Source organism: Caballeronia sp. BCC1704, from assembly GCF_902833455.1.
Classification (GTDB): Bacteria; Pseudomonadota; Gammaproteobacteria; order Burkholderiales; family Burkholderiaceae; genus Caballeronia.
In genome coordinates this window covers 54,669-516,041 of record NZ_CADFFT010000003.1, presented here as the reverse complement: position 1 = coordinate 516,041, position 461,373 = coordinate 54,669, and the positions used below count along the sequence as shown (strand labels likewise).

Sequence of the window (461,373 nt, the reverse complement as noted above, 5' to 3'; positions counted from 1 at the left end):
ACGCCGAAGCGAAACGCGGCGGGCGCGCCGAACGCACGCGTCGTGTTCCACTGCGGATTCTTGCGGCTATAGGCATCGCGGGCGTCCGCTTGCGCGGTGAGCGCGAGCAGTTCGCTCGCTTCTTCCGACGTGGCCGTGAAGTAGGTCACGCAGTCCAGCGTGCGGCAGGCGGGCACGACGCCGGCCATCGAGAGCAGGCCCTTCGTTGGCTTGAGCCCGACCAGATTGTTCAGCGCGGCCGGCACGCGGCCCGAACCGGCCGTGTCCGTGCCGAGCGCAAAGCTCGCCACGCCGAGCGCGACTGCGAGTGACGATCCCGCGCTCGATCCGCCCGACGGATAATCCGGGCGCACGCTGTTGCGGCACTTGCCGTACGGCGAGCGCGTGCCGTTGAGACCGGTCGCGAACTGATCGAGATTGGTCTTGCCAAGCGGTATCGCGCCGAGTTCGATCAGGCGCGCGACGACGGTCGCCGACTCCGATGGCGTGTAGGCGAACGCAGGGCAGGCGGCTGTCGTCTGTATGCCCGCGAGGTCGATGTTGTCCTTGATCGCGAACGGAATGCCGTAGAGCGGCATCGTTTCGGGGTCCTGCCTTTCTAGCCGTTCGAGGTATGGGGCGAGTTCCGCTTCGCTCAACAGGTAAATGAAAAGATTGAACTCGGGATTCAGCGTCGCGGCTTTGTCGCGCAATTGCGCAATCAACGCGCGCGGCGTGAGTGTCTTCGCGCGATACGCGGACCGAAGCGTGGATAGGCGCAGATCGAATGACGGCATGGTGGTGTGTCCCGTGTTCAGTGACGTTGGATGACGGCGACGCGCTGGCCCGCGCGCACGGGCGAGCCCGGCGCGACATGAATCGGGCCGACCTTGCCCGCGCAAGGTGCGCAAACGGCGATTTCCATCTTCATCGATTCGATGACGAGCAGCACGTCGCCGGCGGATACTGCGTCGCCGGTCGCTACCTTCACTTGCCAGAGGCTGCCCGCGATCTCGCTGTCCACGGCGACTTCGCCGTCTTCGAGCGCGGCGAACTGCGCTTCTTCGACGGCCGGCGCATCGAGCGTGTCCTCGGTCGCGCCCGCTTCGCGCCAGCGTTCGCGCTCCGCGTTGAACGCCGCCTGTTGCCGCGAGCGGAAAGCGTCGATGCTCGCGGATTCCTTCGCGAGAAACGCCTGATAGTCCGGCAACGACAACTCCGTTTGCTCGATGCGCAACGGATAGCGGCCCAGCGGAAAGTCCGCGCGAATGCGAAGCAGCTCGTCCGCCGGGACTTCGTAGAAGCGGATCTGATCGAAGAAGCGCAGCAGGAAGTGCTGCCCCGCGAAGTCCGCGACCTTGCGATAGCGGTTCCACATCTGGAGCGTGCGGCCGACGAACTGATAGCCGCCCGGCCCTTCCATGCCGTACACGCACAGATACGCGCCGCCGATACCGACGGAGTTCTCCGCCGTCCACGTACGCGCCGGGTTGTACTTCGTCGTCACGAGCCGGTGACGCGGATCGAGCGGCGTCGCGACGGGCGCGCCGAGATACACATCGCCCAGGCCCATCACGAGATAGCTCGCGTCGAAGACGACGCGCTTCACCGCATCGATGGAATCGAGATCGTTGATGCGGCGGATGAACTCCAGATTGCTCGGGCACCACGGCGCATCCTTGCGCACGGTGGTCATGTACTTTTCGATGGCGAGCCGGCACGCCGGATCGTCCCACGAAAGCGGCAGATGAACCACGCGCGACGGCACGCGCAAATCCCGTTGCAAGAGCACCTGCTCCCACGCCTCGGCGACGATCGCGAGCAGGCGGGCAAGCGGCAGATCGTCGGGCCGGTAATGAACTTGCAGCGAGCGAATGCCCGGCGTGAGGTCGATGACGCCCGCGAGCGCCTGCGCTTGAAGCGCCTGCATCAGCGCATGACCGCGAAAGCGGGAGACTAGATCGAGTTCCGCCGGCCCGATTTCAAGCAGCAGATGCGTGTCGCCGGAAACGCGCGCAACGAGCCTTTCACGGTCCGAGCCCGTATCCAGAACGATGGGCGAGGTCAGCGGCGCGGTCCGCTCGGGCAGAGCGTTCGGCGCGATCGTCAGCGTGTCGAGCTCGTGGCGGCGCTGGCGCGCGGCTTCGCGTGCTGCGTCGATATCGACCGGCACGAATCGCACCTTGTCGCCCGCCTTCAACTGGCCGATGTGCCACAGGTCCGCTTCAATGATCGTCACCGGACACACGAAACCGCCGAGGCTCGGGCCATCGGGGCCAAGAATCACCGGCATGTCGCCGGTGAAGTCGATCGCGCCGACCGCATACGGGTTGTCGTGAATGTTCGACGGATGCAGTCCTGCTTCGCCGCCGTCCTCGCGCGCCCATTCGGGTTTCGGCCCGATCAGGCGGACGCCGGTGCGGCTGGAGTTGAAGTGAATCTCCCACTCGGTGTCGAAGAACCGCTCGATATACGGCGCGGTGAAGTATTCGGGCGCGCCGTGCGGTCCGTAAATCACGCGAATGGTCCGCACGCTGTCGAGCGGCGGCACGTTGGAAAGCGCCGCGCCCGCGTGCTTATCCGCGAGCGGATAAAGATGCAGCACGTCGCCCGCGCGCAGCGCGCGGCCGCCGTGTCCTCCGAACTGGCCGAGCGTGAACGTGCTGCGGCTGCCGAGATACGACGCGACGTCGAGCCCGCCGCGCACGCACAGATAAGCGCGCGCGCCCGCGCCGCGTATCGTGCCGAGCGCGAGCGTGGCGCCCGCCGGAACGTGGATGCTCGTGTTCAGCGGCTGTTCGACATCGTTCAGATGTACGGGAATCTGCGCGCCCGTGATGGCGACGACCGCGTCCGTGTTGAAGCGCAGCGTCGGGCCGCTCATCGTGATTTCGAGCGCGGCGGCATCCGCCGCATTGCCGAGCAGCCGGTTGCCGAGCCGCATCGCGCGGTCGTCCATCGGTCCCGACGGCGGAATGCCGACCGCCCAATAACCGAGCCGCCCGGGATGGTCCTGCACGGTCGTCTGCGTGCCGCCGTTCACGACTTCCACCGTCGTCGCGCGATAGGCGAGCGCTTCGAGGCAGCGGGTCCACGGTTCGCCCGAAGCGAACGGCGTGTCCTGCACGATCTGGCGAAGATAGTCGCGGTTCGTTTCGACGCCGTAGATGCGCGTCTCGTCGAGCGCCGCGTCGAGCGCGTGGCGGGCTTCGTCGCGCGTCGGCGACCACGCGATGATTTTCGCGAGCATCGGGTCGAAGTAGGGCGGCACCTCGCATCCCGCTTCGATCCAGGTATCGATGCGCAGCGCGCGGCCATCGGCTGGCGGGAACGCTACATCCGTGAGCAGGCCCGGACTCGGCTTGAAATCGCGTCCCGGGTCTTCGGCGTAGAGCCGCGCCTGTATCGCGTGACCGCGCGGCGCGAGGCCAGCGGCGAGTTCCTTCAGCGGCGCGAGCGTTCCGGCCGCGAGCTCGATCATCCAGCGCACGAGATCGACGCCCCAGACCTGCTCGGTGACGCCATGTTCCACCTGAAGCCGCGTATTCACTTCGAGGAAATAGAACTGGCGCGCCGCGCTGTCGTACACGAATTCGACCGTGCCGGCCGAGCGGTAATCGACGGCCTTCGCGAGCTTCACGGCGGCGTCGCAGAGTGCGTCGGATATGCCTTCGGGCAGGCACGGCGCGGGCGTTTCTTCGAGCACTTTCTGATTGCGACGCTGCACCGAGCAGTCGCGCACGCCGAGCGCGATGGCGTCGCCGAGGCCGTCGCCGAACACCTGCACTTCGAGATGCCGCGCCCGCTCGATGTACTTCTCCAGAAACACGCCTGCATCGCTGAAGTTGTTCTCGCCGAGGCGCTTCACCGCATCGAAATGCGTCGCGAGCTCGTCGGCGTTCCAGCACACGCGCATGCCGATTCCGCCGCCGCCCGCGGTGCTCTTCAGCATCACCGGATAGCCGATGGCCTGCGCCGCTTCCAGCGCCGCCGCCACGCCTTCGAGCAGTCCCGTGCCCTCGAGCATCGGCACGCCCTGACTTGCGGCGATTTCGCGCGCCGTGTGCTTGAGGCCGAAGGCGCGTAACTGCGCGGGCGTCGGTCCGATAAACGCGATGCCCGCCGCTTCGCATGCTTCGCCGAACGCCGCGTTCTCCGACAGAAAGCCATAGCCCGGATGAATCGCCTGCACGCCTTCGCGACGCGCGACCTCCAGAATCTTCGCGGTGTCGAGATACGTCACGGCGGCGGGGCCGTCGCCGAGCGCATGAGCGATGGGTGCTTCGCTGACGTGACGGCTCGCGCGGTCGGCTTCGGCATAGACGGCGACGCCGGTGACATTCAGTTCGCGCAACGTTCGAAGAATGCGGCACGCAATGGCGCCACGGTTGGCAATGAGTATCTTCTCGAACATGGAGGCAGTCTTGATTCGGAGGCGGGCCGTCCCGCCGTGAGAATGGCGAGCCGTGGTCGTCCACGGCCGGCGCGCGTTCAGCGATGCGCCTGCGTGAGTTCGTCGCGCGTACGCGTAAGGCATCGTCCGGAGCGAACGAGCATGATGTGATAGATGAAGCTACGGATGCGCTTCAGTTCCATATCAGAAGCTCCGCGGGCGTCGGGTTATAGGCATTGCACGGGTTGTTCAATTGCGGGCAGTTGGAAATGAGCACGATCACGTCCATTTCCGCGCGCAATTCCACGTACTTGCCCGGCGCGGAAATGCCGTCTTCGAACGTCAGGCCGCCTTGCGAAGTCACCGGCACGTTCATGAAGAAGTTGACGTTCGCGCCGATGTCGCGCTTCGAAAGCCGCCCGTCGTGCGCGCAGGCACGCAGGAAGTTATCGCGGCAGCTATGCATGTAGCGCTTTTCGAGCGCGTAGCGCACCGTATTGCTTTCCTGCGCGCACGCGCCGCCGAGCGTGTCGTGACGGCCGCACGTATCGGCGACGATAGTCAACATCGGGTTGCCGAGGTTCGAATACAGCACCGAGCCGGACGTCAGATAAAGGCTCTGCTGGCGACGCAGCGTGCGTTGCGGATCGAACCGTTCGCGCGGATCGGCGAGGCTGTAGAAGAGCGTATCCACGGCCTGATTGCCTTCCAGATCGACGATGCGCAGCGTCTGCCCGGCCTTTACCTCGTGCAGCCAGGGCTCGCCCGCGGCGAGGGTTTCGCGATACACCGCGCTTTCGGGATGTTTGTCGCTGACGGTAAGCGTGCTGGTCATGAGTGGGTCCGTGCTCACAGAAAGAAGCGTTCGGTGTTGATGAAGCCGCGTACGTTCTCGTCGCACGCGGTGCGGCAGAGTTCGGCGACGTCGGGTTGCGCCGTGCTCAGTTCGAGCCTGACGGGCTTCGGCGAGTACTCGGGGTTCGGGTCGAGCGGATGCTGGATGGCCGTGAGCACGACGAGCGTGTTCATCGGCGCGTAAAGCTCCACGTAGTCGCCCGCCTTCGAGTTGCCGGGCACGAAGCGCAGCGTGCCTTCGTCGGTGACATCCACGCGGCTGAAGAGATTGAGCGTCATCATCAGATCGGAGATGCCGAGGCCCCACTTGCCCATCTCGACGAGCAGGTTGTCCGTGCCGTTGCGATAGAACGCGTTGCGCAGTTCCTGATAGCGGCCGACGCCGTATCGCTCGGTCACTTCCTCTGCGTTCGATACGCCGCCGATGCTGTCGTGCCAGCCGCAGGTATCCGCGACGATCGCGGCCAGCACGCGCCCCATGTCGGAGTAGAGGCAATGGCCCGCCGTGAGCTTCGCGGTGTGCTGGCACTTCAGCGAATCCGGCAGGTTCAGCCGTTCGCTTTTCTCGGATGCGTTCACCATCATCACGCTGACGTTCGCGCCGCCGCGCAGGTCCGTCACGCGCAGCGACTGTCCGCGTTTCACGATGAGCGACGTATGCCCGCCTCCGGGGACGGTTTCTTCGAGCAACAATGTCATGAACGAATTCCCTCCAGTGAAACCAGTTCGTTGTCCGAAGCACCTTGCATTGCCGCCTGCGCGATATGAACGGCCGAGGCGGAGTCGCGGGTGCGATCGAGCGGAATGTTGTACGTGATGCGCGCGCCGTACGCGCCGGGCGCTTGCGGGTCCACGCGAACCTTGTCGAACACGAGCACGCGGCTGCCCAGCGTGAAGCCTTCTTTCAGGTCGTGCGTGACCATGAAGATGGTGAGCTTCGATTCGCGCCATAGCTCGGACAAAAGCGCGTGCATGTCCTTGCGTATGCCCGGATCGAGCGCGCCGAACGGCTCGTCGAGCAACAGCACGCGCGGCTTCATCATTAGCGCCTGCGCGATGGCGAGCCGTTGCTGCATGCCGCCCGAAAGCTGCTGCGGATATTTGTTGAGTGCCGCGCCAAGGCCCACGCGTTCGAGCATCGCGGCCGCTTCGTCGCGCGCGGCGCGGCGCTGCGTGCCGAACAGTCGGCCCGTGAGCTTCGCGCGCGGCAGTTCGAGACCGAGCATCACGTTATGCAGCGCGTCAAGATGATCGAACACGGAATAGCGTTGAAACACGACGCCGCGATGCGCGTCCGGCTCGCCCGGAAGCGGCGCGCCATCCAGCAGAATTTCGCCGCGCGTCGGGCGTTCCTGGCCGAGCAGCAGCCGCAGAAACGTCGACTTGCCGCAGCCCGAGGCGCCGACCATCGAGCAGAACTCGCCTTCCTTGATGGTGAGATTCAGGCGTTCCAGCACGACCTGATCGCCGTATTCCTTCCATACGTTGCGGACTTCGATCATCGCGCGCTCCCGCCGTACCACGGGAAGCACCATTGCGTGATGCGTCGAAGCAGCTCGTCGGTGAGCCACGCGAGCAGTGTGATCCACGCGACGTACGGCAGAATCAGATCCATCGACAGATAGCGGCGCACGAGAAAGATGCGGTAGCCGAGGCCGTCGGTGGACGCGATCGCTTCCGCCGCGATCAGAAACAGCCACGCGGCGCCGAGCGAAAGACGCAGCGCCACCAGCAAGCGCGGCAGCAGTTGAGGCAGCACGAGCCGCAGAACCAGCGTCCAGCTGCTCGCGCCGAGCGTCTGCGCCTTGACCCACAACTCGGCGGGAATCTCGCTTGTGCGCGCATGCAGGTCGCGAATGATCATCGGCGTGATGCCGACGACGATCAGCACGACCTTCGACAACTCGTCGAGCCCGAACACGATGAAAAGGATCGGCAACACGGCAAGCGGCGGCACCATCGAAATCACCGTGATGAACGGCGAGAGCGTCGCGCTGACGAGCGGGAACGAGCCCGTCGCGATGGCTACCACGAGCGCGATCGCCGCGCTCACCACGAGGCCGATGCCAAGACGCCGCAAGCTCGACAGCGTGTCGGCCCACAACAGATATTCGCCCGTGCGCTTGTCCTCGGTGAAGGCGACCGACTTCACGGCATCGCTCATTTGCGCCGCGCTCGGCAACAGCTTGTCGTCGGGATTGACCGAAAGCCGCATCGACGATCCGGTGAAATAGACCGCAAAGAGCACGACGAACGGCAACAGCAGCAGCATCAGGCCGCCTGTCCTGCTCGGATGTCGATTGATGAGTCGCATGGTGACCGCCTCCTTGAAGACTCGAAGATGATCAGAGCTTGCCCGCTGCCGCCATCTCGACATAGGTCGGATCGAAGCGCAGCTTGACGTTGCTCTTGTTGCCGATCACGACGCCCTTGTCGAACGCCATGCCCACCGCGTCCGCGCTCTTTGCGTCCTGACCGAGCAGGCCGTGATCGAACGAGAACTTCGCGACGCGCGTCATGATCTTCGGCATGTCCGGGCTCGTGACGAAATCAAGCGCGGCTTTCGGCGTGTAGAAGAGTGCAGTGGTGGACAACTGTCCTTTGAAGTTGGCGAGATCGGTGCCGGAAGACTTCGCCATTGCGGTGAGCGCGTTCGTGGTCTCGGCGGAGTTGCCGTGCATGAGCGCGACCATCTCGAACCATGCGCCGGTCAGCGCCTTGCCGAGCGCCGGGTTTTCCTGCAGCGTCTTCGTGTTGACGACCATCATGTCCATGATCTCGCCGGGAATCTTGCTGGAATCGAAGACTTCGGTGACGTTCGGCTGTGCCTTGAGATCGGCGAGCATCGGGTTCCATGTCACCGCGTTGTGAACGGCCGGCGTCGCGAATGCGCCTGAGATATCGGCATCGGATGTATTGACGACCTTGAGCTCGCGCTCGCTCATGTGGGCGCTGTCGAGCGCGCGTGCGAGCAGATAGTGCGACACGGAGAACTGCACGAGGTTGACTTGCTGGCCCTTCAGATCGGCGATCTGCTTGCCTTTGCCCTTCATGAGCACGCCGTCGTTGCCGTTGGAGTAGTCGCTCACGATGAGCGCGGTTGAATCGACGCCGCCCGCGGCCGGAATGGTGAGCGCATCCATGTTGGTCATGGCGCAGCCATCGAACTTGCCGGCCGTGTATTGATTGATGGACTCGACGTAGTCGTTCAGCTGCACGACATCGACGTTGATGCCGTACTTCTTCGCCCACTTCGACACGATGCCTTGAGTCTTGGCCTGACCCCACGGCATCCAGCCGGCATAGATGGTCCAGCACACCTTGAAGTCGTTGCGGGGCGCGGCGAACGCGGCGCTCGAGGCGAGCGTGACGAGGGAAACGGCGGCGATGCCGAGACAGCGGACGAGCTTGCGCATGAGGTTGACCTCGGAGGAGACGGTTGGCGACGGCAGGGAGCAGCGCAAACATCGCGTTCTCTCCCGGGCTTTTGTCCCGCCGTGTAACCTTGTTCGAGGTCGACAGCTCTCGGACCAGCGTCTGCGAGCAGACCGGAACCCTAGCCGTCCATTTCAGATTGTCTGTGAACCGGATGACGCGCCGGCTCCTTGCACAACGGTTAAAGCGGGAAGCGTGCCAAGGGCGGAGAATCAAGCATGTGCGGCGTATGAAGGGGGAGGAATGCCCGGTTCGGGTGATGCGCTGCACTGGAACGCATCGCGATGCACGGGTTTCGGGCGAGCTTTCGTTCCTTGCACCGCAACGGGGGCCAAGGGAGGGTCACCGGCTTCCGCGGTCTGCGTTGACTACGAGCGCGGCTGTGCGGCGACTCGGCGCGGACCTATTTTCTCGATGCTGCGAATAGGGCTTCGATGGATGCATCGGCGCTGCGGCTAGCGCGTCTTTGCCTTCAACATCGACCGCGTCAGTTAATGCGGTAAGCGATAGATGCCTTCTAAGCTCGGTCCTGGTCGGTCTCCATGAACTGCAATCTCTTGTCGTCAAAGAAACTCGAGCACCGAATGCGCGACAAGCGCGGCTGCGGTTGCCAGCGCCGCGAGCCAGCTAAGCGCGCGTAAAGTCCAGTGCGCAGCGAGATCGCCCACGGCTTCTCGGCTCGAACTGAGCAAGACCAGCAGAACAAGAACCGGAGTCACCGTCATGCCGTTGAGCACCGCGCTCCAATAGAGCGCTCGCGCAGGCTCGACATGCCAGAAGGTCAGCGCGACGGCGACCGCTATGCCGAGCACGATGGTCCCGGCGAGCAGCCACGCGATGCGGGTATCGCGACGCTCGCCGCTTTCCCAGTTGAATGAACTCGCCGCCGCCTGTGCAGCCGAGCCCGCCAGCGGCGCAAGCGCAAGAAGGGCCGACCCGAGCAGCGCGAGCGCGAGCACGTGCCCCGCATGACCATGCGCGAGCGGCTCCAGTACGCGATCGAGTTGCACGAACTCGCCGGGAGGCGTCGACTGCATGAGATGCAGCGTCGCGGCCGCCGCGATCATCACGCAGACCGAGACCGCATTGGACAGCAAGGTTCTGACCAGTACCTCGCGTCGCACGCCGCCCATCTTTCGATCCAGTGCCTGCCGCCGCGACACCTCGCTCTTCTCGATGTCGCGCGCTTCCTGTTCGGCTTGCGCGAACATCAGGTAGGGGCTGACCGTCGTGCCCAACACGGCGATCAACGTCGTCACATAGTGTTCCGACCAAACCACATGCGGAATGAAGAGACGCCTTGCGACTGTAGGCCAGGGCACATCGACGAGTACGAGGACGCCGGCATACGCGAACATCGCGAGTGTCAGCCATTTGAGTATCTTCGCGTAGCGTGCATAAGCGACGGTCCATTGCAGGACGAGCGCCGCGCATCCTGACAGCACGGTCAGCCAGACAAGGGACCCACCGGTCAATGCGCGCAGTGCGGCGCCCATGGCGAGCACATCGACGGCAATGTTCAACGTATTCGCAATCAGGAAGCGCGCGACGGCGAAGTAAAAGAACGGAGGCCAGTCGTGCTTGCGCATGTTCGCAGTCAGGCCGCGCCCCGTGATCGCGGCGACGCGCGCCGAGATAAGCTGCAATGCGACGGTCGACGGGTACGAGAACACGCACACCCAAAGCTGGTCGAAGCCATACCACGCGCCGGCGAGCGTGTATGTGGCTATGCCGCTGGGATCGTTGTCCGACGCAATCGTGACGAGTCCGGGTCCGAGGTGCGCCGACCATGAATGCGCGCGGCGCGCGCTGCCTCGCTTGTCGCTGTTCGTTGCCGGCTTGTTATGAGGAATGAACATGGGACACTCGCGGGCGTTTGCATCGCGCCACCGCATGAACCGTTCCCAGCAAGTATGGAACGAAGATGTGGCTCGCGGAGCGTCCCGTTGACTCAACGCCCGAGTCCGCTCCCGGCGATCTGTTTCTCCACGTATTGCGCAAATAGCGCGTGCATGCGCGTCGTCGGATGCAGGTAGTCAGCGAACATGTAAGTCTGGTCGGCGTTCGCGGCGACGTACGTGGACGGCGAGCACAAGAGCGAAGTGTTGCGCGGCGTCCTGGACGGATCGCATGCCTGCGCGGTGTTGGATACCGTGAACCCGTTCGCCTGATAGTTCTGGATGGTCTGCGTGGTCCATGTATAGGCATCGACGAGAATAACCTTGCTTTGCAGGTTGTTGGCCTGCAAAGCGGTAAGCAGCGTCGAATTGAACAGTTGCGAGAGCCTCGACAGGTTGCCGCCGCCATCGGCCTGCTGAATACCGTCCGGTGCCAGCCCGACATTAGGCACGTTGACCACGACGACATGGGTCGCGCCGGCCCCGACTATCTGCCCGACCAGCCCGGCGAGCGTCGTCGCCGCCGTCTGCACGGTCTGGTCGGCGGCGGGCGGCGAGCCTGCACGAAGCACGTCATTCGAGCCCGCCCAGACCAGCACTAGCTGATTCGAATTGAAGCTCTTATGCGCCGACAGATAGCTCGAGATCTGCTGATTCACCGGCATCTCGATGTCGCCGATCAAATCGGTGAGGAACTGCTCCTGATTGGCGGGCGTCGCGACGGTCGATCCGCCCTGCGCGTAGCCGAGACCGCTTTGCGCCTTCAGTTGATGGCCGGGATCGACGACATAGGCCGCAGTCAGCGTGTCGCCATAGTACTGAGCGACATCTTGCGACCAGACCTGGCCCGGATTCGTCGTGAACCGTCCGCCGCCCACCGCGCTGGCTATCGGGGCATAGGTGCCGACATCCGACAGACTGTCGCCGAATGCCACGACCTGCAATTTGACGCCGCCTGCCGGACTGGTGGTTGTCGCGCTCGTCGAGTTGTCGCCGCCGCCGCCGCCGCATGACGTAAGCAGTGCAAGAAGTAAGGTAGAAATTGTCTTTCGCATCATCGGGTAAATGGTTGGCTGGAGCATTGGCTCGTCCGTGTCCTCGTTATGGGCTGCGGCTTCGCGCGCCAAATGGCGTGCTACGCATGCAGTCAGCAGTATCCGTCCGACGAGATAGAGCAAAGTTGATGCAAGCCGGGCGTGGACAGGCAGCGTCAGTCTTCGGCGTTTGCGGTGCGGGTCAAAGAAACCGGTTGACCGCTCCCGCGCCATCGGGCGCAGTTGTTGCTCGGCGGGCCTTGAGCACAGAGCCGTTGTGATCGCTCGCAGCGTGTGAGCGGTTTTCAATGCATGTATCGACAAGCGTTTGACATTTCTTCCACTCGGCAGGGGACGACGATGCGCGCTATCTCCGCAGGCGTTCGGTGTGCGTCGGCAATCAGCTTGGCTTTCTGCATCGCCGCGTGCGGGGGCGGAGAATCGGCGGTTACGGATTCGGCTGTCGCTAAAGCGTCGGCGCACGTCAGCGCTTCGTCCGCCATCGATAACGCCGCGCTGAACGGCGAATCTCAACAAGCCGCGACCGTCAGGCTCCAACGCTACACGATCGACCCGTCGAAGGTCTTCGTCGCGGGCATCTCATCGGGCGGCTTTGCTGCGGTGCAAATGCACGTGGCCCACTCCGCGACGTTCAAAGGGGCCGCCATCTATGCCGGCGGCGTGTACCGGTGCGCGGGCTTAGGCGGCGCTGCGGCAGCGCTCGCGAACTGCGGTGGCTTGACGCTTCCGACGAATCAGGCTTCGTATAACAGTACGCTCGTCGCTTCGGAAACTTATCTCGACGCGCAATCGGCCCTCGGCACGATCGACGCGTCGACGAATTTGCGCGGACAACCCGTCTACCTCTGGTCCGGCACGCAGACGAGGTGGTCAATCCGCTGGAGATGGCCGACCTGAGATCCGAGTACCAGCATTACGGCGCGAAGATTCACTTCGACAACGCGTTTCCCGCTGCGCACGGCTGGGAATCGCCCGACGGTGAGCTTGCCTGCGGCACGAGCGGGAGCCCGTACATGGTGCGTTGCTCGGCCAACGGAGCGACCTACGACTCGGTGAAAACCTGGCTGACCATGTTCATCGGCCCGCTGAAGCCGCGCAACGGTGGCAAGCTGTCAGGCTCGCTGCTTACCTTCGATCAGACCGAGTTCGGGGCGTCGCCGAACCTCTCGATGAGTTCGACGGGCAGCGTCTTTGTCCCGAAAGCCTGCGCGCAGGGGCAGCAATGCGGATTGGTGCTGGCGCTTCATGGTTGCTTGCAACAGGCGTCGCTCATCGGAAACCGTTGGGTCACCGAAGCAGGCATCAACGAGTGGGCCGACACGAACAAGCTGGTCGTCATCTATCCCGACACAGTGGCGTCGTCCGCGCCGGGGCCGACGAACCCTAACGCATGCTTCGACTGGTGGGGCTACTCCAATCAGTACGATCCCAACTACGCGCTCAAGAGTGGCGCGCAGTTGTCCGTGCTATACGCGATGGTGCAACGCGTGACCGGACGACCGTAGTCGACCAGCGACCAGCGCGTTGTGATCATGCATGCGCTGCTGGCAGTGTCTCCACGGACCGCGGCGACACTGCCCCGCACGCGCGAATGACGAGCCGCACGACTTCTTCCGTCTGTTCGTCGAAGGCTTTCTGCGTGAGCGCGCGCTTGCCTTTGAGCGCGCGAATCTGCGCATCGAAGTCGGCGTAATGCTGCGTGATCGCCCAGATCATGAACATGAACGTATCGGCTTCGACCGGCGCGAGCAGGCCGCGCGCGATCCAGCTTTCGATAACCGTCACACGCGTATCCAGCCACGGCTTCACGCGCTCGCTGAGGATGTCCTGCATGTGGTGCGCGCCGTGAATGATTTCGCTCGCCCACACTTTCGAGCCGAGCGGTCGTCTTCTCGACAACTCCATTTTCGCGCGCACATAACCGCCGATCGCTTCCACCGGGTCGTCGCTGCACTCGAACGTATCCGCCGCGCGATGCCAGTCCTCGAATATGTCTTCCAGCACGCGGCGATAGAGCGCGAGCTTCGTCGGGAAGTAGTAATGCAGATTGGCCTTCGGCAAGCCGGCGCGCTCGGCGATCATCGCCGTGCTCGCGCCTTCTAATCCTTTCTCGGCAAACACCGCTTCCGCACAGGCGAGCAGATGCACTTCGTTGCTTTCGCGAATCTGCGCGCGGCGTCGCCGCAAGGGCGGCGGCGCGTCTTCGTTCGCGGTGATGCTGTTGGTGGCTTCGTCGTGTCTCATCGTCGCGCTCTTTGCCGTCTGTCGTGCATCGTGCCTGATTCGCGCCGTTGGCGCACGCCGCGCTGCATCGCGACGAAAGCATCGGCAAACCCCGCATGCATGGATGGATGCTGCGATGCAATGGCATGGTTATCGCTTTTCCCGCTCCGTGTTTGCCCGCACACGAAATACGTTGATTTGCTTATTTTAATCGGCTAAAACCTGTCCAACCGGACAGGATTTGAAGCGCGCACCGGTCACCGGAAAGCGCGCTCTTTGCAACGCCCATCGCAGAACGAAGAGACGTGCACAGCACGGGTGCCCGAACGCACTGCAAGCGCACCCGCACGCACGAACCGAGGTCACTCACACACGAAATCACATCGTCAGGAGCGAGGCGCATGAACGTCCTAACGGATGCAGTCACAGAGGCCGGTCTCGATACGTCCATCCGCGTCAACGGCGCGCGGTTGTGGGAAAGCCTGATGACGATGGCCAAGATCGGCGCGACGCCGAAGGGCGGCGTATGCCGCCTCGCGCTCACCGATCTCGATCGCGAAGGCCGCGATCTCATCGTTAGTTGGGCGAAGGCCGAGGGCTGCACGGTGCACGTCGATCAGATGGGCAACGTGTTCATGCGACGGGCGGGCCGCAATCTCGATGCATTGCCGGTCGTGACAGGCTCGCATGCCGACTCGCAGCCTACGGGCGGCCGTTTCGACGGCATCTATGGCGTGCTCGGCGGGCTCGAAGTGATTCGCACGCTGAACGATCGCGGTATCGAGACCGAACATCCGATCGAAGTCGTCATCTGGACCAACGAAGAAGGCTCGCGTTTCGCGCCCGCAATGGTCGCATCCGGCGTGTTCGCGGGCGTTTTCTCGCTGGAGTACGGGCTGTCGCGCAAGGACGTCGACGGTAAGACCATCGGCGAGGAACTCGAGCGTATCGGCTATGCGGGCGATGTTCCGTGCGGCGGCCGCAAGCTGCACGCGGCGTTCGAACTGCATATCGAACAAGGGCCGATCCTCGAAGCCGAAGACAAGACGATCGGCGTCGTCACCGATGCGCAGGGCCAGCGCTGGTATGAAATCACGCTGACGGGACAGGAAGCGCATGCCGGCCCCACGCCGATGCCGCGCCGCAAGGACGCGCTGCTCGGCGCGTCGCGCGTGGTCGATCTCGTCAACCGCATCGGCCTCGACCATGCGCCGCTCGCGTGCGCGACGGTCGGCATGATGCAGGTGCATCCGAACTCGCGCAATGTGATTCCCGGCCGCGTGTTCTTCACCGTCGATTTCCGTCATCCTGACGATGCCGTGCTCGCGCGCATGGATGCCGCGCTGCGCGAAGGCGTCGCGCGCATCGCGGGCGAAATCGGCCTGCAAACCGAGCTCGAACAGATCTTCTACTACGAACCCGTCAAGTTCGATGCGGCCTGCGTGGCATCGGTGCGCGCGGCGGCGCAACGCTTCGGCTACTCGCACCGCGATATGGTCTCGGGCGCGGGCCATGATGCGTGCTATCTCGCGCAGGTCGCGCCTACATCGATGGTGTTCGTGCCGTGCGTCGACGGAATCAGCCATAACGAAATAGAAGACGCCACAGAGGAGTGGATCGAAGCAGGCGCGAACGTGTTGCTGCACGCCATGCTCGAACGCGCATCAGAACCGGCTCCCTGAGCCGCGCCTTTTCTCGTTGATTACTTCCGGCCGTCCGCTTTCTTGCGGACGGAAGGCACCGTCACGCCTTCGACAAGGAACGCGCATGACCATGAAGACCATCGGCGATATCGCGAGTCATCGACAGACGCACGAGCGTCTCGCGTGCGAATTCTCGGACGTCGCGCCGCTGCTCGACGCGACCGCTGCGGCCGCTGCTTCAAGCCGCTGCCACTACTGCTATGACGCGCCATGCGTGCAAGCGTGTCCAACGCGCATCGACATACCGGGCTTTATTCGCAAAATCGGCAACGGCAATCTGAAGGGCGCGGCCTCCGACATTCTCTCGGCCAATCCGCTCGGCGGCATGTGTGCGCGCGTGTGTCCGACCGAGATCCTCTGCGAAGGAAGTTGCGTGCGCAATCATCCGGGCGACGAGCCCGTGCAGATCGGCGCATTGCAACGTCACGCGACCGACTGGGCGATGTCGAATGACGTTGCGTTGTTCAGCCGCGCGCCGGAAACCGGAAGGCGCATTGCGATTATCGGCGCGGGACCGGCGGGGCTCGCGTGCGCCTATCGACTGGCGCTGGCGGGCCATCGCGCCGTGATCTTCGATGCGCGCAACAAGCCGGGCGGTCTCAACGAGTTCGGCATCGCGGCCTACAAGACGGTCGACGACTACGCGCAGCGCGAGATCGAGTGGCTTCATTCGATAGGCGGCATCGAGATCCGGACCGGTCAGGCGCTCGGACGCGACTTCACGCTCGACGAGTTGCGCAAGCAATATGACGCGGTGTTTATCGCGTTGGGGCTCGCAGGCGTGCGTGAATTGGCGCTCGAAGGCGAGTCGCTGAACGGCGTGATGAACGCGGTCGATTTCATCGAGCAGGTGCGTCAGGCCGATGACCTCGCGAGCGTGCCGGTCGGCCGTCGGGTGGTCGTGATCGGCGGCGGCAACACGGCCGTCGATGCGTGCGTGCAAAGCCGCAAGCTCGGCGCGACGAGCGTGACGATGGCGTACCGGCGCGGTGTCGAAAACATGAGCGCGACATGGGCCGAGCGCGAGTTCGCGCAGACCCACGGCGTGTACATCGTCACGCATGCGCAGCCGGTGCGTCTGATCGGCGAGAACGGTCAGGTGACAGGCGTCGAATTTCAACGCGACGCCGAGCGCTTCGTGTTCGAAGCCGACATGGTCCTGAAGGCGATCGGTCAGACGCTCGTGCCCGTGGGCATCGGGCGCGAACTGCTGACGCTCGACGGCGGGCGCATCGTGACCGACGATAATCGGCAAACGACGCTCGCCAAAGTATGGGCGGGCGGCGATTGCGCCACTCACGAAGGGCTCGATCTCACCGTGCAGGCCGTGCAGGACGGCAAGCTCGCGGCCGCGTCGATCGACGCGTCGTTCGAGCTGACTGCAATCAAAGCCGCCTGATTCGTAGAGGAGACACGAACATGGCCGATCTTCGCTGCAACATCGCCGGCATCTCGTCGCCGAATCCTTTCTGGCTGGCTTCGGCGCCGCCTACCGACAAAGCGTACAACGTCAACCGTGCGTTCGAGGCGGGCTGGGGCGGCGTCGTGTGGAAGACGCTCGGGCTCGATCCGCATGTGGTCAACGTGAGCTCGCGCTACGGCGCGGTGCAATGGAACGGGCAGCGCATCGCGGGGCTCAACAACATCGAGTTGATCACCGATCGGCCGCTCGACGTGAACCTGCGCGAGATCGAGCAAGTGAAGCGCGACTGGCCTGATCGCGCATTGATCGTTTCATTGATGGTTCCGTGCAACGAGAAAGACTGGAAGTGGATCCTGACGCAAGTGGAGGACATCGGCGCGGACGCAGTCGAACTCAACTTCGGCTGCCCGCACGGCATGAGCGAGCGCGGAATGGGCGCAGCCGTGGGACAGGTTCCCGAGTACGTGGAGATGGTGACGCGCTGGGTCAAGGAAGGCACCAGGCTGCCGTGCCTCGTCAAGCTCACGCCCAACATCAGCGACATTCGCATGGGCTCACGCGCCGCGTTCAAAGGCGGCGCGGACGGCGTGTCGCTCATCAACACGATCAACTCGATCGTCGCCGTCGACCTCGACCAGATGGCGCCCATGCCGACCGTCGACGGCAAGGGCACGCACGGCGGCTATTGCGGACCGGCCGTGAAGCCGATCGCGCTCAACATGGTCGCGGAAATCGCGCGCGATCCCGAGACTCCCGATCTGCCGATCTCGGGCATCGGCGGCATTTCGTCGTGGCGGGACGCGGCCGAGTTCATGGTGCTCGGCGCAGGCAGCGTGCAGGTGTGCACGGCGGCGATGCACTATGGCTTTCGCATCGTCAGTGATCTTGCCGATGGCCTCTCGAACTGGATGGACGAGAAGGGCTACGCGAGCCTCGACGACATTCGCGGCCGCGCCGTGCAGAACGTCACCGACTGGAAGTACCTCAATCTCAAGTACGACATCAAGGCGCGCATCGATCAGGACAAGTGCATCAAGTGCGGACTGTGTCATATCGCGTGCGAGGACACGTCGCATCAGGCGATCCTGAAGGAGAAGGACGGCAAGCGTCATTTCGAAGTGGTGGATGCGCAATGCGTCGGCTGCAATCTGTGCATGCACGTCTGTCCCGTCGAGCAGTGCATCACGATGGAACGCGTCGATGCAGGCGAATACGCGAACTGGACCACGCATCCGAACAATCCGGCTCGCGAGAACGTCGAGGAGCCCGCGAAAGCGGCCTGAATCACACGCAGCGCTCGTCATTGACCCCCGCCGCGCACATCGCGCGCAGATGCGATGGCGCGGCGAACACTTAAGCGGAGTGCATCCAATGAATCAGACAGCGCGTAACGTCGAAGCGAGCAGCCTTTACAACGACGATCTGGCGCCGACCGGCCCGGCGCAACGCACGTGGAAGTGGTATCACTTCGCGGCGTTGTGGGTCGGCATGGTGATGAACATCGCGTCGTACATGCTGGCGGCGGGGCTTACCGATCAGGGCATGTCGCCGTGGCAGGCCGTGATGACCGTGCTGCTCGGCAACGTGATCGTGCTGGTGCCGATGCTTCTGATCGGCCATGCCGGCGCGAAGCACGGCATTCCGTACGCGGTGCTCGTGCGTTCGTCTTTCGGCACGCAGGGCGCGAAGCTGCCGGCGCTCTTGCGCGCGATCGTCGCGTGCGGCTGGTACGGCATTCAGACGTGGCTGGGCGGCAGCGCGATCTATACGCTGCTGAACATCCTCACGGGTAACGCGCTGCACGGCGCGGCGTTGCCGCTGATCGACATTTCCGTCGGGCAACTCGGCTGCTTTCTGCTGTTCTGGGCCTTGCAGCTCTACTTCATCTGGCATGGGACGGATTCGATTCGCTGGCTCGAAAGCTGGTCCGCGCCGATCAAGGTGGTGATGTGCGTGGCGCTCGTGTGGTGGGCGACTTCCAAGGCGGGCGGCATCGGTTCGATGCTCTCCGCGCCGTCGCAGTTCGTCGCCGGCGGCAAGAAGGAGGGCCTGTTCTGGGCGACGTTCTGGCCCGGCCTCACCGCCATGGTCGGCTTCTGGGCGACGCTCGCGCTCAACATTCCCGACTTCACGCGCTTCGCACGCACGCAGCTCGACCAGATGATCGGACAATCGATCGGCCTGCCGCTGCCGATGGCGCTGCTCTCCGTCATCTCCGTTGTCGTGACGTCCGCGACCGTAGTGATCTACGGCAAGGCCATCTGGGACCCGATCGATCTCACGAGCCGCATGACGGGCATCGGCGTGGGCGTCGCGCTCGTCATTCTCACGCTCGATACCATGTGCTGCAATCTCGCGGCCAACCTCGTGGGGCCTGCTTATGACTTTTCGAGCCTGTGGCCGAAGGGCATCTCTTATCGCGCGGGCGGCATGATTACGGCGACCATCGCCATCGTCATGATGCCGTGGAAGATTCTCGCCACCACGCAGGGCTATATCTTCACGTGGCTCGTCGGCTACTCGGCGCTGCTCGGGCCGGTGGCGGGCATCATGATGGTCGATTACTTCTTTATTCGCGGCACGCGGCTCGATCATCGCGAACTCTTCGAGGAAGACGGCGAGTACTCGTACCAGGGCGGCTGGAACATCGCCGCGGTCGTCGCGCTACTCATCGGCGTATTGCCGAATCTGCCCGGATTCCTGCATACCGCATTCCCCGCTTCCTTTCCCAACGTGCCCGCGTTCTTCAACACGGTCTACACGTATGCGTGGTTCGTCGGCCTCGTGCTGGCCGCGCTCGTGTATGGATCGTGGATGAAACTGCGCGGCAGCCCGCGTGCCGACATGCTGAGCGCTTGAACATCAACGGAGGACGACACATGCCTATTCTCATTCGCGGCGGCACGGTTATCGACGCGGACCGCAGCTATCGCGCCGATGTGCTGTGCGCCGATCCGCAGGCGGGCGGCACGATACTCGCCATCGGCCAGGACCTCGATGTTCCCGCCGACACGCAGATCGTCGATGCAGGCGGCCAGTACGTGATGCCCGGCGGCATCGATCCGCATACGCACATGGAACTGCCGTTCATGGGCACGACCGCCAGCGACGACTTCTATAGCGGCACCGCGGCGGGATTGTCGGGCGGCACGACGAGCATCATCGACTTCGTGATCCCGAGCCCCAAACAGCCGCTCATGGACGCGTTCAGGGAATGGCGCGGCTGGGCAGAGAAGGCATCGGCGGATTACGGGTTTCATGTTGCCGTGACGTGGTGGGACGAGTCCGTGCATCGCGACATGGGCCTGCTCGTGCACGAACACGGCGTGTCGAGCTTCAAGCACTTCATGGCCTACAAGAACGCGATCATGGCCGACGACGAAGTGCTCGTGAACAGCTTCACGCGCTCGCTGGAACTGGGTGCGCTGCCGACCGTGCATGCGGAGAACGGCGAACTCGTGTTCCAGTTGCAGAAGCAGTTGCTTGCGAAGGGCTTCAAGGGACCGGAGGCGCATCCGCTCTCGCGTCCGCCTGAAGTGGAGGGCGAGGCGGCCAATCGCGCGATCCGCATTGCACAGGTGCTGGGCGTGCCGCTTTACATCGTGCATGTGTCGGCGAAAGATGCGGTCGATGTCATCGCGAAGGCCCGCAACGACGGCCTGCGCGTGTTCGGCGAAGTGCTGCCGGGCCATCTCGTGATCGATGAATCCGTGTACCGCGATCCCGACTGGACGCGCGCCGCCGCGCACGTGATGAGTCCGCCGTTTCGCACGAGCGAGCATCGCGAGGCGCTGTGGCGCGGGCTGCAATCGGGCCAGTTGCATACGACGGCGACGGATCACTGCGTCTTCTGCGCGTCGCAGAAAGCGATGGGACGCGAAGACTTCACCAAGATTCCGAACGGCTGCGGCGGCGTGGAAGATCGCATGGCCGTGCTGTGGCATCACGGCGTGAACATGGGGCGTCTCACGCCGAACGAGTTCGTGCGCGTCACGTCGACGAACGCGGCGCAGATCTTCAATCTGTATCCGCGCAAGGGCGCGGTGCAGGTCGGCGCCGATGCGGACCTGGTCGTCTGGGATCCGCAGGCGTCGCGCACTATCTCCGTGAAGACGCATCATCAGCAAGTGGACTTCAATGTCTTCGAGGGCATGACGGTGCAGGGCGTGGCGACACACACGCTCACGCGCGGCGCGCTTGCCTGGACCGATGGCGATCTGCGCGCGGTGCGCGGCGCGGGGCAATACCTGAAGCGTCCGCCGAACGCATCGTATTTCGAAGCCGCGCGCGTGGCGAACAGGTTGAAGGAACCGCATCCGGTGGAGCGTGCCGAGACGGCTTGAGTCCAGCGCGATGAAAGAAGCCCTGCGCTGGAATGCGCGGGGCTTCGTTGCGATATCAGGAAGCTTGACGTCGGAGCCGCCGACGATGAACTCGTCGACGGTCGCCAAGCGGAAAGCGCACCACGTCATGCGCGGTCTTGATCCCTTCGATCAACGCAAAGGGCCTCGAGAAGCGCGACTACGCGCTTCATCCATTGCCGTCCCTTGAACGCGAGGAGTCGCCGCGCAATACGGCGGCTCCGCACGCCGGAAGGTCAGAAGAAGCCAAGCGGCGTTTCGCTATAGCTCACGAGCAGGTTCTTCGTCTGCTGGTAATGATCGAGCATCATCTTGTGGTTCTCTCGACCGATGCCCGATTGCTTGTAGCCGCCGAACGCGGCGTGCGCCGGATACGCGTGATAGCAGTTGGTCCATACGCGACCCGCCTGGATGGCGCGCCCGAAGCGATACGCTCGCGTGCCGTCGCGCGTCCAGACGCCTGCGCCAAGGCCATAGAGCGTGTCGTTCGCTATGTCGAGCGCTTCTTCTTCGGTCTTGAAGGTCGTCACCGAAAGCACCGGTCCGAAGATCTCTTCCTGGAAGATGCGCATCTTGTTGTTGCCGCGAAAAACAGTCGGCTTCACATAGAAGCCTTTGGCCAGCTCGCCCGCGAGCGCGTTGCGTTCGCCGCCGATCAGACAGTCCGCGCCCTCTTGCTTGCCGAGGTCGATGTACGACAGGATCTTCTCCAGCTGCTCCTGCGAGGCTTGCGCGCCGATCATGGTCTTCGTGTCCAGCGGATGCCCTTGCGCAATCGCCGCGACACGCTTCAACGCACGTTCCATGAAGCGGTCATAGATGGACTCTTCGATCAGCGCGCGCGACGGGCACGTACACACTTCGCCCTGGTTGAGCGCGAACATGGCGAAGCCTTCGATCGCCTTGTCGAAGTAGCTGTCGTCCGCGTTGAGCACGTCGGCGAAGAAGATGTTCGGGCTCTTGCCGCCGAGTTCCAGTGTCACGGGTATCAGGTTCTGGCTGGCGTATTGCATGATGAGACGACCTGTCGACGTCTCGCCCGTGAACGCGATCTTCGCGATGCGCTTGCTCGATGCGAGCGGCTTGCCGGCTTCGAGCCCGAAGCCGTTCACGACATTCACCACGCCCGGCGGCAACAAGTCTTCGATGACCTCGAGCAGCACGAGTAGCGACGCGGGCGTCTGTTCCGCGGGCTTCAGCACCACGCAGTTTCCCGCCGCAAGCGCGGGCGCGAGCTTCCATACGGCCATCAGAATGGGGAAGTTCCACGGGATGATCTGACCGACGACGCCTAGCGGCTCATGGAAGTGATAAGCGACCGTGTCCTCGTCGATCTGTGAAATCGAGCCTTCCTGCGCGCGCGCGGCACTCGCGAAGTAGCGGAAGTGATCGATAGCGAGCGGGATATCGGCCGCCATCGTCTCGCGCAACGGCTTGCCGTTGTCGATCGATTCGGCTACCGCGAGCCGCGCGAGGTTCGCTTCCATGCGGTCGGCCATCTTCATCAGCAGATTGGCACGATCCGTTGTGGACGTCTTGCCCCACGATGTCTTCGCGGCATGAGCCGCATCGAGAGCGGCTTCGATGTCCGCTTCGCGCGAACGCGGGATCGAGGTGAACGGCTCGCCGGTAATGGGCGAGATGTCGTCGAAGTATTCGCCGCCGACGGGCGGCACCCACTTGCCGCCGATGAAATTTCCATACTGCTTCTTGTACGGATAGTCGGTGCTCAGGAACTGCATCTCCGCATGGTTCATCAGTGTGCTCCTCGCATGTCGATAAGAGCGGTCCGGCGCTGGCGATGCACGCCGCCGCCCCGACTACATTGCGAGTTCCATGCCATTGCGCTCGCGCGCGCGGTACGTCATGGGCAGCGTGCGTTTCGCCAAGACCGTACATTGCGGGCGCAGGCGGATGCTGTTCAGATTCGCAACAGGTGTATCGCCGTGTAGCACTCTTGAAGAGTTGAACTGCGTCGCTTGGGGTCTTGGCGCGAACGCTTGAAGTGGGCGCGTAACGCTGATACCGGCGTTGAGCTAGGTTCTTGTCTGCCGCTTGATGGCGATTCGCGGTAACGACGCATAACGCGAAAGGCACTCCGATAGCCGAGCCAATGGGAACAAAGAACACGCGAGCGTGAAGACGAGCACACCGCGCCAGCGGTGTGTCGAGAATGTGGGGCAGATGTCGAATCCGACGCTGCGCGCGTCGCCATAATGACTGACGTCTCGCCGCGTGCGCAGACTGCATTCCCACAGAATGGGCAAGACTAAGCGCTATACAACCCACCGCGCTCTGTCGGGATCGAAAATGCGCGGTGGACGTCGGCAGAGGCCGACTCAATGGCCGGGCCCGGCATTAAGCGGCAGCTTCGAGGCACGCGCCATGTCGGCGGTCATCTTGATCGGCCCCGGCTTGTATCCGTTCGACATCAGCAGGAACGCCATGATGTCCGCATAGTCCTGATCCTTCATCTTGCCCGGACGATCGGCGGGCATGTTGGTCGCCATATAAGTGAAGATGCCGCCGACCGTCAGATGTGAATTCGCCGCCGGCGCGAACGACGGCCCTTGCAATGCGGGCGCCGTTACGCCCTGAAGTTGCGCGCCGTGGCACTTCGCGCACGAGCTTCCATACAGCGTCTTGCCGTGCGCGGTCTGAGCCTGTCCGAAGGAAAGCGGCTCTGCGCCGACTTCGTTCGACACCTTGATGTTGCCGCCCATGCGCGAGGCGTTCGCGTCTGCGAGCATGATGCCCGAGAACGAGGGCGATGCCTGCGACGGCTTGTCGAGGTAACCGGTCGATATCTTTTGCGCGGGCAGGGTCCACTGCTTCGTCAGTGCCTGAAGCTCGCCGTCCTTGCGCATGGCCGAGAGCGTATCGTCGATGAGCACGCGCGATGCGGCGGCCTTGGCGCCGAATGCGAAGGACAGGTGCCACTCGGCGTACGGCGAGTCGGCAGGCGCGATGTTGAAGCTGCGTTGCGGGTGCGCCAGGCGATAAGCGACGACGGCCGGATACCACACGATGGCTTCTCGCGCGCGTCCGGTCGCCACTGCGTCGACCGTCGAAGCGCAACTGTTTTCCAGATCGAGCGTCACGTCCCTCCGTTGCACAGCGATGAGTTGCGCTGGACTCGCATAGGTGGCCGCGACGGTGCGCTTCGCTGCGCCCTGTAACACGGTGCCGGGTGCCTCGACGCTCACATATCCCGCGCGCAAATAACCGCTAGAGAAGCGCATTTTGCCGCCGGAAGCATCGGCGACCGTGGAGCGCGGAAAGCCCGCGATCACGTCGCAATCGCGCGTGAGCATCTTGTCGAGTTCCCTCAGCGAAACGCCGTCGTCATCGCCTTCGCCGATACCGCGCACGAACTCGAACGGAATATTGGCGCGCGCGAAGACCGCTTGTGCGACGGCGCGATCCAGAGACGCCGACGGGCTACCGGGAAACGTGCAGATTCGTACCGCGGCATGCGACAACGAAGGCGCGAGCGCGATGAATGCCGCGAGCATTCCCGCCGCGCGAAAGGTGTGGAGTGAATGGGTCATGGCAAGGCATCCGGTGGTATGAGAGCGCCGCAAAGCGCGCGAAGAAGGCGCTTTGCAGTCCGATGAGCGCTTCAGGTGCGCTTCAGGTGCGCTTCAAGTAAGATTGAGTGCGAACACATAGAGCGTGCCGCCGCGCGGCACCTTGTCGGCGGCCTTGGCCATCGGACCGCCCCAGATGGGATTGGCGCCGCCGTAGCCCGCGAGAATGGCGACGTATTCCTTGCCGTCGATCTCATAGACCGAAGGCTGCGCGATGATGCCGCTCGCGAGTTTGGGGCTCTTCCACAGGACCTTGCCCGTCTTTTTATCGAACGCGAGCAAGTGGCCGTCGAGCGAGCCGCTGAACGCAAGGCCGCCCGCCGTGGTCGCCACGCCGCCGTTCCATGGCAGTTTGGTCCAGTAGCTCCACACCTTCTTGCCGGTATTGACATCGATCGCCTGCAATTCGCCATAGCCCTTGCTGCCGGGCTCGGGCTTGATCTCGAATCCCTCTCCGAGATAGGGCAGGCCTTCCATGTAGTTCACCGACTTGCCGGACAAGGACATGCACGCATGCAGCGCGGGCACGATGGCAAGATGCGTCTCGGGATCGTACGACACGGACCACCAGTTCTTGCCGCCAAGGAAGCTCGGGCACGTCTCGATGGTCGTGCCTGTCTTCGGGTATCTCGCGGCATCCTGTACCGGCTTGCCATCAGCCGTGTAGCCCGTGACGGAAGTGGCCTTCACGAACGGCCGCGCGTAGATCAGCTTGCCGTTGCTGCGATCGATGGCATGGAAGAAGCCATTGCGGTCTGCATGAATGATCGCGTCATAGTCCTTGCCCTGATACTTGACGTTCGCGAGCACCGGCGTGTTCACGTCGTCGTAGTCCCATGTGTCGTGCGTGGTGTACTGATAGTGCCATTTGAGATCGCCCGTTTTCGGATCGAGCGCGAGCAGCGAATCCGAATACAGGTTATCGCCGGGACGCAGGTCGGCGAGCCACGGCCCGGGGTTGCCCACGCCCCAGTAGAGCGTCTTGCTTACCGCGTCGTAGGTGCCGGTGAGCCATGCGGGCGCGCCGCCATGTTCCTGCATGCCGTCGGGCCACGTGTCGCCGCCCGGCTCTTTCGCGCCGGGCACCGTGAAGCGCTTCCATAGCACCTTGCCATCGTTGGGATCGAGCGCGGCGATGAAACCGCGCGCGCCATACTCGCCACCCGAACTGCCGACGACGAGCGCGCCATCGAGAGCGAGCGGCGCGAGCGAGAATGCGTAGCCTGTGCCCGGATCGAACATGGCCTTTTTCCATACGAGCGCGCCGGTTTGCGCATCGAGTGCGGCGACTTCACCGCTCAGCATCGCGACGTACACATTCTTTCCGTAGAGCGCGACGCCGCGATTCACCACGTCGCAACAGGCGGTCTTGAACGAAGTCGCCTCGAGATGCGGCTCGTACTTCCAAAGCTGCTTGCCCGTCGCGGCATCGAATGCATAGACGTTGTCCTTGGGCGTCGTCACGAACAGGAAGCGCCCATTGACGATGGGCGTCGCTTCGAAGCCTTGCTGCAAGTCAGCCGGAAACTTGTAGCTCCATGCCTGCTTCAGATCCTTGACGTTGCTCGTATCGATTTGCTTGAGCGGAGAGTGAGCGTGACCGTTGTAGGTGCGGTAATACGTGAGCCAGCCCGGATCGTCTTGCGCGCTCGTCAGGCGTTCATAAGTCACGCTGGCGTACTGCGCCGGCGTGCTGTCCGCCGCGATGGCCTGCTGCTGTGCGAAAGCGAATGTCGCTGCGGCGCCTGCTGCAAGGGCCGCAGAGCGCATCGCCGGGACCGGTCGGTTCATCATCGTCGTCTCCTGGGGATTTGAGTGCAACGTCTTTTCTGATTGCGCGTCTCTAGTGGATCGACATGCGCAACGGTTGCCGCATCATCAAGGCAACACATGTGCCATTGATCGAGAAATGGCGTGCAAGCCTTGTCCCATGCGGATGCGGCGGTCGATGCAACTCGAGCCGAAGCCGCTTCGCATAGATGCGCGGGTGTTGCAATCTGGAGTAGTGGAACGTGTGAGTGTTGCCGGATGGGGCAGCGAGGCGATCAGTCGAACAAACGATACACCATGCGTCGCAAAGCACATGGAAACCATTTGGAGTGCGATGTATTCATTCGACGCAGCGAGGAAAGCGGAACGTCGAACGTGCTAACGTCCGCACGCACGGTCAGGCGTTCATGTGGAGGAGACAAGGAGAACGGCACATGTCCGAATCGGTGCCGCTGTGATCCGGACATGTGTTGATCGAGGCTTCAGCGCGTGGCGATATACATCGTGATTTCGAACCCGAAGCGCAGATCGGTGAAGGCAGGCTTAGTCCATTGCATGGCGTCTCCTTTGGATGTTGCGTGACGTCGGTCGAGAACCGTTTCGCAACCGGCCGTCAGGCTTGCAAGGTCCATGCCTTCGAAGAACGTTGTCCCGCTGCGACTGAATTGTTCCAAAGTGGAACACCATGGAACAGGTCACCGCTCCATGATTGAACAGCCGGGCATCTTGCGATAGATGGTGTTCCGCGAAATTCCGAGCGCCCGCGCGGCGGCCGATACATTGCCATGATGACGCGCAAGTGCTGCGGCGATGACGGCCACGGTGACCTCCTGAAGCCGTTCACAATCGAATGCCGATGCAGTGCTTGCTTCGCTGATGGCCGGCGTATGGGCGCCCAGGTCATCGAAGAAATCTTCGGGAAGATGCTCACGGCGAATGCAGCCATCGTCGTCGACCATCGCGGCGGCGGTGCGTAGCACGTTGCACAACTGCCTGAAGTTTCCCGGCCAGGCGTAGCGCTCGAACAGCGCCATGACGTCGTCATCGATGGACAGACGACTGTTGCATCCTTCGTCGGCGCTCAACGTCCGCATCATGTTCGTGATGACCACGGAGAGGTCCGTGCGTTCGCGCAAGGGCGGCAGCTTGACGACAAGCCCGTTGAGCCGGTAGTACAGATCTTCGCGAAAGGTGTTCTGAGCGATCATCTCGCGCAGATTGCGGTGCGTTGCGCAGATGATCGCCACGTCCACCGGTATGGACTTGCTGGATCCGAGCGGATCGATCACGCGCTCCTGCAGCACGCGCAGCAGCCGTACTTGCAAGTGATAAGGCATGTCGCCGATTTCATCGAGGAAAAGCGTCCCGCCGTTCGCCTGAAGCACCTTACCGGCCGCGCCTTTGCGCCGCGCGCCCGTGAATGCCCCTTCCTCGTATCCGAACAGTTCGGATTCGATCAGGTTTTCCGGGATCGATGCGCAGTTCACCGCGACGAACGGCCCGCCGCGACGCGGCGACTCGCTGTGAATGGCTTGCGCGAGCACTTCTTTGCCCGTGCCCGTTTCCCCGGTGATGAGGATGGGAATACCCTTGCCGATGACCTTACGCACCTTGCCGATCACGGCCGAGATTTTGGCATCGCCCGTCTCGAGCGATGCGAGCTTGGATGACGGCTCATGAGTAACGAGCGCGCGCTGGGCAGGCCGCGCGGCGGGAGTCGTCGCGTCGGCGAAGGGCGCGCGGTCGAGACGGACGCGCGCGCACACGACGGTGCCGTTGTTGATGTTGAGCGAGATATGCGGCGCGCGGCTCGATTGCGAACGATCGATCAATTGCGCGCTTGTCAGGCCGAAAAGCGACGAAAGCGTATGCGCGCGCAACGCCGACAGCGGCAGGCCGAACTGAAATTGTGCGCTGCGGTTAGCCGACAGGAAGCGGCCATCGAAGGTGAACGCCATCATGCCTTCCATGAGCGTGCCGAGAAATTCGGGCCGGCCATGAAAGGAGATCTGCATCGTGCCCTGAAAAGTACTGGAAAACAGGTGGTTTTCGATCATCTGCACCGACATGCGCGCGAGCGCCATCGTGTGACGATGATAGCTGCGATGATCGCCCGTTACGTCGAGCACGCCGATCAGATCGCCATACGGATTGAGGATCGGCACGCTCGAACATGTGAGGAAACGATTGGCCGCGAGATAGTGCTGGTCGCCGTGCACGACGGTGGCCGAGCGCTCGGCAATCGCGGTGCCGATCGCATTCGTGCCTTGCCGCTCTTCCGCCCAGTTCGCTCCGGGCCTGAGCGCGACTTTCTCGGCCCGCGCGAGGAAGTCGTCGTCTCCGGTGGAATGGAGAATGAGCCCTTGCGCGTCCGTGAGGACGATCATGCTTTGCGTATTGACGATCTGCTCGCGCAGGCTCTCCATGACCGGGGTCGCGTGCGCGCATAGCACGCGGTTTTGCTCGAGCTTGAGCAGCAGGTCGGCGTGAGGTAGGACGTCGTAGTCGGGGCGCGTCGAAGCGTGGAGGCCGAACGTCTCCGATCGCTGATGCGCGTTGCGGATCGCCGGGATGAGCCAGCCGTTCTCCCTTTCATCGGGGATGCCCGCGATCTCGCGGATCTCGTCTTGCATCGTCTCCTCCTTGGTGCAAGTGCCGGTCGAATCGCCGGATGGTGTGGCGCCGAAATAAGCAAGCACTGGGCCAATGTTGACACGCGTCGACTTCTACTTCCAAGTGGAAGTATAGGGAAGGTAGGGGGCGTGCGCGGACAATGCGACGCTTTCTCAGAGCGATGCTAGAGCGGTCTGCCCCGTCTCGCGCTTGATCGAACACAAAGATACGAGACAGGCCGTCGCTCGTTCAGCGCCTAACCGTTGTTGAGCACTTGAGCACACGTCCTCGAAAGCAACTCGAATCCAATACGCCGCTTGCTGTGCAACGCAGCATCGTTCAGCTCATATTCAGTGCGAATAGACTAGGTTTTCGGCAAGCCTAACGCCCGCGCGTAAACCACTATCGCGCGTGAGTTTGTATGCCAGTACTGTCAAACGCGAACGCGTACGCGCGTGCCCTTATGGCGTCTTGCACGGGCACCTTTGAACAGATTCTTCTGCTAGTCCGATTCAGTGGCGGTATAGCAAGTCCGCAGGAGTCGTGTTTCTCGCACATCGTGCCGCGCATCCGCGACGCGATGCGCGCGAGCATCCGGTGAATTCAATCCAACAAAAGAGGAGACGCCATGCTTGCAGGAATCCAGGTGCTTCGAGTGGCAGTCACGGCGGCGCTCACGCTAGGCGCAAGCGCGGCCTTCGCGCAGGCGTCGATCGTTTCGGGCCCCGCCAGCGACCCCACGTGCATGGTCCCGTGGAAGAGCGACACCAAGTTCATCAAGTATCCGAAGAAGAACGCGCCATACCGCATCGCGCTCGTGAATGGCTATATCGCGAACACGTGGCGCATTCAGATGATCAAGACGGCCAAGGCCTATACCGCGCAACCGGCAGTCGCCGCGAAGCTGAAGGAATTCAAGGTCGTCTCCACAGGCGAGGACGTGCCGGCGCAGATCTCCGCCGTCAACAACTTCATCGATGCGGGTTATGACGCGATCATCGTGGATGCGCAGAACCCGTCCTCGTTCGGCCCGGCGATTCGCCGCGCGAAGAAGGCCGGCGTCGTGCTGATCGCATTCGACAACACGCTCGACAGCGAAGACGCGATCAACGTCGACGTCGATCAGTACGGGCTCGGCGTGCTATGGGCCAAGTGGCTCGCGGATCACGTGCCGAACGGCGGCAAGGTGCTCGAGGTTCGCGGCGTGGCAGGCACGTCGGTCGACACGGACCGGCACAACGGCTTCCAGAAGACGCTGGACCAGACGGGCAAGAAGTGGAACATCGTCCAGGTCTATGGCAAATGGGACGACGGCGTCGCGCAAAAGGCCGCCGCCGACGCCATCGCGGTACAAGGCCATTTCGATGGCATCTCGGCGCAGGGCGGCGACACGGGTGTCGTGCGCGCGATGCTCGACGCGAAGCATCCGTTCGTGCCGTTCGGCGGCGAAACAGAAAACGGCTTTCGCAAGTTCTGCGCGCAATACGGCAGCCAGGGCCTCAAATGCACGTCGGCAGGAAGCGGTCCGGCGCAGGTGGCCGTCGCGATCAAGACAGCGCTCGCCGCGCTCGACGGCCAGACGATACCCGTCGCGATCAAGCTGCCCCTCGACATCACGGACGATTCGAAGCTGAAGGCGGGCGTGAACTACTTCCCGAACGAGTCCGATAACTTCTTCGTCGGCAACTCGTTTCCGACGTGCGGCATCAACTTCTCGGCGCAAGAAATCATGAAGCAGACTCAGGGTAACCAGTAACGCGATCATGGCCGACGAGAAGAGGGGAGACGAAGCATGCGGCGGGATGAGGAGCGGCCGTTCTTTCAGATGTCCGGGATTTCGAAGAGCTATGGCGGCGCCGTCGCGCTGGATAACGCGGAACTCGCGGTGCGCAGGGGACGCATTCACGCGGTCCTCGGCGAGAACGGCGCGGGCAAGTCCACGCTGCTGAAGGTGATGTCCGGCGTCGTGCAGCCGGACAAGGGCACGATGCATCTCGATGGCCGCGAAGTCTCGTTCGCGTCGCCGGCCGCAGCCAACGCGGCGGGCATCGTCTGCGTGTATCAGGAGCTCTCGCTGATCCCCGATCTCAGCGTGGCGGACAACATCTTCGCGTCGAATCCGCCGCGTCGTTTCGGCATGATCGATCGCCGGGCGCAGCGCCGGCAGGCCGAGGCCGCGCTCGCTCGCGCGGGCGCGCACGACATCAATCCGCTCGCGAAAGTCCGCGATCTGCCGCTGTCGCGCCAGCAAATGGTCGAACTCGCGAAGGGGCTCGCGCACGAGCCGCGCATCCTGATTCTCGACGAGGCCACCTCGGCGTTGACCGCAGCCGACGTGGCGCGCGTAATCGAAGTGCTCAAGCGCCTGCGCGAGGAAGGGCTCGCGCTGCTCTTCATCTCGCACCGGATGCACGAGGTGAAAGCGCTCGCGGACGAATGCACCGTCTACCGTAACGGCCGTCATGTGATGAGCTTCGAGGCGGGCACGCGCTCCGACAACGAAGTCGTCGAGATGATGATCGGGCGGAAGTATCAGCACGTTTTCCCCGACAAGCCCGAACGCGAACCCGACGAAGATACGCGAAGCAGCGCCTCGAAACCGGTGCTCGCCTGCCGGGATCTCGCGTGGAACGACACGCTTCGAGGCGTCAGCTTTTCGTTGAGGCGCGGCGAAATTCTCGGGCTGGGCGGCCTCGACGGACAAGGCCAGCGCGAACTGCTGCTCGCGCTGTTCGGCGTGCTGCGCGGTTGCGCGGGCGAGATCGAGATCGATGGCCGTGCGGTGTCCGTTGCGAGCCCCCGCGCGGCCCGCGCCGACCGAATCGGCATGGCGCTGATTCCCGAGGATCGCAAGACCGAAGGGCTGATGCTGCCGATGTCCTTGCGCGAGAACCTGTCGTTTGCCGCGCTCGATCGCATGTCCACGGCGGGCGTGATCGATCGCGGCCGCCAGCAGTCCTTTGTCGACCGGATGATGAGCCTGCTCGCGATCAAGTCGTTCAGCCTCGATGCCGCTGTGGACTCGCTATCGGGCGGCAACCAGCAGAAGGTGGTCATCGCGAAGTGGCTGATCCGGCAGCCGAGAATCCTGCTTCTCTGCGATCCGACGCGCGGCATCGACGTCGGCACGAAACAGGAGATCTATCAGCTGCTCCGGCGCCTCGCCGACGAAGGCGCCGCGATCGTCTTCTACTCGACCGACTACGACGAGTTGATCGGCTGCTGCGACCGCGTGCTCGTGCTCTACGAAGGCAAGATCAAGAAGGAACTCGCCGGTTCTGCCATCACCGAGCAGAGCCTCATTGCGAGCGCGCTGGACTTGCCGGTCGGTCAAACTTCAGCTTCAGAAGGAGTCGCGCCATGAGCGGCTTGCGTTACTGGTATGCGGAGAATCGCGGGTCGGCGTTCGCGTTCGGCCTGTTCGTGCTGATGTTCGCGATCTACCTCATCAACTATCCGTCGAGCCTGTCGGCCAACGTCATTCAGACGGCGGCGAACAAGGCGGTGTTGCTCGCGTTGGTGTCGATGGGCCAGACGCTCGTCGTGCTGACCGCGGGCATCGACCTCTCGATCGGCATGATGCTCGTGCTCACGAACTGCCTGGCATCGTGGATGGTGACGGGCGACGCGTCGCACAGCGCGCTCGGCATTGCCGGCGTGCTCGCGGCGGGCGCGCTGTGCGGCGCGCTCAACGGCGTCATCATCATCTTTGGCCGTCTACAGCCGATCGTCACGACCATCGCCACGGGCGCCGTCTATTACGGATTGGCGCTGCTGCTGCGCCCGGTGCCCGGCGGATCGATCAACGAGGAACTCGCCGACGTACTCACCGGCAAAGTTGCGGGCGTGGTGCCGGCGAGCCTGCTGATCCTGCTCGCGGCCGTGGTGATCGTCTGGGTGCCTTTCAAGCGTTCGGCGGTCGGACGCGCGGCTTACGCGACCGGCTCCTCCGAGCCAGCGGCCTTTCTGTCGGGCATGCCGATCCGCCGCGCGAAGCTGGTCAGCTACACGCTCGCCGGACTGCTCGCCGCCATCGGAGGCCTGTTTCTGACGTTCTTCACGGACACCGGCGAAGCGAGCCTCGGCAGCGCTAATTCGTACACCTTATTTTCGATTGCGGCCGTGGTGATCGGCGGCGTGTCGCTGCTCGGCGGCCGGGGCAGCGCGATCGGCGCGATCTTCGGGGCATTCGCGTTCCGCTCGATCGGTGACCTGCTGTTCGTGTTCAACGTCGATGCACTGTGGCAGCCGCTCTTTCAGGGCATCATCCTGTTGCTCGCCGTTTCGATCGGCGCGTGCGGGCTGTTCAGAGTCCGCAACCGCCTGGAGTGGTTCCAATGAGCGACGTGTCCGCAAACGGCCGGACGACGTTCGTGTCGAGGCTCGCGCGCAGAATCGACAAGCCGATCCTGATCGCGTTCGGGTGCATCGTCGCCCTGCTCCTTGTCGGCGGCATGTTCTCGCGCAATTTCACGTCGCCGGAGTACATCCTGCTGCAACTGAAGGTCGGCGCGTTTCTCGGCATCATCGCGACCGGGCTCATGATGGTGATCCTGCTCGGCCATATCGACTTGTCGCTTCCGTGGACAGTCACCGTCGGCGCAATGATGGCGTGCGCCGTCGCGGGACACGGCGAACTCGGACGCGTGCTCGCGATTCCCGCGGGCATCGGTTGCGGCGTGCTCATCGGCATCGTCAACGGCGTGCTCGTCGCGCTGCTGCGCATTCCGTCGATGATCGCGACGCTCGCGACCAATGCAGTCGCGCAGGGCATCATGATCGTCTACACGGGGGGATCGTCGCCGCAGGATTCCGCGCCGGACGTGATGCGATGGCTCGCGGCCGGATGGCTCGTGCCGGGCGTGCCGAACGCGGTGGCGCTGTGGGTCGTGATCGGCGCCGCCACGATGTTCCTGCTGTCGCGCACGACCTTCGGCCGGACGCTGTACGCCATCGGCAACACGGAACGCGCGGCTTATCTTTCGGGCATCAACACGCGACTGGTCACGGTGGCCGCGTTCGCCGTGTGCAGCGGGTTCGCGGCCTTCGGCGGCGTGCTGCTGGCGGGGTATGCATCGAAGGCCGCGCAGTCGATGGGCGATGCCTATCTGTTGCCGGCCATCGCGGCGGTCGTGCTCGGCGGCACGTCGATTCTGGGCGGCCGGGGATCGTACCTCGGCACCGTGGCCGGCGCGATTCTCATCACGCTTCTACAGTCCATCCTTTCCGTCGCGCAAATGCCGGAGGCGGGGCGCCAGATCATCTACGGCGTGGTGATCGCGGCGATGCTGTTGCTGTATGGGCGCAGCAAGCGGCAGGGGTAGGGAGTGGGGCGGTGATCGTCGATGTGGGTTAGGGCGGTGGGGTCTGAGACATTGCTCGCTTGTCGAATCGTCACGAGGGTTCCGCGTGTGCTTCGTGTGCGCTTTCCACCGCGGCGCATCAAGGGACTCAACAACGCGATACTGAGTTGTTACCACCGCGATGAAAGACGACGCCGGAAGAACTACTCGTCGCGGTAGAGACGCTGCGCTTTCATCGACGTGAGGGCAATCGATACTCCAATGTCAGTCGACTCGACCCTAGGGGTTATCCCTGGTTTTGCAAGAATGACTTGTCGAAACGCTCGTTAATCTTAAGCAGTCGCTTACCTATACTGAAGTCACTGAATCGCAAGCAGGGCTGCTTGCGAAAACAAGACTGGAGGTAAGCATCATGAAAATCGCTACTATCATCATCGCCGCTGCGCTGGCTATTCCGGCCGCTTCGTCGTTCGCTCAAAGTCAACCGGTGACGCGCGCACAAGTGAAGGCCGAACTGGTTCAACTCGAACGCGCTGGCTACAACCCCAGCATGGATCGCGCGACGTATCCCGCGCAAATCCAGGCTGCCGAAGCGAAGGTTGCGGCTCAGAACGGACAGACCAGCTACGGCGGTGTCGCTGACGGCTCATCGGCTTCGGGCAGCCCGGCGCACACCGGCAACAGCGTCGCACCTGTCTATTTCGGCCACTAATCCCGGCCGCGACAGCAAAAACGCGCCACTGACGCGCAAATAAGATCGGCCGCTGTCGGACGCGACAGACGGCCGGTTCGCCTTTCCGACACCTCCGCCACCGGCAAAGCCGATGGCTTGCCCGGCACCGATTGTCCCGGGCTTTTTTGCGTTCACGAAGCACGAGTCGGGTGACGCGGGCGAGCGCCCGGATCGGATCTGCGACGGAGATCTGCTGAGAGCCTCGTTGTCGCCGGCGAGCACTTCAGCCTCGCTGCTATTCCTATCGCCTTGCCGATCAATCGCTGGTTGAGCACGCCGTTCCAGCATGACGACCTTCGCATTGTGTCTGCCTATGTTCATCGCCTCGTCAGACAGCGATGCGCTTTTCCAGTCGGTACGAACTCGCAGTGCTCGCGACGTCAATCCGAAAACATCGCTCGACGAGCGTGCCACCAGAGTGCTTGAGCACGACAGCAACACCCGACGCCGGGCGTGGCGCTTGCTGCCCCGACGGTCGTCCGCCCTTTCCTGGAAACGACTATGGATGCGTTCGCGCAGACCGGGAACACCAACGCGGCGCACGAGCAACCGGCGCGCCGCGAGTTGCCCGAGCTCATCCGCGCGTCGGCGGTGCGGCTGCCCGCGCTGGATGATCCCGATTTCGCGCAAGCCTTCGATCGCTTCGCGGACAAGCGGGTCGTGCTGCTCGGCGAGGCGAGCCACGGCACGGCCGAGTTCTACGAAGCGCGCGCCGCAATCACGCGGAGGCTGATCGAGCGGCATGGATTCGATTTCGTCGCGGTCGAAGCCGACTGGCCGGATGCAGCGCTGATCGACGAACATGTGCGCGGACGTCCCCGCGCCCGTCCCGACGCGCAGCCGTTCCGCCGCTTTCCGAGGTGGATGTGGCGCAACGCGGAGTTTGCCGCCTTCGTCGCGTGGCTGCGCGAGCACAATGCCACGCGCGAGGAGCCCGATCGGGCAGCCTTCTACGGCCTGGACCTCTACAGTCTCTCCGAATCCATCGCCGCCGTGCTTGCGTACCTCGACGTGCATGATCCCGAGGCGGCGCGCGTCGCCCGAGTGCGCTATGGATGCCTCACGCCGTGGCAGAGAGATCCTTCCGTCTACGGCCGCGCTGCGTGGCAGGCGGGCTTCGGCAAGTGCGAGGAGGCTGTCGTTGCGCAGTTGCGCGACTTGCTCGACAAGCGCTTCGCGTCGGCCGCGAGCGATCCGGCGCTGCTCGACGCGACGCACAACGCACGTCTGGTCGCCGCGGCGGAGCAGTACTATCGCGCGATGTACAGCGGCTCGGCCGAAAGCTGGAACCTGCGCGACACGCACATGTTCGACACGCTGCAAAGCCTGCTGGATGCGCGCAAAGCGCAATCGCGCGCGGTCGTGTGGGCGCACAACTCGCATTTGGGCGACGCATCGGCGACGGAAATGGGCCGCACGCGTGGCGAGCTCAACGTCGGGCAGTTGTGCCGCGAACGCTTCGGCGAGCAAGCGGCGCTGATCGGCTTCGGCACGCACACCGGAACGGTCGCCGCGGCCTCCGACTGGGACGAGCCGATGCAGATCATGCAGGTCCGGCCCTCGCGCGAAGACAGCTACGAGTATCAGTTCCATGCGGCGGGCGTAAGCCCGTGTTTCGTCGATCTGCGCGCCGGCGCTGACGATGCGCTACGCGACGCGCTGAGCGAAGCGCGCCTCGAGCGTTTCATCGGCGTGATCTATCGGCCGGACACCGAGCTATACAGTCATTACGCGGAGGCCGAGCTGTCCAGGCAATTCGATGCCTACGTCTGGTTCGACACGACACGCGCGGTGAGCGCCATATCGTCTTCCGATGCGTCGGCGGACAAGTCCGCGAGTGTTGGAACGCCGGAGACGTTTCCATTCGGCGTCTGAGTTCGTATTGGGCTAGTGCATGCGCGAGCGTGGCTACTGCTTTGACGAGCGCTTAAAAGCGGTGGGAGCGTCGGATAGCTTTCGATTTCGCACGCTGCGAAAGACACATGATGTCGGCGATGACAGATCCGCATGGATGGGAACAAGATCGCGGCGTCGGCATGCGGTACCGGATGCGGGGCACCGGCGACGCCTGGAAACTCAACGTACTTACGTCGGAGACAACGTTTCATGCTCAAAGCTGCGATTTTCGATATCGATGGCACCCTGGTCGACTCCGTCGATCTCCATGCGCGCGCCTGGCAGGAGGCTTTCGCACACTTCGGCCATCAGGTGACGTTCGAGCAGGCCCGCAGTCAAATCGGCAAGGGAGGCGACAAGCTCATTCCGGTGTTTCTCTCGGACGCCGAGCAGCAGGATCATGGCGAAGCGCTGAAGGACTGGCGCGCCGACCACTTCCGGTCGCACTATCTGCCGATGGTTCGGCCGTTCTCATGCGTACCTGACCTGATCGCGCGGGTCCGTCGGGCGGGGCTGAAGGTAGCCGTAGCGTCATCGGCCAAGAAGCGGGAACTCGACGTATATCTCGACCTCGCAGGCATCACCGACCTTCTGGATGCGTCTACATCATCCGACGACGCCGAGGCCTCGAAGCCCGCGCCCGATATTTTCGAAGCCGTGCTTGAGAAGCTCGGCGTCGAGGGTTCCGAGGCCGTTGCGATTGGCGACAGTCCATACGATGCGCAGGCGGCGCGCGCGGCGGGCATGAGTTGCATCGGCTTCCTGTCGGGCGGATTCACCGAGTCGAGTCTGCGTGAAGCGGGGTGCAGCGTCATCTATCCCGGCCCGGGCGCGATGCTCGCCTGTTTCGATCTCGCCGGTCCTTCGACATCCGGCGAGTCGGTGCATATCGCCGCTGGCTAGGGTAGAGGCGGGCAGCATTGTGCGGTGCTCGATGCCCGGCGGCTCTTCATTCAATATTCCGCGTCCGTATCGATCGGATAGACAGGCCGCTTCAGGTTACTGAACGCGAACAACCCGTAGTCCGAACTCGTCACGCCGCGGCTATCGCATTCGACGAGTCCGCCCGCAATCGGCACAAATACCGGCCTGCAATACATGCGCGATTTCAGAATCAAAAAGCGGGCGCCGCGTGGATCGATACCGACGCTTTCGAACACGCCCAGGTCCCACGGCTCATGCGTGCGCTCCGTGACCAGGATGCGTGCCGCCCGCGTTTCGATGACGGCCGCGCGCCCCATGTATGCACGCTGTCCCGTGTAGGTCGGGCCGCTGATGATGTACTCGCCGTCGCTTAACGCACGCACGATGCCGGTCACTTCGAGCGGCGGCTTGCCACGCGACGCGACACTCGCGAGCTTGTTGCCGATGCGAACGGTGACCGTCGCGCCAACGCCCGCTTCGAAAAGGTGCGCAACGCTTTCGGGATCACACAACGGTCCGACGACGATGCCTTCGAGTCCCTGCCGCAACGCTTCTTCGAACACATCGGTCGTATCGCAGGTTCCGCCCGACATGCAGTTATCGCCGTGATCGAGCAGAAGCACGGGCCTCTGCGCTTCGCGCGCAAGCGCGGCGCCCTCCGACACCGACTGCGCGAGCGGCGCGCTGCGATAGACAAAGTCCTCGCGCGCGTCCCATATCTGCCTGGCGATACGATTCGCCACCTCTTGCGCCTTCGCTCGCTCGCCGTCCGCGACCACCACGACGCTAATGCATGGCGCAGCGATATCCGCGAGCGAGAAGCCCGATAACACCGACACGGCCAGCACGCCGTCTTCACGTTCGGCCGCGCGCGCGGCATCGACGGCGCGCTTCATCGCGCCATCGGCGGTCGCGCTCTTGAGCGTATGCGTGAGCAACGGCGGCTGCGCCCATGCAATAACCGGCTTCGCCCTGCCATGCACGAGATCGAGCAACAAGCGCGCTGCATGCTCGCCGCTTTCATACATATCGACGTGCGGATAGGTCTTGAAGCTCACGATCACATCCGCGTTGTCGATCATCTTTTGCGTGACGTTCGCGTGCAGATCGAGCGATACCGCAATCGGCGCATGCGGTAACGCGCGTCGCACGCGTTCCAGCAGATCGCCTTCACCGTCCGGCGAATTCTCGGCAACCATCGCGCCATGCAGGTCGAGCATGACGGCATCGCAACCAGAAGCCGCCTCGACGATCGACTGACATATCGCGTCATACGCCTCGGCTGCCACGCGGCCGCTGGGATTCGCTGATGCCGATATCGGCGTGACGATCTCCGCATGCTCACGTTGTGCCGCATCGATGAATGCCGACATCGCTGTCCGCATGCCTGCGTTCTCTTTATAGGCATCCTCGCCATAGCAGGGACCGTCGCGACCGAAGGCCTCGAGCGGCGTCGCGACCGGCGAAAACGTGTTGGTCTCGTGATTCATCCGTGCGATGAGAATCTTCATGCGCGTGCTCCTTCGACAGACGCGTTCGCCGCGCGCAACATCACTTGCAGCAGCACGTTGCACCCGGCTTCGAGATGATCGGCGCGCGCATCCTCGATTTCGTTATGACTGATGCCGTCCTTGCATGGCACGAAGATCATGGCGGCAGGGGCCACGCGCGCGAGATACACGGCGTCATGGCCCGCGCCGCTTACGATGTCCATCGACGTCAGACCGAGGGCATCGGCGCTCTCGCGCACCGATGCTACCAACGATGCATCGAACGGTTGCGGCGCGAAGTAGACAACCTCGTCTATCGTCACCGGCAGGCTCGCCTGTGAGCATGCGTCACGCAGTGCGCGGTCCATCGCGAGAAGGGTCGCGTCGTCGGCGGCGCGCAGATCGACGGTCAGCTTCACGCGGCCCGGAATGACGTTGCGCGAGTTCGGATGCACGTCCACCCAGCCGACGGTGCCGCGCGCATGCGGTGCATGGTCCAGCGCAATGCGATTGACCGCGCGAATCACGTCAGCCGCGACGAGCAGGGCATCACGGCGTAGCTCCATCGGTGTCGGGCCAGCATGCGCTTCCATGCCGTCGATCGTCACGTCGTACCAGCGTTGACCGAGCGCGCCCTGCACGACGCCGATCACCTTGTCGTTCGCTTCGAGCACCGGACCTTGCTCGATATGCGCTTCGAAATACGCGCCTACGTCGTGCGCCGCGACGCGCTCGCCCACATAGCCGATGGCAGCGAGCGCATCGCGCACGGACACGCCTGCGCGGTCGACCTGTTCGAGTGCATGGTCGAGCGTGAACGCGCCCGCAAAGACGCCCGAACCCATCATCACAGGCACGAAGCGCGAGCCTTCCTCGTTGGTCCATACCGCGACTTCGATCGGCGCAGCCGTGCGCACGTTGTTGTCGTTGAGCGTGCGCAGCACTTCCAGCCCTGCCAGCACGCCATAGTTGCCGTCGAACTTTCCGCCGGTCGGCTGCGTATCGATATGGCTGCCCGTCACGACAGGCGGGAGATCGTCGCGTGTGCCCGCACGGCGCGCGAAGATATTGCCGATTGCATCGACGCGCACCGTACAGCCGATTTCCTTCGCCCACGCAACGAAAAGGTCGCGACCCTGCTTGTCGAGCTCGGTCAAGGCGAGCCGGCACACGCCGCCCTTTTGCGTCGCGCCGATGCGGGCGAGCACCATCAGACTGTCCCAGAGACGCGCACCGTCGACGCGCAAAGCGGCGCGTGCCGGCAAATCGTGAGCTTGCATTCGAGGTTCCTTCGCTTGAGTGTTGCGAGTGTGTTCCGAGCGCGACGTTCAGACGACGCCCACGCCGAGGTAACGATCCTTGACCGATTCATCGGCGATGAACGCATCGTTGGTCCCTTCGTACACGATGCGTCCCTGCTCGATGATGTAATGCCGGTCCGCCAGTTGCGTGCACACTTCGAGGTTCTGTTCGACGAGCAGGATCGCCACGCCCGCCTGGCGGATCAGCTTGAGTTGCGCGACGATCTCTTCGACGATCACAGGCGCAAGGCCTTCCACTGGTTCATCGAGCATCAGCAAACGGGGATGATTCATCAGCGCGCGGCCGATCGCGAGCATCTGCTGCTCGCCGCCGGAAAGCTGTCCGCCGCCGTTCGTACGGCGCTCTTTCAGCCGCGGAAAGATACGATAGATGTCCGCTAGTTGCCATGGGGAATCCTTGCGCGCGCCGAGTCGCAGATTCTCTTCGACCGACAACAGTTTGAAGATGCCGCGATGTTCCGGCACGAAGCACACGCCGCGCGCCGCGATCTTGTGAGGCGGCAGTTTCGCGAGATCGGCGCCCTTGAATCTCACGCTGCCTTGCGGGGTCACGATGCCCGCAATGCTCTTAAGCGTCGTCGACTTGCCCGCGCCATTGCGTCCGAGCAGCGTGACGGTTTCCCCTTCGCGGATAGCAAGCGAGACGCCTTGAAGAATATGGCTCTTGCCGTAGTAACCGTGAATGTTGTCGACATCGAGCATCATGCGCGGCCTCCGGTGATCATGTTGCCGAGATAGGCGCTGCGCACGCGATCGTCGCCGCGTATGTCGGCGGGCTTGCCTTCGACGAGCACGCGGCCCTGTTGCATCACCGTGATCGTGTCGGAGATATCCATCACGATATCCATGTTGTGTTCGATCAGCACCACCGTGTAGTCGTCGCGCAGGCTGCGGATCAACTGCTTCATGTCGCCGAGATCGTCGATGCCCATGCCCGAAGTCGGCTCGTCGAGAAAGATCGCCTTGGGACGTGCCGCGAGCGCCATGCCGACTTCGAGCCGACGCTGCTGACCGTGCGACAGCGCGCTGGCCTGCGTCGCTGCGAAGCGTTGCAATGCCAGGCGTTCGAGAATGCCATCGACGGTATCGCGGTGTTCGAGCGCGCCGCGCGGCGGCGTCCACGCATTGAGCGCGCGTTTGGCGTCCACGCCTTGCGCGGCGAGGCGCAAGTTCTCGCGCACCGAAAGATTCGCGAACAGACTCGTCACCTGAAAGGAACGAGCGATGCCGCGTTTCACCCGGCGATGATCAGGCTCATGCGTCACGTCATGCCCATCGAACACGATATTGCCCGCCGTGATCGGCAGCGTGCCCGTCAGCACATGAAAGAGCGTCGTCTTGCCTGCGCCGTTCGGCCCGATCACCGAATGCACCGTGTTCCTGGCGATGCGCAGATTCACATCGGTGAGCGCCGCGAACTTGCCATAGCGTTTCGCGACGCCCTTCGCTTCGAGTATCGACGCACTCATGCCAGCTCTCCTCGATCCCGCTTCATCGCGCGAAAGATGCGTTCACCCAGGCCCCACAAGCCGCGCTGCATGAAGAGGCTCACCGCGATCAGGACGAGCCCGAGCAGCAGCAGCCAGCGCGGCCAGAGCGTCGAAAGCCAGTCGGCGAAAAGCACATAAAACGCAGCGCCGAGCACGGATGAGAAGAGATTGCTCGTGCCGCCGATCACCGTCATCACGAGAATCATCTCGCTCGTGTGGTAGTCGATGTTGGAGAGCGGCGCGATGCCCGTCATCATCGCGTGAAGCGCGCCGGCCAGTCCCGTGACGGCGCCCGACACGACGAACGCTGCGAGCTTGAAGCGCCTGATGTCATAGCCGACTGCCGCGGCACGCGCTTCGTTGTCGCGGATTGCGAGCAGCGTGCGGCCGAAAACCGAATGCGATACGCGCAGCATCAGCCAGAACGCGATGAGGAACAGGACGGCCACGAACGCGTAGTACTTCCACGGCGACGCTATGGAGACGAGCGGCTGCCCGAGAAGCGACAACGCAGGACGCGGGATGTCGAGCAGGCCGTTATCGCCGCCGGTGAGTTCGGGTGTCGTATAAGCGAGAAAGTAGAACATCTGCCCGAATGCGAGCGTGAGCATCACGAAGTACGCGCCGCGCTGACGTATCGAGAACCATCCGACGACGGCGGCGGCGAGCGCGCCCGTGACGATCGCACCGAACAACGCGGCTGGAACCTGAAGTCCCGCCTTCGAAAGGATCAGCCCCGCGCTATAACTTCCCAGCCCGAAGAAAATGCCCTGCCCGAAGGACAGCAAGCCCGTATGTCCGAGCAGAAGATTGCAGCCGAGCGCGGCGAGCGCATAGACCAGCACTTCGGTTGCGAGCGATCCCGAGCGCATCGTCATCGGCAGAATGCAAACGACGATCGCCGCGAGCAACAAGAATCGATACCGATGCAGCGAGTCCCTGAAGGATCGCCGCGGCACGCTCACGTCGAGCGTATTCGAATTCAGCTTGGAATTCATGCGGTCCTCCCGAGCAGGCCATTCGGACGCAGCAACAACACGGCCGCCATCGCGACGTAGATCATGAGACGCGCGCCTTCGGGCCATAGCGTGCTCATCACGCTTTGCACGATGCCAACCAGCAAGCCACCGACGAGCGCGCCGAGAAAGTTCCCCATGCCGCCGACGACAACGACGACGAACGCCACGCCGAGCGCCTCGATGCCCATGAACGGGTCGACCCCGCGTATCGGCGCCGCGAGCACGCCTGCGAGCGCCGCGGTGCCCGCGCCGAGCGCGAACACGAGACTGAAGATGCGTGTCACATTGAGGCCGAGGAGGGACACCATCTCGCTCGACTCGCTTCCCGCACGCACTGCGCTACCGAGCCGCGTGCCTTCCAGCACCCACCACAGAATGCCGGCGAGCACGGCCGTGAAGGCGATCACGAAGAGACGATACTTGGGGTAAATGAAGCCGCCCCACATCACGACGCCATTGAGCATGTCGGGCACGGCGACGTTATCGCCGAGCGGCCCCCACATGATGATCGCGCATTCCTGTATCACGAGTGCGAGCCCGACCGTCGCGAGAATATGAAACTCGTGCTGCTGCGCATACACATGTCGCAGCACCACCTTCTCGACGATCCACGCGAGCGCTCCGACGACCACCGGCACGATGACGAGCGCTGTCCAGAAGTTCATCGACCACTGCATCGCCTGATAACAGAAATACGCGCCCAGCAGATAGAACGCGCCGTGCGCGAAATTCACGAAGCGCAGCAGCCCGAACACGATCGACAAGCCGACCGCGAGCAGAAAGTACAGCATGCCTACGCCGATGCCGTTCACGACCTGCAACAGATAAACGTTCATGGTCTTGCGTCAGAAGAGTGACGGCGCGAATGCGGGCGATGCCTGCATTCGCATGAGCACAACGCGATTCAGGACCTCAGGCGAGCTTGCATTGCGTCTTGTCGAGCGGCAGGAAAGACTGGCCAGAACTCACGATGTCCGCGTAATCGTCCTTGTCCTTCATCTTGCTCTTGGCCTTGCCCTTCAGCAGGTAGTAGTTCTTGAGCACTTGATGGTCGCCCGCGCGAATCTCTTCGGGACCGGTCAGGCCCGCGTACTTCATGCCTTCCAGCGCGGCGACGACTTTCTTCGGATCGGCCGTGCCGGCCTTGACGATGCCGTCGAGCAGAATCTTCGTGCAGATGTACGAGCCCGCGAGGCTGTAGTTGGGATTGGACTTGTAGGTTGCGTTCACGCGCTTGACCAGTTCGTGATTGAGCGGCGTGTCGATCGCATGCCAGTACTGCGCGCCGAAATAGACGCCTTCGCAGATATCGGGGCCGAGTGCTTCGAACTGTTCGAGACCCGATGCCCAGGCCATCAGGATCGTGCAATTGTTCTTCATGCCGAAGCTCACGGCCTGCCGCAACGTATCCGACGATTGCGAACCGAAGTTCAGAATGAGCAGCACATCCGGTTTGGCCGCGACCGCATTCGTCAGATAACCACTGAATTCCTTCTCGTTGAGCGAGTGATAGCTATTGCCCACATGCTCGATGCCCTTCTCCTTAAAGATCGCTTTTGCAGCCGACAACAGGCCGTCGCCGAATACGTATTGCGGCGTGATCGTGTACCAGCGCTTCGCCTTGGGCATGGTTTGGATAAGCGGGCGAACCGTCTGTTCGATCGCGCCGAAAGTCGGCACCGACCAGCGGAACGTCGCGCTGTTGCAGTCCTTGCCGGTGAGTTCGTCCGCGCCCGCGGTGGTGATGAAGATGCCATCGGCTTTCTCCGCTTCCTTGCCCATTGCGAGCGCTTCGGAAGAAAGAATGCCGCCTGCGAAGTAGCGCGCGTTCTTTTGCTGCGCGATTTCCTGCACGCGCCGCACGGCCGTTGCGGGTTTCCCCTCGGTGTCGAGCGTCGTATAGGCCAGCGGCTGACCGAGCACCTTCCCGTATTGATCGATGGCGAGCTTCATGCCGAGATCGGCATATTTGCCGTTGGCCGCGAACGGGCCGGACATCGGCACGGGGCAAGCGAACTGAATGGGCGAGCCTTGCGCGAATGCGCTTCTTGCGACGAGCGCTTCGAACGATCCCGGAATGGCCGACAGCGCGGCCAGCTTCAACATGTTTCGGCGATTCAAGATTGACGCTCCCTGAGAAGATGACCCGCGCAGCCGCCCCGCGTTTTGTCGTGATACGTTGGAACCCTCGGCTCTTCATCCCATTTATCATGATAAATAGAATGAACCCGATGCTAGGAACAATAAATTCGCGTGTCAATACGGCAAAATTCCGGTTTGCGGAGCCACCGTGCGCCCGCGTATGAGTCATCAGAAAGAAAGGGAGCATCGACATGGTGATGGAGCGTGCGAAACGCACCGGCGCGGCAATCGAGATCGCGCAGCAGACGATCAAGCAGCCGAAGCGCGCTGATCTCGTCGCTGAGGAGATCAAGCGGCTGATCACGGAGAAGAACCTGAAGCCCGGCGACAAGCTGCCGCGGGAAGTGGAATTGCAGCAACTCTTTTCCGTGAGCAAGAGCACGATCCGCGAGGCGCTCAAATCGCTGGAGGTGCAAGGTCTCATCAAGGTGACGACCGGACCGTCGGGCGGCGGCACGATCGTCGAAGTGCCGCTGGATCGCACCTTGCAACTATTGCAGAACTATCTGTTCTTCAAGGACGTGACCATCGACGATATCTACACGGTGCGTCAAATGCTCGAACCTGAACTGGCGGCGGGCGCCGTACCGCATCTGACCGACGAGGACTTCGAAGCGCTGGAAGCCAGCATCGCGTGTTGCGATGAACCGGCATCCGCGCATGTGGGTCGCGACATCGTGAGACAACGACAGGAAGACGTGAACTTTCACGATATTCTGGCTGCCGCGAATCCCAATCCGTTCTTGCGCTTCGCGTGCGAACTCATCAACGAGATGATCCGGCAACTCATCGAATTCAGAAACGATACGCCGCAAGCGGAACACGAAAAGTTCGGCCGCGCGAATGTGAAGATCCACAAGGCGATAACTCAGGCGGCGCGCGCCCGCGATGCGGACAAGGTGCGCGAGCTGATGGTGATCCACATGACAGAAGCACCGCGCTATGTGAAGCGTATGAAGGGTAAGTTGCGCGGGCGGCTCATTCTCGATTCGGAGATCCGCAAACGCGTCAATTCGCGCGGCGCATGATTCATGCACGACCGTGCGCATCTTGCTTTGCTTTGACCAGTCGCAATCGACAGGCGACGACGCGGGCTCCTGTCATCGAATGAGAGATCGCAACGCGTTTCGTGGTCCTCCTATTTTTGACCGCCGTTGACAAGCAAAAATTCTACGCATTAGACTTGCCCCATCCCTCGCGGCCTGACAAAGATGTCCGCCCGAGGACCCGGCACAGAAGCCCCCTGACGAACCGACGGTTCGTCAGGGGGCTTTTTTTTGTTCGCATTTTTCCCCTGTATCTGCGCACACTTCTGGAGAATCCGCATGTTGCTGAAGCCGTCGGGCTGGTTGCGTCTCGCCCTTACCGCAGGACTTGCACTGACATCGCTCGCATCGAGTGCCGCCGATCCCGTGAAGATCGGCCTGCTGGAAGATGCCTCGGGAAACTTCGCACTGGCGACGATCCCGAAGATTCACGCCACGCAGCTCGCTGTCGATGAAATCAACGCCAAGGGCGGCATCCTCGGACGTCCGGTTTCACTGATCGCCTACGACACTCAGTCGGACAACACCAAGTTCCAGGAACTCGCACGGCGTCTCGTGCAGACCGACAAGCCGGATGTGATTTTCGGCGCCTTCTCCAGCGCATCGCGCGAGGCCATACGGCCCATCATGGATCGCGCGCATCAGCTTTACTGGTACGACAATCAGTACGAAGGCGGCGTGTGCGATACCAACACGTTCGTCACGGGCGCGGTCCCCGAACAGCAATTCTCCACACTGATTCCGTGGATGATGCAGAAGTACGGCAAGAAGGTGTACACCATCGCAGCCGACTACAACTTCGGGCAGATCTCCGCCGAATGGGTGCGCAACATCGTCAAGGAGAACGGCGGCACGATGGTCGGCGAAGAATTCATTCCGCTGTCCGTATCGCAGTTCGGCCAGACGATCCAGAACATCCAGAAGGCCAAGCCCGACTTCGTCGTGACCTTGCTGGTCGGCGCGAATCAGGCCTCGTACTACGAGCAGCAGGCTTCGGCCCATCTGAATCTGCCGATGGCGAGTTCGGTGAACGTCGGTCAGGCGTATGAACACAAGCGCTTTAAACCGCCCGCGCTCAAGGACATGTACGTGACCGCGAACTACGTGGAAGAAGTCGATTCGCCCGCCAGCAACGACTTCAAGAAGCGCTTCCACGCGAAGTTCCCGAACGAGCCGTACATCAATCAGGAAGCGGCGAACGCGTACGACGCCATCTATCTTTATAAGGCGGCCGCTGAAAAGGCCAAGACGACGAATCAGGATGCGGTGCGCAAGGCGCTCGAAACCGGAATCTGCACGGAAGGCGCGCAAGGCAAGGTCTGTATCGACCCGAAGAGCCATCACGCGAGCCACACCATTTACCTCGTGCATGTGAAGGACGATCACTCGGTCGATATCCCGAAGGTCTGGAACGACGTCCAGCCGTACTGGCTCGGCAAGGTGGGCTGCGATCTGCCTAACAAGCCGGATCATCGCCAGTACACGCCGTCTAACCTGCCCAAGAAGTCCTGATCCGGGCCGGCGCGCGCTCGCGGAACATAGCGAACGCGCGTCCGCCTCCTGAACGTGGAGCATGCATGGCCACCTTTTCGGTTCTCTACTCGCTTATCTATCAGTTCGGCGACAGCTTCGCCTATCTGGTGCTCGCGGCGCTCGGTCTCGCGGTGATCTTCGGCATGATGGGCGTGATCAATCTCGCGCACGGAGAGTTCATCATGTGCGGCGCGTACGTGACGATCATCGCGGCCAAGCGCGGGTTGCCGCTTCCTCTCGCCATGCTGCTGGGCGCGCTCGCGGCGGCGCTCGCGGGCGTCGTGATCGAACGGCTCGTCATTCGTCACCTGTACGACCGCTTATTCGATTCCGTTGTCGCGACGTGGGCCATCAGTCTCATCGTGCAACAGACGATGCTGCTCGTCGCCGGTCCTTCGATAGAAGGCATCGGCACGCCGTTCGGGTCGTTCTCGCTCGGCGACTATTCGTTTTCGACGTATCGCGCGCTGTTGCCGGGCATCGCGCTCGCCATCCTGTTCGGGCTGTATGTGCTGTTCTTCAAGACGAACTACGGCGTCTGCGCCCGCGCCACGATTCAGAACGCGAACATCGCGCAATGTCTCGGCCTGCGCACGGACCGGCTCTACACGCTGACTTTCGCGCTCGGCGCGGGGCTCGCCGGGCTGACCGGCGCGCTCTATGCGCCGACCATGACCGCGGTGCCGACCATGGGCAGCAACTTCATCGTGCAGGCCTTCGTGTCGGTGGTGGTCGGCGGCGCGAACGTGATTGCCGGCACGACGCCCGCTGCCGCCGTGCTCGCCGTGATTCAGACCGCGCTCACGGCCTCGTATGGTCAGTTGTTCGGACAGATCGGCTTGCTGGTGACGGTCATCGTGGTGATCCGACTGATGCCGCAAGGTCTCGGCAATCTCTTTTCCCGCGCGCGCTAGGAGGCAACCGTGAAGCAAACGAAAGAGCCTTCGCGGCTGTCCCCGGCCCGCGCCACGCGCGCGGTCCAATACGTGCCGTGGCTGGTGGGGCTCGCGCTGCCGCTCGTCGTGGACGCCACCACGAGCGGCAATCTCGCATACTGCCTGTTGTGGGCCTTCGGCGCGGTCGGTCTCGCCGCGATGTGGGGTTATGGCGGCATCCTGTCGTTCGGGCAGACGGCCTTCTTCGGATTGGCGGGCTACAGCTACGGCATCTTCACGCTGAACTACGGCGATGCCTGGTTCGATTCGTGGTTGGGTCTCGTCGCTGGACTGGCCGTGAGCGTCGTCGTGGCGGCGCTGATCGGCTACATGATCTTCTACGGCCGTATCAAGGGCGTGTTCATCGGTATCGTCACGTTGTCGGTGACGCTCGTGCTCGAAACATTCATGTCGCAGACGGCAGGTCCGCAATGGGCGATCGGCGAAGCGCGTCTGAACGGCTACAACGGCATGGGCGGCATGCCGCCGCTCACGATCCCCTGGCCTGGCGGTCCGCTGACGCTGGAAAACGCGAGCTTCTACTACCTCGTGCTGATCCTGTTGATCGTGGTCTATGCCGGGATGCGCAGGCTGCTCGACGGCACGTTCGGGCTCACGCTCATCGCCATTCGCGAGAATCCGCAGCGCGCCGAGATGCTGGGCGTCGACATCCGCCGGCATCAGCTTCTGGTCTTCGTTCTCGGGTGCACGCTCGGCGGCTTGTCGGGCGCGCTGTACACGATCTGGGGCTCTTACATCACGCCTTCGACCATGGGCCTCACCTCCGCGGCCATGCCCGTCATCTGGGTGGCGACGTCGGGCAGGAAGAGCATCGGCGGAACCGTTCTCGGCACCGCGTTGCTGGTGTGCCTTTCGCAGAACCTCGCGGTGTACGGCAGCCAGTACGCGCTCATCCTGCTCGGCGCGATTCTTTTGATCGTCGTGCTGGCGGCGCCGGAAGGTCTGCTGCCGTTCGTGACACGGCATTTGCGACGTCTTCGGCGCCGCGCGGATCAGGATGCGCGTCTGGGCGGCGCCTGTCTCAAACGGGAGGAGGGCAAGTCATGACCACGCTCTTGGAAACGCGCGGACTCAAGAAGCATTTTGGCGGCGCGCATGTCATCAACGGCATCGACTTCAGTATCGATGCAGGCGAGATCCGCTGCGTGATCGGCCCCAACGGCGCGGGCAAGAGCACGTTCTTCAAGCTCATCACCGGCGAGCACCGGCCGTCCGAGGGCAGTGTGATGTTTCTCGGCCAGGACATGAGCCATGTGCTGCCGCACGAACGTATTCGGATGGGCATGAGCATCAAGTTCCAGATTCCCGGCGTGTTCCCGGATCTGAGCGTGCGCCAGCATCTGCAGTTGTCGCTGCATCGCGCAAAGGACGACCGGCCCGAAAGCCTCGACGAACTGTTGCAGCGCTTCATGCTGCAAGACGAGGAGCATGTGCTCGCTCGCAATCTGTCGCACGGCAAGAAGCAATGGCTCGAAATCGCCATGGCGGTCTCGCTGCGTCCGAAGCTGCTCTTTCTCGATGAACCGGTTGCGGGCATGTCCGTCGAGGAAACGCATGCGACCGGCGAGCTCATCAAGCGTCTCTCGGCGGCCGGCCTCACGATGATGGTCGTCGAACACGACATGACCTTCGTCAAGCAGATCGCGTCGCGCGTGACGGTGCTCCACGGAGGAAGCCTGCTCGCCGATGGTCCGCTCGACGAGATTCTCGCCCGCGACGATGTCGCGGAAGTCTATCTGGGGAAAAAGAAATGAGTGCGTTGCTCCAGGTGTCGGGTGTGGAAGCGGGATATGGCGGCGGCCGCGTGCTCAATGGCGTGTCGTTCGGCGTCGGACGGGGCGAAGTGCTGGCGCTGATCGGCCGCAACGGTGTCGGCAAGACGACGCTGATGCGCGCGTTGATCGGTCTGATCGGCCTCGATGGGGGAACGATCGAACTGGATGGCGAAGCGATCGGCCACGAGAAGCCCTATGTTCGCGCGCAGAAGGGCATGGGCTACGTGCCGCAAGGCCGCGAGATCTTCGGCGCGTTGACCGTTGCGGAGAACCTGCAGGTCGGCGCGCAGGCCAATCGCGCGCAGGCGGCGCGAATGAAGGACACGGTCGTCGGCTACTTTCCGATTCTGAAAAAGCGGTATCAGCAGAAAGCGGGAACCATGAGCGGCGGCGAACAGCAGCAGCTTGCGATCGCGCGTGCGCTGATCAGTTCGCCCAAAGTGGTATTGCTCGATGAGCCGTCCGAGGGCATCCAGCCATCCATTGTCGATCTGATCGGCGAAACGCTTCAGCAAATCGCGCATGAAACAGGGATCGGCGTGGTGCTGGTCGAGCAGGACATGGGAATGGTCGAACGCATCGCGACGCGCTGCTGCGTGATGGACAAGGGCCGTATCGTCGAGACGCTGAGCCCGGCGCAACTCGCGGACGAACAACTGATTCGCCAGTATCTGGCACTGTGACGGAGACGAAACATGAAATGGCTTGAAGATTCGATCATGATGAAGCGTGGCGTCGGCGCGGATCGCGAACCGGTGGAGCACCATCTGACCGAGGAAATGCAGAAGACCTATCACTACACGATCGGGCCGTACTCGCAACCGGTGTTGCATGTGAAGCCCGGCGATCGCGTGGTGGTGGAGACGCGCGATGCGTTCGAAGGCAAGATCAAAGAGGAGACCGACAAGCCGTCCGAGGTGCTGAAGGTGCCGTTCCTCAATCCGCAAAACGGCCCGATCATGATCGAGGGCGCGGAGAAGGGCGATGTGGTCGCCGTGTACATCGAGAAGATGGCGCCGCGCGGTGACGATCCGCACGGCTTCTGCTGCATGATTCCCAACTTCGGCGGACTGACGGGCACGGACTACACGGCGCTCTTGAATGAGCCGCTGCCGGAAGTGGTGCGCAAGATCAGGATCGACGAAGAAAACGTGTACTGGAGCAAGCGCAATACGCTGCCGTACAAGCCGCATATCGGGACGCTGAGTCTTTCGCCGGAGATCGACTCCATCAATTCGCTCACGCCCGACAACCACGGCGGCAACATGGACGTGCCCGACATGGGACCGGGCAGCATCACGTACTTGCCGGTGCGCTCGCCGGGCGGGCGGCTCTTCATCGGCGATGCGCACGCCTGTCAGGGCGATGGCGAAGTGTGCGGCACGGCGGTCGAATATCAGAGCACGACGACCGTGCGCGTCGATCTCATCAAGAAGTGGCAGATCGACTGGCCGCGGCTCGAGAACGAAGACGCGCTCATGAGCATCGGCAGCGCGCGGCCGCTGGAAGACGCGACGCGCATTGCCTACCGCGAACTGGTGCTGTGGATGGCCGCGGAATACGGCTTCGACAAGTGGGACGCGTACATGATGCTGAGCCAGGTCGGCAAGGTTCGACTGGGCAATTTTGTCGATCCAAAATACACGGTTGGCGCGATGGTCGCCAAGCATTACCTCAAGTAACGCGCCAGTTGGCGCGTCCAAGGCAGTCGGCATCACGCGCGGGGCGTCCTCTCTCCGCGCATTCGAGAGCGTGTCACGAAATGGCTTTGTCCGATCCCATCAGAGTGGGTCTGCTGTGCTCGACGAGCGGCTCGACCGCTCTGCTCGAGCAGTCGCAATGGCGCGGGGCGCGCCTCGCCGTCGAGGAGATCAATGCGCGCGGCGGCATCGGCGGGCGCGAGCTCGTCGCGATTCACTACGACCCCGCGTCCGATCCGGCCATGTTCCGCGAGCTTGCCGAGCGGCTGATCGTGAAGGACGGCGTCAATACGATCTTCGGCGGATACACGTCGACGAGCCGCAAGGCGATGCTGCCCGTCGTCGAGAAGCACAACCGGCTTCTCATCTACGCGCAGATGTACGAGGGCTTCGAGTATTCGGACAACATCATCTACAGCGGCGCGTCGCCTAATCAGAACGGCGTGCAACTGGCGGACTTCATGACGGAGACCTTCGGCGCGCGCGTGTACTTCGTCGGTTCCAGCTACGTCTATCCGTACGAATGCAACCGCACCATGCAGGAGCTGCTGCTTCAGCATCCCGAAGGCGCGATCCTCGGCGAACGCTATTTGTCGCTCGACGCCACGCGCGAGCAGTTCGAACAAGTGGTCGCGGACATCCGGCGCAAGTCTCCGGACTGGATTTTCAGCACGGTCATCGGCGCAACGGTGCCGTATCTCTACGATGCCTACGCGCACGCCGACTTCGATCCGTCGCGCATGCCCATCGGCAGCCTGAATACGTCGGAGACCGAGATCCACGCGATGCAGCGCGGCATCGCGGCAGGGCACATCACGGCAGCGCCTTATTTTCAGAGCGTCGATACCGAAGAGAATCACCGCGCCGTCGCGCATCACCAGTCGCGCTACGGTTCGGACACCCCGACGGACATGAACTGGGAGGCCGCGTACTATCAAATGCACATGTTCGCCGAAGCCTACGCACGTTCCGGTTCCGACGAGATCGGCGTCATCATGCCGCATCTGCTCGGATCGGAATACGCGGCGCCGCAGGGCCGGGTGCGCATCGATCCCGTGAATCATCACATGGCGCTCTATCCGCGCATCGGCCGCGTGAACGCCGATGGCCAGTTCACCATTCTGCGCGAGTCGAAGTTCGCCGTCGGTCCCGACCCGTACATGACGCGCCAGAAGCTCGGGGACTGGGTCACGAAGCTGAGCACGCGAGAGTACTGACGTGAGCGCGCGAACAGACAGAGGTCAGCGAAGCCTCACGGGTTCGATTCTCGAGCGCAATGCACGGGTCGTCGTTTTTCATCCGGACGACGACGACGGACTGACGCTCACGAATCATCTCCGGCGCATGGGCTTTCAGGTCGAGCGATGCTGGCCGCCCACCGACACGCTGCCGGAAAAGACGGATCTCGTGTTCCGGGCGTTGCTGCCCGAAGAGCGCGCGCCGAAGGGCGAGTGGTGCGGCCCGGATGCGCCGCCCGTCATCTGCGTGGTGGCGTACGAGAACCCGACGTTCATCGATCAGGCGATCAAGATGGGATCGGACGGCATCGTCACCACGCCGATTCGCGCCTCTGGGCTGCTGTCCACGGTGGTGATGGCGCTCTATCACGCGAGGCGCGCCCGTCAACACACGCAGCGCATCGCGAGGCTCGAACAGAAGCTGCTCGACAGCCGGCACTTGCAGGAAGCCAAGAGCATCCTGATGACCATGCATCACGTGAGCGAGCGCGAGGCCTACGACATGCTGCGCGCGCAGGCAATGGAGAAGCGCGTGACGATCGACGATATCTGTCATTCCGTCATTCAGGCAGGCGAAGTCTTGCAGATCGCACGCGGGCTGAATTCGGACGACGGGCGCGACACGGAGTGACGCGTCGCGCCGCCCATTCATCGACACTTAAGGAGCGGCGAACATGGACCTGCAACTGAAGGGCTTGAAAGCGATCGTGACCGGCGGGACCAAGGGCATTGGTCTCGCGATCGCGCGGACGCTGGCTACCGAGGGCGCCGATGTGGCGATTTGCGCGCGCGACGAGGCGAGCGTCGCAGCGACGGCGAGCGCGCTATCCGAACTGAGCGGCGCGCGGGCGTCGGGTGCGGCCGTCGATGTCTCCGATGGCGCGGCGCTCAAGGCGTGGGTCGAACGTGTCGGCGCGGAGTGGGGCGGGCTGGATATTGTCGTGGCGAATGTGAGCGCGCTTGCCATCGGCAACGACATCGAGTCATGGCGCAAGGAATTCGAAACCGATCTGCTCGGCACGGTGAATCTCGTCGATGCCGCCATGCCTTATCTCACCGCGAGCACGGCGGCGTCGATCGTTGCCATATCGAGCGTGTCGGCACGCGAGATCGACTTCGCGGCCGGGCCTTATGGCGTCTTCAAGGCCGCGATCGTGCATTACACGCAGGGGCTCGCGAATCAATTGGCCTCGAAGGGCATTCGCGCAAACACGGTTTCGCCGGGCAACGTGTACTTCGAAGGCGGCGTTTGGGACTGGATCGAGCACAACGATCCGGCGTTGTTCGAACGCGCGTTGGCGTTGAATCCGACCGGCCGCATGGCGAGGCCGCAGGAAATCGCCAATGCGGTGGCGTTCGTCGCCAGTCCGGCTGCGAGCTTCGTGAGCGGCGCGAACATCGTCGTCGACGGCGCGCTCACGCGTGGCGTCCAGCTCTGATCAAGGGATCAAATCAACGGATCAAATCAACGGGAGCATCGAATGGAAAAACGCAGCGCAATCGACGTCGATCTCGCGACCCTCACGGTGGATGCCGTGCAGGACGGATTCAGGACCGGCCGGTTCACGGCGGAAGAACTGGCGCGCGCCTGCTTCGACTGGATCGAACGTCATAACGACAGGTATAACGCGCTGATCTTCCTGAATCCCGCCGCGATCGACGACGCGCGCAGGATCGACGAGCGGCGCGCCGCCGGTGAAGCATTGGGGCCGCTCGCTGGCGTGCCGGTCGTCATCAAGGACCCGATGGACATGGTCGGCTTTCCGACCACTGCGGGATGGTCGAAGTTCTACAGCAAGACCGGCGGCATCGACCTGATGCCCGAGCGCGATGCGCCGGTTGTCGCGCGCATGCGCCGCGCGGGCGCGGTTCTGCTCGGCAAGACGAACGTCCCGATTCTGAGTCATACCGGATCGCATGCCAACGACAGTTGGGCAGGCCCGACGATCAACGTCGCGATGCCCGACCGCGTGCCGGGCGGCAGCAGCGCGGGAACGGCGTCGGCGGTGGCGTCGGGCATGGCGGTGCTTGGACTCGCCGAGGAGACCGGTGGATCCATCCAGAACCCTGCATCCGCGCAGGACCTCGTCGGCATCAAGCCGACCATCGGGCTGGTGCCGAACGCGGGCGTGATGCCCTTGTCGGGCAATCGCGACGTGGTCGGGCCGATCGCGCGCAACGTGAAAGATGCGGCGCTGTGTCTCGACGTGATCGCCGGTTACACGAGCGAAGACCCGAAGACGCTCGCCGGCGTCGGCCGGCAGCCGGAAGGCGGCTATGCGTCGGCGTTGAACCGTGACGCGCTGCAGGGCAAGCGCATCGGTCTGTACGGTCCCGGCTGGCGCGATCAGCCGCTTTCCGACGAGGCCGCGGCGCTGTACGAGCGCGTGCAGGGCGAGCTCGTATCGCTCGGCGCGACGCTGATCGACGATCCTTTTCAGGGGTCGGGCTTTGCCGAACTGCGCAGGACGACTCCGCCGCTGCGCAATTTCGATGCGCGCGGTCTCGAATCCATCCCCTACGACGTCGAGAAATATCTGGAGCGCCTGGGCAAGCATGCTTCGATCAAGAGCTTTGCGCAGTTCGCGGAGGCCACGAAGGACGAAGACGCTTTCTCGCCGGACGGCGTGTTGAACTTCATGCACAGCCTGGCGGATTTCAAGGCCGCGCTGGCGAATCCATCGCAACCGCCGGAGATGCCTGAATTCATCGAACTGAAGGCGCGTTATCTGCGCATCTTCGAGCGCGTGTTCGACGAGCAGAGGCTCGATGCCCTCGTCTTTCCGCAGATGAGATGCGAGCTTCCGCCCTTGCACGGAAAGGACACCATTCAGGAGACGACGGTGGGGGAGATCAACATCGCGGGCGTGCCAGGCATCGCGGTTCCCGCCGGTTACTACGAGTCGGGCTCGCCGTTCGGGCTTATCTTTGTGGGTCGCCAGTGGGACGAGGCAGCGCTGCTGGGCCTCGCCTACGCCTATGAGCAAGGCGCGGGCAGGCGGAAGGCGCCAGTGCTCGGCTGAAGCTCCTTGCTCGCACGCGGGCTGCCGGTTCTGATCGCCTATCCACGAGCTTCCATGCGATCGACAACACCGTACGCTGCTGCGCGTGCCTCTCGCTCGTCGATGGAAGCGCTGCGATCAGCCGGCGCTTCCTGCCCGATCGTTTCTGGACTATGCGCGCCTCGTGACGCCGCGATGACCGGCATGCGCGACTCATCAGCAACCTGCGGCTCGGACTGTCCGCGTTCCTCGACAACCACCTGCGATGCGCCGAGCAGTTGCTGGCTCCGCCATGATCCTCGCGTTCGAAACACGGCCCACATCGACAGAAGCGCCCGTATGCGCTGATGACGGACTTTCTGCCACATAAGGGATGCTCGCTCGTGAAAGCAGCAATGAAATCGCGCTAACGCCGCTATTCAGCCGCCATCCGCCATAAGCGCAGTCGTACTTTTTTGGCGGCTTGCAAATTCGCGTATTTGAAACTAGCCTGCACCAGCAATCGGACGATCTCTTCAACGCACCACCTTCCTTTCGGGAACATCGATGACGATGAAGCGTAGCTGGGCGGGCCGTCTTCTTTCGATCTCCACGGCAACGGCGCTCGGGGCGGGCGGCAGCGGCGCCGTATCGGCCGCGCCATCCGAGGCGCTCGTCACCGCCGCGAAGCAGGAAGGGCAATTGACCACGATCGCGTTGCCCCACGACTGGTGCGGATACGGCGCGCTGATCGACGCGTTCCAGAAGAAGTACGGCATTCACGTCAACGAGCTCAACCCGGATGCAGGTTCGGGTGACGAGATCGAAGCAATCAAGGCGAACAAAGGCAACAAGGGTCCGCAAGCGCCCGATGTGATCGATGTCGGGCTGTCGTTCGGCCCGTCCGCGAAAAAAGAAGGCTTGTTGCAGCCTTACAAGGTGTCGACGTGGGACTCGATCCCCGCTGCGTCGAAGGATGCGGAAGGCTACTGGTATGGCGACTACTACGGCGTGCTCGCGTTCGAAGTCAACGCGGACATGATCGACAAGCCGCCCTCCGATTGGGGCGATCTGCTTAAATCCGACTATCGCAACGCCGTCTCGCTCGCAGGCGACCCGCGTTCGGCGAATCAGGCGATTCAGGCCGTCTATGCAGCGGGCGTTTCGCAGACGAAGGGTGACGGCTCCAAGGCCGACCAGGCGGGCCTGAAGTTCTTCGCCGATCTGAACAAGAGCGGCAACTTCGTGCCGGTGATCGGCAAGGCCGCGTCGCTTGCGCAGGGCACGACGCCGATCATCGTGCGCTGGGATTACAACGCGCTTGCCGATCGCGACACGCTCAAGGGCAATCCCAAAGTGCAGGTGATCGTGCCGAAGACGGGCGTCGTCGCAGGCGTGTATGTGCAAGCGATCAGCGCTTATGCACCGCACCCGAACGCGGCGAAACTGTGGATGGAATTCCTTTACTCCGACGAAGGGCAACTCGGCTGGCTCGCCGGATACTGCCATCCCATGCGCTATAACGAACTGGTCGCGCAGAAGAAGGTGCCGCAGGCGCTGCTCGCGAAGCTGCCGCCGGCATCGGCTTACAGCAATGCCGTGTTCCCGACGCTCGACCAGCAAAACGCGACGAAAGACGCCGTCACCAAGGGTTGGGATCACGTCGTCGGCGCGAACGTGAAGTAGTCGCGAGTTCGCTGCAATGAGCGCATCTCCGCAGCCAGGCGCTTCGGGCTCGGATCTGCTGACGCCGGCCGCGCCCGCGCCGCAGTCCGGCCCCGCCCGCGCAAGCCGTGGCGCCGGCTGGCTCAGCTATGCCGGCGTCGCGCCATTCTTTGCGTTCGCGCTGCTGTTTCTACTGCTGCCCACCGCTTTTCTGATGATCGGCGCCTTCCAGGATGCGCAGGGACACTTCACGCTGGCGAATCTTCGCGAACTGTCCCAGCCCGCCGTGCTCGATGCCTACTGGATCAGCGTGAAAGTGAGCGTGGCATCGTCCGCCGGCGGGACGCTCTTCGGCGCGTTGCTCGCCTGGGCCGCGGTGCATGGCCGCCTACCGGCGTGGATCCGTCCGACGCTCATGACGTTTTCGGGAGTCGCCTCGAACTTCGCGGGCGTGCCGCTCGCCTTCGCATTCATTTGCACCTTGGGACGCGTGGGTCTCGTGACGGTGCTCGCGCGCAAATACCTCGGCATCAATCTCTATTCCACGGGCTTCAGCATCCTCAGCTTCTTCGGGCTGACCATCACCTACCTGTACTTCCAGATTCCGTTGATGGTCCTCATCATCACGCCCGCGCTGGACGGTCTCAAACGCGAGTGGCGCGAAGCATGCGACTGTCTCGGCGGCACGGCCGCGCAGTATTGGCGGTACGTCGGTTTGCCGGTCCTGTGGCCGAGCCTGCTCGGCGCGGCGCTGCTGCTCTTTGCCAACGCGTTCGGCGCAGTGGCCACGGCCTACGCGCTGACAGGCAGCTCGCTCAACATCGTGCCGATCCTGCTGTACGCGCAGATTCGCGGCGACGTGCTGCATAACCAGAACCTCGGTTATGCGCTCGCGCTGGGCATGATCGTGGTCACGGGCTTGTCGAACGGCGGCTACATCTGGTTGCGCGCGAGAGCCGAAAGAGGGCGCCGATGAAGACGCAATCGCGCGCGGGCGCCTGGATCGCGATGATCGTCGGCACCCTGTACTTTCTCATTCCGCTCGCCGCCACCTTCGAGTTCAGCCTGCGGATGCGCCGCGATGGCTACAGCTTCGACGCCTATCGAGTCGTGCTCGGCGATCCGCATTTTCAGGCTTCGTTCGGCTATTCGGTGCTGATGGGCTTGCTCACCATCGTGATCGGCGTGCTGCTCGTCGTGCCCACCGCGTATTGGGTGCAACTGCGTCTGCCGAAGTTGCGGCCCGTCGTCGAATTCATCACCTTGCTGCCGCTCGTGATACCGGCCATCGTGATCGTCTTCGGCTATCTGCGCATCTATAACAGCAGTTCGATCCTGCCGCTCACCAGCAACGAGCGCGCGACCGATCTGCTGCTCGTCTTCGGCTACGTCACGCTGTCTTTGCCCTACATGTATCGCGCCGTAGATGCGGGCATGCGCGCCGTGGACGTTCGCTCGCTGACCGAGGCCGCCGAATGTCTCGGCGCGGGCTGGACGACGATCCTCTTCCGCGTGATCTTCCCCAACGTGCGCTCGGGGATTCTGTCCGGCGCGTTTCTGACGTTCGCCGTCGTGATCGGCGAATTCACGATCGCGAGCCTGCTCGACCGTCCTGCGTTCGGACCTTATCTGCAATTGATCGGCGCGAACCGCGCATACGAACCGTCGGCGCTGGCGATTATCGCGTTCATCGTCACATGGGCATCGATGGGCCTGATCCAGGTGTTCGGATCGGCGCGCGCACTGGCCGGCCGTAAAACCTGAGCCGACGAGGCCGCAAGCATGCCATTTCTCGAAATCGACGATCTTCACAAAACCTTCGGGCCGAACGTGGCCCTGCATCGGTTCGACATGACGATCGAGCAGGGCGAATTCATCACGTTTCTCGGTCCCTCGGGCTGCGGCAAGACGACGGTGCTGCGCATGATCGCCGGATTCGAGACGCCCACGCGCGGCACCATCCGTCTGAACGGACGCGACGTCACGCATATGCGCACGCGCGATCGCGCCGTGGGCATGGTGTTTCAGGCGTATGCGCTCTTTCCGAACATGACGGTGGCGCAGAACATCGGCTTCGCGTTGAAGGTTGCGAAGCGTTCGCAAAAGGAGATCGATGCGCGCGTCGCCGAGATGCTCGAACTCATCAAGCTGCCGCAACTCGCCGGGCGGTATCCGTGGCAACTGTCAGGCGGACAGCAACAGCGCGTGGCGCTGGCTCGCGCGCTGGCGAGCAAACCGCAGGTGCTGCTGCTCGACGAACCGCTGTCCGCGCTCGATGCGAAAATCCGCGTGTCGCTGCGCGAAGACATTCGGGCGCTGCAGCGTGAACTCGGCATCACATCGATCTTTGTCACGCATGACCAGGAAGAGGCGTTGTCGATCTCCGACCGTATCGTCGTGATGAACGACGGACGCGTGGAGCAGGTGGGTTCGCCGCTCGACATCTACAACTTCCCGCGCACGCGCTTTGTGGCCTCGTTCGTGGGAACGCTGAATATTCTGGCGGGACGCGTGATCGATCCCGGCACCGGGCGCATCGCGGTCGATGGTCAGGAACTCGTGACGTCGCGCTCCCTGCCGCCGGATGATGCCGGCAAGGAGCGATTGCTGGCGCTGCGTCCCGAAGCGATCGTGCTGGAGCCGCCGTCGAACGGTCGCAATTCGCTCGCGGCCACCGTCGAGCAGATCAGCTTTCTCGGCGCCGTGGTGCGCATTCGCGCGCGCGTGAGCGACGCGGTCGTTTCAATCGATGTGTTCAACGATCCGAACCGGACCCTGCCGGAATACGGGCAGCCGGTTGCGCTCGGCTTTTCGCATGACAACCTTCTCGTGCTGGACGAGAACCCGCGCTAGCTCGGCGCGACAGCAAGCGCTTCATGGATGCGATCGGCGCCTTGCATTGTTATGCTACTCATCATCGATGAGAGCGGGGGCAACTTGGTCGACCGGAAATTGCTCGACACGGAGCCGAAGAAGCCGTGCGCCGTGCCTGCGCAGGCAAGCCCGTGCGACGCGCTTTTCATTCGCTCGCAGCCAACGAGCGTGGACCGTCCGTGCCGTCGCGCGCGTCTCGCGCTCGCCGCGACGATTCTCGGGTCGAGCATGGCGTTCATCGACGGCTCGGTCGTCAATGTCGCGCTGCCCGCCATTCAAAGCGACTTCCGCGCGACGGTCCAGGCGGTGCAGTGGGTGGTGAATGCGTATCTGCTTTTTCTCGGCTCGCTCGTGCTGGTCGGCGGGTCGATGGGCGATCACTTCGGCCGCCGCACGATCTTCATTGCGGGCATCGCGCTGTTCACGCTCGCGTCGGCGGCTTGCGGATTTGCGCCGAGCGTCCATGCGCTGATCGCGGCTCGCGCGTTTCAGGGCATCGGCGCCGCATTGCTCGTGCCGAGCAGTCTCGCGATCATAGGCGCGGTATTCGAAGGCGAAGCCCGCGGGCGTGCAATCGGCACCTGGGCCGGCGTGGGCGCGATTACATCGGCGGTGGGGCCGGTAGCAGGCGGCTGGCTCGTCGATGCATTGTCGTGGCGAGCGATTTTCTTTCTCAACGTGCCGCTTGCAGCGGTGACGATCGCGCTCGCCGTCTCGTCGGTGCCCGATAGCCACAAGCTCGATGAGCCTCGACAAGTCGACTGGCCCGGCGCGCTGTGCGCGGCAGCAGGACTTGCCGCGCTCACATACGGCCTGACCGACGCCGCCGCGCATGGGTTCGCCGATCCGTTCGTACTGTCCGCACTCGGCGCCGGTCTCGTCGTGCTCGCCGCATTCTTGCGGATCGAGGCGAAAAGCCGTCACCCGATGATGCCGCTCGACGTCTTTCGCTCGCGAGATTTCGCAGGCGCCAATCTCGTGACACTGCTGCTTTACTTCGGCCTCGGTGGCGTATTTTTCTTCCTGCCCTTCACGCTGATTCGCGCACATGGCTACACGGCGACGCAAGCCGGTGCGGCGCTGCTTCCGGCGCCCATCATCATCGGTTTGCTATCGCGATTGACCGGCGGCCTGACGAGCCGCTTCGGCTCGCGCTTGCTGTTGACAGTGGGGCCAAGCGTCGCCGGAATCGGTTTCGCACTGCTGGCGCTGCCGTTTGCGGGCGGCAGCTATTGGAGCGGATTCTTCCCTGCGCTGGCCGTTCTCGGCCTCGGGATGACGATCACCGTCGCGCCGTTGACCACGACCGTCATGAATTCGGTGCCGGCCGACCGCGCGGGCATCGCGTCGGGCATCAACAACGCCGTTGCGCGCGTGGCTAGCCTGCTGGCGATTGCCGTGCTCGGCATTGTCTTCGTCTGGTCGCACCATGCGGCGTTGTCGGCGCGGCTCGATGCGTTGCACGTGCCGCAGAATGCACGCGCGACTGCGACGTCGTTGCAGCCGGGTATTGAGTCTTCGACAGCGGCGGGCGATGGACATGCGCTACCGGTCGCACGGGCAGACGCCGACGCTATCGCTGATGCACTGCGCGCTGTCGCGGTGGTCGCGGCCGCGTGCGCGTTCGCCGGAGCGGGAATTGCGGCGGCGACGATTCAGCCGCGCAAGTGATGGACTTCGCGTCGCCATCGACGTCCGCTTTCAGCGGGTTATCAGCATGCTTCGGGTGAGGTTGATGGCCGGGACGGTTTGAGTTCAGCGCGCAAGCAGATCATCGCTAGCCGATGACACACCCCTATCGCTATGCCGAGGCGACCGGCAAGGCGGCGATGAATTCATCGATCGCGGCGAACAGCGACGCGCGGCGCACGCCGTCCTGAGCCTCTATCGACAAGCCTCCCATCAGCGTCATGCATAGCGCGGCGATCGCTTGAACGTTGGCGTTGGCATCGAGTTCGCCTTCCTCGCGCGCCTGTTTGAGCCGCGCGGCAATCGCACGCGCCACGTTGCGGCGTTCCGCGCGCAATTCGTCGCGTAGTTCGGCGTGCTCGATACCAACCGACATGCCACCGAGAAAGATCATGCAGCCACGTGGGGCCTGACCGCTCGTGAACAGTACGACGCTCGCGCGGAACATGGCGCGAAGCGCGTCCCGCACAGATTCATGCGCGCGCAACTGCCGAACCGCTGCGCCGCCTTCCTCGCGCGCGTAGAGGGCAAGCGCCTCGCGATACAGCTCCTGCTTGCTGCCGAAGGCGGCGTAGATGCTTGGCGAATTGATGCCCATGGCATTGACGAGGTCGGACATCGAGCAGGTGTCGAAGCCTTTGGCCCAGAACACCTCCATTGCCAGCCTGAGCGCCGCATCGCGATCGAAAGCGCGCGGCCGGCCACGCGATCTTTGGGGCTCTTCCATGGGGCGCTGCCTGTCTAGCGTCATACTGTCTCCCGGTCCCGTTGCACGCGGCGGCATTGATGACGTGCATGCAATTCACAATTATATGTTGAGCGTCACAAGAATTCTGGACCTTATCGGGCGATCGTCATTTAATATATGTGTCGATCGTTACATAAACCGAATCTTTGGAGCTTTCCATGAGAACGTCTATTGCCGCTTTGTCTGCCGCGCTCGTTATTGCTGCGCCTATCACAGCTTTCGCAAGCAGTGCTGCGCCTGTTGCCTCACCGGCGAGCCCTGTTTATTCAGTGTTCGTGGATCAACCGACGGGTTTCACGTTCGTGAAGATGCCGTCAGGCTGGAAGTTCGTAGGGGCCGTATCGAAGGATGACGCGCAGCATCTGCCGGACAACGTGTTGAGGTCCAGTTCGCTGCCCGAGGAATACGCACAGTCGACGGCTGCGGCATCGCTGAAGTGAGTAACTGGAGAACCCGGCTTCGCTGGACTTTATGCGCCGGCAAGTGCATGCGGGGCCGACCTTGTGACGCGACTCGACGTTGACTCGAGTCGTCGCATTGACTTTCCACGCCGCTTCTTCGCACTGATAACGTCCAAACATCAATGCTTCAGAAAATTGCACTTTTTGTTTCGACCTTCTTGCGCAAGTATCTGATCTCAAGACGTTCATAAAAGAGAACGCGTCGGAGACAGGCACGAAGCGCAGATTAGCGTTTCGCTGCATCCCAGTGCAGCCCGTTCGCGGCTGCCGTCAACAGTCATCGACGCACAACTCGCGCAACCCATCTCGCTACTTCAGTCCTGCCGCCGCTTTCGAGCGCATCCAGCGGCAGCGGTGCATCTCGCGCCTGCCGCAGCGAGTCGATGGACCTTCCGTATCCGCTTCATCCGTCATAGGTCAATTCAGGAGACACGTCACATGCAGATCACCGGAATGTTGCACGGCTCGCGCCTGTTGCAATTCGTCGGCTTTCCGTCGAGCGAAGTGCTCGGCCCGGGCGCCAGCGAAGAAGAGATCAAGTCGCTCATCGACCGTCACGGCCAGATATTCATCAAGCCGGTGTTCAAGGGTGGCGTGGGCAAGAAGGGCAAGGCGGGCCTGCTCGGCCGCGCAACGGATCTGAAGACGGCGCTCGCCGAAAAGGAACGACTGTACTTCGCCGAACACGCCGTCGGTCATGTGAAAGCCAAGGCAAACGGCGTGACGTTCGAAGCGGGCGTGCCGGCCAAGCACGAAGTCTATTTCTCGATCACCGATTCCACGCGTTTTCGCGCGCCGACGATGACGCTTTCGCACATGGGCGGCATGGACATCGAGGAAGTCGACCCGAAGCACGTCGCGATGGTGCCGTTCGATGCGCTGACCGGATTGAAGGCGTTCGTCGTCGCGAATGCGCTGAGCGAGATCGGCGCGCCGCGCGAGATCATCTCGCCGCTCGTGCAGCAGTTGCCGAAGCTCTGGGAGCTGTTCCACGACTTCGGCATGACGACGCTCGAACTCAACCCTATCCGCATGCGCGAGGACAAGAAGGGACGTCTCACGCCCGTCGCATGCGACTTCAAGTGCGGATTCGATCGCGACGATCCACGCTTCTCGCGGCTCGGCCTGCCACCGCATCTGTTCGCCGCCGACTACTCGGATTTCGAACAGGAGATCAATCAGTTGCGCACGCACCAGGGGCAAAGCGATGTCTACGTGATCAACGACAAGGGCACGATCCTCGCGCCCACGTTCGGCGGCGGCGCGAATTCGCTCGTCACGGAAATGCTCGGCGATGCGGCGATCATCTCGTCGGACTTCGGCGGCAATCCTCCGTACGAGAAGATGAAGGAAGTGGCGCGCATCTGCTTCCGACACTGGCTGAAGCAGTCGAATGTGCTGTTCATCATCGGCGGCAAGTCCAACAACACCGACATCTTCGAAACCCTGCGCGCGATGGCCGATGCGCTGCGCGAGCACTTCAGCGAGCACGGACCGACGCCGCTCTATGTCGTGCTCGGACGCGGCGGTCCCAACCTCGTGCGCGGCATGTCCGCGCTGCGCGACACCTGCGATTCGCTCGGCCTGCCGTATCGCCTTTTTGGCTTCGATTCGGACATCAGCGAAGTGATCCAGTACGCGCGCCGTGCCGACACATGGATGCAATCGGGCGGACGCGCGCAAGTGGCGGCGCGCATCGGCGCGCGCGACGCGCAATCGCATACGGCATCGGCTTGAGGAGATCGGACATGCACAAGCAAGGCATTAGTCATTTCAAATACTTCGTCGGCATTCAGTCGCTGGCGGATATCGCGACGCGCGAAGACCGCGTCTGCGTGCTCAATATTCTCGGTGGCGAATCATCGGACGTGACGCCGGTGAGCCACGCTTTCTCGCGCGGAAATGTCGTCTTCGGTACGGCGCCCGGCAAAGGCGGACAAGTGCTCGCGACGCCCGCGGGCGACATTCCGGTCTTCAACAACGTGCGAGAAGGGCTGGAAGCCGGACATCGCTTCAACTGCGGTGTGGTCTATCTGCCGCCTTCGGCCGCGCGCGACGGCGTGGCCGAACTGATTCGCGTGAATCCCGATCTGCGCAAGATCTTCATCATCACGGAGAAGATCGCCGTGCACGATGCCCGTGAGATCCGCGCGATGGGGCAGCAGGCGGGCATCGACATCTTCGGCGCAAATGGGTTGGGCGTGGCGGACTCCTGGCAACGCGTGCGCATCGGCGGCGCGCTCGGTGGCGACGATCCTGGCGCGACCTTGCGCCAGGGATCCATCGCGATCTTCTCGAATTCCGGCGGCTTCAGCACCACGATTGCGCAGTACCTGCGCATGAGCGGCTGGGGCACCTCGACGGTCATCTCCAGCGGCAAGGACGTCTACATCCACTATGCCGCGCCCGAATTCGCCTTCGCGCTTGCAAACGACGCCCGCAGCAAGGCTGCCGTGTTGTACTGCGAGCCCGGCGGTTACTACGAAGCCGACGCGAACTTCACGAAACCCGTGGTCGCGTGCGTGGTGGGCCGCTGGAAAAGCCGTCTGACGCGCGCGGTGGGACATGCTGGCGCGATGGCGGGCGGCGCCGACGATGCGCTCGCGAAGGAACGCTGGTTCAAGGAGAAATTCGGCGTCGAACGGCTTTTCACGCCCGACGATCCATGCTGCTCGGCGAAGGGCGCGGTGGTGACGAACATCGCGCATATTCCCGCCGCGCTCACGGCGGTGATGCGGGCGAACGCCACATTGCCCGACTTCGAGCCCGAAGGCAGTCTCGCGCTCAAGCCGTGGTTCGGCTCCGATCAGGGGCTCGAATTGCCCGACGATCTCGCGCTCGCGGTCGTGAAAGCCGTCGCGCCGTATGACGAACAGGTCGCGCGCGTGAACGACCAGATCGGCGCTATTGCTCCGCGCCAGCCATTGAAGGATGCCTCGGGCGCCTCGCAGATGGATGCGAAGACTCAGGTGAGCAGCCTGCACGGCGTATCGATGCTCGAAGCGGCGAAGCATTCCTTCGAAGCGAACGTCTGCCTCGCGCTGTTGCACGAGTTCGGCGGCGCGAACGACGAAAAACTGATGAACGTCGCGGTCGGCGCAGCGGTGAACCTGTACGGCACGCCTGAACTGTCGGCCGCGCAGGCGGCGCGGGAGGCCGGCAATGCGCCCAACGCGGTGCTCGCCGCCGCCGCCGCGATCGTCGGGCCGAATCGCCAGCGAGCGGCGCGCGAGGCGGCCAGGCTGATGATCGACCGCTTCGCCGCGGCAAAGCTCGTCGACGCGTTCGACGACGACTTCGACATCGACGCGATCGACACCGAAGGCAGCGCGACGCTGTTCTCCGACGAGCCCGATCCGAAGGCCGAAGCCATGCTCGCCGGCCTCGCCGCCCGTGGCGTGAGTTCCGTGTTCGTGCGATGGCTTGCCGGCGGCCCGGGCCATCCGCGCGCGGACGCCGTGCTCGCGGCCATCACGACGACACTCGCCTGGGGCCCGCTCATGCGCAAGCGCATCTCGCGTCTGACGGCGGAGAGCCTGCCATGGTGGACGACGCTTTTCGGCACGCTGATCGGCGCGTCGGCGGACGCGTCGCGCCATCGTCCGGACAGCTTCTGCGACCTCTCCACCGAGACGCTGCTCGGCGAGCGCTCGCTGACGGAAATTGCGTTTGCGGCGTTGCTCGGCCTCGAACCGTCCGCCGACGACCTGTTCGCCTTCAGGACGCTGACCGGATTGCTGCTCACGAACGGACCGGGCGCGATCTCGGCGCAAGGCGCGAAGGGCGCGGTATCCGCCGATGGCCCCGAATCGCCCGAACGCGTGCAATTGAACAAGGCGCTGACCGGTTTTCTGACGCACACCGGCTATACGCACGGCGGCAACGGCTACGAGGGCATCGCCTTTCTCACCGATGCGTTTCGCGACAGCGCCCTGGACGATCCCGCGGACCCGCATCACCGCGTCGATCTCGAAGCGCTCGCGCGCCGCTCCGTCGAGCATTACGCGCGATACAAGGCGAGCCAGAAGCAGGCCGGCAGCCTCGACATCGCCAAGCTGCCGGGCGTCAATCACCCGGTTTTCAAGGACAAGCCGGTGAATCACGATCCGCGCGAGGTGTTCATCGCGGAACTGTACGAGGCGCGAGGCGAGTACAACGCGTTTCATGCGTACTACCGCGCGCTGGTGCAGGCCTTGTTCGACGCGGGCGTCTCGCGCAATGTCTACTGCGTGAATGTCGATGCCGTGATCGCCGCGCTGCTGCTGAAAATGCTGTGGCAGCCGCTCAAGCGCGGCGCGTTCAGCGAGGCGGATCTCGAAACCGCCGCGTTCACGATTTTTCTGTATCCGCGCATGCTCGGTTGCGCCGCGGAAATCGACGATCACCTGAACCGCGGCCGCAACATGGACACGCGCACGCCCGCTTCACAGTGCCGTTTCGTGGCCTGAGCGCTGACATCCGGGAGGTCGGCCGAGCCGACCGTTTCCGGCGATTGATAACCGCAGAACATCAATCGTTGAAAAGATTGCACATATCGTTTTGATGGCGGCAGGCCATCATCCCCGAAATACAAGAGCGGACAGACCGCACATTTCGGGACTTCAGGAGACACATCGATGCATCCCTCACCTTCGACCCTTTCGCCGGGACATTCAAAGGCTGCGGCGGTTTTCCGCGTAACGGCCGGCAATTTCCTCGAGCAGTTCGACTTCTTTCTGTTCGGCTTCTACGCGACGCAAATCGCCGGCGTGTTCTTTCCGGCATCGAGTGAATTCGCTTCGCTGATGATGACGTTCGCCGTCTTCGGCGCCGGCTTTCTGATGCGTCCGCTGGGCGCGATCGTGCTCGGCGCTTACATCGACGATGTCGGCCGCCGCAAGGGCCTGATCGTCACGCTTTCCATCATGGCGAGCGGCACCATCCTGATCGCATTCGTGCCGGGCTATGCGACGATCGGTCTTCTGGCGCCCGCGCTCGTGCTCGTCGGACGTTTGCTGCAGGGGTTCTCCGCAGGCGCCGAACTGGGCGGCGTGTCGGTCTATCTCGCCGAGATGGCCACGCCTGGCCGCAAGGGCTTCTTCACGAGCTGGCAGTCGGCGAGCCAGCAGGTCGCGATCGTCGTTGCCGCGGCGCTTGGCTTCTTGCTCAACCAGTCGCTCGACACCGCAGCTATCGCGAGCTGGGGATGGCGCGTGCCGTTCTTCGTCGGCTGCATGATCGTGCCGTTCATCTTCATGCTGCGTCGCAACCTGGAAGAAACGCAGGAGTTCAAGGCACGCCAGCATCGCCCGAGCATGAAGGAAGTGTTCCGAACGCTGGCGCAGAACTGGGCCGCCGTGATCGCAGGCATGATGCTGGTGGCGATGACGACCTCGAGCTTCTATCTCATCACGGTGTATGCGCCGACGTTCGGCAAGACCGTCCTGCATCTGAGCACCGCGGACAGTCTGCTCGTGACCTTGTGCGTAGCCGTGTCGAACTTCGTGTGGCTGCCGATCGGCGGGGCGCTTTCGGACAAGATCGGCCGCAGGCCGCTGCTCGTCGGCATGACGCTGCTCGCTATCGCGACCGCATACCCCGCATTGTCGATACTCGCCCACGCGCCGAGCTTCATCAACATGCTGCTCGTGCTGCTTTGGCTCTCATTCATGTACGGCATGTATAACGGCGCGATGGTCGTCGCGCTGACCGAGGTGATGCCGGTGGAGGTGCGCGTGGCGGGCTTCTCGCTTGCTTATAGCCTGGCGACGGCGGTGTTCGGCGGCTTCACGCCCGCGATTTCGACGGCGCTCATTCACATGACCGGCGACAAGGCGGCACCCGGATACTGGATGAGCTTCGCCGCCGGCTGCGCGCTTCTGGCGACGTTCGCGCTCTATCGCCGGCGCGCAGCAAGGCTGACTCCGGCGCACTGATGCGACGCTCGTCGCGACGAGCGTCTATCGAACCCTACACGACTTCGATCATGAAGAATTTGCTTTCGAAACTCTACGCGGCGGCGCTCATCGCCGCCTCGGCGGCTGCGTCCAGCGTACAGGCCGCCGACCTGCACGTCATGAGCTCGGGTGGCTTCACCGCGGCATACAAGGTGCTCGGCCCCAGGTTCGCGTCCGAGACGGGCAACACGCTCGACACCGCGCTCGGTCCGTCGATGGGCAAATCGCCCGAAGCCATTCCCAACCGCCTCGAACGTGGCGAGCCGGCCGACGCCGTCATCATGGTCGGTTATGCGCTCGACGAGTTGATCAAGCAGGGCAAGGTCGTGCCCGGTTCGCGCGTGGAACTGGCGGACTCGCGCATCGGCATGGTCGTGCGCGACGGCGCGGCGAAGCCCGACATCAGCTCGGCGGAAGGTCTCCGGCAGACTCTGCTGCATGCGAAGTCGATCGCCTACTCCGACAGCGCGAGCGGTGTGTATATCGAGCGGGAACTGTTCACGAAGCTCGGCATCGAGGATCAGGTCAAGCCCAAGGCGAAGATGATTCCGCGCATACCGGTGGCTTCGGTCGTCGCGAACGGCGACTACGAGATTGGCTTTCAACAGGTGAGCGAGTTGCTGCCGGTCAAGGGCGCGACGTTCGTCGGAAAGATTCCGGAGTCTTTGCAGTCTGTCACGCGTTTTGCCGCCGGCATTCCGGTGAGCGCGCAGCATCCGAAGGAAGCGAAGGCGCTCCTCGACTATCTCGCATCGCCCGGCGTGCAGGCCGATGTGAAATCGACCGGGCTCGACAGCGTCGCCGCGCATTGATCTAGCCTGCGCGGTCAACTACCCGAGGTACTGCTCGCGTGGTCCTCTGCGCCGTCGGCGTCTACCGGTGCCGGCGCGCGCAGCATCTGCGCAAGACGCGCGCGATCGCAGGCGCCATCCCACATCGAAACGAAGATCACCGCGCACGCGTTGCTGACCACGCTCGTGAGCGCGCGCGCTTCGGACATGAAGCGGTCGATGCCCACCAGCAGCGCCACGCCCGCCAACGGGAGATCCGGCACCACGGCCAGCGTCGCGACGAGCGCCACCAGGCCGCTTCCGGCCACGCCCGCCGCTCCTTTGGACGTGAGCAGCATGACCGCGAGCATCATCGCGATCTGCGACGCCGAGAGCGACACGTCGCACGCCTGCGCGATGAAGATCGATGCCAGCGTCAGATAGATCGCGGTGCCGTCGAGATTGAACGAATAGCCCGCGGGCAGCACGAGTCCGACGACGCCCTTGTCGCAGCCGAGCATCTCCAGCTTCGTGAGCAGGCGCGGCAACACCGGTTCCGTCGACGAAGTCGCCAGAACGATGAGCAACTCCTCGCGCAGATAACGCAAGAGCCGCCACAGCGCGAAGCCGTGCAAGCGCGCGAGCGGAGCGAGGACGAGCGCGACGAACAGCACGCACGCCACGTAGAACGACACCATCAACATGCCGAGGGAGCCGACCGAATGAATCCCGAAGCGACCCACCGTGAAAGCCATCGCGCCGAATGCGCCGAGCGGCGCGAGCCGCATGATCATCGCGAGGATGCGAAACAGCGCCTGGGCGAAGCCCTCGATGAGCGCGAGCACGGGCCGGCCGGCAGCCGGATGCAGATTCAGCGCGAAGCCGAATAGCAGCGAAAGCAGCAGCACCGGCAGCACCTCGCCCTTTTCGAAGGCGCCAAGCATCGTATCGGGGATAACGTTCAGTGCGAAGGCGACGAAGCCATCCGGATGCGCCTGCTTCACATACTGCGCGAGAATCGTCGTATCGAGACTTCGCGCGTCGATATGCATGCCCGCGCCGGGCCGCATCAGAAAGGCCGTGAAGAGTCCCAGCGCGAGGGCCACCGCAGTCAGAAAATAGAAGAGTCCCAGCGCCCGGAAGATCACACGACCGATTGCCTTGCCGCTCGCGACAGAGGTGATCCCGGAGACGATCGTGCAGAAGACGATCGGCGTAATCATCATCCTGACGAGGGCCACGAAACCGTCGCTGACAGGCTTGAGATGTGAGCCGGCTTGCGGCCAGAAGTGCCCGAGCGCCATGCCGAGCACCATGCCCAGCACGACCTGCACATAGAGCAGACGGAGCGTTCTCGCCACCCTCACGACGCGGGCTTCCTGCTTGGGCGCGCTTTGCGGGCTACGTCGTCGGTTGATGTGCCGCTACTCCTGGCATCGCCTCTCATATCCAGAATCGTTTGATGAAACTCCTGCGCGGCTGGCGTGAGCGTGCGTCCGCGGCGCCTCACGATCCCTACTCGTCGCTTCACGACAGGGTCCACCAGCGGCACACTCGTGAGGATGTGATGATTGCGTCCCGGCATGGCCATCGACGGTACGGCGGCCACGCCGAGACCCGCTTCCACCAGACCCAGCATGGTCGTGACATGACGCGTTTCGCATACGCTGGGCGCGCGCGGCGACACGGCCGAAAGCGCCTGATCGAGCAACAGACGATTGCCCGACGTCTTGTCCACGGAAACGTAGTCGTGCTCGTAGAGCTCGTTCCAGGTCACGCGTTTCTTGCGCGCGAGCGGGTGGTCACGACGGCAAGCCGCGACGAACTGCTCCTGCAACAGCACTTTGAAGTCGATCTCGGACTCCTGGCTTCCCATGAAGCTGACGCCGAAATCAGCCTCGCCGCTGAGAACGGCGGAGAGCACCTCGTTCGCGCTCGCATCGAACAATTTCACCCTGATGCGCGGAAAACGGCGATGGAAGCTCGCAACCGCGCTTGGCAGGAAGTAGTAGGCCACGGATGGCACGCAGGCAATGGTGACATGACCCAATCGGCTCGACGAGACATCGCGGATGCCGAGCAGGGCGACATCGAGATCGTCCAGCAACTGCTCCGCGCTCGGCGCAAATGCCCGGCCGACAGTCGTGAGCGTCACGCTGCGCGTGGTGCGTTCGAAGAGACGCACGCCGAGCGCTTCCTCCAGCTTGTCGATCCGGCGGCTCAGCGCTGGCTGGGAGATGTTCACCGCCTCGGCTGCCTTTCGAAAGCTGCCCAGTTCCACCACGGCTCTGAATGCCTGCAAGTCGTTGAGGTCGAAGTTGACGCCCACGGGCCATTCTCCGCGTTCTTAGATGCCGATATTGTGCATGACGCAGCGGGCGCGTCTATTCCTGCGGCGGGAGACGTGATGTGGATCGGAAGGGGCGAGGGTGGGGGATACTTCCTGAGGGTTCTCGGGCTCGCGTCGTTAAGCGCACGAGGGCGAGGCGATCGACGGCATTTTGGTGCTTTCGTTCGCCTCTGTAACGGCCGCTTACCGCGACGATGGTTCACTCAAGCTTTAGCCCTGTGCGGTCCAAAGGTCATCGACAGCGCGAATCGCGAGCAAGTATCCGTTCGCGCCCGCCCCGCAGATCACCGCGGTCGCGGCCACCGAGATGGTCGAGTGACGGTATTCCTCGGAGCGCCGGTGAATGTTCGTGATATGCACTTCCACCACCGGCTGGCGGATCAGCTTGACTGCGTCGAGCACCGGAATCCGCCCGAACGAGAAGCCGGCCGGGTTGATGACGAGCGCGGCGTCCTGCAAGAATGCTTCCTGAATCCAGTCGATCAGTTGGCTCTCGCTGTTGGTCTGACGGAACACGCAATCGAACTTGAGATCCTCGGCAAGCGCGAGACAATTCCGTTCGATGTCCTTCAGCGTCGTATGGCCGTAAAGGTGCGGTTCCCGCAGCCCCAGCATGTTCAGGTTGGAGCCGTTCAGGATATAGAGTTTGCGAGTCATGGTTTCAATGGGTGGCGCTGCGTTCGAGGGCCGTGTCTTTGGTTTCCCGCGACGTGGCGATCATGAGGAAAGAGAGCAAGTTCAGCGAGCCACAGACAGCGACGATGGCCCACGGCGAACCGTGAAAGGCATTGAGCAGGGCCACCGCGACGATCGGCATGGGCCCGCCGGTGAGCAGATTGGCGCCCGAGTACGACAGCGCGGACCCCGTGTAACGCGCTTCGGTCGGGAAAGATTCGGCGAACCATACCGGCTGGATGCCGCTCTGGAACTGCGTGAAGCCGAGAAATGCGCCCATCACGGCCATCGTCATGGCGACCGAATGCTGGTTGAGGATCGGAAAGTAAATCAGACAGCAGACGAGCGTGCAGAACGAGCCGATCATCAGCGCGCGCTTACGCCCGATCCGGTCGCTCAGATAGCCGCCCGCGAGCGCACCCACGATGGCGCAGACATTGGCCACCATCAGCAGCATGAAGCCGGTCTGCTTGGGCACGCCGAGGTTCTTCGTGAGATAGCTCAGCGAGAAGACCACGATCAGATAGAACAGCGCCGCCGGGCCGCAGAAGAACAGTGTCAGACGCAGTGCGGTCCGCCAGTGAAACCTGAAGACGATGCCGAGCGGATTGGCGGCGCGCGCGCCTTCGCCTTTCTTCTTCAGCGCCTCGAAGGCCGGCGTCTCGCTGACCTTCATGCGGATATAGATGCCGAGCAGCACGAGCACGAAACTCGCAAGGAACGGGATACGCCATCCGAACGATTCGAAGTCATCGGCCGAAAGCAGGGCGGACAGCGCGAAGAGCGAGAAATTCGCCAGAATCTGGCTGAGCGGCGAGCAGATGCCGAGCAGGCCGGAATACCATCCGCGTTTCGTCGCGGCCGCGTGTTCGACCGCCATCAGTTGCGCGCCGGTCGATTCTCCACCGAGCGCGAACCCCTGAATGATGCGCAGCGAAACCAGCAGGGTCGGCGCAAGAATGCCGACCTGCTGATAAGTGGGCAGCAGGCCCATCATGAACGAGGACGCGCCCATTACCGAAACCGTGACGAGCATGAGGTTGCGCCGTCCCCAGCGGTCGCCGAGCATGCCGCAGATCACCGCGCCCAGCGGACGCGCGGCGAGCCCCGCCCAGAAGCTGGCGAGCGACGCGAGCAGCGACGCAGTCGGGTCGAGCGATGGAAAGAACAGCTTCGGAAAGATCGTGGCTGCGACCACGCCGTAAAGCGCGAAATCGAACCACTCCAGCGCCGTGCCGACGGTCGCGCCCGCCACTGCGCGACGCGCCATCAAATGGGCCTGCGCGGATCGTTCGCCCGCGGCCATGTTCGGGTCAGCGGTAACTGACATGAATGTCTCCTGGATCTCGGATGTTGGCGTTCGTTTCTCGGACGAACAAGTGGTATTGTTGGCTCCGCCAACGCCACATGTTCCGGACCGGAACTGCGTTTCATATCGCGAAAGCTCGACGAACCATGTCGCTGAAGAACGGCCTGAGAATTCTGGATTTCCTGGCGTCGCAAGGCGAAGGCACGGGACTGCTGGAGATCGCCGATGCGTTAGGCATGCCGCGGAGTTCATGTCATCGCGTGCTCGCCGAACTGGTCGAGAGCGGCTATGTGCGTCAGTTCGCCGACAACAGCCGCTATATCCTCACGATGCGCATGACGTCGAACGGCCTCGAGTTTCTGAGCCTGACCGGCATCGCGGACATCGCGCAGCCGATCATCGAACGTGTCGCGGCGCAGACCGGCGAACTGGCGCGGCTGTCGCTGGTAGATGGCGACGCCATCATCTGGGTCGGCAAGGCGGACGGACAGCGCACAGGCTTTCGCTATGATCCCGACATGGGTCAGGCCGCGCGGCTTTCATGCACGTCGACGGGTCACGCGTGGCTCATGACGATGTCGGATGAACAAGCGGCCGCGCTCGTCTTGAAGCAGGGCTTCGGTCAGCCGAAGGAATTCGGCCCTAACGCGCCGACGACGCTGAAGGCATTGTTCGGTTTCCTGCACGCCGCGCGCGTGCGCGGCTACGCAATGATCGACGAGGTGTTTGCGCCCAGAATGTCGGCGGTCGCGGCACCGGTGGTCAGCGGCTCGCGCTGCGTCGGCGTCATTAGCCTGGCGGGTCCGCGCAAGCGGCTGACCGCAGAGAAGATCCACGAGTACTCGGAACTGCTGCGCGAGGCCGCCAACGAGCTCGCTCAGCTCAGCAACATGGCCGGGTTTCCGAGCCGGCCACCTCTGGGCAAGGGATGAGAAAGCGGAGCCGAGGTTCATCGACGGCCGACACCGTGCGCGACATCGTCGCGTGAGCGACAGCGCCACTCCACTAGCGGCCTTTGCATGCCTGACTGCGTGACCGGGGCAATGAGTCGCCCGACGGACGGCATGCGGCGGCGCCCCATAAACCGGCCATTCCATCGCCTGGTTGCCTCTGAAAAGGGCCGCAGCTTAACGAGGCGCGCCTACGCCAGCCCACAACGCGTACCACCGCAACACGACATCGCTCGATGTTCGTGATCGTTGGTCGCTCCAAGCGGCCGCAGCTTCCTTTGAACGGGCGTCGGCTGACGGCCACATTTCGTCGAATACTTCGCTGGCTGCCAGTCGTTGCGCGATCTTCATAACGGCGTTATGATTTTTTCGAAAGCCACGGCGCGGTCGTTAATGCGCGGAGCGGTTCACGAATCAGCATGGATGTCGTGCCTCTGATGGCATGCGTGCATCCGAGAGGCGGGCAATGAAAGCGGAACCAACCAAGCAAGCTCCGGCACAGCCGGCTCCCAAGGCGTTGCGGCGATACTTGTCGCTCGATGACTTCGAGATCGCCGCGCGGCGGCATCTTCCGCGACCCATATTCGGGTACATCTCGGGTGCGGCCGAGCGCAACGCATCGCTGGACGACAACGAACGGGCGTATTCGGAATATCGCTTCGTGACGCGCGTGCTTCGAGACGTATCCCGGCGCACGCAAGCCACGACACTGCTCGGCAAGACGTACCGCGCTCCGTTCGGCATCGCGCCGATGGGCATATCGGCGTTGTCCGCTTACCGTGGCGACCTCGTGCAAGCACGAGCCGCTCGCGAAGCCGGCATCCCGATGATCATGAGCGGCTCGTCGCTCATTCCTCTTGAGACAGTGGCCAAGGAAGCGTCCGGCACATGGTTCCAGGCCTATCTTCCGGGCGAACCCGAGAAGATTCGCGCGCTGATCGAACGTGTCCAACGCGCCGGCTACGACACGCTCGTTCTGACAGTGGACACGGCCGTGCTCGCCAATCGCGAGAACAATATCCGCACGGGCTTTTCGACACCGCTCAAGCCAAGCATGCGGCTCGCGTGGGACGGCGTCACGCGCCCTCGATGGCTCTTGGGCACCGCGCTCAGAACGCTCGTCAACCACGGCATGCCGCACTTCGAGAACTCGTATGCGACGAGAGGCGCGCCCATCTTCTCGGGCCGCGTGGTGCGCGATTTCGGCGCGAAGGACCATCTGAACTGGAGGCATGTGCGTCAGATCCGGGCGCAATGGATGGGAAAACTCGTGATCAAGGGCATCATGGCAACCGACGACGCGATCGCCGCGCGAGATCATGGCGCCGATGGAATCATCATCTCGAACCACGGCGGGCGACAGCTGGACGGCACCGCCGCGCCGCTTCGTGTGCTGCCTGGAATCGCGAATGCAGTCGGTCATGACATCGCGGTGATGATCGATGGAGGCATCCGGCGGGGTACCGATGTTCTGAAGGCGCTCGCGCTCGGCGCGGATTTCGTCTTCGTCGGCCGGCCGTTCAACTATGCCGCCTCGGTGGCCGGCAAGGCGGGCGTCGCGCACGCAATCGCAATCCTGCAAGCAGAGGTGCAACGCAATCTCGGCTTGCTCGGCGTCGTCAGCATCGACGAATTGACGCCGGACGTCCTGATCAGGTTGCCGGAAGGCGTGGCTGCAAGCCAAAGGTACGGGCAATGAAATCGCACAATAAGGATGACGAACAAATAGACCGGTCAGTGGCCGCTGTCGACAGGACGCTTTCCTTGCTCGAAGCGTTTCTGGGCGAGCCTGGCGGCCGGTCGCTGTCGGATCTGGAACAGCAAACGGGGCTCTTCAAGAGCGTCATTCTCCGGTACATGCTTTCGCTCGAAGCACGGGGCTTCGTGCACAAGGAGCAAAACGGCATGTACCGGTTGGGCTACAAGGCCGCTCAGCTCGGCCGTGCATTCGAAAGCGGCGTGGGGCTCGTGACGACATTGCAGCCGGTCGTCGAGCGGCTCAGCGAGAAGACCGGCGCGAGCGCGTCAGTTTATGTGCGGGACGGCGACGCGCGCCTTTGTCTGCTGCGGGCGGAACCCGAGCGCGATGTTCGCGTGGCGATCCGCGCCGGCACGCGGCGTCCAATGGACAAGTCGGCGTCGAGTCTCGCATTCAAACGCTTCGAGCGCAAAACCGTGCAGGCATTCGCGAGCGCGGGCGTGGCGGGCATCGTTTCGTCGGCGGGCGTCGGTGACCCGCTGCTCGCGTCGATGGCCGCGCCGCTTTTCGGTGTGTCGGATGCGTTCGTCGGCGTGCTGACGCTTTCAGGCGTGATCGGCCACTTCGATGTGGACGATGCGCGTATCCGCTCGCAACTCTTCGACGAAGCGCTCGCTGCCAGCGCATTGCTTGGCGCTGCGCCGTGAATCCGCGCCACGAATCTGCCGCGTCGGCCGCTGCGAGATCTCAAGCCTGACGGCGCTCGCCAGTGCCGTACATGCGCTCGCAAAACGCCATGCTTGCCCCGAGTCGTCGTGAAAGATCGGACGCCGCCTGAAGTTGCGGCGCAATCAGCTCGCCGGTTCCGCGCGCCTCGTTCAAGCGCGAGGCCGGGCCGGATAGCGTCAACGCGGCCATGAATTCGGCATCGGGTCCGAAGACCGGCGTGGCGAATGCCGCCGTATGTACGTCCCGCGCCCCCGAGGTGAAAAGCGGAAGCTGCGGTGGCTCCGAAAAGATCGGTTCGCGCAGTCCCCAGTAGCGGATCACCTGGCCGATCGCGGTGTCGTCGAGCGGAAGCGATGTTCCCGCGAGCCGGGTCTCGCGCAGACCCTCGGACGGCTCCGCCCGGAACAGGCATAGACGCTGGTTTTTCTCGAGCACGTAATACGAGGCGCTTTCCTTCGTTTGCGCCGCGAGCGCGAAGAGTATGGGCTCCACCACTGACGACAGGTGAAACGACTGCTCATACAGCTTGCCCAGATACAGCACGCGCGCGCCCAGTCCGTACATGCCGTCGTCGGAACGCACGACGTAACCCATGCGTTCGAGCGAGTTCATTAGCCGATAAACCGTCGTTTTGTGCATGCCCGACGCGCTTGCAAGCGCAGCAAGCGAGAGTTTCTCCTTGCCGAGCCTGAAGCAATCGAGCAGGCCGAGCGCTCGTTCGACCGCGACCACACCGTCGTTTCCCATCTCGTCCCCTTGACGTTCATCCTTTCGATGCATTGTACACAGTAAAACGATGGATTGCACTGTAAAAGGGTTAACGCTACTGGCTCGCACATCGAGCGCGCGTTAAAGTGGTTTCACTTGGTACACCACTGTTGCACACAGTACAACTCTCACCTGAGGTTAGTCCATGAGCACCGACACGAATCAATCGATCATCCGCGACATCGAGCGCGTTTCACCTGAACTCGTACAAGCCGCGGCGAAGTTTCAGGCCGCCATCCTCGCCGACGTCGCAGGTCGGCGCGGCACCGTGCACGGTCGCGTGAAGCCGCTGTCGCCGAAGATGAAAGTCGCGGGACCGGCGATCACCGTCGAGGTGCGACAAGGCGACAATCTGGCGATCCACGCCGCTCTGGCGGTCGCGAAGCCGGGCGATGTGATCGTCGTGGACGGAAAGGGCGACGTGAGCTGCGCGCTGCTCGGCGAGATCATGGCGACGCAGGCGAAGGTCAGCGGCATCGCGGGTATCGTCATCGACGCAGCGGTGCGCGACGCGCACGAACTCGCGAGCGGCGACTATCCGATCTTCTCCGCCGGCCTGAATCCGTGCGGCCCGACCAAGAGCGTGGCCGGTCTCGTCAACCATCCGATTTCCGCTGGCGGCACGGCGGTCAATCCCGGCGATCTCGTGGTCGGCGATGCCGATGGCGTCGTCGTGATTCCGCGCGCCGATGTCGCGCGCATCGTCGAACTCGCGCAGAAGAAGCTGGATATGGAAACGGCGCGTATCGCGGCGATCCACAAGGGCGATGTGCGTCCTGGCTGGCTCGACAAGGAACTGCGCGCGGCGGGCATGCTGGCCGAAGGCGAGGTTCTGTAATGAACACGACTGCTCAGGAGCCCGTCGTCCTCGTCACGGCCGCCGATCTCGCGCCGCAAGCGCTCGACATGCTGCACGCGTTCAAGGTCGTGTTCGCCGGCAAGCAGCCGACTGAAGACGACATCGTCGCGCTGTGCGAGAAGACGAAGCCCGTCGCGATCATCGTCCGTTACGGCAAGATCAACGCGCGCATCATGGATGCAGCGGAAAACCTGCAAGTGATTTCGAAGCACGGCAGCGGTATCGACGTGATCGATCAGGAAGCCGCCGCCGCGCGCGGCATCGCGGTGCGCGCGGCGGTCGGCGCGAACGCGGCGGCGGTCGCCGAGCACGCGTGGGCGCTCATTCTTGCGTGCGCGAAGTCGGTGCCGCAGCTCGACGTTCGCATGCGCGCCGGTCACTGGGACAAGTCCACGCACAAGTCCTTCGAACTCGACGGCGGCACGCTCGGCGTGGTCGGGCTCGGTTCGATCGGCCGTCGCGTCGCGGCCATCGGCGTCGCGTTCGGCATGAAGGTGCTCGCCTTCGATCCGTTCGCGAAGGAAGCCCCGCACGGCGTGACGCTCGCGTCGATGGACGAGATCTACGCCGCGTCCGACGTGCTCTCGCTCAACTGTCCGCTGACGGACGAGAACCGCAACATGATCAATCGCGACACGCTCGCTCGCATGAAGCAGGGCGCGATTCTCGTGAATACGGCGCGCGGCGGGCTGATCGACGAAGCCGCGCTCGTCGAGGCGCTCGCGAGCGGCCGGTTGCGCTCGGCTGGCGTCGATAGCTTCGCGGTCGAGCCGATGACGCATCCGCACCCGTTCCAGTCCGTGCCGAATCTGATTTTGTCGCCGCACATCGGCGGCGTGAGCGAGGCGGCCTACGTGAACATGGGTAAGGGTGCTGCGGCCAACGTGCTCGCGGTCATCGAGGAAAACGCCCGCAAGGTGGCGTGACGTTCACAGGAGTTCTGAGCATGTTCTATCTCACGTCGCCCGAAGTGCGCGAAGCGCAGGTGTTCACGCGCATGCCGGAGAAGTACCGCAAGGCGGATGTGCAGACGGATTGGGCACGCGCCAATCGCGGCGGCATGACCACCGATTCGTTTCTCGAAGGTCCTGTCTGGGACCCGCGCGGCCACCTTTACGTGACCGACATTCCTTACGGCCGCATCTATCGCATATCGCTTTCGGGCGAGTGGGATCTCGTCGCGCAGTACGACGGCGAGCCCAACGGGATAAAGCTGTTCGACGACGCGCACCTTCTCATCACCGACTATCGCAACGGCCTGATGTTGCTCGACATCGAGCGCGGGGAAGTGAAGCCTTACCTCGAGCGCCGCAACTCCGAGCGCTTCAAGGGCGTGAACGACCTCACCTTCGATTCGCACGGCAACCTGTATTTCACGGATCAAGGCCAGTCCGGCTTGCACGATCCGACAGGCCGCGTGTATCGGCTGTCGCCGGACGGCAAGCTCGACATGCTGCTCGGCAATTGCCCGAGCCCGAACGGACTCGTGCTGTCGCCGGACGAGAAGGTTCTGTACGTCGGCATGACGCGCGGCAACTGCGTGTGGCGCGTGCCGTTGCAGGCGGACGGCTCGGTCAGCAAGGTCGGGCAGTTCTTCACGTCCTACGGCCCGAGCGGTCCCGACGGTCTCACGATCGACTCGGATGGCCGGTTGTTCATCGCGAATCCGGGGCTTGGCCGCGTGTGGGTGCTCAACCGCCGCGCCGAGCCGGTCGAGATTCTGACCGCGCAGGAAGGCGTGTCGCTCACGAACCTGTGTTTCGGCGGCGCGGACATGAAGACGCTTTTCATGACGGAGTCGACGAACGGTCTGGTGTTGAAGGCCGACATGAGCGTTTGCGGACCGCTTCCCAAGCAAGCAAAGAAATACTGAGGCTTTCTCGTCGACGGGCCATGCACGCCTGCGCGACGCGAAGTCGAGACATTGCGCCCAAGCCGCGCGATGGAGGAGCCACTCATGCAACTCTCGCAAACCATCGATGAAACCCGCGCCGCGCGTTCGAAGAACGCGGCGAGCGGCACCGTGCTCGCCAGCGAAGACTTCGCGGCCAGCGAACGCACGCTCGCGAAGGCGTTCCGGCGCATTCTTCCGTTCATCTTCCTCTGCTACGTCGTCAGCTATCTCGACCGAACGAATGTCGGCTTCGCCGCGCTGACGATGAACAAAGACCTCGGTCTCACAGGCGAGCAGTTCGGCCTGGCTGCCGGACTGTTCTCGATCGGCTACTTCCTGTTCGAGATTCCGAGCAACCTCATCATGCAGAAGGTCGGGGCGCGGGTCTGGATCGCGCGCATCATGATCACCTGGGGCGTGTGCTCGATGCTGACCGCGTTCGTCGTCGGGCCGAAGAGCTTCGCCGCCGCGCGGTTCCTGCTCGGCATCGCGGAAGCCGGATTCACACCCGGCATCTATCTCTATTTCACGCACTGGTTTCCCGGCAAATGGCGCGCCAAGGTGACGGCCGCGTTCCTCGTCGGCATTCCCGTCGCGAACATGATCGGCTCGCCGATCTCCGGCGCGCTGCTTCAGTTGGGCGGACTGCACGGCCTGAAAAGCTGGCAATGGCTGCTGCTGATCGAGGGTCTGCCCGCCGTGCTGCTCGGCGTTGCGTGTCTCTTCATCCTCGCGGATCGTCCCGACAAGGCTAGCTGGCTCAGCGACGAAGAGAAGGCCACGCTCGCCCGGCGCCTCGCGGCGGAGCAGAAGGATATCGGCAGCAAGCACGGCAGCACGTTGCGCGACGCCATGACCAACTGGCGCGTGTTCGTGCTCGCGTTCATCAACTTCTGCGGGATCGTCGGATCGGTGGGCGTCGGCTTGTGGATGCCGCAGATCATTAAGCAGTTCGGCGTCACGCATTCGGTCGTCGGCTGGCTGACGGCGCTTCCTTACCTGATCGGCGCGTTCGCGATGCTGTGGTGGGCGCGCGTGGCGAACAAGGCGCAAAAGCGCGTGCCGTACGTTGCCGGCGCTTTGCTGGTCGCCGCCGCAGCGCTCGCATGCAGCGCGCTGACCGACGTGCCGTTCTTGAAGCTCATCGCCCTGTGTTTCACCGTCAGCGGAATTCTCGCGTTCCAGGCGACGTACTGGGCGATTCCCTCCAGCTTTCTCACCGGCCGCGCCGCGGCGGGCGGACTCGCGCTCATCGTGTCCGTCGGCAATCTCGGCGGCTTCGCGGGACCGTCGATGATCGGCGCGCTCAAGCAGATGTCCGGCGGCTTCACGCTGCCGCTGCTCGCCGTGTCCGCCGTGCTGCTGATCGGCGCGCTGACGATCGCTTGGCTCGGCGATCCCGGCGCGAATGCCGGCGAAGCCAGCGCCGCGCGCAAGTCGTGAATCCCTGCGTCCACAAAATTCATAACCCTGTTTGGAGACGAAATGTCCGTGAAGAAGGCTCACAAGAAAGCCAACCTTAAAACCAGTCTGGCGCTTGGGACGGTCGCAGTCGCAAGCATCACCTTCGCGTCCGGTGCGGCGCGTGCGCAAAGCAGCGTGACGCTTTACGGCATCGCCGATGTCGGCGTCGAGTATCTCAACAACACCAGCGCCGGCGGATCTCAGGTGCGCGAGGTGTCGGGCAATCTGTCCGGCTCCCGCTGGGGCCTGAAGGGCGTCGAGGACCTGGGCGGCGGAATAAAGGCGATCTTCGACGTGGAGAACGGCTTCAATATCAACGACGGCACGACGGCTCAATCGACGCGCGGCCTCGGCGCGAATGCGGCGACCACCACGCGGCTCTTCGGCCGTCAGGCATGGGTCGGCCTCCTGTATAACGGCCAGCAGCTTACGCTCGGCCGCCAGAACGCGCTGATCTATGAACAGTCGGTGACGTTCGACCCGATGGGCGTCTCGTCCCGCTATTCGGCGCTGTCGCTCGACTATGCGCTCGCCGCTCGCATCGACAATTCGGTGAAGTACACCGGCAAGTTCGGTCCGCTGACGGCGCAGGCGATGTACAGCACGCGCTACGACACGGGCTACGGTTCCGAAGTGCCGGGCGCGCTCATCACCGGCCGGTTCTTCAGCGGCGCGTTGACCTATGCGAGCGGCCCGATCGCGGCGACCGCCGTCTACGAACAGCGCAACAGCAACACGCTGACCACGAACACGAGCACCGAGCGCCGCGCGCTCGCCGCCGCGACGTACAGCTTCGGTCCGGTGACGGCCTATGCCGGCTATCGCTATCTGCGGGCATCGAACACGTTCCTGCCGGCCAATCCGATTGCCATCGCCAACGGTTCGGCCGCCAATGCCGCCAACCTGTACTGGCTCGGCGCGCAATATCTGATCACGCCGTCGTTCCAGTTGACCGCGGTCGGCTACTACCACGACGTTCATTCGACCGGCGCCGATCCGTGGCTGGCCGTCATCAACGCCGACTACTTCCTGTCGAAGCGCACCGACCTCTACGCGACCGTCGGTTACGCGCACAACAAGGACAAGTCGGCGCTTGGCGTGAACGGCTACGGCACGGTCGCGCCCGGCTACAACCAGACTGGAGTCACAGTCGGCCTGCGCCAGAAGTTCTGACGAGGGAACCGCCGTGCAGATCGTCCATGCGCCTCATTTGCCCGTCCGCGAAGAATGGCTCGCGCGCCGTCAGGAGCCGATTCTGGAGCCGGATCTTCCTATCGTCGATGCGCATCATCATCTGTGGGACCGGCAGAGCGGGCGCTATCTAGCGGACGAGTTCGCGCGCGATGTCGGCAGCGGGCATCGCATCGTAGCGAGCGTGTATGTGCAATGCCGCTCGATGCTGCGCGAGCGCGGCCCCGCGGCGATGAAGCCGGTCGGCGAAGCGGAGTTCGCCAACGGCATCGCCGCGATGTTCGCAAGCGGGGCGTATGGACCGACGAGAGCCTGCGACGCGATCGTCGGCGGCGCGGATCTCGCGCTCGGCGATGCGGTCGCGCCCGTGCTCGAAGCGATGCTTCAGGTCACGGGCGGCCGCTTGCGCGGCATCCGCAATCCGCTTGCGTGGCATTCGAGCACGGACGTGGTTTCGAGCCCGGTGACGCCGCCGCGCGATCTGATGGCGAACGCCGACTTCCGGCGAGGCGTGAAGACGCTGGCGCGCTACGGGCTGTCGCTGGACGCGTGGGTCTATCACACGCAACTCGCCCAGCTGTACGAACTGGCGAGCGCCGCGCCGGATGTGACCGTGGTCATCGATCACTTCGGCGGCCCGCTCGGCGTCGGACCGCACGCGAACAGCCGCGAGCAGGTCATGGCCGAATGGCGGCACGGGCTCGCGCGCCTGGCGAGCCTGCCCAACACGCGCCTGAAGCTGGGCGGCGCGGGCATGACCGTGTTCGGCTTCGGCTTGCGGTTCGGCTTCACATCGCGCGAAACGCCGCCTTCGTCGGAGGAACTCGCCGCTGCGTGGCGACCTTACTTCGAGACCTGCATCGAACTCTTCGGCGCGAAGCGCTGCATGTTCGAGAGCAACTTCCCCGTCGACAAGGGCATGTTCAGCTACGGCGTGCTGTGGAACGCCTTCAAGCGGCTGGCGCAGTCATTGTCAGCGGATGAAAAAGCCGCGCTGTTCAGCGGCACCGCCGCGGCGACGTATCGCTTGCGGTTACCAGGAGACGAGTCATGAAAACGAGCGCGAGCCTTCCATCGGGCGCAACCGGAAGCGACATCGGCAGCGAAGCCGAAGGGAAGCGTTACAAGGACATCACGCGCGGGGAGTGGCGCTCGCTGTCGCTCGCCGGTCTCGGCTGGACGTTCGAGAGCTATGACTCGTTCCTCCTCTCGCTTCTCTTGCCGACGCTTGCGCTCCAGTTCGGTCTGTCGAAAGCCCAGCTCGGGCTTTTCACGAGCATCACGGCAGCCGGGCAGATTCTCGGCGGCATCCTGTTCGGCTACGTATCGGACCGGCTGGGGCGTGTGCGCACGGCGCTGCTTTGCATCGGCATCTATTCGCTGTTCTCCGGGCTGCTCGCGTTTGCGCCGAACGAGCACTGGTTCGCGACGATCCGCTTCTTCGGCGCGCTCGGCATGGGCGGGACGTGGACGGCGGGCGCGGCGCTTATCGCCGAAACGTGGCACGCGAGCCGCCGCGGCAAGGGCGGCGCGCTGATGCAGATGGGCCTGCCCATCGGCGCGATCCTCGCGATCACGATCTCGGGCATCGTCAGCGGCCTCAACGACGGTCTCGCGGGCCACGGATGGCGCGTGCTGTTCCTGATCGGCGCGTTGCCGTTCTTCATCCTGTTTTTCGTCGCGCGCAAGACGCCCGAGTCGCCCATCTGGCTCGAACGCAAACGCGCGAGGGCGCAGGCAACGACCGCTCCCGCCGATGCGAAGCTGAACGTCCGCGGTCTGCTCACTGCGTTCATGTTCATCTTCTTTCTGCAATACCTCTACTGGGGCGTGTTCACCTGGACGCCGACGTTCCTCGTCACGGTGAAGCACCTCGACTTCGTGCATAGCCTCAAGTTCGTGCTCGCGCTGCAATTCGGCGCAATCGCCGGCTTCTTGATGTTTTCCACTTTCGTCGATCGCCTCGGCCGCCGGCCGATGTTCATGGCGTATCTGCTCGTCGGCGCGGCGGCGGTGTTCGGCTACATCCTGTCGTCGAATGCGCTCGTGCTGATGGTCGCCATCTTCTTCACGGGTTTCAGCGTGAACGGCATCTTCGCGGGCGCGGGACCGTTCCTCGCGGAAATCATCGGCAATACGGCATCGCGCGGCTTTCTCATGGGGCTCGCGTACAACGGCGGCCGGCTCGGCGGATTCATCGCGCCGCTCGTCATCGGGACGCTCGCAACGACTGCGGGCGGCTTCGTGCTGGGCTTGTCGACGACCATCGTCGCGTTCATCGCCGCCGCGATCGTCGTGTTCTTCGCGCCCGAGACGCGCGGCAAGACGCTCGCATGACGACCGCCCCCAATCAGCCGAATCAGCCGGGATGGATCGGCAGGCTCTTTCCCGCCCTCAATGAGGCGTCGCTGCGGCGCTATCTGAGCGGGCAGGTCGCGTCGGTGCTGGGAAGCTGGACGCAGAACGTGACGCTGAACCTGCTCGTGTATCACCTGTCGGGTTCGGCGGCGATACTCGCGCTGCTCAACTTCCTGTTGTACGGGCCGCAACTGGTCGTCGCGCCCGTCGCCGGATCGCGCATTCGCGCGGAGAACGCGCGTCGCGTGACGCTGTGCGTGCTCACGGCGTCGCTCATCTTGACGGGCAGTCTCATCACCCTGTCCGCATTGCATCTGCTGAATGTGCCGCTGATTCTCGCGCACGCGCTCGCGATCGGCATTTCGAGTGCGATCGAAGTGCCCGCGCGTCAGGTGTTGCTGCTCACGAGCCTGCGCGATACGAGCCTGACATCGAACGCGGTCGCGATGAACACCATGGTCTATAACGTCGGCCGCATGGTCGGCCCGACGATCGCGGGATTCGTTTATCCGACGCTCGGCCCGCGCGCATCGTTTGCAATCTACGCGCTCGCGTTGTGTTTCATGGCGATATGCGTGCGTTCGATTCGACTCTCCACGGAAGCGCGCGCCTCGCGCGCGGACAGCAGCTTGCGCGACGCCGTCGGCTACGTGATGTCGGACGCCTTTTCCGCGCGCTATCTGCCGATCCTCGCATGCATCGGCCTCTTTGCGGCGAGTTACCAGACGCTCGTGCCGCTTCTCGCGGACCGCGCGTTTCACGACGCCGCGCGTTTCACCGGCGTGTTCTTCGCCTGCGCGGGCGCGGGTTCGCTGAGCTCGGCCGTGCTGCTTTCGTCGGCGCTGGGTCCGCGCGCGTCGGCGCGGTTCATCGCGTGGGCGCCGTGGACCGCGATCATCGCGCTGATGGTGCTCGCCACGACGAGCGCGGTAGGCGCATCGATGCCCGCGTTCTACGCGCTGGGCTTCAGCCTCACGTTCGCGGCGACATCGACGAACGCGACCATCCAGCGCCGCTGCCCCGAGCACGTTCGCGGCGGACTCGTCGGCATGTACGGCATGGCCTACAACGGCACGATGCCGTTCGGCTATCTGCTCGTCGGCACCATATCCGAGGCGCTCGGCGTGCGCCACACATTCGCGGCGATGGCGGTGGTGCTCGCGGTGGGCGTCCTGTCCATCGTCGCGTGGCAACGATTCAAACTACAGCGCGAAGGCGCATAAAGTCGGAGACGAACATGTCAATTGCAAGCACCACGACACTCGAGCGGCAGACGATGCGAAAGGTCATCTGGCGGCTGCTGCCGTTCCTGATGATCTGTTATCTGATGGCGTTCATCGATCGCGGCAACGTCGGCATGGCGTCGCTTCAGATGAATCACGACATCGGCATGTCCGCGAAAGTGTTCGGCTTCGGCGCGAGTCTGTTCTTCGTGTCCTACTTCATCTGCGAAGTGCCGAGCAACCTCGCGCTCGAAAAGTACGGCGCGCGCGTCTGGATCGCGCGGATCATGATTACGTGGGGGCTGGTGTCGGCGGCGACGGCGCTCGTGCACAACGCCACGACGTTCTATATCCTGCGCTTTCTGCTCGGCGCGGCCGAAGCCGGCTTTGCACCGGGCGTGCTGCTCTATCTGTCGTACTGGGTGCCGAAGGCGTATCGCGCGCGCGTCGTCGCGACCTTCATGGTGTCGATTCCGGCGGCGAGCTTCATCGGCTCGCCCATTTCGGCGCTCTTGCTGCAGATGGACGGCATTGCGGGTCTGCGCGGCTGGCACTGGCTCTTCATCCTCGAAGGCGTGCCGACGGTGCTGCTCGGCATCGCGTGCCTTTTCATGCTGACGGACAAGCCCGCCAAGGCGACGTGGCTGAACGAAGACGAGCGCGCGTGGCTGCTCGGCGCGCTCGCCGCGGAAAATGCACAGCCGAAGAAGGTCGCGCCGATGCCGCTGACGAAGCTCTTTCGCAACCGCTACGTGCTGTGCCTCGCGCTCGTCGATACGTGCGCGTCCGCTGCGGGGAGCACGTTGTCCGTATGGCAGCCGCAGTTGTTGAAGTCGTACGGGTTGACCGTGCTGCAGACGGGCTTGCTGAACGCGGTGCCGTACGCGCTGGCGTCGATTCTGATGATCTTCTGGGGCCGTCATTCGGACCGCACGAAGGAGCATCGCTGGCATACCGTCGTGCCGATGCTCTTGATCGGCGGCGGTCTCTTCGCCACGTCGCTCAGCGGCTCGCTGGTGCCCACCGTGTGCATGCTGTGCTGCGTGCTCGTCGGCGCCTATGCGTTCAAGGGACCGTTCTGGGCGCTCGCATCGGACATGCTGTCGAACAGCACGATCGCGGCGGGGTTGGCCACCGTCAATGCCATCGCGAACTTGCTGGGTGGCGGCCTCATGGTGAATGTCTACGGCTGGGTCAAGGCGGCGACGGGCAGCTATTCGCTGGCGCTGATGCCGCTCGCGATCCTGACGCTGGTCAGCGTCGCGACGCTGCTCCTTCTCACGCGCAAGGGTCAATCCGGGCGCATGGTCGGCAAGACGGAGGCGGCATGAGCAGCAAGAGTCTGTCGCGACGCGGATTTCTGGAACTGGCTTGCGCGTCCCTCGCGACGGCCGCGCTGCCTCGCACGGCGGCGGCCAACGAAACGTGGTCGAGCGGTTCGGAGCGACCGTCTTTCGCATTGCCGGAGCATGCCGTCGATTGTCACATGCATATTTATGACGATCGTTTTCCGGTGGCGACCGGCACCACGCTCCGGCCGCCCAATGCGACCGTCGAGCAATATCGGCAGTTGCAGACGCGGCTCGGGATACGACGCAATGTCGTGGTGACGCCATCGACATACGGCACCGACAACCGGTGCACCGTCGAAGCGTTGAAGCGATTCGGCAACGACGCGCGCGGCATTGCTGTCGTCGATACATCGGTGACGGATGAGGCGCTTCATACGTTGAACGGCGCCGGCGTGCGCGGCATTCGATTCAACCTGAGCTATCCCGGCGCGACGACGCTGGACATGCTCGCGCCGCTGGCAAAGCGCATCACGCCGATGGGATGGCATATCGAACTCGTCGTGCAAGGCGCGAAGATGCCGCAACTGGAGGGGCACCTCGCGGCGCTGGCTTGTCCGCTCGTCATCGACCATATCGCACATGTGCCGCAGCCCGGCGGCGCCGCGAGCGACGCCCTACGCACGGCGCAGCGCCTCGTCGAGAGGGGCAACACGTGGATCACGTTGTCGGGGCCGTACGTCGACAGCAAGACGGGCGCGCCCGGTTATGAAGACGTGGCGCCGGTCGCCAGGGCACTCATCGCCATGGCCCCCGAGCGCATGCTCTGGGGCACGGACTGGCCGCATCCGACGCAGACATCGAGCAAGCCGGACGACGCCGGCCTTGTCGATGTTATCGCGGGCTGGATCGACAGGCCGGAATGGCAGCGGATGATATTCGTGACGAATCCGACGAGGCTCTATGGCTTCGATGCCGTGTAGGCCGTTGTCGATGGTATTGCCGCCGACGTTTTCCCTCGACGACGACCGCGAGTGAGGCATCCGCAACGGTACGCGGCGATCAATGTAGTGGAAGCCGCAAATCTTCATTGGGCCTTGAGGGCTGGTGCGTGCAGGTCGCAAACTTGGCCGTGTTCCGGTGGAGCCCGTCGTGATTGTGGTGGTCGAGCGTCGACAGTGCCGGGGCTGATTGATCGCGATGTGCCGGAAGCTTGCGGCGCGCAATAGCGGCTCCGGCGCATATTTGTTAAGTGCCCAGCGCGTCCGCCCAATCACCTCTGCAGCACGCTGTTGGAAACGCGTCGCAAACGCGCGCCCGCTCATCTTGAAGGAATGCGCCAGAGATACGCTCGACGTGCCGTTGGCCGTCCGTTCGCCGGCATCCACGAAAAGTTGTCGCGTTGCGCTCAATGGCTCTAGGCCGCGCCCGATGCTGTCGGATGCGACTTCCGCATGAACAGCTGCGCTCGCCGCGGGAACCTAGCGTTACCCCGCATGTGCGCCAGATACGCGCGCGCGTACGCTTTGGATACAGAATCCTCTCCTCCGGAGCCAGAGCCCCGCGGCGACGCCGACCGACTTTCATGAATCTTCCTAGCTTCCCTAGCGTGTCATGCACCGGCGACGTCATGACGCCCGACATAGACGATTCGATGTTCAGCTTCCTCGACTTGCGACGACCGCCACCTTCGCTCGGGCGCTGGGTCTCAGGGTCTAAGCTCCGACTAAACGCACGCGCGGTAATGGAGCGATGTGGGCTCGATGTCGATACCGAGGGGTTGCTGCGTGTCTTGGTTAAGTCGCCGGTGACAGACGACTATGAAGCCGTATGGTTGCTTGCCCGCTCGGGAGGACGACTCGTCTCCATCGTCGTTCGGGACGCTCGCACAGTCGGCAACTCGCATCTATGCTCTGACCAGCACCTCGCGGTAGAACAAGCAAAGCGTTATTGCGCAGCGTTCGCCTTTGTCTTCGTGCAGGCGCCTACACACCGGACCAGCCAGATCGGCGATGTGCCACCGACGGCGCCATCCGAGGTCAGCGCGCGCGAACCCGTCCGGTATTTCTGCGCCGATGAGGGCAATATCCGCGTATGGCGTGCTTCCTTGACGACAGAGGAGTGATGGTTCCGCGTGAAGAGCGCCTGTCGAGTGTCCCGTCACAATGGCTGATATGCTATTGGTATTCTGTATCCATACCGAGCCGCTATGCCAGCTAAACTGCTTAAAATCCAGGCCCGAACGGATTACGTGGACGAGGTTTACCGGGTCTTGCTGGATGCAATCAGCGAGGGGTCGATCGCGCCGGGTACTCGCATAGTCCAGGAAGAAATCGCCGAACAGCTCGCGGTGTCGCGGTCGCCCGTGCTGCAAGCGTTTCGGCTCTTGAAGAAGGACGGTCTGGTTGAAGACGCGCCGGGACGCGGGCTGCAGGTCACGCCGCTGGACAGCGCGCGCGTGAGCCACTTGTACGAGTTCCGCGGTGCCCTCGATGGGCTCGCGGCACAGTTGGCTGCCAAGAAGAAGACTGTGCTGGACAAGGCCCTCATTAGCCACGGCCGCAAAGTGTCCAGGGGAGACGACGTCAAGGCGATGATCGAGGCCGACATGGCTTTTCACAGCGCTATCTATGCTGCTTCAGGCAATCCATTGATTGTCGAAAATGCGCGGCTGCACTGGATGCATCTTCGTCGAGTGATGGGGGCTGTGTTGCAGGTGGTGGGGCAGCGTAAGACGGTTTGGGAGGAGCACGCAGCCATAGCTGCCGCTATCGCCGATGGCGATGAGGAGCTTGCCGCCAAGCTCAGTGTCCGGCACACCGAGGTGGCCCGAGAAAATCTTCTGCGCGGGATGACCCAAGCAGAGATGCGCATCACTTCTTGACCTGCTGAACCGTTGCCTGCAGCAAACCGCTAGTCTGCGCCGCAGCGGCAACGCTGCGGGCAGTATTGGGCCGCTACGAAACGTGCGGCCGCTACTTGGGCAGTCCTTCTGCGTCACCGTTGTCGCGGCGGTGACCTCCTCGCCATAACCCCTTGCTTGCCCTCTAGGGCAGCTATCGTCTCCCGTCCCTCGCCTCCTGCAAACGCTTGCTCGATTGCGAGCCGAGTTCGAAGTCGGCTTCGCGCTCGGGCGCGTCACACGCCGAGCGCACCGTGTTGTCGGTGCATCGCCTCCGTGTTTACCCATAGAGACATACGCAGGAAGTGCGCATAATCTTTGGATACAGAGTTCAGAACACGGAAGACAGCGTACAAGCAGGCGACCAACATCCGTCGCCGCGATCCCCGATCAATTACGGAGGCAAGAGACATGAGCGTCAAGTCGGACAAGATGGACGAGCAGAAACGCACGGGCGGTTCGGTGCCGGTGGCCAAGAAGTTGATCCCCTTCGGCGGCTATTACACGAATAAAGTCCCGGACCACGATCCGGAGCTCACCGAGACCGGCCCGGGGACTCCGATGGGCGAATTCATGCGCCGCTTCTGGCACCCGGTCTGCATGTCCATGGAACTGACCGATACGCCGCGTTTTCTCAAGATCCTCAATGAGGAACTCGTCGCATTCCGTGACAAGAGCGGCCGTGTAGGTGTCCTGCATGCTCACTGCGTTCACCGCGGTGCCTCCCTCGAATACGGTGCTATTCAGGAGAAGGGCATCATGTGCTGCTATCACGGCATGGTGTTCGACGTGGACGGCACCTGCCTTCACGTTCCCTTCCCGAAAGGAGAGGAAAAGGAAGCAGAGCGTTACGCCTGCTCCATCCGTCAGGGCGCCTACAAGGCAGTCGAGCGCAATGGCCTGGTCTTCGCCTATATGGGGCCGCCCGACGAAGAGCCGCCGTTCCCCGAGTGGGAGGGCGACTACACGGTTCTTCCGGGCGATGAACTCGTGCCGTATAGCAACTTCCAGCATTGCAACTGGCTGCAAGTGCAGGACAACGCGGCGGATAACTATCATCCCACTGCGCTGCACGCCGGCAAGAACGTCGTCGGCGGCAACTATCAAGGCACCACGTTCGATGAGGTCGGCGCTGCTTCCATGGAAGTCGCCCCCGATATGAACTTCGTTCCGGTGCAGAACGGCCGTAGCCTTGCGTGCGCGGGCGCGCGTCGGGTGGACAAGGACAAGCTGTTCATTCGTGTTCAGCATCAAGTTCTGCCGAACCTTAGCCTGCATGCGTACACGTCGGAAGACGGCTCGAAGAAGAAGTACTTCAGCCGCTTTCACATCATCCGTTGGACCGTGCCGGTCGACGATGAGAACAGCAAAATGATCGGGTGGCGGGTGATGGGTCCGGGCATCGATACGCGCGGAATCGGAAACAAGGAGATGGTTGGGTATGAGACGATCGACTTTCTCGAAGGTCAGGTCGCGATGCGCCGGCCCGAGCGGTTCGGCAAGTACAAGCTCGAGGACATGCCCCCGATTCCGTCGAACCACCGCGAGCGACACAACTACAAGGAATGCCAGTACGCGCCGGGCGACTACGAGGCCATTATCAGTCAACGTCCTATCGCGGTTCATGCGCTCGAGAACCCCACCCGCTTCGACGCGGGACTGTATCAGTTCCGAAAGATGTTGCGCGACGCGGTTCGCGGCAGCAACCCGGCTGCGTCGGCTCGCGGTTTTGCCGAATGGTTCCGAGAGTTGGGCGGGGCACCCAACAGCTTCTGCTCGGGCAATGTTTTCGAAATTGCAGAAGGCGCGACTGTCCAAGAGGAGGTCGCCCGGCGACGCAAGGTACTGAAGTCCGTCGTCGAAATCCTGAATCAAAGCGAAAGCATGAAAGGCGAGGAGCGCGGCCAGTTCGTTCGCAGCAAGTTTGCAGAGCTTGAACAGTCGCTGAAAGGCTGATCGAGTGCCGGCTGTCTCACCGGCGCGGGAAGCACGCGCGCCGTGAGCCGTCCGGCCTCATCGATCAACACTCGCGAGCAAGGAACTGACGATGGAAACACTATTGGAACGAGAAGAGGCCGTGCAGGACGTCGGGGCTGGAACGCTCGAGGTCAGGGTGCGCCAGATCCGATACGAGGGTCGGGGCATCAACTCGTATGAATTGACGAGTCCGGTGGGGCACGAACTGCCGCCATTCGAGGCAGGCGCTCACATTGACATTCACCTGAGCAACGGCGCAATCCGCCAGTATTCCTTGTGCAATTCTCCGGCCGACCGTACGCGATACGTCATTGCTGTACTCAAGGACGAGAACGGTCGAGGCGGGTCCCGAGCGGTGCATGAAGCGATACGCGCAGGGGACATCGTCAAGATTAGTCAGCCGCGCAATCACTTCGCTCTGGCTTCCGACGCCACGAAGGTCATCCTGATTGCCGGCGGCATCGGTGTGACGCCGTTGAAGGCGATGGCCCACGAGCTGGAGGCGAGGGGCGTCGACTTCGAAATGCACTACTGCGCTCGTAGCCCGTCGGCTGCTGCGTTCAGCGACGAACTCAAGGCGATGCACGCTGCGGGAAGACTGAGCTACCACTTCGACGACGGCCTGGCGAACAACCAACTGGATCTGCGTGCACTACTGAGCCAACCGGAACCGGGCACGCACGTGTACTACTGTGGCCCGGCGGGTTTCATGTCGGCGTGCGCCGAGGCAGCGAGTCATTGGCCGAAGGGCACCGTTCACTTCGAGCACTTCAAGGCGCCCGAGCAGCCCAAGCGCGCGCCGGCGGAAACGGAAAGTACCGAAGGTTGCGAGGTAACCATTGCAAGCACGGGTCAGGTGCTCCACGTAGCGCCCGACCAGAGCCTGTGCGATGCGCTCAGCGAGGCTGGCGTTGACGTCCCGACGTCGTGTTGCGCTGGACTGTGCGCGACATGCAAAGTCCGCTACCTGGAGGGCGAGGTCGAGCACAACGACTTCATCCTGAGCGACGAGGAACGCGAGGAGTTTCTGACCGTCTGTGTCTCGCGGCCAGTGAGCAAAACGTTGGTCCTTGACCTATAGAGCGACGCGTCACAAGACCAGTCACTGCCGCCATGCGAACTTTCTATGAACAGGACATGTCGGGAAGCGCGCACTCAAGCCGACGCGGAGTCGCAGCATCGCACGAGAAAAGGGCGTTGGCGTGACGCTCCGTGCATCGCAAAGGACTCAGTGGCAGACCGTTACAGGGACTAGAAATGGCCCACCGTTATGTCGATTCGATGACTATGAATGGGGATAAGGCATGACACCCAGCCTGCTGAAGATTCGCTCGCGACCGGATTATGTGGAGGAAGTCTATCAAGCGCTGGCGGATGCGATCTGCGATGGCTCGCTCCCTCCCGGCACACGCCTCACGCAAGAGGATATTGCGGAGCAACTCGCGGTATCGCGCTCGCCGGTTCTTCAGGCGCTTCGCCTGTTGAAGAAAGACGGTCTGGTTCAAGACGCCCCGGGCAGAGGAGTGCTCGTCGCACCCTTGAACTCAGATTGGCTGAGTGACCTCTATGAAGTTCGCGCTACCCTCGATGCCTTGGCCGCGCGACTCGCCGCCAATAAAAAGGCCACGCTAGATCCGCAGCTGTTTAGCCGCGGCAGGAAGGCCTGGGCGTCTGGAAATGTGCGAGCCATGATAGATGCCGATATGGAGTTTCACTTCGCAGTGTACGCGGCGTCGGGCAATCGGCTGATCAGTGACACCGCCCGCGTGCATTGGGTTCACCTTCGACGCGTGATGGGCGCGAGCTTGCAGGTGTCCGGGCAACGTGAGTCGATATGGGACGAGCACGCCGCAATCGCAAAGGCTATCGAGCGGGGAGACGCGAGCCTTGCGATGAGCTTGTCCGATGCCCACACCAAAAGGGCTCAAGCCCATTTCATTGACGATTTTGACCTCTTGCTGGGGCCGCGCAATAGCCACCAAGACCTGCGTGTTGTCGACGAAGCTCTCGCCGGCTGAGGCTTGACAAGATGATGTCATAGCACGTCGCGATAAACGCGATGCAGTTAGATGTACTACATGATTCGCTTACGACTAATAGCTTCTCAATAGCTAACGAGCGCTGATTTGGCGCAACGATTCATCCAACCATTGCAATCCAGGAGCCCACATGTCCACAGTTGCCGAGCCACAGGCGGAGTCCAAGCAAGAATCGATTCTCAAGCCGGGAAAGATTTCGATCTATGAGCCCGAACAGGATGGCCTGATCTTCCCGACGATTCCCCAGTTCAAGGACGTTGCGGCACATCGCCAGTATTTGAAGGAGCGATTGGTCGCGGCTTGCCGTGCTTTCGCGCTCCAGGGATTCGATTACGGCTTCGCTGGTCACCTGACAGTGCGGGATCCGGAGAACCCTGGCCTGTACTGGACCAATCCGATGGCGGTTCACTTCTCGCAGGTCAAGGTGTCGAATCTCATATGCGCCGATCATAACGGCACTGTCGTTGAAGGAGAGTACGCAATCAACCGCGCGGGGTTCGTTCTTCATGCCGCGGTTCACGAGCAGCATCCTGACATCGTTGCCATGTGCCACGCTCATACCGTTTATGGGACCGCCTTCGCATCGCTCGGCAAGCCTTTGGCGCCGATCTCTCAGGACGCGGCTGCGTTCTTCGAAGATCACGTCGTCATTGGCGATGAGGCCGGCAAGGTGGCGGTCGAAGTCAAGGGTGGCAATAAGGTTGCGAATGCTTTTGCTGGCGTCAAGGCCGCGATTCATCAGAATCATGGCCTCTTGACCGCTAGCCGTCATAGCATCGATTCCGCCGCTTTCTGGTTCATCGCGCTGGAACGTTGTTGCCAACAACAGTTGATGATCGAAGCGACGGGTATCACGCCCCGCGAAGTCACGCCCGAACGCGCCCGGTATAGCCGCGAGCATGTCGGCAGCGACTACATCGGGTGGTTGCACTTCCAGACGATCTGGACAGACCTGGTCGCGACTCAACCTGACATGTTCGATTGAACACCGCTGTGACGGCAAACCTGCGCGCCGTATGACTGCGGGCGTGCAGGATGCGACCCGGCGGAGAAGAGCACCTAACGCGCCCGCCGATACTGAAGGCTACCCAGGAGACACCAATTGAGTTCCCACAGCCCCGCCGTCTATGTAGAAGGTGCCGACACGTCCGTCTTTGCAAAAGCAACGTGGCGCCTCCTTCCTTTTCTTTTCGTCTGCTACCTGTTCGCGTATCTCGACCGTATCAACGTCGCATTTGCGAAGCTGCAAATGTTGAGCGACCTCGGCTTCAGCGAGGCGGTCTATGGGTTTGGCGCCAGCGTGTTCTTCGTCGGGTATCTCCTTTTCGAAGTTCCAAGCAACCTACTATTACTTCGCGTCGGCCCCCGGCGTTGGATAGCCCGCATCATGGTTACCTGGGGGTTGATCTCTGCCGGCATGATGTTTGTCAGGACCCCCACGACGTTTTACATCATGCGTTTCCTGTTAGGCGTCGCCGAGGCAGGCTTCTTCCCGGCGATTGTGCTCTACCTGACCTATTGGTTTCCGCCGTCACGCAGGTCTAAAGTCACTGCCCTGTTCCTGACGGGCATTCCGATGTCGGGCGTTATTGGTGGTCCGCTGTCCGGCTGGATCATGACTGCGTTCAACGGGTCTCACGGGTTCGCCGGCTGGCAGTGGTTGTTTCTGTTGGAAGGCATTCCTACCGCGCTTCTGGGTGTGGCGGCGTTTTTCTATCTGGACGACAAGGTACGCGATGCAAAGTGGCTGAGCGAAGGGCAGAAGGACTTCCTGGAGCAGTCGCTCACCGATGAAGCCTCATCGACCGCGCTTCACTCCGTGCGCGATGGCTTGCTCAATCCCAAGGTACTGCTGGTAAGCACCATTTACTTCTTCTATACCATGGGGTTGTACGGCGTCAGCTTCTGGCTTCCGACGTTGATCAAGTCCAGCGGCGTGTCTGACCCGTTCAATGTCGGGCTTTTGACATCTGTTCCGTATGCAGCCGGCGCAGTGGCGATGGTCTTCGTCAGTAGCAGATCTGACAGGACAGGTGAACGTCGTTGGCACCTCATCGTTCCTGGGCTCGTCGGCGCGTTTGGGCTCGCATTGAGCGTCTGGTTTGCGAACTCGACCTTGCTGGCTATGGTGGCCCTGACGCTCGGCACGATGGGCGTCATGACGACCATCTCGCAGTTCTGGGTTCTGCCGCCAGCTTTCCTTGGCGGTGCGGCGGCCGCGGCAGGACTCGCGCTTGCAAACTCGGTCGGCAGCATTTCGGGGGTTGTGAGCCCATCGTTGATCGGTGTGATCAAAACCGCCACGGGCTCCGCGGGAGCTGGTGTGCTTGGGCTTTCTGCCAGTCTCGTAGTCGGCGGCGTGCTGGTCTTGCTGGTTCCCGCGACACTGGTAAATGTTCGGCGGAAGTAGCCGATGGTGCCGGCGCGGTCGTCGGCAACAGCATTGCTTCACCGGCAATTGCACGGTCGCAGGTGGTAATGCGTGCGTTCGTCGCTACCAGACGCGGCGAACGCACGCGCCAAGCACGATGGTGCGAGTTGACGACACGCGCATCGTGGGCACACAGGCCATACCACCTCAGACCCGTACCCTATGGTGGGCAATGCCGATGGCCGGATTTCGCCTGCTAGTCGCCGCTATCAGCTCGGTGGCGCGACGGGCGGCAATGAGTCGACTGCCGTCCGAGAGCGACGCTTACTGGCTGGCCGAGGCGGCCGTGGTGTCTCAGACGGTAAAGAGCCAAGAACGGACGCCCGGCGTCGGACCACTAATATTCGACGTCCGGCTAGCGGCGAAGCACATGCGGGGCATTCGTCGCGTTGTCGTCGGTGGGTCTAGCCTGCTCGAACCGAGCTTGACGCGCGTGAGGCGTTCCTTCACGCGGGCGTATAGATCGCAAGTTTCAACGCAGGGTCGTCGTTCGCCTGAAAGCTCGCGTAGTCGTAGCGTTCCGCGCCGCGCTCAGGATGGGTCAGCACCTTCTGCCCGGACGCGCCCCCTCGAACATCGTGCGCGTTCCACCATTTCGCGAACTCGGCGCTGTGCGCGCGCAGTCTTTCGACCAGTTCGACAAAGGCCGGATCGTCAGCATAGAGATCATGCGTCGCGCGAAACAACGCGATCATGCGACGCGCCTCGCTGGTCCAGGTCGCGCCGAATAGCCGTCGCGAATCCGGTTCGATGAACATGAACACCAGAATGTTGCGATCCGCTTCGGCGAGACGGTCGAAGCCGAGCAGATCGGCCGCCGCAACATTCCAGGCCAGCAGATCCCAACGCCTGCCTGTGACATACGCGGGTAGCTGGAGTGTCGCGATCAGATTCGCGATGGGTGCCGGCACGCTCTCGCGAGTGAAGGGTTGCTGATCGCCGCTGCGTGCCAGTGCGCGCAGATGCGCCGCCTCGACTTTGCCGAGCCTTAGCGCGCGAGCCAGCGCTTCGAGCGTGGTATCGGACGGGCTTACCGTGCGGCCCTGCTCGAGCCGCACATACCAGTCCACGCCGATGCCCGCGAGTTCCGCGACTTCCTCGCGACGCAGTCCGGGCGTGCGACGCCGCCGGCCGCCGTTATTGAGTCCCACGGACTCGGGACTCAGCTTCTCGCGCCGTGAGCGCAGAAAATCGCCAAACTCGCTTCGGCTCACTTTTGTCACGACCGTCCTTCCTTTGCAAGCAGGTACGCGGGAATCCCAGGATAGTACTAGGCCTTGTTAGCGATTTTACGCCTGCCAGAATGGACTTTCCTGACCACCATTGAAGGAAACCCAGATGAAAGCAGCGATTTTGAATACGCTTGGCGAGCCGCTTGCGATTGAAGATGTAGCAGATCCTTCGCTGGGCACCGGCGAAGTCATCGTCGACGTCGTTGCCGCACCAGTACTGTCCTATGCGCGAGAAGTATTCAGCGGCGAGCGCCGCTACGCGATCGAATTACCCATCGTGCCAGGCTGCGGGGCTATCGGTCGGGTGCGCGCGTTCGGGCCCGACGCCACGCATCTGAGAACAGGCGACTGGGTATTCTGCGATCCGACAGTTCGTTCACGCGACGACGCGCTCACACCGGACATTACATTGCAGGGCTGGAGTGCCCGCGGCGATGGGGGCCTGCGCCTCGCGCGGCATTTCCATCACGGCCCGTTTGCTGCACAAATGCGCGTGCCGACTGAGAACGCCATTCGCATCGGTGACATCGGTCCCGACGATGCCGCGAAATGGTGCGCGCTCAACACCATGCTGGTTCCATATGGCGGGCTTCTTGCGTCAGACTTGCAGGCTGGCGAGACTTTGCTTGTGAGCGGCGCGACTGGGAACTTCGGCAGTGCGTGCGTCGCCGTTGCCCTCGCAATGGGTGTGCGCTGCGTGGTCGCGCCGGGCCGCAGTAAAGGCGTGCTCGCAGATCTGCAAAGGCGGTTCGGGGAACGCATCCGTACAGTGGAGCTAACCGGCAACGAGGACGACGATCGGGAACGGATGCGTGCGGCTGCCGGAGCCCCTATCGACTGCGTCATGGACCTGCTGCCGCCATCTGCGACCACGAGGACGGTGCGCGCGGCGGTGATGGCCGTGCGGCCCTACGGACGTGTTGTGTTGATGGGCGGCGTCGGCATGCTCGGCGGCGACGGCCTCGACTTGCCTTATCCTTGGATCATGCGCAATGACATCACCGTGCGGGGCAAATGGATGTATCCGCCGGAAGCGGTCACGCTTATGACCGGCCTCATTCGCGGCGGTCTGCTCGATCTCGGTCTCTTCGACGTGACGTCATTCAAGCTCGACGATGTGAACGAAGCCATCGCTCATGCTGCGGCGAATGGCGGCCCGTTCAGGATGACGGTCGTCCTTCCATAGACCCCGCGCTTGCGCTTCGGTCACGCGTTGCGAGCCCGCCGGCTTTTCTTATAACAACGCCACGTCCGATCGCGTCTGGCCGGTAAGGACGAGTGTTCGCGGCAAGTCCAACGGTTCCCCCGAGTCCACATCACCGGCTGCGCAGTGCTAGAACCTCCCCGCGCGGTAGGGATGTGGACTGGTGAAGCCCGCTTCTCCGTCCATCAACTCGCTCAGCAGCCTGCCCGTCACTGGCCCGAGCGTCAGTCCGTGATGCGCATGTCCGAACGCAAACCAGAGACCGGGATGACGGTCCGCCGGTCCGATCACCGGCCGCATATCCGGCGTGCAGGGTCGCATCCCGAGCCACGGCGCGTCGTCGATGCGCGCCCCGAGGCCGAACATCGGACGCGCAACGCGCTCTGCTCGTTCGAGTTGCACTGGACTCGGCGGCCTATTGCGGGACGCGAGTTCGACGCCGGTCGTGAGTCGCAGCCCGCGCCGCATCGGCGCGACCACATAGCCGTTTTCGATATCGACGACGGGCCGGGATAGGGCGGCCCGGCCGTCGCTCGCGTAGTGCATGTGATAGCCGCGCTTCGCCACTAGCGGAATGCGGTAGCCGAACTTGCGCGCGAGATCCCCGGACCAGACGCCCAGCGCGATGACGGCCGCCTGCGCCTCCACGAGCCCGCTCGACGTCATCACGCGCCAGCCGCTGCCCGACCGTTGAAGCGTCGCGGCGTCCCCGCTCAGGATGCGTCCGCCCTGGCGCTCGAACAGGGTCGCATATCCTTTCGTCAGCGCGCCGGGATCGATGACACTGCGCGGGTCGGTCCAGTGGATGGCGCCCGCGTATCCGTCTGCGAGCGATCCCTCCAGCCGATGCAGCGCGGCCGCATCGAGCACCTTCATGCCCAGGCCGTGCTCGCTCGCGATGCGCTGGGCATCGCTCGCCTCGCGCTCGAACTGCTCGCGCGAACGATAGGCTTCGAGCCAGCCCGTGGGCCGCACGAGATCGGAGAGACCTGCGCGCGCGATCAGCTTCTCATGCTCGGCTACGCTGTTGCGGATGAGCGGAAGCATGTCGCGCGCGGCGGCGGCGAGACGCGCCGGCGCCGACTCCCACCAGTAGCGCGCGAGCCACGGCCCATAGGCGGGCAGGGAACGCAGGTCGTAGCGCAGGGCGGTGGAACGGTTCATCGCGAACTTGAACACGGTGCGCAGGTCTCGCGGAAACGCATAAGGCACCACTGACGACGCCTCGATCAGCCCCGCATTGCCGAAGCTCGTCGCTTCGCCGGGCGCGCGCCGGTCGACGAGCGTCACCTCCCATCCGCGCTGCTGCAGATGCAGCGCGACGCTCACTCCCACGATACCCGCGCCGAGCACGATCACGTCATGAGCCATGTTGCAGAACCTGCTGAAGTGGTTATTTCGCGATGATGTCGCGTTTGAAGTACTTTTGCGAGAGCTGGCTGAGCGTTCCGTCCTTCTTCAGCGAATCGAGCGCGGCGACGACCTTCGCTTTCAACGCGGCGTCGTCCTTGCGCAAGCCGATGCCCGTGCCTTCGCCAAGCGTGGACGGATCGGTCAGCGGGCCGCCCGCGAAATCGAAGGCCTTGCCCTCGGGCTTCGCGAGAAAGCCGTCGATCGCGGTCTGCACTTCCTGCACCGCGCCGTCGAGCCGCCCGGCCGAGAGATCCGCGAAAATCTGGTCCTGACTCTGGTATGTCACGACTTGCACGCCTGCGCTCGCCCAGTGCTTGCGCACGTAGTCCTCCTGCGTCGAGCCTTGCAGCACGCCGACCCGCTTGTCCTTCAGGCTTGCGGGCGTCGGCTCCAGATGCGAGCCGCGCTTCGCGACCATCTGGATCGGCATCACGTAGACGAGCGGCGTGAAGTCGATGGCCTGTTTGCGCTTGGCCGTGATGTTCATCGCGGAATTGATCGCGTCGAACTTGCGGGCCTGCAGCGCGGGGATTAGTCCGTCGAAGCTGTTCTCCACCCACACGCACTTCATTTTCACCCGCTCGCACACGGCATTGCCGATGTCGATATCGAAGCCTTCGAGCGTGCCTGCCGGGGTTTTGCTCTCGAACGGGGGATACGACGCCTCGACCCCGAAGCGCAAGGTCTGCGAATCCGCGTGCGCCACGCCGAATGTGAACGCGAAACCCGCCGCGCCCGCGAAGCAAATCATCTTCCAGTTCATTGTCGCCACCCAAGTTCGTGTGTAGTCCGCCGCCCGGGCTTCGCCGAGCGCCCATGGGAAATATAGTCGAAAAACAGAATAAAAGTCTAGAATAGACAAAAATGTCTACTCAACCCACAGCGGCTGTATGGCGAGACCAGGGCCGCGCGAACCGGAGGCTTTCGCATGAATTCGCTGTCCGAAACCACGCGTGATAAGACGCCTTTCATCGTTCACGAAGACGACGTGCGGCGAGCGCTGCCGTCTCTGGACATCAACGGGGCGCTCGAAGACATGTTCGACGCGCTCGGCGGCGGCGGTGCCGTGCAGCCACTGCAGACGCTCACGCCTTTTCCGGGCGGCGCTGGCGATTTCATCACTTATCTCGGCGCGCTCGCGAAACACGGCGTCTTTGGCGCAAAGCTCTCGCCGTATATCGTGCATCCCGGCGCGCCAATCGTCACCGCCTGGACCGCGCTGATGTCGCTGCGCACCGGCGCGCCGCTCATGTGGTGCGATGCCGCGCTCCTCACCACCGAGCGCACGGCGGGCACGACGGCGCTCGCGGTCGCGCGGCTCGCGCGCGAGTCGAGCGAGCGTCTCGCGATCATCGGCTCGGGGAGCGTCGCGCTTGCGCATCTGCGGCACGTTGCACCGTTGCGCGCATGGTCGGAGATCCGCATCCATTCGCCACGCCTGGTGAACGACCACGAACGCGCCGACGAAGCGCGGGCGCTCGACGCACGCGTGCGCATCGCGGCATCGCTCGCCGAGTGCGTGCGCGATGCGGATGTCGTGCTGCTGTGCACGTCGTCGGGTACGCCGGTGCTCTCCCTGGATGCGCTAACCAAGCCCGCGCTCATCACCTCGATCAGCACGAACGTCGCTCGAGCGCACGAGATCGATCCGGCCGCGCTGAATGCGCTCGACGTCTACTGCGACTATCGGCAGACGACGCCGTCGAGCGCGGGCGAAATGGTGATCGCGCAAGAGTGTCACGGCTGGTCGCCCACTATGATTCGCGGCGATCTCGCGGAACTCGTGCGCGGCGCGTGCCCGGCGCCTTCTGTCGAGCGCAGCGTGTTCTTCCGCTCCATTGGCCTCGGCCTCGAAGACATTGCGGTCGCGCACGCGCTCTATGTCCATCTCGCGAAGCCGCGCGCCGCGGATTAAGCAGTATCATCGGCTTTCAACGTTTTGGAACTCATGCCCCAATCCCGGTCAATGTCACGACGCAAGACGCCGAAGCCCGGTGCCATCGCGCGAGAGGCGCTCCTCGCGCGTTATGCGCACATTGCGGACAGCATCACGACGCTGTTCTTTCCTTATGCGGAAGTCGTCATCCACGATCTGTCAGATCAGACTGTCGCGTATCTGTCGAACAATCTGTCGAAGCGCGAGATCGGCGACGACTCCGCGCTCGAGGATGTCGAGGACACCGCGCGCGACCGGCTCGTCGGTCCCTACGAGAAGCTGAACTGGGACGGCCGCCGCATGCGCTGCGTGAGCACGGCGCTGTTCGACGACGCAGGCAACGCCGCCGGCGTGATGTGCATCAACTTCAACATCGCGGCTTTCGAGGAAATGCGTTCGACGCTCGATCTCTTCCTGCGCGGTGCGGGCGTCGTCGCGCAGCCGGTCGAGCTATTCAAAGACGACTGGCAGGAGCGCATCAACACGTTTCTGCACGGCTGGCTGCGCGAGCGGCAGATCGCGCTCAATTCGCTCACGCGCGAACATCGGCGTGAGCTCGTCGAGGCGCTGCACGCGCAGGGCGCGTTCAAGGGCAAGAGTTCGGCGAACTACGTGGCCAAAGTGCTCGGCATGGGACGCGCGACCGTGTACAAGCATCTGCGTGAAATGAAAGACAGCGTGTAGGCGGTAACCCGCGCCGGCAGGGAGCCCGCGCGGCTTGCGGCCAGCGGTTGAGTCCTCTATGGATAAGGATGCAACCGGGAGCATTCTGAGCCGGACGTTTGTGAGCGCTAGCTCGACTCTGTCTGCTTTGCGTCTATCGGAGCGTGTGATAGTCGATCAATCAGGCGGCGCGCCCGCGTCACGTTTCATCCGTCGGCAGAATCGCCGACAGCAGCCGCCTGAGTTCGAGGCATTCGCGCGGCGTGAGCCTTGCTGTGAGAATGCGCTCGACTTCCTCGACGCGCGGACGCAGCGTCGCAAGCTGCTTCTTTCCGGCCGGCGTGAGGAAGAGAACATAGCTGCGCTTGTCCACGGCATCGTCCGAGCGCTCGACAAGGCCATTGCGAACCATGCGCGCGACCAGATCGGCGATGGTCGAACGGTCCACGTCGAGCTCATCGCCGAGTTGCCGCTGATTGATGCCCGGCGTCCTGTGCAGCACTTCGAGCGCCGCGTACTGAACGCTCGTGATCTCAGCGGAAACCTCGGCGAGCCACACAGCGACATGGCGTTGCTGGGCACGGCGCACGAGACTGCCCGTATATTTCGACAGCGTATCGCGGTCGCTAGGTTTAGTCGGCAATTTGGCTACGTCAGGAGCAAGTGAAAGACTAAGCGAAGGCACGCGGAAAGATCGGCCGGAAGAAGCCTGATAGTTCCGCATATGCGTCCAGTGGCAGGACGTGCGCGACGAATTGGTCCGGACGAACCACGACGAGCGCGCCGCGATTGCGGTCGATTCCGCGCTCATCGAAGATATCAGTCGCGGCGTCGCGGGTAAATATCTTCTCGTAGTCGACGAGTCCGTAGCGGCCCTTCTTCGGCAGCAGCAATCGCGGCATGTCTTCGAGTCGCACGTCACGATGGTCGCGCTGCAGCACCGCGCGCAGGTCGAGCACGCTGTCGGGATCGGCGCCTTCCGGCGTCACGAGTCGCAGAACGGATTCCGGCGACGTCGCAAGGTGTTCACACAGCGCATGAAGCCCGGTTTCCTGTGCGTCGGCGAAGGCGTACAGACGCCAGCAGCCGTCGGCGCGCGCGGCGTGCCCGAGTTGAACCGGCTTCGCATCCGCTGCGCGAAGCACGGCCGACGAGTGAAACCGCATGCCGATCGCGAAGCCGCTCGCGAGCGCTTGATGAGTCGGCTCGCCCGTCAGCATGGCCGGCCGGTAGCGGGTCGCGACGCCTGCCGTATAGCGACCGGCCCGCACGAAGTACGCCTGTAGTTCGGCCGGATCGACGCCACCGGCTTCAGGCCGGCTCGGGTCCTTGGGCGGCGCGGCCATCATCGCCGACCACTCCTTGTCGAAGTCGATGAGTTCCTGCGCAACGGGCTGGCGCTCGTCGGAATACGTGCGCAGGAGACTCGCATCGCTGAGTCCGTTCAGCACCGCGCCAAGCTTCCAGCCGAGATTGAACCCGTCCTGCATCGAAACGTTCATGCCCTGACCGGCTTTCGCGCTATGCGTGTGGCACGCGTCCCCCGCGATAAAGACGCGCGGTTCGCGCGGCGTGCCGTCGGCGGCCAGGGCATCGTCGAACCGGTCTGTCAGACGCTGGCCGACCTCGTACACGGAAAACCACGCGACCTCCTTCACGTCCAGCGAATACGGATGCAGGATGCGCTGCGCCGTCGCGATTATCCGATCGACGGTCATCTGCTTGATGGCATCGCGGTTGCCCGGCGTGACCTCACCGAGATCGACGTAGTAGCGAACGAGATAGCCGCCTTCGCGCGGAATGATGAGCAGATTGCCTTCGCTTGCGGACTGGATGGCCGCCTTTAGCCGGATGTCCGGAAAATCCGTGACCGCGAGCGCGTCCATGACTCCCCACGCATGATTGGCCGCGTCGCCGCGCAGCGTCTGGCCGATGGCCGCGCGCACGCGGCTGCGGGCGCCGTCGCAGCCCACGACATAGCGCGCGCGCACGGTGACGAGCTCGTCGAGGCGCGATGCGTCGGTGCGCCGTAACGTGACGCGCACCGGATGCTCGCCTTTGCTGTCAACCTCGATGTGCTCGTCGCGCTCGACGCTCACGAGTTCGAGATCATAGTCGGGCTCCAGCCGCCGCGGAGAGCGGCGCATGACATCCAGAAGATAGTCCTGCACTCGCGCCTGATTGACGATGACGTGCGGGAATTCCGACAGACCTGTTTCGGTGTCCTGAACGCGGCCGGTACGCTTGATCGCGCCGCGCTTGTCGGGATCGGGCCGCCAGAAGACCGTCTCGTTGACCCAATAGGCTTCGCGCAACAAGCGGTCGCTCAGGCCGAACGCATCGAACATCTCGACGGTGCGGCACGCGACGCCGTCGGCCTGACCCATGAGAAGCGGCCCGGAACGTCGTTCGACGATACGCGTATTGATTGCCGGGAACTGCGACAGTTGAGCCGCGAGCACAAGACCTGCCGGGCCGCTGCCGACAATCAGCACATCGACGGCCTCGGGCATGTCAGCGGTGTGCGCGACGGCGGCGGGTTCGATCGTCGGGTCGCCTGTGCGGAAGCCGTCAAGATGAAACTGCATATGTCTTCCCCTTCAGGAGCGTCTCGTTGACCGAAATGTACTCCGTACACCAACCATTTGTCGGCGGATGTTTACCCTAATCATTGGCCGCGAAAGGGCGGCGTTCGTTCGTGAGCCAGGAGTGCCGGACGCTTGGTGACGACTCGCTTACTTGCTCGCCATTGCCGTCGAATCAGGCCTCAAGCATCCTCCAGACTCTCGCCACGTTCGGCGATCAGCTTGCCGATCTCGCGGGTCGACAACACTCGCCGCCGCGGATCCGTCGATTCCGACTCGTCTTCCGCCAGGTTTTCGATGATGGTGAGAAGCACCTTGCGCGCGACCTTGATATCCCGGTCACTCAGTCCGGTCACGCTGATTTCGTTGACTTCCTCGGCGAGCGGTACGAGTTTGTCCTTCAGAGCACGGCCCTCGGCCGTGAGATAGACGTGCGTGTTCTTCTTGTTCTCGGGGCGCTGCTGGCGCTCGACGAGTCCGAGCTTTTCCATCGCCGTCACGGCGGCGAACGTGGTGGGAGCCATGACGCCTGCCTGCTCGCTGAGTTCGCGCTGCGTGAGGCCGTCGCTTTCCCAGAGGATGCGCAGGAACGTCCAGTGTCCGAACGACACCGAGTGCGCCGCGAGCCGCATCTGCAAGGCGCGGACCATCGAGCGTGTCGCGTCCTTCACGAGGTGCGCGAGACGGTCGTTCGGCACCGATTCGTGCCAGTGGCGCAGCATTTCGGCGGTCTCGCGCGGCGCGCCTTCCACAGTTTTCTTTCGTGTCATGACGAAGTTCTTCATCCGTAAGCGGGTTTCTTCTACATGATAGCTGCTGGGTCTCATGCGTGACTGTCTCACCCGTGCGCAGGACATGTCGGTGCAAACCCGAGCTTGTTCGGCGCGGACGCTCTCCTTACCATAATCATTAGATCTCGAATAAAACGAAGGTGCAGGGCAGTCGCGCGAAGCCCGCGCGTGCCGGCGCACCGTCCTCATAAGCAGGGCAACGGAGACGTTTGGTGGCCAAATCCACAGTCACGCAATTCATGCCGGAATCGGACGCCACAACCGCGCGCGTCGAGGCCACGTATCAGAAGGTCACCTGGCGGTTGATGTCGTTCATTTTCGTGTGCTGGGTGCTGAATTATCTCGACCGCGTGAACGTCAGCTTCGCGCAATTGCATCTGAAGCAGGACCTCGGCCTGTCCGATGCCGCGTATGGCCTCGGCGTCAGCCTCTTTTTCATCGGCTATATCCTGCTCGAAGTGCCAAGCACGCTGTGGCTCAAAAAGATCGGCGCACGCCTGACGATCTCGCGCATCATGGTGCTGTGGGGCGGCATCTCCACCGCGATGGCCTTCATGACCACGCCGGCGCAGTTCTACGTCGCGCGGATTTTGCTCGGCGCGGCCGAGGCGGGCTTCTGGCCCGGCATCATCCTGTATCTGACCTACTGGTATCCGGGCGCGCGGCGCGCGCGCATCACGTCGCGCTTTCTGCTGGCCATCGCGGCGGCGGGCATCATCGGCGGCCCGTTGTCGGGCTGGATCCTGCATAACTTCGTGGATGTGCTCGGCTACAAGAACTGGCAGTGGCTCTTCTTCCTCGAAGGCCTGCCCGCGCTCTTGATGGGCGTCGTCGCATACTTTTATCTCGTGGACCGGCCGCAAGATGCACGCTGGCTCGACGACGAGCAGAAGAAGATCATTCTCGATGCGCTCGCCGCCGACCGGGCTGAGAAGAAGCCCGCGAAACACTCGCGGCATCAACTGCTGGCGGCGCTGAAGGACCCGCGCGTGTATATCCTCGCGGCGGGGTGGGGCACGGTGCCTTTGTGCGGCACGATCCTCAATTACTGGACGCCGACCATCATTCGCCAGGCGGGCGTCTCGAACGTGCTGAACGTGGGACTGCTGTCGGCGCTGCCGTACATCATCGGCGCGCTCGGCATGTTCGCGGTGGCGCGCAGTTCGGACGTGACGCTCGAGCGGCGCTGGCACTTCTTTCTGTGCACGGCAATTGGCGCACTCGGCGGCTTTCTGCTGCCGCTCGTGTCGGGCAATACCACGGCGGCCATTGTCTGTCTGGGCATGATCTCGATTTCCTACTTCGGCGCGGCGGCCATCATCTGGTCGATTCCGCCTGCCTATCTGTCCGATGACGCCGCCGCCGCAGGCATCGGCGCAATCAGTTGTCTCGGGCAGGTCGGCGCGTTCTGCGGCCCTATCGCGCTTGGCTGGATCAAGACGGTGACGGGCAGTCTCGCCATCGGGCTGGCGTCGATCGCGGCGATCGTCTTGATCGGCGGGCTCGCGGTGCTGATCGGCGTGCCCGCCAACACGCTGCGGGAGCACGCGGAAAAGCATTCCTGAGCACCGGATCTCGCAGCACGGGCGGCGTCTTCAACATGAAGGCGCCGTTTTTCTTTTGCGCCACTTAACGCCGTTTGAGGGAAAACCCGCTTGTGCCGTAATGATTAGATATCTAACATAATAGACATGGAGATCGGCGCGGACGGACAGCGTCGATGGGCCCGGAACAAGCGGGGGAACGGAGCAATGAAGGACTCGGCGAGCAACGAGTTGTCGTTCAGGACAGTCGTGGTGACGAAGAAGGACCAGGTGGCGGAAGGCATCTTCCGTTTCGAATTGCGCGATGAAGCCGGGCGGGCGTTGCCGGCTTTCGCGGCGGGCGCGCATCTCACGGTGCGCGTGCCGAGCGGCGCGAACCGGAACTATTCGCTCTGCAACGACCCGGCCGAGACGGACCGCTACGTGATCGCCGTGAAGCGCGATGCGGCCGGCCGTGGCGGCTCGGTCAGCATGGCCGACGACGTTGCGGAAGGCGACCGGATCGACGTTTCGGAGCCGCACAACGAGTTCGGATTGAGCGAGCGGGCGCGCAGCTTCGTGTTCGTCGCAGGCGGCATCGGCATTACGCCGATCCTGTCGATGATGCGGCATCTGAAGGCGACGTCTGGTCCGCGTTTCAAGCTCTATTACGTGTCGCGCAGCCCGGAGACGACGGCTTTTCTCGATGAACTCACAAGCGCCGAGTGGAAACCGCACGTGGTGATTCACCACGATCACGGCGACCTCGCCAACGCTTTCGATTTCTGGCCGGTCTTCGAAAAGCCCGGCAGCGGCGCGCACATTTACTGTTGCGGTCCGCGCGCGCTGATGGACAGCGTGCGCGACATGACCGGTCACTGGCCCACCGGCACCGTGCACTTCGAGAGCTTCGGCGTGGACCAGTCGCGCGCGGCGGAGAACACGCCGTTCAACATCAGGCTGGAACGGACGGGCCGCTCTTTCGAGATCCCGAAGGACCGCTCGATCCTCGAAATTCTGCGCGACAACGGCATTCGGGCGCCGAGTTCCTGCGAGAGCGGCACGTGCGGGTCGTGCCGCACGACGCTGTGCGCTGGCGAGGCGGACCACCGCGACATGGTGCTCGGCGACGACGAAAAGCGCGATCACATCATGATCTGCGTGTCGCGTGCGAAGAGCCAAGAACTTGTACTCGATCTTTGAGAATTCCGGAGAAGCGTAAATGCTCACGCACGAAGAAAACGAATTGCTGTGCCGCGTAGAAGGCGATGCGCCGATGGGGCAACTGATGCGCCGTCATTGGACGCCCGTATGCCTCATCGAGGAAGTCAGCGAGCCGGACGGCGCACCGGTCAAGGCTCGCGTGTTCGGCGAAGACCTCGTGGTGTTCCGCGATACCGACGGCAATGTCGGCGTGATGGACGAGTACTGTCCGCATCGGCGGGTCTCGCTCGTGTACGGACGCAATGAGGATTGCGGCCTGCGTTGTCTCTATCACGGCTGGAAGATGGACGTGAAGGGCAACGTGATCGAGATGGTGTCCGAGCCTTCATGCAGCGACATGACGAAAAAGGTCAAGCATAAGGCGTACGAAACGAAGGAATGGGGCGGCTTCGTGTGGGCCTACATGGGGCCGCAGGACGCGATTCCCGAGTTCGTGCCGCCCGCGTGGGCGCCGACCGAAGACACGCGCGTGAGCATCGCAAAAGCGATTCTGCCGTGCAACTGGGCGCAGATTCTGGAAGGCGCAATCGACTCCGCGCACAGCTCCAGCCTGCATTCGTCGGACTTCGTGCCGGCGCGCGTCGGCGGCGCGGAGGCGACCTCGAAGAACTGGCTGCGTCCGTCGACCGACAAGGCGCCGCGCTTGCAGGTGCATCGCACCGAATACGGCTTCCGGTACGCCGCACTGCGACGCCCGATCCAGAACGCCGCCACGCACGATTACGTGCGCTCGACCGTGTTCGTCGCGCCGGCCACCGCGCTGATTCCGCCGAACAATCTGTACAACGTCGCGAACATCAACGTGCCGTGCGACGACACCAGCACCGCGTTCTATTTCATGGCGTGGGGCCATCCGGACAAGACGCCCGAGACCGAGACGTGGCGCAAGTTCCTTGGCCAACAGGTTGGCATCGATCTCGATGCGTACTACCGGCCGCTACGCAACCACGACAACCGCTTCTGGCAGGATCGCGAAGCGATGAAGGCGGGCAACTTCACCGGCATCAAGGGCTTCCCGAATCAGGACATCGCGATGTGGCTCACCATGCGCCCGATCGCGGACCGCACCGAAGAGCGCCTCGGCGCAAGCGATGTCGCGGTGGTCGAATTCCGCCGCCGCATGCTCGATGCGTTGAAGGCGTTTCAGGCGGGCGAAGCGGCCATCGGCACGGGCGACAAGGCGATCCCGCGCAGCGTGTGCTCGTTCCAGGCGATGGTGCCGAAAGACACCGACTGGAAGCAGTACCCCGCGCGACCCGTGTGGGTCGAGACGGCTGAGAAAGCCTCGCCTGAACTCGAATCGAACTATCAGGTTCAGGTCTGATGGAGAAGATTCGCCTCGGCATAGCGGGCCTCGGCCGTGCCTTCTCGCTGATGCTGCCGACCTTTCTCGCGGACGCGCGTGTGCAGCTGGTTGGCGCCTGTGATCCGCGCGAAACGGCGCGTGCGCAGTTCGAGGCCGATTTCGACGCGCCGGCCTTCGACGACATCGAAGCGCTCGCCCGTCGGCCCGACATCGACGCCATCTATATCGCGAGCCCGCATCAGTTTCATGCAGCGCATACGCGGATCGCGGCGGCGCACGGCAAGCACGTGCTCGTCGAAAAGCCGATGGCGCTGTCGCTCGCCGAATGCGACGACATGATCGTTGCATGCCGCACGGCCGGGGTGCATCTGATCGTCGGGCATTGTCACAGCTTCGATACGCCGTATCTGCGCACGCGTGAGCTGATTGCATCGGGCGCGTTCGGCGCGGTGCGCATGATCCACGCGCTCAATTACACCGACTACCTGTACCGGCCGCGTCGTCCAGAGGAATTGAAGACCGAAGAGGGCGGCGGCGCGGTGTTCAGTCAGGCGGCGCATCAGGTCGATATCGTGCGGATGCTTGCGGGAAGCCGTGCGACGCGCATCCGCGCGGCCGTCGGCAACTGGGATGCGGCGCGTCCCACCGAAGGCGCATACACCGCGACGCTGTGGTTCGAGAACGGCGCTTTCGCCACGCTTTCCTATAACGGCTACGCGCATTTCGACTCCGACGAGTGGACCGGATGGATCGGCGAGATGGGACAGCAGCGCAATGCCGATGAATACGGCGTCGCGCGCCGCAAACTCGCGCAGGTGACGTCACCCGATGAAGAAGCGCGTCTGAAGGCAGCGGGGACTTACGGCGGAAACGCCTATACGCGCGTCTCCGGAGCGCCCGATGCGCGCCGGCATCAGCACTTCGGCCCGATCATCGTGTCGTGTGAACGCGGCGATTTCCGGCCCTTGCCGCATGAAATAGTGATGTACGGGGACGAACGGCGCGAGCGCATCGAACTCGAGGCGCCGAGCGTGCCGCGCGCGGAGGTCATCGACGAATTGATCGGCGCCGCGCACGGCGGCATCGCGCCGCTGCACGACGGCGAGTGGGCACGCGGGACGCTCGAGATTTGTCTCGCAATGCTTCGATCGAGCGCCGAATCGCGCGATGTGCTGATCGGCGACTGATTGGTGGCTGATTAGCGGCGAAACAACAATACCGGGAAACGTTGATTATGGCGAAGCTGAACCTCTCTATTGCAGTGGGCAACTACGATCGCATGCGGCCTCTGGTCGACGGCGAAGTGCAGATCGACGGCGTCGAACCTGTCTTCATGCTGCAAGACCCGGAAGAGATTTTCTTCCGCGCCTTCCGCCATGCCGACTACGACATCTGCGAACTGTCGCTCTCCAGCTACAGCGTAAAGACCGCGGCGGGCACGAGTCCGTATATCGGCGTGCCGATATTTCCGTCGCGCGCGTTCCGTCACACGTCGATCTACGTGCGCAACGACCGCGGCATCGAGACGCCGGCCGACCTGAAGGGCAAGCGCATCGGCGTGCCCGAATATCAACTGACCGCCAACGTCTGGGCGCGCTTGTTCCTCGAGGAAGATCACGGACTGAAGCCGTCGGACGTCACCTGGGTTCGTGGCGGGTATGAGGAAGCAGGCCGTCTGGAGAAGATCAGTCTCAAGCTGCCCGACGACGTGCGCCTCGAAAACGCGCCCGAGAACCAGACGATCTCCGGCATGCTCGCGGCCGGCGAAATCGATGCGCTCATCGGGCCTCGCGCGCCGTCGTGCTTCACGAACGGTCATCCGAACGTGAAGTATCTCTTCGACGATCCCCAAAAAGCCGCCGCCGACTGGTACTCGCGCACGAAACTCTTTCCGATCATGCATCTGCTGGGCGTGCGGCGCACGCTGGCCGAGCAGCACCCGTGGCTGCCCGGCGCGGTGGCGAAGGCCTTCGAGAAGAGCAAGGCAATCGCGCTCGCGAAGTTGAGCGATACGTCGGCGACCAAGGTCACGCTGCCTTTCGTCGAGGAGCAATTGCGCAATGCGCGCCGGCTGATGGGACACGACTTCTGGCCGTACGGCTTCGAGCCGAACCGGCACGTGCTGTCGCGGTTTCTGAAGCGCCATCACGATGAAGGCTTGTCGAGCCGGCTGCTGGAGCCGGAAGAATTGTTCCATCCTGCTACGCTCGAAACGTTCAAGATTTGAGGCTTCTCGTTGCCTGTCGTTGCTTTCCGCCTCGCTCGGTGCGCCGTGGGGCTGGATGCATGAGCGAGGAAGCACGATTCGCGAAACGGACAGCGCCCGGGCGTGCGGCATGGGCGAGAGCATCGGGTGCGATGCCCGGTAACGCATCCCCCATCTTGCAGCAGTGCTAACTAAAACGAGCCCAAGCGGGCACGGGAGACATGATGCATGCACCGCACCCAGACGACGACACGCGCCGCGTCGTTCTGCAGGACCTCATCAATCAGCGCGGATTATCGCGGTTCCAGATTGTCACGTTCGTGCTCTGCTTTCTGATTCTCGTGCTCGACGGCTACGACACCGTCGTGGTCGGCTATATCGCGCCGGCGCTGAAGGCGCATTTCGGCGCCACGCCCGCGCAGCTCGCGCCGATGTTCGGTGCTGGGCTCTTCGGGCTGACGCTCGGATCGTTCGTCTTCGGCCCCGTCGCCGACCGCTTCGGACGCAAACCGACGCTCATCGCATCGATCGCGGTGTTCGCGCTCTTCAGCCTCGCCTCGGCGTGGGCGGATTCCATCGGCATGCTGATCGCATTGCGCTTCCTGACCGGTCTTGGACTGGGCGGCGCCATGCCGAACGCTTACACGCTCGCGGCGGAATATTGCCCCGACCGCCTGCGCTCGACACTCGTCGCGCCCATCGGATGCGGGATAGCGGTCGGCGGCGCGCTCGGAGGGCTCGTCGCGTCGCACATGATCGCGGCATTCGGCTGGCAATCCATGCTCGTCCTGGGCGGCGTTCTGCCGCTTCTCGTCATCGCCGTGCTGGCGCGCTGGCTGCCCGAATCGGCGCGCTACCTCGTCGCAAGGGGCGGCAAGCAAGCGCAGGCGCGCGAGATCCTGCGGAGCATCGCGCCCGAAGTCGCTTTCGATCAGTTGACCATCACGCTCGGAGAGAACCGCGTGCAGGGCCAGCCTATCCGCGAGTTGCTGCGGCCGGGCGTGGGCGGCGGCACGCTATGGCTCTGGACGACGGCGTTCATGGCGCTCTTCGTCATCTACTTCCTCGGCAACTGGCTGCCGACGCTCATTCAGCAGAGCGGAGTCTCGTTCCATAACGCGTCGCTGATGACGGCGCTCTATCTCACCGGCAATAGCCTCGGGGCGATCCTGCTAGGCCTGCTGATGGACCGCATGAATCCGCAATATGTGCTGTGCGGCGCCTTTCTCTGCGCCGCGATCAGCCTCGCATCGTTCGGTCATCTGGCCAGCATGCCGGCTCTGGCATTGCTGGCGCTTTTCGTCACCGGCGTGGGCACGGGCGGCACGATGACGGGCACGAACATTCTCTCGGCAGGCTACTACGGCACGGCGGCACGCGCGACCGGCGTGGCCTGGACACTCGGCATGGGCCGCATAGGCTCGATCGTCGGGTCGATGATCGGCGGCGCGATGCTGGCCGCGCACTGGGGACCGAAGGTCATTTTCGGCGCCGTCGCTGCGCCGCTCGTTATCGCGGCCGCGAGCATTCTTGCACTGGCGCGTTATCGCTCGCGACGCGCCGGTGCCAGCATGGCGGAGGAGGGATTGGCGGTCGAATCACCCGGAGGGTGACCCGGGTGAGGCGATTCTGTTCTGAAAGCTCGAAGCGCAGGGGACAGTCACCTGCCCGCGTACGATGAAGCGTCTGCGCGATTTCCCGTGCAGGTCGTCCGCGCTGGAGAGGACGCGACCTCCGGAAGGACCAGCTCAGAAGCAGTCATGAGACGGGCGACGGCGATTCCACTCACATGGACAGGTAGTGTGCTGAAGGATGTGCAGACGACCGTCGACGCCCGATCGCGCCTGTTGCTGTTGGACCTCCCGAGCCTCGCTCTCAACTTACCCGAGCGTCAGGCCGTCCTCACGTCGCTTGCCGACGGCGAGACGACGCGCGCACGCTCTTCACTGTGAGGCGCGATATTGCGTCAAGTAGTGCGCGTCGCTGAGATCACGCGGGCATCGGCGTCGCATCATTGATCGCGGAATGGCCATCGCCACGCAACTTGAACACCGCGACCGCATCCCGCAGCGAACTCGCCTGCTCGGCGAGCGCGTGTGCAGCAGCCGAGGCCTGTTCGACGAGCGCGGCATTCTGCTGCGTGACTTCGTCCATTTGCGTGACCGCCACGTTGACTTGCTCGATGCCGGTGCGCTGCTCTTCCGATGCCGCAGTAATCTCGCTGACGACGCCGGTCACGCGCTGCACCGATTCGACGATGCCCGCGATGATGCTGCCGGTGTCGAACACCAGCTTGGAGCCTGCATCGACGCGTCCGGTCGACTGTTCTATCAGCGCCTTGATCTCCTTCGCCGCCGACGCGCTGCGCTGCGCGAGAGAGCGCACCTCGGACGCCACGACCGCGAAGCCGCGCCCGTGCTCGCCGGCACGCGCCGCTTCGACCGCGGCGTTGAGCGCGAGAATGTTGGTCTGGAACGCGATTGCATCGATGACGGCGATGATCTCGCTCACCTTGCCCGAGCTTTCCGCGATGCCGTCCATGGTCGCGATGACCTGCTTCATCATCTCGCCGCCCCGCGTGGCGGTCTGCCGTGCGTCCTCTGCAAGCGACGACGCCGCGACCGCGTGACTCGCGTTCTGGCCGACGGTCGTGGTGAGTTCCTCCATGCTGGCCGCCGTCTGTTGCAGCGAGGCGGCCTGCTCCTCCGTGCGCGAGGACAAATCGAGATTGCCCGATGCGATTTCGGCGCTAGCGGTAGCTACGCCTTCCGCATTGCGGCGCACCTTGCTGACGACCCTCGCGAGGCTCGTCTGCATGTGCTTGAGCGCGCCGAGCAGTTCGGCGATTTCGTCCTTGCCGTGCGCGTCGAAGTCGAGAGAAAGGTCTCCCTCCGCGACCGCCTGTGCGCATCCGAGCGCGCGGGCGAGCGGGCGCGATACGGTCCGGCTAAAGAGGAAGCCGCCAGCGAGCGCGAGCGTCAACACAGCGAGCATCAAGCCGATGCTCGTCACCGACGCGTCATGCGCCGCGCGGTCGGCCTGCGCGGAGACATCGGCGCTGTCGGCGGCGATCTTCTTCGCGGCCTCTTCGAGCAGCGCGGCCGGTTCGCGATCGACGCCGGCGACGGCGGCATCGCCCGCCGATGCTTCGAAGCCCGCAGCTGTGAAAGCCTTGAGGCCTCGGCGATATCCCTCGCCCATCGCGTGATGAGCCGTGGAGAAACGCTCAACAAGTGTGCGGCTTTCGCCCGGCGGGAGACGCGTTTTCAGCTGGTCCGCGAGTTGGTTGACCGCGCTTTCGCGCGCCTGGAAAGCGCCCCAGTATTTGTCGAGCTTCGCCGGGTCTTTGCCGCGCAGCAGGGTGTCCTTCCACTCCTGAACTTGCAGCTTGAAGGTGACGAGCGTCTCGGACACCATCCGCTCGTTCGCGACGTTGTCGGCTACCGCCGTGCGATATGTATCAATGGAGCGGTTTAAGGCGTAAATGCCGTAGAGCGCACCGGCGAACATCAGCACGAGCGCGAGTGCAAACGCGAGAGGGATCTTCAGGCTAAGTTTCATGGCGGAGTCGATAACAGGTGAGCGGCGATGAGTATGTATTGGTGTTATCGTCAATTGACACCGGAACTGGAGCCTCCATGAGTAAGTTTGGTAGCTGTATCGAAAAACCCCGCAACGGCCGCGCGCTTACGCCCGCCAAGCCGGCAAGCGCGGCGTAAACGCTCGATGTTTGCGATCCAGAAGATGTGGGGACGACATAGAAGGGGCGCCTGCGGCATCCGTTGCGCGGTATTCTGGATTCCTTATCGTCAACCAACTCGTCATCAAGCTGGAACATTGCCGCCGTCTCGGCCACGGTCAAGCTCCTGAAATATCAACTTGAGAAGAATCCAGCAACGACTCGGCGGCGTCGGAGGCCTATGCGCAACTCGTAAGCAAGCGCACGCAGCCGGCCGAGACTGGCACCACGCCCGGTCCCGGCGGCACCGCGAGGGGACCCGCGTCTCTTCACGCCTCCTCGCGCGCCGTGAGCGCCTCCGACCACGCGGGCAACGCGTCGCCCGGCATGGGTTTCGATAACAGAAAGCCCTGCAGTTCATCGCATCCGATACCGCGCAATGTATCCGCCTGGTGCGCGCTCTCGACGCCCTCCGCGACCACGCGCAGCTTCAGTTCGTGCCCGAGATCGATGATCGCCTTCACGATCGCGAGGTCGGCGGGCGCATCCAGCATGTCGTGCACGAACGCGCGATCGATCTTCAGTCGGTCCAGCGCGAAGCGGTTCAGATAGCTCAGGCTGGAATAGCCGGTGCCGAAGTCGTCGAGCGAAAGTTTCACGCCGAGCGAGCGAATCGCATCGATCGCCTCCACGTAGCTTTCCGCGCTATCCATTAGCACGGTCTCGGTGATTTCGAGTTCGAGGCAATGCGGCGGCACGCCGTGCTTCGTGAGGCTGCGCTCGAGCACGCCGACGAGTTCGGGATCCCGCAGTTGAATCGCCGACACATTCACCGATGCGCTGATCGCAAGCCCGGCACTGTCGCGCCACTCAGCGAGCTGCCGGCACGCTTCCTCGATCACCCAGGCGCCGATTGGAATGATGACCTTGGTTTCTTCGGCGACCGAGATGAACTGCGACGGCATCACGTTGCCGAGCAGCGGGCTATCCCATCGCAGGAGTCCTTCGACGCTCGCGAGCGCGCCGGTCCGCGCGTCCAGACACGGCTGCCACACCAGACGCAATTCCCCGCGCTCGGTCGCGGTGCGCAGGCTTGCATCGAGCGAAAGCCGGTAGCGTGCGTTCTCCGCCATATCCGCCGAGAAAAACTTCACGAGATTCCGGCCTTCCGCTTTGGCTTGATACATCGCGGCATCGGCGTTTTGCATGAGCGTGTCGATGTCCACGCCGTCGTCGGGATAAAGCGCCACGCCCACGCTGCACGATACCTGCAGCGTCTTGCCGCTGACCTCATGCGGCTCGCGCAGCAGCGTGACAAGCCTTCGCTCGATGATGTGCATCACGTCACTCGCGTTGCTCACGCCTGTGAGAATGACCGTGAATTCGTCGCCACCGAGACGGCTCACCGTGTCGTTGGCGCCCACGCCCTGCAGGAGCCGCCGCGAGACGGAACGCAGCAGCCCGTCGCCGACATGGTGCCCCAAGGAGTCGTTGATATTCTTGAAGCGGTCGAGATCGATGAACAACACCGCGGCGCGTTGCTGGGCGCGCTGCGCTTGAGCGATGGCCGCCTTCAGCCGCGCGCCGAAGAGTGCCCGGTTAGGCAATTCGGTGAGCACGTCGTGTTCCGCGAGAAACTGGATGCGCGCTTCGCTCTTCTTGCGGTCCGTGATGTCGATGAGCGTGCAGATGTAATGCGACACGCTGCTCTTTTTGTCGCGCACAGTGCTCACCATGAGCCACGCGGGATAGTTGCTGCCCTGACGGCGCCGCACTTGCGCTTCACCGTTCCAGGTCCCGCTGTGTTCGCAGCGATCCACGATCCGCGCGATCATCGCGCGTTCGTCCCCGTCTTCCTGTGGGCCGATGAACGCCGGCGGCTTGCCGACGACATCGTCGTTACGATACCCAGTCGCGCGATAGAAGGACGGATTGGCCGTGACGAGACGCGCGTTAGCGTCGAGAATGACGATCGCTTCCGAGGACGCCTCGAACACGCGGCCCCACAATTCCAGGCGCTGCTCCATGAGCTTGATCTGGTTGATCGGCGTGAAGGCGGTCAAAATGGCATCGCGCCCCTGAAAATCGAGGCGGCGCGCGGACAGCATCGCCCACGTCGGCTGCGCGGTGGCCTTCCAGTGAACCTCGAATTCATTAATGGCCTCACGGTCGGACAGTTGCTGGAAGAATCGCGCGCGTGTCGATGAATCGAGCCCGAAAGCCCAGGGGTCCGTGGCGCAGCCGTTGAGCCAGAAGAGGCCAGGCTTGTTTGCGTGCAGCACTTCATGGCCGGGAATCGCAGTGACGACCATCGGCACGGGCGTCGCTTCTACCAGCGCATATTGCGCGGCAGATGCGCGTGTCGATGCTGCGAGTTCCTTCTGAACATCGCGTTCGTGGTCGAGCTGCGCGAGCATGTCATTGAAGCCGCGCACCAGTTGGCCGATCTCGTCCTGACTGTGCCAGGTAGCGCGCAGCGAGTGGTCGCCCGTGCGCCGCACAGTGTCCATCACACGCGCCAGCTTGCGTAGCGGCGAGGAGATTTGCTGGGCAACAAAGTACACCATTGCGAGAATGCCGCACAGCAGGGAGAGCGCAGTGCCCAGATGCAACCACATCTTCGAGTACAGTCCTTCCACGCGGGCGCGCAGCAGTCGATCGAGGTTCGCTCCTGTTATGCGCCAGCTCGTGCTTGCATTTGCGATGACCGACTGCTGCGCGGTATCGATAAGAGTGAGCGTAACGGCGTCTGGGGCACTGTCGCCGTCCACGACCACGCGCGCCGCATGACGAAAGGCATCGACCGCCGCGCGCATGCGCGAGATCGACGGCCCGAGCGATGCGTCGAGCGCGTGATTGGCCGCGGCCGCTTCCGCGAAGTCGGAACGCAGGCCCTGCATTGCGGCGTCGAGCTGGCCTTCGAGCACGAGGTAACGCGTGCGAACCTCTTCACGCGAGCGCGCGGTGCGTCCTTCATGCAGGTGGCGTCCGATGCCGTTGACTGCATCGATCAGCGGGGGATAGCGCAGGATCGACTGTGACATCGTGTAGTAGCTGTCCAGGTCGGGATCCAGGATCAGATTCGATTGATTGCCGATACGCGTGATCAGTTCGCGGCATGCGTCGAGCGCTGCGTGGCTCGTCGGGGCGTCCGGTCGTGTGTCGAGCGACAGCGCTTGCAACGCATCGCGCAAGGTGCGGTTGAGTGCGGCGCTTTGCAGCGGCTCGCCGTATTGCGCATCTGCGGCGGCGAGTTGATCTATCGTCGCGCGCCATGCGGCGGGGGGCAAGCGCTGACCTGCGCCCGTCAGCGCGACATCGATCAGCGCGCTCGTCACGACCCGCACATACGCGTTGCCGACGATCTCCCTGTTGGAGAAATCAATCGCGAGATACTTTTCGTGGATCAAAATGCCGCTGATATAGATGACGGCGCTCAAGTCCAACAGATAGATCAGCAGCAACTTGTGGCCCACGCGGAGGCGGGCCAGCAGCCGGAAGAAGTGGTTGGTCTTCATCGCCTGCGAGCGGTGCAGTACCGGCTGGAGAAAGAACGATGCATCAACGGGACCTCGTGCGTTCGTGCGATGGGCGCCCCGGCTTCAATGCAAGCCAGCCGGATATATCGACATTTACGGCGCTGCGCTATCGAACTTTAGCGCTAGATTGAATTTCACTATATTAGTGCGCTGATGCGCGTCGACGGTGCGCACGCGTTATCGGAGGGCGTGTGCAGACAGAAAGGAACAACGAAGCCCGTACCGCAGATCGATTCGCTTCTTCGAGATCGTAGTGAGTCCGAATGAAACGATGCGAACCTATACAAGGATGTCTGTGCGGTCAGCGAACGGGTTCCCGGGCAAGAGATGCAGGTCGAAGGTTTCGTCGCTCAGCAGATATTAGACGCGTCCGGGGCGATGGCGGGGCGCCCCTGGGCGTCGTGTTCACGTGGCGTCGGCCTCGCTTTCGTCCTGCGCGAGCAACTGGCTGTCGGGCAGCCGGAAGGGTACGAGATTATCCGCGTTGTTGGCTTCCACCAGCCGGATCATCTGGAGCATGAAGAAATCACGCTCGACGGGCGACAGATGCTCGATGGTGCGCTCGTGCGCGCGCTGCACCGCGGCGGCCATCTTCCTGACCAGGCGTTTGCCAGCGGGCGTGAGCCTGACAAGCCGCAGCCGCTTGTCATGCTCCGCCTGCGTGCGGCTGACGAGCCCGCGCGCGTTGAGGCGAGGAATCACTTCCGCGACGCTGGATCGCTCCAGTCCGACTTCGATAGCGAGCGAGTTCTGATCCATCTCGCCGAGTGACTCGAGCGCCGTGAGCAAGCTGTACTGCACTGGCGTGATATTGAATTCGCTCGTTTCCTGCACGAACAGGAAGGTATGGATCTGATGCAGGCGACGAATGAGAAAGCCCGGCCGTGCAAAGAGCGGCGAGCGAGTCTGTCGTTCGGCAAGCTCGGCTCGGACGCTCTTAATGTCGATTCGATCGGTGGCCATGTTTCGCATGTCAGCGACTTTTTCAGAAAAAGGATTGAGCGTCGGGCGCCCGATGCCGCATTTTAGGCCCAAACCGCATCGCGCCGCAAATCCGTGGTACACCTACGAATCACCATAAGAAGGCATCGCGCATGGGCGTGGTGCGGGCGCGCGTCCGTGACTGTCCGACTTGGTGCGATGGCTTTCGACAAAATCCGTGGTACGGCACGCATCGCCCGTAATCGAATGTCGTAAGCCATTGAAACGACGAGGAAAGAGGCCTGCGAGGCATGGCGAAGCGAAATCGGCATACTACTTGCGGTACACCACGCATCTTTCCACTCGCGATGCGCACAGCACATGTCACAAGTACTGCTCAAAGGGGGGCGCGTCATTGACCCGGCCCAGAAGATCGACGCCACACTCGACATTCTGGTGGACAACGGCGTCATCGCCGCAATCGGCGTCGACGCCGCGACACAGGCGCGGCATGCAGAAGTCGTCGATTGCAGTGGCAAGCTGGTGCTGCCCGGTCTTATCGATACCCACGGTCACGTCTACCAATACGTCACGGGACGCTTCGGCCTGAACGCGGATCAGTGCGGCGTGCAGTCGGGCGTCACGACGCTCGTCGATCAGGGCGGACCGAGTTGCATCACCATTCCGGGCTTTCGGCACTACGTGGCGGAGCGTTCGGCCACGCGCGTCCTGGCGTTCATTTCGGCCTATCTCGTCGGGGGCCTCGAAGGTCACTATTATCCGGACCTGTATCGTCCCGACTGTCTCGATGCCGATGCGACCATCAAGTCGATCAAGGCCAATCCGGATCTCGTGAAGGGCATCAAGGCGCATGCAGAAATCGGCGGGTTTGCGCGCTGGGGTCTCGACGTCATGAAAATCGCCGCGCAGATCGGGCGCGGCGCAAATCTGCCCCTGTACATCCATTTCGGTCAGTTGTGGCCGAAGCCGCAGAGTGGCGGACTGCCGGTGCAGCCCGACTGTATCTTCAATCAGGTGGTCGAGACGCTCAAGCCCGGCGACATCCTCGCGCATCCGTTCAGCCGTCATCCCGGCGGCTTCGTCGAAGAGAACGGGCAACTGCATCCGCTCGTGCACGAAGCGGTGTCGCGCGGCCTGAAGATCGACGTGGGCCACGGCTCGCACTTCAGCTTCAAGACGGCGCGTATCGTGCTCGACGCGGGTGTCGTCCCCGACACGCTCGGCGCAGACATGCACGGCTACAACACGCACGTGCCCGCCCCCGCCGGCACGCCCGACAGTCACCCGGACGAAGAGCATTCGTTTCTCGGCCGCACACAGTTCAGCCTCGTCAGCGCGATGACAAGCATGCTGGCGCTCGGCTTGCCGCTCGGTCACGTTGTTGCGATGGCGACCTGCAACGCCGCGAAGATGGTCGGCATGGAGCACGAGATCGGCACGCTCGAAGTGGGGCGGGGCGCGGACATCAGCGTGCTGGATGACCGTCGCGGGCGCTGGGTGCTGGAGGACAACGAAGGCACACAGGTCATCACCGACCGCATGTTGTCGCCGCTCTTTTGCCTGCGGGACGGCGTGCGCCACAACGCGGTCTCGCCGACGCTGCCGCTCGCGCGCGCCGCGTGAGGTTCAAGCACATGATCAGACGTCCGCAGAAACAAGGCAGTGACCGCCCCCAAGGCATCGGTGCATCGCTCAGGCGCAAGGAAGACGAGCGTTTCATGCACGGGCGCGGCGAATACGTGCCGAATATACGCATGGTCGGCATGGTGGATGTGGCCTTCGTGCGCAGCCCGATTGCGCACGGTCATATCGTCGGCATCGAGAAGCCGAAGGAATTCGAACACGCGATCTACACGCTCGCCGACATGGAAGGCGTGAAGCCTATCGTCGCGAATTCGGGCCTTCCGGGCTTCAAATGCTCTGAACAGCCTGTTCTCGCGAGCGCCAAAGTGCGGCAGGTCGGCGAGACGATCGCGATGTGCGTGGCCGCGACGCGCGCGCAGGCCGAGGACATCGCCGCGCAGGTGTTCGTCGATTTCGAGGAACTGCCCGCCGTCGTCGACATGCTGGACGCGCGCCGCGACGATTCCGCGCTCGTGCACGAACACTGGGGCGACAACGTCTTCCTCGAAACGTTCGTCGATGCGAACCCCGACGTCGATCTCGATGCCATTCGCCGCGACGCGCCCATCCGCGTGCATCGCAAGCTGCGCACGGCGCGCCAGAGCATGGCGCCGATGGAAGGCCGCGGTTGCGTGGCGCACTGGGACCGGCGGCTGTCGCAATTGATCGTGCACACGTCCGCGCAGATGCCGCATATCACGCGTACCGGGCTCGCGGAATGTCTCGGCCTCGACGAAGGACAAGTGCGCGTGATCGCGCCGGACGTGGGCGGGGGCTTCGGATACAAGGGCATTCTGCTTCCTGAGGAAGTGTGCTGCGGATGGCTCGCGATGCAACTCGAAAAGCCGGTGCGCTGGATCGAGGATCGCCGCGAGCAGCTCACGGCAAATGCGAACTGCCGCGAGCACGACTACGACATCACCGGCTACGCGGATCGCGACGGGCGCCTGCTCGCGGTCGAGTGCGAGGCACATGTCGATTCGGGCGCGTACTCGTCCTATCCGTTCTCGGCGTGCCTCGAAGCGGCGCAGATAGGCAGCATTCTGCCCGGGCCGTACAAGATGGAGCGCTTCCGGTGCCGCACGTGGTCGGTGGCGACCAACAAGCCGCCGATCCTGCCGTATCGTGGCGTGGCGCGCACGGGTGTCTGCTATGCAATCGAATCCATCATGGATGGCATCGCGCTCGAAGCGGGCATCGAACCTTTCGAGGTGCGGCTGCGCAATCTCGTGGAGCCGCACGAAATGCCCTACGACAACATCACGAAAAAGCACTTCGACAGCGGCGACTATCCCGAGGCGGTGCGCCGTGCGATGGCCGCCATCGACCTGCCGGCCGTGCGCGCAAGACAGCGCCGGGGCGAACCTGACGGCAGGCGCATCGGTTTCGGCATGTCGGTGTTCTGCGAGCAGGGCGCGCACGGCACGTCGGTGTATCACGGCTGGGGCATTCCGATGGTGCCGGGTTACGAGCCGGCCGTGATCCGCCTCACGCCCGATGGCGTGCTCGAAGTGCGCGCCGGCGTGCACTCGCACGGCCAGAGCATGGAGACGACGCTCGCGCAGATCGCGCACGAAGTGCTCGGCATCGACACCGACCGCGTGCGCATCGTGCTGGGCGACACCGGCGTCACGCCGTATTCCACCGGCACGTGGGGCTCGCGCTCGATCGTGATGGCGGGCGGCGCGGTGGGCCGCGCATCGAAGGAGTTGAAGGAGCGGCTCCTGAAGATCGGCGCGCATCTGCTCGGCGAACCGTTGAGCGAGGTGCGCTGGGAGAACGGCGCGGTGGTCGGCACGCAAGGCTCGCGCAGCCTGCGGGACATCGCGCGGACCTGGTATCTCGCGCCGCAACTTTTGCCGTCCGATGTCGACCCGCGCGGACTCGAAGTCTCGACGTCCTATCAGGCGAAGCGCGACTCGGGCACGTTCAGCTACGCGTGTCACGCGGTGGTGGTCGCGGTCGATCCGGCGCTCGGCCAGACGGAGATTCTCGACTACGTGATCGTGGAAGACGGCGGCGTGCTCATCAATCCGATGGTCGTCGACGGACAGGTCTTCGGCGGCGCGGCGCAGGGCATCGGCACGGCGCTCTACGAGGCGATGCCGTACAGCGAAGACGGCCAGCCGCTTGCCTCGACGCTCGCCGACTACCTCCTGCCCGGCGCGACCGAGGTGCCCGCCATTCGCATCGAACACATGGAAACGCCCGCCCCGTACACGGAGTTCGGGCAGAAGGGCATCGGCGAGAGCGGGGCGATCGGTCCGCCCGCCGCGATCGCCAACGCCGTCAATGATGCGCTGCGCGGACTCGGCGTGCGCATCGACCAGTTGCCGATCACGCCGCGCCTCATCGTCGAAGCGATCGCCCGAGAGCGCCAGCGCCAGGCCCACGCGATGAAAGGAATGCCCGCATGAAAGCCGCGACCTACGATTACGCAAAGCCGCTCGCCTGCGACGAGGCGATTGCACTCATCGGACCGACCGACGGCATGGGCAAGTTCGTGTCCGGCAGCCAGTCGCTCGGACCGATGATGAACCTGCGGCTCGCGCAGCCCGAAATGCTCGTCGATCTTCGCGGAATCGAGGCGCTGCGCGCATGCCGCACCGATGGCGAGACGGTCACGCTCGGCGCGTGCATCACGCACGCGGAGATCGAGGACGGCAGGGTCGAGACCGGCACGCGCGGCCTCATGGAGTACGTGGCCGGCGGCATCGCGTATCGCGCCGTGCGCAACCGTGGCACGCTGGGCGGCAGTGTCGCCCACGCCGATCCCGCCGCCGACTGGATCAATACGATGTGCGCGCTCGACGCGGAGTATCTCGTCGCGGGACGAGGCGGCGCGCGGGTGATCGACTGCGCGGACTGGATGGCCGGCGCATTCACGACCGCGCTGGAAGCCGATGAAATCCTCACCGGCGTGCGCTTCGCGCGTCTTTCGCCGACGGCGCGCTGGAGCTACTACAAGTTCAACCGCAAGCCGGGAGAGTTCGCCGAAGCCATTGCGGTGTTCATCGACGATGCGGCGCGCGGCGTGTGCCGTGCCGTGATCGGCGCGATCGACGCACCGCCTTATCGGATCGACGATGCGCGCGATCTGCTTCGCGACGCCGATCCACGGACCTCGTGCTTCGATGCGCATCTCGAAGCAGCGGGCATCGAAGCCGGAAGCTACGAACACGAAGTGCATCGCGTGGCGCTGGTACGCGCTTCTGCGGGCATTCGCAATCAGGATGGAAAAGCATGAGCGAGCCCATGATCAAGACGATCGAACTCATCGTCAACCGTGCGCCAGTCGCGGACCGCGTCGAGCCGCGCACGAGCCTCGCCGATTTCCTGCGCGAGCAACGCATGCTGTGCGGCACCAACATCGGCTGCGAGCAGGGCGTATGCGGCGCCTGCACGCTCGAGGTGGACGGCATGCCGACCCGTTCGTGCATCACGCCAGCGGTCACGTGCGCGGGAAGCACGGTACGCACCATCGAAGGCTTCGACGACGACGCCACCATGAACGAGTTGCGCGCTGCGTTCAGCGCCGAGCACGCGCTGCAATGCGGCTACTGCACGCCCGGCATGCTGATGACGGCGCGCGACATCGTGACCCGCCTGCCCGACGCCGACGACGCCCGCGTGCGCCTCGAGCTCTCCGGCAACCTCTGCCGGTGCACTGGTTACGTGGGCATCGTCCGCGCGATCCGCCGCGTGCTCGATGCGCGTCGCGCCCACGCAGCGGTGCCGCTTGCGGTCGCGGCCGTGACCGCCTGAAAACCGATACGGAACCCGTACGCAATGGAAATCGAACAAAGCTTCACCGTCCCGTATCCGCGGGATGCCGTCTGGGCGCGCTTTCACGACACGCCGGAGATTGTCGCGTGCCTGCCGGGCGCGTCGCTCACGGCGCCGGTCGACAACGGCATGCTCAAGCTCGCGATGACCGTCAAGCTCGGCCCGATCGTCGCGTCTTTCGCGGGCGACGGCGAGATGAAGCTCGACGATGCGCAGTATCGCGGCAGCATTACCGGAACGGGCGTGGACCGCAAGAGTTCGTCGCGCGTGAAGGGCGTAGCGTCGTTCGCACTCGAGGCCACGGCGGCAAACGAGACGCGTGTCGACGTGAAAGTGGACTACACGATCGGCGGGAGCCTCGCGCAGTTTTCGCGTGGCGGCATCGTGAAGGAATTGGCGACGCGCATGACCGAAGCGTTCGCGGATAATCTCAAGGCGAAGCTCGACGAGGCGGGCGCGGCATCCGACAGCGCGCCGGTGCAGGCCGTGGTGCAGGAAGCCGAGGCGAGCGTCGCGCCGGTGGAGCACGTTGCATCCGCTGCATCCGCCGCACAAGCGCCCGTGGAAGCGCGTCCGGCTGAGCGTCCGGCATCGGCCAACGCGGTGAAACCGGCGAACGCGCCGCTCGACGTCGGCAATCTGTTCTGGAAGATGCTGTGGTCGCGCCTGCGCGGACTGTTCAGCTTCGCGGCCCGCTGATCATGCGCGCCGACGATGCGAACGCACGCGCGTTGAGCCGCATTCACGCCGTGCGTCCGCAATGGCGTGCGGTCGTGGCGGCGCGCGACGCCGTGTGTCTGCCGGACTTCACCCTGCTTCACGCGGGGCCGCCGTTCGGGAATCCGCGCGAGCCGTCGCCGCCCGTGCGCTCGTCGGCCATCCTTTGCTGTCTCTATGAAGGCTGGGCGATGGACGAAGCGCACGCCGAACGGCTGATCGCGCAGGGCGAAGTGCGGCTCGAAAGCGCGCAGTCGTACGGCGTGGTGACGCCGCTCGCGGCGGTGATCTCGCCGCATACGACGCTCGTGGAAGTGAGCGATGAGATCGATCCCGCCGCACGCGCGTGGTCCCTGCTGGGCAGCGGCGCCGGTCCGCAGATCCGCTTCGGAACCCGCGACTTGCGCATTCTCGATCGCATGAAGTGGCGGGACGAGGTGCTCGCGCCCGCGCTCGATGACGCCCTCGCTCGCGGACCGCTCGATTTGCTCGCCCTGGCGCAGACCGGTCTGCATGACGGCGACGACCTGCATGCGCGCACCACGGCCGCAACCGCCGCGCTGCGTGCTGCGCTTGCTAGCCGCCTTACCGATGCATCCGCTGAAATCGACGCCATGCTGGCGCAGACGCCGCTCTTCTTCCTGACGCTATGGATGGCCGCGTGCGCGCTCATGCTTTCGGCGGCGAGTCCGGGCGACGCTTCGTCGACGCTCGTCGTTGCGCTCGCGGGCAACGGCGAGCGCGTCGGCATCCGGCTTGCGGGCGCGCCCTCACGCTGGATCACCGCGGCTGCACACGCGCCGAAAGGACCGCGCATCGATCCGCGACAGGCCGCGCACGCCGCGCCGCTGACCGGCGACAGCGGCGTCATCGACGCGGCAGGTTTCGGTGCTCAGGCGCTCGCGTTCGCCCCGGAGCCGGCGCAGGCCTTCGAGCCATTTCTGCCCGCCGGCTGGCGCGATCGGCAGGCGCGCGTTCATACGGAATCGCACCCCGCGTTCGGGCGGCTGCCCGGCGTGCTCGACGCGGCGCGCGTCGAGCGCGAAGGGATCGCGCCGCTCGCCGCCATCGCGATGATCGGCGGCGACGGGCGAGCGGGACTGCTCGGACGCGGCCTCTATGCAGCGCCGCCCGAGCTCTTCGCGCGTGCTTTGCAGACCCTTTCCGCCGAGACCCCATGAGCGCGCAACCGATCAATCATCCGGCCACCCTCGCGGCGGTCGAAGCCGCCTTCGACGAATACGAGCGCGCGCTCACGACCAACGACGTCGCCGTTCTCGACGCGCTTTTCTGGATGAGTCCGCACACGCTGCGCTACGGCGCGACCGAAAACCTGCAAGGCTACGACGCCATCCGCGAATTTCGGGCGCAGCGCCCGGCCAAGGGGCTGATGCGCAAGATCGTCGACCGGTCGGTGACGACCTTCGGTGCGGACTTTGCCGTGGCGAACATCACGTTCTCGCGCGCGGGCGAACCGCGCATCGGGCGTCAGTCGCAGACGTGGGTGCGCATCGACGGCCGGTGGCGCGTCGTCGCCGCTCATGTCAGCTGGATGGACCCGTCATGACGAAAAACGATCTGCTGCAAGCGGGCCTGCACGGAGCGTTCGTCGCCGATGGCTTCGATTCGCTGCCGTCGGCCGCGCAGCCCTCGCGCACCGGCGACAAACTGGCGACACTGCGCCTCGCGGTGAAGGACGTGTTCGATATTGCCGGCTTGCGAACGGGCAGCGGCAATCCCGTGTGGCGCGAACAGCAGCCGGTCGCCGCACGCACCGCGCTTGCCGTTCGCGTGCTGCTCGAAGAAGGCGCGCAATGGGTCGGCAAGACCGTCACGGATGAACTGACCTACAGCCTCGCCGGCGTCAACGCGCACTATGGCACGCCAGTCAATCCCGCCGATCCGGCGCGGATTCCGGGCGGATCGTCATCGGGTTCTGTCGTGGCGGTGGCGGCGGGTCATGCCGACATCGCGCTCGGCACCGATTGCGGCGGCTCCGTGCGGCTGCCGGCGAGTTATTGCGGCGTATGGGGCATGCGGCCCACGCATGGCCGTATCGCCACGGACGGATGTCTGACGCTCGCCCACAGTTTCGACACGGTCGGCTGGTTCGCGCGAGACCACAGCACGCTCGCGCTCGTGTTCGAGGTGCTGGCGCAAAGCGTCGTCGCGGCGGATGACGATGCCTTCTCCGTGCACGTTCCGCGCAATCTGCTCGCCTGCGCCGATGTACCCGTCGCGGCCCGCTTCGAGGCGGCTATCGAGGCAACGATGAAGTCGCTCGGCGAGCGCGTGAGTTTCGTCGCGCCGGAGGCGTCGCTCGCGGACTGGGCGCAGGCGTTCCGCGTGTTGCAGGCGGCGGAAATCGCCCAGCGATACGGCGCGTGGGCGCGCGATCATGCTGCGAGCTTCGGCGCGGACGTCGGCGCGCGCTTCGCGATGAGCCTGACCATCACGCGCGAGCAGACCGCGCAGGCGCAGCGCGTTCGCGCCGAAGCTATCCGCGCAATGGCCGAAGCCCTGCCGCAAGGCATCTACTGGCTCATTCCGACCGTGCCGGGCGGCGCGCCGCGCGCCGATGCATCTGCGCAAGCGGTCGATCACGCGCGCGCGCGTGCGCAGCGGATGCTGTGCGTCGCGGGTCTCGCGGGCTTGCCGCAAGTGAGCATGCCGTGGACGCGTATCGACGGCGCGCCGGTCGGCCTTTCCGTGATCGGCGCGCGCGGCGCGGACGAAGGCGTGCTGCGCGTCGCGCGCGCGCTGCACGAAGTCATGCAGTAAGCGTCGGCGCGGGCGCGGCCCGCTGCCGGACGAGCAGGCGTCTTTCCGAACAAAGCCCACTCAAAGGAACGTCCATGACGAAGCATCTGACCGAAGCGCAGGTCGCCCACTTCAAGCAGCACGGCTATGTCTATCCGATGCGCGCGATCGACGCGCAAGAGGCGGCGGAGTATCGCCGCATCATCGAACGGTATGAGGCGTCCACCGGGGAGGACGTCAACAAGACGCTGAAGATCAAAGGCCATCTGGCCTTGCCGGCGATCGTCGAGCTGGGGCGTCATCCGGCCATTCTCGATGCGGTCGAGGACCTCATCGGACCGGACATCATGCTGTTCGGCGCGTCCATCTTCGCAAAGAACGGTGGCGATCCGCGCTATGTGTCGTGGCATCAGGATTCAACGTACTTCGGGCTGACGCCGCACGAAGAAGTCACGGTGTGGGTCGCGCTCACACCGGCCAATTCGGTCAACGGCGTGCTGCGTGTGCTGCCCGGCTCGCACAGCGGACCCGACCTGAAGCACGTCGAGACCTACGCGAAAGACAACATGCTCGCAAAAGGCCAGACGCTCGTCGGTATCGACGAAGAGCTGGCCGTCGAGATGCCGCTCCAGCCGGGCGAATTCTCGATGCATCACGAACGCACCGCGCATAGTTCGCTGCCGAATCGCTCGGATGACCGGCGCATCGGCTTCGCGTTTTTCTACGTGCCGGCGCACGTGCGATCCGCGACTGGCCGCCGCCGCGCGACGCTCGTACGCGGTGTCGATCGCTTCGGTCACTGGGATGCCGACACCTTGCCCGAATACGATTGCGATCCGCGCTCGATGAGCGAACTGGCGCAAACGTGGGGCAAGTACAAGGACGGCGAAGTGAAGCAGGCCGCGGACATGGTCGCGCCGCAGTGAGTCGGTTCACGCTCGCGGCGGCGTGTGCACGCCGCCGCGAGCGTAAAGCTCAGGCGCGTTCGGGCGATGCGCTTCAGTCGTCGGCCGCCTGATGCGGCGAGCGAAAGCGCGCCAGAAACTGCCGCGCGCGCGAGGTCTGCGGTGTGCCGAAGAATTGCGCGGGCGGTGCGCTCTCGATCACCTGTCCGGCGTCCATGAAAACGACGCGGCTTGCCACTTGCCGCGCGAATTCCATCTCGTGCGTGACGATCACCATGGTCGCGCCTTCCTGCGCGAGCGAGCGCATCACGTTCAGCACTTCGCCGACGAGCATCGGGTCGAGCGCGCTGGTGGGTTCGTCGAAAAGCAGGATGTCCGGTTTCATTGCCAGTGCCCGCGCGATGCCCACACGCTGCTTCTGACCGCCCGACAGCCGCGAGGGGAAGGCGTCCAGCTTCGCAGCGAGGCCGACACGTTCCAGTAGGCGCTCGGCGTCCGCCCGCACTTCGTCGCGCGGACGTCCGAGCACGTGCAGCGGCGCCTCCATGACGTTCTGCAGCACCGTCAAATGCGGCCATAGTGCGAAGTGCTGAAACACCATGCCGATGCGTGCCCGCGAACGCGCGAGTTCAGCATCGTTCATCTTGATCGACGAGCCCTCGCGCACGCCCATGCGCCGACCCGATACGTGGATGGTGCCGGCATCCGGAATCTCCAGCCAGTTCACGCAGCGTAGGAGAGTGGACTTCCCGCAACCCGATGGTCCCAGCAGGCATACGGTCTCGCCCTTGTGCACGGTGAGCGAGACATCGCGCAGCACGTGGTTGTCGCCGAATGACTTCGAAATGCCGTTAAGTTGCAGGACCGTCTGCGCCGTCTCGCTCGCCGCGCCGTATGCGAGGCCGCTCGAGCTTTTTGCCGCGTCGGGTGCGCGCATGGCCGTGAGCGGGACGTCGTTGGAAATGTTCATGCTCTGCGTTCCTCGGCGAATCTCGACAATAATCCGCTGCCGCCTTCGATCACGAGGCAAATGGCCCAGTACAGCAGCACGGCCGTGATGAACGCGGCAAACGGGATGAAATAGGTAGCCTGAATGCCGTTCATCTGATGCGTCAGTTCGCCGACCGCGATCACCGTGAGGAACGCGCTGTCTTTCACAATCTGCACGAGCTGATTTCCGATCATCGGCAAAGCGACGGTGAAGACCTGCGGGAGAATGATGCGGCGAACGAGACCGAAGCCGTGAAAGCCGTAGGCGCGCGCGGCTTCGATCATCGGCACGGGCAGCCCGGCCCACGCGCCGCGCAACAGTTCGGCCATGTAGGCGGTGTTATAGAGAATCAGCGCGATGGCGCCCGCCCACCAGTTCGACAGACGAATGCCAGCGGTCGGCAGACCGAAATAGATCAGATAAACGAAGAGCAGAAAAGGCGCGCAACGCATGGCATCGACATAGAGCATGGCGAGCCGCGCGATGGCCGGGCGCTTCGACATGAGCGCGGGCGCGAGCAGTGCGCCCAGCAGGAGCGAAGCGATTGCGGCGACGGCCAGCAGTCCGAGCGTGTCGAGCAGGCCCGCAAGCACGTCCGCGCGCTGCTGCCAGACGATCAGAAAATGTTCGGTCATGCGCGCGCCTCCACGGGCTGACGTCTCTCGATCAGACGCTGCGCCCGGATCAGCACGAACACGATCAGCCCGTACAGCACCAGTGCGAACACGAACGGCGGCAGCGGATCATAGGTGCGCGCGCCCACACGCAGGGCGGCGCGCGTGATCTCGACGATGCCGATGACCGCGACCGCGGGCGTCGACTTGATCTGCAAGGTCATTTCGTTGACGAGACCCGGAAGGCTTGCGCGCCAGATCTGCGGCATCACGATGCGCCGGAACCGCAGGCTGCGCGGCATGGCGAAGGCGAGGGCGGCGTCGTACTGATCGCGCGGGAAGTTCATCAGCGCAGCGCGCCAGATTTCGCAATTGAACGCTGCCGTGCTGATGGTGAGTGCGAGGATCGCGGCGGGCGTCGGGTCCAGGGAGATGCCGAACTGCGGCAGCGCGAAGAAAATCAGCAACGTCAGCGTGACGGCAGGACACGAGCGGATGAGGCTCACGTACGCGAGCGCGATGCGGTTGAGATACGGCACGCGCGCCCAGCGAATCAACGCAAGTCCGAGCCCCAGCGGCACGCCGAGCACGATGCTGGCGACCGAAAGAAGCACGGTCGCCAGCGCGCCCTGCGCGATGCTCCAGTAATCGAAGGCGTTCATCGATGGGAGTTGGTAGAGGCGTAAAGGTCAGTTGACCGACTGCGGCATGTCCTTGTAGCTCGCACCGAGCCACTTTTGCTGGAGCTGGTACATCTCGCCGCTTTTGCGCAGTTCGAGCAGCGCGGCATCGACCATCTTCACGACGTCAGTGTTGCCCTTCTTCACGGCCCACGCGATGTACGTAGGCTTGCCGATTGCCTGGCCGACGACGAAGACGTCCGGGCGCGTCTTCACGAGCGAATTGAGGCTGATCTGCGTATTGGCGACGGCATCGACGCGGCCGAGCCCGAGATCCTGATAAGCCTCCGGATACGACTGATATTCGACGATCTGCTTGAGGCCGTTGCCGCCGTGCTTCTTCTTCAGCTCCTCGTTGAACTGCTTGAGGTCTGCGAGCATCGCGCTACCCGTTTCCGCACCCACCACCTTGCCGACGAGATCGTCCGTGGTCTTGATGGACGATCCCTTCTTCGTCGCGTACATGGTGACGGCCTCACAGGTCGGCGACGCGAAGTCGAAGTTCTTCTTGCGCTCTTCGGTGACGAGCACCGCGCTCAATGCCATGTCGTACTTGCCCGTCGTGACGCCGGGCAGAATGCCGGACCACGGCATCACCTGTTGCTTTACATCGACGCCGAGCTTCTTGCGCATCAGCGCGAGCAGGTCGTTGTCGTACCCCGTGTTCTTGCCGTTCTCGACGAACTCGAATGGGTTGTAGTCGTCTTCGGTCGCAACGCTCAGATACCCGCGCGCCTTTATGTCTTCAGCGCCCGCTGCATGAGCCGCCTGACTCAGGCCGACGGTAGCGACGACCATGAGCGCGCACGAGCGAAGGAGCGTGACGGCAAAGCGGTGTTTGGATTGACCAGCATCGCGACGGGTAAGACGAACTAACATAATTGCCCCTTTGGTGATTGATTGACGCGCAGGTTCAACGCATGCGCGGTTGCTGGCTGGCGACCGTCAAAGAGACGATTCGTTCGTGAACTGAGAAAGCCGTCTCGGAATATGCAAGTGGTATGCCAACGATCTAAGGCGGCGCAATACGCATGGAGTGGACGTTCCATCCATAAAGCGCCGAAGCAAATAAATATGTGGTGCACCACGGATGCAGAAACAGCCTCTCCATCGTGCATGAGCGCACCGAGTTGCGACATGGCGCTCACAAGCAGCGGCTAGTTCGGCGATGCATGAATTGGGCTCCGATCCCGGACCTCCAGGGCAGCGGCAATAGACACCGACGGCGATGAACCCGCCGCCATGGCAGATGCGCGCGACGCGGCTGCAGCCACTCCGTGCAGTCACGCCACGCGGGGCAGCGAAAGTTGCGGGGTACATTGGTCGCTACCGCGGGAAGCGGGTGGTGGGGGCGATAATGATCGGCGAACTGCCGCCCGTAACGACAAGGGCTTTGACAGCATCTGCTAAGGCGAAACAGAAGATCGTATGTAGTACTACATAGAATGCGTACGGCCTCTTTCGGCTACAACTCGGCGGGCGCCGAAATTCTCACAAGTCGAATCGACGCGTTCACGATTCCGAGGAGTTTGGGGAACGTACTTTCGAGTGAGCCGTTCGCGCGACAGTCTTGGACGCGGCTGCGTGACGCGATAGATCTATCTTCACGATCGCGGCGCGACAGACTTCGGCGTTCCGATGGCGTTTTGGCGCGTAGACTGCCTGCGCAAGCCCGCTTCCGACGATCTGGAAACGGGAGGCCATGCTGCTCGGCCGGTAGTGGCGCCCGCCTGCGCATAAGGCAGGGCTATATCAAAGAAATCAGGCGGCAGCACCGGTGGAGAGAGGGAAGCTAGCTGCCGGCTGGGAACGACAACTGTTTATTGTCGATGCCTTCGCTTCCGAGAGGCATCGCTAACCGCATCAGCGAGCCCGGCAAATGCACCGGCTTCCTCCCCGATCTGCAACTGCGTAGCGGACTGACTCAGGCGCTGCATAGCCTATGTTTCTGGCTGAGCGCACGTATCCAATAGTAGGTTCGAATTGAGCGTCGGCGGTCCAATTATGGGAGGCGCCGAGGGGTCTCTTGCGCTGCCGGCTTATATGACTGGATGCACCCGTTACCTTGGGGGTATCGGATGGCGGCATCTTAACGCGCTCTGAGAATGCCGCGCTCCAGATTGGCGCCTGCGGATCATCCTCCGAGTCACTTCCAGCGTGTCGCCACACGCGGTGTCTGGCGCACGAGGAAGCACAGCCAACGTGCCGTCTGCCCCGACGCATCAAGCTCTAGGCAAACGACACACCAGTACGTCAGCACATCACGACAAACGAGAACCGACGCGCAAGCTCACGCAACCGCATAGCGTTCGAGCCAATGCGCGTACGGTGCCGGCAGCGTCCACGACGGACGCTCGATACCCAGCTTCTTCGCCGCATAGTACGGCCAGTGCGGATCGGCCAAGTGCGCGCGACCAACCATCACCAGATCCAGCTGCCCGTTCTTCACCGAACGGTCCGCCAGTTCGGGCGTATCGATGCCCCATGCCGACGAAACCGGAATGCCGGCCTCACGGCGCACGCGCTCCGCGATCGGCGCGAGAAACGCCGGAGCCCATGGAATGGCTGCGGTCGGCGTGGAAAAGCCCACGCTGACGCTTAGCATGTCCAGTCCCTCGCGCTTGAAATTCTTCGCCAGTTCGATCGACTCGACGAGCGTTTCTTCGTCGCGGCCGTCGTACTCGATCACGCCGAAGCGCGCCGTCAATGGCAGGTGCTCCGGCCACACCTTGCGTACGGCGGCCAGCGTTTCAAGCAGAAAGCGGCTGCGGTTCTCGAGGCTGCCGCCGTACGCGTCGTCGCGTTGATTGGAGTGCGTGGAAAAGAAGCTTTGGCCAAGGTAGCCGTGCGCGAAGTGCAACTCAAGCCATTCGAAGCCCGCGTCGCGCGCTCGCTTCGCGGCGGCGACGAAATCTTCGCGAACGCGCGCGATGTCGTCGAGCGTCATCGCTTTGGGTACTTTCGACAGACCGCCGCCGAAGGGGATCGCCGAGGGCGCGAGCGTTGCCCAGCCTCGCGGATCGCTGTCGGCGATATGATCGTCGCCTTCCCACGGTCTGTTCGCGCTGGCTTTGCGGCCCGCGTGACCGATCTGAATGCCCGGCACCGCGCCCGCCGCCTTGATCGATGCGACCACGGGCGCGAAAGCCTGCGCCTGCTCGTCGGTCCAGATGCCCGCGCAGCCTGGTGTAATCCGACCCTCGGGCGACACGGCCGTTGCCTCGACGATCACCAACCCTGCACCGCCGCGTGCCAGACCGGCCAGGTGCACACGGTGCCAGTCGTTGATCAAACCGTCCTCGGCCGTGTACTGACACATCGGTGGAATGGCAATGCGGTTGCGTAACGAAACATCTTTGAGCTTGTAGGGCTGAAATAATGCGGACATCAGGCTAAACTCCCGTTCATGAGGCTTGTACGTTATTTCGATGAATATCGAACTAGCGAGTATGGCAGAAGCTACTTCCACCTGCACAATGCGCACCTATACCCATCCTGTCGCCGAGGACTTCACGCTCGGGCGGCTCTTCCACGCTCTTAGCGACCCGGTGCGCCTTGAGATCGTTCGTCGACTATCGACGGTAGACGAGGCGACCTGTGGCGAGCTGGACGGGGGTCGACCGAAGTCAAGTGTCTCGCATCATTTTCGGATCCTCCGCGAAGCGGGCCTGGTGCGCACGCGCGTTGCCGGCACCGTGCATCAAAATTCATTGCGGCGCGCGGAATTGGATGCCCGCTTTCCCGGCTTGATGGAGGCCGTCATCAAGCAGATCGCCAGCAATTCCGTAGTGAGCGAAGCGTCGTGAAAGTCGACTGGAGGTCGTGGAAGATGGCCGCACGCGCAGGTGGCGCCACGCCGGTATGCGTTTCATGGGTCATCCTCCGGCAACTTCTGAACCGCCTCCGGCAACGTGTTACCGTGCGGGCAAATGCTTAGCGATTCATTTCCGCCGATATCGCCCCGACCGGTTTTTCATCTTTGAGTCGCTGCAACGCCGGACACGCACCTTCGAAGGCCGTGTTGAGTCCCTTGCGGTATGCCGTCCCAACAGAACCAGGATCGGGATCTGGGCGATCGGACTCACGCGATCGCCTTGCTCAGGCTATCGAGCATGACTTCTCGTGAATTCATGTCAGTCCGCATAGGACGGGTCCTCCTTGTCCAGAACACGCTTCATCTCTTCGAAGTGCGCGAGGGAAAAGTCAACGATGCCCTCCCAGTCGCGCGCGGTTCTTTCGGCCACTTCCGGCGAAAGCACCCTCAGCGGCCGGCCCGTGCCGTATGCGATGCATAGAATCTGGCAAGCGCGTTCCAGCGTGTACATATCGTCGAACGCCTCGCCGATGCTCGCTGCGGTCACCATGACGCCGTGATTGCCCATCATCAGGCGCGACTTGTCACCGAGCGCTTCGAGAAGGCGCGCGCCCTCGGCGGCGGTGTCCGCCATGCCGCCGAATTCGCTGTCGAGCGCGACGCGGCCGTAGTAACGCGCCGTGTTCTGCTCGATAGGCTTGATCTCGGGGTCCGCGAGGCACGCGATGGCAGTCGCATGAACGGGATGCAGATGCATCGCCACACGAATATGCGGCGCGCGCCGGTGGATTTGCCCATGAATCGCCCACGCGGTGGCATCGACATCGCCTCGACCGGCGAGATCTTCGCTGTCTTCGGCATCGAGGAGCAGCAGATCGCTTGCCCGAATGCGCGAGAAGTGAACCCACTTCGGGTTCATCAGAAACTTGCGTCCGTCCGGCGACACCGCCGCGCTGAAATGGTTGGCGACCGCTTCATGCATGCCGAGCTTTGCGAAGCAACGGAAAGCAGCGGCGAGGTCGATGCGCAACTGACGCTCATTCGTGTTCATGGCTGTGTCTTGTTGAAAGAGAGGAAATGCGGTCACGCCGAAGCCTGACTCTTGCCGTCACGCGACCGCACGATCTGCGACCCGAGGGTCGATTGTGCCCCGCGCGTCGGCGCGACTTGCACCTAAGTGTCGTTTCAGACGTTGCCCTGTTCGAGAGAAAGCATTGCGAATCTATGCAATCGGCATCACGCGTCGTCGCCCGACCAGAACGCGTTGCGGTCCAGGTAGTTTTGCAGGAACTGTGTAAAGCGCGGATTCTTGGACTCGCGAAACACCTGTCGCGGCGTGCCTGATACGGTGATACGACCTGCATCGATGAAGGCGACCGTATCCGCCACTTGCGCGGCGAAGCCCATTTCATGCGTCACGACGGCCATCGTCATGCCGTCGCGGGCAAGCTGTTTCATGACCTGCAGTACTTCGCCGACGAGTTCAGGATCGAGCGCGGATGTGGGTTCGTCGAACAGCATGATGTGCGGTTCCATGGCGAGTGCGCGGGCGATCGCGACGCGCTGCTGCTGTCCGCCCGACAAGCGCGACGGATACGCGTCCGCCTTGCCCGACAGACCGACCAGCTCCAGCATGCGGCCCGCCTGTTCGGCGGCCTTTCCCTTCGGAAACCCGCGTACCCGCACCAACGCTTCCATGACGTTACCAAGCACGGTCATATGCGGCCAGAGGTTGAATTGCTGAAACACCATGCCGACATGGCGCCGAGTATGGTGCAACTCCTTTGCGGTGGCGCGCACGCGTTTGCCACCGCGCATGGTGTAGCCGAGCAATTGGCCTTCGATATGCACCTCGCCATGATCGTAGGTCTCGAGTCCGGCGAGACAACGCAGCAGCGTGCTCTTGCCCGAACCCGACGGCCCGATGATGCACAGGACTTCAGACTTGCGGATGGTCAGATCGATGCCGCGAAGAATGTCGGTGGAAGCGAAGCGCTTGTACAGGCCCTTCGCTTCGACCAGCGGGTCAACGGCTGCGCCGGAGACGAGGGGCGCGGGTTCGGCGATGATGAGCGTCATGAATTCCTCGATACCTTCAGGCGAGAAAGCGCGTCATGCGCTTTTCGGCCCAGTTACCCGCCCCGGTCGCCAGCTCGACCAGCAGCAGATAGCAGGCGCTTAGCACGAGCAGCGTTTGAACATAGGCGAACGTCGCGGAGCCGATACCCGTGAGCACGAAGGTCAGCTCGGGCACGGTCACGACCGACAGCACGGCCGTTTCCTTGCTCAGCACGATGGTCAAGTTCGAAAGCGCGGGAAGAATCAGCGCCAGCATCTGCGGCGACTGAATGCGCCAGACCGCCTGCATGCGAGTGAGGCCGAGACACGCCGCCGCTTCGAGATGCCCCTTCGGCACCGAAGCGAAGCCGCCGCGGAACACTTCGGCGAAGTATGCGCCACCATACAGTGTGAGAGCGAGGACGCCCGCCATCGCAGGCGTGAGCGTCAGTCCGAAAGACGGGCCGCCGTAGTAGAGCAGAAACAGTTGCACGAGAAACGGCGTGCCGCGAAACAGCTCCACATACACGCGCAGCAACGCTCGCACGAAGCGCCCGCCCAGTTGCTGCGCCAGCGCCACGACGAAGCCGAGCATCGCGCCCAGCAGCACGCTGACGAGCCACATCCAGAGCGTGGTCGCGAACCCCGCGCCGATCTGCGACAGGTTATGCGTGATGGCGGAGAGGTCGAAATGAGGCACGGAAGAGATCCTGTCGTCGATGTCGCGGTCAGGCCGCGAGACGCCGTTCGGCGGAATGCGCGACCAGCGCCAGCCCGCCGCAGATGCAGAAATAAATCAGGCCGGCGGCGGCATAGGCTTCCATCGGCTGATAGGTGCTGGCGGCGACGTTCTGTGCCGTGCGCGTGACTTCCGCCACGCCCACCACCGATATGAGCGACGACGCCTTGATGAGCAGCACCATTTCGTTGACGAGCGAGGGCAGCGTCGAGCGCACGACCTGCGGAATCTGGATGCGCACGAGTCGGTCGAGCGGCGATAAGCCGAGCATGACGGCAGCTTCGTTCTGACCCGGCGGCAGACTGGCGAAGCCGCCCCGCAGAATCTCCGCGATATACGCCGCCGCGCATAACGACACCGCGCTGATGGCCGCGATCAGCGGCGGCGCGTTGATGCCGATAAACGGCAGCAGGTAATACACGAGCAGCAGTTGCACGAGGAGGGGCACACCGCGGAACACGCGCACGTACACGACCGCGGCGACATAGAACCCGTGCTTTGCGGAGAGATTCGCCGCACACACGGCCAGCGCAATGACGAAGCCGATGACCAGGCCTGCCGCCGATACACCCAGCGTCGTCAGCGCCGCGTGCTGCAGCAGCGGAAGGGCGTCCGTGAAGGCCTCGATGCTGAACATGTCGCGCGCTTCAGTACGCGGGCGCGGGCATCGTCGCGGGCAGATCCACGGCCACGCCGAACCATTTCTTCTGCAAGCTCGCGAGCTCGCCGTTTTTGCCGAGCGTCGCGAGTGCGTCGTTGAATGCGGCGTTGAGCGACTGACTGTCGGCATCCTTGCGCATGCAATAGGCGAAGTACACCGCCGAGCCGAACGCCGGCTGCACGACCGCGAACACGTTCGGGCGTTGCTTCGCGACGTACGCAATGTTCGTCAGCGAGTTGGCGACCGCGTTCAGACGACCGGCAGCCAGGTCGGCATAGGCCTGATTGTTATCGACGTACTCACGCACGGTGACACCTGGCTTGAGCGTCTCGGCGTAGCTCTTGAGTTGTGCGTTCTGTGCGCTGCTTTTCTGCGCGCCCACGGTCTTGCCCGCAATGTCCGCGCTCTTCGTGATACTGGCGTCCTTCGCGCGCTTCAGAAGCGCATCGGTGGCATCGGCGATAGGCGAAGTGAAAGCGTAGCGCTCCATGCGCGCCTTTGTGACAGTGAGTGGGCCCGCGACCATGTCGAACTTGCCCGCGTCCAGACCGGGCAACACGCTGTCCCACGGCAGATCGATGAACCGCACCTTCACGCCCATGATCTTGCCGACCGCGGCGAACAGGTCCTTGTTGAAGCCGGCCTGTTGACCGTTCTCGATGAAGTCGAACGGCGCGAACTGCATCTCGGTGCCGACTGACAGTTCCCCCTGTTTCTTCACACGCGAAAGCAGGTCGTCCGCATGTGCGGACACGCTGCCCGCGGCGAACATTACCGCGAGGAGATAGCGTTTCCAGTGTCTGATCGTGTTCATCGATGTGCCCTGAGCTAATGGTTCGCGCCGTCGTGCAGCGCCACGAGACATAACTTATCTCGCCGATAAACTCGGAAAAATATTGTTTATCGATGTAATGCAAAGCCGTTGACTATGCGCGTCCGGATATTCGGCTCATCGATGTGCATGACGCCCTGACATGGCGAGTCTATGCACCACGAGGGCGATCAAGGGTACGGCTTACTCGACATGAAGACAAGAAATGCTACGGTAGTTATCCTAAGAAAGTAATGCCAATTGGATCGACGGATGGGCAAGATTTCACCGGATAGCATTCTCTTCGAGAAGAATGGACGGTCAGCACGTCCGAGCTGCACTGGGTAGGGCCGGCGCTTCGTTACGGGCTCGCGAGCTACCGCCCAGGCCGGGGCCAAACAAACGGGAAGTGAGTAAGTCATGCTTTGCTGATACGCAACTAATCGTCTGTCGCGCTAACTTCCACGGAAAACACTTGCCCACCAGGCGTAATCGCTCTCACATGTGAAGAGTCGGCAGCAGGCCGCGACGAGTCACGGTGTCCTCGCAGCATCGGTTCGGGCCTCATCTCCGAGTGCCCCAAGCGCTCACATATACGGAGAGTCTCGCGAATCAGCAGGCGCCTGGCGTTCGTCTTCGTTGTCGCAAGCGCGACGAAGATGTCGGGTCAACGGTCTTGTCGAGTGTCCCCGACACGAAGGATTGCAATGGCCGTCGGTTCGTCCGCGTAGGCAGGCAGCATGCAGGAATGCAGTCGAGATCGACCCGCAAGGCACACCCAGCGATGTACTTCTCGCGCCAGGGGCCATCGTAGCCGTCCAATTTGACGACCTTACGGGCGGCTGCCGCATCGTTATGTTTCTTCACGTGCGCGGCGATGAGGCTCAGATCGGACATCGCTTCACTCGTTGGAGGACTGTGACGGCGGCCGGCGTTTCCGTTTATTCAAGCGTTATGCCATCGAACCGATGGCCGCCCAGCGGACTAATCAAGTATCCGTGCACCCGCTTGGAGATGGGCTGGAACGTGTTGGCGTGGGCGATCGGCGTGTAAGGAACCTGGTCCTTGAAGACGACCTGCGCTTCTTCATACAGCTTCGTGCGCGCGCTCTGATCGGTGATAAGCCTCGCTTTCGAGAGCAGATCGTCGAACTGCTTGTTGCACCATTTCGCCATGTTGCTGCCGTGCACGGCGTCGCAGCCGAGCGTCGTGCCGAGCCAGTTGTCGGGATCGCCGTTGTCACCGAGCCAGCCGTAGAGGATGGCGTCGTGCTCGCCATTGATTTTCGCGCGCTTGTTGTACTCGGCCCATTCGTAAGTCACGATGTTCGCCTTGACGCCGATCTTCGCCCAGTCGGACTGGATGAGCTGCGCCATCAGCCGCGCGTTCGGGTTGTAGCCGCGCTGCACAGGCATGGCCCAGAGCGTGATGGCGAAACCATCCGGAAACCCTGCCTCCTTCAGTAACGCTCGCGCACGCGCCGGATCATAGGGCGCGTCTTTCAACGCCTTGTTATACGACCATTGCGATGGCGGCATCGGGTTGGTCGCGACCGTCGCGGCGCCTTCGTACACGGACTTGATGATCGCCTGTTTGTCGATAGCCATGTCGAGCGCGCGGCGCACCTGCACGTTGTCGAGCGGCTTGTGCGTTGTGTTGTATCCGACGTAAGCGACGTTGAAGCCCACGCCCGACAGCACCGCAAGATTGGGCTTCTTATTGGCGCTCGCAATATCGGCCGGCCGCGCGAACGACGTGAGCTGACATTCGCCGCTCTCCAGCTTCTGTTCGCGCACGGCAGCGTCCGGCGTGATCGAGAAGACCAGCTTGTCGATGTGCACGTCCTTGCGGTTCCAGAAAGTCGGATTCGCGTCGTAGCGAATTGTCGAATCTTTCTGGTAATCGCGGAAGACAAACGCGCCCGTGCCCACGGGCTTCTGATTGAAGTCCTCGACCTTGCCGGCCTTGAGCAACTGCGCAGCATATTCTGCCGATACGACCGATGCGAACTCCATTGCCACATTGCGCACGAACACGACGTCCGGCGTCTTGAGCGTGAAGCGCACGGTGTAATCGTCCAGCTTCTCGACGGACGCGATGTTTTTGTCGTAGCCGAGGTCAGTCAGATACGGGAAGCTGACCGGATGCGCTTTCTGAAAGGGCTCGTTCGGGTCGATCATGCGTTTGAAAGTGAACACGACGTCGTCCGCATTGAAGTCGCGCGTCGGCTTGAAGTAGGACGTCGATTGGAACTTCACACCGTGACGCAGATGAAACGTGAACGTCTTCGCATCCGGTGACGCGTCCCACGTCTCGGCGAGACCCGGCGTGAGATCCAGCGTGCCGCGCTTGAATTCGACCAGCGTGTCGAAGACGGCGTGCGCGCCGGCATCGAAGTCCGTGCTGGTCGTGTATTGTGCTGAATCGAAACCGGCGGGACTGCCTTCGGAGCAGAACACGAGCGTCTTGCTTGCTGCTTGCGCGGATTGCGGCGCGGCGCTGAATGCGGCCAGCGCGATAAGCGCTGAGAGGGCGACGAAGCGCATTGGCGCGGCCCATGCACTGCGTGTTGCGGCGATTGTTGTCATTGTCGCTTTAGCACGAGAAGGGTTGTCATCCCGCGTGAGAGCGGGTTCGATCGCATACTTTACCAACAGGAGCAAGCGCGCACATATTCCGTCGCTGCAAAACAGGTCGATGCCTGGCTGCCCAGCGATCATCAACGCAGGCCTCGATTCACAACCCGATAACGACTCGCCTAGAACCTCACCCGCACGCCGCCAAACGCCGCCACTTGCCGGTTCGTCGACGATGCGGCGCCGGCGTCGGCGATAGCAGCAATCGTTCGATAGCCGGTGCCGACGCGTGTCGATGCATCGCCCGCGGCGAGCTGATAGACGCCCGACAGATACACGTCGGTACGCTTCGACAATGCGTAATCGACGCCCAGCGTGAACTGATGCCAGCGCGGCTTCAGGGTCGCGCCGTTCGTGCCGGGCAGGCTGTAAGCGCGGCCGTCGGTGAACGTGTAGACGCCTACGAGCGTCGTCGCCGGCGTGAGGCTGTAACGTCCGTTGACGTCGTAGTTATTGAACTTGCGCGAGGAGCCGTCGTTGAAATCGAGCTGCGTGTGACTCCACGCGAAGCCGATGGTCGCCAGCGATCCGATCGCATAATTGCCGCCCGCCACGGTGATCTGCTGACGCGCGACCCCACCGTTGAGGCCATAGAAGAGCGCGCCGCTATAGTCATCGCCGGATGTCGTCGATGCACCGCCGATCGCGCCGCTCGTATTCGTCGTCGCGTTCGGATGGTCTAGCCGCACATAACCCGCGCCGAGCGACAACGGCCCGCGCCCGTAACTTGCCGATACGCCCCACGCGCGGTTGTTGCCGAAGCCCGCGCCCGCGCCGTTGTTGGCCTGATTGCTGAAGGCATACAGTGCATCGACGGTTAAGCCCGCGATAGTATCGCTCTTGAACTTCACCGCGTTGTTGATGCGGAACGTCTGGTTCAGATTGTCGTTATCGCCGACGTGCGTGGCGGGCGACCAGAACCCCGGCCCTGCGAAGAGGGCGACGAGATCGGTGTTCGGATCGTATTGACGCCCGAGCGTCAGCGTGCCGATGCCTTTCGTTCCCACGCCCGCATACGCTTGCCGCCCGAACTCGCGTCCGCCTTGCGCGAGGGTGCCGTCGTTGACGCGATAGCCGTTTTCGAGCGTGAACAGCGCCGTATAGCCTCCGCCCAGATCTTCGACGCCCTTGATGCCCCAGCGGCTGCCGTTGAGCTTGCCGCTGGTCGCCTGGACGTTCGAGGCTCCGCGCTGGTTGTTCGTGTAAGCGATGCCGGCATCGATCAACCCGTAGAGCGTCACCGAACTTTGTGCCTGAGCAATCCCGGAGAGGGCGACCATCAAGCCAGCAGCGCTGGCGAGTTCGACTCGTTTCATTCGATTCCTTTTGTAAGTGTTAACCAGGAGTTTTCGGCGGAAGGCGATCTTACGGTCACGCTTACCGATGCCGAACGAACGAATTCTGATTTGTAATGTCGACGCGGGTCGATTTGCAATGCGAAGCATTTGTGAAACCGAACCGATGTGCGCAAGCGCAAGCCATCGTGTCGGCAATTCGCGCGGTGCCAAACCGAACTTCGGCTATGACCAGCTGGCCTCCCCGATCCTTCCACCGTTCAGGCCGCGCGGCGGTCATCACGCGGTGGGTCGCGCGCGAGCGCCCGACGTTGCGCGCCCTGTCGAGGCAACTCGCAGCAGCAAGCGAACAGTACACGCGCAATTCGTGCAAACGAAAAGTTCTATTCCCAGGATCGCAGGCCTGCACAAAGGGCCGCTTCTCTTCTATTCGACTCTGGCGGGTGCGCGGTTCCAAGGTTAGGCGTCAAATATGTTTATGAACTTTGCTTCGTTGCCTCACATGTCATGGCGACCGTAAGCTTTCCAATCTATCGCGATGCCGCCCGCCCGTATGCACGCTGCGCCGGACCACCCTAAAGGCCGGGGGCATCGCGTCTTCTGTCTGCTCGGGGAATTCCATTCGATGAACGTGAAACGACCGGCGCTCACACGCGCTTTGGCCATAGTCGTGACGATCGCATCAAGCGCGGCGATCACCGCCTGCGGCAAATCGGAGTCCGCGACATCCACGCACGCGGCTGCAAGACAACCAGCGACGGGCGGCGATCTCACCTGGGGCGTGACGACCGAACCCGCTTGCTTCGATCCGCATCGTTCGTCGCAGCAGAACTCGTTCTGGGTCATCCGCAATTACATCGATTCCCTCGTCTCCAAGCGCACCGACGGCACCTACGCGCCGTGGCTCGCGAAGTCGTGGAGCATTGCCGACGACGGCAAGAGCTACACATTCACGCTGCGCGACGACGTGAAGTTCACCGACGGCTCGCCGTTCAATGCTGACGCGGTGAAAGCCAACTTCGACTACATCCTGAGGAACGTCAGCACGACATCGGCGTCCGCGTCGCTGCTCGTAGCGTTCGATCACGTCGAAGTGGTGTCGCCTTACGTCGCCAGGCTCGTGATGAAGCAGGCCGATTCCACGACGCTCGAATCGCTCTCGAGCGTCAAGCTCGGCTTCATCTCGCCGAAGGCGCTCGCCGAGAACAAGGACCTGTGCGGCGGGGGACCGGGCATCGTCGGGACCGGGCCTTTCGTGTTCAAGTCGTATCAGCGCGGACAGCAGGCGACCTTCGAACGCAATCCCGATTATCGATGGGCGCCCGACAACGCAGCGCATCGCGGACCGGCCTATCTCGATCGCGTCACTTATCGGTTCTTGCCTGAGGCGGCCGTGCGAACCGGCGCGTTGAGTTCGGGGCAGGTCGATCTGATCGAAGGCGTGCAGCCCACAGACATCGCCGTGTTCGACAAGGTCGATGGCTTCCAGTACGTGCACGGTCCGTCCGCGACCACATCGTTCACGCTGAACATCAACTACACGGTGCCGCCCGCCAACGACGTCCGCGTGCGGCGCGCGCTGCGCGACGGCTTCGACCTCGACGCCATCGTGAAGAGCGTGTATCTCGGCACGGTGCGGCGCGCATGGTCGAACATCGGTCCGGACAATCCGGACTACGCGAAACAACTCGAGGGTTCATGGGGCAACAAGATCGCCGACGCGAACCGTCTGCTCGACCAAGCCGGATGGACCGCGCGCGACAAGGATGGGTTTCGCACGAAGGACGGAAAGCGGCTAACGATCGAAGTCGGTTATCCCCAACCTTACGTCCGCGACAGCCGTGACGTGCTGATCCGTGCGGTGCAGTCGGCGCTGCGGCAGAACATCGGACTCGATCTGAACCTGCGCATCACGACCGCGGGCGACTTCGCCAATCAGAAGGCGACCGGCGTGTGGTTCATCTATCCGAACACGGACAACCCGTCCGATGTCGCGATGGAACTGTGGGACATGCTCGGCGACAAGGGCTTCTTGTATAACGCCATTCCTGCCTCCGACAAGAAGATCACTGGCGACATCGATCGCGCGCGCCTGATGCCGATCGGCGATGAACGGCGCAAGCTACTCGGCGAGATTCAGGCGCGTGCCGTCGATCAGGCGTTCATCGTGCCGCTGTTCGCGCCGGTGTATCACCTCGCGTCGAAGTCGAATGTCCATGGCATCGGTTTCGAACCGCAACTCGACGGCCCGGCGAGCGCTTACGACATCTGGATCGACAAACAGGGAGCGTGAGATGCGCAGACAGATTGCGACGCGCCTGCTGACGGGATTGCTCGTGCTGTGGCTCGCGGCGTCGGTGGCTTTCATCGCGATACATGCGCTGCCCGGACGCATCGAGGACGTGCTCGCGGGCGATCTCGCGTATCCCGGCTTGCGCGAGGCGATCGCCGCGCAGTGGGGCCTCGATCACAGTCTGCCGTGGCAATACGGGCAATTCCTGCTGCGGCTCGCGCATGGCGACCTGGGCACGTCGTTCGTGATGCAGCAGCCGGTGCTCGACGTGCTGCGCAGCCAGCTTTGGCCGACGATGCAGCTCGCATTGTCTGCCGGCGCGCTTGCGCTCGTGCTCGCCATTGGGGTGGCGACGGTGACGGCGGGCGGGGAGGGCACGCGTGGGGCGTGGGGCGCGCTCGGCGCGCAATGCGCGTCGCTGATCGAGCTCACGTTCACGTCGACGCCGGTGTTCTGGCTCGGCATGTTGCTGCTGATCGCGTTCTCCTTTCAGTTGCGGCTCTTTCCCGTATCGGGGGCGAACGGCTGGCGCGCGCTTGTCCTGCCCGCCGTGACATTGGCATTGCCGACCGCCGGGATCCTCTCGCAAGTGATGCGTGAATCGATCGAAGCGGCACTGGCGAAACCATTTGTCACGACGATACGTGCGCGCGGCGTGTCCGAACTCGTTCTGCGCGCGCGTCATGTGCTGCGCCATGCGTTGCTGCCTGTCGTGACGCTCGGCGGCTGGCTGATCGGCAGCCTGCTCGGCGGCGCGGTCATCACTGAAAAAATGTTCGGCAGGCCTGGCATCGGCAGCGTGACGCTCAATGCGGTGACATCGCAAGACGTGCCGGTGGTGTTGGCCGTCGTGCTGCTCGCGGCGTTCGTGCATGTCGTCATTTCGACGGTGCTCGACATCGCCTATCTCTTCATCGATCCGAGGTTGCGCAGACAATGAGCACCGTTATACGTACCGCATTCGAGCGGGGGCGCGCGCCGCTGCCCGCGGGCGTGATGATCGCCGTGGCGTTTCTTGTCGCGCTCGGCATGGCGATGGCCTTTCCGCGCATCGTGACGCCGTTCGATCCGCTCGTGAGCGACGTCGCCGCGACGCTGCAGCCGCCCGACGCGCAGCACTGGTTCGGCACCGATCGCATCGGGCGCGACGTGCTGTCCCGCGTGATACATGGCGCGCGCTATTCGTTGTTGATCGGACTCGCGAGCATGACCGTGAGCCTCGCGATCGGGCTCGTCGTCGGCCTCTTTGCGGGCTTGTCGAACCGTCTCGCCGCTGAAGCCGCGTCGCGCGTGTTCGACGTGCTCTCCGCATTTCCGCCAATTCTGTTGTCGCTCTTCGTCGTGACCTTCCTCGGACAGGGCATCGTCAATATCGCCATTGCCGTGGGTATCGCGGGCATTCCGAAGTTCGGGCGCGTGCTGCGTTCGCAGGCGCTTGTCGTGCGCCACGCGGATTACGTCACGCACGCGGTGAGTTTCGGTCTGTCGCGCATGCAGATTTTCTTTCGCCATGTGCTGCCGAACGTGCTCGTCGCGGTGCCGGTCATCGCGACGATCGATATCGGCAGCGCGATCATCGCCGTCTCGGGACTGAGCTTTCTCGGGCTCGGTCCGCAACCGCCGACGCCCGAGTGGGGCGTGATGCTCGCCGAAGGACGCGACGTGTTGCGCGTCGCATGGTGGCCGAGCGTGTTCCCGGGCATGGCGATCACGTTGACCGTCTTGTCGTTCGCGGTCATCGGCCGCTTCCTGCAACGCAAGTTCGAGGTGCGCGCATGAAGCCGCAGGCATCGATGACGGATCGGCCGCTCGTGGAGGTTCGCGGGCTGTCCATCGGTTTCGCGAATGCGAACGGCGGCACGCCGCTCGTGAAGGGCGTCGATCTGACGATCCGGCCCGGCGAATGCGTCGCGCTCGTCGGCGAGTCCGGCTCGGGCAAAAGTCTTACGGCGCGCAGTCTGATCGGTCTCGCGGGGCGCGGGGCGCGGATCGGCGCCGAACGCTTCGAGATCGCCGGACGCGACGCGCTCGCGTTTGCCGAGCGCGACTGGCGTGGCTTGCGGGGTCGGTTTGCCGGACTGGTGATGCAGGACGCGCTCGTCTCGCTCGATCCGCTCCGCACGATCGGCGCGGAGATCGAGGAGGTGCTCGTGCATCATCGCGTGCTGCGCTCGCGCGCCGATAGACGTGCGCGGGTGCACGACGTGATGACGGATGTCGGCATTCCCGAACCCGCGATGCGTGCCCGGCAATACGCGCACGAACTCTCGGGCGGCCTGCGCCAGCGCGCGCTGATCGCGTCGGCGATCGCGGCCGGCCCGGCGCTCGTCATCGCGGACGAACCGACCACCGCGCTCGATGTGACCGTGCAGGCGCAAGTGCTGGCGGTGCTTGGCGAGCGTCTCGCTCAGGGCGTCGGCGTCGTGCTCATCAGCCATGATCTGGCGGTGGTCGCGGGCATCGCGGATCGCGTGCTCGTGATGCACGGCGGCAAGGTCGTCGACAGCGGCGCGACGCGCGACGTGCTGCAGCATCCGTCGCACGACTACACGCGGCAGTTGCTGGCCGCCCAGCCATCGCTGGAGTCGCGCGGGCATCGGCTGAGTTCGGCGCGCATGGCCGTCACGACGGGCGGAGCGATGCCGGCGATCGTACGGGATCAGATGCCGCCTCGGGCGGCTCCGTCGGATCGCGCGGTGCTCGATGTGACGGGTATCGGCAAGACCTATGGACGGCGCGGCAGGGCGCGCGACCAACGATTCACCGCGCTCGACGATGTGTCGTTTCGCGTGCGCGAGGGGGAAGTGCTTGGCATCATCGGCGAATCGGGATCGGGCAAAAGTACTTGCGGGAATATCGTGCTGGGGTTGCTCGCGCCCGATCGCGGGGCCGTGCGTTTCCTGGGGCACGAATGGAACGGCGCCGGTATCGGCGAGACCGCGCGTAGTGCGCTGCGCTCCCGCATGCAATATATCCCGCAGGATCCGTTGAGTTCGTTCGATCCGCGGCATGCCGTGCGCGAATTGCTTTCCGAGGGGCTGCATTCGCGAGGTCTTTCGAAGGCGGCGGCCCTCGATAGCAGCGTCGAATTACTGGAGCAGGTCGGGCTAAGCGCGGCGTATCTGGACCGGCGGCCGATGTCGCTTTCCGGCGGGCAGCGGCAGCGCGTGGCGATCGCGCGGGCGCTTGCGCCGGAGCCGGCGCTGATCGTCTGCGACGAGCCGGTTTCTGCGCTCGATGTTTATGTGCAGGCGCAGGTGCTCGATCTGCTGGTGTCCTTGCAAGCCCGGCATGCGACCGCACTGCTCTTTATCTCGCATGACCTCGATGTCGTGGGGCATCTGTGCGATCGAGTGCTCGTCCTCAGGTCTGGGCGCGTCGTAGAGGAGGGCGACGTGGAGGCGGTGTTCGCGCATCCGCGGCACGCCTATACACGACTGCTGAAGGCATCGGCGCCGACTTTGCGGCACGAGAACGATGAAAGGCGCGATGAAGCGGCGTCCCTCGCGCGAGAACCGATGCTTTGACGCGGGGCGTCATCGGTGGCGCATTCCAAGCCGCTCCTTTGCTATGCGAGTATTGCGCGCTTCGGGGTCGGCGTCTTTGAGGGCGGCTTCAAGTTCCAGGAGCGCATCGGCGTTGGCTGGTTCGCCGAGCGCGGGCGCCGCTTCCTTGCGCACGTTGCTTGGCCGCATCGCGCAAACGGCCGCGTGCGCGCGTGGCGCTTCATCGGCATGCGACGCGCGTCCTATCGCGAGGACAGAGCCCGGTTTCCTTGCTTCTTCGTCGCTTGATGATTGGCGTTCCATACGTACACTACTTCTTGTGGCGATGAACACCACGCGTCGCAGAAAAGGCAGTCACCGAGATCCCGGCCTACCCTCCACCTATCCGGACAAGCGGTTGCCGAAAACGCGTCTCACGTTCGTCGCTTCCTCATTCGCATAAGTCGTTCCGGGGAGCAGTGGTAGTCTAGCGGGGAAGCAGGAGCCGCAGTTGGGAAGTAGCCGTTTGAGCGCAGATCGAGAAGTGCAGAAAACTTCGTCGCACGTTCATAGGTGTTAAGTGAGCCTCGCTGGGGAAACCGGGTCGAGGCTCTTTTTTCTCGTCTGCCGTCTCACGGCATCCGAGCATTGCTTCTGTCGCCCTGACCTGTTTCGGCGGTTTGCTGCTTGACGGCTTGTAACACGGTGGCCGGTTTCGGGCGGGACATCACCGATTCCGCGGACGCGGTTGAGCGTGTCGTATTTTGAATTGCTTTCCCTAACACAAGACCCGATATGGACGAACAGCTTGAAGCGCGCTACGCCGAAATCCTGGCGACGACGCACCCATCTTTCCTAGATCCTTCTGTAGCAAAGACGCGAGGGCTTTTTACGCCCTTTCTCGTGAACGGTCCCAAAGACCCGGGCGCACCGCGCATAATGGTGATCGGCAGGGAATTCGGCGGCAAGCATTGGCACATAAGCGCCGAGGGTGGTGGGGTGAACGCATACGTGGCAAAGGCACTTGCCAAGCATCGCGCATCCTTCGACACATGGCTCGCGAAAGATGGGGACGGCGGCACCACCTTCTTCAACTTCATGCGCGCTCTAGCAGATCGGTTCGATCCAGGCGGACTGATCTACTCAAACCTGTTTTGCATCGATGCCGGTGGAAGGAACCCCAGCGGCTCCGAATACTTTCCCGAGATCAAGCGCCTTTCCAAACGGCTGCTGGAAGTACAGTTCGACCACTTTCAGCCAGACGTCGTTATCTTCGCGCACGGGTCAGCGTCGGCGGCCACCAGGCGCGAATTTTTTCCGACCAAGGGAGTCGGAAGAGTCTGCGTGGGGCGCCGCGATTGGGAGGACGTCGGGATTCCTAACATGCAGCTCTGGGAGTTCGAGATGTACGGGAAGCTCTTGTGCTACCGAATTCAACACCCGGCAAACTGGAGAGGGAAGGCAGGGGCTGAGGCGGCAAAGGCTCGTCAGCATCTACTTGACCTCCTGACCCGGACGCTACCCCAAAAGCCGTTGCCGGTCGTCGCGCCGGTGGCCGAGGCGGGTGCTTCCACTGTCGCCTATTCGCGCCCATGAAACAACGTGTACGGGTGAAACTGCTTAAGAGGCGACAGGCTCTGTCGCATTCGGCCCGTAAGTTAGCCGCCGGAACCAAGCGATATGCGCGGGAAGACAGTCTGTCACAGATGGCTGCCATCTATGCTGAGCATCGTGAGTTGTTCAAGCGACTCGGGGACGCGTGACGGTTGCGTCTGATAACTGCTTAGCGTGGCAGTGCCCTGCCTTGGCGGCTATGCGGCGATGCCAGCAACCTTCCAAGGTTCGTCGCGCGAGATAACGACGTCCCTCCGCTCGGCCTCTTTCTCACCGTGCTTTGAAGCGACAATGGCCATACATGTACGGGTCACTGTACATGTTCGTCGGTGTGTGCTAGAGTTGTACCTATAACGGTACAGATTAGCCACCGAGGAGAACATATGCGCACCATCCCGTTCACCGACGCTCGCGCCAATCTGAAGCGCGTTATTGATCAGGTAGTTGAGGATGTGGAAGTGACGCTCATCACCCGCCGCGACGCGCCAAATGCCGTTGTCATGTCGCAAGAGCACTACGACAGCTTGATGGAAACGGTTCATCTTCTGCGCTCCCCCGCGAACGCAGCCCATCTGGAGCGCTCAATTGCGCAAGCACGCACGGGCAAGGTGAAGGCCCGCAAGTTAGTTGACGACACCGAATGAACGGCGCGTTGAACATCATGTGGACTGCCGAGGCGTGGGACGATTACCTCTACTGGCAGAGTCAGGACAAGAAGACCCTAAAGCGCATTAATCAACTTATCAAAGAGGTGCAGCGCTCGTCGTTCGAAGGCATCGGTAAGCCTGAGCCGCTGAAAGAGTACCTAAGTGGATTTTGGTCCCGTCGCATTGATGAAACGAATCGGCTGGTCTACGAAGTGGCAAGCACGCAAATCACTATCATTTCGTGCCGCTACCACTACTGACGACCGACACGGCAAATCCGGACGGGGCGCTACTGGGCCCTGAGCAAATTCTCGTTATTGAATAGGTCTGGCCATTGCGGGTTGTCCCATAGGTGGTCCCCACATTGCACGGTGGCGCTCGTCTTGCGGCGTTTGCCCGACACGAGACCGGCCGGGCCACACGCCTCATAGCGCCGACACGAGCGGCTGATCTGCCTCACCCACAGATCTAGCCGCTCGGCGCCTGGTAACAAGCCAGTCGACCCCGAGCGACCGCCTCGATGACTTTGATCCGCTCCAGTTCGCGCATGCTTGCCTTGATCAGTTCACGCCTGTTCATGATTGAGCCCTCGACGACGCATCGACCAAGCACGCGCCCAAGCGCGGAAATCGGACATTTCTGACGAGCCTGAATAGGACATTAGGATATAGCCGCTACAACATATAACTACGCTAATTTGCATTATGTAAACCCTCTGAACGGCAAGCCCGCTGCCGCGATGGGCATCATGCTCGCCAGCGGCGCAAACGCGCTGCCGGTCGAGAAGGCCGTGCGCGCACAACTCACGTTGTTGCAAAAGCGGATGCCCGGCGGCGTGCAACTGAGCGTTCCACACGACACGACACCTTTCGTTTCCGCGTCCATCGCCGAGCGACGGACGTGGTCGAGCGTCGCTGATGCCTGCTGGCGTCTCCTGACCGCCCGGCACCAGCCCGCCCTCACTCCCGACGACTTCCGTGCCGCGCCCCGATCACACGCGGGGCATTCCCACGCGAGCCGACGCCGTCCTCACACAACCGCGCTGCTCATTCCAAACGCCTCACCGCCCGGCCGAGTACGCATGCCTCGCGCAAGACGCGTCCACGGCAAGTCGGCAGGATCGGCCACCATCGGACCGGGCGCCTTCGCAACAAGAACAGCCTGCGCGATCGGCTCGAAATCCGCACGAAAATGGACCGAGCTCTTGTTAACCAGAATCTTCATGTCCTCCGGCTGAATGCCTGCGACGCGATACAGATTGCGATCCAGCATCTGCGCCTTGCCCGAACTCACCGCAATCAGCACGCCATCGAAACGCAGACAGGCCACCGGGCCGAGCTCGGCCTGCATGCCGTTCATCATCGGGCCGTCGTACCGGCAACGTCCGTCCGAAAGCGATACCACCTCGAACACACCCGTGAACGGCGCATCGCCCGGCACGCTAGATTGCCCGCCCAGCGACAGTTCCAGCCGGGCACCGACGCCCGCACGATGCGCCGCCGCGGCCGCCGCCGGGTCGTAGATCAGCCCGAAGGCCGCGCCGGTCGCGCCATTGCGTACCAGCGCGCGCAGCATCTCCATCGTGTTGGCGTCGCCGCCCGCGCCGGGATTGTCCTGCGTATCCGCGATGACGACCGGACGGCTCGCGCCTTCCGACAGGCGCATCGCTTCGCGCACGGCGTCGTCGGGCGAGAGGAACGGCACGCACCAGGCGAGCTCGTCGTCGAGCATGCGGCGATACAGCGACTCGACGGCAGCGTGCGCGGCCTCCGCCGAATGCGCGTAAGCCCAGATCACCGGTCCGCATTCGGCGAAATCTGCCGCCGGAAAGCCCGGCGCGAACGACGCGGACACCACCGTGCCCGCCTCCGCCGCGTTCACGGCGTCGTACATGCCGCGCGACGGTTCGAGCAACGTGCACATGCCGTTGATCGGAATCAGGAACGGCAGCCGTCGTGACGCGCCATGCAGCGTCTCGCCCGCCAGGAGCCGTTCGAGCAGCGAGGCCGCGCGCGCGCCGGTATCCGCCATATCGACGTGCGGATACGTGCGGTATGCGACGAGCGCATCGGCGTTCTGCAACATGCGCTCCGTGACGTTCGCGTGCAGATCAAGCGAAGCGACGATCGGCACATCGCGCCCGACCGTCTGGCGCACACGCGCAAGCAGCTCGCCTTCGCCGTCGTCGACATGCTCGGCGACCATCGCGCCATGCAGATCGAGATACACGGCATCGAAGTCACGCGTGCGCGCCGCTTCGACGATTTCGCCCACGATGCGCTCGAAGGCGTCGCGCGTGACGTGCGCCGACGGACTCGCGCCCGCCCAGATCACCGGCACGAGCGTGTGCCCCGACGCTTGCGCCGCCCGAATGAACCCGCCTGCGGGAATGTTGACGTCGCGCAGCGCGAGCACGTCGTCGCCGCGGCACATCAGCGGAAAGCCTTCGCCGCGCTCGAAGTTTTCGTAGGCGGCCTTCGACGGCGCGAACGTGTTCGTCTCGTGCTGGAAGCCGGCAATGAGAATGGTGCGGGTGGTGGGACTGGAACTCGGCAAGATGGACACCTCTCGTTTTCGTTGTCTGTTCGATGAATGAGCGAAGGTCACGCCGCACGCGCGGGACGCATGGCGATCAGCACGAGTGCACCGATGGCGAGCAGCGCGACCATCACGTACAAGCCGGCGTGCAGGCTGCCGGTCGCGCTTTGCGCCCAGCCGATGATCGTCGGGCTGAGAAAACCGCCGATGAGCCCGATGGTGTTGATGAGCGCAATTCCGCCCGAAGCGGCGTCGCCCTTCAGATGCTCGGAAGGCATCGCCCAGAACACCGTGTAGGCGCACCACATCATTGCGGTCGCGATGGTCATGCAGCTCAGCGATATCGCGAGATCGCCGCCGAAGAAGGTGGCGAGCGCGAGCGCCAGAGAGCCGACGAGAGCCGGAACCGCGCTGTGATAGCGCCGCTCGCCGCGCCGGTCGGAACTGCGCCCGATGACGATCATCGCGATGGCGGCGGCGGCATACGGAATCGCGGAATACAGGCCGATCTGCATCGTGTCCTTCACGCCCGCCGCCTTGATGATGGACGGCAGCCAGAAGCTCACGGCGTAGATGCCGCAGATGAAGCAGAAATACGGCACGGCCATCAGATAGACACGCGGATCGCGCGCCACCTGCACAAACGAATGATGACCGCCGGACGTATCGAGATCGGACGCCAGCAGGCGTTTTTCATCGTCGGAAAGCCAGCGCGCGTCGGCGGGACGGTCGGCGAGCACGAACAGCGCAAGCACCCCGAACAGCACGCACGGCAGGCCTTCGACGAGGAACATCCACTGCCAGCCGTCGAGACCGTGCGCGCCGGAGAACGACGTCATGATCCACGTCGAGAGCGGCCCGCCGAACGCGCCGCCGATCGGCCCCGCGAGCATCACGATCGCCATCACCTGTGCCATGCGCGCGCGGCCGTACCAGTACGTCAGATAGAAAATCATGCCGGGCGCGAAGCCGGCCTCGAACACGCCGAGCAGAAAGCGCATGGCATAGAAGGTCGTTTCGCTGCGCACGAACAGCATCGCCGCCGAGGTCACGCCCCAGAGAATCATGATCCGGCTGATGGTCTTGCGTGCGCCGACCTTCGGCAGCAAGAGATTGCTGGGAACTTCGAACAGCACATAGCCGAGAAAGAAGATGCCCGCGCCGAGGCCATACACCGCGTCGGAGAAGCCGAGATCGCTCTGCATCTGCAGTTTCGCGAATCCGATATTGACCCGGTCGAGATACGCGAACGTATAGCAAAGCAGCAGGAACGGAAGCAGCCGCCAGTCGAGCTTGCGATACAGCGCCGCGTGCAGTTCGGTGATGTGCGTGGAGGGAATGGCGGACAAGGGCGTTCTCCGATGACGTTTCGGTCGTGTGTGAAATCATCTTTAATAGCCAAAATGCGACGAGCAAGAGCAACTGAAGTCGGCTATCGTTGCCTCCTGGGCAACGCTTGTAACAGGTGTCGGAATGCGCGAACTGAATCAGCGAAGGCTGCGGTATTTCCACGAAGTGCTCACGCAAGGCTCCATTCGCGCGGCGGCGGACAGCCTCAACACGGCTGCATCCGTCATCACGCGGCAAATCCGCTTGCTGGAGGAAGAAGTCGGCGCGCCGCTGTTCGAGCGACAGGCGCGCGGCGTGAAGCCGACTGAAGCGGCGGCGCACCTTCTCGAATACTGGCGCGGCTGCCAGGCGCAACAGGAGCAGCTCGAAGACCGGTTGCGGGCGTTGCACGGCCTGCAGCGGGGGCACATCCGGCTGGCGGTCAGCGAGGGTTATATCGACGGCCTCATGGAAGAAGTCCTGAGTGACTTCCATATGCACTACCCGAAGCTCGATGTGGCCGTCGACATACTGCCCGTCAACGACGTGCTCGAAGAAGTCGCTCAGAGCCGCGCGCACATCGGCCTCGCGTACAACCCGCCGGCGCATCCCGACATCGTGTATCGGGCGACGTCGTCGCAGCCTGTCGTGCTTCTGGTCAATGCGGCGCATCCGCTTGCGAAACGCGGCGGCGCCGTCACCATCGCCGAGATGTTGCGGTATCCGCTCGCGCTGATGCCGCCGGCCTTCGGTCTCGGACAGGTCATCGCAATGCTCGCCTACACGGAAAATATCGAGGTGCGACCGACGCTCGTCACCAACTCGCTGCAGGTGCTGCGCCAGTTCGTGACCCGGGGCGAAGGTGCGACTTTGATCGGCGCGTTCTCCGTGTATCGGGAAATCGATGCGGGCGAACTGGTCGCGTTGCCCATCCTTCATCCGCTGTTCGAAGCGGCGAAAGCGCGCATCCTCGTGAAAGCGCGGCGGCCGCTTTCCGGCGCGGCGGAAGAACTACTGAACTGGATCCTGCAGCGGATGAGCGTGTTCGCGGCGAGCGCCTGAGACGTGCCGCGCGGCGGCGATCTGGGCGTTGACACGATGTGCTAGACGCGCTATTGTCCGACAACCTGATTAATCGCCGATGCAATGCTTGAGCTCGAAAGACCTGACTCGCTGGTGCAGCGAGTAGTGGGAGCGATCCGCGCGGAGATTCAGGCGGGCAACTTCCCCGCCGAATCTCGCTTGCCGACCGAGCAGCAACTCTCGGAACGGCTCAACGTCAGCCGCTCGGTTGTTCGCGAAGCCATCGCCCAATTGAAGTCCGATGGCGTTCTGGTCGCACGCCGCGGCGCGGGCTCGTTCATTTCCGGCACACCTTCCGGCACGGTCTTTCGCCTTCCGAGCCACGACGGTAGCCGCATCGATCTACCGCAACTGTTCGAGTTTCGACTGTGGATAGAGACGCAGGCAGCCACTGCGGCGGCGCGGCGTCGGACGCGCGCGGACCTGAAGCATATGAGCGATGCGATCCGCCAGATGGAGCTGAAGCGCAATGATTCGAAGGCGGCGTCGGCGGCGGACGTCGCTTTTCATCGCGCGATCGCGGCGGCGACCAAAAACGACTACTTCGTCGCGTTCCACGATTTCCTGCATAGCCAGCTCGCCATCGCGCGGCGCGCGCAGTGGGAAAAGACGGCGCACCATGCCGGCGACTTTGCCTGGCGGGAACACGGTGAGCTGTTCGACGCCATCGAGCGCGGCGATTGTGTCGAGGCCGCCGCCTCGGCCGAGCGCCACTTGCGCGCCGCGGCAAAGCGACAAGGCATAGACCTGCCCCGCAACGACTGACGTGACGGCGCCTGCGTTTCAAGCAGCGCCGTAAAAACTTCGAGTACTTTGTCTGACAACCTGATTTTCCGACTATCAAACGCTGCACCCGTACTTCCGATACGAACCAAATACAACCGGAGACATTCAGTGAAAGAGCAAGTCCAGGCCCGAAGATATTTCAAGCACCTCCCGCTCGCCGGGCTCGCCGCCGCGTGCGCGTTGACGGCTGCCGACAAGGCGAATGCGCAAGGCAGCCTGACGCTATACGGCATCCTCGACGAGGGCGTGAACTATACGAGCAACGTGCAGACGAGCCCCGGTAACGGTCACAACCTGTTCAGTTTGTCGAGCGGCATCCTGAGCGGCAGCCGCTGGGGGCTGCGCGGCGTGGAAGACATGGGCGGCGGCCTGAAAGCGATCGTGGTGCTGGAGAACGGTTTCGACGTAAGCAACGGGCGGATGGGCCAGGGGTCGCGCGAATTCGGTCGCCAGGCGTATGTCGGACTCTCGACGAACGCCGGATCCGTCATGCTGGGCCGCCAGTACGACCCGGTCGTCGACTATGTGCACGCGCTGATGCCGAGCGCGATGTTCTCGGGAAGCATCGGCGCGCATCCGGCGGACCTCGACAATCTCAACAACGCGAACCGCGTGAACAATGCGGTCAAGTACCGCACGGTCAATCTGAACGGCTTCTCGGCCGAAGGGCTGTATAGCTTCGGCGGCGTGCCCGGCAGTGTCGGCACGAATCAGATCTGGTCGATAGGCGTCGGCTATTCGAGCGGTCCGCTCAACGTCGGCGAGCGCAGAATGCCGCCGGGCATGGAGACCCTAGTGACAAACCGTAGTGTGGAAGCTCAACTTTTCACGCGCGTGGCGTGGCGGCTCGTGCCGCTTCTCATCGCGATCTTTCTAACCGCCTATATCGACCGCGCGAACATCGGCTTCGCCAAGCTGCAGATGCTCACGAGTCTGCATATGAGCGAGGCATCGTACGGGTTCGCCTCTTCGCTGTTCTTCATCGGCTATCTGCTGTGCGAGGTGCCGAGCAACCTGGCGATGCATCGCTATGGCGCGCGCCGCTGGATATCGCGCATCATGTTCACGTGGGGCGTCGCGACGCTGCTGCTCGCGTGGACGCCGTCCGAAACCGCGTTTCAGGTGCTGCGCTTCCTGTTGGGCGCGGCCGAAGCGGGACTGTATCCCGGCATCATTCTTTACCTCGGCATGTGGTTTCCCGAGCGCCAGCGCACCGGCATCATCGGATTGCTCACGCTCGGCAGCAGCATGGGCAACATGCTCGGCTCGCTCATCGGCGGCTTCTCGCTCGAACTGCACGGTGCGCTCGGCCTCGAAGGCTGGCAGTGGGTGTTTCTCACGACAGGCACGCCGGCCGTCTTGCTCACCTTCGTTTCGTTGTACTTTCTGCCGGACAATCCGCGCTCGGCGCCCTTTCTCTCCGAGCGTGAGAAGGAGGTCATAGAGGACAGTCTGCGGCGTGATCCAGCGCCGGTTCAGGCGACGGGCGGCGCGTGGTCGTTCAGCTCGCTCTTCACCGTGGCGCTCTTTTCGATCGGCTATGGCACGATCTCGATTGCGATTTACGGTATTGCCTACTGGCTCCCTACGCTGGTCCGGGGCTTTGGCGTGTCGAGCAGTGTCAACGGCATGCTCAACATGATTCCGTGGTTCCTGACATCACTGATGCTGCTGTGGCTGCCGCGCCGCTTGCGTACGCCTCGCACCGTGCTGATGGCCGCGTTAGCTGCGGCGTTCCTCGGCATTCTGTGCTTTATCGCGAGCGTCGGGCCGTTTTCGAATGCGGTGCGTTTCGCGGCGCTTTCGGCCGGCGCGCCGTGCCTGTATCTGATGATCCCGTGCTTCTGGGCGTTGCCGCCGCGGCTACTGCCGACATCGTTCATGAAGGGCGCGGGCGGCGCGGCGGCGCTCGCGGTCATTGCCGCGGGGTCGAGTGTCGGAGGGTTCCTCGCGCAAAACATCATGCCGTGGGTCGGAAAGGTCATGCACAGCACCTCGGCGCCGATGCTCGTGCCGGCCGTCAGCCTGCTGTTGCTCGGAAGCGGGGCGCTCGCCGTGTGGTTCCGTCTCGGTCTCGCGGGACGCGAAGGCAACGATGCGGTCACGGCCACGCGCTAAGTTCGCTCACAAGCCTGCCCTTTTTGGGCGCATGGAAACGGTCCGCGCGCTCGTCGTGTTCTCAAGCGACGAGCGCGCGACGATTGAAAAAAAACGAAAGGTCGTTGCGCGGCATGATCACAACCAGGCAATCCACAAGCGTCTCCCGGCAACTGCGCGGCTTCCTGTCGCTCGCCGATTTCGAAGCGGCCGCGAGGCGCAAGCTGCCCCGCCCTCTCTTCGGCTACGTCGCGGGCGCGACGGAAGACAATGCGTCCCTCGCGGACAACCGCGCGGCGTTCAACGAGCTCGGCTTCGTGCCGCGGGTATTGCGCAACGTGTCGCAGCGGAGCCAGTCGATCGAGCTCTTCGGCGTACGCTACGAGTCGCCGGTCGGCATCGCGCCGATGGGCATCAGTTCGTTGACGGGCTATCGCGGCGACCTCGCCCAGGCGCAGGCCGCGCGCGCATGCGGCGTCCCCATGATTCTCAGCGCGGCATCGCTCGTGCGGCTCGAAGAAGTCGTCGAGGCCGCGCCGGGCACATGGTTTCAGGTCTACATGCCGAGAACGCTCGAAGAAATGCGCGCGCTGGTGGAAAGAATCAGCGCCGCCAACGTGGCGACGCTGGTCGTCACGGTGGACTCGTCGGTCGTGCCGAACCGGGAGAACAACCTGCGCAACGGCTTCAGGACGCCCCTCAGGCCGAACTTTCAGCTATTGCGGGACGGCCTGACGCATCCGCACTGGTCGCTCCTCACGTTTCTGCGCACGTTGATTCGTCATGGCATGCCGCACTTCGAGAATGCCTCCGCGCAACGAGGCGAGCCGTTGCTCTCGCGTCGCGCGAACCGGGATTTCAGCGGGCGTGAGCATCTGGACTGGGACGCGATCCGCGAAATTCGCGCGCGCTGGAGCGGGCCGCTGGTAATCAAAGGCATCCTGCATCCGGACGATGCCGCGACTGCCCGAAACCTCGGAGCGGACGGCATCATCGTGTCCAACCATGGCGGCCGGCAGCTCGACGGATCCGTTTCGCCGATGCGCATGCTGGCTCCCATCGCCGAAGCCTGCCCTGACATGCCGCTCATGATCGACAGCGGCTTTCGACGCGGCACGGACGTATTGAAGGCTGTCGCTCTAGGCGCGACCTGCGCTTTCATCGGGCGGCCGATGAACTACGCGGCGTGCGTGGGCGGGCAAGCCGGCGTCGAGCACGCCATCGGCCTCGTGAAGGCCGAGATTCACGCGGACATGGGACTCCTCGGCGTGAACCGTCTCGACGAACTCGGGCCCGAATTTTTGCGTCTGTTGAGGTTCGGGCCCGGCGAGCTCGGCGCGGGCGCATATCGCTGATCGGGGCGAGCCAGTCGTGAGCGGTGATGAGCGCAGCGCCGCACCGTGGACCGGGACGCGCGAATAAGCGGTATATTGCCAGCTTGGCTCAATACGGCATCCGGAGACCGTCACGTGCAGCGCCTGAAGGACGTCAGAGGCACCCCAGCGACCACGGCACCAGGGCAAGGGTCCGCGACCACGCTCAACCAGGAAGCCTATCGGCGTCTGGAAGAAATGATCGTGACGCTGGAACTGGCGCCGGGCACGCTCGTATCGGAAGCTATTCTGAGCCGGCAACTCGGCATCGGCACCACGCCGATACGCGAGGCACTGCAACGGCTCGCGCGTGAATACCTCGTGGAGATCATTCCCCGTCGCGGCGTGGTCGTCACGACCATCGACGTGCGCCGCCAGTTCGAAGTGCTCGAGACGCGGCGCGAGCTCGACCGGCTGCTCAGTTCGGCGGCGGCGAGGCGGTCCAACGCGCTGGAGCGCAAAGCGTTCGCGGCCAACTTCGAGCGCACGGAGAAGTCCGTCGCCGATGGCGACACGCGCGAATTCCTCCGGCTCGACGCCGAACTCAACCAGTTGCTGTCGAAGGCCGCGCGCAACGCCACGGCGGCCGCGCTCGCCTCGACGCTGCATACCGTCTCCCGCCGCTTCTGGTTCTATCACCACGACCAGCACAATCCGCTCGGAGAGATCGGTCCGGTCCACTGCCACCTCGTCGAGGCGATCGCATCGGGCGATCCGGCGCGCGCCGGGCATGCCTCCAACCGCCTCATCGACTATCTCACCACCTTCGCGCAGTCGACGCTCCCGCATCCGCTGACGCTTGACTGACCGCCCGCCCCGCTTCCGCCCAAGCTTGCGTCGCAGCTAGGGTTTCCTCGCAGTTGCAGGCCGCGCAACAAGCACCTTACCATCGCCTTGTGTCTGGCATGCCAGCCACATACCAGAAGGGAACCGAAACTTTTCCAAGGAGCGAAGACGATGGAGCAAGCGGAACTCAATACCGATTACGTCATGACGCCGCTGGCAGACGCGCTGGGCGCGGAAGTGACCGGCCTCGATCTCGCGCAGCCGATACTTCCCGAGACCATCGCAGAGATGAAGCGAGCCATCGCGACGTACGGCGTGCTGTGCTTTCGCAGGCAGTCGCTCACGGAAGCGCAGCAGATCGAATTCTCGAAGCTGTGGGGTCCGCTTGAAGACTTCCCGGAGGAAGACAAGACCGTATCGGCGCCAACCGTCTATCACGTGGCGAACGTGTCCGCAGACGGTCAAAGCCTGCCGGAAACCGATTTCCGCGTGATTTTCCAGAAGGTGAACGCACGCTGGCATACGGACAGCTCGTATCGTTACGTGCCGGCGTATGTTTCCCTACTCTACGGAATCGAAGTAATGCCGAAGGGCGCACCGGGCGGGCGCACTGGCTTCTCCAACATGATCGCGGCTTACGCCGCGTTGCCGGACGATCTCAAGGACGAAATCGAGCCGCTGCACATGGTGCATACGTACGAATTCGGCCGGCGCCTTTTTCCCGAACTTCCGCCTCTTACGAGATTCGAGAAGGAAGCGGTTCCGCCCGTGAGTCACCCGCTCGTGCGCGTGCATCCCGATCGCGACTACGAGCGCTCGCTGTACCTCACGGCCAACGCCGGCACCGAGATCAGCGGTCTGCCACTGGACGAAGCCCGCGCGCTGCATCGCAAGCTCGTCGAGCACATCTCGCAGCCGCAGTTCACATATTTCCACGAGTGGGAAAAGGGCGACCTCGTCGTATGGGACAACCGCACCATGCTGCACAAGGCGGAAGCCTACGACATGAGCAAGTATCGCCGCGTCTTTCGCCGCACGACCGTGGCGGGCGACGGACCCGTGCTCGGCCCGTATTCGCGTGCCGTGATCGACAGGGTTCGGCCGCGCTGATGGCAGCCGGCTGACCGCCTGCCCTTCCGAACAAGCGATAACGGCCGCGGCGTCGCCCGGCCTCACAACGAAACTCTGGAGGAGACACCATGCAGGAGAAGTCGACACGCCTGAAGCGCATCCAGGTCATGGCGATTGCATTGCTGACGATCGCGGGCATCGTCAATTATCTCGACCGCAGCACGCTCTCGATCGCCAATCATTCGGTGAGTACGGAACTGGGCTTGTCTGCTTCCCAGATGGGATTGCTGCTCTCCGCGTTTTCCTTCGCCTATGCCTTCGCGCAGTTGCCTATCGGCGTATTGCTGGACCGCTTCGGCGCACGGATCATGCTCGGCGTCGGCATGTTCGTGTGGTCCACCGCCCAGTTGTGCGGCGGACTCGTGTCGAACCTGACGCAATTTCTTGTCGCGCGCGTGGCGCTCGGCCTCGGCGAGTCGCCGAATTTTCCGGCGGGCGCAAAGGTCGTGAGCGAATGGTTCGGCGTCCATGAGCGCGGCAGGCCGACGGGCATCTTCATCACTTCGTCCACCATCGGTCCCGCACTCGCTCCTCCGGTACTGACCGTGCTGCTGCTCGTATTCGGCTGGCGCGCCATGTTCGTCATCATGGGTGTGCTCGGCATCGTCGTGTCGATCGGCTGGTATCTGCTCTATCGCGACCGCCGCTCGATGCCGCTCGACGCACGCGAACTCGCCTATCTCACCGACGGCGAAAGCGGCGAACGAGCGGAGCGCCGCATGACGATGCTCGAATGGCGCAGCCTCTTCAGCAAGGCGACGACGTGGGGCATGATTTTCGGCAACATGGGCGTGATTTACATGGTTTGGTTGTATCTGACCTGGCTGCCCGCGTATCTGGAACATGAGCGGCATCTGTCGATCGCGAACACCGGATGGCTCGTTTCGATTCCATACCTGTTCGGCACGCTTGGAATGCTGTCGAGCGGCTTCGTCGCCGACGGACTGATGGCGCGCGGCATGGCGCCCATGCGCAGCCGCAAGTGGCCGATTTGCGTGGGACTTGTCGGCGCCGCCCTCTTCACCGTTCCCGCAGCGTTCACGCCGAATCTGACGTTGGCAATGATCTACCTGTGCGCCGCCATGTTCTTCGTGAACATGGCGAGCGGCGCATGCTGGGCGCTTGCAACGGTTGCCGCGCCACGGCACATGGTCGCGTCGCTCGCAAGCATTCAGAACTTCGGCGGCTATTTCGGCGGCTCGTTCGCGCCGTTCGTGACGGGCGTCGTCGTCGACACGACTCACTCGTTCGTCAATGCGTTTCTCATCAGCGCGGGTGTCGCGTTCGGCGCCGCGCTCGTCTACATGTTCGTGGTGCGCCGGCGGATCGAAGAGCCGGAGCCAGACGTGTCGAGCCTGGCTCTTTCGAAACTGAATTGATGCATCGGGACTGGTACAGCTCGCTGCATTCTGCTTCGCCCACCTCGGACGCCCTGCGCCCGAATCACTGAGCCGTTGCCCTGCCTGCGGCTCACAGTTGCACCGGCTTCGGCACAGTGTTGAATCACTTTGTACTGCGAATGATGTTTCGTTCGTTCAATCGCTTGCAGCCTCTGTCTTGCCAACTTAGCAAACGCGGGAAACAAGACAGAAGGTCGAACAGAAATCGTTCGGGATTGAGTGTGGCGTTCCGCCGTTGCGCCGGCGGAAGCGTCATCGTCAGGACTGAACGCCCTTCAGATGCTCGAGTTTGATGGGCCAGCCGCTCTGGTTCGGCTGCGTCACCGACTCCGTTTGGATACGTTCGATGATCTTCCCGTCAGCATCTTTTCGCACCGACACAGACTTTGTATAGGGGCATCTCAAGGCCAAACATGGTTGCGTACACGCCTTCATGCCGACTAGGGGCGCAAAAAAATTGGCGGAGGGGCCGCCGTGCGCTAGGAGGACTTCATGCTCGATCGGCAACTCGCTTGGGCCTCAGTCGTGATCCACTTGCCGAAAACCTTGACGGCTTCGTCCTCTGCACGATCGACATTGACGACCATCGTGTAATCTGGACCGCGCCAAACGGGTCCCTGCAACGGACACACGAGCCGCCCCGCGGCGATTTCCCGCTCGATAAGAGGCAGAGACGCCAGGGTTACGCCGAGGCCCTCCGTCGCTGCGGCCAATTGCAGGAACACGTGATCGAAATGAAGATCACGCGCACCCTGCATGGCCGGTTCCCCCGCCTCACGCAGCCATTCGGACCATGCCGTGCGAGTGGTTGTTGAATGCAGCCAAGTATGGCTGCGCAAATCGGCAATCGTGCCGAGCGGACGGCTGATCAAAGCCTTAGGGCTGCATGCGGGCAAGCGCAGGTCGGGCATCAGGACCGATGACTTGATGCCCGCAGCGTCCTCGGGTCCAGAACGCACGCCAATGTCGAACGCGTCGCTCACGTAGCGGAGCCGGCGTGACGTAGTCGATAGCCTTACATCCACGTCGGGGTAAAGCGCCTGAAAATCCGCCAGCCGGGGAATGAGCCAGCACAGCGCGAAACTAGCCAGCGCATTCACGCGCACCACACCCTTGATTCGGCGAGTGGCCGATTCTTGCCGCAACCGGCCCACCGAACTGCCCAGCCGTGCAAAGGCACCGTTGACATCGACGAGCAGTGTCGTTCCCTCGTCAGTCAGCACAACGCCGCGCGCACGACGTTCGAACAACGGGACGCCGAACCAGTCTTCCAGCATGCGGATACGCTTGCCCACGGCCCAATGCGTCACGTGAAGCTCGTTCGCCGCGCCCGCGAAACTGCCGAGACGGGCCACCGCTTCGAAGTACCGCAAGGCATTCAAGGGGGGCAACGTTTCGGTATCTGCGGCGGCGGGCTTTTCAGTGCTCATCGGTGACTTTTTCTCCCGTGAGCGCCAATTTTATGTCAGTTGTTGCGCGGGTGCCCCAACCGTACACTCCAGACACCTTGCGACGTTCTATACGACATAACTTACACCCGCGCTCCCTGGTTTATTGCATGCGACTGTTCTCCCTCTCCGCGCCGGCGACGACCCCAGCCGAACACACCGATCCGTCCCGCTCCATGCGCCGCAAGCGGGCTCTATGGATCTCATGCGCGGCACACGCGTTGCACGACGGCTACACGGACATGATCTACGCGCTGTTGCCCGTATGGCAGGCGGATTTCGGCCTCGGCTACGGTGCGCTCGCACTTTTGCGAGGCATCTACGCGGGCACCATGGCGACGCTGCAAGTGCCTGCTGGCAGCCTTGCACGCGTCCTGGGCACGCGCGCGACTCTCGCCATCGGCACTCTGCTCGCGGCACTGGGCTATGCCATCGCGGGCATGTCGGGTTCTCTGATGGGTCTCTGCGTCGCGCTCGCGGTGTCGGGCTGCGGATCGAGCACGCAGCATCCGCTGGCGTCGGGAGTTGTGTCTCGTGCATATGGGCGCGACGCCCGCGCGCCGCTCAGCGTCTATAACTTCGCGGGTGATCTCGGCAAGTCCACCCTGCCCGCAGCCATTTCACTGCTTATCACGTTCATGCCGTGGCGTCATGCACTTTTGGTGATGTCGACCATCGGCATTCTCACCGGGTTAGTCATTGCACTTTTTCTCCCTTCGGCACGCAACATCGAGCCGCCACGAGACGAAGCGGTGGCCAGGGAAGCCACGACGGAGTCGCGCAGCGGCTTCTCGCTGCTGTTCGGAATTGGCGTGCTCGACACGGCTGTGCGAATGGGGCTGCTCACGTTTCTGCCCTTTCTCCTGCGCTCGAAGGGCATCTCGCCTCAGATGATGAGTACGGCGCTGGCGCTGGTTTTTATCGGCGGCGCCGCGGGCAAGTTCGCTTGTGGTGCGCTCGGCGCGCGCGTGGGCGTCATAGGAACGGTGTTCACAACTGAAGGCGCCACCGCGCTGCTGATTCTCGCCATGATCTGGCTGCCGCTCTTGCCCGCGATGATCCTGCTGCCGGTGCTCGGCGTGATGCTCAACGGCACGTCATCAGTGCTTTACGGCACGGTGCCCGAACTCGCTGCGGCGGGCGGCACCGAGCGGGCGTTTGCGCTCTTTTACACTGGCACCATTGCATCAGGAGCACTTGCTCCGGTCGCGTACGGGCTGTTGGGCGATCGGATCGGCGTGTACGGCGCGACCATCGCGACGGCGGCCACTGCGCTTGCCATCTTCCCGTTAGCGCTGGCGCTTCGCCGTCATCTACGCGCGACGTGAATTGCCAGTACGCGCGACGCTCGACAACCAGGAAGCCTATGAAGATGCATGACAATCCGACGATTGCGTTGCTGGGCCCCGGCGCGATCGGCGCCACTGTTGCCGCCGCGCTTCACGAAGCCGGACGTACACCGGCGTTATTCGGCCGCACCGCACACGACCACCTGGACGTGCGATTTGACGGCGGCCAGATCCGCGTGCCCGGTCCCGTGCAGACAAACCCTGCGTGCATCGAAACGACGTTCGATCTCGTCTTCGTCGCGGTGAAGACGACGCAGATCGAAGCTGCCTCGACGTGGTTGTCCGCGTTGTGCGGCGAGGAGACCGTGGTTTGCGTGTTGCAGAACGGCGTGGAACAGAAGAGTCAGTTTGCCACTTACGTATCGCAAGACCGTGTGCTGCCTTCGGTAGTCTGGTTTCCGGCTCAGCGCGAAGCCGATGCCTCGGTTTGGCTGCGTGCGAAGCCGAGACTCACGTTGCCAGACACTCCGGCGGCCCAGACTGTCGTAACGGCGTTGCGCAACACACGCTGTTCCGTGGATGTGACCGAGGACTTCATCAGCATCGCGTGGCGGAAATTACTTCAGAACGCAGTGGCCGGATTGATGGTGCTGACGGGCCGCCGAGCCGGCATGTATTCCCGGTCCGATATCGAACACCTGTCGCTCACGTATCTGAAGGAATGCATCGAAGTCGCGCGTGCGGAAGGCGCGACGCTAGACGATGAAGTCATGCGAGAAATCGTCGATGGGTTCCGGCGCGCACCGGCTGACCTCGGTACATCGATCCTTGCAGACCGGCAAGCCGGCCAGCCGCTCGAGTGGGATAGCCGCAACGGCGTCATACAACGTTGCGGCCGAGCGCGCGGCATCGCCACGCCGGTCAGTGATCTGCTCTTGCCGCTGCTCGCAGCGGCGAGCGATGGGCCGGGGTAGGCGCAGCACGTCCAGACCGATGAGGGATAGTCCGACCAAACCGGACGGCCACCTCGACAGTCCCTTCATGGCCGATCGGCGCGCTCGCAGCGCTCCCCACTTTGCGGCTCGGCGAAGGTTGCCCGGCTAGTGCGCGGCTAGATGCCCCCCGTAGACGGGTCGATGGGATGCCATCGCTTCAAAGAGAGAGCGCTGCAGAGACGCACATCGAGCAAGATCAAGGGTCCACTCGACGACCCACAGCACATTGATTGCGGTAGTCGGACAGCGGCAGCCAGTCCTGCCCATGCCGGGGCGAGCGATGGAGACGGCAGCCTTCGAGGCCTGGTGCGCCCGAATGCACCGCCGCGCTGACGCAGGGTTTCATGCTTGCCCGCCTTACCCGTCTCACCGAGTCCTACCCCGGGATTGACATTGATCTTGCGACGAACCTTCTTCGGTCAGCCTCGAGCGTCGCAAAGGGAGACGACGTCGGAACGTCCGAGCGACGCGCGCGCATCGACTGACGCTTTATCGCCGGGCGCAGACGGTGCCGTCAACAATTCCCGCCGGAGATTGGTCATTGAACGACGGAAAAAGAATCCAGTCCATCCAAACTGCGGCGCGCTCAACCGTCCATTCATGGCCGAAGATCTGCTTACGACGAGCGATGTCGCGTCGACCGCCGGATTGGCGAGGTTCGGGATCGCCCCTAACTTTTCGGCGATGCAGAAGACACAGCAGGAACGCATCCGGAAGCGCGCTTCTCGCAGCCCCGAATAACGTCGATGCCGCCGCTGCCCGCGTCTTGCCGGCAACCACGGCCAAGCTGCTGCCAGCGTGCGAGAACGCACCTTATGGACTCCGTGGACCGAGCTTCTCGTTTCCTCGGGAAGGGTCATCGACTTCCTCCGTGCCCGAGTGATCTTCCTCGCCGACGATACGGCAACTCAGCCGCCGCCGAAAACAAGCAATTCTTCGATTTATAGATGCAGTTCACGCGCGACGGTTTGCCGGCTTCGACATCATGTGTCGTGAATTACTCATCCCGTCACAGCTAAAAAGCAAACGACAATAAATCGTTTGCCGTTGCTGATCGCGCTGTCTTCTAATGACTGGCTGCTTTACACCATTCAGTATTCGATGACGACGGCACTCGGCGCACCGCCGCGCTTCTGCTTCCTGCCGGAGCGTTCCATCCTTCATGGACTGACACGGGAATGAAATGGCCGACCTGACCTCGCCCCGCGCACGCTATCTCTCCACGCGATCCGCTCGCGCGGGCCTAACCAAAAGCGCCCTTTACCGGTGGCTGTCTTGGCTCGTACCGGCGATGGTCGTGGTTCTTTGGGAAGCCGCCGCACGCGCCGGACTGATTGCGCCGCAGGTTCTTCCCGCACCGAGCAGCGTCCTCGCCACCGCCGCCAATATGGCGCAGAACGGCGAACTCTTCGTTCACCTTGGCATTTCGCTGTTGCGCGCGGCGGCGGGCTTCGCCATTGGCGGGATCATCGGGCTGGCTCTGGGTGTCGTGGTCGGCTTCTCGCCGCTTGCGCAGGCGATTATTGATCGCTCCGTGCAGATGGTGCGCGCCATTCCTTTTCTGGCGATGCTCCCGCTCGTCATTGTGTGGTTCGGCGTCGGCGAGACCGCGAAAATCTTTCTGGTCGCGCTCGCGGTCCTCTTCCCGATCTATATCAACACGATGCTCGGCATCCGCCAAATCGATCCGAAACTGATGGAGCTTGCCAAGATCGTCGGCATGAGTCGAAGCGCGACCGTGCGGCGAATCATTCTTCCCGGAGCGATGCCCTCGATCCTCACTGGCGTGCGCTATGCGCTCGCTCATGCGTGGCTCGCCCTGGTCATCGCCGAAACGCTTGCGACGACCAAAGGCATCGGCTTTCTCGCGATGGACGCGCGCGAGTTCCTGAACACTAACGTGATCGTGCTGACCGTGATCATCTACGCGATCATCGGCGTCGCCGCGGACACACTCGTGCGGGTGCTCGAGAGCCATTTCCTCTCCTGGCATGCGAACTACGCGAACAACAACAAGGGAGGACACAAGTGACCGAAAGCACCGCTCTTTCGCGCGATTACTCGCCAGGCGCGTCGGTCATTCTCGAGCGTAGCGCTGCGTCGACGCTGGCCGTGTCGGTTCGCGGTCTCCAGCGGCGCTACGGCAGCCGCGTCGTCATCGAAGCCCTCGATCTCGACATCCGCAAAGGCGAATTCGTCGCGCTGCTGGGCGAAAGCGGATGCGGCAAGACCACGCTGCTGCGCGCGCTCGCGGGACTCGATTTGCCCGATGCGGGCAGCATCCGCGCGCCGGCCCGGCCTTCCGTCGTGTTCCAGGAGCATCGCCTTCTTCCGTGGGCGACGCTGTGGCAGAACGTGTCGCTCGGTCATGAGAACATCATCGGTCGCAGTGGCGCGGCGCGTGCGCTGGCCGAAGTCGGACTCGCAGGCCGCGAGGACGACTGGCCGCGCAATCTATCGGGCGGGCAGGCTCAGCGTGTGGCGCTGGCGCGCGCGCTCATCCACGATCCCGCGCTGCTGCTGCTCGACGAGCCATTCGCGGCGCTCGATGCCCTCACGCGCATCAAGATGCACGGGCTCGTGAAGGAGCTCGTCGCGCTTCATCACCCCGGCGTGCTGATCGTCACGCATGACGTCGACGAAGCCCTCGCCCTCGCCGATAGAATCCTCGTCATGCGCGCGGGACGCATCGCGGCTTCGTTTGAGCCGAAGGCGCACACGCCGCAAACGCTGCGGCCCATTCTGCTGGACGAGCTGGGTGTCCGTTCGCATTGACCGCCTTTTCCACGACAAGAAGGACCCGAGAGAATGAACGATTCCTCGCTGACCCGCCGCCAGTTGTTGCGCGCGGCGGGTGGCTTGTTTGCCGGCGCAGCCGTCGGCGGCCTGTTCCCGGCGCAGGCGGCCGAGCCGCGCAAGCTCACGCGCAATACCGATACGGTTCGTATCGGCTGGGGCTACGGCAGCCTGCCGGACATCGCGAAACAGCGCGGCGTGTTCGAGAAGACGCTCGCTGCCAAAGGTATCAAGGTGGAATGGGTCGGACCGTTTCCGAACCACGCGCCCTCGATTCAGGCCGTCGTCGGCGGCAGCGCGGACTTCGGCTTCTGGGGATCGACGACACCCGCACTCGCCGCCATGCTCGCCGGCTCGCCCATCGTCTTCAACGCATTCGATATCTACTCGCCGCGCTCGACTGCCATCATCGCGAAGAAGTCGAGCGGCATTCGTTCCGTCAGCGATCTGGCGGGCCGAAAGGTCGCCGTCAACCGCTCGGGACTCGGCGAATTCCTGCTCATCGCGGCGCTGGAAAAGCATCGCGTCGATCGGGACAAAGTGCAGTTCGTCTATCTGAATCCGCCCGACGCCGCGCCGGCCTTCGCGCAAGGCAAGGTCGATGCGTGGTCCATGTGGTCGCCGGGCGTCGACATCTCGCGCTTCGCCAACGATGCGCACGACATTTTCAACGAGGGCCGCGATCTGGATTTCCTGATCGACTACAGTTCGCTCGTGACGCGCCGCAAGTTCACCGAGGAGAACTCGGAACTGATCCGCGCCGTGATCGATGCGTACTACGTCGAAGGCGCATGGCAGTCCGCGCATTCCGCCGATGCCGAACTGCTCGTTCAACGTGAGGGCAAGTATCCGGATCAGGTGCGCGAATACTTGACGAGCCTCAAGCGCGTCAATCAGTTTCACGAGCCCGACGACGCCGCGTTCATTGCGCAATTCCAGCGCGCGGCCGACTGGCTCGCGGAACGCAAAATCATCAATTCGCGCATCAAGGTCGCGGATTTCAGCGTCAAAGTGTGACGCCAGGACGCGCACAATCATGACTGAACGCACTCAACACACAAGCTCGAAACCGCGCCTCGTGTCGCCGCTTTCCGCAACACTCGGCTTCTCGCAAGTCATCGACGATATCGCCGCGACGGCCGCCGAACGCGAACGCGATCACCGGCTGCCGCACGAGGAAATCGCGACGCTCAAGGCGCTCGGCTTCGGCGCGCTGCGTCTTCCTTCCGATGCCGGAGGCCATGGCGTGTCGCTACGCGATCTGTTCATCGTTGCACGCGACATCGCCGCAGCGGATTCGAACATCGCGCACGCGTTTCGCAATCATCTGTGGCAAGTCGAGGCGGCGCTCAGACGACGCGAGCATCCGTTCCATGCGCGCGTGCTCGAACTCACTGCGCAGAAGAAAACCATCGGCCTGAGTTTCGTCAAAAGCGATGTGACAGCGGCGGGCGCGCGGCCCACTGAAGTACTGACCCGGCTGGAATGGGACGCGTCGCGCGATGTCTATGTCGGCTCCGGCGAGAAGCCCTACGCAACTGGCAATCTTTTCAACGATGCATTCACCGGCCTTGCGGTGGAAAGCCGCGCGGGGCGCACGGTGCAGTATGTGTTGGAACGCGGCGCAGGCGTCAGCAACGACGATGACTGGCAAGGCTTCGGCCAGCGTCTTACAGGCTCGGGGACGGCGCGCTTTCACGACGTGACCGTGCCGCCGGCAGACGTTTATCCCGCCGATCCGCCGAAGTCCGACGAAGCCGCGCCGTGGGGCTTCACGTTCCATCAGGTCTATCTGACCAACTGCATCGCCGGCATTGCGCGTCGCGTGGCGCTGGACGGCGCCGGCGTGTTGCGTGCGCGAGGACGGAACTTCTATCATGGCGAAGCCGCGCATCCCACGGACGAATCCGTGCTGCTCGCCCTGCTCGGCCGCATTCGCGCGTATGCGGCAAGCGTCGAAGCAATCGCCGACCGCGCAGCCGATGCGTTGCAGCGCGCTTGGGACGCTTACGGCACGCGCGATGAATACGAGGCGACGCTTAACGCCACGCTCGCGGCATCGGAAGCCAAGGTGGTCATCGACGATCTCGCGCCGCAGATCGCAAGCTGGCTGATCGATCTCGGCTCGGGTTCGGTCGTCTCACGCATCGGCGCGCTGGACCGGCACTGGCGCAACATCAAGGTCATCGCGTCGCACAATCCGCGGCTCTATAAGGAACGCCTGCTCGGGCAAAACCTGTTGAGCGGACAACTGCCGCCCACGGGCGCGTTCTTTTGATGATGCAGTGGAGCGTGTCCGCTCGCGTGCGGACACGCACGGGCTCATGCGCTCAAGCGCTCAAGCGCTCAATAGCCGATGCACGCGCGGCAAAACTTCGTGGGCGAAGCGGGCCATGTCCGCCTCGAACGGCTGGAACTGCAGCATGAACAGTTCGATGCCCGCGCGATGGAAATCCGCGATGCGCCGGGCAACGGTATCGTAGTCGCCGACGAGATCGGCCGCCGTCCCGCCATTCGACCCGACCCGCGCCGAGCGCGCGAAGGTCTGATGCATGACGGCGTTCGGATCGGTATTCGCCTTCTGCTGCTCGCGCAGTGGCTTGTCGAGTTCCGCCAGTGCGAAGAGATGCTGCAAATGCGCGAGCGCTTCATCGTGCGCCTCGCGCGCAATCACGAACGCCGATAAGCCGAAGCGCAAGGGCTCGCGCCCAGCTGGACGCACACGCGCGGAGACATCGGCGATGAGCGCGGCAACATCGTCATGCGGCTGTCCGTTGATGAACCACACGTCGCCATGCGCCGCCACGAGCGAACGCGCCGGCTCGGATTCGCCGCCCACATAGATACGCGGACGCGCGCGAAACGGATCGCCGGGACGCAACTGATAATCGTTGATATGAAAGTGGTCGCCGCGATGCGTGAGTGCTTCGCCGCGCAGCAAGGCATCGACGACGCTGATCCACTCGCGGCCATACGCGTAACGCTCATCGTGCTCGGCGAAACCGATGCCGGCGCGCTCAAGCTCGGGACGATTCCACGCATTCACGAGATTGATCGCGAAGCGCCCGCCGCTGATGTGCTCGATCTGCTGCGCCATCTTTGCGAGCACGACCGGATGATAGAGGTAAGGCTTGATCGCCGTGATGATCTCGATGCGCGAGGTGAGCGCAGCCAGCGCCGCCGATGCCGTCCATGCCTCGAGTTGATCGAGTGAAGGATCATGCGGATTGATCGTATGTTGCGCGACGAGCACCGAGTCGTAGCCGAGGCGTTCGGCTTCGAGTACGAGCGCCTTGTTGCGCGCCCACGATGCGTCGTAAGGCTCGTCGGGATCCTGTAGCGCCGCGCGGCTGCCATGCACCAGTGCCCAGACGCCGAAGCGGGGAGAGTTGGACATCGTTTGAATGAGCCTCTAGAGAAGTGGCGAAGCAGAATATGCTAATGCCGCTCGCGCGTCCGGCCATCCAATATATAGAGATAACCAATCGTTCCTTGAGGTCATAAGCGTAGGCCGCTCGCGCATCGCTTCACGCTCCATTCAACGCGACACATCGCCCTTGCGAAGAAGCGATTGCGCGGTCTCTGCAGACTCAGATGCTCGCGCAGTGTCGCGCCTTCGTATGCCTGCCTGAAGATGCCGCGCCGCTGCAGTTTCCGGCACGACCTTCGCGAGGAAATAATCGAGGCTCGCCGGCAAGAGCGGAAACATCACGTTGAAGTCGTCGCTGCCGTCCTCGTCGAGCCATTGCTCCATCTCGCCGGCGATATCCGTCGGGGTTCCGACCATCTGCAAGCCCGAATAGCCGCCGACACGGCGCGCAAGCTCGCGCACGTTCAGGCCAGCCCTGCGCGCCATGTCGATGACGACGCGCCAGCGTGTCCTTCACCGTTCGCGGGAGAGCGTCGAGCGGACGAGGTTGAGGACGGCGGATCGCCGCCACATCAGCGAAACGAGAGAACATCGTGCCGATGGCACCGCTCGCGAGCGACGCGCGCACGTTGAGAAGCCGTTGCGTGGGCTGCTGCGACGAGCAGCGTCGATGACATGGCGAGTCCCGGGAGCACGACTGCGCAACGCATCGAAATGTCGAAAGCGCGCGAGATCGGTGGTGAGCCGAGAAGGAGCGCCGCCATCGATGCGAGCAGCGCGCCGGACACGCCGTAGCGCGGAAGCACGAGTCGGCACGCCGCCATCGGGCACAGCACGTTGACGACACCCGCGACGCGTAACGAAACGAAGGCACCATGGCGACGGTTCAGCGCGAAAGCCGATGCCGGATCCTCCCACGCCTTGCTCACCGCGCTTTCTTCCGGATAACGAAGCAATCCGAACGTGCGTGCGCGCCGCATATCGAACGGCCACGCAATCGTCTGCTGAAAGAAGCTTCTACCTGCGCACGCGTTTCGAGCACCGGCATCAACAAAAAAACTGCTGGCGACTCAGGGTTCCTTTACTAAACTCATTATGCCCTTCCTTCGCGGCATTGTCTCCCGAGGCTCCTCGTGGCTGAGAGTGGACCTACAAAGAAGTCCCACAAGGCACATCCCCCCTTCCGGGAGACGCTGCTGCGCGCCATCGGCGCGTGCGTTATTGGAGCGATCGTCGCGATCGTCATCCCGAACGTCTTCGGCGAGGAGTTCGCCACTCGTAAGGCGGCGCGCGTCGTCGCGCCGTTCGTGGGCGCGTTCTATAAGCCCGATGCGCGCAACGACGACATCACGGTCGTGCTCGTTGATGACAAGGTGATCGACGACAACCATGAAAGTTGGCCGCCCTCTTACGACTTCTACGCCAAGATCGTGTCCGACGTCGGGAAATACCGGCCTAGCGCGATCTTCGTCGACCTGATCTTCTCGTCCGTGCGTACGGACGCGAGTGTGAAGGGACTGCAAAACGTACTCAAGCAAATGCAGGCGGAACATATTCCCGTCTTTCTCGCCGCAGGACTCAACGACAAGCGCGAACTGTTCGTGCGCGACGGTCTGGAAGGCCTCGCCACCAAGGTAGCCGTCGAGTACGACCCCGACGACATCGATCATGTCGTATGGACCTATCCAATGGTCGCGCGCGATTCGAAGCATGCGCGCAGCGCGGCGCTAGCCATCTACGAGGACGCGCTGCATCACCAAATCGAAGACCCAAAGGAAGAACTCGCGCTCACGTGGGGTCTTTATCCCGTGCGCGACGGCATCGAATGGACGGTCTTGAACGGCAACGGCCGGCGCGAGGCTGCCCACAAGGATAACGATGGCGAAAACGGTCACTATCCCGATCCTGCCTCCGACGTCTTCAAGGAAAACTACGATCTGTATTGCAACGAGAGCCAGCAGGCAACGCCGCTCGTCATCGGCGCTGTGTGGCACGCGCTCGCCGCGAAGCACGGACGCCCCGTGTGCGTGTTTCATCACACGCTCTATGTGCGCGAGATGAGCTATCCGAACGAGTCGCAAAGCAATCGCCTGGAGTGGCTGCTGAAGGACAAGGTGGTGATGATCGGCAGCGCATTCGGATATTCGAACGACGTGGTCGTGTCGCCGATTCAGGATCGCGTGCCTGGCGTCTATCTCCACGCGATGGCGCTCGACAACCTGATCACGCGCGGCCCCGACTATACGAAGGCTATCGAGCTTCATGAACTGGAGGCTGATGGCCCGCACGCGCGCGCCCTGCTGCTACTCGTCATCGGCGGAGTCTGCGTGTTGTTGCTTGCACTCTTCAAGGAGCGCCTGATCGAGCCGATGAAGGACGGTTACCGGGACGCGCGGCAAACCGAGCGCATCGAGATCGACGAAACAATCGTCGCGACCACGCGCGCGTCGGATTCGAACGATCACGAGAGCGAGCAGCGCGTGACGCTTCAGTTGCACGCCGAAGTGGTGAAGCAGCGACCCGGGCGCAAGCGCAGACGCTTTCTCGCTAGGCTGGCCGAAGGCGTCTTCCTGACGCGAATGAAAGCGCTGGAAGTGCTGCTGTCGGTCGTGATGATCTGCGTGCTTCTCTACCTCGGGCACTGGGTGTTCAATGTGCCGTACCTGGCGGTCGTGCATGTGACGTTGTTCGCGCTGGTGGCCGAATGGTTCGAATGGAACAAGAAGCTCATCGACTGGTATCTCGGAGAGAAGGAGATGTCATGAACACTAATCCGATCTCGCATCATGTCGCCGTTGCGTTGCTCGCTCTCGCCGGAACAGCGGTCGCGTACGCGGAAGGCACGGACATTGTCTCGGCTAGTCAGACGGAAGTGCAGTTGTACAAGGGGCCGTCGATCGCGGATGCGGGCTCGAAGATACCGGCGCAGAATTTCCCGTGGCGAGTCATGCAAAAATCGAGAGGCTTCTACGAGATCAGGACGGCGACCGGTTCCGCCTGGGTCAATTCGATGGACGTGCGCACCGCCCCGGCCACGACTTTTGTTTGCAGCACGCCGCCTGCGGCCGCGCATGTGGCCGGCTCGAGGAATGCGGGCTCGGCAAGGTGCAACTGATCATGGCCACGCGTGCGTTCAAAATCGGTCTCGCCGTCGCGTGCGGCGTGATGGCATCGGCCTGCTCGGATACCAAACTACCGACCAGCATCACGGGTCTGATGCCTGGCGCGAAGAAGGACGCCACGATGCAGAAGGCCGGCGAGATACCGCCGCCCGTGCAGCGCGACTGGCCATCGGTGACGGAAGACCTCAACAACAATCGCGCCGACGGCTGGGGGCTCATCGCGATGCCCGAGATGGAGCGCTATCTGAACGGCCTGCTCGCAAAAATCAAACGCACCGCCGGCGTGCCGGACTATCCGGGCACCGTGCATATCACGGCGGATACGGCGCTGACCGCCTCGTCATCGGCGGCGGGTAACATCTACGTTTCTCAGTACTGGATATCGGTTGTCGAAAGCGAGGATGAAATCTTCGCGGTACTCGCGCATGAATTCGGCCACGTCTATCTGAATCACTATGCCGCGAACAACGTCAAGACGGCCGGAGAAGCCGGCGCCTCGCTGACGACGCTCGCCTGGACATACGCCAACAAGCGCGCGAGCGCAACGCAATGGTCGGGCGTGGATAACATTTTCGTCGTGCAGGCGCTCGGCACGCGCGCGCTCTTTCCCGCATGGGAGCGAACGCAGGAGGAGCAGGCTGACCTGTTCGGCGCCACCATCAGTTTGAAAAACGGCTATTCGTATCCCGAGGGCTTCAAGACTTTCCTCGAACGCATCGGCGCCTACGACAAGCAGGCAAAAGAACGACAAAAGCAGCTCAGGGCGATGCAGACCGCCGCGGACCGCGAGAAGACCGTGAAGGACGCCAACGCTCAGTCGATCAAGCTGCCGACGTTCGGCGGTACGCTGCCCGCGCTGGGCTCGCAGGCGGGCACGATCAACGCACTCACCGATGCGCTTGCCGCCGGCACGAACAAGGAAGTCGACGTGAAAGGGACGATGGGCGGCGCCGTGTTCGACACGCAGCATCTGATCGAGGATCAGGTCGGCACGGCAGTCGAAGCGCTTCAGGAAACGCATGGCGATGCCGCCGAACGCGAAGCCGATCTGCGCAAGGAAGTCGAACCGCTGCTCGGTACTGACATGCCCGACGCGCGCGTGCAGCCCTGGACGAACGCCCGAAAGCAGGGCGCGACGCCGGCTATCCTCTCACACTATGCGCTCGTACCCAAGGCGCAGGATCTTCAGGCGCAGCGGCGCTATGCGGAAGCCGCGTCGGTCGTGCAAACCATCGCATCGGGTCCGACCGCCAACGACGGCCTGCCTCTCTATATGCTTGCCAACTTGTCGAGCCTGTCCGCGCCGGGGCGCCCGGATTCCACCATCGCGATACTGCGGCGCAACCAAAACGCGCGCGAGCGCTCATGGCAAGTGCAGGTGAATCTCGCGACGCGTATGGTGGCCGCGCATGACAAGCCGGGCGCGCTAACGCTGATGCAGCAGCAGTTCGACGCCTTCAGCCGCGCCCCGCTCACATGGGTGTCGATGGTCTCTTTCTATCGGCAGACAGGCGACATCAAGACGGCGAAAGACATGGCGACGAATTGCGCTGTCGCGCATCCGGACTACCGCGTGCCCTGTCAGACGGCGGCGCAGACACCGGCGGAAAGCAAGACCGCCGACAAGAGCGGCGGTATGGGCCATATTCACGAGATACTCGACAGGTGGATCGGCACGAGCAAGTAATGCGGCATTTCAGACCTGACGTGCTGCGATCCAGCCTGCGATCGCCTACGCGCCGCGACGCGGCACGCATGCGCCGGCACTTCTGCGCCCCCAGCTATTGCTTCATGCGTTGTGCTCTGTGTACGGCGACCGATCCGGTGCTCACGGGCGCATGCGGCTCTTGGTCGAGCCTGCGATCAAGTAATAAGACGCAGCCGGGAATGCGCAGTTATTCGCGCCCGCAGGCGGGTCTGCTCAAGAAAACGGGTTAATCACGGTCAGCTGGTCGCGACCTCCGGCGAAGATCGCGGCAGTGATCGAAGGGCCGGGCGACCGAACGAACGCCGTGTGCCATAGGAGTGTTGACGACGTAAAGATGTTGTTCCTTCCTACAACGATCGGGATAATGAATAAATATCGATGAGCTATCGTGTTGAATCGTGCACGTGTTGGCCAGACGATGACTGCTCTCCTCTAATGGTTCTCCTAAAGGCATCGTTAGCTCGGCACCGCTTCGAGAAAGCAGACAGGATTACGCTTAATCATGCTGACCTCCGCGACAGGAGCAACCGCGCGGGCAACGGTGCAGTGCCATGCCTGATTAGTCGTATCATCAAGCACACGGTTAATGCCACCGCTGGCGTCCTTGTCGGCCCGGAAGCGCATTGATCGATCTTCGACGATGCTGGCTGACGCGCTCAGCCCTCTTGATCGATCGGGCTACGAGCACAGCTTTCTTCATTCGAACCGCGCGGCTCCCTCCTTCGCCTTCGTCAATGCAGAACGCAGGTCCGTAGGAGATATGTCGCGAATGGCGCTCGCGGGCGAAGCGTCGTACCGCTGCTGCACGTGAACTAGCCGTCATTGAAAAGCCTAGGCAATGCAACGTCGGCTTCCGGGGCCACCAATGCATATTACCGCTGGGCAGGCCATCCGACGCGTCGGCCGAACCCGATCCGTTGCCGTCGCGCAAAAATCGAGTGCCTGAGACCGGTTCGGGACACGCAACCGACATATGGAGCTTCGGGCAGACCTCATTCTTGCCGGATGGCATCAAAGCCGACGCAGACCCATCTCTCCGCACCGCCCAAGTTGCTCCAGAGCAACCGACTTGCCTCTCAGGGATCGAAGCGCAATGGCCGACGCTCATGAGCCTAAGGTGTTCAGCGAACGCTAACGTGCATCTGTAGGATGCGGCGCGACGTGCCGCATCCAGCTAACTGATATCGCCGGTCAATTTCGGCGGATTGGCGCATGCGCACCAATCCGTCGACACTCCTCGTCGCGCCTGTGGATGTGCCACCGATCAAACACGTGAGGCCACGCCCATAGTCGCTATCGCGCGTCTATCTCAGTCCGAAAGATTGCTAGCAGTCTCGGCCTTCATGAAGCCTGGTCGAACAATATTGTTGCTGAGTGGTTCCTCGCGACTGCCTTGTTCAGTTTCTACACCGACTTATTGTCTTTGGAGATCCGCAATGCTCAAGAATCGAGAGGGCAACGCTTTGCTTTCGCCGTCCGCACTGGGGTTTGTCGTCGTTGCGTCAGCCGCGTTGTTCACCGCCGGATGCGGCGGAGGAGCCGATACGGGACCGGCGACGAGCCAGACGGCCTCGGTAAATTGTTCTGACCTCTCTTCCGTGACAGTAGCCGACACAACCTTCACCCTTACTAAAGGCATGCCAGCAGGCGATTTCGCACCGCCCACGGGCGCCACCATCAAAGACCTGCCGGCCTTCTGCAGAGTCGCGGCCACTGTCAAGCCGACGTCCGACTCCAACATCAAAGTGGAACTGTGGCTTCCGACCGCCTGGAACGGCAAATATCTCGGCACAGGAAACGGAGGCCTGGGCGGCACTATCGACTATGAAGCCTTGGCCAATGGCTTGCGGCGGGGGTTCGCCGTTGCCAACACTGACCTGGGTACATCGGCAGGCGTGGCAAGCATGGTCGGGCATGTCGAGACGATCGTCGACTTCGGGCATCGCGCGACGCACCTGATGACCACATTATCGAAGACGCTCGTCAACCGATTCTATGCGAGGGCGCCGTCCTACTCTTACTGGTTCGGATGCTCCACCGGGGGCGGTCAGGGCATGCACGAGGCACAACAGTATCCGGAGGACTACGACGGCATCGTGGCTGGCGCGCCGGGTGCCGCTCGCGTTCCTGCGCATCTTTCTTACCAGTGGGCGTGGGCCGCGACCCAGCAAGACCAGACGAGCAATCTCACGGTCGCTAAGCGCAAGCTCTGGGCCGACCATGTCATGAGCGCTTGCGACGAGCTGGATGGACTGAAAGACGGCGTCATCGGCCGGCCGGACATGTGCAAGGTCGATCCGGCGGTCCTTCAGTGCAAGTCCGCCGACGCGGCTGATTGCCTAACAGCCGGGCAGGTCAGTGCACTGCGCAAGATTTACGCGGGACCCACCAATCCTGTGACAGGCGCACAACTGTCCTATGGATATTTGCCCGGTACCGAACTCGATTTCTCGACTGCGGCGACTACGCCGACCTCGGCGCCGCCCTTCCCCTTTCCATTTCAGTGAGTATGGGGAGTCAACTGGGACTGGAGAAGCTTCAACTGGGCTAGCGACGTCGATGTGATGCACAACACCCTAGACTTCGCAGTGGATGCATCGAATCCTGACCTCTCCGCATTCGCGGCGCATGGCGGCAAGCTCATCGTTTTTCAAGGTCTCGCCGATGGCATTCAGGTGCCGGGAGCTGCGATTGCCTACCGCCAGAGTGTCGAGAAACGCATGCCAGGTCAGTCCGACAAATTTATGAAGCTGTTCACCGCACCGGGAATGGATCATTGCCGCAATGGCGTCGGCCCGAACGTTTTCGGTAACCTTAGCCCCGGATTTCCAATTGCGCCGGACGATCCTACTCATGACCTTTTGGCCGCCGCGCAGTCGTGGGTCGAGAAAGGTCGCGTGCCCGAGCAGATTATTGCGACCAAGTACGCGAACAACTCTCCGACCGGCGCTGTTGAACGGACCATGCCTTTGTGCCCGTGGCCGAAAGTCAGCAGATACAACGGCACGGGCGATGTGAATTCGGCCGACAGCTTCAGCTGTGTCGATCCGTCCTAGCGCAACAAACGCGGAGTAACCGCGGCGTTCGATTGCGTCTACGCGGGCGTCCTGTCGGGTGACGGGACGCCCGCTCCGTTACGTGCGTTACGTGCGTTACGTGCGTTACGTGCGTTACGTGCGTTACGTGCGTTACGTGCGTTACGTGCGTTACGTGCGTTACGTGTTGCGGATGATGCGGACTGGAACGTCACAGTACGCCTTGCCGAGGTTGAAGCCCTGATTAGAAACCGTCTTACGTCGCAGGCCTAACTATCTAAGGCTATGAACGCAATTCATATGGACCATTATTGGCCCGAATTTGACGGCAGAAAATCACTCTTCGATACTCGATTCCGCTCTGCGCCGCAGAGCCCGCCGCAGCAACAAGTCATGGCGGTAAGGTATCCGGGACCATAGAGGGGACGATGGCATCATGACTACACAGAGACGTAAAGCTCTAGGAAAGACGAAACCGGCTGTGCTGAAGCAAGACACACTGACGCGCTTGCCTGCACTGCTCACCTTCCCAATCCTCGCGGTGGCGCTGTCTGCTTGTGGAGGTGGCAGCTCTTCGAATTCCTCGGATCCCACAATTGCGATGACGGCCGATGGTGCTGTGCAGGGCGTGGCGGCTAACGGCGTGGTGGCGTACAAGGGTATCCCCTTTGGGGCTCCTCCCGTCGGGAGCTTGCGCTGGCGCCCGCCCCAGCCCGTCGCTGCATGGAGCGGTGTGCGGCAGGCGACGTCTTTTGTTCACGACTGCATGCAAACGAGCGGCCCGAATTCCGGACTGACGGTCGCCCCGTCCGAAGATTGTCTGTACCTCAACGTATGGCGCCCGCAAAACAGCACTGGCAAGAACTTGCCTGTGATGGTCTGGATCTACGGCGGTGCATACGTCGTTGGCGGAACGTCGATGCCGAAATATGACGGCACACAGTTCGCCAAAGAAGGGGTGGTTATCGTCACAGTGAATTACCGGCTCGGTCGCTTCGGCTTCTTTGCACATCCTGCACTGACCGCGGCCGCAGCCCAGTCCGGCGAAACGTTGGCTAATTACGGTTATATGGACCAGATCGCCGCTTTGAAATGGGTACAGCGTAATATCTCCAACTTCGGCGGCGACCCCACGAACGTCACGATATTTGGGGAATCGGCTGGAGGTGAATCAATTCACAACCTACTGACATCGCCGTCGGCATCAGGACTGTTTGCAAAGGCGATTAATGAGTCCGGCAATGGACGCGTCAATCAGTACTATGGCCGTACGCTCACGCGTAACGCCAAGACGGTCGGGGCTTCGGCTGAAGAACAGGGCGCTTCATTCGCCAGTGGACTGGGAATCAACGGGAGTGACGCCAGTTCGCTGGACGCCCTACGTGCGCTCTCGGCAGATCAAGTCCTCGACGGGTTGGACACCTCAACGTTGAATACATCGCATAGCCTGGCCACGTTCTCGGGTGGCGCGATCATCGACGGGAAACTTGTGGTTGACGAACCGGAGAATCAGTACAAGGCGGGACACTTTGCGAAGATCCCGCTCATGATTGGGGTGAACAATGCCGACCTCGGATTTCCGAGTCGAGGCATTACGACGAAGGAGCAGGCGTACGCGATCTTTGGTCCTCAAAACTTGAGCGCTGCCGCTGCGGCGTTCGATCCGACTGGCACCGCCTCTGTCGCGTCCATTGAGAGCCAAATTTCTCGTGTCATTACGATGGATGAGCCCGCACGTTTTGTCGCCCGAATTTTTACGTCCAACGGCGCGCCGACGTATCTCTATCGTTTTTCGTATGTCGCTCAGTCGATCAGAGATAAAGTCGCCGGCGCCACGCATGGTGCCGAGATTCCGTACGTATTTGATACCCTTTCCTCTATCTACGGGACAGCTGTCACGAGTCAAGACGAACAGGTGGCGCGTAACATGATCGCTTACTGGACCGCGTTCGCAAAAACGGGAAATCCGTCTAACGCAGGTCTAACCAACTGGCCGGCATACAACACTGCACTCGACAACCAATTGGAATTCAATGCAGCAGGCACCTTGCAGGTGAACCAGCCGAGTCCGTTGAAAGCCCAAATCGATCTTGTTGAGCCGCTCAATGACGCTAATCAAACGGTAAATCGGCAGTATCAATAGTTGTTCAGCATGACGAGGTCGATGAGGTCGCTATGCGGCTGCCATCGAGCCTCGTGACTTACAGCGAGGTCACCGATGAACTTTAAGCGTTGAGCGGCGCGCGGGTGCTTCTTTCTGCCGTCAGAGTGACGTGCGCGGTATTTGCTGGACGAGATGCCGCGCAACCCGCGCCCGGTAGCGATCGGGGTGCGCCGCTCCCCGAACATCGCGATGTTGCCGATGCCTGGGAAACCTCCCGGCGCGGCGTATTCCTCGAACTGGTGCGCGAGCATCGCCATGAAGCTGTAGACCAGGATGATCTGAACCGGGGCGAGGTGGTCCGCGCCCCAAAATCCCATCAAATAGGCCAGAAGGACGAACAGGATGCCGCCGACGTAATACCAGTTCCGACGATAGAATTCAAGCTGTTCTCCTTGCGTGACAGAATCATAGGGGATCCATCGAAGACCGCTCGCGCGTGTGGACCGCAAGCGCATGAGGCCGCGTGCACTACGTCAGCGGCGTTCACGGCTTCACCATGCGCGCCCAAGCGACTGAAATAGCATCGCGGTATCCGATAACCGGTCTGCCTGCGCACGGCTCTCGTCAAGTACGGTTTGCAGCGCTGAGCGTTGTGTATCGAGCAGGCTGAACTGGCTCACCGCACCGGCCGCATATTGCGCCTGTGCAATGGAAAGACTTGCTTGCGCTTCGCGCTGCGCGTCACTGCGCTTGCTCAACGTCCGTGCGTCGTTATCCAAAGCCTGCAATGCATCCGCGACCTGCTGAAGCGCCTGAAGCACCGTTTGTCGATAGCTGGCGAGAGCAGCATCGTAGTCCGCTTGCGCCGCGCGCTTTTTCGCGCGCAGCTCGCCGCCATGAAATAGCGGCTGCGTCAGATTGAGCCCGACATTCCAGATGTTCATTCCGCTCAGCACATCGGCCATTCGCGTACGCTCCGAGCCGATCGCCGCGGAAATTGCAAGCTGCGGATACATGTTGGCCGCCGCCACGCCGACATTTGCGCTCGCCTGGTGCAGCAGCGCTTCGGACGCGCGAATGTCCGGGCGCTCGTGCGCGAGCGTCGAAGGCAGCGTGACGGGCACGTTCGACGGCAGGCGTAACGAGTCGAGCGTGATGTCGTGAAAATCAGCATCGGATGGTGCACTGCCGAGCAGTACCGCCAGTTGATGATCGGTCTGGGCAAGTTGCGTCGACAGTGGCGGCAGTGTGGCGCGCGTTTGTGCGAGCAGTGTGCGCTGAGTGCGAACGTCGAGCATCGACACGCCCCCGGCCGCGAATCGTCGTTCGACGATCGACAACTGGTGTGCCTGCGTGTCAGCGAGGCGTTCGGTCAGGTCAATCTGCTGTTGCAGCGACGCCCGACGAATTGCATTTGCAACCACGTTGCCGGCCAGCGAAAGCTTCGCCGCCTCCAGCTCGTAGGCTTCGTAATTGACCTGGGCCATCAGTCCTTCCAGCGTGCGCCGGTTGCCGCCAAATATATCCAGCGCGTAAGACACGCTGAGTGACGCGTTATAGACGGTGAAGGGACCCGGGCTTGGCACCGAGGTGATACCGAACGAATTCAGGTCGACTTTCTGGCGCGTGGTGGAAAAACTTGCATCGATCGCGGGATACTCCGTCGCACCGGCTTGCGCCACATAGTTCTCACGTGCCTCCGTCAACCTGGCTTGCGCTTGTGCCAGCGTGGGACTGTTGTACAGCGCGGTGTCGACAAGACGGTTTAGCGCAGCCGAGCCGAATTGCGTCCACCACATCGGCAGCGCGGTGTCGGCGCGGGTAAACGTCTGCGTCGTCCCCGGCGCCTCGGCGGTCACAGGCTGAGCGTCGTGAGTGTAGGACTGTGCGGTGGGCGCGGCCGGCGACTGGAAGTCCGGGCCTACCGCGCAGCCGTAAACCGCGAGAGAAGCGACAACAGCGGTGAAGCTTGCGAGAATGTTCATCGACCGGATTCTCCTAATCGAGCGTGCGCCGGTAAAAGCGCAAAGCGATACCCAGCACGACCACGGTGAACAACGCGAGCGGCCACACCGATGGCCACAGTTCGGTCCATCCGTTGCCTTTGAGCAGAATGCCGCGCACCAGGCGGTTGAAATACGTGAGCGGCAGTACATTGCCAATCCATTGCGCCCAGCGCGGCATCCCCGCGAACGGAAACATGAAGCCGGACAACAGCATGCTGGGTAGAAAATAGAAGAAGGTCAGCTGCACGGCCTGCAACTGGTTCTGCGCGAGCGACGACAGCGTGATGCCAACGGTCAGGTTCGCGGCGATGAATAACAGTGAGGTGAGGTAAATCGCCAGCACGCTGCCTTCGAAAGGCACGTTGAACACGTAACGACACGCGGCGAGGATGATCGAGACCTGCACCAGCCCGATCGCCACATACGGCACGATCTTGCCGGTCATCACCTCGAGCGGCAGCACCGGTGTCGCGAGAAGGTTTTCCATCGTTCCGCGCTCGCGTTCGCGGGTGATGGCGAGGCCCGTCATCATCACCATCGTCATGGTCAGAATGATGCCCATCAGCCCTGGCACGACGTTGTATTGCGTGATCCCTTCCGGATTGTAGAGACGCTGCACCTGCACGCTAAAAGCATTGGGCGTGCCGTTCAGATGCGCAAGCGGCCCGGTGATGTCCTTGTCGGCCACTGGCTGAACGAGGCTTGGCAACGCCCCGATTGCGGTGCCGGTCGCGGTTGGATCGGTTGCATCGGCTTCGACGAGCAACGCGGGCCGTTCGCCGCGCAGCAATTTCCTTGAGAAGTCGGCGGGAACCGTCAGCACGAACTGCACGCGCCCTTCGGCGAGCGCGCGACGTCCCTCTTCCTCGGTATGAAGCGTGTCGACAATCCGGAAATATTCGGAGTTCTCCATTGCCGCAACGAAGCTGCGCGAAAACGGGCTCTGGTCCGCGAGAATCACCGCGGTGGGCAGGTGCTTCGGGTCAGTGTTGATCGCAAAGCCGAAAAGCGCCAGTTGGACGACCGGCAAGCCGACGATCATCGCGAACGTGATGCGGTCCCGTCGCAGCTGCAACAACTCTTTCAGCACAATGCTCCACCAGCGCGTGGGCGAAAAGAAGGCATCGAGGTTCACGGTCTGATTCCATAGTTGTCGGCAGAGCGGTTCATCATGTAGATGAAGACGTCCTCGAGGCCCGTGCCGATTTGCTCGATGTGTACCGCCTTGCCGTTTGTCGCTCGCCGGATCGCGGCTTCCAGCGCCGCATGATCGTGGCCGCTCGCATGCAAGGCTGAGCCGAATACGACGGTTTGATCGACACCATCGGTTGCGCGCAACTGCTCGGACAGCTCGGTGAGATTCGCGCCGGAAATCGACCAGGTCGCGAGGTTTTGCGAGTCGATCACTTCCTTCGATGTTCCATGCGCGAGCAGCTTGCCGTACGCGATATAGGCGAGCTTGTGACAGCGTTCCGCCTCGTCCATGTAGTGCGTGCTGACGAGCACCGAGATGCCACGCGCGGCTAGACAGTGCAGTTCCTCCCAGAAATCGCGCCGTGCGGTCGGATCGACACCGGCGGTCGGTTCATCGAGCAGCAGCAGACGCGGCTCGTGCAGCATGCAGGCGGCCAGCGCCAGCCGCTGTTTCCACCCGCCCGATAGCGCGCCGGTCAACTGGTTCGCGCGGCTTTGCAACCCGAGCGTTTCGAGCGTCGCGTCGACTTTCTCGCGGCGGTTTTTCATTCCATAAACGCGCGCGACGAAGTCGAGGTTCTCGCGGATGGTCATGTCTTCCCAGAACGAGAAGCGCTGCGTCATATAGCCGACGTTGCGCTTGATCAGGGCGCTCTGCGTCAGGATGTCGTAGCCAAGGCACTTGCCGCTGCCCGAGTCTGGGGTCAACAATCCGCACATCAGCCGGATCGAGGTTGTCTTGCCACTGCCATTCGGGCCGAGAAAGCCGAAGATCTCACCTTGCGCGACCTGCAACGACACATCGTTGACGACATGCTTGTCGCCGAAGTGCTTGTTCAATCCGTGCACGTCGATCGCGTACTGCTGCTCAGAAGGCCTCATTGCAGCATCACCGCGACAGGCTGCCCCGGACGAAGCTTTTCGGCATCGGCGACGGCGGGATGCGCTTCGACCAGGTAGACGAATTTCGAGCGGCGCTCGTTGCTGTAAATCACCGGCGGGGTGTACTCCGCCTCATTCGACACGTAGGTTATCTTTGCCGATACATCGGCAGCACAACCGTCGCAATGAATCGTCAGCGCGCGGCCCGGCTGCAGCGCTCCCACCACTGTTTCCGGAACGAAGAACCGCACCTTGACGTTCTGCGGCGGCAGCATCTGCACGACCGGGCTACCTGCCGCCACCCATTCGCCGACGCGGAACAGCGTGTCGTACACGCGGCCCTGGGCAGGAGCCGTCACCTGCTTCTGATCGAGCTTCCATTGCGCCTGGGCGACGGCGGCCTGCGCGGCCTCGACTTGCGCCGACTGCGCACTGATTTGCTGTTCGCGTCCGGGTAGCCGGGCGACGTCGATCTGAAAGGAAAGCTCACGAACCTGAGCCGCGGTCGACTCGGCGTTCGCACGCGAATCGTCAAGTTGGGCTCTGGAAATGCCGCCTGCACTGAACTGTGCCTCGTCGCGCGTGAGTTGCAGCGCGGCCTTGCGCGCGTTCGCGCTGGCTTGCGCGAGTTGCGCTTTCGTTACGTCTATTTCGACCGGGCGCTTGCCCGTCTGGATGTCGTGCAACTGTGCTCGCGCCGATGCAAGCTGCTGCCGCGCCTGGTTCAATGCCGCAGTTTCGCTTCCAGACTCCAGTGTGAACACGGATATGCCCGAACCCACCGTCTGTCCGCGCGTGACCGCCAACTGCGTGAGCGTGCCCGCCTGCGACGAACTCAGATAGACGAATTCTCCTTCGACGTAGCCTTGATATGAAGGCGCATCCTGGTGCGAACAACCGGCGAGCGCAGTGAGAGCGAGCGCGCCTCCTGCGACGAGCGCGGTACGTATGACGGACTGAGCGTTGCGGGGCTGCGCCGCGTGGTACGTGCAGCTGCGGGGCGTTGCCTCGACTGGGCTGTCGTGCCAAAACGGCTGCGCGATGACGCGACCGCCTAGTTTCGCGCACCCGATCGGTGGATGGCTGTCTTCCAACTTTTTTCTCCCGCTATGGACGTGCGATTTGCGCGTACGGCATATCCCGTTCTGCTGTGCGACCGCTCACCACCCGCGCGTTTTCATGCAGGAGCAGTCGTGCTGGGATAGATAATGACTTCTAGGTCATTAAATTGCAAGTTCTGCTTTGGGAGGCCTGGATCGGGTCAACGCGGGGGCAGCCGAATTCATAGCTGCCGAATCAACGGACGCAACGAAATGAGCAGGCGCGGGCTATCATGACGGCGTGACGGGAAGGACAATGCCAGAGCAACAATTGACCACCTACCGGGTGAGCGTCCTGTCGCGACCGGGTCTGTCTTTGGCGCACCGCGCCTATCGAACTTCCCAGTAAGAGAATGAAACGCACTAAAAGCTCTCAAATCGACTCAGGATTGACATTGAGTCCCGCTGCCGAACCCGCTAAACGCCGGCGCCGCAAGGACGCGCGGCCAGGTGAGATCATCGACGTCGCGCTTGCCTGCTTCCTCGAGGCGGGTTACGAGGCAACTAGACTCGACGACGTGGCGCGACGCGCTGGTGTCGCAAAGGGAACGGTCTACCTGTACTTCGAAACCAAGGAGCATTTGTTTCGCGCGGTCGTCCAGCAAGTGACGGCAACCAACGTCCGGCAACTAAGTGAGACGATCCGGCAGTACGACGGCGCATTCGCCGAGTTCGTGCCGTTCTTTCTTTTGCGCGCAGCGACGTCGATTGGAAACAGTCTCGGCCCACGCATCGCCGCACTGATCCTGAGGGAAAGCGAGCGCTTCCCGGACCTTGGACGAATTTGGGTGGAAGAGGTGGTGGCGCCGATGTTCGATGCTTTGCAGGCGCTGGTCGAGCGCTCGCAGATGAAAGGCGAAGTGTGCGAAGGCGAGCCGCGGGCCCATGTCTTTTCGCTCGTGGGCCCGATGTTCGCGGCAATCCTTTCACGGCAGGTGCTCGCGCCACTGGGGTTCGAGCCGGTGGACTTGGCTACACTGGCTCAACAACACGCCAGGACGGTACTTGCTGGTCTGTGTCCATCATCGCAAGCGGGTTCGCCCGCTCGACGACGTGTTGGACGCCGGAGCTTACCGGCTCCGGAGACAAGCTAGGTGCGCTCAATGCTGCTGGCGGTTATCCCGGACAGACCTTGTACTAGCAGTGACGACAGGGCGCGATGGGCAATGAGACAGCGACCCCGCGCTTCCGTAGCCCGCTGCGAACGGTACACTGACTGACCGTGGGCCAAAATTGAAAGAGTCGTAGCAACCGAGAATGTGGATCGCCAGTGCACCCGATCTAGCATAAACGCCGCAGAGAACAACTGGCGCTCGTGATTCCCGCCGTACCCGCGCCCGAAACCCAGTTCACTTCTCTCGCGTTAACCGCTGAGCGGATCCGCACCAATCCCGCGGAGGTAGATAGCGAGCCGCTTTTTGATGTGGTCGCGCCTGAGCATCCGGTCCGTCGCCTCTGTCGACCTGCGTCGCGGTAACAGCGCTCCGAATACCATGTCCATTAGCATGCCCGCATCGACTAATGGGTCGTCGACTGATATCCGGCCGCGTGCCGACTCAAGCAGAAGCCATTCGATAAGTGCCTCGCGAGAGCGCAGCGCTCCGTTCTCATAGAGATAGTCGGACAGTTCCGGCAGTAGGGTGCTCTCCCTAACGATCAAGTTGAGCATCGCCTCCCGCGCCCTTTCTGCATCGTCGTCGAGGTCGAGCCGAAAAATCCGAATGAGCGTATCAAGAAGGGGCAGTTCCTCGTCTTCAGGTCTCGGCAGGTCGACAATGAGGTGCTGACAATCGCGGATCACTTCGGCGAAAAGCTCCGTCCGGTTTGTGAAAGCCTCGTAGATCGCGCGCTTGGATACTTTCGCTCTGGCGGCTACCTCGGCGGTGGTCGTACGGGCGAAGCCAAGTTCGACGAATGACTGACGTGCTGCGGCGAGAATCGCGCGCCGGCGTTCCTCGGACTCATTCGCCCTCGGTCGCCCCGGTCGTCGCGCCGAGGTCGAAGAAAGCCTGCCATCAAGTTCGTTACCGTCTTTTACCATCGCCCACCTGCCTCGCCGCCCTTTGGTACTATTTCAGTACCGAAATTATAGTCCAGCTACTCAATACGGTAGGCGCGCTAACGTCACCCGGTTCGCTTCTCGCGAAGCTACCGGCGACCCTAACTCGTTCCGCAAGGAAGAAACTTATGCCACATGAAATACCGCACTCTAGCGGGCTCAGCCCAATTCGCGATGCCCGAGTGCTGGAGGTAATCCAGCGGCTGAACTCGTCACGCCGTCACCCGGCACGCGAAGCCTTCGACGGGCCGTCTCGATATGACGCGCACGCTTTCGCCGAGTACGGCTTCTCGATCCATCCCGATCAGGGCGACCTCATCTATTTGCTTTGCCGCGCGATGGGCGCGAAACGGGTCGTGGATTTCGCGACTTCGATCGGCATGTCGGCGCTCTATTTCGCCGCTGCAATGCGTGACAACGGTGGTGGCCTCGTGATCGGCTCAGAGCTGGTGGAGGAAAAGGCGGCAATCGCGCGTGCCAACCTCGCCGACGCCGGGCTCGCGGATTTTGCCGATATCCGAGTGGGCGACGCGCGAGAAACGCTGCGTAACGTTGGTGGTCTGGTGGATTTCGCGCTGATCGATGGCTGGCCATCTCCGGAGGGTCCTTCGCTTGCGCGCAGCGTGATCGAGATTGTCGCCCCGCAGCTTCGCGTTGGGGGCTATGTGTTGAACGACAATGCGGAACCAGACTTTATCGAATACATTCGTGACCCAGCGAGTGGTTTCATCTCGACCACGTTGCCGATCAAGCGCGGGACCGAACTCGCATTGAAGATTGCCTAGGGCGCCTAAGCAGTCGCGACGAAGCTTCCTGCCCCACCCGCAGCGACCTCATTCGAGATCGTGGCGAGGATAGCAATACTCGTCTGCTCGGCCTCCGATTCGGCGATACGCGCACTCGAGGCGACCGCGTCGACGAGTTCTGATTGTTCGTGGTGTTTCTCCTTGCACAGACCAACGTCTAACGAAACCGCGCCGCGCAGGGACGGTGCGTCGAGAAATAGAGGAGTATGGCGCTGTAGCGCCGCTGTGCGCGCCGCCGTTGCCGCGTTGAGGCTCGGGCTTTGTCCGCAGTCCAGCGCAGCAACCGCAACGGCGCGTTCGCACGGAAACCCATCTTCGCGGTGCTGGTCGTGTGGCCGTGTTTCAATGCACAACGGTGTCAGGCAACGGCGAGTGCCAGCGCTTTTGTCGTTGATCTGCCCTCTACCCGATCAAGTCCGCCCGGCGTCGCGGTGCAGTTGTGCGGGCCGATCTGTCGGATCATACGTAATCGAAACATTGGCTCCGGCGGATAAAGCGGCGAAATCTCGAGCACTGCGCCGCGGAGTCCGGGCATCGGAGACTATCTACGGATCAACCCGTTCGAGTCAGTGCCCAAGTTCGGCCGGACCGTGCGCCAGCGTGACTGCGTCCCGCGTGAGGGGCGCAATATGGCGCTTTCGAGCAATGCGCCTTTTTACTGCCCCTCCGCCGCGCGATCTTGTGTTTCCAGTCCATTAGACCTCCGCCAGCTTCTCTAGCGGCGGCACCGGACCTTCGTTGGCGAGCAGCGCACGCTTTCTTACGTAGCGCATAATGCTCGTCGCCCCATAGCGCGATCCGCCCATGCCCGACTTTTTGAACGCGGTCTTTTCGCCGGCGAACATCATTACGCGCGGTAGTTCCGTATCGTTGATGCTCACGCCGCCCGCTTCCATCTTCGTCGCAAAGTCACCGGCCGTGTGCGTGTCCGGGCCGAATACTGCGCCGCTCAGCCCAAACATCGAATCGTTCATCAAGCGCTCGGCTTCGTCCGCGGTCGAGAAGCGCATCACCGGCACTACAGGCCCGAAAGTCTCGTCCGTCATCAGCGTCATCTCGTGCGTCACATCGGTGACGATGGTCGGATCGATCCACACCGCGCCGTTCACCGTCTCGCTCCTGCCGCCGAGCACGATCTTTGCGCCCTTCGCGAGCGCATCATCGAGCTGCGCATCGATGATGGACGCCTGCTGACCGAAGATCATCGGGCCGTAGTGACCGCCGTCGCCCGCTGCGTGACTGCGCTTGAGTGTCTGCGCTTGCGTCATGAGTTCGGCGACGAGCGCATCGTAAAGCGAATCGTGCGCATACACGCGTTCGATCGCATAGCAGACCTGCCCCGAGTTATAGAGCGCGCTGCGCAAGATGCTGGTCGCTGCGCGCTTCACGTCCGATCCTTCGAGCACGACGGCCGCATCCTTGCCTCCGAGTTCGAGGAACGCGGGAACAAAGGCCTGCGCGGCCGCTGCCGCAATTTTCTGGCCCGTCGGCACGCTGCCGGTGAAGACGACCGCATCCGATTGCGCGACGATCGCCGCGCCCGTTTCGGCCGCGCCCTGCACGAGATTGACGATGCCTTTGAGCGCCGGCACCGCATCGAGTGATCGCTTCAGCGGTTCGACGAAGCGCGGCGTGACTTCACTCGGCTTGATGACGACGGCCGCACCCGCGACAAGAGCGGGAATCGCGTCGATGAAGGACAGCACGAGCGGAAAATTCCACGGGCTGATGACGCCTACCACCGGGTACGGCGAATACGTCACCTTGAATACGACATCGGGATGCGCGTCGAGCTTGCGGAACGGCGTGGCGAGCACTTCGGGCGCGGCATCGCAGAAGCCGTGGATGAAGTGAATGACCGCGCCGAGTTCTTCCTCGGAGATGCGGCGGCGCGCCGTATCGACGGACAGCGCATCGACGATCTGCTTGCCGTTCGCCTCCAGTTGCGCGGCCCATTCGCCGAGCGCCTTTGTGCGATGTTCGAGTCCGAGCGCGTTCCATGCGCGCTGTGCGTCGCGTGCCTGCGCGATTACGAGAGCGACATCGTCCGTGGATGCCGCATTGAATTCGTAGTCGTGTTCGCCCGTGCGGGGGTTGCGTACCTTGATTGACTTCATCGTGATTCCGGTCTGTTGTCTGCCCGGTGATGGGCGGTTGTCCAAAGTAAGGACGATGCTAACAACAGATATTTCGACACGGCAGTCACGCGCGCGAGATGCGGCCGATTTCCTACAAGTGAGAGCGTTGTTCCGATATCAACGCTTGTCCGCGGTATCCGCGTTGCCGGTTTCGCTTCTTGCACGCGCGGCTTCCGGTGCATCGCGCTGCTGCGTGGAAGGGCTAGCGAGACGCCGCGCGTCTTTCGGCGCGAAGCCGAAGTAGTCGCGAAACGCCGCCGTGAAGCTCGTCTGATGCTGATAACTCGTTGCAAGAGCGACTTGTCCAACGGGCAAGCGCTCGTCGACGAGCAATCGCAATGCATGATTCATCCGGCATCGATGCCCGTATTCGAAAATCGTCATGCCATATAGAAACTTAAAACCGCGCTTCAGCTTCGACGCGTTCGTTCCAACGGCGCGCGCGAGCTCCGGAATCGTCGGCGCGACGCGCAAGTCCGCGACAATCATCCGCTGCGCCTGTTCGATCAGCCGGAGATCGCGTGCGGAAAGCGTCTCGCCCGGAGAATCGTCGCGCAGATGCGTGAGCCACATTTCGATGCACGCGCACAGTATTTCGTTGCACTTGCCTTCGAGATAGAAGAGCTGACGCGCACCCTTATATGGCGATGCCAGCAATTGCTCGGCAATCTGCAGCGCGTCGACACTGAAGGGCATCTGCCGGTTGTAGATCTGATCGCGATCGATCGATGCCAGTTCCGCGCGAATCTTGTCGGCCTCGCCGCCGAGCGCTTGCACGAGGCGGTCGAAGTAGCGCCGCGTCACGTACATGCCGACCGATTGCCACGGCCCCGGCCCGCACGTCACCTGATACTGCACGTCCGTGCCCTGACTGCACACGAGCAGATTCGGCGCGTTCACATGCAGATGCCCCGTATCGGAGAAGTCGACACTCGCCGGTCCTGCAATCGAGAAATGAAACTCGACGAAGCCTTCGGGAAGGATCTTCTCCGAGCGGCTATGCGCATAGTTGCAGTCCGATACGACGAGATAGATTTCGTCGCGAATGCTCGCCATCTTCCACACGCCCTCTTCCGCACCGCCCGGCACCGCGACGGTTCCGCCGTATAAGCCGAACTCCGGAACGCTCACGCAATCGGGCTGCACGCGCAGTTGATAGAACGCTTCGGTGAGGCGCGCCTGCCGGCCTGCGAGCGCGTTTCTGAAAAGTCCAGCGTGTGATTCGGTCATTCTGTCTCCTGGCCGTTGCGTGCGCCGCTACCGCCCGGACGCTCGCTCGATCATTCAAGAACCTGAATTATGGGTCGCCAAAAGTATCGTGGCGATGCAAGCGCGCTGCATTGACGGACCATGCAAGAAAAACCGCTTTTCCTAGGTTCGCGGCGTCTTTGCGTATCCCGGCAAAAAATGCGGCGGGTATAAGAAGGCCACAGGCGCGCAGTCCGCGCTCATCCCTCGTCATGCCTCTTTTCGCGATGAAACACTACCTTTCCCGGCTGCGCGCACGCGGCGACTTGCTGACCGTTACGCGCGAAGTCGATCCGCGCTTCGAAGCCGCCGCCGTCGCGCGACGCCTGCAGCGCGAAACCACGAAGCCCGTGCTCTTCGAGAACGTCCGCGGCAGCAGGCTGCCCGTGTTGCTCAACCTCTATAGCGATCACGACCGGCTGCGCGAAATCATCCGCTGCGCGCCGGAAGAAACGTTCTGCGCTCGTCTGGATCGCGAGATCACGCTTGCATCGACGCTCGACAACACTGTGGAACATGTGCCGATGCCATCGGACTGGATCACCGGCAAGCTGTCCGACCTGCCGATCCTCACCTATCACGAACGCGACGGCGCGCCGTACATCACCTCTGGCATTTTCCTCGCGAAGGACCCGGACACTGGCGTGCCGAACCTCTCGTTTCATCGCTCGATGGTCGTTTCCGACGATGAACTGCGCATTCGCCTCGGCAGCAGTCACGACCTCGCGCAGTACCAGTTGCGAGCGGAAGCGCGCGGCGAGGCGCTCGAAGCCGCCATTCTGATCGGCGCGGCGCCCGAGCTGTTCATGAGCGCGTGCGTGTCGCTGCCGCCGGAAGGCGACGAACTCGCGCTCGCCGCGGCCATTCGCGGCGGCCCCCTCGCGATGCGCCGCGCGCTTACCGTCGACCTCGACGTTCCGGTGGCCGCCGAGATCGTCATCGAAGGCCGCATCCTGCCAAACGAGCGGCGCCCCGAAGGTCCGTTCGGCGAATTCATGGGCTATTACGTCGAAGTCGGCGACAACCATGTGTTCGAAGTCACGCATGTTGGCTGGCGTGAAGGCGCGGTCTTTCATGGCCTCATTTGCGGGTCCGACGAAGACCTGCGGCCGCTCGAAGCGGCAACGGCCGCGCGCATCTACAAGGCAATATCGGCGCAAGTGCGCGGCGTGCTGGACGTCACGTGCAAGCCCACGGTGATGAATACGATCATCAAGATCGACAAGCAATACGACGGCCACGCGCAACACGCGCTGCTTGCCGCGCTCGGCTCGCATCTCGATTACAACAAGCTGTGCATCGTCGTCGACAAGGACATCGACATCTACGACATGGACGAAGTGATCTGGGCATTCCTCACACGCGGGCGCGCGGACACGCGCACGATGGTCATCGAAAATGTGCCGGGCTTTTATCGCGATGCCCACAAGGATCACTGGGGGCGGCTCGCCATCGATGCGACGAAGCCCTGGGGCCGCGAAGCCGAGTTCGAACGCAAGTCGATTCCGGGCGTCGATACGCTCGTGCTTGAAGACTATCTGCCGCAAGCCGGCGCGCGGGCGTTGCGATGATGGCGCAACGCCCGCGCCGTATCGTCGTTGCGATCACGGGCGCGACGGGCGCCGTCTATGGCGTGCGTCTGCTTGCGGCGCTGCGCGAACGCGCGGTCGAAACGCATCTCGTCGTCTCGCGCGCCGGATGGCTTACGCTGCACGACGAGATGGCGCTCGATCGCAACGCAATGCGTGCGCGCGCCGACCAGTGGCACGAGCCGAACGAGATCGGCGCGACGCTTGCAAGCGGATCGTTCCAGCATGACGGCATGGTCATCGCGCCGTGCTCGATGAAGACGCTCGCGGCCATCGCGCACGGTCTCGACGACAACCTCGTCACGCGAGCAGCCGACGTTACGCTGAAGGAGCGGCGCAAGCTGGTGCTGCTCGCGCGTGAAACGCCGCTCACCCTGGCGCATCTGAACAACATGACGCTCGTGACGCAGATGGGCGGCGTCGTCATGCCGCCGCTGCCGTCGTTCTATGCGAAGCCCGGCAGCATCGACGAACTGGTCGATTACACGGTGCAGCGCGTGATCGACCAGTTCGGCCTCAACGACGATCACGCCTACGCACGCTGGCAAGGCTTGCGCTGATCGACGCGCAATGCACAAGGGCCGCTCGAATCTTCCGGGCGGCCCTTCTTTTCTGGAGCGTTGGCAGCGTCAAACCTTCGCGCCCATTGGCTCCAGCTTCTTCTTCGACGCGCCGCGCTTCTTGCGCGTCGCCATCGACAGCAAGGTGCCGAGCACGAACAGCGCCGTCACGAGCTTGAGGTCAGACGGCTGGAACCCGAGCGCGAGCACGACCGAGATCAACTGGAAGTAGATGATCGAGCCGATGACCGGCGCGATCACCTGCCGCGTCATCGAGCGATTGCCGATCACCGCTTCGCCGAGCAGCAGCGCAGCGAGTCCGTTCACGAGCACGCCGAAGCCCATGTTCACATCGGCGAACCCCTGGTTCTGCGCGAGCATCGCACCGCCCATCGCGGCAAACAGATTCGCCAGGCCGAGCCCGACGAGCGTGTACACCTTCACGTTGATGCCCTGCGCCTTCGCCATCGACGCACTCGATCCGATCGCGCGCATCGCAAGTCCATGCTCCGTGCCGAGGAACCACAATACGCATGTAGCGATCGCCACGTCGATCACGCCGAGCATCGCGATACGCGGCAAATAGCCTCCGCCATCACCGGGAAGCCACGAGAACACGCTGGGGAACGCGAACAGCGCGGCGTTCGGCTGGCCCATCACGCGGATATCGATCGAATAGAGCATCGACAAGACGAGAATGCCGCATAGAAGCGTGTTGACCTTCGCCTTCTCGTGGATATAGCCGGTGACGACTCCCGCGAGAAAGCCTGCCAGCGCACCGCCGAGCAGGGCCATCACCGGATTGAGGCCAAGCATCAGCAGCTTCGCGCACACGCACGCGCCGAACGGAAACGCGCCCTCGCCCGTCATGTCGGCGAAGTTGAGGATGCGAAACGGGATCATGATCGCAATCGCAATCAACGCATAGGTCAGCCCTTGCATCAGGCCTACCGGGACCAGATCGACAAAACCACTCAGGAAGTTCATGCGTTCACCGTCAAGGCCGTCGCCGGCTCCTCGTTGAAGTAGGCCATCAGCTTCTCGATGGTCATCGCGCGCTTCGCGTCGCCGCTCAAATCGCCGACGATGCGTCCGTCGCGCATCATGATCAGGCGATTGCCAAAGTCGATGGCGTGCTGCATGTTGTGCGTGACCATCATCGTCGTGAGGCTCTGCTCGCGCACGACCTGCTCGGTCACACGCATGACGATGGCCGCCGTGCGCGGATCGAGCGCGGCCGTGTGTTCGTCGAGCAGCAGCAGCTGGGGGCGCTGCAGCACGGCCATCAACAGCGACAATGCCTGACGCTGGCCGCCCGACAGCAGCGAAGCCTTCGTCTTCAGTCGCTTTTCCAGCCCGAGATCGAACGACGCCATGCGGTCGCAGAATTCCTTCGACAACGCGCTCGTGAGTCCGAGCCCGAACGATCGCTTGAGGCCGCGCCGGTTCGCCACCGCGAGATTCTCTTCGAGACTCAGCGCCGCGGCGGTCCCGACCGCCGGGTCCTGAAACACCCGCGCGATATGCCGCGCGCGCTTGTGCGTGGGCAGCGGCGTCACGTCCCGCCCGTCGATCACGATCGCGCCGCTGTCGGGCGTGACTTCGCCCGCGAGCAGATTGAGGAACGTGGACTTGCCCGCGCCGTTGCCACCCACGACGACAGCGAAGTCACCGGCGAACAGCTTGAGCGATACATCCGACAACGCGATGCGCTCATCCACGGTGCCCGGGTGGAATGTCTTGCAGATCTTCTCGGCCGACAGCATGGGAATGTGGCGCTCGCGCATCGTCGTTACCTTGGCCCGGTTGCGTCCGTTCAGTTGATGAAGCATTTGCAATCCTCGAAAGCGGCGGGCACCGTCAACCCCAGCGCCTGATATTGACTCTTGCTGATCTGCGTGACGTAGTCCGATTGCGTCGGCAATGCGGGCGGCAGCGCCGATGTCTTCTCGCCCTTCAGCACGCGGCCCGCAAGCTTCGCGGCATTCGCGCCGACCGATTCCAGCGACACCGCATACGACGCGGTCGCCATCCCCTTCTTGATGGACTCGGTCTCCGAGCTCAGGACTGGAATCTTCAGGCGCTGCATGCTCGCCGCGACGGCGGGGATGGCCGACTGCACGAGATTCGATCCGGTGATGTACACGAAGCCCACGCCTTTCAAGAGTTGCGCGCGCTGCGTAATGTCGTTGACCGTATCGACGCTGACGGCCTTGAACGTGAGTCCCGCGCGCTGCGCCGCGGCTTCGAGCGCCTTCGTCGTCACAACGTCGTTCGCTTCGCCGGGGTTGTAGAGCGTGCCGAACGACTTCGCGCCGGGGAACGCCTTCTTGGCGAAAGCGAGCACGGCATCGAAATCCTGCAGGTCCGACGATCCCGTGAAGCGGTCGCCGCCCTGCTTCCAGCCCGGCACGAGGCCCGCCGCGACCGGATCCGTCACTTCAGTGAAGACGAGCGGCGTCTTCGCATCGGGCACCGCGGAGCGCGCCACCTGCGATACCGATGTCGTCACCGTGAGAATGAGCGCGGGATGCTTCGCGGCAATCTGCGAGAACATCTGCGGCATCAGCGCCTGTGTGAAGTTGGCGTCGCTATAGACATAGCTCACGTTCTTGCCTTCGACATAGCCTTCCTTCGCCATCTGCTGCTTGAAGCCGTCGATGGTCTTTTCGAGCGACGGGTGCGGCCCGAGGTTGGCAATGCCGATGACGGTCGGGTCCGCCGCGGCCGGCAGCGCGGTCAGGGCGAACACGGCGGCGCAGATCGCGCCCAGTGCTGTCGATAACGTGCGGTTCGTCGAGCGTGCGCTCGTGCTGAAGCGTTCTTTCATGTTGTGTTCCGGTATCGGGTTCGGCGCTCCGCGACGGGAGCGGACGGCGGCTCGACGGTATTTTTAGCACCGTTGATTTGCGCGACATTAAAGCGGGCGGTGCAATTGCCGTTTCGCTACAACTCGCGCCGCTTTGCCTATATTTCAGGCGGCCACGCGCGGCACGGCGGCGCGCATGCGTTCGACGAGAATCCGCGCGGCGCGCTCGCCGCTCGCGCAGGCGCCCGTCAGCAGCGCTTGCGACAGCCAGTCGCCGCAATAGACGACAGGCGGCGCACTCTCTTCCAGGCGCTCGTTCGCGCGTTGCTCCTGCCAGCGCCAGAACTGGTTCACGCGCGCGCCGTAGCCCGGCGAAAACACCGGCAGCTTGCGCGCGATCCACTGATTCGCGACGGCTACCACATGACGGTCGAAGTCGGGAATGTAGGCGCGCAATTCATCGCGTATGAGGACGTCGAGTTCATGTTCGACGCCGCGCTGCACGGCCTCCCGCGCGGCTTCGGGCGTGAGCTGGCAGTAGATCTGAGTGAGCGGCCGCCCGCTCGCCGGCGCGGCGGGCAACTGCTGATACGTGGCGATGCGTCCCGGCAGGCCGCGCATCGCGAACTGCATCATCGGCGGCAGCGGCTTTGCAAAACCGTAGTGAACGACGCCGAGCGAGTTGTAGCGCACGGCATCGAGCATCCGGCTTTCGGCTTGCGTTGGGCTATCGACGATTGCTTTCGCGAGAGACCCTTCGACCGCGCACACGGCATAGTCGGCGCGGAACAGCTCGCCGTTTTGCAGCGCGAGTTCTACGCCGTCCGCATGACGCCTGATCTTGCGGACGGCCACGCCGGTGCGCACATCCAGTTGCGCCGCGAGCGCGTGGCAGACGCGGCCCATGCCGCCCTTCAGCGTGTTTACCGTGCTCTGCCCGACCATATGCGGCACCGTCGATACATAGAACAGCGCCGACAAATCTTCGGGATCGAAGCTACGCGTCGCCCGGAAGACCGGCTCGACCATGCGCGCGAGCACGTTCCGTCCGAGCGTTTGGCGGATATACGCGGCGAGTGTCATGTCGTCGAGACGCGCATCGACGGCGAGCGCGCTCGTCGCCCAGTCGGGGTCGACCTGCTTCTTCGCACGCAGCATCGCGATGGCGTGAGCCACGAGGCGCACGCGTTCGCCGGCGGCCAGGCCGGGCGTCGCGAGCGAGCGCGGCGACGGCATCAGTTCGATAGTGTGCTCGCCCTGTGGCGACTTGCATTGCGCGGTCAGCCGATGCAGCGGCACGAGCGCATCGTGCATCGCGAGATCGTCGACGAGACGGTTGAACGCCTGGCCGAACGGATAGACGAGGCGCGCGCCGCTGTTGTAGACGAGATCGCCGGTGCGCCGGTCGCCCATGCGTCCGCCAATGAAGCTCTGCGCGTCGAACACCGTCACGCGCACGCCCGCCCGCTTCAGCCGGTAAGCGGCCGTGAGTCCCGCGATTCCCGCGCCGACCACGGCGACGTGCCGGCCGGATAGAGAGTGATTCATCGTTTGCCTTGAAGTGCCGTCAATCGACGGGCCTGGTCACAGTGGAAGAAACGCGCAATTCGATCAGCGATACGCCGCTCGATGCCCACGCCCGCTGCAGCGCCGGCGCAAAGGCTTCCGTGCTGTCGACGGCTTCGCCGCGCGCGCCGAACGACTGCGCGAAGGCGGCGAAATCGATGACGCCGAGCGCGGTGCCCGTGGCGCGGTCGAAGAGCCGCCGCTGCGCGTTGCCGATCGCGCCGTAAGCGCGGTTGTTGACCACGATCACCAGCAAATTCAGACCGAGGCGCACGGCGGTTTCGAGTTCTTCGGCGTGCATCATGAAGCAGCCGTCGCCGGCGATCGCGACCACTCGCCGCGCCGGATCGAGCAACGCGGCGCCGATGGCTGCGGAGAGGCCGTAGCCCATCGCTCCGCTTTTCGGACCGAGTTGCGTGCCGGGCAGGCGATGCCGCAAATACCGCTGCGGCCACAGCGCGTAGGCGCCAGCGCCGGACGCGACGAGCGCATCGCGGGGCAACGCGGCATCGAGCGATTCGAACACCGCGCGCAGATCGAGCGGACCGGGACATCGTCCGCTCTGGGCGAACGCGACACGGTCTGCACGCGCTGCGCGCACCCATGCGATGCGTTCATCGTCCGGAGCAGGCGCATTTGCGGCGGCGGCCCATGCGGCGACGAAGGCGCCGGCATCGGCGGGAATCGCAAGGTCCGCGCGATACGCATTGTTGAGATCGCTGGCATCGGCATGAACATGCACCAGCACGTTGGCCTGGCGCGGCGGCGTCCATAGCGTGAAGCCGCTGAACGCGCCCGCGCCGACCGTGTTGAGCTCGCCGAGACGCGCATTCAACGCGACGATGCAATCGGCTTTACCGATGCGCGCCGCCAGCGCAGGATCAATACCGAGGCCGATCTCGCCCGCGAAGTTCGGATCGTCGTGATCGATCAGATCGCGGCGGCGGTAGGTCGTCGCGATGGGCACGCCGTACGCGCGGGCAAGCATTGTCAACGTTTGCAGCGACGCGGCCTGCCAGCCCGTTCCGCCGACGATCAGTAGCGGCCGCCGCGCCTCGGCCAGCAGCGTCGTGAAGCGCGCGAGGTCATGCGGTGCGGGCGCGGCGGCGATTGTCGCCGGACGCGGCAGATCGGCGACATCGGCCATTTGGCGCGACACGTTTTCGGGCAGCACGAGCACGACCGGCCCGCGACGGCCTGACATCGCGATATGCCACGCTCGCGCGAGCATCTCCGGGATGCGCGACGCCGATTCGATCAGTCCGACCCACTTCGTCAGTGGGCCGAACACTTGATGAAAATGCCCGAGGCCAAGCATGGCCTCGCGCTCGGCGGACTGCATGTCCGCCTGCCCGACGATCATCACGAGCGGCGCGCTGTCGGTATGCGCGGTGTGTATGGCGAGCGTCGCGTTCAACGCGCCCGGCGCGCGCGCCGCGAGGCACACGCCGGGCTGGCCGCTGGACTGGCCGATGGCCTGTGCGGCGTAGGCCATGCCGGCTTCGTGCCGGAAGCTCGCGAGACGGATCGCGGGCGCGCGCACGGCGAGCGCATCGACCAGTTCGAGAATGCCTTCGCCGGGAATGAACGTCACGACGGGCACCCCGAAATTCCTCAATGCGTCGGCGAATATCGCTGCCCCACTGCGAGGTGCTGGCGAAAGGGTGTTGGGCAAGGAAACGTCTCCGGGAGGGGCGCGGGATATCGCACACGCCGTCAGAAGCGGTGGAAGATGCCCGCCGTCACCGCGAGCTGGCGCTTGCTCGTCGATGCCCCGCCGCTGCTCGCGTATTCGATGTTCGCGTGCTGTGCATCGCCGGCGGCGAGCTGGAAGATGGCGTCGAGGTAAAGCGCGGTGCGCTTCGACAGGAAGTAGTTGTTGAACAGCGAGAACTGATGATACTTCGGAGAAAAATCCGTGGGTTGCACCTTTCCGAAGGTGTACGTGTAGTCGAACGAGAGCTGATACGCCGGCGTGATATACCGGCTCACGTTCGCCTCGATGTTCGTATAGCCCGCGCGTCCGTTGGCGAGGCCCAGTTCGGCGACGCCGAGATCGTCGTATCGGCTATGCGTGACGACCACCCCGAAGGTCGTCTGTCCCGCGACGAACGATCCCCCAGCGCCGTAGATTTCCATGCTCGATGGCGAGACCGCGAGCGCGAGCGTCGGCGACTCGGGGGAGATGGACGCGAATAGCGCCGTGTTCCACAGCCCTTCGCTCGATGCTATCGCCGGATGGTTCATGCGCATGTACGCCGCCGACAACGTCACCGGGCCATTCCCATAGTTGAGGCCGAAGCTCATCGCGCTCTGATTGCCGAAGCTGCCCGCAACGCCGCCGAAGCTGTACATCGCCGCGCCCTGCAGGCCGCGATAATTCGGCGACACGTACTTCACCGCGTTGTTGGTGCGGAACTGGAAGTTGAAGTTGTTGTTGTCACCGACGGTCGCGGCATAGCCGTTCCACATGTATGCAGCCGAATATTGCGCGAGCCAGTCCTGCGTCACGTCGTATTGGCGGCCGAAGGTGATCGTGCCGTAGTCCTTCGACTGAAGGCCCACATAAGCCTGACGGCCGAATTCCCGACCGCCCTGCGCTGACTTCCCGGAGTTCGGATCGAAGCCGCCTTCCAGCTGGAACACCGTGCTCAAGCCCCCGCCCAGATTCTCGACGCCGCGCATGCCCCAGCGGCTCGGACCATTGGCCGTCGACAGCGACGCTCCGGCGAGCGAATTGTTGGTGTAGATGACGCCTTCCATCAGTACGCCGTACAGCGTGACGCTGCTGTCGGCGGGCGAGGATTGCGCGTATGCGGCGGTGGCCGATGCAAGCAGCAGCATGGAGGAGCAGATTCGTTTCATGTTCTCGTCTCGTTCAGGCGGTCGTGAGCGTGGTGAGGTCGGGGCGTTGATAGGGGCAGCGGCAGTGCATGGCTGAATGCCACGCCCCGCAGACTAGAAACCGCCGCTAAAACCGGCAATCCGATAAAAAAACTTAGAACCGAAATCCTTCATTTGAGGCTCGCTTGACTCACGCCTGCCTTCGACGCTTCATCGAAGGTGCGTGAAATGCGGCATCGAGACGCTTCGAACGTGCATCTTTCACGCGATGCGCCCGCAATGCGAGGGCACGCGGCCAATTACATAGGCAATCGGGTTTGTTTATTTTGTCGGCTCGCTCATGCGGGCCTTCATTCGCACAATCGCAAGCAGCCAACTCTTCGGGCAATCAGCATGCGTTTTCTTCCTGGATTGACGGGCAAGCTGTGCGGACTCGCGCTCTCGGTGGCATTGCTGCACACGGGTAATGCGTGTGCACAGACACGCACCGTGATCGGCATCGCGAACTTCGGACCGCACCCCGCGCTCTCGCGCACCATCGCCGGTTTCAAGGACGAAATGGCGAAGCAAGGCTATGTCGAAGGCAGTAACACCGAATACGTCTATAGCGACGCCAACTTCACGCCCGGCCTCGTGCCGCAATCGCTGGCGCAGATCGTCGCGAAGCATCCTACTGTGATCCTCACGGTGACGACGCCGGTTGCTCAGGCATCGGTGCGCAATGTGCCGGACCGTTCCATCCCACTTGTCTTCGCGCAGGTGACGAATCCGGTCGCCGCCGGTCTCGTGCCGGACTGGGCGCATGGCAGCGATCGCATCGTCGGCACTGCGACGGTCACCGACTACGATGCCGTGCTCGCCTTCGCGAAGCGCGTCTTCCCGGCGGCTACATCGTTCGGAGTACTGTACAACGCGGGAGAAGTGAACGATGTAGAAGCGGTGACAAGTCTGAAGGCTGCCGCTGCGCGCGCGAAGCTGACGATGATTGCCACGTCGGTCGATGCGACCATCGACGTGCCGCAGCGCGCCGCCGCAATGGCGGGCGTCGGATTTTTCTACGCGATCGGATCAAATCTCGTGCAATCGGCGCTGCCCGCGCTTGCGTCAGTGACGGATCGCATGAAGACGCCGATTCTTAGCGCCGAGCACGAGCTCATCAGGAAGGGCAGTCTCGTTACGGTGGCCTATGCGCCGTCCTACGAATCGCAGGGCGCACACGCTGCAGCTCTCGCAGTGCAGATGCTGCATGGCGCGAAGCCTTCCGCACTGGCGGTCTATCGGCCGCAGGCTCAGGATTATGTCGCGATCATCAATCGCGCCAAGATGGCGGCGCTTGGTCTTCCAATCTCCCCCTCGCTTGCAGGTTGCGAATGCTTCATCAACTAATGAAGCCGGCGCGCCCTCGCACCGTGCATGGCGTGAGCATCGGCATCTTGATGCTCGACACCGGCTTCGCGCGCCTGCCCGGCGATATCGGTCACGGCGCAACGTGGCGCTTTCCCGTGCAATATGCGCTGATGGAAGGCGTGACCGGCCCGATGGTGATGGCGGCCGCCGCAGGCGACAAGCGCGCGGCTAAGCCGCTCATCGACCGCTTCGTCGATGCCGCGAACCGGCTTGCGCGTCTCGGCATCGATGGCATTGCGACCAGTTGCGGTTTCCTTGCCGCGTTCCAGGAGGACATTGCGGCACGCTGCATGGTGCCCGTCGCGACATCGAGCCTGCTGCAGATTCCGCTTGCGGCTAGCGTGTTGCCGGGAAACCGGCGTGTGGGCGTGCTGACCGCAAAGTCGTCGGCGCTGACGGCGGCGCACCTCGTCGCCGCGCATGCCGACCCGACGACGCCCGTTGTGGGCTTGGCTGAAACCTCGCGCTTCTTTCGAAACCAGGTGGACGATGCGGCGCACGTGAGCTTCGACGAACAGGCGCAGGAAGTGCTCGATTGCGCAGGCCGATTGCTGCAGCAACATCCCGACGTGGGCGCGATCGTCAGCGAGTGCGCCAACTTCGCGCCTTATTCGCCGCTGATCGCCGAGCGTTTTGGCTTACCGGTCTTCGATATGGTGAGCCTGATCGAGTGGTTCCATGCAGGGCTGCGACCGCGTGCATTTGGGAAAAGAATCGACGATCGCGCTTGGGATGTTTGATTGAGCGGGAGACGCCGCAGAAAGCGCTACGTAACGTCGGCTTTGCGAGAGCGGCCAATGACTATTGCCGGCCAGTTAACCTGGCTCCGACATTTACCGAGCATGGCACGACCGGCTGCTCGCATTCGGCGGTAACGAGCCGCCTGCTTTCAGCGCTATCTGGCTTGCGTATTTTCCGACTCACATGATCGAGTTGTATCCGCACGTGCTTGTCGTTTCGACGCTCTATCCCAAGGGCCCGCAGGAGACGCTCAACGTCATCGAGTTTCATTATCCCGAAGAAGTTGCGGCGTTCGAGCGCGAGTTCGTCGATGCGCAGCGCGCGCTTATCTAGAGACGATGACCAAGGACGATGAAATTGCGGAACGCATGGATGCGGGCCGCCTGAGACTCATCGTCGCGCAATGAGCAATGCCGGTCCGTATCAGTCGCCGCTCGAAGATGGCATGCGGCACTTTCATGCGTGGTACCGGCAAGCGTTCGGCGAAGGCCGCAAGGCTTGAACAACTCCCCGCCGCAGTCAACGAAACGTATTTCCGACGGCGTCGATAACACTTTACAAACCCATGCGGCCGCGCCAAAATGCGCGTGCTAAATGCGAATGGTTGCTATTTACACATACGGGACACTAAAAGAATATGGCTTCAGCAGCAGGCAACAACGAAACGTCCGGCGGATTCACCTTGCGACCATCGACTGTGGCGGCGCTCCTGCTCTTCGCGATGATTGACGGTGCGCTCGCGCAAGAAAGCGGCGCCGCAGCAGGCGATGCGACGCTTCCCGCAGTCTCCGTCACTGCCAGCAGCCAAAGCGACCACGGACAGCACTTGCAGCGCGACATGAGTTCTGGGGCGCTGGGCACCCGCACTCAGCTCGATACGCCCTATTCGACCACCATTGTCACGGGCGAAGAACTCGCCGATCGTCAGGCTAAGAAGCTCGGCGATGTGTTCGCGCAGGACGCGTCGGTATCGGACAACAGCAATCGCTATAACGCATGGGCGAGCTACATCACCGTGCGCGGCTTGCAGTTGGACTGGCAGAACGGTTTTCGCATCGACGGGCAACCAATCAACGCCTACGGCATCACGATGCCCTATGAGCAGCTTGAGAGCGTGCAACTCCTCAAGGGCCTCTCCGGCTTCATGTATGGCTTCGGCGCGCCGGGTGGCGTCGTGAATTATGTGACGAAGAAGCCACCGCTCACGGACCGGCAGATCGCGAGCGTCGATGTCGGCTATGCGTCGACCAATATCTGGTCGGAGCACTTGGACCTCGGTGGGCGCGTCGGGCCCGACGCCATGTTCGGCTACCGCTTCAATGCGACCCACGAGGAAGGCACGACCTTCAACGACGGCAACGTGCGTCGCGACTCATTCTCGCTTTCCACCGACGCCCGCCTCACTCGCGATCTCACGGCAACGTTCGGCGCGTTGTATCAGGACCGGCGTGCATCGGGAATCACGACATCGATATCGACCTCGGGACTCACGGGCAATGCACTGCCCGTTCCGTTGAGCGGTGGAAGCAGCACCCTTGTCACACCCGATCAGCATCTTTACACCAACGTCCAACTCTATACGGCCGGCCTGCACTACAACCTGAATCAGGACTGGACGATCTCAGCGACCTATGGTTTCAGCAAAAGCACGCGCTATCGAAACGAGAGCACGTTCTATCTGACAGACCTCGGCGGCGACTACACCGATACGCGCTACGAAGGCAACGAAGGACATCAACTGAACGCGTGGCAAGTCATGGCCGAGGGACTCGTGAAGACCGGACCGTTCCAGCATCAACTCGTGTTCGGCATGTCCTATCAAAAGCAGACGAGCGACAATACCGCCAATTCTTTCTATGACGAGATCGGCATCGGCAATATCTATCAGCCGAATCAGAATCGTTATAGCGGCGGCGGCTTCACTACTTACCGCAACGCGGACATCGTGCAAAAAGCGTTATTTGCGAGCGATACGATCGCGCTGAACTCGCGCTGGTCTGTGCTGGGCGGCGTGCGTGTCACGAACTATGAACAGCACGGTTATGCAGTCGACGGCACAACGAGTTCGACGTATGCGAAGAACGGCATAGCGACGCCCTCCGTCGCCATGATGTACAAGCTCACGCCCGGCACGACAGTTTATGCAAGCTACGTCGAGTCGCTCGAAGCGGGTAACGTCGTCGGCACGACCTACGCGAATTTCGGCGCGGTGCTCAATCCGCTACGCAGCAAACAATACGAAGTCGGCGTAAAAACTCAGAATGAGCGATGGAGCGGGACGGCGGCGTTGTTCCGCATCGAGCGCGGCGCGCAGTATGCGAATAGCGACAACATCTTCGTCGAAGATGGCGAGTCACTGTTTCAGGGTCTGGAAGCAGGCGCGGACGTTCGACTGGGTCGCGACTGGACCATCGGCGGCGATGTGATGTGGATCGCCACCAAGTACGAAAGAGGTTCGAGCTACGACGGGAACCGTGTCGCGGGGGCGCCGGGGTTCGTCGCGGCTGCACACGCCGAGTACGCGGTGCCGGTGGTGCCGGGCTTGACGCTCGGTGCATCGGCAAAGTTCACGGGCAACACGAGCCTGCGTCCCGCGGGCGATATCAAAGTGCCGGGCTACACGATCTACAGCCTGGGCGCGACCTATACGACGAAGGTCGCGGGGCATAACGTCGGCGTGCGCGCGGCCATCGATAACCTAACGAATCATCGCTATTGGGAGTTTCAGTACGCGGACTATATTCAGCCTGGGGAGCCGCGCACCGTTGCGCTCAACGCGCGTCTTGAGTTTTGATGAGGACGATCGCGTAAGTCATGCCTCGGGACGACACCCTGCCGTTGACGGTCTTTTCTACCGCAACAATCGACGCTCGTGGTGTCGCAGACGCCCTCGAACAAGGCGCACTGTTGAAGGAAATCGGCTCTGCATCCATTAGTTCATAGCCGCCGCGCATTGCGCCTGACCAAACGACTTTCGAATTCAGTCAATGGTGATCGCGGGACGTCAAGAGGCGCATCTGTACATTGTGGGTGAAGGTGTGGGCACTGTTGTATTATCTGTGTCACAACCTCCGTCAGCGCATGAACGCGCGCTGCCGTCAAGCCGCCTAAGCAAGCAAAGGAACTGACGAGACATGCCCAGGTATTCATCTCTCTTGCGGGAGACGCGTCCGAACGTTCGCGAGACGACGCCGCCGAAACGCCCGGGCCTGACCGTCAACGAACTCTACGAGCAATTAAAGGAAATGGCGGTGGTCTACACTATCCGCCCCGGCGAGCGCGTGAACGAACTCGAGCTTGCACAGCGTTTCGACGTGAGCCGCACGCCACTGCGCGAAGCCCTCAATCGCCTCGTCGCCGAAAGTCTGCTGCACTTCGTGCCGAATCGTGGCTTCTTCGCGCGCGAACTGCATCGGCAAGACATTTTCGATCTCTTCGAGCTTCGGCGCAGCATCGAATCGTCCGCCGTGCTGCTGGCGGCCGAGCGTGCCAGCATTAAGGATCTGCGCGCGCTGCGCAAGTTCTGGAAGGAAGTCATGAAGACCAAGGCTCAGACCAGCGCCGCCGAACTCACCATCAAGGACGAAGAGTTTCACGTTCGGCTCGTCGCGCTCGCGGGCAATAACGAAATGGTTCGCGCGCTATACGGCATCAACGCGCGCATTCACTTCGTTCGCTGGATGGATTTGGAACAGCGCGGCCACGATGCCTTCGCGGAGCACCTCGACATTCTCGATGCCATCGAAGCACGCGATATCGAGCGATGCCGCGCGCTGACGGAATCGCATATCACCTGGCGCATGGAAGAAATCGCGCGCGTGGTGGATGCAGGCGTCGTGCGGCTCTTCTCGCGCTGAACGCCCGCGTTGCTTCGCTGGACGTTCGCCGACGTGTCACGCCACGCGTTGCAACGGAATAACCACGGGTGCGCTCAATTGCTCCAGGGCCTCACGCCACTGCGCGTCTATCGCGTTGACATTGCGCGCCTTCACGTGGCCATAGCCGCGAATCGTCCCGACGATGGACGCCGCGCGCAATGCGGCCGCATGGTTGCGCGCGGTGCCGTGTTCGATGATCGCCGCAATGGTCTTCTCATAGCGCTGAATCAACTCACGCTCTATGCGCCGTTCGGCGGTGTAACCGAATGGATCGAAGGGCGTGCCGCGCAGCGCCTTGCATCGCGCGACCACGCGCAAGACCGGCAGCATCCACGAACCGAATTCGCGCTTCGCGGGCTCGCGGGTGCGCGGATTGCGTCGCGCGATGCCGCGCGGCGCGAGGTTGAACGCAACGCGCACCGGTCCGTCGAACTGCGCGTGCAAGCCGTCGATAAAGTCGCGCGCGGTCAATAAGCGAGCGACTTCATACTCGTCCTTATACGCCAGCAAGCGAAACAGGTTTTGCGCGACCGCACGGGAAACGCCTTCGCTGCGCGCCGACACCGCGCGTTCCCAGCGTCGCACGCGGCCCACGAGTTCACGATAATGCGCCGCATACGCCGCATTCTGGTAAGCGCTTAGATATTGCACACGGCGTTCGATTATTTCATCGAGCGTCGTCGAGCGGCGCGAAGACGGCGCGGCATCGGCGGTTTCGGACAGACGCGCTGCAAGCATGGGCTCTGCAGCAAAACGCCGTCCCCATGTGAAGGCGTCGAGATTGAGCGCGACGGATGCCCCGTTCAGTTCGATGGCCGCCGCTATCGCATCGGCGTGAAGCGGTATGCATCCACGCTGATACGCGAAGCCGAGCATGAACATGTTGCTCGCCAAGGTGTCGCCGAAGAGACGGCGGGCAGTCGCGGTCGCATCGACGAATTCGACATGACGCTCGCCCACTGCTTCGGTCAGCGTCGCGCGCAGTTCGGCCGACGGGAAAGCAAGATCGGGCTGGCGTGTGAAATCGCCGGTCATTGCTTCATGCGAATTGACGAGCATGCGCGTGGCGGCGCGCCGTGTCATGGCAAGAGTCTTGTGGCTTGCCGCGACGACCATATCGCAACCAATGACCACGTCCGCGCCGCCAGTCGCAATTCGAATCGCCTTGATCGCCGACGGGCTCGCGCCAAAGCGCACATGCGACCACACTGAGCCGCCCTTCTGCGCGAGCCCGGCCATGTCGAGAATGCCGCAGCCCTTGCCTTCCAGATGCGCCGCCATGCCGAGAATCGCGCCGATCGTCACGACGCCCGTGCCGCCCACGCCCGTCACGACAAGGGAGAACACGCGCGCATTCAGCGACGGCAACGCGGGTTCCGGCAACGCGGGAAACACGCTCGTATCCGGTTTGCGCTGCACACGTCGCAAGGTGCCGCCATGCACGGTCACGAAACTCGGGCAGAAGCCCTGATTGCACGAATAGTCCTTGTTGCAGGCACTTTGGTCGATGGCGCGCTTGCGGCCGAACTCGGTTTCGAGCGGCGTAAGCGACACGCAGTTCGACTTGACGCCGCAATCGCCGCAGCCTTCACATACGAGGTCGTTGATGAAGAGGCGCTTCGGCGGGTCCGCGAGTTGTCCGCGCTTGCGACGGCGTCGCTTCTCGGCCGCGCACGTCTGGTCGTAGATCAGTACGCTTACGCCATGGACATTACGCAACTCGCTCTGGACATCCTCCAACGCCGAGCGATGATGGATCGTCACGCCTTGCGGCCATGCGAGATCATGCGGATATTTCGACGGATCGTCGGACACCACGGCGATGCGCGTCACGCCTTCCGCGCGAACTTGCTGCGCGATCGCGAGCGGATTAAGTGGTCCGTCATGATGCTGACCGCCCGTCATGGCGACGGCATCGTTGAAAAGAATCTTGAACGTGATGCGCGTGCGTGCTGCAATCGCGGCACGCACCGAGAGCAGGCCCGAGTGGAAGTACGTGCCATCGCCCATGTTCTGAAACATGTGCTCGCGCTTCGAGAACGCCGCTTCGCCCACCCATGTCATGCCTTCGCCGCCCATTTGCGTATAGCCGAGCGTGTTTCGGTCCATAGTCTGCGCCATCCAGCTGCAACCGATGCCCGCATAGGCCTTGCTGCCCTCGGGCACGACCGTCGATGAGCTATGCGGACAGCCACTGCAAAAGTAAAAGCTGCGCGACAGCGGCTCCGGCGCGAATGTCATGCGCCGCAATGCGCGCAGGAACGCGACGCGTTCGCCCAGACCGGCATCGTTCGTGAGACACGCAAGCCGTTCGCCGAGCGCAATCGCAATCTGCACTGAATCGAGCGACAGTTCCGCCTGAAAGAGCTTGCCGCCGCTTTCGTCTTTCTTGCCGATAACGGCCGGCGCGCGGGGCTTACCGTAGAGAATCTCCTTGATCTGCGCTTCGAGCAGGCTGCGCTTTTCTTCGACCACCATCAGCAGTTCCTTGCCTTGCGCGAACGCCTGCACGCCCTCCTGTTCGAGCGGCCAAACGCAAGCAACTTTATAGAGGGCGACGCCCATCGCTTCGAGCCGCGCTTCATCGAGGCCCAGATCGTCGATGGCCTGAAGCACGTCGAGATAACTCTTGCCATGCGTGACAATGCCGATGCGTGCACCCGCGCGGCCGAGCACCGTGCGATCCAGCCGGTTTGCGCGCACGAACGCCCGCACGGCGTCGAGTTTGTAGTTGTGCAGGCGATATTCCTGCGCATGCGGCGTATCAGGCTGTCGCAGGTTCAGGCCGTCGGGCGGCATGGCGACGTCGTCGGGCAGAACCACATCGACGCGCGATGCATCGACGTCGATCACGGCGGACGCATCCGCCGTATCCTTCACGCATTTGAGCCCGACCCAGCAGCCCGAATAGCGCGACATCGCCCAGCCATATAAGCCGAAGTCGAGTATCTCCTGCACGCCGCTCGGACTCAGCACCGGGATCGATGCGTCGATGAGCGCGAACTCCGATTGATGACACGTCGTCGACGACTCGCACGTGTGGTCGTCGCCCATCAACAAGAGCACGCCGCCATGCTTCGACGATCCCGCCAGATTGGCGTGCCGAAACGCGTCGCCACTGCGATCGACGCCCGGCCCCTTGCCATACCAGATCGAGAACACGCCGTCGTACTTGCCTTCGCCGCCCGCCTCCGCTTGCTGCGATCCCCATACCGCAGTTGCGGCAAGATCCTCGTTGACGCCCGGCACGAACACGACACGCGCGGCATCGAGATGCTTCTTCGCTTTTTGCATCTCGGCGTCGTACGTGCCGAGCGGCGAGCCCCGATAACCGGACACATAGCCTGCCGTTTGAAGGCCGGCGGCATCGTCGCGGCGGCGTTGCATCAGCGGCAAGCGCACCAGTGCCTGCACGCCCGTCATGAACACGCCCCCTGCTTCGAGCGTGTACTTGTCCTCCAGTGTCACCTTGCGTAAAGCCACGTCGCGTTCCTCGCTCTTTTCGTTCCTTGTCATTGCACGCTGCCGCCGAGATAGAGCCGCCGCATCTCGTCGCTGACGAGCAAATCGGCGGCATCGCCTTCCAGCGCGACCTGTCCCATCGACAGCACATACGCGCGGTTCGAAATGCGCAGTGCCTGCGCCGCGTTCTGCTCGACCATCAGCACGCCGACGCGCTCCGTATCGCGCAAGCGCACGATGGCATCGAAGACTTCGGCCAGCATGCGCGGCGAGAGTCCCGCGGACGGCTCGTCGAGCAAAAGATAGCGCGGACGCGGCATCAACGCGCGCGCAAGCGACAGAATCTGCCGCTCGCCGCCGGAAAGACTCGCCGCGCGCGCCGTGCGTTTGGTCTTGAAAATCGGAAAATTCGCGTAGAGTTCATCGAGCCGCGCGTTGCGTTCGCGCTCGGGCATGAATTGTCCGCCTAGCGCGAGGTTCTCCCACACGGTGAGCGCGCCGAACACATTGTCGGTTTGCGGCACGAAGCCGATGCGATGCGTGCGGATCTTGCGATGCACACTCACCTGCCCCACATCGATGTCGTCCAGATGCACCGCACCCTTCCTCGGCATCAGAAAGCCTGCGACCGTCTTGAGCAAGGTCGACTTGCCGCAGCCGTTCGGCCCGAGAATCGTCACGATCTCCAGTTCCTGCGCAGCGAGCGACACGCCGCGCAGGATGTCGACATCGCGTGTATAGCCTGCGACGACGTTGCTGACGGTAATCATGCCGTCGCCCCCATCGCCCGCAAAGGCGCCGTCGCGCTCTTCGTCGTGCGCCCGAGATACGCTTCGACGACGCCTTCGTGATGCTCCAGTTCCGAAGGCCTGCAATCCGCGACGGTGCGCCCGCGATCCAGCACGATGCAGCGCGCGCACGTCTCTGCAACGAAATGCATGTCGTGCTCCACCACGACGAGCGTAACGCCCCGCTCGTTGATGCTTCTCAGCACGCGCATGAGTTCGGCACGCAGATTCGGATGCACGCCCGCCATCGGTTCATCGAGCAACAGCAGCGACGGTTCGCCCATCAACGCGCATGCAATGCCGAGCAGCTTCTTCTGTCCGCCCGATATGGAAGCAGCTGGAAGATGCGCGACTTTAGCGAGCAGGAGTTCGTCGAGCAATTGCCGGGCGCGTTCACGCGTCTGCGCTTCGACATGCTTCGTACGCGCGGACGGCAAGAGCGTCGCAAAGAGCCCGTGACGTTGCGTCGAAGCGGCCATCAGCACTTCGCCGACGGTCATGCGCGCGGGCATCGACGGTAGCTGAAACGTGCGCCGCACCGCGCGCGCGGCGACTTGGTGCGGCGGCAGCGCATCGACGCGCTGGCCGTTCAGTTCGATGCTGCCTCGCTCGATCGGGCAATAGCCGGTGATCGCGTTGAGGACCGTACTTTTGCCGCATCCGTTCGGCCCGAGCAAACCGACAAACTCCCCGGTTAGGACTTCGAACGATAATCCGGTGAGTACGTGGTTGCCGCCGAATGACTTGTATACGTCCCGCAGCTTCAACACGGCGCTCATACGGTCCTCCGGATTCGCTCGGGCAACAGGCCGCCCGGCCGCAGCAGCAGACAGGCAAGCAGAATGCAGCCGATTGCGCCGAGCCTCACGGCACCCGCCATATCCGTGCCGATGTCGATGTAGTCCTTCGCGAAGGGCACCGCACTATAGATCGCTTCGACGAGCAGTGCGCCGAACAACACGCCCCCGTTGTTGCCAAGGCCGCCGATCATCACCATCGTCCAGATGGCGAAGGTCTCGGAGGCAAACATGAAGTCGGGGCCGACGAAGCTCATGTATAGCGCGAGCAGAGACCCGCCCGTCGCAGCGATGGCAGCGGCGGTCATCGTCGCCGTGGTTCTCATCGGCACGAGCCGGTATCCGAGACTTTGCGCCAGGGCGGGTTCTTCGCGCATCAAACGCAGCGCTCGCCCGTAGCGCCCTCGCGCGAGCCGCGTGCAGATGACGAACGCGACCGCGAGCACCGCCACCGCGAGCAGAAAAAATGCAATGTCGCCGCTCGTGCCGGTGAGCCGCGAAAAAAGCGGCGCAATGCCGCTGATGCCTTGCGCACCCCCCGTGAGCCAGCCTTCATTCAAAGCAACCGTGCGTATCAGTTCGGCAATGGCAAGCGTCGCGATGGCCCAGTAATCGGATGCGAGATTGCGCCCGAGCCGCGCCATCACGAAGCCGACGAGCATCGCCCCCGCCATGCCCGCGACGACGCCGACGATACATGGCCATCCCGCGGAAGAGGCGATACCGGTCGCATAGGCACCGATGCCGACGAACGCGACGAAGCCGAAATTGAGCAAGCCCGCGAAGCCCGCCTGAAGGTTGAGGCCGAGCGCCATCAACGCGTAGATGCACGCGAGCGTCGCCACGTGCAGCATGAAACTAGACACGGCGCACCTCCCGGTCGAAGAGTCCATAGGGCCGCAGGAGCAGCGCCGCGAGCAGGATCACGAACGACGCCGCGCCCACGTAACTGACCGGAAGATAGACGCCCGAGCGCCCGACTATCCAGCCGAAGTCGATATTCGTCGCAAGCGTCTCTGCGAGGGCGATCAGGAGCGCGCCCGCTGCCGCGCCCAGCGGATTGCCGAGTCCGCCGAGAATGGCGGCTGCGAATACGGGCAGCAGCAGGTTCGTGCCCAGGTCCACGTGCACGTTCTCGGTCAGCCCGAGCATCGTGCCGCCGAGCGCCGCGAGCGCACCGCTCAGGAACGAAATGCCGTTCAGCACGCGCGCGCCGTCGACGCCCGTTGCCGCCGCGAGCGCCGGATTGCTCGCCATCGCGCGCATCGAACGGCCCGCGCCGGTTTTGAACAGCAGCAGCGCGAGCAAGGCGACGCAGCCGAAGCCGCACGCAATCGACGTGATCTGATCGACGGAGATCATCGTCGAGCCTAGTTGCAGCGGCGTCGAGAGCGCGGTCGTGTAACGCAGCGGCCTCGACCCCGCGCTGCCGAGCACCACGGCAACAAGAATCATCGATACAGCAAGCGAGCCGACCATTGCAATCGAACTGCCCGAGCGCAACAGCCGCCGGAACACGAACACGTTCAGCGCGACGGCCAGACATCCCGTCGCGACGCACGACACCACCAGCGCAGCCGCGAACGGCACGCCCGCCTTCGTCATGCCGAGCGTGACGAAGGCGCCTGTCATCGCATACTGCACGTGCGCCACATTCGGGAAGCGCACGAGCGAATACACGACGGACAGGCCAACCGCGACGAGCATGATGTCCGACGCGCGAATGAGAAGATCGATGACGAACTGCAGCATCACGTTCTCCCGGCAATGGCGCGCGTCAGCGTGCGACGACCGTGGTCTCGAATTTCACCTTGTCGTAGGGCTGCTCCTTGCGCTGACCGTCGGCGTCGAATGCGATGCTGCCTGTCGCGCCCTGATACGTGCCCATCTGATGCAGCGCGGCGCGAATCTTGGAGGGATCTGCCGCGCCGGCCTTGTTGATGGCGGAAGCCGCCACCATCACCCCGTCATACACGTAGGCGCCGAAGGCGGACTTCGGCGCTTCCTTGTACTTCTGCTGGTACGCCTGCTGATACGACTTGCCCGCATCGCCAATGGACGCGACTTCGAGCCCTTCCTGCCCGTGCGCGGCCTGCGCGACGGTATCGCTCGTACACATGGTCAAATAAATGCCGTACCACTTTGCCTTGTTGAGCCCGAGTTCGAAGGCCTCTCGATTGATGGTCGCGGCTTCCTGGCCGTATGCGCTGTAAACGTAGGCCTGCGGCTGCGTCTTCGACATCTGCTGCAACTCGCGGCGATAGGTCGATTGTCCTTCGGTGTACATAACAATCGATGTCACCTTGCCGCCGAGCGATTCGAACCGCTTCTTGAACTCGGGCGCAACACCCTGTCCGTACGAATTGTTCGGCGCGATAAACGCGACATTGCGCAGGTTCTGCGCGTAGAGATCGTCGGCGGCGAAGCGCGCGGAGAGATCGTCGAGACCAATCACGCTGAACGACCCATCGCCGATTTTGCGAATTTGCGGACTGGACGAACCGACGTTCAGATGCACATCGCCTTGCTGGACGACGTATTGCGCAATCGGAATCGTGATACCCGAAGAGAACTCGCCCAGCACGACAGGCACTTTGTTGACCGACACGAGCTTGCGCGCAGCGCTCAACGCCGTCGGCGCGCTGCCGCCGGAATCTTCGACGATCACCTTCAGCTTGCCGCCGAGCACGCCGCCGTGCGCGTTGACCTGTTCGACGGCAAGTTCGGCGCCGCGCCGCTGATCCTCTCCCACTGACGCGCTCGCGCCCGTCAACGGCAAAATCGCGCCGATGGACACCGTTTGCGCGAAGGCCGCGCCCGCCGCCGTCAGTAACGCGCTCGCCGCCAGGCCGGCACCGAGGACTTTTGCTCTTTTCATAGTGGCATCTCCAGACGTTGGACTGCGCGATCAATGCGAGCGGGTAGGCTGAACTGTGTAGAGGCGACCGAATTGCGGCATCGCGTCCACGACGCCCGCGAGACGCAACGCGTGCCACGCCATCGCGTGATTACTCGACAGCACGGGCTTGCCGAGTTCCGCTTCGATGGCGACGACGTCGTCGACGAGACGCAATGACGTGCAGGACACGAACACCGCGTCCACGTCGTCGTGGCGGCCGAGTTCGAGCACCGCGTTGCGCACGGAAGCGGCATCGATGCGCGCGACCTCGTTGTCGTCGGCATGCTCGAAGGAGCCCATTCTCACGACATCGACGCCGCGCGCACCCAGATACGCACGCATCGACTCGTTGATGCGGCGCACATAGGGCGTGAGCAGCGCGACACGCTGAGCGCCGAGCGCATGTATGCCGACGCGCGCAGCGGTGATCGGCGTTGTGCAGGCAACGCCCGGCCGGGCTTCGCGGATGCGTTCGAACACGCGTTCCTCGCCGAGCACCATCGAGGCCGACGTGCAGCCGAACGCGACGACGTCGAGGCGCTGGCCAGGCCGAATCAGCGCGACGCCCGGCGCAATGAGACCGTCCATCTGTGCGAGCGTTTCCGGCGTGATGTCGGCGGAATTGGCGATGCGGCTTTCGTAGAAGGCGACGCCATCGGCTGCAAGCAGCTTGCGCCATTCGTATTCGATCGTGTGGTCGGTGGCGAGCACGACGAGGCCGATCGCTGCGCGGCGCGCGATGCCTTCATCGAGCGAGAAGGCGAGCCGCTGGTACTGGGACAGCGCGTCTGGAGCGTTCATGTGGATTGTCCGCACTAGACCGCGACGATAACCGCGATTTCCACCGTGTACTGCGGAAACGCGAGCTTCGACTCGACGCACGCGCGCGCCGGCGCATTGCCCTCGGGCACCCACGCGTCCCAGATTTCGTTCATCTGCGCGAACGTGTTGTAGTCGGCGAGCCAGATGTTCGCGGACAGGATGCGCGTCTTGTCGGAGCCGATCTGTGCGAGCAACCGGTCGATCTTCGCGAGAATCTGTGTGGTCTGACCTTTGACGTCGGCGCTCGTATCGTCGGCCACCTGTCCGGCGAGAAAGCCGAAACCGTTATGCACGACCGCCTGGCTCATCCGCTTGCCGCTTTCGAAACGCTGCATCTGCATGACTTCTCCTGTGGCGACGAAGCGCGACGCGCCTCGCCAAGGTTCGGAAACAGCCGTAGTCTCGACAACAGTGTCGACACTATCAGAACAAAATTCGCGTAAGCAAGTACTCGTTTTCTCGGACCTGCAAAACGCCGAAATTTGCTGATCTCCCCTGCTTTCAGGGCTTATAGTCTGCAACGGACTTGCCGCCGTCTTATTTTCTTTCTACATTGGTGTCGACAGTTCGAAGCAAAAACCGTCGGCACATGGGGAATACATCGTGAAAGTAATCGTTCTCGGGGCGGGCGTGGTCGGCGTCACTACCGCGTACCAGTTGCAGAAGGACGGGCATGATGTCGTCGTGATCGAGCGGCAGCCGGTGGCGGCCGCCGAGACGAGCTGGGGCAACGCGGGCATGGTCGCGCCCGGTCATTCATTCGTGTGGTCGTCCCCCAAGGCGCCGATGACGCTCCTCAAGTCGATCGTCATGAAGGATCAGGCACTGCGTTTCAAATTCTCGTCCGACCCACGGCTTTATGCATGGTCGTGGCGCTTTTTGCTCGAGTGCACCGTGGAGAAAGCGCGGCGCAACACCTTGCTCAAGCATCGGCTCGCCGCTTATTCGCAAAGCGTGCTGCATCAGATGCTGGGGGAGGAAAGCATCGATTACGACCGCAACGATCGCGGTATTCTCTACTTTCATCGCAGTCAGGAATCGCTCGATCGCGGCATTGCACAAATGAAGCTGCTGGAATCCGACGGCCAGACCATACGCGTGCTGAACCGCGACGAAGTAGTGGCCGTCGATCCCTCGCTTGCCAGTGTGAAGGAGAAGATCGCAGGCGCGATTCACTGCCCGACGGATGAGACGGGCGATCCGGCGAAGTTCACGCGCTCGCTCGCCGAGAAAGTCGCGGCGCGCGGCGGCACGTTTATGACGGACACGCTGGTGGACGGCTTCCAGACCGCGGGCAGCGACATTACTGGTGTCGCGACGAGCCGCGGAATGATCAGCGGCGACGCTTATGTGCTCGCGCTCGGCACATGGAGCCCGATGGTGGCGGGACAGATCGGCATCCACTTGCCCATCTATCCGATCAAAGGCTATTCGTTGACGGTACCCATCGGCAATCACAAGGCGCCGCCGGAAGTCGCGGCGGTGGACGAGCACAATCTCGTCGCCATCTCACGCTTCGGAGATCGCATTCGCGTGACGGCGACCGCTGAATTCGCAGGGTACGACACGTCGCACAAACCGTCCGACTTCGCCTTCATGAAGCGCGTCACAGAGGAGCTTTATCCGGATGGCGGGGACTACGAGCACGCGCAGATGTGGGCCGGCTTGCGTCCGATGACGCCGACCAACCTGCCGTTCTTCGGACGCAAGAAGTACCGCAATCTCTACCTGAACACGGGGCATGGCCATATCGGCTGGACCATGTCCCATGGATCGGCCCGCATCACGGCCGATCTCGTCGCCGGGAAATCGCCGGCGATTCCGATGGAGGGCCTGCTGGCCTAGCACGATCATGCAGGCCTGACATGCGTCGTCCAGGCAGGTATATTTATCAGGAGACAACCATGGCTGGCGTAGGAAGCGAAAAGGTATTCGAGAACGACAAAGTCATCGTATGGAACTTCGTGCTTCAACCGGGCGAAGAGACGCCGGTTCATACGCATGAGCATTCGTACATGTGGTACGCGATAGAAGGCGCGCCGCTGCATATCTACGACAAGGACGGCGCCGACCTCGGCATCTTCGAAGTACCGACGGGCGCGGTGTATTCGCTTAAATGCGAAGACGGCTATCTCGAAGTGCTGTCGGAAATCGGCAAGGGCGCACGCGTACCCGCGACTCATAAGGCACGCAACGACGGCAATCGGCCGTATCGCGAAGTGCTTGTCGAATACAAGGACGCGACGTCGACCTAACCTTCCGTCGCCAGCCCTTGCTTGCAGCGCGCCGCCGCTCGCATTTTCCTGTGCGTGCGGCGGCTCCGAGACGCTCGCACACTGCGAACGTTGATTCCGTCTTTCCAACGGCTAAGCATAGGCCAGCGCTTCATCGTGCGCCACACTAAGGGAGCAGTACCGGCATAATGATTGGGACACCTAATGGACGTCACCAGTAACGAGAGCCCGCTTGCGTAGCCTATCTGTAAAGGCGGTCCAGATGACGTTCGCCACAGATAGTCAATGACCCAGCGCAGGCGCGCTCGATGGTGCGACTCGACTTGATTTCCAGTAAGCGAGAGGACCCGCAACCTTCGAGCGCCGGCTCGCCGGTCTCTGGCGTACAACTGACATCTGAAAGTTCGGCTTGCCAACGCGAGCGAATGACCGTTCGTGGCCGCGTCGAGGCACTGCCAGCCACAAGCGACGGGATCATTTCCCAATCGGGGCACGCGCTGTCGTTTGGACTTTTGCGGCTCAGACCATTAGTTGCATTTTTCGCTGAAGTTGCATGCGCTCGTTTTGATTCCGTTACCCCTACCCCGTATAAAGCTACAGCGCAAAATCGATAGTAAGGGCCAATAGTTCGTCCCGCGACACTGCATCACGATTCCGGACAGGATCGACGCGGCTGTACGAAGATGACAGCGCGGATTGGCGCGCGCTTCATCACGTCGTACAACGAGGCAACGTCAATGTTTCTTGTAACTGAATCGCTACTAGCAACCTCAACCGATGCTCGTAGCGAAGTTGTGTGCGTCAAGTTACGCAAGGGCCGGATGCCGGCGCTTTCGGTCGATGATTCTTTCGGTAGTCGGCCAGCAGGTCAGGGCCATGCTGCTCGAGTATGTCCATCCAATCGAGTTAAACGGAACACTCGAAACCGCAACCCGGCACTCACAAGCCACGGGCAAAGTCGAGGCGCGCAGTCAGCGCGGCCGCGTCTCTTCGATGAATCGCTCGAGCAATCGCTTCAGCTGCTTCGCGTTGCGAGAGCCGAGCGCATCTTCGATGGCCGCATGGTGCGCGTCTACGGAGGGTCGTAGCCGGGCCAACAACTCGACGCCTCGTTCCGTGATGTAGACCAGCACCCTTCGGCTGTCCGCCTCGTCAGCGGCGCGCAGCACGAGCCCGCGACTCACTAGCTTGTCGACGTTCTTGGTGAGCGCGGGCAGGTTCATCAGAACGTCTCCTGCAAGCTCGCTCATCGAGTGACCGGCCTCATCCGACACCGCGTGCAGGATGCGCCAGTGTTCCTCGTTGACGCCTTCCTCGGCGGTGAGCTGTGCAAGTCCGGACTTCATCTGCCGATGCGCGGAGGCAATGAGCCAGGCAAGATATGAAGAGAGATCGGATTCCGGCATGGTAGATGCTTCGAAAAGAGCGGACAAAACGAATATTACGCAAACGAATAGGGTTCGGGAAAATATCGGTGCACGGACCGTCGGCCCGATAAGTGATGGTGCGCGCGTGCCATTCGGTTGTGCATTCCAAGTTTCGGACCCGCGAGTCGACCATTGATGAAGCATCGTAAACGTTCCCGCCGTTCGAGGCAGGAGATGACGATCGCATTGTGCGTGCCCTTGGGCGGTTCGGCCGGCTTGTGGGGACCGTGCGCGCTCGCATCGGCGAAGCTTGCGGTGGAAGAACTCAACGACGCATCGGGCATGGCGGGACGCCCTTGCAGGCTGCTCACGATCAACGCAGGCGATGACGCGCGCGAGCTCGAATCCGCGCTGGAAGCGCTGATCGAAGATGACGCGATAGACGCGTTGGTCGGCATGCATACGAGCGCGGTGCGGCTGGATCTCGTCAAGGCGGTCGCCGGGCAGCTTCCCTTCATCTATACGCCACTTTACGAAGGCGGAGAGCGCACGCCGGGCGTGTTCGCCATTGGCGAAACCACAGCCCGGCAGCTTCAGCCTGCAATCCACTGGCTTCATAACAAACATCGGCCGAAGCGCTGGTTCTTCGTTGGCAACGACTATGTGTGGCCGCATGCGACGCATCGGCTCGCGCACCGCTTGGTCAACGAGGCGGGTGGACAAGTCGTCGGCGAATGTGTCGTACCGTTCGGCACAGGTGACTACAGCGAAGTCCTTGACGCCATCCGCAAGCAATGCGCGGATGCGCTGCTGCTTTCGCTAATCGGTCAGGACACGATCGACTTCAATCGTGCGTTCGGAGAAGCCGGTCTCGCGGGCCGCATCCTGCGTCTCTCGTGCGCGCTCGGCGAGAACGAATTGCTCGGTATCGGGGCGCGCAATACGGCGTCGTTGTATGTCGCCTCGGGCTATTTCGCGTCGCTGCAAACCGATGCGAATCTTGCCTTCAAAGAACGCTATCGCGGACGCTATGGCGCGCGTGCGCCAACGCTCGACACCTTCGGCCAGTCGACATACGAAGGCGTTCATTTCCTCGCCGCACTCGCCGACGATGCACAGCGCCGCCATTTATCCCGCGACGCGGGTCTCGCCCAACTCGGCCTTACGCCGCTGAACTATCGCAGCGCACGCGGTGCAGCCTATGCGGGCGGCCGTGTGAATCATGTGCCGATCTATCTCGCGCGTGCGGAAGGCCATCATTTCGAAGTGATCTCGCGAATCTAAGGCAACGCCGCTGCAAGGGGCACGCACCGTTCCATTTAGTTTCCAAGGAAAATAATTTGTTGACTTGGAAAATATGTGTTCCTACCATGACTCGCAGATCAGGGACCCGCTGCACCAAGTCTCCTGTTCACTCTCGCCGCGTCTGCATCGTCCCTCAATGCAGGCGGCAGTCCGTCATGAATCAGTTCGAGTGAGGAAGAGTCATGGCAGTGAAACGTCCCACGCCCGCCCAGCTTGACGAAGTCGCCACCAGTCTCGGGATGCATCTGTCTGAGGAGCAGCTGTCCACCTATCACGCGATGTTGCAAGCGAATTTCGATGCGTATGACGTTATCGATTCGCTGCCGGATTACGTCCCGCGCGTCACCTACCCACGCACGCCGGGTTATCGCCCGTCTGCCGACGAGAACCGCTACGGGGCCTGGTATGTGAAGACCGAAGTGAAGGGTGCGCCCACTGGCAAGCTCGCCGGAAAAACTGTCGCCCTTAAGGACAACGTATGCCTCGCAGGCGTGCCGATGATGAACGGCGCGTCCACCCTGGAAGGCTACGTGCCCGATGTCGATGCCACCATTGTCACGCGTCTGCTCGATGCGGGCGCAACGATCGTTGGGAAAGCGACGTGCGAATACTTTTGCTTCTCGGGCGGCTCGCACACGAGTTCGCCCGCTCCGGTCCATAACCCGCGCAGGATGGGTTATTCGGCAGGCGGATCGTCATCGGGCAGCGCGGCGCTCGTGGCCGCAGGCGAGGTGGATCTCGCCATTGGTGGCGACCAGGGCGGCTCGATCCGGATGCCCGCATCGTATTGCGGCATTTACGGCATGAAGGCTACGCACGGCCTAGTGCCTTATACGGGGGTCATGCCCATCGAACTGACGATCGACCACACCGGGCCGATGACCGCCAACGTGACCGACAACGCACTGATGCTCGAAGTGCTAGCGGGTCCCGATGGCCTCGATCCGCGTCAGCATGCAGGACAAGTCGCGAAGCCCTACTCGGAGATCATGAAAGAAGGCGTACGCGGCTTGCGCATTGGCGTGGTGAAGGAAGGCTTTGACTGGCCACAGTCGCTGGAAGCATCGGATGCGAAGGTGCGCGCGGCTGCCGATCATCTTGCGGAACTCGGCGCGCACGTCAGCGAAGTTTCCATTCCCATGCATCGCATCGGTCCCGCGATATGGTTGCCCATCGCCGCCGAAGGCGCGACGCAGCAGATGATGAAGGACAACGGCCATGGCTACAACTGGAAGGGTCTGTATGTAACCGGCATGGTGGATTATCACGCCGGATGGCATGAGCGCGCCGATGAACTGTCCGAAACACTGAAGATCACGATGGTGCTCGGGGAGTATTTCATCCGGCACTATCGCGGTCACTTCTATGCAAAGTCGCAGAACTTGTCGCGCCAGCTTACCGCAGCGTACGACGCGGCATTCGCCGACTACGACCTTCTTCTCATGCCCACGCTCCCGCTGGTCGCCACGCCGCTGCCCAAGCCGGGCGCGAGCGTTGAGGAAGTGATCACGCGTGCGTTCGAGATGTTGCCGAATACATGTCCTTTTGATTGCACTGGGCACCCCGCGATGAGCGTGCCCTGCGCAATGGTCGATGGCCTTCCGGTCGGCATGATGCTGGTGGGCAGGCACTGGGACGAAGCCACCATCTACCGAGGTGCCTATGCGTTCGAGCAATCCGTTGACTGGATGAAACTCTGAAGCATCGAAGCGCCCGCAACGCCTTGCACTCTCCTCGCCTCCCTTTTCGGAACTGTATATGGATCGACGTTCGTTTCTGAAGTCGTCTGCGGCGTCGGTGGCCGCGGGCATGGCTGGATCGTTCCCGTTCATCGCGGAAGCCGCCGACGAAATTCTCGTGGGCGGTATCACGGACCAGTCGGGCGGTCTCGACATATACGGCAAGCCGATGGCGGATTGCCTGACCCTCGCCGTCGAGGAATGGAATGCGCAGGGCGGCTTGCTCGGCAAGCAGATCAAGCTGCTCAACTACGATCCGCAATCGAGCATGCAGCTTTATACGCAGTTCGCGCAACAATCGGCGCTGAAAGACAAAGTGGCCGTCGTGCACGGCGGCATCACGTCGGCATCTCGAGAAGTCATGCGGCCGGTGCTGGACCGTTATCGCACGCTCTATTTCTATAACACGCAATACGAAGGCGGCGTATGCGACCGCAACACATTCTGCACCGGCGTGACGCCGGGGCAGACGGTCGCCAAGCTGATCCCTTATGCGATGAAGCAGTGGGGCAAGAAAGTCTATGTCGTCGCGGCGGATTACAACTACGGACAAATCACTTCGCAATGGGTGAAGAAGTTCGTGCAGGACAACGGCGGCTCCGTCACGTCGATCGACTTCTTTCCGCTAGACGTGACCAACTTCGGCTCGACCATCTCCAAGATCGAATCTGCCAAGCCGGACATGCTCGTGTCCGCGCTCGTCGGGGGATCGCATGTTTCGTTTTACCGGCAATGGGCGGCGGCGGGGCTCCACAAGAAGATTCCCCTCGCCTCGACGACCTTCGCCGGCGGTAACGAGCAGATCATGCTCTCGCCCGAGGAATGCGATGGCTTTCTCGTCTCCTACAACTACTTCGAGAATCTCGACAATCCTGTCAACAAGGCATTCAAAGAGCGATTCCACAAGCGATTCGGTGCGAACTATCCGAACATCACCGAACTCGCGATGGGCACGTATCAGGGCTTCAATCTGTGGGCGCAGGGCGTAAAGAAGGCGGGCACCATCGACCGCATGAAGGTGATCGAGGCACTCGAGTCGGGCATCAGCATCGATGGGCCGAGCGGTAAGGTCTCGATCGATCCGGCCACCCATCATTGCGTGCTTAACGTGAGCATCGCGCAGGTAAAGAATCATAAGCTCGACATCGTGCAAACGTTCCAGAACCAGCCTCCGGTCGATACCAGCGCAGTATGCAATCTGATCAAGAATCCGCGCGACAACCAGCAGTACGTCATCAAGCTGTGAGGCGCGTGGTGCGCCGACATTCAGAGGAGCAACGATGGATCTTGCCGTGATCATCCTGATACAAGTGCTGTACGCGATAGCGAGTCTGGTGGTGATCTCGTCGGGTCTCGCGGTCATCTTCGGCATGATGAAGGTGATCAATCTGGCGCACGGCGAATTCATGATGCTGGGCGCGTATGCCGCCATCGAAGCGATACGGCTCGGCGTGAATCTATGGGTTGCGATTCTCGTCGTGGCGCCACTCGTCGTCGCGATCATCGGTGTTGTCCTGGAGCGCGTGGTCATCCGGCGGCTGTATGGCCGCATGATCGATACGATGCTCGCGACGTGGGGCCTGTCGCTCTTCCTCGTCGGAGTCGTGACGTCGATTGCGGGCAATACGACCGCAGGCATCTCCGCGCCGCTGGGCAACTTCCCGATCGGCGGCTACTCGGTGAGCAGCTATACGCTCGTCGTCATTGCGGTGGCGGTCGTCATTGGCGTGGTGCTGCGCTGGGTGCTGCTGCACACGCCGCTCGGGCTCATTGCGCGTGGCACGATGCAGAACCCGCAAATGGCCGACGCGCTCGGCATCGCGCCGGGACGCGTGTATTCGATCACGTTCGCGGTCGGCGCGGCGCTGTCGGGACTCGCGGGCGGCCTGCTCGCGCCGATGACCGGCGTCGTCCCGACCATGGGCGGCGCGTTCGTCGCAAAGGCGTTCATCACAGTGATCGGCGGCGGCCCTGCCATCGTGGCGGGACTCATCAGCTCGTCGGCGCTTTTCGGCGCAATCAACCAGATTGCGACTTTTGCCTCGACGCCCGTGTTCGGCGAAGTGGCGTTGCTCGTCGGCGCCATTGTCATGCTGCGGCTGCTGCCGCGCGGCATCACCGGGCGCTTCTTCAAGGGAGCATTGTGATGACGCCCGTGAAAGCCAGCCGCGCGATGCCGGTGCCCGACACGCTATCGCGCTTCTCCAGGTCGTGGAAAAGCGCGGCGGTTTCGCTCACGATTGGCCTAGTCATGCTGATCGTGCTGCCGCGCGTGCTCGACGACTTCGCGCTGGTGCAGGCCACCGTCTACGCCGTCATGGCAATACTCGCGTTGAGTCTCGGGTTCGTGTGGGGCTTCGGCGGCATTCTCTGCTTCGGGCAATCCGCGTTCTTTGGGCTCGGCGCCTACACCTATGCCATTGCCGTCACGAACATGGGCGACAGCACCGTGCCGTTCATGCTCGCCATCGTGCTGCCTGCGGCGTTCGCCACGGTTCTCGGCTATCTGATCTTCTACGGACGCCTCTCCGATGTGTACATGGGCGTCATTACGCTCACGGTCACGCTGATTCTCTTCAACGTCGTCAATTCCACCGCCGGTCCCGAATGGAAGATCGGCAATGCGCCGCTCGGCGGCTTCAACGGCATCCCGAATATCCCGCCGCTCAACACGCCGGGCAATATCGACGACGTTATCAGCCCGCGCGGCCTTTTCGAACTGTCGCTCGGCGCGCTGCTCGGGATATACGTGCTGCTACGCGTGCTGCTTGCGTTCAAGATCGGACGCGTCATCGTGGCGAGTAAGGAAAACGAACAGCGCCTCTTGCTGCTCGGGTACGATTCGCGCGTCTATAAGCTCTTTTCGTTCGTGTTGGGCGCGGCCATCGCCGGGCTGGCGGGATGCCTCTTCGCTAACTGGGGCGCATTCACGAGCCCCGGCATCTTCGGACTGGCGCAATCGGCGCAGATCATCATCTGGGTGATCGTCGGCGGGCTGGGCACGCTCGTGGGGCCGGTCGTCGGGTGTATGGCCATTCAATGGCTCACTACGCAGATCGGCACGCAGCAGACCATCAACTCGAACCTCGTTCTCGGCGCGATCCTAGTCGTGTTCGTGCTGATGGTGCCAAAGGGCATTGTGCCGAGCATGGGCGATCTCGGCATGAGGCTGTTTAGCGCGGCACGGCGCAGACGGCCCTCATCGGACGACGTACACGAGGCGCACGAACGGCACGGGGCCAATGAACGGCATGAGACGCGCAAGGAGGCGGCATGACGATGCCCTTGCTCGAAACGCGCAAGCTCAACGTCCGCTTCGGCGGCGTCCATGCCACGCGCGACGTCGATTTCACGCTGGCGGAAGCGGAATTGCGCTGTGTGATCGGTCCGAACGGGGCAGGCAAGAGCACATTCTTCAAACTGCTAACGGGGCAGGTCAGGCCGACATCCGGCGAGATCCGTTTTCGCGGCATGGACATCACAGGGATGCAACCGCACGAACCGGCGCGGCTTGGCATCGGCATCAAAACGCAGGTGCCGAGTCTCTTCAACGGGCTGTCGGTATGGGAGAACGTATGGCTTGCCGCACGCCGGGTGAATACGCCGCGGCAGACAGAACGTGTCGCACGCGAGGTCCTGGAGCGTGTAGGCATGCTGTCACATCGCGACGCGATCACCGGGCTGCTCTCCCACGGCGAACGCCAGTGGGTGGAACTGGCCGTTGTGATTGCCGCGGACCCGCCGCTGATCCTGCTGGACGAACCCGCCGCGGGCATGAGCGATCTTGAAGTGGCGCGAACGGCGGAACTCATTCTGGAAATCAACCGGCGGCACGCGCTCGTCGTGGTGGAGCACGACATGAGCTTCATCCGGCGCATCGCCAAAACGGTGACGGTGCTACATCAGGGTGCGATCGTTCGGGAGGACACGCCGGAGCGCATCATGAGCGATCCGTTCATCCAGCAGATTTACCTCGGCAAGAAGCCGCACTGAATCGGAGGCGCGATGCTGGAAGCAACAGGGCTGTGCGCGGGATACGGCGCGATTCCGGTGCTGTTCGAAGTGGCGCTGAGCGTGCGCGATGGCGAATCGATCGGCATACTCGGGCACAACGGCATGGGCAAGACGACCCTGCTGCGCACGCTCATCGGCGCGTTGCCGGCGACGGCGGGCGCGCTGCACTTCGGCGGCCAGGCCATCACCACCCTGCCGCCGCACGCGCGTGCACGACGCGGCATGGCGTACGTGCCGCAAGGCCGCGATATCTTCCCGACGCTCACAGCGTATGACAACCTGCGGCTCGGCCTGATGAAGACCGGTCGCAAACCAGAAGAGGCGCTGGGCGCGCTGCTCGACGACTTCCCGCGTCTGAAGCCCTTGCTCGACCGGCCGGGCGGATCGCTGTCGGGTGGCGAGCAACAATTGCTGGCACTCGCTCGTGCATTGGCGGGCGAGCCATCGCTGTTGCTGCTCGATGAGCCGACGGAAGGCATTCAGCCTTCGATTATCGAGGAGATTGGCGAGACGCTCGTCGCACTGCGCGAGCGCCGCGGCCTGACCATCGTTCTCGTCGAACAGAATCTCGACTTCATCGCCGCTGTGTCGCAGCGCGTATTGGTGATCCGGCGCGGTCAGCTCGGCGGGGAAATTCCGCGCGACCATCTGATGGACATCGACAAGGTCAGCGAATACACCGGCGTCGCGGCGTAGGTCGTTTGTTAGTCGTCGCGCGGCGGGGGGATCGATGGCGTTACGCCTCGACCGCCCGCGGCCACGTGCGCCACGGCTTCAACAGTTCCGACGGATGGCTCAACGCCGACGTCCACCAAACGTTCGGTGTACCGAATGTCGCGATGTTGCGACTCATGATCGCCATGATGAATGAGCCCGGGCGGTGGCTGGGCAGTCGTGTAACGCCTGGTTCAGCGCAACCAGTACGAAGTCAGTAATCGTCAATGCCGACGGGTCCAGCAGTAAGTGAAACCTGCGACCCACAGCGCGTCAGGCCGCTCGGGCGACACCGTGCTATCACCACCGCTCATGCTGAACGGGAGCCGGTTCGCTTGATCCCGCCTGCGCTTCAGGCCACGAGAACGGCCGCTGCAATAACGCCTTCATGCCATCCGGTGTCAGTGGGCGACTGTATCGGTAGCCCTGTATTTCCGTGCACGCACTCTCGCGAAGGAACGCGAGCTGCTGATCGCTTTCGACGCCTTCGGCAATGACCTTGAGATTGAGCTGACGCCCGAGCGAAATCACCGCCATGACGATCGCCCGGTCGTCGGCCCTACCCGGCAATTCACGCACGAAAGACTGGTCGATCTTCAGGCGTGCGATCGGAAAATGCTTGAGCGCGGAGAGGCTCGAATAGCCCGTGCCGAAGTCGTCGATGGAGAGCTTCACGCCCATCGCCTGCAGTTCCCCCATCGTCCCGACAGCGCCGTCGAGGTCCTGCATGATGACGCTCTCGGTGATCTCCAGTTCCAGAAATTCAGGCGCGAGGCCGCTTTCGTCGAGCGCATGTTGCACCTGCTGCGCGAGTCCCTTTTGCAGGAACTGTCGCGCCGACACGTTGACGGCCACCGTCACGGGCGGCAGCCCTTCGTCCTGCCACGCCTTGTTCTGGCGGCAGGCCTCGTGCAGCACCCAGTCGCCGATGGGCAGGATCAGCCCCGTTTCTTCGGCGATCGGAATAAAGGTTGCGGGCGAGATGACGCCATCGGTCGGATGATCCCAGCGCAGCAAGGTCTCCACGCCGTTGATCGCGCGCAAGTCCAGATCGACCTGCGGCTGATAGACGAGACGGAACTCGCCATTGCTGAGTGCGTGACGCAACTGTTCCTGATATCGCAGGCGCTCGTGCACCTTCTGGTTCATGTCGGCGGTGTACGCCTGGCAGTTGTTGCGCCCCTGTTCCTTGGCGTGATACATAGCGGCGTCGGCGTTCATCAGCAGCGTGTCGGCGTCGCGACCGTCGTTCGGGTAGCTCGCATAGCCGAGGCTGCAGCTGACCTGATAGTGCTGCCCTTGCAGCTTCGCGGGCTGAAGAATCGCCTCGCGCAGCCGCTCGACGGTTTCGACGACGCCCGTGCCGCTCTGATCGTCTTCCAGCAGGACGATCACGAACTCGTCGCCTCCCAGCCGAACGACGGTGTCCGTGCTGCGCACCGTCTTCGACATGCGCTCGGCGACCGTCTGCAGCAGTTCGTCGCCTGCGCGATGCCCGAGGCTGTCGTTGATGAGCTTGAAGTTGTCGAGGTCGATGAAGATGGTCGTCACGCCGCGCCCGTAACGCTGCGCCTGCAATAGCGCCTGCTTCAGGCGATCCGACAGCAGCGTGCGGTTTGGCAGTCCGGTCAGCGAGTCGTGGTTCGCCATGTGGCGGATGCGCTCCTCGGCCAGGCTTCGCTGAATGGCGATGCCCGCGATGCGCGTGGCGAACGCGATTGCCTGCGATTCGGCTTCGCTCGGGCGCTGCATGCCGTGCGTGTAGATCGTCACCTCGCCGACGGCCGCGCCGTCCGCCGACAGCACGGGAAACGCCCAGATCGAGCGCACGTCCGCGAGACCGGCGTTCGCCAGTTCGCTCGCCACGGCAGCGTCGCGCGCGACGTCTATCACGCACACCGGCTGACGCGTGTGGATAGCCTTGCCGCTCAGACTCGCGTCAGCGTTGATGCGCGTTTGCGCCACGGCCTCGTGGAACGTCTCGGGCAGACTCGGAGCTGCCCCGACGCGCAGCAGATGGCCGGCGCCTTCGCGCAGCAACACCGCGCAGCGCGCATCGGCAATCTGCGGTTCCACCCCGCGCACGATGTGATCCAGCACTTCTTCGAGCGGTACGCTCTTCGCAATCATCTCCAGAATACGGCTCTGTTCGACGCGGCGCGCCTCCGACGACTTGCGTGCACTGACGTCGCGCACAATGGCCACCACGCCGCCATCGACCGGCACCACCTGCCGATACAGCCACATGGTTCGCCCGTCGGCGCGGCGCTGCTGCCACTCGTGCTCGCGCACTTCCAGCGTGCTCGCGACGGCAACGAAGTCGTCCAGCACGCCATCGGCGCGCGCACCGGCGAAGGCTTCGTCGAGCGCACTGCCGATCAGCTTCTCGCGCGGCACGCCGAGGATTTCGACGCCGCGCCGGTTGGTGGCCTGCAATACGAAATCGTCGATGACGCCGGCCTGCCCGCGCACCGCCCTGAACACCAGGAATGCGTCGATGCTCGCCTCGGATGCGGCGAAGTAGGTCTGCTGCGCTCGCCGTTCGCGCCGCCGGCTCAACGCGAGTTGCCAACTCGACCGGCTCAGTGCGGCGGCGATCGCGATGACCGCGAGACTGAGCGCACCCGTCCATAGGAAGTCGGCTCGTCGGCGTTGGCCGAATTCGGCAAGTTGTTCGTCCTGATCGAGCCCGACCACGGCCGTGAGCGCATAGCCCGGCAACGCGCGCACGCTCGTATAGCGGCGCATGCCGCCGTCCCAGGGGCGCGCCATGGCACGCTGCGATGCGTCGCGGACCGTGGCAAGCGCGTCGCCGGCGTAGGACCTGCCCCACGACAACGACTCGCCGATCTGCTCCGCGCGCGCGACATCGTCCGGGCCGAGCACAGCGAGCAGCCCGCGCTTGCCCATGCGCGCCGCGTCGTAGTTGCTCGTGAGATACGCCGGATCGAACGACAGCATGACCGCGCCGGCGAAGCGGCCGCTCGCGTCGCGCAGACGGCGGCTGAACGTCACTTCGGGCGCGCCGTCCTTGCCTGACTGCGCCACGCGGCTCATGAACGGCGCGCGGGCGTCGTACGGGCGATCGCGCTGGGCGACGAACCACGCTTCGTCCGACGCATCGCCCGGCATGCCTGGACGGTTCGTCGCGACGAGCCGCCCGTTGGCATCGGCGATGGCGATGCGGAAAACAATCGACGACGGCAGCAGCCCCTGCTCTTCCAGGCGCCCGAGACTGTTCGCACCGTTCGCGCCGTAGGCGAACTGCACGGTGCGCAGCGTCTGGTCGATGGTCGCGAGGTTGCGCACGAGCTGCGCCTCGTACGTATCGGCGAGTTCGCGGCTCAACTCGGCCGCCGCCGTTTCGGCGGCGTGATGCTGCGCTTGGACGGACTGGAACACGAGCGCCCAGATGATCGCGAGCAGGAAGCCCGCAAAGACCGGGATCAGCACGTGCGCTTCCAGCGCGCGGCGCGACTTGCGTTCGCCGCCACCAACGGAACCGGACGACGGGGCGAACGAGGCCCGTCCGCCGACGCCTTCCACGAGCGATGCAACCACGCGGGTCTTGTCGAGATCGATCATCGGCGGCGGCTCAGCGATGGGGAGCCAGCACGACCTTCACGCTTGCATCGACATCTTTCTTGTCGATGTAAGCAATGGCTTGCGGTCGGGATTGGAGGTAACGCTTGATCGCGGCGGCATCGGCGAGTTCGCGCGGCGGCTGCGCGCGTCCGGTGAATATCAGCTTCGACCAGTAAGCGCGCAACTGCGATGCCGACTTGCCCGTGCAGTCGCGATAGAAATCCGCGCGCAACGCGGATTCTTCGGGCTGGTCGAGCGGGACGGCTTCCTCGCCCGATGGAAAGTAGCCGGTGCGCCCGAGGAAGATATCGGCGACCTGGTTTTCGGAGAGCGACGTCACGGCGTTCTTCGCCGATACGACGACGACCACATCGGCCATTGCCGCCGGTACGGACAGACCGAGCACAACGGCCATCGCGGTGGACTTGACGCGTTTGAGCAGCACCATGTCGGCTCCTCAGAACACGAAGTCGAGCGCGGCCGAGAAGACGTTACTTCCGCTTCCCAGTGTGTAGCCCGGTTGCTGGTTGATGTAGGTACCCGTCGAGTTCGAGGGCAGCCAGACATGGTCGAACTGCACCTTCAAGTCCACGTTCTTGACGAAGTCCCACCGCACACCGACGGAGACGTCGCGCTGACCGTTGTTGTAGTTCGGGATCGCCACGGGATGATCGAGACTGTGCGCCTGAGCGTATGTCGCGTAATACGTCGCCTTCGCGTAGCGCATCCCGGCCGTCACGTACCCGCTGAGATAGCCGGGAGTGACCTGCTCGGTCGTGACGCGGGCAAGTTCCGCCTGCACGAACCATCGACCCGGATCGTAGCTTGCAGCGACCGTGTAGACGTTGACCGGCTCGTCGGGCAGCCACGGCAACTTGACGGTCGCGTGCTGGTAGCCCGCGTGTCCGGTGAAATTGCCGGACTCCACGGTGTCGTCGAGACTCAATATGCCCTTTCCCTCGGTCCGGCTCGCTCCGGGATTCACATGCGAGACCGTGTAGCCATACGCCACGCGCACCGTATTCGACACGCCGCGCGTGCCGAAGCGGTACGAAACGTCCGCGCCGTCGCTGTTGGTGAGCGGCTGTGTGTTGTACATCTCGACCGGCGGACGCACCCAGGGAAATGCATAGCCGACGTTGCGATACTCCGAGTTGAGGAAGGTCGGCAACTCGATGCGCCCCACGCGCACGCTGAAGTCCGGCGTGAAAGCGTACTTCACGTTGGCCCACTCCAGGCGGGGCTTGAACGAGTTGTCGTACTCGTGCTGTGCGAGCACCTGAATGACGGCTGACAGTTTGTCGGTGAAATGCGCGGAAAGCTGAACGCCCAGCTTCGAATCGCTTTCGAAATCGTACTTCCGCGTGGCGCCCGCGCCGTTCGGCTGAAGCGAACTGTCGATGTAATCGGCGGTGCCGAGCGTCGAATGCGCCATGCCGAGCGTGCCGAAGCCGCTCAGGGTGAACATGCGGGGTGAGTCGTCGGCCCAGGCGGGCAGCGAGGCCAGCATGCTGCAGCCGAGGACGGCTATGCGGGAAGTGCGCATGATGAGCCGGTAGTCGCTAAAGATCATTGCAGGCAGCAAGTCATGAATAGTAGAATTCTTTCTACCCTTCATAACGGCACGGCCGTGCTGACCCTGTAGGAACCGCAGTAAACGGGTCTCTGAAAGGTGACAAATACCTCTTCACGGCGCAATGCGGAAGTTGTCGGCAAGTGCAAACGCTTGCGCAAGAAATTTTCATTCGACCAACTTGAGCGGGTCGCATAGACAAAAATGCGACTAAAACCGCTTGGCGAACGATTGTGACGCGATTGGCCTGCGTTGTGACGGCTCAACGTTGAACCTGCCCGCTTCCGTCCGGCGCGCGGGTTACATCAAGTAGCCGGTCAGCGCCTCATGCATGTACTGCCGGGCTGACGCAGGCGCGTACTTCCGCTTACGGCTGGCCTAGACAACGTTCAACCGCTTCTGCGCTGCGGCTCGGTCTGTCGCTCAAGGCGGTAGGGGGTGTTCGGCGCTGCTCGACGTATCGAAGCAACAGTGACCCCGAGCTCTGGGACATGGCGTTGTCATGCGAACGCCCGCTCCAACAACGATGCACGTAGGACCAAGCGCTCACCTGTTTCAACACCTCTTGAGCCAGCTTGTCGCCCGGTCGAACCGGCAGGTGAGTCGCGCCTGACGAGTGGCTGTCAACGTCGCCATGGGCAGTCAGCCATCCGCCCGCTGTGCTATAACCGACACCCCACGCGGACGGTGCCGTCGGCGTCCTGTTGCATCGGCCTACCAACACGAGATCGAGGCTATGTTCGGAAAGCGCGCCATTTCCTTAGCTGCTTTGTTTTTGATGCACGCCGCGGCTGCCACCGCGCAGGCCGAGCAAGCCCCAGTCCGCGACGAGTTCTACTGGCTCGGCGAAATCAACAAGGCTACCGCCGTCATCAACACCGACGAGGGCTTGCTGGACAAGTCGCTTGCGCCACACATCGCGGCCGGCGTCGCCAAGGTGATTCACGACGGCAACCAGCCCGGGGCGAAGCGTCCATCCACCGTCATCACGTTCGAACCGCTGATGATCCAGGCCGCCGGCATGGATGTGACACTGCTGCACGCCGGGCGCTCGAGCCAGGACATGCACGCCACCTACCGCGCGGCCATCCTGCGCGACGACATGCTCCGCCTGGCCGACGAGCTCAACAAGACCGCGACGACGATCGTCAATCTCGCGCAGCAGCACGAACACACCATCGTGCCGAACTACACCAACGGTGTGGCGGCGCAGCCCAACAGCTACGGGCACTACCTGCTAGGGTACGCGGCCGCGCTCGACCGGGATGCGCAGCGCATCCGCGAGGCGTATGCGCGTGTCGACCTGAGTCCGATGGGCACCACGGTGCTCAATGGCACGAGCTGGCCGCTCGACCGCGCGCGCATGGCGATGTATCTGGGCTTCGCGGGCATTGTCGACAACGCTTATGACGCGCATCAGATTGCAGCGGTCGATCATCCCGTCGAAGTCGCCTCGATCGTAACAAGCATCGCGTTGCACGCGGGCAGCTTCATCGAGGATGTCATGACGCAGTACGCAGAGCCCAGACCGTGGATCCTGCTGCAAGAAGGCGGCGGCAATACCTACGTGTCGAGCGCCATGCCGCAAAAGCGCAATCCTGGATTGCTGAACTCGACGCGCGCCGACGCGTCGACCGCTATCACGCTCGCGATGGGTCCGGTCATCCGCGCCCATAACCTCCCGCCGGGCATGCCCGACGCGAAGGACGTGAGCGACAACAAGGAGATGATCGACAGCGCAATCACTGTGCTGAAGAAGTGAGACAAGATCATGAACGCGCTGGTCATCGATCAGAAGCGTGCGCTGGAAGAACTGGACAGCGACTGGACCGCCTCTCAGGAAGTCGCAGATGTACTCATGCGCAAGTACAAACTGCCTTTCCGCCTGGGACACCACTTCGCATCGGAGGTCGTCGAGTACGCGCGCGCCAACAACATCAAGCCGAGCGACTTTCCGTACGACCAGGCCAAGCGGATCTACGCCGAGACGACGAAGGGTTATGCCGAGAGCAACGGCGTGCTGCCCATGAGCAAAGCGGAGTTCCGCGCGACGCTGGACCCGGTTGCGATCGTCAACGACCGGCGTACCGTGGGCGGGCCGCAGCCCGTGGAGATGGAGCGCATGTTGAAAGAGGCAAAGGGGAAACTCGCGCAACAAACGGAGTGGATTGCCGACCAGCGCCGGACCATCGATTCGGCGCTGGCCAGGCTCGATCGCGATTTCGACAAGCTGCTGCCAAAGCAATGAGCGAAAGGCGCGTCGATCCTATCGTCTGCGCCTACTGTCCTCTGCATCGAGTTCGCGCATCATTACCCGTTTCATTACCCGCGATCTGGACTGTCGGCGAGCACCCGCTGCAAATCCATGACGTCCGATCAGTTGTCGGACTCATGCAACTTAGCCCTGCTTCTGCTCCGTCATGAACTTACCCGCCGGCGCGTTCGCGTTCTTCTGACGGCGGGTGACGCCGTCGATGCCGCCATCCACCGCCCACTCGGCGAACACGGTCGGACCCGGCTCGAAATCGCGCGGCTGCCATTCGGGCGTCAGTTGATCTTCGTCCGCGTAGTATTCGATCAGACCGCCGGCCGGATTCTTGAAGTACCAGAAATACGCCGACGAAACCGGATGCCGTCCCGGTCCGAGCTGCGTTTCCCAGCCGCATCGGCTGATATGCAAGCCGCCGCCGAAGACTTCATGGATGTCGCGCACGGTGAAGGCGACGTGGTTCAGACCGCGTTTGCCCGTCGGCAATTGCAGCAGGAAGACATCGTGGTGGCCGCCGTGCGGAGCGCACCGCATGAAAGCGCCGCGTTCGGGATACCGGTCCGACATCTCGAAGCCGAGTCGCTCCTCGTAGAAGCGTTGATGCTCCGCGAGACAATTCGTGAAGAACACGACGTGGCCCACTTCCACCGGCTCCGCATGGTCGTACACGGGACTCGGCGTGTCGACGCGCAGCGTCTGTCCCCACACGTTGGAGGGCGACCCTTTCACGTCGATGGCGCGCTTGCGCGTCACTTCGACACGCACCGCCATGCCGTTCGGATCGATACAGCCGACCGCGTCCTGCTGCGAGTAATAACCCGGCGCGCCTTCGAGTCGCGCGCGGTAGCCGTCGAGTTCTTCCGCCGTCGCGACGCCCCACGTCACTTCACGCAGCGTCGGGCCGTCTTCGAACGCGGGCGGCAGCGCCGGATCGTCCGCGCGCACCACGAGCACCGTGCAGCCGTTGAGCGTTTCGAAGCGCGCGGCGGTTTCGTCGTGCGCGACTTCGCGCATGCCCCAGTCGGAGAAGAAGCGGCAGCAAGTGTCGAGATCATCGACGCCGTAGGTGATCTGTTCGATGCCAAGAATCGTCATGATGCTTCGTGCTCCCTTAATTCGCCCACGCGAGCGGCGTGTCGTTCAAGCCCCAGTAGAGGCTTTTCTGCTGCATGTATTCGCGGATGCCGAGCCGCCCTTTCTCGCGGCCCATGCCGCTGTCCTTCCAGCCCGAGAACGGCGTCGAGATCGAAAAGAGCTTGTACGTATTGATCCACACCGTGCCGGTTTCCAGCTTGCGAGCGACGCGCCAGGCGCGCTTGTAGTCGCGCGTCCAGATGCCGGCGGCAAGACCGAACACGCTGTCGTTCGCCTCTTGCAACAGCGCCGCTTCGTCATCGAACGGCATGGCAACGAGCACCGGCCCGAAAATCTCTTCCTGACAGATGCGCGCGCTGTTCGACAAGCCTTCGATGATCGTCGGCTGATAGAAATAGCCGTTCTCGCGGTTCTCGCCGACAGGCCGTTCGCCGCCGCACAAGAGGCGTCCGCCTTCCTCTAGCCCGATGGCGACATAGCGTTCCACCGATTCGCGATGCTTCGCGGTGATGAGCGGACCCATCTGCGTGTGCTCGGACGACGGATCGCCGACGCGCAGTTCGCGCGCCTTCGACACCAGTCTGCGCATGAATTCATCGTAGACAGGACGCTCGACGAAGAGCCGCGAACCCGCGATGCACGCCTCGCCCGACGAACTGAAGATGCCGTACAGCACGCCGTTCACCGCGTGATCGAGGTCGGCGTCGGCGAAGACCATCGTCGGCGACTTGCCGCCGAGTTCGAGCGATACCGGCATCAGCTTTCCCGCCGCGATGCGCGCGATCCCGCGACCGACTTCGGTGCCGCCCGTAAACGATACCTTTTTAACGAGCGGATGACGCACCAGCGCGTCGCCGATCACCGATCCCTTGCCCGGCAACACGCTCAGCACGCCCGGCGGCACGCCCGCTTCCTCGCAGATGCGCGCGAGCGCGAGCGAAACGAGCGGCGTGACTTCGGCGGGCTTCAGCACGACCGCATTGCCGCCTGCGAGCGCGGGCGCGAGCTTCTGCGCGTCGGACGCAATCGGCGAATTCCACGGCGTGATTGCCGCGATGACGCCGATCGGCTCGTACACGCTCATCGTCAGATAGTCGCCGCGCGAGGGCGTGAGTTCTTCGTCGAGTGTTTCGAGACACGCAGCGTAGTAACGGAACGTGTTGGCCGCACTGGCCACCAGCACGCGCGTCTCGCCGATAGGCTTGCCGTTGTCGCGGCGCTGCAACTGCGCCAGCGCTTCGTGACGCGCCATGATCAGATCGGCGATGCGGTACAGCACCATCGCGCGCTGATGCGGCTTGAGTCCTGCCCAGTCGGGCTTGCGCCATGCGATGTCGGCAGCTTCGACGGCTTCGCGCGCGTCGTCGGCATCGGCGGTGGAAATTTCGGCGTTGACCGAACCGTCGGCCGGATAGAGGCTCGCGAAGGTCGCGCCGCGGCCGCGCTTCCATACGCCGCCCAGGAAGATATCGGCGGACGGCACCAGCGAGGCGATGATGTCTTGATCGGACATGTCGTGCTTCCTTGAATCAGATCACGCAATGCGCCGCGCGGTTGCGCAGCGCGCGAATCGCGCTGAAGGCGGTGAGCGCGGAGGTCTTCGGGTTGTCGGGCAGCGGCTTGCCGCACATTTCCAGCGACATCTCGCCGAACGCGCCCGTCGCCACGATGCGATGCACGTTACGCGTGACCTGCGGATCGGCAATCAGCTGCACGCGCGTTTCGTCGAGGCCGAGGCCCGCGAGCGCGACGGTCGCCGCCACGTTCGCGTTCTTCGGGTACAGGCGCGCCGCTTCGCGCGCGCTGCCTTCGAAAATCACGCGTGCTTCGTCGAGCGAGTGCAGATCGCACACGGCTTGCGCAGGCGTGCCGAGCCACCCGACAGGCGGCTTGCGGCCGATGTACTGCACGTCGTCGAGACCGCCCTGTTTCGCCGCCGCGAGCGCGTCGATGCCGCCGATGGCGCCCGAGAGCAGCGTCACCGTCGCGTTGCCATCCGTCGCGGCTGCCTGCAACGCGTCGAGCAGCGCTACGTCCGACAACGCGCCGATGGACGCCACCGCGCAGTCCGTGCCGGACCGCAGCAGCGGCACGACATGATCGACGAGCGCGCCGTGGCCCGCGCATTCCAGCGCGAATCGCGGGTGAACGCGCAGGGCCGCGACCGAACTGACCACGTCGACGTCCGGACCGAGTTGCGCGCGCACCGCATCGATATGGTTCGCCGGCACGACGACCTGCGCCACGCGCACGAACGGATCGGTGGCGACGGCGCGATACACCGTCTGCCCGATCGCGCCGAAGCCGATCATCGCGACATCGATGGCCTGCTCACGCATGCTGCTGCTCCTCTTTCTTGACCGGCGGCCCCGCGAATGCGGTCGTGAACGAGCCGACCGAGAGCATGTCGACTTCGACCATGACCGGGCCGCTCGCCGCCATGCCTTCGCGCACCACGGCTTCGGCCTGATCCATCGACGAAACGCGGTAGTGCTTCAGGCCGAAGCTCGCGCAAAACTGCGCGAAATCCGGCTGATGCAGCTGCACGAAGCAGCGCCGTCCGCCGTATTGCGCGTCCTGAATATTGCGGATCACGCCGTAGCACTGGTCGTTCATCAGCACGATCATCACGTTGGCGTTTTCCTGCACGGCCGTGACGAGTTCACCGACGTTGACCATGAGACCGCCGTCGCCGACGAGGCACACGGTCTTGGCCGCCGCGTTCGCCAGCGCAGCGCCGATGGCCATCTGCACGCCCTGCCCGATGCCGCCGCCGAGCGCATGCACGCCCGCGCGCGGCTCGAAGATCTTCAGCATGCGGTTGCCCCACGTGCTGTTCGAGATCGTCACGTCGCGCACCCAGTTGAAGTCGCGGCCCACGGCGCGTTGCAGCGCATCCACCAGTTGCTTGTAGGGGCCGAGACCCTTGCCCGTTTCCGCGACCGCCACTTCGCGCGTCGCGGCGAGGTCCTGCGCGAACGCAGGATCGACCTTGAGGCGCCCTTCGAGCAGCGTCGCCAGTTCATCGAGGATGGCGGCGGCATCGCCATGCACGAACTGCGCGTTGCGATAGCCGCGGTTGTCCGCGAGCGCATCGGCGTCGATCCGATAGAGCGGCTGCGGCAGCGCGAGCTTGTACTTGAGCGTCTCGTTGCCGCGCAGACGCGAGCCGACGACGAGCATCGCGTCGCAGGTGCGATAGAAGTCTTCGACCGTCGATTGCACGTTAAATGCGCCGAGCGTCGCGGGATGATCTTCGGGCAGCACGCCGCGTCCCTGCACGCTCGTCACCACGCCGAAGCCCAGCTTCACGAGCCGTTCCACTTGCGGGCGCGCATGACGCGCGCCGCCACCGAGCCACAGAAGCGGACGTTTGGCGGAAGCGAGCGCATCGGCGAGTTGTTGGACGCGCTGGCTGTCGTGCGTCGGCAGGCTCACGTGTGGCGCGGCGAGATCGGCGGGCCATTCGACGCGCGCTGCCTGAATGTCGATCGGAATCTCCACGCTGACGGGACCGGTGGGCGCGGTCCGCGCCACGCGCACGGCTTCGCGCACGGTGGCGAGCGCCGTATCGACCGAACGCACCCGGAACGCCGCCTTGGAGATGGACGAGAGCATCGTCAATTGATCCGGCGCTTCGTGGATATAAGCGAGATCCTGATCCAGATACGTCGTCTCGATCTGACCGGTGATGTGCACGAGCGCGGTGCCCGCGGTCAGCGCCTCGACCATCGCGCCGGCGGCATTGCCCGCTGCCGTCCCGGTGCTCGTGAACGCGACGCCGAGACCCCCCGACACGCGCGCGAGGCCATCGGCCATGTTCAGCGCGCCCGCCTCGCCGCGCGCGCCCACGTAGCGAATCTTGCCGCGCGTATTGATCGCGTCGAGGATCGGCATGTTGTGAATCGAGATGACGCCGAATGCGGTCTCTACGCCGCACTGTTCGAGAAATGCGGCGATCAGTTCGCCGACCGTCGTGGTCGTCGTGGTTTTAGACATGACGTGCAACGCCTCCTGAGACATCGATATGGCTTCCCGTCGTGTACGACGACATCGGTGTGGCCAGATAAAAAAGAGCTTGTGCGGCTTCTTCGGGACGCCCGAAGCGCCCGAGCGGAATCTTCTTCTGACGCGCGAGTTCGCCCGTCCAGTCTTCCCAGCTTTGACCCGGCTGCGCCTGCGTGCGGTAGCGGCGCCGCCACTGTCCCGATTCGACGATGCCGATCAGAATCGAATTCACTCGCACCCCGCGCGGCGCGAGTTCCACCGCGAGCGACTTGACGAGATTGAGCACGCCCGCGCGCGCCGACGAGGTCGCCACCATGTGCGCTTCCGGCTGTAGCGCAAGCAGCGAGTTGACGCAGACGATCGCGCCGTGTGGCGACGCTTCGAGCATCGGCACAAACGCGCGCGTCGGCCGGATGATGCTGAAGTACTTGAGATCCAGTTCTTCGCGCCAGGCGTCGTCGGTGGTATCGGCGAACGTGGACACGCGGCCTTGCCCCGCGTTGTTCACCAGCATGTCGACGCGGCCGAACGCAGTGCGCACGCCTTCCGCAAAACGCGCGACGTCATCGGCATCGAGTACGTCGCAGCGCGCGACGAGCAGCTTCGCTCCCGGATGTGCCTCGCGTAATGCGGCTTCGGCGCTGGCGAGGCGGTCGGGATCGCGTCCGCAGATGGCCACCGACGCGCCCGCCTGCAAAAAAAGATGCGCCGTGGCGAGCCCGATGCCGGACGATCCGCCCGTCACCACTGCCGCCTGGCCTGTGAGATCGATCTGAATCATTCAAAGCCCCAATGCCTTCATAAAGCGATGTTCCGCGGCGGGCCGGTAGTTGAGCCGCAGCGAGAGTTGATGAGCCGTATCGCGCACTTTGTCGATGAGTCCGCTTTCGATGAGCGTCGTGTCGATATGCGCGCGTGGCACCGTCGTGGTGACGACCGCCGCAATGCGCCCGGTGTCGCCGCGCACTGGCGCGCTGACGACCGAAATGCCGTGTTCGAACGACGATTCGCTGGTGGCGTAGCCGCGTTCGGCATCCACCTTCACGCGGTCGAACAGTTCTTCCACTGTGCCGGGCGTCTGGCTCGTGAAACGCTCCAGCGTGAGCCCGGCATACAGTTCGCGCAGGTCGTCGAGGCTGAGATCGCCCATCAATACGTGGCCGTGCGTGGTCGCGTGCGCCGGCAGGCGCGTGCCGACGTTGACTTTCACCGCGCTGAAGCCGCTCGCGTGGCTTTGCGCCTTGGCGACGAACACGACATCGCGTCCATCGCGAATGACGATGTGCGTCGAAAGGCCGGTGTCATCGCGCAACGCTTCGATAAGCGGCAGCCCGTGATCCGTCAATTCGAGCGAACTCAGGTATTCGAAGCCGAGTCGCAGCACCGCCACGCCGAGCCGATAGTTGCGCTCGCTGTCGGCGCGCTCCAGAAAGCCGAGCGATTCCAGCGTTTGCAGCAGGCGGAAAACCGTCGTGCGCGGAATGCCGAGACGACGCGACAGTTCCGGCGCGCCGAGCACCGGTTCGCGCGGCGAAAACTCGCTCAGGATGCGCAGGCCGCGTTCGAGACCGGGCACGCGATACGCGAGGTCGCCTTGTTCTTCCGCCGGGGTCATGCCTTCGTCTCCTGTTGCGCGAATGAGCCGATGAGCGCGTTATACGTGTCGGGCTGTTCGATGTAACCCGCGTGGCCCGCGCCCTCGACCAATCGCAGCGGCACGCCCGCCGCCTGCGCGATGCGCTCGCACGCTTGCGGCGTCGTGATGCGATCCTCCGTTCCGACCGCCACCGCCACCGGACCGCGATAACGCGCGACATCGCTTGCGAGATCGGCATTCGCCAGCAGATGCGTCGCCTGCGCATAGCCTTGCGGCACGATGCGCGCCATGTTCCAGCGCACCCAGTCGCGTGCCGCGTCGCTCGCGTTCGACGAGAGCATGTTCGCGCTGCGTTGATCAGCGAGTCCTTGCGCGCCGAGTTCCGCGAGCATCGCGAGACGGCTGTCGCGTTTCTGCGCGCGCTCCTCCTCGCTCGCGGCGCCGTAGCCGCCAGCCGGCGACAGCAGCAGCAAGCCCGCGACACGCTTCTCATGCATCGCCGCGAAGCTGCCCGCGATGATCGCGCCGAGCGAATGGCCGACCAGCACGCAGCGTTCGATATCGAGCGCGTCGAGCCAGCCGCGCAAGGCATCGGCGTAATCGGCGGCTTGCGGCGACGCGGACGCGACGGGCGTCGAGTCGACGTAGCCCGGCGCGTCCCACGCGAGCACGCGCCGCGTCGCGCCGAGCGCATCGAGTTGCTGCACCCACGACGCCGCGCCCGAGCCGATGCCGTGCAGCAGCACGACCGGCAGCGACGCCGCGTGCGCGCCGCCGGCTTCTCGATAGCCGATGCCGCTCAGGAAGCGCGATGGAAACGCGTTTGCATCGAACATGATGTCGCCGCTTATTTGGCGAGTTCGCGCTTGATCTTCGCGAGCGGCGAATCCGGCGGATACGTCGGCGTAACCGGCTTGGCCGACCCGAGCATCACGCACATCAGCGCGTCTTCTTCGCCGATGTTGACTTCCGTTCGATAGACGCCCGGCGGCACCGAAATGAGATCGCGCTCGCCGAGCACCGATTCCCACGTTTCGCCGTCGCGTTCGCAGATCACTTTCATCTTGCCGCGCAGCACGAAGAAGATTTCCTCGACGTCCATGTGGATGTGGCTCGGGCCGATGTTGCCCGCGGGAATGACCATCGTCGAGAAGGTGAAGCCGCCTGCGGGCACCGTGTTCACGTCCTTCGCGACACCCGTGCCGCCGGTGCCGACATAGCGCATCTGCGCACGGCGATACTTCGGGTCGTAGTCGGCCTGAAACTTGAGCGCGTCCCAGTCGTAGCGGCGCGTGGCGAAGCGCGCCACGCGCGTCTCCATCCATTGTTCGAAGCTCGCGTCGGCGGGCTGGTCCCACGATTTACGTTCGATATCGGCGTCGGCCATCGTCAATCTCCTTCTGGTAGTCATCAGTTCATTACGAAGCCGCCGTTGACCGGCAGCACTTGACCCGTCACGAAGCGGGCCGCATCGGACAACAAGAACAGCACGGGGCCGGTGACGTCATCGGCCACTTGCGGCCGCGTGAGTGCGCGGCCCTGCTGGTAATAGGCGTGGCGCTCGGCGGGCACGTAGGCCGTTGCTTCCACTTCGGTCAGCCCCGGCGCAATCGCATTCACCGTGATGCCGTGCGCGCCGAACTCGCGTGCGAGCGAGCGCGTCATCGAGATCACGGCGCCCTTGCTCGCGACATAGGCGAGGAGCTTCGGCGCGCCCCACATCGCCGTATCCGATGCGATGTTCACGACGCGCCCGCACGACGATTCGCGAAGAAACGGCAAGGCCGCGACGCACATGCGCCACGTGCCGCGCACGTTGACGTTCATTACCGCGTCCCACGTGTCGATGCTCAGCTCGTCCGCGAACCGGCCGCCGGAATTGGTGATCGCGGCGTTGTTGATCACGGCATCGACGCCGCCGATGCGCTGCGCCGCGCGCGCGACGAACGAGTCGATGTCGGCGGGGTCGGCGAGATCGAGCGGCATGAAATGCACGTCGCCGCAGAGACGGTCGGCAAGCGCCTGCCCTTCGGCGTGAAGGACATCGCCGAACACCACGTGCGCGCCTTGCGCGGCCAGCGCCTCGACAAACGCCGCACCGAGACCGCGTGCCCCGCCGGTCACGATCACTCGCCGCTTTGCCAGTCCGCCGCCCGGTTTGTTACTCGATTGGAGACTCATCGTGGCTCCTGTTTCGCGTTCCACCTACGGAACATCGGTTTATCTATGGTTAATTATAGGGCGGCGAAGGCATCGATCAAAAATAGAATTTCGCGTCTTCAGGGAAAACACTATGCCGCGCGTTCCACTGCGGCTGTCCCTGCAAAAAGCCGGTGTCCACTTCGGGTAAGCCCGAACTAGAAAGTTATTTTGTCGATTTTGGACAGTCACTATACTTTTCCATAGGCGATACGTTGTTCCGTACATGGAACGTAGGAGAGCGGCGCCGAGCATGCGCACGATGAAACAGAAGCGACTGGATAACCACACATCAGGAGTACCAACGGTGAAACGCATCATTGCCGCCGGCGCGGCAGGTATCGTGATCAGTTCGACGGCGGCGGCGCAGAGCAGCGTCACGCTATACGGCAGCCTCGACGCGGGCATCGCTTATGTCAGCAACGTCGGCGGACATTCCAAGTGGATGGAAGAGCAAGGCAACATGCAGCCCGACCGCTGGGGCCTCTTCGGCACTGAGGATCTCGGCGGCGGCCTGCACGCGGTCTTCAAGCTGGAAAACGGCTTCTACACGAACACCGGCAACTTCGCGAAGGCGGGGACGCTATTCAACCGGCAAGCGTATGTCGGCATTAGCCAGGACAAGATCGGGCTGATTTCGCTCGGTCATCAGACGCCGTTCAATTTCGACGTGCTCGGGCCGTTCAGCACCGCGTATCAGGCGGCGAGCTGGTTCGCGTTCCATCCCGGCAACATCGACGAACTCGCGGATACGGGCATCGTGCCCTTCGACAATTCGGTCAAGTTCCGCTCGGTGGATTACTACGGCTTCACCGTCGGCGCGATGATGGGCTTGGGCAACACGACGAACTTCGCGACGGGCCGCAACTACGGCTTCACGGTCACGTATGCGCAGGGACCGTTCAAGGCGGGCGCCGTGTATTCGAACGAGCGCAACCGCACGCCGTCGATCGTGACGACGGGCATCACGACTTTCCAGGGTCAGCCTGCCGCAACGTATGCGGCCGATAACGTCGAAAACATGGGCGCGGGGCTTTCATATCAGATCGGCAAGCTGCAACTGCACGGGCTTTACACGCGGGTGAAGTTGAAGTCGAACGGCTTCTCGGACCTCTATCAAAGCTACGACGCAGGCGCGAATTATCAGTTCACGCCGGCCAACAGCGTGTCGGGCGGCGCTTCGACGACCACGCTCTCGGGCCGCCGCTGGACGCAGGTTGAGATCGGCGATATCTATGCGCTCTCGAAGAGCACGCAGATCTACGTGAACGTGCTGTTCGAGCACGCGAACGACAACGCGAAAGCCGCGTTCTTCACGGCGGGCGTGTCGAGTGGGCGCAATCAGACGGTCGTGCTCACCGGCATGCATCACTCGTTCTGACTGTCGGCCGATGCAGCGCGGCGGTGTGCAACGCACCGCCGCGTTTGACTTGCGTCAGGCGTTTGCGTACGACAGCGTCGGATCGCCCACGCGCGGTCGATAGTTGAGCCGCGCCGACAGATCGAGTGCGGCCTGGCATGCCCGCGCCACGAGCGGCGCGCGTTCGTCTTCGCTGATATCGGAGCGCGGCACCGTCACCGTCAGCGCCGCCACGATGCGTCCGGTCTGATCGCGCACCGGCGCGCTGATCGCGGAAATGCCGCGTTCGAACGATGCTTCGCTTACCGCGTAACCCTGAGCCGCGGTGGCGCGAATCCGCTGATACAGCTCATCGACGGTCGCGGGCGTGCGCTCGGTGAAACGCTCCAACTGACGTTCGGGATAGAGACGACGCAAGTCGGCGGGCGTCAGATCGCCCATGAGAACGTGTCCGTGCACGGTCGCATGCGCGGGCAGACGCGTGCCGACGTGTACCTTGACGGAACTGAACATGGGATCGCGCGTTTGCGCGCGCGCGACGAACACGACATCGCGCTCATCGCGAATCAGCAAATGGGCGCTCAGGCCGGTATCGTCGCGCAGACGGTCGAGGATCGGCTGGCCGAAATCGGTGAGTTCCAGCGAACTCAGATATTCGAAGCCGAGCCGCAACACCGCGACGCCCAGCCGATAGCTGCGCTCGTCCGCCGCGCGCTCCAGAAAGCCGAGCGATTCGAGCGTTTGCAACAGGCGAAAGGTCGTCGTGCGCGGAATGCCGATGCGCCGTGACAACTCCGGCGCGCCCAGCACCGGCTCGTGCGATGAAAACTCCGCGAGAATGCGCAGGCCGCGCTCGAGCCCCGGCACGGAATAGCCGGAGCCGGCGGCCGGATCGTCGTCAGATGCGGTTGCGGATTCCACCCCCGGCGCGTCGTGTTCTTGTGTATCGCGGGCGGTGTCCGCCTTGGACGGCTTCGTCGTGCGTGTCGTGGTTGCTCGCGCCATGATCGGCAAAATCGCAGTAGGGAAGATTAGCGATGATAGCGTGCCGCGAAGCCGGATCCGGTGTTTTCCTTGCTCCGCGGCGCGAGCCGGCGCGTCAAAGATCGAGGACGAGCTTCTCGCCCTTGCAACCCGAGACGCATACCATCATGACCTGATTCGTCGCGCGTTCGGATGCACTCAGCACGGAATCGCGATGGTCCGGGCAGCCGCCCAGCACGCGCGTTTCGCACGAACCGCAAATGCCTTCCATGCAGCTATGCTCGACTTCCACGCCCGCTTCGAGCAATGAGTCGAGCAAGGTCGCGCCGGGCGCCACGTCGATCAGCTTCTTGCTGCGCGCCAGTTCCACGCTGTAGCCGTGATTCACGGCAGGCGCGGCCTGCGGGACCGCCTGGAACCGCTCGATATGGCGGTTCGCGATGCCGACCGCTTCGCACGCTGCATCGAAGGCGTCGAGCATGGGCGCGGGGCCGCAGCAGTACACATGGGCATCGGCGGGAACCTGCGACAGGTACGCTTTCAGATCGGCGGGGCGGCGGTCGTTCTCATCGTCGAAATGCACGTCCAGCTTGCCGCCGAGCGCGCGCAATTCGTCGATGAACGCCGCATGTTCCGCACTGCGCGCGCAGTACAGCATCTGCACCGGCCGCCCGAGTTCGATCAACCGCCGGTACATGCACAGAATCGGCGTCACGCCGATGCCGCCCGCGATCAGCACGCTATGCCCGGCGTTTTCATCGAGCGAAAACAGGTTGCGCGGCGCGGACAACTGCACGCTCATGCCTACGCGGAAGTTGTCGTGGATGAAGCGTGAACCGCCCCGCCCTTTCTTGTCGATCTGCACGCCGACCACATAGCGGTCCGTCTCGCCGCACGGATTGAGCAGCGAATAGCTGCGCAAGAGCCCGCTCGCGAGATGCAGGTCAATATGCGCGCCCGGTTCGAAGCCGGGAAAACGTTCGCCGCGCGGCGGCACCAGTTCGATACTCATGATGTCCGGCGCCTCGTGACGCAACGTGCGAACGAGGGCTGTCATGCTGGGTGAATTGCTCATCTTTGCGTCTCTCTACTTGGCCGCGCGCCTCGCGATATCCAGCCGCGCGCACGCTTCGATCTCCACGCGCAGTTCCGGAAACACGAGACCTGATACTTCGACGAGCGTCGAACACGGATACACGCCGCCGGCTTGCACATGCTCGTCGAAAAACGCTTGGCGCGCGCGTCCGACTTCCGTCTTGTCGGCGATATCGGTGACATAGACCACGAGCTTCGTAATGCAGCCGATGTCGCCGCCCGCCGTCTCGACGAGCGCGCGAATCTTCTCCAGCACGCGCATCGTCTGATCGTAAGTAGACAACTGGCCTGCCGGATGCGCGGTCATGCCCGACATCACGATCTCATTGCCGATGACGAGCGCGTTGCTCCATGTCGCGTGCGGCGCGTCGGGAACCTGCTCGCACTGCACGCGCGCAACGGTCGTCATCGCGCCGCCTCGCCTTCGATCTGCGCCTTGGCGAGATTCTTCAGATGCCGCCGCAATCTCACGATGCCCATATCGTGCTGATACAGATGTTCGTTCTTGTTCGCATCCGGTTCCATGAACTCCAGGATCTCGCGATCCTGTTCGAGCACCGCCCAGTGACGCGCTTCGAGACGGTTGCGGTACAGGAAGCGCCACGTATCGCGCTGCCAGCCTTCGACCTTGCGGCAACGCCAGTGGAACACGGCCGCGAGATTCGGCGCGATCGGCGTATAGCTGCCGATAATGATGAAGTTGCCGCCGGGACCACCCGTCTTCGGATACGGGATTTCGAGGCGCATCCAGTGCGTGCCCGTATCGGCCCATTCGGTCCAGTCGAAGTTCACATCGCGCTGGCCCACTTTCTCGAAGACGAAACCGCGATCCGTATCGCGAATCGTGAAGGTCGCGCTGATGTCGCCCTCTGACATGGAGTGCGACTGCTTGTGAAGGTACGCGCCGTGCATCGGGTCCATCACGTTGTCGAGCACGTAGCGATAATCGCCCTTCCATTCCGTGTAGCACAGGAAGGACGAGAACGCGTCGCCCGTCAGTTCTTCGGGGAGCACGAGGGGCGGCGCTTCGTCGATGTTGGTCGCCGAGTTGTACAGCCACAGCGCGCCGGCGCGCTCCTGCACATGGAACGAGCGCGCGCCGCGGGAGCCTTCGAGCTTGCAGCCGGGACTGCCCGGCACCGAGGTAACGACGCCATCGCAGCGCACATGCACGCCGTGATAGCCGCACTGAATGCGATCGCCCAGCACGACACCGCGCGAGAGCGGCGCGCCGCGATGCGGACAATGGTCTTCGAGCGCATACGGCGTGCCGTCGGTATCGCGCCAGAACACGAGCTTGCGCCCGAGCCTGCGCAGCGATACCGGCTCGTGCTTCACGAACGATGACGGGCAAATGGGATACCACAGGTTCTGCAGGCCGCGTTGCAGCGTGCTTTCGATGTCGTCTTTCTGATCCGTATTCATGTCGGTCTTCCTTTACTGTCCGAGCCGCGCCATTTCGGCACGGAAGTTGTCTTCGGTCCAGTTGTCGGCGTTTTGCGCACGAGGTCCGAATTCGTTCAGATAGGCAACGAGTTCCGGCAGTACGGTGATGCCCTGCGCGAACGCGCGCTCGATTGCATCGCCCAGCAGGTTTTCATATTGCGTCGGGGGACGCTGCCGCGCCTGATGCGGCTCCAGATATCGATCCATCATTTGCCTCCATTACGAACCCGTTCGCGAATGCGTTCGCGCACGGGTACAAAATCATAGGTCGGGTAACACTCCGTGCTGAACACGCCCCACGCCGAACGTTCGAGTTCCACGTTCACGGCGGGCAGCAGCTTCGGCGGCACTTCCAGCGTCACGATCTGTCCGAAGCCCATCGCCACCGTCCACGACACGATTCTCACGCCTTCCGGCGGAAAACGGTCCCACCACTCGGCTTCCTTCAGCTTCGTCTGGATGGCATCCAGATTATTCGACTGATCATGTCGCAGAAACACGGTGATGAGAACCGTATCCTGGGTCGCGTCTGAACTCACCGTTGCACTCCTAGTTTTCGAGCTGTTCGAGCACGAGGCCCTTCGTTTCAACGCCGAGCAGATGGATGACGATAGCGGCCACCAACAGCACCGCGCCGAATGCCCAGAACGCCACGCCGATATTCGTCGTGATCGTCTTCGAGACGAGCGCAGGTGCCGCGATCGCCGCGATCTTCAGCCACGCGCTGCCGACGCCGCAGCCGAGCGCGCGCACGCTCGTCGGATACAGCTCGGGCGTGTAGACGTAGGCGGTGATGAAGCCGCAGCCGAGCAGCCCGAACGACAACGCGCAGAAGGTGCCGACCACATAGACGGAGCTGTCGCGGAAGATCGCCGCCGAGAACAGCGAGAGCGCGCACAGCACGAACGATACGTTGATGACCGGCTTGCGTCCGACCTTGTCGACGACGAGCGCGCACACCAGCGAGCCGATCACGCCGAGCACCGAAGCGCCCACCGTCAGATTCAGCGCCAGTTGCAGCGGTGCGTGGTAGACGGCCCTGTAGATCGTCGGCAGCCAGGTCAGCAGGCCGTACTGGATCACGCCGCACGTCATCCACAGCATGGCGACGGCGATCGTGCGTTTCAGATACAGCGGGCCGAAGAGATCGCGCACGGTGCGCTTCGGATGCTTGACCGACAGTTGCGCGAGACGAATGTCGTCGCCTTGCGGCAGCGGCGGCAGCGGACCTTTGACGCTGGCTTCGAACGCGGCGAGTGATTGCGCGGCTTCCGTCATGCGGCCACGTTGACCGAGCCAGCGCGGCGATTCCGGCACGAGGCGGCGCAGGGTGAAGAACAGGATCAGCGGAATGCCGCCCACGAAGTAAATGACTTCCCAGCCGAGCTTCGGCACGAGCCAGGCGCCGAGCGCGTTCGAGACGAGCAGGCCGATGGGAAAGATGATCTCGTACAGAAGCACGAAGCGTCCGCGTCCGTGGGCGCGCGTGATCTCGCTGATATACGCCGCCGCAACGGGCAACTCGCCGCCGAGACCGATGCCCTGCGCCGCGCGCAACGCGACAAAGGTCGCATACGAAGGCGCGAAGCCGCACGCGATACTCGTGATGCCGATGATCCCGGAACTCCACGCGATCGTGTTCACGCGGCCAAAACGCTCGGCGAGCGCGGGAAAAACGAGCGCGCCGATTAATTGCCCGACCGAACCCGCCGCGATCAGAAACGCGATCTGCGACGGCGACAAGCCCCACTTCGCGATGAGCATCGGCAACGTCGCGGCAATGGCGATGACGTCGAAGCCGTCGAAGAACGTCGCGCAGCCGATGAGCACGCGCGCGCGCACCTGCATCGCGTTGCCGGGCAGCCGCTCCATGCGTGCCACGATGCCGCCCATCGTTACATGGTCGGAAGACGCGGCGACGCCCGCGCTTCCTGCACTGTTTACCTCGACATTCATGTCCATTGGATTTCGCATCGCCATTTGCGGGGTTGAACGGTCATGGTGGCTGCTGCACTTCGCCGCCACATGTTCCGCATAAGGAACAACGATTCGTATATGGTGAATTCTACGCCCGCCTCTTCATCAGAAAAAAAACATTTCGAGATGTTCAGGGAAAACACCGACGGTACGCAGTGCATCCACAACCCGCCTGCACCAGAAGCGGATAAGTCAAGCATCGGCGCTCCGAAATTCGTTGCGGACAAAAATAAAAACCCCTAGGCTGCGCATCGTTCACTTTCTTTCCAATCTGTTCAATTTTGAACAAATGCGAGGGTCGCGATGCTGAAGGTCGGAATCAATGGCGGGGGAATCGGCGGGCTGGCGGCGGCTATCGCCATCAGCCGGGCGGGACATGAAGTGACCGTGTTCGAGCAGGCCGGGCAATTCGGCCGCGTCGGCGCGGACATCAACCTGACGCCGAATGCCGTGCGCGCCCTCGACGGGCTGGGCATCGGCGATTTGCTTCGCGAAACGGCGGCGCGTCCGACCGCGCGCATTAGCCGGATGTGGGATACGGGCGCGGAAACGTCCCGCCTGCCGATGTCCGACGAAGCCGAACGCCAATACGGCGCGCCGCAATTGACGATGCACCGCGCGGACGTGGTCAACGCGCTGGTTCAGGCGGTGCCGGCCGCGCATTTGCGGCTGGGGCGTCGCGTGACGGGATTCGAGCAGCGCGAAGCGGGCGCCGCCGTGAAACTTGCCGACGGCAGCGTGCATGCCTTCGATCTCGTGATCGGGGCGGACGGCATTCACTCCGGCGTGCGCGAGTTCGTCTTCGGCGAAGATCGGCCGCAGTTCACGGGCATCGTCTCCTATCGCGCGGTGGTGCCGGCGACGCGGCTCGCCGGTATCGAACTGGGTGCCTTCGTGAAGTGGTGGGGCCCGACGCCGGAATCGCAGATCGTCACGTTTCCGCTGAATCGCGGGCGCGACGTATTCATCTTTGCCACGACGGCGCAGACGGACTGGACCAACGAATCGTGGACCGCGCCCGGCGATCCGGACGCGCTGCGCGACGCCTACCGGCACTTTCACGCCGATGCCCGCGCCCTGCTCGCCGCCTGCGATACCGTGCTGGCGTCCGCGCTCTATGTGCGCGATCCGTTGCCGCTGTGGAGCCGCGGCAACTTCACGCTGCTCGGCGACGCCTGCCACCCGATGATGCCCTTCATGGCGCAGGGCGCGGGCATGGCGATCGAAGATGCCGTCGTGCTGTCCCGCGCGCTCGAAGGCGTGTCGCCATCCGGGCTCGGCGCTGCGCTGCATCGCTATGAGAATGCGCGGCGCGAACGCACGGCCCGCATTCAGGTCGGCTCGCGCGGCAACAACTGGCTCAAGGAAGGCGGCAACGCCGACTGGGTCTATGGCTACGATGCCTGGACCGTTCCTCTGGCATGATGCGGTCCATTCTTCTGGCAATGAGCCTGCTCGACCCATGACCGCATCCCATGAACGACCGGCCGATACATCGGGCTCAGTCGAACGATCGCTGCGTTTGCTTCGCTTCATCGCCGAAGGCGGGTCGACGCGCAACATCAGCGAGGCGGCGCGCCGCATCGGCGTGAATCGCGTGACGCTGATGCGGCTGATCGCGGTGCTCGAGCAAGCCGGCATGCTCGTCGCCGATGCCGCCGGGCATCGCCTGGGGATACCGTTTTTGACGCTGGCGTCCGCTGCGCTCGGGTCGTCGAGTCTCATCGCCCGGGCGCGGGAGGTGTTGCCGGGTCTCGCGGCATCGACGCGCATGTCGGCCTATCTCGCGGTGCGCGAGGGACACGAGATCGTCTACTGGCTGGCCGAAACGCCGGATACGCCGCTCGTGAGCCAGATTCGCGTAGGCAGCCGTCTGCCTGCGTACCGTGCGACGCCGGGTCTCGCGATGCTCGCCTTGCTGGATGAGGAGCAGGTCGAGCGCATGTGCGAATCGTCCTGGCAGGAGCCGGACGCGCCGCGGTTCACAGACTTGCGGACGCGGCTTCAGCGAATCAGGGCCGATGGCTGTGCGTGGAGCCGATCGGGCCTCGAACCGGGCATCGATTCATGCGCCGCGCCGATCGTGACCGCCGATGGCCGCGTGCTCGCGGCGTTGAGCGTGGCCGGGCCATCGCAGATGTTTTCGCACGGGTCTGCGGGGTCGGAGGCTTTGGCAAATCAGGTGATCTCGACTGCGCGTCAGATATCAAGACTGGTGACCTGAGGGCTAACAACCCGAGCGGAGGCGCACCGGCGAGGATAGGCGGCTGCGCCAACTACTACGGCGCCCCCGCGATGAACCCTTCGAGAGTTCCGGCAGTACACGCCGAAAAACGCAATTGCCGGCCCGGCTCTCCGTTGTGACACCGCCTCTTCTACGCAGCCGGGTCCGGTTAGAGACTGACGCTGGATCCGCTGAGACTCAACTTCCGGCGCACTCCGTAAGGCGATTTCGAAACGGCGTCTTCGAGCGGCGGGATGGGCAATTGCGACCCGCAGCGGCCCTCTGGCCCGCGGATCTTCAGATGGCCGTATCGCGCCGAGAATCGGACGTGGCTGCACAGTACGCGTCTCTACTATTCGGCGCGCGCACTTATTTCATAAACCCTTAATTCCTCCGTCGAAAAGCCGTTAATCACCTTTCAGCCGCCAAGGACGTTCGTCCGGTGGTTTTCTTTGTGTCCATTGTCACCGGGTCCACGTCCGCTTCTTGCAACGAGTACCGGGATAAGACGAAGTCGGTGTCCCCGAACGGACACAGTCGAAAAGACGGAGCGATTGAAATGCGTATCACAAACCTCAGGATCGGAGTTCGCCTCGGCTGCGCGTTCGGCGTGGTCGTCGCGCTGATGATCGGCACGGCGGCACTCGGAACCAAGCATCTTGAAGCAAGCAACGAAAAGATGGACAGCGTCGTCAGCGAACATTATTCGCTGATTGCGCTGAGCAACACCATTAAGTCCAACGGCTACAAGGCCAATGGCATATTGAGCAAGCTACTGCTTGCCACCTCGGAGGATCAAGCGAAGCAGTTCATGGACGAATACGTGGCGATCCGCACCGCCAATGCACAAGCCTATGCAAAGCTGGAGAAACTTCTGTCGAGCGATGAGGGAAAGGCGCTCTTCAAGGAGCAGATCGGCGCGCGTACGGTTTATGGCGCGAGCGTCCGTCAATTCTTCGACCTCGTCAAAGGCAATCAGCAGCAGGACGCCCGCGCGCTCTACCTCGGCGATCTCGCACGTCAACAGGATGACTACTACCTGCTCGTCGACAAAATGGTCGACTATCAGGCCGCGCTGATGCAGGCAGCCGTGACGAAGGCCGCGCAGGACGGCAGCGACGCGCGCATACAAATGGTGCTGCTCTCGCTCGGCGCGATACTGGCAGCGATCGGCACGGGCATCGTCATCACGCGCAGCATTACCCGGCCTATTCATCAAGCCGTGGTCCTGGCCGAAGCGGTGGCGGACGGCGACCTGACGCATCGTCTCGAAGTCGCGTCGAGCGACGAAATCGGCAGGCTGCAGGGCGCGCTGAAGCGAATGATCGAGAACCTGCACGGCATCGTTGGCAATGTGCGCATGGCGACGCAAACGATCACGCACGCGTCGCACGAAGTCGCGAGTGGCAACATGGACCTGTCGAGCCGCACCGAGCAGCAGGCGAGCGCGCTGGAAGAGACCGCGGCCGCGATGGAAGAGCTCACCTCCACGGTCCGGCAGAACGCGGACAACGCGCTCGAAGCCAACCGCGTCGCGTCGGATGCCTCTGTCATTGCAGGCCGGGGCGGCGAAGCGGTGAACCGGGTCGTGGATACGATGGGTGCGATCAACGCATCGTCGCGCGAGATCGTGAACATCATCGCGGTGATCGAAGGCATCGCGTTCCAGACGAACATTCTCGCGCTCAACGCCGCAGTCGAAGCCGCGCGGGCCGGTGAACACGGACGCGGCTTCGCCGTCGTCGCGAGCGAAGTGCGCAGCCTCGCCCAGCGTAGCGCGGTGGCTGCGAAGGAAATCAAGACGCTCATCGACAACTCGGTCGGCCTCGCGGATACGGGCAGCCAGATCGTCGGCGAAGCGGGGCAGACCATTCGCGAAGTGCTCAGCAGCATTTCGCGCGTCACGAGCATCGTCGGCGAAATGAGCGTGTCGAGCCGCGAGCAGAGCGACGGCATCGAGCAGATTAATCAAGCCGTCACGCAGATGGACCAGGCCACGCAGGAAAACGCGGCGCTCGTGGAAGAGAGCGCGGCCGCCGCGCAGTCGCTGCGCGATCAGGCCGCTGAACTGACGCACCTCGTCGCCTCTTTCAAGCTCGACGGCACCACGCCGCCGAAGGTGGCGCGCGCAGCGAGCCATGCGGACGCCGCGCCTGAATCCGCCATGCCGATGCTTGCAACGAGTTGATCGTAGTAGTGCCGTCACGCACCGGGCCGGAGCGGCATTCCGGCCCGCGAACGAGCCGAAGGGCTGCGCAGAACTGGGCGCTTCCCGAGCCGGCTCGCGGTCTGTCGACCGCTTCTTCCCTAGCGTCGCCGGAACTGCGTTTCGACCGGGCGCGGGGAAAACAGCGAAACACAAAAATCCGTTATCCGATATCCCGCCCCTAGCATGTATCAAAACCCTAACGACGAAGCTGTTGTTCTCGAACCCGCCGCCGCGCGTTCGAGCGACGTTGAAGCTGCCGCGAAAGCGGCGGCGGCGCTGATCGACGCTTACCGCAATCACGGCCATCTCGTTGCGACGCTGGACCCCCTCGGACTCTCCGCGCCGGGACACGCGCCGGAGCTGTCGCCGCTTTATCACGGGCTCGGCTCGTCGCAGACGATCACCGCTGGCGTCGCGCCGTTCGCGCCGGCCGCGACGGTCGGCGAACTCGAGGAACAGCTCAGGCTTGCTTACTGCGGCGCGCTGGCGCTCGACTGCAGCGGCGTGCGCAACGAGGCACGTCGTGCATGGCTGTTTCAGCGCATGGAACGCGACGCGGCTCTCCCCGCGCCCACGCAGCAAGAGCGTGAGGCGCTGCTCGCGCGTCTGCTCGACGCGGAGGCTTGGGAACGCCTCGTCGCCGCGCGTCACGGAGATGCGAAGCGCTTCTCGCTCGAAGGCTGCGAGAGCTTCGTGCCGCTTCTCGATGCGCTGATTGCTAGCGCCGCAAGCGATGGCACGCAGCAGTTGTTTCTCGGCATGCCGCATCGCGGACGCCTGAACGCGCTCGTCAATGTCATGGGATTTTCCGCGAAAGGGATGCTGGATCGCCTCGATCCTGAATCGGATATCGCGGCCGCTGAAACGGACCTGCCCTACCATTTAGGCGGTGAGGTCACGAAGCGCACATCCGATGGCGACGTCGCCGTGCTGCTCGCGCACAATCCTTCGCATTTGCAGAGCGTTTATCCGGTCGTCAGCGGGATGGCGCGTGCATGGCAGGACGATCATCCGGGCGAAGACTGCGTGACCGTCGCGGTTCACGGAGACGCCGCTTTCGCCGGTCAGGGCGTCGTCATGGAAACGCTGAACATGACGCGCAAGGACGGCTATGATCTGCGCGGCACCATTCACGTCATCCTGAACAATCAGATCGGCTTCACCACGCCCAACAGGATGAACGTAAGCGACCACGCTTACTGTACCGATATCGCCCGCATGATCGATGCGCCCGTGTTGCGCGTGAATGCCGATCATCCGGAGGACGTCGTCCGCGCGGCACGGCTTGCGTATGACTATCGCAAGGAGCACGGGGCAGATGTCGTGATCGACCTGATCGGCTATCGGCGGCTCGGGCACTCCGAGCATGATGTCCCGGAAGTGACGCAACCTCTGTTGCAGATGGCCATCGACATGCATCCGACCGTGACGGAGCGGTATTACATCGCGATCGGTGGCGGCACGGCGCTTCCTTCCTTGCGCGACGATGCGCTGCGCAGGCTGGAATCGAATGCGGCCGTTGCGAACGCCGCGCCGCTCGCCAGCGACGAGACCAACGAGCCGGCCGTTCGGCCCGGCGCGCAAGTGTCGTTGAGCCGGCTGCGGGCACTCACTGCCGCGATCACGCGCGTGCCGGAGAATGTGCCGCTGCATCCGATTGTTTCTTCGATGCTCGCGAAGTGGCGAGACACCGTCGCCGACGAGAACCGTGCGGCCGACTGGCGCTTCGCCGAAAACATGGCGTATGCCTCGTTGCTCGAAACAGGGCATGACATCCGGCTATCGGGTCTCGACGTGGGGCGCGGCACGTTCATGCATCGCCACGCCGTCTGGCATGCGCAGGGCGCGCGCGAGGTGCCGGGCCAGCGTCATGTGCCGCTCAATGCGATCGCCGCGGAACAAGGCCGGTTCGACATCGTGAACTCGCCGCTCACCGAGGAGGCCGTGCTTGGATTCGAGTACGGCTACAGTGTGCAGACGAAGGCGACCATGACCCTATGGGAAGCGCAATACGGCGATTTCGTCAACGGCGCGCAGGTCTTCATCGATCAGTACATCGCCGCCGGCGAGTTCAAATGGGGCTATGAGTCGGCGCTTGCGGTATTGCTGCCGCATGGTCACGAGGGCGTCGGTCCCGAGCACTCTAGCGGGTATCTCGGCCGCTTCCTGCAGCTCTGCGCCGATGAAAACATGCGGATCGTCGTGCCTTCGACCTCGGCGCAATGGTTTCATCTGCTTCGCCAGCAGGCGATGGCGGAGCGCCGGACTCCGCTCATCGTCATGTCGCCGAAGTCGAAGCTCTACGGTAACGTCGCGTCCCATGCGCCGCTGCGCGAGATGGTCGGTGGCGCGTTCCAGTGCGTGCTGGATGACGAACGCATCGCGGATGCAACTGCTGTCGAGCGCGTCGTGCTTTGCAGCGGCAAGTTCTTCTACGAATTGCGCGACGCTCGCGAAGCCGCCCGTGACGAATCGACGGCGATCATCCGCGTCGAGCAGCTCTATCCGTTCCCGCACGACCAGCTCAGGCGCGCGCTTGCCCGGTTCACCCACTTGCGCAGTGTCGTGTGGGCGCAGGAAGAGGACTCCAATCAGGGCGCATGGCGATTCGTCCGCGATGAACTAGAGCGCGTGCTTCCGGCCAATTGCGCCTTGCGCGATGTCTGCCGCACCGCGACTCCGGCGGGCGCGCATTCTTCGTTGTCGGCGCATCGTCGCGAACAGGAGCGGCTGGTCACGGCCGCATTAACGACGGCTGCGCGGTAGCCGGAGACATCATCGCTCGCATGGCTTCGCCCGGGCTCGTTCGGGCGTGCTGCGTCCAAGCGTTCACAACTGCCTGTAGCCGACCGCATGAAAGGCACCGGCCAGTTGTCGGGCATGCACAACGGCCACTCGTGCGTCAATCTCGGAGTATCGGTTACCGCCCCGACCGGCCGATTGGATAGGGTCGCCAACGGCCGCTTTACAGCCCTTGCGTTCGCAAACCTCGATTCGACTGACTGACCGCTTCAGAGACGGCCGTCTGACCGGAGCGGCTCCAGATGCGGCAGTCGGCTTTCCGAATCCACCGCCGAAGGCGGCATTGGCGTTTTCGCTAGCCGAAAACAGACAGTGGTCAACACGCGTTCTCGGCCCGTCTGTGCCCTTTGATCTTCGGGACACTGAAGCTGAGGGAAGGAAGCGGCGGTCAATCCGGACGTCTGGCGCATGATCGTCGACACGAACATCAACGGTCCCTTTTTGATGGCGCGGGCGGCGGTGCCTCACTTGCTCGCGCAACGATGGGGCCGGATCGTCAACATCACCATGAATCAGGAGACCATGCGGCGCACTGGCTTTTCGCCGTATGGGCCATCAAAGGCGGCCCTCGAGTCCGAGACCATTATCTGGGCGCAAGACCTGGCCGGCACGGGAATTACGGTAAATGGACTGCTGCCCGGCGGCGCCTCGGCCACCGGCATGATTCCGGACGGGGTGCCAGCAGCCGTGCGCCAGGAACTGATCCAGCCGGAGGTCATGGTGCCGCCCCTGCTATGGCTGGCTTCGGAAGCCGCCGGCGCGGTAAGCGGCAAACGGCTCGTGGCCAGCCGCTGGAATACGGCCTTATCCGCGGCGCAGGCCGCCGCGGCTGCGACGGACGACGCCGGCTGGGCGATTTGAGTATTGACTCGACTATCGAGACCAAGCCGCAAGCGGTCGATGACCGTTCACATGAGCACCGCGCGTGTCCGCTCGTCCCCGGCAACCTCGTTGCCGTCAGGAAGCAATGCCCAAGAGATTCAAAAAACGACACGCTTAACGGCGTTCGCGGAATCAGTGATGTCGCGTCCGAAACCAGCGACCGTGTTACAACCGGATAAACCGACCAGCGCCAAGACGAGAATTAGTGAAGTTACGAAACGTCCGACCATTTCCATTTCCTTGTGCAGTGAATGTCAATATAGCGCTCCCGCTTGAAACCATCATCGTGATGCTTGATGGCTGCCCGATTAAAGCGCGCGCTTCACGGTTTGCGCGGAATCGGTGATATCCCGTCCGGCACCTGCGACCGTGTTGCAGACCGCGAGGCCAAGCAGCGCCGCGGCCACCGCCATCAAAACAACGATACGTCCGATCATCTTGACCCCCCTGCTCACCCATCCCTGTTGTCGCGCATGCATTTAACTTCAGAAGATGCATGCCCGCATCCTTCGAAGTCGCAACATCGAAGGTGGCCATGGACTCGCATTCGGCAACGTGGCCCGACCGCTCGATCACGCAGTCTGCCGCATTGGCTTTGCTTGATGCCGCGGATACGCGAAGTGCCTTTCGCATGGTATCGGCTCCGCGATGGGACGAGTGAGTTTCATAGGATGCGTCTGCATCAAATGCGACATATATGGTCCCATCAGCGCCTGCTTTGTCACGGCAGATACAAATGTCGTGTTTCTGCTGAGTAGAGATGTCGCATTTTGCCGTAGGTTCGTGGCCAGACAAGCGTTTCTGGAGCGCGGACCATGAACTCGACTGGGACCATCACGATGTCGATGTGCGAATGGGACCGATCAAAGGTGATCGAGGCGGTCGTTCAGCCGCGTTCGAAGCCTTGACGCTCGGCGCGGGCAATAGGTGGACGATCAGCACGAACGGGCCATTGCCTGCCGCGCTATTTTGGAACATCGCTCACACTGGCTGCTGGTATGACTTCGAGATCACTCAGCGCCACGGACCGCAGCTTCTTCCGGCGCATCGCGGGACGGATGAAGACGGGCCGTCATTCGGTGACCGACCCGGCGATGAGCATGGCCGATAGCTTCCGAAGCAGAACGCGATGCGCCGGTTGTGGGGCCGGCGCATCGCGTTCGTCGATAGCCGCTAAAGCGCGGCTTGCCAGCGGCCCTGTGCATAAGACCGCCGAGCACCGGCAACTCACTACCGCACCTTGCCCGCCTTCCAGGCTGACAGCAGTTGCTCATACTTCACTGTTTCGCCCTTCGGTTTCTCGTTGTCGAGCCGCTTCCAGGGCGCGTGCTGGTCTGACAGCCACTTGGACGGATCGCTTTGCGGATTCAGTTCCGGCGCGCAAACCTTCATTCCCGCTCGCTGCAAACGGGCCAACACCTGATCCATTTCTTTCGCGAGGTTGTCCATTGCAGCCTGCGGAGTCTTTTCACCCGCGACCGCTGTGCCGACGTTCTTCCACCAGAGCTGCGCCATCTTCGGATAATCGGGCACGTTGTTGCCGGTCGGCGTCCACGCGACGCGCGCCGGACTGCGATAGAACTCGATCAGACCGCCGTACTTGTCCGCGTTTTTCGTGAAGTAGTCGCTATGAATATCGGAGTCGCGAATGAACGTGAGACCGACAATCGACTTCTTGAGCGACACGCTCTTCGACGTGACGAACTGCGCGTACAGCCATGCGGCGGCTCGCTGCTTCGGCGGCGTCGACTTGAAGAACGTCCACGAGCCGACATCCTGATAGCCGTTCTGCATGCCGTCCTTCCAGTAAGCGCCGTGCGGCGACGGCGCCATGCGCCACTTCGGCGTGCCGTCCGCATTCGTGACGTTGCCCGGCTTGAGCATCGACGCCGTGAACGCCGTGTACCAAAACACCTGTTGCGCAATCCGGCCTTGCGCGGGCACCGGGCCAGCCTCGCTGAAGGTCATGCCCGATGCTTCCGGCGGCGCGTATTTCTTGAGCCAGTCGATGTATTTGGTCGTCGCATAGACTGCTGCCGGGCTGTTGGTGCCGCCGCCGCGCGATACCGACGCACCCACCGGATGACAGCCGTCGGGCGTCACGCGAATGCCCCATTCGTCGACGGGCATGCCGTTCGGAATGCCCTTGTCGGCTGCGCCCGCCATCGAGAGCCATGCGTCCGTGAAGCGCCAGCCGAGCGATGGGTCCTTCTTGCCGTAATCCATATGGCCGTAAACCTTCTCTCCGTCGATGTTCTTCACATCGTTCGTGAAGAACTCGGCGATGTCTTCGTACGCGGACCAGTTGACCGGCACGCCGAGATCGTAACCATACTTGGCCTTGAACTTGTCTTGTAGATCCTTGCGTGCGAACCAGTCCGCGCGGAACCAGTAGAGATTCGCGAACTGTTGGTCGGGAAGCTGATAGAGCTTTTTGTCAGGCGCGGTGGTAAAGCTCGTGCCGATGAAGTCTTTCAGGTCCAGCCCGGGGTTCGTGTATTCCTTGCCCTCCCCTGCCATGTAATCAGAGAGCGGAACGATCACGCCATAGCGATAGTGCGTTCCGATCAGATCAGAGTCCGATATCCAGCCGTCGTAAATGCTTTGCCCGGATTGCATCGAGGTCTGCAATTTCTCGACGACGTCGCCTTCCTGAATGATGTCGTGCTTTACCTGAATGCCGGTGATTTCACTGAATGCGGCAGCGAGCGTCTTCGATTCGTAGGTATGCGTGTCGATGGTTTCCGACACGACATGAATCTCCTTGACGCCCTGCGATTTGAGTTTCGCAGCGGTGTCGATGAACCATTTCATCTCGTCCATCTGCTGCTGTTTCGAAAGCGTGCTCGGTTGAAACTCGCTGTCCACCCATTTCTGCGCCTCGGGCGTGCCCGCGAGCGCCTGATTCGCGAAGGCACCTGACACGATGCTCGCCAATACCAGCGTGACGATCCGTCTCCTCTGATGCATGGTGTTCTCCTGTTTCTTCCGTGCCCCTTCGACCATGTCGGCGCCCGCTGGGGGCATCAGCGGAACCGGCAGTTGCCCGTCTCCATTGCATGCGTCCATGCGTCCGACTTCTAGCCCTTCCACATGATCGCGAGCAGTATCAGCACGGAGGCCGCGAAGCCCGGCCAGGAACTGGCGCCCTCGTCGCTGATTGCGAGCCACGCGAGATTGATATACGCGGCAGTCAACAGGCCGATGAATAGCCGGTCACCGCGAGTCGTCGGAATAGGCAGAAAGCCCTTGCGTTCATGAGTGGGCGAGCGCAGTTCCCATACGGTCATGCCGCCCAGCATCACGACGATGCAGGCGAAGAAGATCGCCACCTCGGGGGTCCAGTACATCCAGGTGAACATCACACTCTCCCCATCGCGAAGCCTTTCGCGATGTAGTTGCGCACGAAGTAGATCACCAGCGCGCCGGGAACGATGGTCAGCACGCCCGCCGCCGACAGTACGCCCCAATCCATGCCGGCCGCCGACACGGTCCGCGTCATCACCGCAGCGATAGGTTTCGCGTTGACCGAAGTCAGCGTGCGCGCGAGCAGCAGTTCGACCCAGCTGAACATGAAGCAGAAAAAAGCCGTGACGCCGACGCCCGACTTGATGAGCGGCAGAAAGATCTTGACGAAGAAGGCGGGAAACGAATAACCGTCGATGTACGCGGTTTCGTCTATCTCTCGCGAGACGCCCGACATGAAACCTTCGAGAATCCACACGGCAAGCGGCACGTTGAACAGCATGTGCGCGAGTGCGACGGCAATGTACGTGTCGGTCAGGCCAACGCTCGAATAGAGCTGGAAAAAAGGCAGCAGGAATACGGCGGGCGGCGTCATGCGGTTGGTCAGCAGCCAGAAGAACATATGCTTGTCGCCGAGAAAGCGATAGCGCGAGAACGCGTACGCGGCAGGCAATGCGACCAACACCGACATCACCGTGTTCATCAGCACGTAGATGATCGAATTGATGTAGCCCCAGTACCACGAGGGATCGGTGAAGATCACCTTATAGTTCGCTAGCGTCGCGTGCTGCGGCAGCGTGGCGAACGTCGACATGGTTTCCTCATTCGTGCGCAATGAAATGGAAACCATCCAGTAAAGCGGAATGAGCGCGAACAGCACATAGACGACGAGCATCGACGTCCGCATCCAGCGGCGCTTATCCTGCATGGTCGGCTCCTTGCGCAGCGGATTCGCCTTTGCCTACGCGGCTCATCCAGCTATAGAGAATGAAGCAAAGCAGCAGAATGATCAGGAAATAGATCAGCGAAAAAGCCGCCGCCGGGCCGAGGTCGAACTGACCGACCGCTTTCTGAGTCAGATACTGACTGAGGAATGTCGTGGAATTGCCGGGACCGCCGCCCGTCAGCACGAACGGCTCGGTGTAGATCATGAAGCTGTCCATGAAGCGCAGCAACACGGCGATCATCAGTACGCCGCGCATCTTCGGCAATTCGATGTAGCGGAATACCGCGAAGCGGCTCGCGCCATCTATTTCCGCGGCCTGATAGAAGGCGTCCGGAATCGCGCGCAAGCCCGCATAGCACAGCAGCGCGACGAGCGGGGTCCAGTGCCAGATGTCCATCACGAGCACGGTGATCCATGCGGCCGTGGGACTCGCCGTGTAGTTATAGTCGAAGCCGAGACTATTCAGCCAGTAGCCGAGCAGTCCGATATCCGGCCGCCCGAAGATCTGCCAGATCGTGCCCACCACGTTCCATGGAATCAGCAACGGCATGGCAAGCACGATGAGCGTGGCCGATGCCCGCCATCCGGAAGCCGGCATAGACAATGCGAGACCCACGCCCAATGGAATCTCGAACAGCAGAACGCACGCGGAGAAGATGACCTGTCTGCCGAGCGCCTCGCGCAAATCCGGATCGGTCATGATGTTGCGAAACCATTCCGTACCGACGAACACGTGCTGGGTCGGCCCGATGATGTCCTGCACCGAATAATTGACCACCGTCATCAGCGGCAGGATCGCGGAGAACGCGACGCAGATGAACACCGGAATGACCAGCAACCATGCCTTTTGATTGACGGGCTTGTTCATCGCGCGGCCCCTTCCAGAATGCGGGTTTCGATTCTCTCGTCGTTGCAGAAGAACACGGTTTCAGGCGCGATGAGATGCAGCCAGGCAGGGCCGTCGACAACCCTTAGATGCGGCTCGAGCTTCGCATTGAAAACATGGCCGTCGCATTGCAGGGTGACCAGTTGATAGTTGCCGAGCTGTTGCGCGCGCAGCACTTGCGCGGCGACCGCGCCGGCTTCTCCTTCCTGCGAGAGGCGGACGAACTCAGGGCGAATGCCCAGCTTGAGCGCGCCGCTTGACTGCTGATGCGCGGCCCGTAGCGTCGCGAGCGTGCCGGCGTCGAGCGGCAAACGCTGCGAGCCGATTCTTGCGCCGTCGGCGTCGAGCTCGATCGGACACAGATTCATGCCCGGACTGCCGATGAAGTAGCCTACGAAAGCGTGATCCGGCCGCAGAAAGAGCGCATCGGCTCCTCCCTTCTGAACGATGCGGCCATTCGTCATGACCACGACTTCGTCGGCGAAAGTCAGCGCTTCTACCTGATCGTGCGTCACGTAGATCAGTGTGAGCTTGAGTTGCTGATGAATCTTCTTCAACTGGCGGCGCAACATCCACTTCATCGCCGGGTCGATCACGGTCAACGGTTCGTCGAAGAGAATCGCCGCGACGTCCTTGCGCACGAGGCCGCGCCCGAGCGAGATTTTCTGTTTGGCGTCGGCGGCCAGATTGCTCGCCTTGAGCGGCAGGTCGCGCGTCATATCGAGGATGTCCGCGACTTCGTGCACGCGCTTTCTGACCTCGGCGTCCGGCAGCTTGCGATTACGGAGCGGAAACGCGAGGTTCTCGTAGACGGTCATCGTGTCGTAGACCACCGGGAACTGGAACACCTGCGCGATGTTGCGCTGACGCGCGCCGAGCGCCGTCACGTCGCGTCCGTCGAACAACACCTTGCCCTCGGACGGCCTCACCAGCCCCGACACGATGTTCAGCAGCGTGGTCTTGCCGCACCCCGAGGGACCGAGCAACGCATAAGCGCCGCCGTCATCCCAGACCATGCTCATGGGTTGCAGCGCGTAGTCGTCACGCGTCGCGGGACCTGCTCCATAAGCGTGCGCGAGGTTCGTGAACTCAATGCGCGCCATGAGCCGCCTCCGGGCTGGACACCAGTCGGGTATCCGCACCGAACACGAACAGTTCTCGCGGGTCGATGAAAACGTCGAGTTGCGTGCCGAGCTCGATCTGATGCACGCCTTGTAACTGCGCAACCAGATTGACCGCGCCGGTCAGCGTGCGCAAATGCAGGTACGTTTCGGAGCCGCTCAGTTCAGCGAGTTCGAGCCGGCACGGAACGGCGACCGCATGAGAGGCCTTTGCCTGAAGCCGCAGATGCCCTGGCCGGATGCCGATGCGGCACGCGCCGTTCACAGCGTCCGCGTGCTGGACCGGCACCTCCACGCCGATCGGCAGACGCGCGCGGCCGTTGCCACAGTCGCTCGTCAGCATATTCATCGGCGGGTCGTTGAAAACGGCCGCAGCCGCCACGTTGATCGGGGCGTTATAGACATCGAGTGTGGGACCGAACTGTAGGACCCGGCCCTTATCGATGATCGCCGTATAGCCGCCCAGCAGTAACGCTTCGAGAGGTTCGGTGGTCGCGTACACGACGGTGGTATTGCCGTCGGCGAAGAGCGTAGTCAGTTCCATGCGCAATTCCTCGCGCAGCTTGTAATCGAGATTGACGAGCGGCTCGTCGAGCAACACCAGCGACGTACGCTTGACGAGTGCACGCGCGAGCGCGCAGCGCTGCTGTTGGCCGCCTGACAGTTCGCCGGGCCGCCGCTCCAACAAATGATCGATATGCAATTTGCCTGCGACTTCCTGCACGCGCCGGCGGATCTCGGCAGCGTCGGTCTTTTGCAGGCGCAAAGGCGAGGCGATGTTCTCGAATACCGTCATCGCCGGGTAGTTGATGAACTGCTGATAGACCATCGCGAGATTGCGCTGGCGCACGCTGACGCCTGTCACATCGTGGCCGTCGACGAGCACTCGGCCGTCGCTCGGCCTGTCGAGACCCGCCATGACGCGCATCAGCGTGGTTTTACCGGCCTGCGTGGGTCCGAGAAGCACATTGATGGCGCCTGGGACGAGGCGCAAATCCACGCCGTACAGATGCGGTTGCCCGCCAGAAACGACACTGACTCGCTCCAGTTCCAGGACCAAATCGCTCTCCTTTGCGGCGTGCGCGACGCCAGTCGCAGAGGCGGGGCTTCAAGGCGTCGGTTGGATTTCGCTTGGATTACGTGCAGCAGCCAGAATGTCCCTTTTGTTGGATTTCGTTTAAATCGGGGTAAACCTTACGACAGGAAAAAAGGGAGAGGACGGTCGGCGGGCAGAGCGACAGTTGGGCGTGTCAAACGCACGATCATTTGTGGATGTCGTGGACAGACGGGATTACGCAGACTGGGCCGGAGGGGCGGCTCTTGGGTTGTCGCTGGCGGGTGTGGTGGTCGTCAGCGAGGTGGCAATGCAGAAAGACGGACGCTACAGGAAAGTCATGGGCTAGCGGGGTCGTACAGTCCGACTTGGACAGCGATGCGAAACACCGCCGCCGCGACCGCTTGCACGGATGCAACGAAACACAGCACCTTGTCGGGCCGACCGTCAGACACCCACTGTTCGGCGGGTTTGTAGTCGAAAGCCGGCAGAGTTTCGTTCCGATGCCCAAAAAGGCGTTGGACACGTCACCGCCGAGGTCGGTCGCTGCGCGGATTACCGGTGGAAGCGTTGAAGCTTTTCCGTGAGCGCATGCGGATGCACCTGCGCTTGCTGCGCGGGAGAATGCGCAACGCTTGGCTGAATCGACGTGGCGACACAGCGCATCTCAAGTACTGATCCATGCTCCGCTAGCGCGTGCAGCGATACGGATGAAATGGTTCAGGGCAGAAGATAGCTACCGGCTTTCTTCCCGATGTAATGGTAGGACCCTTTCTCGGCAGGCAGCACTTGAACTTGTTGCCAGTCGAACTGGCCTTGTATGCCCTTGAACTTACCCGTGCCGGAACTCAACGTCCCCTTTCCGGACGTTGAGCCCGAAGCATAGCTGTATGCCTCGACGAACTTGTCCCCATCCTTATCGGTGTACACGCAGTAGCCGGTCCCGCTTTGTGCAGTGAAGCCGGCTTCTAGACAATGGGCCGACACGTTGCGCATGAACGGCGTCTTGTTGTCATTTCCCATCAACAGAGTCGACTCGAACAAGTACACAACGTCATCCCCGCTGACGGCGACCTCTTTCACGCCCGTTCCCGCAGCGGTGTACGTCGCGTCGATGACTCCTTTCTTCGGGAAGGTCTGCGCGGCACCGTTAGACGCCGCGACAATCGTGAGCAGGCAAAGCGCTATTTGACCTCTGCGAACTCGTCCGAATGATCTGTTCATTGTCGCCCCCTTCCGATGAACCCTTCTAGCAAACGAGCCGACAACGCGTCGCTATGCTTCGGATTCCTATGCTATCAACGCGTCTGACAAAACGAACGATCCTCGCGTAACTCGTTCGAAAGGCTTCTCCAAGGTTATAGAGGGTTTCTCTGCGAATATCAAATGGCCTGCTTCGAGGCTGCTTGTAGGGACACGACAATCTCACGTCCTAAGCATCCTTTTGGCTGGGATCTCCTGCTGAGGACAAGCGCTGGAAGGGAGCGGGCAATATAGACGCCGCACGGGAGCGACGAGCGATAGCTAAGCCAGATAACTTCGTCGGCATTGTAAGACGGTGCTTTTCCCTTCTCGCACGGCTAACGCCATCGAAAAGGTCTAGTGCAGTCTTGCAACGCTATCTCTTGGCATACCTTAATTCAGCATTTCCCCTTGGCCCAGGTCTGTCGAGCACCTGTTGCTCGGCGTGCTCTGAGACGACGTCGGTTATACAACGGTTGAGACGGTGCCCAGGCGTGTTTGCCACTCTTAGAGCAAGTCTCCGTCACACTCGCCACGCGACTGTCTACAGGGGAATCCCCTAATGCGTTTCTAAAGACGGCGCCCCGGTGTTGCAGTAGGTCGCGGCAGCCTTCCGCCGAGACGTTCACCACCAGGCTGACCCAATTATTCGTATTTCGCAAATGGCGCGTTCGCTGATTGTTCCATACCAAGGACACGCGCCCGCACCCTATCTTTCGATCGTTGCCCCTTTGTATCCGAATCGTGCTCTCTCAAAGGCGGACGACCACACTCGCGATGTTCACTGCGCACAACAGCAACAGAGTCGGTACGTGTAACTGCGCTCATTGCGCTTCTACAAGAACTGGCTCTCTCGGAGACGGAAATGAAAGAAACTGACTGGGACACTTCGTACGAATGGAAGGCAGTCACGCTGCTGGCATTGGGCTTCGGCCTGGTGGGATTGGACAGATGGCTCATCGCGCCGCTGTTTCCGTCGATGATGAAGGACCTCGGGCTGACGGCGCAGGACGTAGGAAACTGCATCGGAGTCCTTGGCCTGTCGTGGGGCGTATTCGCGGCGCTGATGGGAGGCATCTCGGACAAGGTGGGCCGCAGGAAAGTCCTCATTCCGGCGATCATCGCGTTCTCGCTGCTTTCGGGCTTCTCTGGTCTCGCTGGCGGACTCTTCAGTCTCATCGCGATTCGTGGGCTGATGGGCGTCGCAGAAGGCTCTTTCTGCCCGACCAGCTTCGCGGCGACGGCTGACGCATCCCTTCCGCGCCGTCGCGGCCTGAACCTCGGTCTACAGCAGAGTGGTTTTGCGCTCTTTGGCTTGGCGTTGTCGCCCATCATCGCCACGCAGTTACTCGCTTTCGTTACGTGGCGCTGGGTCTTTGCTTTAGTTGCGATTCCAGGCCTGATTCTCGGGGCGCTCATGTTCTTTGTCATTCGCGAGCCGAAAGTCGTTAAGGCGGTTGCTTCGGAACATGCGCCCGCATCGCTAGGCCATGTCCTCAAGAGTCGAAACATTCTTGTCGCCATGCTGGCGTTGTGCTGCGCAATGACGGGTGTTTTCGTGCTCGGCGCCCTGCTGCCCCTCTATCTCACTGGCTACCTGTCGCTCGATACACAGAAGATGGGCCTCGTCGTCTCCGCTATCGGCTTTGGCGGTTTTCTGGGCCAGTTCGGTTTGCCTGGCCTCTCGGATCTCGTCGGGCGCCGACTGGCGAGCATCGTGGGCTTCGCCGGAACAGCCGTGATGCTCTATATCTTCCGCGGTCTCGGCGCTCAGCCGCTCGCGCTGTTCACTGTGCTTTTCGTCGCGTCTTTCTTCACGCTGGGCCTCGTCTCGCTGCTGTCCGGACCGGTTGCGACCGAGGCCGCACCGGTCGGACTCGTCTCGACATCCATTGGCGCAGTGGTGGGCGTAGGCGAGATTTTCGGCGGCGGCATTGCGCCGGCGATGGGCGGCTATGTCGCCACCCACTTCGGTATCGCGAACATCCTCTGGCTGCCGATGTGCGCTGTCATCCTCGGCATTCTGGTCAGCTTGCTTCTGAAGGAGACCGCGCCGGCAGTCGTTCAGCGTCGCGCGGTCCTTCGGCCCGAACTCACCGCAGGCGAGCAGCCGAGGTAAATCAAGCACCATTCGATGCGTCTGCTATGCCGCCTCGGAAGGCATGACGGTTATTCACTCGTTGGCTTCGACAATGGATGTTGGCCTTTTCTCGAAGTCGACCGCCTGCACCTTTCCGCAGTTAAACAAGGAAGACCAGCCAACCATTCTTTCGCAGTCTGAGTCGTCCGGTCCATTTAAACTGGTGTTTTGCACAGGGAAAGCGCCATATGGACCGGTTTCTCAGCATTGAGGCATTCGTGAGAGTGGCGGAAGCAAGCAGCTTCGCCGAAGCGGCAAGACAGCTCGGTGTGACGAGTTCGGTGGTGACCAACCGCATCCAGCAGTTGGAGAAGTTCGTCAATGCGCCGCTCTTCCACCGCAGCACGCGCCACGTCCGACTGTCGGAGGTCGGCGAAGCGTTCTATCGCGAATGTGCCGAGGTCGTGGGCCGCGTGAATGAACTGACCGACCAGATGCGTGAACTCCGCGCGACGCCGACGGGGCGCTTGCGCATTCAGATGCTTCCCGGCTTTGCTCTTGGACATTTCGGCGCGCCGCTCGCCGAATTCAACAGACGCTATCCGGGAATTCAACTCGATATCATCGTGAATGACCGGGTTGTCGATCCAGTCGAAGAAGGCTTCGATATCGCGTTCCAGATTTTTCCTCCCATCTCGGAGTCGCTCATCGAGCGTCGACTATTCAACGTTCGCCGCCTGTTTTGTGCATCGCCTGCTTACCTCGAAAAGCATGGTGCTCCGCAGCATCCGCGTGACTTGCTGCACCACATCACCGCGCTGTATTCCGGATATCCCTCACGAAACCGCTGGACGATGATTCACGGTACGGAGGTCGTGGAGATGGAGTTGCCGGGCATGATTCGCTCGAATTCTGTCCACTTACTGAAGGACTATGCGCTGACAGGCGGAGGCATCGTATGTTTGCCGACCTTGGTCGCCAGCGAGGCGCTGGTGAGCGGGACACTGGTGCCCATCTTGACGGACTATGAACTCTCCACGTTGAACTTCGCAGCCGTCTATCCGGCGACCCAGCGCCAGGCATTGAAGGTCAAGGCGCTCGTTGAATTCCTCATCGAATATCTGGGCCCTGAGCCGTCGTGGGACATGCCGTTGCTCGAGCGCGGCTGGGTGCGGTGAGCCGCGTCGTCGCCGGCCGATTATTCGCGAATCGCAAATGCCGTCGTCGGTGACTCGCAGGTTGTTGCGGCCAGCTGTTGCCCCTAGAGTTGAACGTAACGAGCAGTTCAACACAGGAGACAGCAATGACCGACACTGCATTCCATACCGTTTTTGGCTCCCTCGATAACTTCAAGAAAGGTGGCGTCGAAATCACGAGCGGGAGCGCTCGCCACTACGCCTTCTCGAACGTGTTCGAGGTGGCATCGAAATCGGCACCCTACGAGAAGGTCGTCGCCGGCAAGAACCTCGAATACGTCATCGAAGTACTGCGTACGGAGGGCACGTCGCCGTGGTACGCATGCGCGCACGACGAATTCACCATTCAGATGGACGGCGAAGTCCGCATCGAATTCATCAAGCTGGAAAATCCGCCGACGTCCGGGCGCGGAACCGTGAGCGCAGGCACCGAACCTGTCGGGCGAAAGATGGGCCACGTGGTGCTGCGCAAAGGGCATCAGGCACTGCTCCCCGCGGGCTGCGCATACCGCTTTACCGCGAGCAAACCGGGGGTCGCGCTCGTGCAGACCATCCTCGGCGCGCTGTCCGTGGAGAAGTGGGCAGCTATCTGTTTGCACTAAAAGCCCGACCAGCGATATCCAACGTTTCAGGAGACAAGTCATGGCCACCCTCGACACGCTTGACCATCCCGCAGACTTCGCAGCCGACACCGTGCGCTCGACGGAACCGGACGCCATCACTGGCTACCGCCGCTTTCAGCTCGGCGACTTCGAGTTCCAGCGCGACGAGTATTTCGTGAAAATCAGTTGGCCCGCAAAAGGTCAGACGCGTACGCACGCCGTGCCGGCAGACGCATTCCTGCGCGCAATGATGCGCGATGTGGCATGGGGCTTCTTCTACGGCTGGGTCAACTTCGACCATGTGTTCGGCACGCGCAATCATTACGGCAAGGTGGATGTGTACGCCGGCACCTTCAACGGCATCATGAAGGAAGCGGGCGTCGACTATACGGAGACCTTTGAAACGCCGACCATCATGGCGACGTTCAAGGCCATCCTGCACGACTGGACCAACGAAGGCTTCGACCCGTTCGCAGCGCCGGAAGAAACTGGAACGGCCTTCGGGCGCAAGCATGGCGAGAACGACGCGGCCATCGAACGCACGCGCATTGCGACGCGCCGCATGCCGGGCCTTGCGGGCGACTCGCCGCTACGCAACGATCTGCCGGTCAATCGCGCGTTCCTCGATGTCGCGCAGGATGAGCCGGAAGTCCATGTCGAGCCGGGATTCGAAGGCGAGCTTCACGCGTTCAACCTATTCAAATATATTTCCCGTTCAGATGTGACGTGGAACCCGTCGGTGACCTCCGTCTGCGGCCTTAGCCTGTTCTGTCCGACCACCGAAGAGTTCATATTGCCTGTCTTCCATGGAAACGACCGCGTCGAGTGGTTCTTGCAGCTCTCCGACGAAATCGTCTGGGATATCGGCGACAAGAACACCGGCGCACCGCGCGCTCGAATCACCATGCGCGCCGGCGACATCTGCGCGATGCCGGCCGACATTCGGCATCAAGGCTACTCGACAAAGCGCTCGATGCTGCTGGTTTGGGAGAACGCCACGCCTAATCTGCCACAGCGCTATGAGAGCGGTGAACTTGCCCCGTATCCCATTGCGTTCTAAGCAGAACGAAGTATCGAATCGAGGAAGACTCATGCAAAACCAACTCTTCATTGACGGCCGCTTTGTCGATGCCGTCGATCGCGGCACCATCGACGTGCTCAACCCGCACGACGGCTCGCTCATTACAAAGATCGCGGCGGCGACTGCCGCAGATGTCGATCTCGCCGTCGAAGCAGCCACCCGCGCATTCCCGAAGTGGTCGGCCTTGGCTGCTGCCGAACGTGGCCGGCTCCTGCTGCGCCTTGCCGACGCCATCGAGGCGAACGCCGAGGAACTTGCGCAACTCGAATCGCTCGATACCGGCCACCCAATTCGCGATTCCCGCGCGCTGGACGTACCGCGTACCGCCGCGTGCTTCCGCTACTTCGGCGGCATGGCCGATAAGCTGCAAGGCTCCGTGGTTCCCGTGGAAACCGGGTTCCTCAACTACGTGCAGCGCGCGCCTATCGGCGTAGTGGGCCAGATCGTTCCGTGGAACTTTCCGCTGATGTTCACAAGCTGGAAGATGGGGCCGGCGCTCGCTGCGGGCAATACAGTGGTATTGAAGCCTTCGGAGATCACGCCTCTATCGACCTTGCGCATCGTCGAAATCATGGCTGAGGTCGGCTTCCCCGCAGGCGTCGTCAACATCGTACCGGGCTATGGACACACGGCCGGCCAGCGGCTCGCCGAACACCCGGGCGTGGGAAAGATTGCATTCACCGGGTCGACGGCGACCGGTCGCAGAATCGTGGAAGCCTCGCAGGGCAACCTCAAGCGCGTGCAACTGGAACTCGGCGGCAAAGGCGCGAACATCGTGTTCGACGACGCCGATCTCGATGCCGCCATCAACGGCGCCGCGTGGGCCATCTTTCACAACCAGGGGCAGGCATGTATCGCGGGTTCGCGTCTTATTCTGCATGAACGCATCGCGGACGAGTTCCTGGAGCGATTCGTTTCGCTGGCCTCTTCTATTCGTGTCGGCAACCCTTTGGACGACAATACGGAAATGGGGCCGCTCACATCGAAGCAGCATTTGGACCGCGTGCTGACGTTCGTCGACGTGGCGCGAGAACAAGGCGGTCGCGTACTCACGGGCGGCAGCGCCCCGCAAGACAGTGCTTTGGCGAATGGCTATTACGTCCGTCCAACTGTCATCGAGGCGAAGAGCGCGTCCGACCGTATTGCTCAAGAAGAAGTGTTCGGTCCGTTTGTCACGGTTCTGCGCTTTGGCAGTGACGATGAAGCGCTCGCTATCGCGAACTCGACCGAATATGGATTGGGCAGCGGCCTCTGGACTCGCGACCTCTCTCGCGCGCACAAGACTGCGTCGCGCATCAATGCCGGCATGTGCTGGATCAACTGTTACAAGCGCGTCAATCCAGGCAGTCCGTTCGGCGGTGTTGGCAAGTCGGGCTACGGCCGCGAGATGGGCTTCGAAGCGATGCACGACTACACGGAAGCGCGCTCGGTGTGGGTCAATGTCGACGGTAACGTGCCGCCGCACTTCAAGCGTTGAGGTCTTCATGGAGCGCTTTGTCTATCAGGGAACCCCTACGCGAGTCGTCTTCGAATGGGGCGCACTCGGTAAGCTGCCCGACGAACTGGCGAAGCTCGGCGCGCGGCGAGCGCTAATCTTGTCGACGCCCGAGCAACGGCATCTCGCTGACCACGTGGCGGACGTCCTTGGCGAGCGCGCCGCGGGCGTCTGTGCCGAGGCGGTCATGCACGTTCCTGTCGAGGTCGCCCGCGCGGCTTGCGCCACGGCCCGCGACATGGATGCTGACTGCTGCATTGCGATTGGCGGCGGCTCCACCATCGGACTAGGCAAGGCGATAGCACTGGAGTCATCCTTGCCCATTCTCGCCGTGCCAACCACGTACGCAGGCTCTGAGATGACGCCGATATATGGACTCACCGAAGGCCGTCTGAAGCGCACTGGCCGCGATGTGCGGGTGTTGCCGCGCACAGTCTTGTATGACCCGTCGCTAACGCTGTCGCTTCCTGCCGGCATCTCGGCCGCTTCCGGCGTCAACGCTCTGGCGCATGCGGTAGAGGCGCTTTACGCTGACGACGCCAATCCTGTCATAAGCCTGATGGCTGAGGAGTCAATACGCGCGCTCAGCGAAGCGTTGCCGGTGATAGTGAAAACGCCCGGCGACCGCGACATGCGCAGCCGTGCGTTGTATGGCGCGTGGCTCGCAGGCACCTGCCTCGGCGCGGTCAGCATGGCCCTTCATCACAAGCTATGTCACACGCTAGGCGGCACGTTTAATCTTCCTCACGCACAGACTCATGCGGCGATGCTGCCTCATACGGCGCACTATAACCATGTTGCTGCGCCCGAGGCGTTGCTTCGCGTCGCCCGGGCGCTCGGCGGAAGAGAAGCGGCGCAGGCTGGCCCGCTGCTCTTCGCGTTGAACGAGAAGCTCGGCATTTCCGCGGCGCTGGCCGATATCGGCATGCCATATGCCGGGCTCGACGAAGCAGCGGATATCGCCTGCAAGAACCCGTATGCGAATCCGCGGCCGATTGAACGCACGGCGATTCGTGCGCTGCTTGAAGACGCGTGGGAAGGACGGTCACCGCATTGAGCGGCGGCGAATACACATGGAGACAGACGTGACAATAGCAATCGACGACAGCGATGCGAAGCTGACCGATCAGGTCGTTGCCAGCTTCGCCAATACACCCGATTTGCGCCTGCGGACATTGATGCAGAGCCTCGTGCGACACATGCACGCCTTTGTCCGCGAGACGCAGCTTACCGAGCAGGAGTGGCTGTCCGCGATTCGCTTTCTCACCGAGACCGGGAAAATGTGCGATGGCGTCGTGCGTCAAGAATTCATCCTCCTGTCGGACACCTTGGGCGTCTCGATGTTAGTCGATGCAATCAATCATCGGTTCGCGAGCGGAGCAACGGACACGACAGTGTTTGGTCCGTTCTATATCGAGGGCATGCCGGAGCGTGCCTATGGCGAAAACATGGCCTCGACGCCCGGCACGCCTGCTATCGTGCATGGGCAAGTACGCAGCACCGACGGCACGCCGATTGCCGGCGCAGTGCTCGACGTGTGGCAAACCGCTGAAAACGGCATGTACTCCGGCCAGGACGCCGACCAGCCGCTCGGCAACCTGCGTGGCCGCTATCGCACGGATGCGGAAGGCCGCTACGCGATCACCACGATCCTGCCTGTCAGCTATCCGATTCCAACCGATGGTCCCGTCGGCAAGATGCTCAGTGCGACAGGTAGGCACCCGTGGCGGCCCGCGCATTTGCACTTTATGATCGACGCTGTGGGGCACCGAAGACTCGTGACTCATATCTTCGACAAAGACGACGAATATCTGGAGTCCGATGCGGTCTTCGGCGTGAAGACGTCACTGACGGTTACCTACCGTGAGCGAGCGGCCGGTGATGAACTCGCTCGTCGTTTCAATGTGCAAGGCCCGTATCGCGAGGCGAACTACGACTTCGTTCTTGACCGGAGCTAACAAAATGCGTCGATATTTCGCAGTCCTTGCCACCGACAAACCGGACATGCGCGAGGTCCGTGAGCGTGTGCGACCCAGCCATCGACGCTATTTGTGCAGTGCGTCCGAGCATGGCGTTCACGTGCGCCTCGGGGGCCCCACCCTCGCGCCGATGTGCAACAAGATGAATGGCACGCTTCTGGTTGTCGAGGCTGACGACATCGACGCTGTCATGCGCTTTGTAGGCGAGGATCCGTACATGAAAGAAGGATTGTTCTCGCGCGTAGAGGTCCGTCCGTGGGACTGGAGCCTCGGAAATCCCGAACAACGAGTCTGAACGATGAACGCAAGTCAGTTGTGTCGTCTCGACGAAGTGCCGGATGGGGGTGCTCGTGTCGTTCAACAAGACTCCGTGGGGCCTTCCATCGTCGTGGTCCGGCGTGGCGATCGGGCTTGGGCATATGTCAATCGCTGCCCGCATTTTTCGGTATCACTGGACTTCGTGCCTGGGAGCGTTTCGTGCTATCGGTCGCAGGTCTTGATGTGCGCTCATCATAGTGCGCTGTTCAGGTTCGATGATGGGAGGTGTATCGATGGGCCGTGCAAGGGCGCCGCTTTGGACGCGCTGCCTGTAGAGGTCGACGGTAACGCATGCGTGGTACGTGCCGGTACATCGGCGTAAGTAGTCAGCCTTGGTGATTACTGCGCTGCCAGAGATTGGATAGCCTCGGCATGCAACTCCGGTGTGGAATTAGCGCACGCAGCGACTATGCACCGGCTCCAGAACACGACAGAGAGCGGTAACCGTCGATCAGAAAACGACGGCCGACATCCGCAAGCAGAAAAAAAAGCCCGCGCGGGGAATGGGCGGGCCGAGGTCCACGTCCGAGAGAGAGGGGAAGGACGCGGAGGAGACAAGGCCTCTTTTGCAATCGTCATACCTGAGCGTTACTGCGCCTCCAGCACAACCGCTGCGAGATTCGTCGAGCCTTGGAACGTCGAGGCCATCTAGGCTCACACTCCGCCAGTCGGTTCCGACGACTGATGCTTATCGGTATCTATTGCCCACGTGGCCTCAGGGGAGCGAAGAATTTCTCGGGTGTGATGGCGATGGGTGGGACCTATTCCGCTCGAGATGCAAGATTCATCGACATCTTCAGCGCTCGTCAAAGCGTCTTCGATACGTCTTGGCGAGCAGCAGACAGGCCAATCCCCCGCACGACTGCTAGAATCGGCGCTTGTATTCTAGGTACACGGACATGGGATTCGAACAACTCGCTGCTCTCAAACAGCAGCTCGCGCAACAGACCAAGAGCGCCGCTAAGCAGGTCGCAAAGAAGCAGGCTCCGCAGTCGAACCGACCGCCACGGACCAACGCTACCGGGCCAGTCGACCCGGCCGTGCATACCATCGGCAAGCTACAGAAGCGTTTTCCGAACGCTTTCCCGAAGAACCCGGCACCGAAAGTCCCGCTGAAGGTAGGTATCTTGCACGATCTTCTAGCGCAGAAAGCGGACCTTTCGCTATCCGAGAGCGAACTGAAGGACGCAATCAAGCTCTGGTGCCGAGGGACCCGGTACTGGAGCAGCCTTGTCGAAGGCGCGCCTCGTGTCGACTTGACGGGTAATCCGACTGGACAAGTAACGACAGCGGACGCGGGGCGCGCGCGGCAATTGCAGGCTGCAGCGAGGCCACGCCGGAACTCAGCGGTTCGCGCTTCCGAGAAGAAATCCGAATCCGGTGAGAAGTGATTGTCGGAGATTGCCGGGCGGCGATGTTCGGTGCGTCCACGAACACGCGCACTGTTCGACCGCTGATTGCCGTTCACTCCTTCGTTCAGGAAAGCACTGAGCGTTCACTAGATCGGGGCGCTCAGACAACGATCTCGAATTCGCGAGACCGGCTGTCGGAATGAGTCGTCGCGTAGCTTCGAGAACCGTCATCCTGTCGCGGTCGGCATAGCCGCGAATCGCTTCGTCGAACGTACAGGGGAACGGCAACGGCTCTCGTCGCGGCGGCCCACGGCCTTCAGCCGCTCACTCACAGCATCTCCAACTTCCTGATGCGAACCAGCGCGGCCAAGCTGACAACGGCGGCCGCAATCAAGTAGAAGCTGGGCGCAAGCTGGTTTCCCGAGAGACCGATAAGCGACGTGACGATGAACGGAGCGAAGCCGCCGAACACGGTGACCGACACGTTATATCCGACGGACATGCCGGTCGTGCGATTCCGTGTCGGAAAGAGGTCGCTAAGCAATGCAGGCAGCGCACCGAAGTAGGCCGCGTTCGCCACGCCGAAGAAGACCTGGACCCAGACTAGCGCGGGAAACGTCGGGTGGTCGTGCAGTAGTCGAAACGCTGGGTAAGCGGCAACCAGAAAGAAGGCTCCCGCTACCATCATTACTTTGGTTCTGCCCACGCGGTCGGACAGATGGCCAAATACGGGCGCGCCGATCATCTGAATGACGCCAGTCGCGATAGTCGCAGTGAAGGCAGCGGCGGCGGGCAATCGTAGTTGCTTGACCGCATATGTGGGCATGTACAGGATGAGATACGTGGCTACTGTCCCTAGAACGACCGCGCCTATGGCCAATACAAGGCGCTGTCCTTGATTCCTGAACGTGTCTGCTAGAGGATTGCCCTCGGTCTCCGTACCCACGAATTCGGGTGTCTCGTCGACATTGCGCCTGATGTAGTAAGCCACGGGCCCAATCAACAACCCGAGAAAGAACGGAAGTCGCCATCCCCAGCCGAGCACTTGCGCCGGGGTGAGAGCGGTCGTCAGCCAGGTTCCCGCGAGTGCTGCGAGCAGCGTCGTGAGGCCCTGACTGGCAGCCTGCCAACTCGCGAAAAATCCGCGCCGATGACCGCCGTGTTCTGCGAGAAACGCAGTCGCGCTGCCGAACTCACCGCCTGCCGAGAAGCCCTGAATCATTCGGGCGAGCACGATTCCGACTGGCGCGAGAACGCCAATCGTCGCGTACGTTGGCATGATCGCGATGAGCAACGTGCCGATCATCATCAGAAGGATGGAAAGCGTCAGGGCGGCTTTGCGGCCCGCCTTGTCCGCATAGACACCCAGCACGACGGCGCCGAGCGGGCGCATAAAGAACGACACGCCGAAGGTTCCAAGCGTCAGCAACAGGGAGATGGTCTCATTACCGTTGGGAAAGAACAGCTTCGAGATCGTAACGGCGAAGAACCCATAGATGACCAGGTCGAACCATTCCAACGCATTGCCGATGGATGCCGCAAGTATGATGCGCGATTTGCGGCGATCTGCTGCCTCTCTCTTGAGCGAAACGCCCGGCACATCAGTCATCGAAATGCTCCTTCCGTTTAATCAACCCGCGAACTTTGTCTTCTCTTCAGATTATGCCTTGGTCTGAAAGCTAGTGACGTTGTGGTGCCACTTGGGGGAGTAAGACGCCGACTGTCGGACTTGTTACAGCAAGCCGAGTTGCAAGTAATGCAGCGTTGGCGCCCTCTGCTTTCGATCTGCATTTCGTTCCGGGACTTGCAGTAACCAATATTTGAGCAACGCGACACAGGCGTGCCTCGAAGCTCCCCAGGGTAGCCGCGTCAGCTTCGTGGTAACGAACCGGGGCGAACGTACGCAAACATGTGCGATACGTAGTCCGCCTTCCCCAGTTCGACGCCATGGTGCCGCAGTATGGCGTACGCGGTCGTGAGGTGAAAGTAAAACTGCGGCAGCGACCAATCGCGCGCGTATTGCTCGCCGGTCATGTCGAAGACGATGCCATCGGGCAGTTTCAGAGCAATTGGCAGCGTGGCGCCTTCGTCCAGTGCGTCGGATGCAAGCGTGCTGAGAAACGATATCGTGTCGGCGATTCGCGCTTGGGCATCCTGCATCGAACCCGGCTGAGCGTCGGCGTTCCACCCTTCGCGCTGCAACTTCCCGAGCGCCTCAGGGAGCGCCTCACCCCGCAGACGATAAGCAGGCTCTAGTGCCTGAAAGCACGCAAACCGTACCTGAGAAGCAAGCGGATACATGTCGGCAGCGAGCCGTAGCGATACGAGTGCATCCGAGTCACCGCACGATGCTCGCTCATGAGCCGCTGCCTTCTCGAGCCAGGTCGACAGCGCGCGCAGCATCTGTGTGAAAGAGGGAACGAGAAGCCGAGTCAGTGACATGCATGGACTCCGAGTGCGTTTTGACCGAATGCCAACAAGCGATTGCAGAAGACGAGCATTGTCTTGCGCATCCGTATTGCATAGTGGAAAGCACGAGGACGAGGCTGTCACGGTGATTGCGCAACACGACTGCTGCGGACTTGATATAGCGCGACTGAAGCGGACCAGCTCAAAAATCTGTTCAAAACGGGCAGACCAGCTACGGCGGTGTCGCAGACGGCTCGTCGGCTTCGGGCGGCCCGGCATGCACCGGCAACAGCGTCGCACGTGTCTATTTAGGCCACTGATCCCGGCTGCACCGCATAAACGCACGATCGACGTGTTAAGAGAATCTGCCGCTGTCGGACGCGACGGACCGCCAGTTCGAGGAGGATGCTAGAAGACAAGGCGGCGATGCAGAAGGTCGCTATTCTGTTCGGCGTGCGTGGCGGCAATCGAACGCGACGTGGCCATCGCACAGAATTCGAAGCGCAAGTGAACGTTTTGGAGGCGATCGTGCGCACCAGCGAATATCGGTTCGTCACGTACTGGACGATCAGGGCGCCGCTTCGCGCGGTATGGGACGCTATTCATGATCCGGCTGCATGGCCGCAATGGTGGACATGCGTCGAGCATGTGAGCGAAGTCGAGAGCGGTGCGGCCGATGGCGTCGGCGCACTGCATCGTTATGTCTGGAGGGGGCGCCTGCCGTATCGCGTGCGCTTCGATATGCGCGTCACGCGCGTCGAGCCGCTCGCGTTGCTCGAAGGCGTGGCGAGCGGCGATGTGGAAGGCATAGGACGCTGGACGTTCTCATCGAACGATGATCTCACCGCCGTGCGATACGGCTGGCGCGTGCGCACCGGCCGCGGTTGGATGAATCTGCTCGCACCCGTGGCGCGGCCTCTGTTCGAATGGAATCACGACTATGTCATGCGGATAGGCGGCGAATCGCTCGCAAGACGACTCGGCGCGACGCTAGTGAGCGCCAGTCATCGCGAGCCGAACAGATGAGACGAGAGCCACGCAATAGCGGTCGTTTGTCGAGTGCGACGTCTGTACTCGGGTCAAGTACGGCATTACTTGAAAGGTCCCGTCGTAGATAATGATGTTTGAAACCCCAACCCTCAGGCGACGTCGCCGCACCAGACCGGCAGAAAGCTCGTTCCCAACCTGCCTTCTGCCGAAGCATTCGCGCGAACTCACATCGCGTCCGGCAACAGCGCATCTCCACGCCTGAATGCGTCCGTGAACTGATCGAGTCCATGCGACCCTCCGTTCACCAGCCTGCGCGCGTGGGCCATGTCGCCGGCGACGAGCGCCTGCTTGATCGCGATCTGCTTGTCCGCGAGAAAGAGCGCAAGGAGATTCGCAGCAATGCCCTGCTCGCCCGCGCGCTCGGGCGTCTCGACAAGGTCCACCTTCGGCGACAGCAGCGCACCGTATCTCGCGTAGTTCGCGCGTCCCGTTAGCTGGACGTATCCGCGCCCTTTGAACCGGGCGCCGTCCGGCTTGCCGTGATTGCCGAGATCCTTGCGCGCGTCGTAGAGATCGAACGGATGCCCTGACGGGGACGTATTGAAACGCGACTGTCCTTCGTCGATGGGCTTGAAGCACTCCACTTCCGCGCGCACGGTCGCAAGCGCCATGAGGACCATCGGCTTGTCGGAGAGACGGTGCTCGACGAGCGAAGCAAGAATTCCCGGCAGGTTAGCCTTGATATTGCCGATGGGCGTCCACGGAAACATCTGGCTGACCACTTGCACCGTGACCGCGGGAATGGCGCTCGGCAGTGTGTCGTCGGTGGCAAGTCCGAGCGCCGTCAAGGTTCGCGGACCAGCGATTCCGTCGACGAGCATGCCCGAGCTTTTCTGAAACGCCATCACTGCCGCGACGGTGCCCTGCCCGTAGACCGAATCGATGTCGCCCGGATTGAAACCGTGTTCGAGAAGTGATGTCTGCAAGTGCCGGACATCGCTGTTCACATCGCCTTGCTTGAGCACGCTGGGGAACATGTCTGTCTCCTATCTCACTGGAAGGGCGCCGCCGGTAGCGGCAAGAATCGTCGTTGCCGAATCGAAACTCGGGCTCGGTTACCGTCTTGACTGAAACCCTGGAGGCTGCCGGACGGCCTACGCGGAATCGAGCGCAGCCCAGGTCTTCGGGCCGACGATGCCGTCCGGCACAAGATCTCTGCCGCGCTGAAATGCCCTTACTTTTGCTTCGAGATCCGCATCGAAGAGGCCGTCCGCCTCGATGCCCAGCTTCATCTGCATCTGCCTGACGAAGTCGCCCGTCATATTGCGACGCAGCGTTGGACGGCTTTGCACGCCAGGGACTTCCGGTTCCGCAGCCGGAATCATCGGACGCGGCGCAGCCGTGCGATTCAAAAAGCCAGCAACCGTCGCGCGAAACTCGTCCATGTCGAAGCTCGGATCGCTTTTGCGGCCATGCGGCAGCGCGTATTCCTTGTGACCGGCGCATGCGCTTTCATCTCGACCGACATGCGCGAGAATCGCCGCCACGCACCGCGCGTAGGCGTCCATCTGCACGTCGGGCCACGGATCCGACGGCACGCCGCGGTTCTCCGCCTCGATGCCGATGAAGTTCGTGTTGCCCGTCGTGACGCCGCGCCACGCGCCGTTGCCCGCATGATTGCAGCGGCCCGCCGCGACGACGTAGATGGTGCCGTCCCGGCCAACGCCGAGTTGCGCGAGTGGACCGCGCAGGTCGCTGCGTCCATCGATCAGCGTGCGCAGGCTCGGCATGTTGCCGTCGCGCGCGGTCGCCGTGTGATGACAAATGACGCCGGCGATCGCGCCCATGTGCGCGCGCCCACGGCTTTCCCAGCCATCGACGGGCGCGACTTTTAGCCCGGCGTTCCTGAGCACCGCCGGCAACCATAACAGTTCGTAGACCATATCAAATCACGCCTCCCTGCGCTGCGGGCAACTCGTTGTCGGGCGTGGCGTCCGTGACCTCCACCTCGCAGCCGTCATCGTGACTGTCTTCCGACGGCTCCAGCTCGGCCGATGGAGTCGGCACGCTCGTTGGCGGCGGCATGATCTGGATCGTCGCCGGCGGCGCGCCCGGCATGCCTGCCGCGCCGCTCTGACGGTCCTCCGACGATTCCTCCCGACTCTTCTCGTGCGGCTTCACGGTCGAGCGGATCACCATGAACTTATTCAGGATGTCGAACCAGAACGGCGCGCCGAGCGTGATGGCCACCGCCGTCAGCAGCCAGCCGAGCGGCTTCATCAACCATGCGTGATACTTGTCCCACGCGGGCCTCAAATCGTCCACGAGCGTGCGACCACCGGGCGGCGCATAGTCAGAACTTTGCTCGGCCGCTAGCCTGCTGGCCCTGTCTTTCGAGCCCTGCTGAAAGAGAAAATCCCAGCCGATCGGAAGCTGAAGGCTCGCGATCTGATTCTTCACATCCTCGTAGCTGCTAGCCTGTCCTTTCGCATCCCTCGCGATCGAACCGGCCTGCGCGACAATCGCTCCGCGCTGCGTCTCGTTGCGATACAAATAGTCCGCCAAGCTGATCGTGTCGACGTTGAAGCCGACCGCGACGAAAAGCCCGAGCCAGAACAGCACGCCCTGCGTCGAACGCCGGTAGCGGCCGGATATTCGGTCCATCGCGCTGTCGTACCAGTTCTCGAGGTTCTTCTTCGCCTTCTCGAGATCGCCGCTCGCGGTATCTAGCGCGGCGAGTACCGCACGCTGCACCGAAGGATTCCCGATGGTCGCGATATGCGCGCGCACGTCGGCGATGCTGATGGGATGCGTCGCTCTGGCGTTCGGATGCTCCTTGCCGTCGCCTGTGGCGGCTCCATCGGCGGGCGACGGCCCGCGTCCGATGATGTCGATGAGCGCCGCAGCGAAGTTGGCGGAGGGAATATACGCGGGCAGCTTGTGGCCTCTCGTGAAAAGACCTGCGGTCTGACCCGACGCCGGTGACGCGTAGCTTCCTGGAAATAGACTGTAGACGAGCGGGTGTTCATAGAGCAGCTTGGCGAGACCTGTGCCCTCGGAATCGAAGAGCAGTTCGCGAATGCCGTTCTCTAGGTACGACGCGCGGGTTCTGAGCCATCCCTCGACACCTTCACGCAGCGCCGTGCACATCAGGCTCAGCAGCAGATAGATGAAGACGATACCGATTGCGACTTCGAGAATGGCGGAATCGAACATGGCGTGCCCCTGTGATAACGGCGAGATGCGTAACCACCGTTTGCCAAAGCAGGTTGGTCAAAACTTCGAGAAAACCTTCCGAAGGCGATGTGCGCTATGCAGCAGAGTTCGGGGCGACCGCCGCGAATGACTTACCGTGCTTGTCGTTGCGCGCCGCGTGCATTTTTTGCGCGGCTTCCTCGAACGCTTCGGGACGTAGAGGTCGCCGCTTCCGCCGCTCCGGATCTGAGACGAATCGCGCAGGCGAGTTTTGAAGGGAAAGAGCTTGGTGGGCATCAATGCCGGCCCCGCCAGTACGACGGACGCCGCTCGCGACACCGCCTTCCGAACCGGCCGCGACAAGTTCATCAGCCACGCGTGTGGATCTCGGCAACCTGTGGCCACTCAGGAGTTTCTCGAAGGCCTACCACACCGTCAAAGCGCCGCCCGCAAGCTACGCTACTTCCGCGACAAGATCGATCTCACGTCGGCGAACTGCCAGGCCCCTACCTTCGAACATTCGCCCGGCGCGTGTGCCGTTGCTGTGTCGCAGCAACGCGGCCGCCCGCTAAAAGTGGGTTCCACGCGCGAAGCCGCAGTAACGCCGGCCGCGCAGACGACTCTTTGCCGCTAGAGGGCTTCAGCGGTCGCGACGAGCGCACTTATTCACCGCAGTTACCTCAGTGCGAACTCGCACGTGAGCGTGTCACGCTGGGTCGCGTCCGGAGCCGGTAAGGTGACCCCGCGCTTCTAGGTTGGCGTGCTTGTCGCTCGGGGCGAGCAGCGTCGAGGCACGCCGCTGCACGGCACCGCGTCCTCTGCGACGTGGCTACCGACACCGCCCGCGATCCGCACCGTGCTGCCTTCGATGAAGGTATGCAATGGATCGCCGAATTCGAGGCGAAGCTGATCGACTCATGGTCACTAGACGCGGTGCCCGACGCATCGATGCTGCAGCGCACTGTCGACGCGCTCGTAGCCTCGCGCAGATCGGTTTCGTACCACCGCCTCTACGACTTTCGATGTAGACCGTCCGGCCGATTTTACGCGTCCCCTCCTCCCACTATTTTTGTAAGCGCCGACTCGCACGCGCGGCTCCAAAGCCGAGCGCCGCGGGCCATTCGCCTGGCAGCGCACCGGTCTCCCGAGGAGGAGCCATGAACAAGCCCGGATTCACAGTGATGCCCGCATCTTGCGGCGCCACGGTTTCATGCGACGAGGTGCAGTCATGGACGTGCTGATCCATCAGGACTCCGGCGTCTTCGCGCGGGAAAGTTGCACCCTCGCCGATCTCTGGCATCGCCGGGCGACACTCTCCGACACCGAGATCGGGTATATCTACAGGATGGTGCTCACCACGCTGCAGTCCTACTACCCGCCCGAACTGCGCGGCTTGCACGAAGACAAGGAAGAGCTGATCTCGCAGTTCTTCTTCTCGCGCGTCTTGCGGCTCGACGCCGAGCAGCGGCCGTCGCACGCGTCGCCCGAGAGCGCGCCGTCCACAGCGCATGCGCTCTGCGCATACTTCCGTCGCTTTCTGATCGATTGCCTGCGCAGCGCGAGCCTGCAGCGTAATCTGTCGCTCGAGATCGACGGCGTGCAGGCCGAAGTCGACTCCCGCGCGCATGCGCCCGACGACCCGGTGCATGCCACGCTCGCCGAGTTCGGGCTGAGTGAGGAGCGAGTGCGGGCATTCGCACGCGTGTTCATCGCAAGTTGCGACGGTCCCGACCGGCTCCTCCTCGCAGGCAGCCTCGGCGCGAGCAGCGAAAGCAAAGGAGGCCTCAAGGGCCTGGCCGATCGATATGACGTGCCTTCGTATCACTATCGCGCGCGCAAACTCGGCGTGACGATGAAAAAAGACGCGACGCCGGCGTGCTTCGCCGCCACCAAGATCGGCCGATGGATACATCAGACGCTCGGCATCGAGATCACGCCGGAAAATCGCGACGCGATTCTGATCGTGCTGAACCTGCTCGGGCTCGAAGCGCACGAATGATGGTTTCGGCCGCCGCTGCGCGCGGCCGATGTTTCCGATTGCGAAACGCTTAGGGCCGCCGTTCCTTGTCGGCTTGCAGGCGACCCGCGATGAGTTGCACCAGATAGAGCGCGAATTCGGGCTCCTGATAGTACAGGCGAATGGCCTCGTCGGCGGAAACCGTGCGCATTCCGCAATCGGTCTTGCAAATCACCGTGGACGTGCGCCGGCGCTCAGGCGTGAAGAGCCCAATCTCGCCGAGCACCGCGCCCGCGCCTAACTCGATGCCGAGTTCCGAAAGCTGCACGGCGCCCGATTCGACGTAGAACATCTGGCCGCTCGGGTCGCCCTTGCGAAAGAGCACTTCGCCGGCGCGAAAGCGCTGGCGCTCCATCTTCCCGAGCAGCCGCGCGATCGGCAGATGGCCGTTGACCGCATGGCTGACTTGCGTGTCGCGGATCTTTTCCATGCGCGCCGCGACCGCGCTTGCCTCGCCACGGCTCGACACATTGAGCGCCTTGAAGATTGTCGTCAGATGAGTCTTGACCGTGGCTTCGGTGACATGCAGCTCCCGCGCGATCGCCTTGTTGGAGCGTCCGCGCGCGAGGAGCGCGAGCACGTCGAGTTGGCGCGGCGTCAGATGCAGGTTCGGATTAGGCTCCGGCACGCGTGCCGACAATGTCGACGGCGCGTCCTGCCTTGCTGCGAGCAGCGAACGCGGCAGCGAAACGCCGCCCGCGAGCACGAGACTCAACGCGCCGGTAAGGAGTTCTGCAGACGCGGATTTCTCGACGCATCCCGCGACGCCCGCTGCGACGAGCTCATCGACATGCTCGCGCTTCGCCTCGCCGAGCACCACGAGCACGGGCGTGGTGCGTGCATGCCCGCGCAAGGCGTCGAGCTCGTCGCGCGTCTCTCGCAGACGGTCGCCGTCCATCACGATGCAGTCGGGCTTGCGGCCGTCAGGCCACTCCGCGGGCAGCCGGTCGCACCGTTGCACGTCCGCATCGGGTACGAATGCGCGCAAGAGCGCCGCAACGCCGTCGCGAAACAGGCCCGCGGGTCCGATAAGCAGTATGTACATGCGATGCATGCTATACCGACTCGCGCGTCCACGCCCGTTGTTTCAGCTTTCCTCACAACATCGACCGCGGCAAACGTCACACGCCAAAAGAGCGCGACTCAACTTTCTGCTCGCGTGACCGATCGTCCGCCGCGGCATTCGCTGTTGCGCCTACCCAAATCGACTTCGCGCGTCACATGGATGACTGGTTGGAAGCGTCCATATCCACCATGATCTAATATGGCAGACGGAGCGCTGGCGCCAGGTCGTCTTTTCGGATCGACTCGCCGATGCAAGCGCGAGTCGCAGCGTGCCGACGGCCCGCGCGCCCGTTCGCACAGAGGAGTCGCGTGATGGATTCGCTTTCGACCTTGCTTGGCGAACTTGGCCTCGAACGTTACGCGACGGTTTTCGAGGCCAATGGCGTGGACCTGGAAACGTTGCCGCTTCTGAGCGATCGCGATCTCGCCGAACTCGGCGTGCTGCTCGGCCACCGCCGCCGCCTGCTCGACGCCCTCTCCCATCCGCGACGGGAAGCCGCCCGACCGGCGCCTGCGCCTTCAAGGTCGAATCGTCCGCCGGGGGAGCGGCGTCAGCTCACGGTGCTTTTCTGCGACCTCGCCGGTTCGACCGAACTCGCGCAGCGCCTGGACGCCGAAGAATTGCACGAAGTCATGCGCATTTATCAGGACACCTGCGCGCGTGTCGTCGCACGTTACGAGGGACACGTCGCGCAATATCTCGGCGACGGCGTGCTCATTTACTTCGGATTCCCGCAGGCGCGCGAGGATGCCGCCGAGCGCGCAGTGCGCGCCGCGCTCGACATCGTCGCGGAAGTCGGCCGGCTCTCCGCCAGCGCGCCGTTGCGTGTGCATATCGGCGTCGCAACGGGCGCGGTCGTGGTCGGCGAACTCGAAGGCCAGGAATCGTCGCCCTTCGATACGGCCGTCGGCGCGACGCCCAATCTCGCCGCGCGCCTGTGCGCACACGCGGGCCCCGACGAAATCGTCATTGCCCCGAGCACGCGCCGCCTGCTCGGCGGCACGTTCGAGCTCGAAGAACTCGGCGAGCACGAACTCAAGGGAATCAGCACGCCGGTCAATCTCTCGCGCGTGGCGGGCCTCGCGCACCGCGAAAGCCGCTACAGCGCGTTTCACCCGAATCGCGCGACGCCGTTCGTCGGCCGTGAACACGAAGTCGATCTGCTCGTCTCGCGCTGGATGATCGCGCGCGACGGCGAGGGTCAGGCCGTATTGCTCATGGGCGAGCCGGGCATCGGCAAGAGCCGCATTGCCCACGTTCTGCGCGAACGGCTCGCCGGCGAGCAGCATCTCACGCTGCTGTACCAATGCTCGCCGTTCCAGTCGACGTCGTCTTTCCACCCGATCATCGGGCATCTGTCCGAAATGAGCGGCTTCCAGCGCCAGGACTCGCCCGATGTGCGCCTCGACAAGCTGGAAGCGGCGCTTCGTCTCGAACCCGGCGAGCGAAACGAAGCCGCGCCGCTCTTCGCCGCGCTGCTCTCGCTGCCGACCGACCGCTATCCGCCGCGCATGGATTCTCCGCAGCGGCTGCGCGAAGTGACCATCGAAGCGCTCGTCGAACAACCTATCCGCCTGTCGAGCGGACAGCCGCTTCTCATCATTTTCGAGGATGCGCAGTGGGCCGACGCCGACACGCTCGAAACGATCGCGCGCTTCATCGACCGGATCCGGCACTGGCCGATCCTGATGCTGATCACCTGCCGCCCCGAATTCATGCCCGCGTGGACCGCGCACGGCAACGTGACGCTCCTGCATCTGAACCGCCTCGCGAGGCGCCAGGGGGCGCAAATCGCGGCGGAGCTGACCGCCGTCAAGCCGCTGCCACCCGACGTTCTGGAGCAGATCCTCGAACGCGCCGACGGCGTTCCGCTCTTCGTCGAGGAACTGACGCAGACGGTGCTCGAAGCCGGGCTGCTGCGCGACGCCGGCGATCACTGGGAGACGAACGGGCCCACCGCGCCGCTCGCGATTCCGTTTACGCTGCACGACTCGCTGATGGCGCGGCTCGACCACCTCGCGCCGGTCAAGACGATCGCGCAGATCGGCGCGTGCATCGGCCGCGAGTTCGACCATGCGCTGCTGGCCGCGATCGCGCCCGTCGACGGTACGAGGCTCGCGGAGGCGCTTGCATCGCTCGAAGCGAGCGGGCTGGTCTTTCGGCGCGGAGGCGGCGCAGACGCGGTTTACCGCTTCAAGCATGCGCTCGTCGGCGATGTCGCCTACGACAGTCTGTTGAAGAGCCAGCGCGTGCGCATCCATGCGCGCATCGCGAAGGCGCTCGCGGAGGTGTTTCCGGAGCGCGGCAAGGCGAGCCCCGAGCTGCTTGCGCTGCATCTGACGCGCGCCGGCATAACCGACGACGCGCTCGCGCAATGGATCTCGGCGACCCGGGTCGCGATGGCGCGATACCGGCATCGCGAGGCGCTCGCGCATGTCGATTCCGGGCTCGCGCTCGTTGCGCAGTCGAATCCGGCGCGGCGCGCGGACTGCGAGGTCGCGCTCCTGGTGATGGGCGCGGCGTGCCACTGGGCGCTCAAGGGTTACGCGTGCCAGGAATGCGCTGCGCTGTGGACGCGCGCCGAAGCGCTGCTCGACGGCGTGACGCAGGAGCGGCTGCGCGTGCTGGCGCTCGTCGGCATCAATAATTTCGCTTACGCCGCCGCGGACTCGCCGAAGTGCGTCGCGACATCGGAACGGCTGATCGAGCTTGCCTCGAATACGCAGGACACCGACAGCAAGATCGTCGCGTATGCGGCGGTCGGCCCGATCCTCTATCAGCAAGCCCAGTTCGAGCGCTGCGCCAAGCTCCTGCAGTACGTGATCGACACTTACGACGTCGCGCACTCCACCGGCTACGGGCGCTTCAACGACGCCAAGGTTACCGCGTGCTGCTGGCTGGGCTATTGCGAGCTGGTGGCGGGGCGCTTCGGCCGGGCACGGTGGCTTGCGCGAATGGCGATCGATCACGCCGACGCGCTCGCGCAGCCGTTCGTGCTGTCGCAGGCGCTGGCTGCCGGAGCCCGGCCGTTCGTCGAGTCCGGCGACATCGGCGCCGCGCGCGAGCTATGCCGCCGCTGCATCGAGCTGTGCGACACGCAGCGTCTGCCGTTCTGGAAAGGCTGGGCGATGGTGTATGAGGGCGTCGCGGCGGCGACCGAAGGACAGTACGCGAACGCGCTCGCGCGACTGACGGAAGCGGTCGAACATCTCGCAAACAACGGCGGCCACAACGATCTCGCCTACGTGCAGGCGTGGCGGGCGCAGGCGCTCGCGCACCTCGGCCGCTACGACGACGCGCGGCAGTGCATCGCCGCCGCGCGCGCCGATAGCCTGCGCACCGGTCAGCGGACCGGCCTCGTCGATCTGGACTTTGCGGCTGGCGTCGTCGAGAAAGCCGACCCGGGCGCCGATCCGAAACTTGCACTCGATTTGCTGCGCGCGGCGGCGAGCGAGGCGCGCGCGCAGAACCTGCGGCTGCTCGAACTGCGCGCGACGATGGAGATGGCCGACGCGTTGCGTACGGCCGGACGCCGCGACGAAGCGAGCGCGTGTCTCGGCGACGTCGTGGCCCGCTTCGCCGAAGAGCAGGACTGCGCGCTCGTGGCGCAAGCGCGGCGGTTGCTGTCGCTGTGCGAGACGCCGGCCTGACGCGCGGTGGCGCGCTACCGCGACGCCGGCGTGTTCTGCACGATAGCGTCCGCGGCCAACTCCGATGCACAAGGCAAGCTCTGTCCGACGAGTCGACGCGTGCGGTCGTCCATCAACTGCGAGACGATCACCTGCGCGCAGCCGAGATTGTTCCGGTAGAAGCGGCGCTTATCGAAGGCGATCGGCGCGACCGCATCGTTGACATATAGATAGAGCCGCCCTTGCGTCTTCGCGGTGATCTGCGAGACGAGAATCTTACGGCCGGCGGGCGTCGGATCGCCACTCACGACGCACGCGGCCTGGTTTTTTCCCAGCGGTTCAAGATGCGAGCCGCTGACATCGCAGAGCGGCGGCTTCGAGCTCGCCGCGATCACACCGCCCGCGCGATGATCGTTCGCATATCGATAAGATGCAAAAGGCGCTTCCGGCTCGAGCACATACTCGTCGTGCCCTTTGTCGCCGATTCGCGCAATCGGCTTGAACCAGTCTTCTAACCACCAGCGCTTGAGCGCTGCCCCGGCAAAGTGGGCGAGCGTGTTCGTCGGAAAACCGCCCACGTCCGCCCGTTCGCTGCGGTCTAGCCAGTCGCCGTCGGTCACGAGCACGATTTCATAGCGCGCGTCCTTCTCGAGCGTCACGCCGGAGTCCCAGCACAGGTCCCGCGTGCGAAACGCGGCGCCGGTCGCCTTGCCGGGATCGGCTCCGGGCTCCACGGTCTTTTGGAAATTGCACACCTCGCCGACCGCGCTCAGCCCGTCGAAGAGCGCGCGATTCGCGACGGCAAGGGCGAGCAGCCCCACGAGCATCAGACAGGCACCTGGCAGGATCACGCATTCGATCTTCTTGCAGACGTAACAGAATGCGGCATTCTCGCGCAGCCTGCGCGCGAGGCTCAGCGCGAAACCGCCTTTCATGGCCTGCGCCATCGTCTTCGATGAAGCCTCGGGCCGGCGCACGGCGCCGTGAATTTTGTCGAGCCGTCGGACGCGCATCTGCCGCCAGGACGCGAGCGCGAATAGCACGACGGCGACCGCGGTCAGTTCCATGGTCGTGCTCTCGTTTCCCAACTTGCTCCATGCGAACGCCCCAGCCAATGCGAACATCACTCCGCCCAGCAGCACCATGTTGCGGCTGCCTGCCTCGGACCGCCGGCGCCAGTCGAGATAAGTGGTGCGAAGCTGCGGATGCCACGCGAGCCAGGCACGGTCATGCACGCGCTTTCGTAGCACGCCGCCGAACTGCAGCGAGGCGAGCCAGACGAGCAGTGTCAACGCGAAGACGCTGGAATGCGCGCCGAATGCGCTCGTCCACGGAGAACTCCACGACGGCAACATGCCTTTGATGAAGGTCAGCGCCGTATTGAGCACGTCCGCTTCCCATTGCGCAGGATCCGAACCGCTCAACGCGCCGCCATGCCACTTTTCCAGCCATTCGATGCCGCCCGTGAGCCAGGGAAACAGAATCAGCAGCGCCGAAATGACGAGCGTCGCGAGATAGGCGCCGCGACGCCAGAACACCGTGTCCCAGGCAAGGCCCATCGCGGCGGGGTCGCGCTCCTCGAGCACGTCGAGCGCCTGGCGAAGCGCCGCCTGATTCTCGTCGAGACGCGGCGCCGCTTCGCTCGCGGGCTTCGCGGCGGCCTGCGCCGGGCGCAGCAGTGGCGGCGCGGCGACGCCCGGATTCGCCGGGACCGGTTCGAGCGTGCCGTCGGGCCTCAGCACCTGAAAACTCTCGGGCAGCGCGACGGGTGCGTAACGGTCGGTGCCGAACGCGACGCGCACCGGCACGCTCCAGTGCACGATCGGCCAGACCGGCTTGCCGCCCTTTGCCACGCAGGGCAACGCCAGCCGCGGCAGGTACGGATAGCCGCCCGCGAGCCCCTTGCGCGAATCGTAGATACGCGCGAACGGCGACTGATTCGCGACGACATCGGCCAGCGCCGACGGCAGCACGCGAATGCCCACCGCGATGGCCTCGGTGAGAATCCAGTGCAGGGAAACGAGCGAAAGCTGATCCTCGGGATAGCCGCCGCCGACATTGCAGTGCACGCCGGGGAACCATGCCTGCGTAATGCGTCCCGGCTCGATTCGGCCGTGGGCGGCGCCGATCTGCGGCTCGTCGGTTTCATCCCACAGCAGCGGATGGAATGTCGAGCGTTCGTCGTCGAGCGACAGTGCGTGGCACGCGCGCTTCACATGCGGCGACAGCTTGAGATCCCCGAACATCATCGGCCAGATGGTCGCGTCGATCGCGCGTTTGAGCGGCAGGATCGGCACGCCGTACGCGGAGACGGTGTCCCACAGGCCGAGGAAGCGGATCGGAATGTTTCTGCGCTTCTCGACCTGCGCATAGTGCGGCCGCCGCTGTACGCGGTCAGACGCCCACAGCACGCCGTCGCGCAGCGCCCGCAAGCCCCGGACGATCGGACTTTTCGACGGGAAGCGAGCCGACCGGTAGTGCCGATAAGCCCGGCGGGCGTCGCGATCGAGGTCCTCCTCGGACGTCGCCTCGAGCAACCCTTCCGAATCGATCAGCCCGACCAGCACGCGGATCGTGAAGGCGCCGCGGCTGAAGCCGAACCCGCTGATGTCGTCGCCGGGCCGATAGTTGCGGCAGACGAACTTATAGAGATCGATGACGTTGCGCTTGAGGCCGTAGCCGAATGCACCGCCGACGAGCGCGAGATACTTGTTGCTCGACGTGCCGACGCCGTCGTCGTAGAACGCGATCTGATCGCTGGCCGACTGGTCGAGCGCCTGGAACATGCGCCACACGTTAGTGCGCTGCGCCTTGGCAGAACTGTTGCCGGTACCGTCAGAAAGAACCACGATATTGGTCATCGCCGAGCTCCCGTCGATTGGGCAGGCACGCGTTTTACGGCGTTTGCACCGATTGAATATGTGATAGGCGCAGCACGTCCTCCCGACAGACGTTAGGAATGCTACGCCATCCGTCCGTGCTATTTCGGACCGGTCATGGCGAGAAAACGAAGCGCACTGAGCCGGTTTGAAAACCGGAATTCCGTGCGGTGTCAGAACCGGTAGCCGACGGGCAGCGAGAAGACGAGGGGATCGAGCGTGAGCCTGGCGTCGGAGAGGCGGGTGATGCGTCCGAGAGGCGAGTGATGCGTCCGAGAGGCGCCTGGCTCGTGGTCGCTAGGTGACCAGTCGGGTGCAGCGGGATGTCGTCCTGCATCACCCTCGCTCAGGAACAGCAATCGTACCCGGAACGACTATGGTTGCGTGAGCTTCCATGGTGGAGGGTCAATCTCATTGTTCACGATGCCGAGTCCCTCATCTACCGCGCCAGAATCGCGATCTCGCAACTATCCTGCTCGGCATACGCCGAAACGTCGATCACCGCGCGAAACACCGCCTGGACCAGCCGCTCATCCGGAACGATCACGAGTGTGTCCAGATTGGGCACCACCTCCCACGTCTCACCGACCCTGGACTCATTTGCTAGTCTGCGTGAGACGCTCACGCGAACCTCGGAGCGCCGGAGACTGAAGCGCAAGTCGGACACGTCGGAAAGGTTGACCAGCCTGATCGACTCGTCACCGCGCAAATAGCCGGGCATTTGAAGCTCCGGATCGGCACCATTGAAAAAGAGCAGATTCGTGTCATCTGGAGTATCCGCCATGCCGTCGCTCGATAGTTCGGATGCGAGTCGGTTGCCGTATTCAAGCCTCGGCATCCAACCACGACCGTAGACACCGAAGCCGACCGGTAACGGATGATCGTCCCATGATCTGATGGGTTGATCGACGCGCTCCAGATTGGGAAGGCGAACCCCGTGGATGCTCTCTCGCGAGCATTTACCGATGAAGCCCGTCCCTGCCAGATTGCGGGCACAGTAGCGCGACGCGCCTTTGTCGAGTCCGCCGAACGAACGCTCGTAGCCGAGCGGCATCATGGTGAAAGGACGCGGCCGCGTCATGACGGGATGCGTGATGCCCGCGGCTGGATCGAATAGCCAGTGACGATCGCCGTAGACGGCGACGGAGTGGCGCAGCGTTCCCACTTCGAGTCGCGCGATCAGCCTCTCTACGGGAATATGCGCGGGCGCATGAGCGTGGCCAATCACGAAGATGTCCGTTCGCGGCTTGAACGGCACCATATCGGATTCGAATCGCAAGTGCGACTGCCGGCGATCTTCCGTAGGTCGATCGGTCCTGAGAAGGGACCCTTGCCGTGGCGCTATGCGCACTTCCTCATTCTCCACGATGAGGAACGTCGCCTTCACGATCACGCTCAGTTTTGTGAATCCTCGCGGACGCTCCCAGAACATCGTTGCCGCCGGAAAGGGCGTCTCGTTCGTCAGCCGCAACATCGGAGCGCTGAACCCGTCCGCCTTGCCGCCCTTCCTGCCGGAAATAACAGGCCCGCCCAACGCCGCGGACGTCTCGCAGTGAGTTTCTTCCGCGGGAACGCGGTCGTCGACGATGGAGAACACCGAATCTCCCGCTTCGATACGCTGTCCTGCATGGACGGGAAATATCGCGTCTGCCGTTTGAACGCGGTCGCCGTCGACGAATGTGCCGTTGGCGCTGTCGAGATCCCAGATTCCGCATATGTCTTTTTGCCGGATAAGAGCGAAATGCCGACGCGAGAGGCGCGGATCTTCGGGCACGCTGAAGGGCGCATCCGTCGCGCGCCCGACTTCGAGTCGCATGCCTGGTTCAAGCTTGATTCGGCGTCCTTTGACCGGTCCTTCGATTGCGACGAGTTGCATGGCGAAGCCAATGTCCGCTTCAATCGATCGAATGCCGGCGATACAGCGGCACGACGCTTAAACCGGGCGTCGACGTGTGTGCCGGCGCGAACGCGATCTCGACGCGCTCGGGAAAGCGCGCGCCCGCAGTGGTGCACCGCGTCAGCGTCAATGCGGCCAGTTCGCTCCAGAAGAAGTCGGCTGCATCGAAGGCGGTTGCTTCGGCGGTACTGCTTTTGAAAGCGCTGCCGACAAAGCTCGTCCGCTCGAAGCGACAATCGACGATGATCAGTTCCCTTAGATCGGCGAATTCGAATGACGCATCGGACGCCTCCACGCCTTCAAGCACACTGCCGCGCAGAGTCGCACGGTCGAGGTTGGCGTAAGAAGCACTCGCTTGCGAAAACCGGCATGAGGACAGGTCAGCCAGCGTGGCAGTCAACGCGTCGAGACGCGTACGCTCGAAGCTTGCACCGCTTGCGATCGCCTTCGTCAGATTCGCGTGGGACAGATTCGCATCGTCCAGCTTTGCCCCGCAAAGGTTGGCGCTCGTAAGATTGGCGCCCGTCAGGTCCGCGCCCTGCAGGTTCGCGTCGACCAGTTGAGCGAAGGAAAGATTGACGCCTTCGAGAACGCAGTTGCGCAAGTCGCATCCTCCAAGGTTCGCGGCTTCCAGGTCTGCATTGTTCAAGCGTGCGTCCGAGAAGCGCGCGCCGTGAAAGTCGCCACGTGCCAGGTCGCACTCGTTCAGACTGGCATACGAGAAATCGGCACCGCGCGCGATGCATCCATGCATCACCGCATTGTCGAAAACGGCATGGACGAAACAGGCATTGTCCAGCCGCGCGTCGATCAGTAGCGCGTTGCGTAACTCGGCTTCTTCGGCGTCAACTCGCTCGAGATCGGCGCACGAGAGGTCCGCGTCACGCAGATCGACGCATCGCCATTGCGCACGCGCCAGGTTGCGATGGCGCAGGTCGCGTCCGGACAGATCCAGACGATCGGTCACGGCTTGCATGATCGACGCGCTCTCTCGATATCTGCTTGATGGTCTCGCTGCATGGCATGGCCTCTCTGACGTGTTGGAATCTCAGTCGGAACACGTACGGCTTTGCTCCGCTGCGCCGAGTTCTGCCAAATCGGCGTGGAGCATCGCCTCGAACGATATGAACCTCGCCTGTGTACCCGTGTCGGCATACCAGCGAAAGACCTCCATCTCGCCATCCGCGTCCGCCCGTTCGGGATCGAGAAATAGCAGCCCTCCGTTGAAGTCCGTAGCGATATGCATCTTGCCTGGAACATAGGGGCACCAGTCCGCTTCGTTGGGGTTGAGTTCGTCCCCTGCCTGCTCGTACTGCATCACCGCCTCGGACGTTGGCTCGCCATGGCTGTCGATCCATGCGTCCCGCTCGGAATCGACGGTCAGGGCTATATCCTTCATCGCCGTTTCGAACGCCGCGACGCGGGTGCCGACGATGGTGAAACCGAATGCATAGTCGGGCCAGCCGTCCTGCATCGACAGAAAGCGGCGATACGACGGGCTCACGCGTGCGTGCAGGCGCTGCTCCATCGCGGCGATGTCGGCGTCGCTCGCAGGCGGCGGCCAGGCGGCATTGGTCTTATTCGTTCGCGCCTTTTCGAGCGTCGCGCGCAACGCGACGATGAGCGCGCGGAAGGTCTCGTCATTCATGATCGGTTCCCCTTTGGCCCGCACTAGCTTTGCACTGCGCGTTCCCTGATTTCGATCCTGGCCTTGAGAAAATGAGGAAAGTCTTCGTCCTGGCGGATGAACTTTCCGTAGATATTGCGCGTGACCACTGTCATCTCGCCCACGTCATTGCGGCTCGGTGGGTAGAAGTAGTAAAGCTTGCCCGCGAAGTCTGTTCCGAACACCAGCATGTTCGGCAGGTATATGCCGGAATCGAGCTCGGTCTTGCGACCTAAATCGGCATCCGCTTCAAACGCGGCGATACTGGCTTCCGTCGGCGAGCCGAACCTTTCGGCCCAGCGTTTCCTGTAAGTGTCGATCGTCTGGCCGATATCCACGAGCGCCTTGTCGGTATGCTCGCCGTCCACGCCGATCAACGTAGACACCATTTCAAATCCTTCCCATCCGTTGTGAAGGGAAAGAAACGATTGATACGACGGCGGGAAAGCACGAAAGCGCGAATCGGCTGCGCCGAGTTTCGCCTTGGCTGCGGGCGGATGCAGCACGCTTCTCGACGGTATCCCGACGGATGCGGTATGCACTTCGAAGCAACGGTGCAAACGCTGCACCAGTTCTTCGATCTCTTGTATGTCGGCCATTCGAGCCTCCTTGAAGTTGCCCGGCGGTCTACTTGCACTCCGGGGTACGGGGCGATTCATTTTCGCACTTGCGCTTCGAGGCAATCACCTCGGTCAAGCCTTCGGCGAAGTTCTTACCCTTCAACTGATTCCTGACCTGTGATCCGATACTGCGATTGACGCTCGCATTGACAGGCACCAGGTTGTGGCACAACTCATCGCCGGATTGCGCGCCACCCATCTGACAATCGACGATATGGTCGATGTCGTCCTTGCAATCGACGGCCTTGCCTTGATCCGCAGGCGAGCCGTTTTTCGGCTCTTTCGGCTTGTTCGGACACTTATCGTATGCTTCGCGCAGATTCTTCGCGAGTCGATCGCACTTCTTGACGATGATGCCCTTGCCGTTTTCTTCCCTGGCGTCGTCGATCGCGGCGTTGTACCGCGCGATCTTGTCGTGGAAATCCTTCTTCTGGTCGGCGTTCCAGTCGCACCGCTCGAAGAGTTCGATAACGTAAAGCCCAAGCGGATCGACGGTCGTCAGTGTGTTCGGCACGAAGCGGTAAAGATTGAAGCCGCCATCGAAACCAATCGGATCGATGCTGATGAACCGCCCCATGCGTGGATCGTAGTACCGCTGGAAGTTGTAGTGAAGCCCCGAGTCGAAATCCCGGTACTGGCCGAGATACCCGGTCGGGCAGCGCGGCGTGCCTGCCTCCGGCATCTCATTGCCGAACACGTCCGCATCGTTCAGCCAGACGGGGTTGCCCAATTCGTCGAGCATCGCGCACGCTGCCCCGTTCTGTCCCATAACACAGAAATTGCGCCGCCCATCCTGCGCGAACGCGAGGGGAATGAATGCCTCGGGCAGGATCAAGTAGTCGAGCACGTCCTCGCCGCATTGCTCCCGGTAGACAGTCTGGTGACTCCAGTGGTAACGCGTCTCGCGCCCGGCCACGCGCTTTCGCACACGCCGGCCGATGGCGTCATATGCGTAGTCGATCGCACCGCCATCCGAGCCGACGATGCGCGTGAGATGATATTCCGCGTCGAATTGGAAACGCGTCACGCCTTCGTCGTCGCGGCGCTCCGCCAAATTGCCGTTTCCGTCATAGTCGAATTCCGCGGCGCCTAACCGGATCATCCGATCACACCGATCGATCACGGCGTCGCCGAAACGCGAACTGAACACGAGGTTGCCATTCGCGTCGTAGGCATAGCGTTCCTGTTCAATGCCGTCACGCTGCACGCTCAGCACTTCGTCGCGATGATCGTACTCATACTGCGTGGACCGCGTGCTTGCGCCGTGAACCCGGGTTTCGCCGATCAACCGGTCGGCCGCATCGTACGCATAGTGCATGACGAGGCGCTCGATTCCGGCCGCATTGGTCACCGTCACACGCACGAGCCGGTCCATTTCGTCGAACGTGTTGTCGATGCGCGCGCCGCCGGGAAGCGTCGTGCGTCTGAGAAGATCCAGCGCGTCGTACTCGAACCGAAATTCGCCGAGCGCCGAATCGTCGATCGACACGAGACGCCGCCGGCTGTCGTAGCCGTACCGCGTCGAGCGGCCGAAGCTTGCGCTTACGCACGTGAGGTTGTCAGCCTTGTCATAGCTAAAGACGAACTCGCATGCGCTCTGCGTCTCCTGGCTGAGCCGCGAACGTTCGTCGAACTTGCGGGAGAATTCAATATCACCTTTGGCCGCGGACTGCAGAAGCCCATTCGAATATCCGAACGTTACGGCTGTACCATCGCTCGCCAGGCGCTTCGTGAGCGCTCCGGTCGCATCGTATTCGAGACGCACTCGAATGCCTGACGGTCTCGTGATCTCGATCAGGCGGTCGGCGTCGTCGTATGCATAGTGCTCCGTGCGTCCGTCGGCGAGCGACACACCCGTAAGGCGGCCCGCCACGTCGTACCAGAGAACCGCGCTGTCCCCGTTGAGTGTCGTGAAGCCGACGAGTTGCTCTTCCGTGTCGTAACGCAAGGGAAAGGAGTCCCCGTTAGACAACGTTTCGCGCACCGGGACGCCGGCCGCGTCGTATTCGAGGCGCACGGTGCGACCGAGCGGATCCGTCATGGCGACGATGTTGTCATTGAGGTCGTACGCGCAGTGGCTGGTGGCCCCATCCGCGAAGTCGATGTCTGTCACCCGCCCCGCGGCGTCGTAACGAAACACCGTGCGACGGCCCGCATGGTTGCTCACGGCGACGAGGCGTCCCAACGCGTCGTACTCGCGAACATAGAGGACGCCGATCTCATCACGCATGCGCTCCGCCGTCGGCGTGCGGTCCTGATAGATCACGTTGCCTTGCGGATTCACGGCCTTGCGAACATATCCCTGCTCCGCATAGAAAAATTGCCATTCGAGCCCGCCTGGCGCGACACTGCGGACGAGCCGGTGCCGCTCGTTGTACTCCTTGATCCATAACTCGCCGTCATCGTTCTCGATGCGCACCGGCAGATTGGCCTCGTTGAAATAGTGACGCCTGCTCGTTCCGTCGGCCTGGACGACCGTGAGGCAGTTGTTTTCTGCATCGAACCTGCTGACGGCCCGCCCGGACGCGTCTCCGCCGGTGGTGGCAAGGAGCAGTCCCGCCGAATCGTAGGTATGCGTGACCGCACGCCCGAGCGGATCCGTAACACTGATGATTCGATTGCCCTCGTCGCGCTCGTACAGCGTCCGCGCTCCTAAAGAATTGCTGACTTCGATACGGCCGCGCCGGTCGTCGAAGCGGAAGCGGCGCAGTCGGATGCCGCCTTCGCGCCACGTCAGCACGCAGCGTCGGGATGCATCGTAAATCCAGTAGAAGCTCTGCCCGTCGGGGCCGGCTTCACGGGTCATCAGATGATCACGATATTCGTACCGCGTGATCCGGCCGATCGCGTCCTCCGCTGCGACCAGATCGCCGAAAGCGTCATAGCGGTAGCGCCGGACGATGGGGACGTTGCCGGCGTCGGCACTCGTACCGAGGCCAATTGCCACGATGCGCTGCGCGTCGTCATAAAAGAAGCGCGCCTCGCGTCCCACCGTATCGTGCACGCTCTGTAGCAACCCAGCCGGTCCATATCGGAACCGCAGCGCGCGATCGTAGCTGTCCCTTATCGACTCGATGCACGACAAGCCTTGCATGCGGGGCTTGCTCTCGAAATAATAGCGTCGCCGGTCGCCGCGCAGCAGGAGCAGCGATCCGCTCTCCCGTTCGAGCGTGATGGTCCCCGCGTCGTTTGACGCCCTGCGCGCGCCGGCGGCGAAGGAGAGCCGCGTTCCTTCGCCGTCTTCATCAAAGAAGACGGCGCCTTGCTCGTCCCACTGCAGACATAAACTGGCAGTTGTGCGCCAACCGTACCCGAGCACGCCCGAAGACTGCGCCGCGCTCGAATAGCTGCGCGTGAACTCGAAGGGAATCGCCCCGGTCAATGAGAGGTCCGTCGCTGCGCGCACCAGTTCACCCGTGACAAGATCGACGTTGCACATGGTCGTGGCCCTTTCCCGTGCGAGCCGGTCTTACGAGCACTCGGGGCAATGGGGCGCGCCGCCCCCGCCGCCCATGCCGATCAGCACGGTGAACTCGCCCGAGACGATGTTGTTGGGCGGAGGCAACGGCACGAGCGCTCCCGCTTCCATGACGATGTCACCCATTCGCGCCGCAGGCTTGCCGCCGATCAAAACCATGCCGGAGCCACCATCCGGAACGAGCGTCGTAACCCCTGGTCCGTGCGGCGTACCCGGCCCCGCTGGCGGCGGTGCGTTGGGAATCGGACAGGTATGCTGGTCGCCGATTCTCCAGGCTGGCTTCCCGCCGATCAGTACGGTCGCGCAACCGGTGCCAAGCAGCGGCGAGCCGTGGCTCGTCGTATCGCCGATCCTCGCCGCCGGTTTTCCCATGATCAAGCTCCCGATTCACCGTCTAGCCTTGCCGATGCCTGCATGGCGGCGCCGTCGAGCGTGAAGGTTCGCTCGCGCGTGAGGACGAGCGCGTCCCGCGGATCCATCCAGACGACACGACGGCTGCCAGACACGACGTACTCGACGCCTGTCACGGGTCCCTTCACCGCAATCGTCCGGCCGCCGCCGTAGCGCACGGCGACACGGTGCCAGTCATTCATCGCGAGGACGCGTTTCATGCTGCAGCAACTCATCGCCTTTGACCTCCCGCCATTCGAATGCCGGACTGGACCATTCCTCTATCAGCGCGGTCACACCGCAGAGCGCGAGCCATGCGACGATCAAGCCGATCACATCGCCCCTGACGAACCACGCGAAAGGGACCGCGACCCACACGCTGACGCATCGCGTGCACGCCACACTCCGCCCCGGCAGATTGACGTGCAGCACGCGCCGCAGGCGCCTCAGGATGCCGCCCGGCCCGTCGGTCGTCGCTAACAGCGCGGCGAACCGCCAGCACGCGAGCGCGGCCATCAAGAATCGGAGTTCTACGCTGGTTTCCATCGTGACCTTCGCTAGTTGATCTTGACCAGGCTGCCCTTGATCGTATTGATGCCCGACGCCTCGAGTTCGACTGCCGCGCCCTTCGTCACGCTTTTCGCGGTCGCTTCCGAACTGATGTTGGCCGCGGTAGACGCGATTTTGCTCGACCCGTCGATAGTGATCGTCTTGCCCTTTACGCTGATGGTGCCGTCTTTTTTCATGGTGATCGTCGAGTCTCCGGTTTTGAAAGTGATTGACTCCGCCGCTTCGACGACGAGCGTCGCGCCAACCTTTAGCGAGTCCTTGCCCTTGATTTCGACGGAACGGTCCTTGGCGACGTTGGTGGTCTGGTTGCCCTTGACGTCGATCTTTCTGTTGCCGCTCACACTCACCGCCCGGTCCCCGCCGACCGTCGTCGACTGCTTCCCGCCGACATTCACGGTCTGATCCGAACCCACGCTCACGCTCTGTTTCGACCCGACACTCACCGTCTGACTCGCCCCGACGGTCTCCGTGTGATAAGCCCCCACCGTCACCGCCCGATAAGCCCCGACGGTCACCGCCTGAAACGCGCCGATCGTCACTTCCTGCGCCGCGCCCACCGTGATCGTCTCGTTGATACCCACGCTATGCGTGCGCTGGAGATACACCGTCGCGGTCTCGCTCGCCTTCACGGTCTTGGTCCGGTTGGCCCCGATCGTGATGCTCTCATTCACGCCCACCGTCTCCGTGCGGTTCATCGTCACGTCGATCTTCTCGTTGTTTCCCACCGTCTCCGTGCGATCGTGCTTTACGACGGTCGTCTCGTCATGGTCGATGTTCTTCTTGCGATCATGACCGACCCAATGCGTCTCATCCTTCTCGACTTCGATATCCTGATTGCGCTCCGCATGTAGCAGCACCTGCTCCGCGCCCTTTTTGTCCTCGAAGCGCAGCTCGTTGCAGTTGGCGGCGCTCCCGCCCTTGCTCGAGCGGCTCTTGATGCCCGACTGCGTCATGTTGCCGGGCAGGTCGTACGGCGGCATCTGTTCGGCGTTGTAGACACGCCCGGTAATGATGGGCCGGTCCGGATCGCCTTCCAGAAAATCGACGATCACCTCCTGCCCCATGCGCGGTATCGCGACCGCGCCGAAGCCCTTTCCCGCCCACGGCTGCGACACGCGAATCCAGCACGAGCTGTTCTCGTCGCGCTTGCCTTGCCGGTCCCAGAAGAACTGCACCTTTACGCGCCCGTACTGGTCCGTATGGATCTCATCGCCGCCGGGTCCGACCACGACCGCCGTCTGCGGCCCCTGCACGAAGGGCCGGCGCGTCACGCGCGCGGGAGTGAATGGCTGCTTCGCGTCGATCGCGGAAAACCAGCACTCGCAGCGGTTGGACTGCGCGCCGTCGAAGGCTTCGTGATCGGCAAGATCGATCTCGTACAGCGTGCGCGTGACGAGATACTGCGCGTTCTGATCCGCGCGCGGGTGCCGCGTGAGCTTCAGCAGCGTGCCGGCGCGCACGCTCTTCGAGTTGCTGCGCGCATCGACCTGATGCCAGTTGATGGCGGGATCGTCGGTTACGCTCGCCTCGACGAATCCCTCGTCCGCGCGCGACTTCGCCCGGCTCTCGCCGTGATCGGCCTCGACATAACCGCCGGGATAATCGAAGTGTTCGAGCCCGGCGAACGCGTCGAAGCCTGGCATCTGCTTGACGGCCTGTTTCTGCAAAGGCCGCGACGGATGCTTGAAATCGTAATCGGTGAGTATCCAGTTCCGCGTCTCTATCATGTGATTCACGCGCCACTCGCTCACGTATTCGGTGCCGGGCGCGGCGCTCATTACCGCGCCGTACGGCAGCGCTTCGCAACCTTCCACGCTCTCATGCGCGGCAAGCGTGTCCGTAAGAACGAGCGACTCGCGGCCGTCCTTGTCCTGAAACCAGTAGTAGATGCCTTCGTCTTCCAGCAGGCGGCTCACGAAGTTGAAATCCGACTCGCGATACTGCACGCAATACTCGCGCGGCCGATGCGCGCGCGAGTTGGCCTTCCACTTGATCTCGCCCAGTTCGAGCTGCTTGTAGACCGGATCGGCGAAGATCGCCTTCACGATCTCTTCGACCGTCTTGTTCTGGAAGATGCGGCAGTTGCTGCGCCGCGTCAGCAGCCACAGCCACGGACGCACCGCCGCTTCATACGCGTACAGGCGTCCGCGCATGCCGGTCTGCCGGAAGCTCACCACGTAGCCGCCGAACACGCGCGGCTTGGCGCCATCCACGCGCAGCGAGACCTTCACGTGTTTGCCGAGAATCCTGCTGAAGTCGATATCCGCGCGCTTTGACACGAGCGTGAGTTCGCAGCGCGGCATGCGCCCGAGCTCCGCGCTCGCCCGCAGCGACAGAAAACGCAGTTCGTCTGCGAGCGGCGTCTCCACGCTTGCGAGCGGCGGCGCTGTTGCGACATCGGTAGTGGACATCGGCGCACCCGCCTCTCAAAGGTCAGCGCACTTCGGTGGTACAGGCGTCGTACCCGAACTTGACGGCGCCGCCTAGCGCGCCCTTGTCGTCCTGCGGCTTGTACTCGAACTCGATGTCCGCATAAAGCAGGCTGACGTTCTCGTGCAATTCGCCGCCCATGCCGCCGCCTAAGCCGACGTGCGTCACGGTCACCTGCTTCATCGTGACGGTCAGGAATTCCTTTTGGCCATCTCCCGACTTGCTGACGGTGAGCTTCGCGTTCGCGAGGTGCTTGCCGCTGACGCAGCTTTTCGCGAGCGTGGGCGAGGCCTTGTCGTAGAAATGCGAGAACGTGAACATGCCTGGCTTCGCCTTGCCCTGTCCGCTGCCGCCGCCGACCGCCGGACTGCCCGCGTTGGTCACGTCCCAGTCGAAGGACTGCACCTCGATCTGGTTCTCCGCGCCTTTGTGCTTCGATTCCCCTTCGATTCCGTCAATCTTGAGATAGCAGTCGATGGTAGCCATGTGGTCCTCCGTGGTGGTCCGGCTTCGCGTCCGCGCGAGTTCGCGCTTGCAGTCAGAACGAACGTAGTCCGCCGATTTTCAAAATCGCGCGGCGGCCGCCGTCTTATGTTCGACGAACGATTCTCCGGACCCAAGCGATGCCATCCGATCCGCGCGAGCCGCGCCCGCACGACTGCCTTTCGCCCGACATGGTGCGACAGTTCGATCTGCTCGCCCTGCCGGAGTCCAACGACATGCTGCTGCAGATCGTGCCCAGGCGCAGCAACACGCCCGTGAAGGGCGAAGCGAGCAAGCGCGGCGACTGGGACACGCCGATGCAGATTCACGGCTGGCGCTGGGCGCAGGGCTACGACGCGGTCCAGCACAGCGCCGCGCTCAATGCGAGCGACATGCGCGTCGCCGCGCTCGGCGTGATCCGCACGGTGGATTCGGCGTCGCCCGTTATCGCGAAGCTGTGCGCGCAGGCGGAACTGCTCGCGCTCGCGCATATCCGCTGCTTCAAGTCGGCGGGCACCGATCACGGCGTGCAGATCGAATTTCTGTCGATGAAACTCGAACAGGCGTATCTGCGCAACTATCAGATTTTCACGAGTCCGCGTTTTTGCCGTCCGTGCGAGATCTTCGAACTGTCGGCGCAGCAACTCACCATGACCTGCGCGCCGCAAACCGAAAGCGGCGCGCGCGGCGCGGAAGTGACCTTCGCGCTCGACGTGTCCACGCGTCGCATTGGCTGAACGCTCATGTCGATGAACGCCGAGCGCCTCCAGCCCACGCTGCTCGATCGCCTGATCGACGACGATCCCGCGTCGCGCACCGACCCCGCCGGCGAGCGCTTTCTCTCCCATCGCGGCCTGCGCGCGGCGGTGCTGCGCGACGTCTCCTGGCTCTTCAACACGACGAATCTCGGCGGAGAAATCGACGAGGACCAGTTCGCGCATGCGTTCGCGTCGGTGCTCAACTACGGCCTGCCGTGCCTATCGGGACGCTTCGCATCGACGGTCGATATCGTCGTGCTCGAACAGGCGATCCGCACGGCGATCGAGCGTTTCGAGCCGCGCATCGATCCGTCGACGCTGGAAATCGAGCCGGTCCTCGACCGCTCCGTGCTCGACATGCACAACCAGATCGCGCTCGTGATCCGCGGCCTGTTGTGGGCGCAGCCGGTGCCGCTCGAATTCGCGCTGCGCACGCAGATCGATCTGGAGGAAGGCGGCATCACGGTGATGGAACTGCCGCACTGACATCGCATACGGAAAAAAAATGGACCCGCGCCTCTTGCGTCACTACAACACCGAGCTCGCGCATCTGCGCGAGATGGGCGCGGAGTTCGCCGAGCAGTTCCCGAAGATCGCGGCGCGTCTTGGCATGAACGGCATCGACGTGGCCGATCCGTATGTCGAGCGGCTGCTCGAAGGCACGGCGTTTCTTGCGGCGCGCGTTCAGCTGAAGCTCGAAGAAGAGTTTCCGCGCTTCACGCAGCAGCTCACGCATGTCGTGCTGCCGCAGGCCGCGTGCCCCACGCCCTCGATGCTGATCGCGCGTCTCTCGCCCGATCTCGCGAATCCCAATCTCGCCGATGGCTTCACGGTGCCGCGTCACACCGCGCTCTTTTCGTTGCGCGGGCCCGCGCAGACGACGCCATGCGAGTTCCGCACCGGCGCCGCGCTCACGCTCTGGCCGGTCGAGGTGACCGACGCCCGCTATCTCGCCCAGACGCCCGATCTGCCGCTCGCCACCGTGCCCGCGACGCGCACGCTCGCGACGCAGGTGAAGGGCGCGCTGCGCATCCGGCTCGCGACGCCGGAAGGCTTGTCGTTCGACGCGCTGCGTCTCGATACGCTTTGCCTCTACTTCGCGGGCGGCGACGACATCGCATTCCGGCTCCACGAGCTCGTGCTGGGGCACACGCTGGCAATCGTCGTGTCGACGCCGGAACGGCCGACGCGCACGCTCGCGGTGCTGCCCGGCGAGGCGGTCGCGCCCGCCGGATTCGCCGACGACGAAGCGCTCTTGCCGGTCACGCCGAATGCGTTTCAGGGTTATCGACTGCTGCACGAATATTTCGCGCTGCCGCAGCGCCTGCGCTTCGCGCGCATCGAAGGCCTCGCGACCGTGCTGCCCCGCTTCACCGCGCGCGAGATCGAACTCACGTTGTTGTTCGGCGCGGGCGATGCCACGCTCGAACGCATCGTCACGAAGGAAAACGTGCTGCTCGATTGCGTGCCCGCCATCAATCTCTTCGCGCGACACGCGGATCGCGCGCTCGTCACCGATTCCAGCGCGCGGTTTCACGTGGTGCCCGACCGCACGCATCCGCTCGATTTCGAGGTGCATTCGGTCACGGGCGTGTCCGGCTACGGCGCGCACGACGACAGCGAGCAGACCTTCCATCCGCTCTACGCGGACTATCTCGCCGACCGCCCCGCGGACGCCGCGTACTTCACCACCGAGCGCGAGCCGCGCCTCGTGCCGGCCGCGCGGCAAAAAAGCGGCGCGCGCACGGACTATGTCGGCAGCGAAACATATGTGTCGATCGTCGATCCGCGCGCCGCGCCGTATGGCGGCTCGCTGCGGCAACTGTCGTTCGCCACGCTTTGCACCAACCGCGATCTGCCGCTGATGATGTCGCGAAGCGGTCCAGGCAGCGACTTCTCGCTCGACATCGCCGCGCCGGTCGCAGCCGTGACCTGCGTGAGCGGCCCGTCGCGGCCCGCGCCGGCGCCGCTCGATGCCGCGCGGACGTGGCGTCTGATCGACCAGTTGTCGCTGCACTATCTGTCGCTCTGCAACGGTCCGCGCGAAGCGGCGGCGGCGCTGCGCGCGCTGCTGATGCTGCACGTCGCGCCCGCCGACCACACCGGCCGAAATCAGGTGGCGGGCGTCGTCGCGGTCGATGCGAAGCCTGTGGTGCGCCGCCTGCCGATGCCCGGCCCGATCGCTTTCGGGCGGGGCCTCGCGATCGACGTTCTCGTCGACGACCTCGCGTTTCAGGGCGGCAGCGCGTGGCTCTTCGGCTGCGTGCTGGACCGCTTTTTCGCGCGTTACGTGTCGATCAATTCGTTCGTTCAGACGACGTTGCGCACGGGCGCGCGCGGCGAAATCCTGAGCCTGCCCGCGCGATGCGGCACGCGAGCGATCCTCTAGCCGCGGTGCGGCCCACGCCCTCCGAAGCGCCCGCGCACACGCGCGCGCTTCTGGAACTGTTCGACGCCGTCGCCGCCGAGCCGCATCGACACGACTTCTACCGGCTAATGCGGCACGTCGAGGCGCTCACTCCGGACCTGCCGCGCCTCGGCACAGGCGCGCGTCCCGCGGACGAACCGTTGCGGCTCGCGCAGGACGTCTCGCTCGCGTTCGCGCCCGCGCCGCTCGCCGGGCTGTCACGCGATGGCGACGGACATGCGCCGCGCCTCGCGCAGCGCTTCTTCGGCTTGCTCGGCCCCAACGGGCCGCTGCCGCTGCATCTGACCGATTTCGCCCGCGAGCGCGCGCTGCATCATGGCGACACGGCCTTCGCGCGGCTGCTCGATATGCTGCTGCATCGCTTCCTGCTGCTGTTCTATCGCGCGTGGGCGCAAGGCCGTCCGGTCAACGGGCTCGATCGTCCGGCGCAGGATCGCTTCGCGTTCTATGCGGGCGCGCTGATCGGCCACGCCGATCCGGCGACGCAGGGGCGCGACGCCATCTCCGACCACGCGAAGCTGCACTTCGCGGGCCTGCTGAACATGCAGACGCGGCCGGCCGACGTGCTCGAAGCCATGGCCTCCGCGCTGATGCGCGTGCCGGTGCAAGTCGAGCCGTACCGCGGGCATTGGATGACGCTGCCGCGCGACGAGCGCACCGCGCTGCGTTCGCGCGCGGGACGATCTGCGTCGCTCGGCCAGGGCGCGGTCCTCGGCGCTCATGTGTGGGACCGCCAGCATGCGTTCCGGCTCGTGCTCGGGCCCCTCACGCTCGCGCAATACGAGGCGTTTCTGCCGGGCGGCGGCGCGCTGCCGACGCTCGTGGCGCTGGTCAGACGCCATCTGAACGGGGAACTTGCGTGGGATGCGCAGCTCGTGCTTGCCGCGAAGGAAGTGCCTACCGCGCGGCCGGGCCGCCACGGACGCCTCGGCTACTCGGCGTGGCTCGGCACTGCCGAGCGCACGAGCGATCGCGCCGATCTCGCGCTCGACGCCGATGCGCTTTGCAAAAACGCGGCATGAGCGCCGTCTTATCGGAAAGCCGCGCCTTCGGTCGGCTCGCGGGCGTTCAAAGGAGTCGGACGATGGCGGAAATCAGTCGTGTGGCGCTGTTCGGCAAGCTGGACAGGCTCGGCTACAAGACCGTGGAAAGCGCGACGGTCTACTGCAAGATGCGCGGCAACCCGTATGTCGAGCTTTCGCACTGGCTCATGCAGATACTGGAAACGCCGCGCTCGGACATGGAGCGCATCGTCGCGCATTACGGCGTGGACGCGGCCACGCTCGCGCGCGATCTCACCGCGTCGCTGGATCGCCTGCCGCGCGGCGCCACCGCTATCTCTGATCTCTCCGAGCACATCACCGACGCGATCGAGCGCGGCTGGGTGTACGGCACGCTGCTCTACGGCGCGACGAAAGTGCGCACGGGCCATCTGCTCGTCGGCATGCTCAAGACGCAGCGGCTGCGCAATGTGCTCATCGGCATCTCCCGGCAGTTCGAGCGCATCAAGCCGGAAGATCTGTCGGACAACTTCGCGCGCATCGTCGCGGATTCGGTCGAGGAAGCGGAAGACGAGCCGCATGCGCAGGCGCCCGCAGCCGGCGACGAGACCGCGCCCGCGAGCATGGGCCGCCAGGAAGCCTTGCACAAGTACGCCACCGATCTCACCGCGAAGGCGCGTCAGGGCGAGCTCGATCCGGTCACCGGCCGCGACGAGGAAATCCGCCAGCTCGTCGATATCCTGATGCGACGGCGGCAGAACAATCCGCTTCTCACGGGCGAGGCCGGCGTGGGCAAGACCGCCGTGGTGGAAGGCTTCGCGCAACGCCTCGCGCGCGGCGACGTGCCGCCGCCCTTGCGCGAAGTCGCGCTCTGGTCGCTCGATCTCGGTCTCTTGCAGGCGGGCGCGAGCATGAGGGGCGAGTTCGAGCAGCGGCTGCGCCAGGTCGTCGAGGACGTGCAGGCGAGTCCAAAGCCGGTGATTCTCTTCATCGACGAAGTGCATACGATCGTCGGCGCGGGCGGCGCGGCCGGCACCGGCGACGCGGCCAATCTGCTCAAACCGGCGCTCGCGCGCGGCGACTTGCGCACCATCGGCGCGACGACGTGGGCGGAGTACAAGAAGCACATCGAGAAAGATCCGGCGCTCACGCGGCGCTTTCAGGTCGTGCAGGTGCTCGAACCCGACGAGCACAAAGCCGTGCGCATGTTGCGCGGCGTGGCGGCCGTGCTCGAAGGGCATCATCGCGTGCAGTTGCTCGACGAAGCCATCGAGGCGGCCGTGCGGCTGTCGCATCGCTATATTCCGGCGCGCCAGTTGCCCGACAAGGCCGTGTCGCTGCTCGACACCGCGTGCGCGCGCGTCGCGGTCAGCCAGCACGCGACGCCGCCGCAAGTGGACGATTGCCGCCGCCGCATCGAAGCGCTCGACGTGGAGGCGCAGATCATCGCGCGCGAGGCGACTGTCGGCGTGGATGTCGGCACGCGCGCGGCGGATGTCGAGGCGGCGCTCGCCTGCGAACGCGATGCGCTCGGCGGACTGGAGGCGCGCTGGAACGAAGAGAAGCGCGTCGTCGATGAACTGCTCGCGCTGCGTGCGTCGTTGCGCGAAGAAGGCGAAGCCGTCGATACGCCGCCATCGACACGCAACGATCGCCTCGCGCGTCTTTCCCAACTCAACGCGCGTCTCGCCGAACTGCAAGGCGACGCGCCGCTCATTCTGCCGAGCGTCGATGCGGGCGTGGTCGCAGGCGTGGTCGCGGACTGGACCGGCATTCCCGTCGGCAAGATGATGAGAAACGAACTGGCCGCCGTGCTCGGGCTCGCCGACTCGCTGGAGCGCCGCGTGATCGGCCAGCGCCATGCGCTCGACATGATCGCGAAGCGCATTCAGACGTCGCGCGCGCGCCTCGACAATCCGGACAAGCCGATCGGCGTGTTCCTGCTCGCGGGCACCTCGGGCGTCGGCAAGACGGAAACCGCGCTCGCGGTCGCGGAAACGCTGTATGGCGGCGAGCAGAACGTCATCACCATCAACATGAGCGAGTTCCAGGAAGCGCATACCGTTTCCACGCTCAAGGGCGCGCCGCCCGGCTATGTGGGCTACGGCGAGGGCGGCATCCTCACGGAGGCGGTGCGCCGCCGGCCGTACAGCGTGGTGCTGCTCGATGAAGTGGAAAAGGCGCATCCCGACGTGCACGAGATCTTCTTCCAGGTCTTCGACAAGGGCTGGATGGAGGACGGCGAGGGACGCTACATCGACTTCAAGAACACGATCATTCTGCTGACTTCGAACGTCGGCTCGGATGTCATCATGTCGATGTGCCGCGACTCTGCGGCCGCGCCGTCGCCCGAATCGCTCACGGCCGCGCTGCGCGGGCCGTTGCTCGACGTCTTTCCCGCCGCGCTGCTCGGACGGCTCGTCACGGTGCCGTACTACCCGCTCTCGGACGCGATGATGGCCGACATCGTGCGTCTGCAACTAGAGCGCATCCGGAGGCGCGTCGCGGACAATCACGGCATTCCGTTCGATTACGACCACGACGCCGTGCGGCTGATCGTGTCGCGCTGCACGGAGGCGGAGTCGGGCGGGCGCGTGATCGATGCGCTGCTCACCAACACCGTGCTGCCGCGCATTTCCACGGAGTATCTGACGCGGCTCACCGAAGGCGGCGCGCTCGGGCGTATTCGTCTGTCGGCGAGCGCGGACGACTTTATTTACGCGTTCGACTGAACCATGCTGACACTCACGGTCACTCGTCATAATGGGCAGCCGCCGCGCACACCGCTCGCGGCAAGTTTCGATGCCGAGGGCGGCACGATCGGGCGCGCGCTGACGAACCGCCTCGTGCTCGACGACGCCGAGCGCACCGTGTCGCGCATGCACGCGCAAATTGCGTGGCGCGACGGCACCTACCGGCTCACGGATCGCGGCAGCAATCCCGCGCTCGTCAACGGCGTGCCGCTCGACCCCGGCCAGGAAGTGCCGCTCGCGCATGGAGACGAGGTGCAGATCGGCGGCTATCAGCTGCGCGCCGAAGTTTCCGCCGAAGAGTGCACGGAGACGGCGTTCGAGGCATCGCACGCGAGCGCCGCGGCGCCGGACGATCCGTTCGCGGGTCTGTTCGATGTGCCCGCCGCGGCTGAACCGCTGGCATCGCCCGAGGACCGTTTCGACTTCGAGTTCGACGATCCCGCATCCAGGCGCTCCATCGACGAACTGTTCTCGCTTGCTCCGTGTGGGTCCTCGGCGGTGAGTCCGCTCATCGAACCGATCACGCAGCCGAACACCGCCCACGACGACGACCCTTTCGCGAGTCTGACCGGCGCGGCGCGGCCCGTCGCGCCGCCCGCCACGCAGTCCGACGCCGGCGCTGAGTTGCACAGCGCATTCACGCCGCCGAGCGCGCGCGCCGCGCCTTCGCCTTCGCCAGCGCCAGTCGTGCAGGACGATCAGCGCGCGCTCTTGGATGCACTGCTGCAAGGCCTCGCCGCCCCCGGCTTGCGCATCGAAGCGCTCACGCCCGCGCTGATGCAGCTCATCGGCGTGTTACTGCGAGAATCGATCCAGGGGACGCTCGATCTGCTTTGCGCGCGCGCCGCGTTCAAGCGCGAGATGCGCACGGACGCGACGATCATCGCGGCGGCGGACAACAATCCGCTGAAGTTCTCGCCGAACGTGGACGCGGCGCTCACGCATCTGCTGAGTCCGCCGGTGCGCGGCTTCATGCCGCCCGCCGCCGCCCTCGCCGATGCCTGCGCCGACCTGCGCGCGCATCAGGTCGGCATGGTCGCGGGCATGCGCGCGGCACTCGACGGCGTTTTCGAGCGCTTCGAGCCACAGCGCATCGAGGCGCGCCTGCCCGCTCGCTCGCGGTTCGACGATCTCATGTCCGGCAACAAGCGCCGCGCGCGCTGCTGGGTTCTCTTCACGGAACTGTACGGCCAGCTCTCGAGCGAGGCGACCGAGGATTTCCACATGCTGTTCGGCCGCGCATTCGTCGCCGCTTACGAAGCGCAAATCGGCGAACTGAAACGCCGCGCGCGCCGATAACGCGCGCCGGAGAACCGACATGCAACTGCAAACCGCGAGCGTGAGCGATGCCGGCGGTCGCTCGCGCAACGAAGACGCTCACGGACAATGGCGGCACGCGGCGCTGTTCGCGTGCGTGGTCGCGGACGGCGCGGGCGGTCATGGCGGCGGCGACACCGCCTCGCGCATCGCGGTCGAGACCGTGCTCGCCGAACTCGCGCGGATCGCGCAGGCGGGCGTCGCGCTCACCGGGCCGAACCTGTTGCGCGTGCTGCTGCGCGCGAACGATGCCATCATCGACGCTCAGGAACACGACGGCAAACTCGCGCAGATGCGTTCCACGGCGGCGCTGCTCGGCATCGACGAGGCGGCGGGGCATGCGTCGTGGGCGCATTGCGGCGACACACGGCTCTATTGTTTCCGGCGCGGCGCGACCGTCGTGCAGACGCAGGATCACAGCCTCGTGCAAAGCATGATCGACGCGAATCTTCTCGAAGCGCGCGACGTGCGCAGCTACCCGCGCCGCAACGTGCTGTTCTCGGCGCTCGGCACGGCGGATGATCTCGACATCGCGGTGTCGACCGAGCCCTTTCCGATCGCCGATGGCGACGCGTTCCTGCTCTGCACCGACGGCTTTTGGGAGTATCTCGACGAATCCGTGATGATCGACTCGATCGGACGGGTGCCGACTCCCGCCGCGTGGCTCGATCTGATGGTCGAGCATCTGCGCGAAAGCGCGCGGCCCGGACACGACAATTTCACCGCAAGCGCGGTGTGGGTGGGCGATGCGTCGGCAACCACGGTATTGCAGATGCCCGCCGTGTGAGGCGGGCATCGACCGGCACAGCCCAAAGTCAGGCCGCTTGCTTCTGCGACGGCAAACGCGACACGAGCCGCAGCGACACCGTCAGCCCTTCGAGCTGATAATGCGGACGCAGATAGAACTGCGACGTGTAGTAGCCCGGCGCGCCCGGCACTTCCTGCACTTTCACCTCGGCGGCGGCGAGCGGCTTCTGCGCTTTCGTGTGCTCGGATGAATTGGCCGGATCGCCGTCCACATACTGCGTGATCCACTTGTTGAGCCACGTCTCCATGTCGGAGCGTTCCTTGAAGCTGCCTACCTTGTCGCGCACGATGCACTTCAGATAATGCGCGAAGCGGTTGCACGCGAACAGATACGGCAGGCGCGCGGCGAGCGCGGCGTTGGCCGTGGCGTCGGGGTCTTCGTATTCGAAGGGCTTTTGCAGCGACTGGGCGCCGATGAACGCCGCGAAATCCGAGTTTTTACGATGAATCAGCGGCATGAAGCCGTTCTTCGCCAGTTCGGCCTCACGGCGGTCCGAGATGGCGATCTCCGTCGGGCACTTCATGTCGACGCCGCCGTCGTCGGTCGGGAAACTGTGCACGGGCAAGCCTTCGACCGCGCCGCCCGACTCCACGCCGCGAATGCGCGAGCACCAGCTATAGAGCTTGAACGAGCGCGTGATGTTCACGCCCATCGCGTAGGCGGAATTGGCCCACGTGTACTTGGAATGATCGGCGGAGCCGGTTTCTTCCTCGAAGTCGAATTCGTCGACGGGCTGCGTCTTCGCGCCATACGGCACGCGAGCCAGAAACCGAGGCATTGCAAGCCCGATATAGCGCGAGTCTTCGGACGCGCGCAGTGAACGCCAGCTCGCATATTCCGGTGTGCCGAATATCTTCGTGAGGTCGCGCGGATTGGCAAGCTCCTGCCACGAATCCATCTGGAGCAGACTCGGGTCGGCTGCGGCGATGAAAGGCGAATGCGCCGCAGCCGCGATCTTCGACATCTCGCCGAGCAGCTCGACGTCCGGCGGCGTCTGATTGAAGTAGTAATCGCCGATGAACGCGCCGAACGGCTCGCCGCCGAGCTGCCCGTATTCATGCTCGTAGATTTGCTTGAACAGCGGGCTCTGGTCCCACGCGACGCCCTTGAACCGCTTGAGCGTCTTGCCAAGGTCCTTCTTCGAGATGTTCATCACGCGAATCTTCAGCATCTCGTCGGTTTCCGTGTTGTTGACGAGGTAGTAAAGGCCGCGCCACGAGCCTTCCAGCTTCTGGAAGTCGGGATGATGCATCACTTCGTTGACCTGGTCGGTCAGCTTCTTGTCGATCTCGGCGATCATCGCCTGAATCGAGCGGATGGCGTCGCCGGAGATGATCTTCGTCTGCGAGAGCGCCTGCTGCGCGAGCGTCTGCACCGCCGCCTGCACCGCGGTCTTCGCTTCGTCGCTCTTGGGGCGGAACTCGCGGTTCAGCAGCGCGGCAAGGTCGTCGCCTTCCAGCATCGCGCCCTGCAGTTCGTGTTTGGCTTCCAGCGTTTGAGGTATGTCGGACATGGTGGTTTCTCACTCGGCGGCGGGGGTCGAAGATTCGGCGGCGGCAGCGGCTGTGTCCGGCGTGACCGTGGCGAGCGTCTTGAGCAGCGCGGGGTCGTCGAGCACGCGCGCGATCAGTTCCTCGGCGCCGTTCTTGCCGTCCATGAAGATGACGAGATTGGCAAGTTGCGTGCGCGCCTCCAGCAGCTTCGCGAGCGAGTCGACCTTGCGCGCGACGGCGGCGGGAGAAAAATCGTCGAGCGTATCGAAGGTGATGTCGACGCTCAGATTGCCTTCGCCCGTCAGCTTGTTGGGCACCTGAAACGCGACGCGCGGATGCATCGCCTTCATGCGGCTGTCGAAATTGTCGATGTCGATCTCCTGGAACTTGCGCTGATCGACCGGCGGAAGCGGTTCGGCGGGCTTGCCGGAGAGGTCGGCCATGACGCCCATCACGAACGGAAGCTGGACTTTCTTCTCGCTTCCGTAGGTCTCGACGTCGTACTCGATCTGCACGCGCGGCGCGCGATTGCGGGCGATAAATTTCTGACTGCTGGTAGCCATGAGGCCTCCTTTGCGTGAGCATGAGCCACGCCTGAAAGACGATTCGCGCGCGGCTCGTTTGAAAGCGTCACTGCGGCTTGGTGCCCGCGATCAGGCGAATGTGCGAGAGGCTGTCGGGCGCGAGATCCTGCATCACGGAGAGAAAGTCTTTGCCGAGCCAGCCGCGCGCGCGGCGAATCAATAGTGGCGCGGGATGCGCCGGCTCGGTGCGTTCGAGAAACGTGCAGACCGCGTCGAGCAGCGCGATGGCGTCTTCTCGCGTCGCGATTTCGCCGGGACGTGTTCTCATCGTCGCGACGATCGTCGGGCTGGCTTGTGTCGTGTCGTCGGGCATCTGCGTTTCCTTTTGCGCGACCGCGTGAAACTGCGTGGCCACGAAGCGCGCCGTGTCCATCATCTTGTCGAGCAGCGGCGCGCGTTCCGCGCCGAGCCGCTCCGTCATGACGGCGCCGAGCGCCTGAACCGCGCGCGGCAGGTCGATGCCCGCGTCGAAAACCTCGCGATTTTGCGCGAACGCATCGGCGAGCATGCCTTCGACCCGCGCGGGCGTCGCCGCGCTCGCGCCTGCGCCTGCCGCGAGCCTGCCCTGTGCGAGCAGCATGTCGCGCACCGTCAACCGCTCGCCGCGCGCGCGACATACTTCCGCGTCGCGCAGGTCGTGCAGCAGCGTTTCGGCTTCGGCGAAGGGCGTATAGGCGTCGGCAAGCGGCGCGAGGGCGTTGATCCGCAGCACGGGATCGTCGTTGTCATCAGCGTCGAGCGGCGGATAGAGGCTGTCCCAGTAGCGCTGGAACAGGCCGGTCAAGAGTCGCAGGCCCGCATGAAAACCCACGAGGCCATGCACGCGCGCCGCTGCCCGCGTGTAGACCACGGCGATGCGTAGATCCTTCGACCTCGCCAACAGTGCCTGCGACTCTTCGAGCACCTCGGGCCACGCGGTCGGCTCGGCGAGCGCTTCGAACTGGCGCTCGGGATTGCCGCGCGCGAGCGCTTCGAGAGCGAGGAACGCCGGATCGTATTCGAGATCGACGCCGGCCGGCGGCATCGTCGCGGCGGGCGCGAGCAGCGGTTCGATGTCGATCATCACGGCTCCGTGTTCAGAATTCGCCGCAGCCGTGCTGGCCGTTCACGACGAGACAGTTGTTCAGATTCGGCCGCGAGCGCACGCGCTTCCATTCGGAGGCGAGCGAATCCGTCGGTCCTTCTGACTGCTGCAGCGCGAGGATCGGCTCGCTCGTGCCCACGCAGACGTTCACCCCGCCGAGGTTGCTCTCGTAGACGAAGCTCTGTTCCTGCGCGGTGAAGAGTGGCTGCAGGCCAGTGCGATCGAAGACCGCGCCTTGTTTTGGCACGAGGGGGTCCGTCTGCGTGATCGCGGGCGTCTGCCTCATTGGCTTGACCGGCCGGACCGGCTTGACCGGATCGATGGGCTTCACCGTCAACGTGCCCGGAACGACGGTCACGTCGTAGCCGACAGCCGACGAAAACGTGCCGTCGATCGCATAGCGTCCAGGCGGCGAATTGCGGTCCGCCAGTGAGCTCATGGAGCCGGTCAACACGCTGTTTCGCTTGTCGCCGTTGGGCAAGCGCTGCCCGAGCGAGTATGCGAAGGGCTGATTGTCTTCTCCGGCGTAACGTTCCTGACTGCCGATCTCGACGGTGACCTTCGGCCGCTCTGTGTACACGAAGTGGTTGCCGTTGCCCGACACGACATCCATCGACTGCCGGCCGCTCCAGCACAGCCCGCCGTACACGCAGCCATAGAAGTTCGGCAACGCTCCGCCCGGATCGATGCCGTTGCGGTTTTCGCCTTGCCAGTTCGTCGCCCACACGCGCCATGCGTTGGCCGCGCCCAGCGTGCTGCCGAACGGGTTGTCGAACACTGCGTGGTCCATCACGAGGTCGATGCTGCCGCCCGCCCGCAGGTTGAGCGGCGCGTTGTGGGCGCCGAGCGTGATCTTTCCGTTGTCTGAGATTGCGAGGAGATCGCCCGTGAGCGTGCCTTGCTGGCCGCCGATCTGCACGACGCGGCCGTTCTCATCGACGCCGTTCGCGTTGCCGGCGCCGATCGTGAAGCTGCCGGCGTTCCTGAAGTTCACCGTGCCCGCGCCCGCGACGACGAGCGTATCCACATCGTTCGGATCGAGCAGATTGAAGACGCCGCCGCCCGCGAGCAGCAGCGTGCTCGCCTGAATGCCGCCAGGATCATTGACCGTGCCGGCCGTGTCGAGCGCGAGCGTGGCGTTCGCCGGCAGCGCGATGCCGGAAGGCAGGTCGATGCCCTGACTGCCCTCGCCGGTGCTTTCGAGCGTGAGACTCGTCGCCACCACCGGACGCGTCGCGCAACCCGCGCCGCCCGCGCACGGACCCGCCACGGTGATGCGCCCCGTCTGCGTGGGCGAGCCGAGCACGAGGGTTTGCAGCTGGGCCGAGAAGGTCTGGTAGGTCGCATTGTCGATGGTCAGCCCCGGCGCCGCGCTGGTGCCGAACAGCGTGATCGGCACGCCGTCGCGCGCGCTGACTTTGAAGCTCGACGGGTCGACCGATGCAGCCGAAACCGCGAGCAGGCCGCGTTGCGGATCGATCGAGCCCGCGCCGCCGCGGCCGAGGAGGCTCGTGGCCGTGCCGTTGTTCGACGCGCGCAGCGAGATCACGCCGCCCTGACCCGTGGTGATCGAGAACGGTCCGGCGCTCAGCGGCGGGAAGCCGGCAAGCGGCACGGCGCCGTAGGCGATGCCCGCATCGGCGGTGGACGTCGAACCGGCGATGGATACCGCGCCGGACGGCGCGTTCGCGGCGATGGAGCCGTTCAGCAGCAGCACGCCGTATGTGGGCGAAGACCTGCCCGAGCCGGTGATGTCGTAGGCGCTCGCGGTGCTGCCGCGTATGTCGATGGCGCCGCCCGCGCTCGTGATCGACGAACCGTTCCCCACCGTCACGCCGGCAAAGCCCGGGCCGCTACCGGCGCCGTAGATGCGTATTGCTCCGGTGCCCGTCATGATGTCCGCGGGGCCGCTCACGCCGCTGCGGAACTGCGCGGCGCTGCCCAGAACCACGCCGCCGCCCGGATCGACGCCCGGATTCAGGCTTTGCCCGATGAGCGTGACATCGCCGCTGCCGGTGGTGATGGTCGCGTCGTTGACTTCGACGCCCGCGCGCGTGTCCTGAAACGAGCCGTCGTTGCCGCTCGGCGCGGGCATGGTGCCGCGGATCGTCACCGCGCCGCCCGTCGACGACGGCGTGCCGCTCGCCGCGCCCGCGCGCGTGTCGATGTCGGCGAGACGCAGCACGACACCCGCGCCGGTGCTGTACGAGGGCTCGTCTGACCTGTTCACGGTGGCGCCCTTGCCCGTCAGCGTCACGTTGCCGCCGTTGCTCTTGATGGAAACGCGCGAAGCCGCTCCGTCATCGTTGGGAAAGCCGCCGACGAACACTTCGTTCGCCGCGGTGGCGACGAGATCGAGCGCGCCCGCCGTCGACGTGATGTCCGCAGCGATACGGAGGAAATCGGCGCTGCGCAGATCGACGGTAACGTCGTGACCCGACACGTTCTCGAGCGGCATACCGATGTCGACCCCCTCGCGCGTCGATGTCAGCGTCAGGTCGCCTGCGAGCGTCGAGCGCGTGCTGCCGTCGATCGCCCGGAAGGCGTTGGTACCCGCGTCGAACACGGTGCCGCTTCCGCTCGAGACGTAAAGCTTCGTGCCCGCGAGCGTCGTATTGCCCACGCCGACGAGCGCGACTCCGCCGAAATCGTTGTCGGGGTTCGTCAGCGTGAACGTGCCCGGCCCGCCGAGCAGCAGCCCGCCGGCGCCGATCGACGCGCTCTGCGACACGGGTCCGGCGGAATCGAGAATGAGTTGGCCGCCCAGCGAAACGCGGGAGAGCAAGGCAATGCCCTCGCTCCCCGCGCCTTCGTTGGCGACCGACAGATTACCGAAGGTCGGCAGGCCCGCGCACGGCGGCGCGGCGCAGGTCGCCCCGACCGCGATGTGCCCGATGTGCGACGCCGAGCCGATATAGACGTTGTCCACGCTCGTCAGGAAGCGCGTACCCAGCGAACTGTCGATGGTGAAGCCAGGTCCGGTCGCTCCCGCCACGCCGATGCTGACGCGCGCGGCATCGTCGGCGGCGATGTCGAACGTGGTCGCGGACACGCTGCCCGGGGCGAGCACCAGCGTGCCGTGAGGCGCGGCGAGCGTCGTGCGCGCATCGAGTGACGTCGAGCCGGCATCGAACGCGATCGACGACGTATTCGCGGCGTTATTCGAAGCGCGCAGCGTCAGCGTCTTCGTCGCCGTCGAGCCCACGCTGGAATCGATGATCTGCAGTCCTGCCTGCTCCACTGTGCCGCCGCTCGCGACGGAGCCGGCGAGCGTGATGTCCGAACCGTCGAGGCTCGCGTTGACGAGCTTCGCGCCGGAGTGATAGGCGCTATCGGCGCCCGACGCGGTGTCGATCGCGCCGTTGGTCACGCCGCGAATGTCGATCGGGCCGCCGGTGCCCTTGCCGTCCGATGCGACGAACGAGACGGCTCGTCCACTGTCCGCGCCGTTCCCCACGAGGTAGAGGCCTTCGTAGCCGTAGTCGAAGATCGGAGTGCGGGACGGGCCCGCGCTCACGTAGACGCCTTCGTAGCCGTTGCCGCTGCCATAGACGCGAATGCCGGGCAACCCCGCGCTTAGCGTGACCGTGCCGCCCTCGCCCGCTGCGGCTAGGGTCACGCCGCCGCCGAGCGGACCATCGAGCGCGGCATGGCCGCGGATGGTGATGCCGCCCGTCGTGGTAATCGGCATCGCGACGAGCGAGACGCCGTCCGCGCGTGCGACCGACCCGGAGGCAAGCGCGGTGCCGTCGATAGTGACGTTGCCGGAGCCGGCCTCGATGCTGCCGTAGTTCGCGCGCACGCCGCCCGCGCCGCCGTGTCCCGTCAGCGAGAACGCGCCGCCGCCCGAGGCGAGCGTCGCTTGATCGAGCGCGACGCCGACGCCATCCGCCGACGTGCCGTCGATGGTCACGTTGCCGGTCGCAGAGCGCAGCTCCGTCGCGGAAAGCGTGAGGCCGCCGGTACCACCTGTGCCCGTCACCGAGATCGCGCCCGTCGTCGTTCGCAGCGTGGATCCGCCTTCGACGTTCACGCCATAGCCGAGTCCGCGCGCGTCGCCGATCGCGTCCACCGGCCCGTAACCGTCAATCGCGATCCGCCCGCTCGGCGCATCCGTGCCGATCCGGTATTCCGGCAGTTCGGCTCCGAACACGCTCGTGCGCGTGCGCGTGTCCACGTCGACGTGGTCGAGCGTGACGCGCGGCGAGACGCCACCCTGCGGCCCGCCGATGACGACATCGCCGCCATTGGTGAATAGCTGAAACGCGTCGGTCCTCGCCGATCCACGCAGCAGGATCTCGGCCGAGCCGTCCTTGTACCCGGCGGTGTTCGCGGTCAGCACGACCGACAGCGGGCTCGCCGTGTCGCTGATGCTCGACTGCGACGCCACGATCCCCGCGTTGCCGCTTCCATCGCTCGTCCGATCCATCAGAATCGAACGCGCGGCGAGCAGCGTGAGCGTCGCCGCGTTGCCCCCGCGCTTCTCGATCAGACCGTCCAGCGTGATGTTGCCGCCAATTGCCGGACCGCCCGTGCCGGTATCGACGGTCACGGACGTGCCCGCGTTCAGCCGGCTGTTGATGGTCCCGACCGAGATCGTCGAGGCATCCGACGAAGCGGAGAAATTCGGCCCGCCCGTGCTGTCGACGCTGCTCGAGGACGTGATCGTCACGTCGTAGGGATCGAGCAGCCACGTCCCGCCGATGCCGTGCAGCGCCGATGCATCGATGTTCGCGCCCGCCACGTCCAGAAAATGTGCCGACGTCTCGATCAGACCGCCGTTGCCCGCCACGTTCCCGCCGCGCGCCGTGAGCGTGCCGTACACGCGGGCCGCGTTCGTGCCGTCGATCACGACGTTGCCGCCGTCGCCGCGGCCGAGGGCATCCGCGTGGATCTGCGCGCCCGGCCCCATCCAGACGGCATCGGCGTTGCGCATATCGGTCTCTTTGCCCGCCGCGCCGCCGCCCACGCGCACGCGCCCGCCGCCCGAGCCGCCGCTCGCGTCGATATTCGCGCCGTCGTTCACCGCGACGTGCTGGCCCGTCACGTCGATCGCGCCGCCCGTGAAACCCGCGCCGCCGGTCGCGTCGACGCTGCCCGCCACTTCCGTCAGTCCTGCATTGCCGCCGTCGAGCACGATACGCCCGTTGCGCTCGGCCACGCTCTGCGCGCGCACCGTGCCCGTCTGGTTCAGCACGGTCGACGCGAGCGCGTCGGCGGTCTGCACCGACATGAGCACCTGACCGCCATCGGCCTGAAGGACGCCCGAGTTGCTCGCGAGCGCCTGCGCCGCCGGGCCGTCGATCTTGAGCATGGTGAGGCCGTCGCCCGCGAAATCGAGCGTCATGTCGCTGCCCGCGCCCATCGCGATGGTGCCGAGCTTCGCGCTCACCGTGCCGCGGTTGTCCACCTGAGCGCCGAGCAGCGCGACCGTGCCGCGCTCGGCCGTCGTGATCGTGCCTTCATTGCGCACGAGGCCGCCTGCGTTGCGCCCACTCGTGAAGCGATACTTGCCCGCGAGAAAATCGCTGTCCGAAATGCCGAGCGTCGAGGCGACGATCGAGCCGACGTTCACCGACGCCCCGGGCGCGAACAGCACGCCCGCCGGGTTGACGAGAAACACGCGTCCATTGGCGTTGAGATGCCCGGCGATCTGGCTCGCCTCGCCGCCCGTCACGCGATTAAGCAGCACCGCCTGCGGCGAGGGCTGCGAGATGTTCACGGTCTCGCCCCCGCCGATCGAAAACGAGTTCCAGTTGACGATGCCCTTCTGCGAGCCCTGCGTGATCGCCATGGTCTTCGGGTTCGGCGTGCTGATGTTCACGCCGCCGCTCACGACCTGCCCGCCCGCCGGCAACGCGAACGCGCCCGGCGCGATTACGAGCGCAAGGAGCGGCAACAATGAGGCCGGTTTGAGGTCGATGCCCGCGTGCCGTGCGGCGCGCCGGGCGAGTCGCCGGATTGCACGCTCCCACTCCCGGCGATGCCGGCGGGTCCGAAGGCTGATGTCGTCGCTCATGTCGAACTCCTGTGTGACCGCTCCGATGGGCCGTCGATCGGCTAAAACGATTTGGAAACCTGCACGTACACGCGCGGCACCTTGTCGTCGCCGGTGCTGTCGGCGCGGGTGGTGCGCCACGCCATGCTCGCGTCCACCGTGATGCCGTAAGGCGCGTTCCAGAAGAGGCCGAGCCCCGCCCCGCTGCGCGTCACGGTGTTGGCGCCCTGTGCCGGAATCGAGCGCGCGTTGTAGCGGCCAACGCCGATATCGAAGAACGCGGAGAGCGTCAGCGTCGGAATCACGGCGTAACGCAGCGAGGCGGTCGCAACGAGCCCTTCGTCGACGATCGCCTCCGACGGCGAGTACGCACGCACCGCCTTAGGGCCGCCGAGGGCGAAGCGCGACGAGTTGTCGAGGTTCCGGTTCGCCCATTGCCCCGACACGCCCACGAAGAAGCTCGTCTTCGGCGTGATCGCGTTGAGGCGGTTGGCCTGCATGATCAGACGCACGCTGTTGCCCGCCGTGTCGCGTCCGTTCGGCCCCTGGTCGATCTGCTGCGCGGCCGCCGAATCGATGTTCAGGTGCGCGAAGGCCAGTTGCAGATCCGCGCTGTTGAAGCCGCCGCCGAGAAAGCTGTCGCGACTCTCGTACGAAAGCCCGACGCTCGCCACGTAGAGCTTCTGCGGATTGTCGACGCCGACGGCGTCGATCTTGTCCGTGAGCGAGCGATACTCCAGCGCGCCGCGAACAAGCAGGTTCTGGCTGCGCGAGCGAATCAGCGGATGCGTGACCGACGCCGTGACCACGTCAGCGTCGCCGTGCGCCTGCAGCGACGAGAAGTTCTGCCCGAGGTAGTAATAGAGATGCGAGTAGGCGATCCCCATGCGCGTGCCGTTGGCGTCGATCGGCGCGTCGTAGCCCACCCGGCCATAGAGCGTATCGGCGCGCTCGGCGCCGAGCAGGTTCACGTCGAGGTTGTCGCCGATGCCGAACGGCGACGCCAGCCGGCCGACCGCGCCGAGGCGCCAGCGTCCGGCAGGCGCGGAACCGTAGTTGTCGCCGGCGAGCGCGAAGTCGTAGCGGCGCGCTGCCTCGACGGTCACGTTCAGATCGACGGTGCCGGGCGCGCTGCCCGACTCGAGCGCGGAGCTCACCTTGATGCCGGGCACGTCCGATAGCAGCAACATCGTGCGTTCGAGCTCGCCCTGCCGGAGCGGCTTGCCCGGCTCGATCGCGGCGAGCCGCCCGCGCACGAGCGACTCCTTGATGGGCGCCCCCGGCGCGATCGTCAGCCGCACGCGCCCGATCTTGCCTTCGAGCACGGTGAGCGTGACGTCGCCTTCGGTCACGTCCTGCGGCGGGACTACGACCTGCGCGAGCGGATAGCCTCGATCGCGATACACCTGCGCAATGCGCGCGGCCATCGCGTTCAGGTCGTTGATCGACACTTCCTGTCCGATCCTGTCGGCGACGGGCGCGAGCAGCGTATCGGCAGACAAGGTTTCGTTGCCCGCGAGCCGGATGCCCTTCAGCACGAATTTTCGGCCCTCGGGCGCGGGCGCGGGCGGCGCGATCGGCGCGGGCAGCGCGTTCGCCCCGACGCCGGGCGGCGGCGCGGTGACGGGCGGGCGCGGCTGCTCGTTGAGCAGCGTGCCCGCGCTCGGCACTTGCGCCGTGCCGGGCAACGGCACCTGCTGCGCCCACGCCGTGATCGCGCTCGCGCAGGCGAGGCCCACTGCCGCCGTGCGCGGGAGGCGGCGCGGACGCAAACGCACGGGCAAGCGCCGGGCGGTATGTTCGGTTTTCATGGCATGGTTCACGGCGACATCCTCAATCGGGACCGCGCGGCGGCATCGGACGAAACTCAGCGGGCGACAGAAAGCCGCCAGTTGCCCATCAGATCGAAGGGCGCCCAGTAGAACGGGTGAGCGAAGCGGCTGTTGGCGAGCACGGCGAGTTGGGCATCGCGCATCGCGTCGATCGCCTGCTCGCCTTTGGTAAGCGAGCCGTAGAAGGTGCGCATCGTGAGTTCGGTCGATTCGTCGGCGACCGGCCACATCGACACCAGCAGCGCCGATGCGCCCGCATAGAAGAAGGCGCGCGTGAAGCCCATGATTTCGTCGCCGCGCCCGACGCGCCCGAGCGCCGTCTCGCAGGCGGACAGCGTGACGAGCGCGACGGCGTCGAGCTTCAGGTTGTAGATGTCGGCGGCAAGCAGCGGGTCGGGCCCATCGGCGGGCTGGCTGGAAGGCGCGAGCAGCACGCGCGAATGCAGCGGGTCGATGGTGTCCGCCTGCGCGTGTGTCGCCACATGCACGATCCGGCCGGCCGGCGCGTTGTCGTCGAACGCCTTGCGCGTCACGTCGCCGCGCACGAAGGTTGAGTTGCGCGCGAACAGCGGACCGATGGCGCGCACTTCCGACTCCGCCGACGGCAGTTCGTAATCCGGACCGATACGCGGATTGCCGAACGCGACGAGATCGCTCGCGATATGCTGCTGGCGGCGCACGAGCTGCACCGCGACGCTCGCCGAAGGCGCGAGCGAGATCGCATGACGCTGGATCAGGAAGCCTCGGGCGTTCTTGAGCGCCTGGAACGGCATATAGTGCAGCGCGCCGTTCGGCACGACGATGAGCCGCTCACCGTCACGCAGGCCGAGCGGCTCGATCAGCAACGCATCGAGCCTGGTGCCGTAAGTGATCGCCTGCGGCTTGCCGCGAATGATCGCGTTGCGGAAGTCGCTCACGGCGAGCGTCATGTCGTGGCGCGCGATCGGCAGCGTGAAGCCCGCGATGCCGTCGGCGCGCAGCACCCACGCGATCATGCGATCGGGCAGGCCGTGATATTGGACGATCGCCTCGCCGGGCGCGAGCGCGCCGCGCACGTCGTCGAGCGCAAGCGTGCGGCCGTTGAGCTGCGTTTCGTCGACGTTCTTGTCGAGCCGGTTGCGCACCACGTCGAGCAGCGCGCGGCTGCGGCTGCGTTCGGACAGCGTCCACGCGAGCCGATAGTCGCCATCCTCGACGACGAGCGCGATGGTTTCCTCGAAGACCGTCTGAACGTCGGAGAAGAGGCCAGTCTTGAACTCGTCGCTGCGAAAGCGGGCGCGGATGGATTCGGAATCGTCGAGCGCGGCGAGCCAGGCGGCGCGGGCCTGCTTTCGATCTCCGAGCGCGAGATAAGCGCGGCCCATGCCCTCGTGCGCCCACAGATCGTCGTAACTCGCGTCGGTCCCACCCTTCGCGGCGCTCGCGGAGAACGCGGCGAGCGCCTGCTCGGGTTTGTGCTCCGCGAGCAGCAGATTGCCTTCTATGCGCTTGCCGAGCGGCGCGAGCAGGGTGCCGTCGACGTCTTTCGTCTGTGCGAAGGTCGCGCGCGCGCCGGCCGCATCGCCGCTCGCGATCTGCGCATTCACGATCGACAGGAGCACCAGCGGCCGATAACGCGGCGACGCCGAGTCGAGCGCCGCGCGATATTCGGCAAGCGCCGCCGCCGGATCGCCGCTCCGCGCCGCGATGTCGCCGAGCACCTTGTGCGCGGGCGCGAGCACCTGTTGCGGATTGTTCTGGCCCGCGGCGATGGCTTCCTTCGCGTAGCGCCCGGCGTCGTCGAGATCGCCGGCGTAGCTGTAGGCGATTGCAAGATCGCGGCGCGACAACGCGGCGAGACCGGCGTTGTCCGTCTTCGCGGCGACGACCAGCGCACGCGCCGCCGCCTCGATGCTTTCGCGGAAATCGCCGCGCTCCGCCGCCGCCACCGACATGCTGCAGTACGCATAACCGTCGAGCTTGACCTGATCGCGTGCGAGCAGCAGCTGTCCCTCCTTCGAGAGCGCCGCGATGGTTTCGGCGTCGCGCACGCGGGCTTCTGCATCGCGTGCGGCGCTCGTGAGCGGCGCGTCTGGCGATGAAGACGGCGCGTGCGTTTCGTGCGTTTCGTGCGCTTCCTGCGTTTCCGGTGCGTTGCGGGCGCCTCGCTCAGAAGAAGGCATATCGATCTGCGCGAGTTGCATGCTCGCCTCTTGCGGCGCGCAAGCCGAATGCGCCGCGGCCTGCGCATGGAGGGCGCGCGGAACGAGCGCCAGCATGGCCATCAGCGCCAGCAGGACTTCGGCGCGCTTGATCGCGCCGCTCATGGGCGCGCGTGCATCGGCCACGACACGGGCCGACGCGATCCGCTCGATCGGTTTCACAGATGCGCTCCTCGATGGACCCCGGCGAAATTTCGCCGCGATCAGACGTTCGCGGCGGTGTCACGAGTAGACGAACCACCTCGGCCGGTTTGAAAAGTGCACGGACGTGGTTCGTCTGCTGCTGTGTTGGCGGGCATACGGGCGCATCATGCAAAACATCGAGCCGAAATCATCCTTCATGCGCTTCGCTGCCGCGCTCGTCGTCGTGACGGGAACGCTTGCCGTCGCGGCCTGCAAGTCGCCGCCGCCCGCGCCCCCGCCGCCGACGATCGTGCACATCGACGTGAACGCCATCGACAAGGTCAATCCGGATCACAGCGGGCGTCCGTCGCCCGTTCTCGTTCGGGTGTACGAACTAAAAGCGACCTCCTCCTTCGACAGCGCCGACTTCTTCACGCTCTACGGCAAGGATCAGGCGACCCTCGGCGCGGATCTCAATGCCAAGAACGAGTTCCTGCTCAAGCCCGGCGAGAAGCAGAGCGTCGAGCAGCTCGCGCAGCCGGGCACGAAGTTCATCGCGGTGGTGGCCGCCTATCGCGATATCGAACGCGCGCGCTGGCGGGCCACCGCGCCGGTGCCACCGAACCAGACGACGATCATGAGCGTGCGCATCGACACCGCCGACGTGTCGATCACGGCGCAGCCCGCTCCCGCGCCGCCGGCATCGAAGAAGAAGGCGAAGTGAATGCGTCGGCGCGGCGCTTTCCAAAAATCCGGGCGCCAGATCGTTCTATGAGCGGAGCGCTCGCATCGTCGTCGGCAATGCGCGAGCGTCAGGCAAACAAGCAGAGCGCACAAGGCCACCATGACCTGGCACCAACGCACGATCTGGTCCGAGGGGCTGTTTCTCGAACCGCAGCATTTCCAGCAGCACGACCGCTTTATCGAGCACCTCGTGCGCTCGCACGCGCGCGCGACCGAAGCATGGTCGTGGGGCTGGGCGTCGCTCATGCTCGACGACATCGCGCTCGGGCTCGGCAAGATCGCGCTCGCGCAGGGGTTCGGCGTCCTCCCCGACGGCACGGCGTTCTCCTTTCCCGACGACTTCCCCGCGCCGCCGCCGCTCGACATCCCCGCCGGCACGCGCGACGAAACCGTGCTGCTCGCGCTGCCGCTGGAGCGCGCCGGCGCGAAGGCGTTCGACCCGGACGGCGCAGCGCCCGCGACCGACGGTTACGCCGGCGCGCTTCGCTACCGCACGACCGACACCGCCGTCGCCGATGTCACGACGAGCACCGACCGCGTCGCCGAGATGCGCGTCGGCGCGCCGAACCTGCGGCTCATGCTCGCGCGCGACGCGACGGACGCCTTCGCGACCATCGGCATCGCGCGCGTGCTGGAGCGTCGCGCGGACAACCGCGTGATGCTCGACGCGAACTATGTCCCGCCGATGCTCCACGCGCTCGCCGACGCGCGCCTCCTGAGCCACGCGCAGGAAATCGCGGGCCTTTTGCATCAGCATGCGGACCGTCTCGCGCGGCATATCGCGAACCCGGGGCGCGGCGGCGTCTCTGAAATCGCAGACTTCCTCTTGCTGCAGACGCTGAACCGCTTCGAGCCGCAGTTCGCGCATCTGCTGCAGGTGCCGCTCCTGCATCCCGAGCGCCTGTATGAGATCACGCTCGCGCTCGCAGGCGATCTCGCCGCGTTCGACGAACGCCGCCGCGTGCTCGCCTATCCGCCGTATCGGCACGATGATCTCGCCAGTTCCTTCGAACCGCTCATGCGCGACGTGCGGCAACTGCTCGCGCAAGTGCCGGAGCCGAACGCCATCGCAATCGACTTGCAGAGCAGGAAGCCGGGCGTGCGCGTCGCCGTCATCAACGATCTCGAACTGGTGCGCAGCGCCGCATTCGTACTCGCCGCGAGCGCGCAGATGCCGGGCGAAGCGCTGCGCACGCGGTTCCCGACCCAGGTCAAGGTGGCGCCCGCCGAAAAGCTGCGCGATCTCGTGAATCTCGCGCTGCCGGGCATCGAATTGCGTGCGATGCCCGTCGCGCCGCGCCAGATTCCATTTCACGCGGGTTATTCGTACTTCGAACTGGATCGCGGCGGCGAGCTGTGGAAGGAGCTGGAGCAAACCGGCAACCTCGCGATGTACATCGCGGGCGAGTTTCCGGCGCTCGAACTGGAGTGCTGGGCCATCCGCCACTGATCATTCAGGCATTTCGACGACATGACGAACGACAATCCCTTCGCCGGATTCGAATCCGAGCAGACGATGATCAAGCCCAATCCCGGCGCGCGCCGCCGCACCGGGAGCACGCAGGGACCGTTCACGTCCGGCGCGGCGTCGCCCGATGCTAACGCGCTTGCCTTGGATACCGCCTTTGCGCAGGGTGGCGCGGTCAATCCGCTGGTCGCCGCGTGCGCGCCGCTCTTGCAGCTCGCGCCGCGCATTCGCGCGATGAGCGCCTGCGCCGATCCCGCCGCCTTGCGCGATTCGCTCGCGGCGTGCGTGCGCCGCTTCGAAGCGCAGGCGCGCGTAAACGGCATCGCGCAGGAACAGGTCACGGCGGCGCGCTACATCGTCTGTACCATGCTCGACGAAGCCGCGTCGTGCACGCCGTGGGGCGCGGGCGTGTGGGCGCGTCAAAGCCTGCTGGTCACGTTCCACAACGAGGCGTGGGGCGGCGAGAAGGTGTTCCAGTTGCTCGCGCGGATCGCGCAGAATCCCGCGCAGCATTTGCATCTGCTCGAACTGGCGAGCATGGTGCTCGCGCTCGGCTTCGAGGGCCGCTACCGCGTCGCGGCGCAAGGCCGGCAGGCGCTCGATGCGATCCGCGCACGGCTTCATCAACTGATCCGCAAGGAGCGCGGCGAGCCGGAGCGCGCGCTCTCGCCGCACTGGCAAGGCGTGGCGATGACTCGGCGGCGCACCACCGACGTGCTGCCGGTGTGGGTCGTCGGCGCGTTGGCGCTGCTGGTGCTCACGCTCGCCTTTCTGACAATGAGCTTCCGCCTCGGCCAATTGTCCGATCCCGTGTTCGACACGCTCGCGTCGATCCGCGCGGGCGCGCAACGGCCGCTCGTCGTCGCGCAGGCGGCGCGGCCGCGTCTCGCCGAATTTCTCGCGCAGGAAATCCGCGACGGCCAGCTCGCCGTCGATGACCGCGTCGACCGCTCGGTCATCACGCTGCACGGCGACAACGTCTTCAGGGCCGGCAGCGCGGAAGTGTCGGAACAAGTGCGTCCGCTCATCGCGCGGATCGCGGCGGCGCTCGCGGCAGTGCCGGGCAACGTGCTCGTCACCGGCCACACCGACGACCGGCCGATTCGCTCGGCGCGTTATCCATCGAACTGGGAACTGTCGCAGGAGCGCGCCGCGAACGTGGGCGACCTGATCGCGGCCACGGTGCCCGCCGCGCGCCTGAAGGCCGAGGGCAAGGGCGAAGCGGATCCCGTCGCGCCGAACGACTCGCCCGCCGGCCGCGCGCGCAACCGGCGCGTGGAAATCACCCTGTTCGCGAAGCCCGGGTCCTGAACATGAAAACGCTGCTCAAGATCATCTTTCATCCGCTCCTGCTGCTCGTCGTCGGATTGTTGTTCGTTTCGAGCGTGATATGGATCGCCGGGCCGCTCGTGTCGATTGCCGGCAAATATCCGCTCGAAGCCCGCGAGGCGCGCTTCATCGCGATGGGCTGCGTCGTCCTGCTGCTCGTCTTGCGGCATGCGTGGGTCGCGTGGCGCGCGCGGCGCACGCAGGCTGCCTTGTGCGCCGGACTGGCCGCGCCTCCCGACATGGCGCGAGCCGCCGCCGCGCCCACGCCCGGCGAAGCGGAAGTCGCGACACTCGCAAAACGCTTCGACGAAGCGATCGCCGCGCTGCGCGACGCCCGCATCGCCGCGTCGGGGAGAAAACCGGGCTGGCGCGACCTGATCACGCTCTCGGGCAAACAGTATCTGTACCAGTTGCCGTGGTACATGTTCATCGGCGCGCCGGGCGCGGGCAAGACCACGGCGCTCGTGCATTCGGGCCTGCGCTTTCCGCTCGCCGAACGCTTCGGCACCGACAAGATTCGCGGCGTCGGCGGCACGCGAAATTGCGACTGGTGGTTCACCGACGACGCCGTATTGATCGACACCGCCGGCCGCTACACCACGCACGAAGGCGACCGCGAAACGGATCAGGCCGCGTGGCAAGGCTTCCTCGCGCTCTTGCGCAAGACGCGTCCGCGCCAGCCGATCAACGGCGTGCTGCTGACGCTCGCCGTGCCCGACCTGCTCGGCGCGTCGCCGGCGGGCATCGAAGAAGCGGCGGCGACGCTGCGCGCGCGCATGCGCGAGCTGATGCAGGCGTTCCGCACGCGCTTTCCGGTCTACGTGCTCGTCACCAAGACGGACCTGCTCGCGGGCTTCAGCGAATTTTTCGCGGACATGTCGAAAGAGGAGCGCGCGCAGGTCTTCGGCTTCACCTTTCCGTACGATCCGAAGCGCCCGCTAAGCGAAGCCGAATTCGCCGCGCGCGTGGACGCCGAGCTCGACGCGCTCGAAGCACGGCTCGTCGCGCGCCTGCCCGAGCGCATGAACGCCGAGACCGGCCTTGCGCAGCGCGCCGCCATCATCGGATTTCCGCAGCAGTTCGCCGCGTTGAAGCCGCTGCTCGCGGAGGCATTGCGCGCGACCTTCGTGCAGTCGAAGCACGACGACATTCCGCTCGTGCGCGGGGTCTATTTCACGAGCGGCACACAAGAAGGCACGCCCATCGACCGCGTGATGGGATCGCTCTCGCGCGCGTTCGGCATTGACCGCAGCGTGCCGCCGGCGCGAACCGCGAGCGGGCGCAGCTTCTTTCTCGAACGGCTGCTGACGCAGGTCGTGTTCGCGGAGCAGGGCCTCGCCGGGTCGAACCTGCAATGGGCGCGGCGACGGCATCTGCGGAGGCTTTCAGCCTACGCGTCGATCGCGGCGGTGAGCGCGTGCATGCTCGTGCTGTGGGGCACGAGCTATCTGCGCAACCGTTCCTACGTGGCGGGCGTGGAGCAGACCGCGCAGCTCGCGAAACAGGCGGCGGCGGGCACGACCGCGGCGAACGCGAGTGTCGTCGCCCTGCTGCCGCTGCTCTCGGCCGTGCGCAATCTCGCGTCGACTCCGCAGGTCGATGCCGCTCATCCGCCGCTCGCGATGCGCCTCGGCCTGTGGCAAGGCGCCAAGCTCGATGCCGCCGCGAACGACGCCTATCGCCGCCTGCTCGACGATCTGTTCCTGCCGAAGCTCGCGGCGCGCATCGAGGAACAGGCGCGCGGGGCGAATGCGTCGAATGCGGGTTACGCGTACGAATCGCTCAAGGCGTATCTGATGATGAACCAGCCCGATCATCAGGATGCCGACGCGCTCAAGACATGGATCGTCACCGACTGGGACAGCAGCTTGCCGCGCGAAGTCAGCAATGAGGAGCGCGTCGCGCTCGCCGCGCATCTGGACACGCTGTTCGCGCGCGGCGTGGTGCATCCGAACTTGCCATTCGACGACCGCCTCGTCGCCCACGTCCGGGCGATGCTCGCCACCAGCACGCTCGCGCAGCGCGTGTACGGGCGCGTGAAACAGCAAGGCGTCGGCGCGGACTTCCCGGAATTCACCGTGGCGCGCGCGGGCGGCCCGAACGCGTCCCTCGTGTTCGTGCGCGCGAGCGGCAAGCCGTTGACGAGCGGAGTGCCCGGCCTGTATTCGTTCGACGGTTATCACAAGGCGTTTCTCAAGGCCGTCGATCAGGTGTCGGCGCAACTCGCCGCCGAAGAGCCGTGGGTGCTCGGCATTCGCGACCAGACGGGCCTGCCGCGTGGCGATCCCGCGGCGATGCAGCGTCTGACGGAAGACGTGCGGCTGCTCTATCTGCAGGACTATGCGCGCGCGTGGACCGACTTTCTGAACGACGTGCGGATCGTGCGTGCGGACAACCTGACTCAGTCGGTGCAGATCGCACGTATCCTGTCCGCACCGGATTCGCCGCTCGCGATGCTCGTCAAGGCCGCGTCGCGCGAGACCACGCTCGCTGCTAAACCGGACAGCGAAACGACGGTCGTCGACCGAGCCACCGACAAGATCAGCGCGGCGCGCGAGCAACTGCTGAAGGTCATCGGCGGGCCGGACCCGACGCGCATCGCGCCGGTCGCGCCGGGCACGCGTCTGGAGAGCATCGTCGACGATCGTTTCAGCGGACTGCGCGCGTTGGTGACGAGCCCCGGCGCAGGTCAGCCCGCGCCCGTCGCGCAGATGCTCGCGTCGATCAACGACATGTACACGTACCTGAGCGCGACCGACGAAGCCCTGCAGCAAAAAACCGCGCCGCCGCCCTCGGACGCGCCGGCGAAGCTGCGCACGCAGGCGGCGCGCATGCCCGAGCCGATCCGCACCGCGCTGCTCGACCTCGGCAGCCAGGGCGCCGCGCAAACGCAGCGGGTGCGGCGCGCCAACATGACGGACGACCTCAAGGAGTCGATCTCGGCGTACTGCGTGCGGGCGGTGGGCGGGCGTTATCCGTTCAACCCCGCTTCTGCGCGCGACGTGCTGCCTGAAGATTTCGGCACGCTGTTCGCGCCGGGCGGCAAGTTCGACGACTTCTTCCAGAAGAACCTGGCGCCGGAAGTCGATGTCTCCGCGAAGCCTTGGGCGTTCAAGAAATCGGATTCGTCGGCGACGCAGATCAGCCCTGCCGGGCTTGCGCAGTTCGAGCGCGCCGCGACCATCCGCGGCGTGTTCTTCGCCGCGGGGGGCAAGACGCCCGCGCTCACGCTGAAGTTCAAGCCGCTCGACATGGACCCGACGATTCTCTCCTTCACGCTCGATGTCGACGGGCAGGTGCTCACCTACGCGCACGGCCCACAGATCGCGACGACGATCCAGTGGCCCGGCGCGCGCGGCTCCCAACGCGTGAGCCTGCAACTGACGCCGCCGCCCTCGAGCAGCGCGAGCAACGTGGTGTTCGAAGGCCCGTGGGCGCTCTTTCGCATGTTCGACCGGCTCGACGTAGAGCCGACCAGTCAGCCCGAGCGTTTCATCGTGACCTTCGACGTGGAGGGCCGCAAGGCGCGCTTCGAAGTGACAGCAAGCAGCGTCGAGAATCCGTTCCGGCTCGCGGATCTGCGCAAGTTCTCCTGTCCGGAACGCCTATGAGCGACGATCACGGCGTCACGCCGGGCGACGGGGGCGCAGCTATCGCCGGCTGGTACGGCAAGTTGCCCTCCCTCGGCGACTTCGCCGCGCGGCGGCTCTCCGACGCCTTCGTCGCGCCGTGGGACGCATGGCTCGCGCAGCGCGTCGCCGAGACGCAGCACGCGCTCGGCGCGGACTGGCTTTCGCTCTATCTCACGTGCCCCGTCTGGCGCTTCTTCGCGATGCCCGGTGCGATCGCGCCGACGCTCGCCTCGTGCTGGACGGGCGTCGTGATGGCGTCGGTGGACCGCGTCGGACGGCATTTTCCACTGACTATCGCGGCGGCGCTGCCGTGCGCGCCAGCCACGGGAAACGAGATCGCCGCTTTGTGGCAATGGCTCTCCGCGATCGAGAGCGTCGCGCTCGTCGCGCTGGATTGCGATCACAGCATCGAGCGCCTCGACGAGCAACTCGCCGCGCTGCCCGTGCCGGCGCCGTCGTCGCCGTGCGCCGCGACGCGCGCCGCCGTGCTCGACGCGCCGTGGGTCGTGCCATCGCCCGAGGCGCTGCCCGAAACCATCGCGCGCAGCTTTGCGCCGGCGTGGCAAAGCGAGGTCTACGGCATGAGCATATGGACCTCGGCGCAGGCCGCGAGCGCCGCCGATGGGCCGGAGCGCGCGCCGCGCCCGTTCATCCTGTGGCCCGTCTACGGTCTGCCGGACACGGCGCTCTTCACCACCTTGTTGCGGGATTGCGGATCATGAACGCGAGCGACGACGACCGCGAAGATGGCCCGACCCAAGACCACGGCGAAGCCGACCGGACGGTGATCGTCAGCGGTTTCGGGACGCAGGGCGCGCCGGTTGCGCCCGAACGAGCCGCCGCGCACAACGTTCTGCCGCCGGGCACGCGGCTCGGCGAGTTCGAAATCGTCGGGCTGATCGGCGAAGGCGGCTTCGGAATCGTCTATCTGGCTTTCGATACCTCGCTCGACCGCCATGTCGCGCTCAAGGAATACATGCCGTCGGCGCTTGCCGCGCGCGTCGGCACGACGCAGGTGCAGGTCCGTTCGGCGCGCTACGAGAGCACGTTCCGCGCGGGGCTCAAGAGCTTCATCAACGACGAAGCGAGGCTGCTCGCGCGCTTCGATCATCAATCGCTCGTGAAGGTGTATCGCTTCTGGGAAGCCAACGGCACCGCCTACATGGTGATGCCATACTACAAGGGCGTGACGCTCCGGGACGCGCTCAAGAGCATGCAGAAGCCGCCCGACGAAGCCTGGCTGCGTGCGCTGCTCACGCCGCTCGTCGACGCGCTCGCCGTCCTGCATGCGGCCAACTGCTTTCATCGCGATGTCGCGCCGGACAACATCATCCTCCTGGAAGAGAGTCACCGGCCGGTGCTGCTGGATTTCGGCGCGGCGCGGCGCGTGATCGGCGACATGACGCAGGCGCTCACCGTGATCCTCAAGCCGGGATATGCGCCGATCGAACAGTACGCCGAAGTGCCGTCGCTTAGACAAGGACCGTGGACCGATCACTACGCGCTCGCCGCGCTCGTCTACTTCGCGATCGTCGGGAGAACGCCGCCGCCGTCCGTCGGGCGAATGGTGAAGGACAGCTATCAGCCGCTCGCCAAGCTCGCCGCCGGGCGTTACTCGGACCGCTTCCTGAAGGCGATCGATCACGCGCTCGCCGTGCAGCCCGCGAACCGGCCGCAGACCGACCGGCAGTTCGCCGCCGAACTCGGCATTGCACTAGACGAGGATGCAGCAAGCGCCGGCAAGCATGGCGCGACGGCGGCGCCGCGACGGGGCATCGGCTGGATATCCGGCGCGGCATGCGGACTCACGGCGGCCGCGGCGCTCGGCTTCTTCGTGCCGAAGTTGCTGTCGCACGCGCCTTCCGCCGCTGTCGATCGCGCCGCGAAGATTGCGAGCGCGCCGGTTCCTGCTGTCGCCGCGCCTGCTTCGGCATCGTCCGCGGTCATTGCGGCGGCCTCCGAGGCGCAGGCTGCGTCCGCGCTCGCGCCATTCACGCCCGCCGATGAATTCGCGCGCATCGTGTCGCTCGCGGACCCGTCCATCGTCGTGAAGGCGGAGGTGCCGCAGCCGCGCGCGGTCATCGGGCATGACCGGCTGCGCTTCTCGATCACGAGCAATCGCGACGGGTATGTCTACGTGTTCGTCGTCGATCCGGCGAATCAGTACCTGCAACTGTTCCCGAACGAGCTCGACGAGGACAACCGCATCGGCGCGAACAAACGTCTCGTGCTGCCGCGCCCGGCCTGGCCGATGCAAGCCGGCGAGCCCGCTGGCGCGAACAATTTCATCGCGATCGTGTCCAGCGCGCCGCGCGACTTCGCCACGCTCGACATGACGCACGATTCCGTCTTCGCAAGTCTCTCGCCCGAGGGCCAGCACGCGGCTGCGGCGCGGCGCACGCTCACGGCGTCGCCGTTCGCGGGCGTACCGTCGTGCGGCAGCGCGGCGCCCTCGTGCCCGGTCGCATTCGGTGCGGCCGCTTTCAAAATCGACGTCGTCCATTCGTCCAGATAGCGAAGCGCGCGTCATGGCCTTCGGCGCGTGACACAGAAAGCCCCTGAAGCTGGACGAGGACATCATGGCACCACGTATGCGCGGCCAGGCCGCCGGCACTTTTCGCGCAGCACCGTTCGCATGCGGGAAGGTCACGCTGAAGTTGCTTTGCACCATGCTCGCGGGCGCGCTCGCCGCATGCGCGAACTCGCCGACGCCGCCCGCGCCGCAAATCGCACAGGCGCGCGAAACGGCTTCCACGGGCGCCACCGCCGACGAACTCGCCGCAGAGGCGCCGATCGTCAGCGCGGCGGCGTCGGGGCGCGAGCCCGGGATTCTCAATCCGCTCCCCGCCAGCCCCGCGGCCGCGCTTTCCGCCACCGCGACGCCCTTCGCCACGAAGAACGCGCTCTACACGCCCGTGCCGTTTTCCAGTGTGCCAGGCTGGTCCGGCGACGACGTCGCGCAGTCGTGGGACGCGTTCCGGCGCGGCTGCTCTGTGCTCGCCGGCAAGGCGGCATGGGCGGCGCCGTGCGCGGCGGCGCGCCGCATCGCCGCGAACGACAACGCCGCGGTGCGACGCTTCTTCGAGGAGAACTTCACGGTCTACCAGATCCGCAACGTCGACAAGACTTCGCGCGGCGTACTGACCGGCTACTACGAACCCGTCCTGCGCGGCAGCCGAACCTACGGCGCGCCCTACGTCTATCCGGTCTACGGCGTGCCGCGCGACATGCTTTTCCTCGATGCGCGCCGCCTGCCGCCGAACGCGCGCAACGAACCGGTCATGGCGCGCGTCGAAGGACGCACGGTGATTCCGCTCGCGGCGATCGCGACCGGCAACGCCAAAGGCGTCTACGCGCTCGAACTCGGCAACAGCGCGCCCGACATCCGCGACAAGAAGCTGCGGCTGCGACGTGAGGGCAATCGCATCGTGCCGTACTACTCGCGCGCGCAGATCGAGCGTGGGCGCATCGACGCGCCGGTGCTCGCCTGGGTAGCCGACCCCGCGATGCTCTACGCGATGCAGCTGCAGGGCGCGGGCAAGATCGTGCTGCCGGATGGCGCGGGCGTGATCCGCCTCGCGTACGCCGAGCAGAACGGGCTCGCCTTCAATCCGCCGGTCGCAACGGCGTCGAGCAAGGGCCGCAAGGTGCTGGTGCGCGGCGTCGAGATCGATCTCGACGAAGGCGATGTCAGCACGCAAGCGGACGCTTCCACCTCCGACGACACGCCGAAGTCCGCGCTATTGCGCGGCGCGCAGAACGCCGATCCGCCCGCCGACACGTCAGCGCAACCCGATGGCCCGCCCGAATCCCCGCTCTTGCGCGGCTTCACGCTCGCGAAAGGCGCGACGCCCGCCGTGCGGCCGGCGCGCGTGAGCACATCGGCGGCGGCTTACCCGGCACCTCGGCCCGTCGCGTCCGCCACCGCTGAAGCCACCGGTTCGTCCGGCGCGCCAACGCCGCCGCTCGGCTATGCGTTCGCTTCCTCGGACCCGAGCTATGTCTTCTTTCGGACCATCCCCGATTCCGCCGCCGGGCCGATCGGCGCGCTCGGCGTGGCGCTGTCGGCGGAACGCTCGGCGGCGGTCGATCCGCGCACGACGCCGCTCGGCGCGCCCGTGTTCGTCAACGCGAGCGAAGCGGGAAACGGCTCTCAGGTCGCGCGGCTCTTGATGGCGCAGGACGCCGGCGGCGCTATTCGGGGCGCGCTGCGTGCCGACTATTTCTTCGGCACCGGCGAGCAGGCGCAGCAGAAGGCGAGCCGCATGAAGCAGCCGGCGCAGATGTGGGTGCTGCTGCCCAAGGGCCTGCGCATCTCGGCCAGAGAATCCGCAGTGCGCGTGCGCGGCGGCCCCGCGATGCCGGGCGCCGATTGCGTCGTGAGCGACCCCGACCTGTGCGTCGACGATATGCCATCGACCGCGCCGTGAATGGATCGAACATGAAATTTCTCGTCGCCGACGACCATGAACTGATCCGCCAGGCCGTCAAAACGCTGTTGCGCGGCCTCGATCACGACGCGCATTTCGACGAAGCGGACAGCTGGGACACGCTCGCCGCCGCCGCGCACCCCGGCGCGAATCACGACCTCGCCATCGTCGACCTGCACATGTCGGGCATGGAGAGCGCGTCGTCGCTGGCGGCGCTGCTGAAGGCCAATCCCGCGTTGCCGCTCGTCGTGCTGTCGGCGGAAGAATCGGTCGACGAAATGCGCGCCGTGCTCGCCGCCGGCGCGCTCGGCTTCGTGCCCAAGCGAGAGCCCGCCAACGTGATGCAGAAGGCTTTTGAACTGGTGCTTTCAGGCGGCGCCTACGTGCCGGTCGAGGCGCTACGCCTGACCGACGCGACGCAACCGCTCGGAAACGCGCGCGCCGCGCCGCTCCCGTCGCATCACCGGCATCTGATGGAAAACTTGTCGCCGCGTCAGCGCGAGATCATGCGGCTCGTTCATCGTGGCTGCACGAACAAGATGATCGCGCGCGAGCTGCGGATCGCGGAAGGCACGGTGAAGGTTCACCTGTCGGTGATCTTCGGCGCGCTCGGCGTGCACAGCCGCTCGGCGGCGATCGCCGTGATCAACGACTGGCTGCGCACGGGACGCGAACTATGAGCGCGCCGAACGTGCTCGTCTGTCTGCCGACGCATCACGACGACGTGCACATCCAATTCGCGTTCTCTCTGATGGAGACGGCGCGCGCCCTCGCCGACGCAGGCTGCGGTTTCCAGACGATGCACGTCGGCTCGTCGCACGTCATTCGCGCCCGCAATTTCTTCGCGAGCTACTTCGTCGCGCATCGCGAGTTCTCGCATCTGCTCTTTCTCGACACGGACATGCGCTTCGCGCCGCAAGCGGTGATGAAGCTGCTCGCCGCCGACAAGTGCGTGGCCGGCGTCGCGTATCCATACCGGCGCATGAATCTGGAACGGCGCATCGGCGATTCCGATCAGGGGCTGACGCTGCGCGAGTGGCTCGAAAAGCACGCGGACTACACGGTGCGGCTCAAGACTTCCGGCGATGGCCGCGCGCGCGTCATAGACGGCTTCGTCGAAGCGGAGCACGTCGGCACCGGCATCTTTCTCGCGCGCCGCGATGCGTTCGAAGTCACGCTTCCGTTCACGCAGTGCTATGCGCCGCCCGAGCAGTATCGAGACGCGCTGCCGGACGGCCGCTTCTACGGCTTTTTCGACACCATCGAGCAACAAAGCCATTACCTGTCCGAAGATCTGTCGTTCTGCCGGCGCGTGCAACTCGGCGGCGCGCAAGTCTGGGCGCTCGTCGACGAGACCGTCGTGCACTACGGCGCATCGGAAGTGGCGGGACAGTATCTGCGCGCGCTGCGCATGCGCGGCAACGTCGCCTGACGCATCCAGTTCGAGCCCGGCGCATCAGGCCGCCTCGTGTCCCTCGCTGCGCGGCTGGAGCAGGACGTCGAGCGTGCGGCGCAGGCGCGTTGGCGTGACCGGCTTGTGCAGCACCGGCACGCCTTCGGCCACGAGCGCCGCGAGTTCGGGCGACGCCATGTCGCCCGTGATCAACACGCGCGCAAGACCGTGGTGGCCGCGTCGGCGCAGCGCCTCGCGCACCGCCTGCATCGCTTCGATGCCCGTCTGATGACTGTCGATCCGATAGTCGCAAAGCAGCACGTCCGGCACGAAGCCTTCGGAGATCGCGCGCACGGCTGCGAGCTCGTCGGGGCAGCCTCGCACGACGCAGCCCCAGCGCGTGAGCAGCGCGCCGAGCGCTTCCAGGTTCGCCGGATCTTCGTCGACGCACAACACGCGGCGGCCGTCGATGAACGCGCTCATCACCGGCGCCGCGACGAGGCTCGCGGTCACGAGACTCGGATCGCCGGTTCGGACCGGCACGCGCATCGTCGTGCCGCGGCCGGGCGCCGAGCGCAGCATCGGCTCGCCGCCCAGCAGACGCGTGAGACGCCGCACCGTCGAGAGGCCGAGACCATGGCCTTCGCGCCGGTCGCGGCCGGCGAGCGGCGCTTGATAGAACTCTTCGAAGACGAGTTCGTGCTCCTGCGGCGCAATGCCGATGCCGGAGTCCCTCACTTCGACGAAGCAGCGTTCCGGGCTCGCGGACCGGCGCACGCCGATCCACACTGCGCCGCGCTCGGTGTAGCGCACCGCGTTCGACACCAAGTTCGCCACCACGCGTTCGAGCAGCACCGGATCAGTGAACGCGACACACGACGTCGGCGCGATGCGCAGCGCCAGCCCCTTGGCGGCGGCCGCAGGACGAAACTGCTGTTCGATGCGCGCGAGCACGTCGGACAGATGGAAGTGCTGCGGCATCGCCTGCGTCACGCCGCTTTCCAGGCGCGCCAGGTCGAGCACTTGGTTAAACAGATGATTCAACGCTTCGACATTGCCGACGATGTGCTGCGCGGTGGCCTCGCGCTCCGCCTCGCTCGCGCGGCGATCGGCGAGCGAATGCGCGAGCAGACCGATGGCATGCAGCGGCTGACGCAGATCGTGACTCGCCGCGGCGAAGAAACGCGTCCTCGCGATGCTCGCTTCTTCGATCACGCCCTTTTGCCGCGCGATGATTTGCGCGAGTCGCTGCTGTTCGGCGCGCGCCACGGCGAGGTCGCGAAGAACGTCGCGATACTGCGATGCCAGCAGATCGACCGCGACGATGATGATGAGAAGCGCGACGCCCAGTGCGAGCCGCCCGTTGTCAGCCTGCAGAACGTGCAGCGTAGCGGCGGGCAGAAGCAGCGGCACCATCGCGCTGCGCAGGTTGAGCGCGTTCAGCGCGTTCGCGGCATAAGCAAGCGTGGTGAGCGCGACGAGCAGCACGATATGCGCTGCCGCGAGCGCCGCGGATGCATGTTGAAACGCGAACCACGCCGACAAGCCCGGTGCGCCGTAAAGCGCGACATTGCGCAGCGCATGCAGCCCGATCCAGCGCCGCGCGCCGAACCGCGACGGCCGACGCCACCGCCACGACCACAAGCCGATCGCCAGGCAGATTGCCACGCCGTGAAGCAGCACACAGAAAAGCGGCAGCGGCCCATCGCCCTCGTACGCGACATAGACGACGGCGAGCAGCGCGATCGCACAGGCATGCGCGGGAAAAGAGGCCGGATCCGCCGCATAGAGCACGCTTGCCACATCGTGATCGATGTCGGCATCGACCTCGCGCTTTCGTCGGTCGTCATGCATTCTGTCAGCCCCTTGCCGGTGTATCCAGGCGTTTAGACGACGGCTATTACCAACGGTATATTGGTCGCCTGCCTCTAGAAAACCATACTCGATTCGTGGCCACCTGAATGGGGGAATGACGAGATGGACACCCTGACCATGGACGTCGCGCAGGCAGGCGCGCTTCCGATGCTCACCGATCTGTGGCGGCGCCGGACGAACCTTTCGCACGACGAAATGATTTCGATCTACCAGCTCGTGCAAGGCGCGTTGCGCGCGTATCATCCGCCCGAACTGCACGCGCTAGGCGAGGACAAGGAAGAGCTGATCGCCCAGTTCATCTACGCCAAGGTCTTGCGCCTGGAACCCGGCCACGGCCGCTCGCACGCGGGCGAGCACAGCGCGCCTTCGAGCGGCTACGCCGTGTGCGCGTATTTCAGGCGATTTCTTGTCGACCACTTGCGCAGCGCGAGCCACCAGCGGGACGTGTCGATGGAAGTGGAAGGCATCGAAGAGCAGGTAGACGAACACGCTCAAGCGCTGGACGATCCGGTCCGCTCCGTCCTGATTCAGCATGGACTCGATGAAGCACGTGTGCGTGATCTGGCGCGCGAGTTCATCGACGGCCTGGACCAGTACGAGCAACTCGTGCTCGCGGGTACGTTCGGCTGGCGTTCGCGCGACAAGGGCGGCCTCTGCGGAATCGCGTCACGGCATCACATTCCGTCGTATCACTACCGGGCGCTGAAGCTCGGCGTCACCCTCAAAAAGCGCGCGCAAAGCGAGGACTTCGCGGCGACCAAGATCGGTCGATGGATCGGCGGCACGCTCGGTATCGAAATCAGCGCGGAGAATCAGCCCGCCATTCTGCTCGTGCTGAATCTGCTCGCGCTGGAGTCGGGTCAGTGTGCGCCGTCTGCTCGCGAGTGACGCAAGCGCATTAGCGGCCTTCGATCATCGACGGCGTCAGGCTGAGCGTGACGAAAGGTCCGCTGATGTATCCGCGCTCGCGCGGTCCGATGGACAGGATCAATTGAATCGAGCCGCCGGCATAGAACTTCGTGGTCGGCTGAACGAGGTTCGCCGCCGCCTCCTTGGAAACGCGCGGCTGCGGCTTCGTGAAGCCCCAATAAGCATTGAGCGACGCGCCTTCGGGCAGGCGCAGCACCCAGCAGTTGCGCAAGTCGCCCCAGTCGTTCGAGATGGCCCAGCGCCGACGGACGTCGCGGATCAAGCGATCGATCGTCCGCTGCGCCAGGGCCTCGAGTATCTCCGAGCCGTACATCCAGTACTTGCCGTATGCGCCTTGCTCGTGGCGGCTCGAGTCCGAGAAGCGCACCAGTGTGAGCGGCCCTTCCAGAACGGTGTGTCGGATAGCGGGAATAAACGAACCCTCCTCCCGCACGCTCAGATCGAAAAAGCCCATGACGTCTTCTCCTCCGGATGATGTTCGTTTGTTCGTTCGTGTGCTCCTTCAGGTAGACGAGGCAGAGCCCTGTGGTTTGAATCGACGGCATCGGAATGTCGCCTGATCGGACAGCGGCCTGACGACCGCTGCCCCGAACACCGCCGTTTCCTTCACTCTTGTGTGGCCTCATCGCGCTCGACGCCCTTTTGGTACGCCTCGTCCGCTCAAACGCCTCTTGACGAGTCGTCCTCTACCGCTCGATCGCATGATGCGGCGGAAGTGAAGTCGCGCGACGGTATTGCAACTCGCGAAACCGTGCTCGAATCGCCCGACACTTTCCTCTTCACACCGCAACGAATATGGCTAGCAGGAAAACGCCACAACGCTTATGCCGTTGGCGCTCGCATGCTATGCAGGAAAGATTCGTAGCCTTGGAACGCGAAGTGCCTATAGTCGATGGCTCCATCACATCACTTCACTTCGTCCGCTCCATGACACACACGTTCCATCGCCGCCGATTGATCGCGACCGCCGTTTCCTTCCTGCTCGCCGCTGCCGCGCTCTCGCCCCTTTCGACGCGAGCCGAGACACGCGAAGTCGTGATCGGCTATCAGGATATGGTCGTGCCGTGGCGCTATGCGCAGGCAAGCGGCGCCGTCGAAAAGGCGACGGGCTACAAAGTGACCTATCGCAAGCTCGGCAGCGGCGCGGACGTCATCCGCGCGCTGGCTTCCGGTTCCATACAGCTCGGCGAGGCGGGATCGAGTCCCATCGCGGCCGGGCTGTCACAAGGCGTCGACCTGTCGCTCTTCTGGATTCTCGACAACATCAACGACGCCGAAGCGCTCGTCGCGCGCAACGGCTCGGGCGTGAGCAAGCTTGCCGATCTCAAGGGCAAGACGCTCGGCGTGCCGTACGTGTCGACCTCGCATTTCCATGCGCTCGTCGCATTGCAGCAGGCGGGCGTCGATCCGTCGGCGGTGAAGATCGTCAACCTGCGTCCGCCCGAAGTGGCGGCCGCGTGGGAGCGCGGCAACATCGACGCGACCTACATCTGGGATCCGGTGCTCGCCCGCGTCAAGCAGAACGGCAAGGTGCTCGTCACGTCGGGCGAAGTGGCAAAGGAGACCGGCAAGGCGACCTTCGACGGCTTCGTCGCGTCGCGCAAGTTCGCGCAGGACAACGCCGCGTTCATGACCGGCCTCGTCAAGGTGCTCGCCGATACCGACGCGCAGTATCGCGATCACAAAGCGGACTGGATCGCGGGCTCGGCACAGGTGAAGGCCGTGGCCGAGGAATCCGGCGCGAACGCGGCGGACGTGCCCGCGAGTCTCGCGCTCTACGCGTTCCCGACCGCGAGCGAGCAGGCGTCGCCGACCTGGCTCGGCGGCGGGCAACAGTCCGGCGCGGCGAAGTCGCTCGCCGCGACCGCGCAGTTTCTCAAGCAGCAGGGCACCATCCAGAACGTGCTGGCCGACTACTCTGCCGGCGTCGATCCGCGCTACGCGCAGCAGGCCGCGAAATGACGGCGCTCGCCATCCGCAATCTCGGCGTCACTTACGAAGGCGCGAGCACGCCGGCGCTCATGGGCGTCGATCTGCACATCGGCAGCGGCGAGTTCGTCGTGGCGCTCGGCGCATCCGGCTGCGGCAAGACCACGCTGCTCAACTGCCTGGCCGGCTTTCTCGATCCGACCGAGGGCGAGGCATCGCTCAATGGCGAGCCGATCACCGGACCGGGCGCGGACCGTGGCGTGGTGTTCCAGAAACATGCGTTGATGCCGTGGCTCGACGTGCTCGACAACGTGGCGCTCGGCCTGCGTTTTCGCGGCATGAAGCGCGCCGAGCGCCACGAGATCGCGCGGCGCACGCTCGCGCTCGTCGGCCTCGCGCAGCATGAACACGCGAAGGTGTATGCGCTGTCGGGCGGCATGCAGCAACGCGTCGGCATTGCGCGCGCGCTGGCAAGCGACCCTGAAGTGCTGCTGATGGATGAACCGATGGGCGCGCTCGACGCGCTCACGCGCGAAAGCGTGCAGGAGCTGATACTCGACGTGTGGGCGCGCACCGGCAAGACCGTGTTCTTCATCACGCATAGCGTGGAAGAGGCGCTCTTTCTCGCGACGCGGCTCGTGCTGATGACGCCCGGCCCGGGACGCATCGAGGAGGTGCACGAGTTGCCTTTCGCGCGCGAGTACGTTCGCAGTCGCGATGCGCGCGCGGTGAAGTCGTCGCCCGCGTTCATCGAATGGCGCGAGCGGCTGACGCGCCGTTTGCATCGAACGGAAAAGGAGGCGGCGTGAACCGGCCCGCTTCGGATGCGTCGTTCTCCGGCGCAACGGCCGCGTCGCACCCGGCGCGGCGCGCCGCCCGCACGAAACGCCGCGCGCGCTATCGCGGCATGCCCGGCGCGGGACCGACAGCGGTGCCGAGCGCGCTGTGCGTCGCGGCTCTCGCGCTGCTCTGGTGGTTCGCCACGCATTTCGGGTGGTTGCCGCCGCTCTTTTTGCCTTCCCCGGAAGCGGTATGGCGCGCATTCGTCGCCGCCTGGCATGGGCGTCTTCAGGGCGGCCTGCCGCTCTCCGACCATCTGCTGTGGAGCGCGATCCGCGTGTTCGGCGCGTTCGCGCTGGCAGTCGTCACGGCCGTGCCCGTCGGCATCGCGATGGGCGTGAGCCGCATTGCGCGCGGGCTGCTGGACCCGCCGCTGGAGTTCTATCGGCCGCTGCCGCCGCTCGCGTATCTGCCGCTCGTCGTCATCTGGTTCGGCATCGACGAGACCGCGAAGATCGTCGTCATCTGGCTCGCGTGCTTCGCGCCCATCGCGATGGCCGCGCGTGCCGGCGTGCGCAGCGCGAGCGCCGAGCAGGTGAACGCGGCGTGGTCGCTCGGCGCCAACTTCCGGCAGGTGGTGTGGCACGTCGTATTGCCCGCGGCGCTGCCTGAGATACTGACGGGCTTGCGCATCGCCGTGGGCTTCGGCTGGACGACGCTCGTCGCGGCCGAGATGGTCGCCGCCACGGCCGGCCTCGGCCAGATGGTGCTCAATGCGTCGAGCTTTCTGCGCACGGACGTGGTCGTCATGGGCATCATGCTGATCGGGGCCATCGCGTGGATCTTCGACTACGGCATGCGTGCGCTGGAACGGCGGCTCGTGCCGTGGAAGGGACGTTGACGGCGTTCGCCAGCAATCCGATGTTGGCCGCTATTGAAAGCTGCAAGCGCAGGTCAGCCGCGCGTCGGTGCGCGTATCGATCTGCGAAGCCGACGACCCGGCATCGGAACGGACGCTCGCGCGCAAACGTCATGCGTCGGCTGCACGTCCTGTCGACGCCGCATGATCGTTCGCCCTTCGGGAGAGGTGGCGAACGTGGCGAACACTAGTTGCATTCCGTGGCCATTGCGTTCGCGGTTTGCGGCGCGGGCGTGCATAGACAGACAGCATGCCGTGAACGAGGCCGACCGTTTCGATCAACCACCGGCACGCGACAGTGCGAGTGCTCGCCACTCGTCGAATGCATGCGATGGTGCACGCAACCTTAACCAGGCCGTCCGCGCTTAAGCACCTCCTGAAGATTTGTAAAAGATGTTAAATGTCTGCGCAGACAAAAGTTCGGCGGCTAACATCATTCAAATGTAAGCGGCGGCTCGATATCAGACGAAGAACTGATCGGCGCCCTCTCTCGCCATTCGCTTCTCGCGTGGCGGAGGCGTGACGACTACCAATAAGGCTGGCGCCCATGAGCGCTGGTCCGTGCATACCTGAGAGATTGCCATGATCGACTTTCACGGCGAAGCGACGTCCGAACTCGATGCAAAGCCAACCATCAACGAACTCGGCGCCACGCCAACGGCCCGCGAAGCGAACGACGAACAGAACGAAGCGCACGCGCCGGACTTGCAACATAGCGAAACCCCTGGCCTCAGCGCAATCGAGAAGGCGATCGCACACTGCGAAGAACAAGTTCGATTGCAAGCGGACCGCTTGTTGAAACAGATAGAGGCCGGCAACGACCCGACACACTCCCAGAAACTGCTGTCCATTTATCAATCCAGCCTCATCGCATTGAAGCGATCGAGGGAAGCACTGCACAGCCAATACATTTTTCGATCGAGATTTCGGGTTCACTGACGACCGGCGCTGCGTCATGCACTGCGACGCTGGCGAAGCGCGACCGGTTGGCGATTGATTAGAACCCTCGTTCACGAGTCGCTTGCAAGCGCCCATAGCGCAGCGACGGTCATGCGCCGAACCGCTACTGGCGCCATCAGCGGCAGCCCGCGGGGCAAGCAAGCCGGGCCGCCGTCGACATCCCACGCTTCCGTTTTTCGGTAGTACTTAGAGACGATCTGCCCCCCATTGCCGTGAATGGTCGCGCACCACGCAAGCACGGCGTGTCCGGGAACCACTTCCTTCAAGCCGTCTTGCAAAACCTGCAAAGCGACCGGCAAATCAATTCTCCACGCGGCACGACGCTTCGTCACGCGCTTAAAGGCAAGCCGTGCATGGCGGGTCCGTAACGGAAACTCTAACCACGCGCGACGACGTCAATTGGCCCACGCAGTAATTCTGCGGCAAGGCCTAACTTCGATGTAAGTTGCCGAAGTCAACGGTACCGAACTAGTGAGTCAATAAGGCACGGATAGCCGGCGGGCACGCGGATCGCTGCCCTATTCGCACGGGCGACATCGATCAGATAGCGCTTCGTTATGCACTTAGTACTCCTATTGAACAGTTTAAATGGAGCTGCCGTACTGTCTAGAAGACTTCTTCATATGCCCGCCCACGGGGACGTTAGCGCCGAAAGCAACGTGCCGATAGATCAGGATACCCACCGTCCGACAGGTACGCCTGCGGGTGTTCGACGCCGGTAGCCGCACAAGTTCTGTGCGGCTCAGGCTCTTTGCAGTCGCCTTTTCAGGAGATAACTATGAAAGCAGTCGTATATCGCGGTCCTCGCCAGGTCGCCGTAGAAGACGTGCCTGACCCGAAGATCGAGCGCCCGACTGATGCCATCGTCAGAATCACCAGTACCAACATCTGCGGGTCCGACCTGCACATGTACGAAGGCCGAACCGACTTCGAGCAAGGGCGCATCTTCGGTCACGAGAATCTGGGCGTCGTCGAAGAAGTAGGACCGGCCGTGGAGCGCATCAAGCCCGGCGACTGGGTGTGCCTGCCATTCAATGTGAGTTGCGGCCACTGCGTGAACTGCGAGCGCGGCCTCACCGCGTTCTGCCTGCACGCGAACGGGCCGGGTATCGCGGGCGGTGCGTTCGGCTTTGCGGACATGGGACCGTGGCCGGGCGGCCAGGCCGAGTATCTCAGAGTGCCCTGGGCGGATTTCATGTCTCTGAAGCTGCCGCCGGGCGCCGAGGAGAAACAGACCGACTACGTGATGTGCGCCGACATCTTCCCCACCGGTTGGCACGCCACAGAACTAGCCGGCATGCGGCCCGGTGATTCGGTCGTGATCTATGGCTCGGGACCAGTGGGTCTCATGGCCGCGCACTCGGCCATGATCAAGGGCGCACGCAGCGTCATGGTGGTGGACTGCCATCCCGACCGGCTGAAGCTGGCCGAGTCGATCGGCGCCATTGCGATCGATTATTCCAAGGACGACCCGGTGCAGCGAGTGATGGACCTGACACACGGAATAGGCGCGGACGTGGGCTGCGAATGCGTCGGTTACCAGTGTCACGATCCGGCTCCGCAACGCCATGAGCATCCCAATCTGACGATCAACAATCTGGTGTCGTCGGTCAAGTTCACTGGCGGGATCGGCGTGGTCGGCGTGTTCGTTCCGCAGGATCCGGGCGCGCAGGACGAACTGGCGAAGCAGGGAAAGATTGCGTTCGACTGGGGCAAGTGCTGGTTCAAAGGCCAGCACATTGCCACGGGTCAGTGCAACGTCAAGGCGTACAACCGGCAGTTGCGCGATCTCATTTCGGTGGGACGCGCGAAGCCGTCGTTCATCGTTTCTCATGAGTTGAAGCTCGACCAGGCGCCCGACGCCTATCAACACTTCGACGTGCGCGAGCATGGCTGGACCAAGGTTGTCCTGCATCCCGGACGCTAGCCAAGCGCCGCCGCGATGGTAGCGGCGACGGAGTAAAAAGCACTTGTCGAGGTCCATGGAACCGCGAACCGGCCAGCCACACTTTGGGCGAAGCAGCCCACGGCGCAGTTCCGCGATTCATGGCCACGCGTGGCGTGAGCACGCACGTCGCGCTACATGTCAGCGATCTCGCTGCACGGAGCCCTTCCGCGTAGCGAGGCAGTGAACTCCCAGGAGCATTAGTCATGGCAAGCAACATCGTTGCTATCCGATCGCACGGATCGTTGGGGCGCGGCCACATTCCGTCGGGCGTCTCGCCCGGTGAGCTCATGCAACGCATGGGTTGGATTCCGGTGGCGCTAAGCGCGGCGCTCATCGTTTCAGGACTCGCAGGCCGGAAGAACAGTGCCGTGGCTCTCGCGCTCACGGCTTGCGCGGGCACGGCCGTGTGGAGCGCGGGGCGCGGTGCCCCGCTCCAACGCGGCAGAGCAAATGACAAGGCGCACAGTGGACGCGCGCGCGCCGAGCCAGAGGCCAAGCGTGCCATCACCATCGGCAAGCCGGCGGACGCGCTCCGTCAACGCTGGGTCGACCCCCGCACGCTCCCGCAACTCATGGCAGGCTTCGCGACGTTACGCCCGATCGGCGAAAACCGCATGCGCTGGGAGATGAAGACGCCCCTCGGTCGCCTCTACGAATGGGAATCGGAGATCGTCGATGAACCCGGCGGGAGCATCGGCTGGCGCTCGCTGCCCGGCGCCGCCATTGCGAACGAGGGCTCCATCCGCTTCGACGCCGCCCCGAACGACCGCGGCACGGTAGCGACACTGCATGTTCGCTTCGATCCGCCCGGCGGCGCGCTCGGCCAAGGCCTGGTCCAACTGTTGGGCGACACGCCGCTGAACATGATCGCCGACAACGCGCTGCGGCGCTTCAAGAGCCTCGTCGAAACCGGCGAGATTCCCACCACTGAGCGGCAGCCCGCTGCTCGCGCAACGAAGCGCTAAGGAGAACGAGCATGCGAGCACTGTACTGGAACGGGGTCAATGACTTGCGCGTCGGGACTGTCAAGGACCCGGAGATCATCAACCCTCATGACGCGATCCTGCGCGTCAGCTTGTCGACCACCTGCGGCTCGGATCTCCACTTCATCGATGGCTATATCCCGACGATGAAGTCCGGCGATGTCATCGGCCACGAGTTCATGGGCGTCATCGAGGACATCGGTCCCGAGGTGAAGCGCCTCGCGAAGGGCGACCGCGTCGTGGTGCCTTCATTCATCGTGTGCGGACAGTGCTGGTATTGCCAGCATTCGCTCTACTCGTTGTGCGACAACACACACCCGAAGCCCGAACTGCAGGCACCGCTTTTGGGCGGACATACGACGGCCGGCATCTACGGCTACACCCACGCCTTCGGCGGCTATGCGGGCGCGCACGCGCAATACGTGCGGGTGCCGTTTGCCGACAACGACTGCTTCAAGATCCCCGACGGCGTCGCGGACGAGACCGCGCTGTTTCTTTCGGATGCCGCCCCGACCGGCTACATGGGCGCCGACTTCTGCAACATCCAGCCGGGCGACACCGTCGCCGTGTGGGGCTGCGGCGGCGTCGGATTGATGGCGCAGCAAAGCGCGCGTCTGATGGGCGCCGAGCGGGTCATCGGAATCGACCGCTTCCCCGAGCGCTTGCAGATGGCGCGCGAGCATGCCGGCTCGGAAACGATCGACTATACGCAAGTCGACAGCGTTCTCGACACGCTCATGGAAATGACGGGCGGGCGCGGACCCGACGCCTGCATCGACGCAGTAGGGATGGAAGCGCACGGCACCGGGCCGCAATACGCGTATGACCGCGTCAAGCAGGCGCTGCGTCTGGAAACGGACCGTGGCCAGGCGTTGCGCGAGGCCGTGATGGCTTGCCGCAAAGGCGGCACCCTGTCGGTGCTCGGCGTCTACGGATTGATCGACAAGTTTCCGATGGGCGCCATCATGAACAAGGGCATGACGGTGCGCAGCGCCCAGCAGCACGGGCAGGCCTATATGGATCGGCTGCTCTCGCACGCACAGAAGGGCGAATTGAGTCCCGCTTATCTCGCCACGCACCGCTTCTCGCTGGAAGAGGCGCCACGCGGCTACGACATGTTCAAGCACAAGACCGACGGCTGCGTCCGTGCCGTGTTCGCGCCGTGAGTTCGACGCATGTCGTAAGTGCCGCCCGAGGAGATAGCCATGACCCGATTCACAGCCGCATCCGCCATTCTGGCGATAACACTTCTTGCTAACGCATCCTTCGCTCAGGAGCAATCTGGCGCTTCACCAGACACGGCCCGGCTGCAACAGGTCGCCAGCTTCGAGCATCAGGTCACAGGCGTGACCGTTTCAAAGGATGGGCGCATCTTCGTCAATTTCCCGCGCTGGACAGAAGATGCGCCCATCTCGGTTGCCGAACTGACGCCCGACGGCCAGATCAAAGCTTATCCGGACGAAGAATGGAATTCGTGGCGCAACGCCAAGAAGAACCAGGTGTCAGCCGGTGATCACTTCGTGTGCGTTCAGAGCGTCGTGGCGGATGCGCGCGGGAATCTTTGGGTCGTCGACCCGGCCGCGCCAGCGACGGCACCGGTCGTGAAGGGCGGCCCCAAGCTGGTGAGAATCGATCTGAAGGCGAACAAGGTCGCGCAGGTGATTCGCTTCGACGAGACCGTCGCGCCTCAGGGAAGCTATCTGAACGATGTGCGTTTCTCGCCGGACGGACGGTATGCCTATCTGACCGATGCCGGGGCCAAGGGAGCGCTCGTCGTCGTGGACTTGCAGCGCGGCAAGGCTCGACGCGTTCTGGACGGCCACCCGAGCACGCAGCCGGAGAAGGATGTCGTGGTACGCACCGATGGACACGAGCTGCGCCGGCCCGACGGACGTGGCGTCGAATTCGCCGCCGACAGCCTTGCGCTTTCGCCCGATGGCGGCACGCTCTACTGGAAAGCATTGACCGGCCGCACGCTTTATCGGATCGCGACGAACGCATTGCAGAACCCGCGTCTCGCGGAGAAGGACCTGGAAGCTCGCGTGCAGGCTGTCGCGCAGACGGAGCCGACGGACGGTCTCTGGATGGATGCGCACGGGCGGCTCTACTTGAGCGCTATCGAACAGGACGCCGTCAAGGTTCGTGACGGGGATCGCATCGCAACCGTCGTTCAGGACAAGCGGCTACGCTGGCCCGACACGTTTTCCGAAGGCCCCGACGGCGCGGTCTATATCACGAGCTCCCACATACAGGACATGAGCTGGTTCAAGCCCGAAAACGGCCCGCGCCTCCAGACGCAACTGTGGCGCATCGAGCGTTCCCGGGCCTCGCAGTGACACGCGCATGCGCGGACCGCCGCGCGTTTGCAAATCCCACGCGTTACTTAAGCGAGGACGAAATCGAAGCGGGCCGCCTTTCGCTCGCCGGCCTTGTCGATCGCAACCAATAGCCGGCGATCGAACAGGGAATCCTGAGCGTTGCGTTGCTCGCCGGGAAAATACAGTTGCGTGGTCAGAATCGCCCCGTTCGGCGGCTGCACCGTCACATGGATATGTCTCGTTCGTCCGGGGTATAGCCCGGGAAGGATCGTCTCCAGCCGGTAACGCCCTTCGCTGTCCGCGAATTGATGGCCGCGGAGCCGAAACCCTTTGACGTCGTACTCGCCGGCGTCGTCGGCATGCCAGAAATCGAGCAAAGCCCCGGAAACTGCCCTGCACTGCGTCGAAACCACCCGGCCAGTCAGGACGATCCTCGTTCCATCGATGCCCGGTTCGAGCAGCGATGCCCGTTGCGGCGAGTGCGGCAGGAAAAACGGACCTGCCGTCTGCTGCCGCGTCGGCGCGTCTTCGCCTGCGCACGCGGGCGTCGCCGAGACTTCGCCGGGCCGTCCATACGCATCGCCGAGCGCCAGCAGCAGGAACGTCGACGGCAGCGCCGCAGACTTGCGAAGAAAATTGCGCCGGCCTCGACCCGCGTTTGGTGTCTGCATGATGAGTGATCCTTGCTTTCCGACCGTCCCGCCTGGCTCGCTTATGCCCGTCATGGTAAGCCGGAATCGTCTTGTCGGATGCGCAGAGCGAACAGGCAACAGACCGGGATCGAACGCGGGGAGTAAAAAAACCGCCTATAAGAATCAGTGATCGCCCGCATCAGCACACCGTATTAGACCGCAATCCGGGTTGTCCTTACAATTGCATTTCTCTCAGGTTCGTCAACGGCCCTCGGATTTTTGACGAACTTTCCGCGCTGCTCCCGAAACGGAGTCGGCGCTTTTTTTTGTCTGCCGCGAGGATGACTAATCGGTCATCACTCCGCGGAGTCCGAACGTAGCGATCAGCATCGCTCAGCACGATACCGACAGGTATGACGACGACATCCAGCATGAAACGAAAGACCTTGAAACACCCGGAGGCGAAGCGATGATCGTTCGCATCGCGCAACATTCCCTGAAGCAGCGCTTGTTGTTCGGTGCTGCATCCACTGCCGTCGTGTTACTGGCTCAGCAGGCGCTGACGCTCGTGGCGCACGGACGGCTGACCTTCCTCTTCATCAGCGCCACCCTTCCGCTCATCACGGTGCTGTTCGGGGCGTTGTCGGGGCTGCTGCTTCTCGTAAGCGGCATCGCGTTCGGCGCGCTCTGGATGCAACCTATCGGCACTTTCGCGGTCCCGCAGCAGGACGATCAGATCGTGTTGCTCGCGTACTCGGTGGTCGGCGCATTTCTGGTCACGGCCGGACAGCAATTGGCCAAGGTGGCACGGCGCGCAGGAAAAGCAGAAGCAGCGACACGCGATGCCGCCGATCGCCTCTTGCAAGTCGAGCGCGACGCCCGGCACCGGTTCGACGTGGCGCTGGACAGCGCCGGCGTGCCGTTTTGCATCCTCACGCCCGTCGTGCGCGAACGCCGTATCGCCGAGCTTCGATGGGACTACCTCAACGAGGCGGCCGCCGCGCTATTCAATCAGAACACTGCGGTGGTGATCGGCAGTTCGACTTCGTTTGTGCGTCCGGCTGGCTGGGACGCCGATGTTCTGCTCGAGCGACTCGCGCCGCTTGCCGAGCGTCCGGGACGCGAGGCCTTCGACGTACGCGTTGAGGGTGAAAACGGCGAGCAGTGGTTTCATGTGGTCGCGGCGTCGCTGGAAGGTTCCGTCGTCGCCTGGTTTGTCGACGTGACGCCGCGCGTGCGCGCCGAACGGGCGCTTTCGGAGGCCGACCGCCGCAAGGACGAGTTTCTTGCGACGCTCGCGCACGAGTTGCGCAACCCATTGGCGCCGATCAGGCAGGTTGCCGAGATACTCGAACAGCCGGGCTTGAGCGAAGAACGAAGAAGCTGGTGCATCGACGTGCTGCGCCGCCAGTCGGCCGCCATGGCGCTTTTACTCGACGACCTGCTGGACGTGTCGCGCATCACGCGCGGGGCGCTGGAGTTGCGCCCAGAAACGGTTGCGCTGCGGGAGGTGGTCGACGAAGCGCTCGAGGTCGCGCGGCCGATCCTCGCAGGCAAAGGGCACGAGCTCGTTATCAAGCCTCCCGCCCGGCCATTGCATATCAAGGCGGATCGCCTTCGACTCGCGCAGGTGCTCGCCAACCTGCTGACGAACGCCGCGAAATACACGCCACCGGGCGGGCGCGTCGAACTCACGGCGACGGCAAATGACGCGGAAATCGTCCTGTCGGTCGAGGATAACGGCATCGGCATCGAGCCGGACAAGTTGTCCGCGATCTTCGCCATGTTTTCGCAGGTGAATCGCGATCAGCACCGCCAGGGTGGTCTTGGCATCGGGCTGGCGCTGTCAAAATCGCTGATCGAGCTGCATGGAGGCCGACTGACCGCGTCCAGCGGTGGCAAGGATCGGGGGAGCCGCTTCTCCATTCATCTGCCAGCCGCGTCGCGCGTACTGTCACCGCCGGCTCCGCCGCGCGTCCCGGCTCTCGATCGTTGGTCGGTTGCGACGCATCGCTTTCTGGTCGTCGATGACAACGTCGACGCGGCCGACGCCATGACAGCATTTCTGGAAATGGAGGGGCACGAAGTACGGACCGCCTATTCCGGCGAGGAGGCCGTCGCGCTTCTCGGCCACTACAGTCCGAAGGTGATTCTGCTCGACTTGGGATTGCCCGGCATCAGCGGAATCGACGTCGCTCGCCACATCCGCGCCATGCCTTCTACGAAGGACGTAACGCTGATTGCCATCACCGGATGGGGTCAGCCGCAAGACCGCGCAAGCACCGCGGACGCCGGATTCGACTTCCACTTCACGAAACCAGTGGATGTGGGGCAACTCAACCGCGCAATCGAGAGCGCCGTTCTGGCAACCTAGTGAAACGAGAGGAGGTGCGCGCCGCCCGGTCCCGCTGAACGAGCCGCAGGCGGTCGCCTTTCGAACGCTTCATGAAGCGACTGCGCAGTACGAGCGCGCGCGCTGGCACCATCCAGGAAGCGGCCAGTCGAGAAGCCTCAGAATCGCATGACGAGCGCGACGCCCGCGATCATCAACACGGTGCCGAGCGCACGCAGCCCGCTCAGCGGATGCTCGGCCACGCCGATCCATCCGAAGTGGTCGATCGCGACAGATGCGACCAGATTCGCGCAGATGGTCAGGCCATTGAGCGTGCCGACGCCCACTTTCTGCACGAGCGTCAGACCGGCAAACACCGCGACGGCGCCTACGATGCCCCCGAGCGGCGCCCACCACTTCATGCCGCGCAAAGCGTCGAGCGTCGGCAACGGCGTCGGTTGTATGCAGAACAACGCGATGGCGAGGAACGTGACGAGCAGGAACGACACGCTCGACGCAAGCCACGGATTGACGAGCGCGGCTTTGAGCTCGCCATTGATCGGCGCGCCCGCAGCCTGAAGAACGCCGCCCACGATGATGAAGGGATAAATCCACGCGCTGCTCATTCTCGTCCTCCGTCTGTGAAGATCAATGCCCGGTCAGCAGCCGGCAGCCCAGCGCCAGCACGAGCGCGGGAGGCATGACGACGATGCCGACTTTCAGGAACTGCATGAAGCTCACTTCTTCGCCTTCGCGCCGGATCGACGATAGCCAGAGAATCGTCGCCAGCGAGCCGGTGATCGAGAGATTCGGGCCGAGGTCCACGCCGATCAGCAGGGCATCGATGACGCGCTCCGGACTGTGCGCCTGCAAGGCCGTCGCGCTCGCGATGAGCCCGGCGGGCAGATTGTTGATCGCGTTGCTGCCGAAGGCGATGACGAGTCCCGATACCGCCGCTGTCATCGACTGATCGTGTTGCGTCGACTGTCTCAGCAGCCCCGAAATCTCGCGTATGACGCCCGTGTGATCGAGCACTTCGACCAGCACGAAAAGGCCCGCGACGAGCGGCAACACGCTCCACGATATGTCGCTGACGAGCTTGACCGGTGACTCGCGCTCTTTGATCAACACGACGAGCGCCGTCAGGATGCCGAGAATCGCCGTCGGCAAACCGAGTTGCAGGTCGAACGCCGAGACGACGAGCAGCGCGACCGCCGTCACGCCGATGCTCGCCAGCGTGACCTTGCCGTTCGCGCTGAGTCTTTCGACGGGCAGGTCGCGCGCGCATTCGCCGTTCAGGGCCTTACGCTGCGTCCAGCGCAACATGACGAACGTGGCGACGATCGACATCACCGAGGGCAACGCGAAGCGCGCCACCCAGAGACCAAGCGCGGGCGTGTGGTTCGCATAGAGCACGAGATTGGCCGGATTCGAGATCGGCAAGACGAAGCTCGCTGCGTTGGCGATGAACGCGCAGACATAGAGCATCGGAAGCGGCTTCGTTCGTGCTTTCTTCGCGGCGGCGAACACGGCGGGCGTGAGCACGACGGCGGCCGCGTCGTTCGAGAGGAACGTCGTCACCACGACACCGACGAGATAGACGAGCAGGAAGAGCTTGCGAGGCGATCCGTGGGCATAGTTCACGGCATGCGCCGCGACCCAGTCGAAAAGGCCTTCGCGACGGCCGAGTTCCGACAGCAGCATCATGCCGATGAGAAACAGATAAACGTCCGTGCCCTTGCCGACCGCTTGCCACGCGAGCTGCGCAGGAAGCAGCCCGAGCGCGACGAGCATGACGGCGCCCGCCACGGCCCAGATCGCCTCGGGCCAGCGAAACGGCCGCAAGATGACGCCGGCAGTGGCGGCGAACGCAATGCCCCAGGAGAGAAAGGTCGGATTCATATGGCGAGACGAGATTCGTGAGTGACGTCGCGGCGAACGCCGCACGCTTTCTTGAGCGTTTTGCCGAAGAGGAGCCACAGCGCGAGCGATCCCGTCGATACGGCGCCCAGCACCAGAAAGGCGCTCGCGTAGCCGAAGTGTTGCGCGAGCACGCCGCCGAGCGCGGGACTCAGCGCGGCACCGAGACCCTGCACCGTCATCACGACGCCCTGCCCGACATTCACCCGTCCCGTGCCCTGCAAGAGCCGCACGACCAGCGCGGGCACCGCGACGCTTTGCAGCCCCGCGCCGATGCCGTCGAGCGCCTGCACCGGCCAGACGCCCCACGCGGTGATGAACATCGCGGCGACCACGCCGCGCACGGGCAGCGCGAGAAACGTGATGAGCATCACGCCCCAGTAGCCGATACGCTGGATGAGGCGGTTCGCGAAATACGCGGCGGCCACCATCACGAGCTGAGCGACGACGATGGTCTGTGCGGTGAACGCGCTCGGATCGCCCTGATGCGCCGCGACGACCGCGAGGCCGTAGAGCGGCAGCATCGCCGCATTGCCCAGATGGAACATGGCGAGCGCCGCCGCGAGCAGCAGCAAGGGACGGCAGGTCAACAAGACGCGAAAGCCGCTTGCATGTTCATGCGGATGCGCGCGTTCATGCTCCTTTGATGCCGCGCCGCCGAGACCGCGCGCGCTGTCGTGATCGATCGCGTCGCGTCGAATGAGCAGCGTCGCGATGATCGTCAGGACGCCGAACACGCCGGCGAGCACGAACACCGCGCCGAAGCCGTATCGCCATCCGAGCCAGCCCGAAAGCGCGGCGCCCACCACGTTGCCCGCATGATTGGCCACCTGATTGCGGCCGAACTGCCGGTCGAAGCCCTTTTCGCGCACGATGCCCAAGGTCACGCCGGCCACGGCCGGACCGAGCGCGGCCCCCGTCACGGCCGTGCAAATCTGCGAGGCCGCCACGATCCAGTAACCATGCGACAGCCACAGCACGAGCGACGCGAGCGTGGTCATGACCCCGGCGATCACGATGATGCCGCGCTTGTGATGCGTGGCATCGACGAGCGCGCCGGCTGGCGAGGTCGCGAGCATGCCCGCGATGCCGCCGAGCGTCATGACCGTGCCGATGGCCTCCGGGTGCCAGCCCTGTGCCTGAAGAAAGACGCCGAGAAACGGCCCGATGCCCGCCTGCACATCGGCCATGAAGAAATTCAGTCCTTCGAGCGCGTACTGGGGATTCATGGTTCACCAATGACGACCGTTCTTGTTGGGGCCGAGCTGCGAGCCGAGGATGCCGTGCTCGGGCCAGGGTTCCACGGCGTGCGCATCCGTGCCGAGCGCGGCGTGGTGCCTGAGGTGCTTGTCCGCATGCCCTGCCGGTTGCAGCGTGATCGAGTCCTCGCCGCTTCGCCCGTCAGCGGTGCGGGCAGTCACCGTCAAGCGCGCCCGGTAACCTGTTGCTGCAGCCGGAAGAACCGCTTGCCAGATGCCGGTCTCGTCGGCGCTGCGGGAGAACGGAATCGGCATGCCGTCGAGATGGCCGGTGACGGACACGACATCGTCATTGGAAACCAGCACGCGCACGCGCGTCGCGTCCACGTTTCTCGTCGCGGAGCGGCTGCGATGCAGCCTCCTGTCGGACGGACGCGTGATCATGACGAAGGGCCACGAGGCATCGAGCGGGTGGAACTTCCAGCTCACGACACCGCTATCCACCGCCGCGACGGAAAATCCCGGGCGACCATCGTCTTCTTCGATCTGTCCGGTCGAACGGGTCGCTGCATAGACGACCCAGCCGTCGTTGAGCAACTCGTTGTAGTGCGTGTGCCCGGTGTCGACCATCGCGACGTTCGCGCGCGCGAACGCCGAAGCGAGCGCGTGTCCATCGGCGATATCGCCGGGATAGGCGTGCATGAAGACGACGGGCAGCTCCGGGTCGCGAGCGGATAGCGCGAGCTCTTGCTCGAGCCACTGAAAATCAGGACCCGACAGCCTGAAGTCCGGCCCGCCCCGTCCCGCGGATACGACGTCCAGAAAGATGCACCGGTGGCCCTTCACGATGCGCGACATCGGCAACGCGGCGTTAGCAAAGGCGTTGAAGGCGTCGAGGTGGCCGGGCTCGTAATCGTGATCGCCGGGTATCGCATGAAGCGGCAGCGTCAGGCGGGCCACTTCATCGGCTATCTTGCCGTACTGCTCGGGCGTGCCGTTGTTCGCGTTGTCGCCCGGAAGAAACGCGAAGTCCACCCGGTCGGACAAGTGGCGATTGACGAGGCGGATCATCGACTTCAGATGATCGAGACTCTCGTACTGGTCGTCGCCCGAGGCATGAAGGTCCCCGAAGTGCACCCAGCTCAACATGACACATGCTCCTTGAACGAATGGACAGTCCGTCAGGCCGCTTCGGGCGCGTCGATGAGTTCGGCTATTTCATCGACTTCGATCGTGCGGCCGCGCCGGTTCTTCACGCCGTGTCCCCAGGCGTGAACGTGCGCGCCCGGACTCAGGTAAGCCGCCAGTTCGGCCGCGGCATGAGGCGGCATGCGCAGCGACGTGCCATCGTCCAGCAAGGCCCCGCGTAATCCGCCTTTCGGACCGAACAGGGAAAGCACCACTTCGCCGAAGGCTTCCATCGGTTTGCGTTCGACGTGTGGTTTGTGATGCGTCTCGCCGCCCGCATGCGGACCGTCGTCGAGAATCACCACGCCTCGGCGCGTCGTCAGCGAAACGGCGGCGATCATGTCTGCATGGCGAGGCTTGACGCCGCGCACGCGCACTTCATCGCCCAGCGCGACATGCCGCGCGAGCTGCTTCGACAAGTGCGGAGGAAAGTGAACCTGACGTGAGCCGATGACGAGGCCGTCGATTTCACCGTGAGCATTCAATAGAAAGTGCGTGACTTCGCCGCGTGTTTCGGGAAGGCTTGCAGGGTCGATCCAGTGCATGTTCGTTGTCCTTATTAAGTGTGAGTGGTAGATGATTAAGATAGCCCGCGTCAAGGCATGGGCGACGCGCGGTCGTAGAGCGGCGTCAGATTGCCCGGCGTGCCGAATGCCGTCGCCTGAAGCGCGGTGCCGTATTGATTGCGCGTGCCGTAGCCTTGCGCCGATACCGTCGCGCCGGCGCGAACCAGCGCCGGGAACCGTTGAGCCACGGGTGGCGTGAGCTTGATGACCGTGCCGTCGGACAGGATTACGCCATCGGGCTCGCCGCGAGGCGCGCTCGTGACGCGCGCCACCTGTCCTTGCGCGCTCAGGCGCGAGAGTCCTTCGGCGCGTGCGTCGCGGGGCCACGCCGGCGTGCCGCGCATCGGCGGCTCGTCGATCACTTGCCGGCCGCTCCGTGTATCGACGATGCGTTGCGCCGCGAAGCTGCCGTCTTCGTTGCGCCGGCCAGTCACCTGCACGGCATCGCCCCGGCGAACGGCCGATGTCAGTTGCGCGCTCATATGCGGAGGAAAGCGCACCAGCGTCCCGTCGTCGGTCATGAAGCCGTCGACATCGCCGTCAGGATTGGTGAGGAAGCGCGCGACGGTGCCTTGCGTGGTCGCCATCGAAGCGGCGTCGGCAAGCGGAGCCGGCGCTGCGCCCGGACGTGGCGGCGCAGGCGGAGGCGGAGGCATCGGCGCGCCCGCGACGGCAGGCGGCGGAGCGTCGGACGCCACCGGTCGCGGTGGCGGCGTTCCCGCGGACGGCGGCGGAACTTGGGCTGCGCAGCCAGCGCTCGCCGCGAGCAGGACCGCGAGCACGGCGCTTCTCGGGCTGGGGTATCGGGTCGGTTGCATGATTCACTCCTTACGCTTGACGAAGAGTGATCTGCAAGGCCTATGCCAATCGAGAAACGCCGATAACTCAATGCTCTGCGGCCAATAAGCGGTTCGATGTGTCAAGGAACCCGACAGCGCATGTCCAGTTCCTTGACGACTTCAGGCGCCAGCCGAAGCCTCGGACATGCCGAGCGCCGACATGCGCGTATAGAGCGACTGCCGGCTGATTCCGAGCCGCCTCGCCGCCTCGGCGCGATTGCCGCCCGCCGCCGACAGCGCGTGGACGATCAGCGCGCGCTCCAGTTGCGCGACCGCTTGCGGCAGCGGAAGCTCCAGCAAAGCCTGCGGAATTGCGTCGTCCGCGTTGTTTCGCGGCGCGGTCGCGGTCAGAAACGCGAAGTCGTCGCGCGTGAGCACCTGTCCGGCGCCGAGCGCGCTCGCCCGTTCGATCGCGTTGGCAAGCTCGCGCACATTGCCCGGCCAGGCGAACGTGGCGAGCAGGCGTTGAGCATCGGCTGACAGATGCTTGCGCGCGACATCCGTCGATGCCGCCGCGAGGAAGTGCTCGGCCAGCGGCAGGATATCGGCCACGCGCTCGCGCAGCGGCGGCATATGCAACGGAATCACGTTCAGACGAAACAGCAAGTCCTGCCGGAACGTGCCTGCCTGGACCATCGAAGCGAGGTCGCGATGCGTGGCGGCGACCACGCGTACATCGACCGTGACGACGCGGTTCGTGCCGAGCGGCGTGACCTGCCTTTCCTGGAGCACGCGCAGCAGCTTGGCCTGCATGGAGAGCGGCATGTCGCCGACTTCGTCGAGAAAGAGCGTGCCGCCGTGCGCCTCCTCGACTCGCCCGCGCCTGTCGCGCTGCGCGCCAGTGAAAGCGCCCTTCCCGTGTCCGAACAATTCGCTTTCGAGCAGGTCTTCGGGAATGGCCGCGCAGTTCACGGCGACGAACGGACCGCTTGCGCGAGCCGACGCGCGATGCAGCACGCGAGCGGCGATCTCCTTTCCGGTTCCCGTTTCGCCGGTAATCAGGACGGTCGAGTTCGTGCCGGCGGCGCGGCCGAGGCGCTTCTGCACCTCGCGCATGGCCTCGCTCACGCCGAGCAATTGCGGCTCGTCGGACGTGACTTCGTCCGCGAACGCGCGCGTGGCCGGCGCGTCCATCTGCGCGGACAGCACGCGATCGAGCAGCGCGGCGATCTCGTCGCGTCCGACCGGCTTGGCGAGATGCTCGAACGCGCCGAGACGCATCGCGCTGATGGTGTTGTCGCTCGTTGCGTGCGCGGTGAGCATCACCACCGGCACGGTCTGCAAACCGGGCGTCGCGCGCAGCGTCTCCAGCACGGCGACGCCGTCCGCGCCCGGCAAGCGGAAGTCGAGAAAGATGCAGGCAGGCGCCGCACGCCCGCGCAACCACTCCAGCGCTTCTTCGCCGGAACCCGCCTCGGCCGTCGAGTGGCCGAGGTCCTGCACGGTTTCCGCGAGGCCTTCGCGAAACGCGTCGTCGTCGTCGATGATCAGGATGGTCGCCATGGCAGATCGACCACAAAGCGCGTCACGTTGGAATCGTCGGCAAGGTAAGCGCGGCCGCCATGCGCCGACGCGATCTCGCGCACGACAGCGAGACCGAGACCCGAGCCTTCGGGCCGGCCGGTCACGAACGGCTCGAAGATCCGCTCCCGCTCGGCTGTGGCCACGCCGGCTCCATTATCGATGACTTCCAGCCTGAGCCTTCCGCCCTCTTCTGCTTCGACGCCGTATGCGCGAACCGTCACGTTGCCGCCCGACGGCGCGTGCCTGAGCGCATTCACGAGGAGATTGTCGAGCGCGCGGGCGAGTTGCGCCGGGTCGAAAACCGGCGGCGTCTTGCTAGCTGCGACTTCCAGACCCAGCGCGACGTTCCTGCTTTCGGCGCGCGATTCATGCGTATGAACGATATCGTCGAGCCAGCCGCGCAGATCGACTTCGCGCGCATGCACCGTGACCGATTGCGTCAGCGCGAGCAGGCTCGTCACCTGCGACTCGATGCGTCCCACTTGCTGGATGATCGTCTTCAACGCGGCTTCGCGGCGCGCGCCGTCGCCGGCCAGCGCGTTCTCCGCTTTGAGACGCATCGCGCCCGCCGGGTTGCGGATCTCATGCGCGATCTGCGCGGCCATCTTTCCCAGCATGCTGAAGCGTTCCGCCTGCGCGAGCTTGCGGTTCAGCGCGTCGGCGTCGCGCTTGAGCCGCTCGGCGCGGTCGGCGTAACGGTTGAGCGCATCGACGATCTGATCGAGATCGCGCTCGCCGATGCGCTCCAGCCGCTTGCCGCGTTCGAAGTCGCCGCCGGGCGCGAGCGATTGTTCGAGTAGCGTGAGGTTCTGTCTCCAGCGCTTCAGCGTCAAGGCGAGAAACAGCGCGAGCACGACGATGACGGCAAGCACGCTCGCCAGAATGGCGGTGGCGCGCTCGCCGTATGGTCCGAGCGGCGGGCGCGCGCGCGTCAGCGTCCATGCGAACAGCGCCGCGTGACGCGGCACGGGACAGGCCACCGCGAGCACGGCGTCCGTTCCGCTCGACACCGTTTCCGCGTGCAACGCTCCGGCGCTCGATGCGCTCTTGAGCGTACGAAGAATGAGCGGCGTCTCGGCTTCGGGAATATCGCGCTTGACGCCGCTGCCGCCATAGGTAGGAAATGCGTATGCGATGAAGCCGTTGGACGCGTTCGACGGCGGCTGGCTCGTCCAGAAGCCGCCTTCGATGCCTTCGGTCTGCACGAGCACGAGGTCGAGCACCGCATGCATCAGGTCGACGTTCGTTTCGCCCGAACGCTGCATCGACAGGTCGTAGCGCGACGCCACGGCCGTGCAGGCAGCTTCCGCTTGCTGCCTCGCGGCCACGACACGCTCGCCGAGCGCCGATGACAACATGAGCCAAACCGCGACGCTCAGCAGACCGCACAGCACGGCGATCAAGGCCCAGAGCGTGAGAAGCTGCGTGGAAAACGACGGTCTCGGCATGACAGGATCATCGGCGAACGGGAGTGGCGGCCTTTGAAGCAAGTCCTTTGCCAAGCACAGCGCTTATCGATGTCTGGTTCGGCACGGCGGGACCGATCAGATGTGGGAGCAGCGACGCGGCCCTCAATTCGATCATCGCTGTCATTGTCCTTTCGACCAACGGAGCCGACCATGCTGCAATTGAAACCGCTTGACCCTTCTTTTCCGATCGAGCGTCAACTTGGCATCGACGCTGCCCCTGTCGTTCTGGTGAATGTCTTCACGCTGGACCCGGCCGACGAGCAGGCCTTCCTGAAAGTCTGGCAGGACGACGCGGCATTCATGAAGCGGCAGCCGGGTTTCATTTCGACGCAACTGCACCGGGCCGTCGGCGAAAGTCCCACGTACTTGAACTATGCCGTCTGGGAGTCGAACGCGCACTTTCGAGCGGCATTCGGTCATCCGGATTTCAGGGCGAGCCTCGCCGCCTACCCTTCGTCGGCGATGACTTCACCGCATCTCTTTCAGAAGGTCGCCGTGCCGGGCATTTGCGTCGGATAGGATCGACTGGCCTTTGCTGGATCTCGACGTGATCGAGATCCGCATACGAAGGGCCGCCAGCGACTCAACGGGCCACATCGCTATCTAGCGAATCACACCAGCTCGCGAAGCAGTTGCACTTCGATCGGCCCTTCAAGGCGCGTCTTGAACGCCTCGGCCATCGCGAGAAAATGCGGTTCCTGCTCGTGTTTGGCGAGCGCTTCGCGGCTCTCCCATCTTTCGATGAACACGAACCGCCCGGCATGCTGCGGGTCCGTATGCGCGGTGTAAAGCCGGCAGCCGGATTCGTGACGCGTGGCCGAAACGCACGTTCTGATGATGCCTTCTACTTCTGCTTCCATCCCGGCTCGCGCCTGAACCGTTGCAACGACAGTGACTTCCTCGGACATGAGACCTGCTCCTCTTCAATTGACGATATCGATAACGACTTTGCCCACCGCTTCGCCCTTGTCCAGGCTTGCGTGAGCGGCTGCGGTGTCCGCAAGCTGGAAGCGGATGGGATCGACCACCGGTGACAGCTTGCCTTCATCCACCAGCGCTGCAATCTTGCGCAAGATGACGCCGTGGTCCTCGAGCCGCTGGCCCGTCAGCATCGGCAACAACATGAATATGCCGATGAGGTCCAGACTGCGCCCGAGCACCGGCGCGAGATTGTGCTGCCCCCATGCGGCGCAAGTAACGAGCCTCCCGTACAGGCGAGTCGCCATGGCGGACTGTTCGAGCGTCGGCCCGCCCACCGTGTCATACACGATGTCGAAGCCCCGGCCATCCGTGTATCGGCCGACATAGTCCTCGGTCGACATGTCGCGATAGGGAATCGCCACGGCGCCGAGGCGTTCTGCCAGCGCGAGCTTTTCGGGCGTCGATGCGGTCGCGAACACCTGCGCGCCGAAGATCTTTGCAAGCTGAATGGCGATATGGCCGACACCGCCTGCCGCCGCGTGGACCAGTACCTTCTCATCGAGGCTGACCTTCGCGCGATCCACGAGACCTTCCCAGGCCGTGATCGCAACGAGAGGGAGCGCAGCGGCTTCACGCATCGAGAGGCGGGCCGGTTTCGGGGCGACGAGGCGCGCGTCGACCACCATGTATTCGGCGAGCGATCCGGCTCTGCCTTTGACGCCGCCAGCACAGCCGTACACCGCGTCGCCCACGTCGAAACCTTCGACGCCTGCCCCGACCTTCGCGACGATGCCGGCGAAGTCCATGCCCAGGATCGCCGGGAGCGCGGGCGCGGCCGGGCCGAGTTCGCCGGCCTTGATCTTGAGATCCGCCGGGTTGACACCCGAGGCGTGCACGGCGACGAGCAGTTCGCCCGCTTGAGGTTCGGGGATCGGAAGCGTATCGAGCACGTGCCCTTCGACGCCGAATTCGTTCAATACAAAAGCTTTCATAGATGGACCTTCTTATCCGGAAGAAGGACGATAGCGCCCGCCACAGCATTTGCAAAACGACTAATTCCAATCCCGTGCATGAGCGAGGCTAATGCTAAGATCCGGCCTTTCTTTTCCGCGCACATCGCAATGACGACGCCTCGGCTCGATCTCGACAGCCTCCGAACCTTTCTGGCGATCGCGGACGGCGGGAGTTTCACGGCGGCGGCCGCCAGCGTCGGACGGACGCAATCGGCCATCAGCCTCAAGATTCGGAAGCTCGAAGAAGCGCTAGACAAACAGCTCTTCGAGCGCAACGCCCACCGCACGACACTCACGCCCGCTGGCGAACTGCTGCTGGGCTACGCTCGGCGCCTCGTTCGCGACAGCGACGCCGCGCTCGCGCACTTGCGGGCCTCTGAGGCGACGGGGACGATACGGCTCGGCATCGGCGAACTGTTCGTGCCGGATCATCTGCCGCGCGTGCTGACGCGCTTCAGGCAAGCGCATCCTAAAGTCCGACTGGAGGTTCAAGTGGGACTGTCGGCCGATCTGCTGGAGCACATGCGATCGGGAGCGCTGGAGGTCGTCGTCGCTAACCGCGAGGGAGATGAACGCGGGGGACGCGTGGTGTGGACCGAGCCACTGAGATGGGTCGCAGCCGATGACTTCGAGCTCGGCGAGAGCGGCCCGGTGCCGCTGGTGGCGCTGCCTCCGCAGTGTGCCTATCGGCGCATGGCCGTCGATGCGCTTGCGTCCGTCGGACGTCCCGCCGACGTCGTCTACGCGTGCACCAGTCTGCTCGGAGTCGAGGCGGCCATCGCCGCAGGGTCGGGCCTTGCCATACTAGGGCAGTCATCGCTCGCACGGAACCCGGGTTTGCGGGACCTGAGCCCGCACTTGCCGCCGCTACCCGCATGCGAAATCGCCGTCTATGGCGAGGCAGCGAATAACGGCCGCGCGTTGCGCGCGCTGATCCAGTTCATCGAAGACAGCTTGCGATCCGACTCGGTTCTGCGGAAGACATAGCCTAAGGGGCGCCGATCGCATAGCCGTGTTGAGCGGACTTCGCCTGTCGCAACTCGGCACTTCCCGCAGCTTGCGGCACGAGATGCGATCGTGTTACCTTTGTTACCGATAACATATCATCCGATCCGGCCCCGCCCCGCCTTTGATGTTACCGGTAACTATCGGTGCCCATTTCGAAGATGCAAGGGATGCGCCCCTTCAGGCGCAAGCCACGACTTAGCTGACTACACATAGTACGGAGACAAATACGATGCCAACCATCACTCAGGCTGCCGCCTCCAGGGCAGCCGTCGGGGACGAGGCCGAAGACCAGTTGTACCGGAAAGTCCTGAAGCGCATTTTGCCCTTGCTGCTGCTTTGCTACGTGGTCGCCTATCTGGACCGAGTGAACGTCGGCTTCGCGAAGCTGCAGATGCTGGATGCACTCGGACTCAGCGACAGCGTCTACGCAGTCGGCGCAAGCATCTTCTTCTGGGGCTATTTCCTGTTCGAGATGCCGAGCAATCTGCTGCTTCACAAGTACGGCGCGCGCTTCTGGATTGCCCGGATCATGGTGACGTGGGGCATCGTGTCTTCGGCGCTCGCCTTCATTTCGCCGCTGGCCAGCTTCTTCCATGTCGGAACCGGGACGATGTTCTACATCCTTCGTTTCCTGCTTGGCGTGTGCGAAGCGGGATTCTTCCCGGGCATCATCCTGTACATGAACTACTGGTTCCCGGCCCGGCGTCAAAGCGTCGCCATGTCTGGGTTTCTGATCGCGATTCCGGTAAGCCTTACCCTCGGCGGCGTGGTGTCAGGCTGGCTGATGGAGCACACGCACGGGCTGTTCGGCATGGGTGGCTGGCAATGGATGCTGTTGCTGGAAGGCATTCCGTCGATACTGGTCGCATTCGTTGTGCTGTTCCGCATGGGCGATGGCATTCAGTCCGCCAAATGGCTGACGGACGCGGAAAAGGCATTGCTGCACAAGAACCTTCAACAGGAAAGCGCCAAGAAGACGCATAGCGTCGCTGCGGCGCTCAAGAGTCCGCGCGTCTGGCTGCTGACGTTCATCCTCCTGACGTTCAACACGGGCTTTTATGGTCTGGCATTCTGGCTGCCGTCGATCATTAAAGCGTCGGGGGTGAAGAGCACGTTCAACATCGGATTACTGACGGCCATTCCGTATATGTGCGCCGTCGTCGCGATGATCTGGAACGGGGCACATTCACGCAAGACGGGCGAGCGGCGTCTGCACGCAGCCATTCCGGCGTGCATCGGTGGATTGGGCCTTATTCTCAGCGCTCACTTCGCGAACAATGTACCGCTGTCGATCTTTCTGTTGACCGTTGCGACTTGCGCGATCCTCGGCCTCATGCCGATCTACTGGACTTTTCCCGGACAGATTCTGTCCGGCACGGCAGCAGCGGCAGGCATTGCGCTCATCAACTCTGTCGGCAACCTGTCGGGCTTTACAGGCTCTATGATTACGAGCGTCGCCAAGGACTTGACCGGGAATATCAATAACGGGACGTATGCACTCGGGGCTTGCCTACTCGTCAGTTGCGTTCTGATTCTGGCGATTCCCAAGAACATGCTCAACGTCGAGCGAGCAGAACGCTAAAGCTGCGGTCCTCGAAAAATACGCAATGCCCACTCTTGAGTGGGCATTGTCGTTTTGGCTTGCTTCGAATACGGGGCACGAGTAGATAAGAACAGAACATCAGTGACTTGCCGTTCGCCGGTCATTCTTTCCAGATCTCCGCCTACTGGTTTCCCGCCTGGAAAATTCACCGATCGTTTTATTTCTCGCGTATAGAGACATCGCCACCCGGCGCTCATCTCAGACGGACCCGCCGTTCTTCATGCTGGGAATCGCTATTGCTCACGCAGTTTGAACGCAAGCGGCATGTCCGACAACGGCGTGCGCACTCCCATACGCAAAACGCAGGTCTATCGACCGAAAACGAAGACATCGATGAACGATCCGATCGATTGCATTATTGTCGGTGGCGGGCCCGCTGGCCTCACCGCCGCCCTGTATCTCGCGCGATTCAGGCGCTCGACGATCGTGATCGACGACGGTCACAGCAGAGCGTCTCTCATTCCCATCGTGCGCAACCTCGCTGGCTTCGAGAACGGCATCAACGGAAACGAGTTGCTCGCCAAGATGCGTCGTCAGATCGAGTGTTACGACGTGCCAGTGATCGAAGGACGCGTCACGACGATCTCGGAGGAAGACGGCAGGTTCTTCGTCGAATACGGCAGCAATGGCGATTCTTCGTCCCGCACCCTGATCGCACATCGCGCACTACTCGCCTGTGGAATTCGCGACAAACTTCCGCCGGTCGACGAGGCCGTGCGGCTGACGCAGCGCGGTTTGCTCCGTTTCTGCGCGATATGCGACGGATTCGAAGCGCAAGGCAAGCGAATCGGAATGCTAGGTCCGGCGTCACGCGCGCTGTCGCATGCGGTGTTCTTTCGCACGTTCTGTCAGCAGGTAGCAGTCATTGCCTCCGATCTGGATGCGCTGACACAGGACGAGCGTGCCCTCGCGTCACAGCATGCCATCGATCTGATCGCGACCGTGGCGCTCGATCTACCGAACAGCACCGAGGCGCCGCTGAACGTCGCCTGCGAGAATGGTCACCGACATGCATTCGATGCCATCTATCCGGTGCTCGGCTGCCTCACTCAAAACGACCTGTTGAGTGGCCTGGATGTAGAGCGAGACAGCGACGGAATGATCGTGACCGACAAGCATCAGCGAACGAGTTTGGATGGACTCTACGCTGCGGGCGATGCAGTGAATTCACTCAATCAGATCTGCGTCGCAGTGGGTGAAGCTGCAATGGCTTCGATGGCTATTCATCGAAGCCTGCCGGCTAATCCGCTATAGCGTGAGCGCGCTCTGACCTCAACTGCTATCCAGGCGTCGGCGCGTCGTGTCGAATCAACTCGCGACGTTTGAGCTCGGCCCAGAATTCCGCGGGTATCTGTGTGCGGAACGTCCGCAGGTTGTCTTCGAGTTGCGCGACAGTACGCACTCCCGGGATGCTGGTCGGTATCGCAGGATGCCCAAGAACGAATTGCAGCGCGGCGGCTTTGAGCGGCACCGAAAAATCCCGGCATACCTGCTCCATCTGGCGTACGCGCTCCAGAATGGCTTCGGGCGCGGGCGCATAGTTGTACTTGGCGCGCGGTATCGCGCCGGTCGCGAGGATACCGCTGTTGAACCCTCCACCGAGAACCACCGACACCTGTCTTGCTTCGCACAGCGGCAGAAAGCCGTCCAGCGCGTCCTGCTCGAGCAGTGTGTAACGGCCCGCCAGCAGCAGGCAGTCGAAATCCTGCCGGCGGATCGCTTCGTGAGCGACCTGCCACTCGTTGACGCCCAGCCCGACCGCCTTCACGACGCCTTCGTCGCGTAGCTTGAGCAATGCTTTCGATGCGCCCGCCATCGCCGCTTCAAACATCTCCGGCTGGCGCTCTCCGTGCGTGAAGACATCGATGTCGTGAATCAGCGCAATATCGATGTGCTCCAGCGCGAGACGTTGCAGACTGTCTTCGATAGAACGCATCGTGCCGTCGTAGCTGTAGTCGAAAGTGATCTCGAACGGCAGGCCGTCGACCCACGGCGCGAATTGAATGTCGGCGCGCTTGCCCGGCTTGAGCAGGCGGCCGACCTTCGTCGACAGCACGAACTGGTCACGCGGATACCAGCGCAGCGCCTGTCCGCAGCGCGCTTCGCTCAAGCCGTGTCCGTACATCGGCGCAGTGTCGAAGTAGCGTACGCCCGCGTCCCATGCGGCCTTAATCAAAGCCGCCGAATCCTCTTCGCTGATCGGCCTGAAGATGTTGCCGATCGGCGCGGCGCCGAAGCCCATCACCGTTGTTTCGAGCCCTGAGCGCGGCCATTTACGTTTGGCGACTGGATTCAAGTCTGTCTCCTGTTGTGAGTGAGATTGCGCGTCGCTTACTTGACCTTCGCGGCAGCGGCGAGCTTGCGCACGCCCTCTTTCGGATCCTCGTTCGAGTTCATGAAGTTCGTCACCACATCGGTGATTGCGCCAGCCGTGACCGGCGACTGCAGTTCACCGAAAGCGAGCGACGGCAAGAACCCGCCCGTCTTGATCGTCGCCTGCTCGTCTGCGCGAGACTTCTTGGCGCAGCTGTCGAACTTGTCCATCGGCACGTCCAGCCTGACAGGAATGGAGCCTTTATAGAGGCTGAATTGCTGCTGGAAATCCACCGACATGATCGTCTTCGCGAGCGCGACCTGTCCCGGTGTCGCGTCCTTCTTGCCGTTCTGCTGAAAGAACACGAAGGCATCCGCCGTGTACGTATAGGCGTTCGACGTTCCAGGCGCAGCCGCGCACACATAATCGACATCCGCCTTTTTGTTGGCATTGGCGAATTCGCCCTTCGCCCAGTCGCCCATGAACTGCATGCCGCCCGAGCCGGAAATGACCATCGCGGTGGCGAGGTTCCAGTCGCGGCCCTGGTAGCCCTTGTCGAAGTAAGAGCGGATCTTCTGAACGGTCTCGAACACCTGAATCATCTGCGGCGATGTCAGTGTCTTCTGATCGAGATCGACGAGGGCTTTTCGATAGAAGTCTGCGCCCTGTGACAGCACGACCGTCTCCCAGATCGTCATGTCTTGCCACGGCTGGCCGCCATGCGCGACCGGCGTGATACCCGCGGCGCGGAACTTGTCGGCGAGCGCGAAGAACTCCGGCCATGTATTCGGCGGCGTGCCGCCGACCTTGTCGAGGTCCGCCTTGTTGATCCACAGCCAGTTGATCCTGTGGACAGAGAAAGGCGCGGCCACGTAGTGACCGCCCGCCTTGATATCGCTATCGATTAGCGCGGGCGTGTGCGCTTTCCAGTCCGCCGCAGGCGCATCCACCGTGACGAGCATCCCTTGCTCGGCCCAGTCCTGAATCAGTGGCCCCTTAATCTGCGCGGCCGAAGGCGCATTGCCCGAGATCACCTGCGTCTTCAGCGCCGTCATGGCCGCCGCGCCCGCCCCTCCCGCAATCGCGAAGTCTTTCCACTCGTAGCCCTGTTTGCTCATGTCATCCTTGAGCACCCGAATGGCTTTCGATTCACCGCCCGAGGTCCACCAGTGAAGCACCGAAACCTGTTCTGCGGCGAGAGCAGCATGAGTGCCCGAGACAAGCAGCGCGACAGCCGTCGCAACCGACGTCAGTTGTTGTTTCATTGCAGTCTCCGAATTTATCGTTATGGATCGAGCGACGCATGCGCGATCAGAGAGACCGCGCATGCATGCCGGTACTACAGCTACAGATTGAAACCGAGTTGGGCCTTGCCGAGTGGAGTCAAATCATCCGCCGTCGCGCGGCCGATAAAGTCGACTTCGAAATGATCCGTCGGAAAGTCAGGCGGGCTTTCGCCTTTCAGGAAGCTCGGCAACTGACGCTTCAGATACGCGTCGTTTTTGGCGCACGACGGCGCCGAGGCGATGTACATCACATTGCTATAGCCCGCGCCCCGATGCTCGTCTTCGACGGCATGAATCACGTCGCTGTGCCAGAACACGGTGTCGCCCGCTTCCATCTTGGGAATGGACGACAACGCCTCGAACAGCGGCGCATGAAACTCCGGCTTGATCGAAAGCGCGCGACCGGGCATCGCGCCGCACAGGTCATCATCGGCGACATCGTCCTGAAGCGCGCGCAACAGGATGTACACCATCGAGTTGGCAATGGGCACGAGTTGCAGCGTGCCGTCGCCCGGGCCTTGCGGCGTCAGCGCCGTCCAGCCCTGGAACGTGCGGAACATCGAACAAACGGCGGGCGACGCGATCTCCTGCACATCCGTGCGGAAAGCGGCGTCGAAGGCATCGTACTCGCGCCAATTGCCGGAGAACACGTGGCGATACACCTTGCGAAAATTGCTTTCGATCCAGCGCTCGACCGAGCCGCCGTCGCAATGCGCCGACAAGCCCAGCGATGCCGAACCCGGCGGCCGCCGGCGCAGACGGTCCGCATAGACGGGCACATGTTCCGGATCAAAGTGAACGCGTCCGTCGCTTTCGTTTCGCCAGAGCTTGTTGAGGAAGACGCGCGCCGCGGTCAGCGATTCCGACTGACGGGCCAGCACTTGCGGCTTCGACCAGTACACGCCGTAGATCTGCGGCTTGCTCGAGGCCAGCTGACCGAAGTACTTGTCCTCGGCGCGGTTTTCGAGGCGCTTGTCGAGATCATTCCGCTCGACGTATTGCGCGATATCGTCATCCCATTGCTGCACCTGCGCGCGCGGGAAAACGCTACGTATCACACATGCGCCACGCGATTTGACGAGCGCGATCTGTTCGGCCGTCACGCGCTGTTCGATGATGTCGGAGTATTGAATCTCCGGAATGACGTTTTCTCCGCAATCGCGCTGCGCTGCGATTCGCTTTGCCGCTGCGCCGATCGATTCTTCGACTTCCGCGAAGACCTCCCGGTAGTTCGGCAACGCCGCGCGAAGCTCCTTTTTGGCCTGCCGGATTGCGGCCGGCACGTCGTCGATTATGAGCGCCATGCTTGTCCCCTTGTGGTTCATCGTGGCGACAAGCATATGACGCGTGCCCGCAACCGGGTGATACTATCCAGTCGATTCATTTGCGCTTTCGGCCATGAAACCTGCATACGAGCATGTCCAGTTCGGCGAAGATAGTTCGGTCCGGGTTTACCATCGGCGGCTTCCGCGTATTCCGTTCGAGTGGCATCACCATCCCGAGTACGAGTTGACCCTGACGATGAATAGTCATGGCAAGCGCTACATCGGGGACGCGGTCAACGACTACGGCGCGGAAGATCTCGTCCTCGTCCCGCCAGATCTGCCGCATACGTGGGCGTCCAATCGCTCTATCGAGCCGTCTTCGCCGCAAGTGGCCATCGTTATCTGGTTCGACGGCGACTGGGCGCGGCGCATGGCGGATTGCTGCCGCGAATACGAGCCGCTGCGCAGGCTCTTGCGCAGGGCCGCGTGCGGACTAGCGTTCGAGCCGCCCGCCGGTGAATGGATGCGCGGCCGTCTGGACGCGTTGCTTTCGAACGTGGCGCGCGAACGGCTGAGCGCGGCGCTCGACATTCTCTGCACGCTCGCCGACGCGCCCGGCCGGCCGCTCGCTTCACCGAGCGCCTTCGATCAGGCGACGACAGGTCCGTCCGGCCATGAACCGGAGCGCATCAACCGCGTGCTGTCGATGATCGATGCGCGTTTCGCGGAACCGCTGCGGCTGTCGGAACTCTGCGCAGCGGCCAGTTTGTCCGAGCGCACGCTCACGCGGTACTTCGTGCAGCATATTGGCGAGAGCGTCGGACGGTATATCACGCGTGTTCGCATCGGGCACGCGTGCCGCATGCTCGCCGACACGTCGCTGCCCGTGGCCGTCATTGCTGCGCGCTCGGGCTTTGCGAACGTGGCCAATTTCAATCGCCAGTTCAAGGCCGCGAGGCACACGACACCGGCCGACTATCGTCGGCAGTTCGCGGCAGCGGCGCCTGCTCTCAACGACGATGCGGCGTTGCTGACCGTGCGCTCGCCTTCGCTCGAACGCGAGCGCAGGTCATCCGGCGAGAGAAAGCGGCGAAGCGAGCGCGACCGAAGCGCCTAGTGTCTCACCTGCGCGGCGTGCTCTTGAGTCATCGGCAGCGCGACGCCGCCTGACGCATCGCGTTGCATGATCTCGGCAAGCGCGGCTTCATCGCGGGCGATCACGCCAGGAAGATGGGCACGCAGGAAGTCGACCCAGGTGCGCGTCTTTGCATCGATGAATTTGCGCGACGCATAGAGCGCATAGAGATTCGTGGACTGAAGGGTATGCTGCGGCAGCACGCGCACGAGCGAACCGTTGCGCAAGCCGTCGATTGCGGCATAGAGCGGCAGCATGCCGATGCCCATGCCCTCGCGAATCGCCACCACGAGCGACTCCGCGATGTTCACCTGCACCGGCCCGCTGATCTGCAAGGTCTCGCGGCCTTGCGGACCTTCGAGCGTCCATTCGCGCGCGGGAAATGCCGGCGTCTGCAAGGTGAGGCAATCGTGGTCCGCGAGGTCGGCGGGCTGCATCGGCGCGCCGCGCGCGCGAATGTACTCGGGCGACGCGCACAGAATGCTGAACGTGCTGCCGAGCCGATGTGAAATCACTTCGGAATCGGATAACGCGGCTGCGGAGACGACCGCGACGTCGCTACTGCCTTCGAAGAGATCGGGCATGCGCTGGGACAGCGTCAATTCGACCTTCACGTCCGGATACAACGCGCGGTATTGCGCGATGGCGGGAAGAATATAGTGCTGCCCTACGCTCGCGAAGCTGAACATGCGTAGCGTGCCCGACGGGTGCTCGTGCGCGCAGCTCGCTTCTTCTTCCGCCCCGTCGATGTCCGCGAGAATCTGCACGACGCGCTTTAGATAACGCTCGCCTGCCGATGTGAGCGCAAGACGCCGCGTCGAGCGATTCATCAAGCGCGTGCGCAAATGCGCTTCGAGTTCCGATACGGCGCGCGACATGGCGCCGGTCGTCGAGTTCATCGACTGAGCAGCGGCGGTGAAGCTGCCGGTCTGGATCACGCGGGCGAATACCCGCATGTTCTGTAGGGTGTCCATCAAAACGTCACAATTGCCAGAAGGTCACTATTGTCCGCTGAATAGTTAGACCTATTGTTATTGTTTCTGGAAAGAATGTTCCCTGATTCCCTCATTAATCGACTGACGCGCGCTGTCTAGAATCGCTGCCTTCACGAAGAACGCAGCGGGCAACAGCATGTCGTTCATGGATCGGCCGGGCGAGCGCACCCCCTTCGCGCGAGACTTATTCGACGGCTTGCGCGACTGGCTGGCAACGGATGGCGCGCTGTGGCTGCATCTGTCCAAGACACTCATTGCGGCGTTTATCGCAATGGGTCTCGCCATGCGTCTCGAGTTGCCACAACCGCGCATTGCGATGACGACGACCTTCGTCCTGATGCAGCCATTCTCGGGCATGGTGCTCGCCAAGAGCGTCTATCGCTTCGCGGGCACGCTGCTCGGCATCGTCGCCGCGCTCGTGCTTGGCGCCATATGCGTGCAGCAAGCGGAGTTATATGCCATCGGCTTGACGATATGGGTGGCGACCTGCACCGCGCTGGCGGTGCGATATCGGCAGTATCGCTGGTACGGCTGGGCGCTGGCGGGCTATACGGCGGCGCTCATCGGCGCGCCGCTTGTCACGGCGCCCGGTCAGCTTCTGCTCGCGACGCTCACGCGAGGCGCGGAAGTCATGCTCGGCATCGTGTGCTCGGGCGTCGTCAGTGCGTTGCTGCTGCCGCGGCATGCAAGCGCCAAGCTCACCGCGACGCTCGCGCAACGCGAGGCCGCGTTCAGGGCGCTCGCTGCGGACATACTGCGCGGCCGTTTCAAGCGGAGCGCGCGCGAGCGCCATTACGCCGGAATGGTCGCGGATATCGTCGGCTTCGAAGCAACCCGGCGTCTCGCGGCGTATGAGAATCCCGCGTTGCGTCCTCAACGCATGCTGCTCTCGCAATTGAATAACGCGTTCATGAATGCGTGCGCGCGGCTTCATGCGCTCGACCAGTCGATCAAGCGGCTGCGCGCCGATATGGCGTGCCCCGCGCTCGCGGCCTGCCTGAGTGAGTTTGCAGATCTGCTCGATTCAACCGATTGCGACCGGCACGCTTTGATACGCTTTAGAACGTCGCTATCGGCGCGCCTGCCGGATGCATCGCAAATCGACGTCGTCACATGCGCGGAACTCCTCGAAAGATTGATCGGCGACATGGACCGCATAGCGCAATTGCGCGCGGCACTGTCCGCCGGTCACCGCGATGACATGCCGCTCGCGCACTACGTCGCGAAGACGGACGGCTTCGTGGTCGCCACGACATTCGCCCGCACGGCGATGGTGATGGCGGCCGTCGCGGCCTTCTGGATCGCCACTGCATGGCCGAGCGGCGGGCTCGCGCTGATCGGCGCGACGCTGGCTTGCGGACTGTCGTCGGCATCGGCGCGACCGGCGCGGTTCGTGGCGGAGATGGCTGTGGGAACGGCGGGCGCCATGATCATCGGATATATCTTCTTGTGCCGCGTCTATCCCGCGATTGATGGCTTCCCGCTGCTTTGCGCGATGCTTTCGCCACCGCTCGCGTTGGGCACTTTCATTGCGATGCGTCGGCCGACAGCGGGCTACGGCGTGGGGTTCTGCGTCTTCTTCTGCCTGCTTGCCGCGCCCGATAACGTCATCGTCTATGACCCGGCCACGCTCTTGAACAACGGCATTGCCATTCTTGTCTCCATGCTCGTCACGTCGGCGGCATGCGCCATTCTCGTGCCGCCTCATACGCCGTGGCTCGTCGGCAAGACGCTTGCCGCATTGCGTGCGCAAGCCGCGCTCGCCTGCGAAGGCCCTCTGGCTTCGCTGAGCGAACGCTTTCATTCAGGCACGCATGATCTGATGTCTCAACTGTTGGCGCTTTCCGCTCAGTCTTCGCGAGGACATCGTCGCGCACTGGCGTGGATGCTCGTCACGCTCGAAGTAGGACAGGCGATGATCGATCTGCGCACGCTGAAAGCAGCGCTCGACGTCAATGCGATTCCACCGCCCATTCGTCTCACATGGGCATCATCTGTGGCGCTGATGCTTCGTGACGTCGCCATGCTCTTTCGCATGCCCTCCAGTGCGTCGCTTCGGCGCGCGATCAACTCGGTCGTGCGCTCAATCTTCGCCGCGGAAGCGCTCGTCGAATGCGCGAAAGCGTCGAGCGTCAATGGCGGCGAATGCATGCGCGACCTGCGCCGCATTCTGGCGTGCCTGCATTTCATACGCGGCGCGCTGATCGATCCGGATGCGCCTTTTGGCGCTTCTCGCTGAACCGATCTTTCCTCGGCATGGAAATGTGCCTTCCGTGCGCGACGATTTATCGCCCGAAGCTGGCTGCCTATAGTGTTTTCATTGCCGAGGCAATTCACGCCGGCGGTAACTCAACAAGGAGAGTTCGATGAAGTCGCTTAAGTTCGTAGTCGCTGCAATCATGGTATCGGGCGCATCGCTCGCGATGGCACAAACGTCCGCGCCTGCTGCTGACAGTAACGCCAATCAGTCGTCGATTCAGTCGACGAGCCAACCGTCGAATCAGTCGCAATCGTGCGTTGGTCCGGCCAGCTATTGCACGGTCTTCTTCGGCGGCAGTTGAAGCGCGACGGCGCTGGAATTAGACAAAGCGCAAAGGAAGCGCATTTCACATGGCCGTGCGGCGTTGCACGGCAATCAAAGCGTCAGTCAATACCTATAATCCCGGCGTCGCTCGCAAGTCTCTGTCAGCCGATACGCAGGTCACCCGAACAAGATTCGCGCCGACAGCAGTGATCGGTCACGATGAAGGCGCATGCGAGCGCGTGAATCAGGCAGTGTTGGTGGAGATACCGATGTTCGAAGACCGCATTCGTTGTGCCGCGCTACGCGGAAAGATCACATCCGCAGCTGACGCAGCGCAGCTCGTGCGCAATGGCATGCGCGTGGGCGCAAGCGGCTTTACCCGCGCTGGCGATGCGAAAGCGGTACCCCTCGAAATAGCGCGCCGCGCGCGCGAGGAACGCGATCCGCTGCGCATCACACTCATGACCGGCGCGTCGCTCGGCAACGACATCGACCGCATTCTCACGGAAGCGGGCGCGCTGGAGCGTCGCTTGCCGTTTCAGGTCGATGCCACGTTGCGTCGCGCCATCAATCGCGGCGACGTCATGTTCGTCGATCAGCATCTCTCGGAGACCGTCGAGCTATTGCGCGACCAGCGCCTCGGCGCACTCGATATCGCGATCATCGAAGCGGTTGCGATCACTGAGTCGGGTGGCATCGTTCCGAGCACATCCGTCGGCAATTCAGCGACATTCGCGACGCTTGCGCAGAAGGTCATCGTGGAGATCAATCTCGCGCAGCCTTTGACGCTTGAAGGCTTGCACGATAACTGGTCGCCCGCGCCGCGCCCGTCGCGCGCGCAGCTGCCGCTCGTTAGCCCAAGCGATCGTATCGGTGGCACTTGCATCGACGTTCCCATCGAAAAGATTGCGGCCATCGTCATCACGAATCAGCCTGACAGTCCTTCGACGGTGCTGCCCGCCGATGAAGAAACCGCGATGATCGCCGGTCATCTCATCGAGTTCTTCCAGCATGAAGTGTCGCGCGGCCGTCTGCCGAAGACTTTGCCGCCGTTGCAGGCGGGCATCGGCACCATCGCGAACGCGGTGCTGTCGGGGTTCGCCGCGTCGCCCTTTGAAGCACTCACGCTCTATTCCGAGGTGCTGCAAGACTCGGCTTTCGATCTCTTCGATGCGGGCAAGCTCGCCTTCGCGTCCGGCGCGTCCATAACGCTGTCGGCCAAACGCCAGGAACAGGTCCTGCGCAATCTTGACCGTTATCGCGACCGGCTCGTGCTGCGCCCGCAAGAAGTGAGCAATCATCCCGAAGTCATTCGCCGGCTCGGACTCATCGCGATCAACACGGCGCTCGAAGCCGATATCTACGGCAACGTGAATTCGACGCATGTGGGCGGCACGCACATGATGAACGGCATCGGCGGATCGGGCGACTTCGCGCGCAATGCATCATATGCAGTCTTCGCGACAAAATCGATTGCGAAGGACGGCTGCATTTCGAGCATCGTTCCGATGGTGCCGCATTGCGATCACAACGAACACGATGTGGACGTGATCGTCACCGAGCGCGGACTCGCGAACCTGACCGGCCTTGCGCCTCGTGAACGTGCGCTGACGGTCATCGAGAAGTGCGCGCACCCGCTGTATCAGGATATGCTGCGCGACTATTATCGCGACGCACAAGCACGCGGTGGCCACACGCCGCATTGTCTGGAGAAGGCTTTCGCGCTGCATGAACGCTTTGCAAGAACTGGCTCGATGCTGCAAGACGCCGGCACGCTTCTGCGGGGCGACTAGAAATAGGTACGATGATCGCCGTCGCGTGGCAGTGGCAAACGCTCAGCAGCCCGCCCCATTCTCGAACGGATCCATTCTTCGAAGGTTTACCGCGAGTAGATCGCTGCAAATCATAGAATGCGCGTACGCTGGTACAGACCAGCGACTAGCTTTTATCGAGAAAGAGATCAGCCACGATAGAGCGAAGCCACCGGTTCCCTGCCTCATGGTGATACTTCGCATGCCAGTGCTGTCGCACTGCGAACTGGTCGACCGGTAGAGGGCACGAATGTGCCGCGATGCCATTGACTCGGGCGAGTGTCTCGCCAATGTTCCTCGGCAACGTGGCGATCAAATCCGTCGATGCGATGATCGATCCCAGCCCGAGCATGCCCGGAAGCTCGAGCACAACGTCCCGTTCGATGTTCTCGCGCAATAAGGCTTGTTCGAGCTGCTGAGCTCCCGTGCCGCCTGCGATGACCACATGCCCCTCGCTACGGTACTGCTTCAGCGTCAGCCTGCTGCGCACCCGCGCGTGAGTTCGATTGACCAGGCAGACCCAATCCTGCATGTACAGCTGTTGCTGATACATCCCGCCGCCGAGCCAAGGAACATGCCCGATCGCAAGATCGGCTTCACCGGACTCGAGTGCCCTTTCGGTGTTCCCATCAATCCGGGCGGCTTCCAGCCGAATACCCGGCGCTTCCTCGCGCACGCGTGCCAGGATTCGCGGCAGAAGGGTGATATGACTCGCGTCCGTCATGCAGATGCGAAAACGGCGCTTGGCGGTGCTTGGGTCGAACGAAATTTCCCATGCGGCAAAGCGTCGAAGCGATTCGAGTATCTCTCGGCACGGACCGATGAGCGCGTCGGCTTGAGGCGTCGGCGTCATGCCGCCCGGCGTGCGAACAAAGAGCGGGTCTTGCAGATACTCACGCAGACGCCCCAGCCAGATGCTGATGGTCGGCTGGCTTTGGCCGAGTTGCTCCGCTGCCCGCGTGACGCTACGCACGTCATACAGCAGGTCGAAAAGCTGAAGCAGTTTGAGATCAGGAAGTTCGGATGGGCTCACGGCGTATTGTCGAGCGCAATGACGCCATTGTAGCCATTGCATTGCGCCTTGCCGATACCTCGCCGTGAACGCGGCGCGTCATGCCCGCGAAGATCAAGCAGCCGCCGACACCACCGCGCGGAGCCCGAGCGAATAGCTGTCGATGCCGAAGCCGCAGATCTGCCCTTTCACGATTTCGGCGAACACCGAGTGATGGCGAAACGCTTCCCGCGCATGGATGTTCGACATGTGAATCTCGACGACAGGCACGGTCAGTATCGCGAGCGCGTCTCGTATGCCGTAGCTGGAGTGCGTCCATGCACCCGCATTGATCAGCACGCCGTCGACGTGATCGGTGAACGCCTTGTGGATTCGCTCGCACATGTCACCTTCGTTGTTGGTCTGATAACTCTCGACCGTAACGCCCAGTTCTTTGGCCAGCGCGTGAAGCTGCGCATCGATGTCAGCGAGCGTGGCCGTTCCGTACTGAACGGGATCGCGCTTGCCGAACATGTTGTGATTCACGCCATGCAGCATCAGAAACGTCTTCATGGTTTTGCCCTAGTTTTTAGCAGCCGCGACGGACGTCTCCACAACACATCCCGTCCTGGCGGCCGTCACGATCGCATCGGTGATTCGAAGGTTCTGCAAGCCGTCGCGCGCGGTGACGAGAGGACTCGCTTCGCCTCGTATGACTCGCCCGAAGTGCTCCATCTGATGCTTGAGCGGATCGTCGCGCGTCACGTCGGCGACGCTCACATCGAACGGCTTCCACCACGAGCGATCCTCCGCTTTCGCGTAGGTCTTGAGCCGCATGGTCGGAATCGACAACGATCCGAAGGTGCCTGCGATCGCATAGCAATCTTCATCCGAGCACGACGAATACGCTTTGTTTTCCTGCGAGGTCTGTTCCCAGCTTCGGGCGCTCGCCGCTGTATCCGATAACAAAAACGTGCCCAGTGCGCCGCTCGCGAAACGCAAGATGATGGCAGCGGTATCTTCGACCTCGAACCCCCGCGTCGCATTCGATGAGAACGCCTGCACGGCCACGATGTCGCCGCAGAGCATGCGAAGATTGTGGATCTCGTGAATCAGATTCAGCAAGATCGGGCCGCCACCCGGCGCCTTGCGCCACGGCGCGTCCGTGAAATAGCCGTCGGGCTTGAAGAATAACGCGCTGCCCATCACGGCAACGAGCGGACCGAGCGTCCCCTTTTCGATGATCTCCTTGGCCCGCTTCATGATCGGGCTGTGCGCGCGGTGATGCCCGATGAGCACTGACGCGTCGTAGCGGTCGGCGGCGGCAACGAGTGCTTCGGCTTCGTCGATGGTCGAAGCAATCGGCTTCTCCAGCAGCATCGGCAAGCCGGCTTGCATGCACAGCAGCGCATGCGGAACGTGCAATTGATTCGGCGTGGCAAGCACGACGCCATCGGGGCGGTCCGTCGAGATAAGCTCGTCGAGCGACCGGTAGTGCGGAACGCCCGCAGTGGCCGCGACCTCGCCCGCGGCTGCCGAGGGATCGACGACCGCCGACAGCACGCACGAAGTACTTTCCCGAATCACGCGAATGTGTTCGAGACCGATGTAACCGGCACCGGCAACGGCGATGCGTGTTTTCTCCATGTCACTCTCCGTGGGTTTCGGGGCCGGCGTGTATCGCCCGCATCCTTGCGAATATATGCCAAGCCCCTAAAAAGCATCACGTAAGCGGAACAGTCAAACGATCGATGACAGCGCGCGTCTGCGGGCGAACGCCACGCCACCACGCAAAGGCCTCGGCCGCTTGCTCGATCAGCATGCCGACGCCGTCGGCGACGCTTCGAACGCCGGCATCACGGGCGAGGCGCAGGAACGGTGTGAGTCCCTTGCCGTAGGCCAGTTCATAGGCGCCTCCGGTCGGACTGAAGACGCTCGACGGCACGGGCGGCAGTTGCCCGGTGAGACTCGCCGACGTCGCATTGACGACCAGATCGAACTGGCCCATCGATCCGAGCGCGTGATACCCGCACGCGCGCAGTAAGTCGCGTGCCATGACCTGATCCACCAGCCCCTCTGCTTTCTCCACGTCCCTGTTGGCAACGACGATTTCGCCCGGCCTTGCGGCGATAAACGGCAGCAATGCGCCGCGCACTGCGCCGCCGGCTCCGAGAATCAGTACTCGTTTGCCCGCCATCGGCTGATGCAGATTCTCTTCGATATCCCTCACCAAGCCGACGCCATCGAAGTTCTCGGCGATGATGCGTCCGTCCTCGAACTTCATTGCGTTGATCGCGCCCGCAAGCGTGGCCCGTTCGCTACGTTCGTCTGACATGGCGAACGCCTGTAGCTTGAAGGGTGCGGTCACGTTCATGCCCTTGCCGCCCGCAGCGATGAACTCCCTCACCGTATCGACGAAGGCGTGCTCGGGTTCAAGAGGACCTTCGATAGCGACGTACGTCATATCCTGCCCGGTCTCTTGCGCGAACAGACCGTGGATAAGCGGAGACTTGGTGTGTCCGATCGGGTTGCCGATCACCGCGTACCGGTCGCTCATTGCGCGCTCCGTTTTGAGAACAACACGCCGTCGGTTTGCATGGCGTCGATTTCGGCCGCGCTGAAGCCGAGCGATTGCGCCACTTCCTCGTTGTGTTGCCCGAGGTCGGGTCCCACTTCGGTGATCGACGTATCGCAATCGGAGAAACGGAACGGCAGATTCGGCAGACGCAGTTTGCCAAGACGCGGGTGCTCCTGTTCCACCACCATGCCTCGCGCGACGATCTGCGGATCGGCCACGACTTCATCGATACGCTGGACCTTCGCGCATGGAACGTCGACGCTGTCGAGCAAGGCCAACACGTCGGCAACAGGCCGGGATGCGACCCAGGGCTTCACGACAGCAAGGATCGCTTCGCGATTTGCGTTGCGTCCGTTCAGGCTGTGAAAGCGCGTATCCGTGCCGAATCCCTCGGGGCCGCCATGACGTTCGACGAGCGCGGCGAACCGCTTCCACGAATCATCGACTTGGGCGGCAATCACGAGGTCGCCATCCGCTGCACGGAACACGCCGTACAACGTCGAGGTCGGCATATCGTGGCCAGTCTGTTCGGGAACGATGCCCTGCATGGTGTAACACTGCACCGCATACTCGTGCATCGAAAACAGCGTGTCGTACAGCGCCATGTCGATATGCTGACCGCGTCCGCTCTTTACACGACCGAGCAGCGCCGCGTTGATCGCGGCGACCGCGTGGATGCCTGTGTACATGTCGCCGAGCGAGATGCGCATGAGCGGCGGCGGCTCGCCCGGATTGCCGATCATCTGCATGATGCCGCTCTTGGCTTCCGCGATGAGACCGAAGCCTGCGCGATGCGCGTCCGGCCCGGTGTGCCCATATGCGGAGATCGAGCAATAGACGAGGCCCGGATTGCGCGCTGACAGCGCAGCGTAGCCGAGACCGAGCTTGTCGAGCGCACCCGGCCGATAGTTCTCGATGAACACGTCGGCCGAATCGCAAAGACGCTCCATGAACGCCTTGCCGCGCGGGTCCTTCATGTTGACGCTCACGCCGCGCTTGCCCATGTTGAGCTGCAGGAAATAGGCGCTTTGCTGATCGTCCAGAACTGTGGCGTGCTGACGTCCTGCGTCGCCGCTACCGGGACGCTCCACCTTGATGACTTCGGCGCCGAGCGCGGCAAGACATCGGCCAACATACGGGCCAGCGAGAAAATGGCTGTAATCGACGACGCGGATACCTTCCAACGGACGGGCTTGCATCAGTTCGCTCCCGGGCGGCGCGGAATCATCAGGCGATGCTCCCCGCGCTGGACGACCTGACCGTCCTGATTGATCAGTTCCGAAGGCAACACGACGATGCCCCATTGCGGCTTGCTCTTGCTTGCGCGCATCGAGCCGACGCGGAACTTGACATGCAGGACGTCGTCGACCTTGATCGGCAACAGGAAGTCCCACGTCCAGCCGAGCGACATGCCCGGCAGGAACCGATAGTCACTCTGCGTCTTCAGGCCATCCGCTATCGACAAGCCGAAGAGCCCATGCGCCACGATCGAACCGAAGTGGCTCGCATTGGCGTGGTCTTCATCGACATGCACGGGCGTATGGTCGCCCGTGAGATCGGCGTAAGCCAGAATGCGCTCTTTCGTGACGGTGTACGTCGGGCTCACGCATTCGTCGCCTTCGCGCGCGTCGTCCCAGTACTTCTCAGTGATGGTGCTCATGGTCACGCCTCCGCGCGTGGATTGATCGACAGCGCCTGCGCGACGCACGCTACCGGTTTGGCCTGAATGAGTTCGACAGCGAGTCCGTCCGGAAGGCGTAGCCAGTTGCGGCCTTGCGGCATCTCGCTGACACCGAACGCTTGCGCCGCTTGCAGTGCGGCATCGAGGTCTTCGCACATCACGCCGAGATGCGCGAGCCGGCCCTCCGGGCCTTCATAGCGAGGCTTGCTGATGAATTGCAGACCGCCGAGCGTCCAGTATTGACGCGGCTCGTCGACGGTGCCGTCCACTTCGCGCATGGTCATGCCGAGCACCTGCTCGAAGAACCGTATATGCCAGTGAATGTCCTTCACCCAGATCGCGACATGTTCGAGATAGGCTTTCGGCGCGCTCATGCAGCGGCTCCTTCCTTTTGCCGGTCCTTCATCGCGCGCTCGATGCCTTTGATGCAAGCGACCAGCGTCGAGTTGACGGGCGTGGGCACGCCGAGGCGCTCGCCCCAACGCACCACTGCTCCGTTGATAAAGTCGATCTCCGTGACCGATGACTTCTCCAGGCTTTGCAGCATCGAGGTCTTGAATGTGGGCGACAGGCCCTCTGCTGCCATCTTCCAGGCGTCCTCGGCACTCGCAATCGAAAGCGTAACGCCTGCGGCTTTCGCCGTAGCCATCGCTTCTGCGATGGCTGCAAGCGATGTGGCCTTGAGAACAGGCTCGTCGTACAGCTGTCCGTAGGTGAGTCCGGTGATGCCGGTGATGGCGCCTGTGGCGACGTTGATCAGCAGCTTGTCCCACATCGTGCCGAGGATATTGTCGCTGACCGTGGTCGTCAGACCGGCGCCATTGAACGCGTCCGCGATCGCCTTCGCGCGGCTCGTGATCTGTCCGTCGAGCTCTCCGATGATCGTGAGTTTTCCGGTGACGCCGGACTGGATATGGCCCGGCGCGCGCAGCACGCCGCCAACGTAAGTCTTGCCGGCAAGCACGCGCTCGCGTCCGACGATCTCGCTCAGCACGTCTTCGTGACCGAGGCCGTTTTGCAGCGATAGCACGACCGTTCCAGACCCGACGAGATCGAGCGCGCCGCGCATCGCCGAATCGGTGTGGAACGACTTGACCAGCACGATCACCAGGTCGACGGCGCCGACTTCGGCTGGATCGATCGTCGCGCGGACCTTGACGCGGCGGGTGCCGCGCTCGTCGTCGACTTGCAGGCCGTCGCGCGACATGGCTTCGACGTGTTCCGCGAAACGATCGACGAGCCAGGTCTCGTGGCCCCCTTCGGTGAGCGCGGAGCCGATTGCACAACCGAGTGCGCCCGCCCCGAGAAAAGCGATCTTCATTGGCGTCTCCTTGATATGGAGATGAAGATACGGCTGTGCGGTTATATTGGCAATTCAATGGCCGTAATGGCGCTATTGCGATTCCCAATGTAGCCGATGGTTGTCACACGCGGGCTGTACGGACGAATGCGCGTCGTCGCATCGACGCGGACACGAGGCCGGTGACCGTCAGTGTCGCGCGGTTCTCGCTTCGGGAGCGTTGCGCTCGCGCGCTGCGCGTCACTCTGGTTGCTCGAACGTCGGTCCGCGTCGCAAGCGGATGGGCCCGTGACTGATCGCATCCGGATGCAACGTTTCGCTTCCTTGCGTGACGATAATGCGCCCATCTCGCGCGAGCGCTGAGGCGACTTGCCTCACCAAAGGCATGAGCGCGCGCCATGCGTCTTCATCGGCAGCTAAAGCGCGCGCAACGTCTGACGGGCAAATCGAGGACGTTGCGGCGCGCTGGCCAAGCAGTTGGAGCACGCAATTTTCGATGTCGGATGTCGATACGCTCATCTCTGTCACTGAGTATGGAAAGACAAGCAGCGCCGCAACGATCGAGCGCACCAGAAACACCAACGCAATACGGAATTAGGCTGCTTGCCGGCGAAATGCTCGGTCAACACTCGACTCAATTGCAAAGAGTCAGATACCTGTGAGATGTATCAATGGCGCTCGTATCGACTTTCAGGCATTCATGCGCGATGTAAAGCTCGCGCGCGACTTGGGTTACTGCTGCACCGAGGGACTCTCGAACGCGTTTCGCCTATGCATGGCCGCGCCCGTTCGCGATCGACACGACGCCGGACCGCCGGCAGGCCATGCTCGACGACCTTCTACAATCGGCGCGCGCGCTCTCTCACAGATAGCGTTAAGGCGCGCGGGACGCACGCCCCCGCGCTCACGCCGGCGCGCCCGGATCGACCGCCCTGCGCAACGCTTCAAGAAACCGCACATAGGCCGTCGCGCCGGGGTCGGGATGGCCGATGCTCCGTTCCTGCACCCACGCCGCGCGGCCCTTCTGCGACTGCATCTTCGCCGTTTCCACGACGCGTTCGCTCGCCGTGGCGATCATCGCGTCGAGCGTTTCGGCCGCGCTTCCCTGCGATGCCTCCAGCACGTCGAGGCTCGGCGCCAGCGCATCGAGCACGGTCTTGTCGCCGATCTTGCTCTTGCCGCGCTCGGTAATGCGTGATGCCACCGCGCGCCCGATGGCGAGCGCCTCGTCGCGTCCCAATGCGTCCTTGCCCTGCACGGTCTTCGCGGCGGCAAGCAGGCCGCCGCCCACCAACGCCGCGAATGTCGACGGATTGGCCGTCGAAAACGCCTTCCCTGCGGCGAGCAGCACGTCGCCGAGCGTGGCCTCGTCCGGCAGCGCGCCGATTGCCTTGACAACCGCTTCCGACCCCGCGCGCACGGTGATGCCGAGATCGCCGTCGCCGAGCGCGGCATCGAGGTCGCGTAGCTCGTCGGCATGAGACGGAAGCTCACTCAATGCGTGGGACAACAGATCCCGCATTTGTCTCGTCGTAATCATTTAGGTTTCCCGATTATGTGCGCGTGCCTTCGCGAAAGAACGGCGAATGCGCCGGTGCGGCGAGCAGCGCTTCGAGTTCATCGTCGAGCAGCATGACGGTGATCGATGCCCCCGCCATTTCCAGACTCGTCACGTATTCGCCAACGTACGACCACGCGATCGACAGGCCATCGCCCTCGGCGATCTTCGACGCGCGCCGATACAGCAGATACAGTTCTTCGAGCGGCGTCGCGCCCAGACCGTTGACGAGCAGCGCGAGCCGCGAGCCCTTCGGTGCCGCGAGATCGTCGAGAATCTGGCGCATCAGATTCTCTGCGATGGCATCGGCCGACTGCAGCGCGCCGCGATGCGTTCCGGGTTCGCCGTGGATGCCGATGCCGATCTCCATCTCGCCATCCGGCAGCGTGAAGGTGGGCTTGCCAGCCGCGGGCAGAATGGTCGGCGAAAGCCCGACGCCCATGGTGCGGCAGTTCGCATTGGCCTTCGCGCAGATGCGGGCCACTTCTTCCAGCGAGTCGCCGCGTTCGGCCGCCGCGCCCGCGCACTTGAACGCGAACACCATGCCCGCGACGCCGCGCCTGTCGGACGCGCGCTCCTTCGGCGCCGATGCGACGTCATCGGTCAGCACGACGGTCTTCACTTCGATCCCTTCGGCATCCGCGAGGTCCGAGGCGAGATCGAAGTTGAGCACGTCGCCGCCATAATTGCCGTACACGTAAAGCACGCCCGCGCCACCATTCACGCCTTTGGTGGCCTCCAGAATCTGTTCCGACGATGGCGACGAAAACACGTTGCCCACCGCCACGCCGCCGCACAAGCCTTCGCCCACGTAGCCGAGAAATCCCGGCATGTGGCCCGATCCGCCGCCGGTCACGATGCCCACGCGGCCTTCGCGGGGCGCATCGGCGCGAACGAGCGCGCGCTTGTCCGCGTTCGCCGCCTTGATCCATCTCGGATGCGCAAGCAAGAGGGCGTCGATGATCTCGTCGACGAAGGTTTCCGGGTTGTTGATGATCTTCTTCATCTTCGCGTGTCTCCTTGGTTTGCCTGTCGATGTCCTGCGTTATTCGTTGACGTCGCGTGTTTCACAGCTTGCGTCGCTGGCTCAGCGCATCCAGCAGGACTGCGGCGAAGATCACCCCGCCCTGAATGAATTGCGTCCAGAACGGATTCACGCCCAGCAGCGACAGGCCGACGTTGATCACCCCGATCAGCACGACGCCGATGAACGTGCCGACGATCGAGCCGCGCCCTCCTGCGAGCGACGTGCCGCCGATCACGATGGCCGCGATGACCTGAAGTTCCAGACCGTTCGCCGCCGACGGCAGCGCGGAATTCAGCCGTCCCGCGAGCACGATGCCCGCGATCGCCGCCGTGACACCCGCGAGCATGTACGTGAGAAACACGACGCGCCGCACCGGAATGCCCGCGAGCCGCGCGGCCTCCTGATTGCCGCCGACCGCGAACACTTGATGACCAAACGTGGTCTTGCGCAGCAATACGTGGCCGATGACGAACACGACCAGCATCACGATCATCGGCATCGGCAGGCCCGCGATGGCCTTCGCGCCGAACGCGGTGAACGCGTTCGGAAAGTCGAACTTCGTGCGACCGTCCGAAATGGCAAGCGTGAGGCCGCGTGCCATTGCCATCGCAGCGAGCGTCACGATGAACGGCACGAGTCGCAGCCAGGAGATGGCGAAGCCGTTGATCGCCCCGACCGCCGCGCCCGTCGCCAGCGCGATGAAGAGCCCGCCTATGCCGAGCCCGACCGCATCCGGGCTCGATCCCGCCATGAAGGTCGCGGCGACCATGCCGCTCAGCGCGACGAGCGATCCCACGGAGAGATCGATGCCCGACGTGATGATGACGAAGGTGCCGCCGACCGCCGCGATGCCCACGACGGACACTTGCACCATGATGTTGGTGAGCGTGCTCGTCGTGAGGAATTCCGGCGATGCAATCGACAACGCCACGCAGATGATGACGAGCGCCGCGAACAATGGCCCGATGCCGCTTCTCAGTTGACGGATCACGCGGCGCGACAGCGCTTCGGTGTCCGCCCGGTTGGCTGCCGTGGATGTCATGCCCCTGCTCCTGTCGTTGCCCATTGAATCACCGTTTCGGAGTCCGCTTTGTCGCGGGCTATTTCGGTCACGATGCTGCCGCGATACATCACCAGCACGCGATCCGACATGCCGAGCAGTTCCGGCAGTTCCGAGCTGACCATGACGACCGCCGCGCCCGCGCGGGCCATCGCCACCATATGCGCGTAGATCTCCGTTTTCGCGCCCACGTCGATGCCGCGCGTCGGTTCGTCGAGCATGATGACGGCGGGATTCGTCGCCGTGGCGCGTCCGAGGATGACCTTCTGCTGATTGCCGCCCGAAAGCGTGCCCGTGATTTGCAGCACCGATGAGGCGCGCACGCCGAAGCGCGTGCTCGCCTCCTGCGCGAGCTTGCGCTTTCTCGCGCCGCGCACGAAGCCGCCGCTCGCGAGCGCCCTGAGACTCGACAGCGCAATGTTCTCTTCGATGCTGGCATCCAGCACGAGCCCTTCGAGCTTGCGATCTTCCGACGTATAGACGAGCCCGTGACGAACGCCTTCGGTCGGCGAATGATTCGAGACCTTCCTGCCTTTCACGAAGATCTCGCCATGCGTGGCGGGCAGCGCGCCGAAGATGGTCTTCAGCAGTTCGGTGCGGCCCGCGCCCGCGATGCCCGCGATGCCGACGATCTCGCCCGCGCGCACCGTGAAGCTCGCGTTGCGCAGCAGAGGCGCGCTCGCGAGGTTGCGCACTTCGAGCACGACCTCGCCGTAATCTCGCGGCTCCCACGGATAGAACGATTCGAGATTGCGCGCGACCATCGCCTGCACCAGTTCGGCTTCGGTCCATTGCGACATGGGACGCGCGCCCACGGTCGCGCCATCGCGCATCACGACTGCCGAATCCGCCAGCTCGAACACTTCTTCCAGATGGTGCGAGATGAAGATGATGCCCAGTCCTTCTTCGCGCAGGCGCCGCACGACCGCATACAGGTTCTCGATGTCGTGGCTTTGCAGCGCGGCGGTCGGCTCGTCCATCACGAGAATGCGCGCGTCGCGTGCGATAGCCTTGGCGACTTCCACGAGTTGCCGCTTGTTGAGCGGGAGATCGCCGAGGCGCATCCACGGCGCCACGTCGTCGAGCCCCACGCGCGAGAGTGCCTCGCGCGCCATCGCATGCGCCTCGCGTTGCCTCACAAAGCCCTTGCTCGCGGGCATGCGGCCGAGAAACAGATTCTCCGCGACCGTCATGTCGTTGATGAGCGAGAGCTCCTGATAGATGACGGCAACACCTGCGTCGATGGCGGCGTTCGTGCCGCGCGCAAGCGGCTTGCCGTCGATCTCGATGTCGCCTTCGTCCGGCTCATAAGCGCCCGAAAGCGTCTTCACGAGCGACGACTTGCCTGCGCCGTTCTCGCCGACGATCGCCATCACATGTCCGGCCTGCAATTCCAGACTCACGCCGCGCAGCGCCTTCACGCCGGGAAAGCTTTTGACGATGCCCTGCATGCGCAGAAGCGGCGCCTTCGTGCTCGAAGGCGCGCGCGTGCGCGGTTCGGTTTCGACTGTCATGTTCGCATTCCGCTCGCGGCCGCGCGCCCTGAAGCAAGCGCGGCCGCCGGTTGGCCTTACTGCTTCACTTCTTCGGACCAGAGGCCGTATTGCTTGACCGCGTCCGAGTCGATGTTCGACTTGTCGATGAGCATGGTCGGCCACGCATAATTCGCGGGGACGTCCTTCTTCGCGTTGAAGTCCGCGATGAACTGCAACGACTTCGCCGCCATCTTGATGGGGTTCTGCGAGATGGTCGCGTCCTGCTTGCCCGCGCGAATCGCGGAGAGAGCCTGTGCCGTCCCGTCCGCGCCGATCACCATGATGTGCGCCTTGTCGTCGAGCGGCTTGTAGCGCCCCGCGTTGTCGATGGCTTTTTCCGCGCCCACGGTGTTGTCGTCGTTGGCGCCAAATACCGCGTCGATTTGCGGATACTTCTGCAGGATGTTGGTCATCGCGTTGAGCGACTTCTCCTGGTCGAATGCGCCTTCCTGGCGAGCCACGACCTTGATGTCCGGATACTTCGCGATCTCGTCGCTGAAGCCCTTCTCGCGATCGGTCGCCGCCGTGGTGCCGACGAGACCGATCAGGTCGACGACGTTGCCCTTCTCCGAGCCGTATCGCTTCTTGAGCTGCTCCGCGATCCACTTCGCCGCCGTCTGGCCGAGCGCGACGTTGTCCGACGCGACGAAGGACGTCACCTTGCCGCCATCCGATCCGCGATCGAGCGTGAAGACGGGAATGTTCATCTGGTTCGCCTTCTCGACGGCCGGGATGATCGCTTTCGAATCGATCGGATTGAGCACGAGCGCCGTCACGCCCTGACTCAGCAGATTGAGCGCATCGTTCACTTGCTGCTGCGCATCGCCGTTCGCGTTGGTCTGCACGAGGTCGAAGTTCTGATCCTTCGCGCCGCGCTCGACGCCGGCCTTCAGGCCCACGAAGAACGCGTTGTTCAACGTCGCGATCGAAAAGCCGATCTTGGGCTTGGCGCCGCTCGCGGCGGCCGCCGCCGGGGCGCTCGCCGCTGCGCTTGCCGGCGCGCTTGCCGGCGCGCTCGCGCTTTCGCTGGCGCTCTTGGCGGCACTGCTGCCCGACGATGTGTTTTCGCTCTTGTTGCATCCCGCGAGCGCGGCGGCGCAAAGCAGCAGCGCCCCGGTGGATTTGCCGAACGTTCCCCAACTATCGAATCGTGCAGAACTCCAGGCCATCACTGTCTCCTTTGTATGAGTTGTTCATTGCCGTTAGCTTCAGGTCGTGTCGCGGGGTTTCAATCGTCCTTGCTGCGCTTGCCGTACGTCTTGAATCGTTCCAGCACGTCGTCCATCTGCTCGTCGCTCAGGACAGGCGGCGTGCCGAGTTGCAACGCGAGCAGATATTGCCTCGCGAGCACTTCCACTTCATGCGCGAGCCACACGGCGCGCGCGAGATCCGCGCCGAGCGCGACGACACCGTGATGCGCGAGCAGACACGCGCGTCTTCCTTCCAGCGCGGCGAGCGCATGGTCCGATAGTGCCTGCGTGCCGAAGAGCGCATACGGCGCGCAGCGTATCGACGCGCCGCCCGCCGCCGCCACCATGTAGTGAACCGCCGGGATATCGCGGCCGTGAATGGCGAGCGCCGTTGCCGCCGTCGAGTGCGTGTGCACGACCGCATGCATGTCCGGGCGCGCGCGCAGCAGATCGCGATGAATACGCCATTCCGACGAAGGCCGTTTCGAGCGAAGCACGTCATCGTCGTCGCGCACGTGAAGCGGCAGATACACGATGCTCGCGGCATCCAGCTCGCGTGCCGGAACGCCGCTCGGCGTAATCAGCAAGCCGTCGCCCAGACGCGCGCTGACATTGCCCGACGTGCCCTGGTTGATGCCGAGGCGTTCCATTTCGAGCGCCGTTTCCACGATGCCCCGGCGCAGCGTGTCCTCATCCGTCGCGTTCATGCCGCGTTGCCTTCGGCGGCAAAGAGGTTTCTGAGCGAACGCTCGAACGGCGCTTCGACGATGCCCCGTTCCGTGATGAAGCCGGTGACGAGGGCGTGCGGCGTCACGTCGAAAGCCGGATTGCGCGCCTTGATGTTGTCCGGCGCGATACGCTGCCCGGCGAGATGCGTGACCTCGGTTCCCGAGCGCTCCTCGATCTCGATGCGCTCGCCCGTCGCCGTCGAGAAATCCAGCGTCGAAGAGGGACACGCGACATAGAACGGTATGCCGTAGTGGCGCGCGGCGATCGCGAGCCCCAGCGTGCCGATCTTGTTCGCGAAGTCGCCGTTCGCGGCGACGCGATCCGTCCCGACGATCACGAGATCCACGAGACCCTGCGACATGATCGAAGCCGCCGCGCCATCCATGATGAGCGTCACGTCGACGCCCGCCTGCTGCAACTCGAACGCCGTGAGACGCGCGCCTTGCAGCAGGGGCCGCGTTTCATCGGCGAAGACGTTGAATGCGACGCCCGCGCGATGCGCCGCGTAAATCGGCGCCGTCGCCGTACCTAGACCGGTGGTCGCGAGCGCGCCTGCATTGCAGTGCGTGAGCACGCCGCTGCCCGGCCGGATGAGGGACATGCCATGCTGGCCGATGCCTTCGCATAGCGCGATGTCTTCCTCGTGGATGCGCTTCGCTTCGTCGACGAGCACGTCGTAGAGCGCCGCGCCATCCTGCGCGTCGCATTCGCGCGCGCGCCGCACCATGCGCCTCAGGCTCCAGCTCAGATTCACCGCGGTGGGACGCGCGCTGTCGAGCCACGCGGCACGCCGTTCGAGTTCCGCTCGAAATCGCGCCACGGGCAACGCGCGCGCATCCTGCATTGCGACGCATAGCCCATATGCCGCCGCGACGCCGATGGCAGGCGCCCCGCGCACGCGCAGTTCGTGGATGGCCCGCCACACGGCGGCGGCATCGGCGACATGCTCCACCACGATCTCGTGCGGCAGCCGCGTCTGGTTCAGCAGCAGCAGTTTGCCGTCACGCCACTCGATGGTGGGCGCGAGCGCAGGAAACAAGGGCTGCGAATTCATTCATGCTCCAGTCAGCGTTGTTCGACGGCCTCGCGCTGCATGTCGCGCGCGAGCAGGGTGACATCTTCGATGCCGGTCAAAGCGGCGCGCTGCACGAGCAGCGCTTCGGCGCAGCGCAGGCAGCGCACTTCGATCTGCGCGCGGACATGGGCGTCGGGAATGCGCGTGATCTCCGCGACCTTCGCCATGCCGACGATGCGCCGGATCATCTTGGAGCCCGCGAAGCCCAGCGTGTCCGCCAGAAGCCGCCGCATGAAGTGCGTGCGGTATGCGTCGGCCGCGCGGCTATCCGCCGATCCGCCGATAAAGGGCCGGCCGCTTCGGCTTTCGTGATCGCGCCAGAGCGCGAGGAACTTCGCGCTGAAGCCGTTCCAGATCCGCGCCGTCTGATCGAGCAGCCATTCCTGATACGCGCCGGGTTCGCCGCCATCGACGCGGCCGTGATAATCGCGCGAGAAATACGCAAGCAGCAGGTTGGCGATCAGCGCGCCGATGTCGAAGCCCATCGGCCCGTAGAAGGCGAACTCCGGGTCGATGACATAGGTCTCGCGCTCGTTGACCATGATCGAGCCGGTGTGCAGGTCGCCGTGCAGCAGCGTTTCCGCATGATTCATGAAGGCCCATTTCATGTCGGCGGCGGCCAGGCGCAACGCATCGTCGGTGCGCAGGCGTTCGAGCGCGGACCTCGGCAAGGCCGCGCTGTAGACGTTCGACGGATGGTCTTCGAACGGAAACGTGAACACGAGGTCTTCAGTGATCTTGCACAACTCCGCGTTCACGGCGGCGCCCACGGCCTGCTTCTTGATGTCGGGCGCGAGATAGAGATCGGAGCCGAAGAAGAGCGTCTGCGCGAGATACGTCGACAGATGCTCGGCCATCAGCGGATACCGCACGCCGTCCATGAGCCCGTGCCGCAAGATGCGATGCGACGAGAGATGCTGCATGACCATCAGGAAGCGCTTGCTGTCGGCGTGAAAGACCTGCGGCACATGCTGCGGGCACAACGCGCCGAAGCGTCGCAACGCCGCGACTTCATGCTCCATGCGCTGGCAGGACAGCGGCCAGTTCTTGCCGACGAGCCGCAGGAACGGCGGCGCTTGCTTCACGACGACGCTGCGCTCGCGCGCCTTCGCATTGGTCACGAAGTACACGAAGTTGAGATTGCCGTCCCCCACTTCGACGATCTCCAGATCATCGGGATCGCCCAGCCGCGCGCGCACTTCGGGGATGCCGCCGAGGTAATCGGCAAGTGCGGCTGCGGTAAATGCTTCGAACTCCATCGGTGTCTCCTCCGATGTGTTGAGCGCGCAGGTCAGCGGAACGCTTCAGCGACGTTTGCGCACCAGGTCGAACTTGAAGATGCTCGTGTTGTAGTAGTCGTTGCTATAGCAAAGCGGCTCGCCGCTCTGATCGAAATCTACTTCGTCCAGCAGCAGAAACAGACCGAAGCCATCGCCCAGTTCGGGCAGATCGCGCGGCGTGAGGATGGTCGGCTGTATCGACGTATGCGTGTGGGACAAACGGCGCCCGGTACGCGCGAACATGCCGAAGAGCGACTCACCCAGTTCTCCGTCCGCGGCATCGAACAGCGTCTTCGGGATGGTGTCGATGCAGTACGCGGCAATGGCGTCGTCCGCGCGGCGCACGCGCTCGATCCGCACGCATTCGTCGCCTGCCTCGATACCCAGCTTCTCCGCAAGACTCTCCGATGCCCCGACGATGTCCATGCGGATGCGGCTCGTCGACGGTACCGCGCCGACACTCTTGATCATGTCGGTCACGGACATCAGATCATCCAGCCCGCCTTGCAGCTTGAGCGAAATTTGTCTGATGAACGTTCCTCTGCCTTGCACGCGTTCGAGCAGTCCATGCGAGATCATTTGCGCGACCGCTTCGCGCAGGCTCGAACGCCCCACGCCCAGCAGCTCGCATAGCTCGATTTCCGTCGGAATCTGGTCGCCGGGCTTGAGCTTGCGCTCGCGGATCATCGTAAGAAGCGACTCCTGGATCTTGTCGCTCATCGAACGCTCGACGCTTAAACGCATGGGGCTCCCGCAGGTCTCATGAGGTCAAATATACATCAGACGTCTGATGTTCTTGTCGGGATTTTCCCTTAGCCGCATGCGTTCGTCCACTTGAGCGACATTCCGCGCCTGCAGCATTTTTCGTCACGCAATCCCGCCCGCGCTGGCGCATGCGCTCGTCGCATTGCAATAACGCGCATCGCTTCATGAGGAAAAAAATGCGGTGCAACGCACGCGGCATGAGAGACCGACCGATGCTTGCGTGTGTAGAATGAGCCGTCCTGAAATACGGCTCCGCATGCGCCACGAAACGAGCGCCCGGAAAGAGAGCCGATCGAAAGGCAACCCCAAGGAGACGGCAATGTGGTTTGTCGGCAAGAGCGAACTGCTTTCACTCATCCAGCGCAATTGCCTCGACGAGGTAATGCCCGCGTTCAGCGATCACCGCACGCTGCGCAAGAACACCATCGTTTATCGCCCCGATGAGTCGAGCGAGCACGTCTATCTGTTGAAGAGCGGCAGCGTCAGGCTATACCGGCTGACCGAGGACGGTCAGGAAATCACGCTGGCGTTCGTAAAGGCCGGCATGATCTTCGGCGATGGCGACGTGCTGAATCAGGCGAACTATTCGCATCACGCACAGACACTCGCGCCGAGCATGGTCTGCTTCATCCGCAAGCAGGATTTCAAGGACCTGCTCGCGCGCTACGACGTCATCAACCAGTTCGTGCTGCGCAATCACTATCTGCGCTGGCAGGAAGCGCAGCAGTTGATCGAGAACCTTTCGCTGCACGACGTGCGCAAGCGGCTCACCAACATCCTCGTGATGTTCTCGGGACAAGTGGGCATTGCGTGCGATTACGCCGATCAGGGCGATGCGATTCTCATCGACCTGCCGATCGCGCAGGACAAGCTCGCGGAATTCATCGGCACGTCGCGCGAATCGGTGAACCGGCATATCAGCGAGCTCAAGGCCGAAGGTCTCGTCGACATGCGCGAACGCAAGATCGTGCTGACGCCCGCGTTCGTTTCGCGCTTCATCGGCAGAACGCACGCGCTCGCGACGGCTTAAGCGTTATTCGCGAGCGCCCGCTTGACGGCGGCCACGCCGCTTTGCGGGCTCGAAAGCACCGGCACCGCCAGCGAGCCGAGCGCGGGCACGAGACGCGCCATCGACACTTGCGCCAGCACGATCACGTCGACGCGATCGGCCAGTTCGATGATCGCGCGTTTCACGATGTCGTCGTGCCGGCCCGCGTCGCCGGCGAGCAGCGCCTCGAATGCGCCTTGCGCGATGCATTCGGTCACGTCGACCTGCCGTCCGTGCTCGGCCGCCTTGCTGCGAATGAGACGGACGGTGGGCTCGAGCGTGGTCGACACCGTCGCGACGACGCCGACACGCGCGCCGAGCGCGCTCGCTTCTTCGGCCATCGACTCGTCCACTTTGACAATGGGCGTGCGAATGAGGCCGCGAAGCAGATCCGTCGCTTCGCCGACCGATGAACATGCATTCAGGATGATGTCCGCGCCCATGCCCTGCGCGCTCGACATGTACGCATAGAGACGCGCGGTCACTTCGGGAGTCAGGCGCCCTGCTGCGCGCACATCGGTAAGCAGGCTGTCGTCCACGATATTGATGACGCGATCGCCCGGCAACTGCTCTGCGAATTGCGCCTTGAGCGGCTCGACGGTAACGGGCCCGGTATGCACTACGACGATCTTTACCATGCTTCTCTCTAACGTTTGAATGAGTGATTGTCAGGCAGTGGCAAGCGCCATTACCTTCTCTTGAGTGGCTTCCTCGCGGCGCAACTCGCCGCTAATGCGCCCCTCGCGCACGGTCAGAATGCGATCGCTCACGGCGAGTACCTCCAGCAGGTCCGACGAGATCACGATCACGCCGATGCCCTGCGACGCGAGCCGCGCAATGAGCGCATGCACTTCGGCCTTCGCGCCGATATCGATGCCGCGCGTGGGCTCATCGACGATCAGCACCTTGGGTTGGCGCGCGACCCACTTCGCGATGACGATCTTCTGCTGATTACCGCCGCTCAGGTTCACCACTTTCTGCTCGACGCCCGGCGTCTTGATGCCGAGCATGCGCACGTACTCCGCGCAACTCGACCGCTCGCGCGCCTGCTGCACGAACTGGAACGGCGAATAGCGCGAGAGATGCGTGAGGCTGAAGTTCTCGCGCACGCTCATGCCAAGTACGAGGCCTTGCGCCTTGCGGTCCTCGGTGACGAAGCCGATGCCCGCGCGGATCGCATCGTGGGGATTGCGGATCGCGACTGGCTTGCCCTCCATCAGAATCGAGCCGGTTGACGGGCGCATGCCGAAGATCATCTCCATGATCTCGGTGCGTCCCGAGCCGACGAGCCCCGCGATACCCAGCACTTCGCCGCGATGCAGCGTGAAACTGATATCGCGTATGCGTGCATCGGCGGACTTGCTCTGCCTGAGCGAAAGATCGCGCACTTCGAGCACGGGATGGCCCGTCGCGTGCGATTGCGGCTCGCCATAGAGCTCGCTCAACTCGCGGTCGACCATCTGACGCACGAGCGTTTCACGCGTCACGCGCTCGATCGGCATGGTGCTGACCGTGCGGCCGTCGCGCAGCACGGTCACGCGATCCGCGAGCTCGAAGACCTCTTCGAGCCGATGCGAGATGTAGACGACGGCAATGCCCCGCTCGCGCAAGCGCTTGACGAGTCCCAGCAGCACGCTTGTTTCGTGATGACTGAGCGATGCGGTCGGCTCGTCCATGACGATGACCTTCGACTGCGCGGACAGCGCCTTCGCGATCTCGATCATCTGCCGCTGGCCGACGCTCAGTTCGCTCACGCGCGTCGCCGGATCGACGTCCATGTCGATCATCTGCAGCACCTCGCGCGCTTCGCGATGCATGCGTGCGCGATCGATGAGGCCGAAGCGCGTAAGCGGCTCCTTCGCCAGAAAGATGTTCTCGCCGACCGTCAGATTCTCGACGACCGCCAGTTCCTGATAGATGATATTGATGCCGAGCGCGCGCGCATGATTGCTGTCCGCGATCGTCACTTCGCGACCTTCGACGAGAATGACGCCGCCGGGATCGGGCGCATACACGCCTGTCAGCACCTTCATGAGCGTGCTCTTGCCTGCGCCGTTTTCGCCGGCGAGCGCGAGCACTTCGCCCCTGTAGATTGCCAGATCGACGTGGTCGAGCGCCTTCACGCCGGGAAACGTTCTGGAGATGCCGCGCATCTCCAGAAAGGGCTTCGTACGGTCGCCGGCGGGTGTCATTTGGTGTAGCTGCCGATGTTGTCCTTCGTCACCACCGTGACGCCCGTGTCGATGTCCTTCTCCTGCGTTTCCTTGCCCTGTATCTGCGCGACCAGATGCTGAACCGCGAGGGAGCCCATCGTCACCGGACGCTGCACCATGATGCCCTGAATATAGCCATCTCTCAGGCCCTTGAGCGTATCCGGAAGGTCGTCGAAGGCGAGCACTTCGAGCTTGCCTTTCATCGCGCCGAATTCCTTCGTATTGAGCACCTTCGCCACCGCCGGGCCGCCGACCTGACTCACGCCGAAGATGCCGTTCAGGTTCGGATGCGCGCGCAGCGTCGTCTCGACAACGGACACGCCGCGCGCGAGGTCGTCATCCGTGCCCTGCGTCTCGACGATCTTGATACCGGGGTACTTCGCGAGGCCCTTCTTGATGCCGGCGATGCGCTCGTTGAGATTCACCGCGCCGAGCTGCCCCGTCACGATCGCGACCTCGCCCTTGCCGTTCAGCGCACGGCCCATCGTGTCGGCCATCGTCTCGCCTGCCTGCACGTTGTTCGTGCCGATGTACATCGAGCGGCCGCTCTTCGGCGAATCCGAATCATAGGTCAGGACCTTAACGCCGCTTTGCGCGGCCCGCTTGATGACGCCTTCGACCGATTTGGGCTCGTTCACGGAAATGGCGATGCCATCCACGTGACGCGAGATGAGGTCTTCGATGATCTGCACTTGCGTCGAGCCCTGCGTGTTCTGCGGCACGACCCATTGATACTTGACGCCGGCCTTGTCCGCGGCGGACTGCGCGCCCTTGTTGCAGTCGTCGAAGAACGGCACCGCGACCTTGGGAATCACGGCGACCGATATGTCCTTTCCCTCCTTTGCGTGTGCAGCGCTGCCGAGCGTGGCGCAAAGCGCGAGCGTCAAGCCCGCGATGATTCTTGGCGTGGTCTTCATGCTTCGTCTCCCGTTATGGTTTCTGTCGATCAGGCTCAATTCAGGGCCCTTTGCGGCGCACGCGCCATATGTCGATGCTCACCGCAATCAGGATCACGCAGCCGGTAATGGCCTGCTGCGCATAGGTATCGATGTTGAGAAGCACCACGCCGTTGGTGATGATGCCGGCGAGCGCCGCGCCGATGATCGCGCCTTCGACGCTGCCCGCGCCGCCCGAAAGACTCGCGCCGCCGATGGCCGCCGCCGCGATCACGTCCAGTTCCGCGCCGAATCCCGACGCCGGTTCCGCCGACACGAAGCGCGAGAACGCGATGACGCCCGCCATCGACGCGATCAGTCCGGACAGCACGTACACCGAGAATTTCACGCGGGCGGTGCGCACGCCGGACAATCGCGCGGCCACTTCGTTGCCGCCCGTCGCGTAGACGTGACGGCCGAAGCGCGTCTGTCGCATGACGACGGAGAACACGCCGGTCATGGCGAGCAGGATGACGACCGGAAACGGCACGAAGCCGATATAACCCTGCCCGATGTACGTGAACGCATCCGGCACGTCAGGCGTAACCGGTACGCCCTTCGTGATGATGTACATGAGCCCGCGCCCGATCGACAAGGTGCCGAGCGTCGCGATGAAGGGCGGCAACTGTATCCACGTAATCATCAGGCCGTTGAAGCCGCCGACGATCACGCCGACCGCGAGCCCCGATAGAACCGCGGCGAATGCCGTCATGCCGTGCTGAAAGGCGAGCGCCGTCACGAGCGACGACAGCCCCATGACGGAGCCGACCGAGAGATCGATGCCGCCCGTGATGATGACGAGCATCATGCCGATGGACATGAGCGCCACGAGCGAGAATGAGCGGAACACGCCCATCAGGTTATTGGTGGTGAGAAAGTACGGCGAGAACGCGCTGATCAGCAGTCCGACCAGCAACACCACGGAGAGTACGTTCAGCTCGCGGATGCGCATACAGGCACGCAGCAGTGCCACCCCGCGTGATGACTGCGGCTGCGGCTCATCCGACGCTTTCTTCGACGCTTTGTTCGACGATAGTGCGCTCACCGATCGCTCCTCCGTTCAGGCTGAGGCCGATCATAGGCGCGACGGAAACGGCAAATCTGTGACGCGCGTCATAGTCGGGCATCGGGGATGACCCGTAGAACAACTCGCGCGCCGCTATGACGCGCGTCACAGAAATGGAGCGCCAAGAACGGCTACGATGCGCGCACACACTTATCGAATTCAAAGGAGCGCAGCATGACGAAGCGAGTGATTGTGACCGGCGGTAGCGGCCTGGCCGGCAAGTGGGTGGTGGAGGATCTGGTCGCGCACGGTTATGAAGTGCTGAACGTGGACCGCGTGCCCATGGCGAAGGGCACCGCTCGCACGCTCATTACCGACATCACCGACGCGGGACAGGTCTTCAACGCGCTCGCATCCACGACGACGCCGAAGGAGTTCGACGACGACATCGAGCCCAAGCCGATCGACGCCATCGTGCATTTCGCGGCGATTCCGCGCATTCTGGTCACGACCGACAACGAAGTCTTTCGCATCAACGTTATGGGCACCTACAACGTGCTCGATGCGGCGTCGAAACTCGGCATCAAGAAGGTGATCGTCGCATCGAGCGAGACGACATACGGCGTGGTGTTCGCACACCGGCATCGCGACCCCGTGTACTTCCCGCTGGACGAAGAATATCCCGTGGATCCGATGGACAGCTATGCCACGTCGAAGGTCATCAACGAAATCACGGCGAAAGCGTTTCACGCCCGCACGGGCGCGGATATCTACTGCTTTCGGATCGGCAACGTGCTCGATCCCGCCGATTACCAGAAATTCCCGGCGTGGCTGGAGAATCCCGCGTTGAGAAAGCGCATTGCATGGAGCTACATCGACGGACGCGACCTCGCGACGGCCGCGCGCCTCGGTATCGAGAAGGACGGTCTGGGATTCCAGGTCATGAACGTCGCCGCCGACGACGTCTCGTCCGATCTGCCCACCGCTGAATTGCTGAAGCGCTTCTATCCGAACGTGCCGGTGAAGAAGCAGTTGGCGGAATCCGAAACCCTGCTCAGCAACGAGAAGCTCAAGCGCTTGCTCGGCTGGCAACAGGCTTACAAGTGGCGCGAGCAGGTGGCGAAGTAAGGCGCAAGCGGCGGAGCGGAGCGCGGGTCATCGCGTTGCGCTCCGCCGCATAGCAGCATTCATCCAGCGAAACGCGGCTCGGGAAGCCCTCGCACGCCGAGTCCTGTCACCGCGAACAATCCGCCTTTGTCCTGCTCTTTCTGCGGAATGCCCCACATGGGCCGGCCCATGGTCGATACGTACAGGGTGTCGAGATTCGCGCCGCCGAACATCACGCTCGTCAGATTGCGCACCGGAAACGGCACGACGCGATCGAGCTTTCCATCCGGCGAGAAGCGCAGGATGCGCCCACCGAACACCAGCGCCGACCAGATATAACCCTCCTCGTCGACAGTCGCGCCATCGAAGGTGCCCGCCATGTTCCGGGCCGATGCAAAAAGCCGCTTGTTCGAAATGCCGCCCGTTTCGATGTCGTAGTCGTAGGCGTACATCTCCTTGCTGTAAGTGTCCGTGAAATAGAACGTGCGATTATCCGGACTCCAGCACGGACCGTTCGAACAGGTGATGCCACTGTCGAGCCGCGTCACGCGGCCATCGGTGTCAAGCCGGTACAACGCGCCGCTGCGCGTCGAACGCTGGCCGCGATCCGCGAAATAGCGGTCGAAGTCGTAAGCCATCGTGCCCGCGATAAAGCGGCCGCGCCGATCCACCTTGCCGTCGTTGAAGCGCGTCTCGGGATCGTCGGATTCGGGATCGGCGATGAACTCGACGGTCTGCGACTCGAAGTCGTAGAAATGCAGACCGTTGGCGAGCGCCACGACTGCGCCACCCTTCTCGCGCAACGCCATCGAGCCGATATGATGCGGCACGAAGTAACGCGTGACCTCGCTTCCATCCGCACGGCAACTGTAGATTTCGGCTGCCGTGCTGTCGATCCAGTAGAGCCGATCTTCGCGCACGTCCCAGAGCGGTCCTTCGCCCAGGTGATTATTGGCATCGACCAGCAAGCGTACTTCGGGCATCGTCGTCTCCTTGATGGGTTCGTTCTGTCAGTCGTTCTTGTTCTTCTCGGCGCGCCGGTGCGCGAGCAGCGCCATCAGACGGCGATCGCGCCACCGGCTGCGCGCCTCGATCTGGTCGGCCGGAAGCTGCTCGCGGCGCTGCTTGTGCAGCCTGGCGATGGCTTCTTCGGACCACGAGAACGGCACGCGCGTATCCGCGATGCTGCGATAGGTGCCGCCGTAGCGCGACGCATAATCCGCCACGCCGCCGGGCGCGTTCAGGTCGATGGTTTCGAACGGGCCCATGAACGACCATCGCATGGCAAGCCCATCGCGCATGACCGTGTCGAGATCGGCGGCGCTCGCGTAGCCCTGCTCGTAAAGGCTCAACGCCTCGTCGAGTACCGCTCCCTGAATGCGGTTCAGCAAGAAGCCCGAGATTTCGCGGTTCACCGTGACGGGGCTCTGTCCTGCTTCCTCGTAGATCGCGCGCGCGCGTTGCAGCGTCTCTTGCGACGTCCACGGCGTGCCGCAGAGCTCGACGAGCGGCACGAGCGACGGCGGATTGACAGGATGCGCGACGAGGCACCGCGCGCGACCCTCCAGGCCTTCCGTGAACGTCGACGCGGGCAGCCCCGATGTGGAACTGGCGAGCAGCGCTTCGGGCTTCGTCAGGCGGTCGAGTTCGGCGAACATCGTGCGCTTCACTTCCACGATCTCGGCGATGTTCTCCTGCACCAGATCCGCGTTGGCCACCGCTTCGGCGAGCGAATCGCACGCCTCGATGCGCCCGACGATACGGTCCACGCTCTCGTCGATCAGGCCGAAGGAAGCGAAATCCTCGACGCTCTCGCGAATGGCGGGGATCGCGCCCGACAGCATGTCTCGCGACGCATCGTGGATTTTCACGGTAAAGCCGCTGCGCGCGAACACGATCGCCCATGCGCGGCCGATCCGCCCCGACCCGATCACCGCTATCTCTCTCGTGCTCATATATTTCGCTCTCCTTATGTCAGGCGCGTTTGTCGCGCAGCGTGATGACGGCAGCCAGCACGACCACTCCGTTGATGATGTCGCGCACTGCCGGCGGAACCGTCGTGCCGGCGAGCAGCGTGCCCAGCGCCGTCAGCAGCAGCGCGCCGCCGAAGACGCCGAGATAATGGCCGCGTCCGCCGGTGATGAGCGCGCCGCCCACCACGACGACCGCGATGGACGGCAGTAGGTAAGGATCGCCCATGCCGAGGAATGCCTGCGAACTGAAGCCCGCGAGCAGCAGCCCGACGAGCGCCGCGCACACGGCCGAGACGCAGTACACGGCAATCAGGACCGCGCCCACGCGCACGCCCGAGAGCTTCGCCGCGATTTGCGAGTTGCCGACTGCATAGATGCGGCGTCCGAACGGCGTGCGATGCAAAAGCAATAGCGCGAACGCGAGAAACACCGGCACGCTCCACGCGGCGAGCGACAGCGGCCCGAGCCGGCCATTGGTGAAGTCGCTGACCGCCGACGGCGCCCAGCCTTGCGGCGAGCCGTTGCAGTAGATGAGCGTCAGGCCTTGCAGCAGTCCGTTGGCCGCGAGCGTGACCACGATAGGCGGCAGCCCGAGCATGACGACGCCGATGCCGTTGAAAAGCCCCACGAGCACGCCTACGCCCAGCACGACCGGCACGGCCCACGCGGCCGCGCCATTGACGCCGTGCGTGAGCCCCGTCAGCAGCACGCCGGAGAGCGTGATGAGCCACGGCATCGACAGATCCAGGCCGCCGGTCAGGATTACCGCGCCCTGGCCGAGCCCGAGAATCGCGAGGAACAGCGTGAGCGTGAGCAGGCTGCTATAGAAGTTCGCGCTGAAGAGCACGCCCGGCCCGTACACAACGCCCGTGACCGCAACGACTCCGATGAAAAGCAGATAGGCGGGCAGCACATACTTCGCCCATTCGCGATTGCGCTCGATCCAGTCGCCGATCGCGCGGCCCTTGAGCTCCGTGTTCTCGATCGGGCGGAAGTCGTTCACCTGGAACGTCACGCGCCGCGCCCGCGTGTCGCTCGTGACGCGCGTGCCTGTTCGCACCGCCTTCAGCCACTGCGCCGCGTGACGCATGGACTCACGCGCCGCCGATTCCTTGCCGATCGACGCACCGAGCACCGCGAGAATCAGAATCACCGCCTCGGCGATCGTCGTGAAGAACGCCGATACGTTCAGCACCAGCAGGATATTCACGGTGATCATCAGCGTCATCGCGGCGAACACGGTGCCGACGCAGCCGCCGCGCCCGCCGCCGAGCAAGGTGCCGCCGAGCACGACGGCAGTGAACATCGACAGCAGCAGCGGACGGCCCACGAGCGGATCGGCGGAACCGGTCTGCGCCGACACGTACAGCCCCGCCGCCGCGTAGAACATGCCGGCGAGCGCATACGTCGCCATGCGATAGCGTGTCACCGGCATGCCGTTGGCGAACGCGCCGTCGGGATCGCTGCCGAGCGCGTACAGGCCCACGCCGAAGCGCGTGCGCTTCACGAAGGCCCAGATCAACAACGCGACGATCAGGACTCCTGCTGACATCGGCAATTTCTCGGGAATCAGATCGGACGTGAGGAATGCGCCGAACTGCTCGCCGACACTGCCGCCCGGCTTGTTTTGAATCAGGAGCGTCATGCCCTGCACCATGAACATCGTCGCGAGCGTGACGACGATGGACTGCAGGCGGAACCAGGCGATCAGCGCGCCGTTGACGAGCCCGATGCCGCCGCCGATCGCGATGATGAGCGCCGCGCCCATCCATTGTTCGAGCGGCGTGCCTTGCACGAATCGCACTGCAAGCACATTCGCGAGCGAGACGACCGCGGAGGCCGACAAGTCGAAGCCTCCGGTCAGCACGACGATGGTCTGTCCGATGGCCGCGAGCGCGAGCGTCGTCGCGCTGGAAATGACCGAGCCGAGGTCGTACATGCCCACCGGCGTCGCGGACAGCGCAACCCAAGCGGCCAGCATGGCGCACAAAGCGCCGAACGCAATGATCAGCCCGCGATGATGGTCCAGACGCGCGCCCCATCCCGTTCCCGTGCCCGGCTTGACGGTCTCGCTGTCGGGCGACGCAATGGCTACCTTCATGGAAGCACCTCTCAAGTCGAAAGCATCTTGCGCATCACGTTTTCTTCCGTGAGCGCGTCGCCGGAAAGCTCGCCGACATTGCGGCCGCGATACATCACCGACACGCGGTCGCAGACGTTGACGAGCTCAGGGACATCGGTGGAATAGAACAGCACGGAACCGCCCGCCGCCGCGAAAGCGCGCATCAGCACGAAAATCTGATGCTTGGTGCCGACGTCGATGCCGCGCGTCGGATCGAACATCAGCCACACGCGGCTTTGCGTGAGCAGCCATTTCGCCATCGCGATCTTCTGCTGGTTGCCGCCCGAGAACGACAGACACGGCTTATAGAGCGCGCGCGGATTGACTTCCATCTGCGCGAGCGACGTGCGGATGGCGGCCTGCTCGCGCTTGCGGTCGATGAGCCCGAAGCGCGCATAACGACCGATCACCGGCAGGGACACGTTGTCGCCGCCCGCCAGCCGAAGGAACAAGCCTTCGGTCTTGCGATCCTCCGGCAGAAAGCTCGTCGAAACGCCCGCCTTGAGCGAATCGGCGGTGGAGGTGAGCGTGACCGGCTTGCCGTCGATGAGGATTTGCCCGTCGTCGACATACGTCGCGCCGAACAGCGCTTCGAACAGCTCGCGCTGCCCCATTCCCTGCAACGCGGCAATGCCGTGCACCTCGCCAGGCTTGAGCACGAGATCGAAGTCGGTCACCACGCCGTCCACGCGCACGCCGCGCGACTCCATCGCAGGCGGCTTCGGCGCCGCTTCACGCAGCGCGGGCGGCTCCATCTTCGGCGGATACTTCGCTTCCAGCGATCTGCCGATGACGAGCTTAATTACTTCGTCATCCGTAATATCGGCCGCATCGAACTCGCCGACATCGCGACCGTTCCGATACACGGTAAGGCTGTCGCAGAACTCGCGCACTTCCTGCATGCGGTGCGAGATGAACACGAAGGTCACGCCCTTCGCCTTCAGTTCATCGATGCGGCGCGACAACCACGCGACGTCCCGCCCGGAAAGCGCGGACGTGGGCTCGTCGAGCAGCAGCACTTGCGGCCCGCGCACGATCGCCTTCGCGATCTCGATCTTCTGTCGCACCGGCAAGGACAGGTCGCGGATATACGCGCCGGGACGCACGTCGGAGAGTTCGAGCTTTTCCAGCCACTCCGACGCCTGCCGCTGCGCTTCGCGCTTCTTGATGCGCCCGAAGAGACCCGTCGGCTCATACGACATCAGCAGGTTCTGCGCGACCGTGAGATCGCGCACCAGCGTCATTTCCTGAAACGCGGTCTGCACGCCCGCCCGATGCGCGTCCTTCGGTCCGCGCATGGCGACTTCCGCGCCCATCACGCGGATGTTGCCTTCGTCCGGCTGCATCAACCCGGACAACAGCTTGACCGTGGTGGATTTGCCGGCGCCGTTCTCACCGAGCAGCGCGTGCACCGCGCCGCGCTTCACGCGGAACGACGCACCGTCGAGTGCGACCGTCGCGCCGAAACGCTTCGTCACGTTCGATAGATCGATCGCCAGAGATGCGTCGTTCATGATGAGCGCCCTTAGTCCTGGTTGCCCGTGAGCGCCGCGTTGAAGCCGACTTCCTTCGTGTCCTCGGAGTAGATGTCCGCGAACCAGCCCGGCGGCACCTTGTCCGGGCTGAAGGCCGTGCAGCCCGCCTTCAGTTCGTCGATGCTGCCGGTCTTGCACAGCTTCGACTGGCCGTTCTCCACGAGCGGCAGCTTGAGCGTGATGTGCTGCGGGAAGTCCTTGCCGTCGAGCTTCGCGACAGCCATCTTGAGCGCCATCGCGCCGGAATACGGCGGCGCGCCATACGAGATCGACCGGTAGCCGATAGAGCGATACGCGCCCTGTCCCTTGACCTCGCCCGGCGGCAGCATCTGCACGCGATGCCCGTTCGACGATTCGCCCGCGCACGGCTTGATCTTGTCGTCCGCGATGCCCGCGTCGAGCTGCATCGACGCCGCCGTGAAGCATCCGACCTGCATCCACAAGCCGTCGATCTTGTCCCAGCTATTGGTGGCGAGAATCTTCGAGAGTTCGGTCTTGGCCGTCGCCTGGCTCCACATGCCGGTGCCTTCCGCGACGATCTTGATGCCCGGATACTTCGCGAACACGGCCTTCGCGGCTTCGGTGCGCGCGCGGTCCACCGAGGTGCCCGGCACGCCGTTGATCATCACGATGTTGCCCTTGCCGTTGATCGTCTTCGCGAGCCATTCCGCGGTCACGGTGCCGGCCTGATGCTGGTCGATGTTCACGTTGTGCGCGCACGGCTCGGTCACTTCGGCGTCATACGCCGCGACGACCACGCCTTTCGAACAGGCATTCTTGATCGCGCGATTCAGCGCAGTGGGCGAGATCGGATAGATGATGATGGCCTTCGCGCCCGCCTGCACCATCGAGTTGATCTGCTGAATCTGCTTCTGCGCATCGGTGCCCGCGACCTGCACTTCGAGATCGACCTTATCTTTAAGCGCCGGCGTGTTCGCCATGGCCTTGACCATGTTCGCGGCTTCCGTCTGCCAGTCGTTGCCGACGTAGCTCATCGACAGAAACACCTTGTATTTGCCCGCTGCGTGCGCGCTACCCGACATCGCGAGCGCCGTCGCCATCGCGAGGCCGAGCGCTGCCCGGCCCGCATGACGGATCGTATTCGTCCATGCTTTCATGTCTTCCTCCGCTGGTTGTCTTCTTGACTGCTTTCGGACTTACGCCTCTTTCACTACATGCGGCAAGCGCGCGCTCGCCGGCAATGCGATGCCCGCGCTTCCCGGCACGACGTTGGGATCGTGTCCGGGAATCACGAAGTCGGCGATCTGGCGTATGCGCGAGAGCGAGCCCATCTCGGCAAGCGTCTCGTGCACGATGCCGACCGGCACCAGATCGACGATGTTTTCCATGCAGTTCGCGCAATCGCCCGCGATCAGCACCACGCCTTCTTCCGTATCCACGGCGACGGACTGATGGCCCGGCGTATGACCCGGCGTCGGCACGACGCGCACGCCCGGCACGATATCGGCGACGCCGTGCACGAACTGCCAGCGGAAGTACGCGAGCGGCTCGCGGCCGATCAGAAACTCCTGGTAATACGTGGCCTGCGTCGGCAGCGGGCGACCCGCGTATTCCCATTCCTGCGCCTGCACGATGAATCGCGCGTTCTTGAAGAGCGTATTGCCGCCGGAGTGGTCGTAGTGCAGGTGCGTGTTGATGACGATATCGACCTCGTCCGCGCTCCAGCCGACGTATTCCTTCAGCGCGCGTTCCAGCCTTTCTTCCGGCGCCTGATCGCACGGGCAGACGAAGCTGGAAACCCAGCCCGGATCGTGTATGCCGGTATCGACCACGATCTTCTTGCCCGCGCCGACGATGGCCGTGGACCACACCGGCACCTTGATCTGCTGGCCGAAGTAACGGCCATAGACTTGCGATGACCGATCGACGGTGAGCCATCCCGTCGGCATCGCGACGACTTTCAGCTTCGCGCTCACTGTGCGCTCCCGGTCAGAAGTTGGTGTTGTCGGCGCCCTTCAGTTGCAGCATCTGGCGCGCTTCAGCGGGCGTCGCGATATCGAGCGACAACCCTTCGATCACCTGTTTGATCTTGCGCACCTGCGCCGCGCTCGAATCGGCGAGCTTGCCGGGCTCGATCCACAGCGAGTCTTCCAGTCCGACGCGCACGTTGGACCCTTGCGCGACGCCGATAGACCCGAGCGCGATCTGGTTGCGGCCCGCGCCGAGAATCGACCAGACGTAATCGCTGCCGAAGAGGCGATCGGCGGTTCGCTTCATGTGCGCGAGGTCTTCCGGATGCGCGCCGATGCCGCCCAGAAGCCCGAACACGCTCTGCACGAAGAACGGCGGCTTCGCCAGCCCGCGATCCACGAAATGCGCGAGGTTGTACAAGTGCGAGATGTCGTAGCACTCGAACTCGAAGCGCGTGCCGTTCGCGCCGCACGAAGTCAGGATGTATTCGATATCCGCGAACGTATTCTTGAACACGAGATCGCGGCTGTTCTCGAGATGCTTGCGCTCCCAGTCGTGCTTGAGCTCCTTGAAGCGATCGAGCATCGGATAGAGGCCGAAGTTCATCGAGCCCATGTTCAGCGACGCCACCTCCGGCTGGAAGTGATGAGCGGGCTTCAGGCGCTCGGCCACCGTCATGTGCGGGCTGCCGCCGGTCGTCAGGTTGATCACGGCATCGGTTTCCGCCTTGATGCGCGGCAGGAATTCCTGAAACACGGCGGGGTCCTGCGTCGGACGGCCATCGTTCGGATCGCGTGCGTGAAGGTGGATGATCGCGGCGCCTTCCTTGGCGGCGGCGAGCGCGGCATCGCCGATTTCCTGCGGCGTGACCGGCAGATACGGCGACATCGACGGCGTGTGAATGGCGCCGGTCGGCGCGCAGGTGATGATGACCTTGCGTTTCGTTGCCATGGAATCCTCGTGCGTTTAGAGAACTTCGACGTTGCCGCAGACCGAGATAGCCTGTCCCGAGATGCCGCTGCCCGCAGGCGAGCACAGAAAGAGCGCAGTGGCCGCGACTTCTTCCGGCGTCGTCATGCGGCGCAGCGAAATCTTGGCGAGATATTGCTTCTCCATCTCCTCGTAAGAGAGATTGAGCTGCTTCGCACGCGCGTCGATCACCCGCTCGATGCGCGGGCCTTTCACGATGCCCGGCTGGATCGCATTGACGCGTATGTTGTCGGGACCCAGTTCGATCGCGAGGCTCTTGGTCATGCCGACCACGGCCCATTTCGTCGCGGCGTAAGGCGTGCGGAAGGCGTAGCCGAGACGCCCGGCCACCGAGGACAGCGCGATGATCGTGCCGCCTTCCCTCGCTTCGCGCAGCAGCGGCACCGCGCGGCGCGCGAAGTAGAACTGCGCGTTCAGATTGACATCGACGGTGTCTTCCCACGCCTTGACGTCGATCTCGTCGATGCCGCTGGTCGGCCCGGCAATGCCGGCGTTGTTCACGAGCACATCGAGCCCGCCGAGCTGGCTTTGCACGTCCGCGAACACGCGCTCCACCGCGTCGCGATCCGAGACATCGGCGAGCGTCGCCGTGATCGGATTCAACTCCGCGCCCGCTTCTGCGTGGGCGAGTTCGTTAATCGCTTGCTGGCTTGCATCGCATACATGGACGCGCGCGCCTGCATCGACGAACGCCCGCGCGATCACGAGCCCGATGCCCGATGCGCCTCCGGTGATGAGCACGCGCAAGCCCGCGTGCGGCTTCAGCATCTGCAGAACCGTCATTGTCCGTCTCCGTTTGTTTTCATTCGTTGTACGAATTTTCTTCGATTCAGGCCTGCGCCAGATTGCCGCCGCCGTCGTCGCTTGCTTCGTCGCTCGTGGCGCTTTGCAGGCGCTCCTGCAAATCGGCCGCGGCGTCGCCGATGTCTTCCTCGATACCGGCGCGCGCACCCTCGCCGTCGCCGCGCCACAGCGCCTCGACGATATGACGATGCGCGGCCATCGAACGGCGCATGTGGGGAATGTCGGGCGCGACGAGGTTGAGAAACGGCCCGATGCGCATCCAGAGGTTCTGGATCGTCGCCTGGGTGATTTCGCTCGCGCCGTGCGCGTAGATCGCGCTATGGAATCTGAAGTTGCTGCGCAGGTAGGCGGCCACGTCGCCCGCTTCCACGTGAGCATCCATCTCGTCGAAGATGTCCTGTAGCGAAGCGAGATGCGAGCGGGTCATCCGCGAAGCCGCGCGTTTGGCCACCGCGCCTTCGAGCGCGATGCGCACGTCGCGGAGTTCTTCGAGCAGTTCGAGCGTCATCGGCGGGACCATGAGCGCGCGGCCGGGTCCGTCGATCAGCGCGCCTTCCGCCTGCAAGCGGGTGAGCGCGGCGCGTACCGGCATCGTCGACGAGCCGACCGCTTCCGCGACGCTGCGCAGGCTCAGCAACTGCCCCGGCGCGAAGCGTCCCGTCATGATCGCTTCCCTCAACTGCGTGTAGACGCGGCTCGCCATCGTCTCTCGTGCAACCAGTTCGAGTGCCGGTAAGTCCGGTGATGCGCGAGTCGCCACGAGAAGACCTCCCAAAGGCATGCCGGTTGTCGTTGTGATGTGTGATCACACCGCATGGAACGCAGTTTGGGCAGAGTGCGCGGACGAGTCAACTAGGTGAAAACGCCGAGTCGTTTGCTATCTCGGGTCGGCCACCGTCGCGGTTCGTTGTGGCGCGTAGCGGTTTGTTCAGGGCGAACGCGCTCGGCAGAACGGACGAGCCTACGGGAAAACGCGCGGTTGACCGTTGGACAACCCGTCGCCTACTGTATCGATACACTAAATCGATACAGCCTCGCGGCCGATGCGCGCATGCGCGCAAACTCGTCCGCGCTCACGCGGCAATCAGGAGACACACCATGCATTCGATTTCCCGGCGACGGTTCCTTCAGACGGCCTCCGCCGCCTCGCTCGCGGCGGCGGGCGCGGGCTTTCCCGCCATCGTGCGCGCGCAGCCGGCCGTCGCGCTGCGGTTGTCGTCCTCGATGCCCGCCAACGAGAACGCCGCGCACTATGTCTGGTACCAGAATCTCGCCGCGAACCTGAAGGCGAGCGTGGGCGACCAGATTCGCATCGACTACTTCCCGAACAATCAGCTCGGCAAGGAAAGCGACGTCGTGCAGCAGGTCAAGGTAGGCGCGGTGGACATGATGGTTACGGGCTCGTCGATCTGGGCGACCGTGCTGCCCGAGCTCGGCATGCTCGACCTGGGCTACGTGTTCGACAGTTTCGACCACGTCGGCCGCGCGATGGACGGCAGCGTCGGCAAGTCGTTCGACAGCATGCTGCAACAGCGCGCCGGCTGCTCCGTCGTCACATGGGGCTATTCCTTCGGCGGCCGAAATGTCTTCACGAAGAAGCCGACGCAATCGCTCGCGGACATCAAGGGCGTGAAGCTGCGCGTCCTGCCCACGCCCGCGTTCATGGAAACCTTCAAGCTGATGGGCGCGGTGCCGACGCCCATTCCCATCGGCGAGCTGTACATGGCCGCGCAGACGGGCGTCGTCGACGGCTTCGAGCACGATTGCGCCACCGTGCTCGCCAGCAAGTACGACGAGGTCGTGAAGTCGTGCTGGCAGACGCAGCACGTCTTCAGCCCGCTCGTCGTCGTGATGGGCCGCCGCGCGCTCGCGAAGATCCCAGAGAACCTGCGTCCCGCGTTCCAGAAGGCCGCGCAGGACGCCACCGCGAAGCAGCGCGTCGCGGCCATCCAGACCGCCGCCAGCGCCGAGCAGGAACTCAAGAAGCGCGGCATGACGTTCTTCCCGATGTCGCAGGCCGATCGCGACACCGCGCGCAAGGAAATGCAGACGCAGTTGTACGCGAGCTTCGCGAAGCAATATCCCGCGACCGCGCCGCTTTTCACCGCCATCGCCTCGGCCCGGGCCTGAACGGAGGAACGACGCCATGACCACCTTCTCCGCGACGCCCGGCCCCGAAGCCACGCTCGCCGCGCCGGACTTCGGCCGCGAGACTGCGCTTGCGCGCGGTCTCGTGCGCCTGATGCGCGGCATCGAATATCTGTGCGCGGCCGTGCTCGCGGCGGACGTGCTCGTGGTGTTCCTTTCCGTGATCTATCGCTACTTCCTGCACGACCCGTTCGACTGGGCCGAGGAAGTCGCCCGCGCGCTGATGATCGTGCTGGTCTTCTTCGGCGCGGCCACCGTGCTCGGGCGAAGCCAGCACGTGGGCGTCGATCTGTTTCGCGGCATGCTGCCGAAGCGCTGGCAACCGGCGCTCGTGCATGCCGGCCATTGGGTGATCGCGGGCGTCGCCGCCAATCTTTGCGTGTCGTCGTGCCTGCTGCTCGTCGATTCATACGGGCAGATGACGCCGAGCGGCCTGCCGGCGTGGATCAACGTGTATCCGCTGGTCGCGGGCAGCCTGTTCATGACAGTGTTCGCCCTCGCGCATGCGTTGAACGGCACGCGCCGACTCGTGCTCGGCACGCTGCTCGGCTGCATGGCGATCGCGACGGCGGTGTTTGCGTGGAACGTCCTCGTGCCCGGTCATGCGGCGAAGCCCGGCGCGCTGCTTGCCATCGGCTTTATCGGTGGACTCGTGCTCGGCGTGCCGATCGGCTTCGTGCTCGCCTTCTCAGCGCTGCTCTACTTCCTCGCGGAACCGTCCTTGCCGATGCTCGTCTATTCGCAGCAGGTCATGGCCGGTACCGATCATTTCGTACTGCTCGCCATTCCGTTCTTCGTGCTCGCCGGCCTCTTGATGGAAACGAACGGCATGTCGTCGCGCCTGATCGAACTGCTGCTGCGCATGTTCGGGCGGGTACGCGGCGGACTCGGCCTCATCACGATCATGGCGACCGCGTTCTTCTCGGGCGTGTCCGGCTCGAAACTGGCAGATATCGCGGCGGTCGGCGGCGTGGTGATGCCTGCGGTGCGCCAGAGCCGCGAAGACCCGAACGAAGCCGCCGCGCTGCTCGCATGCAGCGCCGTGATGGCGGAGACTATCCCGCCGTGCGTCAACATGATCATCATGGGCTTCGTCGCGAACATTTCGATCGCCGGCCTGTTCCTCGCAGGCGTGGTGCCGGCCGCGGTGCTGGCCGTGGCGCTCGCGATCGTCGCCGTGATCTGCGGCCGGCGCATCAATCTCGCGGATGCCTTGACGCACCCGCGCGCGTGGCTGCCGCTCCTGGGCGGCGCGCTCGTCGCACTGGTCATGATCGCGATGATCGGCAAGGGCGTGACTTCGGGCATCGCGACATCGACGGAAGTATCGGCGTTCGCCGTGGTCTATGCGCTCGTCGTCGGCTGGATCGCATTCCGCGAACTGACGCCGAAATCGATCGCGCGCGTGTTCGTGCGCTCGGCATCGATGGCGAGCAGTATTCTGTTCATCGTGGCGGCGGCATCCAGCGTTTCGTTTGCGCTGACCATCGAGCAGATTCCCGCGCTCGTGTCCGATTCGATGATCGCGTTCGCGCATCAGTATGGCCCGACGATGTTCCTGCTGCTCTCGGTGCTCATCATGATCGTATTCGGCGCGGTGCTGGAAGGCGCGCCCGCGCTCATCATCTTCGGGCCGCTGCTCACGCCGATCGCGACGCAACTCGGCATCAACCCTCTGCACTTCGGCACGGTCATCGTCGTTGCGATGGGTTTCGGCCTTTTCGCGCCGCCCGTCGGTCTCGGCCTGTTCGCGACCTGCGCCATCACCGGCACGGACATGAAGGCGGTGGCGCGTCCCATGGTCAAATATCTGCTGGTGCTTGCCATCGCACTGGTGGCGCTGGTTCTGGTGCCGTCTTTCTCACTTTGGTTGCCGACCCGGCTCGGCCTGTAGCCGGTAGAAGTCAACGCTATGAGCACCATTCAGGATGTGGCCCGCGAAGCCGGCGTGTCCGTGAGCACTGTGTCGAACGTGCTCAACGGCCGCATCGATCAGATGCGCCAGGAAACGCTTGCCCGCGTGCAGGCCGCCATCAGCACGCTGCGGTATCGCCCGAGCACGCTGGCGCGTCAGTTGAAGACCGGGCAGACGCCGATCGTCGGATTGCTGGTGCCGTCCATCGCCAATCCGATGTACGGCTATATCGCGCGCGAAGTCGAAACCTATGCGCAGGAGCGTTACGGCTATCGGGTCATGATCGGCAACACTTATCGCGATCCGGCGAAAGAAGCTTCGTTCTTCGAGGACCTGCTCTCGCAGGGCGTGCGCCGCGTGATCGTGATTTCATCGCTCGCCAATGAGCGCCATCTGGAAACCGCCGCCGGACGCGGGATGGTCGTCGTGAGTTACGACCGCCGCGCGACCGAAGGCGAAGCCACGCGCGTCGATCACGTCACGCCCGACAACTTCGGCGCCGCGCGCATGGCGACACGTCATCTCATCGGACAGGGCCACACGCGGCTTGCGTTCGCGACGCTGACCGGCATGACGATGAGCCGGCGCGACAAGATCGACGGCTTTCTTGCCGCTGCGGGCGAAGCGGGCCTCTCCGGGCGCGCGCAGGTGCTCGACAGCGGTCCGGTCAACGAGTACGGCGACTCGATGATCGCTGAGAACGGCCGCGCGCTTGCGCGTCGACTGGCGGCCGACGACGAGCGCCCGACCGGGATCGTCGCGGTCAACGACCTGATGGCGCTGGGTCTGATGGCGGGCTTGCGCGAATCGGGGCTGCGCGTGCCCGACGACGTGTCGATCGTCGGCATGGACGGGCACTTTCTGGCGGCGATCTCGAACCCCGCGCTCACCACCGTGCAGCTTCCGGTGCCGGCGATGGCCGCCGCGATGGTCGAACGGGTGATGCGCGCGCACGACGAGCCGATGCCCGCATCGGAGCAGGCGCTGTTCACGGAGATCACGCTCGTCGAACGGGAATCGGTCGCGCCGCCGGGCAGCGCCAGGCCGGTAACGAAGCAATCCAGGACCAGAAAATGAACAAGGTATTCGTGAGTCATCCCCGGCATATGCTGGACCATTATTTCGGCGCCCGCGCGGCGGCGGCGCTGGCGAAGATCGCCGATGTCGCCTACAACCCCGAAGACCGCGAGCTGAGCACGGCCGAACTCGCGGACAAGGCGCGCGATGCGGATGTCGTCATCGCGTATCGTCAGACGCCTGCGCCGCGCGCGTTGTTCGAGGCGCTGCCGAAGCTCGCCGCGTTCGTGCGCTGCGCAGTGGATATACGCACCGTCGATGTCGATGCCGCCAGCGAACATGGCGTGCTCGTAACGCAGGCGAGCGCGGGCTTCGTGCCGGCGGTATCCGAATGGGTGATCGGCGCAATGCTCGATCTCGCGCGCGCGACGACCGCGTACGCATCGGCGTATCACCGCAATGAAGCGCCCGTGCCGCAGATGGGCCGCGAATTGCGCGGCAGCACGCTCGGCGTGATCGGATACGGACAGATATCGCGTTATCTGTGCGAGCTTGCGCTCGCTTTCGGGATGCGCGTGATCGTGTCCGATCCTTACGCGCGAATCGACGATGCCCGCGTGCGCGCGGTCGATCTGGACGCCTTGCTCGCGCAGTCCGATTTCGTCGTGTGTCTCGCGCCCGCGAACGAGCAGACCGCGAATCTGATGGATGCGCGCGCCTTCGCCGCGATGAAGCCCGATGCGTATTTCATCAACGCGGCGCGCGGTGAACTGGTCGATGACGCCGCGCTCTTCGCCGCGCTGGAGAGCGGACGCATCGCGGGATGCGCGCTCGACGTCGGGCGCGCGCCGGATCAGATGCCGTCGCCCCGGCTGGCTGCGCATCCGCGTGTGATCGCGGCGCCTCATGTCGGTGGCTTGACGCCGGGCGCGATCGAGCATCAGTCGATGGAGACGGTCGCTCAGACCGAATCGCTGTTCAACGGTCGCATGCCGGTCGGCGCGGTGAATGCGGCGCACGCGTTCCGGCTGGCGCGCTGGGGCCACGCGGGCATCGACGTTCCGGCGGATGCGCGATGACGTCGCCGCTACCTTTCGACGGCGCGTGCGATTGCCACATTCACGTGTACGAAGAAGGCTATCCGCTCGCCGCGAGCGCGACGTTCATTCCGCCACCGGCGCCTGCGTCCGCGTATGCGCGAGTGCAGCGCGCGCTTGGCCTGTCCCGCGCGATCGTCGTGCAGCCAACCGGTTATGGCTTCGACAATCGCTGCACGCTCGCGGCGATAGCCGAACTGGGCAGCGGCGCGCGCGGCGTCGCCGTCGTGCCGCCGGATGTCGGCGAAGACGAATTGCAGCGTCTGCATGACGCGGGCATTCGTGGCGTGCGCTTCATGATGCTCCCGGGCGGCGTTTTGCCGTGGGACGCGCTCGCGGAGATGTCCGCGCGCATCGCGCCACTCGGCTGGCACATCGATCTGCAACTCGACGGGCATGCGCTGCCGCGCCATGAGCCGATGTTGTCGCGTCTCGCGTCCCGGGTCGTGATCGACCATATCGGCAAGTTTCTCGCGCCTGTCACGCTGACGAGCGAAGGCTTCGCGTCGCTGTGCCGTTTGCTGGATGGCGGGCGTTGCTGGATCAAACTATCTGCGCCGTACGAAAGTTCGCGCGTCGGTCCGCCCGCATTCGACGATGTGGCGTGGCTCGTGAGCGATCTGTCGTCGCGGTATCCGGAGCGGGGACTGTGGGCATCCAACTGGCCGCATCCGAATGTGCGGCCGGTGCCTGAGGACGCGCGCATGCTCGAGTGGGCGATGGAGCTCGTCGCGGGGGACGAAACGCGGCGCAGGATTCTTGTCGAGAATCCGGCTGAGGTGTATCAGTTCTAACCGGGCTTGCGCTGGTGCTGCCGCCTATCCCCGCATCCTTTGCAGAATCTCCGCCGCCGCGCGCGCCGCGACTTCGCAACCCAGTACGATATGCGCCTCCGCCGTATCCTCGATGAAGTCATGGCTGACTCCGCCGATGCTCGGCACGAACAGCATGCACGCGGGCAGATGATGCGCCAGCACCTGCGCGTCGTGTGACGCACCGCTCGGCATGCGCTCCCATTGCCCCGGCGCGAGCGCTTCCGCTGCATCGGCGAGGTGGGCTTGCAGCGCCGCGTCCATCGTGACCGGCTCTTCGGGCGGCTCGATGTCGCGTATGTCGACGCTCACCTTTTCTTGCGCGTTGAAGTCGCGGATCAGTTCGGCGAGCGCGGCTTCCATTGCGGTGAGGCGTTGCGCGTCGGCGTCGCGGAATTGCAGGTACATGTCGGCGGAACCCGGCACCACGCTGAACGATCCCGGATCAAGATCGATGCGCCCGACCGTCCACACGGTATCGGCATCCGCAAGCCGCTCGAATGCTTCGTTCATTCGCGCAATGAACGCGACGAGCCCCGCGCCCGCGTCGCGGCGGATCGACATCGGCGTCGTCCCCGCATGATTGCGCTGCCCCGTGAAGCGCAGCCGGAGCTCGCGTATGCCGACGATCGTCGTCACCACGCCGATGGCATGGCCATGCGCCTCCAGCCGGCCGCCCTGCTCGATATGCGGCTCCATGTACGCCTTGTGACGCGCGCGGTCGATGCGTGCGCGCGGCGCGTCCGCGATGCCGGCCTGTGCAAGCGCGTCGCCGAGCAGAACGCCTTCGCGATTGCGCGCGCTCACAATCGCCTCGTCGACGGGTTCGCCGACGAAGCTGCGGCTGCCGAGAAAGCCCGAGAACGTGCCTTCCTCGTCGATCCACGATGCGACGTCCACGGCGAGATGGCGCGTCGCATCGCACTCGCCAAGCGCGCGGGCGATTTCGAGGCCGTAGATCACGCCGAGCGCGCCGTCGAGCCAGCCGCCGGTCGGCTGGGTGTCGGTATGCGAGCCGATCAGCAACGCCGGGCCGTCGTTGCGCGAGCGGCCGAACACGTTGCCCACGCCGTCGATCGATACATCGAGCCCGGCCTCGTTCATGCGCTGCGCCAGCCAGCGGCGCGCGTCCATATCCACCGGCGAGAGCGAAAGACGCACGACGCCCGTACCCGTCGCGCCGAAGCTGCGCAGGTGCTCGAGGTCGTTCATGAGGCGGGCGGGATCGATCTTCAACACGGCGGTCCTTCCTATGCGTGGGAAAGACGTAGCGTATCAGCCGCGCGACGAGCGCGCGCCGTCTATGAGACTGCCGCGCTTTGCTTCGTCGATCGCTTGCCGCTCTCTTACCGCGCGGTCACTTCAGCTTCGACCACGCGCAAAACGTCGGCGGCGCAGCCCGCGAGATCCTCGAACAAGCGCCTTTGGACAGGCGACAGCGCCCGAGGAGATGTGTCGATGACGCATAAGGTGCCCAAACGGTGGCCACTCGCCCCGGTGATCGCGATGCCCGCATAGAACCGGATGCCCGGGTCGCCCGTCACGAGTGCGTTCATTCGAAAGCGATCATCTTTCGTGGCATCTTCGACCACGAAGATGCCCGGCTCGACGAGCGCATAGTTGCAGAAGGCGACATCACGAGGCGTTTGCCTAACCGCGAGCCCGTGCCGCGACTTGAACCATTGCCGGTGCGCGGCAACGATCGACACCAGCGCGATCGGACACGCCGTGACGTAAGCCGCAAGCCGCGTGATGCGGTCGAGCCGGGGATCGTCGGGCGTGTCGAGCAAGCCGCATTGCGCGACTGCATCAAGTCTGTCTTCTTCGTTATATAAAACCGGATACTCGGACATCGTTACTCGTTGGGCTAAGGATAGGTCTTTGATCGATGTCTTGTCGGCAGAACCGGACGCATACTTGAGCGCTTTCTTTCCACGATACGGCTAAAGATCGGGCGTCATGGTGCCGCTAACAAAAGGCTAAGCCGCCTAAGCCCTGACAGCCATCGAGCACGCTCTGGAAAGACTCGAACCATGAACCCGAACGCCGAACCCTCCCTCACCGCATGCGCGTCGAACGCGGCAGCAGCCGGTCAGAAGCCCCTCGCGGAATTGCGCTCCTTGTGGGCCACCACAGAGAAAGAGCGAGCCGTCGTCGAATTCTCGCCCGACGGCGTGATTCTGCGCGCGAATGCCAATTTCCTGACGTTGATGGGCTACCGGGCCGATGAGGTGGTCGGATCGCACCACCGCATCTTCTGCGACGCCGCATACGCCAACAGTCAGGCATATCAGGACTTCTGGATCATGCTCGCGTCCGGACGCGAAGCGAGCGGCGAATTCAGACGCCTGAACAAGACGCGCTCGGAAGTCTGGATTCACGGCTCGTATACGCCTGTTCTCGACGAAAGCGGCAATGTCCAGAAGATCGTGAAGGTCGCCACCGACATTACCGGCGCGCGCACGCTCGCCGACGATCACGCCGGCAAGGTGCGGGCGATGGAACGCGCTCAAGCTGTCATCGAATTCGATCTGCATGGCCACGTCCTTGCGGCGAACGACCTGTTCCTGCATCTGATGGGCTACAGCCTCGAAGAAGTGAAGGGCCAGCATCACCGGATGTTCTGCGAGCCGTCGTATCTGAATACGGACGCTTATCGCTCGTTCTGGGAAAAGCTCGGGCGCGGCGAGTATGACGCCGGGCAGTACAAGCGCATCGCGAAGGGCGGGCGCGAAGTATGGATTCAGGCGACGTACAACCCGATCTATAGCTCGGACGGCCGGCTCATCAAGATCGTGAAATTCGCCTCCGACATCACCGAGTTCAAACGCGGCGTCGCTGAGCGAGATGGCCGCCTGGCCGCCATCGACCGGGCCAATGCTGTGGTCGAGTTCGACCTCGAAGGCAACGTTCTCGCCGCCAATCAGAACTTCACGGATGCGATTGGCTATACGCTGCGCGAGATCGTCGGCAAGCATCACAGAATGTTTTGCGATCCCGAGACGACTGCGACGGCCGAATACCGCGACTTCTGGGCGCGACTGAGCCGCGGCGACTATCACGCCGGGCGCTTCGAGCGCGTATCGAAGCACGGGTACCGCGTGTGGCTTCAGGCGACCTACAACCCCGTGCTCGACGAGTCTGGACGGCCCTACAAGATCGTGAAGTACGCGAGCGACATCACCGCGCAAGTGGAGCGCGAGCGCCGGATGCAGGCCAGTCTGATCGCAATGAGCGAGAAGATCGACGAGCTGTCCCAGTCCATCGACGGCATCGCCGCGCGCACGCGCGAGGCAACCGCTGTCGCGACCGAAACGCAGGCCGAGGCGGATACGGGCGGCCGTACGCTGGCTGAATCGATGTCGGCGATCAAGGAGATCGAGCAGTCCTCCGCCGGTATCAGCGAAGTGGTGAAGGTCATCAGCGAGATCGCCACGCAGACCAACATGCTCGCCTTCAACGCAGCCATCGAAGCGGCGCGCGCGGGAGAGCATGGGCTGGGATTCTCGGTCGTCGCGAGCGAAGTGCGTCGGCTGGCCGAGCGTTGCTCGCAAGCGACCAACGAGATTCGTCGTCACATCGACGAGTCCGTGCATCGCATCAAGACCGGAAGCGAAACGTCCGGACGCGCAGCCGATGGCTTCGACCGTATTCGCGCCGGTGTGCACCGTACGACCGAGACCATCGCCGGAATCCATCAGGTAACCGAAAAGCAGGCAACCGCCACACGTACCGTTTCCGAACTGTTGCGCGAGCTCACGCTGGTAACGGGCGGCGAAGCAGCGGTTCGTTCATCTTCCACCGTGGCCGCGCTGTCCCGCCAGACGCAATGATGGATTCGTCCGCACTTGTTGTCGGCGTCGTGCAAGTCGGCTCGATCCGCTTCGGGATCCCTGTCGAGCACATCGCGGAGGCGGTGGAAGCGCCGTGCGCCTATCAGCACGTGCCAGGTCAGCCGGCCAGCATGAAGGGATACTTTCTGCTGCGCGGCGACGCCGTTGCCACGCTCGATACCTACGCACTTATCTGCCCCGATGAGACAGCGCGCGCGCCAGCGCGACACGTCATCGTGCTGCGCCACGGCGATGCCGTCTTTGGTATCGAAGTCGATGCAGTCGGGAAAACCGAAACGATCGAACGAGATAGCTTGATTACGCTGGCGCCAGACGATGAATCCGCAGCGGGCCTCTTTCCTGTGTTGGCCGCGCTCGGAGAACCGCCATCGCTCATCGGCATTGCGAACGTTGATAAGTTATACGAAGCAACGGCGGGAAGGGCTGCGCGCAAGGCGGTTCTGCTGCGCGACTCTGAAAGCCCACGAGCTAGCTCGAACGAGGATGAGAAGTCGCGACGCAGGCAGCACGCGATCGTACGTTGCGGCGAGCATTTGCTCGGCGTCGACGCGCTCGCCGTCCGATGTGTCATTCCTATGCCCGAGCTTCAGCAGCCGAGTCCGGGCAACACCACATTCCTGGGTGTCGCGCATTGGCTGGGGGCGGATCTGGCCGTGATGGACCTTCCTTCGGTATTGGGCCTTCCCCAGCGCGAAACGGGAGAAGGCAAGTACTTGCTCGTCCTCGCACACGGTGACCGCGTGACCGGTTTCGCCGTTGATGAGCTTTCAGAACTGGTACTGCTGGCGCCTAAGGACATACGGCCGGTGTCGCCCGCTGCCTTTGCTCAACCCGGATTCTTCTTGGGCGCTATCGGTACCTCTCGAAGCAGAACGGCGCTGATCCTGAACCCGGAAGCGCTTTCCAGCAGCGGACGCCTGATGCATCTACCGCGCACCGCAGCGCCGCAGAAGGGCTCGGCCGCGATGAATGCAGCAGCGGCCTATACCGGTTCCTACATTGTCTTCTCGGTGGCGGGACGTCCTTACGCGACGAATATCGAACACGTGGCCGGAATCGTGACGAATCCCAAGGTTGAAGTGCGCGGCGGCGTAGACCAAGCGAGCCTTGGACTCATCAACTGGCGCAACGACTTAATCGAGCTCGTGATCCTCGACTTGGCGGCGGGCAGCGACATCGAGCGTTCTGAGCCGCGGCAGGCGCTGGTGATCGTGGTGGACGGGCTCACGCTTGCGTTTGCGGTCGACGCCGTGCTGACGATGTCGGGCCCGACCGACGCGACGCAGATTTCGCGAGCCTTCGACCCTGAAACGGGCGGCACGTACCAGATCGTAACGATGATCGAACCGAGCCGGATCAGCTATCGACTCATCGACCTCGATCGAAAGGTGTCCGAGAGGTTCGGCGCGTTACAGGTCGGTGAGCAAGCGGCTGCCTAGGCTTCGCGAATGAAGCCGATGCGCGATTGCGGCTTCAACCTGGCGTCGAGCGAATCCCGCGTCGCGATCCTACGACGCGGTCCGGCGATCCATCTGCAGCGACATGTGCACCTCGTCGTGAAAGCAACCGTCCACCAACAACGAGTTCCGCTCTATACCGAAAGGTTCAAAGCCCAACGACTTATAGAGCCGGAGTGCAAGCTCGTTCTTCGCGTTCACAGTCAGGTTGATTTGTGTGATGTCGGGCCTAAGTTGCGCGAATCGAATGAGTTCGACAATGAGCGCTCTGCTGATGCCTCGGCCTCTCATTTCCGGCGCGACATAGACGCCCCAGACAAACGCCTTGTGACTCAGCTTTCGCGGGTGCTTACGTCCGAGGCCCGCGACGCCGACCAGGCGGGTTTCATCGAAAGAGCCGAACACGCCTTCGCCTCGCTCCGCTGCCAGTTGCTTCTCGACGTCATGCAGCGAGCGGCCCGCTTCCTCTTCATAGCTGGATGCGAACGAAGCGGGACACTCCTTCAGTCCGGCAAGCCGCAGAGAGACGAATGATGACGCGTCGAATCGAGTGAGTTGGCGAACGAGCATTGACGGTCCTCTTTAGACAGGTAGAGCGATACTTTACGTGATTGTCGGCGTCATCCCACCGTCGTTGCACACGATCGCCCGGAAGCCATCAAGCGTCTTTGCTCCTCAACCAACCGACGAGATCCTCCGACACAACCGGCTTGCTGAACAAATAGCCCTGGCCCTTCTCGCAGCCGAGCGAGCGGACCACGGATGCCTGTGCTTCGCTCTCCACGCCCTCCGCAACCGTGCTCATGTTCAGGCTCGCGGCCACGCGGACGGTTGCTTCGATCAGTACGCGATGATGCGCACTCTGCACTGCCTGGCTGACGAACGATCGATCAATCTTGACGGTAGCCACGGGTAGCTGGTGCAAGCTCGAAAGCGAGGAATAACCCGTTCCGAAGTCGTCGAGCGCCAAGGTAAGTCCAAGCGACTTGAGTTGTTGCAACGTAGCCTGCACCGATTCATCCTGCGCAGCGAGGCTTTCTGTCACTTCGAGTTGCAGCTCGTTCGCACTCATGCCGCTGTCTCGGAGGGTACGCGAGACATAGGCGACGAATCCTTCGTCCGTCAGTTGCGCGCGAGACAGGTTGACCGCCAGGAGGCGCGGGGCCAGGCGTCCCAGTTCTCTTTTCCATGCGACGAACTGACGGCACGCGGTATCCAGAACGTATTCGCCCAATGCGCCGATCAAGCCGCATTCCTCCGCGACGCCGATGAATTCGACCGGCGGCACGACGCCTCTCACGGGGTGACGCCACCGCACCAGTGCTTCGACAGCGGCGGCATGCGGCGGGAACGACCACCGGTCCGCAGTAGGCGCAAGCATGACGACCGGTTGATAGACGACGAAGAGTTCCTGATTCCCGATCGCGCGACGCAGATCATTCTCCATCTGCGCCCGACGCGCAGCGCGCTCGTGCATGGAAGGTTCGAAACTCACATGCCGGGCGCCGCCGCGACGTTTGGCTTCCACCATCGCGATGCTCGCGTCCTGAAGTATCGCATCGGGATGCGCGCTCGACGTCGCCGACTGAACGATCCCGATACTGACGCTAAGGTGCAGTTGTTGGCCAGCGATCCGGTAGGGTTCGCTCAACACACTGAGTAGCCGATCCGCAAGCGAGAGGACGTCCGATTCTGATCGCGGCTCGCCGATCACGACGACGAACTCATCGCCCCCGAGCCGGCCCGCGAGCAGGCCGCTGTCATGTTGGCCGCTCTGCGAATCGGGCAGACCCAATGTCGTTATCAGTCGATTGGCGACTTCTGCCAATACTTCGTCGCCCGCGGAGTGACCGAGCGAGTCGTTGATCTGCTTGAAACGATCGCAATTGATGAATAGGACACCAAAGCGCTGTCCGTTTCGAGTCTGAGGTTGCGCGCCACCCTGAATGAACTCGCAGATGGACGTGCGGTTCGGCATCTTGGTCAGCTTGTCCCGGCGTGCGGCCTCCCCGAGCTTCTTGTCCAGAATAGACTGTTCGCGCTGCGACTCCAGGGTGACATCGCTCACCATGGCCATCAGGTGGTTCTGGTCGAGCTTGAGCAAACTGACCGACAGGACCTGTGGGGCAAGCGTGTTTCTGGAAGCGCGCGGAACCGTGATGCGAACCGCATCGCACACCGGTCCCGCAGGCGCCTCGTATTCCTGGACCATGCGCCTGAATTGCGGCGCGATCGTTTCCAGCACGTCGAAGAGGTTAACGAGGTTGCCATCCGGCGACAGCGGCATCAGCAAGCGGGCCGACATCGGGTTGATCATCTCGATCACACCGAGCGCGGAGATCTGCAAGAGCCCTATCGGCGCCCGATAGAGAAACTCCATCAATGCTTCGTTCGCGGACACCGAGTCGACCGAAGACTTGATAGCCTCCTCCACGGGCTGCTCGCAGAGAGCTTCCTCGCTTGTCGCGCCGCGCGATGTGACGCTATCTTGGGATGCGTGGCGTGACACCGCTACGCCGTTGCATTGATTTTCACTCATTCTCATGCGTCGAGCTTCTTAGGTTCCTCGACGACCAAACAGACATGCCAGGGACGATTGCGCAAAGATAAGCGCACAAAGAGTGCCTGCCCTTAACCGAGTTCCACGCGGTTCCGACCGGCTGCCTTGGCCGCATACAGTGCCTTGTCGGCTGCGGCAAGCAAGTCGTTCACGCAAGACGTCGCATCGGTTACCGAGGCAATGCCCGCACTGACCGTCACTCGTATCGGGCCGGCGCCTGTATCGATGTCGCCGTCCGCAATCGTTGCGCGCACGCGTTGAGCGATGACAAGCGCCTCTTGGCGAGAAATTCCCGGAAGCATTAGGCAGAACTCTTCGCCTCCGAGTCGGGCCAGCAGGTCGATCGACCGCAAATGCGCTTTCGCCTTCTGAACGATCTGCGTCAGAACGAGGTCTCCCGCTTGATGTCCGGCGGTGTCGTTGATTCGCTTGAAATGGTCGGCATCGATCATCACGACGGACAAGTCCTTGCCCAGTCGCCTCGTTCTCGCAAGCTCCTTCTCCGCGAGCTTGAAGAAATGCGCGCGATTGACCGCGCCGGTTAAGTGATCGGTCGTGAGAAGGCGAGTGAGTTCGTCGCTCGATATCTTGCGTTCGGAGACGTCGCGTACGACGACGGAATATCCCGCGATGTCCGCATCGTCTTCTCGCGAGACGGCAACCAGGATTTGCGCGGCATAGCGGCGGCCCTGCTTGCTTTCGCACCAACGCTCCTGAATATGCCAACCCTCCTCGCGCGTCAGCGAAATGTGCTCGGGGCTGCAATACGGATCCACAGCCTCGGGCGCGTAAAAGAGGTCGAGCGTATGGCCAAGCACTTCTTCCGCGCCGAAGCCCGTGAGCTGCTCGACGGAAGCATTCCAGCTGTCGATACGGCCAGCGGCATCGAGCGTGAAGAAGGCGAAATCGTTGACGCTCGTATAGATGCCCGCGAGCCACGACTCATGCTGTCTCGCGCGTCGTTCGGCCTCGACCTGACGGGAGATGTCGGAGAGCGTCATCATCAAAGTACTGCCGTTGACCTTGATGATGCTGCACGACAGTACCATCGGGCGATCGGCACTGGGCGCGATCACGATTCGATGGCCCTCGCAAACCCGCCCTCGCTCGGCCGGAAAACTCGACACGAGATTGCGCAACTCCGGCGCGACGTTAGTCAGGCTCTCGAAGACGTTACCGACGCCCATGCGCCCGGCAAGCGGCATGAGCAACTGGACGGCGACCGGATTGAGCATGTCCACATCGCCATTCAGGCCACTACGGACGATGCCGATGGGTGACATATACATGAACGACAGCAGCGCCTCGTGCTCCGCTTCCAATGCGCCTTCCACGGTGGTCATGACGTTCACTTGCCGGTCTGACGTTGCACGAGAAGAAAGCGGGTTTCGCTGCGGCTGGACTTCATAAGCCTAAGCTGCACGGGCGTCGGCCTCATGCGCAGCGTCAAAACGTACGGCAGCACTTCGTCGAGTTCGGCTTCATCCTCGAACCGTTGCGCCACCATGAAGTTGTTCATGCACGGCGCGACTTCTTCGAACAGATGTCTGCCGAGAACGCGAGTGGCGCTCAGACCCGCGCTCGATGATTCGACTGCGTTGTAGTGAGTCACGGCATAAGTCGCGTCGAAGCCTATCAGACCGAACTCGAGTTCATCGAGCTCGGGCTCACCGGCTGCGACGAGGTCGTCGAATAGAACTGAATCGAACGTGTGCTTGAAAGTAAACGGGTCAGCCATTGATCTTGTCTCCGCATAAAGGGGCGTCGCTCGCAGGCTATAACGGCAGAAACTCGGAATACTTTATCGTTCTGGCCGTTACAGGCTCCAGTTGCAGCGCTTGCCGCTGTCACTGACAGGAAGTCGCTCGCCGAACGTAAAAGCCTTAGGCCGCTCTGGCGCGGACAGTCGGGACACTGCCCATCGATCGAGTTCGATGCAAAGCCGTTCAATGCCGACACCCGCTGCCGGAACAACGAAAGCCTTCAGTCGCGCGCCCTCGCTCGGGTCCATTAAGCGGACGGCGGCATCAGCGACGTCAGGATGCTGCAACAGCACTTCACGCACCCGCGCCGGGAAGACGTTCGTGCCCGCCACCTGCACGGCGTCGTCGATTCGGCCACAGACGACGAAGCTATGGTCGGTTACCCATTCCACGCGGTCTTGCAGCGCCACGCTTTTTTCGTGCCCGTCATGCTCCACGCGAACGAGTCGACTGGCGTCCGCTTCGTCTCGCGTCCAGAAGGGCATCAACTGAAAGGCCGGCGCAGGGACCTCACGCATACCGACGCCAGCCGTTTCCGAGCTCCCGTATATCTCCAGCACGCGGTCAAACGCCCCTCCGATGGTGAGGGCTTGCGCGAGTTGCGGCGGGCATGGAGCAGTCGATGTCAACGCCGATACGCCACGAGGAATCTCGCCTGCGAAGCGCGCAACCAGCGCCAAATGCGCCGGATGACTGACGAGCAGGTCGCCCGATGCCATCATGCGCGGCAAGGCAGACGGCGTCACATGCCGGACGTCGATGACTTCGATACCATCCAAGTGCAACGGCAACAGCACAGTGAAGAGAAAGCCGTAGATGTGATGCGCTGGCACCGCCGAAATGATTCGGCGCGTTCCGACGAGGCTTTCGGCAAGGTATTCTGCCTCTCGTTGAAGGTCGGCTAATGCGTGGACGCATGTTTTGGGTCTGCCCGTCGAGCCCGATGTGCGAAAAACCAGTTGGGCGCTGTACTGCTTCAGTCCTCTCGCGACGACGTCCAGCCAGTCGCCGAAGCAGCGCTGGTTCAAGAGCACTTCGTCAAGTCCGCTCTTGTGCAGTTGAGTCAGCTCCGAAAGGGTCGTCGCAACGGAAAGCCGTTCGATGGAATCAAGACCGAGTCCGTCTTCTCCCATACTGAGTTCGAGCGGCCAGGGAAACTGTTCTGGCGTCGCGCCTCCGGGACGCAGATGCCGCAACTCCGCTGCGATGGCATCGCCTAGAAAGCGCGCCAATGTCCCCGGCGCTTCGTACCATGCGCTGTGAGCTAGCTCCAATGCAACAGACATCTCTGTATATGCTCTGTGGACGTTAGATGAAATTCATCGGGATCGGCACTGACAACGTGTCGTTCTGATTACGGCACGGTCTCGCGAAGCTTTAGCTCGTGTGCTCGCCGATGCGCCTGTGAGACGCAGTGAGAGCGGCCGCACGCGTTGTCTCGCGGTAAGCGGCAGATCCTCAAAACAGGCAGACTGCTCCCGCGGCAAATCTCCGTCCTGCATGAATATGGCTTGATTCCCGAGTTCTTTCGCGCCGATCGATACCGCGCGCACCGCGCCGGGGCGCGTCGCCACCGCGCACGCACTGGCAAAGCCTCGGCGCACCATCTGACGGCATCGCGCGGGGCCGCTTCGAACCGGTGATAGCCGCCCGAACCCTTGTGCAATGACGCCCTCAGGGTTTTCACCATGCGCTGGCACGGATCTCGCCTTGCCGGTTCTCGTTGTGTACGAGGAATAGATCAATGCTTTCGGAGCACGCGGACATCGCGGCCCATCAACTCAGTCCGACATGCCGCTCGCGTGGCGTGGCGGTCGCACCGTACGCGCTCACTGTGTCCGCAGACGACAACGCGATCGGCGCGCCGCGCCGCGAGCGGAATCGATCGACCGATTCGTTGAACCTGGAATCGCGCTTCTCCTCGAAGGTCATCGACGCCGGTCGATACGACGAAGCGACGCGCCATTCGCACGGCATCATTCGTCATGCTAAGCAAACGCGCAGAGCCGACGTCGATCCGCGCAGTGAAGGAGCAGCCGCGCGCACGTAACGCATAACCCTCCATTGCCTTAATCGCTTTCCGGGCCGCTTTAGTCGGATCGGAGGGCACAACTCATTCTTTTTATCCGCACATATCGGGGAACGCACATGAACGCACGCATCGAGACACTGCAGGAAGACGCAGGTGCGTCCGCGAGCACGACACATCACCGCTGGCTTCAGCTCGGCCTCGGCCTCATCTGCATGATGTCGATTTCCAGTCCGCAATACGTATGGACGCTGCTGACCAAACCGCTATCGGCCAAGCTCGGCGTGCCGCTGCCGGAACTGCAAATCACCTTCTCGCTGCTCATCATTTTGCAGACGTTCTTTTCGCCGTTTCAGGGCAAGCTCATCGACCGCTTTGGTCCGCGCCTCTTGATCTCGCTCGGCACGGTCATGTCGGGCCTGAGCTGGGTACTGTCGTCGATGGCGACGAGCACACCCATGCTCTATCTCACCTACGGTCTCGTGGGCGGTCTCGGCACGGGCATCGTGTATGTCGGCGTGGTCGGCTTGATGGTGCGCTGGTTCCCGGACCGACGCGGCTTCGCTGCGGGCGCGGTGGCCGCGGGCTATGGCATGGGCGCGATCGTGACGACGTTCCCGATCTCGGCATCGTTGGCAGCGCGCGGAATCGATGCAACGCTCTGGCTCTACGGCATCGCGTTCGCGGTGGTCGGCTTCGTCGCATCGCAGGGCTTGCGCGTACCGCGCGACGCAACGCCTGCGAAGGCATCGGCCATCGCCGCTTCGGACGCGCGCAATCTGCGCCCTTCGCAAATGATCAAGTCGCCGCTCTTCTGGCTGATGTTCGCCATGATGACGATGATGTCGACCTCGGGTCTCATGGTCACCTCGCAGATGGCCACCTTCGCGGCGGACTTCGGCATCACGAAGGTCGTCGTCTTCGGCATGGCCGCGCTGCCGCTCGCGCTGACCATCGACCGCTTCACCAACGGTCTGACGCGCCCGCTCTTCGGCCTCGTTTCAGATAAATATGGCCGCGAAAACACGATGTTCTTCGCCTTCGCGCTCGAAGGCGTGGCGATGGCGCTGTGGCTCATGACGCGCGACAACGCCGTGCTGTTCGTACTGCTGTCGGGCGTGGTGTTCTTCGGCTGGGGCGAAATCTTCTCGCTGTTTCCGTCGACGCTCACCGATACTTTCGGCACGCGCCACGCCACCGAGAACTACGGTTGGCTGTATATCTCGCAGGGCATCGGCTCGATCTTCGGCGGGCCGCTGGCTGCCCTGCTGCATCAGCATGCGGGTAGCTGGGTGCCGGTTTTCACCGTCGGCATCACGTTGGACATCGTGACAGCGGTCCTCGCCATTCTGGTGCTCAAGCCCATGCGCTCGCGCTTCTTGAGCAGCCGCGCATGACTGTCGAGCGCCGTGTCGAACTGACATCGCCCCGTGCACAGCAGCGTGCGAGCCGTGCGCGGGCCGCGTGACTCGCACGCTTCAGCGAAGGACTACGCGGCCGCTTGTTGGTCAGGCAGCCGTGTTGCAGTGATCAGGATCCCTTATAAACGTTACACGTGAGTCCCGGCGGGCAGTTTGCCGGATTGCGGGCTCTAGCCCACTCGCCGTAGTTGCGAGCGCCGGCCGAGCTATCGCCATAGCCGGTGCCGCCATAATCCGAGCCGCTGTAGGTGGATGCACCATACGTTGCCATGCTCGCATCGGTGGTGTGAGATGCGCCAGCCATCGGCGCGCTTTGTTGCTGGGCCAGGGCCGTGCCGCTCGCAACGACAAGTGCGGCGGCCGCGACCGTGACAAGATGACGTGTTTTCATTCCGGGTTCCTCTCGAAAAATACCTGCGGCGTGCGTCGCAACAACACGACGCACCGTTGCGCAGGCCATTCGTCTGAGCAACCGACGTTCCAGCGTCGCCCGTCCGGGGCTCCGTCCGTATCAAACGCAGTGCAGCCCTTCGCGTCAGCCATCCAGACAAGCACGCAACTTCCTGGCAAGACGGACCGCTTCACTCGCATCTGTAATGTTCGCAAAACCGATGACAAGACCCCGTGGCGTGCGTGGCATACGTGCGTTCGCATACCAGATCGAAAGCGGCAACACGCCGAGGCCCGCTTCGCGGGCTCGCGCGGCGACAGCGACATCGTCGACCGGGCCGTTGCGGCTTTCAGCGAACCGCACCGCGAACTGAATGCCGCCGGGCGGCAGATCGATCTTTAAGCGCTTGCCGAACGCTTGCTCCAGCGCGTCTGCAATGAACACACGTCGTTGCCCGTACAGCGCGCGCATCCGCTTGATATGCCGCGCAAAATGCCCCTGCTCGATGAAATCGGTCGCTGCAGCCTGCAAGAGCGCCGGCGAGCCAGCGTTCATGGAGCACGCCACCCGCCCGACACGCTCGACAGCGCGGTCCGGAACCACCGCATACGCGAGCCGCAGGCCGGGGAACAACACCTTGCTGAACGTGCCGGTGTAAATCACCCGGTCGTGCCGATCGAGGCTCTTCAAAGCCGGCAATGGCCTTCCTGCATAGCGGAACTCGCTGTCGTAGTCGTCTTCGATGATCCAACGCGCCCCCTTTTTCGCCCAGTCCAGCAACGCGAGGCGTCTCGTCAGCGACAGCACCTGTCCGAGCGGGCTTTGATGCGACGGCGTGACCAGTGCAAAGCGTGCCTCGGGATCGAGTTCGGTGCCACGCGCTATATCCATCCCTTCATCGTCGACGGGCACGGGCGTCAACTGCACGCCGGTCTCCGTCAGGAAATTTCGCGCGAGCAGATAGCCGGGGTCTTCGAACCACATGCGATCGTTCGATTGCGCGAGACTGCGCAGCACGAGTTCAAGCGTCGCGCGATACCCGCCGGTAATGAAGACCTGCTCGGGCAAGCATGTGACACCGCGCGACAAGCCGAGATAGGTGGCAATGCGTTCACGCAGCGGTCTGTAGCCCATCGGATCGGGATAGCCAAGCATCGCGCGATCCCCGCTACGCACGCGGCGCGAAACCAGCCGGCTCCATATTTTGCGCGGAAACGCGTCCAGCGCCGGCAGCCCCGGCTGCAAGGGCCGCGGCTCGCCGCTCATGGCAACGGTGAGCGCGCCTTGGCGTGGCATCGGCTGGGTCTGCTGCGCATCTCGCTTCTTCGCGCTGCCCGCTCTCTTGTCATCCGCGCCCTGCACCACCGACGCCGGCAGCGACGGCGATACGAACGTGCCGGCGGCACCGCGCATTTGCAGATAGCCCTCGTCGACGAGGATCGAATAGGCCAGCTCGACGGTGCCGCGGGCCGTGCTTAACTGCGTCGAGAGATTGCGCAGCGCGGGCACGCGCTCACCCGGACGCAAATGCCCGGCTGCGATCGCCGTCCGGAATCGCTCGCATATTTGCAAATAGATCGGCAACGGCTTCAGCCGATCGATTTCGATAGCCAATGCAGGACTTCGGGCGTTCATGACCGTCTCTCCGACAACGCGAAGCAGGGCAATCTTGGACTAGTCGTATCGACGAATCTTGCCCCTTATTTGTAGACCATCATTGTCCCATACTGGTTGTGGGCAATGCGACGGCGGAGAACACCTTCACGCGTCACCACGCCCGCCGTTGTATCGACATATCTGGAGGATTTGCCATGAAGATCGTCGTAATCGGTGGTTCGGGCCTCGTCGGCTCGCGTCTGGTCGCACTGCTCAACGAGGCAGGCCATCAGGCGCTCGCTGCATCCCCGCGTACCGGCGTCAACACCATAACGGGCGAGGGTCTCACGACAGTGCTCATGGACGCGGATGTCGTCGTCGATGTAACGAACGCGCCGTCATGGGAACCGCAGGCGGTGCTCGATTTCTTCCGCACCTCGGCGCGCAATCTCGGCAAGGCCGAAGTGGCGGCGGGCGTGGGCCATCACGTCGCGCTGTCGATCGTCGGAACCGACCGCATGCCGGAGAACGCGTATTTCGCCGCCAAAGTCGCGCAGGAAGAGGCGATCAAGGCCGCCGGCGTTCCGTACACGATCGTGCGGGCCACGCAGTTCATGGAGTTCATCGGGGGCATCGCGGACTTCAGCACGGAGAGCGGCACAGTGCGCGTCGGCGACGGCCGGTTTCAGCCGATCGCCGTGGATGACATCGTGGCGATCCTTTCGCAGGTTGCGCTCGCGGCGCCTCTCAACGACACCGTCGACATAGCCGGCCCGGATCGCGCGCCGTTCGCGGAGATCATCGCGCGATATCTGAAATCCGTAGGCGACGCACGCCCGGTCGTGACGGATCCGAAGGCGCGGTATTACGGCGGCGTGGTCGAGGAACTATCGCTCGTGCCGCTCGGCGAAGCGCGTATCGGTCAGACGGGTCTCGATCAGTGGCTCGCTCGGGCCAAACGCGGCTGACTGTCTTCACGGAACTTTCACCACCCACATTCACTTAGGAGTACGTCATGACGCAACGCATCGATTACTTTCAGCAATCGCCCGAACTTTCGAAGAAGCTCATCCAGCTCGGCACGCTGCTTCAGGAATCGACGATCGAAACGCACATCCGCGAGCTCGTCGAGATTCGGGCGTCGCAGCTCAATGGCTGCGCCTTCTGCGTCGACATGCATGTGAAGCTGGCGAAGATTCATGGCGAGCGCGAACTGCGCTTGCATCACGTGGCGATCTGGCGCGAGTCGACGCTGTTCTCGCCGCGCGAGCGGGCCGCGCTCGCATGGGCCGAGGTGCTGACAAACATTCCTGCTGAGGGCGTGCCGGACGACATTTACGACAGCGTGCGCGCCCAGTACTCCGATAAGGAGCTCTCCGACCTGACGTTCCTCGTGGGAATCATCAATAGCTGGAACCGACTCAACGTCGCGTTCCGCACGGCGCCCGGTTCGTCGGACAAGGCATTCGGACTCGACAAGGCCGGCCTGGAGTGATGTCATGAAGAGAATGCTTTGCGTCGCTGCAACCGTAATGAGTATCGGCTCGATGATCGCGCCGCCCGTCATGGCCGCGCCAGAGGCGAGTGTGACGCCACTTCGCTCTGAGCCGTTGCCTGATTATCCGGGCAAGGAACTTCAGATGATCGTCGTCGACTATCCACCCGGCGCAGTGGATCCCGTGCATCGTCATGACGCTCACGCCTTCGTGTATGTGCTCGAGGGAAGCATCGTCATGGGCGTCAAGGGCGGCAAGGAAGTGACGCTCAAGCCTGGCGATACCTTCCACGAAGGCCCCGACGACATCCACACCGTCGGACGCAATGCCAGCGCGACGCAGCCGGCGAAGTTCGTTGTGTTTTTGCTCAAGAACAAGGGCGCGCCGATCCTGACGCCGGTGAAGTAGCAAGCGCGCCCCGCTGACGGCGTTTTCAGCGGGGCGCGGGCACGTCGCACGAAACGTCAACCGCCCTTCTCGACATGCGCCTTCAACAGCGCGTTGACTTCGTTTGCTTTCTCCATCTGACTCATGTGCCCGGCGTCTTCGAAGACGCGCACGGTCGCGCCTTCCGGTGCGTGCTTCGCATGCGCGGCGGGAATGATCTGGTCCTTCGCACCCCAGATCACGAGCACCGGCTTCTCCGTCGCGGCGAGCTTCGCGCCCGGCTGCGCGCTCTGCCTGCCGCCCGCGAACAATCCGCCGTTGAGCGATCTCAGCGCGTCGCTCACGCCATCGAGCCGCTTGTACTTCAGCAGATCGTCGAGCATCTGGCGGCTTACCAGTTCAGGGTTCGCGAACAGCAGTTCGACGACAGGCTTCAACTCGCGACGTGATTCGGCCGTGACGAAGCCTTCGGTGTACGCGTTGTTCACTTCATCGCCGAAACCGGCAGGCGAAATCAGCGCGACCGATTGCACGCGCTTCGGCTGATCCACGGCCATCTGCGCCGCGATGCCCCCGCCCATCGAGTGCCCGACGAGATGCGCGCGTTCGAGACCCACCGCGTCCATGAACTTGCCGACGAAGCCCGCGAGTTCCGCGAGCGACGTGCCCGGCACCTTCGGCGTCGACTGCCCATGCCCCGGCAAGTCCAGCGCGAATACGCGATGTTTCTCCGCGAGCGCGTCGAGATTGAACAGCCAGTTGTCGAGGTCGCCGCCGAAGCCGTGAATGAAGAGCACGGCAGCGCGGCTCGCGTCATCGCCGCCGCGCGTTGCGTAGCGCACGCGGATGCCATCGACATCGACGAAGTGATACGCCGCTGCTTCCTCGCCCTGTTCCTCGTCCTCGGCGGGCGTCACATAAGACGACACGTACGCATCGATATCGGCGTCGCTCACCTCGGACGGCGCGAGCACGCCGAGCAGCGCCTTCACGGGCAGCGTGTCGCCCGCTTGCGCCACTTTGCGCCGCAGAAGGCCGGCATCGGGCGCTTCGACGGCATTGGCGATCTTGTCGGTTTCGACATCGAGAATCGGCATGCCGACGGTGATCTCCGTGCCCTCGTCCACGAGCCATTCGTTGATGGTGCCTTCTCTCATCGACAAGCCCCATTTGGGCATGACGATCGGTGTGATTGCGGACATTAGTGCTTTCCTCCCTGCATGGTTTTTCGCGCGGCCTCGGCGATCTGCGCGGCGCTCGGAATGTACAAGTCTTCGAGCGTCGGCGAGAACGGCACCGGCGTATGCGGCGCGCTGACCATCTGGATAGCCGCCTTCAGCGCGCCGAACGCCTGTTGCGCGACCTGCGCGGAAACGTCCGTTGCGATGTTGCAGCGCGGATTCGCTTCATCGACGACGACGAGCCGTCCCGTGTTCTCGACCGTCTCCAGCACGGTGTCCATATCGAGCGGCGACAGCGTGCGCAGATCGACGATCTCCGCCTCGATGCCTTCCTTCGCGAGCGTCGATGCCGCTTCGAGCGCGCGATGCACCATCAATCCATAAGTGACGATCGACACGTCCTTGCCGTCGCGCACGATGTTCGCCTCGCCGAACGGAATCGCATACGAGTTCTCGGGCACTTCGCCTTCGAAGCCGTACAGGTTCTTGTGCTCGCAGAAGATCACAGGATCGTTGTCGCGAATGGCTTGAATCAGCAGTCCCTTCGTGTCATAAGGCGTCGAAGGGCAGACCACTTTCAGCCCCGGAATATGCGTGAACACCGACGTCAGCATCTGGCTGTGCTGAGCCGCCGCGCGAAAGCCCGCGCCCACCATCGCGCGAATCACGACGGGCGTTTCCGCCTTGCCGCCGAACATATAGCGAAACTTGGCGGCCTGATTGAAGATCTGGTCGAAGCACACGCCCATGAAGTCGATGAACATCAGTTCCGCGACCGGTCGCATGCCGCACGCCGCAGCGCCGATCGCCGCGCCTACATATGCGCTTTCCGACAGCGGCGTGTCGAGCAATCTGTCGCCGTGTTTCGCGTACAGTCCCTTCGTCACGCCGAGCACGCCGCCCCACGCGTCTTTTTCTCCGTCCGCGCCTGCGCCGCCGACGATGTCCTCACCCAGCACGATCACGCTCGGATCGCGCGTCATTTCCTGATCGATGGCTTCGTTGATCGCCATCTTCATGCTCAGTTTGCGGGCCATGATGGTTGTCTCCTCGATTCAATATTTGACGTAGACATCGGTGAGCAGATCGGCGGCTGTCGGCAACGGCGCGTCTTTCGCTTCCTGCACCGCGCGGTCGATCAGCGCGGCGACTTCGCGATCGATCGCGTCGAGTTCTCCGGGCGAGATCACGTCGGCTTGCGTGACGGCGGCCGCGAACTTCTTCAGGCAATCCTTGTTCGAGCGGATTTCGTCCAGTTCGCCCGGCGCGCGATACGTCTGCGCATCGCCTTCGAAGTGGCCGTAGAAGCGGATCATCTTGCATTCGAGCAGCGCCGGTCCGCCGCCTTCACGCGCTCGCTTGATGACTTCTCCCGCCGCCTCGTAGACCGCGAAGAAATCGGTGCCGTCGACGGTCACGCCCGGAATGCCGAAGCCCGCCGCGCGATCCACGTAGCTGTCGACAGCGGTGCCGTAATCGCGCGCCGTCGACTCCGCATAGCCGTTGTTCTCGATCACGAAGATGACCGGCAGATTCCACACCGCCGCGAGATTCAGGCTTTCGAGAAACGTGCCCTGATTCGACGCGCCATCGCCCGCGAACGTGATGCCGACTTCGCCCTTGCCGCGAAACTTCGCCGCGAGCGCCGCGCCGCAAATCAAAGGCGCGCCCGCGCCGAGAATGCCGTTCGCGCCCATCATTCCCTTCGACAGATCGGCGATATGCATCGAGCCGCCCTTGCCGTTGCACGAGCCGCCTTTCTTGCCGTAGATCTCTTTCATCATCGCGACAGGATCGACGCCCTTCGCGATGCAGTGCCCGTGTCCGCGATGCGTGCTCGCGATGCGGTCGCCGTCGTTCAGATGAATCATGATGCCGACGCCCGCCGCTTCTTCGCCCGCGTATAGATGCACGAAGCCGGGAATGTCGCCGCGTCCGAAATCGACGTGCAGACGTTCCTCGAAATCGCGGATCGTGCGCATCTTGCGATACGCGCTCAACAGTTCTTCCTTCGAGAGCGGCAAGCCGCCCGCATGCTGTCGCGACGCTGTCATGGTTGTCTCCCGGTTGAGTTAGCGAAGCTCGAGCTGACGCATCAGCCCGGACGCAGCCGCGTATCGCATGCACGCGGCCACGTCGATACTGCGAAAGGCGTTTTCCGTAAGCGTGATCGTGACTTCATCGCCCGGGCCGAAGGCGAGTTCACGTTCGCCATCGAGCGCGACGATGCCCGCGCGCTGCTTCACGCGATGCGGCACGCCATTAGCGAGGCGCGTCCAGTTCGCAATCGGCACCGGTTCGATGAGCCCCGGCGCGATCGGCGCGTGTAGCACGAATTCGCCTTGCCCCGGCGCGGCGAGTTCGATCGCGACGCCGCCCGGTCTGTGACGCCCGAGCGGTTCGAGCAGTCCCGCGATCGCGGACATGCCGATCGCCTGCGGATCGGCGAAAGAGACGTAGACGGCGGCGAGCGTGTCGATCTTCCAGAGCGCGCGCGCGCCGATGAACTGCTCGTGCGAGATGACGGCATCGACCAGCGCGATGTCGCGGCGCGCGTTGCCGTTCGCATCGCGTATCTCGACGTCGAGCCGCTTGTTCCACGCGAGCGCTTCGGCGGCAGGCACGCGGCCGCTTGCAAAGAGCCCTGTCGCGAGTCCCGAGATCGTCGGCTCGCGCATTTCCGGATACGCGTTGTTCGTGCCCGTCGAAAGACCCGCGATCGGCACTTGCCCGCACTCGCGCACCACCGCCCGATGCGTGCCGTCGCCGCCGAGCACGATGAGCGCATCGACGCCTGCATCGCGCATCAAGCGCGCGGCGCGAAACGTGTCGTCGACGCGCGCGGTCACGGGCATGTCGAGGAAATCGACTTGAGCAAGCGATGCGTCCGGGCCGTGCTTGCGCGCGAGATGGCGTTCGAGCATGACTTTCAGGCCTTCGCGGTCCGGCATCATCAATACGCGCGCGACGCCGCACGACGCGAGCGACGAAAGCAGCCGCAACACGATGTTCACGCGGTCCGCGAGTTGCAGGCTGTTGGCATTGGCGATCACGCGCCGGATATCGCGCGCCGAAACAGGATTGGCAATGATGCCGACGAGCGGCTGTGACATGCCTTGTCTCCGTCGTTCTTGTGTGCCGCGGATAAAGGCAAAGCCTATGCCAATCGAAAAAACGCGGGATTTCCCGTAGAAAACGCGTGTTTCGGTGCAATGTGACAAGCGCCGCCGTGACAGGTGTCACAGCGGCAGGTGTATCGGCGGGAGTACAGGCGTATCAGTTGTCAGTGACCATTCGCGTCGCGCTGGTTCGGCGAGCGAATGCCGTAACGCGCCATGCGACGATAGAGCGTCATGCGGCTCACGCCGATCTGACGCGCGACCGCGCTCAGATTCCAGCTTGCCGCGCGCAGGTACTGCATCAGCAACATGCCTTCCGGCGGCAGACGGTGCGGATCGAAGTCTTCGATGGGACGCGGAGGCGGCTCTGCTGGCACGGACGCGCTTGCGAATACTTCCGGAAGGTCATCTATGTCGATCACGCCGTTCGAACACACCGCGCGCGCGTAACGCAGCACGTTGCTCAGCTCGCGCAAATTGCCCGGCCATTCATGCCGATGCAATCGCTCGCGCGCCGCGCTCGACAGCGTGGCCGCGCCTTCGAGGAACTTGTCGATGAGCCAGTCCAGGTCGCTTCGTTCGCGCAGCGGCGGCAGCGTGAAGCGCGCGCCGTTCAGGCGGTAGTACAGGTCCTCGCGGAAACGCCCGTCGTGCATGAGCGCATCGAGTGAATGATGCGTCGCGGAAATCACGCGCACATCGACCGATACGGGGCGCGACGCGCCGATCGCGAGCACTTCGCCTTCGGCCAGCACGCGCAGCAGCCGCGACTGCAGCTCGCGCGGCATGTCGCCGATTTCGTCGAGAAAGAGCGTGCCGCCGTCGGCTTCCTGAATCAGGCCGCGCTTGCCCCTCGCGCCCGCGCCCGAAAAGCTGTTCGGCAGATGCCCGAACAATTCGCTCTCGATGAGCGTCTCCGGAATCGCCGCGCAATTCACGGCGACGAACGGCCCCGCGCGACGCGCGCTCGCGCGATGCAGCGCCTTCGCGAAAAACTCCTTGCCGCTGCCGGTTTCCCCGTTGATGAGCAGGTTGATGGGCGAATCGACGAGCTTCGCGGCGCGTTCCAGTTGGCGCGCGAGCGCGGCATCGCCGCCGCCCAGCGCGGCGAGCGGCGCGGGCACCTCGACGCTGCGTGGCGACGCCGCGTTGCGCGCCGGCGTGACGCATGGCGCGGGCGGCATCACGCTCAAATACAGCAGCCCGCCCGATTTCGCGAGCGGCACCGCGCGCAGTTCGCTCGGCCGCGAATACACGAAGCGGCCCAATTCTTCGATACGCGCATCGAAGAGCGTGTCGAACGGCACGCCGATCAGCGACGCGGCCATTTCCCCGGGCGCGATGGGCCGGCCGATCTCCGCCGCAAGCATCGCGTGCGCGCGGCGATTGTGTCCGACGATACGCCCGCTCGCATCGAGCGCGATCAGGTACTCCGGCGCGACATCGACGAATTCGGGCGACGCGTTCAGCTTCAAGATCCAGTCCTGCCGATGCGTGCGCAGAAAATTCGCGTTCTCGATATGTCCCGCGTAGATGCGCACGAGTTGCAGCGCGAGATTCTGACTGTCGCGCGCTTGCGGCGACGTGAGCGCGGAGATGTCGAGAATCGCGGCGAGCGCGCCGCGTGAATCATAGAGCGGCGCGGCGGTGCAGGTCAGCGGAATATGCGTGGCGTCGAAGTGATCGACCTGATGCACGGTAAGCGCCTGGCCCGTCGTGAGCGCCGTGCCGACCGCGCACGTTCCCGCGCCGGCTTCGCTCCATTCCGCGCCGAGATAAAGACCCGCGCGGCGCAGCTCGATGTCGGTGTTCGCATCGCCGATGTAATCGACGGTCACGCCGAGCGCATCGGTCAGCAGCACGACGTAGCCCATCCCCGCAACGTGCTCGTAGAGCGTTTCGAGACCGTGACGCGCGATGCGGGCGAAGCCGTCGATGCGTTGCTGATGCTCGCGCAGCCGCGTTTGCGGCAGGATGCGCGCTTCCTGCATGCGCGACGGGTCGAGCCCGTACTGATGCACGCAACGCCGCCACGAGGACTGGATGATGCTCTCGTGCGTGCGCGCCACGACTTGCGCTTCGGCCCGCGTGGTCGCCGCGACGACTGCCTCGATGTGCTCGCGTTGCCGCATGTCCATCGTGCCCTCCTGGTCTTGCGTGCGAACCGGGATAGACCGATCCGCACGAGCGTGTCTCAGGCCGTATGATGCTTCAATCGGAAGCGCGCGTCATCGGGCGTTAGCGTTGCAATGCAACATGAATGCGTGCCGCAACGGTGGGAACAAACCGAACGTGAAGCGAAGTCCGCTCGCAATCGCAATCAAGCGGCGGCTTCCCGCACTCCATCAAGCCTCTGCAGTCGCTCTCAGCCGACTCACGAGCTGATTATCCTTACCGCCGACCAGCGGCGTCAGCACGAAGTTGAACTCGATCTCCTTGTACGCGTCCTCTTTCAACCCCAATGCCGCGCCCCCCGTCTTCTCGACCACCGGAGGAATAAGGTCCTCACGCGTGGCGTAAGCGAAGTCGTCCCAAATGAGCGGATCACCTTCGATGTTGATCTGCGTCGTGAGCTTGCGCAGACCATCGCCCGTTACGAAGAAGTGCACATGCGCGGGACGGTTGCCGTGCCGCCCCAACGCGTTCAGCAAGCGTTGCGTCGAGCCTTGCGGCGGGCACCCGTAACCGACCGGCATCAGCGTGCGAAACTCGTATGTGCCGTCCCCGCCCGTGCGTACAGCACCGCGCAGGTTGAACGCGCTTTGCGCGCCGGTCGGGTCGAAGTGAGAGTAAAAGCCCTTGGAATTGGCATGCCAGCATTCGACCACCGCCCCGGCAATGGGCTTGCCGTCCAGTCCCCTTACCGTTCCGCGTATCACCAGCGGGCCAGCGTCCGCGTCCGCATCGATATCGATCTTCGATACACCATCGCGCACCGGCGCGCCCTCGACATACAACGGACCTTCGATCGTGCGCGGCGTGCCGCCATCCATTTCGGCTTGCTTGTCCGCGGCATCCATTCGAATGTCGAGGTACTTCTCCAGTCCGAGCCCCGCAGCAAGCAACGCCGCCTCGCCGTCCTGGCCGAGCTTGTTGAAGTAGTTCACGCCTGCCCAGATTTCATCGGGCGTCATGTCCAGGTCGTCGATGGCCTTGAACAGATCACTTAGCAAGCGGTGCGTGATCTGCTTGGCGCGCGCATTGCCGCCATCGCTGTTGAGGTTGGCCGCTGCCTTGAGCAAGTCTTGCACTTCCTGATTGGCGAACACTTTGACGCTCATGATTTCTGTCTCCATCGTTATCGGGGGATGTTTTATGGCTTACGCTCATGCATCGTCGTCGCGAATGGACGACGGGTGACGGCACAATGGCGTCACTGAAATCTTCATGTACGGAAAGAGCGGCAAGGCGGTCAATATGTCGTGGAGTTCCGCATTGCTTTCGACGTCGAAGATGCTGTAGTTCGCATACTCGCCCGCGATGCGCCATATATGACGCCATTTGCCGCTTCGCTGCAGTTCTTGCGAATACGCTTTCTCGCGAGACTTGATTTCGTTGGCCACATCGGCCGGCATGTCCGGTGGAAGATTGACGTCCATGCGTACGTGGAAAAGCATCGGCGGTCTCCTTCTTTACTTGATGATCTTCGTCAGGCCGTCGCGCGTGAAGCGCTTTACCTTGGCTTCGTCCAGTTCGATGCCGAGGCCCGGGCCATTCGGCACGGTCAGTTCGAAGTCGCTGTAGTCGAGCGGCCGCGTCAGGATCTCTTCGGTAATCAGCAAGGGGCCGAACAACTCAGTGCCCCATTGCAAGTTAGCGAAGCTCGCAAACAAATGCGCCGATGCGACCGTGCTGAATGCGCCTTCCAGCATGGTGCCGCCGTATAGCTCGATGCCCGCTGCATCCGCAATCGCTGCAACGCGCTGCGCTGCAAAGAGACCGCCGCTCTGTTCGATCTTGATGGCGAAGACATCCGCGCCGCCATGCTTCGCGATCTCGAAAGCGCTTTCGGGGCCTTGCAGAATCTCATCGGCCATGAGCGCGACCGGAAAGCGGCGCATGAGACGTGCGAGCGCCGCAGCGGATGCGACGGGCTGTTCCACCAGTTCGCAACCGGCATCCGCCAATGCTGGAATGGCCCACGCTGCCTGAGTCTCGCTCCAGGCCATGTTCACGTCGACGCGCACCGCGCCGCGCTCGCCCAGCTCGCGCTTAATCTGCGCGACATGCGCGATATCGGTCCTCAGTTCTTTCGCGCCGATCTTCAGCTTGAACACCTTGTGACGGCGCATGTCGATCATGCGTTCCGCTTCGGCAATGTCTTTCGCCGTATCACCGGAGGCGAGCGTCCATGCAACGGGCAAACGCTCGCGTCGCCGGCCTCCGAGCAGCTCGCTCACGGGCACGCCGAGCCGCTTGCCGTGTGCATCCAGCAACGCGGTTTCGAGCGCGCTCTTGGTGAAGTGATTCACCTTCACGAGCTTGCCGATATGCGCCATCAATTCCTGAATACGCGTCGCATCCTTGCCGATCGCGGCCGGCGCAATATACGCGTCGATCGCGAGCTTCATCGACTCCGGACTCTCGGGACCGTATGCCATGCCCGCGATGGTCGTGCCTTCACCGATGCCGATCACGCCATCGCTGCAGAACACTTTCACGAGCATCAAGGTCTGCCCGTGCATCGTCGCGACCGATAGCTTATGCGGGCGAATCGTCGGTAAATCGACGAGACATGTTTCGATGCGTTCGATCGTCGCTGTGGTCATGAGAGTAGCTTGAGTGATTTCGACTACAAGGTAGTGATGCGCGCAAGATTGGTCAAATAGATCAAATGTGGCGGACTGCATCCGTTTGACTGATAGTGCGTGTGTCGAACCGCACGTTCAGAACTTATGACGTATCCCCACGCGCACGGTGCTTTGACGGTCGCTCGTCGAAGGCGTCAGGTTGTTGATGGCGGCCACCGCCGCCGTACCCGTCGAATCAGTCCCGGACGCCTTCTGATAAACGCCGATCAGATAGACGTCCGTGCGCTTCGAAAGGAAATAGTCCGCGCCAATGGCGCCCTGGTAGTACTTCGCGCCGGGATTGACGCCCGTGGATGTATCGACATCGCCACCCTTCGTATAGTCGAACGCAGCGCCGACCAGGAGCGCGGGCGTCAACTGATACTTGAAGTTGATCTCTGCGTTATTGAAATTGGCGTTGCCGCTATAGCCACGCGGATTCGGACCCGAGTTCACCGTATCGCCGAGACTCTTGAATTGCACATTCGAATAGGTCGCGCCGATCGTCGCCGCGCCGATTGCATAGGCCGCGCCCGCCGCTACGACCTGATACGTCCGCGCCGATGCATAGCCGCTGTAAACGGGCGACGAGATGAAGTTGGCGGTCGCGCTCGGCGCCGTGCTCGCGCCGTTATCGCCGAAGAAGCCGACGTTCGGATTGCGCGCGTTCAGGTACGCGACGCCGAGCGTTATGGGACCGTTCGCATAGCCCGCGCCGAGCGACCACAACTGATTGCGCGACGCCGCGCCCGCCACGCCGCCCAGGCTATACACGCCGCCGAATGAGATGCCGTAGTACGTCTTGCTCGCGAACTTGAGCGCGTTGTTCACGCGATAGGCGTTGTTCAGGTTGTCCAGATCGCCGGGATGCGCGCCGATATATCCGGCCCACTGGGTACCGGATTCGAACGGACCCACGTAATCGACCACGGAGTCGTACTGACGTCCGAGCGTCAATGTCCCATACGGACTCGCGAGGCCGACATAGGCCTGTCGCCCGAACATCAGCCCTTGCGTGCTGCCGCGGTTTTTCTGCGCCAGCGACCCGTTGTTCAGATCGAAGCCGTTCTCCAGCACAAAGAGCGCAGCCAGTCCGCCGCCGAGATCTTCCTTGCCGCGCAGGCCCCAACGGCTTGCCTGCATCACGCCGCTCGACACGTTGTACAGATTGTGGCCGCCTGAATTCGACGTCCAGTTGAAACCGTCATCGACGATGCCGTACAGCGTGACCGTGCTCTGCGCCTGCGCGCTTCCTGCCACCGCCAGCAACAGCACGGCCGTTGCGCTCACCTTGAGTTTCATTCTGTTGATCCTTCTATCGAGGTTGTCCGATGGGGCAAGCAATGACCCGCCGCAAGTCTGCGTTGACCGATATGGCGTCGCAAATCAGTCAAAAGAAGGAGGTTCGATAAGCGCCGCTGATACGAGGGTTTTCACTGCATGTTCATGCACGAGATTCATATCGCGCATTTTTGGCTTTGATTTGACCGCTGTTTTCTCGGCTCATATCGTTCGAACCATGTCATGACGGTGTCGATTCAAAGCGCCCCGCTGCGTGTGTTCCAACGATGCGGGAACCGATCTCTCGTGCCTCTCCAAAGCCCATGAACCCTGATGCCGTGAATCCCGATATGAGTGCGCCGCCCATTCCCGCGCGGCACGTTCCCCGCACGCGAAGCGGCGTGCGTCGCGCGGTCACCACCGCCGTGCTCGGTCAGATCCTCGAGTGGTATGACTTCTTTCTCTACGGCACCGCCGCCGCGCTCGTCTTCGGCAAGCTATTCTTTCCCGTGGGCAGCGACCCGCTGACGGGCACCATCGCGGCGTTCGGCGGCTTTACCGTCGGCTTCATCGCGCGGCCCATTGGCGGCGTGCTATGCGGTCATATCGGCGATCGCTACGGCCGCAAGGTCGTGATGATGCTCACGCTTCTCACCATGGGCACCGCGACGGTGCTGATGGGCGTGCTGCCGACGTACCAGCAGATCGGCATCGCAGCGCCGGTGCTGCTGGTGCTGTTGCGAATCATGCAAGGGCTCGCGGCAGGCGGCGAATGGAGCGGCAGCATCTTGCTGATCCACGAAAACGCGCCGCAATCGAAGCGCGGCGCGCTTGCGGCGTGGAGTCCGTGCGGCGCTGCCCTCGGCTTCGTGCTGTCGACTGGCGCGTTCCTGCTCGTGCAAAACTTGCCGTCCAGCGACTTCCAGAGCTGGGGCTGGCGCATACCATTCCTCGGCAGCGCCGCGCTCGTCGCGCTCGGTCTGTGGATGCGCCGCTCAGTCGGCGAAAGCGCGGCCTTTGCGGAAGTGAAGGCGACGCGTCACGAGAGCCACATGCCCGTGATCGACGTGCTCAAGCAATGCCCGCGCGAAGTGCTCACCGTGTTCGGGCTGCGCTTCGGCGAAGGCGGCGCGTCGTACATCTTCTTCGCGTTCTCCATCGCATACGGGCAGTATCTCGGCATCAAGTCGAGCTGGATCCTCAGCGGCCTCACCGTATCCATGCTGCTGATGATTCCGGTCTCGCTCTTCTTCGGCCACGTGACCGACAAGGTCGGCCGCAAGCCGGTGTATCTCGCCGGAGCCATCGCCATGCTGCTCGTCGCATGGCCCTACTTCGCGCTGCTCGGCTCGGGCGAGTACTGGAAGATCATGGCCGCACTGATTCTCGCGAACAGCGTCACGCTCGGCATTCTCGAAGGCGCGCAGCCCGCGTTCATCAGCGAGATGTTGCCGGTGCATCTGCGGTTCTCGGGCCTCGGCATCGGCCGCGAGGTGTCGTCGGTGCTCGGCGGCGGTCTCTCGCCGATGATCGCCACCGCGCTGCTCGCGCACTATCGCAGCGCCGTGCCGGTCGCGATCTATCTCGGCGCGCTCGGACTCATCACCGTCATCGCGACCTTGCTGGCGCGCGAGACGTTCCCCAAAGCGATGCGCATGGCCGCGCGTCAGCACGCCGAATGACATCGGCCCACAACGATCGAGAGGTATCACGCATGCAAGCCCTTCAAAGCGATTCGATCATCGACTCGCAGGACGATTACCCTGAATACGCCGGACCCCTGTCGCTGGATGCGCTGATCGAAGAAGTCGAGCGCCGTCGCGACGAGTTCGACGCGATGTCTCACGTGCCGCGCGACATGGTCGGCAAGATGAAGCGCGCGGGCATCTTCCGCGCCAGCACGCCGAAGCGTTTCGGCGGCGATGCGCTGCCGCCGCCGCGCTTTCTGGAGATGCTGGAACGCATCGCGGTCGCGGACGGTTCGACGGCATGGGTCGCCGCATTCGGCTCGGCGAACACGTATCTCGCCGCGCTGCCCGTGGAAACGCAGGCGCGCATCTATGCGACCGGTCCGGATCAGGTGTTCGCGGGCGGCTTGTATCCGCTGCAAAAGGCGGAGCGCGCGCCGGGCGGCTTCAAAGTGTCGGGCCAATGGCGCTTCGCGAGCGGCTGCAAGGGCGCGGACTGGATCGGCGTGGGCATCGGCGGAGCGCCCGCGGGCGCCGACGACAAGAACGCCGGCAAGCCGTTCACCGCGGTGTTCCCGGCGAGCGAAGTGGAGATCGTCGATAACTGGAACGTGGTCGGCATGCAGGGCACCGGCAGCCATGACTTGCGCCTGAAGGACAAGTACGTCGATGAGCGATGGACCTTCGTACGCGGCGGCGCGGCGTTGATCGACGAGCCGCTCTATCGCTATCCGGCGGTCGCGTATCAGGCGCAGGTTCATGCGGCCGTGAACATCGGCCTGGCACGCGCCGCGCTCGACCTGCTCGCCAGCATGTCCGGCGTGACGAAGACGACGACGGGCGCGCCGCGTCTTGCGGACCGTGCGTACTATCGCTCCGGTCTCGCGCAAGCGGAAGCGCAACTGCGCAGCGCACGCGCGTTCTTCTTCGAGTCGGCGGAAGCGTCGTGGCAGACAGTGCTCGCAGGAGACCCGGTACAGCCTGCCGAAGCGAATCTGTTGCGCCTCTCCGCCACGCACGCGGCCCATACGTGTGCCGACATCGTGATGCAGGCGTACAAGATGGCGGGCATCGGCGCCATCTATCGAGAGAACCGCATGCAACGGCTCGTGCGCGATTCCATCGTCGTGACCCAGCACGCGTTTCTCGGTGAAGGCACGTATGACGCATCGGGCGCGATCTTCGTCGGCATCCCGCCGGTCACGCCTTATCCCTGATATGACGATGCAAGTCTGTCTCTTTCTCATGGGCGACGCATCGTGCGATGCGTCCGCGCTGCATCATGCGGCGCAAGACGTCGAGGACCTGCGCCGGCTGATCGTGCATGAAGCGATCGACGGCCAGGTCGATCCGCGCATCGCGCCCGCGCCGAACACGCCGTCGTGCGTGCTGCAATGGTATTTCGACGACCTCGCGCCGCTCGAAGCGGCATGTGAACGCGACGGCGCGATTCATCGCATGGTGCGAGGTCATTCATTCACGCAGCAAGTCATGGCGGTGCGCTCGCTCAAGCAGGCATGCACGCAAAGCCCAATGGAGCGGTGCACCTACCTCGTCGCATACGAAGGCGTTGCAGACGACTTCAATGCGTGGCTCACGCACTATCTGAAGCATCACCCGCCGCTGATGCTGCAGTTGCCCGCGTTGCGCGAATTGGAGGTCTATACGCGCATCGACTGCACGAGCGGTCTGCCGTTCGAACAGGCGAACGCGATGCAGCGCAACAAGGTGGTCTTCGACGATGCTGCCGCGCTCATCGCTGCGCTTGCGTCGCCGATTCGTGACGCCATGCGCCGCGATTTCCATGCGTTGCCGCCCTACACCGGTGCAACGCCGCATTTTGCAATGCGCAGCTTGTACGGTAATCTCGCGCAACACTGACCGGGCGGTCGCGCTGTGCTCAACGCGCGCTTCGCCCTCGTTCGCGAGGCGAAGCATGAACAAGCCGCATCTCGGCATTGCCGATCTGAATCTGCTGCGCGTGTTCCTCGCCATCTGGGACTTGCGCAGTCTGACCGCCGCGGGCGACAGGCTCGGCCTCACGCAGCCCGCGGTGAGTCATGCGCTGCGCCGTCTGCGCACGCTGTTCGACGATCCGCTCTTCTTGCGCACGCCCGGCGGCATGGTGCCGACCGATGCCGCGTATCGGCTGTATCCGCCGCTCGCGCAAGCCTTCGCGATAATCAACGACGCCGTGCAGCAGCTCGGCAAGTTCGATCCCGCGACCGCGCAACGGGTATTTCGCGTGTCGATGTCCGACATGTCGGAATATTACTTTCTGCCGCCGCTTGTTGCGATGCTGGATCGTGACGCGCGCGGCATCCGCATCGAAGTGGCGAATCTTCCGGTGGAATCGGTGAGCGCCGCCATGCGCGCGGGCGAGATCGATCTGGCGCTCGGCTATGTGCCGGGGCTGGACGAAGGCTGCGTGAGCCAGACGCTCTTCGTGGACGAACATGTGTGCGTGGTGCGCGCGGGTCATCCGTTACGCCGCGCGAAGCCGACGCGCGAAGACCTTGCCGCCTTGCGTTATGTGTACGCGAGCACGAACGCCACGGGACATCGCATGGTCGAGCAGTGGCTCGACGAACTCAATCTCAAGCGCGATGTCGTGCTGCGCCTGCCTCATTTCATCGTCGCGCCAGAGATCGTGATGAACACCGATCTCGCCGTCATCTTCCCGAAGAGCATCGCGCGGCGCTTCAATCGCGGCAAGGCGTTTCGCGTGCTGCCACTACCGTTCTCGCTGCCGCCCATCGAAATCGAGGTGCATTCGCATACGCAGTTCGCATCCGATCCCGGCATCGCGTGGCTGCGGGAAACGCTCGTGGCGATGTTCCATCAGTCCGAACCCTGACTCCGTCGAATGCGGCGCACATTTGCCCCACTGATACCCGGCATGCTTTTCAGCCTATTTGACGTGGCTGCCTGGCGACTCGACACTGCTCTACATGCGAAGCCTGCTCGAGGCGCGCCCCACGATCAATCAGGCGAGAAGACATGTCCACGGTTCAATCAACTTCCACGACGGAACGCAGCACGGCCATGCAGGACCGCGCACTGAGACGCATCGTCGTGGCATCGGTCGCCGGCAACGCGATGGAGTGGTACGACTTCTTCGTCTACGGCACCGCCGCCGCGCTGGTCTTCGGACAATTGTTCTTTCCCGCCAACGCGGACCCGCTGATCGGCACGCTCGGCGCATTCGCCGCGTTCGCGATGGGCTTTGTCGCGCGGCCGCTCGGCGGCATCGTGTTCGGGCATATCGGCGATCGGTACGGACGTCGCGCATCGCTCGTATGGACGCTGCTCATCATGGGCTTCGCGACCTTCGGCATCGGCCTCTTGCCCACATACGACCACGTCGGCCTGTGGGCGCCGGCCGCGCTCGTCGGACTGCGGCTGTTGCAGGGCGTCGCGTCCGGCGGCGAATGGGGCGGCGGCGTGCTGATGATCAGCGAAAGCGCGCCGCCGGAGAAGCGCGGCTATTACGCGGCATGGAGCCAGCTCGGCGTGGGCGGCGGCTTCGTGCTGTCGTCAGCGGCGTTCCTCGGCGCGCAAGCGTTGCCGCACGATCAGTTCATCTCGTGGGGCTGGCGTCTGCCGTTTCTCGCGAGCATCCTGATCTTCGCGCTCGGCGTCTATATTCGCCACAACCTTCCCGAGAGCCGCGACTTCGAGAACGCGGACAAGGCGGGCAAGACATCGCACATGCCGGTGGTGGAAGTCATCAAGCGGCACCCGAAAGAGATTCTCATGGCGATGGGCTTGCGCGTGGCGGAAAACGGCGGCGCGTATATCTTTCTCGCGTTCTCGCTCGTGTATGGCAAGTTCGCCGGCATCTCCAACTCCGTCATGCTGACGGGCGTCATGCTCGCGATGGTCATCGAAATGGTCGCGATGCTTCTATGGGGCAAGCTCTCCGACCGCATCGGCCGCAAGCCGGTATATATGATCGGCGCAGTCTCGCTCGCGGTGATGGCGTTCCCCTTCTTCTGGCTGCTCAATACGCATTCGACGCCGCTCATCTGGCTCGCGCTCGTGCTCGGCACGGCTGTCTGTCACGGCGCGATGATCGGAACGCTGCCCGCGCTGGTCGGCGAACTGTTCAGCACGGAAGTGCGCTACTCGGGCGTCGCGCTGGGGCATGAAGTCGCTTCGATCTTCGCGGGCGGAATGTCGCCGCTCATTGCGACGGCGCTGCTTTCGCGCTATCACGCGTACTGGCCGGTCGCCCTCTTTCTCATCGTGCTCGGACTCATTACCGTCGTGACCTTGAAGTTCACGCACGAAACGCGTCAGCAGTAAATCCCACGCTTTTCACCGCGCATTCGCACGGCTCTTCGCCGTGTGAATGCGCTTTTCCATTCAGCGGTCAAATCAATCCGCTTGATGCGACCCGGACTTTTTAATCTATTTCTCTTATTCGATTCACGGCGCTAATCTCGGTACATCGTCCCCTGTAAAGAGTCATCGGAACGCATCATGGAACTCTTCAAAGTCCGCGTCGACGCAGTGCGCGAGGAAGCGCATGGCGTGCGCTCGTTCAGTATCTCCCGCGTCGACGGCCTGCCCTTCGAGCAGTATGAGCCCGGCGCGCATATCGACGTGACCGGTCCGTCCGGCATCACGCGTCAATACTCGCTGTGTGGCGATCCGGAATGCGTCGAATCGCAAGTGTTCGCCGTGAAGAAGGAAGAGCAGTCGCGCGGCGGATCGCGCTCGCTGCATGAGGAAGTGAGCATCGGCACAGAATTGTCGGTCGGCGCGCCACGCAACCTCTTCAAGCTCGAAGAAAGCGCGAGTGAACATATTCTGATCGGCGCGGGTATCGGCATTACACCGCTGCTTTCGATGGCGTATCGCCTCGCCGCGCGCAACGCACGCTTCACGCTGCACTACTTCGCGCGCAGCGAACGTCACGCGG

At 63.5% G+C, this 461,373-nt stretch carries 380 protein-coding genes, 8 pseudogenes and 1 riboswitch (2 of these 389 running past the window's edge); of the genes and pseudogenes, 194 read left to right on the top strand and 194 right to left on the bottom strand.

Annotated elements, in window-relative coordinates; all coding sequences use genetic code 11:
- The 9 genes from atzF to HWX53_RS17855 form a co-directional block, all read right to left on the bottom strand.
- On the bottom strand, positions 1-776 hold the beginning of the coding sequence (atzF, locus tag HWX53_RS17895) for an allophanate hydrolase (protein WP_175943270.1). It extends 1,030 nt beyond the left edge of the window; 776 of the gene's 1,806 nt are visible here — the first part of the coding sequence; it begins with the start codon at positions 774-776; the stop codon falls past the left edge of the window.
- A gap of 17 nt (positions 777-793) precedes the next feature.
- Positions 794-4,393, bottom strand: coding sequence for an urea carboxylase (uca, locus tag HWX53_RS17890; protein ID WP_175943268.1), 3,600 nt, complete (start codon positions 4,391-4,393; stop codon positions 794-796).
- 172 nt (positions 4,394-4,565) lie between these two features.
- Positions 4,566-5,207 carry an urea amidolyase associated protein UAAP2 gene (locus HWX53_RS17885; protein ID WP_175943266.1) on the bottom strand — a complete coding sequence of 214 codons (642 nt, stop codon included), beginning with the start codon at positions 5,205-5,207 and terminating at the stop codon, positions 4,566-4,568.
- A gap of 14 nt (positions 5,208-5,221) precedes the next feature.
- On the bottom strand, positions 5,222-5,926 hold the full coding sequence (locus HWX53_RS17880; RefSeq protein ID WP_175943264.1) for an urea amidolyase associated protein UAAP1: 705 nt from the start codon (positions 5,924-5,926) through the stop codon (positions 5,222-5,224).
- Positions 5,923-6,729 carry an ABC transporter ATP-binding protein gene (locus HWX53_RS17875; RefSeq protein WP_175943262.1) on the bottom strand — a complete coding sequence of 269 codons (807 nt, stop codon included), beginning with the start codon at positions 6,727-6,729 and terminating at the stop codon, positions 5,923-5,925. Before HWX53_RS17875 ends, HWX53_RS17880 begins: the two co-directional genes overlap by 4 nt.
- Complete coding sequence (locus HWX53_RS17870) at positions 6,726-7,541, bottom strand: ABC transporter permease subunit (RefSeq protein ID WP_175943260.1); 816 nt, start codon at positions 7,539-7,541, stop codon at positions 6,726-6,728. The genes HWX53_RS17875 and HWX53_RS17870 overlap by 4 nt, the downstream gene beginning before the upstream one ends.
- Before the next feature lie 31 nt (positions 7,542-7,572).
- Positions 7,573-8,643 (bottom strand): putative urea ABC transporter substrate-binding protein, encoded by a 1,071-nt coding sequence (locus HWX53_RS17865; protein ID WP_175943258.1) that lies wholly within the window; start codon positions 8,641-8,643, stop codon positions 7,573-7,575.
- Between the two features lie 58 nt (positions 8,644-8,701).
- A riboswitch (guanidine-I (ykkC/yxkD leader) is annotated at positions 8,702-8,798 on the bottom strand.
- A gap of 427 nt (positions 8,799-9,225) precedes the next feature.
- Positions 9,226-10,521, bottom strand: coding sequence for a divalent metal cation transporter (locus HWX53_RS17860; RefSeq protein ID WP_175943256.1), 1,296 nt, complete (start codon positions 10,519-10,521; stop codon positions 9,226-9,228).
- Positions 10,522-10,613: 92 nt separating this feature from the next.
- Positions 10,614-11,642, bottom strand: coding sequence for an SGNH/GDSL hydrolase family protein (locus tag HWX53_RS17855; protein ID WP_175943253.1), 1,029 nt, complete (start codon positions 11,640-11,642; stop codon positions 10,614-10,616).
- 357 nt (positions 11,643-11,999) lie between these two features.
- Between HWX53_RS17855 and HWX53_RS27715 the strand changes: the two genes are divergently transcribed.
- Positions 12,000-12,512: a hypothetical protein gene (locus HWX53_RS27715; protein ID WP_244140172.1), complete on the top strand. Its 513-nt coding sequence runs from the start codon at positions 12,000-12,002 to the stop codon at positions 12,510-12,512.
- Positions 12,500-13,120, top strand: coding sequence for a hypothetical protein (locus HWX53_RS27710; protein WP_244140171.1), 621 nt, complete (start codon positions 12,500-12,502; stop codon positions 13,118-13,120). Before HWX53_RS27715 ends, HWX53_RS27710 begins: the two co-directional genes overlap by 13 nt.
- A 25-nt stretch (positions 13,121-13,145) precedes the next feature.
- Here the strand turns inward: HWX53_RS27710 and HWX53_RS17845 are convergent, their stop codons facing one another.
- Positions 13,146-13,859, bottom strand: coding sequence for a TetR/AcrR family transcriptional regulator (locus HWX53_RS17845; RefSeq protein ID WP_175943251.1), 714 nt, complete (start codon positions 13,857-13,859; stop codon positions 13,146-13,148).
- A 380-nt stretch (positions 13,860-14,239) separates the two neighbouring features.
- On the opposite strand from HWX53_RS17845, the gene HWX53_RS17840 reads away from it, so the two are divergent.
- From HWX53_RS17840 to hydA, 5 genes are all read left to right on the top strand, one after another.
- A complete protein-coding gene (locus HWX53_RS17840; RefSeq protein ID WP_175943249.1) occupies positions 14,240-15,520 on the top strand; it encodes a Zn-dependent hydrolase in 1,281 nt (426 codons plus the stop codon).
- 85 nt (positions 15,521-15,605) lie between these two features.
- Positions 15,606-16,940: an NAD(P)-dependent oxidoreductase gene (locus HWX53_RS17835; protein ID WP_175943246.1), complete on the top strand. Its 1,335-nt coding sequence runs from the start codon at positions 15,606-15,608 to the stop codon at positions 16,938-16,940.
- 20 nt (positions 16,941-16,960) lie between these two features.
- Positions 16,961-18,247, top strand: a complete 1,287-nt coding sequence (gene preA, locus HWX53_RS17830) for an NAD-dependent dihydropyrimidine dehydrogenase subunit PreA (RefSeq protein ID WP_175943244.1) — start codon at positions 16,961-16,963, stop codon at positions 18,245-18,247.
- An 88-nt stretch (positions 18,248-18,335) separates the two neighbouring features.
- On the top strand, positions 18,336-19,823 hold the full coding sequence (locus HWX53_RS17825) for an NCS1 family nucleobase:cation symporter-1 (protein ID WP_175943242.1): 1,488 nt from the start codon (positions 18,336-18,338) through the stop codon (positions 19,821-19,823).
- A 20-nt stretch (positions 19,824-19,843) separates the two neighbouring features.
- Complete coding sequence (gene hydA, locus HWX53_RS17820; RefSeq protein ID WP_175943240.1) at positions 19,844-21,307, top strand: dihydropyrimidinase; 1,464 nt, start codon at positions 19,844-19,846, stop codon at positions 21,305-21,307.
- 254 nt (positions 21,308-21,561) lie between these two features.
- Here the strand turns inward: hydA and adh are convergent, their stop codons facing one another.
- The 5 genes from adh to HWX53_RS17795 form a co-directional block, all read right to left on the bottom strand.
- A complete protein-coding gene (gene adh, locus HWX53_RS17815; RefSeq protein ID WP_175943238.1) occupies positions 21,562-23,082 on the bottom strand; it encodes an aldehyde dehydrogenase in 1,521 nt (506 codons plus the stop codon).
- Between the two features lie 582 nt (positions 23,083-23,664).
- On the bottom strand, positions 23,665-24,876 hold the full coding sequence (locus HWX53_RS17810) for a c-type cytochrome (RefSeq protein WP_175943236.1): 1,212 nt from the start codon (positions 24,874-24,876) through the stop codon (positions 23,665-23,667).
- 93 nt (positions 24,877-24,969) lie between these two features.
- Positions 24,970-26,709 carry a methanol/ethanol family PQQ-dependent dehydrogenase gene (locus HWX53_RS17805; RefSeq protein WP_175943235.1) on the bottom strand — a complete coding sequence of 580 codons (1,740 nt, stop codon included), beginning with the start codon at positions 26,707-26,709 and terminating at the stop codon, positions 24,970-24,972.
- A gap of 458 nt (positions 26,710-27,167) precedes the next feature.
- Positions 27,168-27,242 (bottom strand): pyrroloquinoline quinone precursor peptide PqqA, encoded by a 75-nt coding sequence (gene pqqA / locus HWX53_RS17800; protein WP_157695699.1) that lies wholly within the window; start codon positions 27,240-27,242, stop codon positions 27,168-27,170.
- 138 nt (positions 27,243-27,380) lie between these two features.
- A complete protein-coding gene (locus tag HWX53_RS17795) occupies positions 27,381-29,318 on the bottom strand; it encodes a sigma-54-dependent Fis family transcriptional regulator (RefSeq protein WP_175943233.1) in 1,938 nt (645 codons plus the stop codon).
- Between the two features lie 608 nt (positions 29,319-29,926).
- On the opposite strand from HWX53_RS17795, the gene HWX53_RS17790 reads away from it, so the two are divergent.
- The 7 genes and pseudogenes from HWX53_RS17790 to HWX53_RS17760 all read left to right on the top strand — a co-directional run bounded on the left by HWX53_RS17790 (position 29,927) and on the right by HWX53_RS17760 (position 38,133).
- Positions 29,927-31,054 carry a sugar ABC transporter substrate-binding protein gene (locus HWX53_RS17790; RefSeq protein WP_175943231.1) on the top strand — a complete coding sequence of 376 codons (1,128 nt, stop codon included), beginning with the start codon at positions 29,927-29,929 and terminating at the stop codon, positions 31,052-31,054.
- A gap of 36 nt (positions 31,055-31,090) precedes the next feature.
- Positions 31,091-32,662 (top strand): sugar ABC transporter ATP-binding protein, encoded by a 1,572-nt coding sequence (locus HWX53_RS17785; protein WP_175943229.1) that lies wholly within the window; start codon positions 31,091-31,093, stop codon positions 32,660-32,662.
- A complete protein-coding gene (locus HWX53_RS17780; protein ID WP_175943226.1) occupies positions 32,659-33,639 on the top strand; it encodes an ABC transporter permease in 981 nt (326 codons plus the stop codon). The genes HWX53_RS17785 and HWX53_RS17780 overlap by 4 nt, the downstream gene beginning before the upstream one ends.
- Entirely contained in the window at positions 33,636-34,622 is a 987-nt protein-coding gene (locus HWX53_RS17775) for an ABC transporter permease (RefSeq protein ID WP_175943224.1), read from the top strand. Before HWX53_RS17780 ends, HWX53_RS17775 begins: the two co-directional genes overlap by 4 nt.
- A gap of 391 nt (positions 34,623-35,013) precedes the next feature.
- Positions 35,014-35,313 (top strand): DUF4148 domain-containing protein, encoded by a 300-nt coding sequence (locus HWX53_RS17770; protein WP_175943222.1) that lies wholly within the window; start codon positions 35,014-35,016, stop codon positions 35,311-35,313.
- A 594-nt stretch (positions 35,314-35,907) separates the two neighbouring features.
- Positions 35,908-37,209: pseudogene (locus tag HWX53_RS17765) on the top strand (erythromycin esterase family protein); the annotation flags it as partial.
- A gap of 132 nt (positions 37,210-37,341) precedes the next feature.
- Positions 37,342-38,133 (top strand): HAD family hydrolase, encoded by a 792-nt coding sequence (locus tag HWX53_RS17760; RefSeq protein WP_244140170.1) that lies wholly within the window; start codon positions 37,342-37,344, stop codon positions 38,131-38,133.
- Between the two features lie 50 nt (positions 38,134-38,183).
- Here HWX53_RS17760 and HWX53_RS17755 read toward each other — a convergent pair whose 3' ends face one another.
- From HWX53_RS17755 to HWX53_RS17725, 7 genes are all read right to left on the bottom strand, one after another.
- Positions 38,184-39,665 carry a M81 family metallopeptidase gene (locus tag HWX53_RS17755; protein ID WP_175943220.1) on the bottom strand — a complete coding sequence of 494 codons (1,482 nt, stop codon included), beginning with the start codon at positions 39,663-39,665 and terminating at the stop codon, positions 38,184-38,186.
- Complete coding sequence (locus HWX53_RS17750; RefSeq protein ID WP_175943218.1) at positions 39,662-40,924, bottom strand: Zn-dependent hydrolase; 1,263 nt, start codon at positions 40,922-40,924, stop codon at positions 39,662-39,664. The genes HWX53_RS17755 and HWX53_RS17750 overlap by 4 nt, the downstream gene beginning before the upstream one ends.
- 48 nt (positions 40,925-40,972) lie before the next feature.
- Complete coding sequence (locus tag HWX53_RS17745; protein WP_175943215.1) at positions 40,973-41,671, bottom strand: ABC transporter ATP-binding protein; 699 nt, start codon at positions 41,669-41,671, stop codon at positions 40,973-40,975.
- Positions 41,668-42,435 (bottom strand): ABC transporter ATP-binding protein, encoded by a 768-nt coding sequence (locus HWX53_RS17740; protein ID WP_175943212.1) that lies wholly within the window; start codon positions 42,433-42,435, stop codon positions 41,668-41,670. The genes HWX53_RS17745 and HWX53_RS17740 overlap by 4 nt, the downstream gene beginning before the upstream one ends.
- Complete coding sequence (locus tag HWX53_RS17735; protein ID WP_175943211.1) at positions 42,432-43,454, bottom strand: branched-chain amino acid ABC transporter permease; 1,023 nt, start codon at positions 43,452-43,454, stop codon at positions 42,432-42,434. Before HWX53_RS17735 ends, HWX53_RS17740 begins: the two co-directional genes overlap by 4 nt.
- Positions 43,451-44,311 (bottom strand): branched-chain amino acid ABC transporter permease, encoded by an 861-nt coding sequence (locus HWX53_RS17730; protein WP_175943209.1) that lies wholly within the window; start codon positions 44,309-44,311, stop codon positions 43,451-43,453. The genes HWX53_RS17735 and HWX53_RS17730 overlap by 4 nt, the downstream gene beginning before the upstream one ends.
- A gap of 76 nt (positions 44,312-44,387) precedes the next feature.
- A complete protein-coding gene (locus HWX53_RS17725; RefSeq protein ID WP_175943207.1) occupies positions 44,388-45,596 on the bottom strand; it encodes an ABC transporter substrate-binding protein in 1,209 nt (402 codons plus the stop codon).
- 212 nt (positions 45,597-45,808) lie between these two features.
- Here HWX53_RS17725 and HWX53_RS17720 point away from each other — a divergent pair, with 212 nt between their 5' ends.
- The 16 genes from HWX53_RS17720 to HWX53_RS17645 all read left to right on the top strand — a co-directional run bounded on the left by HWX53_RS17720 (position 45,809) and on the right by HWX53_RS17645 (position 63,056).
- Complete coding sequence (locus HWX53_RS17720) at positions 45,809-46,645, top strand: FCD domain-containing protein (RefSeq protein WP_175943205.1); 837 nt, start codon at positions 45,809-45,811, stop codon at positions 46,643-46,645.
- 297 nt (positions 46,646-46,942) lie between these two features.
- A complete protein-coding gene (locus tag HWX53_RS17715; RefSeq protein ID WP_175943202.1) occupies positions 46,943-48,175 on the top strand; it encodes an urea ABC transporter substrate-binding protein in 1,233 nt (410 codons plus the stop codon).
- Between the two features lie 65 nt (positions 48,176-48,240).
- Positions 48,241-49,110 (top strand): branched-chain amino acid ABC transporter permease, encoded by an 870-nt coding sequence (locus HWX53_RS17710; RefSeq protein ID WP_175943200.1) that lies wholly within the window; start codon positions 48,241-48,243, stop codon positions 49,108-49,110.
- A 9-nt stretch (positions 49,111-49,119) separates the two neighbouring features.
- Positions 49,120-50,199, top strand: a complete 1,080-nt coding sequence (locus tag HWX53_RS17705) for an ABC transporter permease (protein WP_175943198.1) — start codon at positions 49,120-49,122, stop codon at positions 50,197-50,199.
- Complete coding sequence (locus HWX53_RS17700; RefSeq protein WP_175943196.1) at positions 50,196-50,906, top strand: ABC transporter ATP-binding protein; 711 nt, start codon at positions 50,196-50,198, stop codon at positions 50,904-50,906. Before HWX53_RS17705 ends, HWX53_RS17700 begins: the two co-directional genes overlap by 4 nt.
- Positions 50,903-51,610, top strand: coding sequence for an ABC transporter ATP-binding protein (locus HWX53_RS17695; RefSeq protein ID WP_175943194.1), 708 nt, complete (start codon positions 50,903-50,905; stop codon positions 51,608-51,610). Before HWX53_RS17700 ends, HWX53_RS17695 begins: the two co-directional genes overlap by 4 nt.
- Before the next feature lie 12 nt (positions 51,611-51,622).
- Entirely contained in the window at positions 51,623-52,609 is a 987-nt protein-coding gene (locus HWX53_RS17690; protein WP_175943192.1) for an acetamidase/formamidase family protein, read from the top strand.
- A gap of 80 nt (positions 52,610-52,689) precedes the next feature.
- Positions 52,690-53,844, top strand: a complete 1,155-nt coding sequence (locus HWX53_RS17685) for a transporter substrate-binding domain-containing protein (protein WP_175943190.1) — start codon at positions 52,690-52,692, stop codon at positions 53,842-53,844.
- A 1-nt stretch (position 53,845) separates the two neighbouring features.
- Positions 53,846-54,496 carry an ANTAR domain-containing protein gene (locus tag HWX53_RS17680; protein ID WP_175943188.1) on the top strand — a complete coding sequence of 217 codons (651 nt, stop codon included), beginning with the start codon at positions 53,846-53,848 and terminating at the stop codon, positions 54,494-54,496.
- Positions 54,497-54,539: 43 nt separating this feature from the next.
- Positions 54,540-55,304 (top strand): SDR family NAD(P)-dependent oxidoreductase, encoded by a 765-nt coding sequence (locus HWX53_RS17675; protein WP_175943186.1) that lies wholly within the window; start codon positions 54,540-54,542, stop codon positions 55,302-55,304.
- A gap of 42 nt (positions 55,305-55,346) precedes the next feature.
- Entirely contained in the window at positions 55,347-56,888 is a 1,542-nt protein-coding gene (locus HWX53_RS17670) for an amidase (RefSeq protein WP_175943184.1), read from the top strand.
- A 525-nt stretch (positions 56,889-57,413) separates the two neighbouring features.
- Positions 57,414-58,532 carry an ABC transporter substrate-binding protein gene (locus tag HWX53_RS17665; protein ID WP_175943182.1) on the top strand — a complete coding sequence of 373 codons (1,119 nt, stop codon included), beginning with the start codon at positions 57,414-57,416 and terminating at the stop codon, positions 58,530-58,532.
- Between the two features lie 16 nt (positions 58,533-58,548).
- The gene (locus tag HWX53_RS17660) at positions 58,549-59,487 is read left to right on the top strand and encodes an ABC transporter permease subunit (RefSeq protein WP_175943180.1); all 939 of its coding nucleotides are present in this window, start codon (positions 58,549-58,551) and stop codon (positions 59,485-59,487) included.
- Positions 59,484-60,275, top strand: a complete 792-nt coding sequence (locus tag HWX53_RS17655; protein ID WP_175943178.1) for an ABC transporter permease — start codon at positions 59,484-59,486, stop codon at positions 60,273-60,275. Before HWX53_RS17660 ends, HWX53_RS17655 begins: the two co-directional genes overlap by 4 nt.
- 18 nt (positions 60,276-60,293) lie before the next feature.
- Complete coding sequence (locus HWX53_RS17650; RefSeq protein ID WP_175943176.1) at positions 60,294-61,364, top strand: ABC transporter ATP-binding protein; 1,071 nt, start codon at positions 60,294-60,296, stop codon at positions 61,362-61,364.
- Between the two features lie 51 nt (positions 61,365-61,415).
- Positions 61,416-63,056, top strand: coding sequence for an MFS transporter (locus HWX53_RS17645; RefSeq protein ID WP_175943174.1), 1,641 nt, complete (start codon positions 61,416-61,418; stop codon positions 63,054-63,056).
- Between the two features lie 130 nt (positions 63,057-63,186).
- Here HWX53_RS17645 and HWX53_RS17640 read toward each other — a convergent pair whose 3' ends face one another.
- On the bottom strand, positions 63,187-63,858 hold the full coding sequence (locus HWX53_RS17640; RefSeq protein ID WP_244140169.1) for a TetR/AcrR family transcriptional regulator: 672 nt from the start codon (positions 63,856-63,858) through the stop codon (positions 63,187-63,189).
- Positions 63,859-64,097: 239 nt separating this feature from the next.
- Between HWX53_RS17640 and HWX53_RS27705 the strand changes: the two genes are divergently transcribed.
- The 5 genes from HWX53_RS27705 to HWX53_RS17615 all read left to right on the top strand — a co-directional run bounded on the left by HWX53_RS27705 (position 64,098) and on the right by HWX53_RS17615 (position 71,031).
- Entirely contained in the window at positions 64,098-64,262 is a 165-nt protein-coding gene (locus HWX53_RS27705) for a hypothetical protein (protein WP_244140168.1), read from the top strand.
- A gap of 459 nt (positions 64,263-64,721) precedes the next feature.
- Entirely contained in the window at positions 64,722-66,020 is a 1,299-nt protein-coding gene (locus tag HWX53_RS17630) for an ATP citrate lyase citrate-binding domain-containing protein (RefSeq protein WP_175943170.1), read from the top strand.
- Positions 66,021-66,031: 11 nt separating this feature from the next.
- Positions 66,032-68,731 carry a CoA-binding protein gene (locus tag HWX53_RS17625; RefSeq protein WP_175943168.1) on the top strand — a complete coding sequence of 900 codons (2,700 nt, stop codon included), beginning with the start codon at positions 66,032-66,034 and terminating at the stop codon, positions 68,729-68,731.
- A 168-nt stretch (positions 68,732-68,899) separates the two neighbouring features.
- On the top strand, positions 68,900-70,198 hold the full coding sequence (locus tag HWX53_RS17620; RefSeq protein ID WP_175943167.1) for an MFS transporter: 1,299 nt from the start codon (positions 68,900-68,902) through the stop codon (positions 70,196-70,198).
- A 50-nt stretch (positions 70,199-70,248) separates the two neighbouring features.
- Positions 70,249-71,031 (top strand): substrate-binding domain-containing protein, encoded by a 783-nt coding sequence (locus tag HWX53_RS17615; RefSeq protein ID WP_175943165.1) that lies wholly within the window; start codon positions 70,249-70,251, stop codon positions 71,029-71,031.
- 14 nt (positions 71,032-71,045) lie between these two features.
- Here HWX53_RS17615 and dctA read toward each other — a convergent pair whose 3' ends face one another.
- From dctA to HWX53_RS17595, 4 genes are all read right to left on the bottom strand, one after another.
- Positions 71,046-72,356: a C4-dicarboxylate transporter DctA gene (dctA, locus tag HWX53_RS17610; protein ID WP_175943163.1), complete on the bottom strand. Its 1,311-nt coding sequence runs from the start codon at positions 72,354-72,356 to the stop codon at positions 71,046-71,048.
- Positions 72,353-73,318 (bottom strand): LysR family transcriptional regulator, encoded by a 966-nt coding sequence (locus HWX53_RS17605; protein WP_175943161.1) that lies wholly within the window; start codon positions 73,316-73,318, stop codon positions 72,353-72,355. Before HWX53_RS17605 ends, dctA begins: the two co-directional genes overlap by 4 nt.
- A 231-nt stretch (positions 73,319-73,549) precedes the next feature.
- A complete protein-coding gene (locus tag HWX53_RS17600; protein WP_175943159.1) occupies positions 73,550-73,996 on the bottom strand; it encodes a type II 3-dehydroquinate dehydratase in 447 nt (148 codons plus the stop codon).
- Positions 73,997-74,000: 4 nt separating this feature from the next.
- Entirely contained in the window at positions 74,001-75,284 is a 1,284-nt protein-coding gene (locus tag HWX53_RS17595; protein WP_175943976.1) for an MFS transporter, read from the bottom strand.
- 185 nt (positions 75,285-75,469) lie between these two features.
- Between HWX53_RS17595 and HWX53_RS17590 the strand changes: the two genes are divergently transcribed.
- The 3 genes from HWX53_RS17590 to HWX53_RS17580 all read left to right on the top strand — a co-directional run bounded on the left by HWX53_RS17590 (position 75,470) and on the right by HWX53_RS17580 (position 78,679).
- Positions 75,470-76,255, top strand: a complete 786-nt coding sequence (locus tag HWX53_RS17590) for an IclR family transcriptional regulator (protein WP_175943157.1) — start codon at positions 75,470-75,472, stop codon at positions 76,253-76,255.
- Positions 76,256-76,739: 484 nt separating this feature from the next.
- Positions 76,740-77,972: an alpha-hydroxy acid oxidase gene (locus HWX53_RS17585; protein ID WP_175943155.1), complete on the top strand. Its 1,233-nt coding sequence runs from the start codon at positions 76,740-76,742 to the stop codon at positions 77,970-77,972.
- Positions 77,969-78,679, top strand: coding sequence for a helix-turn-helix domain-containing protein (locus tag HWX53_RS17580; RefSeq protein WP_175943153.1), 711 nt, complete (start codon positions 77,969-77,971; stop codon positions 78,677-78,679). Before HWX53_RS17585 ends, HWX53_RS17580 begins: the two co-directional genes overlap by 4 nt.
- A 40-nt stretch (positions 78,680-78,719) precedes the next feature.
- Here the strand turns inward: HWX53_RS17580 and HWX53_RS17575 are convergent, their stop codons facing one another.
- Positions 78,720-79,448, bottom strand: coding sequence for a helix-turn-helix domain-containing protein (locus tag HWX53_RS17575; RefSeq protein WP_175943151.1), 729 nt, complete (start codon positions 79,446-79,448; stop codon positions 78,720-78,722).
- Between the two features lie 166 nt (positions 79,449-79,614).
- Here HWX53_RS17575 and HWX53_RS17570 point away from each other — a divergent pair, with 166 nt between their 5' ends.
- The 17 genes from HWX53_RS17570 (at position 79,615) to HWX53_RS17490 (ending at position 99,075) form a co-directional block, all read left to right on the top strand.
- Positions 79,615-80,307: an RraA family protein gene (locus HWX53_RS17570; protein ID WP_175943149.1), complete on the top strand. Its 693-nt coding sequence runs from the start codon at positions 79,615-79,617 to the stop codon at positions 80,305-80,307.
- The gene (locus HWX53_RS17565) at positions 80,307-81,254 is read left to right on the top strand and encodes an NAD(P)-dependent oxidoreductase (protein WP_175943147.1); all 948 of its coding nucleotides are present in this window, start codon (positions 80,307-80,309) and stop codon (positions 81,252-81,254) included. Before HWX53_RS17570 ends, HWX53_RS17565 begins: the two co-directional genes overlap by 1 nt.
- Positions 81,255-81,274: 20 nt before the next feature.
- Positions 81,275-82,201: an SMP-30/gluconolactonase/LRE family protein gene (locus HWX53_RS17560; protein ID WP_175943145.1), complete on the top strand. Its 927-nt coding sequence runs from the start codon at positions 81,275-81,277 to the stop codon at positions 82,199-82,201.
- Positions 82,202-82,285: 84 nt separating this feature from the next.
- Positions 82,286-83,665: an MFS transporter gene (locus HWX53_RS17555; protein WP_175943143.1), complete on the top strand. Its 1,380-nt coding sequence runs from the start codon at positions 82,286-82,288 to the stop codon at positions 83,663-83,665.
- Positions 83,666-83,707: 42 nt separating this feature from the next.
- Entirely contained in the window at positions 83,708-84,859 is a 1,152-nt protein-coding gene (locus HWX53_RS17550; protein ID WP_175943141.1) for a porin, read from the top strand.
- Positions 84,860-84,872: 13 nt separating this feature from the next.
- Entirely contained in the window at positions 84,873-85,931 is a 1,059-nt protein-coding gene (locus HWX53_RS17545) for an amidohydrolase family protein (protein ID WP_175943139.1), read from the top strand.
- Positions 85,928-87,214 carry an MFS transporter gene (locus tag HWX53_RS17540; protein ID WP_175943137.1) on the top strand — a complete coding sequence of 429 codons (1,287 nt, stop codon included), beginning with the start codon at positions 85,928-85,930 and terminating at the stop codon, positions 87,212-87,214. Before HWX53_RS17545 ends, HWX53_RS17540 begins: the two co-directional genes overlap by 4 nt.
- Entirely contained in the window at positions 87,211-88,458 is a 1,248-nt protein-coding gene (locus HWX53_RS17535) for an MFS transporter (protein ID WP_175943135.1), read from the top strand. Before HWX53_RS17540 ends, HWX53_RS17535 begins: the two co-directional genes overlap by 4 nt.
- 14 nt (positions 88,459-88,472) lie before the next feature.
- A complete protein-coding gene (locus HWX53_RS17530) occupies positions 88,473-89,789 on the top strand; it encodes an MFS transporter (protein WP_175943133.1) in 1,317 nt (438 codons plus the stop codon).
- Positions 89,786-90,730 (top strand): amidohydrolase family protein, encoded by a 945-nt coding sequence (locus tag HWX53_RS17525; protein ID WP_175943131.1) that lies wholly within the window; start codon positions 89,786-89,788, stop codon positions 90,728-90,730. The genes HWX53_RS17530 and HWX53_RS17525 overlap by 4 nt, the downstream gene beginning before the upstream one ends.
- Positions 90,731-91,377: 647 nt before the next feature.
- Positions 91,378-91,872 (top strand): hypothetical protein, encoded by a 495-nt coding sequence (locus HWX53_RS17520; RefSeq protein ID WP_175943129.1) that lies wholly within the window; start codon positions 91,378-91,380, stop codon positions 91,870-91,872.
- Between the two features lie 84 nt (positions 91,873-91,956).
- Positions 91,957-92,631 carry a GntR family transcriptional regulator gene (locus HWX53_RS17515; protein WP_175943127.1) on the top strand — a complete coding sequence of 225 codons (675 nt, stop codon included), beginning with the start codon at positions 91,957-91,959 and terminating at the stop codon, positions 92,629-92,631.
- Between the two features lie 429 nt (positions 92,632-93,060).
- Positions 93,061-94,605: a Rieske 2Fe-2S domain-containing protein gene (locus tag HWX53_RS17510; protein ID WP_175943125.1), complete on the top strand. Its 1,545-nt coding sequence runs from the start codon at positions 93,061-93,063 to the stop codon at positions 94,603-94,605.
- A 91-nt stretch (positions 94,606-94,696) separates the two neighbouring features.
- On the top strand, positions 94,697-95,707 hold the full coding sequence (locus HWX53_RS17505) for a PDR/VanB family oxidoreductase (protein WP_175943123.1): 1,011 nt from the start codon (positions 94,697-94,699) through the stop codon (positions 95,705-95,707).
- A gap of 223 nt (positions 95,708-95,930) precedes the next feature.
- The gene (locus HWX53_RS17500) at positions 95,931-96,644 is read left to right on the top strand and encodes a GntR family transcriptional regulator (protein WP_175943121.1); all 714 of its coding nucleotides are present in this window, start codon (positions 95,931-95,933) and stop codon (positions 96,642-96,644) included.
- Between the two features lie 151 nt (positions 96,645-96,795).
- Positions 96,796-97,650, top strand: a complete 855-nt coding sequence (locus HWX53_RS17495) for a class II aldolase/adducin family protein (RefSeq protein ID WP_175943120.1) — start codon at positions 96,796-96,798, stop codon at positions 97,648-97,650.
- A 117-nt stretch (positions 97,651-97,767) separates the two neighbouring features.
- Positions 97,768-99,075, top strand: a complete 1,308-nt coding sequence (locus tag HWX53_RS17490) for an MFS transporter (RefSeq protein WP_175943118.1) — start codon at positions 97,768-97,770, stop codon at positions 99,073-99,075.
- Between the two features lie 467 nt (positions 99,076-99,542).
- On the opposite strand, the gene HWX53_RS17485 is transcribed toward HWX53_RS17490, so the two are convergent.
- Positions 99,543-100,319 (bottom strand): helix-turn-helix transcriptional regulator, encoded by a 777-nt coding sequence (locus tag HWX53_RS17485; protein ID WP_175943116.1) that lies wholly within the window; start codon positions 100,317-100,319, stop codon positions 99,543-99,545.
- Positions 100,320-100,434: 115 nt separating this feature from the next.
- On the opposite strand from HWX53_RS17485, the gene HWX53_RS17480 reads away from it, so the two are divergent.
- On the top strand, positions 100,435-101,514 hold the full coding sequence (locus HWX53_RS17480; protein ID WP_175943114.1) for a zinc-binding alcohol dehydrogenase family protein: 1,080 nt from the start codon (positions 100,435-100,437) through the stop codon (positions 101,512-101,514).
- A 147-nt stretch (positions 101,515-101,661) separates the two neighbouring features.
- Here HWX53_RS17480 and HWX53_RS17475 read toward each other — a convergent pair whose 3' ends face one another.
- Both HWX53_RS17475 and HWX53_RS17470 read right to left on the bottom strand, forming a co-directional pair.
- On the bottom strand, positions 101,662-102,903 hold the full coding sequence (locus HWX53_RS17475) for an FAD-dependent oxidoreductase (RefSeq protein ID WP_175943112.1): 1,242 nt from the start codon (positions 102,901-102,903) through the stop codon (positions 101,662-101,664).
- 22 nt (positions 102,904-102,925) lie between these two features.
- The gene (locus HWX53_RS17470; RefSeq protein WP_175943110.1) at positions 102,926-103,708 is read right to left on the bottom strand and encodes a transporter substrate-binding domain-containing protein; all 783 of its coding nucleotides are present in this window, start codon (positions 103,706-103,708) and stop codon (positions 102,926-102,928) included.
- A gap of 165 nt (positions 103,709-103,873) precedes the next feature.
- Between HWX53_RS17470 and HWX53_RS17465 the strand changes: the two genes are divergently transcribed.
- Together HWX53_RS17465 and HWX53_RS17460 are read left to right on the top strand one after the other, a co-directional pair.
- Positions 103,874-104,860 (top strand): ornithine cyclodeaminase family protein, encoded by a 987-nt coding sequence (locus HWX53_RS17465; protein ID WP_175943108.1) that lies wholly within the window; start codon positions 103,874-103,876, stop codon positions 104,858-104,860.
- Positions 104,861-104,911: 51 nt separating this feature from the next.
- Positions 104,912-105,565: a PAS domain-containing protein gene (locus HWX53_RS17460; RefSeq protein WP_175943106.1), complete on the top strand. Its 654-nt coding sequence runs from the start codon at positions 104,912-104,914 to the stop codon at positions 105,563-105,565.
- A 178-nt stretch (positions 105,566-105,743) separates the two neighbouring features.
- Here HWX53_RS17460 and HWX53_RS17455 read toward each other — a convergent pair whose 3' ends face one another.
- The 3 genes from HWX53_RS17455 to HWX53_RS17445 form a co-directional block, all read right to left on the bottom strand.
- Positions 105,744-106,187 (bottom strand): MarR family transcriptional regulator, encoded by a 444-nt coding sequence (locus HWX53_RS17455; RefSeq protein ID WP_175943104.1) that lies wholly within the window; start codon positions 106,185-106,187, stop codon positions 105,744-105,746.
- Between the two features lie 28 nt (positions 106,188-106,215).
- Positions 106,216-108,132: an FAD-binding monooxygenase gene (locus HWX53_RS17450; protein WP_175943102.1), complete on the bottom strand. Its 1,917-nt coding sequence runs from the start codon at positions 108,130-108,132 to the stop codon at positions 106,216-106,218.
- Between the two features lie 179 nt (positions 108,133-108,311).
- Positions 108,312-108,899 (bottom strand): MarR family transcriptional regulator, encoded by a 588-nt coding sequence (locus HWX53_RS17445; RefSeq protein WP_175943100.1) that lies wholly within the window; start codon positions 108,897-108,899, stop codon positions 108,312-108,314.
- Between the two features lie 260 nt (positions 108,900-109,159).
- Between HWX53_RS17445 and HWX53_RS17440 the strand changes: the two genes are divergently transcribed.
- The 6 genes from HWX53_RS17440 (at position 109,160) to HWX53_RS17415 (ending at position 116,792) form a co-directional block, all read left to right on the top strand.
- Positions 109,160-110,485, top strand: coding sequence for an MFS transporter (locus HWX53_RS17440; RefSeq protein ID WP_244140198.1), 1,326 nt, complete (start codon positions 109,160-109,162; stop codon positions 110,483-110,485).
- A 186-nt stretch (positions 110,486-110,671) separates the two neighbouring features.
- On the top strand, positions 110,672-111,646 hold the full coding sequence (locus tag HWX53_RS17435; RefSeq protein ID WP_175943096.1) for a PDR/VanB family oxidoreductase: 975 nt from the start codon (positions 110,672-110,674) through the stop codon (positions 111,644-111,646).
- Positions 111,647-111,665: 19 nt separating this feature from the next.
- Positions 111,666-112,991 (top strand): Rieske 2Fe-2S domain-containing protein, encoded by a 1,326-nt coding sequence (locus tag HWX53_RS17430; RefSeq protein ID WP_175943094.1) that lies wholly within the window; start codon positions 111,666-111,668, stop codon positions 112,989-112,991.
- Positions 112,991-114,160 carry a Gfo/Idh/MocA family oxidoreductase gene (locus HWX53_RS17425; protein ID WP_175943092.1) on the top strand — a complete coding sequence of 390 codons (1,170 nt, stop codon included), beginning with the start codon at positions 112,991-112,993 and terminating at the stop codon, positions 114,158-114,160. The genes HWX53_RS17430 and HWX53_RS17425 overlap by 1 nt, the downstream gene beginning before the upstream one ends.
- Before the next feature lie 47 nt (positions 114,161-114,207).
- Positions 114,208-115,200: an ABC transporter substrate-binding protein gene (locus tag HWX53_RS17420; protein WP_175943090.1), complete on the top strand. Its 993-nt coding sequence runs from the start codon at positions 114,208-114,210 to the stop codon at positions 115,198-115,200.
- Between the two features lie 203 nt (positions 115,201-115,403).
- Positions 115,404-116,792, top strand: a complete 1,389-nt coding sequence (locus tag HWX53_RS17415; protein WP_175943089.1) for an MFS transporter — start codon at positions 115,404-115,406, stop codon at positions 116,790-116,792.
- A 376-nt stretch (positions 116,793-117,168) separates the two neighbouring features.
- On the opposite strand, the gene HWX53_RS17410 is transcribed toward HWX53_RS17415, so the two are convergent.
- From HWX53_RS17410 to HWX53_RS17400, 3 genes are all read right to left on the bottom strand, one after another.
- Positions 117,169-118,740 carry a methyl-accepting chemotaxis protein gene (locus tag HWX53_RS17410; protein ID WP_175943087.1) on the bottom strand — a complete coding sequence of 524 codons (1,572 nt, stop codon included), beginning with the start codon at positions 118,738-118,740 and terminating at the stop codon, positions 117,169-117,171.
- Between the two features lie 447 nt (positions 118,741-119,187).
- Positions 119,188-122,376, bottom strand: a complete 3,189-nt coding sequence (locus tag HWX53_RS17405; RefSeq protein WP_175943085.1) for an EAL domain-containing protein — start codon at positions 122,374-122,376, stop codon at positions 119,188-119,190.
- Between the two features lie 426 nt (positions 122,377-122,802).
- On the bottom strand, positions 122,803-123,369 hold the full coding sequence (locus tag HWX53_RS17400; RefSeq protein WP_175943083.1) for a MarR family winged helix-turn-helix transcriptional regulator: 567 nt from the start codon (positions 123,367-123,369) through the stop codon (positions 122,803-122,805).
- A 330-nt stretch (positions 123,370-123,699) separates the two neighbouring features.
- Here HWX53_RS17400 and HWX53_RS17395 point away from each other — a divergent pair, with 330 nt between their 5' ends.
- From HWX53_RS17395 to HWX53_RS17355, 9 genes are all read left to right on the top strand, one after another.
- Complete coding sequence (locus tag HWX53_RS17395) at positions 123,700-124,962, top strand: amidohydrolase/deacetylase family metallohydrolase (RefSeq protein WP_175943081.1); 1,263 nt, start codon at positions 123,700-123,702, stop codon at positions 124,960-124,962.
- Between the two features lie 11 nt (positions 124,963-124,973).
- Positions 124,974-127,379 (top strand): xanthine dehydrogenase family protein molybdopterin-binding subunit, encoded by a 2,406-nt coding sequence (locus tag HWX53_RS17390; RefSeq protein ID WP_175943079.1) that lies wholly within the window; start codon positions 124,974-124,976, stop codon positions 127,377-127,379.
- On the top strand, positions 127,376-128,209 hold the full coding sequence (locus tag HWX53_RS17385; RefSeq protein WP_175943077.1) for an FAD binding domain-containing protein: 834 nt from the start codon (positions 127,376-127,378) through the stop codon (positions 128,207-128,209). The genes HWX53_RS17390 and HWX53_RS17385 overlap by 4 nt, the downstream gene beginning before the upstream one ends.
- Positions 128,206-128,727: a (2Fe-2S)-binding protein gene (locus HWX53_RS17380; RefSeq protein ID WP_175943075.1), complete on the top strand. Its 522-nt coding sequence runs from the start codon at positions 128,206-128,208 to the stop codon at positions 128,725-128,727. The genes HWX53_RS17385 and HWX53_RS17380 overlap by 4 nt, the downstream gene beginning before the upstream one ends.
- Before the next feature lie 24 nt (positions 128,728-128,751).
- On the top strand, positions 128,752-129,447 hold the full coding sequence (locus tag HWX53_RS17375) for an SRPBCC family protein (protein ID WP_175943073.1): 696 nt from the start codon (positions 128,752-128,754) through the stop codon (positions 129,445-129,447).
- A gap of 2 nt (positions 129,448-129,449) precedes the next feature.
- Entirely contained in the window at positions 129,450-130,646 is a 1,197-nt protein-coding gene (locus HWX53_RS17370) for a DUF1116 domain-containing protein (RefSeq protein ID WP_175943071.1), read from the top strand.
- The gene (gene hpxZ / locus HWX53_RS17365; protein WP_175943069.1) at positions 130,643-131,032 is read left to right on the top strand and encodes an oxalurate catabolism protein HpxZ; all 390 of its coding nucleotides are present in this window, start codon (positions 130,643-130,645) and stop codon (positions 131,030-131,032) included. The genes HWX53_RS17370 and hpxZ overlap by 4 nt, the downstream gene beginning before the upstream one ends.
- Complete coding sequence (locus HWX53_RS17360) at positions 131,029-132,246, top strand: amidase (protein ID WP_175943067.1); 1,218 nt, start codon at positions 131,029-131,031, stop codon at positions 132,244-132,246. The genes hpxZ and HWX53_RS17360 overlap by 4 nt, the downstream gene beginning before the upstream one ends.
- A 74-nt stretch (positions 132,247-132,320) precedes the next feature.
- Positions 132,321-133,151 carry a phytanoyl-CoA dioxygenase family protein gene (locus HWX53_RS17355; protein ID WP_175943065.1) on the top strand — a complete coding sequence of 277 codons (831 nt, stop codon included), beginning with the start codon at positions 132,321-132,323 and terminating at the stop codon, positions 133,149-133,151.
- 73 nt (positions 133,152-133,224) lie between these two features.
- Here the strand turns inward: HWX53_RS17355 and HWX53_RS17350 are convergent, their stop codons facing one another.
- The 5 genes from HWX53_RS17350 to HWX53_RS17330 form a co-directional block, all read right to left on the bottom strand.
- Positions 133,225-134,100, bottom strand: coding sequence for an amino acid ABC transporter ATP-binding protein (locus HWX53_RS17350; protein WP_241270063.1), 876 nt, complete (start codon positions 134,098-134,100; stop codon positions 133,225-133,227).
- Complete coding sequence (locus HWX53_RS17345) at positions 134,097-134,756, bottom strand: ABC transporter permease subunit (protein WP_175943063.1); 660 nt, start codon at positions 134,754-134,756, stop codon at positions 134,097-134,099. The genes HWX53_RS17350 and HWX53_RS17345 overlap by 4 nt, the downstream gene beginning before the upstream one ends.
- Positions 134,753-135,397, bottom strand: a complete 645-nt coding sequence (locus HWX53_RS17340; RefSeq protein ID WP_175943060.1) for an amino acid ABC transporter permease — start codon at positions 135,395-135,397, stop codon at positions 134,753-134,755. Before HWX53_RS17340 ends, HWX53_RS17345 begins: the two co-directional genes overlap by 4 nt.
- Before the next feature lie 27 nt (positions 135,398-135,424).
- Positions 135,425-136,213, bottom strand: a complete 789-nt coding sequence (locus HWX53_RS17335; protein ID WP_244140167.1) for a transporter substrate-binding domain-containing protein — start codon at positions 136,211-136,213, stop codon at positions 135,425-135,427.
- Positions 136,214-137,705: 1,492 nt separating this feature from the next.
- Complete coding sequence (locus tag HWX53_RS17330; protein ID WP_175943056.1) at positions 137,706-138,803, bottom strand: NADH:flavin oxidoreductase/NADH oxidase; 1,098 nt, start codon at positions 138,801-138,803, stop codon at positions 137,706-137,708.
- Between the two features lie 88 nt (positions 138,804-138,891).
- On the opposite strand from HWX53_RS17330, the gene HWX53_RS17325 reads away from it, so the two are divergent.
- On the top strand, positions 138,892-139,221 hold the full coding sequence (locus tag HWX53_RS17325; RefSeq protein ID WP_175943972.1) for a helix-turn-helix domain-containing protein: 330 nt from the start codon (positions 138,892-138,894) through the stop codon (positions 139,219-139,221).
- 327 nt (positions 139,222-139,548) lie between these two features.
- On the opposite strand, the gene HWX53_RS17320 is transcribed toward HWX53_RS17325, so the two are convergent.
- The 8 genes from HWX53_RS17320 to HWX53_RS17285 all read right to left on the bottom strand — a co-directional run bounded on the left by HWX53_RS17320 (position 139,549) and on the right by HWX53_RS17285 (position 147,450).
- On the bottom strand, positions 139,549-140,280 hold the full coding sequence (locus HWX53_RS17320; protein WP_175943054.1) for a class II aldolase and adducin N-terminal domain-containing protein: 732 nt from the start codon (positions 140,278-140,280) through the stop codon (positions 139,549-139,551).
- A 185-nt stretch (positions 140,281-140,465) separates the two neighbouring features.
- Positions 140,466-141,308 (bottom strand): amino acid ABC transporter ATP-binding protein, encoded by an 843-nt coding sequence (locus HWX53_RS17315; RefSeq protein WP_279612502.1) that lies wholly within the window; start codon positions 141,306-141,308, stop codon positions 140,466-140,468.
- A gap of 16 nt (positions 141,309-141,324) precedes the next feature.
- The gene (locus HWX53_RS17310; protein WP_175943052.1) at positions 141,325-141,987 is read right to left on the bottom strand and encodes an amino acid ABC transporter permease; all 663 of its coding nucleotides are present in this window, start codon (positions 141,985-141,987) and stop codon (positions 141,325-141,327) included.
- Between the two features lie 28 nt (positions 141,988-142,015).
- On the bottom strand, positions 142,016-142,663 hold the full coding sequence (locus HWX53_RS17305) for an amino acid ABC transporter permease (RefSeq protein ID WP_175943050.1): 648 nt from the start codon (positions 142,661-142,663) through the stop codon (positions 142,016-142,018).
- A 10-nt stretch (positions 142,664-142,673) separates the two neighbouring features.
- Positions 142,674-143,459, bottom strand: a complete 786-nt coding sequence (locus tag HWX53_RS17300; protein WP_244140197.1) for a transporter substrate-binding domain-containing protein — start codon at positions 143,457-143,459, stop codon at positions 142,674-142,676.
- A gap of 651 nt (positions 143,460-144,110) precedes the next feature.
- Positions 144,111-144,395, bottom strand: a complete 285-nt coding sequence (locus HWX53_RS17295) for a hypothetical protein (protein WP_244140166.1) — start codon at positions 144,393-144,395, stop codon at positions 144,111-144,113.
- 44 nt (positions 144,396-144,439) lie between these two features.
- Entirely contained in the window at positions 144,440-146,044 is a 1,605-nt protein-coding gene (locus tag HWX53_RS17290) for an ABC transporter substrate-binding protein (RefSeq protein WP_241270061.1), read from the bottom strand.
- A 212-nt stretch (positions 146,045-146,256) separates the two neighbouring features.
- Positions 146,257-147,450 carry a porin gene (locus HWX53_RS17285; RefSeq protein WP_175943043.1) on the bottom strand — a complete coding sequence of 398 codons (1,194 nt, stop codon included), beginning with the start codon at positions 147,448-147,450 and terminating at the stop codon, positions 146,257-146,259.
- Between the two features lie 649 nt (positions 147,451-148,099).
- On the opposite strand from HWX53_RS17285, the gene HWX53_RS17280 reads away from it, so the two are divergent.
- The 8 genes and pseudogenes from HWX53_RS17280 to HWX53_RS27940 form a co-directional block, all read left to right on the top strand.
- Positions 148,100-149,722, top strand: a complete 1,623-nt coding sequence (locus tag HWX53_RS17280) for an ABC transporter substrate-binding protein (RefSeq protein WP_244140165.1) — start codon at positions 148,100-148,102, stop codon at positions 149,720-149,722.
- 1 nt (position 149,723) lies between these two features.
- Positions 149,724-150,662, top strand: a complete 939-nt coding sequence (locus HWX53_RS17275) for an ABC transporter permease (protein WP_175943039.1) — start codon at positions 149,724-149,726, stop codon at positions 150,660-150,662.
- Entirely contained in the window at positions 150,659-151,501 is an 843-nt protein-coding gene (locus tag HWX53_RS17270; RefSeq protein WP_175943038.1) for an ABC transporter permease, read from the top strand. The genes HWX53_RS17275 and HWX53_RS17270 overlap by 4 nt, the downstream gene beginning before the upstream one ends.
- Positions 151,498-153,249: an ABC transporter ATP-binding protein gene (locus HWX53_RS17265; RefSeq protein ID WP_208454797.1), complete on the top strand. Its 1,752-nt coding sequence runs from the start codon at positions 151,498-151,500 to the stop codon at positions 153,247-153,249. The genes HWX53_RS17270 and HWX53_RS17265 overlap by 4 nt, the downstream gene beginning before the upstream one ends.
- A 753-nt stretch (positions 153,250-154,002) precedes the next feature.
- Positions 154,003-154,803 carry a hypothetical protein gene (locus HWX53_RS17260; protein ID WP_175943036.1) on the top strand — a complete coding sequence of 267 codons (801 nt, stop codon included), beginning with the start codon at positions 154,003-154,005 and terminating at the stop codon, positions 154,801-154,803.
- A 401-nt stretch (positions 154,804-155,204) separates the two neighbouring features.
- A complete protein-coding gene (locus HWX53_RS17255; protein WP_175943033.1) occupies positions 155,205-155,465 on the top strand; it encodes a type II toxin-antitoxin system prevent-host-death family antitoxin in 261 nt (86 codons plus the stop codon).
- Positions 155,462-155,728 carry a Txe/YoeB family addiction module toxin gene (locus tag HWX53_RS17250; RefSeq protein ID WP_175943031.1) on the top strand — a complete coding sequence of 89 codons (267 nt, stop codon included), beginning with the start codon at positions 155,462-155,464 and terminating at the stop codon, positions 155,726-155,728. Before HWX53_RS17255 ends, HWX53_RS17250 begins: the two co-directional genes overlap by 4 nt.
- 407 nt (positions 155,729-156,135) lie before the next feature.
- Positions 156,136-156,348 (top strand): annotated as a pseudogene (locus tag HWX53_RS27940) (efflux RND transporter permease subunit); the annotation flags it as partial.
- A 149-nt stretch (positions 156,349-156,497) separates the two neighbouring features.
- Here HWX53_RS27940 and HWX53_RS17240 read toward each other — a convergent pair.
- Both HWX53_RS17240 and HWX53_RS17235 read right to left on the bottom strand, forming a co-directional pair.
- Positions 156,498-158,033 carry a M81 family metallopeptidase gene (locus tag HWX53_RS17240; protein WP_244140164.1) on the bottom strand — a complete coding sequence of 512 codons (1,536 nt, stop codon included), beginning with the start codon at positions 158,031-158,033 and terminating at the stop codon, positions 156,498-156,500.
- 38 nt (positions 158,034-158,071) lie between these two features.
- A complete protein-coding gene (locus tag HWX53_RS17235) occupies positions 158,072-159,355 on the bottom strand; it encodes an MFS transporter (RefSeq protein ID WP_175943029.1) in 1,284 nt (427 codons plus the stop codon).
- Positions 159,356-159,479: 124 nt separating this feature from the next.
- Between HWX53_RS17235 and HWX53_RS17230 the strand changes: the two genes are divergently transcribed.
- The 7 genes from HWX53_RS17230 (at position 159,480) to HWX53_RS17195 (ending at position 167,970) form a co-directional block, all read left to right on the top strand.
- Positions 159,480-160,397, top strand: coding sequence for a LysR family transcriptional regulator (locus HWX53_RS17230; RefSeq protein WP_175943028.1), 918 nt, complete (start codon positions 159,480-159,482; stop codon positions 160,395-160,397).
- A gap of 84 nt (positions 160,398-160,481) precedes the next feature.
- Positions 160,482-161,183, top strand: a complete 702-nt coding sequence (locus HWX53_RS17225) for a FadR/GntR family transcriptional regulator (RefSeq protein WP_175943026.1) — start codon at positions 160,482-160,484, stop codon at positions 161,181-161,183.
- A gap of 129 nt (positions 161,184-161,312) precedes the next feature.
- Complete coding sequence (locus tag HWX53_RS17215) at positions 161,313-163,322, top strand: MFS transporter (RefSeq protein ID WP_244140163.1); 2,010 nt, start codon at positions 161,313-161,315, stop codon at positions 163,320-163,322.
- A gap of 113 nt (positions 163,323-163,435) precedes the next feature.
- Positions 163,436-164,656: an alpha-hydroxy acid oxidase gene (locus HWX53_RS17210; protein ID WP_175943024.1), complete on the top strand. Its 1,221-nt coding sequence runs from the start codon at positions 163,436-163,438 to the stop codon at positions 164,654-164,656.
- A gap of 114 nt (positions 164,657-164,770) precedes the next feature.
- Positions 164,771-165,481, top strand: coding sequence for a GntR family transcriptional regulator (locus tag HWX53_RS17205; RefSeq protein WP_175943022.1), 711 nt, complete (start codon positions 164,771-164,773; stop codon positions 165,479-165,481).
- 150 nt (positions 165,482-165,631) lie between these two features.
- On the top strand, positions 165,632-166,570 hold the full coding sequence (locus HWX53_RS17200; protein WP_175943020.1) for a TauD/TfdA family dioxygenase: 939 nt from the start codon (positions 165,632-165,634) through the stop codon (positions 166,568-166,570).
- An 89-nt stretch (positions 166,571-166,659) separates the two neighbouring features.
- Entirely contained in the window at positions 166,660-167,970 is a 1,311-nt protein-coding gene (locus tag HWX53_RS17195; RefSeq protein ID WP_175943018.1) for an MFS transporter, read from the top strand.
- 500 nt (positions 167,971-168,470) lie between these two features.
- Here HWX53_RS17195 and HWX53_RS17190 read toward each other — a convergent pair whose 3' ends face one another.
- Positions 168,471-169,421 (bottom strand): LysR substrate-binding domain-containing protein, encoded by a 951-nt coding sequence (locus HWX53_RS17190; protein WP_175943016.1) that lies wholly within the window; start codon positions 169,419-169,421, stop codon positions 168,471-168,473.
- A 194-nt stretch (positions 169,422-169,615) separates the two neighbouring features.
- Between HWX53_RS17190 and HWX53_RS17185 the strand changes: the two genes are divergently transcribed.
- The 7 genes from HWX53_RS17185 to HWX53_RS17160 all read left to right on the top strand — a co-directional run bounded on the left by HWX53_RS17185 (position 169,616) and on the right by HWX53_RS17160 (position 176,797).
- Positions 169,616-170,767 carry an MFS transporter gene (locus HWX53_RS17185; RefSeq protein WP_244140196.1) on the top strand — a complete coding sequence of 384 codons (1,152 nt, stop codon included), beginning with the start codon at positions 169,616-169,618 and terminating at the stop codon, positions 170,765-170,767.
- A 38-nt stretch (positions 170,768-170,805) separates the two neighbouring features.
- Positions 170,806-171,702 (top strand): oxidoreductase, encoded by an 897-nt coding sequence (locus HWX53_RS17180; RefSeq protein WP_175943014.1) that lies wholly within the window; start codon positions 170,806-170,808, stop codon positions 171,700-171,702.
- Between the two features lie 1,062 nt (positions 171,703-172,764).
- Positions 172,765-172,905: a hypothetical protein gene (locus HWX53_RS27460; protein WP_208454796.1), complete on the top strand. Its 141-nt coding sequence runs from the start codon at positions 172,765-172,767 to the stop codon at positions 172,903-172,905.
- A gap of 1 nt (position 172,906) precedes the next feature.
- Entirely contained in the window at positions 172,907-173,755 is an 849-nt protein-coding gene (locus HWX53_RS17175) for an ABC transporter permease subunit (RefSeq protein WP_175943012.1), read from the top strand.
- 47 nt (positions 173,756-173,802) lie between these two features.
- A complete protein-coding gene (locus HWX53_RS17170) occupies positions 173,803-174,498 on the top strand; it encodes an ABC transporter ATP-binding protein (RefSeq protein WP_244140195.1) in 696 nt (231 codons plus the stop codon).
- 33 nt (positions 174,499-174,531) lie between these two features.
- Positions 174,532-175,536, top strand: coding sequence for an NrtA/SsuA/CpmA family ABC transporter substrate-binding protein (locus tag HWX53_RS17165; protein WP_175943009.1), 1,005 nt, complete (start codon positions 174,532-174,534; stop codon positions 175,534-175,536).
- A 19-nt stretch (positions 175,537-175,555) separates the two neighbouring features.
- Positions 175,556-176,797, top strand: coding sequence for an acyl-CoA dehydrogenase family protein (locus tag HWX53_RS17160; protein WP_175943007.1), 1,242 nt, complete (start codon positions 175,556-175,558; stop codon positions 176,795-176,797).
- 60 nt (positions 176,798-176,857) lie between these two features.
- On the opposite strand, the gene HWX53_RS17155 is transcribed toward HWX53_RS17160, so the two are convergent.
- On the bottom strand, positions 176,858-177,916 hold the full coding sequence (locus HWX53_RS17155; protein ID WP_175943006.1) for an LLM class flavin-dependent oxidoreductase: 1,059 nt from the start codon (positions 177,914-177,916) through the stop codon (positions 176,858-176,860).
- Positions 177,917-178,057: 141 nt separating this feature from the next.
- Complete coding sequence (locus tag HWX53_RS17150; RefSeq protein WP_244140162.1) at positions 178,058-178,375, bottom strand: hypothetical protein; 318 nt, start codon at positions 178,373-178,375, stop codon at positions 178,058-178,060.
- A 647-nt stretch (positions 178,376-179,022) separates the two neighbouring features.
- Between HWX53_RS17150 and HWX53_RS17145 the strand changes: the two genes are divergently transcribed.
- The 5 genes and pseudogenes from HWX53_RS17145 (at position 179,023) to HWX53_RS17120 (ending at position 187,897) form a co-directional block, all read left to right on the top strand.
- Positions 179,023-180,654: a CHASE2 domain-containing protein gene (locus HWX53_RS17145; protein ID WP_175943004.1), complete on the top strand. Its 1,632-nt coding sequence runs from the start codon at positions 179,023-179,025 to the stop codon at positions 180,652-180,654.
- Positions 180,651-181,004, top strand: coding sequence for a hypothetical protein (locus tag HWX53_RS17140; protein WP_175943002.1), 354 nt, complete (start codon positions 180,651-180,653; stop codon positions 181,002-181,004). Before HWX53_RS17145 ends, HWX53_RS17140 begins: the two co-directional genes overlap by 4 nt.
- Positions 181,005-181,006: 2 nt before the next feature.
- Positions 181,007-182,698, top strand: a complete 1,692-nt coding sequence (locus HWX53_RS17135; RefSeq protein ID WP_175943000.1) for a M48 family metalloprotease — start codon at positions 181,007-181,009, stop codon at positions 182,696-182,698.
- Positions 182,699-184,062: 1,364 nt separating this feature from the next.
- Positions 184,063-185,775, top strand: a pseudogene (locus tag HWX53_RS27695) (tannase/feruloyl esterase family alpha/beta hydrolase).
- A gap of 415 nt (positions 185,776-186,190) precedes the next feature.
- Entirely contained in the window at positions 186,191-187,897 is a 1,707-nt protein-coding gene (locus HWX53_RS17120) for a carboxylesterase family protein (protein WP_175942996.1), read from the top strand.
- Here the strand turns inward: HWX53_RS17120 and HWX53_RS17115 are convergent.
- The 5 genes from HWX53_RS17115 to HWX53_RS17095 are packed head-to-tail and all read right to left on the bottom strand — an operon-like array spanning position 187,891 to position 192,890.
- The gene (locus HWX53_RS17115; RefSeq protein WP_175942994.1) at positions 187,891-188,373 is read right to left on the bottom strand and encodes a hypothetical protein; all 483 of its coding nucleotides are present in this window, start codon (positions 188,371-188,373) and stop codon (positions 187,891-187,893) included. The two genes, HWX53_RS17120 and HWX53_RS17115, sit on opposite strands and share 7 nt — an antisense overlap.
- A gap of 36 nt (positions 188,374-188,409) precedes the next feature.
- Positions 188,410-189,843, bottom strand: coding sequence for an efflux transporter outer membrane subunit (locus HWX53_RS17110; RefSeq protein WP_175942992.1), 1,434 nt, complete (start codon positions 189,841-189,843; stop codon positions 188,410-188,412).
- Positions 189,844-189,856: 13 nt separating this feature from the next.
- The gene (locus HWX53_RS17105) at positions 189,857-190,999 is read right to left on the bottom strand and encodes an ABC transporter permease (RefSeq protein ID WP_175942990.1); all 1,143 of its coding nucleotides are present in this window, start codon (positions 190,997-190,999) and stop codon (positions 189,857-189,859) included.
- Positions 190,996-191,940: an ABC transporter ATP-binding protein gene (locus tag HWX53_RS17100; protein ID WP_175942988.1), complete on the bottom strand. Its 945-nt coding sequence runs from the start codon at positions 191,938-191,940 to the stop codon at positions 190,996-190,998. Before HWX53_RS17100 ends, HWX53_RS17105 begins: the two co-directional genes overlap by 4 nt.
- Positions 191,937-192,890, bottom strand: coding sequence for an HlyD family efflux transporter periplasmic adaptor subunit (locus HWX53_RS17095; protein ID WP_175943959.1), 954 nt, complete (start codon positions 192,888-192,890; stop codon positions 191,937-191,939). The genes HWX53_RS17100 and HWX53_RS17095 overlap by 4 nt, the downstream gene beginning before the upstream one ends.
- 503 nt (positions 192,891-193,393) lie before the next feature.
- Between HWX53_RS17095 and HWX53_RS17090 the strand changes: the two genes are divergently transcribed.
- Entirely contained in the window at positions 193,394-194,134 is a 741-nt protein-coding gene (locus tag HWX53_RS17090; RefSeq protein ID WP_175942986.1) for a TetR/AcrR family transcriptional regulator, read from the top strand.
- A gap of 269 nt (positions 194,135-194,403) precedes the next feature.
- On the opposite strand, the gene HWX53_RS17085 is transcribed toward HWX53_RS17090, so the two are convergent.
- Entirely contained in the window at positions 194,404-195,081 is a 678-nt protein-coding gene (locus tag HWX53_RS17085) for a TetR/AcrR family transcriptional regulator (RefSeq protein ID WP_175942984.1), read from the bottom strand.
- A 200-nt stretch (positions 195,082-195,281) separates the two neighbouring features.
- Here HWX53_RS17085 and HWX53_RS17080 point away from each other — a divergent pair, with 200 nt between their 5' ends.
- A complete protein-coding gene (locus HWX53_RS17080) occupies positions 195,282-195,884 on the top strand; it encodes a class I SAM-dependent methyltransferase (protein WP_244140161.1) in 603 nt (200 codons plus the stop codon).
- 716 nt (positions 195,885-196,600) lie between these two features.
- Here HWX53_RS17080 and HWX53_RS17075 read toward each other — a convergent pair.
- The gene (locus tag HWX53_RS17075; RefSeq protein WP_175942980.1) at positions 196,601-198,022 is read right to left on the bottom strand and encodes an aldehyde dehydrogenase family protein; all 1,422 of its coding nucleotides are present in this window, start codon (positions 198,020-198,022) and stop codon (positions 196,601-196,603) included.
- A gap of 138 nt (positions 198,023-198,160) precedes the next feature.
- Positions 198,161-199,273, bottom strand: a complete 1,113-nt coding sequence (locus HWX53_RS17070; protein WP_175942978.1) for an AraC family transcriptional regulator — start codon at positions 199,271-199,273, stop codon at positions 198,161-198,163.
- A 245-nt stretch (positions 199,274-199,518) separates the two neighbouring features.
- On the opposite strand from HWX53_RS17070, the gene HWX53_RS17065 reads away from it, so the two are divergent.
- Both HWX53_RS17065 and HWX53_RS17060 read left to right on the top strand, forming a co-directional pair.
- Entirely contained in the window at positions 199,519-200,862 is a 1,344-nt protein-coding gene (locus tag HWX53_RS17065) for a UbiD family decarboxylase (RefSeq protein WP_175942976.1), read from the top strand.
- Positions 200,859-201,440, top strand: coding sequence for a UbiX family flavin prenyltransferase (locus tag HWX53_RS17060; RefSeq protein ID WP_175942974.1), 582 nt, complete (start codon positions 200,859-200,861; stop codon positions 201,438-201,440). Before HWX53_RS17065 ends, HWX53_RS17060 begins: the two co-directional genes overlap by 4 nt.
- Positions 201,441-201,509: 69 nt before the next feature.
- Here the strand turns inward: HWX53_RS17060 and HWX53_RS17055 are convergent, their stop codons facing one another.
- From HWX53_RS17055 to HWX53_RS17030, 6 genes are all read right to left on the bottom strand, one after another.
- The gene (locus HWX53_RS17055; protein ID WP_175942971.1) at positions 201,510-202,427 is read right to left on the bottom strand and encodes an ABC transporter permease; all 918 of its coding nucleotides are present in this window, start codon (positions 202,425-202,427) and stop codon (positions 201,510-201,512) included.
- Positions 202,424-203,206: an ATP-binding cassette domain-containing protein gene (locus tag HWX53_RS17050; protein ID WP_175943957.1), complete on the bottom strand. Its 783-nt coding sequence runs from the start codon at positions 203,204-203,206 to the stop codon at positions 202,424-202,426. Before HWX53_RS17050 ends, HWX53_RS17055 begins: the two co-directional genes overlap by 4 nt.
- A 50-nt stretch (positions 203,207-203,256) precedes the next feature.
- The gene (locus HWX53_RS17045; RefSeq protein ID WP_175942969.1) at positions 203,257-204,270 is read right to left on the bottom strand and encodes an ABC transporter substrate-binding protein; all 1,014 of its coding nucleotides are present in this window, start codon (positions 204,268-204,270) and stop codon (positions 203,257-203,259) included.
- Positions 204,271-204,414: 144 nt separating this feature from the next.
- Positions 204,415-205,797: an NAD(P)/FAD-dependent oxidoreductase gene (locus tag HWX53_RS17040; protein WP_175942967.1), complete on the bottom strand. Its 1,383-nt coding sequence runs from the start codon at positions 205,795-205,797 to the stop codon at positions 204,415-204,417.
- Between the two features lie 19 nt (positions 205,798-205,816).
- Positions 205,817-207,490, bottom strand: a complete 1,674-nt coding sequence (locus tag HWX53_RS17035; protein WP_279612501.1) for a thiamine pyrophosphate-dependent enzyme — start codon at positions 207,488-207,490, stop codon at positions 205,817-205,819.
- A gap of 41 nt (positions 207,491-207,531) precedes the next feature.
- Positions 207,532-208,680: a porin gene (locus HWX53_RS17030; protein WP_175942965.1), complete on the bottom strand. Its 1,149-nt coding sequence runs from the start codon at positions 208,678-208,680 to the stop codon at positions 207,532-207,534.
- A 372-nt stretch (positions 208,681-209,052) separates the two neighbouring features.
- On the opposite strand from HWX53_RS17030, the gene HWX53_RS17025 reads away from it, so the two are divergent.
- The 5 genes and pseudogenes from HWX53_RS17025 to HWX53_RS17005 all read left to right on the top strand — a co-directional run bounded on the left by HWX53_RS17025 (position 209,053) and on the right by HWX53_RS17005 (position 214,664).
- Positions 209,053-210,045: an ABC transporter substrate-binding protein gene (locus HWX53_RS17025; protein WP_175942963.1), complete on the top strand. Its 993-nt coding sequence runs from the start codon at positions 209,053-209,055 to the stop codon at positions 210,043-210,045.
- Positions 210,030-210,806: an aspartate/glutamate racemase family protein gene (locus tag HWX53_RS17020; protein WP_175942961.1), complete on the top strand. Its 777-nt coding sequence runs from the start codon at positions 210,030-210,032 to the stop codon at positions 210,804-210,806. The genes HWX53_RS17025 and HWX53_RS17020 overlap by 16 nt, the downstream gene beginning before the upstream one ends.
- Positions 210,807-210,885: 79 nt before the next feature.
- Positions 210,886-211,309 (top strand): annotated as a pseudogene (locus HWX53_RS17015) (SRPBCC family protein); the annotation flags it as partial.
- Positions 211,310-211,489: 180 nt separating this feature from the next.
- Entirely contained in the window at positions 211,490-213,601 is a 2,112-nt protein-coding gene (locus tag HWX53_RS17010) for a TonB-dependent receptor (RefSeq protein ID WP_347879164.1), read from the top strand.
- A 340-nt stretch (positions 213,602-213,941) separates the two neighbouring features.
- The gene (locus HWX53_RS17005) at positions 213,942-214,664 is read left to right on the top strand and encodes a GntR family transcriptional regulator (RefSeq protein ID WP_175942957.1); all 723 of its coding nucleotides are present in this window, start codon (positions 213,942-213,944) and stop codon (positions 214,662-214,664) included.
- A gap of 36 nt (positions 214,665-214,700) precedes the next feature.
- Here the strand turns inward: HWX53_RS17005 and HWX53_RS17000 are convergent, their stop codons facing one another.
- Genes HWX53_RS17000 through HWX53_RS16965 form a run of 8 tightly spaced genes read right to left on the bottom strand, consistent with a single transcriptional unit; the run spans position 214,701 to position 223,794 of the window.
- On the bottom strand, positions 214,701-218,201 hold the full coding sequence (locus HWX53_RS17000) for an indolepyruvate ferredoxin oxidoreductase family protein (protein ID WP_175942955.1): 3,501 nt from the start codon (positions 218,199-218,201) through the stop codon (positions 214,701-214,703).
- Positions 218,198-218,917, bottom strand: coding sequence for an ABC transporter ATP-binding protein (locus tag HWX53_RS16995; RefSeq protein ID WP_175942953.1), 720 nt, complete (start codon positions 218,915-218,917; stop codon positions 218,198-218,200). The genes HWX53_RS17000 and HWX53_RS16995 overlap by 4 nt, the downstream gene beginning before the upstream one ends.
- Positions 218,914-219,714 (bottom strand): ATP-binding cassette domain-containing protein, encoded by an 801-nt coding sequence (locus HWX53_RS16990; protein ID WP_175942951.1) that lies wholly within the window; start codon positions 219,712-219,714, stop codon positions 218,914-218,916. Before HWX53_RS16990 ends, HWX53_RS16995 begins: the two co-directional genes overlap by 4 nt.
- The gene (locus tag HWX53_RS16985) at positions 219,711-220,598 is read right to left on the bottom strand and encodes a branched-chain amino acid ABC transporter permease (protein ID WP_175942949.1); all 888 of its coding nucleotides are present in this window, start codon (positions 220,596-220,598) and stop codon (positions 219,711-219,713) included. The genes HWX53_RS16990 and HWX53_RS16985 overlap by 4 nt, the downstream gene beginning before the upstream one ends.
- Positions 220,591-221,484 carry a branched-chain amino acid ABC transporter permease gene (locus tag HWX53_RS16980; protein WP_175942947.1) on the bottom strand — a complete coding sequence of 298 codons (894 nt, stop codon included), beginning with the start codon at positions 221,482-221,484 and terminating at the stop codon, positions 220,591-220,593. Before HWX53_RS16980 ends, HWX53_RS16985 begins: the two co-directional genes overlap by 8 nt.
- A gap of 25 nt (positions 221,485-221,509) precedes the next feature.
- Complete coding sequence (locus HWX53_RS16975) at positions 221,510-222,610, bottom strand: ABC transporter substrate-binding protein (protein WP_175942945.1); 1,101 nt, start codon at positions 222,608-222,610, stop codon at positions 221,510-221,512.
- A gap of 30 nt (positions 222,611-222,640) precedes the next feature.
- On the bottom strand, positions 222,641-223,432 hold the full coding sequence (locus HWX53_RS16970; RefSeq protein WP_175942943.1) for an aspartate/glutamate racemase family protein: 792 nt from the start codon (positions 223,430-223,432) through the stop codon (positions 222,641-222,643).
- 14 nt (positions 223,433-223,446) lie between these two features.
- Positions 223,447-223,794: a RidA family protein gene (locus HWX53_RS16965; RefSeq protein WP_175942941.1), complete on the bottom strand. Its 348-nt coding sequence runs from the start codon at positions 223,792-223,794 to the stop codon at positions 223,447-223,449.
- Positions 223,795-224,056: 262 nt separating this feature from the next.
- On the opposite strand from HWX53_RS16965, the gene HWX53_RS16960 reads away from it, so the two are divergent.
- Both HWX53_RS16960 and HWX53_RS16955 read left to right on the top strand, forming a co-directional pair.
- Positions 224,057-225,298 (top strand): D-amino acid dehydrogenase, encoded by a 1,242-nt coding sequence (locus HWX53_RS16960; RefSeq protein ID WP_175942938.1) that lies wholly within the window; start codon positions 224,057-224,059, stop codon positions 225,296-225,298.
- Positions 225,299-225,357: 59 nt separating this feature from the next.
- Complete coding sequence (locus HWX53_RS16955) at positions 225,358-225,708, top strand: hypothetical protein (protein WP_175942936.1); 351 nt, start codon at positions 225,358-225,360, stop codon at positions 225,706-225,708.
- A gap of 950 nt (positions 225,709-226,658) precedes the next feature.
- Here the strand turns inward: HWX53_RS16955 and HWX53_RS16950 are convergent.
- Positions 226,659-227,093 carry a MarR family winged helix-turn-helix transcriptional regulator gene (locus HWX53_RS16950; RefSeq protein WP_175942934.1) on the bottom strand — a complete coding sequence of 145 codons (435 nt, stop codon included), beginning with the start codon at positions 227,091-227,093 and terminating at the stop codon, positions 226,659-226,661.
- Between the two features lie 195 nt (positions 227,094-227,288).
- Between HWX53_RS16950 and HWX53_RS16945 the strand changes: the two genes are divergently transcribed.
- The 7 genes from HWX53_RS16945 (at position 227,289) to HWX53_RS16915 (ending at position 234,808) form a co-directional block, all read left to right on the top strand.
- Positions 227,289-228,338 (top strand): substrate-binding domain-containing protein, encoded by a 1,050-nt coding sequence (locus tag HWX53_RS16945; RefSeq protein ID WP_175942932.1) that lies wholly within the window; start codon positions 227,289-227,291, stop codon positions 228,336-228,338.
- Between the two features lie 203 nt (positions 228,339-228,541).
- A complete protein-coding gene (locus tag HWX53_RS16940) occupies positions 228,542-230,059 on the top strand; it encodes an amidase (protein WP_175942930.1) in 1,518 nt (505 codons plus the stop codon).
- Between the two features lie 58 nt (positions 230,060-230,117).
- Positions 230,118-231,344 carry an ABC transporter substrate-binding protein gene (locus tag HWX53_RS16935; RefSeq protein ID WP_175942928.1) on the top strand — a complete coding sequence of 409 codons (1,227 nt, stop codon included), beginning with the start codon at positions 230,118-230,120 and terminating at the stop codon, positions 231,342-231,344.
- 34 nt (positions 231,345-231,378) lie between these two features.
- Positions 231,379-232,245, top strand: a complete 867-nt coding sequence (locus HWX53_RS16930; RefSeq protein ID WP_175942926.1) for a branched-chain amino acid ABC transporter permease — start codon at positions 231,379-231,381, stop codon at positions 232,243-232,245.
- A complete protein-coding gene (locus HWX53_RS16925) occupies positions 232,245-233,375 on the top strand; it encodes a branched-chain amino acid ABC transporter permease (protein WP_175942924.1) in 1,131 nt (376 codons plus the stop codon). The genes HWX53_RS16930 and HWX53_RS16925 overlap by 1 nt, the downstream gene beginning before the upstream one ends.
- Positions 233,372-234,091, top strand: a complete 720-nt coding sequence (locus HWX53_RS16920; protein ID WP_175942922.1) for an ABC transporter ATP-binding protein — start codon at positions 233,372-233,374, stop codon at positions 234,089-234,091. Before HWX53_RS16925 ends, HWX53_RS16920 begins: the two co-directional genes overlap by 4 nt.
- Positions 234,092-234,103: 12 nt before the next feature.
- Positions 234,104-234,808: an ATP-binding cassette domain-containing protein gene (locus HWX53_RS16915; protein WP_175942920.1), complete on the top strand. Its 705-nt coding sequence runs from the start codon at positions 234,104-234,106 to the stop codon at positions 234,806-234,808.
- Positions 234,809-234,888: 80 nt separating this feature from the next.
- Here HWX53_RS16915 and HWX53_RS27690 read toward each other — a convergent pair.
- The 4 genes and pseudogenes from HWX53_RS27690 to HWX53_RS16900 all read right to left on the bottom strand — a co-directional run.
- Positions 234,889-235,045: pseudogene (locus HWX53_RS27690) on the bottom strand (IS3 family transposase); the annotation flags it as partial.
- Between the two features lie 81 nt (positions 235,046-235,126).
- Positions 235,127-238,411, bottom strand: a complete 3,285-nt coding sequence (locus tag HWX53_RS27455) for an EAL domain-containing protein (RefSeq protein ID WP_208454794.1) — start codon at positions 238,409-238,411, stop codon at positions 235,127-235,129.
- Between the two features lie 10 nt (positions 238,412-238,421).
- Positions 238,422-238,859, bottom strand: coding sequence for a phosphate ABC transporter substrate-binding protein (locus HWX53_RS16905; protein ID WP_175942918.1), 438 nt, complete (start codon positions 238,857-238,859; stop codon positions 238,422-238,424).
- Positions 238,860-238,868: 9 nt separating this feature from the next.
- A complete protein-coding gene (locus tag HWX53_RS16900; protein ID WP_175942916.1) occupies positions 238,869-239,879 on the bottom strand; it encodes a hypothetical protein in 1,011 nt (336 codons plus the stop codon).
- Positions 239,880-240,762: 883 nt separating this feature from the next.
- Between HWX53_RS16900 and HWX53_RS16895 the strand changes: the two are divergent.
- Positions 240,763-242,232, top strand: a pseudogene (locus tag HWX53_RS16895) (argininosuccinate lyase).
- Positions 242,233-242,382: 150 nt separating this feature from the next.
- Here HWX53_RS16895 and HWX53_RS16890 read toward each other — a convergent pair.
- The 9 genes from HWX53_RS16890 to HWX53_RS16850 are packed head-to-tail and all read right to left on the bottom strand — an operon-like array spanning position 242,383 to position 251,134.
- Positions 242,383-243,348 (bottom strand): VOC family protein, encoded by a 966-nt coding sequence (locus HWX53_RS16890; RefSeq protein ID WP_175942914.1) that lies wholly within the window; start codon positions 243,346-243,348, stop codon positions 242,383-242,385.
- A gap of 16 nt (positions 243,349-243,364) precedes the next feature.
- Complete coding sequence (locus HWX53_RS16885; protein WP_175942912.1) at positions 243,365-244,861, bottom strand: aldehyde dehydrogenase; 1,497 nt, start codon at positions 244,859-244,861, stop codon at positions 243,365-243,367.
- 16 nt (positions 244,862-244,877) lie between these two features.
- Positions 244,878-245,687, bottom strand: coding sequence for an aspartate dehydrogenase (locus HWX53_RS16880; RefSeq protein WP_175942910.1), 810 nt, complete (start codon positions 245,685-245,687; stop codon positions 244,878-244,880).
- On the bottom strand, positions 245,680-247,347 hold the full coding sequence (locus HWX53_RS16875; protein WP_175942908.1) for a thiamine pyrophosphate-binding protein: 1,668 nt from the start codon (positions 247,345-247,347) through the stop codon (positions 245,680-245,682). The genes HWX53_RS16880 and HWX53_RS16875 overlap by 8 nt, the downstream gene beginning before the upstream one ends.
- Positions 247,340-248,137, bottom strand: coding sequence for an SDR family oxidoreductase (locus tag HWX53_RS16870; RefSeq protein ID WP_175942906.1), 798 nt, complete (start codon positions 248,135-248,137; stop codon positions 247,340-247,342). The genes HWX53_RS16875 and HWX53_RS16870 overlap by 8 nt, the downstream gene beginning before the upstream one ends.
- Positions 248,138-248,971, bottom strand: a complete 834-nt coding sequence (locus tag HWX53_RS16865; RefSeq protein WP_175942904.1) for an IclR family transcriptional regulator — start codon at positions 248,969-248,971, stop codon at positions 248,138-248,140. It lies immediately after the preceding gene.
- Positions 248,968-249,789, bottom strand: coding sequence for an alpha/beta fold hydrolase (locus HWX53_RS16860; RefSeq protein WP_175942901.1), 822 nt, complete (start codon positions 249,787-249,789; stop codon positions 248,968-248,970). Before HWX53_RS16860 ends, HWX53_RS16865 begins: the two co-directional genes overlap by 4 nt.
- 11 nt (positions 249,790-249,800) lie before the next feature.
- The gene (locus tag HWX53_RS16855; RefSeq protein ID WP_175942899.1) at positions 249,801-250,340 is read right to left on the bottom strand and encodes a cupin domain-containing protein; all 540 of its coding nucleotides are present in this window, start codon (positions 250,338-250,340) and stop codon (positions 249,801-249,803) included.
- A gap of 23 nt (positions 250,341-250,363) precedes the next feature.
- Complete coding sequence (locus HWX53_RS16850; protein WP_175942897.1) at positions 250,364-251,134, bottom strand: SDR family oxidoreductase; 771 nt, start codon at positions 251,132-251,134, stop codon at positions 250,364-250,366.
- A gap of 325 nt (positions 251,135-251,459) precedes the next feature.
- On the opposite strand from HWX53_RS16850, the gene HWX53_RS16845 reads away from it, so the two are divergent.
- Positions 251,460-252,533: a porin gene (locus HWX53_RS16845; protein WP_244140158.1), complete on the top strand. Its 1,074-nt coding sequence runs from the start codon at positions 251,460-251,462 to the stop codon at positions 252,531-252,533.
- 54 nt (positions 252,534-252,587) lie between these two features.
- Here the strand turns inward: HWX53_RS16845 and HWX53_RS16840 are convergent, their stop codons facing one another.
- From HWX53_RS16840 to HWX53_RS16810, 7 genes are all read right to left on the bottom strand, one after another.
- Positions 252,588-253,517 carry an IclR family transcriptional regulator gene (locus tag HWX53_RS16840; protein ID WP_175942895.1) on the bottom strand — a complete coding sequence of 310 codons (930 nt, stop codon included), beginning with the start codon at positions 253,515-253,517 and terminating at the stop codon, positions 252,588-252,590.
- 94 nt (positions 253,518-253,611) lie between these two features.
- Positions 253,612-254,571, bottom strand: a complete 960-nt coding sequence (locus tag HWX53_RS16835; protein ID WP_175942893.1) for a PDR/VanB family oxidoreductase — start codon at positions 254,569-254,571, stop codon at positions 253,612-253,614.
- A 12-nt stretch (positions 254,572-254,583) separates the two neighbouring features.
- Positions 254,584-255,000 (bottom strand): RidA family protein, encoded by a 417-nt coding sequence (locus HWX53_RS16830; protein WP_175942892.1) that lies wholly within the window; start codon positions 254,998-255,000, stop codon positions 254,584-254,586.
- Entirely contained in the window at positions 254,997-256,016 is a 1,020-nt protein-coding gene (locus HWX53_RS16825; RefSeq protein WP_175942890.1) for an aromatic ring-hydroxylating dioxygenase subunit alpha, read from the bottom strand. Before HWX53_RS16825 ends, HWX53_RS16830 begins: the two co-directional genes overlap by 4 nt.
- Positions 256,017-256,028: 12 nt before the next feature.
- Entirely contained in the window at positions 256,029-256,247 is a 219-nt protein-coding gene (locus tag HWX53_RS16820) for a recombinase-like helix-turn-helix domain-containing protein (protein ID WP_175942888.1), read from the bottom strand.
- A complete protein-coding gene (locus tag HWX53_RS16815; RefSeq protein ID WP_175942886.1) occupies positions 256,244-256,576 on the bottom strand; it encodes a hypothetical protein in 333 nt (110 codons plus the stop codon). The genes HWX53_RS16820 and HWX53_RS16815 overlap by 4 nt, the downstream gene beginning before the upstream one ends.
- A gap of 10 nt (positions 256,577-256,586) precedes the next feature.
- On the bottom strand, positions 256,587-257,930 hold the full coding sequence (locus tag HWX53_RS16810) for an MFS transporter (protein WP_244140193.1): 1,344 nt from the start codon (positions 257,928-257,930) through the stop codon (positions 256,587-256,589).
- Between the two features lie 387 nt (positions 257,931-258,317).
- Here HWX53_RS16810 and HWX53_RS16805 point away from each other — a divergent pair, with 387 nt between their 5' ends.
- The 5 genes and pseudogenes from HWX53_RS16805 to HWX53_RS16785 all read left to right on the top strand — a co-directional run.
- A complete protein-coding gene (locus HWX53_RS16805) occupies positions 258,318-259,439 on the top strand; it encodes an FAD-dependent monooxygenase (protein ID WP_175942883.1) in 1,122 nt (373 codons plus the stop codon).
- 37 nt (positions 259,440-259,476) lie between these two features.
- On the top strand, positions 259,477-260,238 hold the full coding sequence (locus HWX53_RS16800) for an IclR family transcriptional regulator (protein WP_175942881.1): 762 nt from the start codon (positions 259,477-259,479) through the stop codon (positions 260,236-260,238).
- Between the two features lie 559 nt (positions 260,239-260,797).
- Complete coding sequence (locus HWX53_RS16795; protein WP_175942879.1) at positions 260,798-262,426, top strand: methyl-accepting chemotaxis protein; 1,629 nt, start codon at positions 260,798-260,800, stop codon at positions 262,424-262,426.
- 204 nt (positions 262,427-262,630) lie between these two features.
- Positions 262,631-265,213 carry a 2-oxoglutarate dehydrogenase E1 component gene (locus HWX53_RS16790; RefSeq protein WP_175942877.1) on the top strand — a complete coding sequence of 861 codons (2,583 nt, stop codon included), beginning with the start codon at positions 262,631-262,633 and terminating at the stop codon, positions 265,211-265,213.
- A 432-nt stretch (positions 265,214-265,645) separates the two neighbouring features.
- Positions 265,646-266,110 (top strand): annotated as a pseudogene (locus HWX53_RS16785) (SDR family oxidoreductase); the annotation flags it as partial.
- 329 nt (positions 266,111-266,439) lie between these two features.
- Here HWX53_RS16785 and HWX53_RS27935 read toward each other — a convergent pair.
- The 8 genes from HWX53_RS27935 to HWX53_RS16750 all read right to left on the bottom strand — a co-directional run bounded on the left by HWX53_RS27935 (position 266,440) and on the right by HWX53_RS16750 (position 274,608).
- Positions 266,440-266,568 (bottom strand): hypothetical protein, encoded by a 129-nt coding sequence (locus HWX53_RS27935; protein ID WP_279612500.1) that lies wholly within the window; start codon positions 266,566-266,568, stop codon positions 266,440-266,442.
- Positions 266,569-267,361: 793 nt separating this feature from the next.
- Entirely contained in the window at positions 267,362-269,101 is a 1,740-nt protein-coding gene (locus HWX53_RS16780; RefSeq protein ID WP_175942873.1) for an ABC transporter substrate-binding protein, read from the bottom strand.
- Between the two features lie 110 nt (positions 269,102-269,211).
- Positions 269,212-269,493: a DUF2160 domain-containing protein gene (locus HWX53_RS16775; protein ID WP_175942871.1), complete on the bottom strand. Its 282-nt coding sequence runs from the start codon at positions 269,491-269,493 to the stop codon at positions 269,212-269,214.
- On the bottom strand, positions 269,493-270,305 hold the full coding sequence (locus tag HWX53_RS16770; RefSeq protein ID WP_175942869.1) for a carbohydrate ABC transporter permease: 813 nt from the start codon (positions 270,303-270,305) through the stop codon (positions 269,493-269,495). Before HWX53_RS16770 ends, HWX53_RS16775 begins: the two co-directional genes overlap by 1 nt.
- On the bottom strand, positions 270,295-271,191 hold the full coding sequence (locus HWX53_RS16765; protein ID WP_175942867.1) for a sugar ABC transporter permease: 897 nt from the start codon (positions 271,189-271,191) through the stop codon (positions 270,295-270,297). The genes HWX53_RS16770 and HWX53_RS16765 overlap by 11 nt, the downstream gene beginning before the upstream one ends.
- A complete protein-coding gene (locus HWX53_RS16760) occupies positions 271,188-272,312 on the bottom strand; it encodes an ABC transporter ATP-binding protein (protein ID WP_175942865.1) in 1,125 nt (374 codons plus the stop codon). The genes HWX53_RS16765 and HWX53_RS16760 overlap by 4 nt, the downstream gene beginning before the upstream one ends.
- A complete protein-coding gene (locus tag HWX53_RS16755; protein WP_175942863.1) occupies positions 272,299-273,390 on the bottom strand; it encodes an ABC transporter ATP-binding protein in 1,092 nt (363 codons plus the stop codon). The genes HWX53_RS16760 and HWX53_RS16755 overlap by 14 nt, the downstream gene beginning before the upstream one ends.
- A 714-nt stretch (positions 273,391-274,104) precedes the next feature.
- On the bottom strand, positions 274,105-274,608 hold the full coding sequence (locus HWX53_RS16750; RefSeq protein WP_175942861.1) for a hypothetical protein: 504 nt from the start codon (positions 274,606-274,608) through the stop codon (positions 274,105-274,107).
- A gap of 883 nt (positions 274,609-275,491) precedes the next feature.
- Between HWX53_RS16750 and HWX53_RS16745 the strand changes: the two genes are divergently transcribed.
- The 10 genes from HWX53_RS16745 (at position 275,492) to HWX53_RS16700 (ending at position 284,768) form a co-directional block, all read left to right on the top strand.
- Positions 275,492-276,745, top strand: a complete 1,254-nt coding sequence (locus HWX53_RS16745; protein ID WP_175942859.1) for an MFS transporter — start codon at positions 275,492-275,494, stop codon at positions 276,743-276,745.
- A 209-nt stretch (positions 276,746-276,954) separates the two neighbouring features.
- Positions 276,955-277,884 carry a LysR family transcriptional regulator gene (locus HWX53_RS16740; protein WP_175942856.1) on the top strand — a complete coding sequence of 310 codons (930 nt, stop codon included), beginning with the start codon at positions 276,955-276,957 and terminating at the stop codon, positions 277,882-277,884.
- A 125-nt stretch (positions 277,885-278,009) separates the two neighbouring features.
- On the top strand, positions 278,010-278,504 hold the full coding sequence (locus HWX53_RS16735) for a hydroxyquinol 1,2-dioxygenase (protein ID WP_175942854.1): 495 nt from the start codon (positions 278,010-278,012) through the stop codon (positions 278,502-278,504).
- A 40-nt stretch (positions 278,505-278,544) separates the two neighbouring features.
- Positions 278,545-279,564, top strand: a complete 1,020-nt coding sequence (locus HWX53_RS16730) for a hydroxyquinol 1,2-dioxygenase (protein ID WP_175942852.1) — start codon at positions 278,545-278,547, stop codon at positions 279,562-279,564.
- A 31-nt stretch (positions 279,565-279,595) separates the two neighbouring features.
- Complete coding sequence (locus HWX53_RS16725; RefSeq protein ID WP_175942850.1) at positions 279,596-281,062, top strand: aldehyde dehydrogenase family protein; 1,467 nt, start codon at positions 279,596-279,598, stop codon at positions 281,060-281,062.
- Between the two features lie 7 nt (positions 281,063-281,069).
- Complete coding sequence (locus HWX53_RS16720; RefSeq protein ID WP_175942848.1) at positions 281,070-282,137, top strand: maleylacetate reductase; 1,068 nt, start codon at positions 281,070-281,072, stop codon at positions 282,135-282,137.
- Between the two features lie 16 nt (positions 282,138-282,153).
- Positions 282,154-283,038 carry an intradiol ring-cleavage dioxygenase gene (locus HWX53_RS16715; RefSeq protein WP_175942846.1) on the top strand — a complete coding sequence of 295 codons (885 nt, stop codon included), beginning with the start codon at positions 282,154-282,156 and terminating at the stop codon, positions 283,036-283,038.
- 4 nt (positions 283,039-283,042) lie between these two features.
- Complete coding sequence (locus HWX53_RS16710; RefSeq protein ID WP_175942845.1) at positions 283,043-283,354, top strand: YciI family protein; 312 nt, start codon at positions 283,043-283,045, stop codon at positions 283,352-283,354.
- A gap of 3 nt (positions 283,355-283,357) precedes the next feature.
- The gene (locus tag HWX53_RS16705; protein WP_175942843.1) at positions 283,358-283,699 is read left to right on the top strand and encodes a Rieske (2Fe-2S) protein; all 342 of its coding nucleotides are present in this window, start codon (positions 283,358-283,360) and stop codon (positions 283,697-283,699) included.
- A gap of 577 nt (positions 283,700-284,276) precedes the next feature.
- Positions 284,277-284,768, top strand: a complete 492-nt coding sequence (locus tag HWX53_RS16700) for a ProQ/FinO family protein (RefSeq protein ID WP_175942841.1) — start codon at positions 284,277-284,279, stop codon at positions 284,766-284,768.
- Positions 284,769-285,057: 289 nt separating this feature from the next.
- Here the strand turns inward: HWX53_RS16700 and HWX53_RS16695 are convergent, their stop codons facing one another.
- Positions 285,058-286,338, bottom strand: a complete 1,281-nt coding sequence (locus HWX53_RS16695; RefSeq protein WP_175942839.1) for an MFS transporter — start codon at positions 286,336-286,338, stop codon at positions 285,058-285,060.
- A 260-nt stretch (positions 286,339-286,598) separates the two neighbouring features.
- Complete coding sequence (locus tag HWX53_RS16690; protein ID WP_175942836.1) at positions 286,599-287,171, bottom strand: DUF1993 domain-containing protein; 573 nt, start codon at positions 287,169-287,171, stop codon at positions 286,599-286,601.
- 495 nt (positions 287,172-287,666) lie between these two features.
- Between HWX53_RS16690 and HWX53_RS16685 the strand changes: the two genes are divergently transcribed.
- On the top strand, positions 287,667-288,164 hold the full coding sequence (locus HWX53_RS16685; protein ID WP_175942834.1) for an SRPBCC family protein: 498 nt from the start codon (positions 287,667-287,669) through the stop codon (positions 288,162-288,164).
- A gap of 188 nt (positions 288,165-288,352) precedes the next feature.
- Here HWX53_RS16685 and HWX53_RS16680 read toward each other — a convergent pair whose 3' ends face one another.
- The 3 genes from HWX53_RS16680 to HWX53_RS16670 form a co-directional block, all read right to left on the bottom strand.
- The gene (locus HWX53_RS16680) at positions 288,353-289,165 is read right to left on the bottom strand and encodes a peptidoglycan-binding protein (protein ID WP_175942832.1); all 813 of its coding nucleotides are present in this window, start codon (positions 289,163-289,165) and stop codon (positions 288,353-288,355) included.
- Positions 289,166-289,282: 117 nt separating this feature from the next.
- Positions 289,283-290,071, bottom strand: coding sequence for an N-acetylmuramoyl-L-alanine amidase (locus HWX53_RS16675; RefSeq protein WP_175942830.1), 789 nt, complete (start codon positions 290,069-290,071; stop codon positions 289,283-289,285).
- Between the two features lies 1 nt (position 290,072).
- Positions 290,073-291,344, bottom strand: coding sequence for a hypothetical protein (locus tag HWX53_RS16670; RefSeq protein WP_175942828.1), 1,272 nt, complete (start codon positions 291,342-291,344; stop codon positions 290,073-290,075).
- Between the two features lie 1,207 nt (positions 291,345-292,551).
- Between HWX53_RS16670 and HWX53_RS16665 the strand changes: the two genes are divergently transcribed.
- Positions 292,552-293,322, top strand: a complete 771-nt coding sequence (locus HWX53_RS16665) for a hypothetical protein (protein WP_175942826.1) — start codon at positions 292,552-292,554, stop codon at positions 293,320-293,322.
- Positions 293,323-293,371: 49 nt separating this feature from the next.
- Here the strand turns inward: HWX53_RS16665 and HWX53_RS16660 are convergent, their stop codons facing one another.
- Entirely contained in the window at positions 293,372-294,385 is a 1,014-nt protein-coding gene (locus HWX53_RS16660; RefSeq protein WP_175942824.1) for a LuxR C-terminal-related transcriptional regulator, read from the bottom strand.
- Positions 294,386-294,717: 332 nt separating this feature from the next.
- Here HWX53_RS16660 and HWX53_RS16655 point away from each other — a divergent pair, with 332 nt between their 5' ends.
- Positions 294,718-298,056: an adenylate/guanylate cyclase domain-containing protein gene (locus HWX53_RS16655; RefSeq protein WP_244140157.1), complete on the top strand. Its 3,339-nt coding sequence runs from the start codon at positions 294,718-294,720 to the stop codon at positions 298,054-298,056.
- A gap of 14 nt (positions 298,057-298,070) precedes the next feature.
- Here HWX53_RS16655 and HWX53_RS16650 read toward each other — a convergent pair whose 3' ends face one another.
- The 11 genes from HWX53_RS16650 to HWX53_RS16600 form a co-directional block, all read right to left on the bottom strand.
- A complete protein-coding gene (locus HWX53_RS16650; RefSeq protein ID WP_175942820.1) occupies positions 298,071-300,896 on the bottom strand; it encodes a DUF2235 domain-containing protein in 2,826 nt (941 codons plus the stop codon).
- Between the two features lie 457 nt (positions 300,897-301,353).
- Positions 301,354-302,790 (bottom strand): DUF2169 domain-containing protein, encoded by a 1,437-nt coding sequence (locus HWX53_RS16645; protein ID WP_175942817.1) that lies wholly within the window; start codon positions 302,788-302,790, stop codon positions 301,354-301,356.
- A gap of 19 nt (positions 302,791-302,809) precedes the next feature.
- Positions 302,810-303,787, bottom strand: a complete 978-nt coding sequence (locus HWX53_RS16640; protein WP_175942815.1) for a pentapeptide repeat-containing protein — start codon at positions 303,785-303,787, stop codon at positions 302,810-302,812.
- Positions 303,788-303,859: 72 nt separating this feature from the next.
- Positions 303,860-304,483 carry an SMI1/KNR4 family protein gene (locus tag HWX53_RS16635; protein WP_175942813.1) on the bottom strand — a complete coding sequence of 208 codons (624 nt, stop codon included), beginning with the start codon at positions 304,481-304,483 and terminating at the stop codon, positions 303,860-303,862.
- Entirely contained in the window at positions 304,483-305,076 is a 594-nt protein-coding gene (locus HWX53_RS16630; protein WP_175942811.1) for a hypothetical protein, read from the bottom strand. Before HWX53_RS16630 ends, HWX53_RS16635 begins: the two co-directional genes overlap by 1 nt.
- A gap of 28 nt (positions 305,077-305,104) precedes the next feature.
- Positions 305,105-308,536 (bottom strand): RHS repeat-associated core domain-containing protein, encoded by a 3,432-nt coding sequence (locus tag HWX53_RS16625; RefSeq protein ID WP_175942809.1) that lies wholly within the window; start codon positions 308,534-308,536, stop codon positions 305,105-305,107.
- Positions 308,537-308,566: 30 nt separating this feature from the next.
- A complete protein-coding gene (locus HWX53_RS16620) occupies positions 308,567-308,947 on the bottom strand; it encodes a PAAR domain-containing protein (RefSeq protein WP_175942807.1) in 381 nt (126 codons plus the stop codon).
- Positions 308,948-308,949: 2 nt separating this feature from the next.
- Entirely contained in the window at positions 308,950-309,168 is a 219-nt protein-coding gene (locus HWX53_RS16615) for a hypothetical protein (RefSeq protein WP_175942805.1), read from the bottom strand.
- Entirely contained in the window at positions 309,161-309,511 is a 351-nt protein-coding gene (locus HWX53_RS16610) for a hypothetical protein (protein ID WP_175942803.1), read from the bottom strand. Before HWX53_RS16610 ends, HWX53_RS16615 begins: the two co-directional genes overlap by 8 nt.
- An 11-nt stretch (positions 309,512-309,522) precedes the next feature.
- Positions 309,523-311,946 (bottom strand): type VI secretion system tip protein TssI/VgrG, encoded by a 2,424-nt coding sequence (tssI, locus tag HWX53_RS16605; RefSeq protein WP_175942801.1) that lies wholly within the window; start codon positions 311,944-311,946, stop codon positions 309,523-309,525.
- Positions 311,947-311,968: 22 nt separating this feature from the next.
- Positions 311,969-312,451, bottom strand: a complete 483-nt coding sequence (locus HWX53_RS16600) for a type VI secretion system tube protein Hcp (protein ID WP_175942799.1) — start codon at positions 312,449-312,451, stop codon at positions 311,969-311,971.
- A 137-nt stretch (positions 312,452-312,588) separates the two neighbouring features.
- Here HWX53_RS16600 and HWX53_RS16595 point away from each other — a divergent pair, with 137 nt between their 5' ends.
- The 7 genes from HWX53_RS16595 to HWX53_RS16565 all read left to right on the top strand — a co-directional run bounded on the left by HWX53_RS16595 (position 312,589) and on the right by HWX53_RS16565 (position 321,492).
- Positions 312,589-313,185, top strand: a complete 597-nt coding sequence (locus tag HWX53_RS16595; protein ID WP_175942797.1) for a type VI secretion system tube protein Hcp — start codon at positions 312,589-312,591, stop codon at positions 313,183-313,185.
- Between the two features lie 6 nt (positions 313,186-313,191).
- Positions 313,192-313,692 (top strand): type VI secretion system baseplate subunit TssE, encoded by a 501-nt coding sequence (tssE, locus tag HWX53_RS16590; RefSeq protein ID WP_347879163.1) that lies wholly within the window; start codon positions 313,192-313,194, stop codon positions 313,690-313,692.
- A gap of 19 nt (positions 313,693-313,711) precedes the next feature.
- Positions 313,712-315,595 carry a type VI secretion system baseplate subunit TssF gene (gene tssF / locus HWX53_RS16585; RefSeq protein ID WP_175942795.1) on the top strand — a complete coding sequence of 628 codons (1,884 nt, stop codon included), beginning with the start codon at positions 313,712-313,714 and terminating at the stop codon, positions 315,593-315,595.
- A gap of 5 nt (positions 315,596-315,600) precedes the next feature.
- Positions 315,601-316,656: a type VI secretion system baseplate subunit TssG gene (gene tssG, locus HWX53_RS16580; protein WP_244140156.1), complete on the top strand. Its 1,056-nt coding sequence runs from the start codon at positions 315,601-315,603 to the stop codon at positions 316,654-316,656.
- Positions 316,657-316,718: 62 nt separating this feature from the next.
- Positions 316,719-319,367 carry a type VI secretion system ATPase TssH gene (tssH, locus tag HWX53_RS16575; protein WP_175942791.1) on the top strand — a complete coding sequence of 883 codons (2,649 nt, stop codon included), beginning with the start codon at positions 316,719-316,721 and terminating at the stop codon, positions 319,365-319,367.
- 3 nt (positions 319,368-319,370) lie between these two features.
- Entirely contained in the window at positions 319,371-320,687 is a 1,317-nt protein-coding gene (gene tagH, locus HWX53_RS16570; RefSeq protein ID WP_175942789.1) for a type VI secretion system-associated FHA domain protein TagH, read from the top strand.
- Positions 320,688-320,706: 19 nt separating this feature from the next.
- Positions 320,707-321,492 (top strand): PP2C family serine/threonine-protein phosphatase, encoded by a 786-nt coding sequence (locus HWX53_RS16565; RefSeq protein ID WP_175942787.1) that lies wholly within the window; start codon positions 320,707-320,709, stop codon positions 321,490-321,492.
- A gap of 28 nt (positions 321,493-321,520) precedes the next feature.
- Here HWX53_RS16565 and tssC read toward each other — a convergent pair whose 3' ends face one another.
- From tssC to HWX53_RS16535, 6 genes are all read right to left on the bottom strand, one after another.
- Complete coding sequence (gene tssC, locus HWX53_RS16560) at positions 321,521-322,975, bottom strand: type VI secretion system contractile sheath large subunit (RefSeq protein ID WP_208454803.1); 1,455 nt, start codon at positions 322,973-322,975, stop codon at positions 321,521-321,523.
- Between the two features lie 60 nt (positions 322,976-323,035).
- Positions 323,036-323,569 (bottom strand): type VI secretion system contractile sheath small subunit, encoded by a 534-nt coding sequence (gene tssB / locus HWX53_RS16555; RefSeq protein ID WP_175942783.1) that lies wholly within the window; start codon positions 323,567-323,569, stop codon positions 323,036-323,038.
- 67 nt (positions 323,570-323,636) lie between these two features.
- The gene (gene tssA, locus HWX53_RS16550) at positions 323,637-324,653 is read right to left on the bottom strand and encodes a type VI secretion system protein TssA (RefSeq protein WP_175942781.1); all 1,017 of its coding nucleotides are present in this window, start codon (positions 324,651-324,653) and stop codon (positions 323,637-323,639) included.
- Between the two features lie 13 nt (positions 324,654-324,666).
- The gene (locus tag HWX53_RS16545) at positions 324,667-330,693 is read right to left on the bottom strand and encodes a filamentous hemagglutinin N-terminal domain-containing protein (protein ID WP_175942779.1); all 6,027 of its coding nucleotides are present in this window, start codon (positions 330,691-330,693) and stop codon (positions 324,667-324,669) included.
- A gap of 41 nt (positions 330,694-330,734) precedes the next feature.
- A complete protein-coding gene (locus HWX53_RS16540; protein WP_175942777.1) occupies positions 330,735-332,483 on the bottom strand; it encodes a ShlB/FhaC/HecB family hemolysin secretion/activation protein in 1,749 nt (582 codons plus the stop codon).
- 56 nt (positions 332,484-332,539) lie between these two features.
- Positions 332,540-334,867 (bottom strand): CHAT domain-containing protein, encoded by a 2,328-nt coding sequence (locus HWX53_RS16535; RefSeq protein ID WP_244140155.1) that lies wholly within the window; start codon positions 334,865-334,867, stop codon positions 332,540-332,542.
- Positions 334,868-335,015: 148 nt separating this feature from the next.
- Between HWX53_RS16535 and tssJ the strand changes: the two genes are divergently transcribed.
- The 9 genes from tssJ (at position 335,016) to HWX53_RS16490 (ending at position 347,863) form a co-directional block, all read left to right on the top strand.
- On the top strand, positions 335,016-335,552 hold the full coding sequence (gene tssJ, locus HWX53_RS16530; protein ID WP_175942775.1) for a type VI secretion system lipoprotein TssJ: 537 nt from the start codon (positions 335,016-335,018) through the stop codon (positions 335,550-335,552).
- A gap of 120 nt (positions 335,553-335,672) precedes the next feature.
- The gene (gene tssK, locus HWX53_RS16525; RefSeq protein ID WP_175942773.1) at positions 335,673-337,022 is read left to right on the top strand and encodes a type VI secretion system baseplate subunit TssK; all 1,350 of its coding nucleotides are present in this window, start codon (positions 335,673-335,675) and stop codon (positions 337,020-337,022) included.
- 21 nt (positions 337,023-337,043) lie between these two features.
- On the top strand, positions 337,044-338,351 hold the full coding sequence (locus tag HWX53_RS16520; protein ID WP_175942771.1) for a DotU family type VI secretion system protein: 1,308 nt from the start codon (positions 337,044-337,046) through the stop codon (positions 338,349-338,351).
- Positions 338,352-338,353: 2 nt separating this feature from the next.
- Positions 338,354-341,980, top strand: a complete 3,627-nt coding sequence (gene tssM, locus HWX53_RS16515; RefSeq protein ID WP_175942769.1) for a type VI secretion system membrane subunit TssM — start codon at positions 338,354-338,356, stop codon at positions 341,978-341,980.
- Positions 341,977-342,723 carry a type VI secretion system-associated protein TagF gene (gene tagF / locus HWX53_RS16510; RefSeq protein WP_175942767.1) on the top strand — a complete coding sequence of 249 codons (747 nt, stop codon included), beginning with the start codon at positions 341,977-341,979 and terminating at the stop codon, positions 342,721-342,723. Before tssM ends, tagF begins: the two co-directional genes overlap by 4 nt.
- Positions 342,720-344,516, top strand: a complete 1,797-nt coding sequence (locus tag HWX53_RS16505) for a serine/threonine-protein kinase (protein WP_175942765.1) — start codon at positions 342,720-342,722, stop codon at positions 344,514-344,516. Before tagF ends, HWX53_RS16505 begins: the two co-directional genes overlap by 4 nt.
- Positions 344,517-344,580: 64 nt before the next feature.
- Positions 344,581-346,431 (top strand): MltA domain-containing protein, encoded by a 1,851-nt coding sequence (locus tag HWX53_RS16500; protein WP_244140154.1) that lies wholly within the window; start codon positions 344,581-344,583, stop codon positions 346,429-346,431.
- 11 nt (positions 346,432-346,442) lie between these two features.
- Positions 346,443-347,111, top strand: coding sequence for a response regulator transcription factor (locus HWX53_RS16495; RefSeq protein ID WP_175942763.1), 669 nt, complete (start codon positions 346,443-346,445; stop codon positions 347,109-347,111).
- On the top strand, positions 347,108-347,863 hold the full coding sequence (locus HWX53_RS16490) for a hypothetical protein (RefSeq protein ID WP_175942761.1): 756 nt from the start codon (positions 347,108-347,110) through the stop codon (positions 347,861-347,863). Before HWX53_RS16495 ends, HWX53_RS16490 begins: the two co-directional genes overlap by 4 nt.
- 24 nt (positions 347,864-347,887) lie before the next feature.
- Here HWX53_RS16490 and HWX53_RS16485 read toward each other — a convergent pair whose 3' ends face one another.
- Positions 347,888-349,678: a hybrid sensor histidine kinase/response regulator gene (locus HWX53_RS16485; protein WP_175942760.1), complete on the bottom strand. Its 1,791-nt coding sequence runs from the start codon at positions 349,676-349,678 to the stop codon at positions 347,888-347,890.
- 123 nt (positions 349,679-349,801) lie between these two features.
- Here HWX53_RS16485 and HWX53_RS16480 point away from each other — a divergent pair, with 123 nt between their 5' ends.
- Positions 349,802-350,587, top strand: a complete 786-nt coding sequence (locus HWX53_RS16480) for a hypothetical protein (RefSeq protein ID WP_175942757.1) — start codon at positions 349,802-349,804, stop codon at positions 350,585-350,587.
- A 10-nt stretch (positions 350,588-350,597) separates the two neighbouring features.
- Here the strand turns inward: HWX53_RS16480 and HWX53_RS16475 are convergent, their stop codons facing one another.
- On the bottom strand, positions 350,598-351,083 hold the full coding sequence (locus HWX53_RS16475) for a hypothetical protein (protein ID WP_175942755.1): 486 nt from the start codon (positions 351,081-351,083) through the stop codon (positions 350,598-350,600).
- A 473-nt stretch (positions 351,084-351,556) separates the two neighbouring features.
- Between HWX53_RS16475 and tauA the strand changes: the two genes are divergently transcribed.
- The 8 genes from tauA to HWX53_RS16435 all read left to right on the top strand — a co-directional run bounded on the left by tauA (position 351,557) and on the right by HWX53_RS16435 (position 360,484).
- Positions 351,557-352,591 carry a taurine ABC transporter substrate-binding protein gene (tauA, locus tag HWX53_RS16470; RefSeq protein WP_175942753.1) on the top strand — a complete coding sequence of 345 codons (1,035 nt, stop codon included), beginning with the start codon at positions 351,557-351,559 and terminating at the stop codon, positions 352,589-352,591.
- On the top strand, positions 352,588-353,367 hold the full coding sequence (locus HWX53_RS16465; RefSeq protein ID WP_175942752.1) for an ATP-binding cassette domain-containing protein: 780 nt from the start codon (positions 352,588-352,590) through the stop codon (positions 353,365-353,367). The genes tauA and HWX53_RS16465 overlap by 4 nt, the downstream gene beginning before the upstream one ends.
- Entirely contained in the window at positions 353,364-354,239 is an 876-nt protein-coding gene (locus HWX53_RS16460; RefSeq protein ID WP_244140153.1) for an ABC transporter permease subunit, read from the top strand. Before HWX53_RS16465 ends, HWX53_RS16460 begins: the two co-directional genes overlap by 4 nt.
- 600 nt (positions 354,240-354,839) lie before the next feature.
- Positions 354,840-355,196, top strand: coding sequence for a hypothetical protein (locus HWX53_RS16455; protein WP_175942748.1), 357 nt, complete (start codon positions 354,840-354,842; stop codon positions 355,194-355,196).
- Between the two features lie 799 nt (positions 355,197-355,995).
- Complete coding sequence (locus HWX53_RS16450) at positions 355,996-357,144, top strand: glutathione-independent formaldehyde dehydrogenase (protein ID WP_175942746.1); 1,149 nt, start codon at positions 355,996-355,998, stop codon at positions 357,142-357,144.
- Between the two features lie 389 nt (positions 357,145-357,533).
- Entirely contained in the window at positions 357,534-358,130 is a 597-nt protein-coding gene (locus HWX53_RS16445) for an SRPBCC family protein (protein ID WP_208454793.1), read from the top strand.
- Between the two features lie 11 nt (positions 358,131-358,141).
- Complete coding sequence (locus HWX53_RS16440) at positions 358,142-359,314, top strand: zinc-dependent alcohol dehydrogenase (RefSeq protein ID WP_175942744.1); 1,173 nt, start codon at positions 358,142-358,144, stop codon at positions 359,312-359,314.
- Positions 359,315-359,332: 18 nt separating this feature from the next.
- Positions 359,333-360,484, top strand: a complete 1,152-nt coding sequence (locus tag HWX53_RS16435) for a major royal jelly family protein (RefSeq protein WP_244140152.1) — start codon at positions 359,333-359,335, stop codon at positions 360,482-360,484.
- Positions 360,485-360,531: 47 nt separating this feature from the next.
- Here the strand turns inward: HWX53_RS16435 and HWX53_RS16430 are convergent, their stop codons facing one another.
- Complete coding sequence (locus HWX53_RS16430; RefSeq protein ID WP_175942743.1) at positions 360,532-361,137, bottom strand: intradiol ring-cleavage dioxygenase; 606 nt, start codon at positions 361,135-361,137, stop codon at positions 360,532-360,534.
- Positions 361,138-361,567: 430 nt separating this feature from the next.
- Between HWX53_RS16430 and HWX53_RS16425 the strand changes: the two genes are divergently transcribed.
- Entirely contained in the window at positions 361,568-363,472 is a 1,905-nt protein-coding gene (locus tag HWX53_RS16425; RefSeq protein ID WP_175942741.1) for an ATP-binding protein, read from the top strand.
- Positions 363,473-363,609: 137 nt separating this feature from the next.
- Here the strand turns inward: HWX53_RS16425 and HWX53_RS16420 are convergent, their stop codons facing one another.
- From HWX53_RS16420 to HWX53_RS16385, 8 genes are all read right to left on the bottom strand, one after another.
- Positions 363,610-364,056 carry a DMT family transporter gene (locus tag HWX53_RS16420; RefSeq protein WP_175942739.1) on the bottom strand — a complete coding sequence of 149 codons (447 nt, stop codon included), beginning with the start codon at positions 364,054-364,056 and terminating at the stop codon, positions 363,610-363,612.
- A 22-nt stretch (positions 364,057-364,078) separates the two neighbouring features.
- Positions 364,079-365,332 (bottom strand): arsenic transporter, encoded by a 1,254-nt coding sequence (locus HWX53_RS16415; protein ID WP_175942737.1) that lies wholly within the window; start codon positions 365,330-365,332, stop codon positions 364,079-364,081.
- The gene (locus HWX53_RS16410; protein WP_175942734.1) at positions 365,329-366,579 is read right to left on the bottom strand and encodes an MFS transporter; all 1,251 of its coding nucleotides are present in this window, start codon (positions 366,577-366,579) and stop codon (positions 365,329-365,331) included. The genes HWX53_RS16415 and HWX53_RS16410 overlap by 4 nt, the downstream gene beginning before the upstream one ends.
- A 3-nt stretch (positions 366,580-366,582) precedes the next feature.
- The gene (locus HWX53_RS16405; protein WP_175942732.1) at positions 366,583-367,698 is read right to left on the bottom strand and encodes a metallophosphoesterase; all 1,116 of its coding nucleotides are present in this window, start codon (positions 367,696-367,698) and stop codon (positions 366,583-366,585) included.
- Between the two features lie 32 nt (positions 367,699-367,730).
- Positions 367,731-368,282 carry a hypothetical protein gene (locus tag HWX53_RS16400; RefSeq protein ID WP_175942730.1) on the bottom strand — a complete coding sequence of 184 codons (552 nt, stop codon included), beginning with the start codon at positions 368,280-368,282 and terminating at the stop codon, positions 367,731-367,733.
- Between the two features lie 50 nt (positions 368,283-368,332).
- A complete protein-coding gene (locus HWX53_RS16395; protein WP_175942728.1) occupies positions 368,333-369,121 on the bottom strand; it encodes a hypothetical protein in 789 nt (262 codons plus the stop codon).
- 141 nt (positions 369,122-369,262) lie between these two features.
- Positions 369,263-370,645, bottom strand: a complete 1,383-nt coding sequence (locus HWX53_RS16390) for a sigma-54 dependent transcriptional regulator (protein ID WP_175942726.1) — start codon at positions 370,643-370,645, stop codon at positions 369,263-369,265.
- On the bottom strand, positions 370,630-372,114 hold the full coding sequence (locus HWX53_RS16385) for a HAMP domain-containing sensor histidine kinase (protein WP_175942724.1): 1,485 nt from the start codon (positions 372,112-372,114) through the stop codon (positions 370,630-370,632). Before HWX53_RS16385 ends, HWX53_RS16390 begins: the two co-directional genes overlap by 16 nt.
- Before the next feature lie 171 nt (positions 372,115-372,285).
- Between HWX53_RS16385 and HWX53_RS16380 the strand changes: the two genes are divergently transcribed.
- Positions 372,286-372,654: an antibiotic biosynthesis monooxygenase family protein gene (locus HWX53_RS16380; RefSeq protein ID WP_175942722.1), complete on the top strand. Its 369-nt coding sequence runs from the start codon at positions 372,286-372,288 to the stop codon at positions 372,652-372,654.
- Between the two features lie 92 nt (positions 372,655-372,746).
- Here the strand turns inward: HWX53_RS16380 and HWX53_RS16375 are convergent, their stop codons facing one another.
- Together HWX53_RS16375 and HWX53_RS16370 are read right to left on the bottom strand one after the other, a co-directional pair.
- A complete protein-coding gene (locus HWX53_RS16375) occupies positions 372,747-373,043 on the bottom strand; it encodes a putative quinol monooxygenase (RefSeq protein WP_175942720.1) in 297 nt (98 codons plus the stop codon).
- Between the two features lie 15 nt (positions 373,044-373,058).
- Positions 373,059-374,048, bottom strand: coding sequence for a zinc-dependent alcohol dehydrogenase family protein (locus tag HWX53_RS16370; RefSeq protein ID WP_175942718.1), 990 nt, complete (start codon positions 374,046-374,048; stop codon positions 373,059-373,061).
- Between HWX53_RS16370 and HWX53_RS16365 the strand changes: the two genes are divergently transcribed.
- From HWX53_RS16365 to HWX53_RS16355, 3 genes are all read left to right on the top strand, one after another.
- Positions 374,007-375,056: a LysR substrate-binding domain-containing protein gene (locus tag HWX53_RS16365; protein WP_175942716.1), complete on the top strand. Its 1,050-nt coding sequence runs from the start codon at positions 374,007-374,009 to the stop codon at positions 375,054-375,056. The two genes, HWX53_RS16370 and HWX53_RS16365, sit on opposite strands and share 42 nt — an antisense overlap.
- A gap of 250 nt (positions 375,057-375,306) precedes the next feature.
- Positions 375,307-376,659 carry an MFS transporter gene (locus HWX53_RS16360; RefSeq protein WP_175942715.1) on the top strand — a complete coding sequence of 451 codons (1,353 nt, stop codon included), beginning with the start codon at positions 375,307-375,309 and terminating at the stop codon, positions 376,657-376,659.
- 354 nt (positions 376,660-377,013) lie between these two features.
- Positions 377,014-377,934 carry an NAD(P)/FAD-dependent oxidoreductase gene (locus HWX53_RS16355; protein ID WP_175942713.1) on the top strand — a complete coding sequence of 307 codons (921 nt, stop codon included), beginning with the start codon at positions 377,014-377,016 and terminating at the stop codon, positions 377,932-377,934.
- 25 nt (positions 377,935-377,959) lie between these two features.
- On the opposite strand, the gene HWX53_RS16350 is transcribed toward HWX53_RS16355, so the two are convergent.
- The 3 genes from HWX53_RS16350 to HWX53_RS16340 all read right to left on the bottom strand — a co-directional run bounded on the left by HWX53_RS16350 (position 377,960) and on the right by HWX53_RS16340 (position 381,584).
- The gene (locus tag HWX53_RS16350) at positions 377,960-378,976 is read right to left on the bottom strand and encodes an aldo/keto reductase (protein ID WP_175942710.1); all 1,017 of its coding nucleotides are present in this window, start codon (positions 378,974-378,976) and stop codon (positions 377,960-377,962) included.
- Between the two features lie 35 nt (positions 378,977-379,011).
- Positions 379,012-380,259: an ABC transporter substrate-binding protein gene (locus HWX53_RS16345; RefSeq protein WP_175942708.1), complete on the bottom strand. Its 1,248-nt coding sequence runs from the start codon at positions 380,257-380,259 to the stop codon at positions 379,012-379,014.
- Positions 380,260-380,339: 80 nt separating this feature from the next.
- Positions 380,340-381,584: a DUF1479 domain-containing protein gene (locus HWX53_RS16340; RefSeq protein WP_175942706.1), complete on the bottom strand. Its 1,245-nt coding sequence runs from the start codon at positions 381,582-381,584 to the stop codon at positions 380,340-380,342.
- Positions 381,585-381,678: 94 nt separating this feature from the next.
- On the opposite strand from HWX53_RS16340, the gene HWX53_RS16335 reads away from it, so the two are divergent.
- Entirely contained in the window at positions 381,679-382,662 is a 984-nt protein-coding gene (locus tag HWX53_RS16335) for a helix-turn-helix domain-containing protein (RefSeq protein WP_175942705.1), read from the top strand.
- On the opposite strand, the gene HWX53_RS16330 is transcribed toward HWX53_RS16335, so the two are convergent.
- On the bottom strand, positions 382,659-383,654 hold the full coding sequence (locus HWX53_RS16330; RefSeq protein ID WP_175942703.1) for a LysR family transcriptional regulator: 996 nt from the start codon (positions 383,652-383,654) through the stop codon (positions 382,659-382,661). The two genes, HWX53_RS16335 and HWX53_RS16330, sit on opposite strands and share 4 nt — an antisense overlap.
- Positions 383,655-383,811: 157 nt before the next feature.
- On the opposite strand from HWX53_RS16330, the gene HWX53_RS16325 reads away from it, so the two are divergent.
- From HWX53_RS16325 to HWX53_RS16315, 3 genes are all read left to right on the top strand, one after another.
- On the top strand, positions 383,812-385,914 hold the full coding sequence (locus tag HWX53_RS16325; protein WP_244140151.1) for an FUSC family protein: 2,103 nt from the start codon (positions 383,812-383,814) through the stop codon (positions 385,912-385,914).
- A gap of 127 nt (positions 385,915-386,041) precedes the next feature.
- Positions 386,042-386,236: a hypothetical protein gene (locus tag HWX53_RS16320; RefSeq protein WP_175942701.1), complete on the top strand. Its 195-nt coding sequence runs from the start codon at positions 386,042-386,044 to the stop codon at positions 386,234-386,236.
- A gap of 232 nt (positions 386,237-386,468) precedes the next feature.
- Entirely contained in the window at positions 386,469-387,992 is a 1,524-nt protein-coding gene (locus tag HWX53_RS16315; protein WP_175942699.1) for a succinate CoA transferase, read from the top strand.
- A gap of 145 nt (positions 387,993-388,137) precedes the next feature.
- On the opposite strand, the gene HWX53_RS16310 is transcribed toward HWX53_RS16315, so the two are convergent.
- The 8 genes from HWX53_RS16310 to HWX53_RS16275 form a co-directional block, all read right to left on the bottom strand.
- The gene (locus HWX53_RS16310; RefSeq protein ID WP_175942697.1) at positions 388,138-389,043 is read right to left on the bottom strand and encodes a LysR family transcriptional regulator; all 906 of its coding nucleotides are present in this window, start codon (positions 389,041-389,043) and stop codon (positions 388,138-388,140) included.
- 93 nt (positions 389,044-389,136) lie between these two features.
- Entirely contained in the window at positions 389,137-389,574 is a 438-nt protein-coding gene (aroQ, locus tag HWX53_RS16305; protein ID WP_175942695.1) for a type II 3-dehydroquinate dehydratase, read from the bottom strand.
- 9 nt (positions 389,575-389,583) lie between these two features.
- The gene (locus HWX53_RS16300) at positions 389,584-390,648 is read right to left on the bottom strand and encodes a Gfo/Idh/MocA family oxidoreductase (protein ID WP_175942693.1); all 1,065 of its coding nucleotides are present in this window, start codon (positions 390,646-390,648) and stop codon (positions 389,584-389,586) included.
- A 76-nt stretch (positions 390,649-390,724) separates the two neighbouring features.
- Positions 390,725-391,558, bottom strand: a complete 834-nt coding sequence (gene aroE, locus HWX53_RS16295; RefSeq protein ID WP_175942691.1) for a shikimate dehydrogenase — start codon at positions 391,556-391,558, stop codon at positions 390,725-390,727.
- Positions 391,555-392,778 (bottom strand): CoA transferase, encoded by a 1,224-nt coding sequence (locus HWX53_RS16290; RefSeq protein WP_175942689.1) that lies wholly within the window; start codon positions 392,776-392,778, stop codon positions 391,555-391,557. The genes aroE and HWX53_RS16290 overlap by 4 nt, the downstream gene beginning before the upstream one ends.
- Complete coding sequence (locus HWX53_RS16285) at positions 392,778-393,239, bottom strand: MaoC family dehydratase (protein ID WP_175942687.1); 462 nt, start codon at positions 393,237-393,239, stop codon at positions 392,778-392,780. Before HWX53_RS16285 ends, HWX53_RS16290 begins: the two co-directional genes overlap by 1 nt.
- Before the next feature lie 2 nt (positions 393,240-393,241).
- Positions 393,242-393,634, bottom strand: coding sequence for a VOC family protein (locus HWX53_RS16280; protein ID WP_175942685.1), 393 nt, complete (start codon positions 393,632-393,634; stop codon positions 393,242-393,244).
- Entirely contained in the window at positions 393,631-394,581 is a 951-nt protein-coding gene (locus HWX53_RS16275) for a ketopantoate reductase family protein (protein WP_175942684.1), read from the bottom strand. The genes HWX53_RS16280 and HWX53_RS16275 overlap by 4 nt, the downstream gene beginning before the upstream one ends.
- 649 nt (positions 394,582-395,230) lie before the next feature.
- Between HWX53_RS16275 and HWX53_RS27685 the strand changes: the two are divergent.
- Positions 395,231-395,432, top strand: a pseudogene (locus tag HWX53_RS27685) (IclR family transcriptional regulator); the annotation flags it as partial.
- 32 nt (positions 395,433-395,464) lie between these two features.
- On the opposite strand, the gene HWX53_RS16265 reads toward HWX53_RS27685, so the two are convergent.
- From HWX53_RS16265 to HWX53_RS16225, 9 genes are all read right to left on the bottom strand, one after another.
- Positions 395,465-396,100 carry a DAK2 domain-containing protein gene (locus tag HWX53_RS16265; protein ID WP_175942681.1) on the bottom strand — a complete coding sequence of 212 codons (636 nt, stop codon included), beginning with the start codon at positions 396,098-396,100 and terminating at the stop codon, positions 395,465-395,467.
- A 13-nt stretch (positions 396,101-396,113) separates the two neighbouring features.
- Positions 396,114-397,124 carry a dihydroxyacetone kinase subunit DhaK gene (locus HWX53_RS16260; protein ID WP_175942679.1) on the bottom strand — a complete coding sequence of 337 codons (1,011 nt, stop codon included), beginning with the start codon at positions 397,122-397,124 and terminating at the stop codon, positions 396,114-396,116.
- Positions 397,125-397,185: 61 nt separating this feature from the next.
- The gene (locus HWX53_RS16255; protein WP_175942677.1) at positions 397,186-398,187 is read right to left on the bottom strand and encodes an ABC transporter permease; all 1,002 of its coding nucleotides are present in this window, start codon (positions 398,185-398,187) and stop codon (positions 397,186-397,188) included.
- Positions 398,184-399,719 (bottom strand): sugar ABC transporter ATP-binding protein, encoded by a 1,536-nt coding sequence (locus tag HWX53_RS16250; protein ID WP_175942675.1) that lies wholly within the window; start codon positions 399,717-399,719, stop codon positions 398,184-398,186. Before HWX53_RS16250 ends, HWX53_RS16255 begins: the two co-directional genes overlap by 4 nt.
- A 56-nt stretch (positions 399,720-399,775) precedes the next feature.
- Complete coding sequence (locus HWX53_RS16245; protein ID WP_175942673.1) at positions 399,776-400,909, bottom strand: sugar ABC transporter substrate-binding protein; 1,134 nt, start codon at positions 400,907-400,909, stop codon at positions 399,776-399,778.
- A gap of 59 nt (positions 400,910-400,968) precedes the next feature.
- Complete coding sequence (locus HWX53_RS16240; protein ID WP_175942670.1) at positions 400,969-401,637, bottom strand: class II aldolase/adducin family protein; 669 nt, start codon at positions 401,635-401,637, stop codon at positions 400,969-400,971.
- Positions 401,634-402,713 (bottom strand): S-methyl-5-thioribose-1-phosphate isomerase, encoded by a 1,080-nt coding sequence (gene mtnA, locus HWX53_RS16235; protein WP_175942669.1) that lies wholly within the window; start codon positions 402,711-402,713, stop codon positions 401,634-401,636. The genes HWX53_RS16240 and mtnA overlap by 4 nt, the downstream gene beginning before the upstream one ends.
- A gap of 11 nt (positions 402,714-402,724) precedes the next feature.
- Positions 402,725-403,993, bottom strand: coding sequence for an S-methyl-5-thioribose kinase (gene mtnK, locus HWX53_RS16230; protein ID WP_175942667.1), 1,269 nt, complete (start codon positions 403,991-403,993; stop codon positions 402,725-402,727).
- Positions 403,994-404,038: 45 nt separating this feature from the next.
- Positions 404,039-404,734: a GntR family transcriptional regulator gene (locus HWX53_RS16225; RefSeq protein WP_244140150.1), complete on the bottom strand. Its 696-nt coding sequence runs from the start codon at positions 404,732-404,734 to the stop codon at positions 404,039-404,041.
- A gap of 364 nt (positions 404,735-405,098) precedes the next feature.
- Here HWX53_RS16225 and HWX53_RS16220 point away from each other — a divergent pair, with 364 nt between their 5' ends.
- A complete protein-coding gene (locus HWX53_RS16220) occupies positions 405,099-405,809 on the top strand; it encodes a Crp/Fnr family transcriptional regulator (RefSeq protein ID WP_175942665.1) in 711 nt (236 codons plus the stop codon).
- On the opposite strand, the gene HWX53_RS16215 is transcribed toward HWX53_RS16220, so the two are convergent.
- The 4 genes from HWX53_RS16215 to HWX53_RS16200 are packed head-to-tail and all read right to left on the bottom strand — an operon-like array spanning position 405,806 to position 409,927.
- Entirely contained in the window at positions 405,806-406,465 is a 660-nt protein-coding gene (locus HWX53_RS16215) for an aspartate/glutamate racemase family protein (protein WP_175942664.1), read from the bottom strand. The two genes, HWX53_RS16220 and HWX53_RS16215, sit on opposite strands and share 4 nt — an antisense overlap.
- Before the next feature lie 30 nt (positions 406,466-406,495).
- Positions 406,496-408,019 carry a sugar ABC transporter ATP-binding protein gene (locus HWX53_RS16210; protein WP_175942663.1) on the bottom strand — a complete coding sequence of 508 codons (1,524 nt, stop codon included), beginning with the start codon at positions 408,017-408,019 and terminating at the stop codon, positions 406,496-406,498.
- Positions 408,016-408,957 carry a sugar-binding protein gene (locus HWX53_RS16205; RefSeq protein WP_175942662.1) on the bottom strand — a complete coding sequence of 314 codons (942 nt, stop codon included), beginning with the start codon at positions 408,955-408,957 and terminating at the stop codon, positions 408,016-408,018. Before HWX53_RS16205 ends, HWX53_RS16210 begins: the two co-directional genes overlap by 4 nt.
- 40 nt (positions 408,958-408,997) lie before the next feature.
- Positions 408,998-409,927: an ABC transporter permease gene (locus HWX53_RS16200; RefSeq protein ID WP_244140192.1), complete on the bottom strand. Its 930-nt coding sequence runs from the start codon at positions 409,925-409,927 to the stop codon at positions 408,998-409,000.
- A 288-nt stretch (positions 409,928-410,215) separates the two neighbouring features.
- Between HWX53_RS16200 and HWX53_RS16195 the strand changes: the two genes are divergently transcribed.
- The gene (locus tag HWX53_RS16195) at positions 410,216-411,109 is read left to right on the top strand and encodes an NAD(P)-dependent oxidoreductase (protein ID WP_175942661.1); all 894 of its coding nucleotides are present in this window, start codon (positions 410,216-410,218) and stop codon (positions 411,107-411,109) included.
- 59 nt (positions 411,110-411,168) lie between these two features.
- Here HWX53_RS16195 and HWX53_RS16190 read toward each other — a convergent pair whose 3' ends face one another.
- From HWX53_RS16190 to HWX53_RS16150, 9 genes are read right to left on the bottom strand one after another with little or no spacing between them, the layout of a single operon-like run.
- A complete protein-coding gene (locus tag HWX53_RS16190) occupies positions 411,169-412,071 on the bottom strand; it encodes an SMP-30/gluconolactonase/LRE family protein (protein ID WP_175942659.1) in 903 nt (300 codons plus the stop codon).
- Positions 412,072-412,098: 27 nt separating this feature from the next.
- Positions 412,099-413,043 (bottom strand): 3-hydroxyacyl-CoA dehydrogenase, encoded by a 945-nt coding sequence (locus HWX53_RS16185; RefSeq protein WP_175942657.1) that lies wholly within the window; start codon positions 413,041-413,043, stop codon positions 412,099-412,101.
- 19 nt (positions 413,044-413,062) lie between these two features.
- A complete protein-coding gene (locus tag HWX53_RS16180; RefSeq protein ID WP_175942655.1) occupies positions 413,063-415,162 on the bottom strand; it encodes an ABC transporter permease in 2,100 nt (699 codons plus the stop codon).
- Between the two features lie 11 nt (positions 415,163-415,173).
- The gene (locus HWX53_RS16175) at positions 415,174-416,697 is read right to left on the bottom strand and encodes a sugar ABC transporter ATP-binding protein (RefSeq protein WP_175942653.1); all 1,524 of its coding nucleotides are present in this window, start codon (positions 416,695-416,697) and stop codon (positions 415,174-415,176) included.
- An 11-nt stretch (positions 416,698-416,708) separates the two neighbouring features.
- The gene (locus tag HWX53_RS16170) at positions 416,709-417,836 is read right to left on the bottom strand and encodes a sugar ABC transporter substrate-binding protein (RefSeq protein ID WP_175942651.1); all 1,128 of its coding nucleotides are present in this window, start codon (positions 417,834-417,836) and stop codon (positions 416,709-416,711) included.
- Positions 417,837-417,875: 39 nt separating this feature from the next.
- Positions 417,876-418,655 carry an N-acyl homoserine lactonase family protein gene (locus HWX53_RS16165; RefSeq protein WP_175942649.1) on the bottom strand — a complete coding sequence of 260 codons (780 nt, stop codon included), beginning with the start codon at positions 418,653-418,655 and terminating at the stop codon, positions 417,876-417,878.
- 13 nt (positions 418,656-418,668) lie between these two features.
- On the bottom strand, positions 418,669-419,601 hold the full coding sequence (locus tag HWX53_RS16160) for a 3-keto-5-aminohexanoate cleavage protein (protein ID WP_175942647.1): 933 nt from the start codon (positions 419,599-419,601) through the stop codon (positions 418,669-418,671).
- 15 nt (positions 419,602-419,616) lie between these two features.
- Positions 419,617-420,423, bottom strand: a complete 807-nt coding sequence (locus HWX53_RS16155; protein WP_175942645.1) for an SDR family oxidoreductase — start codon at positions 420,421-420,423, stop codon at positions 419,617-419,619.
- A 46-nt stretch (positions 420,424-420,469) separates the two neighbouring features.
- A complete protein-coding gene (locus HWX53_RS16150) occupies positions 420,470-421,225 on the bottom strand; it encodes a GntR family transcriptional regulator (RefSeq protein ID WP_175942643.1) in 756 nt (251 codons plus the stop codon).
- 317 nt (positions 421,226-421,542) lie between these two features.
- On the opposite strand from HWX53_RS16150, the gene HWX53_RS16145 reads away from it, so the two are divergent.
- From HWX53_RS16145 to HWX53_RS16125, 5 genes are read left to right on the top strand one after another with little or no spacing between them, the layout of a single operon-like run.
- On the top strand, positions 421,543-422,574 hold the full coding sequence (locus HWX53_RS16145) for a TRAP transporter substrate-binding protein (protein ID WP_175942641.1): 1,032 nt from the start codon (positions 421,543-421,545) through the stop codon (positions 422,572-422,574).
- A gap of 16 nt (positions 422,575-422,590) precedes the next feature.
- A complete protein-coding gene (locus HWX53_RS16140; RefSeq protein WP_175942639.1) occupies positions 422,591-424,486 on the top strand; it encodes a TRAP transporter large permease subunit in 1,896 nt (631 codons plus the stop codon).
- A gap of 18 nt (positions 424,487-424,504) precedes the next feature.
- On the top strand, positions 424,505-425,584 hold the full coding sequence (locus HWX53_RS16135) for a LacI family DNA-binding transcriptional regulator (protein WP_175942638.1): 1,080 nt from the start codon (positions 424,505-424,507) through the stop codon (positions 425,582-425,584).
- Positions 425,581-426,603: a hydroxyacid dehydrogenase gene (locus HWX53_RS16130; protein ID WP_175942637.1), complete on the top strand. Its 1,023-nt coding sequence runs from the start codon at positions 425,581-425,583 to the stop codon at positions 426,601-426,603. The genes HWX53_RS16135 and HWX53_RS16130 overlap by 4 nt, the downstream gene beginning before the upstream one ends.
- The gene (locus HWX53_RS16125; protein WP_175942636.1) at positions 426,600-427,415 is read left to right on the top strand and encodes an amidohydrolase family protein; all 816 of its coding nucleotides are present in this window, start codon (positions 426,600-426,602) and stop codon (positions 427,413-427,415) included. Before HWX53_RS16130 ends, HWX53_RS16125 begins: the two co-directional genes overlap by 4 nt.
- Before the next feature lie 24 nt (positions 427,416-427,439).
- On the opposite strand, the gene HWX53_RS16120 is transcribed toward HWX53_RS16125, so the two are convergent.
- Together HWX53_RS16120 and HWX53_RS16115 are read right to left on the bottom strand one after the other, a co-directional pair.
- Positions 427,440-428,672 (bottom strand): Zn-dependent hydrolase, encoded by a 1,233-nt coding sequence (locus HWX53_RS16120; protein ID WP_175942635.1) that lies wholly within the window; start codon positions 428,670-428,672, stop codon positions 427,440-427,442.
- Positions 428,673-428,779: 107 nt separating this feature from the next.
- The gene (locus tag HWX53_RS16115) at positions 428,780-429,286 is read right to left on the bottom strand and encodes a GAF domain-containing protein (protein ID WP_175942634.1); all 507 of its coding nucleotides are present in this window, start codon (positions 429,284-429,286) and stop codon (positions 428,780-428,782) included.
- 180 nt (positions 429,287-429,466) lie between these two features.
- Between HWX53_RS16115 and HWX53_RS16110 the strand changes: the two genes are divergently transcribed.
- Both HWX53_RS16110 and HWX53_RS16105 read left to right on the top strand, forming a co-directional pair.
- Entirely contained in the window at positions 429,467-431,266 is a 1,800-nt protein-coding gene (locus HWX53_RS16110) for a PAS domain-containing methyl-accepting chemotaxis protein (RefSeq protein WP_175942633.1), read from the top strand.
- Positions 431,263-432,726, top strand: coding sequence for a chemotaxis protein CheW (locus HWX53_RS16105; RefSeq protein ID WP_175942632.1), 1,464 nt, complete (start codon positions 431,263-431,265; stop codon positions 432,724-432,726). Before HWX53_RS16110 ends, HWX53_RS16105 begins: the two co-directional genes overlap by 4 nt.
- Before the next feature lie 69 nt (positions 432,727-432,795).
- Here HWX53_RS16105 and HWX53_RS16100 read toward each other — a convergent pair whose 3' ends face one another.
- The 5 genes from HWX53_RS16100 to HWX53_RS16080 all read right to left on the bottom strand — a co-directional run bounded on the left by HWX53_RS16100 (position 432,796) and on the right by HWX53_RS16080 (position 438,353).
- Entirely contained in the window at positions 432,796-433,314 is a 519-nt protein-coding gene (locus HWX53_RS16100; protein ID WP_175942631.1) for a GNAT family protein, read from the bottom strand.
- An 88-nt stretch (positions 433,315-433,402) separates the two neighbouring features.
- Positions 433,403-435,283 (bottom strand): bifunctional diguanylate cyclase/phosphodiesterase, encoded by a 1,881-nt coding sequence (locus HWX53_RS16095; protein WP_244140149.1) that lies wholly within the window; start codon positions 435,281-435,283, stop codon positions 433,403-433,405.
- Positions 435,284-435,375: 92 nt separating this feature from the next.
- Positions 435,376-436,647: a diguanylate cyclase gene (locus HWX53_RS16090; protein WP_175942630.1), complete on the bottom strand. Its 1,272-nt coding sequence runs from the start codon at positions 436,645-436,647 to the stop codon at positions 435,376-435,378.
- 5 nt (positions 436,648-436,652) lie between these two features.
- Complete coding sequence (locus tag HWX53_RS16085; RefSeq protein WP_175942629.1) at positions 436,653-437,042, bottom strand: phosphonate transporter; 390 nt, start codon at positions 437,040-437,042, stop codon at positions 436,653-436,655.
- Positions 437,043-437,120: 78 nt separating this feature from the next.
- Positions 437,121-438,353: an AMP-binding protein gene (locus tag HWX53_RS16080; RefSeq protein ID WP_175942628.1), complete on the bottom strand. Its 1,233-nt coding sequence runs from the start codon at positions 438,351-438,353 to the stop codon at positions 437,121-437,123.
- A gap of 458 nt (positions 438,354-438,811) precedes the next feature.
- On the opposite strand from HWX53_RS16080, the gene HWX53_RS16075 reads away from it, so the two are divergent.
- A complete protein-coding gene (locus HWX53_RS16075) occupies positions 438,812-439,117 on the top strand; it encodes a hypothetical protein (RefSeq protein ID WP_175942627.1) in 306 nt (101 codons plus the stop codon).
- Between the two features lie 98 nt (positions 439,118-439,215).
- Positions 439,216-440,493 (top strand): oxalate/formate MFS antiporter, encoded by a 1,278-nt coding sequence (gene oxlT / locus HWX53_RS16070; RefSeq protein WP_175942626.1) that lies wholly within the window; start codon positions 439,216-439,218, stop codon positions 440,491-440,493.
- A 133-nt stretch (positions 440,494-440,626) separates the two neighbouring features.
- On the opposite strand, the gene HWX53_RS16065 is transcribed toward oxlT, so the two are convergent.
- Both HWX53_RS16065 and HWX53_RS16060 read right to left on the bottom strand, forming a co-directional pair.
- On the bottom strand, positions 440,627-440,908 hold the full coding sequence (locus HWX53_RS16065; RefSeq protein ID WP_175942625.1) for a hypothetical protein: 282 nt from the start codon (positions 440,906-440,908) through the stop codon (positions 440,627-440,629).
- Positions 440,909-441,052: 144 nt separating this feature from the next.
- Positions 441,053-442,543, bottom strand: a complete 1,491-nt coding sequence (locus tag HWX53_RS16060; protein WP_175942624.1) for a PLP-dependent aminotransferase family protein — start codon at positions 442,541-442,543, stop codon at positions 441,053-441,055.
- 176 nt (positions 442,544-442,719) lie between these two features.
- On the opposite strand from HWX53_RS16060, the gene HWX53_RS16055 reads away from it, so the two are divergent.
- The 3 genes from HWX53_RS16055 to HWX53_RS16045 are packed head-to-tail and all read left to right on the top strand — an operon-like array spanning position 442,720 to position 444,408.
- Positions 442,720-443,472 carry an SDR family oxidoreductase gene (locus HWX53_RS16055; RefSeq protein WP_175942623.1) on the top strand — a complete coding sequence of 251 codons (753 nt, stop codon included), beginning with the start codon at positions 442,720-442,722 and terminating at the stop codon, positions 443,470-443,472.
- Positions 443,473-443,519: 47 nt separating this feature from the next.
- Positions 443,520-443,999, top strand: coding sequence for a carboxymuconolactone decarboxylase family protein (locus HWX53_RS16050; RefSeq protein ID WP_175942622.1), 480 nt, complete (start codon positions 443,520-443,522; stop codon positions 443,997-443,999).
- Positions 444,000-444,003: 4 nt separating this feature from the next.
- On the top strand, positions 444,004-444,408 hold the full coding sequence (locus HWX53_RS16045; protein ID WP_175942621.1) for a cupin domain-containing protein: 405 nt from the start codon (positions 444,004-444,006) through the stop codon (positions 444,406-444,408).
- A gap of 56 nt (positions 444,409-444,464) precedes the next feature.
- Here HWX53_RS16045 and HWX53_RS16040 read toward each other — a convergent pair whose 3' ends face one another.
- The 9 genes from HWX53_RS16040 to HWX53_RS16000 all read right to left on the bottom strand — a co-directional run bounded on the left by HWX53_RS16040 (position 444,465) and on the right by HWX53_RS16000 (position 454,779).
- The gene (locus HWX53_RS16040; protein ID WP_175942620.1) at positions 444,465-445,589 is read right to left on the bottom strand and encodes an acetoin dehydrogenase dihydrolipoyllysine-residue acetyltransferase subunit; all 1,125 of its coding nucleotides are present in this window, start codon (positions 445,587-445,589) and stop codon (positions 444,465-444,467) included.
- Entirely contained in the window at positions 445,589-446,605 is a 1,017-nt protein-coding gene (locus HWX53_RS16035) for an alpha-ketoacid dehydrogenase subunit beta (RefSeq protein WP_175942618.1), read from the bottom strand. The genes HWX53_RS16040 and HWX53_RS16035 overlap by 1 nt, the downstream gene beginning before the upstream one ends.
- An 18-nt stretch (positions 446,606-446,623) precedes the next feature.
- Positions 446,624-447,622: a thiamine pyrophosphate-dependent dehydrogenase E1 component subunit alpha gene (locus tag HWX53_RS16030; protein ID WP_175942617.1), complete on the bottom strand. Its 999-nt coding sequence runs from the start codon at positions 447,620-447,622 to the stop codon at positions 446,624-446,626.
- Positions 447,623-447,640: 18 nt separating this feature from the next.
- Positions 447,641-448,681, bottom strand: coding sequence for an NAD(+)/NADH kinase (locus HWX53_RS16025; RefSeq protein WP_175942615.1), 1,041 nt, complete (start codon positions 448,679-448,681; stop codon positions 447,641-447,643).
- Between the two features lie 170 nt (positions 448,682-448,851).
- Complete coding sequence (locus HWX53_RS16020) at positions 448,852-450,825, bottom strand: sigma-54-dependent Fis family transcriptional regulator (protein WP_175942613.1); 1,974 nt, start codon at positions 450,823-450,825, stop codon at positions 448,852-448,854.
- A 207-nt stretch (positions 450,826-451,032) separates the two neighbouring features.
- On the bottom strand, positions 451,033-451,968 hold the full coding sequence (catA, locus tag HWX53_RS16015; protein WP_175942611.1) for a catechol 1,2-dioxygenase: 936 nt from the start codon (positions 451,966-451,968) through the stop codon (positions 451,033-451,035).
- 45 nt (positions 451,969-452,013) lie between these two features.
- Positions 452,014-452,304: a muconolactone Delta-isomerase gene (gene catC, locus HWX53_RS16010; protein WP_175942609.1), complete on the bottom strand. Its 291-nt coding sequence runs from the start codon at positions 452,302-452,304 to the stop codon at positions 452,014-452,016.
- 15 nt (positions 452,305-452,319) lie between these two features.
- Positions 452,320-453,456 (bottom strand): muconate/chloromuconate family cycloisomerase, encoded by a 1,137-nt coding sequence (locus tag HWX53_RS16005; RefSeq protein WP_175942607.1) that lies wholly within the window; start codon positions 453,454-453,456, stop codon positions 452,320-452,322.
- 117 nt (positions 453,457-453,573) lie between these two features.
- Positions 453,574-454,779, bottom strand: coding sequence for a porin (locus tag HWX53_RS16000; RefSeq protein WP_175942605.1), 1,206 nt, complete (start codon positions 454,777-454,779; stop codon positions 453,574-453,576).
- 329 nt (positions 454,780-455,108) lie between these two features.
- On the opposite strand from HWX53_RS16000, the gene HWX53_RS15995 reads away from it, so the two are divergent.
- The 6 genes from HWX53_RS15995 to HWX53_RS15970 all read left to right on the top strand — a co-directional run.
- Entirely contained in the window at positions 455,109-456,440 is a 1,332-nt protein-coding gene (locus HWX53_RS15995) for an MFS transporter (protein ID WP_175943933.1), read from the top strand.
- A 32-nt stretch (positions 456,441-456,472) separates the two neighbouring features.
- Positions 456,473-457,663, top strand: a complete 1,191-nt coding sequence (locus tag HWX53_RS15990; RefSeq protein WP_175942603.1) for an acyl-CoA dehydrogenase family protein — start codon at positions 456,473-456,475, stop codon at positions 457,661-457,663.
- Positions 457,664-457,670: 7 nt separating this feature from the next.
- A complete protein-coding gene (locus tag HWX53_RS15985) occupies positions 457,671-458,327 on the top strand; it encodes an EthD family reductase (protein ID WP_175942602.1) in 657 nt (218 codons plus the stop codon).
- Between the two features lie 55 nt (positions 458,328-458,382).
- Complete coding sequence (locus tag HWX53_RS15980; protein ID WP_175942600.1) at positions 458,383-459,303, top strand: LysR family transcriptional regulator; 921 nt, start codon at positions 458,383-458,385, stop codon at positions 459,301-459,303.
- A 143-nt stretch (positions 459,304-459,446) separates the two neighbouring features.
- A complete protein-coding gene (locus HWX53_RS15975; protein WP_175942598.1) occupies positions 459,447-460,754 on the top strand; it encodes an MFS transporter in 1,308 nt (435 codons plus the stop codon).
- 177 nt (positions 460,755-460,931) lie between these two features.
- A protein-coding gene (locus tag HWX53_RS15970; RefSeq protein ID WP_175942596.1) for a PDR/VanB family oxidoreductase crosses the window boundary here: on the top strand, positions 460,932-461,373 show its 5' portion. The gene runs 521 nt beyond the window's last position; only the first 442 of its 963 coding nucleotides appear in the window; its start codon is at positions 460,932-460,934; the stop codon falls past the right edge of the window.

What these genes read in the sequence shown, in the direction of transcription:
- uca (WP_175943268.1), bottom strand. Translation starts at nt 4,393, where the DNA reads ATGTTCGAGAAGATACTCATTGCCAACCGTGGCGCCATTGCGTGCCGC.
- HWX53_RS17885 (WP_175943266.1), bottom strand. Translation starts at nt 5,207, where the DNA reads ATGACCAGCACGCTTACCGTCAGCGACAAACATCCCGAAAGCGCGGTG.
- HWX53_RS17880 (WP_175943264.1), bottom strand. Translation starts at nt 5,926, where the DNA reads ATGACATTGTTGCTCGAAGAAACCGTCCCCGGAGGCGGGCATACGTCG.
- HWX53_RS17875 (WP_175943262.1), bottom strand. Translation starts at nt 6,729, where the DNA reads ATGATCGAAGTCCGCAACGTATGGAAGGAATACGGCGATCAGGTCGTG.
- HWX53_RS17870 (WP_175943260.1), bottom strand. Translation starts at nt 7,541, where the DNA reads ATGCGACTCATCAATCGACATCCGAGCAGGACAGGCGGCCTGATGCTG.
- HWX53_RS17865 (WP_175943258.1), bottom strand. Translation starts at nt 8,643, where the DNA reads ATGCGCAAGCTCGTCCGCTGTCTCGGCATCGCCGCCGTTTCCCTCGTC.
- HWX53_RS17860 (WP_175943256.1), bottom strand. Translation starts at nt 10,521, where the DNA reads ATGTTCATTCCTCATAACAAGCCGGCAACGAACAGCGACAAGCGAGGC.
- HWX53_RS17855 (WP_175943253.1), bottom strand. Translation starts at nt 11,642, where the DNA reads ATGCTCCAGCCAACCATTTACCCGATGATGCGAAAGACAATTTCTACC.
- HWX53_RS27710 (WP_244140171.1), top strand. Translation starts at nt 12,500, where the DNA reads ATGGCCGACCTGAGATCCGAGTACCAGCATTACGGCGCGAAGATTCAC.
- HWX53_RS17845 (WP_175943251.1), bottom strand. Translation starts at nt 13,859, where the DNA reads ATGAGACACGACGAAGCCACCAACAGCATCACCGCGAACGAAGACGCG.
- HWX53_RS17840 (WP_175943249.1), top strand. Translation starts at nt 14,240, where the DNA reads ATGAACGTCCTAACGGATGCAGTCACAGAGGCCGGTCTCGATACGTCC.
- HWX53_RS17835 (WP_175943246.1), top strand. Translation starts at nt 15,606, where the DNA reads ATGACCATGAAGACCATCGGCGATATCGCGAGTCATCGACAGACGCAC.
- preA (WP_175943244.1), top strand. Translation starts at nt 16,961, where the DNA reads ATGGCCGATCTTCGCTGCAACATCGCCGGCATCTCGTCGCCGAATCCT.
- HWX53_RS17825 (WP_175943242.1), top strand. Translation starts at nt 18,336, where the DNA reads ATGAATCAGACAGCGCGTAACGTCGAAGCGAGCAGCCTTTACAACGAC.
- hydA (WP_175943240.1), top strand. Translation starts at nt 19,844, where the DNA reads ATGCCTATTCTCATTCGCGGCGGCACGGTTATCGACGCGGACCGCAGC.
- adh (WP_175943238.1), bottom strand. Translation starts at nt 23,082, where the DNA reads ATGAACCATGCGGAGATGCAGTTCCTGAGCACCGACTATCCGTACAAG.
- HWX53_RS17810 (WP_175943236.1), bottom strand. Translation starts at nt 24,876, where the DNA reads ATGACCCATTCACTCCACACCTTTCGCGCGGCGGGAATGCTCGCGGCA.
- HWX53_RS17805 (WP_175943235.1), bottom strand. Translation starts at nt 26,709, where the DNA reads ATGATGAACCGACCGGTCCCGGCGATGCGCTCTGCGGCCCTTGCAGCA.
- HWX53_RS17795 (WP_175943233.1), bottom strand. Translation starts at nt 29,318, where the DNA reads ATGCAAGACGAGATCCGCGAGATCGCGGGCATCCCCGATGAAAGGGAG.
- HWX53_RS17790 (WP_175943231.1), top strand. Translation starts at nt 29,927, where the DNA reads ATGCTTGCAGGAATCCAGGTGCTTCGAGTGGCAGTCACGGCGGCGCTC.
- HWX53_RS17785 (WP_175943229.1), top strand. Translation starts at nt 31,091, where the DNA reads ATGCGGCGGGATGAGGAGCGGCCGTTCTTTCAGATGTCCGGGATTTCG.
- HWX53_RS17780 (WP_175943226.1), top strand. Translation starts at nt 32,659, where the DNA reads ATGAGCGGCTTGCGTTACTGGTATGCGGAGAATCGCGGGTCGGCGTTC.
- HWX53_RS17775 (WP_175943224.1), top strand. Translation starts at nt 33,636, where the DNA reads ATGAGCGACGTGTCCGCAAACGGCCGGACGACGTTCGTGTCGAGGCTC.
- HWX53_RS17770 (WP_175943222.1), top strand. Translation starts at nt 35,014, where the DNA reads ATGAAAATCGCTACTATCATCATCGCCGCTGCGCTGGCTATTCCGGCC.
- HWX53_RS17760 (WP_244140170.1), top strand. Translation starts at nt 37,342, where the DNA reads ATGGATGGGAACAAGATCGCGGCGTCGGCATGCGGTACCGGATGCGGG.
- HWX53_RS17755 (WP_175943220.1), bottom strand. Translation starts at nt 39,665, where the DNA reads ATGAAGATTCTCATCGCACGGATGAATCACGAGACCAACACGTTTTCG.
- HWX53_RS17750 (WP_175943218.1), bottom strand. Translation starts at nt 40,924, where the DNA reads ATGCAAGCTCACGATTTGCCGGCACGCGCCGCTTTGCGCGTCGACGGT.
- HWX53_RS17745 (WP_175943215.1), bottom strand. Translation starts at nt 41,671, where the DNA reads ATGATGCTCGATGTCGACAACATTCACGGTTACTACGGCAAGAGCCAT.
- HWX53_RS17740 (WP_175943212.1), bottom strand. Translation starts at nt 42,435, where the DNA reads ATGAGTGCGTCGATACTCGAAGCGAAGGGCGTCGCGAAACGCTATGGC.
- HWX53_RS17735 (WP_175943211.1), bottom strand. Translation starts at nt 43,454, where the DNA reads ATGAATTCCAAGCTGAATTCGAATACGCTCGACGTGAGCGTGCCGCGG.
- HWX53_RS17730 (WP_175943209.1), bottom strand. Translation starts at nt 44,311, where the DNA reads ATGAACGTTTATCTGTTGCAGGTCGTGAACGGCATCGGCGTAGGCATG.
- HWX53_RS17720 (WP_175943205.1), top strand. Translation starts at nt 45,809, where the DNA reads ATGGTGATGGAGCGTGCGAAACGCACCGGCGCGGCAATCGAGATCGCG.
- HWX53_RS17715 (WP_175943202.1), top strand. Translation starts at nt 46,943, where the DNA reads ATGTTGCTGAAGCCGTCGGGCTGGTTGCGTCTCGCCCTTACCGCAGGA.
- HWX53_RS17710 (WP_175943200.1), top strand. Translation starts at nt 48,241, where the DNA reads ATGGCCACCTTTTCGGTTCTCTACTCGCTTATCTATCAGTTCGGCGAC.
- HWX53_RS17700 (WP_175943196.1), top strand. Translation starts at nt 50,196, where the DNA reads ATGACCACGCTCTTGGAAACGCGCGGACTCAAGAAGCATTTTGGCGGC.
- HWX53_RS17695 (WP_175943194.1), top strand. Translation starts at nt 50,903, where the DNA reads ATGAGTGCGTTGCTCCAGGTGTCGGGTGTGGAAGCGGGATATGGCGGC.
- HWX53_RS17690 (WP_175943192.1), top strand. Translation starts at nt 51,623, where the DNA reads ATGAAATGGCTTGAAGATTCGATCATGATGAAGCGTGGCGTCGGCGCG.
- HWX53_RS17685 (WP_175943190.1), top strand. Translation starts at nt 52,690, where the DNA reads ATGGCTTTGTCCGATCCCATCAGAGTGGGTCTGCTGTGCTCGACGAGC.
- HWX53_RS17675 (WP_175943186.1), top strand. Translation starts at nt 54,540, where the DNA reads ATGGACCTGCAACTGAAGGGCTTGAAAGCGATCGTGACCGGCGGGACC.
- HWX53_RS17670 (WP_175943184.1), top strand. Translation starts at nt 55,347, where the DNA reads ATGGAAAAACGCAGCGCAATCGACGTCGATCTCGCGACCCTCACGGTG.
- HWX53_RS17665 (WP_175943182.1), top strand. Translation starts at nt 57,414, where the DNA reads ATGACGATGAAGCGTAGCTGGGCGGGCCGTCTTCTTTCGATCTCCACG.
- HWX53_RS17660 (WP_175943180.1), top strand. Translation starts at nt 58,549, where the DNA reads ATGAGCGCATCTCCGCAGCCAGGCGCTTCGGGCTCGGATCTGCTGACG.
- HWX53_RS17655 (WP_175943178.1), top strand. Translation starts at nt 59,484, where the DNA reads ATGAAGACGCAATCGCGCGCGGGCGCCTGGATCGCGATGATCGTCGGC.
- HWX53_RS17650 (WP_175943176.1), top strand. Translation starts at nt 60,294, where the DNA reads ATGCCATTTCTCGAAATCGACGATCTTCACAAAACCTTCGGGCCGAAC.
- HWX53_RS17645 (WP_175943174.1), top strand. Translation starts at nt 61,416, where the DNA reads ATGCTACTCATCATCGATGAGAGCGGGGGCAACTTGGTCGACCGGAAA.
- HWX53_RS17640 (WP_244140169.1), bottom strand. Translation starts at nt 63,858, where the DNA reads ATGCCGCCGCGTGCAACGGGACCGGGAGACAGTATGACGCTAGACAGG.
- HWX53_RS17630 (WP_175943170.1), top strand. Translation starts at nt 64,722, where the DNA reads ATGCAGATCACCGGAATGTTGCACGGCTCGCGCCTGTTGCAATTCGTC.
- HWX53_RS17625 (WP_175943168.1), top strand. Translation starts at nt 66,032, where the DNA reads ATGCACAAGCAAGGCATTAGTCATTTCAAATACTTCGTCGGCATTCAG.
- HWX53_RS17620 (WP_175943167.1), top strand. Translation starts at nt 68,900, where the DNA reads ATGCATCCCTCACCTTCGACCCTTTCGCCGGGACATTCAAAGGCTGCG.
- HWX53_RS17615 (WP_175943165.1), top strand. Translation starts at nt 70,249, where the DNA reads ATGAAGAATTTGCTTTCGAAACTCTACGCGGCGGCGCTCATCGCCGCC.
- HWX53_RS17600 (WP_175943159.1), bottom strand. Translation starts at nt 73,996, where the DNA reads ATGACTCGCAAACTCTATATCCTGAACGGCTCCAACCTGAACATGCTG.
- HWX53_RS17595 (WP_175943976.1), bottom strand. Translation starts at nt 75,284, where the DNA reads ATGGCGCGTCGCGCAGTGGCGGGCGCGACCGTCGGCACGGCGCTGGAG.
- HWX53_RS17590 (WP_175943157.1), top strand. Translation starts at nt 75,470, where the DNA reads ATGTCGCTGAAGAACGGCCTGAGAATTCTGGATTTCCTGGCGTCGCAA.
- HWX53_RS17585 (WP_175943155.1), top strand. Translation starts at nt 76,740, where the DNA reads ATGAAAGCGGAACCAACCAAGCAAGCTCCGGCACAGCCGGCTCCCAAG.
- HWX53_RS17580 (WP_175943153.1), top strand. Translation starts at nt 77,969, where the DNA reads ATGAAATCGCACAATAAGGATGACGAACAAATAGACCGGTCAGTGGCC.
- HWX53_RS17575 (WP_175943151.1), bottom strand. Translation starts at nt 79,448, where the DNA reads ATGGGAAACGACGGTGTGGTCGCGGTCGAACGAGCGCTCGGCCTGCTC.
- HWX53_RS17570 (WP_175943149.1), top strand. Translation starts at nt 79,615, where the DNA reads ATGAGCACCGACACGAATCAATCGATCATCCGCGACATCGAGCGCGTT.
- HWX53_RS17565 (WP_175943147.1), top strand. Translation starts at nt 80,307, where the DNA reads ATGAACACGACTGCTCAGGAGCCCGTCGTCCTCGTCACGGCCGCCGAT.
- HWX53_RS17560 (WP_175943145.1), top strand. Translation starts at nt 81,275, where the DNA reads ATGTTCTATCTCACGTCGCCCGAAGTGCGCGAAGCGCAGGTGTTCACG.
- HWX53_RS17555 (WP_175943143.1), top strand. Translation starts at nt 82,286, where the DNA reads ATGCAACTCTCGCAAACCATCGATGAAACCCGCGCCGCGCGTTCGAAG.
- HWX53_RS17550 (WP_175943141.1), top strand. Translation starts at nt 83,708, where the DNA reads ATGTCCGTGAAGAAGGCTCACAAGAAAGCCAACCTTAAAACCAGTCTG.
- HWX53_RS17540 (WP_175943137.1), top strand. Translation starts at nt 85,928, where the DNA reads ATGAAAACGAGCGCGAGCCTTCCATCGGGCGCAACCGGAAGCGACATC.
- HWX53_RS17535 (WP_175943135.1), top strand. Translation starts at nt 87,211, where the DNA reads ATGACGACCGCCCCCAATCAGCCGAATCAGCCGGGATGGATCGGCAGG.
- HWX53_RS17530 (WP_175943133.1), top strand. Translation starts at nt 88,473, where the DNA reads ATGTCAATTGCAAGCACCACGACACTCGAGCGGCAGACGATGCGAAAG.
- HWX53_RS17525 (WP_175943131.1), top strand. Translation starts at nt 89,786, where the DNA reads ATGAGCAGCAAGAGTCTGTCGCGACGCGGATTTCTGGAACTGGCTTGC.
- HWX53_RS17520 (WP_175943129.1), top strand. Translation starts at nt 91,378, where the DNA reads ATGACGCCCGACATAGACGATTCGATGTTCAGCTTCCTCGACTTGCGA.
- HWX53_RS17515 (WP_175943127.1), top strand. Translation starts at nt 91,957, where the DNA reads ATGCCAGCTAAACTGCTTAAAATCCAGGCCCGAACGGATTACGTGGAC.
- HWX53_RS17510 (WP_175943125.1), top strand. Translation starts at nt 93,061, where the DNA reads ATGAGCGTCAAGTCGGACAAGATGGACGAGCAGAAACGCACGGGCGGT.
- HWX53_RS17505 (WP_175943123.1), top strand. Translation starts at nt 94,697, where the DNA reads ATGGAAACACTATTGGAACGAGAAGAGGCCGTGCAGGACGTCGGGGCT.
- HWX53_RS17500 (WP_175943121.1), top strand. Translation starts at nt 95,931, where the DNA reads ATGACACCCAGCCTGCTGAAGATTCGCTCGCGACCGGATTATGTGGAG.
- HWX53_RS17495 (WP_175943120.1), top strand. Translation starts at nt 96,796, where the DNA reads ATGTCCACAGTTGCCGAGCCACAGGCGGAGTCCAAGCAAGAATCGATT.
- HWX53_RS17480 (WP_175943114.1), top strand. Translation starts at nt 100,435, where the DNA reads ATGAAAGCAGCGATTTTGAATACGCTTGGCGAGCCGCTTGCGATTGAA.
- HWX53_RS17475 (WP_175943112.1), bottom strand. Translation starts at nt 102,903, where the DNA reads ATGGCTCATGACGTGATCGTGCTCGGCGCGGGTATCGTGGGAGTGAGC.
- HWX53_RS17470 (WP_175943110.1), bottom strand. Translation starts at nt 103,708, where the DNA reads ATGAACTGGAAGATGATTTGCTTCGCGGGCGCGGCGGGTTTCGCGTTC.
- HWX53_RS17465 (WP_175943108.1), top strand. Translation starts at nt 103,874, where the DNA reads ATGAATTCGCTGTCCGAAACCACGCGTGATAAGACGCCTTTCATCGTT.
- HWX53_RS17460 (WP_175943106.1), top strand. Translation starts at nt 104,912, where the DNA reads ATGTCACGACGCAAGACGCCGAAGCCCGGTGCCATCGCGCGAGAGGCG.
- HWX53_RS17450 (WP_175943102.1), bottom strand. Translation starts at nt 108,132, where the DNA reads ATGCAGTTTCATCTTGACGGCTTCCGCACAGGCGACCCGACGATCGAA.
- HWX53_RS17445 (WP_175943100.1), bottom strand. Translation starts at nt 108,899, where the DNA reads ATGACACGAAAGAAAACTGTGGAAGGCGCGCCGCGCGAGACCGCCGAA.
- HWX53_RS17440 (WP_244140198.1), top strand. Translation starts at nt 109,160, where the DNA reads ATGCCGGAATCGGACGCCACAACCGCGCGCGTCGAGGCCACGTATCAG.
- HWX53_RS17435 (WP_175943096.1), top strand. Translation starts at nt 110,672, where the DNA reads ATGAAGGACTCGGCGAGCAACGAGTTGTCGTTCAGGACAGTCGTGGTG.
- HWX53_RS17430 (WP_175943094.1), top strand. Translation starts at nt 111,666, where the DNA reads ATGCTCACGCACGAAGAAAACGAATTGCTGTGCCGCGTAGAAGGCGAT.
- HWX53_RS17425 (WP_175943092.1), top strand. Translation starts at nt 112,991, where the DNA reads ATGGAGAAGATTCGCCTCGGCATAGCGGGCCTCGGCCGTGCCTTCTCG.
- HWX53_RS17420 (WP_175943090.1), top strand. Translation starts at nt 114,208, where the DNA reads ATGGCGAAGCTGAACCTCTCTATTGCAGTGGGCAACTACGATCGCATG.
- HWX53_RS17415 (WP_175943089.1), top strand. Translation starts at nt 115,404, where the DNA reads ATGCATGCACCGCACCCAGACGACGACACGCGCCGCGTCGTTCTGCAG.
- HWX53_RS17410 (WP_175943087.1), bottom strand. Translation starts at nt 118,740, where the DNA reads ATGAAACTTAGCCTGAAGATCCCTCTCGCGTTTGCACTCGCGCTCGTG.
- HWX53_RS17405 (WP_175943085.1), bottom strand. Translation starts at nt 122,376, where the DNA reads ATGAAGACCAACCACTTCTTCCGGCTGCTGGCCCGCCTCCGCGTGGGC.
- HWX53_RS17400 (WP_175943083.1), bottom strand. Translation starts at nt 123,369, where the DNA reads ATGCGAAACATGGCCACCGATCGAATCGACATTAAGAGCGTCCGAGCC.
- HWX53_RS17395 (WP_175943081.1), top strand. Translation starts at nt 123,700, where the DNA reads ATGTCACAAGTACTGCTCAAAGGGGGGCGCGTCATTGACCCGGCCCAG.
- HWX53_RS17390 (WP_175943079.1), top strand. Translation starts at nt 124,974, where the DNA reads ATGATCAGACGTCCGCAGAAACAAGGCAGTGACCGCCCCCAAGGCATC.
- HWX53_RS17385 (WP_175943077.1), top strand. Translation starts at nt 127,376, where the DNA reads ATGAAAGCCGCGACCTACGATTACGCAAAGCCGCTCGCCTGCGACGAG.
- HWX53_RS17380 (WP_175943075.1), top strand. Translation starts at nt 128,206, where the DNA reads ATGAGCGAGCCCATGATCAAGACGATCGAACTCATCGTCAACCGTGCG.
- HWX53_RS17375 (WP_175943073.1), top strand. Translation starts at nt 128,752, where the DNA reads ATGGAAATCGAACAAAGCTTCACCGTCCCGTATCCGCGGGATGCCGTC.
- HWX53_RS17370 (WP_175943071.1), top strand. Translation starts at nt 129,450, where the DNA reads ATGCGCGCCGACGATGCGAACGCACGCGCGTTGAGCCGCATTCACGCC.
- hpxZ (WP_175943069.1), top strand. Translation starts at nt 130,643, where the DNA reads ATGAGCGCGCAACCGATCAATCATCCGGCCACCCTCGCGGCGGTCGAA.
- HWX53_RS17360 (WP_175943067.1), top strand. Translation starts at nt 131,029, where the DNA reads ATGACGAAAAACGATCTGCTGCAAGCGGGCCTGCACGGAGCGTTCGTC.
- HWX53_RS17355 (WP_175943065.1), top strand. Translation starts at nt 132,321, where the DNA reads ATGACGAAGCATCTGACCGAAGCGCAGGTCGCCCACTTCAAGCAGCAC.
- HWX53_RS17350 (WP_241270063.1), bottom strand. Translation starts at nt 134,100, where the DNA reads ATGAACATTTCCAACGACGTCCCGCTCACGGCCATGCGCGCACCCGAC.
- HWX53_RS17345 (WP_175943063.1), bottom strand. Translation starts at nt 134,756, where the DNA reads ATGACCGAACATTTTCTGATCGTCTGGCAGCAGCGCGCGGACGTGCTT.
- HWX53_RS17340 (WP_175943060.1), bottom strand. Translation starts at nt 135,397, where the DNA reads ATGAACGCCTTCGATTACTGGAGCATCGCGCAGGGCGCGCTGGCGACC.
- HWX53_RS17335 (WP_244140167.1), bottom strand. Translation starts at nt 136,213, where the DNA reads ATGGTCGTCGCTACCGTCGGCCTGAGTCAGGCGGCTCATGCAGCGGGC.
- HWX53_RS17330 (WP_175943056.1), bottom strand. Translation starts at nt 138,803, where the DNA reads ATGTCCGCATTATTTCAGCCCTACAAGCTCAAAGATGTTTCGTTACGC.
- HWX53_RS17325 (WP_175943972.1), top strand. Translation starts at nt 138,892, where the DNA reads ATGCGCACCTATACCCATCCTGTCGCCGAGGACTTCACGCTCGGGCGG.
- HWX53_RS17320 (WP_175943054.1), bottom strand. Translation starts at nt 140,280, where the DNA reads ATGAACACGAATGAGCGTCAGTTGCGCATCGACCTCGCCGCTGCTTTC.
- HWX53_RS17315 (WP_279612502.1), bottom strand. Translation starts at nt 141,308, where the DNA reads ATGACGCTCATCATCGCCGAACCCGCGCCCCTCGTCTCCGGCGCAGCC.
- HWX53_RS17305 (WP_175943050.1), bottom strand. Translation starts at nt 142,663, where the DNA reads ATGTTCAGCATCGAGGCCTTCACGGACGCCCTTCCGCTGCTGCAGCAC.
- HWX53_RS17300 (WP_244140197.1), bottom strand. Translation starts at nt 143,459, where the DNA reads ATGTTCGCCGCGGGCAGCGTGTCCGCACATGCGGACGACCTGCTTTCG.
- HWX53_RS17295 (WP_244140166.1), bottom strand. Translation starts at nt 144,395, where the DNA reads ATGTCCGATCTGAGCCTCATCGCCGCGCACGTGAAGAAACATAACGAT.
- HWX53_RS17290 (WP_241270061.1), bottom strand. Translation starts at nt 146,044, where the DNA reads ATGCGCTTCGTCGCCCTCTCAGCGCTTATCGCGCTGGCCGCATTCAGC.
- HWX53_RS17285 (WP_175943043.1), bottom strand. Translation starts at nt 147,450, where the DNA reads ATGAAACGAGTCGAACTCGCCAGCGCTGCTGGCTTGATGGTCGCCCTC.
- HWX53_RS17275 (WP_175943039.1), top strand. Translation starts at nt 149,724, where the DNA reads ATGCGCAGACAGATTGCGACGCGCCTGCTGACGGGATTGCTCGTGCTG.
- HWX53_RS17270 (WP_175943038.1), top strand. Translation starts at nt 150,659, where the DNA reads ATGAGCACCGTTATACGTACCGCATTCGAGCGGGGGCGCGCGCCGCTG.
- HWX53_RS17265 (WP_208454797.1), top strand. Translation starts at nt 151,498, where the DNA reads ATGAAGCCGCAGGCATCGATGACGGATCGGCCGCTCGTGGAGGTTCGC.
- HWX53_RS17260 (WP_175943036.1), top strand. Translation starts at nt 154,003, where the DNA reads ATGGACGAACAGCTTGAAGCGCGCTACGCCGAAATCCTGGCGACGACG.
- HWX53_RS17255 (WP_175943033.1), top strand. Translation starts at nt 155,205, where the DNA reads ATGCGCACCATCCCGTTCACCGACGCTCGCGCCAATCTGAAGCGCGTT.
- HWX53_RS17250 (WP_175943031.1), top strand. Translation starts at nt 155,462, where the DNA reads ATGAACGGCGCGTTGAACATCATGTGGACTGCCGAGGCGTGGGACGAT.
- HWX53_RS17230 (WP_175943028.1), top strand. Translation starts at nt 159,480, where the DNA reads ATGCGCGAACTGAATCAGCGAAGGCTGCGGTATTTCCACGAAGTGCTC.
- HWX53_RS17225 (WP_175943026.1), top strand. Translation starts at nt 160,482, where the DNA reads ATGCTTGAGCTCGAAAGACCTGACTCGCTGGTGCAGCGAGTAGTGGGA.
- HWX53_RS17210 (WP_175943024.1), top strand. Translation starts at nt 163,436, where the DNA reads ATGATCACAACCAGGCAATCCACAAGCGTCTCCCGGCAACTGCGCGGC.
- HWX53_RS17200 (WP_175943020.1), top strand. Translation starts at nt 165,632, where the DNA reads ATGGAGCAAGCGGAACTCAATACCGATTACGTCATGACGCCGCTGGCA.
- HWX53_RS17195 (WP_175943018.1), top strand. Translation starts at nt 166,660, where the DNA reads ATGCAGGAGAAGTCGACACGCCTGAAGCGCATCCAGGTCATGGCGATT.
- HWX53_RS17190 (WP_175943016.1), bottom strand. Translation starts at nt 169,421, where the DNA reads ATGAGCACTGAAAAGCCCGCCGCCGCAGATACCGAAACGTTGCCCCCC.
- HWX53_RS17185 (WP_244140196.1), top strand. Translation starts at nt 169,616, where the DNA reads ATGCGCCGCAAGCGGGCTCTATGGATCTCATGCGCGGCACACGCGTTG.
- HWX53_RS17180 (WP_175943014.1), top strand. Translation starts at nt 170,806, where the DNA reads ATGAAGATGCATGACAATCCGACGATTGCGTTGCTGGGCCCCGGCGCG.
- HWX53_RS17175 (WP_175943012.1), top strand. Translation starts at nt 172,907, where the DNA reads ATGGCCGACCTGACCTCGCCCCGCGCACGCTATCTCTCCACGCGATCC.
- HWX53_RS17165 (WP_175943009.1), top strand. Translation starts at nt 174,532, where the DNA reads ATGAACGATTCCTCGCTGACCCGCCGCCAGTTGTTGCGCGCGGCGGGT.
- HWX53_RS17160 (WP_175943007.1), top strand. Translation starts at nt 175,556, where the DNA reads ATGACTGAACGCACTCAACACACAAGCTCGAAACCGCGCCTCGTGTCG.
- HWX53_RS17155 (WP_175943006.1), bottom strand. Translation starts at nt 177,916, where the DNA reads ATGTCCAACTCTCCCCGCTTCGGCGTCTGGGCACTGGTGCATGGCAGC.
- HWX53_RS17150 (WP_244140162.1), bottom strand. Translation starts at nt 178,375, where the DNA reads ATGGCGCGCAGGGCTGGCCTGAACGTGCGCGAGCTTGCGCGCCGTGTC.
- HWX53_RS17140 (WP_175943002.1), top strand. Translation starts at nt 180,651, where the DNA reads ATGAACACTAATCCGATCTCGCATCATGTCGCCGTTGCGTTGCTCGCT.
- HWX53_RS17135 (WP_175943000.1), top strand. Translation starts at nt 181,007, where the DNA reads ATGGCCACGCGTGCGTTCAAAATCGGTCTCGCCGTCGCGTGCGGCGTG.
- HWX53_RS17120 (WP_175942996.1), top strand. Translation starts at nt 186,191, where the DNA reads ATGACTACACAGAGACGTAAAGCTCTAGGAAAGACGAAACCGGCTGTG.
- HWX53_RS17115 (WP_175942994.1), bottom strand. Translation starts at nt 188,373, where the DNA reads ATGCGCTTGCGGTCCACACGCGCGAGCGGTCTTCGATGGATCCCCTAT.
- HWX53_RS17110 (WP_175942992.1), bottom strand. Translation starts at nt 189,843, where the DNA reads ATGAACATTCTCGCAAGCTTCACCGCTGTTGTCGCTTCTCTCGCGGTT.
- HWX53_RS17100 (WP_175942988.1), bottom strand. Translation starts at nt 191,940, where the DNA reads ATGAGGCCTTCTGAGCAGCAGTACGCGATCGACGTGCACGGATTGAAC.
- HWX53_RS17090 (WP_175942986.1), top strand. Translation starts at nt 193,394, where the DNA reads ATGAAACGCACTAAAAGCTCTCAAATCGACTCAGGATTGACATTGAGT.
- HWX53_RS17085 (WP_175942984.1), bottom strand. Translation starts at nt 195,081, where the DNA reads ATGGTAAAAGACGGTAACGAACTTGATGGCAGGCTTTCTTCGACCTCG.
- HWX53_RS17075 (WP_175942980.1), bottom strand. Translation starts at nt 198,022, where the DNA reads ATGAAGTCAATCAAGGTACGCAACCCCCGCACGGGCGAACACGACTAC.
- HWX53_RS17070 (WP_175942978.1), bottom strand. Translation starts at nt 199,273, where the DNA reads ATGACCGAATCACACGCTGGACTTTTCAGAAACGCGCTCGCAGGCCGG.
- HWX53_RS17065 (WP_175942976.1), top strand. Translation starts at nt 199,519, where the DNA reads ATGAAACACTACCTTTCCCGGCTGCGCGCACGCGGCGACTTGCTGACC.
- HWX53_RS17060 (WP_175942974.1), top strand. Translation starts at nt 200,859, where the DNA reads ATGATGGCGCAACGCCCGCGCCGTATCGTCGTTGCGATCACGGGCGCG.
- HWX53_RS17055 (WP_175942971.1), bottom strand. Translation starts at nt 202,427, where the DNA reads ATGAACTTCCTGAGTGGTTTTGTCGATCTGGTCCCGGTAGGCCTGATG.
- HWX53_RS17050 (WP_175943957.1), bottom strand. Translation starts at nt 203,206, where the DNA reads ATGCTGTCGGCCGAGAAGATCTGCAAGACATTCCACCCGGGCACCGTG.
- HWX53_RS17045 (WP_175942969.1), bottom strand. Translation starts at nt 204,270, where the DNA reads ATGAAAGAACGCTTCAGCACGAGCGCACGCTCGACGAACCGCACGTTA.
- HWX53_RS17040 (WP_175942967.1), bottom strand. Translation starts at nt 205,797, where the DNA reads ATGAATCACTCTCTATCCGGCCGGCACGTCGCCGTGGTCGGCGCGGGA.
- HWX53_RS17030 (WP_175942965.1), bottom strand. Translation starts at nt 208,680, where the DNA reads ATGAAACGAATCTGCTCCTCCATGCTGCTGCTTGCATCGGCCACCGCC.
- HWX53_RS17025 (WP_175942963.1), top strand. Translation starts at nt 209,053, where the DNA reads ATGCGTTTTCTTCCTGGATTGACGGGCAAGCTGTGCGGACTCGCGCTC.
- HWX53_RS17020 (WP_175942961.1), top strand. Translation starts at nt 210,030, where the DNA reads ATGCTTCATCAACTAATGAAGCCGGCGCGCCCTCGCACCGTGCATGGC.
- HWX53_RS17005 (WP_175942957.1), top strand. Translation starts at nt 213,942, where the DNA reads ATGCCCAGGTATTCATCTCTCTTGCGGGAGACGCGTCCGAACGTTCGC.
- HWX53_RS17000 (WP_175942955.1), bottom strand. Translation starts at nt 218,201, where the DNA reads ATGACAAGGAACGAAAAGAGCGAGGAACGCGACGTGGCTTTACGCAAG.
- HWX53_RS16995 (WP_175942953.1), bottom strand. Translation starts at nt 218,917, where the DNA reads ATGATTACCGTCAGCAACGTCGTCGCAGGCTATACACGCGATGTCGAC.
- HWX53_RS16990 (WP_175942951.1), bottom strand. Translation starts at nt 219,714, where the DNA reads ATGAGCGCCGTGTTGAAGCTGCGGGACGTATACAAGTCATTCGGCGGC.
- HWX53_RS16980 (WP_175942947.1), bottom strand. Translation starts at nt 221,484, where the DNA reads ATGCTGCAGTTCGTCATCGATCTTCTCATTCGCGCGTCGGACATCATG.
- HWX53_RS16975 (WP_175942945.1), bottom strand. Translation starts at nt 222,610, where the DNA reads ATGAAAAGAGCAAAAGTCCTCGGTGCCGGCCTGGCGGCGAGCGCGTTA.
- HWX53_RS16970 (WP_175942943.1), bottom strand. Translation starts at nt 223,432, where the DNA reads ATGAACGCTCCAGACGCGCTGTCCCAGTACCAGCGGCTCGCCTTCTCG.
- HWX53_RS16965 (WP_175942941.1), bottom strand. Translation starts at nt 223,794, where the DNA reads ATGCAGATGCAGCGTTTCGAAAGCGGCAAGCGGATGAGCCAGGCGGTC.
- HWX53_RS16955 (WP_175942936.1), top strand. Translation starts at nt 225,358, where the DNA reads ATGGCTGGCGTAGGAAGCGAAAAGGTATTCGAGAACGACAAAGTCATC.
- HWX53_RS16950 (WP_175942934.1), bottom strand. Translation starts at nt 227,093, where the DNA reads ATGCCGGAATCCGATCTCTCTTCATATCTTGCCTGGCTCATTGCCTCC.
- HWX53_RS16945 (WP_175942932.1), top strand. Translation starts at nt 227,289, where the DNA reads ATGACGATCGCATTGTGCGTGCCCTTGGGCGGTTCGGCCGGCTTGTGG.
- HWX53_RS16940 (WP_175942930.1), top strand. Translation starts at nt 228,542, where the DNA reads ATGGCAGTGAAACGTCCCACGCCCGCCCAGCTTGACGAAGTCGCCACC.
- HWX53_RS16935 (WP_175942928.1), top strand. Translation starts at nt 230,118, where the DNA reads ATGGATCGACGTTCGTTTCTGAAGTCGTCTGCGGCGTCGGTGGCCGCG.
- HWX53_RS16930 (WP_175942926.1), top strand. Translation starts at nt 231,379, where the DNA reads ATGGATCTTGCCGTGATCATCCTGATACAAGTGCTGTACGCGATAGCG.
- HWX53_RS16925 (WP_175942924.1), top strand. Translation starts at nt 232,245, where the DNA reads ATGACGCCCGTGAAAGCCAGCCGCGCGATGCCGGTGCCCGACACGCTA.
- HWX53_RS16920 (WP_175942922.1), top strand. Translation starts at nt 233,372, where the DNA reads ATGACGATGCCCTTGCTCGAAACGCGCAAGCTCAACGTCCGCTTCGGC.
- HWX53_RS16915 (WP_175942920.1), top strand. Translation starts at nt 234,104, where the DNA reads ATGCTGGAAGCAACAGGGCTGTGCGCGGGATACGGCGCGATTCCGGTG.
- HWX53_RS27455 (WP_208454794.1), bottom strand. Translation starts at nt 238,411, where the DNA reads ATGATCGATCTCGACAAGACCCGCGTGGTTGCATCGCTCGTGGAAGGC.
- HWX53_RS16905 (WP_175942918.1), bottom strand. Translation starts at nt 238,859, where the DNA reads ATGGTGCTGCTCAAACGCGTCAAGTCCACCGCGATGGCCGTTGTGCTC.
- HWX53_RS16900 (WP_175942916.1), bottom strand. Translation starts at nt 239,879, where the DNA reads ATGTTCACCCTGAGCGGCTTCGGCACGCTCGGCATGGCGCATTCGACG.
- HWX53_RS16890 (WP_175942914.1), bottom strand. Translation starts at nt 243,348, where the DNA reads ATGACGATTCTTGGCATCGAACAGATCACCTACGGCGTCGATGATCTC.
- HWX53_RS16885 (WP_175942912.1), bottom strand. Translation starts at nt 244,861, where the DNA reads ATGTCCGATCAAGACATCATCGCCTCGCTGGTGCCGTCCGCCGATATC.
- HWX53_RS16880 (WP_175942910.1), bottom strand. Translation starts at nt 245,687, where the DNA reads ATGCGTGAGCAGGCCATCGATGTCGCGATGATCGGCTTCGGCGCGATC.
- HWX53_RS16875 (WP_175942908.1), bottom strand. Translation starts at nt 247,347, where the DNA reads ATGTCTAAAACCACGACGACCACGACGGTCGGCGAACTGATCGCCGCA.
- HWX53_RS16870 (WP_175942906.1), bottom strand. Translation starts at nt 248,137, where the DNA reads ATGATTCAGATCGATCTCACAGGCCAGGCGGCAGTGGTGACGGGCGGA.
- HWX53_RS16865 (WP_175942904.1), bottom strand. Translation starts at nt 248,971, where the DNA reads ATGACCCCGGCGGAAGAACAAGGCGACCTCGCGTATCGCGTGCCCGGT.
- HWX53_RS16860 (WP_175942901.1), bottom strand. Translation starts at nt 249,789, where the DNA reads ATGTTCGATGCAAACGCGTTTCCATCGCGCTTCCTGAGCGGCATCGGC.
- HWX53_RS16855 (WP_175942899.1), bottom strand. Translation starts at nt 250,340, where the DNA reads ATGGCCGACGCCGATATCGAACGTAAATCGTGGGACCAGCCCGCCGAC.
- HWX53_RS16850 (WP_175942897.1), bottom strand. Translation starts at nt 251,134, where the DNA reads ATGAGTCTCCAATCGAGTAACAAACCGGGCGGCGGACTGGCAAAGCGG.
- HWX53_RS16840 (WP_175942895.1), bottom strand. Translation starts at nt 253,517, where the DNA reads ATGGCGCGAGCAACCACGACACGCACGACGAAGCCGTCCAAGGCGGAC.
- HWX53_RS16835 (WP_175942893.1), bottom strand. Translation starts at nt 254,571, where the DNA reads ATGAGCAATTCACCCAGCATGACAGCCCTCGTTCGCACGTTGCGTCAC.
- HWX53_RS16830 (WP_175942892.1), bottom strand. Translation starts at nt 255,000, where the DNA reads ATGACGACCGTTGCGCGCGTGCAGTGCGAGCAGGTTCCCGACGCGCCG.
- HWX53_RS16825 (WP_175942890.1), bottom strand. Translation starts at nt 256,016, where the DNA reads ATGAATACGGATCAGAAAGACGACATCGAAAGCACGCTGCAACGCGGC.
- HWX53_RS16820 (WP_175942888.1), bottom strand. Translation starts at nt 256,247, where the DNA reads ATGATGGATCGATATCTGGAGCCGCATCAGGCGCGGCAGCGTCCCCCG.
- HWX53_RS16810 (WP_244140193.1), bottom strand. Translation starts at nt 257,930, where the DNA reads ATGGGCGGCATCGTGGCACGCATGGAGCGGCTGCCCGGCAACGCGATG.
- HWX53_RS16805 (WP_175942883.1), top strand. Translation starts at nt 258,318, where the DNA reads ATGCTGAAGGTCGGAATCAATGGCGGGGGAATCGGCGGGCTGGCGGCG.
- HWX53_RS16800 (WP_175942881.1), top strand. Translation starts at nt 259,477, where the DNA reads ATGACCGCATCCCATGAACGACCGGCCGATACATCGGGCTCAGTCGAA.
- HWX53_RS16795 (WP_175942879.1), top strand. Translation starts at nt 260,798, where the DNA reads ATGCGTATCACAAACCTCAGGATCGGAGTTCGCCTCGGCTGCGCGTTC.
- HWX53_RS16790 (WP_175942877.1), top strand. Translation starts at nt 262,631, where the DNA reads ATGTATCAAAACCCTAACGACGAAGCTGTTGTTCTCGAACCCGCCGCC.
- HWX53_RS27935 (WP_279612500.1), bottom strand. Translation starts at nt 266,568, where the DNA reads ATGATCGGACGTATCGTTGTTTTGATGGCGGTGGCCGCGGCGCTGCTT.
- HWX53_RS16780 (WP_175942873.1), bottom strand. Translation starts at nt 269,101, where the DNA reads ATGCATCAGAGGAGACGGATCGTCACGCTGGTATTGGCGAGCATCGTG.
- HWX53_RS16775 (WP_175942871.1), bottom strand. Translation starts at nt 269,493, where the DNA reads ATGTTCACCTGGATGTACTGGACCCCCGAGGTGGCGATCTTCTTCGCC.
- HWX53_RS16770 (WP_175942869.1), bottom strand. Translation starts at nt 270,305, where the DNA reads ATGCAGGATAAGCGCCGCTGGATGCGGACGTCGATGCTCGTCGTCTAT.
- HWX53_RS16765 (WP_175942867.1), bottom strand. Translation starts at nt 271,191, where the DNA reads ATGAACAAGCCCGTCAATCAAAAGGCATGGTTGCTGGTCATTCCGGTG.
- HWX53_RS16760 (WP_175942865.1), bottom strand. Translation starts at nt 272,312, where the DNA reads ATGGCGCGCATTGAGTTCACGAACCTCGCGCACGCTTATGGAGCAGGT.
- HWX53_RS16750 (WP_175942861.1), bottom strand. Translation starts at nt 274,608, where the DNA reads ATGAACAGATCATTCGGACGAGTTCGCAGAGGTCAAATAGCGCTTTGC.
- HWX53_RS16745 (WP_175942859.1), top strand. Translation starts at nt 275,492, where the DNA reads ATGAAAGAAACTGACTGGGACACTTCGTACGAATGGAAGGCAGTCACG.
- HWX53_RS16740 (WP_175942856.1), top strand. Translation starts at nt 276,955, where the DNA reads ATGGACCGGTTTCTCAGCATTGAGGCATTCGTGAGAGTGGCGGAAGCA.
- HWX53_RS16735 (WP_175942854.1), top strand. Translation starts at nt 278,010, where the DNA reads ATGACCGACACTGCATTCCATACCGTTTTTGGCTCCCTCGATAACTTC.
- HWX53_RS16730 (WP_175942852.1), top strand. Translation starts at nt 278,545, where the DNA reads ATGGCCACCCTCGACACGCTTGACCATCCCGCAGACTTCGCAGCCGAC.
- HWX53_RS16725 (WP_175942850.1), top strand. Translation starts at nt 279,596, where the DNA reads ATGCAAAACCAACTCTTCATTGACGGCCGCTTTGTCGATGCCGTCGAT.
- HWX53_RS16720 (WP_175942848.1), top strand. Translation starts at nt 281,070, where the DNA reads ATGGAGCGCTTTGTCTATCAGGGAACCCCTACGCGAGTCGTCTTCGAA.
- HWX53_RS16715 (WP_175942846.1), top strand. Translation starts at nt 282,154, where the DNA reads ATGGAGACAGACGTGACAATAGCAATCGACGACAGCGATGCGAAGCTG.
- HWX53_RS16710 (WP_175942845.1), top strand. Translation starts at nt 283,043, where the DNA reads ATGCGTCGATATTTCGCAGTCCTTGCCACCGACAAACCGGACATGCGC.
- HWX53_RS16705 (WP_175942843.1), top strand. Translation starts at nt 283,358, where the DNA reads ATGAACGCAAGTCAGTTGTGTCGTCTCGACGAAGTGCCGGATGGGGGT.
- HWX53_RS16700 (WP_175942841.1), top strand. Translation starts at nt 284,277, where the DNA reads ATGGGATTCGAACAACTCGCTGCTCTCAAACAGCAGCTCGCGCAACAG.
- HWX53_RS16695 (WP_175942839.1), bottom strand. Translation starts at nt 286,338, where the DNA reads ATGACTGATGTGCCGGGCGTTTCGCTCAAGAGAGAGGCAGCAGATCGC.
- HWX53_RS16690 (WP_175942836.1), bottom strand. Translation starts at nt 287,171, where the DNA reads ATGTCACTGACTCGGCTTCTCGTTCCCTCTTTCACACAGATGCTGCGC.
- HWX53_RS16680 (WP_175942832.1), bottom strand. Translation starts at nt 289,165, where the DNA reads ATGTTCCCCAGCGTGCTCAAGCAAGGCGATGTGAACAGCGATGTCCGG.
- HWX53_RS16675 (WP_175942830.1), bottom strand. Translation starts at nt 290,071, where the DNA reads ATGGTCTACGAACTGTTATGGTTGCCGGCGGTGCTCAGGAACGCCGGG.
- HWX53_RS16670 (WP_175942828.1), bottom strand. Translation starts at nt 291,344, where the DNA reads ATGTTCGATTCCGCCATTCTCGAAGTCGCAATCGGTATCGTCTTCATC.
- HWX53_RS16665 (WP_175942826.1), top strand. Translation starts at nt 292,552, where the DNA reads ATGGACGTGCTGATCCATCAGGACTCCGGCGTCTTCGCGCGGGAAAGT.
- HWX53_RS16660 (WP_175942824.1), bottom strand. Translation starts at nt 294,385, where the DNA reads ATGTACATACTGCTTATCGGACCCGCGGGCCTGTTTCGCGACGGCGTT.
- HWX53_RS16655 (WP_244140157.1), top strand. Translation starts at nt 294,718, where the DNA reads ATGGATTCGCTTTCGACCTTGCTTGGCGAACTTGGCCTCGAACGTTAC.
- HWX53_RS16650 (WP_175942820.1), bottom strand. Translation starts at nt 300,896, where the DNA reads ATGACCAATATCGTGGTTCTTTCTGACGGTACCGGCAACAGTTCTGCC.
- HWX53_RS16645 (WP_175942817.1), bottom strand. Translation starts at nt 302,790, where the DNA reads ATGCAACTCGTCGCAATCGAAGGACCGGTCAAAGGACGCCGAATCAAG.
- HWX53_RS16640 (WP_175942815.1), bottom strand. Translation starts at nt 303,787, where the DNA reads ATGCAAGCCGTGACCGATCGTCTGGATCTGTCCGGACGCGACCTGCGC.
- HWX53_RS16630 (WP_175942811.1), bottom strand. Translation starts at nt 305,076, where the DNA reads ATGGCCGACATACAAGAGATCGAAGAACTGGTGCAGCGTTTGCACCGT.
- HWX53_RS16625 (WP_175942809.1), bottom strand. Translation starts at nt 308,536, where the DNA reads ATGTGCAACGTCGATCTTGTCACGGGTGAACTGGTGCGCGCAGCGACG.
- HWX53_RS16620 (WP_175942807.1), bottom strand. Translation starts at nt 308,947, where the DNA reads ATGGGAAAACCGGCGGCGAGGATCGGCGATACGACGAGCCACGGCTCG.
- HWX53_RS16615 (WP_175942805.1), bottom strand. Translation starts at nt 309,168, where the DNA reads ATGAATGACTGGCACCGTGTCGCCGTGCGCTACGGCGGCGGCCGGACG.
- HWX53_RS16610 (WP_175942803.1), bottom strand. Translation starts at nt 309,511, where the DNA reads ATGGAAACCAGCGTAGAACTCCGATTCTTGATGGCCGCGCTCGCGTGC.
- tssI (WP_175942801.1), bottom strand. Translation starts at nt 311,946, where the DNA reads ATGTCCACTACCGATGTCGCAACAGCGCCGCCGCTCGCAAGCGTGGAG.
- HWX53_RS16600 (WP_175942799.1), bottom strand. Translation starts at nt 312,451, where the DNA reads ATGGCTACCATCGACTGCTATCTCAAGATTGACGGAATCGAAGGGGAA.
- HWX53_RS16595 (WP_175942797.1), top strand. Translation starts at nt 312,589, where the DNA reads ATGCCATCCGATCCGCGCGAGCCGCGCCCGCACGACTGCCTTTCGCCC.
- tssE (WP_347879163.1), top strand. Translation starts at nt 313,192, where the DNA reads ATGTCGATGAACGCCGAGCGCCTCCAGCCCACGCTGCTCGATCGCCTG.
- tssF (WP_175942795.1), top strand. Translation starts at nt 313,712, where the DNA reads ATGGACCCGCGCCTCTTGCGTCACTACAACACCGAGCTCGCGCATCTG.
- tssH (WP_175942791.1), top strand. Translation starts at nt 316,719, where the DNA reads ATGGCGGAAATCAGTCGTGTGGCGCTGTTCGGCAAGCTGGACAGGCTC.
- tagH (WP_175942789.1), top strand. Translation starts at nt 319,371, where the DNA reads ATGCTGACACTCACGGTCACTCGTCATAATGGGCAGCCGCCGCGCACA.
- HWX53_RS16565 (WP_175942787.1), top strand. Translation starts at nt 320,707, where the DNA reads ATGCAACTGCAAACCGCGAGCGTGAGCGATGCCGGCGGTCGCTCGCGC.
- tssC (WP_208454803.1), bottom strand. Translation starts at nt 322,975, where the DNA reads ATGCTGGAAGGCGACGACCTTGCCGCGCTGCTGAACCGCGAGTTCCGC.
- tssB (WP_175942783.1), bottom strand. Translation starts at nt 323,569, where the DNA reads ATGGCTACCAGCAGTCAGAAATTTATCGCCCGCAATCGCGCGCCGCGC.
- tssA (WP_175942781.1), bottom strand. Translation starts at nt 324,653, where the DNA reads ATGATCGACATCGAACCGCTGCTCGCGCCCGCCGCGACGATGCCGCCG.
- HWX53_RS16545 (WP_175942779.1), bottom strand. Translation starts at nt 330,693, where the DNA reads ATGAGCGACGACATCAGCCTTCGGACCCGCCGGCATCGCCGGGAGTGG.
- HWX53_RS16540 (WP_175942777.1), bottom strand. Translation starts at nt 332,483, where the DNA reads ATGAAAACCGAACATACCGCCCGGCGCTTGCCCGTGCGTTTGCGTCCG.
- tssJ (WP_175942775.1), top strand. Translation starts at nt 335,016, where the DNA reads ATGCAAAACATCGAGCCGAAATCATCCTTCATGCGCTTCGCTGCCGCG.
- tssK (WP_175942773.1), top strand. Translation starts at nt 335,673, where the DNA reads ATGACCTGGCACCAACGCACGATCTGGTCCGAGGGGCTGTTTCTCGAA.
- HWX53_RS16520 (WP_175942771.1), top strand. Translation starts at nt 337,044, where the DNA reads ATGACGAACGACAATCCCTTCGCCGGATTCGAATCCGAGCAGACGATG.
- tssM (WP_175942769.1), top strand. Translation starts at nt 338,354, where the DNA reads ATGAAAACGCTGCTCAAGATCATCTTTCATCCGCTCCTGCTGCTCGTC.
- tagF (WP_175942767.1), top strand. Translation starts at nt 341,977, where the DNA reads ATGAGCGACGATCACGGCGTCACGCCGGGCGACGGGGGCGCAGCTATC.
- HWX53_RS16505 (WP_175942765.1), top strand. Translation starts at nt 342,720, where the DNA reads ATGAACGCGAGCGACGACGACCGCGAAGATGGCCCGACCCAAGACCAC.
- HWX53_RS16500 (WP_244140154.1), top strand. Translation starts at nt 344,581, where the DNA reads ATGGCACCACGTATGCGCGGCCAGGCCGCCGGCACTTTTCGCGCAGCA.
- HWX53_RS16495 (WP_175942763.1), top strand. Translation starts at nt 346,443, where the DNA reads ATGAAATTTCTCGTCGCCGACGACCATGAACTGATCCGCCAGGCCGTC.
- HWX53_RS16490 (WP_175942761.1), top strand. Translation starts at nt 347,108, where the DNA reads ATGAGCGCGCCGAACGTGCTCGTCTGTCTGCCGACGCATCACGACGAC.
- HWX53_RS16485 (WP_175942760.1), bottom strand. Translation starts at nt 349,678, where the DNA reads ATGCATGACGACCGACGAAAGCGCGAGGTCGATGCCGACATCGATCAC.
- HWX53_RS16480 (WP_175942757.1), top strand. Translation starts at nt 349,802, where the DNA reads ATGGACACCCTGACCATGGACGTCGCGCAGGCAGGCGCGCTTCCGATG.
- HWX53_RS16475 (WP_175942755.1), bottom strand. Translation starts at nt 351,083, where the DNA reads ATGGGCTTTTTCGATCTGAGCGTGCGGGAGGAGGGTTCGTTTATTCCC.
- tauA (WP_175942753.1), top strand. Translation starts at nt 351,557, where the DNA reads ATGACACACACGTTCCATCGCCGCCGATTGATCGCGACCGCCGTTTCC.
- HWX53_RS16465 (WP_175942752.1), top strand. Translation starts at nt 352,588, where the DNA reads ATGACGGCGCTCGCCATCCGCAATCTCGGCGTCACTTACGAAGGCGCG.
- HWX53_RS16455 (WP_175942748.1), top strand. Translation starts at nt 354,840, where the DNA reads ATGATCGACTTTCACGGCGAAGCGACGTCCGAACTCGATGCAAAGCCA.
- HWX53_RS16450 (WP_175942746.1), top strand. Translation starts at nt 355,996, where the DNA reads ATGAAAGCAGTCGTATATCGCGGTCCTCGCCAGGTCGCCGTAGAAGAC.
- HWX53_RS16440 (WP_175942744.1), top strand. Translation starts at nt 358,142, where the DNA reads ATGCGAGCACTGTACTGGAACGGGGTCAATGACTTGCGCGTCGGGACT.
- HWX53_RS16430 (WP_175942743.1), bottom strand. Translation starts at nt 361,137, where the DNA reads ATGCAGACACCAAACGCGGGTCGAGGCCGGCGCAATTTTCTTCGCAAG.
- HWX53_RS16425 (WP_175942741.1), top strand. Translation starts at nt 361,568, where the DNA reads ATGATCGTTCGCATCGCGCAACATTCCCTGAAGCAGCGCTTGTTGTTC.
- HWX53_RS16420 (WP_175942739.1), bottom strand. Translation starts at nt 364,056, where the DNA reads ATGAGCAGCGCGTGGATTTATCCCTTCATCATCGTGGGCGGCGTTCTT.
- HWX53_RS16415 (WP_175942737.1), bottom strand. Translation starts at nt 365,332, where the DNA reads ATGAATCCGACCTTTCTCTCCTGGGGCATTGCGTTCGCCGCCACTGCC.
- HWX53_RS16410 (WP_175942734.1), bottom strand. Translation starts at nt 366,579, where the DNA reads ATGAATCCCCAGTACGCGCTCGAAGGACTGAATTTCTTCATGGCCGAT.
- HWX53_RS16405 (WP_175942732.1), bottom strand. Translation starts at nt 367,698, where the DNA reads ATGTTGAGCTGGGTGCACTTCGGGGACCTTCATGCCTCGGGCGACGAC.
- HWX53_RS16400 (WP_175942730.1), bottom strand. Translation starts at nt 368,282, where the DNA reads ATGCACTGGATCGACCCTGCAAGCCTTCCCGAAACACGCGGCGAAGTC.
- HWX53_RS16395 (WP_175942728.1), bottom strand. Translation starts at nt 369,121, where the DNA reads ATGCAACCGACCCGATACCCCAGCCCGAGAAGCGCCGTGCTCGCGGTC.
- HWX53_RS16390 (WP_175942726.1), bottom strand. Translation starts at nt 370,645, where the DNA reads ATGGCGACCATCCTGATCATCGACGACGACGACGCGTTTCGCGAAGGC.
- HWX53_RS16385 (WP_175942724.1), bottom strand. Translation starts at nt 372,114, where the DNA reads ATGCCGAGACCGTCGTTTTCCACGCAGCTTCTCACGCTCTGGGCCTTG.
- HWX53_RS16380 (WP_175942722.1), top strand. Translation starts at nt 372,286, where the DNA reads ATGCTGCAATTGAAACCGCTTGACCCTTCTTTTCCGATCGAGCGTCAA.
- HWX53_RS16375 (WP_175942720.1), bottom strand. Translation starts at nt 373,043, where the DNA reads ATGTCCGAGGAAGTCACTGTCGTTGCAACGGTTCAGGCGCGAGCCGGG.
- HWX53_RS16370 (WP_175942718.1), bottom strand. Translation starts at nt 374,048, where the DNA reads ATGAAAGCTTTTGTATTGAACGAATTCGGCGTCGAAGGGCACGTGCTC.
- HWX53_RS16360 (WP_175942715.1), top strand. Translation starts at nt 375,307, where the DNA reads ATGCCAACCATCACTCAGGCTGCCGCCTCCAGGGCAGCCGTCGGGGAC.
- HWX53_RS16355 (WP_175942713.1), top strand. Translation starts at nt 377,014, where the DNA reads ATGAACGATCCGATCGATTGCATTATTGTCGGTGGCGGGCCCGCTGGC.
- HWX53_RS16345 (WP_175942708.1), bottom strand. Translation starts at nt 380,259, where the DNA reads ATGAAACAACAACTGACGTCGGTTGCGACGGCTGTCGCGCTGCTTGTC.
- HWX53_RS16340 (WP_175942706.1), bottom strand. Translation starts at nt 381,584, where the DNA reads ATGGCGCTCATAATCGACGACGTGCCGGCCGCAATCCGGCAGGCCAAA.
- HWX53_RS16335 (WP_175942705.1), top strand. Translation starts at nt 381,679, where the DNA reads ATGAAACCTGCATACGAGCATGTCCAGTTCGGCGAAGATAGTTCGGTC.
- HWX53_RS16330 (WP_175942703.1), bottom strand. Translation starts at nt 383,654, where the DNA reads ATGGACACCCTACAGAACATGCGGGTATTCGCCCGCGTGATCCAGACC.
- HWX53_RS16325 (WP_244140151.1), top strand. Translation starts at nt 383,812, where the DNA reads ATGTCGTTCATGGATCGGCCGGGCGAGCGCACCCCCTTCGCGCGAGAC.
- HWX53_RS16320 (WP_175942701.1), top strand. Translation starts at nt 386,042, where the DNA reads ATGAAGTCGCTTAAGTTCGTAGTCGCTGCAATCATGGTATCGGGCGCA.
- HWX53_RS16315 (WP_175942699.1), top strand. Translation starts at nt 386,469, where the DNA reads ATGTTCGAAGACCGCATTCGTTGTGCCGCGCTACGCGGAAAGATCACA.
- aroQ (WP_175942695.1), bottom strand. Translation starts at nt 389,574, where the DNA reads ATGAAGACGTTTCTGATGCTGCATGGCGTGAATCACAACATGTTCGGC.
- HWX53_RS16300 (WP_175942693.1), bottom strand. Translation starts at nt 390,648, where the DNA reads ATGGAGAAAACACGCATCGCCGTTGCCGGTGCCGGTTACATCGGTCTC.
- aroE (WP_175942691.1), bottom strand. Translation starts at nt 391,558, where the DNA reads ATGAGCGACCGGTACGCGGTGATCGGCAACCCGATCGGACACACCAAG.
- HWX53_RS16290 (WP_175942689.1), bottom strand. Translation starts at nt 392,778, where the DNA reads ATGCAAGCCCGTCCGTTGGAAGGTATCCGCGTCGTCGATTACAGCCAT.
- HWX53_RS16285 (WP_175942687.1), bottom strand. Translation starts at nt 393,239, where the DNA reads ATGAGCACCATCACTGAGAAGTACTGGGACGACGCGCGCGAAGGCGAC.
- HWX53_RS16280 (WP_175942685.1), bottom strand. Translation starts at nt 393,634, where the DNA reads ATGAGCGCGCCGAAAGCCTATCTCGAACATGTCGCGATCTGGGTGAAG.
- HWX53_RS16275 (WP_175942684.1), bottom strand. Translation starts at nt 394,581, where the DNA reads ATGAAGATCGCTTTTCTCGGGGCGGGCGCACTCGGTTGTGCAATCGGC.
- HWX53_RS16265 (WP_175942681.1), bottom strand. Translation starts at nt 396,100, where the DNA reads ATGATTACGACGAGACAAATGCGGGATCTGTTGTCCCACGCATTGAGT.
- HWX53_RS16260 (WP_175942679.1), bottom strand. Translation starts at nt 397,124, where the DNA reads ATGAAGAAGATCATCAACAACCCGGAAACCTTCGTCGACGAGATCATC.
- HWX53_RS16255 (WP_175942677.1), bottom strand. Translation starts at nt 398,187, where the DNA reads ATGACATCCACGGCAGCCAACCGGGCGGACACCGAAGCGCTGTCGCGC.
- HWX53_RS16250 (WP_175942675.1), bottom strand. Translation starts at nt 399,719, where the DNA reads ATGACAGTCGAAACCGAACCGCGCACGCGCGCGCCTTCGAGCACGAAG.
- HWX53_RS16245 (WP_175942673.1), bottom strand. Translation starts at nt 400,909, where the DNA reads ATGGCCTGGAGTTCTGCACGATTCGATAGTTGGGGAACGTTCGGCAAA.
- HWX53_RS16240 (WP_175942670.1), bottom strand. Translation starts at nt 401,637, where the DNA reads ATGAACGCGACGGATGAGGACACGCTGCGCCGGGGCATCGTGGAAACG.
- mtnA (WP_175942669.1), bottom strand. Translation starts at nt 402,713, where the DNA reads ATGAATTCGCAGCCCTTGTTTCCTGCGCTCGCGCCCACCATCGAGTGG.
- mtnK (WP_175942667.1), bottom strand. Translation starts at nt 403,993, where the DNA reads ATGGAGTTCGAAGCATTTACCGCAGCCGCACTTGCCGATTACCTCGGC.
- HWX53_RS16225 (WP_244140150.1), bottom strand. Translation starts at nt 404,734, where the DNA reads ATGAGCGACAAGATCCAGGAGTCGCTTCTTACGATGATCCGCGAGCGC.
- HWX53_RS16220 (WP_175942665.1), top strand. Translation starts at nt 405,099, where the DNA reads ATGTGGTTTGTCGGCAAGAGCGAACTGCTTTCACTCATCCAGCGCAAT.
- HWX53_RS16215 (WP_175942664.1), bottom strand. Translation starts at nt 406,465, where the DNA reads ATGGTAAAGATCGTCGTAGTGCATACCGGGCCCGTTACCGTCGAGCCG.
- HWX53_RS16210 (WP_175942663.1), bottom strand. Translation starts at nt 408,019, where the DNA reads ATGACACCCGCCGGCGACCGTACGAAGCCCTTTCTGGAGATGCGCGGC.
- HWX53_RS16205 (WP_175942662.1), bottom strand. Translation starts at nt 408,957, where the DNA reads ATGAAGACCACGCCAAGAATCATCGCGGGCTTGACGCTCGCGCTTTGC.
- HWX53_RS16200 (WP_244140192.1), bottom strand. Translation starts at nt 409,927, where the DNA reads ATGCGCATCCGCGAGCTGAACGTACTCTCCGTGGTGTTGCTGGTCGGA.
- HWX53_RS16195 (WP_175942661.1), top strand. Translation starts at nt 410,216, where the DNA reads ATGACGAAGCGAGTGATTGTGACCGGCGGTAGCGGCCTGGCCGGCAAG.
- HWX53_RS16190 (WP_175942659.1), bottom strand. Translation starts at nt 412,071, where the DNA reads ATGCCCGAAGTACGCTTGCTGGTCGATGCCAATAATCACCTGGGCGAA.
- HWX53_RS16185 (WP_175942657.1), bottom strand. Translation starts at nt 413,043, where the DNA reads ATGAGCACGAGAGAGATAGCGGTGATCGGGTCGGGGCGGATCGGCCGC.
- HWX53_RS16180 (WP_175942655.1), bottom strand. Translation starts at nt 415,162, where the DNA reads ATGAAGGTAGCCATTGCGTCGCCCGACAGCGAGACCGTCAAGCCGGGC.
- HWX53_RS16175 (WP_175942653.1), bottom strand. Translation starts at nt 416,697, where the DNA reads ATGAACGACGCATCTCTGGCGATCGATCTATCGAACGTGACGAAGCGT.
- HWX53_RS16170 (WP_175942651.1), bottom strand. Translation starts at nt 417,836, where the DNA reads ATGAAAGCATGGACGAATACGATCCGTCATGCGGGCCGGGCAGCGCTC.
- HWX53_RS16160 (WP_175942647.1), bottom strand. Translation starts at nt 419,601, where the DNA reads ATGGCAACGAAACGCAAGGTCATCATCACCTGCGCGCCGACCGGCGCC.
- HWX53_RS16155 (WP_175942645.1), bottom strand. Translation starts at nt 420,423, where the DNA reads ATGACGGTTCTGCAGATGCTGAAGCCGCACGCGGGCTTGCGCGTGCTC.
- HWX53_RS16150 (WP_175942643.1), bottom strand. Translation starts at nt 421,225, where the DNA reads ATGCCTTTGGGAGGTCTTCTCGTGGCGACTCGCGCATCACCGGACTTA.
- HWX53_RS16145 (WP_175942641.1), top strand. Translation starts at nt 421,543, where the DNA reads ATGCATTCGATTTCCCGGCGACGGTTCCTTCAGACGGCCTCCGCCGCC.
- HWX53_RS16140 (WP_175942639.1), top strand. Translation starts at nt 422,591, where the DNA reads ATGACCACCTTCTCCGCGACGCCCGGCCCCGAAGCCACGCTCGCCGCG.
- HWX53_RS16135 (WP_175942638.1), top strand. Translation starts at nt 424,505, where the DNA reads ATGAGCACCATTCAGGATGTGGCCCGCGAAGCCGGCGTGTCCGTGAGC.
- HWX53_RS16130 (WP_175942637.1), top strand. Translation starts at nt 425,581, where the DNA reads ATGAACAAGGTATTCGTGAGTCATCCCCGGCATATGCTGGACCATTAT.
- HWX53_RS16125 (WP_175942636.1), top strand. Translation starts at nt 426,600, where the DNA reads ATGACGTCGCCGCTACCTTTCGACGGCGCGTGCGATTGCCACATTCAC.
- HWX53_RS16115 (WP_175942634.1), bottom strand. Translation starts at nt 429,286, where the DNA reads ATGTCCGAGTATCCGGTTTTATATAACGAAGAAGACAGACTTGATGCA.
- HWX53_RS16110 (WP_175942633.1), top strand. Translation starts at nt 429,467, where the DNA reads ATGAACCCGAACGCCGAACCCTCCCTCACCGCATGCGCGTCGAACGCG.
- HWX53_RS16105 (WP_175942632.1), top strand. Translation starts at nt 431,263, where the DNA reads ATGATGGATTCGTCCGCACTTGTTGTCGGCGTCGTGCAAGTCGGCTCG.
- HWX53_RS16100 (WP_175942631.1), bottom strand. Translation starts at nt 433,314, where the DNA reads ATGCTCGTTCGCCAACTCACTCGATTCGACGCGTCATCATTCGTCTCT.
- HWX53_RS16095 (WP_244140149.1), bottom strand. Translation starts at nt 435,283, where the DNA reads ATGAGTGAAAATCAATGCAACGGCGTAGCGGTGTCACGCCACGCATCC.
- HWX53_RS16090 (WP_175942630.1), bottom strand. Translation starts at nt 436,647, where the DNA reads ATGACCACCGTGGAAGGCGCATTGGAAGCGGAGCACGAGGCGCTGCTG.
- HWX53_RS16085 (WP_175942629.1), bottom strand. Translation starts at nt 437,042, where the DNA reads ATGGCTGACCCGTTTACTTTCAAGCACACGTTCGATTCAGTTCTATTC.
- HWX53_RS16080 (WP_175942628.1), bottom strand. Translation starts at nt 438,353, where the DNA reads ATGTCTGTTGCATTGGAGCTAGCTCACAGCGCATGGTACGAAGCGCCG.
- HWX53_RS16075 (WP_175942627.1), top strand. Translation starts at nt 438,812, where the DNA reads ATGCTTTCGGAGCACGCGGACATCGCGGCCCATCAACTCAGTCCGACA.
- oxlT (WP_175942626.1), top strand. Translation starts at nt 439,216, where the DNA reads ATGAACGCACGCATCGAGACACTGCAGGAAGACGCAGGTGCGTCCGCG.
- HWX53_RS16065 (WP_175942625.1), bottom strand. Translation starts at nt 440,908, where the DNA reads ATGAAAACACGTCATCTTGTCACGGTCGCGGCCGCCGCACTTGTCGTT.
- HWX53_RS16060 (WP_175942624.1), bottom strand. Translation starts at nt 442,543, where the DNA reads ATGAACGCCCGAAGTCCTGCATTGGCTATCGAAATCGATCGGCTGAAG.
- HWX53_RS16055 (WP_175942623.1), top strand. Translation starts at nt 442,720, where the DNA reads ATGAAGATCGTCGTAATCGGTGGTTCGGGCCTCGTCGGCTCGCGTCTG.
- HWX53_RS16050 (WP_175942622.1), top strand. Translation starts at nt 443,520, where the DNA reads ATGACGCAACGCATCGATTACTTTCAGCAATCGCCCGAACTTTCGAAG.
- HWX53_RS16045 (WP_175942621.1), top strand. Translation starts at nt 444,004, where the DNA reads ATGAAGAGAATGCTTTGCGTCGCTGCAACCGTAATGAGTATCGGCTCG.
- HWX53_RS16040 (WP_175942620.1), bottom strand. Translation starts at nt 445,589, where the DNA reads ATGTCCGCAATCACACCGATCGTCATGCCCAAATGGGGCTTGTCGATG.
- HWX53_RS16035 (WP_175942618.1), bottom strand. Translation starts at nt 446,605, where the DNA reads ATGGCCCGCAAACTGAGCATGAAGATGGCGATCAACGAAGCCATCGAT.
- HWX53_RS16030 (WP_175942617.1), bottom strand. Translation starts at nt 447,622, where the DNA reads ATGACAGCGTCGCGACAGCATGCGGGCGGCTTGCCGCTCTCGAAGGAA.
- HWX53_RS16025 (WP_175942615.1), bottom strand. Translation starts at nt 448,681, where the DNA reads ATGTCACAGCCGCTCGTCGGCATCATTGCCAATCCTGTTTCGGCGCGC.
- HWX53_RS16020 (WP_175942613.1), bottom strand. Translation starts at nt 450,825, where the DNA reads ATGGACATGCGGCAACGCGAGCACATCGAGGCAGTCGTCGCGGCGACC.
- catA (WP_175942611.1), bottom strand. Translation starts at nt 451,968, where the DNA reads ATGAGCGTCAAAGTGTTCGCCAATCAGGAAGTGCAAGACTTGCTCAAG.
- catC (WP_175942609.1), bottom strand. Translation starts at nt 452,304, where the DNA reads ATGCTTTTCCACGTACGCATGGACGTCAATCTTCCACCGGACATGCCG.
- HWX53_RS16005 (WP_175942607.1), bottom strand. Translation starts at nt 453,456, where the DNA reads ATGACCACAGCGACGATCGAACGCATCGAAACATGTCTCGTCGATTTA.
- HWX53_RS16000 (WP_175942605.1), bottom strand. Translation starts at nt 454,779, where the DNA reads ATGAAACTCAAGGTGAGCGCAACGGCCGTGCTGTTGCTGGCGGTGGCA.
- HWX53_RS15995 (WP_175943933.1), top strand. Translation starts at nt 455,109, where the DNA reads ATGAGTGCGCCGCCCATTCCCGCGCGGCACGTTCCCCGCACGCGAAGC.
- HWX53_RS15990 (WP_175942603.1), top strand. Translation starts at nt 456,473, where the DNA reads ATGCAAGCCCTTCAAAGCGATTCGATCATCGACTCGCAGGACGATTAC.
- HWX53_RS15985 (WP_175942602.1), top strand. Translation starts at nt 457,671, where the DNA reads ATGCAAGTCTGTCTCTTTCTCATGGGCGACGCATCGTGCGATGCGTCC.
- HWX53_RS15980 (WP_175942600.1), top strand. Translation starts at nt 458,383, where the DNA reads ATGAACAAGCCGCATCTCGGCATTGCCGATCTGAATCTGCTGCGCGTG.
- HWX53_RS15975 (WP_175942598.1), top strand. Translation starts at nt 459,447, where the DNA reads ATGTCCACGGTTCAATCAACTTCCACGACGGAACGCAGCACGGCCATG.